The organism is Pseudoxanthomonas sp. LjRoot206, assembly GCF_056175725.1.
The window spans coordinates 279,555-736,588 of record NZ_JBGFFI010000003.1; the positions used below are offsets into that span (position 1 = coordinate 279,555).

A 457,034-nucleotide genomic window follows, 5' to 3' on the forward strand; every position below is an offset into this window, starting at 1 on the left:
CGTACGAACGTTCCCTCGCGCTCGATGCGCGCCAGCGCCGCGGCGCCCATGCGGGTCATCAGGCGCATGTTCGCCACCACGTACGGCGAATCGGTGATCTCCACGCCGCAGCGCGACAGCGGCGAATCGATCGGGCCCATGCAGTAGGGAATCACGTACAGCGTGCGTTCGCGCATGCAGCCGGCGAACAGCGCGTCCATCTTCGCGTGCGCCTCGGCGGGGGCCATCCAGTGGTTGTTGGGGCCGGCGTCTTCCTGCTGCGGCGTGCAGACGAAGGTCAGGTGCTCCACGCGCGCCACGTCGCTCGGGCTGGAGCGATGCAGCCAGCTGTGCGGGTGGGTTTCGGGGTTCAGCGGCAGCAGCGTGCCGTCGGCCAGCATCTGCTTCGTCAGCAGCGCGTTCTCGGCATCGCTGCCATCGCACCAGTGGATGTGATCGGGCTGGGTGAGCGCGGCGACCTCCGCAACCCAGGCATTCAACGCGTCCAGCGAACTGCCCGGAAAATCGTTGCGTTTGAAAACATCGACCGCTGCGTTCATGCGCCACCCTCGAAAAGTGAGACCAAAATGATACCAATGTCTTGTCCTTCAGACGAGGAGAACGCGCCCGGGGTCGGCTGGCGGTCAGGCTAAGGCGGGAGGAGGCCGGTGGTCGCCCCCCCCCCTCTCCCCCGCGTGCGGGGGAGAGGGCTGGGGTGAGGGGGCCAAGAAAGGCGGCGAGGCTCCGGACGCACTGGCGCTACGGGCTCCGCTCCCCCCTCACCTGCCTTCGGCATCCTCTCCCTCGCCAGCGGGGGAGAGGAGGAAAGGCATATCGCTCCCTCTCCCCTGCCTGCGGGGGAGAGGGCTGGGGTGACGGACCGAGGGAGTGGCGAGGCCGTGGACGCATGGGCGCTACGGCCTCCGCTCACCCCCTCACCTGCCTTCGGCATCCTCTCCCTCGCCAGCGGGGGAGAGGAGGAAAGGCGTATCGCTCCCTCTCCCCTGCCTGCGGGGGAGAGGGTTGGGGTGAGGGGGCAAGAAGCCTTCGATGGCCTTCGCAGCCCGATTCGCAAGGCGCAGAGCCCCATCGATGGAGCAAAAAGGGCCATCGATCGAGCCCGGAAAGCCATCGATCGGGCTCGGAAAGCGATCGATGGAGCTCGGGGCGCCATGCATGGAGCACTGGACGCCATCGATGGAGCAGAAAGTCCCACCGATGGGGCTCGGAAAGCCATTCCGATGGAGCACAGAAGGCGATCGATGGGGCTCTTTGCTCGATCGATGGCCCGTCGAGCTCGATCGATGACGCGTTTTGCCCGATCGATGGCCCTTTTTGCCCCATCGATGGCCTTCCGGGCTCGATTCTCGGCATGCCGAGCCCGATCTACCCGCGGCAATCAGGCGCCCCGCGAGCGCCGATAGGGATTGAACAGCTGCAACAACCAAGGTTTCTGCGCCAGCACCAGGCTGACGCCCACCCGATCCTCCGCCGGCAGCGTCGCGTCACGCGCGAGCAGCGCATCGAACTCGCGCGCCACTTCCTCCAGCCGCTGCCGCAGCTGCTTGATGCCGTCGACGCTCAGGCTGCCGCTGAGCAGCAGCAGCGCGTCCTGTTCGCCATCGAAGGGATCGGCGAAGTAGTCGGTCAGCAGCGTGTGGCGGAAGTAGCGCTCCATCGGCCCGTCGGCGCGCCAGCGGAAGTTGCGCGCGGTCAGCGCGCGGCCGCGGTTGCCGGGCATCAGTTCGATGATGCCCAGCCGGTCCAGCTTCACCAGCAGCCCGGTCCACTGCGCCGGGGTGAAGCCGAAGTGCCCCATCACATCGTCCTGCCGCCAGCGGTTGAGGGTCAGGAACAGCGCCAGCAGCAGGGTGGGTTCGTCGACCAGCGCCTGCTCCTGCGCCTCGCTGAGCAGCGCCATCGCCTTGCGCCCGCGCGAGGCCTCGGCGCTCAGCTCGGCCAGGCCGACATCGAGCACCTCGCAGATCTGCTCCAGCCGCTGCAGGCTCATGGCGCGCCGCGAGAACATGCGCTTCACCGCCGCCTCGCTCATGCGGATGCGCGTGGCGAGTTCGCGGTAGGTCAGGTTCTGCGCGCGCAGGCAGCGCTTCAGGGCATCGATCAGGTCGACGGAGACGGCCATCGGTAGCGGATTCCTATACCCGTTGTTGCGCCGGAGCTTACCTCGTCGATGCCGGTTGAACACCGCCGCCGGCCGCGCCCATGGTGCGGCCGACCCCGGAGACCGTGCCATGACCCGCCTGATCGCCCGCTCGCTGACCCTCGCCCTGGCCACCGCGCTGTCCGGCGGCCTGACCCTGCCGGCGCAGGCCGCAGCGCAATCCGACGGCGCCAGCCGCATGTCGCAGGCCAGCCTGGAAGCGTCCATCGAAGTCCCCGTCGCCGTGATCCACGCGCTGGGCCACGGTGCCTCGGCGGTGGTCACCGGGGTGGCGGTGGTCGCCGGCAGCGTCGCGGTGACAGTGTCCGTCGCGGCGGCGGGCGTGGTGGGCGCGGCCTCGTTCGTGGTCTACCTGAGTGCGGAAGCGATCAAGCGGCTCGGCATCGCGATCGGCACGGCGATCAGCGTCGCGGCGGTGTCGACCGGCTGGATCCTCAGCGCGGCCGGCGAGGCGTTGTGCTTCATCGCCAACGACGCCGCACGTCCGCATATCCACAGCCACCGCTACGGCGGCTGAGCGCGATGCGCGCGCTCGCGGTGCTGTGCCTCGTCATCGCCCTCGTGTTGCCAGGGACGGCACGCGGGGGCGATGCCTGCAAGCAACTGGAGATGCCGCCGTACAAGGTGGCCGAGGCCGCGCGCACCGCCTTGCTGGCCGCGCAGCAGCTGGACGAGGTGAACGCGCCGGTCGCGCTGATCGCGCGCGTCGGCACCGACCTGTCGAAACAGGGGCTGGTCTACAGCCATGCCGGCTTCGCGGTGCGCGACCACGCACACGGGCGCTGGACCGTCGTGCACCTGCTCAACGAATGCGGCAGCGACCGCTCCGGCCTGTATGCGCAGGGGCTGGTGAACTTCTTCGCCGACGATCTGGTGAACCAGGACCTGCGCATCGTCTGGTTCGCACCCGACGTCGCCGACCGTCTCGCGCAGCGCCTGCGGCAGATGCCGCGCCACAGCCTGCACCACCCGCGCTACAACCTGATCGCCCGACCCGGCAGCGAGGACTACCAGAACTCCACCGCGTGGATCGTGGAAGTGATGGCCGCCGCCCTCGCCGACCGCGGCATCTACGACCGCCGCAGCGCCTACGCGTTCGCGCGCGGCGACGGCTTCGTGCCGGACACGGTGCATATCGCGTACTCCAAGCGCGTGCTGGGCGGGCTGTTCTCCGCCAACACCGATTTCACCGATCACTCCGTCGGCACGCGCCTGTCCGGCGACTACCCGGTCGTTACGGTGCGCTCGATCTTCCGCTGGCTGGAGCGCAGCGGGTATGTGCGCGAGCAGCGGGAGTGGCGGAGCGGCCTGCGGCAGCGGGCGATGGGGCCGGCGTGACCTCCGATGACTGAGCTGTTCGCCCTCTATGCGTTGTTCGCGATCCCGGCACTGGTCGTTGGCGCGCTGCCTTGGGCGTTCGTCTTCCGGCGCGTGCGTCTGCAGGTCGCCGATGCGCTGCAGGTGCTGGCGCCCTACCTCGTCTGGGTGGGCCTGACCTCTGTCGACGGACGCGACAAGTCGCTTTCGAACCTGCTCGAGCTGCCGCTGCTGGGCGCATCTACCGCCCTCGTGTTCGCGGGCCGGATCGCACTCGGCATCACCCGTCCGCAATGGGCGTCACGTGCGCCGTTGCAGGCTCTGGCATGGAGCTGCCTTGTGGCGATCGCGTTCTGGGGACTTTTCCCGGGCCTACCCGAATGACGACGCATGCGGCGCGTACGCCACGGATCGGCACCAAGATCCATGCCTCACCCTTCCGATACAACCGAACGTCGCCGGAGGCGTCATGATCATCGAAGCATTGTTCGCGCTGTCCCTCGCCGCCGCACCGGATGACACGTTCGATCTGGCCGGCGCCCGTATCGGGCTTGGCTATACCGAGCTTCGGCAGCAGTATCCGGAGATGCTGTGCGATGTGTCGTGTTCTGATCGCACGGCGAGGGTGCTCGGACTTCCCGGAAACCTCTGGGTCGGCATCGGTGACCGCGCAGTCAACCAGTTGGCGTTCCGGTTTGTTCCGACGCTGACGGAACAGGAAGCGACGCGTGTTTCCAGCGCATGCAAAGCACGCTTCGGCGAACCCACGCGGCGCAACGCGCTGGACGGCTGCGAAGAATGGGATCGGCCAGGCGGCGCTATCGTGCTCTGCGTTGCCGACGGCATGTCGCTTACCTACTGGAAAGACGAGAACTGGGGCGTTACCCAGAGCGACATCCCGGATGACACCTGAGGCGTCGTGCAAGTGGATGGTGCCTCGACGCACAGCCCAGTGTGCTGGCTTCTCGCCCGTCCCGACGGAGATCACGCGCGGTCGGCCCAGGCCCGCCCCACGATACGGGATGGAGGCTCACGCCCTCCAGCGGCGCCACAGATCCGCGCTCGCGGATACCACCAGCATCACCGCAAGCAATAGCACCAGCAGCCAGCACCAGAGCAGGTGCAGCAGCACATAGCCTGGCGCGTGCATGACGTACATGCTGGACATGAGCGCCCACGGCAGCATGGGCAGCAACGCGAGCATGGCGCGCAGCCACAGTGCAGCAGGACGCCTGGGTGCGATGACGGCGGCCATCAGGCCGGCTTCCAGCGCGATGATGGCAAGCATCGACAGCACGCCCGCCGGATTCCACTCCCAGGCAGCACGCCGTGCGTCGTCGTAGAAGAAGTAGTAACGGGAATCCAGGCTGACGTACACCGTCGCCGCGAGCATCAGTACCGTCGCCAGACACAAGCCATACAACGACAGCGCGCGCGGGCGGCGATCCATGCGTGGCGTCGCGCGATCCGTCAGTCGGGAATCAGCGTCGAGATGACGTGCTCGAGGTAGGTCTCGAACTCGTCCGACGTCATGCGCGGCTGCTGCAGCTGCAACGACAGCTGCAGGAAGCCCACGTAGGCCGCATAGGCCAGGCGCGCACGATGGGTGGCGTCTGTGCGCTGCAGTCCCGCCTGGCGGAACATCGCCACCAGATAGTCGAGCCGGCGTTGGGAAATGCGGTCGATCACCGGCTGCACGGCCGGATGGTCCAGCGCCTTCAGCAGTTCGCTGTAGATGATGTGAGGCTTGACTTCATGGCCGACCAGCTGGAACAGCGCGCGCAGGCGCTCGCGCGGATCGGCGACCTTCTCCAGACTGCCGAAGATGTTCTCCTGCTCGCCTACTTCCCAGCGCTCCAGCGCCGCCTGCAGCAGCGCGTCGCGGGACGGGAAATGCCAGTAGAAACTGCCCTTGGTGACCCCCAGCCGGCGCGCCAGCGGTTCCACCGCGACCGCCGAGACGCCCTGCTCCGCGATCAGGTCAAGCGCGGCCTGCGCCCAGTCATCCGCGCTGAGACGCGCGTTGCGGGTAGGGGGGTTGGCGGGCGTTTCAGGACTGGGTGTGCTCATGGTCCGCATTTAACCATACGCCGAGGTGTGTAGCGGTATGTATGCTGCGCCGCACAACAAGCAAAGACAAATCAATCGGTTGCATGTGAAACACGAATGGCAAACCGATTGACTGCTCTAAATGCGACAACCCATACTAGCCCGTATGGTGATACGTACCTCTTCTGCCTTCGCGAGCTCTTCCAGCGTCATCGACGCCGGATCGGATCGCGTGCGGCATGGACAGGGTGATGTCGCACTGGCGATCCGCCGCTTCCCGTCGCCGCGCGCGCTGCAGGGGCATCCCGCCCTGATCTATGCGCATGGCTTCGGCCAGACCGGCGGTGCCTGGAACCGCACCGGCGAGCTGATGGCCGCGCAGGGCTACGGCGGGCTGGCGTACGACGCGCGCGGCCATGGCGAGTCGGACCGCAATGCCGCCGACCTGCCCTACACCGGCGACCAGTTCGCCGACGACCTGATCGTGGTGGCCGGCGAACAGCCGGAGCCACCGATCCTGGTCGGCGCCTCGATGGGCGGGCTGTTCGGGCTGATCGCCGAATCGCGCTGGCCCGGCCTGTTCCGCGCGATGGTGCTGGTCGACATCACCCCGCGCTGGGAGCCCGCGGGCCTGCAGCGCATCCTCGCCTTCATGACCGCCTTCCCCGACGGCTTCGATTCGCTCGACCACGCCGCCGACACCATCGCCGCGTACCAGCCGCAGCGCCGCACGCGCAAATCCGCCGACGACCTGCGCGAGCTGCTACGCGAAGGCGCCGACGGGCGCTGGCGCTGGCACTGGGATCCGCGCCTGGTGGACGAACTGGCGCGCGACAGCGCGCAGCACCAGGATGCGATCGCCGAAGCGGCGCGCCGGGTGCAGTGCCCGGTGCTGCTGATCAGCGGCGGCCGCAGCGACCTGGTCTCAGAGAAGACCGTCGAGGAATTCAAGACGCTGGTGCCGCATGCGCGCCACGTGCACCTGCCGCAGGCCACGCACATGGTGGCCGGCGACGACAACGACGCATTTACCGCCACCGTGCTGGAATACCTGGCAGGCCTCTCGGCCGCGCCCGGCAATGCCGAATCCGATGTAACCGAATCCGTGTCCGGAGCCACAACGCCATGAGCATCGTCATCCCCTTCCTCGCCTTCCTGCTGGCGGGCGCGTTCGCCGCCTACCACCGGATCCGGCTCGCCTACTGGGCGGCGATCACCGCCTGCCTGCTGGTCGCGTGCTGGCTGCTGGGCGCCAATCCCACCGCCACCGTCGTCGCGGCGCTGGTCGTGGTGGCGGTCGCGGTGCCGCTGCTGATCCCGGCGATCCGCAAGCCGCTGATCACCGCGCCGGCGCTGGGCTTCCTGCGCCGCGCGCTGCCGCCGCTGTCGCAGACCGAGCGCATCGCGCTGGAAACCGGCTCGGTCGGCTTCGAAGGCGACCTGTTCACCGGCGACCCGGACTGGAACAAGCTGCTGGCGTATCCGAAGCCGCAACTCTCCGCCGAAGAACAGGCTTTCCTCGACGGCCCGGTGGAAGAGCTGTGCCGGATGACCAACGACTGGGAAATTACCCACATCCACGCCGACCTGCCGCCGGAGCTGTGGGACTACATCAAGAAGAACAAGTTCTTCGGCATGATCATCCCGAAGCAGTACGGCGGCCTGGGCTTCTCCGCGCTCGCGCACCACAAGGTGATCCAGAAGATCGCCTCGGTCAGCAGCGTGGTCAGCTCCACCGTCGGCGTGCCCAACTCGCTGGGTCCGGGTGAACTGCTCAACCACTACGGCACGCAGGAACAGAAGGACTACTACCTGCCGCGCCTGGCGATCGGCCAGGAAGTGCCCTGCTTCGGCCTGACCGGTCCGTTCGCCGGTTCCGATGCGACGTCGATCCCGGACTACGGCATCGTCTGCAAGGGCGAGTGGAACGGCGCCAACGTGCTCGGCATCCGCCTGACCTTCGACAAGCGCTACATCACGCTGGCGCCGGTCGCCACGATCATCGGCCTGGCGTTCCGCATGTACGACCCGGACGGCCTGATCGGCGACACCCGCGACATCGGCATCACGCTGGCGCTGCTGCCGCGCGAGACGCCCGGCGTGGACGTCGGCCGCCGCCACTTCCCGCTCAACTCGCCGTTCCAGAACGGCCCCATCCACGGCAAGGACGTGTTCATCCCGCTCAGCCAGCTGATCGGCGGCGTGGAGATGGCCGGCAAGGGCTGGAACATGCTCAACGAATGCCTCGCCGTGGGCCGCTCGATCACCCTGCCTTCGACCGCCAGCGGCGGCGCCAAGGCCGGCGCGCGCGTCACCGGTGCGTATGCGCGCATCCGCAAGCAGTTCGGCCTGTCGGTCGGTCGCTTCGAGGGTGTGGAAGAGGCGCTGGCCCGCATCGGCGGCAAGGCCTATGCGATCAGCGCGCTGTCGCAGGCCACCGCGGCGGCCGTGGACCGCGGCGATGTGCCGTCGGTGCCGTCGGCCATCGCCAAGTACCACTGCACCAACATGGGCCGCGACGTCGCCAAGGACGTGATGGACATCGTCGGCGGCAAGGGCATCATCCTGGGCCCGCGCAACTTCGCCGGCCGCGCGTGGCAGGCCTCGCCGATCGCCATCACGGTGGAAGGCGCGAACATCATGACGCGCAGCCTGCTGATCTTCGGCCAGGGATCGATCCTGTGCCATCCGTACATCATCAAGGAAATGCGCGCGGCGCAGGATCCGGACACCAAGGCCGGCATCCACCAGCTGGACGCGGTGCTGTACCCGCACATCGGCGGCGCGATCTCCAACGCCGTGCGCTCGTTCTGGTTCGGCATCACCGGTTCGAAGATCGGCGCGGCGCCGGGCGACGCTTACACGAAGAAGTTCTTCCGCAAGCTCGACCGCTACGCCGCCAACCTGGCGCTGCTGACCGATATCTCGCTGGGTGCGCTGGGCGGCAAGCTGAAGTTCAAGGAATCGCTGTCGGGCCGCCTGGGCGACGTGCTGAGCCACCTCTACATGATGAGCGCGGTGCTCAAGCGCCACCACGACGACGGCACGCCGGAAGCCGACAAGCCGCTGCTGGCCTGGGCCTTCCATAACAGCGCGTACGAGATCGAGCTGGCGCTGTCGCAGGCGCTGCGCAACTTCCCGATCAAGCCGCTGGGCTGGCTGCTGTGGCCGGTGGTGTTCCCGTTCGGCCGTCGCGCCGTGGCCCCGGGCGACCGCCTGAGCCATCGCGTCGCGATGCTGCTGATGGCGCCGAACGAAGCGCGCGACCGCCTGGGCCAGGGCGTGTTCCTGACCCCGTGCGAGAACAACCCGGGCGGCCGCATCGACAGCTACCTGGCCACCGCCGTCGCCGCCGAGCCGGTCGAGCGCAAGTTCCTCAAGGCACTGAAGACCAAGGACATCGAAGCGCTGGACTACAACGCGCAACTCGACGAGGGCGTGCGCGAAGGCTGGATCACCGCCGACGAGCGCAAGCTGCTGGAAGAGCTGCGCGCGCTCACGCTGGACACGATCACCGTGGACGACTTCGACACCCACGAACTGCGCGCGGCCAGCTTCTACGACCTGCCGCAGCACAAGCGCCAGCCGCGCGAAGCGGCCTGACGCGATTCCGCCCCCTCCCCCGCCTGCGGGGGAGGGCTGGGGTGGGGGCGACCGAAGCCAGCCCTCCTGCGGATTGCAATGACCTGCCTTCACCGTCTCCGCTCGCCCCCATCCCGACCTTCCCCCGCAAGCAGGGGAAGGGGCACATACGGAAGCCTCGAATGAGCGCCGATGTCCTGAAGATCTACCGCAACCTGAGCCGCAAACCGCTCGGTCACTGGCTGTTCTCGCGCCTGATCTGCTTCAAGGCGCCCTACTTCGCCAGCATCGGTCCGCGCATGACGCGGCTGGAGCCCGGCCGCGGCGAGGCGACGATCAAGCATCGCCGTTCGGTCACCAACCACCTGGGCACGGTGCACGCGATCGCGCTGTGCAACCTGGCCGAGTTCGTCGGCGGCCTGACCACCGACGTCAGCATCCCGCGCGCGATGCGCTGGATTCCGAAGGGCATGACGGTCGAGTACCTGAAGAAGGCGGTCGGCACCATGCACGCGGTCGCCACGCCGGCGTTCGAGCCGCGCGAGTCGGCCGAGGGCTACGACCTGCCGATGGACGTGGTCGTCAGCAACGCGCAGGGCGAACCGGTATTCCGCGCCCGCATCGACATGTGGGTGTCGCCGCGTCCGCGGAAAGACGGCTGACATGCTGGTCGCCGCGGCCACGCTGATGATCCTGCTCGGCCTGGCGCATTCGGTGCTGGGCGAGCGCTACCTGCTCATCCGCCTGTTTCGCCGGCCCGACCTGCCGAAACTGTTCGGCGGCACCGCGTTCACCACGCGCACCCTGCGCTTCGCCTGGCACCTGACCACGGTGATCGCGTGGGGACTGGCGGCGGTCGTGCTGCAGCTGGAAAGCCTGCCGGATGCCGGCGGACGCCGCATCGCGCTCATTCTCGCGATCACGCTCGGCATCTCCGGCCTGCTGCCGCTGGTCATCACGCGCGGCCGCCACCTGTCCTGGCTGGTGCTGTTCGCCTCGGGCGGACTGCTGCTGGCGTGGGCGACGCGCTGAGCCTCGCCCGGTCGCGCACTCAGCGCGAGACGGCGCCCATCATCGATACGAACAGCACTGCCGCCAGCGCGGCGATCGCCGGCACGCCCTGCACGAAGAAGATGCGCTTGTTGACGCTCCACGCGCCGTAGAGCGCCGCCACGATCACGCAGAGCAGGAAGAAGACCACGACGTTCCACTGCGCCGTGACCAGGCCCCAGATCAGGCCGGCGGCAAGGAAGCCGTTGTAGAGGCCCTGATTGGCGGCCAGCACGCGGGTGGTCTCGGCCTTCTCCGGCGTGTTTCGGAAGGTCTTCAGGCCCAGCGGTTTGGTCCAGAGGAACATCTCCAGGACCAGGAAGTAGCCGTGCAGCAGTGCCACCAGCACCACCAGTCCCGTCGCGATCAGATCCATTCCCCTCTCCCCCTCGTGTGGCGGGCAGCATAGCGTTAACCCGCGTGGCTTACCTGTGCGTCCTGTCGGCATCCGATGCAGATGTGTCGCTCGGTAGTGCCCGCTGGGCCCTGATAACGCGCCATGCGCCCACGCTCATGCCGAGCGCAACCGCGATACCGGTCAGGAACACCACGCTGGAACCGAAGCCGGACAGCAACTTGTGCAGCCATACGAAGCTCAGGTCACCGCCGCGGTAGACAACCGTGTCGATCACCGCCTTCGCCTTGTATCGTGCCTCGCGCCCCACCCGGGTGTAGAGGGTCTCGCGTGCAGGCTTGGCCAATGAGAACTCGCTGGCGCGCGTCGCCACCTGCACCACCCAGATCAGTGCCGGCAGCGGCGATGCCGCCAGCACTGCAAAGCCCAACAGGATCGCGGCCGCCGGAATCAACAACAGCGGCGCTACGCCGAAGCGGCGCAACAGCCAGCGGGTCAGGAACACTTGCACGAAGATGGTCAGCAGGTTCACGCCCCAATCCAATCGCGCGTAGTACGCCGTGCGGGACGTGTCCTGCGCCAGTTGGCGCGCGATGGCCGCCTGCTCGTTGTAGAGCAGCGTTCCCACGCCGACGCCGAAGAACATCAGCATCGCCAGCGCGCGCAGCAACGGGTCCTGCCACACCAGCTGCAGGCCGGCCAGCACCGAGCCGCCCATCGCCTGCTCGCCACTCGCTTCGCGCGTGGACTGTTCCCGCTTGATGGCCCATGGCCGCAGTCGCAGGATGCAGTAAAGGCAGAGGACGAGGAACCCGGCCGAGACCAGCAGCAGGTGCGCCACGCCGATGCGTTCCACCAGCAGGCTGGTGATCATCGGCCCGGTCAGGGCGCCGATCGTCCCGCCGGCGCCGATGTACCCGTAGACCTTCTTTGCGCCCTCGTTGTCGAAGACGTCGGCCATGTAGCTCCAGAACACGGTCACCGCGAACAGGTTGAACACCGCGACCCAGATGAAGAATGCCGCACCGCGCCCAGGCAGCTCGTGATTGAACGCCCAGTAGAAGAAGCCCAGGCAAGCGATGAAGAACAGGTAGACCACCGGCAGGAACACTCGCCGCGGGAATCGGGAGACCAATGCCCCGTACACCGGTTGCAGCAGCACCATGCAAATGAACGTGCCGGTGAAGAGTACTTGCAGGGTGAAGTCGCCGATGGCGAAACCCATCCGTTCAGTCCAGGCGATCACGGACGGCGGGAAAACCACCTGTGCATCCGCCGACGCGCCCATCGCGTCACGTACGGGCCGCAACACGTAGTAGCCGGTCAGCAGGCAGAAGAAATAGAGGAGCGACCACCACAGCGCCGGCGAATCCACGCCGAGGCCGGAGATCGTCTGGCGCCATCCGAGCCGGCGCGACGCAGGGTTGTCCTCGATGCTCACCGACCGCCGCTCTCCGCCTGGGATCTGGCCCTGGCGACCTGACGCCGCCCCGCGCGCAAGGTATCCGATGCACTGCAACATCGCCAGCCTTTTCCCCGATCGGCGCGGCGACGGAACCGCACGCATGCGATGGATGCGGCACCCCACCGCATCCGCAGAGCATTTGCTCTATCCCCCGCCGCTAGGTTCGGCCGGACTTCGCACCAGGGCAGCATGTGTACGACTACATCATCGTGGGCGCCGGTTCCGCCGGCTGCGTGCTGGCCCACCGCCTGAGCGAAGACCCGGCCTGCCGCGTGCTGCTGCTCGAAGCCGGCCCGCGCGACTGGCACCCCTTCATCCACATGCCCGCCGGACTGGCCAAGCTGGTCGGCCAGAAGGGCGTGAACTGGAACTACGACACCGCGCCGGAGGCGCAGCTCGACCAGCGCCGCCTCTGGTGGCCGCGCGGCAAGGTGCTGGGCGGTTCCAGCTCGATCAACGCGATGTGCTACATCCGCGGCGTCCCGCAGGACTACGACGACTGGGCGAACGCCGGCGCCGACGGCTGGGACTGGGCCAGCACCCTGCCCTACTTCCGCCGCTCGGAACGCAACGCGCGCGGCGCGGATGCGCTGCACGGCGGCGACGGCCCGCTGTACGTCTCCGACCTGCGCTACACGAACCCGCTGTCGGCCGCCTTCATCGAGGCCGGCGTGCAGGCCGGCTTCGCGCGCAATGGCGACTTCAACGGCCCGACGCAGGCCGGCTTCGGCCTGTACCAGGTCACCCAGAAGGACGGCGCCCGCTGCTCGTCGGCGGTGGCCTACCTGCAGCCCGCGCGCGACCGCCAGAACCTCGACATCGTCACCGGCGCGCTGGTCCGTCGTGTCCTGCTGGAGCAGGGACGCGCGGTCGGCGTCGCCTACGCGCGCGGCGGCCACGAAGTGATCGCGCGCTGCGGCGGCGAAGTGCTGCTCAGCGGCGGCGCGATCAACTCGCCGCAGCTGCTGATGCTGTCCGGCATCGGTCCTGCCGAGCACCTGGAACAGACGGGCGTCAGCGTGCGCCATGCGCTGCCCGGCGTCGGCCGCAACCTGCAGGACCATCTCGACATCTGCACCCTGCAGCACAGCACCCAGCGCGTCACCTACGACCGCACCAGCGAGCTGAAGACCGCGTTCGACTACTTCCTGCGCGGGCACAGCGGCCCGGGCAGCAGCAACATCGCCGAGGCCGGGGCGTTCGTGCGCTCGTCGCTGGCGCCGGACGACCGGCCCGACATCCAGATGCATTTCGTGCCGGCGATGCTCGACGACCATGGCCGCAACCGCCTGCCCGGCGACGGCTACACCGCGCATGCCTGCTTCCTGCGCCCCCGCAGCCGCGGTCGCATCCTGCTCGCCAGCGCGGATCCGCGCGCCGATGCGCGCATCGAGGCCAACTACCTGAGCGATCCGGAAGGCTTCGACCTGAAGATGATGGTCGAATGCGCCAAGCTGTCGCGCGAGCTGTTCGCACAGCCGGCCTTCGACGCCTATCGCGGCGCGCCGATCCATCCCGCACGCAACGATCTCTCGGACGCGGAACTCGTCGCCTTCATCCGCGCCAAGGCCGAAACCGTCTACCACCCGGTCGGCACCTGCCGTCTCGGCGACGACGAACACGCCGTGGTCGACCCGCAGCTGCGCGTGCGCGGCGTGGACGGCTTGCGGGTGATCGATGCGTCGGTGATGCCGTCGCTGATCGGCGGCAATACCAACGCGCCCACCATCATGATCGCCGAGCGCGCCTCGGACCTGATCCGCGGCATACCGCCGCTGTCCAGCGGCCAGCCGCACATCACGGCGACGACGCCCGCCTTCGCCACTGCGGATTGATTCCGCACGGCGCCTGGCCTGCATGAATCCGCCCTCCATGACGAGGGCGGCGCCATCACACATGCGCGTTCAGGCAATCCAGCTGAATACGCCTCAGCGATGATCGCCGTACCAGACGATCGCATCCAGTGCCCGTTGACCGCGCTTCGGCGCGGAATTTGCATGTTCCTGTGCGAATGCATTCCTGAACACATTCCACGCGATCACGGACCGATGAACACGCCGTACGTCCCACGAAATGGGACGTGCGCCACACCCGTAATCAGCAACAGGATGAACGACATGGGCATGGAACTTCTCCCTGTTTGTGTAATCGAAAAAAGCGGCGTTATGATCCCCCGACGGCACGAACCCACGCAGGCGTCACGCACGATGAAACAGAAGACAAGCCGGCGGTCGCTGCAGGTTGTCCGGATCGGCCTGGTCGGCCTGCTGCTTCCCCTGACGCTGTCGTCGACGGCACAGACGCCGCTGCGCTGGACCACCGCCAGTCAACGTGCGGACGCGGTCGCGACCGCCAACGTGGCGTCCTATGTGTCGCCGACGCAGCCCCGCCCCTACCGTACTTCGCTGGCGGAACAGAACATCCAGCCGCTCGCGGCCGGGTTCGACGTGCGCTCGTTCGAGACCATGGCCGAGCACCTGACCGTCGGCCAGCGCGTGCCGGGTCTGGCGATGGCCATCGTCCACAACGGCCGCGTGCTCAGCGCGCGCGGCTATGGCGTGACCGACGTGGTGAATCCGCAGCAGGTCGACTCGCATACGGTGTTCCGGCTGGCCTCGCTGTCGAAGGCCTTCGCCAGCACCCTGACAGGCCTGATGGTGCAGGACGGCTCGCTGCGGTGGGACAGCAAGGTCAACCAGTTCGTCCCCGGCTTCCAGCTGAGCGACGCCAACGCCACCTCGCACGTGACCGTCGCGGACGTACTGAGCCACAGCGTCGGCCTGCAGGCGCACAACGCCTTCGACCGCGACATCGAGGCGAACGCCGAGTACTACGATGTCGCGCGCAAGCTCGCCTATGCGCCGCTGAAGTGCGCGCCGGGCGAGTGCTACGCCTACCAGAACGTCGCCTTCAGCCTGATCGGCGACGTGGTGTTTGCCGCGTCCGGCACCTTCTACGACCAGGCGGTGGATCGCCGCATCTTCAAGCCGCTCGGCATGAACGACGCGAGCATGGGCCTGGCCGGCATCGAGGGCAGCACGCGCTGGGCGCGGCCGCACGTGCGCAGCCGCAACGGCTGGGTGTCGCTGACGCCGAAGCCTACGTATTACCGACTGCCACCCGCCGCCGGCGTCAACGCCAGCGCCAGCGATCTGGCGCAATGGCTGATCGCGCAGACCGGCCATCGTCCGGACGTGCTGCCCGCACCGCTGCTGGCCACGCTGCATTCGCCGGTGGTGACGACGCCGGGCGAAATGCGCGGCGGCTGGCGTCGCGAGCGCATCCATTCCGCCAGCTACGCGCTGGGTTGGCGCGTGTTCGACTACGCGGGCCAGCAGGTCGTCTTCCACGCCGGCGCCGTGCAGGGCTATCGCGGCCTGGTCGCGCTGGTGCCGGGACAGGATCTGGGCGTGGCCTTGGTCTGGAACAGCGACAGCTCGCTGCCTTCGGGCCTGCTGCCGACGATCCTCGATCGTGCGATGGGCCTGCCGGGCCAGCCCTGGGTCGAGACACCCGCCGACTACGATCTGTTGCTGGCAGAGTCGCCGGACGCGACGCCGATCGACAACAGGAAGGACAGCGGCACGTCCTCGCAGCGCGGCACCGCGTCGCCGCGCTGAGTGCGCCCTGATGCGTGCGGCGGACGGTCGTCCCCGCACGCCACGCCATCAGCTCAGCCTTGCGCGTCCTGTTCGAGCATGGCCTTGAGCTTGGCCAATCCCTTCTCGTAGTCCGCGCCGATCATCCGGTCGAACAGCAGGCCGAGCCAGCGCTTGAACGGGTTGAGTCCGTGCGCGCTGTCGAACGCCCACGTCACGCGTGTTCCCTGGCCTTCCGGCACCAGCACGTAGCTCGCCTGCGCCTGGCTGCCGTCGAAGTCCAGCGCCACCGCGATGCGGCGGTGCGGTTCGCTGGCGGTGATCTCCTGGCTGCCGCTGCCGACCGAGCGGTTGCCGACCCAGCGCATGCGCGCACCCACGCCGCTGGCGGGGCCCTCGAAGGTGTACGTCGCCTGCGGGTCGTACTCGGCCCAAGGCGACCAGGCATTGAACCGTTCGAACGAATCGAGCGTGGCGAACACCTGCGCCGGATTGCGCTCGATGACGACGCTGCGCTCCACGTGGGTCGTCGACGGCAGCAGTAACCCGCCCGCCACGAAGACCACGCCCAGCACGGCGATCGCCGCCAACACCCACCTGATGAACTTCATGCGCAGCCTCCTCGGCATCCGGACCACGGCAGACTAGCCGTTCGCCCATAAAAAAACTCTCCCCCCGCTGGGCACAGGGAGAGAGTCCATGGTCTTACGTGTAATCGGGGTTGGCTTAGATCAGCGGAGCCGGGGTGGCCGGCAGCGCGACGGGGGCCGCTTTCTTCTTCTTGGCAGGCTTCTTGGCGGCCTTCTTCGCGGCCTTCTTGGCCGGCTTCTTGGCTACTTTCTTGGCAGCCTTCTTCGCGGTCTTCTTGGCGGCCTTCTTGGCAACCTTCTTGGCCGGCTTCTTGGCTACTTTCTTGGCGGCCTTCTTGGTGGCCTTCTTCGCGGTCTTCTTGGCAGCCTTCTTCGCCGGCTTCTTGGCTACTTTCTTGGCGGCCTTCTTGGCGACCTTCTTCACCGCCTTCTTGGCCTTGGCGACCTTCTTGGCGACCTTCTTGGCAGCCTTCTTCACTGCCTTCTTCACGGTCTTCTTCGCAGCCGCCTTCTTGGTGGCCTTCTTGGCGGCCTTCTTGGCGGCCGGTTTTTTCTTCGCAGCTTTCTTCGTTGCCATGTGATGGCTCCTCGTCAGTGAACTATGGATTTTTACGTCTGGTTACAGCACATCTGCCCGGAGGCAGGCCCAGCTGCAAGAAACGCCGCGGGAGTCGGACCCGTCGGCAGCCGTCGTCGCGACACGCGCGGCGATGCGGATTCCTCAGAGGTCCGGGCGTGCGAAACCCGGGCCCCTACAAATACGAAAACACCCGCGTCGCCAGGCGACGCGGGTGCGATGAAGAGGGGGCGTTGCGTTTTTCCGGGGGAAGCGAGTCCTGCGTCCACCGCGATCTGGGTGCGGACGATGGGCTGGGTTGTCTCTCGCGCTGTCGTGTTGATTCGACTCACTCGCTTCCGCAGCAAGTGCTGCTTGGGGCGAAACCTAATCACGGTTTTTCTAGGTGTCAACACCTTCGCGCAACTTTTTTTCCATGGCCGTCCTGGCGGCATGGCGTCGTCGCGCATAGCGGAGGGCGGCGTCGTGGCGGCGGCGGAAGTCGGCGACGCGGCCGGCGGACATGCGCCTGAAAAAAAACATCGGTAAAACGCGCTTTTTTTTTCGTGGGTGTCGCGCGCACCGTCTTCCAGGCAGACGACACGATGGGTGCCGGACGCGCATCGTCGTCGGCGCGCATGGCTTGAACCGTGCCTAAAAAAACTTTCCGGAGAGGCGTCCGATTTCGCGTCGCACAAGCCCGATTGCGCCGATTTGCGCAAACTTTTTTCCCTCGCGAGGCGACGCATCGCCATGTTCGATGTCGCCTCGTCGACATGGAAACGGCATCGCGCCTTCCTCGTCGACGACGTTGCCGAACGGAGCGACGATCACCCGACGCGCGTCCGGCATTGCCTCCACCTTGCCGCTCGTCGGTCGCGTCGCGGCCGGCCAACGATGTGCGCCGCCGGAAACGAAGCGGGGAACCGGCAGCGGCGGAATCTTCTTCCGCCGTCGCCGGTTCCCCGCCTGGGGACCGCCTGTGGGAATGCCTCAGTGGTCTTCGTCTTCGATCAGCTCGGCGTAGTCGTCGGGCGACAGCAGTTCGTTGAGCTGGTCCGGTTCCTCAAGTTCGATCACGAAGATCCAGCCGTCGCCGTAGGCGTCCTCGTTGATGGTCTCGGGCTTGTCGGTCAGCGCCGCGTTGACCTCCAGCACCTTGCCGGTGACCGGGCTGTACACGTCGGATGCCGCCTTGACGGACTCGACCACCGCGCTGGCGTTGCCGGCTTCGATGCGGTCGCCGACGTTGGGCAACTCGACGTAGACCAGGTCGCCCAGCAGACCCTGCGCGTGATCGGAAATGCCGACGGTGACACGACCGCCGGCTTCCAGGCGGGCCCACTCGTGGGACTTGAGGAACTTCAGATCGCCAGGAATCTCACTCATGGGGTGCTCCGGATAGCTGCCAGGGTCGGGAAGGGAAAGATAGTTTAGCGGAGGAACGCGAAGATGAAGGTACGCCGTCCCGGTTCACTCCAGCACGCCGGGCTGCGCCTGGCCGTCACGCACGAACGGGAACTTCACCACGCGCACCGGCACCTCCTTGCCGCGGATGTCGACGCGCACGCCACCGGGGGCGCCCAGCGGGATGTCGCCTGCGGGCACGCGCGCGAACGCGATGGCCTTGCCCAGCGTCGGCGAGAAGGTGCCGGACAGGATCTCGCCGTCGCCATGGGCGGTGAGCACCTTCTGGCCGTGGCGCAGCACGCCCTTCTCGTCCATCACCAGCCCGATCATCTGCCGCGGCGCGCCGGACGCCTTCTGCGCCTCCAGCGTGGCGCGGCCGGTGAACGCACGCCCTTCGTCCAGCGACACCGTCCAAGCGAGCGCCGCCTCGTACGGCGACACCGTGTCGTCCATGTCCTGGCCGTACAGGTTCATGCCGGCCTCCAGGCGCAGCGTGTCGCGCGCGCCGAGGCCGGCGGGCTTCACGCCGGCATCCAGCAGCGCGTTCCAGAACGCCACGGCCTGCGCCTGCGGCAGCACGATCTCGTAACCGTCCTCGCCGGTGTAGCCGGTGCGGGCGACGAACAGCGGCACGCCGTCCGCGCTGGTGGCGTCGGCCGCCGCGAAACGGGTCAGCTTGCCGACGTTCGCGCGGTCCTCGTCACGCAGCAGGCCGTGCACGCGCTCGCGCGCGCTCGGACCCTGCACCGCGACCATGGCGTAGTCGGGACGCTCGGCGACCTGCACGTCGAATGCCGCCGCCTGGGCGGTGATCCACGCGAGATCCTTCTCGCGGGTGGCCGCGTTCACCACCAGGCGGAAGAAGTCCTCGGCCAGGAAATAGATGATCAGGTCGTCGATGACGCCGCCCTGCTCGTTGAGCATCGCCGTATACAGCGCCTTGCCCGGCTTCTGCAGCTTGTCCACCGAGTTGGCGACCAGCCGGCGCAGGAACTCGCGCGTACGCGCGCCGCGCAGGTCGACCACGGTCATGTGGCTGACGTCGAACATGCCGGCGTCGCGGCGCACCTGGTGGTGCTCCTCGATCTGCGAACCGTAGTGGATCGGCATGTCCCAGCCGCCGAAGTCGACCATCTTGGCGCCGAGCGCGCGATGGGTGTCGTTGAGGATGGTCTTCTGGGTCATGGCGGCTTCCGGGACGGACAAAGAAGCGCATTATCCCAGAACGCACCAGCGCGGTGCGCCACCGTCACAGGCCGTAGTAGGCCTCGTTGATGCAGTCCACGGTGCGCGCCTCGAGCACGTCGAAGCGGCCATCGGGGAGCCGCAGCCGCCCGGCCCAGGCGACGTCCTTCAGCCATTCGGTCGAGGTGTCGTGCTGGCGCACGATTGCGGCCACGCGCGCGTCGTCGCGCCCGTCCACGCGGCAGGTGCCGAACTGCAGGTAGTAGCCGCTGCGTCCGGCCGGATACGGCAGGGCATCGGTGATGCGCCACTGCGCGCGGGCGCCGTCGCGGCCGGCGAACTGGCCGGCGACGACGAAGCGCGGCACCGGCTCACCATCGGCCTCCGCCGCCGGCATCGCCAGCACGCCGATCGAGTAATCGCAGACGTGCGCCGGATCGGCGGAATCGGACACGCAGCTGCCGCCCAGCTCATCGAGGCCGGCGGGATACGGCGGCATCACCTTGCCGACGAGGTCGGTCGTGGCCACCGATAACGGCGCCAGCAACGACATCGACCACGCCAGCACCGTCGCGCCCACCTATGCCTCCTGCACCTTCAGGGTCATGCCGTTCACCGCGATCACGCGCACCCGCGTGCCCAGCGGCAGGTCGGCGCCTTCCACCGTCCAGAACGCGTCGTCGATCTTGACCCGGCCGCGGCCGCCTTCGATGGCCTGGTCGAGGGTGGCGACCGTGCCGACCAGTTGCTCCGCGCGCCGGTTCAACAGCGGCTTGTCGCTCTGGCGGCCCTTGCCGCGGAACCACTTTCGGTAGACGGCCACCGAGATCAGCGCGAGCACCGAGAACAGCACGACCTGCGCCAGCCAGCCCAGTCCGGGTGCGACCAGCACGACAACGGCCATCGCCACTGCGGCGAACCCGAACCACAGCATGAAGGCCCCCGGCGCCATCGCTTCGGCGGCGAACAGCACCAGTGCCCCGATCGCCCAGAACGCGAACTTGAAGCTCATGTCAGCCTCCCGGCACGCGCGGCGGACGCGGCGGCGCGACCGCCTGCTGCTTGTCCAGCGCGCCCTTGGCCAGTTCGGCGATGCCGGCGATCGAGCCGATGATGCCCGTGGCCTCCATCGGCATCAGCACGAACTTCTGGTTCGGCGCGGTGGCGAGTTCCTTGAACGCCTCCACGTACTTCTGCGCGATGAAGTAGTTGATGGCCTGCACGTCGCCCTGCGCGATGGCGTTGGATACCAGCTCGGTCGCCTTGGCCTCGGCTTCGGCGAGGCGCTCGCGCGCCTCGGCTTCGCGGTAGGCGGCCTCGCGCTTGCCTTCGGCTTCCAGGATGGCGCTCTGCTTGTCGCCTTCGGCGCGCAGGATCTCGGACTGGCGCGCGCCCTCGGCCTCCAGGATCGACGCGCGCTTGTCGCGCTCGGCCTTCATCTGCCGGGCCATCGCGTCCACCAGGTCGCGCGGCGGCTGGATGTCCTTGATCTCGATGCGGTTGACCTTTACGCCCCACGGGCTGGTGGCGTGGTCGACCACGCCCAGCAGCTTGGCGTTGATGGTCTCGCGCTGGCTCAGCGATTCGTCCAGGTCCATCGAACCGATCACGGTACGGATGTTGGTCTGCACCAGCGCGATCATCGCCTGGTCCAGGCTGGACACCTCATAGGCGGCCTTCGCCGCGTCCAGTACCTGGAAGAACACCACGCCGTCCACCTTCACCACGGCGTTGTCCTTGGTGATCACGTCCTGCGAGGGCACTTCGAACACCTGCTCCATCATGTTGACCTTGCGGCCGATGCTCTGCATGTAAGGGATCAGGAAGTGCAGGCCCGGCGACATGGTGTGGGTGTACTTGCCGAAGTGCTCCACGGTGAACTCGTAGCCCTGCGGCACGACGCGGACGCCCTTGAAGAAGGTCACCACGATGAACAGCGCCACCGCCGCGACCACGAGTGTCGAAAGACCGAAATCCATGCTGTGCCCCTCCCCTTGATGTCGATCCGATTATAGGGCCGCCCGCGGGAACTTCCCCGGCGCTGCGACGGTATTGCCTTCGGCTGCATCCCTTACCTTCGAACCCCGAAGAACCCGCCCGCTTGAGCCGATCGCAGTTCGCCATCGACATCCCCGACAGCCTGGTCGCCCGCGCGCGCTCCGGCTGCCGGGAGGCGTTCGAACAGATCTACCGGCGCTTCGAGCGCCCGGTATTCACGCTGGCGCTGCGCATCTGCGGCGACCGCGAGGAGGCTGGCGACGTGCTGCAGGACACCATGCTGAAGCTGTTCAACCATCTGCCGGACTACCGCGCCGATTGCCCGTTCTGGGGCTGGCTGCGCCAGATCGCCGTCAACGAGGCGCTGCTGCGCCTGCGGCGTCAGAAGCGGCTGGTCGCCGAGATCGCGGTGGACGAGGACGACCTGCCGGAAGACCGCGGCCTGCCCCCCGCGGCGGCGGCCGATGCCGCCCTGCTGCAGCGCGCGCTCGATGCATTGCCCGCCGCCACCCGCAGCGTGCTGTGGCTGTACCACGCCGAGGGCTATACCCACGACGAGATCGCCGCGCTGATGCAACGCACGCCCAGCTTCTCCAAGTCGCAACTCTCGCGCGGTACCCGCCGGTTGCGGGCCCTGCTGCAGATCGAGGAACCCGTCCATGCCTGATTCCCGTGCCCACGACCCGATGCCGCGCGACTGGGGCGACGCCTTCGCTGCCCTGCCACTGGCGACGCCACCCGAAGCAGGTTGGCAGCGTCTTGCCGCTGCGCTTCCGCCCGCACAGGCGCCCGCCCGTCCTGCACGCTGGCGTCGCCCGGCGCTGGCGCTGGTGGCCACGACGTTCGTCGCTGCCGTGATCCCGCTGATGCACTGGCGCGCCGTGCATACCGCGCCACCCCTGCAGCGCCCCGCCAAGGGCACGATGGAGGTCACCGCAGTCGTGCCCAAGGCGGTCGTCGCGCCGGTGGTGACGCCACCCTTGCCTCCCCCAACGGAGACATCGACGCCTGCCCCGGCGGCCGTCGCATCGGCGACCGTTCGCCGGCCGACCGTACGCAGCACGCCCACCCGGCTGGATGCGCTCTATACCGAATCCGCGCGACTCGAAGCGGTGCTGGCGCATCTGCCCGACGGCGGTACCGGCAACGTCGCCGCCCTCGCCGTCAGCGCCGAACTGCAGGACCAGGTGAGCCATATCGACCTGGCGCTGTCGCAACCCGCCTTGCCGGACGTCACCCGCACTGCGCTGTGGGAGCAGCGCGTCGATACGCTGCGCCAGCTCACCGGCGTGGAGGCCACCCAACGCTGGCAGGTCGCACTGAACGACACCGGCGATACCGGCATCTACTGATCCGCACCACGCACGAGGAGACCCATGATGTTCAAGCCCTTTTACCGCTCGCTGCTGGCCCTCGCGCTGGTCGCACCCTTTTCGGTGCTGGCGCAGCAGGCCGATGCCGGCAAACAAAAGGAACTCGACGACGCCCGCGCCGAGCTGCAGCGCGCGGCCAAACGCGTGGCCGAGCTTTCGCGCGACGCCGGCCACCTCCGCACGCCGATCAACATCGACCAGATCATCGTCAGCCGGCCACGCCTGGGCGTCCTGCTGTCCGGCGACAATGCCACTGGGGTCCGCATCACCGGCGTGACGCCGGAGAGCGGTGCGGCCAAGGCGGGACTCAAGGCGGGCGACCGCCTGTTGCGCGTGGCCGGCGCACCCGTCGACGGCGACACCGCCGAAGCGCGCGTCGCGCACGCCCGCAATCTTCTGTCCGACCTCAAGACCGATGCCTCCGTGCGGGTGACCTATCAGCGCGATGGCAAGGCGCACGAGGCCGATGTCGTCGCCACGCGGGTATCGCCGCGCGTCGCATTGGCCGGCCAGGCGCCCGGAAGCTTCTTCTTCCAGACGGGCGACGGCGGCATGCCGCTGATCGACGGCGTTCCCGTGCCGCTGGGCCAGATCACCAGCGTCATCTCACCCGAAGTGCAGCGCGAACTCCGCCAGCTCGGCAGGCTGGGCGATTGCCAGGGCGAGGGCTGCCGTCTGCCTGCGTTGGCCGAAGCCTTCCGCTGGAGCAATCTCAACCTGGCGACTGTCGACGCCTCGCTGGGGCGCTACTTCGGCACCGACGCGGGCGTGCTGGTCCTGTCCGTCGGCGAAGAACTCGCGGGCCTGCAGGCCGGCGATGTGATCCGCAAGGTGGATGGCGCGCCGGTGGCGACGCCACGCGACGTCACGCAGGCCCTGCGCGACAAGCCGGAAGACGCCAAGGTCGCCGTCGAATACCTGCGCGACCGACAGACGCGGACGAGCACCGTGACCGTACCGAAGGCAGCGGCGTTCCGTTTCCCCGCGACGTCGCGAGTGACGGTGAAGCCGCGTACGGCGGCCTCTCCTGCAAGCACGGCACACGTCACCGAACGGCGTCGCGTGATGGTCATCGACCAGGACGGCAAGGTGCAGACGTTCGAAGAGGGCGGTACCGGTGCGCCGTTGCCGGCCTCGCCGCCCGCACCACCCGCGCCACCTGCCGGCAAGGGCGGCACCCTGCTCTGACACGTATTACTAGAAGAGAAACCGTGTGAATCCCCTGCCCCCGCATCCGCGGGGGTCTTTTTTAGCAAAGGCGGCACATCCCTGTGCCGGAGAGAACGATCAGCGCGCGGGGGCCACGGACTCGGCCGGCGCCGCTTCGACCCAGTCCGCGAACACCTTCGCGATGTCGGCATCCGCCACCGGCTTGCCTTCCTGCACGTCACCCGCCTGCGTGAACAGCGGGATGATCATCGCCATGCCGTCGACCTTGGTCTTCAGGTGCACGCCCGGCGCCTTCGACAGGAAGCGGTCCCAGTGCGCGCGGACCTTGGCCCAGTAGCCGGCCGTGGCCTGCCAGTAGTCGCGCGCAGGCGTGAAGTCGACCTCGGTGGTCTTGAGGTAGTCGTTGAAGCCGAACTCGCGCACCAGTTCCACCTGCGTGCCGTCGGGCTTGCGCAGCACCTTGGTGTTGAACTGCTCATGGGTCCAGCCATTCGGCGTCAGCGTGTGGCGGTTGACCACCGACAGCGCGTTGTAGTCGCTGCGCCTGGTGTACTCGCGGCGCGGCAACGGCCGCCAGCTCAGGTCGCTGGTCCAGGTGGCCACGCCGTTGGTGTAGTCCCAGCGTCCGGTCCCGCAGTAGCGCGGCGCATCGCTCACTTCGTAGACGCACTGCGTCCACGCGCCGCGGGTGGCGTCGGCGGCGATCGCGCGCACGTGCCAGGTCTGGTCGGCGGTGAATTCGAAGCGTGTCGGCGCCTCGTAGAACCAGTCCTGGCGCCAGTGCTTGGTCACGTGACCGCTCTTCGCGTCCACCAGGATGTGCTGCAGCACGATGCGCGTGGGGGTGTCCTCGACGACGATGACCGTCTCGTCGCCGCCACTGCGCATCGCCGCCTGGCGTTCGTAGCCCGGTTGCAGCAGGACGGTTTCGTCGAAGGCGAAGTCGACGGTGTAGTCGCCCTGCATCGCCAGGATGGACTGGCGGTCGCGGGCGGGATCCGCGGCCAGCACGGACGTGGACAAAGGGAGGATCAGGACGGACAGCGCGATGGCGGTCGGCTTCTTCATGGTGGCGCTCTCTTTACTTGAGTCGGATCAGCGGCACGACGTTGTCGCCCGCCTCGTCGTGGTGTTCCAGGTGCGCGCCGGCGGCGAAACAGGACGATTGCTCGCAGCAGCAGTCATGCAGCCCACTTTCCAGTTCGGCACCTTCGGCCTGGGCGATGCGTTGTGCGGTGGCGATGCCGAGCGGCGACATCAGCGACAGACTGGCAGCGAGCACCGGCAACGATGCCGGCCGTGGTACTGCGTGCAGCTGCAGCGCGCAGGCGCGCCACTGGCCGCCAAGCAGGCGCCCGGCGAGCCGCTGCCACAGGCGATCGGCGAGGCCGGCGACTTCCCCGTCGCTGCCCGCGGGCAGCGAGGCGACCAGGCGATCCCACGCGACGAAGTCGCTGTCCGGCAACAGGCACAGCCGCCAGCAGCAGCGTCCCTGCGCGTCGAAGAACAGCAGGCGCTCGTCCAGCCCGTCGCTGTCGACGCCGGTATGCGCTTCCACCCGCACCGCCTGCTGCCAACCTGCGAGTTCACTTCCCTGCTGCGTGCGGTACAGGCACAGCACCGGTCCCAACGCCGCCAGTTGCGTGGCGGCGGGGAACGCATCCGGCGATGCGCCGGCGACCGTACCAGGTAGCGCGCGCAGCGTCGCCATGGCGTTACCAGCTCACCGACAGGCTGGCCGACAACGTGCGGCCGGGCGAGGTATAGCGTTCGAGCGTCGTACTCGCGGCGGAGACCAAGGCGATGTCGCCGGCGTCGATGTACGTCTTGTCGGCCAGGTTCAGCACGCCGACGATCACCTTGGCGCCGGGCGCGAAGTTCCAGTGCGCGTACAGGTCGAGTACGCCGTAGCCGGGCTGACGGTAATAGGTGTCGGCGGAAACGCGATCCTTGCGGTCGACGAACCGGCCCGCCAGTTCCGCACCCCAGGCCTCGGCATCGTAGGCAATGCCCAGCGTGGCGGTGAGGGGGTCGACACTGTCCAAGTCGCGTGTGATCACGCGCTCCTCGGTATCTCCGTTGCCGAGGTCGATCACCTCAGGCCCCCTTCCCTTGCCGCGCGACCACGCCAAGGCGCCGCGCAGCGACCACCCTTGCCAACGGTCGGACAGATGGCCGAAATCCACACCCGCCTTCAGCTCGACACCATGGATGCGAGCCTCGGCGATGTTCTGTGACTGATACACCGACAACCCTTCCGGGTTCATGCCGATGAAACGCATCGACTCGATGAAGTCGTCGTACTCGTTGTAGTAGCCGGACAGGCTGGCATAGACCGCCTCGCCCGCGTAACGCAGACCGATTTCCAGTCCATCGCTCGTCTCGGGCTTGAGGTCCGGATTGGCGATGGCGGTGTAGCGGAACGTGACGTTGGTGAAGCCGATGTTGACGTCGTTGTACGGCGGCGAACGGAAGCCGCGCGCATAGCCGCCGAACAGCGACCAGTCCGGGGCGAACTTCCACACCATGCCCAGCTTCGGCGACACACTGGTCTCGCGGATGTCGGCCAGCACCACGCCCGGATTGTCACCGGCGAAGATGGCGTCCTGCTCGGGATCGAGGCGGTAGTGATCGACGCGCAGGCCGGGCACCAGGCGGACGCTGCCGTCGGCGAAGCTGATCTCGTCCTGCACGTACAACGCCACGGTGGTCGTCTCGCTTACGGGGAAGTCGCGCACCGGGAAGACGTCCGGCAACATCACCGGCGTGCTGACGCCGGTCAGCGGAAACGTCCGCAGGCCATCGCGCTTCTGCCGCGTTTCGGCGCGCGACAGATCGATGCCGTATGCGAGCTCGTGGCGTACGCCATCACCGAAGGCCTTGCGGAAATTGGCCTGCAGTCCGTACATCCGCTGGTCGAAATTGAACTCGCGCTCACGGATGTCGCGCAGCGTCGGCGCCGGCAACGTCCGCTCTTCGCGCGTGTATTGCGTGGTTTCGCTGTCCTGCCGGTAGACCTGCCAGTCCAGGCTGTCGGCGAAGGTGGATTCGAGACCGTTCCATGCGTGCGAGAACGCCACGCGGGCACGCGTCTGGTGATCGCGCGCCGTGACCGAGGTGTTCGTGGCCCCTGTCAACGGCTGCAGGCCGCGCTGGGTCAACAGGTCGGTGTCGGTCGTGTCCTCGTTACCCTCGACGGTCAGGGTGAACTGCTGGTGCTGGTCCGGTGCGAACACCAGCTTGCTCAGCAGGCTGCGGCCATCGCGCTCCTGCGGATTCGACTGTGTGCGCGCACTTCCGACGCCGCCGACACGCCCCTGGTTCTCGGTTTCCTTGCCCTGGCGGTGACTGACATTGACCAGCCCGCTCCAGCGCTCGCCGCCGAAGGCAGCCGTCGCGCCGCCCAGCAGGCCGTCCCAGCTGCCGTCGTAACCGAGACGGAAGCCGAAGTACGCGTTCTTGCCGTCCTCGAGGTAGTCGGCAGGATCCTTGGTGATGAACGACACCACGCCGCCCAGCGCATCCGAGCCGTACAGCGAGCTGGACGGGCCACGCACGATCTCGACGCGCTTCAGCGTGTCCAGGTCGATGAAGTTGCGGTTCGCGTTGGAAAAGCTGCCGATCGAGAACGCGTCCGACACGGCGATGCCGTCGGTCTGGATGCGCACGCGGTTGGCTTCCAGCCCGCGGATGCGGAAGCCGCCAAGACCGTAACGGCCGAAGCTCGAGGTGACGGTGACGCCGGGTTCGTAGCGGACGAGATCCTTGATGTCTCGGATCAGCTGGTCGTCCAGTTGTTCGCGATCAATGACGCTGACCGTGTTGGGGACGTCCACCACGGCCCGCTCGGTACGGGTGGCGGTGACCTGGACGCGGTCGAATTCGCGCGCGTCGGCGGAGGAGGAGGCGGAGGTGTCGGCGGGTGTTTCGGCGTGGGCATGGCCGGCAAGGGCCATCCACACGGCCGCGCTCAGCAGCGTGGGGCGGATCATGGGTACAGCATTCCTGTGGCTGGGAGTTAGCCCGGAAGGCTGGCGGCCGGAGAGTCCTTGGCTGGCGCCCGGTGGAGAGATCGATGCTGTCGGCCACGCGTGCCGACGGGATGGCGTATTACTTGGTGAGGATGAGCTTGTCGTTGCTGGTGTGGCGCAGGCGATAGACACGGTCGCCGTGGCGGATCAGGACTTCGCGCCGGCCCTTGAGCAGGGTTTCGCTGTCGAGCGCGTCTTCGTCGCGGGCGGCGACGGCCGGCAGGGAAAGGCGCTCGCGCAGCGTCTGCGTGTCGACCATGGGCAATGCAGTGACGTTCGAGATCATGGTGGGGCTCCGCCAGAAGGAACGTCGCTGATGATAATGATTCTTATTTGCGAGTCAACACCTGCGGTACGCGTCCGGACGACCGGTCAAATGAGAATGGCTCCACCCTCCCCCTGTTCACTTCCGTACAATGCGCGCACTTTCCTCCTCCGGGGAGTAGCCCACCCGTCCTGACGGGTTCCGCGCGTCAACAAACTTGGTCGCCGACCATGGTGCGCGGGACGAAGCGATCCGCTTCGCCGGGCAAGACCGAAGGCAGGCGTCGCGCTTACCCGGGCCGGGCAGTGCGTCGTTTGCCTTCGCGCTCGACGCGAATGCCTGGCCCCGGAGTTGTTGATGCAATCGCTGCACGCCCTGCTGGTGTCCACCGGCACCGTCACCCTGGCCGAAATCGGCGACAAGACCCAGTTGCTGGCGCTGCTGCTGGCCGCGCGCTACCGCAAACCGTGGCCGATCGCCTGGGGCATCCTGGCCGCCACCCTGGCGAACCACGCCATCTCCGCCTGGCTGGGTGCGGAACTGACCGAATGGCTGTCCCCGGAAGTACTGCGCTGGCTGGTCGCGGGCAGTTTCCTGGCCGTGGCGCTGTGGACGCTGAAGCCGGACACGTTGGACGAGAACGAGAAGCTGCCCGCCCACGGCGCCTTCATCGCCACCGCCATCGCCTTCTTCCTGGCCGAGATCGGTGACAAGACCCAGGTCGCCACCGTCCTGCTGGCCACCAAGTACGAGCCGCTGTGGCAGGTGATCGCCGGCACCACGATCGGCATGCTGCTGGCCAACGTGCCGGTGGTCTGGCTGGGGCACAGGTTCGCCGACAGGCTGCCGCTGAAGCTGGCCCGCAGCCTGGCCGCCGTGGTGTTCCTCGCCCTCGCCCTCTGGGTGGCCTGGCGCGGGGTAGGCTGAACGGCCGGGACCGGGCCGTGCGCTGCTAGACTGCCCGGTCAGAACAACATGCAAGGTCTGGGGGAATACATGCTGGAAGTCTTGGGGCGGATCGGCTTCGGCCTGTTCGGTCTGGCGGTGCTGATCGGCATCGTCTGGCTGTTTTCCAACAACCGGAAGGCCATCGACTGGAAGCTGGTCGCCACCGGCGTCACCCTGCAGATCGCCTTCGCCGCGCTGGTGCTCCTTGTGCCGGGCGGGCGTGAGGTGTTCGACTGGCTCGGCCACGGCTTCGTGAAGATCCTGGAGTTCGTCAAGGCGGGCTCCGGCTTCATCTTCGGCAGCCTGATGGACACCGAGAAGTTCGGCTTCATCTTCGCCTTCCAGGTGCTGCCCACCATCATCTTCTTCGCCGCCCTGATGGGCGTGATGTACCACCTGGGCGTGATGCAGTTCATCGTGCGCATGATGGCGCTGGCGATCACCAAGGTGATGCGGGTGTCCGGCGCCGAGACCACGAGCGTCTGCGCGTCGGTCTTCATCGGCCAGACCGAAGCGCCGCTGACGGTGCGTCCGTACATCCCGAAGATGACCGAGTCCGAGCTGATCACCATGATGATCGGCGGCATGGCCCATATCGCCGGCGGCGTGCTGGCCGCTTATGTCGGCATGCTTGGCGGTGGCGATCCGGAACAGCAGGCGTTCTATGCCAAGCACCTGCTGGCCGCGTCGATCATGGCCGCGCCGGCCACGCTGGTCGTCGCCAAGCTGCTGATCCCGGAAACCGGCACGCCGCTGACGCGTGGCACGGTGAAGATGGAAGTCGAAAAGACCTCCAGCAACATCATCGACGCCGCCGCCGCCGGCGCCGGCGACGGCCTGAAGCTGGCGCTCAACATCGGCGCGATGCTACTGGCGTTCATCGCCCTGATCGCGTTGATCAATGCGCCGCTGACCTGGCTGGGCGAGATCACTGGCCTGGCTTCCGCCATCGGCAAGCCGACCGACCTGGCCACGATCTTCGGTTATCTGCTGGCCCCGATCGCGTGGGTGATCGGCGTGCCGTGGCAGGACGCCACCACCGTGGGTTCGCTGATCGGCCAGAAGGTCGTCATCAACGAATTCGTCGCCTACCTGCAGCTGGCCGGCATCGTGAACGGGCAGACGCCTGGCGTCACGCTGACCGACGAAGGCCGTCTCATCGCCACCTATGCGCTGTGCGGCTTCGCCAACTTCAGCTCGATCGCGATCCAGATCGGCGGCATCGGCGGCCTGGCGCCCGAGCGGCGCTCGGACCTGGCCCGCTTCGGTCTGCGCGCGGTGCTCGGCGGTACCATCGCCACGCTGATGACGGCCACCATCGCCGGCGTGCTGTCGCACTTCGGCTGATCCGGGCGAGGCGGCCGGCGGCCGCTCTGCTCCCCTTGTTGACGTTTCCCTCCCGTGACCGCGGCGCTGCCGCGGTCCGGACCTCAGGTATCCCCGCATGAACACGCCATCCCCCGCCCTCTCCCGCGTCGTCGTCGTGGGCTCCTTCAACGTCGATCACGTGTGGCGCTGCGATGCCCTGCCCGTCGCGGGCGCGACGATCGCCGGCCGCTACGCCAGCGGGCCTGGCGGCAAGGGATTCAACCAGGCGATGGCGGCGGTGCGCGCAGGCGCGGACACGACCTTCGTCTGCGCGCTGGGCGATGATGCCGGCGGCCGCCTCGCACGCGATCTCGCGGACGCCGATGGCCTGGCCCTGCGCGTGCAGGCGAGCGAGGAACCGACCGGCACCGCCGGTATCTACGTGGATGCGCACGGGCGCAACACCATCGTCATCGGCGCCGGCGCCAACGCGATCCTGTCGGCGGACTTCGCGACCGGCCAGGCCGATGTGCTGGCGGCGGCGGGCGTCGTGCTCGCGCAGCTGGAATCCCCGACCGACACCGTGCTGGCGGTGCTGCAGGCCGGACGCCAGTGCGGTGCCACGACCGTCCTGAACCCGGCGCCGGCGAATGCGGCGACGACGACCGAACTGCTGGCGCACGCCGACGTCATCACGCCGAACGAAACCGAATTCGCCGCGCTGCTCGCCCGCCATCTGGGCGAGCGGATCACCGCCGACGACGTCGCCACGCTCGATGGCGTCACCCTGCACCAGCATTGCCGACAGTTGTTCCCGCACGGCACGGTCGTGGTGACGCTGGGCGCCACCGGCGTGTACGTGTCGCATCCGGAGGACGCACTGCGCGGCGACCCGCGTCCGCACTACCGCGTCGCGGCGGAAACGGCGACGGCAGTGGACACCACCGGCGCTGGCGATGCCTTCAATGGCGCGCTGGCCGCCTCGCTGGCGGAGGCCGCATTTCCGGCGTTCGCGGATCACGTGCGCTTCGCCAACCGCTATGCGGCCCTGTCGACGGAACGGCCGGGCGCCGCACTGGCGATGCCCTCGCGCACGGATCTGATCGCCCGCTACGGCGAATAAGTCCAAGGTTTCGCCGTCGACGCCGGCGGCGGATAATGCCGCCATGCAGATCGGCCCCTACCGCATCGACCCGCCGGTGATGCTGGCCCCCATGGCCGGCGTCACCGACAAGCCGTTCCGCCTGCTGTGCAAGCGTCTGGGCGCGGGCCTGGCGGTGTCGGAGATGACGATCAGCGACCCGCGCTTCTGGAACACCGCCAAGTCGCTGCACCGGATGGACCACGAGGGCGAACCCAGCCCGATCAGCGTACAGATCGCCGGCACCGAGCCGGAGCAACTGGCGAACGCGGCGCGCTACAACGCCGACCATGGCGCGCAGATCATCGACATCAACATGGGCTGCCCGGCGAAGAAGGTCTGCAACGCCTGGGCGGGCTCGGCGCTGATGCGCGACGAAGCGCTGGTCGGCCGCATCCTCGAATCCGTCGTCAAGGCGGTCGACGTGCCGGTGACGCTGAAGATCCGGACCGGCTGGGATTGCGACCACCGCAACGGCCCGGAGATCGCACGCATCGCGCAGGAAAGCGGCATCGCCTCGCTCGCCGTGCATGGCCGCACGCGCGACCAGCATTACACCGGCACCGCCGAATACGAGACCATCGCCGCGATCAAGGCCGCACTGCGCATTCCGGTGGTCGCCAACGGCGACATCGATTCGCCGGACAAGGCGGCGCACGTGTTGGCGAAGACCGGCGCGGACGCGGTGATGATCGGCCGCGCCGCGCAGGGCCGGCCGTGGATCTTCCGCGAGATCGCGCACTTCCTCGCCACCGGCGACTACCTGCCGCCGCCCTCGGTGGCCGAGGTGCGCGACATCCTGCTGGCCCACCTGCATGCGCTGCACGCGTTCTATGGCGAACTGCAGGGTGTGCGCATCGCGCGCAAGCACCTGGGCTGGTACGCCAAGGACCGGCCGGAGAACCTCGCCTTCCGCGCCGTGGTCAACCGCGCCGAGAGTGCGGACGAGCAGGTGCGACTGACCCGCGACTATTTCGACGCCCTGATTGCCGGCGTGACGCCGGTCCTGCCCGCCGCTGCCTGAGGGACGCGCCATGTCCGAAGCCAACGAAAGCCCGGCCTACCTCCACGGTTTCTCCTCGGTGGAACAGGCGCGCCTGATGAAGCAGGCCCGCCTGCTGGAAAGCACGATCTTCAGCCACATCGACTACACCGGCGCGCGCCGGCTGCTGGAAGTCGGCAGCGGCGTCGGCGCGCAGACCGAGATCCTGCTGCGGCGCTTCCCGGACGTGCACGTCAACTGTGTCGACCTCAGCGAGGTACAGCTGCAGGCGGCGAAGCAGAACCTCGCGACGATGCCGTGGTGCCGCGACCGCTACAGCCTGCAGCAGGCCGACGCCAGCCGGCTGCCGTTCGGCGCGCGCGACTTCGACGCCGCCTTCCTGTGCTGGATCCTGGAACACGTCCCCAGCCCCGCGCGCGTGCTCAGCGAAGTCCGCCGCGTGCTGGCGCCGGGCTCGCCGATTTACATCACCGAAGTGATGAACTCGTCGTTCCTGCTGCATCCGTATTCGCCGAACACCTGGCGCTACTGGATGGCATTCAACGACTTCCAGTACGACAGCGGCGGCGACCCGTTCATCGGCGCCAAGCTCGGCAACCTGCTGCTGACCGGCGGTTATCGCGACGTGGTGACGGAGATCAAGACCGTGCACTTCGACAACCGCGAACCGGCACGGCGCAAGGACATGATCGCGTTCTGGGAAGAACTGCTGCTGTCCGCCGCGGACTCGCTGGTGGACGCCGGGCGCGTCACCCAGGACATCGTGGATGGCATGCGCCGCGAAATGCACGACGTGCAGAACGATCCCGACGCCGTGTTCTTCTACGCCTTCGTGCAGGCACGCGCCACGGTCTACTGAGCCTTGCCGGCCGGCGCGGGCGATGCTTCCAGCGTGGGTGCGGACGGCATGACGCTTGCGCCCAGCTTCGTGCGTATCGGTTCCGGCGACGGATGCCGGATGCGATGCCACATCACCGACAGCAACTGCCGGACGCCGTCCCAACCGGCGATCGGCATCGACCATGGCGCCTGCACCGGCGCGATGGCCTGCCAGCGCCCGTCGCGCTGCTCGGCGACCTGGAAGCGGAAGTTGTAGTCGGGTTCCATGCCCATGCGCAGGTCGGACAGCACCAGCCGGCCCTGCTGCACCTGCGCGCGCATGAAGCCGCGGTTGAACCAGGCCAGGCGCTGGACCGCCGGCACGCCGGCCGCTTCGCGGAACGCCTGCACGTTGGACGGGTAACCGCGGAACTGCAGCGGCCCCTCGTCGACCAGCACCGAGCGCTCGGCTTCCACATAGCCCGACGGCGTCATCGCCACCACGCGCCACAGCAGCGTATTAAACGGCATCGGCACCGAGAAGTACGGCGCGTCACCCAGACCCATCGACGCCAGCGTGCGCTCGGCTTCGCGGTCGACCATCGACTTGGCCAGCAGCGACCAGCCCAGATACGCACTGCTCAAGACCAGGCCGATCGCCAGCGCACGCTGCGCGGTTGCCCGCTCGCGCAGGCACCACGCAACAACGCAGGCCACCAGCAGCCACACCGTGTACAGCGGATCGATGATGAACATGCTGGACCACATCGCCGGCGGCGGCATCAACGGCCACCACAGCTGCGTGCCGTAGACGGTGAAGGCATCCAGCAGCGGATGCGTGACCAGCGCCAGCTGGATGGCCCAGAACCAGCGCACCGGCGAGGCCGCAACGCGTCCGTTACCGAGGCGCTTGAACAGCCACCAGATCAGCCAACCCACCAGCGGCAGCACGAACAGCGAGTGGCTGAAGCTGCGGTGCACCGTCATCAGCGTGACCGGATTGTCCGAGAACAGCGCGATGGGCAGGCTGTCCAGGTCCGGCAACGTGCCCAGGGCCGCGCCGGCGAGCAGCGCGGCACGGCGATGCGCGGCGGGGGCGATGAGGGCGGCGACGGCGCCGCCGAGAACGATCTGGCTGAGGGAATCCATGCGCCGATCCTAGCAGCAGGCGACAGCTTCCCTCACGCCGCGCGTTGCGCCTCCTGCGGCACCAGCCGCAGGCGCGGCGCCACTTCGGCCAGCACCTTGCCGGTGTGCGAGAGCAGGCACAGGGTGCCGTCGGCCTCCTCGCTGAGCGCGGTGAGGCTTTCCACCCAGTCGCCGTCGTTGGCGTACAGCAGGCCATCGCGTTGCAGCAGCGAAGCGCGGTGGATATGGCCGCAGACGATGCCTTCCAGGCCGCGACGGCGGGCGTCGTCCAGCCCGGCCTGCACGAAGCGCGCGATGTAGCGCTCGGCGGCATCGCTCTGGCGTTTCAGATACTCGGCCAGCGACCAGTAGCGCAGGCCGAAGCGGCGGCGCAGCTGGTTGGTCAGGCGGTTGCCGGTGAGGATGCGGTAGTACAGCCAGTCGCCGAATTTCTCCTGCAGCCCACCGAAATGGGTGATGCCGTCGTAATCGTCGCCATGTGTCACCAACAGGCGACGGCCGTCCAGCGTGGTGTGGATGGCGCGGCGACGCACCTGCATGGCGGGCAGCATCAGGCCGCAGAAGCGGCGAATGGGACGATCGTGGTTGCCCGGCACGTAGATCAGCTCCGTACCGTTGCGGACCAGCGCATGCAACGCCTCCACCACCCGGTTGTGGGCCGCATCCCAGGATGCCCGGCGCTGGGCCATCCACCACAGGTCGACGATGTCGCCGACCAGGTACAGCCGCCGGCACTGCAGCCCGGCGAGGAAGTCCGCGAACTCCGCCGCGTGGCAGTGCTTGGAACCCAGATGGACGTCGGAGACGAAGACCGCGCGCCGCATCGGGGGCGGCGCGGTCCGCGGGCTCATGCCACGGCCTCCGCCGGACGCCAGGCATCGCCGAGGTAGCGTTCCCGCTTCTTCGGCCGGATGCGATGCAGGTCCACCTCGATCAGGCCGTCGATGGAGTCGCTGAAATCCGGATCGACGCCGAACGCGAGGAAGCGCGCGCCGCCGGGTTCGCACAAGTCCGTGTACTGCTTGTAGAGCATCGGCACGGTCGCCCCCAGCGTGTCGAGGTTGGTCTTCAGCACGCGGAACGCCGTGTCGGCGTCCAGCGCGTCGAAACAGGTCGGCGTGGCGGTGTAGCGGAACGGGTGGCGCGAGCGCGCCTCGCCGGTCGGGTCGCCGTAGTAGTGGGCGTAGTACGCGACGATCTGCTCGCGCGCATCCAGCGGCAGCGCCGCGCTCATCGATACCGCACCGAACAGGTAGCGCACGCGCGGATGCCGGCGCAGGTAGGCGCCGATGCCCTGCCACAGGTAGTCGATGCTGCGGCTGCCCCAGTACTCCGGCACCACAAAGCTGCGACCCAGCTCCATGCCGGTGGCCAAGCGCGGCAGCGCATCGTCGGCATAGTCGAACAGCGCGGCGGTGTAGAGCCCTTTCAATCCCTGCGCCGCCAGCACCGGCGCACCGCGGGCGATGCGGTAGGCACCGGCGATCTTCCGCTGCGCCGCATCCCACAGCACGATGTGCTCGTACCAGGTGTCGAAGGCATCGACGTCCATGCGCTTGCCGGTGCCCTCGCCCACCGCGCGGAAGGTCAGTTCGCGCAGCCGCCCGATCTCGCGCAGCAGCGGCGAGCCACCGGCCAGCCGGCCCACGCAGATGCGCTTGCCATCGGTGGTCTGGCCCAGCACGTCGAGCCTGGCGATGCAGGCTTCCAGCGTCTCCTGCGCCAGTGCCGCCACCAGCGGCTCCGCGGCCTCGGCCGCCTCCGGCGACGCGGACCTGGCAGGCCGGCCGAGCGCATACAGCGCCGTCCGCACCCGATCGATCACGATCGCAGCCTCGTCCTGCGCATCCACGCGCAACAGGTGCCCGACGTGCAGCTGCAGGCGGCGCTGGCTGCGACGGAACATCTCGCGCGCCAGCAGGGCCGTGCCGGCGGGCTTGAACAGGGCCGACGCGCCGTAGAAGAACGGAGAGTTACGCGCCTGCACGCGGATCGGCAGCACCGGCGCACCGGTGGCCCGCGCAAAACGCAGAAAGCCGCGGCGCCACCGCGTGTCGCGCACGCCGCGCGGGCCCAGCCGCGACACTTCGCCGGCCGGGAACACGATCACGCACTGCTCGGCCTCCAGCGCCTGCTCCACCGCGCGCACGCTGTCCGGACTCGGCTTGCCGCCGAGGATGCGCACCGGCAGCAGCAGCCCGGCCAGCGGCGCGATGCCCATCAGGACGTCGTTGGCCACGATCCGCACGTCGCGGCGCACGCGGCCCACCAGTTGCAGCAGCGCCAGCGCATCCAGCGCTCCGGACGGATGGTTGGCCACGATCAGCAGCCGGCCTTGCGCCGGAATGCGCTGCTCGCTGCCGGCCTCGACGGTCGGCCGCAGGTTGAGGTGGTCGATCGCGGCATCGACGAAGGCCAGCCCCTGCAGGTGGCCATGGTCGGCGAGGAAGGCGTAGGCCTGGTCCAGCTTCGACCAGCGCCCGAGCGTGCGCAGCAACGGCTGGGTGAGCCGGGCGCGACGGCCGCGGAACCAGTGGGGGTAGCGTTCGGTGATCTGCTGTTCCAGCGGGCGCATGGGCAAGGGCTGGCGGCGGGGTGTCGCCGCGCAGCCTGCGCCTGGCCGGCGACAGCGCGGTTTCCGTTTTCTGGCAGTCCGGTGACAAAGGCGGTTGACCCGCACTTAACCCGGCTGCAACCCTGAACGGGGCAGAATGCACGCACCGCCCCCGGCGTGTATCATGCGCGCCCATCTTTTCATCCGAATCAAAGGATATAAGCCTGATGTCCAGCTACCTGTTCACCTCCGAATCGGTCTCCGAAGGCCATCCGGACAAGATCGCCGACCAGATTTCCGACGCCGTGCTGGACGCGATCTTGGCCCAGGACAAGCGCGCACGCGTGGCCTGCGAGACGCTGGTGAAGACGGGCGCCGCCATCGTGGCCGGCGAAGTCACCACCACCGCCTGGGTGGACATCGAGTCGCTGGCCCGCAAGGTCATCAACGACATCGGCTACGACAATTCGGACGTCGGCTTCGACGGCCACACCTGCGCCATCATCAACATGCTGGGCAAGCAGTCCCCCGACATCAACCAGGGCGTCGACCGCAAGAAGCCGGAAGAACAGGGCGCCGGCGACCAGGGCCTGATGTTCGGCTACGCCTGCAACGAGGCGCCGGAATTCATGCCCGCCCCGCTGTACTACAGCCACCGCCTGGTGGAACAGCAGGCCAAGGTACGCAAGAAGGGCAAGCTGAAGTGGCTGCGCCCCGACGCCAAGTCGCAGGTCACCCTGCGCTACGACGGCAACACCGTGCTCGGCCTAGACGCCGTGGTGCTGTCGACCCAGCATGATCCGGACATCAAGCAGAAGGACCTGATCGAGGCCGTGCGCGCCGAGATCCTGGTGCCGGTGCTGCCGAAGAAGTGGCTGGACGCGCTGCCGAAGAACAAGGTGCACATCAACCCGACCGGCAAGTTCGTCATCGGCGGCCCGGTGGGCGACTGCGGCCTGACCGGCCGCAAGATCATCGTCGACAGCTACGGCGGCATGGCCCGCCACGGCGGCGGCGCGTTCTCGGGCAAGGATCCGTCGAAGGTCGATCGTTCGGCCGCCTACGCCGCGCGCTACGTGGCCAAGAACATCGTGGCCGCCGGCCTGGCCGACAAGTGCGAAGTGCAGGTCTCCTACGCCATCGGCGTGGCCGAGCCGACCTCGATCTCGGTCACCACGTTCGGCACCGGCAAGGTCGGCGACGACGTGATCGAGAAGCTGATCCGCAAGCACTTCGACCTGCGTCCGTACGGCATCACCCGCATGCTGGATCTGGAGCACCCGATCTACCAGCCGACCGCCAGCTACGGCCACTTCGGCCGCAAGCCGAAGGAAATCAGCTACGTCGACGCCGCCGGCAAGAAGCACACCGCGACCGCCTTCTCCTGGGAGAAGACCGATCGTGCCGAAGCGCTCCGCAAGGACGCCAAGCTGAAGTAAGGCTTTTCTCCGCCCTGTCCCGCCTGCGGGACAGGGCTGGGCGAAGACGACGGGCCGCAGCGATGCGGCCCGTGTTTTTTTTGCGGATGGCACGCATGCTGCCATCCGCCGCACGGACACCGACGAACGCCATGACCACCGACATCCCGCCTCCGCCTCCTGCCGACGAGCCCGCCCGCGTGCGCATGGCCCTCGAATGGCTGGAGTCGATCGCCGCCGACCGCACCCTGCTCGACGGCTGTCCGGACGAGGAGCGCGCGCGCCTGCACCGGGCGATCGCCGCGATCTACCTGCCCGACCCCAAGCTGCGCCGACAGAAGGCCAAGCAGCGGGAGCGCGAGCGCAACGTCGAGGCCATCCGGCGCGCCGAGGCGGTCCTCGACCAGACCGGCATCCGCGAACTGCGCCGGAAGCCCGTGTTCACCACGCCGAACTACTTCGCGCCCGCCTTGCCCTCGCCCGATATCGCGCCCCGCGAGTCGGAGGAACTGCTGCACTGCTACGTGTGCAAGCAGAAGTACACGCTGATCCACCACTTCTACGACCAGATGTGCCCGGCGTGCGCGGACTTCAATTTCGCCAAGCGCACCGAGCTGGCCGACCTCAGTGGGCGGGTCGCCCTGCTGACCGGCGGCCGGGTCAAGATCGGCTACCAGGCCGGCCTGAAGCTGCTGCGCGCGGGCGCGCACCTGATCGTCACCACCCGGTTCCCGCGCGATTCCGCCGCGCGCTACGCGCAGGAACCGGATTTCGACGAATGGGGCCATCGGCTGGAAGTGTTCGGTCTGGACCTGCGCCACACCCCCAGCGTCGAAGCGTTCTGCCATGAACTGGCCGGCAAGCTGCCGCGGCTGGACTTCATCATCAACAACGCCTGCCAGACCGTACGTCGTCCGCCGGAGTTCTACGCGCACATGATGGGCGCCGAAACCGCGGCACTGCACGACACCCCGCACCACGTGCGCAAGCTGCTGGGCAGCTACGAGGGCCTGCGCAGTTACAACATGCTGCCCGAGTCCAACCCGGCGGCAGTGCAGGTCGCGATGGGCGGCGTCCGCGACACCGCGGGGCTCAGCCGTTCCGCCGAACTGTCGCAAGTGCCGTTGCTGCCCGAGGAACTGCTGGGGCAGAAGCACCTGTTCCCCGAGGGCCGCCTGGACCAGGACCTGCAGCAGGTCGACCTGCGCGGGCGCAACTCCTGGCGCCTGCTGATGCACGAAGTGCCGTCGGTGGAACTGCTGGAGACGCAGCTGGTCAACGCCATCGCGCCTTTCATCATCAACGCGCGCCTGAAGCCGCTGATGCTGCGCACCCCCGACCGCGACAAGCACATCGTCAACGTGTCCGCGGTCGAAGGCCAGTTCTACCGCAACTTCAAGACCACCAAGCATCCGCACACCAACATGGCCAAGGCCGCGCTCAACATGATGACGCGCACCGCGGCCGCCGATTACCACGGCGACGGCATCCATATGAACAGTGTCGACACCGGCTGGGTCACCGACGAGGATCCCGTCGAGATCGCCGCACGCAAGGTCATCGAGGAACGCTTCCACCCGCCGCTGGACATCGTCGACGGCGCCGCACGCATCGTCGATCCGATCATCCACGGCATCAACACCGGCGAGCATGTCTGGGGGCAGTTCCTGAAGGACTACAAGCCGACGGACTGGTGATCCTCACGCACGCGGACCCGGCGCGCCCGTTGCGTTCCGGGGTGGCTGACCAGGCGGTCCGGGATCGGGTAGCCTGCGCGCCTCACCCTGCGGAACCGCGCCATGGAATCGCTGAAAAGCCACCAGTTGTCGATGACCGTGCTGATGACGCCGGACATGGCCAACTTCTCCGGCAAGGTCCACGGCGGTGCCATCCTGAAGCTGCTCGACCAGGTGGCCTACGCCTGCGGCAGCCGCTACGCCGGCAAGTACGTGGTCACCCTGTCGGTGGACCAGGTGATGTTCCGCCAGGCCATCAACGTGGGCGAGCTGGTGACCTTCCTGGCCTCGGTCAACCACACCGGCACCTCCTCGATGGAGATCGGCATCAAGGTCGTGGCCGAAGACATCCGCAAGCAGAGCGTGCGCCACGCCAACAGCTGTTTCTTCACGATGGTGGCCGTGGACGATGAAGGACGCCCCACGCCGGTACCCGCGCTGGAGCCCGGCACGCCGGACGAGGCCCGCCGCTTCGCCGCCGCGCGCCTGCGACGCGAGCTGCGCGAGGAAATGGAGCAGCGGCACGCGGCCCTGCTCGGCACCCGCGAGCCCGCGATCGGCTGAACACCGCCGGTGAGCGGCCCGCGCCCGGTACAATGTGCGCATGTCTCTGATGCAATTCCAGCGGGTCGACTTCAGCGTCGGCGGGCCGCTTCTCCTCGAACACGTCGACCTGTCCATCGAACCCGGCGAGCGCGTCTGCATCGTCGGCCGCAACGGCATGGGCAAATCCACGCTGATGCGGCTGATGGCCGGCGAACTGAAACCCGATGACGGCGAGATCCGCGTGCAGAACGGCGTGGTGGTCGCGCGCATGGCGCAGGAAGTACCTCAGGACACGCAGGGCACGGTGTTCGACGTGGTCGCCGAAGGCTTGGGCGACCTCGGTCATCTGCTCGCGCTTTACCACCACGCGCTGCACGACGGCGACATGGACGCGATGGGCGAGGCCCAGGCGCAGATCGAAGCGCGCAACGGCTGGGACCTGGACCGTCGCGTGCAGCAGGTGCTGGAACGGCTGGAGCTGCCCGAGGAAACCGACTTCGCCGCGCTGTCCGGCGGCATGAAGCGCCGCGTGCTCCTCGCGCAGGCGCTGGTGCGTAACCCCGACATCCTGTTGCTGGACGAACCGACCAACCACCTCGACATCGAGGCGATCGCCTGGCTGGAAGGCTTCCTGAAGTCCTTCGGTGGCAGCATCGTCTTCGTCACCCACGACCGCAGTTTCCTGCGCTCGCTGGCGACGCGCATCCTCGAGATCGACCGCGGCCAGCTGACGAGTTGGCCGGGCGACTACGACAACTACCTGCGCCGCCGCGAGGAACGCCTGCATGCCGAGGCGCAGGAGAACGCGCGCTTCGACAAGCTGCTGGCGCAGGAAGAGGTCTGGATCCGCCAGGGCATCAAGGCGCGCCGCACCCGCAACGAAGGCCGCGTCACCGCGCTGAAGGCGCTGCGCCGCGAACGCGCGCAGCGCCGCGAACTGTCCGGCAACGTGAAGATGGAAGCCGCCGCCGCGCAGGCGTCCGGCAAGAAGGTCATCGAAGCCACCGGGGTGACCCAGGCCTACGATGGCCGCACGCTGCTGGACGACGTGTCGGCGACCATCATGCGCGGCGACCGTGTCGGCATCATCGGCCCGAACGGTGCCGGCAAGTCGACGCTGCTGAAGATCCTGCTGGGCGAGCTTGCGCCGCAACAGGGCGAGGTGAAGCTGGGCACCGGCCTGCAGATCGCCTATTTCGACCAGCATCGCAGCCAGCTGGACGAATCGCGCACGGCGCTGGAGAACGTCGCAGAGGGCAGCGACTTTGTCGAGATCAACGGCAGCCGCAAGCATGTGATCGGCTACCTGCAGGACTTCCTGTTCTCGCCGGAACGCGCGCGTGCGCCGATCACCCGCCTGTCCGGCGGCGAGCGCAACCGCCTGTTGCTGGCCAAGCTGTTCGCGCAGGCGTCCAACCTGCTGGTGATGGACGAACCGACCAACGACCTCGACGTCGAGACGCTGGAACTGCTGGAAGAACTACTGCTGGACTACAAGGGCACGCTGCTGCTCGTCAGCCACGACCGCGACTTCCTCGACAATGTGGTTACCAGCACGCTGGTACTGGAAGGCGAAGGCCGGCTGGGCGATTACGTCGGTGGTTACTCGGACTGGCTGCGTCAGCGGCGCGTGCCTGCGGCGACTGCCGGCGCGTCCACGCCCGCCAAGCCCGCCCTGTCGAAGCAACCCGAGCCTGTCGCCGCCAAGCGCAAGCTGGGCTTCAAGGAAGCGCGCGAACTGGAACAGCTGCCGGCCCTGATCGAAACACTGGAAGCCGAGGTGGCCAGGCGCACGCTGGCCATGAACGACCCGGCGTACTACCAGCAGTCGCCCGCCGACCTGCAGCGCGCGAACGACGAACTGGCCGCGAAACAGGCGGAACTGGACCACGCCTACCAGCGCTGGTCGGAGCTGGATGGCTGAGGCGCGTCGCTCGTTGTAGGAGCGACGTCAGTCGCGACCGCGGAAGTTGATCGCCATTCGCCACTCATCGATCTTTGGAGTGGGCGCCTGCATACGCTCGCCTCCGGATGTCCGCCACTGAGCTGACAACGTGCGGTCGCGACTGACGTCGCTCCTACAACAGCGAACGCATCACCCGGTGTTCTGCACGCCCTGCGACACGCCGTTGATGCTGGCGACCAGCGCATGCAGCAGCGCATCGTCCTCGCGGTCGCTGTCGCGCCAGCGCTTCAGCAGGTCGGCCTGCATCACGCTGATCGGGTCGATATAGGGATTGCGCAGGCGGATGGACAATGCCAGACGCTGGTCGTGCTGCAGCAGCCATTCGTTGCCGTTGAGGGCCAGCATCCAGCGCAGCACCGAGGCGTGCTCGTTCCGCACGCGCGGGAAGAATTCGCCGTGCAGCTCGCCGGACATCTTCGAATACATCTCGGCGATGCTCAGGTCGCCCTTGGCCAGCACCATCGAGATATCGTCGAGGAACGTCTTGAAGAACGGCCAGTCGCGCGCCATCTCGCGCAGCGCGTCCTCGCCGTACGCATCCACCGCCGCCTGCAGGCCCGTTCCCACGCCGTACCAGCCCGGGATCACCGCGCGTGCCTGGCTCCAGGCGAACACCCACGGGATCGCGCGCAGATTGCCGAGCGCGGCGTCCTGCCCCAGCCGGCGCGAGGGACGCGAACCCAGTGTCATCCGCTCGATGACGTCGATCGGCGTGGCGCTGCGGAAATAGTCCATGAAACGCGGCGACTGCACGAAGGCTCGGTAGGCTTGCGAGCTTTCACGCGCCACCAGCGCCATGATCTCGCGCCAGCGCGCTTCGCGCGGCTCCGGCGGACGCGGGCGCAGGCTGGACAGCAGCACGGCACCGACCGACTGCTCCAGCGAACGCAAAGCCAGCGCGCGGATGCCGTACTTCCGGTGGATCACTTCGCCCTGCTCGGTCACGCGCAGGCGGCCATCCACGCTGCCGCGTGGCGCCGCTTCCAGCGCGCGCGTGGTCTTGCCGCCACCGCGGACGATCGAACCACCACGGCCATGGAAGAAGGTCAGCTTGATGCCGAGTTCCTGCGCGGCATCGACCAGGTCCACCTGCGCACGCTGCAATCCCCAGCGCGAGGCGGCGATGCCGCCGTCCTTGCCACTGTCGGAATAGCCGAGCATCACCATCTGCACGTTGTCGCGCGCGGCCAGGTGCGCGCGGTAGACCGGATCGGCCAGCAGGTCACGCAGCACCTCGGTGCCATGGCCCAGGTCGTCGATGGTCTCGAACAGCGGCGCGATGTCGAGCGGCACCTGGCCTGCATCGTCGACCAGTCCGCCGCGGCGCGCGAGCGCGAGCACGGTCAGCACGTCGGCGCGGCTGTGCGCCATGCTGATGATGTAGGTGCCCAGCGCCTCGGTGCCGTGCCGCGTGCGCGCATCGGCGAGTGCGCGGAAGACGGCATCGAGCCGGTCGTTGCCCTCTTCGCTGCTGGCCGGCAACGTCGCCGCGCCGCTGGCATGCGGGCCCAGCAGGGCGGCGCGCTCGACGGCGTCGCGGTCTTCCCACTGCGCATCGCCCAGTGCAGCGGCGACCGCACGTGCATGTACGCTGGACTCCTGGCGCACGTCCAGCCGCGCCAGGTGGAAGCCGAACGTGCGCACGCGCCACGCCAACCGGCGCACCGCGAACCAGCCTGCGTGGATGCCGCGATTGGCTTCCAGGCTGTGCAGGATCAGGTCGATGTCGTGCGCCAGGTCATCGGGCGAGGGATAGCCCTCGGGCCGGTCTTCCAGCGTCGCCTGCAACCGCGCCCGCATCAGGTCGTTGAGCAGGCGGTACGGCATGTCGCCATGGCGCGGACGCGACTTCTTCGCCGCCTCCGGCATCAGCGCGCGGTACTCCTCGACGCGCGCCGTCACCTCCGGCGACACGCCGATGATCGAGCTCGACTGGCTCAGCAGCGTGGTGAGCTGGCGCAGTTCCTTCAGGTAGCGCGCGAGGATGGATCGGCGCTGGGCATCCAGCGTGGCCGTGACGGTGCCGGCGTCCACGTTCGGGTTGCCGTCCATGTCGCCGCCCACCCAGGTGCCGAAGCGCAGCACCCGCGGCAGGTCCGCGGTGATGTGCGGTGCGGGACCGTAAACCTCGGTGATCGCATTCTCCAGCGTCTCGTACAGCACGGGGATGACGCGATAGAGCACTTCGATGAGGTAGAAGCCGACGTGCTCGCGCTCGTCTTCCACGCCCGGGCGCACCGGCGACGAATCGGCGGTCTGCCAGGCCGAGGTCAGTGCCATGCGGAAACGCGCGGTGTCGGTGGCCTGCTCGCCTGGTGTGCGGGTGCCGTCCAGCCCGTTGATCAGGCTGGCCACCATCAGCTGCTCCTTCTCCAGCAGCGCACGGCGTACCGCCTCGGTCGGGTGGGCGGTGAACACGGGCTCCACGTCGATGCGCGGCAGCCACTGCGCCAGCTCCTCCAGCGTCACGCCCTGCGCCTTCAGCTTGGCCAGCGTGTCATGCAGGCCATCCGGCTGCGGCCGGGCGCTGCCGGCACGCTGGTAGTCGCGGCGACGGCGGATGCGGTGCACGCGCTCGGCGATGTTGACGACCTGGAAGTACGTACTGAACGCACGGATCAGCGCCTCCGCCTGCTCGGGTGTCTGTCCATCCAGCAATCCGGCCAGCGACTGCGGCGGCTCGCCCGCCTGCCGGCGCGCGATGGCGGTGGTGCGCACGCGTTCCACGTCGGCCAGGAACGCGGGGGACACCTGCTCGGCCAGCATGTCGCCGACCAGCGCGCCCAGCCGGCGCACGTCTTCACGCAGGGGGACATCGGGGGGAGCGAATTCGAGACTGCGGGGGCTGTTCATGCGTGGCGCGTGGATCCCGTCGTTCGTTTGGTCTGGATTGGTATTGTCTCGGGAGACAAGTGGTCTGCTGCAGGGCAGCATTCCCAAGCCTACCCGATCGGGCCCGGGCGTGCGCCATCGTTTCATCCGGAACAAGCGATATAATGCTGGCCGCCGAGGGGCGCTGCGACCGTGATGTCTTCCAAAAGACGAAGCACGGCCAGGCTCGGCAGGATGTTTGCAACGGCGCCCGGTCAAGCTGCGAGCTTCGCTCGCCACCTTTCCCGGAGCCATTACTGATGAACGCCGTACGCAAATTCTCCACCGAGGGCGACTACAAGGTCGCCGACATTTCCCTGGCCGATTGGGGCCGCAAGGAACTGGACATCGCCGAGCACGAGATGCCGGGCCTGATGTCGATCCGCCGCAAGCACGCCGCCACCACGCCGCTGAAGGGCGTGCGCGTGACCGGCTCGCTGCACATGACCATCCAGACCGCCGTGCTGATCGAGACGCTGAAGGACATCGGCGCCGACGTGCGCTGGGCCTCGTGCAACATCTTCTCGACCCAGGACCACGCCGCCGCCGCGATCGCCGCGACCGGCACGCCGGTGTTCGCCTGGAAGGGCGAGACCCTGGAGGAATACTGGGACTGCACGCTCGACGCGCTGTCCTTCCCCGACGGCAAGGGCGGCTTCCTGGGCCCTCAGCTCGTCGTCGATGACGGCGGCGACGTGACCCTGCTGATCCACAAGGGTTACGAGCTGGAACAGGGCGACGAGAGCTGGGTAAACTCGGCGTCGGGCAGCCACGAGGAACAGGTCATCAAGGACCTGCTCAAGCGCGTCGCCAAGGAACGTCCGGGCTACTGGACCAAGGTCGTCGCGGACTGGAAGGGCGTCTCGGAAGAGACCACCACCGGCGTGCACCGCCTCTACCAGCTGGCCGAGCAGGGCAAGCTGCTGATCCCGGCGATCAACGTCAACGACTCGGTCACCAAGTCCAAGTTCGACAACCTCTACGGCTGCCGCGAGTCGCTGGCCGACGGCCTCAAGCGCGCGCTCGACGTGATGCTGGCCGGCAAGGTCGCGGTGGTCTGCGGCTACGGCGACGTCGGCAAGGGCTCGGCGGCGTCGCTGCGCGCCTACGGCGCCCGCGTCATCGTCACCGAGATCGACCCGATCTGCGCGCTGCAGGCGGCGATGGAAGGCTATGAAGTCACGACCGTCGAGGACACCCTCGGCCGCGCCGACATCTACGTCACCACGACGGGCAACAAGGACATCATCACCCTCGACCACATGAAGGCGATGAAGGACCAGGCGATCGTCTGCAACATCGGCCACTTCGACAACGAGATCCAGGTCGATGCGCTGTACGCCTCCGGCGCCACGCGCACCAATATCAAACCGCAGGTCGACAAGTTCACCTTCGGCAACGGCAACGCGATCTTCCTGCTCGCCGAAGGCCGCCTGGTGAACCTCGGCTGCGCCACCGGCCACCCGAGCTTCGTGATGTCGAACTCGTTCTCGAACCAGACGCTCGCGCAGATCGACCTGTGGGCGAACAAGGACACGTACGCGTCGAAGGTCTACATCCTGCCCAAGCAGCTCGACGAGGAAGTCGCGCGCCTGCACCTGGAGAAGATCGGCGTGAAGCTGACCTCGCTCACCAAGGACCAGGCCGACTACCTGGGCGTGGCGGTCGAAGGTCCGTACAAGCCGGACCACTACCGCTACTGATCGATGCAGTGCACGGGGGCGGCGCGATGCCGCCCTCTCGATCCACGGCAGGCGCGGGGATGCGCCTGCCTCTCGGGGCCTCTCCATGCCGATCCCGGTTTCGTTCGAGTTCTACCCGCCCAAGACCGATGAGCAGCGCGCGCAGCTCGACCGCACCGCGGACAAGCTGAAGGCGCATGCGCCCGAGTACGTGTCCTGCACGTTCGGCGCCGGCGGCTCCACGCTCAGCTACACCTCCGAGACGGTCCGCCATCTCAACCAGCACCACGGCTTCGACGCCGCGCCGCACCTTTCCTGCGTCGGTGGCAGCCGCGAGGAGATCCGCGAACTGCTGCGCCTGTACCGGGCGCTGGGCTGCAAGCGCATCGTCGCGCTGCGCGGCGACCTGCCCTCGGGCATGGGCCACCCCGGCGACCTGCGCTATGCCTCGGAACTGATCGAGTTCATCCGCGCCGAGCATGGCGATACGTTCCATATCGAGGTGGGCGCCTATCCCGAAACGCATCCCCAGGCCGAGGACGCACTGACCGACCTGCGCCACTTCAAGGCCAAGGTCGATGCCGGCGCGGACGGGGCGATCACCCAGTACTTCTACAACGCGGATGCGTATTTCCACTTCGTCGATGCGGTACGCAAGCTCGGCGTGGAGATTCCGATCATCCCCGGCATCATGCCGATCTCGAACTTCGCGCAGTTGCGCCGGTTCTCCGAGGCCTGCGGCGCGGAGATCCCGCGCTGGATCGGCAAGCGCATGCAGTCGCTCGGCGACGACGCCGACGCGATCCGCGATTTCGGCGCCGACGTGGTGGCGAACCTGTGCGAGCGTCTCGTCGCCGGTGGTGCGCCGTCGCTGCATTTCTACACGCTCAACCTGGCCAAGCCGACCCAGACCGTGCTGACGCGCCTGGGCTGGTCGGGCTGAGGCCTCGCTGACGGCAGCGCGCCGTCCCACCGGCAGGTGAACGACAACACCGTTTCGTGCGCGCATACCCTGACCGGAGCCTGTGCGCCGGATTAGGCTGGCGGCATGCGTTCCATCCCTGTCTTCGTCTTCGCCATCGCCTGCCTGCTCGCGTATCCCTGCCTGCGGCCCGTCGCCGCATTCGCACAGCAGCAAGGCGTGCACCGCTGCACGACGATGTCGGGAGACACCGTCTATACCGACAAGCGCTGCGAGGATGTGGGCGCCATGGACCGCCTGCCGTCGACCACCACCACGACCGCTACGGGCGCGCTGTACCGCGGCGGCTGTTCGCGCACGCTCAGCGATCTGGTGATGCAGGTGTCGTCCGCCATCCAGGCGCAGGACGTGAACCGCCTCGCCGGGGTTTACCACTGGGCCGGCACGTCGGACGCCGGCGCGCTGCGCGTCCTCGACCGGCTCGACGTGGTGGTGCAACGCCCCCTGGTCGACATCGTGCCCATCCGGCCTGCCCCCGCTCCGGTGCTGGATACCGACGGTACCGTGGTCGATGCGAACCAGGATGGCTATTACCCGCAGACCGCGAGCCAGCGGCAGCGCCCGGTCGGCTTGCGCGTGGTGCAGACGCTGAAGAACAGCGCCACGCCCGCGGACACGACCTTCGGGCTGCGCCGTGCCTACAACTGTTTCTGGATCACCCTGTGACGCTGTGTAGCGCGCTCACGCGCCCTGCGGCGATCCGTTGACCAGCGCTTCGGGCGCGGCATCGCGCTCGGGAGAAAACCGCAGCGTCGCCACCACGCCCTTGGGCTCGCCGGGACGTACCCCGACCTGCCAGCCGTACAGCGCGCACAGGCGACTGACGATGGACAAGCCGATGCCACCGCCCTGCGAATGGCCGGCGTGGGTGCCACGGTAGCCGCGTTCGAACAGGCGCGCCGCATCCTCCTTGCTCAGGCCGGGACCGGAATCGATCACTTCCACGGCATCCGGCAGCAGGCGCACGACCACCTCGCCTTCCTTGGTGTATTTCACCGCGTTGCCGATCAGGTTGCCCAGCGCGACGGACAACGCCGCCTCGGGCGAATCGACGGTCACGCCGCCCTCCCCTTCGACACGCAGCACCAGCGGCTTCCCACCCAGCGTGGCGCGGTGCGCGTCGAGCAACTGGTCGACCACGCGCGCGACGTCGGTATTTCCATGGCCGCGCTCGTTGCGGGACAGCAGCAACAGCGCGCTGATCAGGTCCGTGCACTGCTGCTCGGCGCGCTGGATACGCTGGATGCGGGTGCGGGTCTTCTCGTCCATGTCGGGCCGCGACAGCATCAGCTCGACGGAGCCGCGGATGATGGCCAGAGGCGTACGCAGCTCATGGCTGACGTCGGCGTTGAACTCGCGATCGCGCTGGACGACCTCCGTCAGACGGCCGGAATAGTCGTCGAGCGCCTTGGCGAGCTCACCGACTTCGTCCTGCGGGAAATGCGGCGCGAGCGGCCGCGGGTTGCTGCTGCCGCGATAGGCACGCAGGCGTGCAGCCAGTTCGGAGACCGGGCTCATCACGCGGGAGGCGGACCACCAGCCTATCAATAGCGAGATGCCCGTGAACACTATAACGACGCCGATCAGAGCGTTGTTGAACTTGCTTTTCGCCTTGACGGACTCCGTTTTGTCGTAAGCGAGGAAGAACCACGCTTCAGGCGTCTTCTGCACGGCGAGCCAATAGGAGAAAGGGGACCCGTCTTCGTCGGTGCCGCTGACGGTATGAATTCCATTGGGAAGCTCGTACCACTCCGGTTGATCAATCCTCAACTGCGCGAACTTGTCGGGGGCGAATGCGTAAGCCCTCATCGTCTGGACGCGCAGATCGCGTTCGCGTCCGCCACTCTCGACGTATCGACGCTGATACTCCGCGATGTTCTGGCTGATCGCGTCCACGACCAGATCTTCCTCAACCCGGTTTCGTACCCAATTCGCAGAAAAGGCCAGCAACAGCGTCAGGCCGAAGCCCAACAGCACGAACGACAGGATGATGCGGGTGCGCAGCCGCCGCCGGAAGCGGCGGTGGCGGCGGGGTTTCGACGACTCAGTTGCTGGCATCGGGCGCGGCGATGCGGTATCCGATGCCGTGGCGCGTCTGGATGTAGGGCGAGTCGAACGGCTTGTCGACCACGGCGCGCAGTCCGTGGATATGCACGCGCAGCGAATCCGAATCCGGCAGCTCTTCGCCCCAGACGCGGGTTTCCAGCTCCTGGCGCGTCACCACGGCGGGCGACGCCTCCATCAGCGCCTGCAGGATCTTCAATGCCGTGGGATTCAGCTGCAGCAGCTTGCCCTGGCGGCGCACTTCCAGCGTATCCAGGTTGTATTCCAGCTCGCCGACTTCCAGCACGCGCGTCTGCACGCCCTTGCCGCGACGCGACAGCGCGTTCAGGCGTACCTCGACTTCCTGCAGTGCGAACGGCTTGATCAGGTAGTCGTCGGCACCGGAATCGAAGCCGGCCAGCTTGTTGTCCAGCGAATCGCGCGCCGTCAGCATCAGTACCGGCGTCTGCTTGCGCGCTTCGTTGCGGAGCTTGCGGCAGACTTCCAGCCCGTCCATGCCGGGCAGGTTGAGGTCGAGCACGATGGCATCGAACTCGTGCACCACCGCCAGGTGCAGGCCGGTCACGCCGTCGGCGGCGAAGTCGACGGTATGGCCGCGCTCCTCCAGATAGTCGCCGAGGTTGGCGGCGATGTCGCTGTTGTCTTCGATGACGAGGATGCGCACCTGGCTCAGCTCCCCTTGTTGAAGGTGCCGGAGGGATTCCGGCGCATGGTTTCCTGCGCTTCCTGCGCATCGCGGCGGCGCTCGGCGACGGTCTTGCACTGGGTCGTCGTGCGCAGCGAACCGATCTGCGCCTCGCGGCGGCACACCATGCGGCTGTCGGCGGCCGCCTGCGACAGGATCTGGTTGATCGTATTCTGCTCGTTGAGCAGCTGCGTCTTCTGCTGCGGATTCAGCGACCCGCCGTTCTCGTTGACGATCGCGGCCAGCCTGGCCAGCGACGCCTTCACATTGGAACGGTCGGCGGCGGCGATCTCGGCATAGGTTTCGCCGTCGTCCAGCTGCTTCTGGATCAGCTCCACCTGCTCGGGCAACGGCTTGTCCAGATCGAGCGCCTGCGCCTTCTGGGATTTGTCGCGGGGGGCAGCGTCGGCGGCGGCGACAAAAGCCAGTGCCACCAGGGCGGCAAGAATGGAGCGGCGCATCATGCGTCCTTACGTAGTGAGAGTTACCGAATTTAGCCAGCGCAGGACGGGGCGGCAAGTGGCGTGCGCTTGGTGGCGCTGGAAAAAACAAGGCCCAGGCGGGTGGTCGCCCGCCTGGGCCAAACTGATGCCCCGATTACCGTAATCCTGTGCTTCCAGATGTATCCACCGGGAGGAACGCAGAGCTGCGGTCCGGCCAAGGCTACGCGGTTTTCGATTAAACCACCGTTAAAGAGCGCGTTAATTCCACGTGAAATACGTGGTCGCGGGCACGCTTGGCGACGGGCGGCCCTATTCAGCCCGCGCCGTCGCGTGCTCGATGATCCTTCCGGCCACGTCCACCCCGCAGACGCCTTCGATGCCTTCCAGGCCGGGGGTCGAGTTCACCTCCAGCACCAGCGGGCCACGCTCGGCCCGGATCAGATCGACCCCCGCAATGCCGAGCCCCAGGACCCTGGCCGCGCGGATCGCCACGGCGCGCTCCTCGTCCGTCGCCACCGCATGCAGGGCGGTGCCGCCGCGGTGCAGGTTGGAACGGAAGTCGCCCTCGGGCGCCTGCCGGCGCATCGATGCCACCACCTCGTCACCGACCACGAAGCAACGCAGGTCGGCGCCCTCGGCCTCGCCGATGAATTCCTGCACCACGAAACTCGCGTACAGGCCACGTAGCGCCTCGACCACGCTGCGCGAAGCGGACGGCTTCTCGGTGAGCATCACGCCCGCGCCCTGCGCGCCCTCGTTCAACTTGATGACGTGCGGAGGCGGCCCCAGCATCGACAACAGGTCGCTGGTGTCGTCCGGGTTGTCGCCGAACACGGTCACCGGCAGGTCGATGCCCTGCGCCGCAAGCAACTGGTGCGCACGCAGCTTGTCGCGCGCGCGCAGGATGGCATCCGACGGATTCGGACTGTACGTGCCCATCAGTTCGAACTGTCGCAGTACCGCGGTGCCATAGCGCGTGATCGACGCGCCGATGCGCGGGACGACCGCGTCGTAACCGGCAAGCGAGCGGCCCTTGTAATGCAACTGGAACCCTTTGGACGAGATGCGCATGTAGCAGCGCAACGGATCCAGCACGCGCACGGTATGGCCGCGCTGTCGCGCGGCCTCGACCAAGCGGCGCGTCGAGTACAACTTGCCGTTGCGCGACAGGATGGCGAGCTTCATGGGGAGTCGGTCACGGGAGGCAGGCACAGCATGCCACGCCCGGTGCACGGGGCGATGACAGGATCAGGAAGGAATGACGCGGAATGGAGCGGGTGATGGGAACAGAATCCAAACCCCGCTAAGCCCCTGAACTAACAGGATTTTCCTGCCGGCCCAGGGCCCAAAAACGATACCTCAAACGATACCTGCACGGTAGCAGGTTCGTGGGTCGCCACTCAAGAACTTCTTGGGTGGAGACATGGGAAAACGCTTTTGGGCCGCGCTCATTCTGGGCGCCTTCGCTGCAACGGCTCCGGCAGTTGCCGCCCCTTCCCTGACGCACGTCGTCGAACTGGTGAGCGAGCAGGGCGAGCCGCTGGAAGACTTCGTGCTGCGGATCGCTCCGGCGCTGGACCGCTACACGCACGACACCGGTTTTGAAGCGTGCGGCATGCTGGCGCAGTCCGCCGATGGCGAGCGCTTCGGCGTGCGCCTGAGCTCGACCAAGGGCGCGATGACTTGCGAAATGCGCCGGTCGAACGTCCCGGAGGGCATGACCGCGCTGCGCTTGTCGATCCACTCCCACCCGCACAAGCCGGTGGTGATGCCCACGGCGGCGGACGTGTCGTTTTACGCCGGCACCCAGGCCAGCAACGGCCGCATGATCATGCGGGGCCGTCCGGAGCGCGTCGGCGGTGCCTTCTTCTCGGTCGGTGATTACGCCTCTGGCCCCGGCTACCTCGTCAGCGAAGGCCGCGTGCTGTATCAGCAGGGCAAGGGCACCGAACGCGACCTGGGCGCCTATGCCAGCGATGAAACGCTGATGGCCAAGGCCGACTAAGCAACGCCAATGCAGCAAGAGAAAACCCCGCGAAAAGCGGGGCTTTTTCGTATCACGGACAGGTGGCGTATTGCGGTCCAGGCCCCAGGATATTGAGCGCGCCGCCCAAGCTCCACCCTTGCGAAGTCGCAAAAAAGTTCATCGACTCGCAGCTGATGCCGGGCGGCAGAGCTGGCATGGCGCTGCCGTAAACCTGGCCGGAACTGCTGGTGCCCAGGTAGCCGTAATAGGAGCAGGTGTAGATGTTGCCTTGCCACTCCAGACGAATGGAGATGTTGTTTTCCCCGCTGAAATTCGCGCCATGCGGCCCGCCGGGCTGGGTGGCGAAATCGACCCAGCCCGTGCAGTAATCGCCGGTGGCAGGATTGGGGTGCGCCAAGCCTCCGCCGATGGTCGTGCCGCTGCTGTTGGAACATGCGTTGTAAGAGACAAGGCGGAACGGCGCCGTTGTCGCGTTCGCACACGTGGGCGTGCTGGGTGCGCACGTGTTCACCACGTTGCGCGTGGTGCCCGTGTTGGCCCACGCGCTCCAGGTGCTCCACGTCACCGGGGGCAACGTGGACGTGCCCGCCGGGCAACTGTAAGAGCCGGTGCGACTGCGCGACTGGAGCACTTCCCAGGTGTGCGTGCCAACCTGTCCCGTCGGGCAGGTGGCGCTGGCGTCAACCCACTGCGTTTCCGTTTGCGGGAAGGGCGCCGGACAGGTCGCGCACGTGTTGACTTGGGCACGCGTGGCGCCCGTGTCGGTCCAGGCCGACCAAGTGCCCACCGTTGCCGGAGGCAGCGTGGTGGTGCCAGCGGGGCAGTTGTAGGAAATGCCACGGCTGCGCGATTGCTGACGCTCCCAGCTGCGCGTGCCGTATTGGCCGGCGGCGCAACTGCTGGGCGTGGCCACCCACTGCGCTTCCGACTGCGTCGATGGCGCCGGGCAGTTTACGCACGTGCTCCCTGTCACCGTCCAAGCGGTCCAAGGGCTCACGGTTTCGCGCGGAGCGTCCCACGCTTCAGGGCAATCGAACGTATGGGAAGCGGTGCGACCTTCGGTTACCGAGCCGTGCTGACCAGCCGCGCATGCGGCGCTGCGCGCTTCCGATTGCGTCCACGATGGCGGCACCACGCACGCGGCCACTGTGGTGGGCGGCGTGACGCTCGGCGGCGTCACCGTGGGCGGTGTCGTCGTGGTGACCGGTGGCGGCGTGGACGGCGGCGGCAGGAACGACGGCGGCGGAGCAACCGGTGGAGCGGTTAGAGCAGGAGCAATTGGGCCAGCAGGACCTACAGGACCCGCAGGGCCCACCGGGCCACCCATCGGCGGCGAGGTTGGAGGCGTCACCGAAGGGGGCGCCGGTGGGAGTTGAAGGGGGGAAGCAGCCACGGCCGTGCCGGCCACCAAGCCGGAGTGATAGACGAACTCCATGGTGGCCGTGTCGGCCTGGCCGCAGGCGGCCGCAGTGGCGCCGGGGTTGAGCCGACCAGCATCGTAGACGCTCACCCCTTCGACGCGAATGTCGTAGGCATCGCGCGAGACCGCGGCCGCCAGGCGGGGACACACGTCAGCAGGGGCAAACGGATACACCACCACGAACCCATCCGCCGCGGCTTTGACCGAGTGGGGCGCGATGGTCACCGACGTGCCCCAGGAGGTGCGGAGCGTGTCGCCTTCGACCATGCGGGTGGGCGCTAGGCCATCTTCCAGAACACGCGAAGCGCTCACACCCTGGAAACTGCCGAGCAAGCCAAACGACCTGTCCACGGCCGTGGACAGGTCACGCAGATTGTCCTGCTCGCGCTTGGCCTGGGCGGCGGCCGAGGCCGGAGAGAGAACCAGATAGATGCCCAGGGAGAGCGCGGACAGCGCGCCCAGGGTCAGCAGGGTTTCAACGAGGCCGAAGCCGTTGGCGCGGCGCTTGTGCTTGTTCTTCATGGGAGCCTCGGGGGAATGCGCTCGGACCAGTCCATCCAGTCCGCGACTTCTTGAGCCGCGGCCTGGTAGGTCGCATGGGTGCGGGTCACCGACAGATGACCGTTGGGGAAGTAGAGGCGCACGACGTAGACCAATGCGCCGTCCACAGCCAGGGCTTCGTCCACCACGGCGCGGCGGAAGCCGTCGGCATGTGGTGGAACGCGCCTCATTGTTTCGCCGCCTTTCGAGAGGCCGCACGGGCTTCTAGGTGGTCAAGGCCCTTGCGTCGCAGCCGGTCGCGGCCTTGCGGTTGTTGTGCGAGTTGTTCGGAAACGGCCAGCAGCGCGCCGACGATTTCCGCCTCGTTCCACTCGTCCACACCTGCAGCGATGACGAGGCCACCCAGCTCAATCTTGCGGTGCGCGTCGGCGCGCCTATCGGCTTCGCGTTGCTTGAGTTCGGCGCGGCGGCGTTTCCGCTGCTCTTCGCGTTCGGCCAGGAGCAGTTTGGCTTGCTCCTTCGCCACCGCTTCAATCATGCGATCCAGTTTTAGCTTTCGCTTCTCAACATCTGACACGACCCACGCTCACAAAAGCCTTGATAAACCATGCAAGCAGAAATCGCGCGGAGCGCAAGGGGGGCAACGCCCCAATCGATGGCGCGAGCGGATAGCGAGCGCCGCTCTTGCTTTGGCTAAAAAGTTGACAGCTTTTGCGTGCATGGGAACCTGAAACGGGGGGCCAGCGAGCGCAGCGAGCAGCCCCGGTTCTCTGCGGTTCGAAGGGGCGATTTTCGCCCCGAAGAAAACAGCAAGAGCGCACTTATGGTTTCGCTTCGCGAAACCGTGCGGTCAGGGGCTACGCCCCCGACACCCCGGCGCGCTTCGCACGCCTGCCCCCCAATGCTCGCCCCCAGAGGGGGCTGCGCTTCCGTCGTTGTTGGGGTTTTCAGGTAGTGGCGATTTACTCGGTCCAGGTGAAAAGTCTTAGCCGTGGGAAGGGCGACAGCGCGACCGCTGCCGCTGCTTACCGCGCTGGCCTGTGCTTGGACGACCCCAGCGGCGCGCGCCACGACTACAGCAAGAAAGGCGGTGTTCTGTCGGTGGACATGCTGGCACCCGATGGCGCGCCCGCGTGGGCCACGGATCCGCGGCAGCTTTGGGCCAAGGTCGAAGGCCACGAGACGCGGAAGAACGCGCGCGTTGCGCGTGAGGTGCTGGTGGCCTTGCCGCACGAACTGGACCCCGAGCAGCGGCGCGGCCTGGCTAAAGACCTGGGGCAATTGCTGGTCGAACGCTACGGCGTTGCCGCCCAGGTCGCGCTCCACGCACCCGACAAAGGCGGAGACAACCGCAACTTTCACGCGCACATACTCATCACCCCGCGCCAGGTGGGCCCGGATGGCTTCGGCAACAGTGCGGCGAAAGTCCTGGACGAATTCAAGGCAGGGGCGCAGGAACTGAAAGACCTACGGGCCGCCATCGGCGCGCGTATCAATGCCGCCCTAACCGCCGCTGGCGTTGCCTCGCGCGTGGACCACCGGCGCCTTGTGGACCAGAAAGCCGAGGCAGCCCAACGCGGCGATTTCGGCGCGGTCGCCCAATTGGACCGCGTGCCGACTAAACACGAGGGCAAGGCCGTCACCCAGGCCCGCCGCCGGGGCGAACGCCTGCCCAGGGCAAAGCGCAACGACCGAGCAAGAACGGCCAGTGAGCGCCGCTTCAACCAGCACACCCGCAGATTTGAAGACCTCAAGGCCAAGGCGGCCGCCGACGGCCGCTTGCAGCTGGTGGACGAGCAAGCCCTACACGCGCGCGCCTTGTTGGAGCGACGCAAGGAGGGCGCCCAGCGGCTGCGAACTGCCGCCATGGCCCAGGCCACCCCTAACAGCCCCACGCCAAAGGCCGCCGTCCAGGCCCGTGCAAAGCGTCCCGCTTCGCACAAGGCCGGGGCATCCATGCCCCGGCGGGCGGCTGGCGCCGCTGGTCAGCAGGGGAAGGGGTCGGCAGCCGTCGAGCGCGCAGCCCGAGGGAAAGATCGTGTCCAGGTGGAGAACGTCGTGGTGCAAGAAGCCGCCAAGCAGCTTGAAGAATTGATTGCCGAAATGCTGGCCCGCGCACGGCGTGCCCTTCAGCAGCCGGAAGCAACCCCCTGGCAGCGGGCCACCGCGCGCGCCCTGTTGGAAACCCACAACGCCGCAGGCGAGGCACGGGAGGCATGGCGCAGAAAGGTCGAAGAGCGAAAGCAAGCGCGGGAAGCGCTTCGCCGTGCCCGTGCCGACCGTGGGCACTACGGGCCGCCGGCAGATGACCCGTTCAGCCGAATGCGCAGAGCCCTGGGCCGTCCCACGGCGCACGACAGGCAGGCCCTTGAGGCGGCGGAAGCCGTGAAGCGGGCGAAGGTCGCCGAAGCGGAGGCGAAGGACGGGCGCGACGCAGCAAGCCGGCAGCGGCAGCAAGCAGAAGCCAGCGCCGAGCGCGCGCGCGCGCAGTTCGCGGAAGCGTTCGGCCTGGTAGTGCCCCGCTTCGACACCAAGGAAGAGTTGGCCCATCCGGCACCGGACGCCTCGTTGGTCGAGGTGCCCGCGCAGAAAGCCATAAGGCAGTTCCGCGGACCCCGCCCGCGCTAACACCAACTGGCGGGGGCTGTGCAGGGTGCGATGACCTTGTTAGGGTTGGGGTTTGCAGTCCTGTGCCCTGTCATGGCCCCTAAATCCCTCGCCCACCTATTGCCGCTCCTAGAAAAGCTCAACGATAGCCAAGTGGGTTTGGTGTCGGACGTTGCCAAGCAATTCATGACCCCACACAAGTTCACGTGGGCGCCCTTCAAGCTCCGGGGCGGCATGGACTTGATGACCCAGGGCATCGTGGACGACCTGGGCGACATCATTCGCATTCATCACGCTTTTTCGCGCGAGGCATTCTCAAAAGACAAGTTCGAATATGCGTTGGAGCGAGTGCAAAAGCTTCACAAGCGAGACGCCGACCTCGCCCCTCGCGGCAATAAGGGTTACGACATTTTGGTGGAGGGGGAACGTTTTTCCCTGAAAACGGAAGCCTCCCAGAACATTCGCCTGGACACCATCCACATCTCCAAGTTCATGGAACTGGGCGGCGGGGAGTGGACCACCAATCCCGCTGACCTGGAGGGTTTGCGCCAACAGTTCATAGACCACTTGAACGGCTACGACCACGTTCTAACGCTGCGGCGACTAAAAGATACGCGCAACGGCTGGCACAGCTACGAATTGGTTGCCATACCCAAAGCGCTTTTGCTGCTGGCTGCGCACGGAACGCTGGAAATGAAGACTGCCAGCAAACAGAACCCACGGCCAGGCTATTGCTACATTGGCAACGCAGGGTGGGCCTATACCGTTGGCGCCAAGGTGAACCCGAAAGACCTACAGTTTGCGCTCTACTTCGATGGCGGCGGCGAGCGCAAACTGCAGATCAAGCACTTGAAGAAGAGCTTGGGCAACGTCATTGCCACTTGGGAATTTGAGAGCCTATCGGTTTGAGCGTCGAGGAGCCTTGGGGCTGGCAAGGCGCTGTCTGGCCAGTTCGGCGTATTCCTCGGAGAGCTCGATACCGACAAACCGACGGCCGTGATCTCGGGCCACCTGACCGACCGTCCCAGACCCAAAGAATGGGTCAAGCACCAGGCCATCCTTAGGCGTGCTTGCCGCCATGCAGACACGGACGAGTTCAGTCGGAAATACAGCGAAGTGATTGCCGCCGTAAGGTTCCGTATTGATAGACCATACAGATCGGCGGTTCTTGGCTCCCTTGCCATCGGCCGTGCGCTCTCTCACCGCTTCCACGTCGTAGTGGTAGCGCTCGGATTTCGAAAAAAGAAAAACGTATTCGTGTGATCGCGTGGGCCGGTCTCGAACGGATTCAGGTTGGCAGTTTGGCTTGTGCCAGATGATGTCCGATCGCAGATACCAGCCATCCGCCTGGAGTGCCAAAGCCAGTCGCCAAGGCACCCCGAGAAGATCCTTGGGCTTGAGCCCCTCTGGGGTGGGCGCACGATACTCCATGGCTCGCCCCTTGTTCTTTTTGTCAGGTGCGCGCCATGTGCGTCCCCCACTGGTGAACCCGTCACCGATGTTTAGCCAAAGCGTGCCATCGTCGCGCAAGGTCCGCCGCACCTCTCGGAACAATAGGACCAAATCCGAGATGTAAGCGTCCAAGGTCGGCTCTGCGCCAATCTGCCCGTCCACTCCATAATCCCGCAGACCCCAATACGGCGGGGACGTGATACACGCATTGAATGCTTGCGCAGGGAAGCCAGCTAAGACGCGCCGAGCGTCCCCAACGATTAGGCGCCCTCGCGCTTCTGGTTCATCCGCAACAGGCACAGCGGTGGTTTCCAAGTTGGCTTCACTAACAATCTGGAGCATACGGGTTCACAGTTCGGCTGCGGTGTAGGGTCCCGTGCAGAGGGAGCGCTGGTCAAGTTCTCTCGGAGGCCTCTCACGGCCTGCGACCGTCAAGGCTGCCCCTTAAAAGACTTCGCCCCGATCACCTTGACGAATGACCGGGGCGAGCTACTTTGAAGGGAAGGCCCCCGGGTGAGTGAAGCCCGGAGGCGAGCAAGGTAGGTGCGAACTACCGAGCCCAGGCGCTGGCCTCAAGACCAGCCTACCAAGCCCGGGCACGACCGCAACCCCTCTCCCTCGTCTCCGGATCCAACGAACCGGACGGCCTGCGCGATGACGCTAGGCGGGGTGGGTTCATAGCCCTCAAACGGTTCTCGTCATCACCCTTAGGTGGGGAGCGCGCGGCAACTGGGGACTGGGGGCTCAACTGTGTAGGACACCCCCGCAACTCGGACGCACGTGGAGACGTGCGTGAACGCTGGCCTGGCCGCAGCCCGATAGAGACGCCCACAACAGACCGTGGGCGGCGTGGACAGGGGGCAGCAGCGGCGACGCTGTGAACCACGCTAGGCCGTTGGGGTCGCACTCCCAACCGCACACCCGCAGCTTCAACGCACCACAATCGCGGGCCGAACATCTCATTCCGATACCCAGCCGAGGGTGGGGCCCGTGTGCCCGCGTCCCGCAAAACCGGTCCGGTTTTTCATGTAAGGAAAAAACGTAACGGTGAGCAGAAAGGCCGAGGGCGGGCTCGCCGCAGGCGAGACGCACTCGGCGGCGGGGGGTTCGGGGGGCGCGCCGCTGCGCCCCCCGCAAAGGTTCAGGGCCGCCCAGTAGTAAAGCGGCCGGGCGACAAGTCGGGACATGTGCGCGGACCTCGCCACCGGGCAGGCTGCGCTTGGGTTTCTCCCAGGCGCTAAGCCTTCCCGTGTGCCCGCGTCCCGCAAAACCGGTCCAAGAGCAACAGCCAAAGCGCGGCCGGCTTTGCCGTCCGCCTAGCTCGCTTCCGCTCGCTTCCCTCCGGGGGTCAAGGCCCGTTGCGGTGCCTCCCGGCACCGCGAGGGCTTGACGCTCGCTCATGTCGTCGTAATGTCGGGGCGTCGGTTTCCCCGCGCCAGCGGGGGTGTTCCCCAGTTCACCGCCATGCTAGCGGCTTAGAAGACCCGCAAGACCCTCCGACACCAAAACCCCCGCTCACGCGGGGGTTTTGCTTTTCTTCGCGCGTGTTTCCCGCTTCACCAGCACGAGGGCACGTTTCAGGTTGTCGGCGAACTGGCCCGGCACGTGTGCTGGCACCGTCACTGGCGCGGTGAAAAGTGCCAATGCCTCCACGCGCTTGGGCAGCGTTTCCGGCTGGACCGCCGCCGGCACGGCCAAGCCTTCGCGGTCCACGTAGACCTTGCGCAGGACCGATTGCGGCGGCTTGTCGTGGCCGGTGATGCGGCCTATGGCCACGTCCCTGTCCCCCATCTCCATGCCGGTGGCTGCCAAGGCCCGGTCCAGGTGCGTGATGAAGTAGTGCCGGAACGCGTGAAAGCCCATGCCCTCCTCTTCCACGCCCTGCCGCTTAATGTAGGTGGAGAATTGCCTGGAGAGCTGCCGGCCGAGCCCCAAGCCGGTGCTGTTGGGCAGGTCTGGAAACAACCGCTCCACCCCGGCCGCCCGGACCTCGTCCACATACGCCAGAAAGCCCGCATCCAGCAGCGGCTGGGCCAACGGCACAAAGCGCAACGAGTTGGGGTTCTTGACCTTGTTGCCCTTGGCCTTGGTCGTGACCAAGAAGCCCGGCACCCCGTCAACGTTCATGACATCGACCGCGCGCAACTGCGCCACTTCGGTCACCCGCGCCCCGCTGTAGAGGCCCAGCAATGGCCCCCAAAAGCGGTGAGGATACTTGCTTGCCCACGGGAGGAACGCTGGGCCAAACACCGCCTGCAATTCTGCGTGTGTGAACGGGCGCCCGGTGTCGGGTTCCATTTCGCTGTGGCGTTCGTCCGGCGGCGTGAGACCAGCCATCGGGTCGTGGCGCAAGACGTTCGACGACTGGAGATGGCCGACGAACACCGCCAGCCGGTCCCAATGCTTGGTCAGTGTCGCGCCCTTCGGCGGCGGCTCGCCGTTGGCCTTGGCCAACTCGATGACCTCGAGCACGCTCAAATCCCGGTAGGCCCGTTTCTTGGTGGCGTGTCGGGGCCAGTGCTCGACCGCCTCCATGAAGGCCTGCACGCGGTCGGCGTCCAGGGTCTGGGCTGGGATGTCACCGACGAAGCCAAGCAAAAGTCGCAGGGTGTGGCGGCTGTCCATGATGGTCCGCGGGTCCAACCTGGCCGCTTCCAACCGCTCCAGGTGCTTGGCAATGCACTCGGAGAGCAACGGCCCGATTGGCGCTGGCTCAGGGGCCGCCGGCACATAGCCCGCCACTGCGGCGGCCAGTGGGTCCTTCTCCGCCAACCTTTCCAGCAGTCGCTGATACATCTCCGCGTCCTGGGGCGTGTCGATCTGGGCGCGCCCCACGCGCACCCCATTGGGCAAGACGACCTCCTCCACCACGAGGTCTTTCCGCCCCGCCGCGCGGGCCGCTTCCAATGCTTTTTCCAAGTCCATGGCCTGCCCCCTGCGCAGTGCGTCGAATGCACGCGAGAGTGCCATGGCCATGTGCGCGGCCACCAGCCGCGCCGCGTCGCCTGGAGGCTGATAGAGAGGGCGAACCAGGAACCGAGAGCCCACCACTGGGCGCAAATCGGCAGGCACAAAAAAGCGGGCGTAAAGCCCGCTTCGTCGAGATAGCAAAAGAGCTTTTGGCATTGCGGTGATACCTCAAACGATACCCTAGGTAGGTCGTTTGAGGGGCCGCATTCTCGCTAAAACCCTTGCACTTTCAACAACTTAGTGCTAAGATTTTCGGCGAGTGGAGCGGGTGATGGGAATCGAACCCACGCTAGCAGCTTGGGAAGCTGCAGTTCTACCATTGAACTACACCCGCATGGTGGCGTGAGTCTATGCCGCGACGCGCGGCGAGGCAATGCGGCGCCCGGGGTGGGCACCGCATTGCCCGGCATGCATCAGAAGCCGCCGCTGAGCGTCATGAAAGCGGTGGTGTTGGTGCCGCCCCCCTGGTTGACCGTGGTGGTCACACCGAGGTTGGCGTCGAACCCGAACAGCTGGGTGCGTGCGCCCAGCAGCACGGTGCCGTAGCTGTCGTCGGTATCCAGGCCCGGCACCGCGTACGGCGCCGTGCCGGGCATCGACAGCGACTGCGCGAACACTTCCGCCGCCGGATCCTCGAACTCGCGGTCCACCGTCAGGCGGGCGTACGGTGCCAGGTGATCGTTGATGGCGTAGCTGACCTGCCAGCCGGCGCTGCCGATCAGCGAGTCGAAGTCCTGGTCGCCGTAGGCCAGCGCGGTCGAGTTGACGTTGCTCTCGCTGTAACCATCCATCTCGATGGTCTGCGACACCACGCTCACCACCGGGCCATGGCGGAACGCGCCGTCACCGAACTCGTAGCCCGCGCTCGCCCCGACCGTCAGGTTGGTGCCGTCCGGCGAGCCGCTGTGGCGGCGCGTCACCCCGCCGAGCTGCACTTCGCGATCGATGTCGTAGGAGATCCAGCTGTAGCTGACCTGCGCGTTCGCCCACAGGTTGTCGCCATACCAGCCGGCGAAACCGCCGAGCGTGGCGTCGGATTCGTCGAAGCTGCCGCGGCGCAGGCCGAAGTCGTACTTCGCCCGGCCGTAGCCCGCGAAGGCGCCGTACACCCACGACCCACTCGACCAGTCCACGCCGAACGTGCCCATCGGACCCGCGCCGTCGTACAGGTTGCCGTCGTCGTAACGCAGGAAGTCGCCGCGTACGTCGCCCCACCAGCGCATGCCGTCGGCCTCGGGCTTGCCTGCCACATGCGAAGCGACGCGGTCGGCGCGTGCGCGACCGTGCACGGACGCGGTGTACGGCAGCAGCGCGATCTGGCGCGGGCCTTCCAGCATCGACAGCGCGTACTGCGACAGGATCTCGTGGGCCTTCGACGAGGGATGGACGCCGTCGGCGAACGCGTACACGTCGGCCGCGTTCGGGGTGGCGTAGTTGAGCGGACTGCAGGTGACCGACGAAGCGGTGATCTGCGGGTTGCAGGCGGTACCGGTGACGTTGCCGAAGCCGTAGTCCGCCGGGCTGGCCACGATCTCGCGCAGCAGGGTGAAGGTATCCAAGGGAATGATGCGCAGGCCGGCGGTGTTGAGGGCACCGAACAGCGCGGTGTTGTAGGTGGTGGCCAGCTGCGTGCCGGTGGCCTGCGCCGTCGCACCGCCGGCGCGGAACTGCGGCGTCACGCCCAGGTCGGGCACCGTCGGCACCAGGATGTAGCGGGCGCCGGCGTTCTGCAGCGTACCGACGATGCCGACCTGCGCGGTGACGGCACTGCCGATCGTTGCCTGCGCGGGCGCGCCGCCGACGACGGCGAACAGGTCGTTCGCACCACCCCAGACGGTGTACAGCGCATTCGGATCGGCGCGGCCGCCATTGGCGGACAGGTAGCTGGTCAGCTGGGTGGTCATGGACGGGATCGGGCCCAGCGCGCCCGAGGTGTTGGTGCCCACGCGCGCACCGCCGACGGCGTAGTTGGTGCCGCCCTGGTTGGCGCTGCCGGCGCCGGTGCCGTAGTACTCGGCCAGGTATTCGGACCAGACCTGCCCTGGGTTGGTGGTGAAACGGCCGAGGATGGCGCCGTTCGGGCCGACCGCCTGGATCAGCGCCGGGCGGAAATGGCCCGAGTCGGTGAGGCTGTCGCCGAAGAAGATGGTCTGGGAATACGGACTGTCGCCTGCCAGGGCGGGGGCGGCCGCCACCGCCAGCGCGACGGCCAGCAGGGAGCGGACGGGCGAGAAGGAAGGCTTCATGGAATCTCCGGGGCAAGGAATGGATGGGCTGCGCGCCGGCTCTGCCGTACGGCTGCGCATGGCGCGCATCGTTCCACCAAGCCCGCCGGGGCACACGCTGCAATGCGGCAAGCCGCCGCCCCATCGGCGACAATGCCGGCATGGACATCCAGTTGAACGGGCAGCCCCAGGCGCTGCCGGACCAGAGCACCATCGCCACCCTCCTCGCACAGCAGGGCCTGGCCGAGCGCCGCGTGGCCATCGAGGTCAACGGCGAGATCATCCCGCGCAGCCAGCACGGGCAGCATGCGCTGCAGGCCGGCGACCGCGTCGAGATCGTGCACGCGCTCGGCGGCGGTTGATCGCCAGCACTGCTGTCGGTGGGACGCACCGGCGTCACATGGGCGATAATCGCCGCATGTCGAACACCGCCCCCCATGACCCGCTGGTGATCGCGGGCAAGACCTACCGTTCCCGCCTGCTCACCGGCACCGGCAAGTTCAAGGACTTCGAGGAAACCCGCCTGGCCACCGAGGCCGCGGGCGCCGAGATCGTCACCGTCGCCATCCGCCGCACCAACCTGGGCCAGTCGCCCAACGAGCCCAACCTGCTCGACGTGCTGCCGCCGGACAAGTACACCATCCTGCCCAACACCGCCGGCTGCTACACCGCCGCCGACGCCGTGCGTACCTGCCGGCTGGCGCGCGAGCTGCTCGACGGCCACACCCTGGTGAAGCTCGAGGTCCTGGGCGACCAGAAGACCCTCTACCCCGATGTCGTGCAGACACTGGCCGCTGCCGAAACGCTGGTCGCCGACGGCTTCCAAGTGATGGTCTACACCAGCGACGATCCCATCCTCGCCCGTCGCCTGGAAGAGATCGGCTGCGTGGCGGTGATGCCGCTGGCCGCCCCGATCGGGTCCGGCCTGGGCGTGCAGAACAAGTACAACCTGCTGGAAATCATCGAGAACGCCAAGGTGCCCGTGCTGGTCGATGCCGGCGTCGGCACCGCGTCCGATGCGGCCATCGCGATGGAGCTGGGCTGCGACGGCGTGCTGATGAACACCGCAATCGCCGGCGCCAAGCATCCCGTGCTGATGGCCAGCGCCATGAAGAAGGCCGTCGAAGCCGGTCGCGAGGCGTTCCTGGCCGGCCGCATCCCGCGCAAGCGCAACGCCTCGGCGTCCAGCCCGATCGACGGCCTGATCGGCTGATGACCGACCCGTTCTCCAGCCCGGGCGCGAAGACCCCGCCCAAGCCGTTCACGGTCAGCGAAGGTCGCCGCGAGGTCCGCAGTTTCGTGCTGCGCCAGGGCCGCTTCACCGACGCGCAGCAGCGCGCCTTCGATACGCAGTGGCCGCGCTTCGGGCTCGACTACACCGGTGAGCCGCGCGACTACGACGACGCGTTCGGACGTACTGCCCCACGCGTGCTGGAAATCGGCTTCGGCAATGGCGAAGCGTTGCGCTTCGCCGCCGCCCACGACACGGCCCGCGACTACCTCGGCCTGGAAGTGCATGCGCCCGGCGTCGGCCGGCTGTTGAACGCCCTGGCCGAGGACGGCAGCGACCACGTCCGCATCTACCACCACGACGCGGTGGAAGTGCTGCAGCACGAGGTCGCCGACGGATCGCTGGACGAAGTCCGCATCTACTTCCCCGATCCGTGGCACAAGAAGCGCCACAACAAGCGCCGGCTGGTGCAGCCCGGGTTCGCCGCGCTGATCACGCGCAAGCTGCGCCCCGGCGGCCGCCTGCACTGCGCCACGGACTGGGAGGCGTACGCCGAGCACATGTGGGACGTGCTGGACGCGACGCCCGGCCTGACCAACCGTGCCGGTCCGCGCGGCAGCGTGCCGCGCCCCGAGTGGCGGCCGCAGACGCATTTCGAGACCCGCGGCCAGAAGCTCGGCCACGGCGTGTGGGATCTTCTGTACGACCGCGAGTAGTCGAGCAGTACCGCAGTACGCACCCGGAAACCGACCGCGACATGGAAAACGCGCTGACGCTGACCAACGACATGAAGCTCGTCCTCGGGCTGGTCGGCTTCACGATGGCGATGTTCCTGTTCGAACGCATCCGTGCCGACCTGGTGGCGCTGGTGGTGCTGGTGGTGCTGGGCATCACCGGGCTGATCGCGCCGGAAGAGATCTTCGGCGGCTTTTCCGGCAACGCGGTGATGAGCATCATCGCCACCATGATCCTCGGCGCCGGCCTGGACCGCACCGGCGCGCTGAACCGGCTGGCCTCCTGGCTGCTGCGGCGCGGCCACGGCATCGAGCAGCGCCTGCTGCTGATGACCACCGCCATCGCGAGCCTCAACTCATCGTTCATGCAGAACCCGTCGGTGATGGCGCTGTTCATGCCGGTCGCCTCGCGCCTGTCCTCGCGCACCGGGCTGTCGATGCAGCGGCTGCTGCTGCCGATCGCCGCTGCCATCGTCATGGGCGGCGCGTTCACCATGGTCGGCAACTCGCCGCTGATCCTGCTCAACGACCTGCTGGTGTCGGCCAACAACAACCTGCCCTCCGGCATGGCCACGCTGGAACCGCTGCGCATGTTCGCGCCGTGGCCGATCGGCCTGACGCTGGTGCTCGCCTCGCTGCTGTACTTCCGCTACTACGGCGACCGCAAGCTAAAGGACGAGACGCAGGACAGCGACGGCGCGGTGACGCCGGCGCGCACCGAGAGCTATTTCGCCAACACCTACGGCATCGAAGGCGACGTGTTCGAACTGGTGGTCAGCGCCGAGAGCCCGCTGGTGGGGATGTCGCTGGGCGAAGCCGAAGCGCTGCACGATGCACCGCTGATGCTGGCGCTGCAGACCGGCAACGACACGCGGCTGGCGCCGCCGGCGGACATGCGCATCTGGGTCGGCAGCGTGCTGGGCGTGATGGGCGCGCGGCAGGAGATCAGCGACTTCGCGCAGAACCAGTTCCTGCGCATGTCCTCGCGCCTGCGCCACTTCGGCGACCTGTTCAATCCCAGCCGCGCCGGCATCTCCGAGGCGGTGGTGCCGCCGACGTCGAAGTTCATCGGAAAGACCGCGCGCGAGCTGCGCCTGCGCAAGCAGAACGGCATCAGCCTGCTGGCGATCAACCGCGACAAGAAGGTCATCCGCGAGAACGTGCGCGACGAGAAGCTGCGCGCCGGCGACATGCTGGTATTCCACAGCATCTGGCAGGACCTGGGGCTGGCGGCGGAAAGCCGCGACTTCGTGGTGGTGACCGACTACCCGAAGGGCGAACAGCGGCCGCACAAGTTCAAGATCGCGATGACCATCTTCGCCATCACCATCATCATCGCGCTGACCTCCAAGCTGCCGGTCGCGCTGACGCTGATGACCGGCGTCGCCGGCATGCTGCTGACCGGCGTGCTGCGGATGGACGAGGCCTACGGCGCGATCAACTGGAAGACGGTGTTCCTGATGGCCGGGCTGATCCCGCTCGGCTGGGCGATGGACAGCAGCGGCGCGGCGGCGTGGGTGGCCGGGCATACGGTCGAGCGCTTGCCGGAAGGCATTCCCGTGTGGGTGCTGGAAATCGCCATCGCGCTGCTGACGACCGCGTTCTCGCTGGTGATCAGCCATGTCGGCGCGACCATCGTGATGGTGCCGATGGCGATCAACCTGGCGCTGGCGGCAGGCGGCAATCCCACCGCGTTCGCGCTGATCGTGGCGCTGTCGGCGTCCAACAACCTGATGACCGCGTCGAATCCGGTGATCTCGATGATCGTCGGCCCCGCCAACTACACCTCGCGCCAGCTGTGGCGCGTGGGCGGGCCGCTGTCGCTGGTCTACACGATGGTCGTCGTGCTCGCGGTGAATGCACTGTTCTGGTGGAACGGACGCGGCGGATGACCACGCCATCGCTGAACCTGTTGCTTCTGCCAGGTTGCTATGCCGTCGCGCAATTGCCGGCCGACGCCGCCCTGCCCGCCTGGTGGCCCACCACCGGCATGCGTCATGCCGGCTGGACCGACGACGAACTGTCGCTGGTCTGCGAGGAAGCGCATGTCCCCGACGACGTCCGCTGCCAGCGCGGCTGGCGCATGTTCAAGCTGCAGGGACCGTTCGACTTCGCGTTGACCGGCATCCTGAAGGCCGTACTGGACCCGCTGGCGACGGCCGGCGTGGGCATCTTCGCGATCTCGACCTTCGATACGGACTATGTGCTTGTCCAAGCGCATCAGCTGGACACGGCATGCGCTGCTCTGTCGGCCTCAGGACACGGGGTCCTTCGATGATCTCCGGCCGGGCGTTTGCTGGTGCCATCGCCCTTGTCGCCATCCTGGACCTTGCAGCCTGTCGTGCTCGGGAACCGCAGGCGCCGGTTGCCAGTGCCGACGACGCCATGACGTGCCCCGTGTTGAAAGCGCGGATTGCCTGGGACCTGACAGTACGCCACGGACCCGACTTTCTGGTGTGCGGATACCGTTTCGCCGGGACAAACGACCCTATCGCATCGATTTACGTCGGCAACCACCCCGACACGCCGACTTTGAAATTCGTCGGCTTTCATCCGGACGGTAGCGGCAGCGCATGGTTCGCCGACGCTAACGCGGGACGGGAGTGGCCACGTTCGTACTGGAGTTTCCGAGAAAACCCCTCACGCTCCATGGCGAAGACCGTGATCCGCATCGAAGTCGACTCCTACGAAGAACTCAAGACGAAAGCCCGGATTGCTCAAGCATTCGAGCGATGACGGCCCCGCGGACTCAGCGCCTGCGCAACACGATCCGCGCCAGCACCGCACCGAAGCGCAGCCAGATCGCAGCGAACACGCCGATCCGGGTGAACATGCCGCATTGCGCTGCCTCGAACGTGCGGAAGTAGCGCCACAGGCCGCGATGCTTGTGCCATTCCACGAATACCGGACGCGCGCGGCTGGAGACGCCGCGGATATGCAGCACACGGATATCGTTGGCGACGGCGACCAGGGCGCCCGTAACGCGCACGCGCCGGCACAGGTCCATGTCTTCGGCGTGCAGGCGGTAGCCTTCGTCGAAACCGCCGATCCTGTCGAACAGCACGCGCGGCATCAGCATCAGTGCGCCGGAGACGATGTCCACCGGCTGCAGCGCCTGCGCCTGGTCGACGGGCACGCCCAGTTTCGACGCCGCACCCGGTGAGCGCAGCATCGCCGCGAACTGCGGATCGCGCCGGCGCGCGGCGACATCGCGCACGCCGGCTTCGTCGACCAGATCGACGCCCAGTACCACCCCGCCCGCCACCTCGCAGGCATGCGCGCGCAGCCGCGACAGCGTGTCCGCTTCCACCATCAGGTCCGGATTGACGAACACCAGCCACGGCGCGTCGGTGTCGCGCGCGCCCTGGTTGCAGCCGACCGCGAAGCCGGGGTTGTCAGGGTTGGCGATGAAGCGCAGGCGCGCGTCCTGCAGCGCGTGCCGCTGCACGATCTCCATGGTGTCGTCGGTGGAGGCATTGTCGACCACGCGGATCTCGTGCACGCCGTGCGCCACCCGCAGGCGCATCAGGCAGTCGTCGATGCTGGACGCGCTCTCGTGCGTCACCACCACCGCGGCGATGCCGGACATCTCAACCGAAGAGGTCACGCTGGCGCTCCGGTGATCCGGCTTCCACATACAGCGCATGCAACCGCTCGCGCGGCACGCGCAGCGGATCTTCCATCAGGAACGTCGCCAGCCTCGGCGTAAAGGTCGGCCAGCGCGCATTCAAGGCGTCCATGTCGCCATCCGCGGGGCCGCCCTCGCCGCCGCGCGCGACGAAGGCGGTCTCGCACAGCACGTTGCGCCAGCCCAGCCCTGCCAGCCGCAGCGACAGATCCACCAGCGCGGCGTACCAGGAGCCGTAGCTCGCGGCGTCCAGGCCGCCCACGCGCTTGCGCGCGCTGCCGCGCAATGCGACCGCATGCGCGACGGCCGCCGGCAGTTCCGGGTGCAGCGGCGACATCGCGGCGCAGGCGTGCGCCGTGCGCTCGGCATCCGTCGGCGGCGGACTCACTTCGCCCAGTCGCGGCCAGGCCGCCGCCTCGCCCGCGTTGCACCACGGCGTAGCGGTGGCGATGGCGGCATCGCGCGCGAAGCAGGCGGTCAGCTGCTGCAGCCAGCCGGGCAGCGGCTGTGCGTCCGGCGCCAGCACCACCACGTCGGCATCGCCACACGCCGCGAGCATCTGGTCCATGTGCGCCACTTCGCCCAGCATGCGCGGGCGCCGCGTGTAGTCGGCCTGCAACGGCGTGCGCGCCAGCCATCGCTCGATGATGGCCAGGCCGCGCGGGCCGGCGCGCGCGTCGTCGGCCAGCCACAGGCGCGTGCCGGCGGGTGTGCCGGCATCGAGCGCGCCCAGGCAGGCGTCGAGCGCGTCGTCGTCGCTGCCGATCGGCAACAGGACGATGGGCAGCGACGATGCGGCGGCCGGCGGCGTCACTGGGTACGCGGGGCGTTCAGGGGTTCCAGCGCGCGGAAACGCTTGCCGTATTCGTCGGTCAGGTCGTTCGCTTCCTGCGGGTTGGCGACGATGGTCGGCGTCAGCAGCACGATGACTTCGCTGCGCTCGGAGCTGGTGGTCTTCTTGCCGAACAGGCCGCCGATGATCGGGATGCGGCTCAGGCCCGGAATGCCCGTCGAACCGTTGGTCGCGCTGTCGCTGATCAGGCCCGCCAGCATGACCGTGTTGCCCGCCTGCACGGCGGCTTCGGTCTTGAAGCGGCGGTTGTTGATGCGCACGTTGCCGTTCTCGTCCGGCACGTCGCCCGGCGTGCTGACTTCCTGCACGATTTCCATGAAGACGACGCCGTCCTTGGTCACGCGCGGACGCACCTTCAGGATGATGCCGGTATCCAGGTACTGCACCTGGCTGTAGGTGCTGTCGCCACCCAGGCCAGGATTGACGGTCACAGACGAGATCGGGATGCGGCTGCCGACGTTGAGCGTGGCTTCGGCGTTGTTGCGCACGAAAATCGACGGCGTCTGCAGCAGGCGCACGTCGCTGACTTCGTCGAGTGCGGTGATGACGGCAGCGGCGTCGTTCTTGACCAGGGTCCACACCGCGCCCGCGCCGCTCACGCCGCCGATGCTGCCGGCCAGCGTGCTCCAGGCGCTGGGCCCGCCTGCACCGGGCGCGGCGAAGGGCCCCAGGCCGTTGTCGGTCATCGCACGCTCGAGAAACCAGCTGACGCCGTAGCTCAGGTCGCCGGTCAGCGACACTTCGGCGATCTGCGCCTCGATGTGCACCTGCATCGGCATCACGTCGAGCTTCTCGACCACCTCGCGGATCGACTGCCATGCGCTCGGACTGGCACGCACCAGCAGGGTGTTGGTCTCTTCGACCGCCGCCACGCCGACCCGGGCGCCGTCGACCTCGAGCGTCACCGCGCCGTTGCCACCGTCGCGCTGGTTGAGCGAGAGCGTGCCGCCACCGAGCCCACCGCTGCCGGAACCGCTGCTGTTGCCGCTGCCGCCGAACTCGACGCTGCCGCCGCTGCTGTTCATGCCGCCGTCGTTGATCTGCACGGGATCGGTGCCCGGCATCAGCGACACATTGCCGGCGCCGCCAGTGGAGCGGCCATCGCTGCCGCTGCCACCGCCCGAGGAACCGAAGACTTCCGCCAGCCGCTGCGCGAGTTCGCGCGCCTTGACGTACTTCAGCTCGTACGAGAACAGGCGACTGCCCTCGCCCGCACCGTCGATGCGCTCCAACCATTGCTGGATCTGGTCCAGGTAGGCGGCCTGCGGCGTGATCACCAGTACCGCGTTCGCGCCTTCCAGCGGCATGAAGCGGAACATGCCGGCGCTCGGCGTCTTGCTGTCGTTGCCGAACACCTTTTCCAAGTCGGCCACCACGCGCGTGGCGCGGCCGGTCTGCAGCGGGAACACGCCCACCGACATGCCGGACAGCCAGTCGACGTCGAAGATCTCGACGGTACGCAGATAGTTCTCCAATTCGGTGCGCGTGCCCGCGAGCGTGATGACGTTGCGGGTGCCGTCGACATTGACGATGGCATTGGGTCGCGCGTACGGCTCCAGCACCTTCTTCATCTCGCTGGCGGAGATGAAGCGCAGCGGCACCACGCGGACTTCGTAACCGCGTGCACTGGACGCCGGACCGGTGCGCGGCGCCACGCTGCCGGCCAACGCCTGGTCGGCCGGGATGATGTTGTAGCGCCCGCCGCTGTAGACCAGACGCGCGTTGTTCCAGCCCAGCACCATCTCCAGCAGGTTCAGCGCTTCGGCCGGCGACACCGGCTTCGGCGTGCCCAGCGTGACCGTGCCCTGGACGCCGGGCGCGATGACGTAGTTCTGCCCCAGCATGTCGCCGAGGATCGCCTTGACCACCGCATGCACGGACTCGCCTTCGAAATTGAAGGTGGCCGATCCGCTGCTGGCGCCGCCGAGCGAAGGCACCGGTGCGGCGGCCGCACTGCGATTGATCATCTGCCCGTTGCCGCGGCGGATCTGCGCCTGCGGTCCGGTCACCGGGGCCTCGCCTTCCTTCAGCGGTTCGGTCTGCGCATTGCCGGGCACGACCTCGCCGGGCTGCGCGCCCGCGGTACGGCGCACGTCGGGCGACGGCGCACTGGCGCAACCGGCCAGCAAGCCCAGGCAGAGGGAAAACAGGATCACACGTAACGTCATGCCGGCACTCTACTGTGTCTTGCCGGGCGTTGCCGGCGGCGTGGTGGGTTGCGCCTGCTGCTGCCGCAGCTGCGCGCGGCGCTGCTCGATGCGCTGGCGGATGGCTTCCATCTGCTGGTCCGTGGTCGCGGCCGGCACCGTCGGCGCGGTCGCCGCAGGCGTCGGCATCGCGACCGGTGCGGGCACTTGCCCCGGTGCGGGCGGCGAGGCCACGGTGGGCATGGCGACGGGCGCATTGTTGCCGCCGGTGCTGCGCCCGCCGGGCGTGGCGGGCGGTGGGACCGCCGCTGCCGGTGGAACGGCGGGTGGATTGCCGATGACCTGGGTCGGCGGCTGGCCGCCTGCGCCGTCGAAGACCCGCAGCTCCAGCTCACGGCGACCTTCCGGCCCGTCGAACACCGCCCGGCGCGGATCCAGTTCCGCCAATCGCCAGCCCGCGAAGCCGGTCGGCGACTCGCCCACCTTCACCCGCAGGCCTTCGCCCCCCTGCGCGGGCTGCACGATCGCCAGCTGCAGCGACGGAGTGATCAGCACACTGGTCAGCACCAGGTCGAAGGTCGGCGCGGCGGTGGCTTCACCCGACAGGAAGAACGGCTTGGGACGCCGGTCTTCGGAGAACAGCGGACGGTTGCCCACGTCGGCGTACTGGTTCGGCTCGCCCAGGCGTTCCGGCGGCGAGGCGGGAAGCTTGGGCAACGGCTGCACCAGCGCGGGATCGGCGGGCAGCGGCGTGATGCGGCTACCCAGCCCGAACACCGCCAGCAGCGCCGCCAGCACGGCCCATGCGGCCACCACGGCGAGCAGCCAGGTGCGTACGTTCCAGGCGTCAGCGCGCACCGGCGGGCTCCTGCGGCGTGGCCGGCGACGGTTTCAGGTATCCGTAGAGGTCGAAGTTGACGTCCACCCCGCCTCCGCCGCTTTCGCCGGCCTGGAAGGCATAGCGCTGGGGAAGGATGTTGAGGTTCTCGACGAACAGGCGCGGGCTGCCGGATTCGATCTGGTGCAGCACCGACGCGAGTTCGGGGACGCCGCACTGCAGCCGCACCTGCACCACCACGCGCGGGTAGACCTCGCGGCCGGCGACCGCCAGCGGCGACTGGTTGGCGATGGCGCAGCTGCGGTTGCCGGGGCTGGCCTGCTTGACGATGGTCTCCAGCCGCTGCACCAGGCCGGCGGTGGCGAGTTCCACCGTCGCCTCCGGCAGGAAGCCGGGACGCTGCGCCTGCTGCGCGAGTGCCGCCGCCAGTTCGCGCTGCACCTCCGGAGCCTGCTGGAGTTGCGTGCGGATACGCAGCTCGCGCTCGCGCAGTTCGCCGACGCGCGCGCCCACCTCCTGCATCGGCACGGTCCACCAGGGATGCACCAGGATGAAATAGCCCAGCAGCGCCGCCGCCAGCAGCAGCGCCAGCGCCAGCCAGCGGTCGCGGTCAGTCACGGCCAGCGGCATCGGCGCCTCCCTGGGCATTGGCCGACGGATCCTGCTTGCCCAGCAGTTCGGCCGTCAGCGTGAAGCGGTCCATGCGGGTGCGCGGATCCGGCTGCAACGCGCCGCTCAATGCCGGATTGCGCCACAGCGGCGAGCCCTGCAGGCGCGCCACCAGTCCCGACGCTTCCGGACTGAAGCCGATGAGCGTCAGCCGATCGCCTTCGATGGCGAGCTTCTCCAGATAGGTGTTGTCGGGCAGGCGCCGGGTGACGTCGTCCATCACCTCCAGCGCGGTGGGGCGACGGGCGCTGGTCTGGTTGAGGATCGTGGTGCCGTTGACCAGGTCGACGAGCTGCTGCCGCTGCGTCGCCACCTGGCGCGCCGCGTCGGCACGATCGTCGACCTGCGCCGCGAACGCATCGGCCGCGGCACGCCGGTTGTCCAGCACGGCCCAGGCGGCGAACACGAGGGCGACCACGGCCACGGCCGCCAGCACCAGGTGCAGGCCACGCTGCGGCACCTGCCGCGCCACGCGCGCGGCGTCGGGCAGCAGGTTGAGGCCGAGGATGCCGCCATCTGCCTCCTCCACGTCCGCACCCGCCATGCCGCCCGCCAGTCCGCCCAGCCGGGACAGCCCGGCGGTGAAGGCAGCGTTCGGCACCACGGCCAGTTCGACATCGAGCTGGCCGTCCTCTCGCACACCCAGCACGCGCGCATCGAAACAGGCTTCGTTCGCGGCGAACGGCGTCTGCCGGTCGAGTTCGAACGTCAGTACGTCGCGCAGGCGCTCCGCCGCCGCCGCGGGCAGCAGCAATCGGCGGCGCAGGGCCATGCCCGCGGGCACCAGCCACCAGCGCGGCAAGCCGGCGAGCCGGCTGCCGAGCAGGGCCTGCAACTCATCCGGCGTCACCGTGGCCGGCAACCGCGCGAGCATGTGCCGCTGCGTGCCATCCAGCCAGGTCATCTCGATCTCGTCGTCCAGCCGCTGGAACAGCAGGCGGTCGCCGGTCAGCCCGAGCAGCACGCGCCAGCGTGCCGGTAACCACGTCGCCAGCGCACGTCCCCACCACGCCAGGAAACTGCGTGGGCCGGGGCCGAGGCGCGCCCGGAACTGCTGCAAGGTGTCGCGTACGCCGCTCATTGTGGTGACGCTCCCTCCTCCCAGCGCAACAAGGTGTAAGCCGAACCCGGCACCGGGCTGGCCCCCGCGCGCACCACCGTCCTCAGCGACGCCTCGCGGCCATCGGCCAGCCGCGCACGGCTCTCGATACTATACGTGCCGCTCCCGGCGCCGACGAGTTGCGGGCTTCCGGTGGCACCGGTGGCGTTGCGCTGGGCCAGCCATGCGGTCGCGTCCATGCCCATCGCCTCGAGCACCGGCCCCTGCGCGTAGGTCGCATCCGGTTGCCCGCGCCCCGAGTAGAGCGTCAGGAACGGCGCCATCCGTGCGTACAGCTCGGGGGTCATGCCCAGCACCTGTTCGACTTCCGCAACGGTCTCGAAGGGTGCGTCCTTGGCGCCGTAGTCGCGGCCCGCTGCCGCGTAGTCGCCGTCTTCCGCGCCGCCCGCCGGCTGGCTGAGATTGTCGGTATCCCGCCAGTCGACGATGGCGCCGGCGAGCCTGTCGCTGACATCGGCGGGTTGCCCCAGCACCTGCATCAGCCGCGACAGCAGCGACGCATCGGCCTGGTTGAGATCGACCTTGCCGGTCTCGTCGACGATGCTCACCTGCACCGCCTGCCCGTCGAATCCCCACGCATAGGGACGACCGTTCGGCTGCCAGTGCGTTTCCGGATTGCGGTCGGCCACGCGCACCAGGGCGTACTCCATGCCGGCGCGGGCGACTTCCTGCGCGATGGCGCCGCGGCTGCCGACGCGCCCCTGCAATGCCTCCATCCGCGCCGTCAGCGCGTAGGCGCCCACCAGCGCGGTCAACAGCGCCACCAGCCACAGCACCAGCAACAAGGCGGCACCCCGTGCATGCTTCATGGCAGCACCGGATTCGCGCCGCCCGGCAGCAGGCCGCCGCCTGCGCCGCCTTCGCTGCGCGCCAGCGTCACCACCAGGTCGGGCCAGCGGCCGCCGCGCACGGCCTCCATCTCGATCTTCACCTGCAGCGGCAGCATTTCCGACGTTTCCCAACGGTCCTGCCACGGACCCAACCGGTTGTCGGCATCCAGCCCGCGATAGCGGAAGCGCACCGCGCGCAGGCCATCGGCGAGCCGCTCGGCGCGCTGTCCGCGCGCCGCAAGGTCGACGTCCTCCAGCGAGGCCTCGGGCCGCGCCACCGCGAACGCGACCTGCAGGCGCCCTTGGTCGTCCGCCACCACGTCGTGCAGGTAGGGACCGCCGTAACCGAGATAGTCCGGCAGGTCGGCGACGAAACGCATGCGCTGCGGCGTGCCGATGAAGCGCGCCTGCCGGAGATTGCCGCGGTCGGTGGCGAACACGATCGGCTGCGCCGACGCCAGCCGCGCGCGCAGGTAGCCGTGGACCGCACGCATGCGCTCGCTGGCCTGCGCCATGTCTTCGCCGCGGGTGACCACGGCGGTCGAGGACCGCAACGTCGCGAACGCGAGCGCCAGCCCGGCCGCCATCAGCACCAGCGCCACCAGCACTTCGATCAGCGTGAAGCCCTGCGCACGTGCGCGCATCACGGCACCACCGCCTGGTTGACGTCGCGTGGCGCCAGCCGCAGCGTGCGCCATTGCATCGCCTGTCCGCGTTCATCGCCCCAGCGCACGACCAATCGCACGTCGAGCAGCTGCGGCGCCCCCGGATCGACCTGCGCCCGTGCCGCGAGCGGATCGGCGAACGGCGCCACGTCGAGCTGCCACCGGTAGCGTTCGCCTTCGAAACTGCCTTCCTGCCGCCCCGGCTGCAGCGCTTCGCCGGCGCCCAGCTGTGCGAGCAGCGATTGCGCATGCAGGGTGGCGCGACTGCCGTCGGCCGACTCCCGGACCTGCCGGCTCGCGCCGGACATCGCGCCGAGCAGCAGGCTCAGCGCGAGCGCCAGCAAGGCGAAAGCGACGATGACTTCGAGCAACGTGAAGCCGTGCTGGTGGCGGCGGTCCGGTGGCGTCATGGCGCACGCACCTCGTCGCGCAGCAGCCGGGTTTCGCCGGTCAGCCAGGCCACGTCGATGCTCCACGCCGCAGTACCTGCTGACAAGGTGACGCGACCGCCGGTGGAACCGCCATCCGGGAAGAACAGCACCGCGCCCTCGCCCGCGCGCAGCTGCGCCTCGCGCACGCCGGTGAAGCGGACGGACAGGGCGCCATCGATCTCGCCGCGGCGATCGCCGGCGGCTTCCCACGCATGCGCACGCGGATCGATGCGGAAGGCCTGCGGCTGCCCGGTCGCGATGGCGCGCGCCCGCGTGTAGCGCAGCTGCGCGGCGATCTCCTTGGATTCGGAGCGCAACCGCATGCCCTCCATGCCGCCGGTGAACGCCATCGCCGCCAGGATCGCGGCGGCCGCCATCAGCGTCATGACCAGCAGCGTCTCCAGCAGCGTGAAGCCCACCATCCGTGCACGCGCGTCGGCGGGTCCGCTCGCGGACAGGGACGCAGGGACGGCGCGGCGGGCCACGACGGCGGACGTCGCGCTTATTCGTTCTTGATGTCCGCGTTGACGCTGTCGCCACCGGCCTTGCCGTCGGCGCCCAGGCTGACCAGGTCGAAGCGCTGCGCTTCGCCGGGGATGCGGTACTCGATCGGATTCTTCCATGGATCCTGCAACTCGCTTTCCTTCGCGTAGGGCCCCAGCCATCCGGCGGCGTTGCCGGCGTTGCTCACCAGGTCGGACAGCTGCGCCGGGTAGCGGCCGGTGTCCAACTGGTAGGTTTCCACCTTGCCGGCCAGCGTCTGCAGCTGCGATTGCGCCAGCTTGACCTTGCCACTGTCGGCGCCGCCCATCACGCGGCTGCCCACCAGCACCAGGATGCCGCCGATCAGCACCAGCACGATGATGATCTCGAGCAGGCTGAAACCCTGCTGGGAACGCGGGGAGCGGAACGCGGTCATCGGGCGCATGCGGGACATGGGGGTGGACTCTCCGTGGTTCTCAGTTGATGGCGCCGGTCAGATCGTACAGCGGGACCAGCACGGCGACGATGACGACCCCGACCACCGCCGCCAGGACCAGCGTGATGGCGGGAACGAGGGCGGCCAGCATACGGTCCAGCACCTGAGCAGTTTCCTGCTCGAAGGTTTCCGCCGTCTTCAGCAGCATGCCGTCGAGGGCGCCCGACTCCTCGCCGACCTGGATCATCTGCAGGGCCAGCCGCGGGAAGCGCTTGCCCTTGCCGAGCGACGCGGACAGGCCATGGCCGTTCTTCACGTCCTCGGCGGCGACATCCACGTCGGCGGCGAGCGCGCGGTTGCCCAGCACGTTGCGGGCGATGCCGAGCGCGGTCAGCAGCGGCACGCCGTTCTTCAGCAGCGTGCCCAGCGTGCGCGCCAGGCGGGCGGTCTCCAGTCGCGCCAGCAGCGGCCCGGCCAGTGGCCGGCCGAGCAGCCAGGCATCCAGCCGGCCGCGGAACTCGGGATCGCGGCGACGGCGGTCGAACCACAGCAGGGCGACGGCGGGCACCGCGATCAGCACGAACCAGAAGTCGCGCACGAACGCGCCCACCCACAGCACGCCGCGCGTGAACCAGGGCAGCGCCACGTCCAGGCTTTCGTACATCACCGCGAACTGCGGCACCACGTAGCCAAGCAGGAACAGCAGCGCGAAGCCGACCACGACCAGCAGGATCGCCGGATACACCAGCGCGTTGACCACGCGGCCCTTCAGCGCGCGGCTGCGCTCCAGGTAATCGCCGAGCCGCTGCAGGGTGTCGTGCAGGCTGCCGCCGGCCTCGCCGGCACGCACCATGTTGATGTACAGCCGCGAGAACAACCCATGCTGCCGGTCCAGCGCCGTCGACAGTGGTGCGCCGCCGCGCACGGCGTCACGGATGTCGGTGATGACGCGCCGCGCCTTCTCGTCCTCCGGCAGGTCCAGCAGGATGCCCAGCGCGCGGTCCAGCGGCTGGCCCGCGCTCAACAGGGTGGCGAGCTGCTGGGTGAACTGCACCAGCCGGTCGCCGGCGAACGCATTCGGCCGCCACAACTGCCCCAGGCTGCGGCCACCGCCGGCCACCGCCAGCGCGGCTTCGACCGGCAGGTGTCCCTGCTCCTGCAGGCGCGCGACGACGTCGGCATCGCTGGCGGCTTCCATCTGGCCGTCCAGCATTTCACCGTGCGCGTTGAGAGCCTTGTAGCGGTAGAGCGGCATGCCGTCAGGGGAAGCGGGAATGCGCCAACTTACCGTATTCCCCCATCCAGCGTCATGCGCGGGCATCACGCTCCGGAACGGAACGGCCCCGGTTTCCCGGGGCCGCGATACTAACCGTCGTCGCAGGATCAGGGCGCGGTGAAGCTGCCCCGCACGCTGACGCCGGAGAACTTCGTCTTGCCGACCAGCGACACGTAATACGTGCCCGCCTGCGGCGCGGCGATGTTCACCACCTCGTTGTTGCCGGGCCGCACCGAGCGCAGGTCGTAGTTGGTCGCCGTGGCCGCGCTGCCGAACTTCACGTAGACGTCGGCATTGCCGCTGCCGCCGAAGCTGATGAACGACAGGTTGGTGGCGCCGGCCGGCACCACCAGCGCGTACTGCACCACGGCATCCTTGGCGCCGGTATTGCCGCCGACGGCGACGTTGTTGGTCAGCACCGTCGCGGTCGGCGGTTCGCCGCCGCCCATCACCGCCTGCACGGCCGCCGCGGCATTCACGATGCCGGCCCCGATCGGCCGGTTGGCCGGCGGCGCGACCGGGAACGGACGCGCGGTGGACTTCAGGATCGCCAGGACCTGCGCGGGCGTCAGCGGCGTTTCCGCCACGCTCTGCATCAGCGCGACGACCGCCGCCACGTGCGGCGCGGCCATCGACGTGCCGCCCATGCCGAAATACGTTTCGGTGGTCGGCACCGTCGTGCCCGCATTGCCGGCCGACCAGACATAGCCGCCGGGATTGCCGTCGACGCTGCCGCCACCGCCCGGCGCCGAGATGTCGATGCGCGTGCCGTAGTTGGAGTACGAGGCGATGCCGCCGGTGATGCGGGTGGCGCCGACGGTGATCACGCCGGCGCAGTTGCCGGGCGAATAGCCGTTGACGTTGCCGGCGTCGTTGCCGGCGGCGACGACCACGGTGCTGCCGTTGGCGATGGCGATGTTGAACGCGTTCTGCTCGACAGCGCTGCACGCACCCGAGCCACCGAGGCTGAGGTTGATGACCTCGGCCGGATTCGCGTTCGCGGGGACGCCGGCGACCGTGCCGCCGGAGGCCCAGATCACCGCATCGGAAATGTCGGAGGTATAGCCGCCGCAACGACCGAGCACGCGCGCCGGCACGACCTTGGCATCGAATGCGCCGCCGGCCATGCCCTTGGCGTTGTTGCTCACCTCGGCGACGGTGCCGGAGACGTGCGTGCCGTGCCAGCTGCTGTCCTGCACCGGCGACCCGGTGTAGCACTCGCCCGCCACCGGATTCCAGTCGCCTTCGTCGCGCGGGTTCGCATCGCGTCCGTCGCCGTCGCGCGAGACGAACGTGTCGCTGATGAAGTCGTAGCCGGGCAGGATGTTGGCATCCATGTCGCTGTGGGCGGTGATGCCGGTATCGAGCACCGCGACCACGACGCCCGCGCCGGTCGCATCGTCCCAGGCCGCCGGCAGGTTGATGCCGCCGACCGGATCCTTGAAGTGCCACTGATACTGATTGTAGTAGGTGTCGTTGGGCACGAGGCGCGCATAGCGCTTCGCATCCACCTCGACGAACTCCACCTCCGGGTCGGTCGCCAGCTGGCGCAGCAGGCTCTCCGCCTCCACGCGGTCCAGCTTGCGCGAGGTCTGCACCAGTTCGGCGCCGATGCCCAGGCGACGCAGCTTCGCCGCGCTGACCGCCTTGCCGTTCGACGGCCCGAGTGCGGCGCGCGATACCGCGCCCACCAGGGACCGCTGCAACGTGGCGCTGCTGGCGCGTGCGGTGCTGCCATCGCGGTACTTCACGATGAACCGGTCGTAGGTCTCGCCATCGCGCAGACCGGCGGTACTGACATCGCCGGCGGAGGCGGTCGCCGCGAAGGCTCCGAATGTGACGACTGCGGCGAGCGCAGCAACGAGGGGACGACGACGCGAAACGCGGAATGAGGAATTTCGATTCACTTGACCTGCTCCATGTCTACAAGGATGAACGAACTGGGTAACCCGTTTACAACGTGCTTACTCAACGACTTGCGACTTCCCTTTCAAGCGTGTCGTGCATGTACCCCTGTTTACCTGCCACGGCACTCTTCACGCAGCGAATACATCCTCTACACATCGCTTACACACGGCATTAACGCCTTGTTTTCAGCGGTTTCGTCGCGTTGAGCCGAACGTAGCAAATCTCTCGCAAATTGAACAACGCGGATGTAGTGTTCGATCACACGGAGTTGTTTTGCATCATCTCGGGATGAGGGGATGGGGAATGAGGGAATTGTTTTTCGACGCGACATTTCGTTTCGAAGCGCCACTTGCACGCCTTTCTTGTTGCGACGCCCCCGCGTCGTGTTCCTCGCGCCGACCGCAGCACGCCCACGCTCGCCCGCATGGACGACGCGCATCACCCTTCCTTGCTTCCGTTGCTTCGTGCGACCCGGCCATGCGTCTCCCCTGTCGCATGCCGCGCTGTCTGTTTGCCTGACGCAGTCCGCCTCGAATTCCCGTGCCGCAGCCTGGCCCGGGCGCTGTCGTATTCCCCCGAAAACACAGATGAAGGACGTGATCCATGAACAGGATTTACAGCAAGGTGTGGAACCCTTCCCTTGGCATGCTGGTGGTGGCCTCGGAGTTCGCGCGTCGCGCGCACGGCGTGATGTCGTCCGGTGCGCGCGTGCGTGCGCGGCTCGGCGTGACGCTGCTGGTCTCGGCCCTGCTCGCAGGCGCGCCGTTCGGCGCGGCACTGGCCCATGACAAACAGAAAGGCCAGCCGCAGAACGACAAGCCGCAGATCGGAAAGGGTCCCGCCTTCTGCGTGGATTCGCGCGGAAACCCCATCATCGACGGGCGTCCCGGTGAGAACGCCGTCTCCTGCGGCGACGATGTCGACGCGTCCGGTCGCCATGCAGTCGCGGTCGGCTACAAGAGCATCGCCAACAAGGCCGGCGCCACCGCCGTGGGCGGCTATGCCGAAGCGAAGGGCGTGAACGCCACCGCCGTCGGCTACGACAGCAACGCCACCGCGCAGGGCGCGACGGCGCTGGGCAGCCAGAGCAATGCGACCGGCGCGAATGCGACCGCGGTCGGCACGCTGGCGAACGCGACGGGCGCCGGCGCGAGTGCCGTGGGCACGGGCAGCCGTGCCACGGGCGCGTACGCCGGCGCGTTCGGCAGTTCGTCCACCGCCTCGGGCACCCAGGCACTGGCCGCCGGCCACACCAGCACGGCGACCGGCGTCGCCACGGTCGCGCTCGGCGGATTCGCCAACGCGTCGGGCGGTTTCGATACGGCAGTCGGTTATGGCGCCGATGCCAGCGGCGGCGACAGCACGGCGCTGGGCTCGGGCTCCATCGCGACCGGCTACAACAGCGTCGCCGTGGGTGGATCACTGCTCGGTCTGCTGCCGACCGAAGCCTCCGGTGATTTCTCGACGGCCGTCGGCGGAGGCGCGTGGGCGTCGGGCACGAATGCGACGGCGATCGGCAATCTGTCCTCGGCGAGCGCCGACAACAGCGTGGCGCTGGGCGGCGATTCCGTCGCCGATCGGGAAGATTCCGTTTCCGTCGGCCGCGCCGGCGGCGAGCGTCAGATCACCAACGTCGCGGCGGGCACGGAAGGCACCGATGCGGTGAATCTCGATCAATTGAATGCCGTGGCCGACGCGTCCGAAAACGCGACGCGCTACTTCAAGGCCAATGGCGCCAATGATGGCACGGATGACGCGGTCGCCAATGGCGACTACGCCACGGCCTCTGGCTCCGCCGCGCTGGCAGATGGCGTCGGTGCCACCGCTACCGGTTCCGGTGCGTTCGCACTGGCCAACGGTGCGACCGCCTCCGGCTTCAACGCGACGGCGACCGGTGCGAACAGCGTCGCCAATGGTGCCGGCGCGCAGGCCTCGGGTGCCGGTGCGGTGGCGGTCGGCGGACAGCGTCAGTTGCTCGACGAGAACGGCGATCCGATCCTCGATGCCGATGGCAATCCGGTCTATGCCAGCACGGAAGCGACGGCAGACGACGCCACTTCGGTCGGTGCTGGCGCGGTCGCCAGCGACACCGGTGCGACGGCGGCGGGCGCAGGTGCCAATGCCTCCGGCGCTTATTCGTCCGCGATGGGTACCGAAGCCGCGGCGTCTGGCGTCCAGGCCACGGCGGTCGGCTTCCGCAGCGATGCCTCGGATGATGCGGCCACAGCGGTCGGTGGCTACAGCAGCGCGTCGAACTTCGGCGCCTCGGCCTTCGGCTACGGCGCCGAGGCCAGCGGCAGCAGCGCCACGGCGTTGGGCTTCGGAGCGGTCGCCAGCAACTCCGACAGCACCGCACTGGGCTCGAACTCCATCGCCAGCGGCGACAACAGCGTGGCGGTCGGTGGTGCGTTCTTCGGGTTCATTCCCACCGAAGCCTCGGGCGACTACTCGGTCGCCGTCGGTGGCGGTGCGTACACGCCGGGCTTCAATTCGGTGGCATTGGGCAACCTGGCCACTGCAGAAGCCGACAACAGCGTGGCCATCGGTGGCGATTCCGTCGCCGACCGCGAGGACACGGTGTCGGTCGGCAGCGCAGGCAGCGAGCGGCAGATCACCAACGTGGCCGCCGGTACCGAGGGTACCGATGCGGTGAACCTCGACCAGTTGAACGAAGTCGCCGAAGCATCCGAGAACGCCACGCGCTACTTCAAGGCCAATGGCGAAGAAGACGGCACCGACGACGCGACCGCCAACGGCGACTACGCCACGGCCTCCGGGGCTGCAGCAGTCGCCGACGGCGTCGGCGCGACCGCGACCGGCTCCGGTGCGTTCGCCCTGGCCGATGGCGCCACGGCGACCGGCTTCAATGCCACCGCGACCGGCAGCAACAGCGTCGCCAACGGCAGCAGCGCGGAAGCCAGCGGCGAGTCCAGCATCGCGATCGGTGGACAGGTCGATGCGTTCGACGCCGATGGCAACCCGATTACCGTGAACACGGTGGCCTCCGGTCTCGGCGCGACGGCCGTCGGTTCCGGCAGCCTCGCCTCGGGCCTCGGCAGTTCCTCGTTCGGCGTGCTCAGCGAGGCGAGCGGCGAAGCAAGCTCGGCATTCGGTTACGGCAGCACCGCGACCGGCTCGTATGCCTCCAGCTTCGGCCATGCCAGCGGCGCGACCGGCGACTACAGCGTGGCGGTCGGCGGACCGGCGGACCTGATTCCCGGCTTCGGCCTGCTCGTCTATACGCAGGCCAGCGGCTTCAGCGCCGCGGCCTTCGGTTCCGGTGCGATCGCCGCGGGCGACTATAGCCTCGCGGCCGGCAGCCTGTCCGAAGCCTCCGGCGTGGAAAGCACGGCGGCCGGCTTCTTCTCCTACGCGCCCGGCGACTACGCCACCGCTCTGGGCGCGGAATCCTGGGCCAGCGGCGACAACAGCACCGCGGTCGGCTTCTACAGCACGGCGCTGGGCGACAACAGCGTCGCGCTGGGCGCCAACTCGACCGCCGACCGCGACAACACGGTCTCGGTGGGCGATGCCGGCAGCGAGCGGCAGATCACCAACGTCGCCGCCGGTACCGAAGGCACCGATGCGGTGAACCTGGACCAGTTGAACGCGGTGGCCGAGGCGTCGGAAAACGCCACGCGCTACTTCAAGGCGAACGGTGCGGGCGATGGCAGCGACGACGCGACCGCCACCGGCGACTATGCGACCGCGTCCGGCTCTTCGGCCGTGGCCGACGGCGTCGGCGCGACCGCGACCGGCTCCGGTGCATTCGCACTGGCGAACGGTGCGACCGCGAGCGGCTTCAACGCAACCGCCACCGGCGAGAACAGCGTCGCCAATGGTGCGGGCGCGCAGGCGACGGGTGCGGGATCGGTCGCCGTCGGTGGACAGCGCCAGGTGCTCGACGAGAACGGCGATCCGGTGCTCGATGAGGATGGCAATCCGGTCTACGCCAGCACCGAAGCGACGGCGGACGACGCCACCGCGATCGGTGCAGGTGCCGTCGCCAGCGAGACCGGTGCAACGGCTGCGGGTGCAGGCGCGACTGCATCCGGTGCGTACGCCTCCGCACTGGGTACCGAAGCCAGCGCATCGGGCATCCAGGCAACCGCCGTCGGCTTCCGCAGCGATGCGTCGGACGATGCCGCCACCGCCATCGGTGGCTACAGCAGTGCGTCGAACTTCGGTGCGTCGGCCTTCGGCTATGGCGCCGAGGCCAGCGGCAACAGCGCCACGGCGCTGGGCTTTGGTGCAGTCGCCAGCAACTTCGACAGCACTGCGCTGGGCTCGAACGCCGTCGCCAGTGGCGACAACAGCGTCGCCGTAGGCGGTGCGTTCTTCGGCTTCATCCCGACCGAAGCGTCCGGCGACTACTCCGTCGCCGTCGGTGGTGGCGCCTACACGCCGGGCTTCAACTCGGTGGCATTGGGCAACCTGGCCACCGCCGAAGCCGACAACAGCGTGGCCATCGGTGGCGATTCGGTCGCCGACCGCGAGGACACCGTGTCGGTCGGTAGCGCAGGCAGCGAGCGGCAGATCACCAACGTGGCCGCCGGTACCGAGGGTACCGATGCGGTGAATCTCGACCAGTTGAGCGCGGTCGCCGAGGCGTCGGAAAACGCCACGCGCTACTTCAAGGCGAACGGCGAAGGCGACGGCAGCGACGACGCCACCGCCAATGGCGACTATGCGACCGCGTCCGGCTCTTCGGCCGTGGCTGACGGCGTCGGTGCGACCGCGACCGGCTCCGGTGCGTTCGCACTGGCGAACGGTGCGACCGCGAGCGGCTTCAACGCAACCGCCACCGGCGAGAACAGCGTCGCCAACGGTGCGGGCGCGCAAGCGGCGGGCTCAGGCTCGGTTGCGGTCGGCGGACAGCGCCAGCTGTTCGACGAGAACGGCGATCCGCTGCTCGACGAAGACGGCAATCCCGTCTACGCCAGCACCGAAGCGACGGCAGACGATGCCACCGCGATCGGTGCGGGCGCCGTCGCCGGTGAGGTCGGCGCGAGTGCCCTCGGCGCGGGCGCGAATGCCTCCGGTGCCTACGCCACCGCACTGGGCACGGAAGCCTCGGCCTCCGGGCAGCAATCCACCGCCCTCGGTTTCCGCAGCGCCGCCGATGGCCTGGCGTCCACCACCGTCGGCGGCTACAGCAGCGCGGGCGGCGATTTCGCCTCGGCGTTCGGCTATGGCGCCAGCGCAGGTGGCGCAGGCGCCACGGCGGTCGGCGAAGGCGCGAGCGCGGGCGGAGAGGAAAGCACGGCCGTCGGCGGCACCACGTTCTTCGGCCTGATCAACACGCGCGCCAGCGGCATCGGCAGTTCGGCGTTCGGCAACGGCGCCTGGGCCACCGGCGACTACAGCACCGCGCTCGGCCACAACAGCTATGCCGATGGCGAGGACAGCGTGGCCCTGGGCGTGAACTCGGTCGCGGGCGCGACGAACAGCGTCGCGATCGGCGCGAACTCGTGGAACGACCGCGACGACACCGTGTCGGTCGGCGACGTCGGCGCCGAACGCCAGATCACCAACGTGGCGGCGGGTACCGAGGGAACGGACGCGGTGAACCTGGACCAGCTCAACGCCGTCGCCGAAGCCTCCGGCAATGCCACGCGCTACTTCAAGGCGAATGGCGCGGGCGACGGCAGCGACGACGCTACCGCCAACGGTGACTACGCCACGGCATCCGGTTCGGCAGCACTCGCCGATGGAGAAGGCGCGACCGCGACCGGTTCCGGCGCATTCGCGCTGGCGGACGGCGCAACGGCGACCGGCTTCAACGCCACCGCAACCGGCGCGAACAGCGTGGCCAACGGTACGGGCGCGCAGGCGGCCGGCGCAGGGTCGGTTGCCGTCGGCGGCCAGCGCCAGTTGTTCGACGAGAACGGTGACCCGATCCTGGATGCCGACGGCAATCCGGTCTACGCCAGCACCGAAGCGACGGCGGACGATGCCACCGCGGTGGGCGCCGGTGCGGTCGCCAGCGACAGCGGCGCCACCGCGACCGGCGCGGGCGCCACGGCGTCCGGCGCCTATGCCACCGCCACCGGCACCGAGAGTTCGGCGTCCGGCCTGCAGGCCACAGCAAACGGCTTCCGCAGCGATGCCTCGGGCGACGGCTCGGCTGCCGTCGGCGGCTACAGCAGCGCATCCGCGCTCGGTGCGTCGGCGATCGGCTACGGCGCGGAAGCGTCGCAGGAGAACGCGACCGCGCTCGGCTTCGGTGCCGTCGCCAGCAACTACGACAGCACCGCGCTGGGCTCGAACGCCGTCGCCAGCGGCGACAACAGCGTCGCGGTCGGCGGGGCGTTCTTCGGCTTCCTGCCCACCGAAGCCTCCGGCGACTACTCGGTCGCGGTCGGTGGCGGTGCCTACACACCGGGCGTCAACTCGGTGGCCGTCGGCAATCTCGCCACCGCCGAAGCCGACAACAGCGTGGCCATCGGTGGCGACTCGGTCGCCGATCGCGAAGACACGGTGTCGGTCGGCAGCGCGGGCAGCGAACGCCAGGTCACCAACGTCGCGGCCGGCACCCAGGCCACCGACGCAGTGAACCTGTTCCAGCTGGGCTCCGTCGCCAGTGCGCTCGGCGGCGGCGCGGGCTTCTCCGGTGGCGTGTTCATCGCGCCGAGCTACACGATCCAGGGCACGTCGTACAACAACGTGGGCGCGGCCTTCACCGCCGTCGACGCCAAGCTCAACGAGCTGTACGGCATGTACAACGGAACGGCCGGCACTACCGCGTCCGCCGGCACCACCGCATCCGCACAGGCCAGCCAGGCGCGGACGGCGGGCGAGACGCCGGCCACGAGCGCCGGTGGCACGGGCAGCACGGCGTCGGCACCGAGCCGGGGAGCGGCGACGACGGCCGGCGAGACGACGGGAGGTGCGGTGGCCAGTGGCCAACCGGCCGTCGCCGCACCGACGGATGCCACCGCGGCGGCCGACGTCCCGGCAGCGGCGGCGTCCTATGCCGATGCGGGCGATGCCAACACGCTCAGCAGCGCACAGAGCTACACCGATCAGTCCTCGGCCAGCACGCTGGCCAGCGCGAAGGCCTACGCCGATTTCCAGGTCAAGGCGCTGGAAGACGACTTCAACGCCTTCCGCGGCGACGTGGACCGTCGCTTCTCCGAGCAGGACCGCCGTCTCGACCGGATGGGCGCGATGAGCTCGGCGATGTTGAACATGGCGATCAACGCCGCCGGCAGCCGCAGTCCGCGTGGACGCGTCGCCGTGGGCGCAGGTTGGCAGAACGGCGAGAACGCCTTGTCGGTGGGCTACTCCAAGCCGATCGGTGAGCGCGCGTCCTTCAGCATCGGCGGTGCGTTCAGTGGCGACGAGAAGTCGGCCGGCGTGGGCTTCGGTATCGACCTGTAACCGGCAACAAGGAAGGGCCCGGCACCGCCGGGCCCTTTCCTTTCCGCGATCAGGGCAGCGCGACCGTGGCGCTCAACGGCGACACGCCGTTCTCGTCGAAGGCCTCCACCGCCACGTGGTAGCCGACATCGCGACTGAGCGCGCGCAGCTCAAGTGTCGTCGGCCGGTCGGCGAACACCTGGTAGCTCAGGTTCAAGCGGTCCGGCGCGATGCCCCAGCGCACGTTGTAGCCCACCGCACCGCGCACGGGCTGCCAGGCGATGAAGGCCTGACGCGGATCGGCATCGCGACGCGCCGTCACCTTGTGCGGAGCGGACGGCGCACGGCCACCGGCACTGCCGAACACGCGCAGATCGCTGATCGCCAGGTGCGCGGCGCCGACATGCCCGTGCACGTAACGCACGTAGCGTGCGCTGACCGGTGCGGGCAGCTGGAAATAGGCGTTCGGGCGGTCGCGGCGCGGCGTGCCGGTTGCCGCCAGCGGCTGCCAGCGGCGCGCGTCCGTCGAATACTCCAGCGCGAATTCCGTGTAGATGTCGTCGGCGTCGCCGTAGCGTCCGGACTGGTAGTCGGCGAAGTTCACCTGCACCGCGCGCAGCGTCTTCGATGCGCCGAGGTCCAACGTCAGCGTCTGTCCGGCTTCATTCCTGCCCGCCACCCAGAAGGTGCGCGGATTCTCGTCCGTGACGTTGCCCGCGGCATGGCCGGGCAGCGTGGTCGACGCCGTGGCCGCCTTGCGCCACGACAACAGCATCCAGCCGGTGAACAGCGCCTCCGGATCGGCATTCGGTCCATCCGGCACGTAATGCGGGAAATCGCCGAAGCGCGCGCTCACCGACATCTGCCCGTCCGCACTGAAGGCCGCCGGGAACATCGCGATGCGCCGTTCGAAGGTCCAGTTGTAGCCGAGCCACGGCGTGCCGGTATTCCACCAGTTGCCATACGCGTCCTGGAACGTGGAACCGTGTCCTGCGCCCTGCACGAAACCGCCGGGCTTGTAGCCCACCGGGTTGTAGGGCGCGTACGCGAACGGTCCGAGCGGGCTGTCGCCGACGTAGGTGCCGGTCGCATAGGCGTTGTGCTCGGTACCCGGCGCGCCGTACTGGAGGTAGTACCTGCCCCCCACCTTCGTCATCCACGCGCCTTCCATGTAGTTCCCCACCGGCGTGCCGTCGGGAAAGAACGCGCCGCGATGGTCCTGGCCGAAGCGCTCCCAGCCGTGGCGCGCGGGATCCAGCGCGAGCAACGCGCGCGGCGTGCCGACGTAGCGCATGCCCTTCGACATATCGAGCGCGATGCCGTACAGCGGAAACGTATCCGACGAGCCCCAGTACAGGTACCAGCGGCCGTCGTCGTCCTTGAAGAACGCCGGATCCCACGGCCCCGGCGGGATCTTCTCCGGCTGCGGGTCGCCGTTGCGCCAGCCCGGCAGGCCGACATCGCGGCCCGGCGACACCGCGTTCGGCAGTTCCGGCAGCATGCGCGTGAGGAAATCGAAGCGACCGCTGGCGGGATCGCGCGACTGCAGCACGGCGCCGGGCGAGAACAGCGAACGCATCACCAGCAGGCGGTCGCCGTCGGAGATCACCGCCGGCGCGACCATGCTGTCGAACGGCCAGCGGCTGGGCGCGATGAACGTCCAGTCCACCAGGTCCGTCGAGCGCCAGTAGCCGTCGGCCAGAGTCTGGAACAGGTAATAGGCATCGCCGTGGCGCACGATCACCGGATCGGCGCCGGTGCGGTACGAAATGCCCCGGCTTTCCTGCTCGAAGTTGTAGCGGTAGTCGATGTCGAGGGGATTGGCGTAAGTCTTCCTCGCGGCCTCCGCCGCGTCCGCCGCACCCGTCCATGCCAGCACCGCCAGCAGCGCCACGCGCATCGCCCCGTTCCTGTCCACGCCACCCTCGCTGAAAACGATTACACGCGAGTATTCCCGAGGATAGGGGCAACGGAAAGCCGCAGCGCAGCGAACACGCCCGGATCGGTAAAGGTATGTCGCGACGAGGGGATGGAACGCGGCGCCTCAGTCGCAGTCCATGCGTCCCTTCGGCAGCACGCGCGGATTGCCCAGCGCGAACAGCTTCACCGGCTGCTCCCACATCTCGAACGAGGAGATGCCGGGGGTGACGCCGCAACTGCTGGCGTAGGTGAACTTTTCGCCGTCCAGCGAGACGTACAGGTCGAACTTGACCGCCTCCGCCAGCGCACTGCTGACCATCAGCGTGGTCTGCGTGGCGTCGCCGCTGCGCGCGGCGCGCAGGTTGCCCGGCGCATCGCCGGCGGGTGCGGACGCGGCCACCTTGCCGTCGACGACCTCGACCTGGAGCGCCAGCGACGGCAATGCATCGCCTATCGCGAAGCCGGCCGGCAGTTCGCCGCGCGACAGCGTCTTCGGTGCGGGCTTGGCCGCCGACGCGATCACCGGCATCGCGCACAGCACGATCACGACGTATCCGAGCAGCGTCCGCTTCATCGTTTCACCCCTCTTCGGTGACGCGCAGCACTTCCTCGATGGTGGTCTCGCCGGACATCGCCTTGACGATGCCGTCCTCGTACATGGTCCGCATGCCGTTCTCGCGCGCGAGTTGTTCGATTTCGCCCATGCCGGCGTGGCGCATGATGGCGCGGCGGATGCCGTCGTTCATCACCAGGAACTCGACGATGGTGGTGCGACCGAGATAGCCGGTCGGCGCGATGGTCGACCCGCGCGGGCGGTACAGGAAGATCTCGCCCTGCGGCTGGAAGCGGCGCAGGCCGAACTTCTCGATCTCTTCGGGCGACGCCGCGTACTTCTCCGCATGCGTCGGCTCCAGCCGGCGCACCAGGCGCTGGGCGAGGATGCCGTTGATGGTGGAGGTCATCAGGTAGTCCTCCACCCCCATGTCGAGCATGCGGGTGATGCCGCCGGCCGCGTTGTTGGTGTGCAGCGTGGACAGCACCAGGTGGCCGGTGAGCGCGGACTGGATGGCGATGCGCGCGGTCTCGAGGTCGCGCATTTCGCCGATCATGATGATGTCCGGATCCTGCCGCACGATGCTGCGCAGCGCGTGGGCGAAGTCCAGCCCGATCTGCGGCTTGGCCTGGATCTGGTTGATGCCTTCGATCTGGTATTCGACCGGATCCTCGACGGTGATGATCTTGACGTCCGGCGTATTGAGCTTGCTCAGCGCGGTGTACAGCGTGGTGGTCTTGCCCGAGCCGGTGGGGCCGGTGACCAGCAGGATACCGTGCGGTTGCTCCAGCACCTTCTGGAACTGCGGCAGGAAGGCATCGGTGAATCCGAGTTTCTTGAAGTCGAACACCACCGTCTCGCGGTCGAGCAGGCGCATCACCACGCTCTCGCCGTGCGCGGTGGGCACGGTGCTGACGCGCAGGTCCAGTTCCTTGCCCTGCACGCGCAGCATGATGCGGCCGTCCTGCGGCAGGCGACGCTCGGCGATGTTGAGCTTGGCCATGATCTTGACGCGGCTGATCACCGCTGCGGTGAGGTTGGCGGGCGGGCTTTCGCCCTCCTCCAGCACGCCGTCGATGCGGTAGCGCACCTTAAGCCGGTTCTCGAACGGCTCGATGTGGATGTCGGAGGCGCGCAGTTCCACCGCACGCTGGATGACCAGGTTGACCAGGCGGATGACCGGCGCCTCGGAGGCGAGGTCACGCAGGTGCTCGACATCGTCCAGGTCGACGGTGGACTCGCCATCCGCGTTCTCGACGATGGCGCCCATCGCGCTGCGGCCCTGGCCGTAATAGCGCTCGATCAGGTCGCCGATCTCGGAACGCAGGGCGACCCGTGGCCGCACGCTGCGGCCGGTGGCCAGACGCACCGCATCCAGCGCGTAGCGGTCCTGCGGATCGGCCATCAGCAGGTCGATGTGGGTTTCGTCTTCGCCCACCGGGCAGACATGGAACTGCTTGAGGAAGCGCTGCGACAGCGTCACCGATTCCGGCGGCGCGTCGGGCGCATCCTTGGCGGTGACCAGCGGCAGGTCCAGGACCTCGGCGACGGTTTCCGCATGGTCCCGCTCGGACACCAGCCCCAGCCGCGACAGCAGCGCAAGCAAGCCGCCGCCGGTCTCTTCCTGCAACCGGCGCGCACGCGCCAGGTCGGTTTCCTTCAACCGCCCGCGGGCGAGCAGCGCCGCAACGATGCGTTCGTCGTCGGAAAGCGGGGTATCGATCGCGGCTGCGTCCACGCAAGGCGTCCTAAGACCTGTTGACGCCCCGGACTTTATCAGGTGGCGCGTTGCCCAGGCGTGGCCCGCCGTCGCCGGCGGGCCCGCAGATTCATCCCACCCACACCCGCGCGTTGCGGAACATGCGCAGCCACGGCGAGTCGTCCGGCCAGCCGGCCGGGTGCCAGCTGTGGTTGGCGCTGCGCGGCGTGCGCTCAGGATGCGGCATCAGGATGGTGACGCGGCCGTCGTCGCTGGTCAGGCCGCTGATGCCGTCTGGCGAACCGTTCGGGTTCAGCGGGTACGTCGTCGCGACCGCACCGTCGCCGTCCACGTAACGGAGCGCCACGCGCGCGGCCGCCTGGTCGACCGCACCGGCGAACGATGCGCGGCCTTCGCCGTGCGCCACCGCCACCGGGATGCGCGAGCCGGCCATGCCGCGGAAGAACACCGACGGCGATTCCTGGACTTCCAGCAGGGCCACGCGCGCTTCGAACTGCTCGCTCTGGTTGCGCAGGAACACCGGCCAGTGCTGCGCGCCGGGGATGATGTCCTTCAGCTGGCTCATCATCTGGCAGCCGTTGCAGACGCCCAGCGAGAACGTGTCCGTCCGCGCGAAGAACGCCGCGAAAGCGTCGCGCAGCGTGCTGCGCTCCAGGATCGACGTCGCCCAACCGCGGCCCGCGCCCAGCACGTCGCCGTAGCTGAAGCCGCCGCACGCGGCCAGGCCGCTGAAACCATCCAGGGCCACGCGGCCACTGATCAGGTCGCTCATGTGCACATCGAACGCGTCGAAGCCGGCGCGGGCGAACGCCGATGCCATTTCGATCTGTCCATTGACGCCCTGCTCGCGCAGGATCGCCACCTTCGGGCGCTTGCCGGTGGCGATGAACGGCGCGGCGATATCCTCGGCCGCGTCGAACGAGAGCTTCGGCTTCAGCCCGGTACGACCGAACTGGCGCGCGGTGTCGCGCTCCTGGTCGGCGGCGTCCGGGTTGTCGCGCAGCTTCTGCATCGCATGCGTGACCGACCACCAGGCATCGAACAGTTCGTCCCAGCGCCACTCGGCCAGCGATGCGCCGTCCTGTTGCACGCGGATGGTGGCGGCCGTGGTCGGACGCGCGATGCGCTGCGCGCATTCGGTCAGCGCGTGGCGCTCGACCAGGTCGGCGAACGCGGCACGATCCTCGTCGGCGACCTGCACGACCGCACCGAGTTCCTCGGCGAACAGCGTGCGGAACGCGTCGTCGCCCCAACCGTCGAGGTTGATGTCCAGGCCGCGGTGCGAGGCGAATGCCATCTCGCACAGCGCGGCGAACGCGCCGCCGTCGCTGCGGTCGTGGTAGGCCAGCAACAAGCCGGCTTCGCGCGCGTCGGCGATCAGGTGGAAGAAGTCGCGCAGGCGCTGCGGATCGTCGAGGTCCGGCACGCTTTCGTCGCGACCGTCGCCAGCGAACGCCGGCCATGCGGCATCGCCGCCGGACTGGGGGTAGACCTGCGCCAGCACCGAACCGCCGAGGCGCTTCTTGCCGGCGCCCAGCCCGATCAGCCACAGCTCGCTGTCGTCTTCGCGCGACAGCAGCGGCGTCAGTTGCTGGCGCACGTCGGTGACCGGCGCGAACGCGCTGATGATCAGCGACACCGGCGACACCGATTTCTGCGCCTGGCCATCGCTGTGCCACTGCGCCTGCATCGACAGCGAGTCCTTGCCGACCGGGATGCTGATGTCCAGCTCCGGGCACAGTTCCATGCCCACGGCCTTCACCGCGTCGAACAGCAGCGCGTCCTCACCTGGATGGCCGGCAGCGGCCATCCAGTTGGCGGACAGCTTCACGCGGTGCAGTGATTCGACCGGTGCGGCGCACAGGTTGGTGATCGCTTCGCCGACCGCCATGCGGGCGGCGGCGGCGGCATCCAGCAGCGCCAGCGGCGTGCGTTCGCCGATGGCCATCGCCTCGCCGACGAAGCCTTCGTAGCCGCTCAGGGTGATCGCGCAGTCGGCCACCGGCATCTGCCACGGGCCCACCAGCTGGTCGCGCGCGGTCAGGCCACCGACGCTGCGGTCGCCGATGGTGATCAGGAACTGCTTGGAGGCCACGGTCGGATGCGCCAGCACGCGCAGGCCTGCTTCGCGCAGGTCCAGCGTGGCGGTCTGCAGCGGCGGCCACTGCGGCGCAGCCGGATGCACGGTGTCGCGGTGCATCTTCGGCGCCTTGCCAAACAGGACATCCATCGGCAGGTCGATGGGATAGCTGCCTGCCCCCTCCTCCGCTTGCGGGGGAGGGTTGGGGTGGGGGCCTGCATCCGGAGCCTCGCCCCCATCCGCCCTTCGGGCCCCTTCCCCCGCAAGCGGGGGAAGGGTGTCGACGGTGGCACCGTAACCGACCACCAAGCGTTCCTCGGCCGTCGCCACGCCCACCGCCGCGAACGGACACCGCTCGCGCTCGCAGATCGCCGCGAATTCGGCCAACCGCGCCTGCGGCACGCCGAGCACGTAACGCTCCTGCGATTCGTTGCACCACAGCTGCATCGGCGACAGCGAGGGATCGTCGCTGGGCACCTTGCCCAGGTCGATCACGCCACCCACGCCGGAGTCGTGCAGCAGTTCGGGAATCGCGTTGGACAGTCCACCCGCGCCGACGTCATGGAACCACAGGATCGGGTTGTCCTCGCCCATCGCCACGCAGCGGTCGATGACTTCCTGGCAGCGGCGCTCCATTTCCGGGTTGTCGCGCTGCACGCTGGCGAAATCGAGTTCCTCGGCGCTTTCGCCGGACGCGACCGAACTGGCGGCGCCGCCGCCCAGGCCGATCAGCATCGCCGGGCCACCGAGCACGATCACCGCGTCGCCCGCCGACAGCGTCCTCTTTTCCACTTGGATGCGGTCGATCGCACCGAGGCCGCCGGCCAGCATGATCGGCTTGTCGTAGGCACGGGTCAGGCCGGCGCCTTCCGGCAGTTCGAAGCTGCGGAAGTAGCCGAGCAGGTTGGGACGGCCGAACTCGTTGTTGAACGCGGCGCCGCCGAGCGGGCCGTCGAGCATGATGTCCAGCGCCGGCGCCATGCGCGGATTCAGCGCGCGCGGCGCTTCCCACGGCTGCGGCAGCGTGGGAATGCGCAGGTGCGAGACCGAGAAGCCGGTCAGGCCGGCCTTCGGCTTGCCGCCACGGCCGGTCGCGCCCTCGTCGCGGATCTCGCCGCCGGCGCCGGTGCTGGCACCGGGGAACGGCGCGATCGCGGTCGGATGGTTGTGCGTTTCCACCTTGATGCAGAACGCGGAATCGACCGTCGCTTCGAGGCGGTACTGCCCGCCGGCATCGGGACGGAAGCGTGCGGCCGGATAGCCTTCCACCACCGCCGCGTTGTCGCTGTACGCGCTGAGCGTGTGCTCCGGCGTCTGCGCGTGCGTGTGCTTGATCATCCGGAACAGGGAGCGGTCCTGGTCCTTGCCGTCGATGGTCCAGCTGGCGTTGAAGATCTTGTGGCGGCAGTGCTCGGAATTCGCCTGCGCGAACATCATCAGTTCGACGTCCGACGGATCGCGGCCGAGTTCGCTGTAGCGCGTGCGCAGGTAGTCGATCTCGTCGTCGGCCAGCGCCAGGCCCAGCCGCGCATTCGCGGCCTCGAGCTGCGCCAGCGGGATGCGTTCGAGTTCGCCACGGGCCGGCGCGGTGAACAGCGCCGAGGCCTGCTCGCGCGAGGCCAGCAGCGATTGCGTCATCGGGTCGTGCAGCGCCTTCGCCAGCGCCGGCAGGTGGTCGTCCCAGCCTGCCAGGTCGATGCGCAGGCCACGCTCGACGCGCCTCACCGGCTGGCCGGCACCACGCAGCAGTTCGGTGGCCTTGCTCGCCCACGGCGACAGCGTGCCCAGGCGCGGGGTGACAAAGCGCGAGACCGCGCCGTCGACCAGCGCCGCGTCTTCATCGCCTGCCTGCAGGACGCGGCGCAGCGTGGCGGCATCCGGCGTGGCGCCGGCCTCGGCTTCGACGAAATAGACGTGCCAGGCGCCGAGGACGCGGACGTGGGGAGCGAGGGACTGGAGCTTGGATTCGAGCCGCGCGCGGCGGAAGTGCGACAAGGCCGGTTGGCCTTCGAGGACGATCATGTCCGGAACCGTGGGGGCGTGCCGTCAGGACGGGGCCCGCCATTGTAGCGAAGCCGGCGCGGGGCCGGCTTCGTTTCGGATCACGGGGCGGCGCCTGCGGCTGCCGCCGGGGCCTTTTTCGCCGCCAGTTCGTCCAGTTTGGCCCGCAGGGCGGCCGGCGGCAGGTAGCCGCCCAGCTGGATGCCCTCGGCCGAGAAGATCGCCGGGGTACCGCTCACGCCGATCCGCTGGCCGACGTCGAACTCCATCGTCACCGGGTTCTTGCAGTCGCGCGAGGGGATCGATTTGCCGGCCTTGGCGTCGGTCAGCGCACGCTTGCGGTCGGAGGCGCACCAGACCGAGATCATGTCCTTGTGGTCCTGGCTGCCCAGGCCCATGCGCGGGAACGCGAGGTATTCCACCGCGATGCCCTGCCGGTTGATCTCGGCGATCTCCTCGTGCAGCTTGCGGCAGTAGCCGCATTCGATGTCGGTGAACACGGTGACCGTGTACTTGGCGTTCGGCGGCGCGAACACGATCTTCTCGCTGTGCGGGATGGTGGCGATCAGCTGGGTGCGGTGCTGCGCCAGCGCGGCGCTGTTCTGCATGATGTCTTCCTGCTGCTGCAGGTCGATCACCGACCCCTGCATGAGGTAGCGCCCGTCGTCGCTGATGTAGAGCAGTTGCCCACCCGCGATGACTTCACGGAAGCCCGGCAGCGGTGCGGCGCCGACGTAGTCGACCTTGACCCGCGCATTGAGCTGCGCCACGGCGGAACGCGCGCGCTCGTCGGGCGTGGCGCCCTGCCCCGGCTTGATCTGGGACGGCTGGGCGGGCGCGGCGGCGGCCTCTTGCTTGGCGGGCGGCTGCGGGGCCTGGGCGCAAGCGGTCAGGCTGAGGGCGCCCAGCAGGGCGGCGGTGATCAGGCGGGGCATCAAGGGCATCCGGGACGGGCCGCAGGGCGGCTGGCTGGCAGGAACAGACCGGGATTCTGGCACAGGGCGGCGGGCAGGCGGCTTAACCGGCCGCCAGCGTGACACGGCTCACGCGCGCGGATGGTGGCGTCCGTGCAGCTGCTTCAGGTGTTCGCGCGCGACCAGAGTGTAGATCTGCGTGGTCGACAGCGAGCTGTGTCCCAGCAGCAGCTGCAGTGCGCGCAGGTCGGCCCCGCGGTTCAGCAGGTGGGTGGCGAAGCTGTGGCGCAGCCCGTGCGGGCTGATGCGGACCGGATCGATCCCGGCCGCTGCGGCGTAGCGCTTCACCAGGGCCCAGAACTGCTGGCGCGTCGGCGATTCCGCCGTTGCGCCGACGAACAGGAACAGCACGCTGCGCTTGCCGGCCAGCGCAGGCCGCGACCGCGCCAGATAGGTTTCCAGCCAGTGTTGCGACTCCTCGCCCAGCGGTACCAGCCGGTCCTTGCTGCCCTTGCCGGTGACGCGCAGCACGCCCTGCCGCAGGTTGACCGCCGTCGCCGGCAGCGTGACCAGCTCGCTGACGCGCAGGCCCGCGGCGTACATCAGCTCCAGCATGGCGCGGTCGCGCAGCCCCAGCGGGGTGGCGATGTCGGGCGCAGCCAGCAGCGCATCGATCTCGGTTTCCGCCAGCGCCTTCGGCAGCGAGCGCGGCAGGCGCGGAGGATCGAGCAGCGCCGTCGGGTCGTCGCGGCGCAGGCCGCGGCGCAGGCGATGGGCGAAGAAGGCGCGCAAGGCGGACAGCAGGCGCGCATTGCTGCGCGGCGAATAGCCCTCGCGCGTACGCCAGGCCAGGTAGTCGAACAGGCCGGCGCGATCCGCTGCCGCCAACCCGCCCTCGCGGCCGTTCCGCCAGCGCGAGAAGCCCTCCAGATCGCGCCGGTAACTGTCGAGCGATGGCCGCGCGAGCCCGCTTTCGGCCCAGATCGCATCGAGGAAGGCCGCGATGTCGGCGGCATCGGCGTCCGGGACGGGCGGCAGGGCGTTCGCCTGCTGGCGGCGATCGGCGGGCGTGCGGGAAGACATGCCGCCAGCTTAGGCGATGCACCCGCCGCTTGGGTGCACCGGCTTCTTGTGGGAGCGACGTCAGTCGCGAAAGAGGCCGCGTCGGGTCGGCCATCGCGACTGACGTCGCTCCCACAACACCAAGGGAGCTTGCCTAGGGTTAGCCGGTATCCTGTCGCGATGACGGATCCCGCTCCCACTCCCGACAAACCCCGCGCCCTGATCGGCTGGCGGCTGCTCGCCCTGCTCTACGACATCTGGCCGGTGCTGGCGATGTGGCTGGCCGTGGCGATTCCGTTCGTCCTCGTCGACGTGGTGATCAGCGACAACGTCCGCCACAACATCGAACCCTTCAGCCCGATGTGGTGGCTGTTGTGGACCTGCTGCTGGGGCGCGGCCGGCGTGTACGCGACCTTCAGCTGGCTGCGCGGGGGACAGACGCTGGGCATGCGGCCCTGGCGGTTGAAGGTGACCGCGCCCGACGGCAGTGCGCCGACCCTGGCCGCGCTGTGGCGCCGCTATGCGCTGGCGACGGTGTCGACGCTGGCCGCGGGACTGGGCTTCTGGTGGGCGTGGCTGGACCGCGACCGGCTGACCTTCCACGACCGCTTCAGCGGTACGCGCACGATCCGGATGCCGAAGCGCGCCTGAGGCGCGTCAGCGGCTCCTGCGCCGGAACATCAGCCAGGAAATGCCCAGCAGGGCGAAGGGCGGGATCGCATAGGCGATGCGGTAGTCCAGCCGGAACGCGCCGGCCAGCCGCACGAACATGGTCTGCAGCACCCAGAAGCCGACGGCGAACACGATGCCGAGGAACAGGCGCTTGCCCATGCCGCCGCTGCGCAGGCTGCCGAACGCGAACGGGATGGCGGCCAGGCACAGCGCCAGCACGTTGAGCGGGTAGAACCAGCGCGCCCAGTACTGGTCTTCGTAGTCGCGCGCGTCCAGTCCGTTGCGCTTGCGGTAGTCGATGTTCTGGCTCAGCTCGTGGCTGGGCATGTTGCGCGCGCGCACCAGGCTCGACGACAGCACCGCCGCGTCCAGCTCCGATTCCCAGCGCTCGCCCAGCACCGTGGTCTGCACGGCCGAGCGCTCCTTGAAGGTGGTGCGGCGCACGTTCTTCAGCAGCCAGTAGCCGTCCTGGTGTTCGGCCGTGGCGGCATGCGCGATCGACGCCAGCCGACCGTCTTCGGCCAGTTCGTACATGCGCACGTCGCGCAGCTGCAGCGCGACTTTGCCGCCCGCCTGCTCCTTTTCCTCGCCGCTCTGCGCGTACAGGAAGGTGTTGCCTTCGCGCGCCCACAGGCCCGAATACCGGTCCATCGCCACGTTGCCGGTGCGTGCGCTCATCTTCAGCACGTCGGCCTGGCGCTGGCCCCAGGGACCCAGCGTCTCGCCGCTGAACACCATCAGCGCGGTCAGGATCGCCAGCGCGGCCGCGACCGACACGCTTAGGCGCAGGCGCGACAGGCCCAGCGCGCGCAACGCGGTCAGTTCGGAACTGGCCGCCAACTGGCCCAGGCCCATCAGCGAGCCGATTACGGCGGCGGTGGGGAACATCGTGTAGGCGCGGCGCGGCACGGTATACAGCACCCAGGCGACCGCATGGCCGAAGGTGTAGTTGCCCGTGCCCAGGTCGCCGATCTCGCCCGACAGCGCCATCACCACGTCCAGGCCGACCAGCACTGCCCAGGTCAGCAGCACCGTGACCAGGACGACCTGGCCCACGTACGTGTCGTGCAGGCGCGGCAACAGCCTCATGCGCGCCTCCGCGGCCGCGACAGCTGCCCATCGCGCAGGTAGAACCAGAGGCCCGCGGCGAGCAGCGGCAGGGTCAGCCACCACAGGCCGGCCAGGCCCGGCAGCTTGCCGTCGGCCAGCAGCTGGGTGCCGTTGAACATCAGGCTGATGCCGACCAGATAGGCCAGGAAGCCGAGCATCACCCGCCCGTAGCGCGTCTGCCGCGGCGAACTGCGCGACAGCGGCAGGGTCAGCAGGGCGAACGCCAGCGCCAGCAGCGGCGGCGTCAGGCGCGCGTGGACCTGCGCGTTCGCGTCCGGACGCGGGTCGGACAGCAGCTGCGGCGTCGGCAGCAGTTCGGGATCGTCCTTGTCCAGCGTGTCGGCGCGATCCGGCAGCGCGACTTCGTTCGACTTGTAGCGGATCAGGCGGTAATCCAGGCCGGCGCCATCGGGACCTTCGACGCGGAACCCGTCGTCCAGGCGCAGGTAGCGGTTGCGCTCGCCCTCGAAGAACATCTGCCCGGACTTCGCCGTCACCACGTCGATGCGGCCCTCGTTGGCGCGGTGCATGAAGACCTTGCTGAGGCCGGTGCCGTCCTGCGACAGCGCGCTCACGTAGACCACGGCGCCGCTGGACAGCACGGTGAACTTGCCCGCATCCAGCCCCGACACGACCAGGCTGCGGTTCGCGTGCTCCAGCATGTTCTGCGCGGTACGCAGCGCCCACGGACCCAGCCACAGCGAGCACAGGGCGACGATGGCGACCACCGGCACCACCAGCATCATCAGCGGCCGCAGCAGGCGGCGCGGACCGATGCCGGCGGCGGTGAGGACGGCCATTTCGGAGTCCCGGTACAGCCGCGAGAACGCCAGCAGCAGGCCCAGCATCAGGGCCAGCGGGATGATGTAGGGCATGTAGTTGATGAATTGCAGCCCCAGCTGGGACAGCAGCAGCCGCGCCGGCACCTTGCCGTCGGCCACGTCGCCCAGCAGGTCCGCCATCACGCCGCCCACGCTGACCATCAGCAGGATGATCAGGGTGGCCAGGAAGCTCTGGGTGAATTCCCGGAAGAGATAGCGGTCCAGCTTCGGCATCAGGAGGGCTTGATTTACAATCTCGGGCTTGTGCGCCGCGCCTGCGGCGGCGGTCTCTGCGGTCCGGGATGGCGTCAGCCACCTTCATCCGGCCTGCGATTGTACGTAACTGAACCAGGAATCTGATCAATGACGCTGGAATTCACCCTGAACCACGAAGCCCCCGCCCAGGCCGGCGTCGACTGCGTCGTGGTAGGCGCCTACGCCGACAAGAGCCTGACCGCGGCTGGCCAAGCGGTGGACGCGGCCAGCGGCGGCAAGCTCTCGGCGCTGCTGCAGCGGGGCGACATCGGCGGCAAGACCGGCAAGACCACCCTGCTCCACGACTTGCCGGGTGTGACCGCGCCGCGCGTGCTGGTGGTGGGCTTGGGCGAGACCGCCAAGTTCGGCGTCGCGCAGTACCTGAAGGCCGTCGGCGACGCCGCCCGTGCGCTCAAGCTCGGTCCGGTCCGCAGCGCGCTGTTCACCCTGTCCGACGTGGCGGTCAAGGACCGCGGCGCGGCATGGAAGATCCGCCAGGCGGTGATCGCCGCCGACCATGCCTGCTACCGCTACACGGCCACGCTGGGCAAGAAGAAGAACGACGACCCCGGCCTGACCGCCTTTGCCGTCAGCGGCGACGACGGGCAGGCGCTGGCGCAGGGCATCGCGATCGCCGCCGGCGTGCAGGTCACCCGCGAACTCGGCAACCTGCCGCCGAACATCTGCAACCCGGCCTACCTGGCCGAACAGGCGCAGCAGTTCGCCACGGAGAACGGCGCGGAAGCCGAGATCCTGGACGAGACGCAGATGGAAGCGCTCGGCATGGGCTCGCTGCTGGCCGTCGCGCGCGGCTCGGTCAACCGCCCGCGCCTGATCGTCCTCAAGTGGAACGGCGCCGCCGAAACCGACGCCAAGCCCTACGTGCTGGTCGGCAAGGGCATCACCTTCGACACCGGCGGCGTGAACCTGAAGACTCAGGGCGGCATTGAGGAAATGAAGTACGACATGCTGGGCGCCGGCAGCGTCATCGGTACCTTCGTGGCCGCCGTGAAGATGAAGCTGCCGCTGAACCTGGTGGTGATCGTGCCGGCGGTGGAGAACGCGATCGACGGCAACGCCTATCGCCCATCCGACGTCATCACCAGCATGTCCGGCAAGACCATCGAGGTCGGCAATACCGACGCCGAAGGCCGCCTGATCCTGTGCGACGCGCTGACCTATGCCGAGCGCTTCAAGCCGGCCGCACTGGTCGACGTGGCCACGCTGACAGGCGCCTGCATCGTGGCGCTGGGCCGCTACGCCAGCGGCCTGATGAGCAAGCACGACGACCTCAGCAACGAGCTGCTGGGCGCCGGCGAGACCGTATTCGACCGCGCCTGGCGCCTGCCGCTGTGGGACGAGTACCAGACGCAGCTGGAATCCAGCTTCGCCGACGTCTACAACATCGGCGGCCGCTGGGCCGGCGCGATCACGGCCGGCTGTTTCCTGGCGCGCTTCACCGAAGGCCAGCGCTGGGCGCACCTGGACATCGCCGGCGTCGCCAACGACGAAGGCAAGCGCGGCATGGCCACCGGTCGCCCGGTCGGCCTGCTGAGCCAGTGGCTGCTGGACCGCGTCGCCTGACCGGCGACGCGTGCCCGACGCCATGCCCCGTGCCGATTTCTACCTGATCGCCAAGCCGCGCTTCCTGGAAGAGCCGCTCAAGCTGGTCTGCGAACTGGCCCGCAAGGCCTACGACAGCAACCAGTGGACGCTGGTGCTGGCGCGCGACGCCGCGCAGGCGGAGGAACTGGACGAGCTGCTGTGGGAGTTCGATCCGGACGCCTACATCCCGCACCAGATCGCCGGCGACGAAGAGGACGAGCTGACGCCCGTGCTGATCGCCACGCCCGACGTCGACGTGCCGGCGCGGGCACTGGTGATCAACCTGCGCGACGACGCCTTCACCGGCGCCTGCGAGCGCGTGCTGGAAGTAGTGCCCGCCGACCCGTCCGCGCGCGAACCGCTGCGCGAGCGCTGGAAGCAGTACAAGGCGCGCGGCTACGACGTGAACAAGCACGATATGTAACACCCGTCATTCCAGCGCAAGCTGGAATCCATTCTGACTTGACGTCGTTCGGACTGTTCCAACACGAACTCAAGCACAGGATCAAGATGGATCCCGGCGTCCGCCGGGATGACGACCTCAGGAATTCTTGGATCCCCATGACCGACCTCGCCTCCAGCTACGACCCGAAATCCTTCGAATCCCGCCTCTACGCGCAGTGGGAAGCCGCCGGCTACTTCAAGCCCAGCGGCACGGGCGAGCCGTACACCGTGCTGCTGCCGCCGCCGAACGTCACCGGCACGCTGCACATGGGCCACGCGTTCCAGCACACGCTGATGGACGCGCTGGTGCGCTACCACCGCATGCGCGGCTACGACACGCTGTGGCAGATGGGCACCGACCACGCCGGCATCGCGACGGAAATGGTGGTCAGCCGCAACTTGGCGCTGGAAGGCAAGGGCGAGACCCGCGACTCGCTGGGCCGCGACGGCTTCATCGCGAAGGTCTGGGAGTGGAAGGCGCAGTCCGGCGACACCATTGAGCGGCAGATGCGCCGCATGGGGGCGTCCGGCGACTGGTCGCGCAGCACCTTCACCATGGACGAGGACGCATCGAAGGCCGTTATCGAGGCCTTCGTGCGTTGGCACGAGCAGGGCCTGATCTACCGCGGCCAGCGCCTGGTCAACTGGGACCCAGTGCTGAAGACCGCGATCTCCGACCTGGAAGTGGAGAACGTCGAGGAAGACGGCTTCCTGTGGTCGATCGAGTATCCGCTCGCCGACGGCAGCGGTTCGCTGGTCGTGGCGACCACGCGCCCGGAAACCATGCTCGGCGACACCGCCGTGATGGTGCATCCGGAAGACGAGCGCTACGCGCACCTGATCGGCAAGACGGTGAAGCTGCCGCTGACCGAGCGCGAGATCCCGGTCATCGCCGACGACTACGTCGACCGCGAATTCGGCACCGGCGTGGTGAAGGTCACGCCCGCGCACGATTTCAACGACTACCAGGTCGGCCTGCGCCATGACCTGCCGCTGATCAACCTGCTGACGCCGACCGCGGCGATCAACGAGAACGCGCCGGAGAAATACCGCGGCCTGGACCGCTACGAGGCGCGCAAGGTCGTGCTCGCGGACCTGGAAGACCTCGGCCTGCTGGTCGAGACCAAGCCGCACAAGCTGCAGGTGCCGCGCGGCGACCGCACCAACCAGGTCATTGAGCCCTACCTGACCGACCAGTGGTTCGTGAAGATGGACGGCCTGGCCAAGCGCGGCCTGGAACTGGTCGAGTCCGGTGAGGTGAAGTTCGTTCCGCCGAACTGGATCAACACCTACCGCCACTGGATGGAGAACATCCAGGACTGGTGCATCAGCCGCCAGCTCTGGTGGGGCCACCGCATCCCGGCGTGGTTCGACGAGGCGGGCACCTGCTACGTCGGTCGCGACGAAGCCGAAGCGCGCGCCAAGGCCGGCCTGTCCGCCGACGTCGCGCTGACGCAGGACAGCGACGTGCTGGAGACCTGGTTCTCCTCGCAGCTGTGGCCGTTCAGCACGATGGGCTGGCCGGATACGCAGGCGATGGCCGCGCGCGGCTTTGATCGCTACGTGCCGTCGTCGGTGCTGGTCACCGGCTTCGACATCATCTTCTTCTGGGTGGCGCGCATGGTCATGGCCACCGACAGCTTCGTCGGCCAGGTGCCGTTCCGCGACGTCTACATGACCGGCCTGATCCGCGACAAGGACGGCCAGAAGATGTCCAAGTCGAAGGGCAACGTGCTCGATCCGCTCGACATCATCGACGGCATCTCGCTGGAAGACCTCGTCGCCAAGCGCACCGGCGGCCTGATGCAGCCGAAGATGGCCGAGAAGATCGAGAAGGCCACGCGCAAGGAATTCCCCGACGGCATCGTGCCGCACGGCGCCGACGCGCTGCGCTTCACCATCGCCGCGCTGGCGACGCACGGCCGCGACATCAAGTTCGACATGGGCCGCGCCGAGGGCTACAAGAACTTCTGCAACAAGCTGTGGAACGCCACGCGCTTCGTGCTGATGAACACGGACGGCTTCACCGCCAGCGGCGTGCCGCAGCCGAAGACCGATGCCGAGCGCTGGATCCTGTCGCGCCTGGCCAAGGTCACCGCCGAGGCGGGCACGCAGTTCGCCGCCTACCGCTTCGACCTGTTGTCGCAGGCGCTGTACGAGTTCGCCTGGAACGAGTTCTGCGACTGGTTCGTCGAACTGGCCAAGCCCGCACTCAATGGCGACGACAAGGACGCGGCCAACAGCACCCGCCACACGCTGCTGTACGTGCTCGAGTCACTGCTGCGCCTGCTGCACCCGCTGACCCCGTTCGTCACCGAGGAACTGTGGCAGCAGGTCGCGCCGAAGCTCGGCATCGACGGCGGCACCGTGTCGCTGCGCGCCTACCCGGTCGCCAGCGACTTCGCCGGCCAGGATTACGCGCAGGCCGATGCCGACGTCGAGTGGCTGAAGACCATGGTCTCCACGCTGCGCCGCGTACGCAGCGAACTCAACGTGTCGCCGGGCAAGACCGTCCGCCTGCTGCTGCAGGACGGCCACGACAAGGACCGCGCCCGCATCGCGCGCTTCGCATCGTCGCTGTCGTTCCTGCTGAAGCTGGACGACATCGCGTGGCTGGATGCCGGCGCCGATGCGCCCGCCTCTGCGGCCGCGGTGGTCGGCGAACTGAAGCTGCTGGTGCCGCTGGAAGGCCTGGTCGACCTGGACGCCGAGCGCGCGCGCCTGGACAAGGAGATCGCCCGCGTCGCCGGCGAGAAGGACAAGAGCGAGGCCAAGCTGGCCAAGTTCACCGATAAGGTGCCACCGGCCGTGGTCGAACAGGAGCGCCAGCGCCTGGTCGACTGGAGCAACCAGCTCGCTGCGCTGCACGGCCAGCGCGCGAAACTGGGCTGATCGGGTCCGTCCGTCATCTGGTTTAGTGCGGGGATACATTCCCGCTCGTCATCCCAGCGAACGCTGGGATCCACGTTGACGTCGTGGTTCGCTCTTCGGCTATGCCGAAAGCAACATGGATTCCCGCTGTCGCGGGAATGACGGCGGGACGTGATGAAGCGCAGCGCCCTACAGCGGCGGCATCGTGGTGATGTCGTCGGCGACCAGTTCGATCGCCATCACCAGCGCGTCCTCGCGGCCGTCGCGCGCCGGGTAGTAGCGCGGGCGGCGGCCGATCTCGTTGAAGCCTTCGCTGTGGTACAGCAGGATCGCGCCCGGGTTGGACGGACGCACTTCCAGGAACACGCGCTGCACCCGGTGGTCGCGCGCGATCTTCACCAGCGCGCGCAGCAGATGGCGGCCCAGGCCGCGGCCCTGACGCTCTGGCGCGATGCAGATGTTCAGCACGTGCGCCTCGTCGGCGGCGATGCTCAGCAATCCGTAGCCGATCACCAGACCGTGCTCGGTCAGCACCCACGACGGGTAGCCGGCCTTCAGGCAGTCCTTGAAGATGCCGCGCGTCCACGGGAATGGATACGCACGCTGTTCGATGGCCATCACCGCATCGAGGTCGCCCTCGCGCATCGGCCGCAGGCTGGACGTGGGAAGCGGTGACGCCTCGACGCCCAGCGCACTCATGCCGACGTACCGCGACGCAGCCTGCGCAGGGTCGGCCACAGCGCGCGCTTGGCGGCCGGGTTGCCGCGCAGTTCGGCCGAACTGGGCCATTGCGAGAACAGCTCCGATGCACCGGGTGCATTGGGGTTGCAGCCGGACGCCCGGATCAGCGCGAAATGCAGGCGATCCGGCACCTTCGCGCCGCCGGCTCGCGGGGTGGGCGCCTGGCGCACCGGTGGCGGTGCATCGATGGCCTCGCGTGCGGGTGGACGGGCACGTGGCGCGGTAGAAACAGGGGCGGCATCCACCGGTTCGGCACGCGCAGCAGGCGCATCCGCGACGACGGGCGCCCCGGCTTCGGTCGGCCAGTCGGCCGGCAGGTAGACGGCGTGGCCCAGCGCGCGCAGCCAGCCCTGCTGCTCGGCCGACCACAGGCGGTCTGCCGCCAGGGTCATGCGGCCGCGTCCTTCTGTCGCCGCGCGCGCTGCCAGAGCCACATCGCCGGGCCCGACAACGCATAGGTGACGCCGACGACGAACAGCGTGCGGGCGGGATCGATGAACACCACCGCCAGTACCACCGCCGCCACGGCGAGCGCCATGAACGGGATGCGGTCCGCCTTGGCGCCGCCCTCTCCCGTTCCCTTGAAGCTCCAGAAGCGGATGCGGCTGACCATCAGCAGTGCGGCGGCCAGCGTCACCGCCAGCGCGACATAGCGCAGTTCCTCGCCGGTCCACCCCAGTTCGCCATCGGCGAAGGCCCAGACGAAGGACATCATCAGCCCCGCTGCGGCCGGGCTGGCCAGGCCGACGAACCAGCGCTTGTCGACCGTCCCCACCTGGGTGTTGAAGCGCGCCAGCCGCAACGCGGCGCAGGCGGCGTAGAGGAACGCCACCGCCCAGCCGACCCGGCCCATCACGGTGCCGTCGAACTTCAGCGCCGACAGCGACCAGTGGTACATCACCAGCGACGGCGCCAGGCCGAAGCTGACCAGGTCGGCCAGCGAGTCGTACTGCACGCCGAACTCGCTGCTGGTGCCCGTCAGGCGGGCCACCCGGCCGTCGATGCCGTCCATCAGGCCCGCCACGAACACCGCAATGGCGGCATTGACGAACTGGCCGTTGGCGGCGGCGATGATCGCGAAGAACCCCGCGAACAGGCCGGCGGTGGTGAACAGGTTGGGCAACAGGTAGATCCCGCGCGAGCGCGGGGGCGGCTTGATTTCGTTCATGGGTCGCAGTTTAGCCCAGCGCTCCCCCGCCCGGCTTGCCTGCGCGGCCCGGGGGTGCTGCAATCGGGCTCCCCGCCATCCGGAGCTTCCCATGCGCCTCCTGTCCTGCCTGTCCGTGCTGGCGCTCTGCCTGGCGACCGCCTCCACCGCGCAGGCCCAGCAGGTCTACCAGTGGAAGGACAAGAACGGCGTCACCCACTACTCGGACAGCCCGCCCCCGAACCAGACCGTGCAGAACCGGCGCATCAACCAGTACGGCGCGGCCGCCGCCGACACGGTCCAGCCCGCAGGCAAGCCGGTCGAGAACGCGCAGTGCACCGGCGCGCGCGCCAACCTGCAGGTCCTCAGGGCCACCAAGGGCCCCATCCAGCAGGACACCGATGGCGACGGCAAGCCGGATACGGTGCTGGACGACACGGGCCGCGAAAACCAGCGCAACCTGGCCGAAGCGGCAGTGAAGGCCTACTGCACGTCCTCCGGCACCTGATCGCAGCGCATGCGCGCGTGGCCGGCGATCGCCGCGGGCATCGCACTGGGTGTCGGCGTCGCATGGTGGCTGGCACGCGAATCGCCTGATACCCACGCACTGAAGGAAGCCCGCGCCGGACAGGCCAGCACGGCGCAGGCCCGCGATGCGCGTCCCTCGCTTTATCGCTGGCGCGACGATGCCGGTGTGCTGCAGATCACCGAGCAGCCGCCGACAGGCCGCCGCTACGAGCGCATCGACCGCGATACCCGCGCCGGCATCCGCGTGAGCGGCGACGCCTCGGCTGCCGACACCGATTGACCCGCCGCCGCCCCGCGCGCGGCCAAGGCTGGCAAAATAGGCGATTCGTCCCTCCCGGATCCCCATGCCGATGCGTCTGTCGCAGTTCCACCTCCGCACCACCAAGGAAACCCCGGCCGACGCCGAACTGGTCAGCCACCAGCTGATGCTGCGCGCCGGCATGATCCGCAAGCTGGCCGCCGGCCTGTACACCTGGTCGCCGCTCGGCCTGCGCGTGCTGCGCAAGGTGGAAACCGTGGTGCGCGAAGAAATGGACCGCGCCGGCGCGATCGAGATGATCATGCCGACCATCCAGCCGCGCGAGCTGTGGGACGAGACCGGCCGGTGGGAGAAGTTCGGCGGACAGCTGCTGAAGATCACCGACCGCAAGGAGCAGCAGTTCTGCTACAGCCCTACCGCCGAAGAGGCCGTCACCGACTTCGCGCGCCAGGAACTGGCCAGCTACAAGCAGCTGCCGGTCAATTTCTACCAGATCCAGACCAAATTCCGCGACGAGATCCGTCCGCGCTTCGGCGTGATGCGCGCGCGCGAATTCGTGATGAAGGATGCCTACTCCTTCCACATCACCGACGAGGACCTGGGTCGCGAATACCGCAACATGCATGCGGCGTACACGCGCATCTTCACCCGCCTGGGCCTGGACTTCCGTGCCGTGCAGGCCGACAGCGGCGCCATCGGCGGCGACGCGTCGCAGGAATTCCACGTGCTGGCCGACTCCGGCGAGGACTCCATCGCGTTCTCCACCGGCTCGGACTACGCCGCCAACGTCGAGAAGGCGCAGGCCGCCGAACCCGCGCCGCGCGCCGCCGCCGGCGAGGCGTTGAACAAGGTGTCCACGCCCACGCAGAAAACCTGCGAGGATGTCGCCGCCCTGCTCGGCATCCCGCTGGAGCGCACGGTCAAGTCCATCGCGGTGATGGCCGACGAGGGCTTCGTGCTCGCGCTGGTACGCGGCGACCACGCCGTCAACGAGATCAAGCTGCGCAAGATCGCCGGCATGGCCGATTATCGTCTGGCGACGGAGGCGGAAATCCACGCCCACCTCGGCAGCGAGCCCGGCTTCCTCGGTCCGATCGATGCGAAACAGGCGATCCGCGTGATCGCCGACCGCGACGTCGCGGCGATGGCGGACTTCGTCGTCGGCGCCAACGAGTCCGGCTTCCATATCGCCGGCGTCAACTGGGGCCGCGACCTGCCCGAACCCGACACGATCGCCGACATCCGCAACGTGGTGGAAGGCGACAAGGCGGCCGATGGCGGCGAGATCCGCCTGGTCCGCGGCATCGAGGTGGGCCACGTGTTCCAGCTCGGCCGCAAGTACAGCGAGGCGATGAAGTTCACCGTGCTGGACGACAGCGGCAAGGCCACCACGCCGGCGATGGGCTGCTACGGCATCGGCGTGTCGCGCATCGTCGCGGCCGCCATCGAACAGAACCACGACGGCAACGGCATCATCTGGCCCGTGCCGATGGCGCCCTGGGCGGTGGCGGTGTGCATGATCAACCCCAAGAACGACGGCGCCGTAACCGCGGCCGCCGAGCAGCTGATCGCCGATCTGCAGTCCGCCGGCATCGAAGCCGTGCTCGACGACCGAGGCCTGCGTCCGGGCGCGATGTTCGCCGACATCGAACTGATCGGCATTCCGCACCGCGTGGTGGTGTCGGAACGCGGCCTGGCGGCGGGTACGTTCGAGTACCGTGCACGCCGCGCCGCGGAGGCCGAGAACATCGGCCGCGACGAACTGCTGGCGCGCCTGCAGGGCTGATTCCGCCTGTCCATGCGTGGACGTTGTCGCGCGTCCACGCATCACGGCGGTTTGTGCCGCGATTAAGTCGTCATTATCATCGGGTTTCTGCCACGGATGGATTTCCCTTCCCGACTGGAGATACTGATGTCGATCGACCTGCGTAACCTGTCCGCCAAGGAACTTGGCACCCTGATCGCCAAGGCCAAGGAACAGCAGACCAAGCTGGCCAAGCGCACCCCCATTGCCACGATCCGTAGCAAGATCACCAAGTTCGCCAAGGCCGAAGGCTATACGCTGGAAGAGCTGTTCGGCGCTGGCGGCAGCGCGCGTACCGCCAAGGCGGCGGCAGCGAAGCCCGGCCCGCGCGCGGGCAAGAAGCTGGGCAAGGTCGCCCCGAAGTACCGCAACCCTGCCAACCCCAAGGAAACCTGGACCGGCCGCGGCAAGCATCCGCGCTGGATGGCCGCGCTGGTGGCCAAGGGCAAGAAGGCGGAAGATTTCCTGATCAAGAAGAAGTAATCGCCGTCACGGGATCGAAGAAACGGGAGGCCCAAGCCTCCCGTTTCGTTTTCGTACCGCTCAGAGATTCTTGCGCGACGAGATCAGCAGGTTGCCGAACAGCAGGCCGGCGATCAGCGCCATCACCACGTTGGTGACCGCCAGCAGGGCGGACTGGCCCACGTCCACGTCCTGCTGCTGCACCAGCGTCAGCAGGCCACGCAGGCTGGTGCTGCCGGGCACCAGCATCAGGATGCCCGGCACGCGGATCAGCGCACCCGGACGGTTCGCCCAGCGCGCGAACGCGTTGCCGGCCGCGGTCAGCGTCAGCGCCGACAGGAAGATGCCCACCGGCACGCCCCAGGCCAGGCCCGCGTAACGCGAAATGCTGTAGCCGGCGATGGCGGCCGCCATCACCCAGAAGTAGTCGCGACGGTGCGCCTTGAACAGCACGGCGAACGCATACGCCGCCACGATCATCGCGCCCCACTCCACCCATTCCGGTTGCGGCCGTGATGCGCGTATCTCCGGATACAACCCCAGCAGCTGCGCCAGCGTCACCGCGATCATGCTGCCCACGGTCAGCTTCAGCACCGTCGCCAGCGCGCCGGCGAACCGCGCGACACCGGACACCAGGTGCTGGCTGGTCAGTTCGTTCACCGCGTTGGTCAGCGCCATGCCGGGCAGCAGCACGATCAGCGAGGCGATGATCACCGTGTTGAGGTTCAGCGGGGCAATGAAGTTCGCCACCAGGATCGCCACGAAACCGGCGACCAGCGCCGAGATCGCATCGCTGGCCTCCTTCATCTGCGGACGCCGCGCGATCCATTCGCCCAGCAGGCCGATGACCACGCCGATCAGGCCCGCCGTCGCCATGTCCAGCCACGGCAGCCGCCACAGGCCGGCGACGGCGGCGGCCGCCAGACCCGAGGCGAAGATCTGCATCGCGCGCCAGCGCACGCTCGGCGTGCGGTCGAGCGCGCGCAACGCAGTGTGTCCCTGGGCGATGCTCATCTGCCCGTTCGACACGGCATCGGCGATGCGGTCGGCCTCGCTGAGCTTGTGCAGGTCGGTCTCGCCCGGCGCCAGCCGGATCACGCGGGTGCTGTCGCTGGCCCCGAGCGGCCGCGCCGGGTCGCTGAAGCTCAGGATCAGGCCGGTCGGGTTGGACCACGGCTCGCAATCCAGGCCCAGGCGCTGGGACAGGCCCACCACCGTGCCTTCCAGCCGCTGCGCGGTGGTGCCGTAGCTGTGCAGGCGACCGGCGATCTCGCAGACGAAGGCGATGCGCTGGGCATAGGTGGCGGTGGTCAGCATGTCGTCGGCCATCGCCACAGTATCGCCGAAGCGGGAGCACGGTGGCTTCATGCGGGCCCGATTACACTGTGTTTGGACGACGTTGGCAGGGGGCGTGGTGGGGATCGGCGAAGCCATGGCACTGGGCAGCGCGGCTGCATGGGCGGTCGGCGTGATCCTGGCGCGCCAGCTCGGCGCGCACCTGCCGCCACTGACGCTCAACCTGCTGAAGAACGGGCTGGTGCTGGCTGTGCTCGCGCCGGTCGCGCTGCTGGTGTACGCCAGCGACTGGCCCGTGCTGCCGATGCGCGACGTCGCCACCGTGCTCGCCAGCGGCGTCATCGGCATCGCGCTGGCGGACACGCTGTATTTCCGCGCGCTCAACGAGCTCGGCGCGGGGCGCATGGGCATCATCGGCAATCTCTACAGCCCGCTGGTGCTCTTGCTGGGGTTCGTCTTCCTCGACGAACGCCTCGGCGGCGCGCAATGGCTGGGCTTCGCGCTGGTGGCGATCGGCGTGCTGCTGGTCAGCCGGCCACCCGGCGAATGGCGGACGCATCCGCAGCACACCGCCCGCGGCGTGCTGCTCGGCCTGCTCGCCATCGCGCTGATGGCGGTCGCCATCGTCATGGTGAAGCGCACGCTGGAAACGCAGCCGCTGCTGTGGGTGACGCTGCTGCGCCTGCTGGGCGCCATCGCGGGCCTGTTGCTGGTGTCCGCCCTGCCGGCCATGCGCCGGCGCATGCAGTTCATCGCCTCGGACGTGCCCTGGCATCGCCTGGTGCTGGCTGCGCTGATCGGTCAGGGCCTGTCGATGGTGCTGTGGCTGGGCGGCTACAAGTACACGAGCGCATCGGTCGCCGCGATCCTCAACGAGTGCGCCTCGGTGTTCCTGGTGGTGCTGGCCGCGCTGTGGCTGCGCGAGCCGCTGGGCCGCCGCGCCTTCGTCGGCGTGCTGCTCACGTTCAGTGGGATAGCCTGTATGCTCCTTGGCCGAGCGATGCCATGACCCCCACCCTTGCCCGCCCGCAGTATGAAGCCGATCCGTCCGACCCGCAGCGGGTGCGGCTCGCCGGCGACTGGACGCTCGCCAGCGCGCTGGTCGTGGCGGACCAGCTGAAGTCGCTGCCCGACGCCGTCAACCGGCTCGACGCGACCGCGATCAACCGCATCGATTCGGCCGGCGTGCTGCAGCTGCTGCGCTTCGCCAAGCGCCGCGGCATGGAGCCGTCGGACATCGAATTCCGCCAGGACCACCAGGCCTTGGTCAGCACCATCGAAGACGTCGCCGACGACCGCCCGCCGCGCAAGCGGGACTACGGCTTCCTGGCGGCGCTGTCCCGCCTCGGCTACCGGGTGCACGAGAACAAGCAGGAAGTCATCGCCCTGCTCAGCTTCACCGGCGAGAATCTGGTCAAGCTGGTGCGCATGGTGAAGGAACCACGGCGCTTCCGCCCCACCGCCACCGTGGCGCACATGGAAGCGGTCGGCCTGGATGCCGTACCGCTGGTGATCCTGCTGTCGTACATGGTGGGCGCGGTGATCGCCTTCCTCGGCTCCACCGTGCTGCGCGACTTCGGCGCGGAAATCTACGTGGTGGAACTGGTCAGCATCGCCTTCCTGCGCGAATTCGCGGTGTTGATGACCGCCATCGTGCTGGCCGGCCGCACCGCGTCGGCGTTCACCGCGCAGATCGGCGCGATGAAGAGCCGCGAGGAGATCGACGCGATCCGCACGCTGGGCCTGGATCCGATCGACCTGCTGGTCATCCCGCGCCTGATCGCGCTGCTGGTGATGTTGCCGCTGCTGACCTTCATCTCGATGATGGCCGGCCTGGCGGGCGGCGTCACCGTGGGCGCGTTCGACCTGGGCATCCCGCCGCAGATGTACATCGCGCGCATGCACGACACCATCGAGGTGACCCACTTCCTGGTCGGCATGTCGAAGGCGCCGGTATTCGCGCTGGTGATCGGCCTGATCGGTTGCCTGGAAGGCCTGCAGGTCGAAGGCACGGCGCAGTCGGTCGGCGAGCGCACCACCTCCAGCGTGGTGCAGACGATCTCGCTGGTCATCATCCTCGACGCGCTGGCCGCGTTGTGGTTCATGCACATGGATTGGTGACGGCGCATGTCCGAAGAATCGCCCATCATCCAGGTGCGCGGGCTGGTCAACCGCTTCGGCGAACAGACCGTGCATGAAAATCTCGACCTGGACGTGCGCCGCGGCGAGATCATCGGCGTGGTCGGCGGCTCCGGTACCGGCAAGTCGGTGCTGATGCGCTCGATCCTCGGCCTGCGCCAGCCCAACGAAGGGCAGATCACCGTGCTCGGCGAGGACGCGCGGTCGGAGGATCCCGCCGCGCGCCAGCACATCGAACGCAACACCGGCGTGCTGTTCCAGGACGGCGCGCTGTTCTCGTCGCTGACCGTGGGCGAGAACGTGCAGGTGCCGCTGAAGGAACATCACCCCGAGCTGCCCGACAGCTGGCGCTACGAGTTGGCGCTGCTGAAGGTCAAGCTGGCGGGCCTGCCCGCCGACGCGATCAACAAGCTGCCCTCGCAGCTGTCCGGCGGCATGCGCAAGCGTGCGGGCCTGGCGCGTGCGCTGGCGCTGGATCCGCCGCTGCTGTTCCTCGACGAACCCACGGCCGGCCTCGATCCGATCGGCGCGGCCGCGTTCGACCGGCTGATCAAGACGCTGCAGGAAGCGCTGGGCCTCACCGTATTCCTGATCACCCACGACCTCGACACGTTGTATGCGATCTGCGACCGCATCGCGGTGCTGGCCGACCAGCGGGTGATCACGGTGGCCCCGCTGTCCGAGGTCGAACAGTTCGACCATCCCTGGGTGCAGGAATACTTCCACGGTCCCCGCGCGCGCGCCGCGCGCGACGGAAAGCAGGCCCCCGGGCCCTTACACACGCAAACGGCGGTCTGATCCATGGAAACACGCGCCAACTACGTCCTCATCGGGGCCTTCACCCTCATCATCGCCGCGGCGCTGCTGCTGTTCGGCCTGTGGGCAGCGAAGTATTCGTCCGAGCGCACCTGGCAGGAGTACCAGGTGGTCTTCCGCGAAGCGGTCACCGGCCTGACCGTCGGCAGCCCGGTGCAGTACAACGGCATCGCGGTCGGTTCGATCACCAAGCTGTCGCTGGCGCCCAATGACCCGCGCCAGGTGATCGCGCGCATCCGCGTGGAGTCGTACACGCCGGTGAAGACGGACACCCGCGCCAAGCTGGCGATCACCAGCCTGACCGGCCCGACCATCATCCAGCTCAGCGGCGGCACGCCGCAGGCGCCGTCGCTGACCAGCGTGGACTCGCGCGAGGCACCGGTCATCCAGACCGCGCCGTCGGCGCTGCAGAACATCACCGATACCGCCAACCGCATCGTCGAGCGCCTGGACCAGATGCTCAGCGACAAGAATGTCGCCAGCATCACGGCCACGCTGGAGAATCTGGAGTCGATGAGCACCTCGCTGGCCAGCCGCGAGGACGGCGTCGAAGCCCTGATCGTCAGCGCGCGCGATGCCGCCCAGAACCTGGACAAGACCCTCACCACCACCAACGGCGCCATCGAGCGGCTGGACAAGAACCTGGTGCAGGAACTGCCGGGCATCCTGGACAAGCTTGAAACCACACTGGGCAAGCTGGACTCGGCCGCAGGCAACGCGGACGCGATCCTCGGTGAGAACCGCGCCGCCATCAACAGTTTCGCCAGCGACGGCCTGGGCCAGTTGGGACCCACGCTCACCGAACTGCGTGGCCTGGTGCGCGACCTGCGCCGGGTCAGCGACCGCCTCGAAGGCAATCCCGCGCGCTACCTGCTCGGCCGCGACGCACCCAAGGAGTTCGACCCGAAATGAAGCCGCTGCGCCTCACCTTCGCCCTCCCCTGCTTGCTTGCGCTGGCCGGCTGCTCGATCCTGGGCAGCGAGCAGCGCGACCCGGTCACCATCTACGCGCCGGATGTCCGGGTGGCGCCGCAGGCCGGCTGGCCGCAGGTGGACTGGACCCTGATCGTCGCCAAGCCGACGGCCGCGCGCGTGATCGACAGTCCCCGCATCAGCGTGCGGCCGATGCCCGGCGAACTGCAGGTCTACCGCGGCGTCTCGTGGGCATTGCCGGCGACCGACATGCTGCAGGATGCGGTACAGCGCACGCTGGAGGATTCCGGGCGCATCCCCGCCGTGGCCAGTGCCGATGCCGGCATCCTCGGCGAGTACAAGCTGGTCATGGACCTGCGCCGCTTCGAAGCCGACTACGCCGGCGGCGCGCTGCCGTCCGCCGTGGTCGAAGTGAACGCCAAACTGGTCAACAACCGCGGGCAGCGCGTCGTCGCGTCGCGCACGTTCCTGCAGCAGAAGCCGGCGAACAGCGTCGACGTGGCACAGGTGGCGATCGCTTTCGAGGAGGCGCTGGAAGCCGCCACCGCCGACATCGCCGGCTGGGTGCTGGTCTCCGGCAACAGCGATCCCAACGCCAACCGCTGAGCCGGGTGACGCGTCAGCGACGGCGCGCCGGATCGATCCAGCGGAACGTCAGGTTGATACGCGGCGCCACCGGCTTCGCCGTGCGTGGCAATGCGTGCCGATACAGGCGCTGGGTGTCGCCCGCCATCACCAGCAGGCTGCCATGCGGCAGCGTGACCGCCTGTTTGAGCGCCCCGTCCTGACGGTGTTTCAGCAGGAAGCGGCGTGCTCCGCCCACGCTGACCGAGGCGATGACCGGCTGCGGCCCCAGCGCCGGCTCGTCGTCGCTGTGCCACCCCATCGCGTCCTGCCCGCTGCGGTACAGATTGGCCAGTACGCTGTTGAAGGGCGTATCGAGCTCATCACTCAATCGCGCACGCAACGCAGATAGCACCTGCGTCCACGGATGCGGCGTGAAGTCCGCGCCTGAATAGCGGTACACCGCGTCTGCATCGCCGATCCATGCACTCAATCTCGGCGAATCGACGTGACGGCCGAATATCCGGATCCTGTGCACGCTCCAAGGCAGCGTCTGCCGCATCTCCTCGAACAGCGCGTCGGCCTCCACCGCCGTTAACCACGCAGGCCGATAGACCAGCCGTGCGCCGGGCAACGCAGCGTCCAGTCCATCCTCAGGCAGCGGCAACGGTATGGTCATCCCGTGATGCTCGCGGATTTGCCCCATCCCGCGCAAACCCCGAAAATACCGGGAGCCTAACGCCATGCTGGAGCCGAGCCCGATGTCCGATGTCGAACGCGATGTGATGGAGTACGACGTCGTCACCGTCGGCGCAGGGCCGTCCGGCCTCGCCTTCGCCATCCGGCTCAAGCAGCTGAATCCCGAGATCTCGGTCTGCGTGATCGAAAAGGCCAGCACCATCGGCGCGCATATCCTGTCCGGCGCGGTGATCGAACCGCAGCCGCTCGACGCGCTGCTGCCCGGCTGGCGCGACAACCCGCCGCCGGTCTGCGTGCCCGCCGCGGACGACGAATTCTGGTTCTTCAGCAAGGACGGCGGCCGCAAGTTTCCGATCGTGCCACCGGGCATGCGCAACCATGGCAACTTCATCGTGTCGCTGGGCGCGATGTGCGCCTGGCTGGCGCCGCAGGCCGAAGCGCTGGGCGTGGAGATCTATCCGGGCTTCGCTGCGTCCGAGACGCTGCACGACGACAATGGCACCGTCATCGGCGTGCGCATCGGCGACATGGGCATCGCGAAGGACGGCAGCCACAAGCCGGGCTACACGCAGGGCATCGACATCCGCGCCAAGGTCACCGTGCTCGCCGAGGGCGCGCGCGGCCACCTGACCAAGCGGCTGGTGAAGCGCTTCGCGCTGGACCAGGACAGCGATCCCCAAGCCTATTCGATCGGCATCAAGGAGCTGTGGCAGGTGCCGGAAGGCCGCGTCACGCCCGGCAAGATCGTGCACACGCTCGGTTGGCCGGCCAGCAACGACATCTACGGCGGCAGCTTCCTGTACCACCTGGAGAACAACCAGATCGCGCTGGGTTATGTCAGCGGCCTGGACTACAAGGATCCGGAGTACAAGCCGTGGGAGGCCTTCCAGCAGTGGAAGAACCACCCGCTGATCAAGCCGGTGCTGGACGGCGGCAGCATCCTGTCCGCCGGCGCGCGCGCCATCGTCACCGGTGGTTGGCAGTCATTGCCGAAGGTCGAGATGTCGGGCGCCCTGCTGATCGGCGACACTGCCGGTCTGCTCAACGTGCCGAAGATCAAGGGCACGCACCAGGCGATCCGCAGCGGCATGCTGGCCGCCGAGCATCTCGTGGCATCGCAGCTCGCACCCGAAGGGTTCGATGCGAAGTTGCGCGCCTCCGATGCAATGGCCGAGCTGAAGTCCGTCCGCAACATCAAGCCCGGCTTCAAGAAGGGCCTGTGGTTCGGCATGGCCAACGCCGCATGGGAAACCGCCGTCGGCGGCCTCTCGCCGTGGACGCTGAAGGTCAAACCCGACTGGTCGTCGCTCGACAAGGTCGGCGAGTACGAAGCACCCAAGCGCGACTACGTGGACCGTACGTTGGCGCCGCGCGACCGCCTGCAGGGCGTCTACTTCGCGGCCACCGAACACGACGAGGACCAGCCCGTGCACCTGCGCGTGCACGACACCTCCGTCTGCGTCAGCCGCTGCGCGGACGAATACGACAACCCCTGCACGCGCTTCTGCCCGGCCGGCGTCTACGAGATCGTCGACGACGGCGAAGGCAAGCGCCTGCAGATCAACGCAGCCAACTGCGTGCACTGCAAGACCTGCGACATCAAGGACCCCTACCAGATCATCGACTGGGTGACGCCGGAAGGCGGCTCGGGGCCGAACTACCAGAACCTGTAGGAACTCTGTGCAGAACCCCCTGTCCCGCCGCCTGCGTACCACGCTGTTCTATGCGCTGCGGACCGCCTTCCGCCTGACGCCGATGCCGCAGGGCACGCGCGATCGGCTACGCGAACGTTTCCTGGATACGAAGGGGCACTGGGTTCCCGAAGGGCCGAAGGGCCTGGCGCCAAAGGGCGACCTGCCGCGCCGACCCTATGTCCGCTCCGACGAGCGCGCGATCGGCTACGTGCCTTATCAGAAGGGCGAACTGCCCGATCCGCTACCCGCCACGCTCGTTGCGTTCTACCTGCCACAGTTCCACACCATTCCCGAGAACGACGAGTGGTGGGGCAAAGGCTTCACCGAATGGCGCAACGTAACCCGTGCCCTGCCCCAGTTCGAAGGTCATTACCAGCCCAAACTGCCGGGCGACCTCGGCTTCTACGACCTGCGCAATGTCGAGGTCATGCACGAGCAGGCACGCCTCGCCCGCGAGTATGGCATCAGCGCGTTCTGTTTCTACTTCTACTGGTTCGGCGGCAAGACCCTACTGGAAACCCCGCTTCGCAACTGGCTCAACGACAAGACCATCGACCTCAAGTTCTGCCTGTGCTGGGCGAACGAGAAGTGGACGCGCACCTGGGATGGGCGCGGTGACGAGATCCTGATCGATCAGAAGCATTCTCCCGAGGACGACATCGCATTCATTGAGCATGTCGCCGAGTACATGCGGGATCCGCGCTATCTGCGGGCGGATGGCAAACCGATACTGGTGATATACAGACCAGGTGTTTTCGAACTAATGGAAGTCACAGCGCTACGGTGGCGCGATTACTGCAGACGACAGGGCATCGGTGAGATTCACTTGGCCTACGTCCAGAGTTTCGAGCGTCCAAGGCCCAATGACATTGGATTCGATGCTGCGATTGAGTTCCCACCGAACTCCAGCACCTCTTCCGTCACCACCAGCAAGGTTTCTTTGCTCAATGATTTATATGCAGGAACCACTCTCGACTGGCGCGAGATGGCGGAAAGCTTCATACGGAAGCCGCAGCCTGATTACCTGCTTCATCGTGGGATCAATGTAGGGTGGGATAACGAGGCAAGGAGGCCGGGGGGCGGGAGGACGTATACCGGATTCTCGAACTATGAGTACTACCGATGGCTGAAAGAGATGATCTCTTCCTCTTCGGACAGCAGGTCGGCGCCCATTGCTTTCATAAACGCCTGGAACGAGTGGGCTGAAGGCGCTCTGCTCGAACCGGATGCCCGATGGGGCTACGCGAGTCTGGATGCTACGCGGGCAGCCCTATCTTCAACTGCGGTAGCGCATTCCAAGTCCCGACCGATATCTCGCGTTCATGTTGTGATCCATGCTTGGCATCTAGGCGTACTTTCTGGACTCTTGGAGCGCGTGGGGAACGCTTTACCTCACTCTCAGATTACGATTACAACCACGCGTGAGAAAGAGGCTTCCGTTCTGGAGATCCTTGCTGCGTTGCAGGTCCATGCGGAAGTGCAGGTACACGAGAATCGTGGTCGAGACATCCTTCCCTTCCTGCGTGTAGCCAGCAAACTCTTAGTCACTGACGTCGATTGGATACTCAAACTGCACACGAAAGTGTCTCCACACCTCACGACCGGCCATGCGTGGCGCGAAGAACTCGTCGACTCACTTCTGCCGTTTGGTATAGAGGGCGGCATCGAGGACCGCTTGGCTATCATCCCCAATGTCGGACTGGTGAGCGCCGACAATCATTTGCTCAGAGTCGCGGACTATATTGGAGCAAATCTCGAGTGGCTATCCAAGACGGCGTCTCGCACCGGTATAGAGCTACGGTCGGCCCTAGACAGCCACTTCCCCGCCGGGTCCATGTTCTGGATTCGCCCTTGCTGCATAAACTCACTTGTAACAGGCGCCATCGAAGAATCAGATTTCGCGAAGGAGAGCGGGCAGAAGGACGGCACTATGGCGCACGCCGTGGAGCGTTTCTTTGGTAGCGCGACTGAGCTTGCTGGCCTTGGCGCAGCTGAAATGCACACGATAGTAGGGCGGGACAAGGTAGCCGTGCGAGGACGGTTTCGGTATGCCAAATAAACAAGGGCCCCGAACAGGGGCCCTTTTGACCATAAACGACGTAGATCAGTTCGTCGCACCGGTCGGCATCAAATCAAACTCCCAGTCAGCGCCGGATCCGACTGCATACAGCACGGTCGCCTGGTTCGCCAAGAATGACTGAAAGTTATTGGCGCCATTCATAACATGAACTTCAACGCGCCCCGATCCTCCTTGGCGATTGATTGCATACAGATCAGGGGTGCCATCTCGATTGTAGTCGCCCACCCTAAAGTTCCACCGGTTGTCGGTGCCGGTCTGATGAAGCGTCGAAGCCACATTGGCGAGATAAGACGCGTAGTTGTTAGCACCATTCATCACATGAACTTCCGTCCTATCGGAAGCGCCGGTCTTCTTCACCACATACACATCGGGCTTGCCGTCGCCGTTGTAATCGGCGACATCAAACTCCCAGCCATAATCGGTACCGGTCACAGGCAGTATAGAAGCTGCATTTGCCAAGAACGTCTGGAAGCTATTCGCACCATTCATCACGTGCACTTCCGTCCTCCCAGAACCGCCGGTCCGATTGATCGCATACAGATCAGGACGATTGTCGCCGTTATAGTCGCCAAGACGGAAAATCCAGCGATTGTCGGCGCCCGTCTGATGAAGAACGGTCGTGGTATTGACCAAGAATGACGAATAGCCGTTGGCTCCATTCAGCACGTGCACTTCAGTCTTGCCGGACGCACCCGTTTTCGCGACCAGGTACATGTCAGTGACGCCGTCGCCATTGTAGTCGCCGAACAAAAATGCCCAGGACTTGTCAGAGCCTGTCGGATACATGCCGGTCGCGACGTTCCGCGTATAAGATTGGAATCCGTTCGTACCGTTGATCGAATGCAGTTCGGTCTTCCCGGATGCACCGCCTGCCTTTCTGATGACGGCAACGTCTGCGGCCGACGAGAAAGGGACGACCGTGGCACGGAACTGCGCCACGATCGGGATCGTCTGATTCAAGCTGCGCGCATTGTCTTCGCTGTTCGCAACGCCGCATGCCAGATTACCGGCGCCGCCGCAAGTGCTCTTGAGCGGCGTGGAGAAGATACGGTGGGCGATCTGGCCAGTATCGCCATACGCCATCACAGTGTAGAAATTGCCGGCGGCAGCGGCGGTCTTGTAGCCGAAGGAATACGGGAAGCGGCCGTACTGCAACGCGCCACCCGTCGTCGTGGAATTGGCGCGGTCATGCGCCGAGCCCATCAAGTGAGCCGCTTCGTGTACCAGCGTCTCGTCAGCGCAGTAATACGTCTTGCCATCCGTACCCGTGTCATAACCATCGCTGATGACGGCGTACCCCCAAGCAGCGTCCGCCGAGGTGATAGCCGTCTGGTTCGCCCCGTTCAACCACGCGATGCCGCAGCCTTCGTTTTCCGGCGTATTGAACTTGCGCACCAGCACCGCGATGTCCGCACCGTACTGGTCGCGCGCGGTCCGCAGGGGCGCCAGGCTCGCGGGAATCGTCACAGGCGAATTGCCCGTGCTGCCGGTCAGCTCCTGGAGTGCCGTTTGGTTAGTGTTGGTGTTGGTGTAGCTCACCTGCAGCGTGTTCACGATGCGCAGGTAGCCGTTGATGTCGCTGTTCGCGAAGGCCTGGTTGCCCACCTGGACCAGATAGACCAGACGCGTGGCGGCACCGGAGGCGCCTCCGTTCGCAGCGGCGAACTCGGGGGTGTAGCCAACCGCGACGTCGACCGTATTGGCGGCGCTCGGCGGCGCGGCCTGTGCGACGGCCGTCGCACCCTGGCTCACCTGGGCGGACTGGCTGACAGCGGCCGCCATGGACGAGCGCAGCGTGGCGGCCTCGGGAATCATCACGTCCTCATGGCCCTTCGTCGCCGACACCAGCTTGGAGGGATCGGTCTGGACGGCGAACACAGTGCCGTTGCGGGTCTGCAGGCTCAAGGCCGGCTTGCCGTTGGCCTGCGGAATCGAGCCGAACACGGCTTTCTCGCCGAACGTGATGATGGCTTCCTGCATCTGGTCGCCACCGACCACGCGGCCGATCCAGGTCCAGTTGCCGTCGATCTCTTCGACATGACGCTCGTAGCGCAGCTTGACCTGGCTGCCATCGGGCGACGGCACCGTCATCTCACCGGCCGCGATGCCCTTGAAGGCATGCGCCTCGCTGATGGACGTCGGGAACCAGGTGTACGCACCTTCCTGCTTGGTGGGCGTGGCCTTGTTGGGGTAGGACAACAGCGCACCGCGGTCGGGTGCATTCGCGATGGACGCACCGATGGCACGGGCCAGCGGGAGGGACGTCGGCAGGCTGCCGGTCGCCTTGCTCGCAGCAACACCACGCATCCCTGCCATGCCCGATTCGGGGCTTTCTCCACTGCACCCGGCCAAAACCAACATCAAGGCGCAAGCGCCGACCCGGAGTTTCATACGTACGCCTCTGAGAAAAAACGGATAGAGCCCCTGAACTGACACTATAGCCCAGCCACCCGGCCACAAAACAGCCAACAGGTTCCCTTCTCCGCGTTATCGGCCGGAAAACGTACAGCTGAAAGTCAGGCGTGCAATCCGCCGCATGGCAACCGGACTTGCGTCACGCCTTTGGATGCTCAGGCGACCTTGAAAGGCACGCCGGTCTTCGCGGCCAGTTCCGCTTCGGTCACGCCATCGGCCATCTCGACGAGCGCTAGCCCCTCATCGGTCACATCGAACACCGCCAGGTCCGTGATGATCCTGTCAACGACGCCCACGCCGGTCAGCGGCAGATCGCACTGGGGAAGGATCTTGTGGCTGCCGTCCTTCGCCACGTGCTCCATCAGCACCACGATGCGCTTGACGCCGGCCACCAGGTCCATGGCACCGCCCATGCCCTTGACCATCTTGCCGGGAACCATCCAGTTGGCCAGGTCGCCCTGGTCGGTCACCTGCATGGCGCCCAGGACGGCGAGGTCGATGTGACCGCCCCGGATCATCGCGAACGAGTCGTGGCTGCCGAAGTAGCTGGCGCCGGCGCGGGCGGTGACCGTCTGCTTGCCGGCGTTGATCAGGTCGGCGTCGACCTCGTCTTCGGCCGGGAACGGGCCGATGCCGAGCAGGCCGTTCTCGGACTGCAGCCAGACGTCCACGCCGACCGGGATGTGGTTGGCGACCAGGGTCGGGAGGCCGATGCCCAGGTTGACGTAGGCGCCATCGGTCAATTCGCGGGCGGCGCGCTGCGCCATCTCATCGCGGGTCCAGGGCATCACTTGCCTCCTTGGTGGACGGTGCGCTGCTCGATGCGCTTCTCGGGGGTCGGGTTGTGGACGATGCGGTCCACGTAGATGCCGGGCAGGTGGACATGGTCTGGATCGATCGCACCGACCTCGACGACCTCCTCCACCTCCGCGATGCAGACCTTGCCCGCCATGGCGCAGGCCGGATTGAAGTTGCGAGCCGTCTTGCGGAACACCAGGTTGCCGGCCTTGTCGGCCTTCCATGCCTTGACCAGCGACACGTCGGCGCTGAGGGCGGTTTCCAAGACGTACCAGTGTTCGCCGAACTGGCGGGTCTCCTTGCCTTCTGCCACCACGGTGCCGTAGCCGGTGCGGGTGAAGAACGCGGGGATGCCCGCGCCGCCGGCACGCAGGCGTTCGGCCAGCGTGCCCTGCGGGTTGAACTCCAGCTCCAGCTCGCCCGAGAGGAACTGGCGCTCGAACTCCTTGTTCTCGCCCACGTAGGACGAAATCATCTTCCTGATCTGGCGCGTCTCCAGCAGCAGCCCCAGGCCGAAACCATCCACGCCGGCGTTGTTGGAAATGGCGGTCAGGCCGGTCGCGCCACTGTCGCGCAGGGCGCCGATCAAGGCCTCAGGGATGCCGCACAGGCCGAAGCCTCCGACCGCCAGCGTCTGGCCATCGGCCACCACGCCCTGCAGCGCTGCCGCCGCACTGGAATAGAGCTTCTGCTTGCCTCCGGAGCCGGGGTTACCCGCCATGGCGCGATCCATTCGATGAGGAAAGCGCCATTCTACCCAGCGCCTCGCGGCCGACACAGGTACTTTCGTGCAATGGGAATCGCGCGCATGGCGTGCGCGTACACTGGCAGGCATGAAGACCCTCGCCCTCGTCACGGCCGTGGCCGCCTCCAGCCACGACGACGATCTCGTGCCGCTGCTCGATGCCTGCGCGGACGCCGGACTGCACGCCCGTGCCGTGGCATGGGACGATCCGACCGTCAGCTGGGCCCGGTTCGACGCCGCGCTGCTGCGCTCGCCCTGGGACTACACGGAACGCCTGCCCGAGTTCCTCGCCTGGTGCGTGCAGGTCGATCGGGTCACCGAGCTCCTCAACCCGCTCAATGTGGTGCGCTGGAACACCGACAAGCACTACCTGGCGGATCTGGCGACCGTCGGCATTCCGGTGGTGCCCACGCACTTCGTGGAGCCGGACGCCGAGCCGATGGAGGCCTTGGCGGCGTTCCTCGCCACCTTCGATACGGCCGAGTTCGTGGTCAAGCCGACCGTCAGCGCCGGCGCCCGCGACACCCAGCGCTACGCCCGAGACCAGCAATTCGCCGCCGGCAACCATGTTGCGCGCCTGCTCGACCAGGAACGCAGCGTGATGCTGCAGCCCTATCTGGCCTCGGTCGACCGCAGTGGCGAGACAGCGCTGCTCTACTTCGACGGGCAGTTCAGCCACGCCATCCGCAAGGCGGCCCAGCTCGCGCCCGGCGAAGGCGCGCGGCAAGCCCCGATGGCGCTGGGCGACATCGCGACCGGCAGCGCCACGGCCGCCGAACAGGCCCTGGCCGAACGCGTGCTCGCCGCGACGGCACGGCTGAGGCAACTCGAATCCCCACTTGCGTACGCCCGGGTCGACCTGCTGGCCGACGCCGCCGGCGAGCCTTGCCTGCTGGAACTCGAACTGACCGAGCCCTCCCTGTTCTTCGCCCAGGCGCCCGGCAGCGCCGTAAGGTTGGCTGGTCTGCTTGCGGCACGTCTGGCAGACGGTACCGTACGGGCTCGCATGGACCCGGCCTGACGGCTAAAATCGGCGTTCTGTCCTCGGTCTGCCGCCGCGACCGGGTCTCACCGCTCCTACAGGAATCCCCGCAGGATGAAGATTCTCGTCGCCTACAAGCGCGTGGTGGACTACAACGTCCGCATCCAGGTCAAGCCGGACGGGTCCGGCGTGGTCACCGACGGCGTCAAGCTGTCGCCCAACCCCTTCGACGAAATCGCGCTGGAAGAAGCCCTGCGCCTGCGCGACAAGGGCGTCGCCACCGAGGTCATCGTTGCCACCATCGCGCCCGCCGATGCCCAGGCCCATCTGCGCAACGGCCTGGCCATGGGTGCCAACCGTGCGATCCACGTGGTCACCGACCAGGCCATCCAGCCGCTGACCGCCGCCCGCACCCTGCTCAAGCTGGTGGAGAAGGAAGCGCCCGACCTGGTGATCCTGGGCAAGCAGGCCATCGACGACGATGCCAACCAGACCGGCCAGATGCTGGCCACGCTGTGGGGCCGCCCGCAGGCGACCTTCGCCGGCAAGCTGGACATCGCCGACGGCAAGGCCACGGTGGTGCGCGAAGTCGACGCCGGCCTGGAAACGCTGGACATCGACCTGCCCGCCGTCGTCACCACCGACCTGCGCCTCAACGAGCCGCGCTTCATCAAGCTGCCGGACATCATGAAGGCCAAGAGCAAGCCGCTGGAAACGCTGCAGCTGGCCGAGCTGGGCGTCGACGCCGCCGACACGCACAAGACCACGCACTACGCCCCGCCTGCCAAGCGCAGCAAGGGCATCATGGTGAAGGACGCGGCCGAACTGGTCGCCGCACTCAAGCAGAAGGGGTTGCTGTAATGGCCAAGGTTCTCGTCATCGCCGAACACCTGGACGGCAAGCTCAACGCCTCCACCGCCAAGACCGTCAGCGCCGCTGCGGCCGTGAACGCCGACGCCATCGACGTGGTGGTGCTGGCGGCCGACCCGACCGCTGTCGCCGCCGAGGCCGCGCAGATCGCGGGCGTTACGAAGGTGCTGGCCGTGGCCAACGCCGCCAACGCGAACGCCATCGCCCAGGTACTCGCTCCGCAGATCGCCAAGCTCGCCGCGGGCTATACGCATGTGTTCGCCCCGTCGACCACCTTCGGCAAGGACCTGCTGCCCTGCGTGGCTGCGCTGCTCGGCGTCAACCAGGTCTCGGACCTGATGGCCGTTGAAGGTGCGCACACCTTCAAACGCCCGATCTACGCCGGCAACGCGATCATCACCGTCGACGTTCCCGCCGACCAGACCGTGGTCGCCACCGTGCGTACGGCCTCCTGGCCGGAAGCCGCCAAGGGCGGCAGCGCGGCGGTCGAAGCCGTCAGCGTGGATGCCGCACTACTGACGCACACCCGCTACGTCGGCCTCGCCGCGGGCAAGTCGGATCGTCCCGACCTGCAGAGCGCGAAGCGTGTCGTTTCCGGCGGCCGCGGCGTCGGCTCGGCCGACAACTTCAAGGTCATCTATGCGCTGGCCGACAAGCTGGGCGCCGCCGTCGGCGCCTCGCGTGCCGCCGTCGACGCCGGCTACGTGCCGAACGAACTGCAGGTCGGCCAGACCGGCAAGATCATCGCCCCCGAACTGTATGTCGCCGTCGGCATCTCCGGCGCCATCCAGCACCTGACCGGCATCAAGGACGCCGGCACGATCGTGGCGATCAACAAGGACGGCGAAGCGCCGATCTTCGAGATCGCGGATATCGGGCTGGTGGGGGACTTGTTTGCTCTGTTGCCGGAATTGGAAGCGGCGCTGGGCTGAGCTCGCCGCCACGATGCCAGTAAAGGCGCCCCAGAGCGCAGGCAGGAAGAAATCACGCGATCCCGGCTGGCACTCGGCCGGGATCGTTCTTCTGATCGTCGTTGCGTATTGCGCCACTCTATGGTGGTTGGACCGAAGTAACGGTACTTTCCAGCGACTTTCTAGCGCCTGGCATTGGCTGCTCTTCGCGGTGGCGCCCGTCTTCGCTACGTACCTGTTGCGCTTCTGGCGCTGGCACTGGCTGCTGCGTCGGAATGGTCATCAGGTGCCCGGTGCCCGCGGCCTCTGCGCCTATCTGGCCGGCTTCGCACTGACGGCAACGCCGGGCAAGGCGGGGGAACTCATGCGCATGCGCTACTTCAGTCGCATGGGCGTACCTGCGGCAGGGACGCTGGCGACATTCGTCTTCGAGCGCGCGTGCGACCTGCTCGTCATTCTTGTGCTGTCGCTGGCGGCAGCGCGTCTCTTCCCCGGACTGGCAACGCTGGCCTGCATCGTGCTGGCCTTCGTACTCCTGCTGTTCGCTACCGCACGATGGCGCACGATGCAGGACGTGATCGAACGCGCCATCGCGCGCATCCCTGTCTTCTGGCTGAGATGCGCTTGCGTATTCGCGCTTTCGGCGGCGCGCGGGCTGGACAGCTATCTCGATGCGCGCACGCTCGGAATGGGGTTGGGGATCGGCGTACTGGCCTGGGGGCTTACGTCAGCGGTCTTCATGGGCGTCTGTAGCGGATTCGGTGTGAACATCGACCCGCTGCTCGCGTTCGGTATCTACCCTCTCGCCATGCTGGTGGGTGCGATGTCCTTCATCCCGGGCGGCGTCGGCACCACCGAGCTGGCGATCGTGCTGATGCTCAACCGCCTCGGCGTCAACACGGGAGAAGCGCTTGCGGTCGCGGTCGGTACCCGCCTGGTAACCTTGTGGTTCGCGACCGGCGTCGGTGGAATCGCAGTGCTCCTGCTGGAAAGAACCGGCATCCGTGGCGACAGCGATCCACACTGAGTGCGCGGGTATAATCGCCCGACCGCAACGGATCGCAGGCAGAAATGTCCTTCCCCCAGTCCTCCACCCAGCCCCCACCCGCAGGGGCCTTGACCCGCGCGCTTTGCGTGGATCTTGACGGGACGCTGCTCAATTCAGACATTCTCTACGAGTCGTTGCTGGCGCTTCTTGCGCGCAACCCACTTTACGTTTTCATGCTTCCGCTATGGCTGCTTCGCGGCAAAGCCGCCCTGAAGCGCGAGCTTGCGTCGCGCGTCCAACTCGATGTCGAGACGCTGCCCTACAACGCAAAGGTGCTGGAACTTCTTTCCACGACCGAACAACGTCCACGCGTGCTGTGCACGGCATCCGACGCGCTGCTTGTGGAGCCCATCGCCCGGCATCTCGGCTTGTTCGAACAGGTCATCGCCAGCGATGGAAAGCGCAACCTGTCCGGCCGCGCGAAGGCAGCCGCACTGGTTGAGGAGTTCGGCGACTCCAACTTCGATTACGCGGGCAATGGCAACGTGGACCTGCACGTCTGGGAGAAGGCTTCGGGCGGCTGGGTCGTGAACAATGGCGACTCGCTTGCGAAAGCAGCCGCACGTCGCACGCAGGTGCATGCGCACTGGCCCTCGACGCCCAGGCTCCAGGAATGGTTGCGTGCACTGCGATTGCACCAGTGGTTGAAGAACCTCCTCGTCTTCGTACCTCTGCTCACTGCCCACCGTTTCATGGAGGCGGAATCAGTGATGCAGTCAGTCATCGCGCTGGTGTCCTTCGGACTCGTGGCTTCGGGCGTGTACGTCCTGAATGACCTGCTCGACCTGTCCCCCGACCGTCAACATCCGCGCAAACGCCGTAGGCCCTTTGCCGCCGGGACACTTCCACTACTGCACGGCTTGATGGCCGCGCCCATGCTCACGCTGGCGGGTCTCCTGCTGTCGCTGGCGTGCAATGTCCAGTTCACCTTGGTCTTGTTGGCGTACTACGTCATGACGCTGGCCTATTCACTCAGACTGAAGCGGGTCGTCATGGTCGACGTCGTCCTGCTGGCCGCGCTGTATACCGTGCGAATCATCGGTGGCACAGTAGCCATCGCCGCGAGTCTGTCTTTCTGGCTGTTGGCCTTCTCAATGTTCATCTTTCTGTCGCTCGCGCTGCTGAAGCGATACACCGAACTGCATTCGATGCTTTCCAGCGGCAAGACCAAGGCCAGCGGTCGCGGCTATTCGGTCGAGGACCTGCCGCTCCTGCAATCGCTGGGTTCGGCGGCCGGCTACATCGCGGTGATGGTCATGGCGCTCTACATCGACAGCCCGCAAAGCGTTGCGCTCTACAGCAATCCCAAGCTGCTGTGGCTGGTCTGTCCAATCTTGCTGTATTGGGTGAGCCGCATATGGGTCATTGCCCATCGCGGCGACATGCACGATGACCCCATCGTCTTCGCCGCCACCGACAGGGTGAGCCAAGTGGTCGTAGTGTTGTGCAGCCTTTTTGCGCTGAGCGCGATCTGATGGCGGAGCCAGGGCAATCCTGGGGTAGGTATCCGCGGGCACGGCAGTCCGTGTACCGGCTGCACGACCGTGCCGCATCGCTTCCCGCTTTCGATGGCACGGCGCTTCCCCGTGGGAACGGGCGAAGCTACGGCGATAGTTGCCTGAATCCCGACGGCAGCCTGCTGGACGCGACCGGATTGGATCGCTTCATCTCGTTCGATCCGGGCACCGGCGTGCTTCGCTGCGAAGCGGGCGTCAGCCTGGATGCCATCATCCAACTTGTGCTTCCACAGGGTTGGTTCCTCCCTGTCACACCGGGGACTCGCTACGTCACTGTCGGTGGCGCCGTCGCCAACGATGTGCATGGCAAGAACCACCATCGGGCTGGCAGCTTCGGCCACCATCTCCGGTGCTTCGAACTGTTGCGCAGCGATGGCTCCCGGCGCGTGTGCGGGCCCGGCGACGATGGTTGGTTCGCCGCGACGGTGGGGGGGCTTGGCCTTACCGGCATGATCACGTGGGCGGAGATCCAGCTGCGTCGCGTCCCAGGCAGCGCGATGGAGACGGAGAATATCCGGTTCGGCGGCCTGGACGAGTTCTTCGCGTTATCGGCGGACTCTGCGACAGCCCACGAATACAGTGTTGCGTGGATCGACTGTCTGGCCCAGGGGAAGTCGCGGGGGCGCGGACATTTCACCCGCGCCGACCATGCCCCTGGCTTGCCTGCAGAGCGTCCCTCAGCCCCCAAGAGTCGGTGGACGATGCCGTTCACTCCCCCGGTTTCGCTCGTCAACCGGCTGTCGCTACGACCCTTCAATGCCGCGTACTACTGGCGCCAGCCATCGGTGCGGCGCCGCAGCGTCAGCCATTTGCTGCCGTTCTTCTACCCATTGGACGGGATCCGGGAATGGAACAGGATGTACGGCCCCGCCGGCTTCCTGCAGTACCAGTGCGTGCTACCGCCCGCACAGTCCCGGGCAGGGATCGCCGCGCTGCTGACGGAGATCGCACGTAGCGGTTCCGGTTCATTCCTTGCCGTACTGAAGGAATTCGGCAACACGATTTCACCAGGCATCCTGTCATTTCCCCGCCCCGGCACGACGCTGGCGCTCGACTTCCCCAACACTGGCGAATCCCTGTTCCGGTTGCTGGAACGCCTCGACCGCGTCGTCGACGAGGCAGGGGGTGCCGTCTATCCCGCCAAAGATGCCCGTCTTCAGCCATCCTCGTTCCGACGGGCATTCCCTCGCTGGGGCGAGATGGACGAATTCCTCGATCCACGATTCTCATCCGGCTTCTGGCGCCGGGTCACGGAGCAGACATGCAACGCATCTTGATCATCGGCGCGACGTCGGCTATCGCAGAAGCCACCGCCCGCGTGTACGCCGCACGAGGAGCGGCGATCCATCTCCTTGGCCGCGACGGCCCGCGCCTCGATGCGATCGCCGCCGATCTATCCACTCGCGGCGGCCGTGCCACCGCCGCGATCCTCGACGTCAACGCCCTGGATGCGCATGCATCAGTCCTTGATGCGGCATGGAATATCCTCGGTGATGTCGACGTAGCACTGATCGCCCATGGCACCCTTCCCGATCAGGAGGCGTGTGACGGATCCGTCGCCCTGTCGTTGCAGGAGTTCGCCACCAACGGAACGTCGACCATCGCGTTGTCCGCGTCGCTGGCGCAGCGACTCCGGTCCGGCGCCACGTTGGCGGTGATTTCCTCCGTCGCCGGCGACCGCGGTCGCGCCAGCAATTACCTCTACGGCAGCGCCAAGGCAGCCGTCAGTGCCTACCTCAGCGGGCTCGGCCAGCGCCTGCGTCCGACGGGCGTCAACGTGCTGACGATCAAGCCTGGTTTTGTCGATACTCCGATGACGGCGAGCTTCAAGAAAGGCGCCCTGTGGGCCACGCCCGAGGCGGTCGCGAACGGCATCGTGCGCGCGATCGGGCGACGAAAGGCGGTGGCCTACCTCCCGGCCTTCTGGTGGGCGATCATGCTCGTCATCAAGTCCATACCCGAATTCGTATTCCGCAGGATCAAACTCTGACATGCCCCACAAGCACGCCAAGATTGTCATCACCGGGGCCGCCGGTCTTGTGGGCCAGAACCTCATCGTCGTGCTCAAGGAGCACGGCTATACCAAGCTTGTCGCGATCGACAAGCACGAGCACAACCTGCGCATCCTCGCTCAGCTGCATCCTGATGTCCGCACGGTACTCGCCGATCTCGCCGAACCCGGCACCTGGACCCATGAGTTCGAAGGCGCGGAGTGCCTTGCGCAACTGCACGCGCAGATCACGGGCAAGACTACCGACCTGTTCACGCGCAACAACATCGAGGCAACCCGGCAGGTGCTCGACGCGGCGCGCCAGCACGAGGTCCCCTATGTGGTGCACATCTCTTCTTCCGTGGTGAACTCCGTCGCGACGGACGACTACACCGAGACCAAGAAGGCGCAGGAAAAACTGATGGTGGATTCCGGCATCCGCCACTGTGTGCTGCGTCCGACACTGATGTTCGGGTGGTTTGACCCCAAGCACCTGGGATGGCTTTCGCGCTTCATGGCCAGGACGCCCGTCTTCCCTATCCCCGGCGATGGCAGGTTCATGCGCCAGCCGTTGTACGAGCGCGACTTCTGCCGCTGTATCGAACGATGCATCGAGCGGGAGCCTGACGGGGATGTCTACGACATCGTGGGCGATGCGCGCATCGACTATGTCGACATCATCCGCACCATCAAGAGGGTGAAAGGCCTTCGCACGTGGATCGTCCATATCCCGATCGGCTTCTTCGCGTTCCTGCTCCGCGTCTATGCGATTTTCAGCCGGAAACCGCCGTTCACCGCCGACCAGTTGAAAGCGCTCAGTGCCGGCGACGATTTCAAGGGCGTGGACACCCAGGCGGTGTTCGGGGTGAGGCAGACGCCGTTCGAGGACGCCATCCGCGAGAGTTACACCGATCCTCGCTACGCACACATCGTGCTCAAGCGCTAACAAGACCACGGAATTAAGATGAGCAGATTCGCCATCGTCGGCAGCGGCCCCATGGGGCTCATGGCTGCCATGGAACTACTGAAGCATGGCCATGAAGTGGATGTATACGAACGGGACGACCGCATCGGCGGCATGTCCGCCGACTTCGACTTCGGCGGCACGCGGATCGAACGCTACTACCACTTCATCTGCAAGACCGACTATCCGCTGTTCGATCTCCTGGCGGATCTCGGCCTCAGCGACACGCTGCGCTGGACGGACACGAAGATGGGCTATTACTACGATGGCAAGCTCTACAAATGGGGCACGCCGTTCGCACTGTTGGGCTTCCCCCATTTGGGAATCATCGAGAAAGTGCGCTATGCGCTGCACGTGATGCATACCAAGAGGATCAAGGACTGGGGGCCCCTCGACGGCATCGTGGCACGCGACTGGATCACCAAGTGGATCGGGCCGCGGGCATACGAGGTCATGTGGGAGAAGGCATTCCACCTCAAGTTCTTCGAGTATGCGGACAACCTCTCCGCCTCCTGGATCGGTACGCGCATCAAGCGCGTGGCGCTTTCGCGCCGCAACCTCTTCAACGAGAGCATGGGCTACCTGCGCGGCGGATCGGCCGTGTTGTTGGACGAAATGGCAAGGCGGGTACGCGAGGCGGGTGGGCGGATCCGGCTGGGCCAGGGCATCGACGAGGTGATTTCATCCGGCGGCCGCGTCACGGGGATACGCGTTGGCCACGCCACGACGGCGTATGACAAGGTGATTTCGACGGCTCCCATCCAGTATGTGCCCCGCATGGTGCCCGGCCTGCCGGCCTCGTTCGCCGACAAGGTGAGCGCGATCGAGAACATCCCGGTTGCCTGCGTCATCCTCAAGCTCAAGCATGCGGTCAGCGAGAACTTCTGGATGAACATCAGCGATGACCGGATCGCGATCCCCGGCGTCATCGAATACAGCAACCTCAATCCCGGGGACGGGAGCGGCGACAAGATCCTCTATGCACCGTTCTACATGCCGAAAACCCATCCCAAGTGGGCGCAGAGCAATGATCAGCTGATCGAGGAAGTCATTGGCTATCTCAAGCTCCTCAACCCAACGTTCGACCGCGACTGGGTGATCAACACGCACTGCCATCGTTACGAGTTCGCTCAGACCATCTGCCCGCCAGGATTCCAGCATATGCTGCCGTCCATGGAGACGCCGCTCATGGGTTTCTACATGGCGGACACCGCTTACTACTATCCGGAAGACCGCTCCATCAATGAGAGCATTTTGGTGGGTCGCCGACTGGCTCTCACTGCCGCAGCGGAAACTCCGGAATGACGCCTCAGTTTGTTCGCTTCTTGTTTATCGGGGGAGTTGCAGCGGCGGCCAACATCGGATCCCGTATTGTTTTCAGCCTATGGCTACCGTATGTTCCAGCGATAGTTTTAGCCTTCTGCGTAGGCTTGACGACAGGATTCCTGCTCAATCGCGGATGGGTCTTCGAAAGGACAGGCAGGGCGTGGTTGCTGGAGGGAACACTTTTTCTACTTGTGAACCTTGTCGGCCTCGGCCAGACCCTACTGATCTCATGGTTCCTGGCAGATATTGTGCTTCCGCGGCTGGGTCTGAGAGTCATGGTGCTGGAGACAGCCCATGCGATCGGAGTAATCGTGCCGGTCATGACAAGTTTTCTTGGGCATAAGTATCTAACGTTTAGGATCCAATCCAATGTCAAATGAGAATCTGCAGTCGCTATACCGGCATCGCTTCACATCGGATGAGCTTCCGGCCAAAGCGGCGATTTGGCGCGTGCTGTGCGAACACTACTTCCAGAAATACATCGATGCCACCAAGGACTGTGTGCTCGACTTGGCCTGCGGCTATGGCGAGTTCAGCAACCATATCAATGCCAGACGAAAGATCGCTGTCGACTTGAATCCTGACAGTCCCGACGCTTTGGCAGAGGGCATCGAATTTCATGCGACGCGCGCAGACGATCTTTCGGCTGTTGCCGACGGAGAGGTGGACGTGGTGTTCACGTCCAATTTCTTCGAGCATCTTCCGGACAAGAGTGCGCTCGCCAGCGTATTGAGTGAAGTCGCGCGGGTACTCAAGCCCGGAGGTACTGTGATCGCAATGGGTCCCAACATTAAGCACGTGCCTGGTGCTTACTGGGATTTCATTGACCATCACATCCCTCTGACGGAGCTGTCGCTCACCGAAGCCTTTCATATCGCCGGCATCGAGGCACTTGAAATCCACTCCAAGTTCCTGCCGTATACGACTCAATCGCGCCTGCCCCAGTCGCCGTTCTTGGTTAGGCTCTATCTCGCGTTTCCTCTCGCGTGGAGACTGCTGGGCAAGCAGTTTCTGTTGGTTGGCCGCAAGAAGTGATCCTGCCTCGCCGATGGGAGGGCTCTTTAGGTTGCGGCTCTCATCTCGCCTTCTGCCCATCGCCGCCGATGCTGAAGGACAGTCTTTGAAGAAAGTCGCGATGCCATCGATACCGATGAACTTTGGCCTGCAAACCTCCGCCTTCGTGCACAGCTGGCTGGCAACGGGCACGTCACGAGCCCCTTGGATCGCAGCGAATCCGACGGCCATGGCGCTGCGGGCATAGAGCCCGCGTGCAGGGCGCGTAACCCGGGGCCATCATCAGGGTGAGCAGAGGTTCTGCTTATCTGCTCAGCGTGCACCGATAATATGGCGAGCGCATGCCGCAGATACCCAAGTCCGTGTAGAAGCCTAGTTTGGCCGGCCAAAAAAATCCCTGCGTCGCACATATGCAACGCAGGGACGATTGCCTTGTTACAGGGGCGTGGCGACCAGGTCCCTCGAAGTACCGGATCGCGCGCGCTTCATGTTCCCGCAGAAGATCTCAGGGGACGTAATGCAGGCCGACTTTCAGTGTCCTGGGCAATTTTTCGCCATTCGGCACCGTGAGCGTGGAAGTGGAGACCGTCGCCGGATAGGACCATACGGCTGCCAGTTCAGAGCCAGCTTCGCGGGAAAACTTCAACACCATCGGGCCTTCGGACGTCTTGACCTCGAACGGAGCGCTGAGGGGAACAAGAAAGTCGTCATTATTGGTTGACGAGGCGAAGTCGGCGGAACCTTGGCCGCACCGCGAGCCCTGGCAGAGCTGAAGCGTGAAATCTCCCTTGCTGGCGTTCCCATAGTTGCCGACCTGTACTTCGACACCGGAGACGACGCCATCGCGCGGAACCGCGGCTTCCGCGGAAACCGACTCGCCTACCGCAATGTTGACCGCGTAGTTGCTGGTCGAATCGAACGGCAGCTCGACGAAATTTGGATCCTGTATCACCGCCGGCGCGGGGACAGCAGCGACCTGCGCCGCAGCATCTGCAGCCTCCGGCGTCGCTGCGGGCGCGGCTGTGTCGCTGGTCGCCGGTTGCTGCGAGCATGAGGTGAGGCCGACTACGCAGGCGACGACGATCGCCCGCTTGAGGTACTTCTTCATTTTATTCTCCATTGAGGATGTCGAGAACTTAGAGGACAACAGATCGCGCGCGAACGTAGAGCATCGCAATATTGAGCAGTACCTGCGCCAACACCAGCAACCACAACGTGCCCGGCCTCCAATTGTCCTGCATCCATTTCAGGCCGAACAGCAGAACCAAAGGTCCCACCGCCTGGAGTCCGTGGAGCGCAGGCACTGTCGGAATACCGAACACACCGATCAGCAAGAGAACGGGTATGAAAACAGCGAAGAGCAGTAGGTCTCGATGCACGCGATAGTAAGTCGCGCACCCGGCATATCCCTGGACAAAGAACAGCAGGCCAGTGATGCCCGTCAGGCTGACCAGGCTTCCCTGGACAAACTTTTCCCCGTCGAAAGGATAGCTCCCCAGGTAGGTAGGTGCCAATGTGTTGTAGAAGTTGGCGACGCGCACCCAGACCCGGTCGACCCAAGCCAACTCGTTACCCATGTTCTGTTGGACCAGATCGGATGGAACGCCAAGATAAACGTGCGACCAGAGGAACCAAGGCAATACGACAGCGGCGAACGCCGTCGCATATACCAGCGCGGGCCTGATGCGGGGTCTAGAAAGGCCCTCGCCGATTGCCGCATACAGGCCGAAGCTGAAAGCGATCACGAGTGCATAGGGATGGGACCAGTACGCAAGGGCCGCAAGCAGTCCCGCCAGCGCATAGTTGCGCCTGCAGAACAATGCGTGAGCCCCAAGCAGCACATACGTGGCTGCCAACATTTTTGGCCAAGTGAACAGTGCCTGGTTCAGCATGTATGGGCTGCTGCACAGGAGTAGGACTCCTGCCAGAACATATCGTCGGGACAGTCCTAACTCGAGCAACAAAAGAACCACGGCAGCCATGATGCTGGCGTTGAACACCGTCGCTACGGTCAGGAATGGACGGAAATAACGATCCTGTCCGACGGCCCCGGCGTCGGGCCAGCTGGTGCCGACGTAGTCGAATCTGGGCAGTCTGGCTGACATCTGCGGCGGCGGATCCAGACCAGCACGGAACGGCACCACCGCAAGACTCATGAGGATCGGGCGATTCGAAACTTCCTGGCCCGGCAACAACGGCCGCTCCTCAGAAAGTTGGATGCCACGCAGGAGATACTCGCCCACCGCATACGGCAGGTAATTATCCGCCGGCAACCCGCCCGTCAACGTCTGGACGCGAACATGCAGGTGGTCGCGCTTCAGCACATACATCGGGTCTGGTAACGGCTCCGGCAACCGCACTGGGACGAATGTCGCCGACACAGCGAGGCATGACAATCCTGCCCAGGCGACAAGCATCATCACGATCTGCCAACGTCCCTCCACGAATAGGCGTGTGGCAACTCCACGCCTGATCCAGTAGCCGACGGCGAAAAGATTGCAACCGATGAGCAGGGAAACAGCGGCAGCCTGATACGCAGAAGGTGGAACGCAAAGGATGGCGACGCCTATCAGGGCATGCATGGCAATGCCGGCGGCTATCCCATACGCGAGAAGCTGTCGCCCCTGGGAAGTCCCGCGCGTGGCCAGTTGGACGGCCGTGCAGCCTAGGCTCACGACCGACGCCATCGTCAGCAACGCAAGCAAAAGATTCTGGGGAAGCGAATCAACCGTGATCGACACCATAATGATCCTCTAGAAACCGCCTTGGTTTGCGGAGCGCTCGCTCCTGACTTCGGCTACCCGCGCAAGCCCTTGCCGGGAAAGCTACCCACGGCCCAAGCTCGACGTGATTACCACTCCATCATGCGCTCGCAAGCACGCTCAGGATGGATCGCGCTCGATTCCGATAGGTGTGATCCGCCTCCGTTCGAGCCTGACTAGCACGCGCGATGGACAAGCACGCAGCGTGATCCTGCGTCAACCACTCTAGCTTGTCCTTGAACTGGGTGACCGAATCGTAAAGGACGATTTCCTTCCCGGGTACGTAGTAGTCGAGTATCTCCAAGCTCTCGACGAAGAACATCTGGGTCGTTCCCGCCATGGCGGCTTCGAACGTCCTGGGACCCGGCGTAGAAGGATCGAGCTTGTAGCGCTCGTTGGCGTAGTGGAAGTCGCGACCCATGTTCAGAGTGACCAGCGAACGGGCATAGTTTCTGGACAGCTCGTCGTTGGGTAATCGCTCGTTCTTCGCGAATGGCAGTTCACTCTCCGGCCACTGGTCGCCACGAATACGTGTATCGAAACGGGCGAGAACGGTCTTGAGGTCGCGTACCAGTCGAATACGATTGCCGAACGCCACGCCGCAGAAGAAGACTTCGATGTCCTTGGGTGTCCCTAGCGGTCGCCAATGCGCCTTCCGGCTCGCGGCCAACGCCAGGTGTCGAGCATTGGGATTGGGGTAGTGCAAGGACGACCATCGGTCATTGCTGAAGACCAGATCAGCGATGCCGTTGATCCGGTAGTTGTAGTCGAACTCGTAGGGATCGTCATGCAGCCAGAAGGCCAGCACACCGCCGTATTGATCACAGAGCCGCCTAAGCTCCAGATAGTCGGCATCGTCGGGCATGCATGAGCCAAAGCAAAGCACGAGCTCCGGATGCCCCTCCCGTACTGCTGCGGCCGCTGCCTCCAAGGGTACGTGGCTAACGGCGCTCTCGCCCAGTTCTTCACGGAAACCCTCGGCCACATAGCCACGCAAGACCGAATTGCGATTGCCGTAGTCCGGCGACGCCCCAGTGACCAAGACTGACCGGCTCATGGCTGGCTCCCCCGGCCGCTCAGCCCTGGCACTTCACGCAACATGCGTTTGAAAGTTGCCGCGACACCATAGGTTCTGGCGTACGCGAAAATCCTTCGCGACATCGATGGTGGCTGTACGACGGTGGGGGGTGCCGCCGCGCTCGTCGTCACCGTTGGCTCCCTATGGTTCGGATCCTTCCATGTGGGATGGTTCAGCAAGATACCCAACTCCGACAAGGCCAAGCCTCGTCCGCTGTGAGACCTCGACTTAGTCGACACAGGACTCGGCTTGCGCTCCATCAATTCCTCATAAACGCCGCCCAACCACGTCGCATGGGACCCGACCTCGACATAAAGATCGTCCGTGATGCCGGCTCTGACCGCTTCAACTGCCGGCGGGTTGTGCAGAAGACGCCTGAACAGATCTACCAGCGCGCCTGCCTGAGTTGGTGGCACCTTGTATCCATTCACCCCGTCGATGACGCGCTCGCCCAATGCCCCCGTGTCTGCCACCACGGGTACAAGCCCCGCCTGCCAAGCTTCCGAGAGCGTGATGCAGTAAGTTTCAGGCCAGATCGAATAGTGCAACGACAGCGAGAATCCAGTCAGTGCCTCCGCAAGGGAACCTGCGGTGTAGGCGCCGTGTACATGCACGTTCGACAGGCCGAGAGCATTCAGTATCTCGTTGTAGGGACTGGCGACCTGGCCAAAGATCGTGAATTTGATATCGTCGTGCCGAAGCTGGTTAAAGGCATGGATGATCTCGTCCGCGCCCTTGTTGCGGGTGAAGTTGCCCAGGATCGCCACTTTCATTGGCCCTTTCTGCGGCCTGGCGCGTCGCACGATCGACGTCGAGCGAGGCATCGGCACGCCGAAAACCCGCACGCGCTCGTCCGTGACGCCATGCGGATAGATGCTCTTGAAGGTCTCGACAACACCCTCCGTGTTGGCATGCAGAACATCAACCTGCTCAAGCGCGCGCGCAAAGAAGGCCCGGCGACGGGCTTGACTGCCGACCGCCAGACCATCACCTGCATTGAGGCAAACATCGCAAACTGATTTCGGCAGCTTCGGGATGTCGCAATACCGTCCCTTGTAGTCGATCAAATTGAAGCGGCTGCACATCCCGTAGTAATCATGCAGGCTCAGCATGGAGGGGATGCCGAGTACCGACGGTATGTAAAGCAGTGAGGGAACGTGTCCGATCAGGTGCTGGAAATGCACCATATCGACGCCATGACGCATCAGGATCGAGGCAAGCAAGCTTTCACGTTCGTTGCAGACCAGATGAGCATCGCTGACGACCGAGGCACACTCATGGTCCTCGAGGTATTGGACGTTCTCGTCGAACAATACATAGCGCCGCTGGCTGGCGTGACCTCGGTCCAGCGTGTAGAACAAGAACTCGAAGCGATCGCCCATCTCCTTGCGCAAGGCTTCCTGATATACCTCCACGCCGCCATAAGGCTCCACGCCCATGATGTTGTGCGTGACGAACAAGATCTTCGGTCGCCGGGGACGTTCCGGCGGCGCCATGGCGACCTGATCTAATTTTTGCGCAAGTTGCGAGACCTCAACGAGCAAGGATTCCACCCGATGCAGATACAAGTGCTCCGAGCGGGCACGCTGCTGTGCCGCGCGGGCGATGCGCAGCCTTTCTTCCTCGTTCTGCAAGTAATAGCGCAGCTTCTCGATGCACTCGTCGGCTGTCCGGAAACCGACGAACTCAGTCCCCTCGCGAAAGTAGCGTTCGACTTCGACCTGCTCAATCGACATGTCGATGAACTGGACGCCACCCGCCAGCGCCACCTCGAACAGGCGCGGCCCGGGCGTGAGCGCGATCGCCTTGTCCTCGGACGAAGAGAACACCCGATGCAGCGTCAGCACCGACCTGCTGCGGTTGGCGAAACGCGCGAATTCGGAATTTGGCGTGCGCCACTGGTAAGCGCTCGGGGGCAGGTCGAGGTCGAACTCAGGGAGATAGGGGTTGTGCGGAAGCGCCAGCTTTAGGTTGATGCCGTCGATTTCCGACTGCAGTTCTTTCAGAAACTGGACGCGGTTGGGCCAGGCGGTTCCGGCAAAGAAAAGGTCGTACAGATAATGATTTTCGCCGGATGCGTCGGGAATCGCGTGGAAATGCATGCCCTGATCGGCGGCGAACGGAAGATGCCGCCCCTTCTTACCATACTCGTCGACGCTGCCTCGGTCATTGGTGAAGACCAGGTCGAACAGGTCCAGATTCTGCTTGTTGGTCCCCTGCTCATAGGGATCCTCGGTCACCCACGCGACGCTTGTGCCGCAGACACTCTGCAAACGGGCGACGATGCTCCTGTTGAGCTCTTCACCATCGAAGGCCAGCAGTAGATTGCAGCCATTGCTCCTGGCCGATTCAATCGCCGACAAATACTCAGCCTTCACCACCAGGTCCACGGCGGGATGTTCGCGCAGGGCGCGCTCGATCGCCAAGCAGATATAGTGGTTCGGGTTGCTCCTCTTGGTATCGAGCAACAGAATGCGCCACTGCTTCAATGCAATACTCCCCTATCTACTTTTCTGTCCATTCGGCAGCAACCTGCCCAAGGCCGACGAAACCTTCCACCCCATCGAACCCTCCACCTGGCTCAGCCGAGCCTCGGCGGCGGCAAGCGCTTGCTCCAACTCATTGATCCTGACATCCCGCTCCACGGTCTCCCGCTGCCAACGGCTTGCCATTTCGCGCTCTACCTGCAACAGCGCACTCATGCCTTCGGCCCGAGCAGTCTCGTTGCCCAGTTGCGTAAGGAGTTCATTACGTTGCCCATCCACTTCTTCAAGCTTCCGCGCAACTCCTTCCTCCGCAACCTTGGCAGCTTCAAGCTCGGTTTCGACTCTCCGCAGCGTGTCTCCCAGACGCGCTTCGATCTCGCTCTTCTCAGCCTCGAGCACTTCGCGCGCCTGAGCCATCTCAAGCTCTTTCGTCGCCAGTTCCGACTCGCGGATTCCAAGCAGATTGCGCAGGTGTCCGTTATCCCCGTCGACATGAACCTGGTGCCGCAGCAGATCCCCTACCTGCTGTCCACGCACGATCAGCGTGCCGAGAAACTCGAACAACGCGTTGACGTTCGCCGCCGCCGCAGTGTCCGTCGCCACGGACCAAAGGGACTGAAGGGACGACGGAACCTCTGCGCCAACCGCAAGGATACCCAACCCATGTGTGTGTGAGAACTCGAAACTAGGATAACGCTCGCGAAGTTCCGACCAGAGCTTCCACACCCCAAACTCCCGTTCGCGCACACCCGTATCATGGAAAAGAACAACTCCACGCTCGGACATCTTTGGCAACCATGTCTCGAAGTCGTGGCGCACAGCCTCGTAGGTATGCAGCCCATCGATATGCAACAGATCGACAGACCCATCGGCGAAGTAGGAAATCGCTTCATCGAAGCTCATTCGCATCATGGATGCGAAGCCCGAGTAATGCTCGGCCAGGTGGTCGCGAACACCGGTATAGACGCTCTCGTCGTAAAGTCCCGCATGCTCGTCACCCTGCCAGGTGTCGACGGCGTAACAGCGACCCTCGTGACCCGACGCGCGCGTCGCTTGGCAGAACGCGAAAAAGGACGCGCCTGCATGCGTACCCAATTCGACGAGAAGACGGGGACGCAACGCAGATACCAGCCAGCCAGCCAGCGGAATATGGCCGGTCCACGCACTAACGGGCGTGGACCGAGGCACGATGAACATGCCGGGATTCAGATCGAAGGCGCTCATGCCTCAGTACTCTGCGCCGTCAGCGCCCAACTGGCGACTGAGGTCAGGAAGCGCTGCCGCACACCCACCTTGCGCTTGCGGAACACGCCAACGGTATCGCCCCACTGAGCGCTGTCCGCATCTGCATGAGGACCCCAATCCGTGGTGACTTCGACAAGATCACATGCACCAAACTTGGCAAGCGCCCGATAGCCATCGGGATAGAACCTCCAGCAGTCCTGCGGATAGCGATGCTCCGGGCCACGCGAAGGTGCGATCAGAAAGATCATGCCTCCGGGCCTCAGTACGCGCAGCATCTCCATGAAGGACAGCCAGAAGAACTCGACGTGCTCGAATGCTTGCCCCGACACGATCACATCGACGCTGTTCGACCTCATTGGGAGACGGTAGGGCGAGGTGAGCACAACATCCACGCCGGGACCCTGTTCGAGATCCACGCCCGTGTAACTCCATCCGGGACGCGAGAACAGCGGTCGGTAGGTACCGTTCACATCGTAAGAACCGATATCCACGACAGAGATGGCGCGCACTGGATCCAGATGGCGCCCGACCAGATCAGTCATATGCTCGAAGGAACTCAGATGCATCAGGGGGCCTCAACGGAGAAGGACAGCGGAGGTCGCAACGACATCGCCGGCGACCAATCGGATTGATTCAAAGGGGATACCGACCAGTCCATAGCGTGTGCGCGTTGACCGGACCGATATCAGTGCAGCGTCATGGAGCCAATGGTGCTGGACATGGTCCAGCAGGTCGCCATCGGCGAAAGCAACGGTAATGGAGTAGTCGCCGTTCGGAAGGAGAGGGAGCTTGAAGACGAACTCGGCCTTGGCATCGGCACCAGCCAACAGCGGTGCTGGTGATGCATTCTCCTCAAAAGTGTTGTGACCAAAGAGCGCCTGTCCAAGCCTGTCCTTGAGCAGAAAGCCAATGATCGGTCGATCGACTTGCCCATGCGTGACCACATCCACCGCGAGCGTGATTCGCTCTCCGCCCTCGAAGGCGACTCCTTCGCGCCCATCGGCACGCGTCAATGCGACACGCCTGATCTCCGCCGTTCCGGTTGACCATCCATCGGAATTGACGATGTTCTCAAAGAAATCGATCCGGGTTTCGCCGGCCTGACGATAGGACTCATTTGCCTCGCCAGCAGCGCCGGGGATGGCGACCAGGGTATTGGCTTCACCAATCGCTTCTTGGGCGCAGTACTGCGTGTATGCGTCTGCCACCGATTTCGCAGGACCCGCCATACGGACGACGCCTTGGTCCAGCCACACAGCGTGAGAACACAGGGACATGATCGAGCCGACATCGTGGCTCACGAACAGAATAGTCCCATGCTCTTTGAAACGTCGCAGAAAGCGCATGCACTTCTGGGTGAACACGGCGTCACCGACGGCCAGCGCTTCGTCGATTATCAGGATCTCTGCATCCACGTGGGCGATGACGGCGAAGGCCAAGCGCACGGCCATGCCGCTCGAGTACGTCTTGATCGGTTGCTCGATGAAATCGCCGATATCCGCAAAACGCACTATGTCGTCGAAACGCTGCTCGACTTGTTCGCGGGTCAGCCCTAGGACCATCGCATTGAGGAAAATGTTCTCGCGCCCCGTGAACTCGGGATTGAAGCCCGACCCGAGCTCCAGCAGTGCCGCGATCCTCCCGGTTACGTTGACACTGCCTCCTGTAGGATTCAGTGTGCCGCAAACGATCTGCAGAAGGGTGGACTTCCCGGAGCCGTTGCGTCCGATGACTCCGACCGTCTCACCGCGTTTGACGCTTAAACCAACGCCGCGAAGCGCCCAGAATTCGCGGAAGTAGCGTTCTCGCTCCAACCCGAAAACTGCCTGCACCCGCGGGAAGATCGACTGCTTCAGACGATCTTGCGGTTGCGCGTAGATCTGATAGCACTTGGAAACGTCCATTACTTCAATAGCCGCTTCGACATTGGCGGAATCGGTACCCGCTGACAGAGTATTCATGGCACTGCCCATTGTGTGACTTAAAGGACGTCGGCGAATCCACGTCGCATCCGCTGGAACACCCAGTAGCCAATCACGGCAACCAGCATGCCCAGCAAGGTGTACTTCCCGAGCCGCAGCCAGTCTGGCGTTCCACTCAGGATCAACACCACGCGCGACTGCTCAATGAAGAAAGTCAATGGATTCGCTTCGATCCATGGACGGTAGCGCTCCGGCATCGCGGTGATCGGATAAAACACCGGCGACAGGAACAGCAGCACCGTGGTCAACACAACCGTAATCTGTCCGATATCGCGAACAAACACGCCGATCGCCGCCAGCATCCATGCCACACCCATGCTTATGAGTATCAGCGGAAACAACACAACCGGAAAGAACAGCACCGAAAATGTCACGCTGTGCTTAAGGACAACCTGGGCAATCAGCAGTACCAGGAGGCTGACCGCCGTATGGAAGATGGCCGAGCCCATCGCCACCCATGGCAGGATGTCGAGCGGGAAAACAACACGCTTGACGTAGTTGACGTTCGCGAGAATCAGTGTTGGCGCGCGATTGATGCATTCGGCGAATAGTCCATGCACAAGAATGCCGCAAAACAGAAAGATCGCAAACTCACTCTTTCCTGCGTCATCACCGCCCCATCGCGCCTGGAATACGACGGAAAAGAAGAAAGTGTAGACGGCCAACATCAGCAGCGGATTGAAGAACGACCACGCCAGGCCTATTACCGACCCGCGATAACGGCTGATCACTTCGCGCCGCGTAAGCTGAAGAATCAAGTTTCGGTTCGACCACAGGCTCTTCAACAGCGCCCACGGCGAGCCCGAGCGATACATCGAGATCGCCGCCATTACAGAAAACTCTGCGAGAGATCGGCTCGCAGGTCTTCCTGAGCCTCCACGCCAACGCTAAGGCGCACCAACCCATCAACAATTCCGAGCTTCTCACGCCGCTCCACCGGCACGGACGCATGCGTCATGACGGCCGGGTGATTCACCAGGCTCTCCACTCCACCGAGCGATTCCGCAAGCGTGAACAACCTCGTGTTTTCGCAGAAATTCTTCGCAGCTTCGAAGCCACCCTTCAAGACGATCGAAATGATCCCGCCGTAGCCGTGCATCTGGCGCGTGGCGAGCGCATGCTGCGGGTGTGAAACGAGACCGGGATAAATGACCTTCTCGATAGCAGGATGCGTTTCCAGCCACTGTGCCAACGCCAGCGCGTTCTCGCAGTGCGCCTTCATCCGCAGGTGCAGTGTCTTCAGCCCACGCAGGGCGAGGAAGCTGTCGAAAGGACCCTGTACTGCACCGATGGAGTTCTGCAGGAAGGCCATCTGCTCCGCGAGCTCGGCATCGCCGCCAACCACCACCATGCCGCCGACCATGTCGGAGTGACCGTTGAGGTACTTGGTGGCGGAATGCATCACGATGTCGGCGCCCAGTTGCAGCGGACGCTGCAGGATCGGTGACGCGAACGTGTTGTCGACCACCACGCGCAAGCCATGCCTGTGGGCGATCTCGCAGATGGCGGCGATGTCGACGATCTTGAGCATGGGGTTGGTCGGCGTTTCCACCCAGACCATTCGCGTTTCCGGCCGGATCGCGGACTCGAAAGCGGCAAGGTCGGTCATGTCGACGAAGCTGAAGTCCAGTGCGGCAGTACGCCTGCGTACCCGCTCGAAAAGCCGGTAGCTGCCGCCGTAGAGGTCGTCCATGGCGATGACATGGCTACCGCTGTCCAGCAGTTCCAGCACCGTCGATGTCGCGGCCATGCCGGATGCAAAAGCGAAGCCGCGGCTGCCGCCTTCCAATGCCGCCACGCAACGCTCGTAGGCGAATCGCGTGGGATTGTGGGTACGCGAGTACTCGAAGCCCTGATGGACGCCCGGACTGCTCTGCGCGTAGGTGGACGTCGCGTAGATCGGCGGCATGACGGCGCCGGTGCTGGGATCGGGCGACTGTCCGCCGTGGATGGCCAGCGTGCCCAGCGCGAGATCGCCGGGCTCCTCGCTGGCGAGGGAAGGATGTTTCGCCATGTTTCTGGGTCCTTGAAGCAGCCGGTGATTCTACCAGCCGGGTCTTAACGTATCGTCCTTGCCCCGCCGCCCTCCCCTGTGAACGGCGGGATTGCCGCCTACTGTGCGCGGCGTCGCAGGTAGTTGAGGAGGTCGATGCGGGTGATCAGGCCAAGGAAGGCATCGCCGTCCGTGATGATGGCGACCTGGCCGCGGTCGAATACCGGCAGCAAGGCTTCGATCGGCGACCTGACATCCAGACGGTCCAGCTTGCTGACCATGGCCGTGGAGACCGGGTCGCGGAAGCGGGCCTCATCGCCATACACATGCAGCAGCACGTCGCTCTCGTCCACGATGCCGGCCAGACGATCGCCTTCCATGACGGGCAACTGCGAGACGTCGTACAGCTTCATTCGCTGGTAGGCCGTCGTGAGCAGGTCGGTCGGGCTGACGACCACCGTGTCGCGCTGGCTGTAGGGTCGCAGGATCAGGTCGCGCAGATCACCGTACTGAGGGCGATCAATGAAACCGTTGTCCAGCATCCAGTAGTCGTTGTACATCTTGGACAGGTACTTGTTGCCGGTGTCGCAGACGAACACCAGCACCTTCTTGGGCGTGGTCTGCTCACGGCAGTACTTCAGCGCCGCGGCCAGCAGGGTGCCGGTCGACGAGCCCCCCAGGATGCCCTCCTTCGCCAGCAACTCGCGGGCGGTGTGGAAGCTTTCGCCGTCGCTGATCGCATAGGCCTTCTTCACCCGGCTGAAGTCCGAGATCTGCGGCAGGAAATCTTCGCCGATGCCTTCCACCAGCCAGCTGCCCGACTTGGTGCTCAGGACACCCTCGTTGATGTACTGGGTCAGGATCGAGCCGACCGGATCGGCCAGCACCATCTCGGTCTGGGGCGAATGCTCGGCGAAGCAGCGCGACAGTCCGGTCATGGTGCCGGAGCTGCCGCACCCGAAGACGATCGCATCCAGTTCGCCATCCATCTGCCGCAGGATCTCCGGCCCTGTACCGAATTCGTGCGCCGCCGGATTGTCCGGATTGCCGAACTGGTTGATGAAATACGCGCCCGGCGTTTCGCGCGCGATGCGCTCGGCCAAGTCCTGGTAATACTCCGGATGTCCCTTGGCCACGTCGGACCGGGTGAGGATGACTTCGGCGCCCATGGCCTTCAGGTTGAAGATCTTCTCCCGGCTCATCTTGTCCGGGACGACCAGCATCAGCTTGTAGCCCTTCTGCTGGGCCACCAGGGCCAGACCGATGCCGGTATTGCCGGCCGTGCCTTCCACCAGGGTCGCGCCGGGCTTGAGGTCGCCGCGCTTCTCGGCCGCCTCGATCATCGACATCCCGATGCGGTCCTTGATGGACCCGCCGGGGTTGGCGCTCTCGAGCTTGAGGTAAAGGGTGCAGAGCCCGGTGTCGAGGCGCTTGGCCTGGACGATCGGCGTGTCGCCGATCAGCTCGAGTACGGAAGAGTGGATCGCCATGCGGCCGTGCATCCGGTGCGGTACAGGCCCGGATTATCGCACTTGGGTGACGCGGACGGCGACGGCCGACGAGGAGGCCGCCGCCGCCCGCGACGAGAAAGCTCAGGGGAGGGTCAGTGGGGCTTGGCGTCGTAGATCCGGAGCAATCGCTCCTTGGCGTACAGCTTCTCGCGCTTCATCTGGCCGAGCAGGGTGTCGTCGATGGGCAGCACGCCGAGTTCGGCGTCTGTGACCTTCTTGTCGAGCTCGCGGTGGCGCTGGTACAGCTGCTTGAACTCCGGATCGGCCTTGATGAGTGCATCGATGTCGGACTGCGGTTGACCTTCGAACATGATCATTACCTCCTTCAGCGGAAATACGAACGCCCCGGCCTTCACAGGCACGGGGCGTTGGCTTGGGAGCGGAGCATCGGGCCTGTGACGCGAGAACTTCCCACCGGAATGCCCGCTGCTGCCTGCTTGCCGGCGGCGGTCTCTTGCGGGATGGGGACGGGCGTCATCGGGTCGATTCTCCGGTGAGCCAAGCGACGGGAGCCGCTTGGGTATACGACCCTACTCCTCGATTTCCGGCCCGGCAAGGGTCGACCCAAGTCATTGATTTCTTGGACAAACCCCGCAAAGGCGGGCATTCAGGCTACCCACTGCAAAGCCACCGGAGTTCGTTCAACCGGCTGATTTACAAGACGAAATCAGTGCGTGACGATGATATCCAGCGCACGCGCCTTGCTGCCGGTCCCTTTTGCGGCGCTCTGCAGGCGCGATTTTGGGATGCCTGCGGCCACCAGGGCGTCGCGGAGCGCATCCGCACGGCGCTGGCCAGGCGTCTGGCTGTCGCCATACCCCTCGACCCGGGCACGGGCCTTGGGATTGGCCTGCAGGTAGGCCGCCAGAGCCTTCGCGCTGGTGCTGCCGCCGGCGGACAACGTGGCCGACCCGGCACCGAAGGCGTCGGCCCCCAGCGTGAAGACCTCGCCACGCGCCTCGAACTTGGAGGCAGGCAGTTTGGCGCCGGAGACGAGTTCGGCCTCTTCGCGGGCCAGCTTAAGCTCGCGCTGGCGCGCCGCACTGAGGCGGTTCGCCTGCTGGCCGGCGACCGTGTCCAGCGTGGTCTCCGCTTCCTGGCGCGCCAGGGCTTCGGCCTCCGCCGCCAGGCGAAGGCGCTCGGTTTCCTCGGCCTGGATCTGCGCCTGCACGCGCAGGCGCTCAGCCTCGCGACGGGCCCGCTCGGCTTCCCGGCGACTGGCTTCCACCAGCAGTTCGCTGCGTGTCCGGTCCAGCCGGTCCGCATCGCGGCGGGCGGCCTGCGCGCGGGCGGCGGTTTCGGCGATCTCGACGCGACGCTCCGCGATGTACTGCGCCGTTTCGCGCTGGCTGCGACGCGCCTTGTCGAAGGCAGTGATGGCGTTCTGCGCCTGCAGCTTCTCGTAGGCCGCCAGCTCGGCGAGTGCCGGATCGGCCTGCAGGGCAGACAGGCGCTGGTTCAACTGCACCACCACCGGGTTGTCGGCCGCTGTGGCCGTCGACGATGCGGTCAGGGCGAGGACCAGGGCGGCAGACAGCATCCTCATGCGAGAAGCGCTCATCGCTTGCCCTCCGTGCCGATCTGCCGTTGCAGGTCGGCGATCTCCGCCTTGCGCTGCGCCACTTCGGCCGAGGCCACGGCTTCCTGGCTGCGCGCACGGGCCAGATCGGCATCGACTGCGGCACGCTGTGCGAGGTCCAGCGTCTTCTTCTTGTCGCGGGCGGCGTGCGCCGCCTGGGCCTGCGCCAAGGCCTGCCGCGCGGCAGCGAGCGGTTCCGGTGCGTACTGGTCCGCATCGGCCTGGTCGGCACGCTGCACCGCCTGCACGGCGGCCTCAAGCTCCGGCGTCAGCGCGGTCTGCGCGAAAGCAGGGCTGCCCGACAGGGCGAGTGCCGCTACTGCGGCGGCCATCACATGCAGGGGCCTGCGGAAGTGTGCGAAGCTAACGATCATTGGGGTGCCGTGACGTTGAGGGGTGCGCGCGGCCATTGTCGGAAGCCTTTGGCGCCGTTGCAACGTCGCCGCGCATCGTGGGGAGCTTTGCATATGGACATCGGCTATTTCCTGAAGCTGATGACCGAGAAGAACGCCTCGGACATGTTCCTTACGACCGGGGCGCCGGTCTACATCAAGATCGAGGGCAAGCTCTACCCGCTGGGCAACACCGGGTTGCCGCCCGGCATGGTCAAGAAGATCGCCTACTCGCTGATGGACGAAGGCCAGGTGCCGGTGTTCGAGCGCGAACTCGAGCTCAATATGGCCATCGCCCTGCAGGATGCCGGCCGCTTCCGCGTCAATGTGTTCAAACAGCGCGGCGAAGTCGGCATGGTCATCCGCGCCATCCGCAGCGTGATCCCGACCATCGAGGAGCTGAACCTGCCGCCGGTGCTGAAGGACATCATCATGACCCCGCGCGGGCTGGTGCTGATCGTCGGCTCCACCGGCTCGGGCAAGTCGACCTCGCTGGCCTCGATGATCGACTACCGCAACACCACCAGTACCGGCCACATCCTCACCATTGAGGATCCGATCGAATACCTGCACAAGCACAAGCAGTCGATCGTCAACCAGCGCGAAGTCGGCCTGGACACCCACGCCTTCCACAACGCGCTGAAGAATGCGATGCGCGAGGCGCCGGACGTCATCCTGATCGGCGAAATCCTGGACGCCACCACGATGGAGGCCGCGATCGCCTTCGCCGAGACCGGCCACCTGTGCCTGGCGACGCTGCACTCGAACAACGCCGACCAGACCATCGAGCGCATCCTCAACTTCTTCCCCGAGAGCGCGCACAAGAACGTGCTGATGAATCTGGCGCTGAACCTGCGCGCCGTGGTGTCGCAGCGCCTGGTGAAAGGCGCCGACGGGCGCCGGATGCCGGCGGCGGAAGTGCTGATCAACACCCCGATGATCCGCGACCTGCTGCGTCGCGGGCAGGTGCACGAGATCAAGGCCGCGATGGAGGAGTCGCTGGAGGAAGGCATGGAGACCTTCGACCAGTGCCTGTTCCGCATGGTCAAGGAAGGCCAGATCGAGCAGGAAGAAGCGCTGCGCGCCGCCGACTCGCGCGATGGCCTTGCGCTGAAGTTCCGCCTGTCGGAAGGCAGCAAGGGCGAGCACGACCCCTACGCGGACTACGACACCGGCGGCAGCAGTTCCCCGCGCATCACCCACGGCTTCGGCTGAGAGCGACCGACACATTGCTGCGGCCTGGACGGGCGGGGAAATCCGCCCGTTTCCATTTGTCTCCGCCGGTCAGGCGTTGGCGTCAGGCTGGCGCTCGGGGCGTGCCAGGTCGAATGCCGGCAGCGCCAGGCAGGCCTGCTCGATGCGGACGATGGTCGGGAAGGCACTCATGTCCACGCCGAACCGGCGCGCGTTGAACACCTGCGGCACCAGGCAACAGTCCGCCAGGCCCGGCGCCTGACCGTGGCAGAAGGCACCGGTCGCGGCATCGCCGGCCAGCAACGCTTCCATTGGCGTGAAGCCCTCCACGATCCAGTGCTTCACCCAGTCGTCGCGCTCGGGCTGGGGCACGTTCCAGGTGTGCTCGAAGTGCTGCAGCACACGCAGGTTGTTGAGCGGGTGGATGTCGCAGGCGACCATCAGGGCCAAGGCGCGCACGCGGGCGCGGTCGCGGGCCGTCATCGGCAACAGGCGCGGTGACGGCCAGGCTTCGTCGAGGTACTCGAGGATGGCCAGCGACTGCCGGATCACCCGCACGCCATGCTGCAGCGTGGGCACCATGTGCTGGGGATTCTTGGCGACGTAGTCCGGCGCGTGCTGCTGCCCGCCGTCCCGGACCAGGTGCACGGGAACGGTCTCGTAGGCCAGACCCTTGAGGTTCAGGCCGATGCGGACGCGATACGCGGCGCTGGAGCGCCAGTAGGAATACAGCTTCAGTTGCTCAGCCATGCAAGCCGCTCCCCGCGGTTTGCGTCTTCGAATGCCCGGAATCCACGTCCATGCCTGCCCTGCTCCGTCCAGGGTTCACACTGGGCCCGGGCGCGCCTTCAAGGCAAGGGTTGCGGCTCGATCCGCTGCTCGATCGCGCCAAAAATGGAACGGCCGTCACGGTCCGTCATTTCGATGCGGACCACGTCGCCGAAGCTCATGAAGGGCGTGGACGGCTTGCCGTCGCGCAGCGTCTCGACGGTGCGCTTTTCGGCAAAGCAGGACGCGCCCTTGGAGGTGTCCTCGTTGGCGATGGTCCCGGAGCCGACGATCGTGCCGGCCGACAGCGGCCGCGTCTTGGCCGCGTGTGCGACGAGCTGGGCGAAGTCGAACTGCATGTCCACGCCCGCCTCAGGCGCGCCGAACCACTCGCCATTGATGTGCGTGACCAGCGGCAGGTGCACCTTGTTGTCGCGCCAGGCGTCGTCCAGCTCGTCCGGCGTCACGAACACCGGCGACAGCGCCGAGCGCGGCTTGGACTGCAGGAAACCGAAGCCCTTGGCCAGTTCGCCCGGGATCAGGTTGCGCAGCGACACGTCGTTGACCAGGCCGATCAGCTGGATGTGGCCGGCGGCCTGGGCAGGCGTCACCGCCATCGGCACGTCGTCGGTGATCACCACGATCTCGGCTTCCAGGTCGATGCCGTAGTCCTCGCTGACCACTTTCACCGGATCGCGCGGGCCGTAGAAGGCGGCACTGGTGGCCTGGTACATCAGCGGATCGGTGTAGAAACTCGCCGGCACCTCTGCCCCGCGTGCGCGGCGCACGCGCTCCACGTGCGGCAGGTACGCGCTGCCGTCGACGAATTCGTAGGCCCGCGGCAGCGGTGCTGCGAGCGCCTGCAAGTCGATGTCGAACGCGCCATCCGCATCGCCGGCATTCAGCGCCTCGTACAGCGCGTTGAGGCGCGGCGCGGTGTTGCTCCAGTCCTCCAGCGCGCGCTGCATCGTCGGCGCGATGCCAGTGGCACGTACGCCACGGGCCAGATCGCGCGATACGACGATCAGCGTACCGTCGCGACCACCTTCCTTCAGGGAACCCAGCTTCATCGGAACTCCAGATGCCGGCGCCCACGCGCCATGGTTTCAATTGTAACGAAAGATGTGCCGCAATCAGCCCGTCGCCAGATCGCCCTGGAAACCATCCTTGCGGAAGGTCAGCACCAGCGTATCGCGGTGGCCCTGCCCGTCCAGCGGCTGGATCGGCGTGGACTCGTGGATGACCCGCTCGTCGTCGAGGAACAGTAGCGACCATGGCGCCTCCAGCGTGAAACGCTGGCCGTCCGGCCCGGCGGCGGCGAACACCCGGGTTTCGCCCCCCTTGATCCCCTGGCGCCCCAGCAACAGCACCGCGACGAAATCGACGCCGTCGCGATGCGCACCCTCCGGCGTCGGCCGGCCGATGCCGTCCGTGGTGTCGATGCGGAACTGGTGCGCCTCGACGTACCAGGGGCGCTCGCCCTTCAGCACCGAACACCAGCGCCCCAGGCCCATCAGCAGGCGCCGCCAGGCCGGATCGTCCACGACGGCCGGCTCGATCGGCTCGAACCAGCGCTGCATGCCACCGTGCAGGGCGTTGTAGTCCAGCGATTGCCAGTGCGCGCGATGCGGCACCTGCTGCAGATCGTCGGCATCCGCGACGAAGCAGGAATGCCGCCGCCGCCGGTAGCGACCACCATCCTTGAGGTAAGCGTCCACTTCCAGCCGATCCCAACTGGACAGCAGCGCGTCCAAGGCATTGAGCTTCGCGTCCACGGCGTCGGCCATGGCACGCGGCTCGAGCACGGCATAGCCGCGTTCCTGCACGCGGCGCACGGCCTCGTCGGCGGGACAGAACGGAGGTTGGAACATCGCGACCATCGGCATGACCCCTCAACGCAAAAACCCGCCAGAGGCGGGCTTTTGCGGATGTCCAGTGGACGTCAAATTGGCAGCCCCGGATGGATTCGAACCACCGAATGCCTGAGTCAGAGTCAGGTGCCTTACCGCTTGGCGACGGGGCTGTGTAACCAGTGACGCGTAGTGTAGCGCGTCTGTTAGCGCTTGGAGAACTGCGTGGCGCGACGCGCCTTGTGCAGACCGACCTTCTTGCGCTCGACTTCGCGCGCATCGCGGGTCACGAAGCCTGCCTTGCGCAGTTCCGACTTCAGCGTTTCATCGTATTCCACCAGCGCGCGGGCGATGCCCAGGCGGATGGCACCGGCCTGGCCGGTGATGCCGCCGCCGGTGGTCGTCACGGTGATGTCGAAGGTTTCGGTGTTCTTGGTCAGCTCCAGCGGCTGGCGCACGATCATGCGGCCGGTTTCGCGGCCGAAGAACTCGTCCAGCGGACGACCGTTGACCGTGATGTTGCCGGAACCCTTGCGCAGGAACACGCGGGCGGTGGAGGACTTGCGACGGCCGGTGCCGTAGTTCTGAGTGATAGCCATGATTAGATGTCCAGGACCTGCGGCTGCTGAGCGGCGTGCGGATGATTCGGGCCGGCGTAGACCTTGAGCTTGCGATACATGTCGCGGCCCAGCGGACCCTTCGGCAGCATGCCCTTCACGGCGGTTTCGATGACGCGTTCCGGGTGGCGCTCCAGCGCCTGCGCCAGGGTCTCGGTCTTCAGGTTGCCGATGTAGCCGGTGAAGCGGTGGTACTTCTTGTCGGCCAGCTTGTTGCCGGTGACGTGGATCTTCTCGGCATTGATCACGACGAGGTAGTCGCCGGTGTCAACGTGAGGGGTGTAGACGGGCTTGTGCTTGCCGCGGAGGCGGCGTGCCAGCTCGGTGGACAGGCGACCGAGGGTCTTGCCTGCTGCGTCGACGACGTACCAGTCGCGCTGGACGGTCTCTGACTTGGCGGTAAAGGTGCTCATGTGGATCTCGTGTGTCTGGTCGGGCGGATTCCGCGGTTTCCCGGGCGGAACTTTGCCACGCGTTGTGAAGGGTGAAACGGAAGAGGCGGGATTGTACGGGGCCTTGCCGCAGTGCGCAACCCCGAGGAAACCCCGGCCCGCCGGGGCTTCCAGGGCAGACGCAGGGTCCGCCGACGCGGCACAATGACCCCATGACTACGCGGACCTTCTCGCCCCTCGATCACTGGCTGGTGGAAGCGCAGCGCGGCCTGGATACCGTTTTCGGCAATCCGCCCGCCCGCCGGGCCAATCCAGCCGGAGACACCCCCGAGGTGACCCTGGAGCCGGACGAACATCGCCATGCCGCCGGCCTGATGCGCATCAACCATGTCGGCGAGGTCTGCGCCCAGGGCCTGTACTTCGGCCAGGCGGCCGTCGCCCGCGACGACGCCACCCGCGCCCACCTGCTGGACGCCGCCCAGGAGGAGACCGACCACCTCGCCTGGTGTGCGGACCGCCTGCGTGAGCTGGACAGCCGCCCCAGCCTGTTCAACCCGCTGTGGTACGCCGGCAGCTATGCCCTCGGCGCCCTCGCCGGCCTGCGCGGCGACGGCTGGAGCCTGGGCTTCGTGGTCGAGACCGAGCGCCAGGTGGAGGCCCACCTGGACGAGCACCTGGGATCGCTGCCCCCCGCCGACCTGCGCAGTCGCGAAATCCTCAAGGTCATGAAGGCCGACGAGGCGCGCCACGCCGACCATGCGGAACAGGCGGGCGCGCGCATCCTGCCCCAACCGATCCCGACACTGATGGCCGGCGCTTCGAACCTGATGAAGGCCGTCGCGTACAGGCTCTAAGGCGTGCAACAGCGGGCCCGGGTCCGCCCTACGACGCGGACACCAGCTTCAGGCCGACGATGCCGGCCACGATCAGGCCGATGCACGCCAATCGCGCCGCGGTGGCGGGTTCCTGGAACAGCCACATGCCGACGAACGCGGTACCGACCGCGCCGATGCCCACCCAGATGACGTATCCCGTACCCAGCGGGATGTGCTTCAGCGCGACCGCCAGCAGCCAGAAGCTGGCCCCCGCCGCGACGGCGGTGACCACGCTGGGCACCAGCCGACTGAAGCCCTCCGAATACTTCAGGCCCACGGCCCACACCACTTCCAGCAGTCCCGCCACCACCAGATAGACCCACGCCATACGTCACCTCCTCAGGTTATGCCCGGGCCATAACGCGAAACGGCCCGGAACTCGCGTTCCGGACCGCCGTCGGTCCTGATGCGCGGCTTGCGCCGCGGGCGGGTCGTCCCGCCGCTTGTGTGGGCAGACTAGCGCGGGCCACCCGAACCGGATGTAACCCGCGCCCGTCGCCAACCCCTCATTCCGGCAGGTTGCGCCCGTGGTACAGCTCTTCGATCTCCCGCTTCAGGCGCGCCTCGATCTTCATGCGCTCCTTGAACGACAGGTTCTTGGCCTTCTCCTCGAACAGGTAGTTGTCGAGGTCGAACTCCTTCAGGTGCATCTTCGTGTGGAAGATGTTTTCCTGGTAGACGTTCACGTCGAGCATCTCGTAGCGCGACTTGATGTTCTTGGCCAGGAAGTCCTGGATCGAATTGATCTTGTGGTCGATGTAGTGCTTCTTGCCCTTCACGTCGCGGGTGAAGCCGCGCACCCGGTAATCCATGATGACGATGTCGGATTCCAGGCTTTCGATCAGGTAGTTCAGCGCCTTCAGCGGCGAGATCACGCCGCAGGTCGCCACGTCGATGTCGGCGCGGAAGGTCGCGATGCCGTTGTCCGGATGGGTCTCCGGATACGTGTGCACCGTGATGTGCGACTTGTCCATGTGCGCCACCACCGCATCGGAGATGATCTCCTTGCCCGCATCCTTCTTGTCGATCACCGGCTCCTCGGAAATGAGGATCGTCACCGACGCACCCTGCGGGTCGTAGTCCTGGCGGGCCACGTTCAGGATGTTGGCGCCGATGATCTCCGCCACATCCGTCAGGATCTGGGTGAGGCGATCGGCGTTGTATTCCTCGTCGATGTACTCGATGTAGCGGCGGCGCTCGTCCTCGGACGAGGCGTAGCACACGTCGTAGATGTTGAAGCTCAGCGCCTTGGTGAGGTTGTTGAAGCCTTGCAGCCGCAGGCGAGGCAGGGGTTTTACCACGGCGGTGGTCCCTCTCAGGGGGTGTCGGATAAGGGGGCGGATTATGCGCCATAGCGGGTGACAGTGAAATGTCCGTGGCCCGCCCGTCGGTACACCGTCACATACTGGCCCAGCCCTTGCATGGCCTGCGTTTGCCGTCGGCTACGTATTCGGACTAAGCTTCCTGAATTACAAGCCGTGACCACCATGAGCCCAGGCATCCCCCTTTCAGCCCCCGCTCGCCCCGCCGCCAGCCCCCTGACGCCGGACAACGCCACGCTTGAGCGCTTCCTGGCCCACAGCCACAGGCGTCGCTACCCGGCCCGCGCCGACGTGTTCCGCCCGGGCGACCCGGCTGGCACGCTCTATTACGTGGTCAGCGGCTCGGTCAGCATCATCACCGAGGAAGACGACGATCGCGAGCTGGTCCTCGGCTACTTCGGCTCCGGCGAATTCGTCGGCGAAATGGGCCTGTTCATCGAGTCCGACCGCCGCGAGGTCATCCTCCGCACCCGCACCCAGTGCGAACTGGCGGAAGTGAGCTACGAACGCCTGCACCAGCTGTTCCTGGGCACGCTGTCGGCCGACGCGCCGAAGCTGCTGTACGCCATCGGTGCGCAGCTCTCGCGGCGTTTACTGGACACCAGCAGGAAGGCCAGCCGCCTGGCATTCCTGGACGTCACCGACCGCATCATCCGCACCCTGCACGACCTGGCCCGCGAACCGGAAGCCATGAGTCATCCGCAGGGCACGCAGCTGCGCGTATCGCGCCAGGAACTGGCGCGCCTGGTCGGCTGCTCGCGCGAAATGGCCGGCCGCGTGCTGAAGAAGCTGCAGGCCGATGGCGCCCTGCACGCACGCGGCAAGACCGTCGTGCTGTACGGCACCCGCTGATCGCGGATCCCGGAGCGCGTGCGGCCGGTCTTCCGGCTTGCCGCACCCGCCAGTCGGCCCCGGGCGGCGCACCGCTCGGCCAGTAAATAAGGCCGTCCTGCGGTCTTGTCCCGGCCACCCCTGCCTCTCATCGCGCTCACGGTTTCGCTGGCATGGCCGCTCGGAACGGCCCCAAGCTCGGCGAAGCATGAAGAAGTCCACCCTGTATCCTGCTTCCTGATAGCCACGGCGCCCCACGCCGGCTGGAAACCTCGGGATGGAATTCGGCAGCGAGTTCGTCTGGTTTGTCCTTATCGGTCTTGGCGCGCAATTGGTGGACGGCGCGCTCGGCATGGCGTTCGGGCTGATCTGCTCGTCGATCCTGCTCAGCATGGGCCTGCCACCTGCTGCGGTGAGCGCCAGCGTGCATGCGGCCGAAGTGGTCACCACCGGTGTCTCCGGCGCCTCGCATGCTTACTTCCGCAACATCGACAAGCGCCTGTTCTGGCGCCTGACGATCGCCGGCTCCGTCGGTGGCGCGATCGGCGCCTACGTGCTGACGAAGTTGCCCGGCGATGCCATCCGGCCGTTCGTCTACCTCTATCTGCTGGCGCTGGCGGTGCTGATCCTGGTGCGCTCCTTCGGCCGCTGGGTGCCGCGCGAACAGGTCAAGCGTGTGCCCGTGCTCGGATTCTTCGCCGGCCTGCTCGATGCCACCGGCGGCGGTGGCTGGGGTCCCCTGGCCACGTCCACCCTGCTCGCCCGCGGCGGGCAGGCGCGCACGACCATCGGCACCGTCAGCGCCTCAGAATTCGTGGTGACGCTGGTGGTGTCGATCACCTTCATCCTGACCATCGGCCTGGACCATCTGGAGATCGTGCTCGGCCTGCTAGTCGGCGGCGCCATCGCCGCGCCGTTCGCGGCGTGGTTCGTGCGGCACCTTCCGGAGCGGATCGTGCTGAAGGTGGTCGGCCTGCTGGTGCTGTGCATCAGCCTGTACCAGATCGGACGTGCCTGGCTCACCTGAAGCCGCCGCGCGCGCGCGTGAAACGCGGGCCGGCACCGGGGCCGACCCGCGGCATTCCACGACGCTTCGTCAGCGAGACTGGCTCGCCGGGTCGCGTTGCTGCGCGACCTGCTGGTCCACCACGGCCTGTTCCTTCTGCTGTTGCCAGCCCTGGCCGCCGGGCGTCTTGAGGTAATCGTCCAGCGCCTGCCGCATGGCGCGATCGTCGCCGCCGTGCATGGCGGCGAACATGCGATCCACGAACGAGCGCTGTGCGTCCTCGGTCCGCGTGTTGCTCTGCGGCGTGGTCTCCGCAGGGGTCGTTTCGCGTGTGGCGGTTGCCATCGCCTCGCGTGAGCGGTTGCCGTACTCGCCATCCACCTTCAGGCCACGATCCTCCTGGAACGCACGCAGCGCGTGTTCTGTCTGCGGACCGAACTTGCCCGACGTGGTCTCCAGCGGCTGGCCATCGGCGCCGCGGTAGCCCAGCTGGTTGAGTTGCTGCTGCAGCTCGCGCACGGAGGCACCCGATGAGCCATCGCGCAGCACCTCGGGCGTGGCCGCACGTGCGGGTACCGCGGCATCGCGCTCTGCGCCACGCAGGTGGGGCAGCGGATCGACCTGGCGGCCATCGCGCCACATCTCGAAATGCAGGTGGGTGTCGCCCTGCGCCGGGGTGTTGCCGGTCCTGCCCATCGTGCCGATCTGCTGCCCGGCTTCCACCCGCTGGCCGTTGCGCACGCTGAACTCGTCCAGGTGGAAGTACTTGGTCAACGTGCCGTCGTCGTGCCGGACGTGCACGGTATTGCCTGCCGCGCCGTTGTTCGGGCGCACCACGACCGTTCCGCCGGCGACGGCCACCACGGGATCGCCGACATCGCCCTGGATGTCGATGCCGCCATGGCGGCGGCCACCACTGCGCGGCGTACCGAATTCGCCCCGCCCCTCACGCGGCTTGTCGGCTTCGTTGATGTCGCGGTTGCCTGGCGTCGGCCAAGCCAGTCCGCCTTCGCGTTGCGCTTCCACGGCTTGCGCACGGTTGCGCTCCTGCTCGGGCAACGCGAGCTGTTGCGCGATGGCGTCGCGCGTACGCGCATCGGCCGTTCCGGTCGCCTCGAGCTGGTTGGCCGCCTGAAAAGCACGCAGCGCTTCCTGCGTCTTGCCGCCATAGATACCCGAACGCGTTTCCAGTTCCGCACCCTGGCCATCACGGAACCCTAGCTGGTTCAGCGACGTCTGCAGGGCGCGCACCTCTTCGCCCCGTTCGCCACTCTGCAGCACGCCATCTGCCAGCGGTGATGCGCGCTCGCGGGCGGGCGCGTCGGACTGGCTGGCCTGGATGCCCCGATCGGGGATGCTGATGGCGGCGTACTTCGTGTTCCAGTACTTCGAGAACGTATTCGCCAGCTCGCGATCATCGAGACCGCGCAGGTCTGCGTAAGCACGGCCTGTGAGGCGTTCGACATCAAGCTCGCTGATGTTGTTGAGGATGTTCCTGCGCGTGTTGGTGCGCGTGAACTCGCCCGCCTCAATCGCATTCTGGATGGACGCATAACCGGCGGCGCCCTGCTGGTGGGCCAAGTACAAGTCCAGCCCGCTCGGCGTCTCGTTCCCGGAGAGGAAATCGTGTCCACTCCGGGCTTGACGGCGTGTGATATCGCCCAGATTGTCCGAATACAACGCCGCCGCTGCGCGGGTGTTCACGACCGGATCGAATTCCCGCCCCGATATTCCGTAGTCTTCAGCGGTGCCCGGCACAAACTGGAAGAGTCCCTTCGCGCCACTGGGATTGCTTGCATTCGGGTTGAAGCGCCCGCCTGTCTCGATGTAGGCGAACCGCAGGAAATCGTCGCGCGGAATACCGCTTTCCTGCGCTTGTCTTTCGATGATGTCGAGAATCTGTTCACGCGTGTACTGACTGGCCATCGTTGGCTCCTTTGCTGAAGTACGCGACTCGGGGTCGCTGGACGTCAACCGGGCCCCTCCATGGGCCTGATACAAGTCGGTCAACTGTGATTCGGTTTACTTCTCGTAGCTTTGCCTCGCCTGATCGAAGGTATGGACCACCGTGTCTGCTTCCGTCATGTCGCGAACCTTGCCGGGAGAGGCAATCGTGGTTCCCTTCGAGAGGATCTTGAGCTCGGGTAGACCCTCCCCCGTCTGCTCGAAGGACAGCGTCCCACTGCTCGCGGCACAAGGCATCACCTCTCCACCATCGCACGCTTCGCTGTTGTCATAGCTGACGGGGATGCTGCCGAGATATCCCCATTGCCTGAAGCCCAGCGCATCCACGTTGTCAGGGTCGAAGAGAAGCAACGCAAACATGCGTACGTCCGTGCCGTTCACGAAATCCAGCGTCGGTACGGCCAAGAGATAACGGCCATCACCGGTCGTGAACGACTGCGCCTTTCGCGAATCATCAATCTGTATCGGCCGCCCCATTCTGCCGAACTCTCCGACATAGCCGTCGGTGTCGGGCTTCGACCATTCCGGCTTGCCATCTTTCTCGACGCGCGTGAACGTCGCCTGCGAAATGGCGACATGCTCCGGGTCCATCATCCCGTCGTCACCCTCCGGACCCTCGCCCTGGCTCTTGCTGCCGAAACCAGCGAAGTAGTGCTTGCCGCCGAGATCGAACTCATGGCCGTACCAGTAGCTGACTGTGGCACCGCCATCGATCTTGTAAGTGACCGCGCCATCGCCGTCGCGCTGGTAGATGAAGTACAACACGCTGTCCGCGGAGGGCGGCTTCAGCTCTGACATGTCCTGATCCTTCTTCTGGGGGGCTGCATCCTGGGCCGTTGCGTCCGCGACCCGCGGCGCCTGCGCATCGCAGCCGCCGGCGAGCATCGCCATCGAAACCAGGAGCAGGGAGGAAAGCTGTTTCATGTGCTGCAACCTCGTGTCGGCAATTCCATGGGATGGCGTGGTGCACGCGCCGGACATCTTCGCGCGGCCGTCAGTGGCTGATGGGGCTGTATTCCGGACGCCCCGCGCCTTCCCAGCGTCCTGACGTGATGGCCTGCGGACAGACGCTCAGGTACTGGCGGAGCGAATTCGTGTCGTCCTGCGTCCAGTCCTTGCCGTAAGGATTGGGCGGCCGACAGTAAGGCATCATCATGTAGGCACCGGTGAAGGGCGGCATCGGCTTCCAGCACGGCATGGGATTCCGCTTGATGTCCTGCCCCTGCGTGCAGAAGACGAACGGATCGTCCATGCGGTAATGCAGGCGCTGGTAGTAGCCACTGGTGGACTGCGCGCTGAGATCGAACAGCACCAGCAGGCTCAACGGAATGACGAACTTGATGCTTCGTTTCATGGCTACGTTCCTCGTAGTACATGGACACTCGTGCGTTGCAAGGTTGCCCTGCGATCAACGGGCGACATCCATCTGGGTGGGCGTCCGCTGCTCGACCTGCGCGATGTTCGGCGTGCGCTCCTGCCCGGACAGTTCCCGCTGATGGGCCTCGATCCGCTCACGCCACGCCTGGCCCGTGGGCGACGCCTGCAGATCGTGCTGCGCGACCTGCAATGCGGCGGGGTCGCGATCGCGCGCCGCCGCCAGCATGCGCTCGACTTCCGGATTCGCCCGCAGTGCGCCGCGTGACGCTTCACCCCCGCCCTCGATGCGCGACGGTGTATCGACCTGCGACGTGCGGTCTCGCTGGCGTTCGTCGCGCGCCGCCGGCTCGCCTGCCGGCAGCGGCCCGCGGATGCGGTCGATGCCGTCCAGCACCAGGCCGAAGGGCCCGCGTGCGGTCACGGTGACACCACGGCGCAGGTCACCGACATCGTCACGGTAGTCGGCGATGATCCGGCGGTGTTCCTCCGCAAGCCGCCGTGCGTTCGGGTCGTCAAGCGCGGACCGATCCGGCCGGCCGTCGCCATCCACCGGAAGAAAGTTGTGCATGCTGTGCGAGCCACCGGACATCACGGACGCGGTCAACGGCATGTCCCGCTGCAGCAGGTCGCGCACGATGTTGTCGTGGTACCCCGTCCGGCGCAGCGTCTCGATCTCCCTCGGCGTGGCATAGGTGCGCACCTGCCCGTAATGCGGGCTGGCGGAGCTGACGGCGTCGACCGCCATCACATGGTTGGTGACGCGATCCCCGCCCTCCGGAATGCGCCGGTCCAGGCTGGCGGCACCGTAAGCGTTGAACGTCTCTCCGCGCAGATCGAAATGGTGCGCCGACACCTGCGCGAGCGTTCCACCCAGCGAATGCCCGGTGACCGTGACCTCGGGCGCGGTCATGCCCGGCTCGCGCCCCTGCCGTTCCGCGTACTCGACCGCGCGACGGGTCAGCTCCACCGCATCGGCCGCCTGGCTGTTGGTGCGCGTGAACACCATGCCGGCGTCGGCGATCACACCGTCCCGGAACGCCTCGCGACCGAACTCGGTGCCGCGGTGGGCCACGACCACGGCGCCGCTGCCCTCGTGCTGGTAGATGGTGCCCTGGTAGCCGGTCCGTGGATTGTCGACGTAATCGATCACGCGATAGCGATCGTCACCGATCACCACGTCCTTGTTGACCAAGTCGAGCATCTGGCCGCCCCGGTCATAGCTGTGATCCGCCAGATGAGCGTACTGCTGCGGAGTGAGTCCCACCGTCAGGCCTCCCTGGCGGTCAGCACGATGCCGAAGAAGTCGTCACGCTGCTCTGCCGGCACCTTCTGCAAGTCCGGCTGGCCGAAGTCCCGATAGCCCTCCGCTCCCGCTTCCTTCGGGTAGCGCGCCTTCCAGTAATGGAACGCCTTCGGCGTCCCCTGCGGCAGTTCGTCGCCATTGAGCTTGGCAATGAAGTGGGTGTCGCCCTGGTCTCCCGGCGCGCGCAGCTGCACCTGCGCCTGGATCAGCTCCCACCGGCACACGCCGCGCCCGTGGTATTCGGCATCGATCATGCCGTCGGTGTAGAAGACGCCGGCGTACTCGCTGTCGGATACACGCTCGAGGCGGAATGGAATGTCGTGCGTCGGCACCGGCGACGTATGTCCGCCGGGATTCTCCTTGGGCGGCGGCAAGCATTCCTGGTTGACGACATCGTACTGCGCTGCGCTCGACACGATCTCCAACGGCCCGGGCGCGCCTTCGATGCGAAGCGTCAGCCGGTACGCCTGGCGCGGCGAGGGGTTTTCGGTGAATTGCGGACTGGTCTGGCTGTTCATGGCACCACTGCAGGCTGTCTGGGAAAGGAGAAGGAGTGTCGCGGCCGTCTTCGTCGGCCAACTTCGTCCCGTCGATCGCTCATCCATCACTACCTCCTCGTCTATGCAGGGCGGCCGGGAATCTCATATCCCGTGCCCGTCACACCCGCCCGCCATCGCGGGACCCACTCCCGCCACGGGTCTCGGGCGGGCATCCACCACCTTGCCACCCTCGCTCACCAGCGTCAGATCGCAGGCAAACTTCACTCGCCTCATCCCTTGCGTTGCGTACAGAGTTGGACGCCCGCCAGCATCCCTGCCGAGGACATTCCCCGTCGGGACGACCTCGTCCACGTAACGCTCGAAGCGCCAGACGCTTGCCTGTCTTCCGCTCTCCTGCCTTACCTCGCGAGGTTCTCCAAAGGATGAGACCGCTTCGCTCATCGACCTTCCAATCCACTTGTTGGCTGCCATGTTCGCGGGAATCGACGCACATCCCGCCAATGACAGCACGCAAACAAACAGGATCCTTCCGTTATTCATTCAATGTCCTTTTGACGATATCGCCAATCCATTACCGACAGTGCACTAACCATTTTTCTGCGTTTTTACTACTTGACGAGGACGGGTGCGGTGCAGTTCGAGTACATCAGCTCGCACCGGCGACCTCCGTTCTGCGCAGCGCACTGGGGAAACGCGATCTGACCAGCACGCTCGATCGTGGGGCCGCTCTGGTAAACCACTTGCATGGGACCCTCGTCGCCTGCGGGTACGGCGATGACCGCGCACTGATTCTCGTACGCCAGCATGACCTCACAGGATCGACCGCCCTTCGCCTTGCATTTGTCGACAGCCTCCTTTGCAGCCGCACGACGACTGAAATGCCCCGTCGAAGAGCCGATCCACGTCGAATCGGGATCCGCAGCCAGTGCACCCCACGTCTTGCGCCAGGAGGCACGCACAGGCTGACTCGATTGATTCGCGTTCGAAGGGAGATTCGGGTGGTTGGGCGGTACGCAGCCGGGCGCACCCTGCGGGATGCCCTGTGGGCAGGGCTGCGCGATCGCGGAGCCAGTGGCAGCCGCGACTATCAGTGTCAGCAGAACTCGGGGCACGATCATACTGTTCATCTCGTTTGGCTTACCCAGCGTCACGTCACCATCGGTCGTGTCGCTCGGCTAGCCTGGACTGTCTGTGTGGCAACGTTTGCTTCGGGTGCCTGCGGCACCACCACCGGTCGACCGCTGCCATCCGTGGCGGCACGGTTGCCGCCACTATTGGCGCCGGCCACGCCGAACTGCGTATAGGCACTGAAGTGACCCAACGTGCCCTGGAAGAACGCGGCCGCCATCGGCGGGACGGTCACCAGGAAGAGCGTCATGAGCACACCCAGGCCACCCTGCTGCAACGCCATGCTGCTCACGCCCTGCGGCGTCCCGCCCGCGGCGGTTGCGGCGATGTACTGGGCGACGAACGAAACCGCCACCGCACCGAGCAGCTTGGAGATCATCGAGACCGTGAAGCTGAGCACGGCCAGGGAGAACATGGTGCCGATGCCGTACCAGACCCATTTCTGGAACATGCTCTTGGTCTGCTCGAACCCGAGGCACAGGATGAAGAACGGCCCCAGGCCAACGAACAAGGCCAGTGCCATCTTGTACATCAGCAGGATGGCGCCACCGATCAGCGACGGCCCGGCAACGCCTACGCCGGTGAACCACATGGAACGCGTCTTCGCGTCCTGGACCGTCTCGTCGAAGCTGGTATAGAGCGCGTCGATGGCGACCATCGCCAGTTCCATCTGCTGCAGGTTGTCGTCGATCGAGTCTTCCGGACCTTCGTCGTCGCCCGTCACCAGCTGGTTGATGGTGCGCGGCATGTCATCGGTCAGCAACTGGTGGATGTTGCTGCTGCCCATCGCGAACGTGGTGGCCACGGTGATGATCAGCACCCACTTCAGCGACTTCACCACCAGTTCCATCATGAACTGGCGCGACTGTCCGGTGACGATGCGGTAGCCCTGCAGCAGCACCCACAGCGTCAGCAGCACGAAGGCGATGCCCCCTACCCACTCTGCCATCTCGCCGAGCAGGTTGTCGCGGAAGATGTTGATCTCCTCGTCGACCCAGTCGAACACCAGCCGGAAGAACGCCCAGCGCTCGACGGCCTCGAGTTGCGCGCCAATGCCACGCAAGAAGACGCCAAGACCATTATCCAGTGACACCGAACCCATCATGTCCGTTCCTTCGCGTCCCGATGACGCCCCCCTTGCATCACGCCGATTCCGTCAACGCTCAGTTGCGTCGCCGCGATTGGGCCGCATCGAGCGCCAGCTTCAGCGCGCCCGCACCCGCCAGACCGCCAACGATGCTGCCCAAGCCGCCACCCAAGCCACCCGTCGAACTCCTCGTGCCTTCCAGTGCCTGCTGGGCCATCGTCTTGCTGGCTTCCTGAAGGTAGGCAATACGGGCCACGTAGGCGTCGATGTAGGTCTGCTGCTGCTGGCGATCGATTTCCATCTGTGACATCAGCAGCAGGATGCGATTGGTGTTGTCCTGGAGCTTGCCGACCTCGTGGCTGCGGATGTTGGCACGCTGCCGCTTGAGCTCGTCGAGGTAGCGCTGTCGCTGGGTCGTCACTTCGTACATCTTCAGCGAGTAGTTGTACTTCGCCAGTTCGGTATTGACGATCTCCCTGCACAGCTGCCACTGCTGCTGCGCAGCGCCTGCGCCACTGGGCTGCGGACACCGGCTGTCGGCATTCACGTTGGCGCCGCTCTGGGTGGGCTGCGCGTGCTGCAGCTTCTCCTCCGGCTCGGGCGCGGCCTTGCTGTTCTCGTTGTCGCTGTTGTAGGACTCGAATACCTGCTGCTGGTAGAGCTCCCGCAGGTTGCCGTTCACCGTGCCATTGCCGTTGCCGCTGGCGCTGGTCGTGCCGATGCGGCCATTCATGTCCTGCAGCTTGGTATTGGCCGCGTTGTCCACCACTCGCCATTGCGCGTGGGCGCTGGCGGTGGTACCCAACCCCATGACGAACAGGGCGATGGCGATATGGCGGGTCGTGAGATGCGATGTCAGTACGTTCATGGCGAGGATCCTCTGCTATCCGTTCAGCGCTGGATGCTGGAGTAGGTGGGCCGCGTGGAACGCGGGCCGGTGGAGCGGTCTTCCCGCGGAGACGATGACGCGGGAGGTTCCCGACGGCTGCGCGAACCCTTCCGTTCCTGCTGGAAGCGCGGCAGCCACTGCTCGGGCAGCAGGTCGGCCTTGTCGATGCCGAGGTACTGCGCCTCGTCGTCGACGATCCTGTGCATGATCTCGATGTTGTCCGTACTGGCGGAGATCACCGCCAGCGCGTCGTCCATGCCACGCAGGTTGAGCTGGCACACGGTCGATGCGTGCCCCTGCTTGACCAGGAAACAGCGCGAGCGTTCATCGAGGCTCTTGATCACCTCGAACTCCGCATCGGTCAGCTTGAGTCCGTCGATGTAGTCCTCGCGCGCGGCATTCGGGTTCGGCAGCAGGATCAGCGTGGCTGTCTGCTCGATCAGCGCCGCCGAGATGTCGCTGGCCAGCGCGTCCTCCGGGCTCTGCGTGGCGAAGATGCCCAAGCCATTCTGCTTTCGGATCGTCTTCTGCTTGTTCTTGGCGAAATCCTTCAGCGCGCCGCCGCCGTCGAGGATCTTCCAGAACTCGTCCATCACGTAGATCAGCGGCCGGCCGTCGATCAGCTCCTCCAGCCGGTGCAGCAGGTAGTTGATCACCGGCACGCGGATCTCGGCGTTTTCGATGACGTCGGTGTAGTCGAAGCCGATAATGCTCGCCCGGCTGAGGTCGATAGTATCCACCGGGTTGTCGAACACCCAGCCCAGCGCATTGCCCGCCGTCCACTTGCGCAACCGCGCATACAGACCGTCGTCGCCCATGTTGGGCAGGCTCTTCTGGAAGTTGGTCATCGACCGCAGGTGCAGCGGCATGTCGAGCATGGCTTCGACGGCCCGGAATATGTCTTCGTCCTCGCGTGCCGTGTAGTGCGTCTTGGCCGCCAGCACCTTGATCAGGCCGGCGAGGAACTGCACGTTGGCGTCCGTGCGCTCGCACTGGAACGGGTTGAAACCGGTGGGCTGCCCGTTCTTCAGCGCCAGGTAGTTGCCGCCGCAGGCGCGCACGAAGATCTCCGCGCCACGGTCCTTGTCGAAGAAGAAGATGGTCGGGACCGGGTCGAACTTCTGCACCTGGCTGAGCAGGAAGTTGATCAGCGCCGTCTTGCCGGTACCGGACTTGCCGATGACCATGGTGTTGGCGATGGCCTTCTCGCCCAGCGAGTTCTCGGCCGGGTGGGTCGCGTGGAAATTGAAGTAGTACGGCTGCCCGTTGGTCGTCTGCAGCACGGTGACGCAGTCGCCCCAGGGGTTATTGTCGCGCTTTCCGGTCGCGAAATTGTGCAGCGGCGACAGGCCGAGGAAATTCAGTGAACTGACGTTGGCCAGGCGCGTGCGGTAGCGCCAGTTGCCCGGCAGCTGGGAGTAGAAGGAGGAGCAGACCGCCAGGTCTTCCTTGGCGGAGACGAAGCCGGCATTGGACAGTTCCGCCCGCGCGACCGCGAGGTTCTGCGAAAGGCGACTCTGGTCCTCGGCGTACAGGGTCATGATGAAGTGGTACTCGCCCAGCACGAAGTTGCCGGACGCGACCTGGTCCATGGCGCTGTCCATCTCGACGATCTGGCTGACCGCCTTGTCGCCGGACGAGATCATCATGCCCTTGGTGCGGTCCAGCACCTTCAGCGCATCCTGGCGTCCCATCGGACTGAACGAGTGGGTGATGACGTACTCGAAGTCCAGATACTTCAGTCCGTTGAGGATGCCCGGCCAGGTGCCGTCCGTGTATTCCTTGATGTTGAGGATGGCGCCGAAATGATTCTGCCCGTCCGGCGTGCTGACGACGAAGTCGCCGGTTTTCGACGAGAACATGTGCCGGCTCACGGCCAGATAATCGTAGAGCGGCGCTCGCAACACCGGCACCGGCTCGGAGATGCGGTTGAGGAGGAAGCCGAAGAATTCCAGCGTTTCGGAGAACACGCCGCCCGATTCGGACTCGTACATGCCGAGCCGCGCAGGGGCGTAGTCCTTCAGCACCGCCTCGACGTTGCCCGCCAGTTCCATCAGCTTGGCCACGGCCTGGTCCTGCTCCGCCTGCAGGCGCGGCACGTTGGCGGACTTCTCGACGAACTTCTTTCCCATCACGATGGGCCGGTAGATCATCGTGAGGTACAGCTCGTTCTGCATGATCTTCTGCGCCGACAACGCATCGAAATAACCGTCCGACAGCTCCTGGTTGAAGGGCTGGTCGAAGCGCGCGCCCGAACGGATGCGGCCACGACGCCGCAGATCGTGGACCCAGAACGCGACATTGACGAAGTCGGGCGCGCGCAGGGTCTGCAGCATGCGGTTGAACGTGTTGTGGCGGTGCTCCAGCTCCCACTCCTCGCGCCCCACGAACGGGAGCCCGTCCAGCCGCCAGGTCAGCAGGAAATCGCCGCCCGTCGTCTTGACCACGTACGGCGACACGTGGGCGGACAGGGGAATGAACTCGGCGATGGACAGGTCGGGCGCGAGCATGGGATCAGTCCGGAATCGATTCGTCGAAACGCTTGCGGTAGTTGTTGGGCGTGAACACCCACATGCCTTCGTGGTGGCGCAGGTTCCGGACCTTGGTCCGGAACTGCCAACGCAGGCCGAGCAGTCGGAAGATCATCTCGTCGCGGCGCGCCATCTGCCGCATGATGAAGATGACCACCGGCAACAAGGCCAGGAAGAACATATTGAAGTAGAACGTGAGCAGGAGGCACGCGCCCGCACCGACCGCGAACGGCACATAGGGAACCCCCATGAACATGGGCGGGCGCGTACAGCCCCTGAACAGCACGTTCTTATGCATACTGCTTCAGCAGTTCGCCAACGACCATCGAGGTCGACGTGACGTCGTCGGGCAACAGCATGTTCGCGATCTGCGCCGCGGCACCGATCAGGAAGCCGCCGATCAGCACGGGCGCGACATCGCCGATACGCTTATGGTTGAAGGCGATCTGGTAGCCGGCGAAGATCACCGCGATCGTCACGATGGCGATGGATGCGATGTTCAGCAGGGAATTGATATTGCTGAAGAAGCTGTTGACGCGCGTGGTCGCGCCGGTGACGTCCTGCGCCATCGCGATGTCGGGAAACACCAGCGCCATGCTGCCGACGAGCGCGACGACGGCCGCATTGAAGGCCAGTTTTGCATGCATTTCGTTCGAGTTTTTCATGGTAGACCCCAAATGGTGGTTGCAACGGTGGGTGGCACTTTCGCGTGCCGATGAGCCATCCCTGGCGGGTTCTGCTAGAAGACGAAAGCGTCATCCCTCCCGGATGCCTGCACGACCTGCGGCGCCTGCGGCGTCGCGGTGGTGTTCTGGTGGTAGGCCTGCACGAGGACGGGCGCGTCGGCCGATGCCTGTGCGATGGCCGACGGAACCGGTGCCGCCGCGGCAGGCGTCAGCGGCGCCGATGCTGCGACAGGCGGGCCAGCTGCCGGCCTGGCCATACTGGCGACGGCTGCGGTGGGACGCTGCGTGGACGCCCGGTCGCTGCTCGCCTCCTGGATGCGGCGCGCCACGCGCGACGACGTCGTGCCCGTGGCAGCGGTCGCCCGCGGCACGGTGCGCTGCGGGCTTGCCGCCTTCCGGCGGTCGATGACCGGGATGGCGGCAGCGGTGTCCTTGCCCACCTGCCGTTGCCACGATGCGAACACCTTCTGCACGTAGCCGTGCCGGTAGCCGGTGGTGAAGTTCCCCGAGTAGTAGCAGCTGAAGGCCTTGCCCCAGTTGCTGCCCGACCGCGAGTAGCACTCGGCGAGGATGCGCGACCCCGCCTGCAGGTTGGGACAGACATCGAAGGCTTTCTCGTAGCTATCCAGCCCCTGCTTCGCCAGGTTGTAGCGGTTGACCTGTGCCAGCCCCAGCGAGAAGTTGTAGCCCCGATCCTCCAGCATGCGCGCGGTCGACAGCGCTTCCGGAAGATTGCGTGGCTGCCGTGCCAGCCGTCCTCCCACCACGCCGATCGCGTAGGGGTTGAACGAGGACTCGACCTTGACGACGTGCTCCATCACCGTCGGCGGGACCGCCAGTCCGGTGCAGCCCATCAGCTCCATGCCGGGCAACATCAGCAAGCCCTCCCGGTGACGGGCGACGGCTGGCTGTCCTGCGCTGCATTCATGAGCTTCATGTGCTTGCCTCTCCTCAGGACGCCAACGCGCGGGCGGGATCGAAATCGATACCGGTGATGTAGCGGCGCCCGGCGTGCGCCTTGATGTGTACGACGATGTCGATGGTCATCTTCAGCAGGCGCTTGATGACCTCGAATTCCAGGCCGGCACCCTCGGCCGAGGCCTTCACCATCAGCGCGAGCTGGTCCCAGGTCTGCGCGGTGCTGCCTGCATGGCAGCTGGTGATCGAGCCCGGATGGCCGGATGCGCAGTTGCGGATGAAGTAGAACGATTCGTCGCCGCGCAGCTCGGCCAGGATGATGCGGTCCGGCTTCATGCGCAGGCAGGCTTCCATGCAGTTCTTGGCGGTGATGTTGCTGGCGCTCTGCCCACCCTTCGAATACAGGAGGTGCACGACGTTGGGCTGGCGGATGAACAGCTCGCGCGCATCCTCGATCGTCACCAGACGTTCCTGGTCGGGGATGTGGTTGACCAGCGACTTCATGAAGGTGGTCTTTCCGCTGCCGGTCGCGCCTGCCACCACGATGTTCTTGTGGTAGTGCACGGCCTTGCGGAAGAACTCGGCGTAGTTGCGGCTGCGGCGCAGCGCCAGCAGTTCCTGGTCGTGGTCGCCGAGCACCTGCTGCTGCTCGAGGATCTCGTCGAAGAAGCCGTCCTGCTCGTACTGCTCCAGCGACTTGCTGAACTTCGCTGGCAGGCGGATGGTGATCGACACCTTGCCGGCATCGCAGGCGGGCGGGATCACGAACTGGGCACGCTGGCCGGTGGGGAACGTCAGCGACACCATCGGATCGATGTCGGTGATGCGCTGGCCGGTGTTGCTTTCGTTGACGACGGAGGTGCAGAACTGGCGCGCGCGCTCGAAGGTCAACGTCGGCACGTCGGCCTTCAGCCAGCCCTCGCGGGCGGTTTCCAGGTAGAGCTCGCCCGGGCGATTGATGCAGATCTCGGTCACATCCGAGGAATGCATGTGCTCGCCGATCCCGAGCACCTGGTACTGGTAGTCCAGGAACTCGTTGGAGACGCGGGCAAGGGGCTCGTTCTGCGTGTCCATGACGGCGGGCCGGTCAGCGCATCACCGCGGAGAAATCGACGTCGCGCGCCACGTAGACGTTGACGATGGTGCCCTGGTTGATCGTCACCGTGGGCGGGCGCGCCATGTTGCGGTCCAGCGCCATGTTGGCAAGGCGCTCCATGGTCCTGGCGGTGTTGCTCTCGTACGGGTTCTGGACGATGGCGCCGTTGACGATTGAGGTCTCCTGCGGCCCGTGCTTGGCGCCTGCGTACTTGAACGCATCGCTCAGCATGCTGATCAGCAGCGCGGACGAGATGCGCTGCGCCCAGTGCGCGGAGTAGTGGCCCGGATTGCCAGCCGCGCCCAGCATGTCGGTGCCCGGGCTGCGCATGTTGACGTCCATGCCGGTGGGCGTGGTAATGCGGTCCCACACGATGGCGGCGCGCTCGCCGATGATGGCCTCGGAATTGTAGCTGCCCATCACCTTCGAGCCACGCGGCAGCAGCAGGCGCTTGCCGTTGACGGAATACACCGGCTCGGTCACCACGCAGGACGTGTAGCCCGGCACGTCGGTGATCACGCGCGATTCGAGCACGCAGCGGATGTAGGTGCCGCGCAGCAGCAGGGTGTTGGGGTTGTAGAGCGGCTTGGCGCTGGTCATGCCGTCCGGTGCTTCGCGCGGCGTCGCCGGGCCCTGCCCTTGCTGTCCGGCCAACATGGCGGCGTAGTCGGCCATCCCCTGATCCTGCGGCGCTGCACCCTCCACGCCGCCTTCGCCGAACGTGCTGGCCATGTCGAGCATGCGGCGCTCGCGCAACGTCGGTTCTTGTCGGCCAGGGAGGCCGGACGGCATGGCCATCATGGACGCGGTCGATGGACCGCCCTGATCGACCACCGGCAACGGCGGCAGGTCCGGCTCGAGCGGCACCGGCGCCGCCTCGGGCGGAAGCTCCGGCAGATCGCGCGGCGCCGCGGGAATCACCACCTGCTCACCCTTGGCGGGCATCTTTTCACGGTCGTCCTTCGACGACAGGCCACCACTGAAGATCCAGAACACCACCAGCAGCATCAGCACGATGATGCCCGCCAGGAACAGCAGCGCCTTGCGGTTGAGCCGCTGCACGTCCGCGGAGCGCAGGTAGGGCGCGTTCGCGTCCAGGTCGGGCTCCGCCACCGGGCGCGCGGTCTGGTACGGACTCTGCGGCGCCACGCGCTCGGGGCCCATGTCCGGATGATCGTTCGGCGTCTGGTTCATTGCTCCGGGCTCCTGCGCAGGCCTACCACGTTGTCGCCGTGGCGGATGACCAAGTAGGGATACGTGCCATGCACGACGATGGTGTCGTCCTCCACGGTCGAGTTGACGACGAACTCGTCGCCCTCCTCGCTGTCGCGTGCGAACACCACCGGGAAATTGCCGCTGGGGAAGCGCGTGCGGTCCCCCATCCGGATGTAGGTGAAGCGGCGGTCGTCGTAGACCGTCGTCGGCACCAGCCAGGTCGGGCCGCGCTTGCGCTGGGCGTACTCGTAGTTGAAGTGGTAGGCGCGCCCGGGCTCGACGTCGGTGCTGAGTTCAGACGCCACGTCCTGCGGCCGGGTGTTGGTGCCGGCGAAGCTGGTGTCGCCGGGATAGGCGAACTTGATGCGGTACTGCACGCCGGCGGCTCGGGCCTGGTCGAGCACACGCCAGTCAGTCGCCACGACCTTGAGCTCGAAAATGTAGGAATGCGCCGCGGTACGCACCAGCAGGTTGGTATCGACGTCGACGTTCTTCGGCTTCAGGTAGAACACGTTGCCGCGACGGCTGATGTCCCAGCCACCGCTGAAGCCGGTACTGAAGTCGAGGATCTCCTCGTGCGGCGACAGTTCGATCTGCGTGGTGATGCCAAGACCAGTGCGCACGGAATACACCTTATCGGGCGCATACGCGTACTCCTCGATCACCTGGGCCATCGCGGGCAGCGTGATGAGCAGCAGGCCGATCGCGGCCACACGCAGCAGGGCGTCCTTCAACCTCATCGTTGGGGCACTCCAGGTCGGGTCTCGGGCTCCGACTGTTCCGCGGGTTGCGGTACGGTCGGTACATCGTTTTCGTTGGGGGCGGCGGCATCGGCCGGCGCTGGCTGCGTGGCAGCGGGAGCTGCGGCGGGCGGCACGGGGAACTCGCGCTCGGGCACGGTCGCGGCAGCGAAGTCGTCGTCGACCCGGTAGTTGGTGACGCGGAAGCCCAATGGATTCAGCAGGCGGTCCTCTTCGCTCAGGCGAAGATCGGGGTTGTAGGTGAACTCCAGTGTCGCGATGCGGCTGTCCAGCGGCTGCAATCGGCCACGCGCCTTGTCGTAAAGGCTGCGCTGGAAGCGCACGGTGGCACCCGTCGGGCGCGTCCCCGGGCCTCCGCCGATCAGCACGATGCTGAGGATGCGGGTACGCACCGAGCTGGCGCCGCCGTACAGGCGGAACGGCCGCTCCGGGTTGCTTTCCGAGTGCAGCGCGATATAGGCCGGCGACACGGCCGGCCCCGCCATCGACAAGGTCGTGCGCCAGTTCCGCTGGCCGATCAGGCCCGAGTCGTAGGATTCGCGCGCCAGCACGAATTGCGCGACGTTGCTCTTGTTGATCGCTTCCTCGGTGGTGATGTCGCGATCCTGGAAGTTGCCCGACAGCCGCGCCACGCTGGCGGTGCCGGTGTAGGGATCGGCCATGACGAGGTAGGGCACTTTCTCCTTCAGTGGCAGGAACAGGAAATACCCGCCCGCCAGGATCAGCGACATCACGATGGCCGACCATGCGACGAGCCAAGCGCGCCGCTCGCTCTTGCGCGCGCGCTCCGCCAGGGTCAGCTCGAAGCTGACGCCCTGCGCCACGGCGCGATCGATGTCGGGGGAAGACGTCTTTTTCTTGAACATGCGCGGACCGTCGCCTCAGTCGCCCAGCGCCGCGGCAGGCGCGACATCCGCCGAGGGCGGCGCGGCCTGGCTGACGATGATCCGCGGCCGCTCGATGACGACCTGCACACCCTGGTCCGCATACGCGGCCGACAGCGACGTGGCGGCATCCTCGAGGCTGCTGGTGCGGATCTGCGCGACCGGCGCGTGCAGCGTGTAGTCGTTCGGATGCAGGTACATGAGCGTGAGCTTGGCGTCCTTGGCCCAGCGCACCAGCATCGTCCTGAGCGTGCCGTCCGCGGGCGACGCCTGGTAGATGTAGGCCTGCTGCAGCGGAATGGCCTGCGGCGCGTCCGCGAAGCGGTTGATCGGCTTCCAGCGCCCGTTGATATCAGCCGCCTTCGGTGTGGCGCATCCCGCGACCACCATCGGCACCATCACGACACCCAACACCATCATCTTGCGAAGAACGACGTTCCGGATCACGAATCCACCTTTCTGCAATCGTCGGCAACAGACATCCGATGCGCGTCCCCAACGGGACGCGCCACGGCACTGATGAATGTCTCCGGGTGGCAATGCGCGCCCGCGCGCGCCGGGATCCACGGTCGTCCCGAGCTTGTCGCCTTGCACAGGACACCTGCCTGCGCACTGCCCCCTGTATTCGCATCCATGCGCTCACGCTCCTTTGACGCCCATGCGACCTTTAACGCGTGTCGCACGTTGAATCCGCGTACTGCATCACGGCAGTCGAGCCGAACATAGCCACGCGTTTTTGTGTCGTCAACCAAATTCAAAACGTAAACATATGTACAACTATCTTCATCGACATTAACGATGCTCGCGAAAGCCCATAAAACAAAGCTTGCATTGCAATCAGATGAAATTTCACCTGCACGTTCGATCATGAATGTGAAGAACCATGTGAAATAGGGAACGGCGTCACATCGAATGTGAAATCCTCCTTCACTGCGATGAATGAAAATGCAGCCGAAGCGAATGGATACACAAGCAACTCCACAGCGCCTCATAAAGTTCCTACTGCTTTTTCTCTTTTCCTCTTTCGCTTGAAAGAAAAACATCTCTGGCATCATGCTGACGACGAGGGTGCGCAATGCCTCGCGTGACAGGGAGCAATATGGAACCGTCAAAAATGGAAGAGTTCGTCGCCAACGCAGCATTGCTGGCGGCGCACCTGACCGAACAGTGCAACAAGGCGGCGGCGGCACAACAGACCGCCGCACAGGAACTCCAGGCATCCGCCATCGTGGTCAGGAAGACCATCGAGGAAGGCAAGTGCGAAATGACCGAACAGGCGCGCAGTGCCGTGCATGACGCTCTGGCGCAGGAGATCCCTGCCGCCACGCACAGCATCGGCGAGACGGCGGCGCGACTTCGCCACGTGGCCGATCACCTGCAACGCGAACAGGCTCAGCTGTCGCAGCACGCGCGCTTCCTCGGCTGGAAATCGCTGGGCGTACTGTCGGTGGCCTGCCTGGCACTGGTGGCGGGCAGCGGCTATGCGGCGTGGCACAACGTGCAGCGCTCCGAGCGCGCCAACGTGGACGCGGAAGTGCTGGAGGCGCTGCAGCACGTCACCATCACCTCCTGCAGCGGGCAGCCCTGCATCAAACTGCAGGACGGGCTGCCGCGTTGGCAGAAGAACGACCAGTACGTGCTGATCGATGCATCAGGGAAGCAGGAAGCAGCCGCAGGCGGCCGACGCTGACGCCATCACGGCATTCATCATGGAACGACGACAGGGGGTCGCTTGGGCAGTACACGTGTTCTGATCATCCTGGTGCTCGCCGCCCTCGCGGCGGTAGGCGCCCTTTACCTCTCCGGCTATCTGGCGCTGCTGTTCCTCGGCCTCGATGGCGGCCAGGTCGGCTTCGGCACCTACATCGACTACCTCAAGCATCTCGACCATCGCCGCGTGCAGCCGTACGCGTGGCGAATAAAAGCGGCCGGCGCCGTCGGTGGCGGACTGATGCTGCTCGTCTGGGCCGCGCTGTCGGTGATGGTCTACAAGCTGCGCAGCTACCGGAACCTGCATGGCCGCGCGCGCTTCGCCGGCATGATCGACCTGGCGAACAAGGGTTTCCTGTCGAGCAAGGACAACGGCATCGTGGTCGGCCAGATGAACGGGAAACTGCTGCGCCTGTCGGGGCAGCAGTTCGTGATCCTCGCGGCCCCTACCCGTTCGGGCAAGGGCGTGGGCGTGGTGATCCCCAATCTGCTCGACTACCGCGAGTCGGCGGTGGTGCTGGACATCAAGCAGGAGAACTTCGACCTGACCTCCGGCTGGCGGCAATCGATCGGCCATGAGGTCTACCTGTTCAATCCGTTCGCCGAAGACCGCCGCAGTCATCGCTGGAATCCGATGACCTACGTATCGCCGGATCCCGCTTTCCGCGTGTCCGACCTGCAGAGCATCGCGGCCATGCTGTATCCGGACGGAGACGACAAGGACAAGTTCTGGGTCAGCCAGGCACGCAACGCCTTCCTCGCGTTCACGCTGTACCTGTTCGAACGGCGCGACCACGACCGCACGGCGGAGGCGCCCACGCTGGGGGCGGTGCTGCGCCTGGCGTCGGGCGATGGCGGCGAACTCAAGCCCTACCTGCAGAAGCTGGTGGAGGCGCCGTTCCTCAGCGGACAGGCGCGCACGGCATTCGCGGGCCTGCTGTCGCAGGCGGACGTGACCTTCGCCTCGATCATCGGCTCGTTCCGAGAACCGCTGAATCCGTGGCTGAACCCGGTACTGGACGCCGCCACCAGCGCCGACGACTTCCGACTCGACGACGTGCGTCGTCGCCGCATGACCATCTATGTCGGTATCCAGCCGAACAAGCTGGCGGAGAGCCGGCTGATCGTGAACCTGTTCTTCAGCCAGCTGATCAACGTCAACACCAAAGTGTTGCCGCAGAACGACCCCACGCTCAAGCACCAGTGCCTGCTGCTGATGGACGAGTTCACCGCGATCGGCCGCGTCGACATCATCGCCAAAGCCGTCGCCTACATGGCCGGCTACAACCTTCGCCTGCTGCCGATCATCCAGTCGATGGCGCAGCTGGATGCGGTCTACGGCAAGGAACTGTCGCGCACCATCATCACCAACCATGCGCTGCAGATCATCTACGCCCCGCGCGAGCAGCAGGACGCCAACGACTATTCGGAGATGCTCGGCTACACGACCATCAAGCGTCGCGCACGCACGCGCTCGCACGGGCGCGGGAGCAATGTGTCCGACAACGAGCTGCTCGAGAAGCGCGCGCTGATGCTGCCGCAGGAACTGAAGGCGATGGGGCCGGAGAAGGAGATCGTGCTGTACGAGGGCCTGGCCCACCCCATCCTCTGCCGCAAGGTCCGCTACTACAAGGACGGCTACTTCACCAAGCGCCTGCTGCCGAAGGTCGAGATCGAACCCTTGCGGGTCTGACCCCGTGCGCGCTGTCGCGGACCGGGGTCCGGGGTAGAATCCCGCGACCCGATCATCCGAGCCGACGCCCCATGCAGTGTCCCAAGTGCCACAGCGCGATGGAACTGATCGCCATCCCCCAGGCCCACGTCCATCGCTGCACCCAGTGCAAGGGGCTTTGGTTCGAGATGGTGGACCACGAGACGCTCAAGGACCGCGCGGACGAGATCGACACGGGCGACCCGGCCGTCGGCGAGCAGTACAACAAGATCGACCGGATCACCTGCCCCGCCTGCATCGGCGACCGTCCGTTGATCCGCATGGTCGACCCGCTGCAGCCGCATATCTGGTTCGAAAGCTGCAAGGGCTGCTACGGCCGCTTCTTCGACGCCGGCGAGTACCAGGATTTCGCCGAGATCGAGTTCGGCGACCTGATCAAGGACTGGAACGCGCCGGAGCGGATCTGAGCCGGCGCCCGGCGGTCAGGCGATATCCGCGCCGCCACGGTCCTTGCAACCCCAGTTGAGGATGGGCGTGCCCGGCGGCAGCACGCGACGGAACATCGCCACCCGCGCGGCCTTCGGATTCACCACCACGGGCGCGCGTGCCGCCTTCAACAGCGGGAGGTCGGCGCTACTGTCCGAATACGCCACGGCGACCTCGCCGTAGCCGCGCTCGCGCAGCATGCGCATCTTTTCTTCGTTGTGGCAGTGGCGCGTCGCCACCACCGCACCCAGTCGCGGCCCGACGGCGGTACCGATGACCGGCACGTCCTCGTGGGCGACGAATCTGAGGATTGCCCGCGCCAGTTCCGGCGGCGCACCGGTGGCCACCACCACGTTGTCGCCGCTGGCACGATGCTCGCGGAATACCTCGAGCGCGTGCGGCAGCAACCGCTGCTGCACTTCGTCGCGGTGCGTCGCGACATACTGGTCGATCAGCGCATCGAAGCTGCGTCGGCCATGCAGGCCGAACGTGCCGATCCAGATATAGCCGGAGATCCCGCGACGGCGCGTCGGCAGGAACGCCACCATCGGCCCCAGCACGACCGACGCGGCCAGCGCGACCGCCATGCGCAGCGGATTGCGCCAGATCAGCCACTTGACCAGATGGCCGCCGGAGTCGCCGTCGTACAGCGTGTGGTCGAAATCGAAGACGACGACCGGGGCATCGGCACGCGGCGTCGGATAGGAAACGTCCGTCATGCCGGGAAGAATAGCTGACGCAGCGCCTCGCCGGGCTCTTCGGCGCGCATGAAGGTCTCGCCGACCAGGAACGCATCGACGCCGGCCGCACGCATCGTGGCGACGTCTTCCGGCACCAGGATGCCGCTCTCGGTCACCAGCAGACGATCCTTCGGTACCGCATCCTTCATGTCCAGCGTCGCCTGCAGCGACACCTCGAACGTGCGCAGGTTGCGGTTGTTGATGCCGACCAGCGGCACTGGCACCTGCAGTGCGCGCTCGAGTTCGTCGATGTCGTGCACCTCGACCAGCACGTCCATGCCCAGTTCCATCGCCAGGCCGGACAGGTCGACCAGCTGTCCATCGTCCAGCGCCGCCACGATCAGCAGGATGCAGTCCGCGCCGAGCACGCGTGCTTCGTAGACCTGGTAGGGGTCGACGGTGAAATCCTTGCGCAGCACCGGCAGCGTGCACGCCTCGCGTGCCTGCGTCAGGTAGTCGTCCGCGCCCTGGAAGAAATCGACGTCGGTCAGCACCGACAGGCAGGCCGCGCCGCCGAACTCGTAGCTCACCGCGATGTCGGCCGGACGGAAGTCCGGACAGATCACGCCCTTCGACGGACTCGCCTTCTTGACCTCGGCGATCACCGCCGGATCGCCTTGGGCGATCATCGCGTTGAGCGCATCGGCGAAGCCGCGCACCGGCGACGCCTCGGCGATGCGTGCACGCAGGTCGTCCAGGGAAACGCGTGCGCTGCGCTCGGCGATCTCGTCCGCCTTGCGGGCGAGGATGGTGGTCAGGATGTCGCTCATGCAGTCCTCAGGCGGGCACCCGCCTGTGCGGGACCCTTATTTTCGCACTATCCGCGGTGCCCGGCGGCCTCGCGGTCCCAGCCATAGGCACGCTCGGCCCTGGCGACCCGCAGTTCGAAATGGTCGTACCAGTCCCGCCGCCCCTGCTCGCGCGCCGCCGTATGCTCGGCATGCTGTCGCCAGGCGAGGATCGCAGCCTCGCTCTCCCAGTACGCCACCGTGATGCCGAAGCCATCCGCGCCGCGCGTGGACTCCATGCCCAGGAAGCCCGGCTGCTGCTGGGCCAGTTCGACCATGCGCTCGGCCATGGCGCCGTAGCCGGCATCGTCCCGGCCGTTGCGTTGCGAGGAGAAAACCACCGCGTAATACGGTGGCTTGGGCAGGCTGGCGAATCCGCTGGCGGCCATCTCAATGCGTTTCCTGTTTTCCCAGTGCCTGGGTGGTGGCGACGAACTGCTGCAGGCGCTCCAGCGCCCGGCCACTGGCGATGGCGTCCCGCGAGCGCGCAATGCCATCCTCGATGCTGTCCGCCACGCCGGCCACATACAACGCCGCGCCAGCGTTCAGCACCACGATCTCGCGCGCCGGGCCAGGCCGGTTGTCCAGCACGCCCAGCAGCATCGCCTTCGACTCGGCGGCATCGGCGACCCGCAGGTTGCGGCTCGCCGCCATGGCGATACCGAAATCTTCCGGGTGCAGCTCGTACTCGCGCACTTCGCCGTCGCGCAGCTCGCCGACCAGCGTGCCGGCGCCCAGCGACAGTTCGTCCATCCCGTCGCGCCCCCACACCACCATCGCGCGCGCCGCGCCCAGTTCCTGCAGCACGCGCGCCTGTATGCCGACAAGATCGGGATGGAACACGCCCATCAGGATGCTCGGCGCACCGGCCGGGTTGGTCAGCGGCCCAAGGATGTTGAAGATCGTGCGGACACCCATCTCGCGCCGCACCGGCGCCACCACCTTCATCGCCGGATGGTGCACGGGCGCGAACATGAAGCCGATGCCGGTCTGGCCGATGGATGCGGCCACCTGTTCCGGCTGCAGCTCGATGTTGACGCCCAGCGCTTCCAGCACGTCGGCACTGCCCGACTTCGACGACACGCTGCGGTTGCCATGCTTGGCGATCCGCGCGCCTGCCGCGGCCGCGACGAACATCGAACAGGTGGAAATGTTGAAGGTGTGCGAGCCATCGCCGCCGGTACCGACGATGTCGACGAGGCGCGTGCGGTCGGCAACGTCCACCGTCCGCGAGAACTCGCGCATGACGGTGGCGGCGCCGGCGATCTCGCCGACGGTTTCCTTCTTCACCCGCAGGCCGGTGAGGATGGCGGCGGTCATCGTCGGCGACACGTCGCCACGCATGATCTGGCGCATCAGGTCGACCATCTCGTCGTGGAAGATCTCGCGATGCTCGATGGTGCGCTGCAGGGCTTCTTGGGGGGTCAGTGGCATCTAGGATTGCCTGTAGGAGCGGGCCATGCCCGCGATACGCTGTGCACCCGGCAGGAAAAAAGTCGCGGGCATGGCCCGCTCCTACACAGGAAGGTGTGGGAGATCATCACTCCAGGAAGTTCTTAAGCAACGCGTGTCCATGCTCGGTCAGGATCGACTCGGGGTGGAACTGCACGCCTTCGACCGGGAACTCGCGGTGACGCAGGCCCATGATCTCCTCGAAGCTGCCGTCGTCGTTCTCGGTCCAGGCGGTAACCTCCAGCGCCTCCGGCAGGCTGGAGCGTTCGACCACCAGCGAGTGGTAGCGCGTGGCTTCGTAGGCATCCGGCAGTCCGGCGAACACGCCCTTGCCTTCGTGGCGGATGCGCGAGGTCTTGCCGTGCATGATGCGGCCGGCGCGGATGACGTTGCCGCCGTAGGCCTGGCCGATGCTCTGGTGGCCCAGGCAGACGCCGAGGATGGGCGTGTTCGCGCCCAGCCGCTCGATGATCCCGAGCGACACGCCGGCTTCGTTCGGCGTGCACGGGCCGGGCGAGATGACGATACGCTCGGGCGCCAGCCTGGCGATCTCGTCCACCGTCATCGCATCGTTGCGCACTACCTTCACCTCGGCACCCAGTGATTGCAGGTACTGCACGAGGTTGTAGGTGAAGCTGTCGTAATTGTCGATCATTAGCAGCATCGCTCAGGCTCCTTGTGCCTGCGAGGCGGCCGCGGCGGCTCGACCCTCGGTATAAATCGCGGAGAACGTCACTGCGAACGCCTCGATGGTGGATTCCGGCGTCGCCCACGACGTCATCAGCCGGATCACCGTGGTGCCATCGCCGCGGCGCTCCCAGGTCTCGAACTCGACCTGTTCCTGGAGGCGCTCCACGACCGCATCCGGCAGCACCGGGAACACCTGGTTGCTCGGTGAATCCACGGCCAGCAGCACGCCGACCTGCTGCAGGATCCCGCGCAGGCGTTCGGCCATGACATTGGCATGCGTCGCCAGCACGAAGTACAGCCCGTCCTCGAACAATGCCTCGAACTGCGCACCGACCACCATGCCCTTGGCGAGCATCGCGCCGCGCTGCTTGATGAGGTGGCGGAAGTCCGTGCGCAGTGCCGGGTTCACGATGACCAGCGCCTCGCCGAGCAGCGCACCGTTCTTGGTGCCGCCGATGTAGAAGGCATCCGCTTCCGTCGACAGCAGTGCCAGGTCGACATCGTTGCCGGGCGTGGTCAGCGCCGAGGCGAGGCGTGCGCCGTCGACGTACAGCAACAGGCCACGGCTGCGGCAGAACTCGCCCAGCGCCTGCAGTTCCATCGCGCTGTAGCGCGTGCCCCATTCGGTGGTGTTGGAGATATAGACCAGCCGGGGCTTCACCATGTGCTCGCCGCTGTGGCCGTCGACACACGGCTGGATCAGTTCGGGGCTCAACTTGCCGTCAGGCGTGGCGACGGTCAGCACCTTGTGGCCGCTGGCCTCGATGGCGCCGGTCTCGTGCGTGGCGATATGGCCACTGGCCGGCGCCACCACCGCTTCGTGCGGACGCAGGAACGCAGCCAGCGCGACGAGGTTGGTCTGCGTGCCGCCGGCGAGGAAGTGCACGTCGGCATCGCGGGCGAGACGGTCGCGGATCAGGGCGGCGGCACGGGCACTGTGTGCGTCCAGCCCGTAGCCGCGGTTGATCTCCGCGCTCGCCACGGCCAGCGCCTGCAGCAGGCGCGGATGCGCGCCTTCGCTGTAATCGTTGCGCAGGCTGATGCGCGCGTTGTCGGTGGCGACGTCCATCACAGACCCTTCGCCGCTTCGGCCACGGCGCGGAACAGCGCGCGACCCTTGTTCATCGTCTCGTCCCATTCCTTCTCGGGATCGGAGTCGTAGACGATGCCGGCGCCGGCCTGTACGTGCAGGCGGCCGCCCTTGATCACGGCGGTGCGGATCGCGATGGCGGTATCGGCATCGCCGTGCCAGCCGATGTAGCCGATGCTGCCGGCATAGACGTTGCGCTTGATCGGCTCCAGTTCACGGATCACTTCCAGCGCGCGGATCTTCGGCGCGCCGCTGACGGTGCCGGCCGGGAACGTCGCACGCAGCACGTCGGTGTAGCTCAGGCCCGGCAGCAGCTTGCCGGTGACTTCGCTGACGATGTGCATGACATGGCTGTAGCGCTCGATGACGAACTGTTCGCCCACCTGCACCGTACCGGCCTCCGACACGCGTCCGGTGTCGTTGCGGCCCAGGTCGATCAGCATCAGATGCTCCGCGCGCTCCTTCGGATCGGCCAGCAGTTCGGCTTCCAGTGCCAGGTCTTCATCGTGCGTCTTCCCGCGCGGACGCGTACCCGCGATCGGGCGTACGGTGACCTCGCCCTGTTCGAGCCGCACCAGGATCTCCGGCGACGATCCGACCACCTGCACGTCGCCGACGTCGAGGAAGTACATGTACGGCGACGGGTTCAGCGCCCGCAGCGCGCGGTAGACGTCCACCGGGCGCGCATTGAACGGCACGCTCAGGCGCTGGCTCAGCACGACCTGGAAGATGTCGCCGGCGCGGATGTATTCCTTCGACTGCTCCACTGCGGCGATGAAGCCATCGTGGGTGAAGCCGGAGACGAAGTGGCTTTCGTCCAGCACGTCACGGGTGATCGGCGTCGGATACGAGCCCGGCTGGCGCAGCTTGGTCGTCAGCACGTCCAGCCGCGCCTGCGCCTGCGCCCAGGCATCCGCTTCGCGCGGATCGGCATGGACGATCAGGTACAGCCGTCCCTTGAGGTTGTCGAAGACCGCGACTTCTTCCGACAGCATCAGCAGGATGTCGGGCGTGCCGAGTTCGTCGGGCTTGTCGCCCGTCGCCAGCCGCGGCTCGATGTAGCCGATGCATTCGAAGCCGAACCAGCCGACCAGGCCGCCGGTGAATCCGGGCAGGCCGTCCAGCTTGGGCACCGCGTAGGCGGCGCGCAGCGCTTCGACTTCGGCGAACGGATCGGCGACGTCGCGCGTCTCGACCAGCTGGCCGTGGTCGTGGATCTGCAGCGCGTGGCCGCGGAACGTGGCCACGCGGCGCACCGGCAGGCCAATGATGGAATAGCGGCCAAAGCGCTCGCCGCCCTCCACCGATTCGAACAGGTAGGTGTGCGGGGCGTCGGCGAGTTTCAGGTAGACCGAGAGCGGCGTGTCCAGGTCGGACAGCACTTCACGGACGACGGGGATGCGATTGAAGCCTTCAGCAGCGTACTGCTGGAACTGGGCGTGCGAGATCAAGCGGGCTTTCCTTCCGGGACACGGTGGCGGTACGGGCGACGGCTACGGGCCACCATCGCCAGCCAAGGCGTGCGGAATCTTTGGAAAGCGGGAGCGCGGGATGGGACACGGGCCTACTTTACCCGACGCGTCGGCCCGCCGGCCACTAGGCGTCTGGTTGCAGGCGCAACGGACAGGCCGCCGGCAGATGCAGGCGGACGCGGCCAGGGACGCACTCGATGCGGAAGCGCCGGGACTGCACGGGCTCGCCGTCCAGGTTAAGGATCAGCGACTGGTCGGCTTCCAGTTCGACCCACGGCAGGCGCGCGCGGGTGGCCACGCGATCCAGCGCGGCATGCTTGCCGTCCTTCACCAGCGTGCCCACCGTGGCGGCGACCTCGCCGGACAGCTCCGGCACGATGGTCAGGTCGAGCAGGCCGTCGTCGATCAGCGCATCCGGGCACAGTGCCTGCCCACCGCCCGCCTGCCGCCCGTTGCCGATGCCCAGCGCGATGAAATCGCCCTGCCACTCGAACTCCGGACCGCGCACGCGCGCCGCGACCGGCTCGATGCGTCCCAGCTTGGCGATGCCGGTGATGAGATACGCCAAGCCACCGAGCATCTTCTTCAGGCCTTCGTCGGTCTCCACGGTGACCTCGGTGCCGAAACCGCCGCTGGCAAGGTTGGCGCACCAGTGCGGACCGTCTTCGGCATCGATCCGCAGGAGATCCACAGGAGCGGGTGCCGCCTCGCGGACCAGCTGCAAGGCGGGCAGCGGCTCGTCCGGAATACCGGCCGCGGTGGCGAAGTCGTTCGCCGTGCCCATCGGCACCAGCCCCAGCGACGGCAGCGCGTCGGCCGCCCCGTCGCGATGGGCGAGCGTCGCCGCCACTTCGCTGAGCGTGCCGTCGCCACCGGCGGCGATGACCGTGTCCACACCGTCGCGGATCGCCTCGGCGACATAGCGTTCGGCATCGCCGTCTTCCCAGGTCACCCGCACGTCGAGCGTGATGCCGTCCTCGCGCAGCACGCCGACCGCCTCTCGCAGGTCGTCATCGCCAGCGGATTTTCCGTTGAGGATCAGGCGCCAGCGGGGTGCGGTCATGGGGAGTCCTTGGTGGAAGCGCCGAGCATAGCGTTTCCCTCTGTAGGAGCGACGTGAGTCGCGACCGCACGCCATGGCTGACAGGAAAGCCGCGGACCCAGTAATCCCGGAACTCGAAGTCAACGGTCGCGACTCACGTCGCTCCTACAACGGCAAAGCCGCTGTCACGGGCCCGTCACAGACGATGCGTAGTGTGGAAGGCCATAGCAGGGACGACGGGCGGAGGCAGGATCAGCCTCCAATTCTTCCGGGGCGATGGCGCAGGCCATCGCCCTTCTGCTTTTTCAGCCGCGCGCGTCGGCGACGGCCGCGCGCATGCGGTCGATCACGTCCTTGTAGTCCGGCGCATTGAAGATCGCCGAGCCGGCGACGAAGGCATCCGCGCCCGCCGCCGCGATCTCGCCGATGTTGTCGGCCTTCACGCCGCCGTCGATCTCCAGGCGGATGTCCTTGCCGGTCTTGTCGATCATCGCGCGCACCGCGCGCAGCTTGTCCAGCGCCGACGGGATGAAGGCCTGCCCGCCGAAGCCCGGGTTCACCGACATCAGCAGCACCAGGTCGAGCTCCGGCAGCACCCAGTCCAGCACCTCGACCGGCGTGCCGGGGTTGAGCACCAGGCCGGCCTTGCAACCCAGCGACTTGATCAGCTGGATCGTGCGGTGCACGTGCTTCGAGGCTTCCGGATGGAAGCTGATGATGCTGGCACCGGCCTCGGCGAAGTCGGGAATGATGCGGTCCACCGGCTCCACCATCAGGTGCACGTCGATCGGCGCGGTGACGCCGTGCTTGCGCAGCGCACTGCAGACCAGTGGACCGATGGTCAGGTTGGGCACGTAATGGTTGTCCATCACGTCGAAGTGCACCCAGTCGGCGCCGGCTTTCAGCACGTTGTCGACTTCCTCGCCCAGGCGGGCGAAGTTCGCGGACAGGATGGACGGGGCGATGATGCAGTTCGACATGGAATGGCTCACTTGCGCTTGCGCAGGGTCTTGATGCGGTCGTAGGCGGCGTTGATCTCGCCGGCCTTCTGTTCGGCCTGGCGGCGGAGGTCTTCCGCCGCGCCGGCCATCTTGTCGGGGTGGTACTGGGAGATCAGCCGGCGATAGGCCTGATCGATCTCCGCATCGCTGGCGTCGCTGGTCAGGCCGAACACGCGGTAAGGGTTCTCGCGACTGAGCTTGAACCAGTCCTCGTCGAAGGCATGGCCGATGATCAGGCCCACCAAGCCGCCCAACGGATGGCGCATCAGCAGCCAACCGGCCACGAATCCCAGCAGTTTTCCGTACCAGCGCTTCATTCGGCCCGCCTTCTCCGGCAATCGCGCCATTTTACGGCACACGGCGGCCCCAAGCGCCGTACACTACGCGGCCCGGTCCGGTACCCGGCCCCGCAGCAGCGGGTAGACGGCCGCCCCGGGGCACGGGCGCACGGCCTGCCGCACGCCCCCACGACGCTGTACCGCCTCGATGGTTTCCAGACTCCCCAAGGAGTGTTTGTGCCCACGACGTTGCTTCAATCCGATCTGCCCGGCCTCACCCTGCGCCATCGCGGCAAGGTCCGCGACGTGTTCGACCTGCCCCGCGACCGCCTGCCCGCCGATGCATCCGATGGCGATTGCCTGCTGATGGTGGCCACCGATCGCCTGAGCGCGTTCGACGTGGTGCTGCCCGACCCCATTCCCGGCAAGGGCGAGATGCTCTGCCAGATCTCCAACTTCTGGTTCGCCAAGACCGCGCACCTGATGCCGAACCACCTGACCGGCATCGACGTGGCCAGCGTGCTGCCGGCCGGCGTGGACGCCTCGCTGTACGCCAGGCGCGCGGTGGTGACGAAGAAGCTCAAGCCGGTGCCGGTGGAAGCGATCGCCCGCGGCTACCTGATCGGCAGCGGCTGGAAGGACTACCAGCGCACCGGCAAGGTCAGCGGCATCGAATTGCCCGACGGCCTGCGCCAGGCGGAGAAGCTGGCCGAGCCGATCTTCACCCCCTCGACCAAGGCCGCTGTCGGCGACCACGACGAGAACATCGATTTCGACGCGATGGTGAAGACCGTCGGCGCGGAGCTGGCCGAGCGCGTGCGCGACGCCACCCTGCGCATCTACCGCTATGCCGCCGATGTTGCCGCCGAGCGCGGGATCCTGCTGGCCGACACCAAGTTCGAGTTCGGCACGGACGAAGACGGCCGCCTCTACATCATGGACGAGATGCTGACGCCGGATTCCTCGCGCTACTGGCCCGCGGACCAGTACGAAGTCGGCACCAGCCCGCCGAGCTACGACAAGCAGTTCGTGCGCGACTACCTGGAAACGCTGGACTGGAACAAGACCGCGCCCGGCCCGACGCTTCCGGCCGAGGTCATCGAGCGCACGCGCGCCAAGTACGCCGAAGCCCTGCAGAAGCTGGCCGGCATCGTCGTCGACTGATCGCGCGGCATCTGTAGGATGCGGGCCATGCCCGCGATGCTTCTGCGCGCTGTGGTCGAAGCGCATCGCGGGCATGGTCCGCTCCTACAAGGGTGGCTTCGTCCGCCCTCCTGCGGTGTTGCGATGGCCGGCCCGGCAGCGCGCCAGCGGCTGGGGTATGCTCCATACCCTGCCGCATTGCCATCCTCGGGAGGGATGAATGAACGCGACCGCGCAACGCCCGGTAGACCGCTGGTTCGCCAGCTATTCCGGCGACCACGTCAACGAGACCAACCAGCGGATCCACGTGTTCGCCGTGCCGGCGATCCTGTGGACGGTGGTGGCGCTGCTGTGGTGCATCCCGGTGTTCGGCACCTGGGTGAAGTCCGGCATGTGGGCGGCGCTGGCGATGTTCGGCGCGTGGATGTACTACTACAAACTCTCGCGACCGCTCGGTTTCGGCATGCTGGCGATCTTCATCGCGATGGCGTGGCTGACGCGCTGGCTGGAAGGCCTGCTGGGCCTGCAGAACCTGTTCTTCCTCGCTGTCGCGGTGTTCGTGATCGCATGGATCGCGCAGTTCATCGGCCACAAGATCGAAGGCAAGAAGCCCAGCTTCCTCACCGACCTCACCTACCTGCTGATCGGCCCGGTGTGGGTACTCAGCAAGTTCTACCGGAAGATGGGCTGGAAGTACTGAGGCGCCTGCGATTCAGCCCTGCCCTACCGCCCGCGCGTCCGCGATGAAGGCGCGCGGCGCATAACCGAAATCGCGCCGCGCCGGCGTCGCATCGAACACCAGATCGTCGCGCATGCGCGAGACCGCATCGTCGCTGAGTCCGCGCATCACGCCTGCCAGTCTCGCGAGCGACAGCGCAGCCCTGAATATCGGCAGCGGCAGCTGCCAGAGCCTCGCCGGCGGATCGAGCGCAGCCAGCGTGCGCGTCACCATGTCGCGATAGGCCAGGGTTTCTCCGCCGGGCAGCGCGTACGCCTGACCGTGCGTTGCAGGCGCATCCACCACGGCGAGCGCGGCGTCGGCCAGATCATCCACGTGCACCGGCTGGCGTTGTCCGTCCGCACCGCGCGGCAGTACGAAGAAGCCCATGCGCCGCGCCATCGCCGCGATCCGCGCCAGCGTCTGGTCGCGGCCCGCACCGTAGACCAGCGTCGGGCGCAGCAGGGTCGCCAGCGCATCGTTCGAGATCGCGGTATCGAAGACCTGCCGCTCGGCGGCCTGCAAGCGTGCAACGATGTCGCGCTCGTACGCATCGCCGGACGCCTGTTTCGTATCCAGGCTGGTGGACCCGAACGCGACCACGCGCGAGGTTGCGACATGCCCGCGCGCATACCACTGCGCGAAACCGTCGAGCGGTCCGGTGCTGAAGATCACGTCGACGGCGTCGGGCAGCCCGTCGATGCTGGCGAACGCGCCCTTGAGCCAACGCACGGACGACGAGGACGGACGCGCCGTGCGCGATACGGCGAAGACCTGCCACTCGGCGGGATCGAGGCGGGCCAGCAGCGCCTCGCCGATCTGGCCGCTGGCACCGAAGACGAGGGCCGTGCGCATGGGGCTCAGTCGTCCTTGCCGACGCCTTCGTCCACCGCATCGATCGGCCTGGGTGGCTCGCCTCCCGGCATCGGCGGCCGTTCGGCCATGTGCAGCGACAGCGCCGCCTTGGCCATCAGGTGCGCGCTGATCGGCGCCGTGATGAACAGGAACGCGGTGATCAGCAGTTCCCTCGGTTGCGGATCGGTGCCGCTCAGCGCGTGGTAGCCGACCGACGCGATCAGCATGCAGCCCACGCCCAGCGTGCTGGCCTTGGTCGGTCCATGCAGGCGCTTGAAGAACTCCGACAGCTTCAACAGGCTGAAGGAGCCGACCAGGATGAAGAAACTCCCCACGGCCAGCAGCAGCACCAGCAGGATGGCGAAGACCCAGCTCATTCGACGATGTCCCGTCGCAGCACGTACTTGCTCAGCACCACCGTGCCGACGAAGCCCAGCATGGCGATGATCAGCGCCGCCTCGAAGTAGACCGCCGTGCCCAGGTACATGCCGAACAGCACCAGCTGCGCGATCGCGGCGACGAAGAGCGTATCGAGCGCGAGGATGCGGTCGGGCACGCTGGGGCCGCGCACCAGCCGCACCAGCGCCAGCAGCATCGCCAGGCCGACCACGTGCATCGATGCAACGATGGCGTACATCACCAGGGCCTGAGGGGTCATGGGAAGATCTCCATCAGCGGTGCCTCGTAGCGCGTCTTGATCTGCCGGATCACCGCATCGGCATCGTCCAGGTTCAGAACGTGTACCAGCAAGTGGCTGCGGTCGTCCGACAGCACCGAAGACACTGTGCCCGGTGTCAGGGTGATGATGCTGGTCAGTGCGGCGATGCCATGGATATTGCCGATGTCGAGCGGCACCCAGATGAAGCCCGGCCGGATCTTCCGTTCCGGCCCCAGCACCTGCAGCGCCACGGTGACATTGGCGGTCACGATATCCATCGCCAGTACGCCCAGCATGCGCGGCACGCTGCGCAGGCGTCCGATGCGGGCGAACTCGCGGTCAAGCCGCGCGGCGAATGGTGGAATCAGCAGCGCCAGCAGTAGCGCCATCACGACGTGCCCGGCACTGATCTCGTCGTTCAACAGCAGCCAGAAGCAGAACACCGCCACGCTCAGCGGCAACGACGGCAACCAGCGCTTGCGCCAGGATCCAGCCATCTCAGGGCTCCCTCAGCACGGGCGTCGCGGCACGCACGTGTTCCACATAGTCGGCAGGCGACTGCAACTGCCTCGCCGTCGCCCGCGTGTAGTCGAGCACCGGCGCGGCGGCCAGCACCAGCGCCACGCCATACGCAAGCAGCAGCACGATGGCCGCGGTTTCCAGCGGACGCGACGGCGCCGGCACCACATCCTTCTCCGGCGTATAGGCCTCCAGCTTGTCCACGCCGGCATCGGGCCAGGGTTCGACGCGCCAGAATAACCGGGTTCCCGCGCGCGCCAGGCCCACCAGCATCAGGAAGCTGGTGCCAAGCACCAGCGTCCAGATCCACGCTGTGCGTGGGCCGGCCGGCACGGCTTCCAGCAACAGCAGCTTGCCGATGAAACCCGACAGCGGCGGCAGACCCGCCAGCGACACCGCCGCGACGAGGAACAGCAGCCCGGGCACCGTCTTGTCCGGCAGCGCCGCCACCAGGTCCTTGCGATCGCTCGCGCGGCCGCGACGCCGACGGATCAGGTCTGCCAGCAGGAACAACGCAGCGCCGGCGAAACTGCTGTGCACCAGGTAATACAACCCCGCACCGACCGTGCCGACGGTATGCAGCGAGAACGCGACGAACAGCGTCGCCGCCGAGCCCAGCACCAGGTAGGCCGCCAGCGCGCGCAGCCGGTTCGCCGCCAGCACGCCCAGCGACGCCAGCACCAGCGTCACCGCCCCCAGCGCCAGCAGTGCCGGCCAGGCGAACCCATCCAGCGGTCCCAGCGCCCCGAAGGTCAGCGTGCCCAGGCGAAGCACCGCGTACAGGCCGACCTTGGTCATGATGGCGAACAGCCCGGCCACCGCCGCCGGCGCATGCGTGTACGTCTCAGGCAGCCAGAAGTACATCGGCAGCAGCGCGGCCTTGGCGCAGAACACCACGAACAGCAGGCCCGCCGCAGCCTTCACCATCGCCACGTCGCCGGGCGGCAGCTGGGCCACGCGCGCGGACAACTCGGCCATGTTGAGTGAGCCGAGCAACCCGTACAGCAGGCCCAGCGCGATCAGGAACAGCGTCGAGGCGGCGATGTTGAAGGTGACGTAATGCAGGCCGGCGCGCATGCGTTCGCCGCGCCCTCCGCTGAGCATCAGCCCGTACGAGGAGATCAGCAGCACCTCGAAGAACACGAACAGGTTGAAGACGTCCCCGGTGAGGAAGGCGCCGTTCAATCCCATCAGCTGGAACTGGAAGAACGCGTGGAAGTGCGGCGCGCGCCGGTCCCAGCCCGCGCACGCATGCAGCAGGCAGGCCGCACCCAGCAGCAGGCCGACCAGCAGCATGAGCGCCGACAACCGGTCGACCATCAGCACGATGCCCAGCCGCGCCGGCCAGTCGCCCAGCAGGTAGACCGACACGGCACCCGAGCCCGCCGAAGCGACCAGGACAACGGCAACTACCAGCATCGCGGCGATCGAGACCCACGCGACGATCCGCTGCGGCACCATGCCGAAACGGCGATGTTCGAAGAACAGCGCGATGGACGCCGCGAACAGCGGAATCAGGATCGGCAGCGCCAGCAAGTGCTGCATCATGCGCGCGCCTCCGGCTCGTCGCCCTTCGCCGCCTCGCGCGCGTCGTCATGGCGGCGCTGCTCGCTGGCCAGGAACTCGCGCTCGGCCTTGCGGCCATCGACGTGGTCGCTGTCGTTGTCGCCGCGACTGCGGATCGACAGCACCACCGTCACCGCCGTCATCGCGAAGGCGATCACGATGGCCGTCAGCACCAGCGCCTGCGGCAGCGGATCGGTGTAGTGGGCGAGTGTCGGCGCGACGCCTTCGCGCAGCACGGCCGGCTTGCCGGGCGCCAGCCGCCCGCCCGCGAAGATCAGCAGGTTGGTGGCGTACGAGAGCAGCGTCAGCCCCAGGATGACGTCGAACGTGCGCGCCCGCAGCAGCAGGTACACGCCCGCCGCGGTCAGGATCGCGATCGCGCTCGCCATGGCCAGCTCCATTACGGCGTCTCCTCCATCAGCGCAGTTCTCCCGTGCGGGTCGAACGTTCGCCCGGCTCCATCACCCCCAGGTGCGACACGCGCGTACGCGAAGGCCGGATGGTGCCCATCATCGACAGGATCAGCATCGCGCCGCCGAACACCACCAGGTACACGCCGGTATCGAAGCCGATCGCACTGGCCAGCGGCACCGTACCGATCACCGGCAGCTCGAGATCGAGATGCCCGCTGGTCAGGAACGGCACGCCGAAGCCCATCGACGCCACGCCGCTCACGCCGGCGATGATCAGGCCCACGCCGATGCAGCGCACGTAGTCGAAACCGAAGCGCGACTCCACCGACGCCGTGCCCTGGATGACGTACTGGACCAGCAGCGGCACGGCCAGCACCAGGCCGGCGATGAAACCGCCGCCCGGCGCGTTGTGCCCGCGCAGGAACAGGAATACCGACACGGTCAGCGTCAGCGGGAACATGATCTGCGCCAGGTCCGCCGGCACCGGCAGCTTGATCGGCGGTCCCGACATGACCTTCTCCGGTGCCATCCGCGCGCGCCGCAGCAGCGCATGCACGATCAGCGCGGCGATGCCGAACACGGTGATCTCGCCGAAGGTATCGAAGCCACGGAAGTCGACCAGGATCACGTTCACCACGTTGCTGCCATAGGCTTCCGGCAACGAACGCGCCAACAGCTCCCCGCTGATGGTATCCGCCGGGCGCGTCATCATCTGGTAGGCGAGCAGGCCGGCACCGCCGCCCGCGACCGCGGCCACGACGATGTCGCGCAAGCGGCGGCGCGGCGTGCGCTCCGGCGGCGAGCGCGGCGGCAGGTAGTGCAGGCCGAGCAGCAGCAGGACCAGGCTGACCATCTCGACCATCAGCTGGGTCAGCGCCAGGTCGGGGGCGGACAGGAACACGAAGGCCAGGCTGACCATCAGGCCCGCACCACCCAGTACGATCACGGCGAGCAGCCGCTGCCGGTACAGCCGGATCGTCCATACCGCACACACCACCAGCACCAGCCACAGCAGCCAGCCGAGCAGCGGCATCGGCTGCGGCGCGCGCCACTGCAACGGCGAGGCATCGCCGGCGACGAACGGTGCCGCACCGGCCGCGACCGCGGCCAGCACCAGGAACAGCAGGCTCCGCTGCAGGCTGCCATTGGCGATCCGCGCGGTGAAACGACCGGCCAGCGCATAGAGCGCTTCCATGTTCCAGCGGAACACGAGGCGGCCGAACGAATGCCGCACGATGGCGTGCAGGTCGAACAGCCGGCGCAGGCCGAAATACAGCGCGACGCCGCCGACGATGCCCGCCAGGCTCATCAGCAGCGGCGTGTTGATGCCGTGCCAGACCGACAGGCTGTACTCGGGCATGGCATCGCCGAGGATGGCACCGGCACCGGCGTGCAGCACCGGCGCGACCGTCCACGCGGGGAACATACCCACCGCCACGCACAGCACCACCAGCACTTCCACCGGGATCTTCATCCAGCGCGGCGGTTCGTGCGGGACCACGTCGAGGTTGCGGGGACCCTTACCGAAGAACGTCTCGTGGACGAAGCGCAGGCTGTAGGCCACGCCGAACATGCCGTACAGCAGCGCCGCCACCGCGATGCCGTCGCGCATCGCGCGGTGGCCCGGGATATCCAGCGCCTCGGCGAAGAACATCTCCTTCGACAGGAAGCCATTGAGCAGCGGAATGCCGGCCATCGCCAGCGAGGCGATGATCGCCAGCGCGCTGGTCCAGGGCATCAACCGTCGCAGGTTGCCGAGCCGCCGCATGTCGCGCGTCCCGGTCTCGTGGTCGATGATGCCGGCCGCCATGAACAGCGAGGCCTTGAACGTGGCGTGGTTGAGGATGTGGAACACGCCGGCCACCACCGCCATCGGCGTGGAGATGCCGAACAGCAGCGTGATCAGGCCGAGGTGCGAAATCGTCGAATACGCCAGCAGGCCCTTCAGGTCGTGCTGGAAGATCGCGAACCAGGCGCCGACCAGCAGCGTCATCGCGCCGACGCTGGTGACCACATAGAAGAACAGGTCGGTGCCCGCCAGCGCCGGATGCAGCCGGGCGAGCAGGAACACGCCGGCCTTCACCATGGTCGCCGAGTGCAGGTAGGCCGACACCGGCGTCGGTGCCGCCATCGCGTGCGGCAACCAGAAATGCAACGGGAACTGCGCGCTCTTGGTGAACACGCCGGCCAGCACCAGCGCCAGCGCCCACGGATACAGCGTGCTGCCGCGGATCAGGTCGCCCGAGGCCAGCACGATGTCGAGGTCGTAGCTGCCGACGATGCGGCCGATCAGCAGCACGCCGCCCAGCAATGCCAGGCCGCCGGCGCCGGTGATCGCCAGCGCCATGCGCGCGCCCTCGCGCGCGTCCTGGCGGTGCGACCAGAAGCCGATCAACAGGAACGAACTGATGCTGGTCAGTTCCCAGAACACCACCAGCAACAACAGGTTGCCGGCCAGCACCACGCCCAGCATCGAACCCATGAACAGCAGCAGGCAGGCGAAGAAACGCGGCGCACTGTCCTTCTCGCTGAGGTAGTAGCGCGCGTACATCACCACCAGCGCGCCGATCGCCAGCACCATGCCGGCGAACATCCACGCCAGTCCGTCCAGGCGCAGGGTGAAGGCCAGGCCGATCTGCGGGATCCAGGCGCGGTCCGCGCGCAGGTTCCAGCCCTGCAGCACGCTGGGCGTCATCCATGCCAGCAGCACCAGGCCCAGCAACGGTGCCAGGCCGGCCAGCCATGCAGTGGCGCCACGCGGAAGGCCGCGCGCCAGCGCCACCACCAGCGCGAGCACGAACGGCAGCGCCAGCAGGATTTCAAGGAAAGGAATCATCAACCGCCTTGCGTTGCAGGGAATGCGTCATTCGCGAGCAATCGCCCCGAGTTTAACAAACCCGTTCACATAAGCCTGACCCACTGTTCAGGTCAGGCGAGCAGCGCGATCTCCAGGATGACCCAGCCGACGAACGCGGCGAGCAGGATGCCGCCTTCCACGCGGCTGATGCGCAGGTCTCCGCGCAGCATCGGATACAGCACCAGCACGAAGGCGATCGCCGCCGGCAGTTCGAGCCGCACGAACGATTCCGGCAACGCGAGCGGACGGAAGGCGGCCATGCCACCCACCACCACCAGCAGGTTGAACAGGCTGGAGCCGATGACATGGCCGGCGACCATGTCGCCCTGCCCCCGTCGCGCGGCCATCGCGGCGGCGGCGATCTCGGGCAGCGCCGTGCCGATCGCTACCGGCAGCAGGCCGGTCAGCAGCGGCGACAGGCCCCAGTGCGCGCCGATGACGGGACCGCCCTGCACCACGAAGCGGGCGCCGTAGTACAGCAGCGCGGCGGCCACCACGAAGCGCAGCAGGTTCATCCACAGCACGGTGTTGGTGTTGGCGTAGGTCTCGATCTCCGAGCGCACGGCGGGCTCCTCGCGCGGCGCGCGCGCCAGCAGGAACGCCAGCGACGCCACGAAGCCGAGCAGCAGCACGCCGCCCTCGACGCGGCTGACCACGCCGTCCAGCCCGAACACGATCAGCGCCAGCGTGGCGAGCGCCAGCAGCACCAGCAAGGGCGACAGCACGCGCATGCGCACCAGCAATGGGGCGACCAGCGCCGCGACGCCCAGCGTCAGGCCGAGGTTGACGATATTGCTGCCCACCGCGTTGCCCAGCGCAAGCTCCTGCGAACCCACCCATGCCGCACGCGCGTTGACCGCCAGTTCCGGCAGCGAGGTGCCGAAGGCGATCAGCAGCAGGCCGGCCACGAACGGCGACGCGCCGACGCGCTGCGCCAGGCCGGACGCCCCCTTGACGATCGAATCACCGCCGAGAGCCAGCAGCACCAGCCCCAGCACGAAGTATCCCCACGCTTCCGTCATCGCCGTGCTCCCCGTCGAGTCTGCGGCGATTCTATGCCCGGCCCGCCGGTGCGGCCAGCCGGGCGCTTCCGATCAGGAGCAGCCTTCCACGTACTCGACCTGCGGCGACAGGCCCACGCGCCACGAGGTGATCTTGCCGCCGGCGTCGGCTTCGAAGATGAGCTTGGTCGGCGCGACATCGCCGGCGTCGATGGACAGGTACTGGCCGCCCTCGGTGTACTTGTGCGGCGATGCCTTCAGGGCGCCGCCGTAGAGCTTCTGCACCTCGTCGACGCTCATGCCGACCTTGCCGCCGCCGGGCGCGGTTTCCTTGTCGATGCCGACGTCGTAACGGACGAACTTGCCTTCTTCCATCATGAAGGCGAAGTCGGCCGGACGGGTGATCCACTTGGGCCACAGGTAGTGGCAGGTGGTCCCTTCCATCGGCGCGCCGTTGAGCTCGCCGCCCCACGCGGCGCGCGCCTCGTCGACCGTGCTGCCCAGTTTCATGTCGCCGTAGCCGAGGAAGCTGGCCTGGCTCACCGGGCCGGCGGGCGAGGCGGTGTCGTCGACGGCAGGCGTGGGTGCCGGCGCTTCGGCCATCGGTGTGCTGGTCGCGGTGGTCTGCGGTTCCGCATCCGCCGCGGGCGCCTCCTGACGCTGGCACGCGGACAACAGGGTGACGACCATCACGATCGGCAACATCGACTTCATCGGCTCTCTCCAGTGCACAAACGTGAATCGTAGCGTCGACGCGTTAAGTCACCGCGATGAAGCGCTGTCATCGGCACTTCATCGCGCGCGGCTAGCCTTCCCGCGGCTCGACCTGCTACATCGCGATGCGCCCGTCCAAGACCGATCTTGCCCGCCAGACCCTGCAGGCCCATACGGGCACGCTCGGCATGCGCGAGCGACGCACACTTATCCTTTGCGATGGACAGCGCGACCTGCCCGAACTGGTGCGCTTGCTGGGCCAGGATGCACCCATCCTGGTGCAACGACTCGTGCAGGCGGGCTATCTGGCGATGGCGGACAGCACGAGCATGCCGCCGGTGACGTCGCCGATTGCGCGAACGATCACTCCGCCCCGGGTATCGGCAGGTCCCCGGCGATCCCTGGTGGCGGCCAAGGTCTATCTATCCGGCATGCTGGAGCTCCAGCGCGACGACGGCGCGCGCCGCCACCGCGAGCGCCTGCAATCGCGGCTCGACGACGAGGCAATGATCGAGGCGCTGGCCGATGCGTTGCGGTTTCTGGAAGCCCGCATGGCGACGACGCTCGCCGCCCGTATCAGGGAGCGGCTGCTGGAAGCGCTGCCGGACGACGTCGTTCGCCGTTTCCAGGATCTTTCCGACGCGTCGCTGGATATCGCGGCGCGCTGACCGCGACTCAGTCCGGACGCGTGAAGTGCTTGCGCAGGCCCGCCCAGCACGCCTGGTAGTCGCGCTGCCGGTGCGGGGCTTCGATGGCCTGGCGTGTCGGCCGGATCACCGCGCGGGTCTCGAACATGAAGGCCATCGTGCCGGTGATGACGTCGGGCTTCGACAGGTCCGCGTTCGACGCCTTCTCGAACGTCGCCGCATCCGGACCATGGCCGGTCATGCAGTTGTGCAGCGACGCGCCGCCTGGCGCGAAGCCTTCGGCCTTGGCGTCGTACACGCCATGGATCAGGCCCATGAACTCGCTGGCGATGTTGCGATGGAACCACGGTGGGCGGAACGTGTCCTGGGCCACCAGCCAGCGCGGCGGGAAGATCACGAAATCCATGTTGCCGACACCGGGCGTGTCGCTGGGCGAAGTCAGCACCAGGAAGATCGACGGATCGGGATGATCGAAGCTGATCGACCCGATCGTGTTGAAGCGGCGCAGATCGTAGCGGTACGGCGCGTAGTTGCCGTGCCAGCCCACCACGTCCAGCGGCGAATGGCCTATGTCGGCACGCCACAGATGGCCCTGGAACTTGCCGACCAGCTCGAATTCGCCCTCGACATCCTCGTAGGCCGCGACCGGCGTTTCGAAATCGCGCGGATTGGCTAACCCGTTCGATCCGATCGGTCCCAGGTCCGGCAGGCGCAGGGCCGCGCCGAAGTTCTCGCACACGTAGCCGCGCGCTTCGCCATCGGGCAATTCAACGAGGAAACGCACGCCGCGCGGGATCACCGCGATCTGCTGCGGTTCGACCTCGATCACGCCGAACTCGGTGGCGATGCGCAGGCTGCCTTGCTGCGGCACGATCAGCAGTTCGCCGTCGGCATCATAGAAATAACGGCCCTGCATCGAGCGATTGGCAGCATACAGGTGGATGCCGACGCCATGCATCGCGTCGGGTGAACCATTGCCTGCCATCGTGTAGAGACCATCGACGAAGTCGGTCGGCGCCTCCGGCATCGGCAGCGGCGACCAGCGCATCTGGTCGGGCGACACCGGAGCCGCGCTGAAATCGCTGTGCAAGCGGTGCTGCGCGTACGGCGCGAACGGACCGTGCATCGCCGCCGGGCGGATCCGGTACAGCCAGCTGCGCCGGTTCTCGGCGCGCGGCGCGGTAAAGGCCGTGCCGCTCAACTGCTCGGCATACAGCCCGTGCGCCACGCGCTGCGGCGAGTTGCGGCCTTCCGGCAGCGTGCCCGGCACCGCCTCGCTGGCGAAGTGGTTGCCGAAGCCGGTCTGATAGGTGTTGCCGCTGTTTGCATTCATGCTCATCGTGTCCCGATCAAAGCCCCTCTCCCGGCGGGAGAGGGGTTGGGGAGAGGGCCGGTCGCGAGGCGAAATCCCAGATCGCCGTGACCACCGCCTCCACCTCACTCAGCACATCGTTGTCCCAGAACCGGACGACCCGCCATCCCTGAGACTGCAAGTATCGCGTTCTTGCGGCATCCGCGGCCGGCGAATGCTGCGAACCATCCAGTTCCACCACCAAGCGCGCTTCGACGCAGCAGAGATCGACGATGTAGGGCGGAACAGGATGCTGACGCCGGAATTTCAACCCCTCCAGGCGTCCTGCCCGCAGGTACTGCCACAGCCGGCGTTCGGCATCGGTCATGCGCCTGCGCAACCGCTTGGCATGATCGAGCGTGTGGGTCGGCAAGCGTGGCTTGCTCATGCAGGACCTCCTGTCCTTGCTGATCCGCTTTCCTGACACGGCAAACCACAAGGCTTCGCCATCCCTCTCCCCAACCCCTCTCCCGAGGGGAGAGGGGCTCGAAGAGACCTTACAGCACGCCGCGCTTCATCTGGTCGCGCTCGATGCTCTCGAACAACGCCTGGAAGTTCCCTTCTCCGAAGCCTTCGTTGCCCTTGCGCTGGATGATCTCGAAGAAGATCGGGCCCAAGGCGTTCTGGGTGAAGATCTGCAGCAGCTTGCGCTCCTTGGTCTCCACGTCGGCATCGATCAGGATCTTGTTGCGCGCCAGGCGGGCGACATCCTCGCCATGGTTCGGGATGCGCTGGTCGATGACGTCGAAATAGGTGTCCGGCGTGTCGAGGAACTCCACGCCCGCCTCGCGCATGCGCTCGACCGTCGTGTAGATGTCGTCGGTGAAGCAGGCGATGTGCTGGATGCCCTCGCCCTTGTAGGCGTCGAGGTACTCGTTGATCTGGCTCTTCGGATCGCTCGACTCGTTGAGCGGGATGCGCACCATGCCGTCGGGCGCGGTCATCGCCTTCGACAGCAGGCCGGTCTTGGCGCCCTTGATGTCGAAGTAGCGGATCTCGCGGAAGTTGAACAGCCGCTCGTAGTAGTCCGCCCACTTGGCCATGTTGCCGTGGTAGAGGTTGTGGGTCAGGTGGTCGATGAAGGTCAGGCCGAAACCGGTCGGCATCAGGTCCACGCCGGGCAGGTATTCGTAGTCCGGATCGTGGATGGTGCCCTGCGCGTCGTAGCGGTCGACGATGTACAGCATGCAGTCGCCGATGCCCTTGATGACGGGCGCGGCGACGGCCTTGGTCAGTTCGTCGGCGGCGTCGAACGACTCGGCGCCGTTCTTCAGCGCCTGCACGCGCGCCCACTCGGCCAGCTTCTTCACCCGGATCGCGAAGCCGCAGGCGCTGGGGCCGTGCTCGGCCGCGAAGCGCGCGGCGAAGGAGTCCGGATCCTCGTTGATCAGGAAGGTGCAGTCGCCTTGCCGGTACGTACTGATGGCGCGCGTCTTGTGGCGCGCGACCTGCACGAAGCCCAGCTTGCGGAAGTAGTCGTGCAGGTGGTGCGCCTGTCCCTGCGGGGCGGCAAACTCGACGAATTCGAAGCCGTCGATACCCATGGGATTGTCGAACGTCGTGGGCTGGATGCCCAGGTTGGGTTGTGCGGTCATGGGGCGCCTCGCTAGGCTTGCCGGGATTTGGTGCATTTTATAGTTTCAGCTGAAACCAACCACAAGTAGCAGCGCAGCATGAGCCAGCCAGCCAATACCGCCCCGCACGCCGATTTCGACCTCGACCGCCTGTTTTCCTACCGGTTGAGCGTGCTGTCCAACCGTATCAGCAGTGCGATTTCCCGCGAATACCACCGCCGTTTCGGGCTGGCCATCACCGAATGGCGGGTCATGGCCGTGCTGGGACGCTTCCCGGGACTGTCCGCCGGCGAGGTGGCCAACCGGACGGCCATGGACAAGGTGGCGGTCAGCCGGGCGGTCGCACGCCTGCTGGAACGGGCGCTGATCCAGCGCGAGATCCACGGCGACGACCGCCGCCGCTCAGTGCTGGCGCTGACCGACGAGGGCTTCCGGGTCTACGACGAGGTCGCGCCCATGGTCATCGAGTACCACCAGCGCATGCTGGAGCCGCTGACCGACGAGGAGCGCGCGATGCTGGACCAGCTGATCGACAAGCTGGCCGGGGAAGGCGTCAAGCGCATCGAAGGCTGAGATTTTTCCTTCCTGGAAACGAAGAACGGCGGCCGATGGCCGCCGTTCTTTTTTGGATCCCCGCCTTCGCGGGGACGACGCCTCGGCAAAGGCGCGCCCGTCGGGCGCGCGAAGCGTCACTTCACGCCGTGCATCAACCGCTGGATCAGCGGCGCGATCAGGAACAGCAGCACGCCTGCGCCGACCAGCGCCCAGAAGCCGAACGTGTAACCCGCATGCGCGGACTGCACGGTCATGCCGCCTTCGCCACTGACCTTGCCCGCGAAGATGCCGGCCATGTTGTTGCCGATCGCGATCGACAGGAACCAGCAACCCATCGCCATGCCGGCCAGGCGCGACGGCGCCAGCTTGGTCGTCATCGACAGACCGATCGGCGACAGGCACAGCTCGCCCACGGACTGGATGACGTACACCATGAACAGCGTCCAGAACGGGATCTTGCCGTTGCCGTCGACCAGGCTGGACAGCGCGTACATCAGCAGCAGGAAGGCGAGGCCGTTGAAGATCAGGCCCAGGCCGAACTTGCGGGGGATGATGGGGTTGTTCTTGCCCATCTTGACCCACAGCCAGGCGAGCACCGGCGCCAGCGCGATGATGGCCACCGAGTTGACCGACTGGAACCACGACACCGGGAAATCGTTGGTGCCCGCGAACATCTGGAAGAAGCCTTCCATGCCGATGTCACGGTTGACGATGCGATCGGCCAGGAAGTTGAACGAGCTGCCTGCCTGCTCGAAGAACATCCAGAACAGCACGTTGAACACGAAGATCACCAGCATCGCGATGACCTTGTCGCGTGCGACCTTGCCCTCGCGCAGGCCTTCGACCACCAGCATGACCGCCGGGATCACGAACAGGGCCATCAGGATGGCTTGCAGCAGGTTGGCGTCGATGGTCAGCAGGGCGTAGAACATCGGAATGCCGATCACGGCGCCGAACAGCACCACCAGGCTGACGTTGCGCGGACCGGTTTGGTGCGCGGCCGGCAGGCCGATGCCTTCCAGCTGCTTGCGACCGAACCAGAACCACACCAGGCTCAGCAGCATGCCGACGCCGGCAGCGATGAACACCACCTTGTAAGCCGGCATGTCTTCAATGCCGAACACTTTCTTCGCCAGGTACTGGGTGACGATCGGCGCCAGCAGTGCGCCAATGTTGATGCCCATGTAGAAGATGGTGAAGCCCGAATCGCGGCGGGCGTCGCCCTGCGCGTACAGCTTGCCCACCATGGTGGAGATGATCGGCTTGAACAGCCCGTTGCCGACGATGATCGTGGCCAGGCCCAGCTTGAACATCGCCTCGCTCGGCGATGCCAGCAGGAACAGACCGACCGACATGAAGATGGCACCCAGCAGGATGGACCGCTGGAAGCCGATCAGCTTGTCGGCCACGTAGCCGCCGAAGATCGCGCCTGCATACACCAGTGCCAGGTAGGCGCCGTACAGCTCGCTTGCCGGCTTCTCACCGGAGGCATCGCCGCCATGGAACTGCGCCACGATGTACAGCACCATCGCCCAGCGGATGCCGTAGAACGCGAAGCGCTCCCAGAATTCGGACATGAACAGCATCCACAGCGGACGCGGATGCCCCAGGACTTGCTTGAAATCCGGTATCCGTTCCGGCGTTGGTGACTCGACGGCTCCGCTCATGCGGGCTCCCCCTAGAAAAAGTAGTTCAGGATTTCGGTTTCCCCTGCAACCGCCGGGGACGGGCGAGGATCACCGACCGGCCCGGGGGCCGTCAAATCGCTGAAACATCGACGGGGTAACGGCTGTTTGCCCTGTTCAGCGAGTCAATTCGCTGATTTCAAAAGGGATTTTGGCCGATTTTCCCTCCCCCGAGGGTCAGCGGCCGGGACCGATCGAGGTGCGCACGTCGAACAGTTCGGGGAAGAAGGTCAGCTCCAGTGCCTGCCGCAGGAAGCCCACGCCGCTGGAGCCGCCGGTGCCGCGCTTGAAGCCGATGATCCGCATCACGGTGCGCATGTGGCGGAAACGCCACAGCTGGAACTGGCTCTCCAGGTCCACCAGGTCTTCGCACAGCGAGTACTCGCGCCAGTAGCGGTCGGTGTCCTCGTAGATCGCTTCGAACACCGGCAGCAGGGCATTGTCGGCGGCGTGCGACTGGCGCCRGTCGCGCTGCAGGTGCTGCGCCGGGATCGCATGGTCCCAGCGCGCGAGGTACATCAGGAATTCGTCGTACAGGCTGGGCGCATCGAGCACCGCCTCGAGCCCGGCATGGCCCTCGGGGTCGTGCGAGAACACCTTCAGCATCGCCGCGTTCTTGTTGCCCAGCAGGAACTCGATGGTGCGGTATTGCAAGGACTGGAAGCCCGATGACGGGCCGAGCAGATCGCGGAAACCCATGTATTCGGACGGCGTCAGCGTCTCCAGCACCGACCACTGTTCGGTCAGCTGGCGCAGCACCTGCTTGGCGCGCGCCAGCACCTTGCGGCACTGCCAGACCTGGTCGCGCTGGAGGAATCCGGTCGCCGCGCGCAGCTCGTGGATCATCAGCTTCATCCACAGCTCCGACACCTGGTGCTGGACGATGAAGAGCATCTCGTCGTGGTGCGGCGGGTCCGACACCGGGTGCTGCGCCGACAGCAGCCGATCCAGCTGCAGGTAGCCGCCGTAGCTCAGGCGGCCGGACAGGTCGGTGTGGATGCCTGCTTCCAGCGGGCGCTCGTTCTTCTCTACGGCCATCCGTCGATCAACCGGGGGCCGCCCGGGCGGGCGGCGGGGGCGCCAGCGTAACCGATGACGGCGGGCGACCCGGGCAAGGCGATGGAAAACCGGCACTTATGTCATGGCCATGCAATGCGCGTACCACAGGCTTCCGCTACATTGCGTCGGCCGGGGGCGGCATCGCCTCCGACAGGGGGTCGGCGTCCAATCCACTGAGGGAGAACCCGTTACATGGAAATGCCACGGGGCCGTCTTGCGGCCGTGTTCGCGTCATTCGCCCTGTGTCTCGCCGCCACGTCGGCGCAGGCGCAGGTGGTCATCAGCCAGGTCTACGGCGGCGGCGGCAACAGCGGCGCCACGTTCCGGAACGACTTCATCGAGCTGCGCAACAACGGCCCCACCGCGGTCGACCTGACCGGCTGGAGCGTGCAGTACGCCTCCTCCGCCGGCACCACCTGGGGCGGACGCACCAACCTCAGCGGCAGCATCCCGGCCGGCGGCTTCTACCTGGTCCAGCAGGCGCAGGGCGCCGGCGGCACGGTGGACCTGCCCACGCCTGACGCCATCGGCACCATCGCCATGGCCGGCACCGCCGGCAAGGTCGCACTGAGCCGCAGCACCACGGCGCTGACCGGCGCCTGCCCGCTCACCGACGCCAACGTGGCCGACTTCGTCGGCTTCGGCAGCGCCGCCAACTGCTTCGAAGGCAGCGCGCCGACCGGCACGCTCAGCAACACCACCGCCGCGCTGCGTGGCGGCGACGGCAGCATCGACACCAACAACAACGGCGCCGACTTCGCGGTCGGTGCGCCGAATCCGCGCAACAGCGGCGCCGAGCCGCCGGAACCGCCCGATCCGCCGCTGGCGCTGACCATCGCCCAGATCCAGGGCACCGGCCTGCTGTCGCCGCACAACGGCAAGCGCGTGGTGACCGAAGGCATCGTCACCGCGATCAAGTTCAACAACGGCTTCTTCCTGCAGGCCGCCAACGATGACGGCGACCCGGCCACGTCCGACGCCGTGTTCGTGTTCACCAGCAGCGCGCCGCCCGCGACCGCCGCGGTCGGTACCCGCGTGCGCGTGACCGGCACGGTCGAGGAATACACGCCGTCGTCCAACCCGCACCAGCTGGCGATCACCGAGATCGTCACCCCGACGATCGACGTGCTGGAGACCGGCGTCGCCCTGCCCGCCGCGATCGAGCTGACCGCCGCCGAGCTGGGTCCCGACGCCCTGCCCGGCACGCTGGAACGCTTCGAAGGCATGCGCGTCAGCGTGGCGCAGTCCGTGGTCATCGCGCCGTCCGGCGGCAGCCTCAGCGAAGCCAACGCCACCTCCAGCAGTGACGGCGTGTTCCACGTCGTCCTGCCCGGCGTGGCGCGTCCGTTCCGCGAGCCCGGCATCGCCGTGATGGATGCCATCACCCTGCCTGCCGGCAAGAACCCGCCGCGCTTCGACACCAACCAGGAGCGCCTGATGGTGCGCAGCCGTGGCCAGGTCGGCGCGGTGCCGCTGTCGGTCGACACCGGTGCGGAGGTCGCGGGCCTGATCGGCGTGCTCGACTACTTCGCCGGCACCTGGGCGCTGCTGCCCGACGTGGCGACCCCGCCGGCCGTCACCGGCGGCCGCCTGCCGGAGGCCGTCAACGACGCCAGCTACGACGAAGTCACCATCGGCAGCTTCAACCTGCTGCGCCTGTTCGACGAGGTCAACGACAGCAACGGCGCGGTGACGCTGACGCCGGAAGCGCTGGACAAGCGCCTGTCGAAGGCGGCGCTGGCGATCTGCGACTACCTGAAGGCGCCGGACATCCTGGGCGTGGTGGAAGTGGAGAACGTCCGCGTCCTGCAGCTGCTGTCCGAACGCATCGACGCCACCTGCGCCACGCGTCCGGGCTATGTCCCGTACCTGCAGCCGGGCAACGACGTCGGCGGCATCAACGTCGGCTTCTTGGTCAGCTCGCGTGCCACGGACGGTGGTGCGGCCCGCGTCGAAGTGCTGGACGTGGCGCAGTTCGGCAAGGAAACCACCCTCGCCAACCCGAACGGCACCACCAGCCTGCTCAACGACCGTCCGCCGCTGCGCCTGCGCGCCCGCGTGCACCAGGATGCGACGTCGAGCTATCCGCTGACGGTCATCGTCAACCACCTGCGTTCGCTCAACGACATCAACGACACCCTGCCCGGCAGCAGCGGCTGGGCGACCGGTGGCGAGCGCGTGCGGGTCAAGCGCGGCGCGCAGGCCGTCTACCTAGCCCAGCTGGTGCAGGAGATGCAGCAGGCGAACCCGGACGAGAAGATCGTGCTGGTCGGCGACTTCAACGCGTTCGAGTTCAACGACGGCTACGTCGACGTGATGGGCATCGTGAAGGGCGAAGCCGCGGCCGAGGACCAGGTGCTGACCTACATGGCCAGCCCGCTGACCACGCCGCTGGTGGACGGGTCGCAGCTGATCGCCGATCCGGCGCAGCGTTACTCGTACTCGTTCGAGGGCAACGCGCAGACGCTAGACCACGTGCTGGTCAACGAAGCCCTGGTAATGGGCGCCGCGCTGCGCGTGGACCACGCACGCATCAACGCGGACTTCGGCGTCGACAACTTCGGCGACGCCACGCTGGCCGTGCGGTCGTCCGACCACGATCCGGTGCGCCTGACCATCCGCGTGCCGTCGTTCGCCCGCGCCGACCTGTCGGCCACGGTGTCGGCCGACCGCGCCACCGCCAACGTCGGCGAGACCGTGCGCTACACCGCCACGGTGCGCAACGCCGGTCCGGGTGCCGCGTCGCCGGCCGCGTTCGCCTTCGTGTTCTCGGCCGAACTGTCGCCGTCGCTGGCCACGCTGCCCGCCGGCTGGAGCTGCGCCGCTGCCGAATTCACCGGCGGTACCACCCGCGTCGCCTGCACCGTGCCGTCGCTGGCCGTGGGCAGCGACGCGACGTTCGCCATCGACGCCGTCGTTCCGGCCAGTGCCTCCGGCACCACGCTGGGCCTGGGCGTGTCGGCCAACTCCACCGTGCTCGACCCGGCCAACGGCGACAACGCGGCCTCGGTCTCCGTGGCCGTCGCCGCGCTGCCGACCCGCAAGGCCGACCTGTCGGTGAAGCTGGCCGGCGGTGCGCTGCCGCTGCTGCGCAACACCATCGCCACGGTGCTGGTGCCGGTCCGCAACGCCGGTCCGGACACCGCCGAGCAGGTCAAGGTGGTGCTGTCCACGAACGTCGATGCGCGCTACGCCGCGGTCGCCGCGCCGAGCGGCTGGTCCTGCACGCGCGTGCAGGACACGTCCGACGGCTCGAAGGCCGAGTGCTCCCGCCGCGGCGCCATGGCCAAGGGCGTGCAGACGCTGGCCTTCGCGATGGTGGTGCCCGGCAAGCCGAAGCGCGGTACCTCGTTCGAGTTCGAAGCCACGGTGAGCAGCGACACGCCGGACCCGAACGCGGACAACAACCACGACAGGCTGGTCCAGCGCATCCGCTGAACTTTCCCGCCATCGTGGGGTCGACAGGGGCGCGGGCAACCGCGCCCCTTGTCGTTTGCGCAGCACGCGACGCGCATCACGTCCCGCCCACCTCGCCGGCACGCGGACTGACACCGAACGACAGCGGGCCAAGCTGCTGTTTCCGAACCGGTTTCCCCAGCAACGTCCACGCCATCCGCCATCGTCTTGCTGCATTGCACGAAGGCTGCTGGGCCTGCCGCTCCTAAAATTACATTTGAAACCAATTCCGCCGGCCGACGAGAACACCGTCCAGATGACCACCGCCGCAAGCTTCACCATCGAATACCTGCAGTACCTCGGGCCCGACGGCACCCTGGTACGCGACGACCTCCCGGAAGCCGGGCGCGATGTCCAGCGCCTGCGCGAGCTGTTCAAGCAGATGCTGCTGGTGCGCACCTTCGACACCAAGGCGATCGCCCTGCAGCGCACCGGCAAGCTCGGCACCTACGCCAGCTGCCTGGGCCACGAGGCCACCCACGTCGGCATCGGCGCATCCATGCGCACCGGCGATGTCTACGCGCCCAGCTACCGCGAGTACGGCGCCATGTTCATGCGCGGGGTGAAGCCGCGCGACGTGCTGATGTACTGGGGCGGCGACGAACGCGGCAGCGACTACGACCGCGACAGCGACGCCCGCAACGACTTCCCGTTCTGCGTGCCGATCTCCACCCAGTGCCTGCATGCCGCTGGCGCGGCGCTGTCGTTCAAGCTGCGCGGGCAGCCGCACATCGCGGTAGCGACCTGCGGCGATGGCGGTTCGTCGAAGACCGACTTCTACGCCGCGCTGAATTCCGCCGGCGCCTACGAACTGCCGCTGGTGCTCGGCGTGATCAACAACGGCTGGGCCATCTCGGTGCCGCGCAGTGCGCAGACCGGCGCGCAGACGCTGGCGCAGAAGGGCCTGGCCGGCGGCCTGCACTGCCTGCAGGTGGACGGCAACGACCTGATCGCCGTGCTGGAAGGCATGCGCCGCGCCAGCGAGCGCGCCCGCAAGGGCCAGGGCGGCACGGTGATCGAATTCGTCACCTATCGCCTGTCCGACCACACCACCGCCGACGACGCCCGCCGCTACCGCGACGACGCCGAAGTGAAGGCCGGTTGGGAACGCGAGCCGATGACACGCCTGCGCACCTGGCTGACCGCACAGGGCGTATGGAACGAGGCCGACGAGGCTGCGTGGAAGGAGGAATGCGGCGCGCGTGTCGACGTGGAGGTTAACGCCTACCTCAACACCCCGGTGCAGCCGGTGGAAGCGATGTTCGACTACCTGTACGCCGATCCGCCGCCGGAACTGCTGCAGCAGCGCGCTGCAGCGATCGCCGCGGAGAATCGGGCATGAGCGCCGTGATGGAGACCAAGACCGTGGCGAAGACACAGAACGCCGGGACCGTCGCGACCCCGACCGCGATCACCCTGATCGAAGCCATCACCCAGGCGCTGGCCTGGGAGATCGCCCACGACGAGTCCGTGCTGGTGCTGGGCGAGGACGTCGGCGTGAACGGCGGCGTGTTCCGCGCCACCGCCGGCCTGCAGCAGAAGTTCGGTCCCGAGCGCGTGCTGGACACGCCGCTGGACGAGACCACCATCGCCGGCCTGACCATCGGCCTGGCCGCACAGGGCATGAAGCCGGTCGCCGAAGCGCAGTTCGACGGCTTCGTCTATCCGATGGTCGACCACATCATCTGCCACGCCGCCCGCCTGCGCACCCGCACGCGCGGCCGCCTGCACTGCCCGATGGTGCTGCGCGTGCCGTGGGGCGGCGGCATCCGCGCGCCGGAACACCATAGCGAAGCCAACGAGGCCATCTTCACCAACGTGCCCGGCCTTCGCGTGGTGATGCCGTCCTCGCCGCAGCGCGCCTACGGCCTGCTGCTGGCGGCGATCCGCGACCCGGATCCGGTCATCTACATGGAGCCGAAGCGCATCTACCGCCAGTACAAGGAAGTGGTCGCCGACGACGGCGAAGCGCTGCCGCTGGACGTGTGCTTCGTGCTGCGCGACGGTACCGACGTGACCCTGGTGACCTGGGGCGCGCAGGTGAAGGAGGCGCTGGAAGCCGCCGATGCGCTGGCCGGCCAGGGCATCAGCGCGGAAGTCATCGACGTCGCCACGCTGCGCCCGCTCGACTTCGACACCATCGCCGAATCCGTCGCCAAGACCGGTCGCTGCGTGATCGTGCACGAAGCGCCGCGCACCGCCGGCTTCGGCGCGGAGATCGCCGCACGACTGGCCGAGCATTCGATGTACGACCTGCTGGCGCCGGTCGAGCGCGTCACCGGCTACGACACCCACATCCCGCTGTTCCGCCTGGAAATGAAGTACCTGCCCAGCGTCGACAAGATCGTCGCCGCGGCGAAGCGGGCGATGGCGAACGGCTGATGCGGGCAAGCGCCGTCCGCGACTACCGCACGCAGTACGCGAACCCGATCAGGTTCGCGCGCGGCGACGTGGTCGCGCTCGGCGCACGCGATACCGAATGGCCGGCGTTCGCCTGGACCACCACCGCCGACGGCAATGCCGGCTGGGCGCCGGTGGACTGGCTGCAACCGCAGGCTGACGGCCACGCCATCGCCCTGCGCGACTACTCCGCGCAGGAACTCGAGGTACAGGCCGGCGACACCGTCACGCTCCAGCACGAACTGGGCGACTGGTGGTGGTGCACGCATGCCGACGGCCGCAGCGGCTGGGTGCCGGCGCGCGACCTGCAACCGATCAACGACACGACTTCCGAAGAGACATCCGAATGAGCGAGAGCAAGACCTTCCACCTTCCCGACCTGGGCGAAGGCCTCCCGGACGCGACCATCGTCGAGTGGTTCGTCAGGGAAGGCGACGTGATCCGGCTGGACGAACCGCTGGTGTCGATGGAAACGGCGAAGGCCATCGTCGAGGTGCCGTCGCCCGTCTCCGGCAAGGTGACCAAACTCGCCGGCGCAGCGGGCGATGTCGTCGTCACCGGCAGCATGCTGGCGGTGTTCGAGCCCGACGCGAGCCTGCCGCAGCGCGCGGAAGGCCAGGACACCGGCCACCACCACGGTCCGCCGAAGCCCGCTGCTGCGGAAGCAACTTCGGTCGCGAACCCGACACCCGATGCAGCCTCTATCGCGACTGACGTCGCTCCCACGCATGCCGAGGCTGACGCCGGCACCGTCGTCGGCGCGATGCAGTCGTCCAACGCCGTACATACCGAACAGGCCGTCGCTGTCGGCGGCGTCAAGGCGATGCCGGCCGTGCGCGCGATGGCGAAGAAGCTGGGCGTGGACCTGTCGCGCGTGCGCACCACCGGCGCCGACGGCGCGGTGACGATGCAGGACGTGAAGCAGGCCGCCGCGGACGGCAGCGCTCCTGTAGGAGGGGCTTCAGCCCCGACCGCTTCGCCACACATCCAGATCGGGGCTAACGCCCCTCCTACAACAACGTCCTCACCCCAGCGCACCACGCTGTCCGCCAGCGGCAAGCCGATGCGCACGCAGCCACCGGGCGTGTCGGTCAGCGGACAGCCGGAACAACTCAAGGGCGTGCGCAGGAATATGGCGCGCGTGATGGCCGATGCGCATGCCAAGGTCGTGCCGACCACGCTCAGCGACGACGCCGACGTGCATGCCTGGACGCCCGGCAACGACATGACCGGCCGCCTCGTCCGCGCCATCGTCCGCGCCTGCAAGACGGTGCCGGCGATGAACGCCTGGTTCGATGGCGAGAAGCTCACCCGCACGCTGCACCCGCATGTCGACATCGGCATCGCGGTGGATACCGACGACGGCCTGTTCGTGCCGGCGCTGCGCAATGCCGACCTGCTGGACGCCGGTAGCGTGCGCGAGAGCATCAACCGCCTGCGCGCGCAGGTGGAAGACCGCAGCATCCCGCCGTCCGAGCTGACCGGCTACACGATCTCGCTGAGCAACTTCGGCATGTTCGCTGGCCGCTACGCGACCCCAGTGGTGGTGCCGCCGTGCGTGGCCATCGTCGCCGCCGGACGCGCGCGCCACCAGGTCACGCCGGTGATGGGCGGCTTCGAATCGCACAAGGTCATCCCGCTGTCGGTGACGTTCGACCACCGTGCCTGCACCGGTGGCGAGGCCGCGCGCTTCCTCAAGGCCCTGATCGACGACCTGGCCGTGCCGGCGTGACCTTCCGCCGGCTCACGCCGATACTGCGTACGCTGGACCTGCCCGGCACGCTCGCGTTCTACCGCGACGTGCTGGGCTTCGAACTCGCCTCCGGCGCGCCGGAACATGGCTGGCTCGCACTGCGTCGCGATGGCGCGGAGCTGATGGTGTCCGCCCCGAACGACCATGAAGGCGACACTGCGCCGGCGTTCACCGGCTCGCTGTACATGGAAGTCGCCGACGTCGATGCGCTGTGGGATACCGTGCGCGATCGCGCGCGGGTCTGCTACACACCGGAGACCTTCGCCTATGGCATGCGCGAGTTCGCGATCTACGACAACAACGGCTACCTGCTGCAGTTCGGCACCCCGGTCTGCGACCACGCCTGATCGCGAACGGTGGCAGGATGACGCCATCGCCCTTCAACCGGAGTTCGCCATGACCCACCGCAGCCGTCTCGCCGGTTTCATCATCGACAGCCAGGTCGACGACCTGCCTGCCGCCTCCGCGTTCTGGAGCGCTGCCCTGGGGTTGAAGGTCACCGATCCCGACGACGGCGGCCTGGGCATTTACGACAAGTTCGAACCCGGCCCGGGCGGCCTGCACATCGAGGTGCAGAAGGTGAAGCACGAGGCTCGCGTGCACCTGGACATCGAGACCGACGACATCGAGGCGGAAGTCGCGCGCCTGGAAGCCCTGGGCGCCAAGCGCGTGCAACACGTGCGCAACCGCTGGTGGGTGATGGAAGCGCCGACCGGCCACCGCTTCTGCGTGGTGCCGATGAACGAAGACAGCGGACGGGCGAAGCCGAACCGCTGGCCCTGAGCGCTCAACGCGCAAAGAGGGCTTCGCCTTTCCAGAAGGCGAGCAGGCGTTCCAGGCCGGGCGAGGTCACGGCGTCGTCTTCCAGCCAGGGCACCTCGCGTTGCCACTGCGCTTGGCTCAGCTGCTGTACCACGCTCTGCGGTGCGTCCGCGAACCCCATGTGCCAGCGCTGGAAACGCCGCGCGTCCACCCTGCCCTGCGCCAGCACCTCCAGCCGGTCGTGCTGGCTGGCGCGGGTGATGCGCGCGTAGATCTGCTCGACGTCGGCGCGCGTCCCTTCGAGATACTGCACGAACTGCTGGTTGCCGTAGAGCAACGCCCCGGTGACGTTGGCAAGTTCGTTGTTGATGCGTGCGTCCAGCAACAGGATATCCAGGTCCGACGCCTCCAGCGGTCGCGTCGCGCGGCTCTGGTAGACCAGGGCATGGAGAGGAGTCACGGACATTCCGGCAGCGCGAGAGGACGCGCAGCATAGCGCAGCGAGTCACATGAACGGCGTGCGCCAGCGCCGCTATTTCCGTTCAGTTTCACTGCGTTCGCGTACGGCCTTGAACTCGGATCCGCCCAGCCAGTGCGGCCATGCCGCACCGTCGGCGATCTCCCGGCCCAGCGCATACAGCAGTCCAACGTCCTGTGCCTGCCCGCTCGCATCCCAGCTCGCCGTCCATGCGTCGCAGGGCTGGTGGTAGCAGGAGGCGAAATACGCATCGCGCAAGGCCTTGCCGCTGGCGACGCCGCCATCGAGGCGATCCAGCCCCGCGCCCACGGTGATCGCCGGCACGCCCGCCCGCGCGAACGCGAAATGATCGGCACGGTAGAAGAAGCCGGCTTCGAGATTGGGATCGGGCGAATAGGTGCGTCCCTGCGCTTCCGCGACGCGTTTCAGGTCGCCCTCGAGCGAGACACGACCATTGCCCCACGACGCGATGTCGCGGTTGGGGCCATCGGGACTGAGCATTTCGATGTTGAGCACCGCGGCCGTCTTCTCCAGCGGCGCCAGCGGGTGCGCGGCGTAGTATGTCGCCCCCTGCAGCCCCTTCTCTTCCGCCGTCAGTGCCATGAACAACAGGGTGCGCTGCAGACGCGAACCGGCCGCGAACACGCGCGCCAGTTCGATCACCGCCGCCACGCCGGTCGCGTTGTCGACCGCACCGTGGCGGATGCCATCGCCCTGCGCGTCCGGCGCGCCGATGCCGTACGCATCCCAGTGGGCGGAGTAGATGACGGTTTCGTCAGGCCGCTTCGCACCCTCGAGCCGGCCGATGACATTGCGCGTCACCACCTGGTCGCGCTTCACCGCGAACGAAGCCGAGAGCGTGGCGTCGCCCAGTGCCACCGGTGCGAACGCCGCCGTCTGCGCGCGCCGCTTCTCCGCCTCGAAGTCCAGCCCGGCGCGCTCGAACAGCGATACGGCCAGCTCGCGCTGCATCCAGCCGCGCAGCAGCGTGTGGTACTTCGTCGCATCGTCGCGCGGGATGTCGAATACCGGCGACAGTCCGGACGAACGTACCGTGGCCCAACCGTAGGCCGCCGGTGCGGTCTCGTGGACGATCAGCACGCCCGCCGCACCCTGGCGCGCGAGTTCCTCGTACTTGTAGGTCCAGCGGCCGTAGTAGGTCACCGCGCGGCCATCGAAGGCACCAGGCGATGCGGTCTCGAAATCCGGATCGTTGATGAGCACCACCGCGACCTTGCCCTTCAGGTCAGCGCCCTTGTAGTCGTCCCAGCCGCGCTCGGGTGCGGCGATGCCGTAGCCGACGAACACCAGCGGCGCATCGACGAGGTCGACGCGCTCCACCGGGCTCAGGCTCTGCAGAACCAGGTCGTCGCCGTTGGCCAGCGTCTGGACCTTCCCGCCCGTCGCAAGGGACGCGGCCACGACACCGTCCACCTGGGCGCGCACGAGCGGAACATCCTGCGTCCACGCACCGCTCCCGCCGCCGGGCTGCACGCCGGCCTTCTGCAGTGCGTCGACGATGTACGCAATCGTTTTCTCTTCGCCCGGCGTCGCCGGGGCGCGGCCCTCGAACTCGTCCGACGCGAGTACGCGTACATGCCGGGACAGGTTGTCGGCATTGATGCCCCCGCCGGGGATGTCGGCGGCGAGTACCGGCATCGCGCACAGGGACAACAGGAGCAGCGGGAGCGGAGATTTCATCGAGATGACCTTGCGTGGAAACACCGGGAGTCTATGCGATGCGGCTGTTGTAGGAGCGACGTCAGTCGCGACCGCACGAATCGGGAAATCCTGTTCTTCCTGAAAGACACGACTGCACCGCGCACGAAGAAGCACTTCATCACTGATCGCATCCGGTCGCGACTGACGTCGCTCCTACAGAAAGCAACACACCCTCACGGCCGCCCACGATCCAGCCACACGCCCAGCCCCTGCGCGTTGAGCTCGATATCCATGGCAAGCAGGCGCAACACGTCTTCGTCCGCCAGCGGCACCTGCAGCGCATGCGCCCGCTCCAGGTACAGCGCCGACAGCCCGGCCGCGATGCAGCGATGGCGGTCCGCGCGTCCCTCGCAGGCGTCGGCGATCGCCACCATCGCATCGATCTGCTCGTACAGGGCCTGCGCCAGCCGCGGCACGTCGTCGACGCGACCGTAGTGGGTCAGGTACATGCCGTCGGGCGCATACGCGAGCATGCGCGCGATGCTCGCCTTCAGCGCAGAAGGCTCGAACTGCACCGGCGTCGTCGTCGGCAGGATGAAGGCGCCCTGCGGTCCGTCCAGTTCGCGGTAGGACAGACCGAACGTGTCGCCGGTGAACCAGCAGCGGCTGCGCGCATCCCAGAGGCAATGGTGGTGGCGTGCGTGGCCGGGCGTATCGATGGACAGCAGCGGACGCCCCGCGAGCATTATCGTCTCGCCGTCCTCGACCACGCGCACGCGCGCTTCCGGCACCGGCTGGATCGCGCCGTAGCTGCGCTGGATCTCTTCTTCGCCATAGACCGCCGTCGCGCCGGCGATCAGCTTGGCCGGATCGATCAGGTGCGGCGCCGCGCGCGGATGCGCGACCAGCGTGGCATTGGGCAGGTGCTGCATCAGCAGGCCCGCGCCACCGGCATGGTCCAGATGCACGTGGGTGACGATGAGGAAATCGATGTCCCCGGGTGCCAGGTCCGCCTGCTGCAACGCGGCCAGCAAGCGCGGGACGGAATGGTTGGTGCCGCAGTCGATGAAGGCGCCGCGACCGCCCTCGACGACGAGGTACGCCGCGTCGAAATGATCGCGCTGGAACGCAGTATCGATGGTGTGGATGCCGTGCAGGCTCATCCGCAGGCCTATGTGGGGACGGATAACCCGATTCTAGTCCCCGCACCCCGTACGCACGACCCGCCTTTGGTGGAACGGTCCATCCGTGGCAGGCATCAGCCGCGCGCGAGCCACCAGCCGCGCAGCGGCACCGCCAGCGTCAGCACGAACAGGAAGGCGCCGTAGGCCACCAGCGTGGCCAGCACCTGCTTCCAGATCGCGCCAGTGCCGACATCGGCGGCACCCAGCGCGTAGCCCCACTGCATGCCGACAAAGCTCAACACGAAGGCGACCGCCAGCACCGCGAGATCGAAGCCCTTGCGGCGTGCATTGCGCGGCTGGCGCGGGAACAGCCAGAACAGCGAGCCGAGCAGCAGGAACCACGGCAGGAACAGGATCACCGCCAGGTACGGCATGGCCTCAGGCCTCCGCCGCGCGCAGCGCCGCCAGCGCCACGAGCACCTCGTCCACCGGCACCTGCAGCACGATCTCCGGCGTCTGCATCGCATCGGCCTGCTCGGCCTGCTTCAACACGCCGATCAGCTTGCCGGCATCCTTCGGCGAATCGAAGCCGTTGCTCTGGATCAGCACGTTGCCGTCGGCATCGGCCAGCTTGAAATAGAACCGGCCATCGGTATCGCGGTACTGCTTGAATGCCGGCAGTGCGACTTTCGATGGCGCGACCTTCGCCTCCACCACCGGCACCTGAGACAGGTCGCGCAGGCCAACCGCATGGCGCAGTTCCGTCAACAGCGGCGTGGCGTAGCGTTCGCGCAGGCGGCGCGCACCATCGCGCAGGACCGCTTCGATATCGGCGGGCTTCGCCATCAGCGCTTCGTACTTTTCGCGCAACGGCGCGATCTCGGCATCGATGCGTTCGAACAACTGTTGCTTGGCCTCGCCCCAGCCGATGCCGTCGGCGAACTGCTGCGCGAAGGCGCGCGTCTCGTCCACGCTGGCGAAGGCCTGGTACAGCTGGAACAGCGCCGAGCCCTCGGTGTCCTTCGGTTCGCCGGGACCGCGCGAGTCGGTCAGGATGGAGAACACCAGCTTCTTCAGCTCCTCGCGCGGGGCGAACAGCGGAATGGTGTTGTGGTAGCTCTTGCTCATCTTGCGGCCGTCGAGGCCGGGCAGCGTCGCCACGTTGTCGTCGATCAGCGCTTCCGGCAGGGTGAAGTACTCCTTGCCGTACACGTGGTTGAAGCGCTGGCCGAAGTCGCGCGCCATCTCGATGTGCTGGATCTGGTCGCGTCCCACCGGCACCTGGTGCGCGTTGAAGATCAGGATGTCCGCGGCCATCAGCACCGGGTACATGAAGAGGCCGGCGCTGACGCCGGCATCCGGGTCTTCGCCGTCGGCGTTGTTCTTGTCCACCGCCGCCTTGTAGGCGTGCGCGCGGTTGAGGATGCCCTTGCCCGCCACGCAGGTCAGGAACCAGGTCAGCTCGGTGATCTCCGGCACGTCGCTCTGGCGGTAGAACCACACCTTGTCCGGCTCCAGGCCGCAGGCCAGCCAGGTCGCCGCGATCTCCAGCGTGGAGCGCTGCGTGCGCGCCGGATCCTGCGCCTTGATCAGGCTGTGCAGGTCGGCCAGGAAGTAGAAGCTTTCCGTGTCCGCGGCACGGCTGGCGGCCACGGCGGGGCGCACGGCGCCGACGTAGTTGCCCAGGTGCGGCGTGCCCGAGGTGGTGATGCCGGTGAGGACGCGGGTGGTCATGTGCAGTGCGGGGGAATGCGGGAAAGCGGCCAGTTTACCGGCTGGGGCCAGCGCCTGCCGGCAGGCGGCCTGCGACACGACGTCGCAGCCGATCCCCACCCGCGGCTTAACCGGAGCCCGGCTCGCCGTTCCAGGCAACCCCGTTGCCTCCGGCCGCCCGTTCGCAGCATCGTCCCCACCAGGAGAACGGACATGCTGCATCGAATCCTCGCCTCCCTTGCCGCGCTGGCCCTGCTGGCCTGCGCACCCGCCCATGCCGGCCCGCTGGTCGATGTCAGCGTCGTCGACCGCGACACCGGCGAATGGCTGTCGCAGCATCCACACCGCGGCGATCTGTGGGTCGCCGGCACGCCCGGCAACCGCTACAGCGTCCGCCTGACCAACACCACCGGCGAGCGCGTGCTGGTGGTCCTGTCCGTGGATGGCGTCAATGCGATCACCGGCCAGACCGCGCATCCTTCGCAGGCCGGCTATGTACTCGAACCCTGGCAGACGACCGAGGTCACCGGCTGGCGCAAATCGATGACCGATGTGGCGCAGTTCGTGTTCACCGACCTGCGCGACAGCTACGCCGCGAGGACCGGGCGTCCCCGCAACGTCGGCGTGATCGGCGTGGCCGCCTTCCGCGAAGCACGTGCCTACCACTATCCGCAGTACTCGCCACCGCCGATCGCGCGCGGATCGATGGAGAAGCGGGCAGAAGCCGAAGCCGCCGCGCCGGCAGGATCGTCGCGTAGCATCGCCGCCAACGACGCCGCGAAGCAGCAGAGCATCGGCACCGGCCATGGCGGCCGCGAATGGGCACCGACGTCCCGCACCGGTTTCGACCGCGCGACCCGGCAGCCGGAGCAGGTCAGCGAAGTGCGCTACGACGACTACCGTCGACTGGTCGCGCTGGGCGTGGTCCCGCGCCGCCATGGACCGACGTGGCGCGATGAAGCCCCGCGCGCATTCCCCGGCGGCTTCGTCGCAGACCCGCCGCGCTACCGCTGATCGCCGGGCATGAAAAAGACGGGCCGCACAGGGCGGTCCGTCTTGCGTTGTATGCGGCGATGGCTCGCGTCAGTGCTTGAACGTACTGTCCGAGCGAAGCGTCCGCTGGAACTCCTCGACCTCCGTGTTGGCACGGTCGCGGTCGTATCCGTAACGCTCCTGCAACTTGCCGGTGAGGTATTCGGCATTGCCTTCGGCGACCTTGAAGTCGTCGTCGGTCAGGTCGCCCCATTTCGCCTGGATCTTGCCTTTCAGCTGCTTCCAGTTGCCGGCGATGATGTCCTGATTCATGGTGTTTCCTCGCTTGAGTGAGCGGCAGGGGGCGCCGCGGAGACAGCATCGCAGGCATCGCGTTGCGCACGGATCAATCCGGCGTCAACACACCATTAGGAATCGCTGAATCGTTCACGCGCATGAGCATGCATTCTCGACGGTGAATACGCAGCCCGCTTCCGCAGGCTGGAAGCTGGAAAAGAAGAAGGCCGCCCGGAGGCGGCCTTCTGTTCTTACCTTGAGGGATCGCGTCACTTGCCGGACGCATCCTCGACCTTCTCGCCGACCTTCTGCACATCCTTGCCGACGCCTTTCACGGTGTTGCAACCGGACAGCACGGCGATGGACAGCAGGGCCAGCGCGACCAATGCGGAAAAACGCTTCATGGCAGAACTCCTCGATAGGGTGAAGGGGCGCGATGCCGGGCGGGGCGCCCTCGCATCGCGTGCAGCGAGTCTGATTCAACCACACTGGCTGGCGACTGACCACGTGGCGTAGCGGAATGCAGAAGGGCCGGTCGCCCGGCCCCTCCGTTCGTCCGCCTCCGGCAGGGAGGCCGACGTCAGGCCGCGTGCATCAGCACTTGCCGTCCTTGCAGTCCTGGGCCTTGTCCTCGACCTTCTCACCGACCTTCTGCACGTCCTTGCCGGCGCCGGCCATGGTGTTGCAGCCCGACAGGACCGCCATCGAGAACATCGCCGTCAGCAGCAGCATCATCGCACGCTTCATTTTTCATCTCCTGGTGGATAAGGGGTGCCGCTGCAGGTGCGTCCCGCGCTGCAGCGGCGTGTGCGTGCACCTTCGACGCGGCGGCGTATAGGCCACGTGAAGCCTGCTGCGACCTGTTCAGTCGCAGTTTTCCCAATCCGGTCCGCGGTCAGTCGCGCATCAGGGTCGACTTGCCGAACAGGCTTTCCACCAGGTCCACCGTCAGCTTGGCGGTGCGGTTGCGACGGTCCAGCACGGGGTTCAGTTCGACGATGTCCAGCGACCCCATCAAACGCGTGTCGGCGATCATTTCCATCACCAGCTGTGCCTCGCGGTAGTTGGGTCCGCCGGGTACGGTGGTGCCCACGCCCGGGGCGATGCTGGGGTCCAGGAAGTCCACGTCGAAGCTGACGTGCAGGTGGGTGTCGGTGTCGATGCCGTCCAGCGCCGCCTCGATCGTGCGCTTCATGCCGACCTCGTCGATGTAGCGCATGTCGTACACGTCGACCTGGTGGACCTTGATCAGCTTCTTCTCTTCCGGATCGACCGAGCGGATGCCGATCTGTCGCACCATCGCCGGGGTGATCGCCGGCGAATCGCCGCCCAGCTTCGTCAGCGCATCGGGGCCGATGCCGCACAGGCAGGCCACCGGCATGCCGTGGATGTTGCCCGACGGCGTGACCTCGCTGGTATTGAAGTCGGAGTGCGCATCCAGCCACAGCACGCGCAGCTTCTTGCCGATCTGGAGGCAATGCCGTGCGACGGCGGTGATCGAGCCCATCGCCAGGCAATGGTCGCCGCCCAGCATGATCGGCAACCGTCCACGCGCGAGTTCGGCCGCCGTGGCGTCCATCACGGCGCGGTTCCAGGCGACGACTTCGTCGAGATGGCGATAGCCCTGGACGGGACCGGTCCAGGGATTGGCGGGCCCCTGCACGTTGCCGGTGTCGACCACGTCGATGCCCCGCGCCACCAGCGCTTCGCCCAGACCCGCGATGCGCAGCGCATCCGGTCCCATGCGCGCGCCGCGATGGCCCGCGCCGATGTCGGTGGGCACGCCGATCAGGGAGACCGGAGGAAAAGCTCGACTCATGGGTACGTCCTGCGGAAAACAGGCGCACAGTCTATGCGGTCGGCGATGACGGCCCTGTGGCATCGCAGCACGGACGCGATGCGGGCCGTGGGAGATGGTGCCGCTTATCCGAATCGAACGGATGACCTACCGCTTACAAGGCGGTTGCTCTACCAGCTGAGCTAAAGCGGCGTGGGGCGCAATTCTAGCGCAGCGCGGTGCATTCGAGCGGCTGCGGTGCACCGCTGGAGGCAGCGCGCGCGATCACGGTCGCGTCGACGCCTTCCACGACACCGGCATCCAGCCACCACAGGCCCGGGCCGGCGCGGCCCACCGGCTGCAGTTGCGCGGCGAACCCGGCCTCCTGCATCTGCGCCAGACGGCGCTCCGCCGCGTCGCGACTGCGATAGCGGCCCAGCGCGATGCCGTTCGCCTGGTCACCCTGGCGCACGACAAGGAAATCATCGAATCCCGCCGCGCCGATACGCGCGGCCGTGGCCTGCGCATCCTCGAGCGAGGCCGCCGGCGCGATCACCACCTGGTAGCCGCTGGCACTGGTGCCGGGCACTTCGCGCAGGCGCACCTGCAGCAGTTGGCCTGCCGTGGCCGCCTGTGCCTGCTCGGCGGCGGCCTGGCTGGTGTACGGCCCCAGGCTGAAACAGGACGCGATGGCGGGCGCGGCGACGGCGGACGTCGCGGACGTCGCCGCTGCCGGCGCGGACTCGTCCACCAGCTGCAGGCGCGCGACGCCGGCAGGCAATGCGGGTTCGGGTTCGGGCACCGGCGCGGGACGGGTCAGCCACCAGGCAGCGGCGCCGAGATTCAACACGACCAGCAGGACGATCAGGGCACGGATCAGCATGCCGTGATTCTAGCCGTGCTCAGGCATCCGCACCGAGCCTGGCCCACACGGCCAGCCCTTCGAGCACCAGGGCCGGCGCCAGTTCGCCTTCGCCCAGGTGCGATGCCAGCGCGTCCGCCCCGCCACCGTGCAGCAGCAGGGCCGGACGCTGGCCCAGCACGTCGCGCGCCTGTCGCAGGCTGCGTTCGATCAGCCCCAGCGCCGCGCCATCGCAGCCGGATGCCAGCGCGTCGACGGTGTCGGTGGCGAATTCGACATAGCCACCGCCCTGCGCCGGCAACTGCGTGGCCGCCGCGTGCAGGGCATCGCGCATCAGACGCGGCGAAGGCGCGATGCGTCCGCCATGGTGGCGTCCCTGCGCGTCCAGCAGGTCGATGGTCACCGCCGTGCCCACGCCCACCACCAGCCAGGGCTGCGCACCGCGACGGCGGGCCGCTAGCAGCGCCAGGAACCTATCCACGCCCATCCGTGCGGGCTCGCCGTAGGCGATACGGACACCTGCCAGTGCCGGCTGCGTACGGGCGATCGAAATGCTGCCGAAGCGCGTGGTCAGCCAGTCCACGACCGTCGCCGTGCGCGACGGCGACGCGACGCTGGCGAGCACCGCCGTCGACGCGTCGCGTAAGGCTGCCGCAGGCATCGCAGCATCGAGCGCAGCGAGCAGTCCCTCGTCGTACACGAAGGCCCGCATCTCGCCCAGCGTGCCATCGGCCTGCAGCGGCGCGCCCTTGACCCGCGAGTTGCCCAAGTCGAATACCCACTGCGTCATGTCGCCCTCACGCTGACCTCGCCCGCGTGCACCTGCCGCACGGCCTGTCCCACCCTCACCCGTAATGCACCGTCATCGCCGATGCCGTCGGCCACACCCTGTTCGTCGCCCTGCGGACCGTGCACGGTAACGGCGCGCCCGGCCAGCACATCCAGCGCGGCGTACCGCGCGAGGAACGGCGGAAGACCGTCGCGATCGAACTGGTCCAGCGCCGGCAGCAGCGTATCCAGCAGCTGCGTTGCCAGCGTGTTGCGCGACGGTGCACCCTCGCCCAGGCCGGCGAGATCGGTCCATGCCTGGTCGATGGTCGTGGCGACGGGCGCCGGCATGCGCACGTTCACGCCGATGCCGATCACCGCACGCACCGGCCCGCCATGCTCGCCGCCGCCTTCCACCAGAATGCCGCCGAGCTTGCGGCCCTGCGCGAGCAGGTCGTTGGGCCACTTCACCCCGACGGCCTCGTAGCCGGCCTGCCGCAGCGCTTCCGCGACCGCGACGCCGACCACCAGGCTCAGGCCGCCCAGGCGCGCGAGACCGCCGGAGAACTGACGCGACAGCGACAGGTAGAGATTCGACGCGATCGGCGACGCCCACTGGCGTCCGCGTCGACCGCGGCCGCCGGTCTGCTGCTCGGCGAGCAAGGCGTCGACGCCATGGTCGGGCGCCTTGCGCCGGAGCAACTCGCTGTTGGTCGAGTCCAGCGACCACGCCACCTCGAGCGACGACAGGGCGTCGACGGTCGCGGCCTGCAGCTGCGCACGGATGCGGTCGGCATCCAGCAGTTCGACCGGTTCGGCGAGTGCATAGCCGCGCCCGGCCTGCGCATCGATGCGCACGCCGCCGTCGCGCAGTGCCTCGATGCGCTTCCACATCGCGGCGCGCGTCAGTCCCGCATCGCGTGCCAGCACATCGCCCGACACCGGGCCTTCGATCAGCCGTTGCAGCAGTTCGCGCTCGCCGGTCATGCGCGACGGCGCCAGATGCGGACGCGCTCGAACCGCGATTCCGTCCCGTCGCGCAGGCGCCGGACGTTCACCCGATGGGTGAACAGCACCAGCAGCGCGGCGGCGATGGCGAACACCTGCGCGGCGCGATCGACCGGCATCCACCACGCCAGCGGCACCAGGCAGGCGGTGGCGATGATCGACGCCAGGCCGACATAGCCGGTCGCCACCAGCACGCCCACCCACACCGCGAACAACGGCAGCAACACCATCGGCCACAGCACGGCCATGCCGCCCAGCAGCGCGCCGACGCCCTTGCCACCGCGGAACCCGTGCCACACCGGCCAGACATGGCCCGTCGCGGCGACGAAGGCGGCCGCGAATCCCAGCGCGCGCGGCGACAGCGGTCCGTCCAGCGGCGCGAAGCGCGACGCCAGCCACGCCGCCAGCGCGCCCTTGCCGATGTCGACCAGCACCACGCCGAGCGCGAACTTCGCGCCCTGCGTGCGGAAGGCGTTGGTACCGCCGGCATTGCCACTCCCCTGCGTGCGGATGTCGACGCCACGCAGGCGGCCCAGCATCAGGCTGCCCGACACGGAGCCGATCAGGTAGGCGAACAGCAACAGCAGGCAGGTGGTCAGCATGGCGCCATTATGGGCCACGCCCTCACAGGCTCATGCATCCGGTGCCGGCTGCACCGCCACGATCAGTGCGCCCTGCCCCGCATGCGCGCCGATGGCCGCGCCCGTTTCCACCAGCCGGTGCTCGCTGATGTCCAGGCGCGCACGCAGCGCGGCCAGCACGCGCTCCGCCCCCGCGCGCGCATCGCAGTGCCCGACGATCAGGCGCCAGCGCTTTCCCGCCGGCAGCTGGCGCACGACCCGCTGCGCGAACGCTTCCGGCGCGCCGGCACGGGTCAGCAGGATGCCGGCGACCACCATGCGGCCGTCGACGCTCATCTTCGCCATCGGCGTCAACCCGCTGAGGCGCGCGATCGGTGCCGCCCAGCGCGGGATACGGCCGCCGCGCACGGCATGGGAAATGTCGGGCGCGATGGCCCACATCCGCGTCAGCGGACGCAGACGTTCCAGCTCGGCGACCACCTCGCCCTCGTCGCGGCCTTCGGCCGCCAGTTCGGCGGCCCGCCACACCAGCAGCGCCTGGCCGCAGGCGGCGTTGATCGTGTCGAACACGCGTACACGGCGGCCCGGATCGCGTGCCGCGGCATGCTCACCGGATTGCAGCGTGCCCGACAGCGCGCGCGACAGACCTACGTACAGGACGCGCGCATGGTGCGCGAGCGACAGCTCGAACTGGCGACGGAAATCGCCCGGCGGCGGCTGGCTGGTGCGCGGCAGCTGGCGCGACGACGCCATGCGCCGGTAGAACTCGGCGGTCGACAGGCCGATCTTGTCGAGGTAGTCGCGACCATCCAGGTCCACGCGCGCCGGCACCACGCCGATCGCATAGCGCTCGGCGATATCGTCCGGCAGGTCGGCGGCGCTGTCGGTGACCACCACCAGCGGCTGCAGCGCGGCGGCCACCCCCTGCTGGCGGATCATGTCGTCGGCCTTCATGCCTTCCACCCGTCCCTGCTGCGCGCAGGCATCGAACAGGGCCTGCGGCGAACCGGTGTGGGCATGCACGCGCAGCCGTGACGTGCCGCCGGCGATGACGATGGAATCCGCCCCGATCGCCTCCAGCGCCATGCGCAGGCGATCACGATCCAGCGCATCGCCGAGCAGCAGGCATTCGGTACACCAGCGACGGTCGGGATCGATCTCGTGGTCGTGGGCGACGGGTGCGCCAGTGTCGTTGGCCGCCACCGGCGCACTGGCCCGCATGCGCACCGCGCGCGGGCCGCCTTCGACGAACTCGGCGATGCCTTCCAGCAGGTCGACGAACCCCTGCGCGCCGGCATCCACCACGCCCGCTTTCTGCAGCAGCGCCATCTGCCGCGGCGTGTCGGCCAGCGCGCGGCGCGCCCGGACCAACGCGCGGATGAAGCCGCTGCGCGCATCCGGGTGCGCGCTGTCCGCCGCCGCATCCAGTTCGTCGGCGAACGCGGAGATGACGCTGAGGATGGTGCCCTCTACCGGCTGGGCCAGCGCCTGCCGCGCGCTCTGTGCGCCCTGACGAACGGCGGCGGCCAGCGAGCGCACGTCCAGCTCCGGCAGGGTGTGCACGCGCTCGGCTACCCCGTGGAGGAACTGCGCCAGGATCGCGCCCGAATTGCCGCGCGCACCATCGATCGCATCGTTGCCGACCCGGCTCAGCAGGTCGCCGGCATGCTGGCTGGGCTGGCTGAGCGCGCCATTGAGCACGCTGCCGAGCGTCGACGCCAGGTTGTTGCCGGTGTCGCCATCGGCGACCGGAAAGACATTGATGCGGTTCAATCCGTCGCGCGCGGCGATGACCCGCCGGGCTCCGGCGATCAGCGCCAGGCGCAGGGCGGGGGCGGTCAGCGGTCGGTCGGAGGCGGTCGGCATGGCGGGAGTCTGCCGCAAGCCGGGGACCCTGCCTGCTGCGACGCAGCAGCCCGTCCCCGGTTTTCCTCGATCCGTCGCCACCGGCCGGCGTTTCGTCGCACGGGACGGGCCGATCCGTGCCGGCCGGCGCCAATCCGGCTATAGTCGGCGACGTCATCTGGCCGCTGTAACCGACCGACAGGAGTCCCTCCGATGCTTCGCGCCAGCCTTGCCCTGCTCCTCCTCGTTGCCTCGGCGGCCGTGTTCGCCCAGAACGGGCGTGGCATCGCCAACGGCACCACCGGCACCTGCCAGGACGTCGCCGACCGCGCGGTCGCCGAACGCCCGGTCGATGCCGTGCCGACCGCATCGGATGCGCGTCGCGCGCGCGCCACCGCCGTGCGCAGCAAGTACGGTGCGCCGACCTCGCTGACGCCGGCTACCACGCGCGGCGGCGGCGATGACGACGACACCCCGCTGCCCCGCAGCCGCGGCTCGAAGTGGCACAGCTTCCTGCCGGGCATGTTCCGCTGACGCGGACGGCGGCACCCGGTGATCGGACTGTTGCGCCGCCTGCGGCGCCCTTCCCCGTCGATTGACGACAGCCTCTGGCAACGCGTGCGCGCCGCGACCCCCTGGGTCGCGGCGCTGGACGGCGAGCGCGCGGAGCGCCTGCGTGCGCTGACCGCGCGTTTCCTGCACCAGAAGACCATCACGCCACTGGCAGGACTGAGCCTGGACGACGCGCAGCGTGCCCAACTGGCGGCACTCTGCTGCATGCCCCTGCTCGAGTACGGCGAAACCGGCCTGCGCGGCTGGTCGCAGCTGATCGTCTATCCGGACGCGTTCCGCGTGCAGCGCACGCATACCGACGCGGCCGGTGTGCTGCACGAATGGGAAGACGACCTTGCCGGCGAAGCCTGGGACCAGGGACCGCTGATCCTGTCCTGGGCCGACGTGCAGGCCGACATCGCCGAACCCGACGCCGGCTTCTGCGTGGCCGTGCACGAGATGGCGCACAAGCTGGACGTGCTGGACGGCGAACTCGACGGCACTCCGCCGCTGCCGGACGCGTGGCACGGCCGCTGGGCGCGCGACTTCCAGCGCGCCTACGACGACTTCTGCATGCAGGTCGACCTGGGTCGCGAGACCAAGATAGATCCGTATGCGGCGGAAGCGCCCGAGGAATTCTTCGCGGTCGTCACCGAGTACCACTTCTCGGCACCCGACGTGCTGGCCGATGCCATGCCGGACGTGGCGGCGCACCTGCAGCGTTTCTACGGCCCTTCGCCGATGGCGGGCGCGACGGCCTGAATCAGAGACCCGGCGGCAGGCGCACTTCGAAGCGCGCGCCGCCCAGTTCTTCCGAGCGCCCGACCTGCAGTTCGCCACGGTAGTCGCGGATCAGGTCCTGCACGATCGACAGGCCGATGCCGTGCCCCTGCACGCGCTCGTCGCCGCGTACGCCACGCTGGAGGACCTTCGCCACATCGTCCTCGGCGATGCCGGGACCGTCGTCGTCCACCGCCATGAACAATCCCGCACGACGCTGCGGCGCCGTCGCGCCGACGGTGACGGTCAGCAGCACGCGCGAGCGCGCCCACTTGAACGCGTTCTCCAGCAGGTTGCCCATCAGCTCCTGCAGATCGCCGGTCTCGCCGTGGAAGCGCGCACGCGGATCGATCTCGAATTCGCAGATCACGCCCTTCGTGGCGTAGACCTTCTCCAGGCCGCGCACGATTTCTTCCGCGTGCGGTTCGATCGGCACGGCCGCGGAGAACAGCTTGTGACCGCTCGATGCCGCGCGCGCCAGCTGGTACGAGACCAGGTTGTTCATGCGCTTGAGCTGCACGTCCAGTTCTTCGCGCAGGGCCTGCGGATCGCCGCCACCGCTGTCCAGCTGCGTGCGCAGCACCGCGATCGGCGTCTTCAGGCTGTGCGCCAGATCAGCCAGCGTGTTGCGCTGTCGCTCCAGGTTCTCGCGCTCGCTCTCGATGAAGGCGTTGATGCTGTCGGTCAGCGGCTCGAGTTCGCGCGGATGGCTCTCGGTCATGCCCGACAGCTCGCCGCGCTGGACGCGGCTGAGTTCGAAGATCACCCGGCGCAGCGGGCGCAGGCTCCAGCGCAGCACCAGCATCTGCAGCAGCAGCAGGATCACGCCGGCGCCGCCGAGGTAGACCCACAGCGAACCACGGAACACGCGGATCTGCGCACTCAGCGCCTGGGCGTCCTCGAAGATGTAGATGCTGTACGGGATCTCGGCGTGCTGATGCGTGGCCGGCCAGGCGTACCCCACGCCGTACCGGTAGGCCTGGCTGTCGCTCCCGTCGGCACGGCGGATCGGCAGCGGCCCCTCGAACGATTCCTCCAGCGCACCCAGCATCTGCGGCGTGGGCAGTTCGGGCCCGAGCGTAGAGTTGGACCCCCATGGCGGCACACCACGCAGCACGACCTGCGCGTACATGCCGCTGTCCGGCATGTCGAAGCGCGGGTCGGGCGTGTTGTACGGCGGAATCAGCGTGCCGTTGCGGCCGAACTCCACCTTGTCGGTGTAGTACAGCGCATAGCTCTTCAGGCGCTGCCGCAGGTTGTCTTCGGCGGTATCGACGAAGGCGCGGTCGAGTGCCCAGCCGGCCAGCGCGAGGAAGGCGAGCAGCGCCAGACTCGCGGCGAGCAACTGGCGGGCGCGCAGGGAGCGCGGCCGCCAGCCGTCGAACCGGTCACGGCCCGCGGGCGGGGGTGGCGCGGCGCCGGAAGGTGGCGCGGGCATCAAGTGCAGGCGATGCCGGCGCGGAGCATCAGCCTTCGCCGGTGCGCGGGATCGCGAAGCGGTAGCCGCGGCCGCGCACGGTCTCGATCGGCTTCAATTCGCCGTCCGGGTCCAGCTTCTTGCGCAGGCGGCCGATGAAGACTTCCAGCACGTTCGAGTCGCGGTCGAAATCCTGCTGGTAGATGTGCTCGGTGAGGTCGGCCTTCGAGACCAGTTCGCCGGCATGCATCATCAGGTACTCGAGCACCTTGTACTCGTAGCTGGTCAGGTCGACATTGCTGCCGTTGACGCTGACGGTCTGCGCGGCGAGGTCGAGCGCGACCGGACCGCACTCCAGGGTGGGCTTGCTCCAGCCCGCAGCACGGCGCAGCAGCGCGTTGACGCGCGCCAACAGCTCTTCCACATGGAACGGCTTGACCAGGTAGTCGTCGGCGCCCTGCTTCAGGCCCTCGACCTTGTCCTGCCAGCTCGAACGCGCGGTCAGGATCAGTACCGGGAATTTCTTGCCCTCGTCGCGCAACGCCTTGATCAACTCCATGCCCGACATCTTCGGCAGGCCGAGGTCGATGATGCCCACGTCGAACGGCACTTCGCGGCCCATGTAGAGACCTTCCTCGCCGTCCTGGGCGGCGTCGACCGCAAAGCCTTCGCGCTTCAGGCGCGCTGCCAGGGTTTCACGCAGGGGGGCTTCGTCTTCGACCAGCAGGATACGCATGGACTCTCCTTGGGAATGCGGCGCGGTGTGCGACCGCGCGGGACGTGCTCTGTGTTGAGCCTCGATTCTACGTAAGACTACGGGCGCGGGGGGTTATCGCCGCGTGCAGGCTGCGGCTGCGGCCCGATGTCGCGACGCGGACGCACCGGCGAATCGACATCGCGGCGCGACGGCTCCATCTCCTGCGTGCGCACGCGCCCGCGCTCATCGATGTACTTGACGCGCGTGACGTCACGGCCGTCGTACTGCATGCGTTCGACGCTCAGCACCTGGTTGCCGGATTCGCTGCGCACGCGGCGCACGGAATCGGACATGGAGTTGCGATGGCCACGGTCGTCGCTGCGCGGAAATCCGCGCTCGCGAGACGGCGGTGCATCCCCACGACCACGGTCGTCCTGCGCGTACACCGCAGCGGTACCGGTAACGGCAGTGAGGACCGCCAAGGCAAGGGCGGCTAGGGTCGGGGCACGAAAACGCATAACGGAATCGTAACGGAACTGGGGTCGCGAAACTGAACGGAACCCGAAACCGCCTCTATGGAATGGAAGCGAAGTTTTGGACCGGCGCAGTGAATCGGTTCTGAATTTATCCACAGGGCAAGGCCCCGCATTCAGCCAGCTGAACGATCAGAAAACCTCGGCCACACAACACCTTAGCGAACCGCCCCCGGCCTCGATCGCGTCCAGCGCCACGCTGTGCACCGCAAATCCCGCCGTGTCGAGCCCCTCCAGCGTGGCCGGCCGCAGGGCATCGTGGGCACGCCGGCTCATCCACACCCTCCCGGACGACAGCGCGATGGCGTTGCCGGCGAAGGCCGCCTGTTCATCGGCCGTCAGTTCCACCACCCCGACGGGGTACAGCGCGTCCAGGGCGGGCACCAGACCGGGGGCGTCCAGACCACCCGGGTAGACCAGCGCCGCCCGACCGGCCAGCACCGCCAGCAGCACGTTGGTGTGGTACTCGCCCGGGGCGAGGTCGAACATCAGCGTGGCTCGCAGGCCGAAGGCCTCGTGCATGCGCGCCGCACCGGCTTCGTCGCAGCGTTCGGACAGGCCGCAGAAGCCGATGCCGCGCGCACGGTCGATGACCAGCGCGCCGGTCAGTTCGCAGGGATGCGGCTGGTCGGAGAGATCGACCTCGGTATAGCCGAGGCTGTCGCGGAAGAATCCGCGGATATCCGGCCGCCCCGCTTCGCGCTGGCGCACCTCGTGGCGCATGCGGCCGACGATCAGGCGCGCTTCGCCGTCCACGCGCGCGGTGGCGAAGGCATTGTTCGGGAATACCGCATCCGGCGTCGCCTCGTCGCCCGGAAAGCACACCACCGGCACGTCCTGCGCCAGTGCGCGCTGCAGGGCATGGTGCTCGCGCAGCGCGGCGCCGGTATCGAACACGCCGGCGTCCGCCATGTAGCGGTTGTCCTGCGCCGACTGCTCCGCGCGCACGAAGCCGTCCGGCGACACCAGGAACGCCGCGCGTGCGGTCGCCGGCCCGACATCCGCTGGCAACGAACCTGCGAACGCGGTGAAGGCGGCGATGTCGCGCGTGATCATGCTCAGGCCGCCGGGCGCAGTTCGCGCGTGGTGGCCGCCAGTGCCTGTTCCACCAGCGACCAGTCCGCGCCGGGCTTGTGCGCGCCCTCGCTGAGGATCTGGCGGAAGGCACGGCCGCCCGTCTGCGCATGGAACAGGCCCAGCACGTGGCGGGTCAGGTGCTTCAGCGCCACGCCCTTGGCCAGCTGCGCCTCAACGTAGGGTCGCCACGCACGCAGCAGGTCCGCGCGCGAACGCAGCTCGCCGCCGAACAGCGCCACCTGCATCTCATGCAGTTCGTAGGGCTCGTGGTACGCCGCACGGCCGATCATCACGCCATCGCTGTGCTGCAGGTGTTCGTGGACCTGCGCGGTCGTGGTGATGCCGCCGTTGATCGCCACCGTCAGTGCCGGTCGCTCGCGCTTGAGCCGGTAGGCCCAGTCATAGCGCAGCGGCGGGATCTCGCGGTTTTCCTTGGGCGACAGGCCCTGCAGCCACGCCTTGCGCGCATGCACGAAGAACGTGGTGCAGCCGGTCGCGGCCACCGTGTCGATGAAGGCGAGGAACAGGTCGTAGTCCTCCTGCTCGTCCACGCCGAGGCGGCATTTCACGGTGACCGGGATGCTGACGGCCTCGATCATCGCCGCCACGCACTCGGACACCAGCGCCGGCTCCTTCATCAGGCAGGCACCGAAGCGGCCGGCCTGCACGCGGTCGGACGGGCAACCGACGTTGAGGTTCACCTCGTCGTAGCCCCAGTCCTGCGCGATGCGTGCGGCCTGCGCCAGGTGCGCCGGGTCGCTGCCACCGAGCTGGACGGCGACGGGATGCTCCACGGTATCGAAGCCCAGCAGGCGGTCGCGGTCGCCATGGATCACGGCCTGTGCGTGCACCATCTCGGTGTACAGGCGCGCGTTCGGCGCCAGCAGGCGGTGGAACACGCGGCAATGCGTGTCCGTCCAGTCCATCATCGGGGCGACCGAGAGGCGCAGGGCTTCGTGGGGAATGCGGGGGGACGTCATGGCGTCATTGTACCGTGCGGCCCCATTCGGCCCCGCCCCGCAAGGCCATGCCCGCGCCCTCATAAGTCGGGGTGAACGGAGTGAAGCCCAACCACGTACGCTTCGGGAATCCCGATGTTGGGCATCGCAGGCTCAGCCAAACCTATCTCTCAGGGGTGAACGAAGTGCGCTAGTTGACGCACTTGTCCAGGATGTCCTGCTGCACATACTGCGACCTCCCGAACCTCTCGGCATACAGCCGGGAGGCTTGCCGATCCAAATCGACGACCTGTGCAGAACTCAGGCTCCCTGCCTGAGCCGCGGCGAAGGATCCGTATTGCGCAGCACTAGCGCTGTCGGCGGCGCCTAACTGCGACAGTCGGGCAACCAGATATTTGTTCGAAGGTGTTAGGCCACTTCTTGTGCCTAGCCCATGCTGCTCCCCCAGATTTCCGGCGGCCGCGTTTACGATCCCCCAAGAACCAGCGGCCAGCGCACGATCTACCAATCGAGGTACGTCCTTGGCATAGCCATCGGCAATCACGTCGTATTCGGGTTGGCTTTCATCAGGCGATTGCCAAGCCGCCGCCACATAACAGGTGGCCGCGTCATCGTTCCCGCGTGACGCCGCCGCGCGGGCCGCTGCGTACATCCGGATGTTGGCTTCTGTCTGTGACACGGCAGACGCCCAAGGTGCGCAAACCACAGCCTGCTGCTCGAGAAATGTCATGACCTGACGGGCATAGGCTTGCTGCTCTGGAGGGAGCTTCGCAAACTCTGCCGGATTCGCCAGCGGCGAGTTCGGGTCCTTGGACTTGGCGGCGTAAAACGTCTCAAGGCGTTTATAGCGGTAGCAGGTCTTGGTGAACTCGTAAGAGTTTCCGATCTCAGCCGAATGAGTTCCCTGCTCTGCGGATGCTCCTGTCGAATGATCTGGGGTGTGGACTGAGCGTCGTGGCACGTGGCCAGTGACATCTGCGTCGGACGTTGATGCTACCGCACGGACATTTTGAGAAAGCGAATCACGAGGATACGTCTGCAGAAACGCGATTCCCGCGATCAAGGCCACCATGATCGCAAGCGCTATCATCCATCCAGCGCGACGCCTCATCCTGCTCTCCGTGCTTGTCATGCAGCTGCGATCACCCTCAGTCGCCGTTGTTCCCGCCTCACCTCACCCCACCCCCACAAACCGCAACCCCACCCCCGGCTCCGTCACGATATAACGCGGCGCAGTCGCGTCATCGCCGAGCTTCTGTCGCAGCTTGCCGACGAGGATGCGCAGGTAGTGCGTGTCTTCCTGGTGGTTCGGGCCCCACAGTTCGCGCAGCAGCTGCGGTTGCGTGACCACCCGTCCCGGGTGTTGCAGCAGCAGCGCGAGCAGAGCGAATTCCTTGCGGCTCAGCGCGACGGGTTCGCCGTCCAGCGTCACCTCGCGGCGGCCCAGGTCCACGTGCAGGCGGCCGTCGTCGAACAGCGGCATCGCGTCGTCGCTGGCGGCGATTCGCGTGCGCAGCAGGCCACGGATGCGCGCCATCAGTTCCTGCACACCGAACGGCTTGGTGACGTAGTCGTTGGCGCCGCCGTCCAGCGCGGCGACCTTCTCGGTTTCGCCGTCGCGCACGGTCAGCATGATCACCGGCACCTGCGACCACTGCCGCAGCTCGCGCAGCACGCCGTGGCCGTCCAGATCCGGCAGGCCGATGTCCAGCACCACCACGTCGGCGCCGTGCGCGGCCAGTTCGGCTAGGCCGGCGCGGCCGCTGTCGGCCAGCGCCACCACATAGCCCTGCGCGCGCAGGCTGATGTCGAGGAAGCGCCGGATCTGCGGCTCGTCGTCGATCACCAGGATGCGCGCCGGCGGGGCGGACGCGGTGGGCGGTGGCGCGGTGTAGGTCAAACCGGATCCTGCGGGGTGGGCGTGAGCAGCGGCAGGGTAATCCGGATCACCGTGCCGCGCCCGTCCGGCCCGGGCAGCGCCTGCACGCTGCCGCCGTGCGCGCCCACCATGCCCTGGCAGATCGCCAGTCCCAGGCCGGTGCCGTGGCGGCCACGGTCGCCGCGCTCCACGCTGTAGAACATGTCGAAGATGCGGCTGCGCTCGTCTTCCGGAATGCCCGGCCCGCGGTCGCGCACGTCGATGCGCAGCGCACCGTCGACGAGCTTCGCTTCGACCTGTACGGGTTCGCCGGGCGGCGAGAACTTGCCTGCGTTCTCCAGCACGTTGAACACCGCCTGCTCGATCAGCGCCGGGTGCACCCACACCGGCGGCACGTCGGCCGCCACCGTCGTCTGCACGCGCACCTCGGGCTGGTAGCGCTGCAGGCGGGAGACCGCCGAACCGAGCAACTCGTCAACGCCGATCCAGTCGCGGTTGAGCCTCAACCCGCTGTGGCCCAGCCGCGTCATGTCGAGCAGGTTCTGGATGTAGCGGTCCAGCCGCTCGCCCTCCTGCTGGATGGTATCCAGCAGGCTGCGGCGGTCGTCCTCGTCCATCGCATTCCAGTAACTGGCCAGGCTGCTGGCCGAGCCGATCATCGACGCCAATGGCGAGCGCAGGTCGTGCGACACCGACGACAGCAGTGCCGAACGCAGCCGCTCGGTCTCGCCGCTGACGCGCGCGTCTTCCAGTTCGGCGACCAGGCGCGTGCGCACCACCGCCTGCGCGATGTCCTCGGCCATCGCTTCGGCCAACCGCCGCTGCTCCGGTAGCAGCCGCGCGGACGTGTCGTCGAAGCGCAGCCCAAGCACCCCCAGCGTGCCGCCGTCGCCACGCAGCGGCAGGAACCAGCGTCCCGCGCCGGCCAGCGTATCGGTATGCCGCCCGGTGGCCTGTCCATGCTGCTGCGCCCAGTCGGCGGCGGCACGATCGAGGTCGGGCAGCACGGCATCGGCGGGTTCCTCGCGGCCCTGCACGCGCAGCCACGCCTCGGCCGACAGCGCACGCGCCAGCGCCTTGCGGCCTGCGGCCAGCACCTGCCCCAGGTCGGCGGCGACGGCCAGTTCGCGCCCCAGCGCCTGCAACGCGGTCGCCTGCGTGTTGGCCGCACGCAGCGCCACCACCTGCATGCGCAGGCGCGAAGCCAGCCGTCCCGCCACCAGCGCCGCGATCAGGAACAGGAACACCGTGGTCACGCCCTGGCGGGCGCTGATGTTGAAGGTGAAGCGCGGTTCGATGAAGAAGAAGTTGTAGGCCAGGAAGCTCAGCAGCGCGGCCACCACGGCGGCGGTCATGCGCGTGCGCGCCGCCACCAGCACCACCGCCACGATGAACACCATCGACACGTCTTCCAGCCCCAGCCAGCGCTCGGCCAGCCACGCCATGCCGACTGCCAGCAGCGAAGCGACGGCGGCGAAGCCGAGTTCGTGGCGCGACAGCCAGCCACCAAGACCAACGCTGCCGCGGCGCGCCCGTGCCCGCGCATCCGGCGTGCTGATGATCACCAGCTCGTAGTGCGCGCCGCGCTGCAGGATCTGCTGCGTCAGCGTGCGGTTGAACATGCGCGCCACCGGCCGTTCGCGCGTGCGCCCGAGCACCAGCGTGGACGCGCCATTCTGTGCGGCATGGTCGAGCAATGCGTCGGCGATGCGCGCACCGCGCAGCACCTCGGTGTCAGCGCCCAGCCGCCGCGCCAGCGCGAACGCCTGGTCGATCTCGCGCTGGCGCGCCTCGTCCACCGTATCGGCCTGCACCGTCACCACGCTCCACGGCGCATCGCGGCGTTCGGCGATGCGGCGCGCCGCGCGCACCAGGTACTCGGAGGTGCCCATGCCGTCGATCGCCACCAGCACGCGCCGCCGCAGCGGCATGCCCGGCAACCCGCGTGCGGCCTGGTCTTCGCGCAGGTCGCTGTCGACGCGGTCGGCGGCGGTCTGCATCGCCAGTTCGCGCAGCGCGATCAGGTTCGACGGCGAGAAGAACGCCTGCAGCGCCTGCGCCGCCTGCTCCGGCAGGTACACCTTGCCCTGGTGCAGGCGCTCGATCAGTTCGCGCGGCGGCAGGTCGACCAGCACGATGTCGCGCAGGCGGTCGAACACGGCATCCGGCACCGTCTCGCTGACGCGCACGCCGGTGATGCGGTGGACGACGTCGTTGAGGCTTTCCAGGTGCTGGATGTTGATGGTGGTGTGGACGTCGATGCCGGCGTCCAGCAGTTCGATCACGTCCTGCCAGCGCCGTTCGTGGCGGCTGCCGGGGGCGTTGCGGTGGGCCAGTTCGTCGACCAGTGCGATCTGCGGGCGCCGCGCCAGCAGGGCGTCCAGGTCCATCTCGTCCAGCCAGCGGCCCTGGTAGGCCACCCGGTGGCGCGGCAGGATCTCCAGCCCGTCGGTCAATGCGGCGGTCTCGCCACGTCCGTGCGTCTCGACGATGCCGACGACGACATCCCTGCCCTGCCGTCGCAGCTCGCGGGCACGCGACAGCATGGTGTAGGTCTTGCCCACGCCCGGCGCGGCGCCCAGGAAGATGGTCAGCCGCCCGCCCTGCTCACGTTGCAAGTGGTCGATCAGGGCATCGGCCTGACGGTCGCGGAGGTCGGTCATGGGGATATTCTGCCTGTTGTCATGTCACGTAGATCGGCTGGGCGGTCCGCCATGACGGCGCTCCCGCTGCGCCATATGTCGGGCGTGAGGATGGGAAGGGCGTCATCAAGGAAAATTGCTTCGAAGGCGAAGCAAAAAGCCTCGTGCGCGAGGCTATTTGTTTCGGCCGCAATCCTTTCTGGTTCGGCCGCAAGGCTTTTTGCCTTGTCGTCTCACCTGAACGCTTCGCGCGCGCACCTTTCTGGTTCGACGTCGAAGCAAAAAGCCTTGTCATCTCACCTCTGGCGTCACATTCACGAGGCTTTTTGCCTCGTCGTCTCAGCTGAAAGGTCTGCGCGCGAAGCTTTTTGCCTTGTCGTCTCACCTTTGAGCCTTGGCGGCGAGAAAATTTGCCTTGATCGCGCACCTTTCTGGTTCGGCAGCGAGGTGGGTTCGTTGGTCATCCGGACTGACAGTTCCTGATGGCGACATCGGGAGGCTCCTCTCCAACACGCTGGAAACAGAGAAAGCGCATACACCCGCTTTCCGCTCCCTCTCCCCCGCATGCGGGGGAGAAGAGAAAGCCAGGCATCGCTCCGCTTCCGCCCCCTCTCCCCCGCGCGCGGGGGAGAGGGCTGGGGTGAGGGGGCCAGACGCGGCAGCAGCGCAAGACCACGACGCGACCCGACTCCGTTCACCCCCTCACCTGCCTTCGGCATCCTCTCCCCCGCAAGCGGGGGAGAAGAGAAAGCCAGGCATCGCTCCGCCTGCGGCCCCACGCCGCCCTACTCGGATTTTCCGGACGCATCCAGCGCAAGATTGAGCTCCAGCACGTTGACGCGCGGTTCGCCGAACAGGCCGAACTGCCTGCCTTCCGTATGCGCGGCAACGACACGTTCGATCACGGCCGGATCGACGCCGCGCGCACCGGCAACCCGGACGATCTGGATCCGTACGGCCGCGGGCGACAGGTGCGGGTCGATACCGCCGCCGGACTGCGTGACCAGGTCGCTGGGCACCTCCGCCGGCGCGACACCTTCGCGCGTGGCGACCGCAGCGCGGGCTTCTTCGATGCGCGCACGCAGATCAGGATTCGTGCGCGCCTGGTTGCTGCCAGCCAGTGCCATGGTGTCGTAGCCGGCGGCGGACGGACGCGGCTGCACGTAGCGGTCATCGGCGAACGGCTGCGCGACCAGCGACGAGCCGATGACCTGGCCATCGCGTTCGATCAGGCTGCCGTTCGCCTGCGCGGGGAACAGCAGGCCGCCGATGCCGGTGGCGGTCAGCGAGTACAGCAGGCCGAAGCCGAGCAGCGTGACCAGGGCAAGCACCAGCGAGGCGCGCCAGACATTCGGGGATGAGACGGGAACAGCGTTCATGGGAATTCCTCAGGCGCCGGTGACAGCGGCCAGCAACAGGTCGATGAGCTTGATGGCGGCGAACGGCAGCAGCACGCCGCCGACGCCGTAGACCAGCATGTTCCGGCGCAGCAGTGCGGTGGCGCCGGCCGGGCGGAAGCGCACGCCGCGCAGCGCCAGCGGGATCAGCAGCGGGATGATGACGGCGTTGAAGATCAGCGCCGCGATCACCGCGTTGGTCGGGCTGGACAGCTGCATGACGTTGAGCGCGGCCATCGACGGGATGGCGGATGCGAACAGCGCCGGCAGGATGGCGAAGTACTTCGACACGTCGTTGGCCAGCGAGAACGTGGTCAGCGCGCCGCGCGTGATCAGCTGCTGCTTGCCGATCTCGACCACGTCCAGCAGCTTGGCCGGATCGGAATCGAGGTCGACCATGTTGCCGGCCTCCTTCGCCGCCTGCGTGCCGGAGTTCATCGCCAGGCCCACGTCGGCCTGCGCCAGCGCGGGTGCGTCGTTGGTGCCGTCGCCGACCATCGCGACCAGGCGGCCGCCGGCCTGTTCCTGGCGGATGCGCGCCAGCTTGTCCTCGGGGCGCGCCTCGGCGATGTAGTCGTCGACGCCGGCCTCGGCGGCGATGGCGGCGGCGGTCAGCGGGTTGTCGCCGGTGATCATGACCGTGCGGATGCCCATCGCCCGCATGTGCGCGAACTTCTCCTTGATGCCGTGCTTGACCACGTCGGACAGTTCGACCACGCCGAGCACATGGCTGCCGTCGCTGGCCACGAGCGGGGTGGCGCCGTTGCGCGCGACCTGCTCGACGCGGGCGGTAAGTTCGGCCGGCGCGCTGCCGCCCAGCGTCTTGACGTGCTGCACGATGGCATCGGCCGCGCCCTTGCGGATGCCGCGTGCGCTGCCGCGGCCGTCGTCCGGCAGGTCGACGCCGGACATGCGCGTCTGCGCGGTGAAGGCGATGAACGTCGCATGCTGCGGCTCCACCAGCACGGCGCCCTGCTCGCGCGCCAGCGTCACGATCGACTTGCCTTCCGGGGTGGGGTCGGCCAGCGAGGCGAGCATGGCCGCATCACGCAGCTGCTCGCGGTCGATGCCGGCCAGCGGATGGAACAGCGTGGCCTGGCGGTCGCCGTGGGTGATGGTGCCGGTCTTGTCGAGCAGCAGCACATCGACGTCGCCGGCCACTTCCACCGCCTTGCCCGACTTGGCCAGCACGTTGGCGGCCAGCGCGCGGTTCATGCCGGCGATGCCGATGGCCGGCAACAGACCGCCGATGGTGGTGGGGATCAGGCAGACCAGCAGCGCGATCAGCAGCAGCGGATCGAGCTTCGCCCCGACGAAGCCGGCGATGAAGGGCAGCGTGACGACGACGATGAGGAAGGTCAGCGTCATCGTCAGCAGCAGCAGGCCCAGCGCGATCTCGTTCGGCGTCTTCTGCCGGTTGGCGCCTTCGACCAGCGCGATCATCCGGTCGAGGAAACTGTGGCCGGGCTCGGCGGTGATCTTCACCACGATCTCGTCCGACAGCACTTGGGTGCCGCCGATCACGCCGCTGCGATCGGTACCGGCTTCGCGCAGTACCGGCGCGGATTCGCCGGTGACCGCGGATTCGTTGATCGTCGCCAGGCCCTTGACGATCTCGCCGTCGGCGGGCACCTGTTCGCCCGCACTGACGATGACGTAGTCGCCCGGCCGCAGGTCCGCGGCGGGGATGCGCCGCTCCGTGCCGCCGAGCGGCGTGTCGACGCGACGCGCGACCAGGTCCTTGCGGGCGCGCCGCAGCGACGCCGCCTGGCCACGGCCACGCGCTTCGGCGACGGCCTCGGCGAAGTTGGCGAACAGCACGGTGACGAACAGCAGCGCGGTCACCGCCCAGCCGAGGCCCGGCGTGGTGTTGCCTGCCACGGTCAGGCCGGCGGTCAGCAGCGTGCCCAGCCAGACCACAGCCATCACGGGATTCCGGAAGGCGTGTTGTGGGGCGAGCTTGGTGAAGGACGCGAGCACGGCGGCGCGGAAGCCCGCGCTGTCGAGCAGTGCGGCCGGGCGGCGGTGGGAAACAAGCGTGGAATCGGTCATGGCGACAGTCCTCAGGACGCGATCAGCGCGAGGTGGTCGGCGACGGGGCCGAGCACCAGCACGGGCATGAACTGCAGCAGGGTCAGGATGACGACCACCGCGATCAGCGTCAGTGCGAAGGTGGGGGTTTCGATCTGCAGCGTGCCGACGCCGTCGGGTGCGACGCGCTTGCGGGCCAGCGACGCGGCGATGGCGAGCGGGAGGATCAGGGCGGGATAGCGACCGAGCAGCAACATCAGCGTGGCGCTGAGGTTCCACCAGATGGTCGCGTCGCCGAGGCCTTCGAAACCCGAGCCGTTGTTGGCGAATGCGGACGTGTACTCGTAGAACACCTGGCTGATGCCGTGGAAGTCCGGATTCGAATTGCCGGTGATCGACGGCACGGCCAGCGTGATCGCGGTAAAGGCGAGCAATGCCAGCGGTTGCAGCAGCACCAGCACGGCAAGCAGCTTCACCTCGTGCGCTTCGATCTTGCGGCCGAACAGTTCCGGTGTGCGGCCGGTCATCAGGCCGGCGAGGAACACGCTCAGCAGCAGGTAGACCAGGAACTGCTGGAGGCCGCAGCCGATGCCGCCCCAGATCGCGTTCACCAGCATGTTGCCGATCGTCACCAGCCCGGTCAGCGGCGCCAGCGAGTCGTGCATCGCGTTGACCGAGCCGTTCGAGGTCTGCGTGGTCAGTGCGCCCCACAACGCCGACGGCGCGGCGCCGAAGCGGACTTCCTTGCCCTCCATCAGCGCGATGTCGTTCGATGTGGCGGAATAGCGCTCCGACCACACGGCCGCGCCAGTCGAGATCGCCGACATGGTCAGCATGGTGCCGAACACCAGGGCGGTGAACTTCCTGCGGCCGGTGAATCCACTGACCATGAAGGCGATGCTGACGGGAATCAGGATGATGGCCAGCGTTTCCAGCACGTTGGAGAATGGCGTGGGGTTTTCCAGCGGCACGCTGCTGTTGGGGCCGTACCAGCCGCCGCCGTTGGTGCCGAGCTGCTTCACCGCCACCATCGCGGCGACCGGGCCGACAGGAATCTTCTGCTCAGCCATCTCCGCCGTCGTGTCGATCGGCGTCGCCACTGGCCCGCCCTGCAGCGTGGACGGCACGCCCTGCCAGGTCAGCAGCAGCGACCACGCCAAGCACAGCGGCAGCAGCACGCGCACAGCGGGACGCAGCACATCGGCCCAGTAGTTGCCGACGTCGGCCTCGCTGTGACCCTGCTTCGACGTATCGCGCGATGGCCGTCCCTGGCGAGACATGGCGTGCTCCGGAACGTCCTGCCCGGCCATCCCTGGCCGGCCGCTCACGGTCGCGTCCGACGCCGATAGGGCATCGGACGAACGTGCGCCCGCTCGCCCACCGAACAGTCCGCGCAGGGTCGCCACGACCAGCGCCAGGCCCATCATCGGCGTGATCATCTGCAGGCCGACGATGCCGGTCATCTGCGCCAGGTGCGACAGCTGCGCCTGGCCCGAGTAGTGCTGCTGGTTGGTGTTGGTGAGGAAGGACACCATGGTGTGCAGCGCCAGGTCCCAGCGCATGTTCGGCGCGCCGTTGGGATTGAGCGGCAGCCAGGCCTGGACCATGAAGACGACCCACACCAGCGCACCGACCAGCAGGTTGCTGGCGAGGAACGCGGTGGCATACGCCTTCCAGCCCATGCCCTGCGCCGGATCGACGCCGAGCATGCGGTAGACGGGGCGTTCGACCAGGCCGAACAGGCGGTCGCCACGCATCGGGGCACCGCGCATCACCGCCGCCAGGTAGCGGCCCAGCGGCCAGCCCAGCGCGATCGCCAGGGCGAAGACGATGAGGAATTCAGTCATGGGAGTCATCCATCGGCGTGCGCGTGCGCCGCGTGAGCAGCAGGAACATCAGGCCGGCGCCGGCGAGCAGCCCGGCCAGCGACAAGGACAGGTGGAGGAAGTCGGTGAACATGGCGGCCTCAGAACGACGCCTGCAGCGCGGCTTCGACGCGCGAGCCGGCCAGGCCGGGGAACAGCGTCTTCGCACTGCGGTCGGTGGCATGCGCGGTGACGCGCAGTTCGAACGGGGCCTTGAACGCCCACACCGCACTGAGCTGCGCATGCGCGTAGCGGTCGTCGTAGGCATCGTCCAGCCAGTAATAACCGGCGGCGGCTTCCAGGCGCACCTGTTCGCTCAGAGGGAACTTGGCGCCCAGCTGCGCGTAGGCGCCGGCTTCATCCGTCGCGAGCGCTTCGGTGGAGTAGCCCAGCTGCACCCAGTAATTCTGCTTCCAGGTCAGTGTACCGATGGCCTCGGTCCAGTTGAGGTCGACGGTGGTGGACGGGTAGCGGTAGTGGGTCAGGTTGACATCGAGCGCCAAGTCGTCGGACAGGGTGCCGCCCCAGCCGACGGTGACGTCGATTTCACTGCTGGCCTTCGTTTCCGGTGCGAACTCAACGTTCGAGCCCCATACCGCGCCATACAGGCCGTTGTCGGCCGTGGCCTTGAAGCCGGCCTGCACGGCGGGGTCGCCCTGCGTCTGCGTGGTGCCACGCCAGACGTAGTCGGTGGTGAGCGCGCCGGAACCGCTGACGCTCGCGGCCTGCGCGGTGGATGCGGCCGCCAGCAGCAGGCCGGCAGCGAGGGAGGACACGACGAACGCAGGCGACGGCCTGCGCGAAGAAGAACGAGGGAAGGACATGAAGGCGATCCAGGCGGAAGACGTTCCGCCGACCGCGAAAGTCTGATCCTGGCCCGCGTAAAGCCGCCATGCGCAGTGCGCGCGGCGGCGTAAATTCGGCGTAAAGCGCGGCCGGGATCAGCCCGACGCGCGCGTCCTGCCGTGGCGGCCGAGCACGTGGTCCGCATCCTGGTCGAACGTCGGCGCGGCGAACGGCGCCGGCCCCGGCGTGCGGCCGAAGGCGATCGGGCGCGTCACCCCGCGGTAGCTGCCGACGACGGGATGCGCGATCTCCGCCACCATGTCCTCGGCCAGCACCTGCGGATGTTCGAACATGTCTTCGACGCGGCGCGCGGCGGCGCACGGCACCTCGTCGCCGAAGTGCGCTTCCCATTCCGCCGCGGTGCGCGCCAGCAACGCGTCGTGCAGCTGCGGGACGATCTCGGCCGCATGCGCGGCGCGCTTGCGCACGGTGTCGTAGCGCGGGTCGTCGGCCAGCGCGTCCAGCCCGGTCAGCCGGCACAGCGCCTTCCAGAAGCGCGCGGTATTGGCGGACAGGTAGAGATAGCCGTCGCGCGCCGGATGGATGCCGGTGACGCCGCCGGAACGCATGTCGCGGCCGATGTCGAGCGCCTCGCCTTCGGCCCAGATCATGCGCGCCGACTGCATGGTCAGCGCACTGCGCAGCAGCGAGACGCCGACGAACTGGCCCAGCCCGCTGCGCTCGCGTTCGTACAGCGCCGACGACACGCCGCCGGCGAGCAGCGCGGCGGCGTAGTAGTCCACCACCGAGCCGTAGATGATCTCCGGCGCGCCGCCGCGCTTGCCCTGCAGCGTGCACATGCCGGTCATGGTCTGCAGCACCTGGTCGTAGCCGGCCTTGTCCTTCATCGGGCCGGTCTCGCCGTAGCCGGTCACCGCGCAGTAGATCAGGCGCGGGTTGATCACCGACAGGCTGTCGAAATCGATGCCCAGCCGCTTCGGCACGCTGGGGCGGAAGTTGTGCACCAGCACGTCGGCCTCGCGCACCAGGCGCAGCAACGCGGCATGGTCGGCCGCCTGCTTCAGGTCCAGCACGATGCCCTGCTTGCTGCGGTTCACGCCGAGGAAGGCGCGGCTTTCCCGCTCCAGCGTGGACGGGTACTGGCGCAGGTTGTCGCCGTCGGGCGGCTCGACCTTGACCACGTCGGCGCCCTGGTCGGCCAGCAGCGTGCAACCGTAGGGACCGGCGATATAGGCGCTCAGGTCGAGCACCTTGACGCCGCTGAGCGGCCCGGCCGGGCCGTGGCGCCGGGGGGCGCGGAAGGGAGAGGCAGTGTCCATGGGAAGAGGCTCCTTCAACCGCCACCTGCTGGTCGGGAACCAGTCTGGTGCAGGTGGTGCAGCGGATACAGTCGGCCGCCGTAGTTTCTGCGGCCACAAATTCTTGCGAGCGCGCCGGCGGTCATGATGCCGGCGGCAGCGACAGCCAGGTCAACCGCCACGCGCCGTCCACGCGGCCGCCAGTGCGGTAGTACGGCCAGAACAGCAGCGGCGGCCGGTAGCCGAGCTGCAGGGTGATGCCCGGCCCTTCGTCGTCGTCGGCCACCGGCAGCACCTGCAGCCAGTCGTCCTGCGGCCCGTCCGGCAGGCGGATGGTCTCCTCGGTCTTGAAGCCGTCGACCAGGTCCGTGGCGTACACCAGCGGCCCGCGCGTGACGCCCACGTAGTGCAGGTCCAGCACCTGCTGGTGCACGGCGGAACCGTCGGGTGCGCGCGACTCCTGCACGTTGCGCAGCACCTGCCGGTGCAGCGCGGGGCGCAGCGGGAACAGCAGCTGCACCTGGTCGCCGGCGCGCCAGTGGCGACGGATCGTCGCGAACGTGCCCGGCACCACCGGCACGCGCACCGCCTCGCCATTGACCGCGACGCTGGCGCCCTCGGCCCAGGACGGAATGCGCAGGCGCAGCTCGAACGTGGCCTCGCGCTCGGGCTGCACCTCCAGCGAGATGTCGCCTTCGAACGGATAGCCGGTGTGCTGGCGCAGCACCAGCGTGCCGGCTGTCGGATGCGCCAGGCGCGCTTCGCACGGCCCGTACAGCTGCACGTGGGCGGTGTCGCCGTCGACGGCGTAGGCCAGCGCCGGCAGTTCCTCCAGCGCCATCGCACCGCTGGACTTGCAGCAGCGCCAGTAGGTGGTGTGCACGCGGCGGCCGTTCGGGAACGAGTAGTAGCACCAGTCCTCGCCGTCGGGTGCGAATGCGCCGAGCAGGTCGTTGTAGGCGGTGCGCTCGATCTCTTCGGCGTAACGCGCCTCGCCGGTCAGGCGCAGCAGTTCGCGATTGAACTGGATCCAGGCCAGCAGCGAACAGGTTTCGACATAGGCCAGCGGACTGAAGGTGCCGCGCGCGTTGAACACCTCGCGCGAACGGTGCGCCACGCCGCCCCAGGGACCGCCACCGAGGGTGAGGTGGTACTGGTGGATGTTGTCCCACATCGCCTCGACGGCGCTGCGCAGCGCTGCGTCGCCGGTGGCGCGGCACAGCTTGACCACGCCGACCAGGTTCCACAGCAGCTGGTAGGCCTTGCCGGTGGCGATCTCCGACGCATCGGCGCCGGCTTCGATGGCGGGCAGCAGGCGCAGCGCGGGATGCGCGTTGGCCTGCGCGAATACCTGCTGCGCCAGCGCGAGAAAGCGTGGCTCGCCACATTCTTCGTACAGCTCCAGCGCGGCATCCATCAGCACGGTGGCCGACATGCCGTGGTGGTTGCCGAGCGTGGTGATGTCGATGCCGTCGGCCAGCGCACGCGCGCACAGGTCGGCGATGCGGCCGGCGGCCTGCGTGTAGCGCGTATCGTCGAGCGCGCGTGCGGTCTCGACCAGGCCGAGGATCAGGTAGGCGTGCACCCAGATGTCCCAGGTGCGCAGTGCCGGCGCGCCGTCCCAGCTGGGCGGCTTGGGCGGCTGCGGCTGCATGAAGCGGCGCTCGGGCGCGTAGGTGCCGAGATAGCCGTCGTCTTCCTGCACGGACAGCAGGTAATCGGCGACCTCGCGCAGGTGGGTGCCCAGCGTTGCGTCGCCGCTGCGTACATACGCGCGCGCGGCGGCGCACAGCCACTTGCCGGCGTGTTCGCCGTACCAGTCGCCTTCGAGGTTCTGCGCGCGGTGCGCGGGCGAAAACAGCGCGATGGCGGGGCTGTCAGGCGCGGTGATGAAGTGCGACAGGCGACCGCGCAGGTTGGCCTCCAGGGCGGCGCCGAGGAGGCCGCCCAGCACGACGGACGAAGACGCAGCGGCGGCATCCGTCTTCGTCATGCGGCGTCCACCACGCACCGGAAGCCGATGCGGCCGGAACGGTCCTTGCCCGGCGCCATCAGCAGCAGCTTGCCGTGCTGGTCCAGGCGCTTGGCCTGCGGGAAATACCAGTGCGAGGTGCGCGGCTCGTAATCGCTGCCGCCGCGCACGATGGCGGCGCGTGTGTGCTCGTCGTGGAACTCGTCCGTCCACTGCCAGACGTGGCCGACCAGGTCCATCACGCCGAACGGGCTGGCGCCGGCGGGGAACGCGCCGACCTCGGCGGGCGGCGGCAGCACGCGGCCCCGGAACACCGGCGGCGCCGCATCGTCGCGCCAGGCATCGCCCCACGGATACAGGCGTCCGTCGGTGCCCTGCGCGGCGTACTGCCATTCCCAGCCGTGCGGCAGGCGCTTGCCCGCCCACGCGGCGTAGGCGCGCGCGTCCTCGATCGACACCCAGGTCACCGGCCGGTTTTCCCAACCCGGTTGCGGCGCACCCTCGCGCCAGTCGCGCAGGAAGTGCTGCGCATCCTGCGGGGCGTAGCCGGTCGCGTCGATGAAGGCCTTGAACTGCGCGTTCGTCACCAGGTGGCGGTCGATGTGGAACGACCCGACCTGCATGCGGCGACGGTGATGGCGGCGCGCCGTCGGCTCCCACGGGAACTGCACGTCCACGCCCTCCCACACCTGCCCTTCGATCTCGATGCCCTGCACCGCGAACAGGAATTCGCCGGCGTGGATCGTGACCATGCCATCCGGTGCCGTGGTCTGCGGCGTGGTCGGCGCGATCGGCTGCAGGATCTGCGGCAGCGCCGCCCATGTCGCCGACAGCGAGGCCAGCGGTGTCGCCGCCTCCTTCGCCATCAACGCCAGGAAGTCCTCGAGCCCCGCGTCCTGCGCATCGTCGCGCAGCGCCAGCAACGCACCGAAACCGCGCCCTTCCAGCGTGGTCTCCAGGATCGCCTGGCCATCGATGATGCGCGGCTGCAGCGGCATGCCGTTCCACAGGTCGACGTAGCGCGTGCCCTCGACGTGCGGCACGGCGAGCTGCTCGCCCTCGATCGGGTATTCGTGGCGGTTGACCAGCGTCCACAGCGTGCGGTCGTCGGCGGGGAACCGGCTGGCGAAGATGCCGGCCTGCAAGGTGCGCTCGTACGGACGCCAGTCCAGGCTGACCGGCAGCGTCGGGAAGCGGCGGTAGATCGCGGCGATGCGGCGCAGCGAGGCGGCGTCGCGCGGGGTCAGCTGGTTCCACAGGCCCCACACGTTCTCCCACGCGTTGTAGCCCACGCCGTTGAAGAAGATGTACTGCAGGTCGTGGTTGCGGTCGCGGCCCCAGCGGTTCTCGTAATTGATCATGTGGCGCGGTTCCAGCCATTTGAACTTGGCCACCGGCGGCACGACTTCGTTCGGCGCCTTCTTGCCCCAGCTCTGCACGTTCCAGATCAGGTGTTCTTCGGCGCTGATCGTGGACTCCGGCTGCACCACCACCGGATGGCCGAGCGCATCGCAGGCGTCGAAGAACGCGCGCGGCACGCCGTTGTAGGTATCGCCGTTGATGCCGTCGGCGCCGACCGCGACGACCAGCTTCGCGATGGCCTGCCAGTCGGGCTCGCCTTCGTCGCGGGTGCCGTTGTCCCAGGGCATGGTGGTGAGGAACACGCGCACGCCGCGGCGATGGAAATCGTCGACCGCGCCGCGCAGCGCCTCCAACCCGCCCGGCAGGCTGCGCGCGAAATCGAACTGGTTGCGGTCGTCGACGCCGATGTTCGGGTACACGCACCACAGCAGCACGCTGTCGAGGCCGCCGTAGCGCGTCTCCAGGTCGTCGAGGTAGCGGTCGACCGTGTAGCGGCCGGCGACGGGATCGTAGAGGTAGCGGTCCTCCACCATCACCTGCGCGTGCACGAAGTTGCGTTGCGCCCACTGCAGTTCCGGGCGGCGGTAGTTGGCGTCGTCGTAGCCGATGCGGGTGAGGTGCTCGCGGCGCCAGTCCTTCAGCTCGGTCACCCAGTCGTCGGCCGAGGCGTTGGCGTCGATCTTCCACTGGCCGATGTCGGCGAACGGCCAGCCCGGCGCCTTGCCCGGCGTGGGCAGGTAGCGCTGGGTGGTGACGTGGGAGAACTTGTATTCGGTCTTCACCGGCGGTGCGCGATCGTCGTCGTATGCGGGGCCGGGAGCGTTGTCGGAAGGCGTGGGAAGGCTCATGGGGGGATATCGGATCAGGAAGCGGAGAGGCCGCTGTACGCGGCGAGCGCCGCGCGGCGCGGCAGTTCGTTGGCCTGTGCGGCGAGCCAGGCATCGACCTCGGACCGCGCCGGCACGCTGGTCTGCGCGCCCAGGCGCGTGCAGGCCAGCGCAGACGCCGCACTGGCGAAGCGTAGCGCGTCCGCCAGCGAGGCATGCTGCGCCAGCCGGGCGGCCAGCGCTCCGCAGAAGGTATCGCCGGCCGCGGTGGTGTCGACGGCATCGACGGGAAATGCTGGCTGCAACAAGAGTTCGCCGCCCCGTCGCGCCACGCAGCCGCGCGCACCCAGGGTGACCACGACGCACGGCACCGGCAGCCGCGCGAGCTGTGCGGCCAGCGTGCCGGGGCCGGCGAGCGTGGCCAGTTCACCCTCGTTGACGACGAGCAGGTCGACATCGTCCAGCAACCCCGCCGGCAGCGCGGTGGCGGGCGCGGCGTTGAGCACGACCTTGACGCCGGCGGCATGCGCGATGTGGGCGAAGCTGGCGACCGTCTCGAGCGGCGTTTCCAGTTGCAGCAGCAGGTGGCTGACGCCGCGCAGCGATGGCAGGTGGTGCGGCCGCAACTGCATGTTGGCGCCTGGGGCAACGGTGATGGCGTTCTCGGCGTCGTCGGACAGGCAGATGAAGGCCGTGCCGCTGGCGACCTCGGGCGCGCGGATGACATGCCGCTCCACGCCGGCCTCGGCCAGCGCCTTGTCCAGCACCGCGCCGTAGGCGTCGTCGCCCAGCGCGAGCAGCATGCGCGTATACGCACCGCCGGCCCGCGCGCAGGCCACCGCCTGGTTGGCGCCCTTGCCGCCGGGGAAGGTGGCGAACTCGCGCCCGAGCACGGTCTCGCCCGGCGCCGGCACGTGCGCGGCGCGCACGACGAAATCAAGGTTGGCCGAACCGGCCACCAGCACCGTGCCGACCGTCTTCATGGAGACGCCTCCGCATACACCTGGCGGTAGAACGGCCCGGCGAGCTTGGGCAGTGCGGGCGCACCGTCCACGGGCAGGTGCTGCGACATCAACACGATGACCAGGTGGCGCGCGGGGTCGATGGTGAAGTAGGTCGACGCCGCGCCGGACCAGCCGAACTGGCCGACGGACCCGGGTCGCGTGCTCGTCGCCGGATCGATGACGACATAGCCACCCAGGCCGAAGCCTTCGCCGGGTTCCGGCGCGGGCACCGCAGGATCGAACGCCGCCAACTGGTTGCTCATCATCATCGCCACGGTCTCCTGCTTCAGCAGGCGCGTCCCATCCAGCGCACCACCGTCGGCCAGCATGCGCGCAAAGCGCAGGTAGTCGGCGGCGGTGGAATACAGGCCGCCCGCACCGCTGGTATAGGCGCGCAGCGGCACGCCGGGCGTCCGCGCCGACGGCGTGTTGGCGAGGACACGACGACCCGTCGCATCGCGCGAGGTCAGCGCGATCACGCGCGCGCGCTGCGCGGAAGGCACCTCGAAGCTGGTATCGCGCATGCCGAGCGGCGACAGGATGCGGGCCTGCAGGAAGCGATCGAACGGCTGGCCGCTGGCCACTTCGATGACGCGCGCCAGCACTTCGGTATTGACGCCGTCGTAGCGGAAACGCGTGCCTGGCTCGGTCGCCAGCGGTGCGCGTGCGACGCGGTCGGCGTATCCGGCGAGATCGGATGCGTCCTCCGGTGCCTGCCGTTGCAGCAGCGCCGAGGCCACGCGGATATCGTCGCCGCCGGTGGCGAAGCCGGCGGTGTGCGTGAGCAGGTGCCGGATCGTCAGCGTGCGCGTCACCGGCGCGAGCTGCGGGGCATCGACGTCGCCGCCGGTGACCCGCTGTAACGACACGAAGGCCCGCAGGTAGTCGGCGACCGGATCGTCCAGGCGCAGCCTGCCCTCCTCCACCAGCATCAAGGCCGCCACCGAGGTGATCGGCTTGGTCATGGAATAGATGCGGAAGATGGCGTCCTCGCGCAGCGGCTGGCGGCCTTGCAGGTCGGCATGACCGGACACGCCGCGATAGACCACGTCGTCGTGGTCGGCGACCACTGCGACAGCACCGAGATAGCCGTCGGCACCCGTGGCCTGCGCCAGCCAGGCATCGAGCGGTGCGGGCGGCAGCGAAGGACCGGCCGTCGCGCACGCGGCCAGCGAGAGCATCAGGACCATCCAGAGCCCGCGCCGCCCGGGAGAGGGGGCGGCGCGGGTGGATGCAACGTGGGAGGGAGCCGGCATCCGTGGATCGTGGATCAGAACGTGTATTCGTAGGTGATCGAGTACATGCGGCCGCGGCCGGCGAAGTAGTTCTTGAAGAAGTCCACTTGCGACCAGCTGAGGACATACTGCTTGTTGGTCAGGTTCTCGATGCCCAGCGTGACGCGGCCGTAGTCCTCGAAGCGGTAGTTGGCACTCAGGTCGAACAGCGTGTAACCCTGGGTATGTTCTTCGAACCCGAATACCTGTCCATCAAACGCGCGCGTTTCGGAGGCGGACAGGTCACGATCCAGCAGCTTGGTCGCGTTGAGGGTGACGTCGCCCTGCTCGTTGAAGCGCCAGTTGAGCGACGCGCCGATCTTGTCGGGGTTGATGTCCGACACACCGATCGGCTTGTTCAGTCCGCCGGCTGGATAGCGACCACGCAGGTCGGCATTCCAGAACGCCGTCTTCCCGCGGATGCGCGAGTACAGGCCGGTCATCTTCCACTGGTCGTTGAAGCGCCATTCGCCGCTCAGCTCGACACCCTTGATCTGCGTCGGTGCACGGTTCAGGACAAAATCGTTGGTCGCCGGGTCGACCGCCAGCGAGGTGCCGAACGGCGAACGCGAGTCATAATACGAGCCACCGAACGAGCCACGGTCGCCGCGCCAGTTGAAGCCGTACTCGCGGTTGTCGACGACGATAGCCTGCAGGTCACTGATGCGGTCGACCGACTGGCCCGGCACGTTGATGTTACGCAACGGAATGCCGATGTTAGGCAGGCTGAAGCCTTCGCCATAGGACGCGAAGACGGACCAGCCGCCGGCGATGCGCCAGACCGCGCCGATGTTCATCAGGTTCTCGGTGTACTCCACGCCACCGCCCTGGACCAAGTGGGCACCGCGGAACGCGGTCGTGGTGTAGCTGTCGACGTGCAGCTCGCCGTCTTCGCGACGGAAGCCGCCGCTGATGGTGACCGGACCCAGGTCGTAGCTGAGCTGGACGTATGGAGCGACGCTGGTGTACTCCATCGGCGGCACCCACAGCCGGTTGGTCAGCGCCAGCCGCTGCTCAGTCTCGTCGTAGACATAGTCGACGCCGGTGCGCAGTTCGAGACCTTCGACACCGAACAGCGAGGTGCGCGCCCACGACGGGCGGAAGCCCCACTTCTTGCTGTAGATCTCGGACTGGTCGAAGATGCGCTCGGCTCCGACGGGCAGCGGCCACACCAGCTGGCGATCATCGCCGTTCTCCGGCAGGTAGCGCATGGCCTGCTCCGCCCAGTAGGCGTTTAGCACGAGGTTGCCGCCGAAGAAGTCACCGTGGGTGTAGAGCCCGTTCAACTGTTCGAAGTCGTTGAACTCGGCCTTGCTGCCGAAGATATGGCCACGCTCCGAAGTGTTGGTGACCGGATTGGCGCAGGTCCCGGGACGGCAGCCCTCGACCTGGATGTAGTCGCCGTTGCCTTCGATCTTGAAGCGGCTGTAGCTGAGCTGGACGCGCTGCACGCCGTCCTCGCCGAAGTTGATGCCGCCCTTCAGGAACAGGTTGTGGGTCATCGAGTCGGACACCGAACCGCTGGTGTTCATGCCGACGCGACGGCCGTCCGCATCATAGGAAATACCTCGATCGATCGCGGACACGCCGACCACGAGGTCGTAGTCATCCTGCTTGTGCATGTAGTTCAGGCCGACCTTCCAGCCCGCACTGTCGTTGCCGAACTGGGTGGAGTAGCGGGTCAGCAGGCGGAATTCGTTGCCTTCCTTCTGTGGCGTCGCGGAGAAGTAGTTGATGATGCCGCCCGCCGCACCGATGCCTTCCGAGGCGGACGGGCCGTTGATGACCTCGACCCGGTCGACGATGCCCATGTCGGTGAAGGTGGCGTTGCGACCACCTTCGCGCAGCGGCGAGCCCTGCGGCACGCCGTCGAACAGGCGCAGCGCGATGCGGCCACGCAGCGTCTCGCCGGTGTTGCTCATCGCCTGCGAGGATTCGGCATAACCGGGCACGGTGCGCGCCAGCACTGCGGTCGCGTCATCGGTCAGCGCCAGCGTGTGGCGGATATCTTCCTTCGACACCAGGGTGATGGCGCCGGGAATCTTGTCGATCGACTTGGGCGCGCGGACGCCGGTGACGATCACCTGGTCCAGGTCGACCGCGTCCTGCGCGCGTTCGGCGGCTGCATCCTGCGGCGGCGGGGTGTTCTGCTGGGCCTTGACGCTGGCGCTGACGGCGGCGGCCAGCAGGAAAACGCCGAACGCGGCGGGTACCTGTTTCATGGTCTGTTCTCGGAAAGCTTCGGTGGACGGCGAGCGCGGATGCGCGTCGGCGCGGGGCTAGGTAGGTGTGCGAGAAAGGCCGCGTTGGCGGCCGGCGTGCCCAGCGTTCCTCCCAGACGCTCGAACCCGACGATGGTCAAAGCCTAGGTCGACGCCCGTCACGGAAGAATCGCCCGCGGATATGTTCACAGGCTAGTTTTTGTAGCGTGCACTGCAACATCGCGCCGCTCAGGCATGGCCGGTGGCGATGCGGCTCTCCTGCAGCAGCACAGTGACCAGGCGGATGCGCACCGAGGAACGCGACCACACCATGCCGATCCGCCGTGGTTCGCTGGGCAGCGGCAGCGGGATGCGCACCAGGTCCAGGCCTTCCGGCCACGGACGCGCCCAGTCGGGCACCAGCGACACGCCCAGCCCGCGGTCCACCATCACCGCGATGGCGTTGAGCCCGTTCAGCTCGAAGCGCTCGCGCGGGACGATGCCGGCGCTGCGCAGGTAGTCGTCGGCGACGCGCCCGCCCCACTGGTTGCGGTCGTAGCGGATCAGCGGCTCCGTGCGCAGCAGTTCGTGCGGATCGCGGCCAGCCATGCGCGCCGGCGCGATCATCACCAGTGGCTCTTCGCGCAGCAACTGCCAGTCGCAGGTCTTGGGCAGGTTGTACGGCGCTTGCAGCACCAGCGCGGCGTCCAGCTCGCCCGCCTCCACCGCGCGATAGAGCTCGGCCGAGTAACCGGGCCGGATGTAGACGTTGATCTGCGGAAACTTGTCGACCATGCGCGCCAGGATGTCCGGCAGCATGCCGGCCAGCGCTGTCGGGCAGGCGCCCAGCCGCAGTTCGCCGGATACCTCGCTGTCGTTGGCGACGCTGCGCATGTCGGCGACGTCGCGCAGCAGGTCGCGCGCGCGTTGCAGGATGCGCGATCCCTCCTCGGTCAGGCTGACGGTGCGGCCGGCGCGTGCGATCAGCGGCGCGCCGAGTTCGCGCTCCAGCGTGCGGATCTGCTGCGCCACCGCCGCCGGGGTGATGTTGAGCACGCGCGCCGCGGCCGCCATCGAGCCACGGTCCGCCACCACCACGAAGGTATTCAGGAACTGGGTGTCCACGCGCCTCCCCTTGTCCGCCTCAGGCTACACGAGCCGGGCGACGGCAGCGACGGGACCTATGGCGCATGCGCGGTCATTCGGTGCCCGCCACCGCATCCTGGCGGTGGATCGTCAGGCCCTGCAGCGAACGCGTGGGCGCCGGGAACAACCAGCTCGCCGCATAGCCGATGACGATGCAGAGCAGGATCGAGATGGCCAGGTAGAAGTACGGATGCACCAGGTCCATCGACCAGATCAGCAGGGTCAGCACGATGCTGGCGCCGATGCCGATGGCCACGCCCTGCGAATTCGCCCGGCGGGTGAACATGCCCAGCGTGTAGGCGCCGGCAAAGCCGCCGCCCAGCAGGCCGGCCAGTTCGATGGAGACATCGAACAGCGAATGGATGTCGTAGCGCGACAGCACCAGCGCGATGCCGATGCCGGCCAGGCCGACCAGCACGCCCATGATCTCGGCGAACAGCACGCTCTTCTTCGGCGTCGGGTTCTTCGCCAGCTTCTCGTAGAAATCGACCGAGGCCAGGGTCGACACGCTGTTGATGATGCTGGACAGGGTGGACATCGCCGCCGCGAAGATGCCGGCGATGATCAGGCCGGTGACGCCCATCGGCAGTTCGGCTGCGATGAACAGCGGGAACGTGGCATCGATCGGCAGCAGCGGATTCATGCGCTCGGGATGCGACTGGTAGTACACGTACAGCGCGGTGCCGATGGCATAGAAGAAGAAGCCGCCGGGGATCATGATCGCCGCGAACGTCCAGATGGAACGGCCCGCTTCCTTGTCGGACTTGGTCGACAGCACCCGCTGCATCAGCACCTGGTCCTTGGGGAACGTCAGCACCACGTCGAACACGACCAGGAAGATGAAGCCCCAGACGGTGGCCTTCGTCAGGTCGAAGCTGAAGTCGAACAGCTGCGTCTTGTTCTCCGCCATGGCGACGTCGAGGAATTCCGGTACGCCGCCGTTGAGGTGGTAGATGATGAAGCCGATGGCGAAGATCGCACCGCCGAACATCACGAACACCTGCACGAAGTCGGTCCAGATGACCGCCTTCATGCCACCCAGCGTGGTGTAGATGATGGTGAACACGCCCATGATCAGGATGCTCCACACCACGTCCAGGCCTGTGATGGTGGCGATGGCGAGCGCGGGCAGGAACAGGATCACGCTCATGCGGCTGCCGATCTGCATGGCGATGCACAGCGCGCTGGCCAGCATGCGGATGGCCGGATGGAAGCGCTTCTCCAGGTACGAGAACACCGACATCAGGTCCAGCCGGCGCAGCAGCGGCACGATCCAGATGGCGACGAACACCAGGCCCAGCACCGCGATCAGGTTGTTGGTCAGGTACTGCCAGTTGGTTTCGAACGCCTTGGCCGGAATGGCGATGAAGCTGATCGAACTGGTGTTCGTCGCATACAGGCTGACGCCTGCGGCCCAGAACGGAATGCTGCGGCCGCCGACGAAGAAGTCGGACGTGGAGGTGCGCTTCTCCTGCAGGTAGAAGTACAGGCCGATGCCGACCATCGCGGCCAGGTAGACGACGATCACCAGCCAGTCGAGCCACTTCAGCAGGTAGGTGCGTGCGGTCAGCTCCACCGTGCCGAGCGTCGCGGACTGCGCGTCCCAGCCGGCGAATCCGGTGCCCCAGGCGGTCAACGTCGACGGTACGCCCTGTTCGAGCCCGGGCAGGTCGGCCCAGGCGCGCGTGATGGTATGGAAGGTCGCCAGGCGTGATGCGCCTTCGGCGGACTGCAGCACGTACAGCACATGGGCCTGGCCCGTGGCACGTGCCGCTTCGGCCGCAAGGACGCGACCCGGCACGGCATCCAGCGCCTGCCAGCCGGCATCCGCGGACCATCGCCAGAGCGCATCGCGCGTCGGCGACGGTGTGGTCACGACGAGTTCGCCGCGTTGCGCCACCAGCGTGCCGGCCGCAGCGCCGCCCGGCCAGGGCGTCATCGGTTCCCAGGCGGAAGCGGCCTGGGCCACGCTACGCCGCAGCAGATGCGGCTGCTTCGCCGCATCGATGCCCGCCACATAGAGCGTGCCTGCGTGCTCCGCGACACGGAGTTGGTGCAAGGCGACCGGCAGCGCCTGGAGTGCGCGCAGTGTCAGGCGTTCGCCGGCAAGGTCGGCCACTTCCAGCACCTGCGTGCCGCCGTCCGCCACGACCGGGAGGCGGTACAGGCGATCGATGGAGGCGTTCTGCCAACGATCGCGCGCCGTTGTACCATCGGGCAGCGTTACCGGCTGCCAGCGCTTCGCGGTCGGCGACCATGCCAGGACCGCCGTGTCCGAGAACGCCAGCAGTTGCCCGTTCGCTGTGCGCAGTGCGGTGACGGATGCAAGCGGCGCAGGCAAGGTCGCCTGCTGCAGGCCCGCCAGGCTCTCCGCCCGTACCGTTGCAGGCAGGATGAGCAGCAACGCCAGCAGCGCCATGTATTGGAGCAGCGACGGCAAACCCGCGAACGCCGGAACCCTGGATCGCGTGAGGTACGTCATGCCTGCTCCTGGCCTGCCATGGCGATCAGCGCACGGGCGCGCGCGAGGAACGGGGCATCCACCATGCGGCCACCAACCGCGTAGACGCCGTCGCGGGCGGCGTCCACCACTTGGCGCGCCGCATCGATTTCTTCCTGCGTCGGCGCGAATGCCGCGTTCGCCCAAGCCACCTGGCGCGGATGCACGCAACTCTTGCCGACGAAGCCCAACGCGCGCGCGGTCTCGGCTTCGGCGCGAAAGCCTGCCTCGTCGTCCAGGCCAGGGAAGGCCGCGTCGTAGGCGAATACACCGGCTTCGGCGGCCGCCATGCGTAGCGCGTACTGCGCAGCGTGCACGTTGCGAAGATCACCGCGCCGGATACCGTGCGGCTCGAACAGATCGCCCAGCCCGAGTTGCAGCCCGCGGACACGCGGATGCGCCACCGCGATCTCGGCCGCGTGACGGAGCGCGCGCGGACTTTCGATGTTGACCAGCAGGCCGGCCCTGCCGCACACCTGCAGGCGCGCCTCGACGGCTTCGATTTCGGCCACGGCCTGCTTCAGCTGCTCGGCCGACTCCACCTTCGGCAGGTTGATCAGGTCCACGCCCAGCGGCAGCACCGCGTGCAGATCGTCTTCCCACGCTGGCGAATGCAAGGCGTTGATGCGGACGATCACCTGCTTGTTCGCCGCGCGGTACGGCGCATCGCGCAGGAACGCCGCGACCTGCGTGCGGGCTTCATCCTTCGACGACGCGGGAACGGCATCTTCCAGATCGAACGACAGCATGTCGGCATCGCCCGCCATCGCCTTCGCGAACAGCAGCGGACGGTCTCCGGGCACGAACAACTTGCTACGCATGGACGGCGCTCATCATGGCGCGCAGTCTGCGGGAAACCGGCAGGCGGCAAAGCCCGCGCCGGCATTTTCAAACGATAGATTTTGCTGCGTCCGGAGATGTCGCAACGCAACATCTCCTCACGTTCCGAAAACTCAGCGCTTCACGTCCAGGCTGTTCTCGCCGAGGAACGCATGGACGTCCGCGGCCGCCACCAGATTGAAATCGCCGGGCAGCGAATGCTTGAGGCAGGCCGCCGCGACACCGAAGTGCAAGGCATCCGGCGACGCCATGCCGGCCAGGCCGCCGTGCAGCACGCCGGCCGCGAACGCATCGCCGGTGCCGATGCGGTCGACGATGGGCGAGACCTCATAGGCCGGCGTGGTATGGAGTGAGCCGTCGCGCAATGCGGTGATGCCGGACAGCGCATGGTGATCGACGCTGCGCTGCACCCGCACCGTCGCGGCCATCTGCTGGAGATGCGGAAACGCCTTGAAGGCGGCGGCCGCACCCGCCGCGAAGCGCTCCTGCGGCGTCGCCTGCGGGAAGTCGAGGCCGAGTACGACCTGGAGATCGCGATGGCTGGCGAACAGGATGTCGGCTTCGGCCATCAGCCCGCGCAGGATCGTCGGCGCGTCGCCGCCCCACGCGTCCCACAGCTTGGGACGGAAGTTGCCGTCGAACGACACCTTCACGCCTGCCGCGCGTGCCGCCCGCACCGCAGCCAGGACGCCGTCGGCCGCCTGCTGACCGAGCGCCGGCGTCACGCCGGACACGTGCAGCCAGTCCCCATCCGCCAGCAACGCCGGCCAGTCGTGCGTGCCGCCACCGGCACGCGCGAAGACAGAGTCCGCGCGGTCGTAGAGCACTTCGCTCGGCCGCTGGATGGCGCCCGGCGTCAGGAAGTACAGGCCCATGCGCCCTGCGGCCTGCTGCATGGCGCGCGTATCCACGCGATGCCTGCGCAACTCGCCCAGCGCGGCTTCGCCCAGCGCGTTGTCCGCCACCAGCCCGACCATGCGCGCATCGTGGCCGAAGCGCGCCAGCGACACGGCGACGTTCGCTTCCGCGCCACCGACATGCACGTCGAGCACGGGCGACTGCAGCAACACCTGTCGCCCGGGTGCACCGAGGCGCAACAGCAGCTCACCAAAACAGACGATCGTTCCCATTTCCCCTCTCCCGTGGCGTGGATACCGCGCGCCGCACAGGCCGGCCTGGCTTGTCCATGGGGACAAGATTAACCGGCCCGACTGACAGTTGTTGTTGCAGCGCACACTCTGTTAGCGTTGTTTTTGACCAGCGGTGTCATTTTAACAGTCGGCACGGTCTGGAAGGGAAAAAACAGCAGTTTTTGCCATCAAAACAGTCGCAACACGCGGCCATGGTCCCTTGAGGAGGGGAGAACATGCCAGTTAGTCATCAGAACCGGAAGACACCGGTTACCTTGCTCGCCGTCTCGATCGGCCTGGCGCTGCAGATGAGTGCGGCGGCGCAGGCCCAGGAGGCGGCTCAGCCGGCCGGCTCCGGTCAGTCCGCGCCGGCGGAAAGCGTCGACACCCTCGACACCGTCAGCGTCACCGGCTATCGCGCCAGCGTGGAGAAAGCCCTCGACATCAAGCGCGGCGAAGCCGGCGTGGTCGATGCGATCGTGGCCGAGGACATCGGCAAGTTTCCGGACCTCAACCTGGCCGAATCCCTGCAGCGCATCCCCGGCGTGGTCATCACCCGCGACGCCGGCGAAGGCCGCAACATCTCGGTGCGAGGGCTGGGCCCCGACTTCACCCGCGTGCGCATCAATGGCATGGAGGCGCTGACCACCGTCGGCGCCACCGACCAGTCCGGCGGCTCCAACCGCGGCCGCGGTTTCGACTTCAACGTGTTCGCCTCCGACCTGTTCTCGCAGCTGATCGTGCGCAAGACCGCACAGGCGGACGTCGAGGAAGGCTCGCTCGGCGCCACGGTCGACCTGCGCACCGCGCGTCCGTTCGACTATGACGGCTTTACTTTCGTCGCCAGCGGCCAGCTGAGCCACAACGACATGGCCAGCGAGACCGATCCGCGCGCCGCGGCGCTGATCGCCAATTCCTGGGCAGATGGCAAGTTCGGCGCCCTGCTCTCGGTCGCCTACTCCGAGCGCCAGCTGCTGGAGGAAGGCAGCGGCACGGGCCGGTGGGCGAACGGTCCCAGCAACGGCGGCTTCAGCGCGGCCTCGCCGTTCGCGGCCGCGCGTGCCGCCGACGTCTACCATCCCCGATTCCCGCGCTACACGCTGATGGAACACGACCAGAAGCGCACCGGCGTGACGGCCTCGTTCCAGTTCAAGCCCAGCGATCGCACCCAGTTCGCCCTGGACGCCCTGTACTCGAAGATCGACGCGGTGCGCGACGAGAAGTACATCGAGGCGATCTCGTTCAGCCGCGGCAACGCCACGCCGAACCCGGCGACCAATCCGCTTACCGGCAAGCCACACACCATCGTGCGCGACGGCGTGATCCAGAACGGCGCGCTGGTATACGGCCTGTTCGACGACGTGGACATCCGCTCGGAGAGCCGCCACGACGAATGGAACACCGTCTACACCCAGCTCAATTTCGAGGGTGAGCACGAGTTCACCGACAACTTCAAGATCAGCGGCAAGATCGGTACGTCCAAGTCGGAGCACGAGAATCCGATCCAGACGACGATCATCATGGACAAGTACAACGTCGACAACTACAGCTACGACTACCGTGGCGACTGGTACAAGCCGGTGCTGAACTACGGCATCGACCCGACCGATCCCAACGGCTGGACGTTGGCGGAGATCCGCATCCGTCCGCAGTACGTGACCAACGAGTTCGACAATGCGCAGCTGGAGTTCAACTGGAACATCAGCCCCGGCTTCCGCCTGAAGGGCGGCGTGCAGGCGAAGGACTATTCCTTCGACACACGTGAGTTGCGCCGTGCCTCCGAACTGGCGGTCCCCACGTTCACCGGCGGCACCCGGATCGTGCCGGCAGACCTGACCGAACTGGCCCGCCTGAGCGGCGTGAGCGGCTCGCCGGGCACGTGGGTCGTGCCGGACTACCAGGCGGTGGCGGACCTGTTCGACATCTACAGCAACAGCGGCACGTTCGCGGTGACCGAACGCGCGGTCAACACGCGCAGCGTCGAAGAGGAAGACCGTGGCGTCTACCTGATGGGCGAATTCTCCACCGATCTCGGCCCGATCCCGCTGTCCGGCAACCTGGGCGTGCGCTACGTGCGCACCAAGCAGACGTCGACCGGTATCGCGACGACCAGCGGCACGCCGGTCGCGGCCACCGTCTCGCGCGAGTACAGCGACACCCTGCCCTCGATGAACCTGGTGGCCGAACTGAGCCCCGACCTGCTGCTGCGCCTCGGCGCCGCCAAGGTGATGTCGCGTCCGGGCCTCGGCTCGCTCACCCCGGGCGTCACCGTCGCCGTCGCGGGCGGCGCGCGCACCGTGTCGGGCGGCAATCCGAACCTCGATCCGATCCGCGCCAAGACCGTCGACCTGGGCCTGGAGTGGTACTTCAACGAAGGCGCGATGCTCGGCCTGGGCCTGTTCTACAAGGACATCGACACCTTCGTCCAGACCACCCGCGAGATCCGCAGCTACGAGTCCAGCGGACTGCCGGCCAGCCTGCTGGAGGGCACGGGGGCGTCGGTGACCGACGACTTCACCTTCACGATTCCGCTCAACACACCGGGCGGCGAGCTGACCGGCTTCGAAGCGAACTACGTGCAGCCCTTCACCTTCCTGCCGGGCAAGTGGGCCAACTTCGGCGTGCAGCTGAACTACACCTACGTCGACTCGAAGATCCAGTACATCAACAGTGCCGGCACCAACGTACTGAAGACCGATCTGCTGGGCCTGTCGAAGACGGCGTGGAACGCCACGCTGTTCTACGAAGGCGAGCGTTTCTCGGGCCGCGTCTCGGCGACCAACCGCGACGATTACCTGATCCAGGCCCCGGGCGCGGAAGCCGGGTTCAACCTGGATGGCGTGCATGGCCAGACCGGCACGACCACGGTCGATGCGTCGGTGCGCTGGAAGATCAACGACAACCTGGAGCTGAGCCTGGAAGGCATCAACCTGACCGACGAGCCGCAGGAGTCGTGGGTGCAGAATCCGAGCGTCACCCTGCCGCTGGACTACAGCGAGACCGGCCGCCAGTACCTGCTGGGCCTGCGCTACAAGTTCTGATGGCGTGATCGTCCCACACCTCCCTTGCCGGAGGTGCACCCGAAGCCCGGCCGCCTCTCCCGGCCGGGCTTTTTTATGCCCCACGTACGCGCGCGCAGCGACACGGAAACGGTTCCATACCGGCGTGCTGTCCCGGGACATTTTTCTATTCGAATCAATCAGTTGTTGTTGCGCCGCACTCTCTGTTAGCTTTTTTGACCATCGGTGTCATAAGACGCGATGCCGCTCAGGAATCGTCGGGGAATTCCACGCCGCCAACGCATGGCGGCACATCAAAAACTGCTGGCCGCCCTTAGGAGGGGGATGTCATGAATCGTTATCCGAATCGCCGGACGACACCGGTTACCGCACTCGCGTTCTCGATCGCCATCGCCTTGCACGCGCCTGCGTTCGCGCAGTCGCAGGACGCGCCTGCCGCCACGCCCGCCACCACCGAGCTCGATCGCATCGAAGTGGTCGGTACGTTCCGCGCCAGCCTGGAAAAAGCGCTGGAAGAGAAGCGCTACAGCGCCGAACAGATCGATGCCGTGGTCGCCGAGGACATCGGCAAGTTTCCCGACCTCAACCTCGCCGAGGCGCTGCAGCGCATTCCCGGCGTGGCGATCGACCGCGACGCCGGCGAAGGCCGCTCGATCACCGTGCGTGGCCTCGGCCAGGACTTCACCCGCGTCCGCATCAACGGGCTGGAAGCACTGGCCACCACCGGCGGCACGGACAGTTCCGGCGGCGCCAACCGCGGCCGCGGTTTCGACTTCAACGTGTTCGCCTCGGAACTCTTCAGCAAGCTGACCGTGCGCAAGACCCAATCGGCCCAGGTGGACGAAGGCTCGCTGGGCGCGACCGTCGACCTGCGCGGGGCGCGTCCGTTCGACTACGACGGCTTCACCAGCACGGTGACCAGCCAGATGGGCTACAACGACCTGTCGAAGCAATGGGATCCACGCTTCTCGGCGTTGATCAGCAACACGTGGGCGGACGGTCGCTTCGGTGCACTGCTGTCGGCGGCCTACAGCGAGCGCAACCTGCTGGAGGAAGGCTACAGCGCGGTACGCTGGGACAACGGGCCGTCATCCAACGGGTTCTGCAGTCCCGTCGGCTACACGCCGCAGAACAACGCCAACAACAGCGGACGCGGTACTACCGCGCTGAACTGCTCCACCGGAAATCCTCGCCCGGCCAATACCCAGGCCAACAACGATGCCTACCGCTTGGCCTCCGCGGCCACGACCTTCCATCCGCGCCTGCCGCGCTACGGTCGCCTGACCCACGAGCAGGAACGCCTGGGTATTACCGCCGCCCTGCAATTCAAGCCCAGCGACCGCACGCTGCTCAGCTTCGACGCGATGTACTCGAAGCTGGACGCGACGCGCCAGGAGGATTTCCTGGAGACGATCTCGTTCAGTCGCTCCAACGCGCAAGGCGGCAAGTACGAAACCCATGTGCGGCAGGCGGAGGTCGACGACCGCGGCAACCTGGTCTACGGCGTGTTCGACAATGTCGACGTGCGCTCGGAGTCGCGCTTCGATGAGCTGTCCACGGAGTTCAGCCAGTACAGCCTGAGCCTGGAGCAGGGCATCACCGATCGCCTGTCGTTGAACGCGATGATCGGTACGTCGACGTCCGAATTCAGGAATCCCGTGCAGACCACGGTGACCTTCGATATCCAGAACCTCGACGGCTACAGCTGGGACTACCGCGGCAACAGCCGCCTGCCGGTGATCACCTACGGCAACCTCGACGTCACCAGCCCGGCCGCGTGGCGATGGATCAGCAGTCCGGCCGCCAACACCACCGGGTCGGAGATCCGCATCCGGCCGCAGGGCGTCGACAACACCTTCGACACCGGCAAGCTGGACCTCGACTTCATCCTCAACGAGACCTTCACGCTGCGCGGCGGCCTGTCGTACAAGAAGTTCCAGATGGACACCTGGGAATTCCGCCGCGCCAGCGAAACCTCGGTGCCCGCCCTCCCCGCCGGCACCACGCTGGCCGACCTGTCCACGCTGGTCACCGGCTTCGGTCGTGGCCTCGACGGCCGCGCCCCGAACACATGGCTGATCCCTGACCTGGGTGCGATCGCGAACCTGTTCGACATCTACTGCAACTGTAACACCGGCGTGCCGGGCGGCGACTTCACCCTCAGCAGCATCACCAACGGCAATGCGCGCGGCAACAACCGCAGCATCGGCGAAGAGGACTGGGGCGGCTACCTGCAACTGGATTTCAACGCCGACCTGGCGGGCCGCGCGCTGCGCGGCAACGTGGGCGTGCGCTACGCCACCACCGACATCGACGCCAGCGGCTATACCTCGGTGGGCGGCGGCAGCCCTGTCACGGTGACCAACGACTACAAGGATTGGCTGCCTTCGCTCAATCTTGCCTGGGACCTGACCGATGAGCTGGTGCTGCGCTTCGGTGCCGCAAAGGTCATGGCGCGCCCGCAGCTGGGCAACCTGTCGCCCGGCGCCGGCGTGACCACCACCGGCACACCGAACATCCGCGTCGGCAACCCTTATCTGGATCCGTTCCGCGCCAAGACCTACGACTTCAGCGCCGAGTGGTACTTCGCCGAGGATTCGGTGCTTTCGTTGGCCCTGTTCTACAAAGACATCGAGACCTACATCCAGGAACTGCGCGAGAACATCGCCTACCGCGACACGGGCCTGCCACTGGACTGGGTACCGTCGACGTTCTGGGACGTGGAGTTCGACGTACGCACGCCGATCAACACGCCCGGCGGACCGCTGAAGGGCTTCGAGCTGAACTACCAGCAGCCGTTCTCGTTCCTGCCCGGCGGGTTCCGCCACTTCGGCGTGCTGCTGAACTACACGCATGTCACCTCGGACATCGACTACGCGGTGCCGGGCACCTTCCCGGTGACCTACATCGCCAACGACCTGGTCAACCTGTCGCCGGATTCGTACAACGCGACGCTCTACTACGACAACAACAAGTTCAGCGCGCGCGTGTCGACCTCGTTCCGCGACGACTACCTGCAACGCGTCCCCGGGCAGAACAACAACGATGTGGAGGGCAAGCGCAGCGCGCGCAGTGTCGACGTCTCGATGTCGTACAAGTGGGACGAGCACCTGACGCTGACCTTCGAGGGGCTCAACCTGACCGACGAGTTCAACGACCAGTACGTGGACTCGGCCGGCGACCGGGCTTCGGTGTATCACCACACCGGCCGGCAGTACTACGTCGGCGCACGGTTCAACTTCTGATCCCCACCGGGCATCCGCCGCCCGGCGATCGCCCTGACGGCACCATGATGACCAAACGAAAGGCCCGCCTGACGGCGGGCCCTTTACGTCGCGAACCGACGGCTTTGCTGCCGCCGGTCACCGCATCAGCGCAATGGCTCACCGCGCGGATAGCGGCCGGACGCGGGCTCCATCGTGTCGAGGTTCCACTCGCTGTCGACGAAGGGCTTGCGGGCTTCCTTGTACTGCGGATAGCCGCCGACCTGCTCTTGGCTGTCGATGATCTCGCCGCGACCTTCGATGACATCGGCGACGATGCGACGGTCGATCAGGTCGCGGTTCCACGGTGTGGCGCCTACCGTTTCGATGACCGCGTCCTGCACCTTGCCGGACGGCAGCAGGGTGACACCGAACGGCAACGCCGGCGCATTCTTCACACGGTTGAGCTTCACCGGCGCGGTGGTATAGCTGCCCGTCTCTTGGATGCTGGCATTGCCGACGCGATCGACCACCAGGTTGTCCTGCGCATAGAGGTCGAGATCGCCGGAGCCACCGATCATCATGAAGGCCAGCGGCTCGGTCGACTTGCCGGCACGCATGACGTTGCCGCGCACCACCATCTCGCCCTTCGAGTACGCATGACCCAGCCATTCTTCGGCGATCAGGTTGTAGTGGATGGCGCGTTGCCCCGGGTTGTAGATCAGGTTGTTGATCACCTGCCCGCGCGCGCCGCCCTTGAACAGCGGGCTGCGTTCGTAATTGTGCGCGTAGAGATTGCCGACGATCAGCACCTCGTTGACATGGTCGTGGATCAGCGAGCCCTTGGAGTGCTCGCCCTTGGGATGGGTGGCGTGCGCCAACCCTTCGCTGACGATGTTGTTGCTGTAGGTGATCCGGCGCGAGGCATTGGCCATCCATTCGGCCTCGTTCTCGCCGTGGAAGCGCGTACTGGACGCGCTGAGGTTCTCATCGGTCGCCCAGGTCAGCGAGCAATGGTCGACGATCACATCGTGCGCGCCGCGCACGGTAGTGATGGCGTCGATGTCGCCGGAGCGCTTCGGCATGCCGCCGTCGCCAGGCCGGATACGGAGATGGCGCACCACCACGTCGTGCGTGGCGATGGTCAGGCCGCCCTTGATGATGGTCACACCGGGGTGCGGCGCGGTCTGGCCGGCGATCGTCAGGAAGGGGTCGGTGATGCGCAGTTCCTTCATGCCGAGGTCGATGATGCCGCCGACCTCGAACACGACGATGCGCGGCCCCTTGCCGGTCACCGCCTCCTTGAACGAGCCAGGCCCATCCGCCGCCAGCGTGGTGACGCGGACGATCTTGCCGCCGCGGCCCCCGGGCGTGTGCGCGGCCGCACCCTGGGCGCCCGGGAACGCGACGGCCTGCGGATCGGCGGCCAGCGCCGGAATCGTGGCCGTCGCGATCGCCAGCAGCACGGCGGCCAGGCCACAGCCCAGCCTGCGGGCCCGCGCCAGCGCGGGGTAACGGATATGGAACATTGGCTCCCTCCCAGGAGTGGATCGATGCATCGTGGCATCGGGATGGGTTTTGCGGCACTGCACATTGTCAATGACACCGGTTTACCATATACAGGTCACCCATCTGCACTGTCACTCGGCAGTGCAACAAAACGCAGCGGGGGAGAACCCACTTGAGTAACGACCGCAACGCCCTCGCCGACGCCCGCGCCGCCGCGCCCGTGCTGGCCGCCATCGCGGACAGCTTCGTCGGCGCGCGCCGCCAGGGCCGCGCTTTGCCGGGGTTTCCCGGCGACATTCCCGACGACCTCGTGACCGCGTACCGCGTGCAGGATCTTGCGATCGCGCAGTGGCCGGACCGCGTGGTGGGCTGGAAGGTCGGCTTCATCGCCCCCGAGCGGCGCGACGCCTCCGGCGACGAGCGCCTGCTGGGCCCGATCTTCGCGCGCCAGCTTCAGATGACCACCGGTGGTCAATCCACCTTCCAAGTGTTCGAAGGCGGCTTCGGCGCGGTGGAAGCCGAGTACGTCCTGCGCCTGGAGGCGGATGCCCCGGCAGACAAGACCGACTGGACGCCCGAGGAAGCAGCCGCCGTGCCGTCGACGCTGTTCATCGGCATGGAAGTGGCCAGCAGCCCGCTGGCGACCATCAATCAGTTGGGGCCACGCGTCGTCGTGTCTGACTTCGGCAACAACAACGGACTGGTGGTCGGGGCGGAAGTCCCCGGCTGGAACGACCGCAGCGATGCATCGCTGACGTGCACGACCTGGATCGACGACCGGCAGGTCGGCCAGGGAGGCGCGACGACGCTGCCGGGCGGACTGCGCGCGGCGTTCGCTTTCGCGCTGGCGCGTTCGGCGCGGCGTGGCCGTCCGCTGAAGGCCGGCGACCTGATCGCCACCGGCAACGCGACGGGCATCCACGACATCCTGCCCGGCCAGCGCGCACGCATCGACTTCGATGGCCACGGCAGCATCGCGTGCCTCGCCGCTGCGGCGGCACCGCGGGATGAGGGAGACTGGCGCGCATGATGGACCGTCGCCGTTTCCTGGGGGCCAGCCTTGGCGCTGCCGTCGCCCTGCCACTGGCGGGCAGTCGCGCGCTGGCGGACGAAGGCCGTCATGTCCTGACGGCCACCGACGTGCATGTGAAGGACTATCCGACGGTCGAGGCGGTGCGCTGGATCGCCGACACGATGGCGCGCGAGACCGGCAGCCGGGTGACGCTGCGCCAGTGCCACTCCGGCCAGCTCGGCCGCGAATCGGAAGCGATCGACATGGCGCGGTTCGGCGCCATCGACATGACACGCGTCTACGCGGGCGCGCTGAACAATGCGTTTCCGCTGACACAGGCCTTGTGCCTGCCTTATGTGTTCGACTCGGTCGCGCACATGCGGCGTGCGATGGACCAGGGCGTCGGCCAGGCGGTGCTGGACGGCTTCGCCAGGCGCGGCCTGGTCGGCCTGGCGATCTACGATTCCGGCGCGCGCTGCTTCTACAACACCAAGCACGCCATCCGCGTGCCGTCGGACCTGCACGGACTGAAGATCCGTGTGCCCGTCTCAGACATCTTCATCCGCATGCTGCGCCTGTTCGGCGCCAATCCCACACCGTTGTCGCTGGGCGAGGTGTTCTCCGGACTGGAGACGCACATGATCGACGGCGCCGAGAACAATGTCCGCAGCTTCCATTCCAGCCGGCATTTCGAGGCGGCCCGGTACTGGTCGCAGACCAATCATTCCTATGCCCCCGACGTGCTGCTGGTATCGCAGCGCACGCTGGACGATCTCTCGCCACGGGACCGCGAACTGCTGATCGAGACCGCGCGCCAGTCGGTCGGCGTGATGCGGTCGCTGTGGGATGCGTCGGAGGCCAAGGCGCGCGACGCTGTCTTCGCCGCGGGCGTGGTGCACAACGATGCGGACCTGGCTGCGTTCGCGCAGGCATCCGCGCCGCTGCTGACAGAGTATCGCCGCGATCCCGCCATCGATGCGCTGTACCGCCGCATCCGCGACCTGGCCTGAGAACCCACGATGTCCGAAGAGTCCACACCGCCCATCACCACGCCGCTGCAACGCGGCATGGACCTGCTTTCCAACGCGGCCATCACCATTGCCGTTGCCTCCCTGCTGGGCCTGGTCGTCGTGCAGGGATGGCAAGTAATCGCACGCTATGTCATCAACGACTCGCCGAGCTGGACGGAGCCACTCACGGCTCTATTGCTCACGACGGCCATGAGCCTGGGTGCGGCCGCCGGCGTGCACACCAATCGCCACTTCGGCTTCTTCCTGCTGGCCGACGCCGTCGGTCCGCGCGCGCGCAAGCTGCTGCATGCCGTCTCGCCGCTGGTCATCGCGGCGATCGGTGCGGTGATGGCGTACTGGGGGGCGGTGCTGCTGCTGGACGGACTGGGCATCAAGATCGCCGGCGCCTCGATGCCACAGAGCATCGCGTACCTGCCGCTGTCGCTGGGTGGTGCGCTGATGGTGGTGTTCGCGCTGTACCGCCTGCTCCTGGTGCTGCGTGCGCCGACGACCGACGAGGCCCGCTGACCCATGGCGATCACCCTGCTGTTCTCGCTCTTCGCGATCCTGCTGCTGATCGGCGTGCCCGTCGCGTACGCGCTTGCGGCCGCCTCGTTGGCGACCCTGCTCTACCTCGACCTGCCCAGCATCGTGCTGGTCCAGCAGATCTCCTCCGGTACCGGCTCGGCATCGCTGATCGCGATTCCGCTCTTCATCTTCGCCGGCGAGATCATGCTGCGCGGCGGCATCTCCGAGCGCCTGATCAGCCTGGCCGCGTCACTGGTCGGTCGGCTGCGTGGCGGCCTGGGCCAGGTGAGCATCCTGTCGTCGCTGTTCTTCGGCGGCGTGTCGGGCTCGGCGATCGCCGATGTTTCCGCGGTCGGCGGCACGATGATCCCGCAGATGGTCAAACGCGGCTACGACCGCGACTTCGCCGTCAACGTCAGCATCACCGCCGCCCTGGTGGCGCTGCTGGTGCCGCCCTCGCACAACCTGATCCTGTTTTCCGCCGCCGCGGGCGGTGGCCTGTCAATCGCGGACCTGTTCGCCGCCGGCATCGTACCCGCGCTGTTGATGACCGTCGTCCTGATGTTCACTGGCTGGGCAGTGGCGAGGAAACGCGGCTACGGCACCGAGCCGTTCCCGGGCATGCGCGCGGTCCTGCTGCGGTTGGTCGCGGCGTTGCCGGGCTTGGGCCTGGTCGGCCTGATCTTCTTCGGCATCCGCGCCGGCATCTTCACTGCCGTCGAAAGTGCCGCCATCGCGGTGGTGTACGCACTGCTGGTGACCAGCGTGCTGTACCGCCAGCTGTCGCTGAAGGAGTTCTTGGCCACGGTGACGCATGCCGCCCGCACGACCGGCGTCATACTGTTCGTCATCGCCACCGCGGCGGTGTTCGGCTGGTTGCTGGCCTACCTACAAGTGCCTGCCGCCGCCGTCGACGCGCTGCAGTCGATCGCCCACAGCAAGTACACCGTACTGCTGCTGATCGTGCTGGTCCTGCTGCTGCTGGGCACCTTCATGGATCTGGCGCCGATGATCCTGATCTGCACGCCGATCTTCCTGCCGGTCGCGCGTGCCTACGGCATCGACCCGATCCATTTCGGCCTGGTGCTGGTCCTGACCGGCGGCATCGGGCTGGTGACGCCACCGGTGGGCTCGGTGCTGTTCATCGGTACGGCCATCGGCAAGATCACCATCGCGCAGAGCATGCGCACCATCTGGCCGTTCTGGCTCGCCGGCCTGGCGGTCCTGATGATCGTCACGCTGTTCCCCGAATTGTCGCTGTGGCTGCCGCGGGCGCTGAAGTGATGAAGCGCACGCGCCTCCTCGCGGCGATGTTGTGGCTGCCGGCCTCGGTGGCCTGCGCGCAGGCCACCACGCCGCCTTCGCTGGGCGGCTTCGAGGACGCCATCCATCATTGGCGCAACGTCCACGGCGATGCGTATCCGCGTTACTCACCGGAACAGGTGGCGCGGATCGCCGACAACATCCTGGGCTACCAGCGCCTGGATGGCGGCTGGATCGAGAACCAGGACCCCGCGCGGATCCTGGACGACGCGGAGAAGGCGCGCTTCGATGCCGAAGCACGCAAGTCCGGCGGCAGCTTCGACAACCGCAACATCTATACGCAACTGGACTACCTGGCCACCGCGTATGCGATCACCGGCGACGTGCGCTATCGCGACGGCAGCCTGAAGGGCATCGGCTTCACCCTGGCGCAGCAGGTTCCCGGCTGTGGCGGCTGGCCGCATACGGTGCCGGCCACGCAGTCCTACCATCCGCACATCACCATCGCCGACGACGTGACGGCCGGCGTGCTCGGCACCTTGCGCAAGGTCGTGTCCGACACGCGACGCTATGCCTTCGTCGATGCCACGTTGCGCGCACGCGTGCAGGCCGCCATCGAGCGGGGCGATGCCTGCCTGCTGCGGCTGCAGGTACGCCAGGACGGTCGCCTGGCCGGCTGGGCGGGACAGTACGACGCGAAGACGCTCCTCCCTGCGCAGGGACGGAAGTTCGAACTGCCCTCGATCACCGGCCAGGAGACCGTCGGCGTACTGCGCTATCTGATGTCCATTCCGGATCCGTCGCCCGAGGTCGTGGCCGCCGTACACGGTGCCGTGGCCTGGCTGCGTCGCGTCGAGATCACCGGCTGGCGCATCGAGACCTTCGACGCGCCGGCCGAACAGTTCCAGTACCACAGCAGCAAGAAAGATCGCCGCCTCGTCGCCGACCCCACCGCCACCGGGCTGTGGGCGCGCTTCTACGATGCGAACGACAACAGCGTCGTGCTCGCCACACGCGAAGGCCAGCGTGTCGCGCGCTACGACGACATCCCGCGCGAACGCCGTACCGGCTACGAATGGTACGGCAGCTGGCCCAAGCGGTTGCTGTCGAAGGAGTACCCGCAGTGGAAGGCGCAACACGCGCCACCGAAATAGAGGATCGAGCATGCGCATGAGCTCGCGGATGATGATGTGGTGCCTGCTGGCGTCTCCTGTGCTGCAGGCTGCGGATGCAGGCGAACCGGCCTGGAGGCGCGGCATCGAACACCAGCGCCAGGCGGACCTGGGCAACGGCACCTTCCTCAATCCGGTGCTCGCCGGCGATCGCCCCGATCCTTCCGTGCTGAAGGACGGTGACGACTACTACCTGACGCTGTCGTCCTTCACCGCCTATCCCGGCCTGCCCGTGTGGCACTCGCGCGACCTGATCAACTGGCAGCCGGTCGGCCACGCCATCACGAAGAACGTGGGTTCGATCTGGGCGCCCGACCTGGTCAAGCACCACGGTCGCTACTACATCTACTTCCCGGCCCGCGTGGGCGGAACGGAATCGCCACGCCGCAGCAATTTCGTGGTCTGGGCCGACGACATCCGCGGCCCGTGGAGCGAGCCCATCGACATCGGCCTGCCCGGGCACATCGACCCCGGCCATGCGGTCGGCGAAGACGGCAAGCGCTACCTGTTCCTCAGTGCCGGCGACTACGTGCAACTGGCCGATGACGGTCTGAGTACGGTCGGCGAGGTGAAACACGTCTACGACGGCTGGCGCTATCCCGAATCCTGGGACGTGGAAGGCTATGCGCAGGAAGGTCCGAAGATCACCTTCCGCAACGGCTGGTACTACATGATCACCGCCGTGGGCGGCACCGCCGGGCCGCCGACCGGGCACATGGTGATCGCCGCGCGCTCGCGTTCGATCCACGGGCCATGGCAGAACGCACCCAACAATCCGGTGGTGCGCACGACCTCGCGCGAGCAGTACTGGTGGTCGCGCGGCCACGCCACGCTGGTCGAGGACGCGGCAGGCCAGTGGTGGATGATTTACCACGGCTACGAGCGCGACTTCTGGACCCTGGGCCGTCAGGCGCTGCTCGACCCGATCGAATGGACCGAGGACGGATGGTTCGTCGCCAAGGGCGGCGACCTGAACCAACCGCTGCGCAAGCCGGCCGGCGAGGCGCTGTCGCCGCACGGCATGGCGCTGTCGGACGACTTCCGCAGCGGCAAGCTCGGACCGCAATGGGCGTTCTACGATCCGTCACCGGGCGAAGCCGCGCGACTGGGCTTCGGCGACGGCGTGATGACGCTGCAAGGCAAGGGCACCTCGCCCCGCGACAGTTCGCCGCTGGGCGTCATCGCCGGCGACCTGGCCTACCAGTTCGAGGTGGAGATGGAGGTCGAACCCGGCGCGCAGGGCGGCGCGGTGCTGTTCTACAACGACCGCCTGTACGCGGGCGTGGGCAGCAACGGTGAGCAGTTCGTCATGCACCGCTACGGGCTTGAACGCCCGGGCAAGCTGGCACCCAGCGCCAGGGGCGGCACCCTGTGGCTGCGGGTCAAGCACGACCGCCACATCGTGACGATCCACACCAGCACCGACGGCAAGGCCTGGACCAAGTACCCGGTCCAGATGGAAGTCTCCGGCTACCACCACAACGTGGCCGGCGGCTTCCTGGCCCTGAAGCCGTCGCTGTACGCCGCCGGCCAGGGCAAGGTGCATTTCCGTAATTTCCGGTATCGCGCGCTGGACTGACCCCCAGCCGCTAGAATCCTTCCGACAGACGAACGGACCCGCCCTGCCCCATGCCCGCGCGCAAGAAGCCCGAAGCCCCCGCTGCCCTGCCCACCGGCGGCAAGGCCGCGACCATCAACGACATCGCGCGGCTGTCCGGTGTCTCGAAGAAGACGGTCTCGCGCATCATCAACCACTCGCCGCTGGTCCGTAAGGACACCCGCGAGAAGGTCGAGGCGTTGATGCGGGACGTGGGCTACGTGCCCGACCCGATGGCCCGCGGTCTGGCGTTCCGCCGCTCGTTCCTGATCGGCATGGTCTACGACAACCCGACCGCGCAGTACATCGTCAACATGCAGTACGGCGCGCTGGATGCGCTGCGCGATTCGGGCTTCGAACTGGTCGTGCACCCCTGCGACAGCCGCAGCCCCGGCTACATCGATGGCGTGCGCCGCTTCGTGCAGCAGCAGAAGCTGCACGGGGTGATGCTGGTGCCGCGCGCGTCGGAAGACCAGGCGCTGGCCGACATGCTGGCCGAGATCGGCTGCCGCTACACGCGCATCGCGTCGGTCTCGATGGACGAGCCCGCGCGCATGGTGGTCACGCACGACCGCGACGGTGCGGCGGAAGCCGCCGAATACCTGCTGTCGCTCGGCCACACCGATATCGCCCTGATCACCGGCCCTGCCGCGTACCGGTCGTCGATCGAACGCACCGACGGCTTCGTGCAGGCGCTCGCCAGGCGCGGGCTGGAGCTGCCGAAGTCGCGCATCATCGAAGCCGGCTATACGTTCGAGTCCGGCGTGGTCGCCGCCGAGAAGCTGCTGTCCGGCAAGAATCGCCCCACCGCCATCTTCACCGGCAACGACGAGATGGCGGCCGGCGTCTACAAGGTCGCCATGCGCGCCGGCATCAGCATCCCCCGCCAGCTGTCGGTGGTCGGGTTCGACGACAGCCCGCTCGCCTCGCGGCTGTGGCCCTCGCTGACCTCGGTCCGCCGCAACACCCGCGACACCGGCCGTACCGCCGCCGCGATGCTGATCCAGCCGGAAGGCACGCCGATGCTGGCCGCCGCCAGCATCCGCCCGCACCTGGTCATCCGCGACTCCTCGCAGCCCCCCGAGTAAACCTCGCTCCCGTCGCGTCCTGTGGCTGTCCCGCTGCCGCACCGCAAAATGACACCGGTTACCAAAGCCTTTAGAATCGCCGCCACGCCCTTCCCCGACGCCCCGTACCCCCGGCGTCCGCCCAAGACGGAGTTCCGCCCATGTTCTGCAAGACCTACCACGCCACCCATCCGGACATGATGGACGGCGCCAGCAACGACCAGCTGCGCGACCGCTACCTGATCGGCAACCTGTTCGTCGCCGAGACGGTCCAGCTGAACTACTCGCACAACGAGCGCTTCGTGATCGGCGGCGCGGCGCCCGTGTCGAAGAAGGTCGACCTGCCGCGCCAGACCGAACCGGCCTCGGCCGCCGGCAAGCCGTTCCTGGAACGCCGCGAGCTGGGCGTGATCAACGTCGGCGGCGGCGCCGGCAAGGTCACTGTCGACGACACGACCTACGCGCTGGGCCCGAAGGATGGCCTGTACGTGGCGATGGGCAGTGCCGACGTGGCGTTCGAATCCGACGATGCCGCGAACCCCGCCAAGTTCTACCTGACGTCGACGCCGGCGCATGCGCGCTTCGAGACCAAGCAGCTGTCGATCAAGGATGCGGTGGCGCTGGAGCGCGGCGCGCTGGAGACCAGCAACGAGCGCACGATCTACCAGTTCATCGTGCCGGCCACCTGCCAGTCCTCGCAGCTGCTGCTGGGCCTGACCGTGCTCAAGACCGGCAGCGTGTGGAACACGATGCCGCCGCACCTGCACGACCGCCGCAGCGAGGTCTATTTCTACTTCGACCTGGCCGACAACGACCGCATCTACCACTTCATGGGCGAGCCGGAAGCGCAGCGCCACATCGTCGTGCAAAACGACGAAGCCGTGGTGTCGCCGCCGTGGTCGATCCACATGGGATCCGGCACCAGCAACTACGCCTTTATCTGGGCGATGGGTGGCGAGAACCTGGACTACACCGACATGCACGTGCTGGACATCTGCCAGCTCAAGTAAGCAATCGCCGCGCCACCCAACATCCGAGGTAATCCACGATGGCAAGCAATCCTTTCAGTCTCGAAGGCAAGATCGCGCTGGTCACCGGCGCCAACACCGGCCTGGGCCAGGGCATCGCCGTGGCGTTGGCCGAAGCCGGCGCCGACATCGCTGCTGCCGGCATCGTCGAAGCGGCGGAGACAGGCGACAAGGTGCGTGCCCTGGGTCGTCGTTTCCTCAATCTGGAAGCTAACCTGATCAGCATCGATCCGGTGGAACGCCTGGTGAAGGAAACCGTCGAGGGCCTCGGCGGCCTGGATATCCTGGTCAACAACGCCGGCCTGATCCGCCGCGCCGATGCCGTGGACTTCAGCGAGAAGGACTGGGACGACGTGATGAACGTCAACATCAAGTCCGCGTTCTTCATGTCGCAGGCCGCAGGGCGCCACTTCATCGCGCAGGGCCGCGGCAAGATCATCAACATCGCCTCGATGCTGTCCTTCCAGGGCGGCATCCGCGTACCGTCGTACACCGCCAGCAAGTCGGGCATCGCCGGCATCACCCGCCTGCTCGCCAACGAATGGGGCGCGAAGGGCGTGAACATCAACGCCATCGCGCCCGGCTACATGGCCACCGACAACACGGCGCAGCTGCGTGCGGATGAAGACCGCAACAAGGCGATCCTGGACCGTATCCCCGCCGGGCGCTGGGGCGAGCCGTCGGACCTGGGTGGCACGGCCGTGTTCCTGTCCTCGCGTGCGTCCGACTACGTCAACGGCGCCGTCATCCCAGTCGACGGTGGCTGGCTGGCACGCTGAGGTCCGTTCCTTGCTCCAGTGACACGGGCCGCGCTCCTCACCGACGCGGCCCGTCTCGTTTCCGCCTTCCCACACGGTGTCGCCATGATCCGTCCGCTTTTTGCGTCGCTCCTCCTGCTCGCCCTGCTGCCCGCTCCCGCTCACGCCGCGCCGCCACGGCAGGTCTTCATCGCCGGCGACTCCACCGCCAGCCACTACGGGCCGGAACGCGCACCGCGTGAAGGCTGGGGCCAGCAGCTGCAGGGTTTCCTCGACGAGAAGATCTACGTCGTTCGCAATCATGCGCAGAGCGGGCGGAGCTCGCGCAGCTTCGTCACCGAAGGCTGGTTCGACAGCATGGCGAAGGCGATGCGCGCCGGCGACGTGCTGTTGATCCAGTTCGGCCACAACGACGAGAAGATCGAGGACCCGACCCGTTACAACGAACCGCAGCGCGCGTTTCCGGAGTGGCTGATGCGCTACGTCGCGTTGGCGCGCGACAAGGGCGCCACGCCGATCCTGGTGACGCCGGTGGCGCGCCGCAAGTTCGACCGCGGCCAGTTGCTCGACACCCATGGCCTGTATGCGCAGGCGGTGCGCGAGCTGGCGCAGCGCGAACAGCTGGGTCTGATCGACCTGACCGCCCTGAGCATGGACTGGCTGCGCGCCGCCGGCGACGAGGCGAGCAAGGCCTACTTCATGCATGTGCCGGCCCAGGACCAGCAGGACGACACCCACTTCCAGCAGCGCGGCGCGGTGATGGTGGCCTGCCTGGTGGTGGCGGGCTGGAAACAGGTCGATCCGTCGCTTGCCGCGCATGTGACGCGCGACACCGATTGCGGCGCGCCCGCGTCAGCGCTGGCCGATCGCAAGGTACAGGCGCATCCGTCGCTCGTCGTGCACGGACGCGACATCGCCATCGACCAGCCCGGCCCGCATGGTGGCGCGGGAACCACCACCGCCCATCCGTTCTTCAAGGACGCGCCCGCGCTGGGCTTCGAGTTCCGCAAGCGCATACTGCAGCGGGGCGCCGGCATCGGACTGCATCAGCACCACAAGGACGAGATCTACTACGTGCTCAGCGGGCGCGGCGTCTACGAACTGGACGGCAAGGTGCAGGACGTGCGTGCCGGCGACGCGATGCTGACCCGGCCCGGCAGCACGCATGCGATCCGCCAGGACGGCGAGGACGATCTGGTGCTGTTGATCATGTACGGGAAGAAGCAGGAGTGAGCGGGGAGAAGTGAGGAGTGAGCGAAAGCCTGCTGTTACTCACTCCTCACTTCTCTTCACTCACTTCTCGCTCCTAGGAGCGGGACGGTCCCAGCGCCGGTACGTTGCATCGAGCGCGCTACGCAGGCGCCGGTACTGCGCGCTGCCCGGTTCCGCCTGCAGGCGACCGGCGACCGCCTTCCATCCGCCCTCATGGTCGCGCGACCATTCGCGCACGACCGCGCGGCACGGCTGCCCGACGATCTGCGCCAGCGCGCAGGCCATGAAGATGTCGCCGGCGGTCCAGTCGGGCTGCAGCTGCATCGCTTCCACGTAGGCACGCGGCACGGCGTAGTAGCGCGCCATCTCGTCGGCGAATGCGGCGGGATAACGACTGGCGTATTCGTTGATGTCCGCCAGATGGCGATCCACCGAAGCATCGCCGCTCGCCGGTACGTACGCCGGCGCGCTCTCCTGGGCGGATACGGGCACGGCACTCGCCAAGACGAGGCCGGACAGCAGGACAGCGATGGGCAATAGCCGTTTCATGCGCTGATTGTGCCCCAGCATCGCCGGCCTGCGATGGCCATCAAGCGCCGGAAGTGGCTTCGATCCTGGCCAACGCCGCCGCGAGCTCACCGGCGTTGTCCACCACATGCAGGCGCGGCGCATCGGCGGCGACGCCATGCTCCGCCTCCAGCGCCCAGGTCACGTGGTAGGGCATGTGGATGCCCCAGCCACCGAGCGCGAGCACCGGCTCGATGTCCGAGCGCAGCGAATTGCCCACCATCGCGAATGCCGACGGTGCGACATCCAGCTCGCGCAGCACGCGCGAATAGGTCGCCTCGTCCTTCTCCGACACCACCTCGATGCGGTGGAACAGCTCGGTCAGACCGGATTGCGCGATCTTGGCTTCCTGATGGAACAGGTCGCCCTTGGTGATCAGGACGATCTCGTGGTCGGCTGCGATCCGCTCGACCGCCTCGCGAATGCCCGGCAGCAGTTCCACCGGATGCTGCAGCGTGGCGCGGCCGATCTCGATCACGCGATGCAGGTCGCGTGCGCTGATGCGCTCGCCGGTCACCTGGATGGCGGTCTCCAGCATCGACAGGGTCATGCCCTTCACCCCGTAGCCGAAGATCTTCAGGTTGCGCCGCTCGACGTCCAGCAGGTGCTGGTGCGTGCGCGCATCGGCGAGATCGACGTACGCGCCGAGGATCGCTTCGAAATCCGCTTCCGCCTGCCGGTAGTAGTCCTCGCTCTTCCACAGCGTGTCGTCGCCGTCGAAACCGACCCATTGGATGCGCGCCATCGGAAGCCTGCCCTGCCACTGTACGAAGGCCGCGAAGGATAACAGTCGGACGATCCCACACAGAAAACGGCCGCCCCGAAGGGCGGCCGCGTGCGGATGACCACGATGGAGCGGGGTCGTCGATCAGCCGCCGGAGCTGGGCGGCGGCGCGCTGCCATCGGTCGGCGGCGGCGTGGTTTCCGGCGCGTTCGGATTGGCTGGCGGCGGCACGGCCGAATCGGTCGGCGGCGCGGCCGGATCGGTCGGAGCCGGCGGCGTCATCCCGTCGGTCGGCGGCGGCGTGGTTTCCACCGGCTCCGGCGCGCTCGGCGGCGGGGTGTCTTCGGGCTTCGGACCGCAGGCCGTCATCAGGCCTGCGCTCAGCAGCGCCAAGCCCAGGCCCATCGTCAGTCGGTGAGTGGAATGCTTCATGGTGTGTTTCCTCCATGCGTTCGTTCGTGGGAGAGCGCGATACCGTCAGGGCGTGCCCTGCGTATGCACCGCATATTCTTCGGGTGTCAGCCGTCCATCCGCATCCTTGTCGAGCGTGCCGAACACCTGCGCCAGCGGCGGATCGACTGCGGCCTCGTCCTTGCTGATCGCACCATCCGCGTTCTGGTCGAGTTCCTCGAACGGACGCGGCGCGGTCGTCGGTTTCGCCGTCGACGCGGGCGCCTCCGCACGCTCGGCGGCGTCCTGCGCTTGGGTCTGCGCGTAGGCCAACGGCATGCAGGCGATCAACGCGACGGTAGCGATTGCCAGACCCGGTCGACGGCGTGTTGCCGTCTTCTCACTCGTACTCATGCGTCCCTCCAGTGGCGGTGGTGCTCCGGAAAAAGAAAGGGCGGCGCAGAAGGCCGCCCTGGGTCAGGGCGACGCCGGCACCTCGTCGTGCACGGCGTCGCCCTCATGGCGGCGCTGCTTACTTCTGCTGGTCGCCGTAGTTCTTGCTCACGAACGCCTTGTATTCGTCGGCGGTCAGCGAACCGTCGGCATTGGCGTCGGCCTGGTCGAACACCTGGCTCAAACCGGGATTGGCAGCGGCCTCTTCCTTGCTGATGTTGCCGTCGGCATTGGTGTCGACGTCAGCCCAGCCCTGCTTGGCCTGGGTACCGGCCGCCGCGTCGCTGCTCTGCGTCGGCGTGGTCGCCGAACCCGTGGCCTGCTCGGCGCTTTGCTCGGTCGGCTGCGCCTGGGCGGCGTCCTCGGTCTTCTCCTGCGCGAATGCCAGCGGCATGGCCAGCGCGGCGCTCAGGGCGACCAGGGCGATCAGCGGCTTGCGGTTGTTATTCGTCATGTCAGTGCTCCGTTCTGTAGGGAGTGCGTCCGATTGCGCACGGCCCCACCTTGCCGCCCTGCATCTGAATGAAATTTGCGGCGCGACATGAACGTGCACGCCTGCTTAACCACGCCGTCTGCGCTATCGACTAAACCGGTGTTAGGCACTCGTGAGAGCGGCGTCAGGGGCGCGTCGAATACGTGACGTTGCGCCGGGTTTCCCGTTACGCATCCGTTTTTTCGGTGCCGTTCGCCGCAGGATCGTCGGTGGTTTTTTTGCTGAACCATTGCCAACCCAGCACGACACCGGTCAACGCACCCGCGATCTCCAGCACGACGCGCGAGCCGAGACCGTCGGGATCGTGGATGCCTTGCAGGGCGATGCGTGCGTAGAGCGGCGATTCAAGCCTGGCGATGCCGAGGTAAAACATGTTCCAGGCATCCACGCCGGCACCGATGATCACCGCCGACACGCAGGCCCAGCCGATCGCATGGCCCGTCGACCAGCGCGACCGCAGACTCAGCCAGTTCCAGAACAGGAAGCACAGCAGGCCCACGAGCAAGGCGATCAGGCCTGCTTCCAATGCACCCAGCACACCGTAATGGAGCGGCAGGTTCATCGACGGTCACCGCGCGCAACAGCACGGATGACGCGGAAGTTCTCGTAATGGCGCATGCAGGTTCCCCGGTCGTCGGGCTTCGCCCGCCGCGGAAGGGTAACCGATGAGGTCCGCAGGCCAGCGCAGGGACTGGCAAGATGGCGAGGTCTCCTCATCGCCCTCGCATCCCCATGAAGCGTCTGTTGCTGGCCGGCGCGACCGGCCTCGTCGGCGAAGCCGCGCTGCGTCGCGCGCTCGACGCGCCACAGGTAGCACAGGTCGTGGCGCCGACCCGGCGGCCGTTGCCCGCGCATCCGAAGCTGCTGAACCCCGTCGTCGACTTCGACGCGCTGCCCGGCGATGCCGACTGGTGGCGGGTGGACGCCGTGGCCTGCGCACTGGGCACGACGATCCGTGATGCCGGCTCCCGGGAGGCGTTCCGCCGCGTCGACCACGACTATCCGCTGGCGATCGCCCGCCACTCGCATGCCCACGGCGCTGCGGCGTTCGCCCTGGTTTCGGCGATGGGCGCCGACGCCGGTTCGCGCGTCTTCTATTCGCGTACCAAGGGCGAGGTCGAAGACGCCTTGGCCGGGATCGGCTTCGCGTCGTTGACGTTGCTGCGTCCGGGACTGCTGGGCGGAGAGCGCAAGCAGCATCGCGGCGGAGAGCGCTTGGCGTTACGCGTGTTTGGAGTGCTGGACGGCGTGCTGCCGCAGCGTTATCGCATCGTGCCGGCGGAGCGCGTCGCCGATGCCTTGCTGCAGGCGGCCTTGGACGCACCGCCGGGGCGGCACGTCATTCCTTCTGAGCGCCTGCTCGGCTGACGGCGCCGGTCAGGCGCCGGGGTCGTCGGCCTGCACCTGCACACCGTCGGCGACAATGCGGTATTCCACGGGCGGTACCGCGGCGCCGGAGGTTTCCTGCGCGGTATGCCGCTGCGCCGCCGGCGACAGTTCGACGCGCGACAGCACGCCGTGCACCTGCGCGGGACCGCGCACGTCCTTGGGCACATAGAAGTCGTGGTCGCCCAGCAGCACGCGCGCGCCGTGCCCTTCGTCCTCGAGCATCACCCAGCAGCCCTTCTTCTGGCAGACGTCGACGACGCGGCCGCTGAACACCTTCGCCTGTCCAACATGCGCGGCAGGATCGGCCAGCGCGGTGGCCAGCGGCACCGGCGTGCCGTCCTTCGGCAGGTCGGCGCCGAACTTCTCCCACTGGGCCGTTCCCGAGGCCAAGGCAGCGCCTGCGAAGAACATCATTCCGGTGATCGCCCAACGTCGCATGCGCGTGTCCTCGAATGGAGTCATCGCGATGATACGTCGGCGGGCGCCGCTACTGCAGCAGCCCGTGCGGCAGCACCTGCAGGCGATGGATGCCTGCGGTCGTCACGACCGCCGCGGTCGCACGCTCCAGCCGTGCGTCGTCCGGATCATCGATCACCACCAGCACCTCGCCCGCTTCGATCTCACGCTGGTAGTCGCGGCGCACTTCGCTGGGCACGGCCGAGCCGGCGAGCGAGGCCGCCCACATGCCGACGCAGCCCCCGATCACCACGCAGACCGCCACGCCTGCCCAATGGATGCCGACGGCCGGCACCAGCATGGCGAGAAGTCCCAATACCAGGCCCAGTCCGGCACCGCCCACCAGGCCGCGCAAGGCGGCGGGCTTGAAATCGGTCGGCGCGGCTTCCTTCTCGTCGTCGGGGACCTGCTCCACTTCGATCTCCGATCGGCCGACCAGCGCGGCGTGGGCGGGATCGATGCCGGCCGCGATGGCCTGGTGCAGCGCCGCTTCGGCGACGGCGACGGAGGGAGCGCTGAATACACGACGGTTCTTCATGGCGGTCTCCTGCCCGGCGCGGAACGACCGGGCCATGAGGACACGCTAGGCGCGTACCCGCACACATCGGGTGAAGACGGAAGAATGCCCCGGCAACCGGTCCGCTACAGCGCCGGCCGCTCCGGCGCCTGCTTGCGTCCCAGCGCGCGCAGGTAAAGCTCGTACAGGGCGGTGACCTTGGAGACGTATTCCTGCGTTTCCGCGTAGGGCGGCACGCCGCCGTAGCGCGTCACCGTGCCGATGCCGGCGTTGTAGGCGGCGGCGACCAGGGTCAGGTCGCCCTTGTAGCGCTTCATCAGCAGGCGCAGGTGGCGTGCGCCGGCATTGATCGATTCGGTGGAGGAGAACGGGTCCGCCACGCCGTACTCCTTGGCCACGTCCGGCATCAGCTGCATCACGCCCATCGCGCCCTTGGGCGACACGGCCTTGGCATCGAAGTCGCTTTCGGCATGCGCCACCGCGCGCAACCAGGCGTCGTCGACACCGGTCTGGCGCGCGGCCGCCTTGAACTCGGCGGGATAGCGGTCCAGGCGCGGCTTGCCGACGCGGCCCAAGCCGGGATGCGCGGGTTCGCCCGGCGGGGTCTGCACGGTGAACTTCAGGTAGGGCGTGGAGCCCGGCAGGTTGCGGGTGGAATACACCGTCTGGCCGTCCTGCTCGCGCTCGTACAGCGTGCCGCTGAAGACGCCCATCGAGCCCCACAGGTTGGGCGTGCTGACGGCGTTGTCGTCGATCTCCTTGGCCACGCACTTCGAGCCCGGCTCGGGCGCCGTAGCCAGGCTGACCGTCCCGCCCTGCACGCAGCGGTACACAGTGCGCGCAGCCGCGTCGGTGCTGGCAAGGGCCAGCACCGTCAGCAGCAGGCCAGCGGCAGAGCGAGGGAGGAGCATGGGCGGCGGATTCTAGGCCCGGACCCTGCAGTTCAACCTGAACCATGCAGCCCCGGCCGACGGTCGGCCAGTGCGCCGAAGGTCCTGCTGCGCCGCAGCAGCCAACCGCGTAAAATGCCGGCCCTCAATCACCGTACCCCCTCGGAGCATTCAATGGGCCTGGATCTGGTCAGCGCCGGCAAGAACCCGCCGGACGAAATCAACGTCATCATCGAGATCCCCAAGGACGCCGAGCCGGTGAAGTACGAGGTGGACAAGGCCAGCGGCGCGATCTTCGTCGACCGCATCCTCTCCACCCCCATGCGCTACCCCTGCAACTACGGCTATGTCCCGCACACCCTGTGCGGCGACGGCGACCCGGCCGACGTGCTGGTCGTGCTGCCGCTGCCGCTGATTCCCGGTTCGGTGATCCGCTGCCGCCCGGTCGGTGTGCTGCGCATGAGCGACGAAGCCGGCAGCGACGAGAAGCTGCTGGCCGTGCCGGTGGACAAGGTGTTCGCCGGTTACAGCCACATCAGCGACATCGACCAGGTCAGCCCGCACTGGCTGGAGCGCATCGGCCACTTCTTCGAGCACTACAAGGACCTGGAGAAGGGCAAGTGGGTCAAGCTCGACGGCTGGGGCAACGCCGCCGAAGCCAAGGCCGTGCTGGTCGACGCGATCGCCCGCCAGGCCGCCCAGCCGGATGACGAGAAGCACAAGTTCTGAGCCCCGGCGCGGCAACGCGCTCGTGGACGGGAAGGCCGCCCTGGGCGGCCTTCTTTTTTGCACCATCAGACTCCGGCGGCGCGCGCCGCGCGCTCGATCGTGGCGCTCCACTGCAGCAGGCGCGGCTCGATCGCCGCCGCATGCCGCCGCCACTTGTCCGGGTCGGGCCTGGACAACGTGTAGCGCGACAGCGGCAGCTGCGCGCCGAGCTCGCGGTCCCAGGACCAGCCGGCGAAGTCGCTCAGACGCAGTGCTTCCCGCTGCGGATCCTGCAGGAAGCGCCCGTAGTCGACCGCGATCCAGTCCTCCGCCGGCAAGGCATCCAGGTCGTCCAGCATCAGGCGCGTCGCGGTCTCCCACTGCCGCGCCACGATCTCGCCCAGCTCCTGTCCGTTCAATGCCTGCCAGCCGGGTGTCAGCAGGAAGGACCACATCGGGCCTTCCCAACCCGGCAGGTTGTACATGCGGAAGCGGCCGGACTGCCAGCCATCGATCATGCTGCCCCAGACCTGCCGCGGATCGCGGTGCAGGTAGATGAACTTCGCATCCGGGAACACCGCCTTCAGGAACGGAATGCGCAGCGCGTTCTTCGGTGTCTTCTCCAGCATGCGCACGGCCGCTCCCACCCCCGGCGCATTGCCGTCGCGGTCGCGCAGCGCATCGAGGAAACGGGCGTGCAGCGCCTCCACCACCTGCGGCGTCGCGTCGTCACGCCCCAGCTGGTTGGAATGGAATTGCCGGCGCGACGGCGCCAGGCCGTCCACGCCTTCGATCAGTTGGTGGCTTTCGTCACCGATCGTGTAGACGCCGGGCGCTCCCGTCAGCGTCTCGAACAGCAGCGTGGAGCCTGACCGCGGCGGACTGACGATGAAGATCGGCTGCGCGAAGGCGGGCGACTGCGTTGCGACGCGCGCTTCCTGCCTGCCCTGCTCGCCGGCCGGGCGGGCGCCATGCGGATCGCGCTTCGCCGAGGCATCGGCGTCGACCATCAGCGCCATGCTGAAGATGTGCGCCTTCAACACCGGCAACAGGCCCAGGCCGTTCTGCAGGCGGACCTGCGCCACGCCCGCCTGTGCGAGCGCGGCCTGCACGTCCTTCAGCAAGGCACGGAACGACGGCAGGCCTGACGGCCGGTCGCCGTGGCAAGCCCAGACACCATGCCAGTGGCGCGCGAAACGCGTCAGCACCGCGTGGATGGCGGGCAGTTGCGGGCTCCGCTCGGCTTCGCCCATCAGGAAGCCGATGCACTCCCGCAGTTCCCATGGCGTCATCACCTCGGAGGCATTGAACGACTCGTAATCGAGCGTCGCCCGATGCGCGACGGCCGGATCGATCCGCCGCGGCGCCCATCCCGGCTCGCGACGTTCCGGCGTCCTGCCCTGCTCCAGCAGGCTCCAGAAGCCGATGCCGCCGACCGTGTCGGCCACCAGGTGGATGCGCGTCTCGTCGCCCTGGTTGAGCACCCGGTGGTGGCGCCAGGTATCGAAGATCCAGCATTCGCCGGCGGCCATGTTCGTTTCGTGGCCACCGCACTGGAAGCGCACCGACGGCGTGGTGACGATGGGCACGTGCACGCGCATGTGCTCGCGCCAGTAGTAGTTGATGTCCACGTGCCCGACGACCTCGGACTGGCCGGACAGCCGCATCAGGCGCGAGCGTCCCCACGTGGCGCCCAGCGCCTCCAGCACCTGCATGAGGTAGGGCAACCGCTCCAGCCACGGCGTCGGCCGCATCGCGCCGGTCACCTGGTCGCTGTCGGGATCGCCATCGGTGGTGATCAGCGGCAGCGCGCTGTTGCCGGGAATGCCGCCGGGATGCGAGCGCCAGCTGGCCTCGTCGATGGCCGAGATCTCGCGCGCGAGCGCGTCGGCATCGAAGCTCAGCGGCAACTGAATGAAGGGCGCGGGGAGTTTCATCGGCGACGAGGGTCCGCCCGGATCGGGCCGCGCCGATGATATCAACCGCCTTACGGAGTGCCGAGCGTGCCGGCGAGGGAACCGCGGAACGCACGACGGCCCCTTGCGGGGCCGTCGTGGTCAAGCATCAGGCGACTGATCGGACGATCAGAAGCGCTGGGTGTACTTCACGTACAGGAAGCGGTCGAAGTCGAAACCACCGTAGTAGGCGAAGTCGCTGTGGCGGTACGCGGAGTTCGAGAACATCAGCGGACCCTTGTGGTCGAACACGTTGTTGGCGCCCACCGCGATCGTGGCATTCCACGGCGCGCTGTAGCTGACCTGCATGTCGTGGAACGTGTTGGAGCCCACCTTGCGGATCGCGTCCGGCTCGCCGTTGGCGATGTGGTCGGGTTCCGTGCAGGGACGCGCCGTGACGCAGCTTTCCTTCATGCCCGAGTAGTAACGGGCCGTCCAGTTGACCGCGAACGCACCCAGCGACCAGTCCACGCCCAGGTTCGAGCGCAGGCGGAAGATGCCGGAGTTGCCCACGTTGCCGACGATGATCTTCTCACCGGCCGAGTTCTCGGCTTCTTCGTCGTACACGCTGGTGTAGGACGAGGTCCAGTCGAACGCGATCTTGCCGAACGACTGCTCCGGCAGCGCGTACTTCACGCCCAGGTCGAAGCCTTCGGTTTCCATCGCGCCCAGGTTGGCCAGGCCGTAGAACAGGTTGGTGATGTGGCCATCGTCCGCACGCACGATGCCTTCGCAACGGGCGTTGTTGCCCAGCACGTAGCAGTCGCGCAGGATGCGGTCGACGCTGTCCGAGATGATCATGTTGGTCAGCTCGTAGCGGTACCAGTCCAGCGAGATGTCCAGACCCTGCACCCAGCGCGGCGACCACACCAGGCCCATGGTCTTGCTCTTGGACGTTTCCGGGACCAGCGCCGGGTTGGAGCCCGTGATGAACTGGTCCGGCGTGGCGCACGGATAGGTCGTGCAGGGCACCAGGCCCTGGCCCAGCTGCACGTAGCCCAGCGGGACGCCGGCCGCCGTACAGGCCGCATTGCCGTTGACGCTGTTCACCGCACCGGTGCCGCAGGGATCGGTGTAGTTCTCGAAGCTCGTGCCGATGCCGCCGTACAGGTTGTCGATCGTCGGGGCGCGGAAGCCCTCGGCGTAGGTGCCGCGGACCAGCAGTTCGTCGATCGGACGCCAGGTGAAGCCGAACTTGCTGTTGATCGTGTCGCCGAAGTTGCTGTAGTCGGAGTAGCGGCTGGCCATGTTGATGGTCAGCTCCTTCGCGAACGCCACGTCGGCCAGCAGCGGGATGTTCAGCTCGACGTAGAACTCGTCGACCGAGTAATCACCCTCGGTGGTCGTCGCGCCGAGGCCGGTGCTCTGGCCCGACTGCGCGAACGCGTCCGGCACGAAGCGGCCCTGCTCCTTGCGGTGCTCGACGCCCACCGCGATGCCCAGGTCGCCGGCCGGCAGTTCGAACAGCGAACCGGCCAGGTTGGCGGTGTAGCTGGTGGTGCGGGTCAGGCCGGTGTCGGTGAACCACGGGAACAGGAACTTCTGCAGGTCCGGGTCAGCCAGCGAACCCTGGCCGGCCACGCCGTAGGGCAGCAGCGGGTTCCACGGGCGGCAGTCGCTCAGCGCGACCGGATCGGCCGCGCTGCCGCACTGGGCGACGCCGTCGGCGTTGATGAACGACGGGCCCAGGGCCTGCTCGGAGGCGATCAGGCTCATATCGCCATGCGCACGCTTGGTCGACTGGTTGCGGTTGATCAGCGCACCGACGTCCCAGTCCCAGGTCTTGCCCGCGACTTCGAAGAAGCCCGAGAAGCCACCGGCGAAGCGGTAGGTTTCCAGCTCGCTTTCGGTGGTGCGCGGCACTTCCCACAGGCGACGGCGGAAGGTGGTGTCGCCCGGCATCGGGTTGAACGCGCTGTCGGCCGACAGCGGCGTGCCGAACGCGGCCGACTGGTACGGATAGCCGGCGATCTGCTGCTGGGTGGAGCGGTGGTTGTACAGCACGTCCGCGTTGAACGTGACGTTGTCGGTCACGTCGTAGTTCGCGTTGACGAACACCGAACGTCGCTCGATGCCCGTGGACAGGAACATCTGCTGGTTGGCGTTGGCGTTGTAGTCCGCGGTATGCACCACGTAGTCGGCGCGATTGGCCGGGTTGCCGCCGGCGCGCAGCGTGTACCACACGGCCGATGCGGCCGGGGAGCACGGGTCGCAGAAGGAACCGTTCTGGCTGATCGGGCTCCAGCCCGAACCCGGGTAGTCCGGACCGGCGTTGCCGTCCTTGGAGAACCAGCGGTCGGCGGCGGAGATCGGATCTTCCTTCGAGTATTCGACCGACAGCGTCACGCCGCCACGGTCGCTGGCCGAGCCGACGGTGAACGAATACTGCTTGGTGTCGCCGTCGCCTTCACCGGTCTGGCCGAGGTAGGCCGAGGCTTCGGCGCCTTCGAAGCGCTTGCGGGTGATCACGTTGACCACGCCGGCGATCGCGTCGGAGCCATAGATGGCGGAGGCGCCGTCCTTCAGGACTTCGATGCGGTCGATGGCCGACATCGGGATCTGGCTGAGATCCTGGTAGCCACCGGTGGTGGCGCCCAGGCGGCGGCCGTTGACCAGCACCAGCGTGCGGGTGGCGCCGAGGTTGCGGATGTCGACGTAGTAGCCGCCCACGTTCTCGCCCGAGGCCAGCGCTTCCGAACGCGCGATCGCCGGGGAGCCGGCGGACGTCAGGTTCTGCAGCACGTCGGCGACCGAGGTAAAGCCCTGCTTCTCGATGTCTTCACGCCCGATCGTGATGATCGGCTGCTGCGTTTCCATGTCGGCGCCGCGGATGCGCGAGCCGGTCACTTCAAGGCGATCCAGGGTCGTCGTGCTGGACGCTTCGGTCGTGGCTTCCTGCGCACTGGCGAACGCCGGGATCAATGCGATGGCGATACCGGCCGGCAGCATGCCGACCCGCATCGCGCGACGCGAATTGCGGTGGTTCATTCAATCTCTCCTCAGAGGAACGTGTAGCGTTATGGGCGTGTTAAAACGCCTTGCAAACTTACGTTCCAGTCTTCAACACCGCTTTGCGGCCGCCGCCCGATGACTTTGCCGAGTCTGTCCTCGACGTCATGGTCGCGGAGCGGTAACGGCTGGCCGAGGTGCCGAAGCGGGCGCGGAATGCCCGCGCGAAACTGCAGCAGTTGTCGAAGCCCGATGCGGCCGCGACCTCGCCCACCATCATGGAGGTGCTGCGCAGCAGGTCGGCCGCGTGCTCCAGGCGCAGGCGCGCCGCCGCCGCCTGCGGACTTTCGTCGTACAGGCTGTAGAACGTGCGCGAGAAGTACCAGCTGGAGAAGCTGGTCAGTTCCGCCAGTTCACTGATGCGGACCACGCGGTCGCAATTGCCTTCCAGATAGAGCCGCGCGCGCTGCAGGCGGCCGAACACCTGGCGCTTGCGGGTGCGCGAACGGCCGGGGCAGCGCTGGATGTAGCCGTCGAGTTCCTGCTGGACCGCGGCGAAGTGCAGCAGCAGCGGGCGCAGGGCGTAGGCATCGGTGCCTTCGGCCCCGCGCTCGGAGGCCGCGCGCCACAGCCGCAACATCGTCAGCGCGTCGCGACGGCCCAAGCGCCCGCGTCCTGCATACAACGGACCATCGGCGAAGCGCGCCATCGCCTTCATGCCCTCGCTGTTCAGCACGATGCCGATGCACAGGCCATAGCGATCGCTCTGGACGAGCGGCTTGGAGTCCCGCTCCAGCGCGATCCACTGGCCGCGCCGCAGCCGGAAGCGACCTTCCTTGGCCTCGACCCAGGACGCGCCCCTCAGCTGCACCCAGATCGTGAACAGGTCGCCGCCCGCCTGGGCGCCGCCCAACCGCGACACCGCGATACAGCCGCTCGGGGACGCCCCTTCAGCCGCATCCAGCCGGACCAGCTGGCCCCGGTCGCCCCACCATGTTTGCTCCATCGGTCGTTCCACTTTGCATGACGTGTGGAAGCGATGTGCCGTGTCGGCACGGGAACGGGCAGGAAGTTTGTCGGAAATGTCGACGAAATCTTGCCGAACCCCGATCCGACAAAGTTACGAAAGAAACTTCTTCTTTCGCGTCAGTCGGTTACCAGTAGCCGCCGCCGGGGGACGGCGGCGCGGGATCCAGCGACAGGAAGCCGATGTCGGAGCCGTCGACGACCGCCATTGAGACGTAGGTCACGCGATCGCGCGCATGTGCGCTGAATCCGTTGATGGTGGCGAGGTGGGTCGGCTCCAGGCATCTCGCCGGTGCGTGGGAACGGCCGACGCCGATATGGCGCAGGCTCACGTAGCAGCCGGGAAGCTGCTCCAGGTACTCGATCTGGCCGTCTTCGGTCACCGTCCAGGTCCGGTAGCGCTGGCTGGCGGGCCGGCTGCCGTCGACCTGGCGGATGCTCGACGCCGCCAGCATCAGATCGGATTGCCACAGACCGTCCCGGGCCAGCCGGGTGAACAACACGCGCCCCTGGGCCAGGTCCGGGCGCGCGAACGAGACACCTTCGATGCTGGCCAGGCGGCGCCATGGCGTACTCCGGCGATCGAACAGCACCAGTTGCTGGCCATCGTCCTTGCCGGCGACCACCAGCAGATGGTGCTGGTCGGGCAAGTAAGCGGCGAACAGCAGATCCTCGCGCGGGACCGGCACCGGCAACGCGCGCAGCTGGCCACTGGCCGGCTCCAGCTCGTGCAGCCCGTAGTGGCCACGCACGTCGGTCCCGATCACGAGCAGGCGACGGCTGTCGGCGGACCAGGCCGGCAAATGCCGGGATTCAGGACGGATGCCTTCGATCAGGCGCAGCGACGCCGGCCGCTCCATGTCGGCCCACCACAACCCGAATTCGCCCGAGCGGTCGGAGGTGAACGCGATCTGCCTGCCATCCGGCGCCACCGACGGCAGCGAATCGCGTCCCGTGGACGGGAACAGGCGCTGCAGGGGGCGCGCTTCGCCGTCGCCTGCGGGGGCTTCGCCGATGCGGTAAAGCCCGAACTGCGGCTTGCGCTGCACGAACGCCAGCACGTTCGACTGCGCGGCGATCGCCGGCGCCTGCGCATCCTCGATACCCAGGTCGGTGATATCGCCATCCGACAGCGTCAGGCGGTACAGCCGAGTGTGGCTGTCCACGCGCCGCCCGAATACGATCGCCTTCCCGTCCGGCGTCCAGTCCCAGCCGCGCAACTCGGCACGCTGGTGGGTCAGGCGCTCCGCCTCGCCACCACTGGACGGAATCCTCCACAGGTCGCCCAGCGGCGTGTTGCGGACGAAGGCGATCCACTTGCCGTCCGGCGAGAATCGCGGCGCCGTGTCGACGTCTTCGGCGCTGGCGCCGTAGTCGATCGCGCGCCAACGGCCGGTCGCCAGATCCAGCAGACGCAGGCCGGGCTCGCCATCGCCGCTCATCGGGCTGCTGAACACCAGGCCGTTGCCGTCGGGTGTCCAGTCGAACGTGGGCCGGTTGTCCGGATCGCAAGTACCCAGTACGCGGGGCTCGCCGCCACTCGCCTGCACCGCCATGATCCGGCAATCCTCACCGGGCGACCGGCGCAGGAACGCGACCTCGCGCCCGCTGGGCGACCACTCGGGATTGGTGTCCCACGTGCCCGCAGGGGGGGACGTCAGCGTTCGCGGCTGCGCGGGCTCCGTGGTCTGCACCAGGATGGCCGTGCCCGCCAGCTCCTCGGTCATGCTGGACAGGTACGCAACCTGGGAGCCGTCCGGCGACAGCGTCGGCGACAGCTCGAATCCGGGCGCGGAGGTGATCAGGCGGTAAGGGCGGGGCGCGGGCAGCAACCCCGTCACCTCGTCCTGCACCGCCGACCGCGGCCGTTGCGCGCCCGACCACCACAGCGCCGCCACCGCGCACGCGATCGCCACCACGCCCAGTCCCAGGCCCCAGGCCCAGCGACGGAACAGCAGCGCCTGTCGCGCCGGCGGCACGGCGCTGGCGGACACACTGTCGGCACCGTCGCCGGGCCCAACGTCATCGCGGGTTTCCGGCTCCGTGGATACCGCGGCGGCCGGCGTGCGCGCGTCTTCAGGGTGCGGCAGCCACTCGACCTCGGCCAGCAGGCGATAACCGCTCTTGGCGATGGTCTCGATGTAGCGTGGCCCGTCGCTGCGCTCCCCAAACGCCTTGCGCAGCTGGGTGATGGCCTGGGTGACCACGTCGTTGGTCGGCATCGTGTCCGGCCAGACGGCCGTCAGCAGCGCTTCGCGGGTCACCACCCGCCCCGCGCTGTCCACCAGCACCCGCAGCACGCCCATCGACTTGGGCGTGATGCGCGCGGGCCTGCGCGCACCCGACGCGTGGATTTCACGCAATGGCACGTCAACGAGGCATTCCCCCACCCTCAGGCGATCGCCCGGTGGGTGGGTGGCGGAGTCGGGGGAGTTCATCGGGAGCGAATGCTGCGGGGTCTTCCGGGGTCCGTCATGTGCCTTAATGCCCGGCACTGGTCAGGCCAAGTAATCCGGCAGATTCGGCAAAGTCCAAAGGCAGCACGGGGAAAGCGCACCGTCGCGTCACATTTTACAGTGACCGGCATGCTCCCCCTGAACGGGAGCAGCACAGGCAAACTCTCTCTCCCGCCGACGTCCTACTACACGAGCTCCAGCATTCGCGCCGAAAGGCGCGATTTTTTTGTGCTGGCGACGCTCAGTCCGTCTTGCGTGCGGGCGATTTCAGAACGGTCAGCCCTATCAGCCGCGACACGACCACGGCGATGTACATCACGCCCGCGAACTGCTCCAGCATCACCAGCGCGCGCGCCTGCGGCAGGATCGGCACCACATCGCTCAGGCCCACGCCCGAGAGCAGGCTGAAGCTCAGGAACAGCAGTTCCATCCAGCTTCGCGGCGACTGCGGATCGACCGCGGCGGTGAAACTGCCCGGGTACCACTGCTGGCAGACCGAGAATGCGAAAGCGAAGGCCCACGCCAGCAGGGTGAAGGTGGCGCCGGCAGCGAACAGTTCGTCGCTGCTGACCGAATGGTCCTGCAGCATGTAGGCGATCAGGCTGCCGGCCGTATAGAAATACAGTCCGCTTTCCAGCAGGTGGGCATAGATCCCGAGCGCAGGAAGATCGAACACGGCCGCCGATACCGACAGCGACACCGAGGGGATCGCGAGCGACCAGGCGATCCAGTTGACCGCCGCGCTGCGGTTGACGACCCACAGGGCCAGGGCAAGCACCAGGATGCCGAAGGCGCCGAACAGCGCACGCCCGGCCGGGGTGTCTTCCATCACCGGATACAGCAGGATGCCGGCCAGCTGGACGACGAGCAGGAAGGCGCAGGGGTGCCGCCGCGCCGTCACCATCCAGCGCAACCGGGTCCAAGTGGTCATGCAGGCCTCACTTGAAGTGGTAGACCAGCGCGTAATACACCACGTAGATCCACGACAGCAGGCCATGGATCACCGCCCACAGCAGCGACTTGTTGGCGCTCCACGAAATGGTGATGGCCAGCGCGGTGCCGAAGCCGATACCGGCCCTGGCGATGACGGGACCGCTGCCCTTCACGGCGTCGCCGCCGGCGTGCCGCTGCCCGCGCGGTAGGGATACCGCAGGAAGATCTCAGCGACGGCGGCATCGATCTTGGCATCGCGCGTTTCGGGCTTGTCGCGACCGGCGCGCCCGACCGCCACGCCCGTCCAGACCAGCCGGTTCTGCTTAGCGTCCACCAGGTCCACGTTCAAGGTGCCTTCCGTGTACCTGTAGACATCGGTACGGTCGCGCCACGTGGGTACGGCCACGTAGCGGCGCGCGCGATAGCTGTAGTAGTAGTCGTAGTCGACTTCCGGCGTGTTCACGACGTCGGTCTTTTCCTGCATGTAAGCGTTGAGGTTCACCCACAGGTCCGGTGACTTCTCGTCGTAGACGTAACCGCGCGACTCCATCTGCGTGCGCGCCGCGTTCTTGATGCGGCCACTGGTCAGCGTGGCGTAGCCCTGCCCTTCGATCGCCAGCGGCGAATAGAAGGCGAAGCTGCGGTACTGGCCGAAACTGGCGGATGGATCCACGTCGCTGGTGATGCGCGGGCCGGTGGCGCAGGAGGCCAGCAGGACGACGGCCGCAGCCATCATCCAGCGGCCGGCATTGCAGGCGAAACGGGCCATGATCGTGCTCCTGTCGGGGACGCCGCCATCATGGCGGACGTCCTGTGAACTCTACGGCAGCAGGCCCGGAACGGATGCGACCGCCCCTGCCCGGTCAGCCCTGACGATACACCTGCGCGCCCTGGGCCAGGAACTCCGCCGACTTCTCGGCCATGCCGGCCTCCAGCGCCGCCTGCTCCTCCACGCCATGCTCGGCGGCGTAGTCGCGCACGTCCTGGGTGATCTTCATCGAGCAGAAATGCGGGCCGCACATCGAGCAGAAGTGCGCCAGCTTGTGCGCATCCTTGGGCAGCGTCTCGTCGTGGAACTCCTTCGCCTTCTCAGGATCCAGGCCCAGGTGGAACTGATCCTCCCAGCGGAACTCGAAGCGCGCCTTGCTCAGCGCGTTGTCGCGCACCTGCGCACCCGGATGGCCCTTGGCCAGGTCGGCGGCATGCGCGGCGATCTTGTACGCCATGATGCCGTCGCGCACGTCCTGGCGGTTGGGCAGGCCCAGGTGTTCCTTCGGCGTCACGTAGCAGAGCATCGCGGTGCCATACCAGCCGATCATCGCCGCGCCGATCGCGCTGGTGATGTGGTCGTATCCGGGCGCGATGTCGGTGGTCAGCGGGCCGAGCGTGTAGAACGGCGCTTCGCCGCACTCGCGCAGCTGCTTGTCCATGTTCTCCTTGATCAGCTGCATCGGCACGTGGCCGGGACCTTCGATCATGCACTGCACGTCGTGCTTCCACGCGATCTTGGTCAGCTCGCCCAGCGCCTCCAGTTCGCCGAACTGCGCGGCGTCGTTGGCGTCGGCGATGCAGCCGGGACGCAGGCCGTCGCCCAGCGAGAAGGCCACGTCGTAGGCCTTCATGATTTCGCAGATATCCTCGAAGTGCGTGTAGAGGAAGTTTTCCTTGTGGTGCGCCAGGCACCACTTGGCCATGATCGAGCCACCGCGCGAGACGATACCGGTCACGCGCTTCGCCGTCAGCGGCACGTGGCGCAGCAGCACGCCGGCGTGGATGGTGAAGTAGTCCACGCCCTGTTCGGCCTGTTCGATCAGCGTGTCGCGGAAGATCTCCCAGGTCAGCGCTTCGGCGCGGCCGTCGACCTTTTCCAGCGCCTGGTAGATCGGCACCGTGCCGATCGGCACCGGCGAGTTGCGGATGATCCACTCGCGCGTCTCGTGTATGTGCTTGCCGGTGGACAGGTCCATCACGGTGTCGCCGCCCCAGCGGATCGACCACACCAGCTTTTCGACTTCCTCGGCGATGCCCGACGACACCGCGCTGTTGCCGATGTTGGCGTTGATCTTGGTCAGGAAGTTGCGACCGATGATCATCGGCTCGCTTTCCGGATGGTTGATGTTGTTGGGCAGGATGGCGCGGCCGCGCGCGATCTCGTCGCGCACGAATTCCGGCGTGATGAACGTCTGGATACTGGCGCCGAAGCTCTCGCCCGGATGCTGCGCCAGCAGATGCGCCTCGCGCACCGCGTCCAGCCGCTGGTTCTCGCGGATGGCGACGTATTCCATCTCCGGTGTGACGATGCCGCGGCGCGCGTAATGCATCTGGCTGACGTTGGCGCCGGCCCTGGCGCGGCGCGGCAGGATGCGGCCAGGAAAGCGTACGGCGTCCAGCTTGGGATCATGCTCGCGTGCGCGGCCGAACGTGGAACTCAAGCCGTCGAGCTGTTCGGTATCGCCGCGCTCCTCGATCCACTTCGCCCGCAGCGCCGGCAGGCCGGCGGCCAGATCGATGGTCGCAGCCGGATCGGTATACGGACCGGAGGTGTCATAGACGGTGACCGGCGGATTGTCTTCGCCGCCGAAGATGGTGGGCGTCTGGGTCAGCGCGATCTCGCGCATCGGCACCTGCAGGTCGGGACGCGATCCCTCGACGAAGACCTTGCGCGAGCCCGGGATCGGGCGCGTGACGGATTCGGAGAGCTGGCCGGTCTGCTGCAGCAGGTCGGTGGCGGGCTTGGGAATGGCATTCATCGGCTTCGTCCTTTTTGAATCCTCGCAGGGCTAGTGCGGGGAGTTCGCGCAGTGGGACGCGAGGGGATCGCATCACGGACGAAGCGGCGGCGCGGCGGCGGACGGAGTGCGGGCCCTCGGTGGGCGGCTCGGCAATACGGCGCATCCTGCGAAGCTTCCCTACGCCGGTCTCAACCGGATCAGGTTCGAAGGGTCTGTCTCAATCGCCGGCCGGGCCGGCGATACCCCCGCTTCGGCGAGAATTAGACCACAACACCGGGCCTGCAAGGTCATTCCAGCGTATAGCCCACGCGGAAGCCGCCCCAGTGCCGTTCGCCGACGAACACCGGCACCGACAGGTCGAACATGATCTGGCCGGTGTCGCGCCGGTAGACCTGCAGGCGGTACGGATCGGTATGGGCGCCCACGCTGCGACCGACGCGGTCGGCGAAGAGGCGCTTGGTACGGTTGCCGACCAGGTCCTGCGCGCGGTCGCCGGTCAGCGGCTGGCTGAAACGCAGGTTGTGCGTGGGCACGTAGCCGTCCGGATTGGCGCAGATGGCGAACACGATCCACGGGTGCCGGGCGGCCACGGGTTCCTGCAACGGCGGCAGCAGTTCGTCGCAGAGCGTGTCGAAGGCCGTGGTGAACTTGGCCGGCTCGACGCCGGGGATGGGCGCGTAGTCGCGCGAGAAGAGCGCGTCCTCGTCGATGCGGCCGTGATCCAGCGCCAGCGCCAATGCGTCACCGATCCGTGCGGCGGCATCCTGCGCGAGGTCGCGCACGCGCGCATGACGTCGATGACTCAAGGGATCGTGGGGCAGGCGGAACAGGCCGACGCAATCGCGCAGCGTGTCGGTACCCTGCGCCAGCGCCGTGCCGCGCGCGGCCACCTGGTCCGCATGCTCGAGGTTGCTGCGGCTGAGGGCGGCCACCCGGTCGACGGCCGCATCGATCGCGATGACTTCCTGGTCCTGCGCGGAGACACGCTCGACCACCGACTCCATTGCCTGGCTGGCGCGCGCCAGCAGGTCGCCGATGCCGCCGAGCACCTGTCCGGTGGCTTCGGCCGAGACCGCGCTTTCGTTCAGCGCGCGACCGCTTTCATCCAGGATCACGCGCACGTCGCGCGCGGCCGTCGCGGCCTGTTCGGCCAGGCGGCGGATTTCGGTGGCGACCACGGCGAAGCCGCGCCCGGCAGGACCGGCGCGTGCGGCCTCGATGCTGGCATTGATCGACAGGATATTGGTCTGGAATGCGACCGCGTCGATGACTTCGATGACGTCACCGGCCCGCGCGGAACGACGCTCGACTTCGCGCATCGCCTCGCCGAGTTGCTGCGCGGCCGCCACGCCTTGCCGTGCGCTGGCATCGGCACTGGCGGCGACGGCGATCACTGCCTGCAATTCCTCGCCCGCGCCCTTCAATCCCTGCAGCAGGCGGCGGGTGGCATCGAGCACGGTGTCGAGCGCCGCCACCTGCGCCTGCGACTGCGTCAGCAGTTCGTCGTTATCGCCGACCAGGTGCGGTACTTCCGCCGCCACCTGCACCGACAGCGCCACCGCCTGGCGGATCGCCTCGGCCAGGTTGCCGAAGCCGGCGGCGATCTGCCGCGACAACGGATGCGCGGCCTGTGCATCGGGCAAGGCCAGATCGAGATCGCAGCCACCCAGCAGGCCACCGATGCGTTCCAGCAGCGCACGCTCGGTCGCGGCATCGGCCAGGCGTTGCGCGACATCGCGCAGGGCCGGGGCCATGGCGACGGAGATTTCGCCCTGCGCCAGACGCGCGGTGTCGCGCAGCAGGGCGGCGGTTTCCGGATGCGGCAGCGACAGCAGCCAGCCCTCGCCATCGCGGTCGGCCTGGTAACGGATGCGGCGGGCGGGATCGTTGCCGGGCGCGCACCAGCTACCCTCTTCGTCGTTCAGCACCTGGGCCGGCAGGCCCCACAGCTGCTCGCAGGGTTGGCCCAACAACGCATCCGGCGACAAGGCGAGCAGATCCCAGGCGGCGCGATTGGCGGCCATCACGCGGGCGGCTGCGTCCAGGCGCACCAGCCCCACCGGTGCGTCCGGCAGGGTGCCTTCAACGGCCGCGCTGCCGGCCTGCCTGTCTTCGATCGCTGCCATATCCCCTCCTCCGTCTATCGGTAACGGCCGGAGAAGAAGTGAGTTGAGCGGCCTGTTCAGGCGGGACCGGCGCTCAGTCCTGGGCCAATGCCACGTCGGACAGGCGGGCAACGTCGGCGGGAACGAAGACGGTGGCATTGCCGAATTCGGGCCAGCCCACGCGCAGGGCCGCGATCACGGCCGGATCTTCCCGGTGCGCCTCCAATAGCCAGGCGGCCATGGCTTGGCACGGGACGTCGGTCGTCGCGTGGCACACCAACGGCCCGGGCGGGATCGGATCGGAGCGCCACAGTTCGTGGATGCCATCGGGACGCGACGCGTCGTAGACATCGCCCGCCAACGCCGCCACATCGGCACGCCCCGTGACGATGGCCTGCAAGGCGGCCGCGTGCGAGCCCGAATAGACCACCGACGCGAATGCCTTCGCCGGATCCAGCGCCTGGCTGCGCAGATATTGCACCGGCACGAAACCGCCGGATGCGGAGTCGCGACCGACCATCGCCAGCCGCAAGCTGCCGGCCTTCGCTTTGACCTCGGCGAGCGATGCGACATCGCGCGCCACCAGCACCGCACGGTAGCGATCCGCCTGCAACGCCGGCACCTGCGGTACCGGCAAGGTGGTGACCTTCGCGACGTCGCGCCGTGCCTGCAGGTAACCATGCAGGTTGGGCACCGCGACATCGACCTGACCGTCGCGCATCGCCTGCACCAGTGCCGTCGGTGAGGGGAACAGCTTCACCTGCACCGGATGGCGGCCGCGCTTCGCCAGGTAGTCGGCGAGCGGCTGGATCGCGGCGAGGCGATCGCGCTCGGGATAGGCGTAGGTGGCGACCACCCACGGCGTGCGCTGCGCTTCCTCCGCGCAGACCGGAAGGACGAGCAATGCGAACAGCAGAGCCAGAGCGGCGCGAAGGCGTATCCGCCTGTCAGACGCCATCGAGCATCGCCTTGTCGCGCACCGCGCCCTTGTCGGCACTGGTGGCGAGCAGGGCATACGCCTTCAGGGCGGTACTGACCTTGCGCGGACGCGGCAGCACCGGCTTCCAGCCCTTCGCGTCCTGGGCGACACGGCGCTCGGCGAGTTCCTCGTCGGAGACCAGCAAGGCGATCGAGCGTTGTGGGATATCGATGCGGATGCGGTCGCCGTCGCGCACCAGGCCGATCGCGCCACCGGCCGCCGCTTCCGGCGACGCATGGCCGATCGACAGGCCGGAGGTACCGCCTGAGAAGCGGCCATCGGTCAGCAGCGCGCACTGTTTGCCGAGGCCTTTCGACTTCAGGTAACTGGTCGGGTACAGCATTTCCTGCATGCCCGGACCGCCTTTCGGACCTTCGTAGCGGATCACGACGACATCGCCCGCCTTCACCGCGTCGCCGAGGATGCCGGCCACGGCCGCATCCTGGCTTTCGTACACGCGGGCGCTGCCCTCGAAGACATGGATCGATTCGTCCACGCCAGCCGTCTTCACCACGCAGCCATCGATCGCGATATTGCCGTACAGCACGGCCAGGCCGCCCTCCTGCGAGAACGCATGCCCGACACTGCGGATGCAGCCCTCGGCACGGTCGGTGTCCAGCGACGGCCAGCGCGTGGCCTGGCTGAAGGCGACCTGGGTCGGAATGCCGGCCGGGCCCGCTTTGTAGAACGTGTGCACGGCCTCGTCCTCGACCGTGGCGACATCCCACTTCGCGATCGCCTCGCCCAGCGTTTTCGCATGCACGGTCGCGACCCCGGTATGCAGCAGGCCGCCGCGCGCCAGTTCACCGAGGATCGCCATGATGCCGCCGGCGCGATGCACGTCCTCGATGTGGTACTTCTGCGTGTTCGGCGCCACCTTGCACAGTTGCGGCACGCGCCGCGACAGGCGGTCGATGTCGCGCATGTCGAACGGCACTTCGCCTTCCTGCGCCGCGGCGAGCAGGTGCAGGATGGTATTGGTGGACCCGCCCATCGCGATGTCCAGCGTCATCGCGTTCTCGAACGCTTCGAACGTGGCGATGCCGCGCGGCAGCGCCGACGCGTCCTCGCCGCCGTACCAGCGATGGCAGAGCTCCACCGCTACCACGCCGGCGCGCTTGAACATCTGCTCGCGGTCGGCATGCGTCGCCACGACGGTGCCGTTGCCCGGCAGCGACAGGCCCAGCGCCTCGGTCAGGCAGTTCATCGAGTTGGCGGTGAACATGCCGCTGCACGAGCCGCACGTGGGGCATGCGCTGCGCTCGACGGCGGCGACGTCCTCATCGGACACGTTCGGGTCGGCCGCCATCACCATCGCATCGACCAGATCGAGCTTCTGCTCGGGCTTGTGGTCGGCGAGGCGCGTCTTGCCGGCTTCCATCGGGCCACCGGACACGAACACAGTCGGGATGTTCAGCCGCAGCGCGGCCATCAGCATGCCGGGGGTGATCTTGTCGCAGTTGGAGATGCACACCAGCGCGTCGGCGCAATGCGCGTTGACCATGTACTCCACGGAGTCGGCGATGATCTCGCGCGACGGCAGCGAGTACAGCATGCCGTCGTGGCCCATCGCGATGCCGTCGTCGACGGCGATGGTGTCGAACTCCTTCGCCACGCCGCCGACACGCTCGATCTCGCGCGCCACCAACTGGCCGAGGTCCTTGAGGTGCACATGGCCCGGCACGAATTGGGTGAACGAGTTGGCGATGGCGACGATCGGCTTGTGGAAGTCCTCGTCCTTCATGCCGGTGGCGCGCCACAGCGCGCGGGCACCGGCCATGTTGCGGCCGTGGGTGGAGGTCTTGGAGCGGTACTCGGGCATGAAAACGGATGTGCTGCGACTGCGTGGAAAGGCAGGATTCTGCGGCGTTTTCTCGGTTTCAGTTGCAACCATCTCGACTGAAATCATCCGATCGTCGAAAAGATTCCGAAACCGCTTGACACAATTTGAAGCGGCATGTTTCTCTTGCCGCATGTTGCAGCGCCACACACCCACGACGACCGACCCGACCGCATTCGCTGCGGCGCCCGTCCTCGTACTCGTCCTTATTACCTCGCCCACAACTGCGGGACGGACCGGCGTGTAAGCAGCAAGCAACGCCAGATTCGCAAAACCCCGCACTGAGAAGTGCGGGGTTTTTTGTTTAAGAGCCTTCGATTCCACCTCAACCCTCAGGAAATCCGCGCCATGACCACCGCCAACGCCCTCCCGCATCCCACGATCGCCGTCATCGGTTACGGCAGCCAGGGCCGCGCGCACGCGCTGAACCTGCGCGACTCCGGTTTCGACGTCGTCGTCGGCCTGCGCCCGGGCGGTCCGACCGAAGTGAAGGCCAAGGCCGACGGTTTCGTGGTCAAGGCGCCGGCCGACGCGGTGAAGGACGCCGACCTGGTCGCCGTGCTGACGCCGGACATGGTGCAGAAGAAACTCTACGCCGACGTACTGGCGCCGAACATGAAGCAGGGCGCGGTACTGCTGTTCGCGCACGGCCTCAACGTCCACTTCGGCATGATCGAGCCGCGCGCCGACCTGGACGTGGTGCTGGTCGCGCCGAAGGGCCCGGGCGCGCTGGTCCGCCGCGAGTACGAGATCGGCCGCGGCGTGCCCTGCATCTACGCCGTGCACCAGGACAAGAGCGGCAAGGCCGAAAAGTTCGCGCTGGCGTACGCCGGCGGCCTGGGCGGTGCGCGCGCCAACATCATCTCGACCACCTTCAAGGAAGAGACCGAGACCGATCTGTTCGGCGAGCAGGCCGTGCTGTGCGGCGGCGCGTCCTCGCTGGTGCAGGCCGGCTTCGAAACGCTGGTGGAAGCCGGCTACCAGCCGGAGATCGCCTACTACGAAGTGCTGCACGAGCTGAAGCTGATCGTCGACCTGTTCTACGAAGGCGGCATCACCCGCATGCTGGAATTCATCTCCGAGACCGCGCAGTACGGCGATTTCGTCAGCGGCCCGCGCGTCATCGACGCCAGCGTCAAGGCGCGCATGAAGGATGTGCTGACCGACATCCAGAACGGCACCTTCACCCGCAACTGGCAGGCCGAGTACGACGCCGGCCTGCCGAACTACAAGAAGTTCCAGCAGGCCGACAAGGACCACCCGATCGAGAAGGTCGGCAAGGAACTGCGCGCGAAGATGGTGTGGCTGCAGGCCAATGCCGCGCAACCCGATACAGACGAGCAGGCCGCCGCATGAACGCCGCCGCGGCCACTGCCCCACGCAATGGCGCCCGCTGGCTGGCCCACGCCCTGGAAATGGAGGGCGTGGACACGCTGTTCGGCTATCCGGGCGGCACCATCATGCCGTTCTACGACGCGCTGGTGGATTCCAACCTGAAGCACATCCTGGTGCGCCATGAGCAGGGCGCGGCACTGGCCGCGAACGGCTACGCCCGCGCCAGCGGCAAGGTCGGCGTGTGCGTGGCCACCTCCGGCCCCGGCGCGTCGAATCTGGTGACCGGCATCGCCGACGCGATGCTGGACTCGGTGCCGATGGTCTGCCTGACCGGCCAGGTCGCCACCACGCTGATGGGCACCGACGCGTTCCAGGAACTGGACGTGTTCGGCCTGACCCTGCCGATCGTGAAGCACAGCTTCGTCGCCCGGCGCGTGGACGATCTGCCCGAGGTGGTGCGCGAGGCTTTCCGCATCGCACGCGAGGGCCGTCCCGGTCCGGTGCTGATCGACCTGCCGAAGGACGTGCAGATGTCCGACGCCTCGCACCTGCCCGACCACGTGCCCGCCAGCGTCGATCCGGTGCCCGCGCCGGAAGACGCGAGGCTGGCCGACGCGCTGGCGGCGATCGCCGGCGCCGAGAAGCCGGTGATCTACGGTGGCGGCGGCATCGGCATCGCCGATGCAGTGGATGCGTTCCGCCAGTTCGTCGATGCCACGAAGATTCCCACCGTGCTGACGCTGCGCGGCCTGGGCGCCCTGCCCGCCAACCACCCGCATTATTTGGGCATGCTGGGCATGCACGGCACGCGCGCGGCCAACATGGCGGTGCAGGAATCCGACCTGCTGATCGTGGTCGGCGCCCGCTTCGACGACCGCGCCACCGGCAAGCTGGCCGAGTTCGCGCCATTCGCGCGCGTGCTGCACATCGATGCCGATGCCTACGAGATCGGCAAGCTGCGCACCGCCGACATCGCGGTGCCCGGCGATGTCGGCGCCAGCCTGCGTGCGCTGGGTGCGGCCCGCAGCACCTGCGACGAGTGGCGCAAGCGCTGCATGGGCAACCGCGAGCGTTTCGGCTTCCGCTACGACGCGCCCGGCACCGACATCTATGCGCCCGGCCTGCTGAAGCGGCTGAGCGAAGTGGCGCCGGCCGACGCGATCATCGCGTGCGACGTGGGCCAGCACCAGATGTGGGTGGCGCAGCACTGCAAGTTCACCCATCCGCGCAACCACCTGACCAGCGGCGCGCTGGGCACGATGGGCTTCGGCCTGCCGGCGGCGATGGGCGCGCAGTTCGCCTGCCCCGACCGCACCGTCGTCCTGGTCAACGGCGATGGCGGCTTCATGATGAACGTGCAGGAGCTGGCCACCATCGCCCGCTGCAAGCTGCCGGTGAAGATCGTGCTGATCGACAACAGCGCGCTGGGCATGGTGCGGCAATGGCAGGAACTGTTCTTCGCCGAGCGCTACAGCGAGATCGACCTGTCCGACAACCCGGACTTCGCCGCGCTGGCGCGCGTGTTCGGCATCCCGGCCCGCCATATCGATGCGCGCGACGAAATCGAGGATGCGCTGGCCGACCTGCTGGCCCAGCCCGGCCCCGCCCTGCTGCACGTCACCATCGACATCAAGGCGAACGTCTGGCCGCTGGTGCCACCGAACCATGCCAACAGCTCGATGCTGGATGCCAATCCCGCGAAACCATCCGCCGAGCCGGCCGTCGCGGCCGACGGCCCGGAGAAGAAGAATGCGTTACCGGCTTGAACTCAAGCTCAAACCTGCCGAGGGCGCGCTGCTGCGCGTGCTGGGCATGATCGAGCGCCGTGGCTTTCCGCCCCACGCGGTGCACGCGACGCACGACAGCGAAGGCTACTGGGCGCTGGCGCTGGTGATCGACAGCACCCGTGCGCCGGAAACCCTGCGCCAGCAACTGCTGAAGATCTACGACGTCGAGGAGCTGTCCTTCAGCGCCGTGCAGGAACTGAGCCGGGACCGTCGCCCGCAGGACCGCGCCGCATGAAGACCGCACCCGCCGACGCGGACGTTGCGGTACGGAGGCGTCTTCTTCGACATCAGCCGTTCGCGTGCCGCGATGCCTGATGCCGGTCGCGCCCCCGCCAGCAACGAACCGGACGTAGGCGACGTCGTCGTCACCGTGGCCGACGTGCTGGCGGCGCAGGCGCGGCTGCGCCGTTACCTGCCGCCCACGCCGCTGCACCATGCCGAACGCTTCGGCGTGATGCTGAAGCTGGAGAACCTGCAGCGCACCGGCTCGTACAAGGTGCGTGGCGCCCTGAACGCCCTGCTGGCCGCGCGCGAGCGCGGCGACCATCGCCCGGTGATCGCCGCCTCCGCCGGCAACCACGCGCAGGGCCTGGCGTGGGCCGCCTACCGGCTGGGCGTGCAGGCCATCACGGTGATGCCGCACGGCGCGCCGGCCACCAAGATCGCCGGCGTCGCCCACTGGGGCGCCACCGTGCGCCAGCATGGCAACAGCTACGACGAAGCCTTCGCGTTCGCCAAGGAACTGGCGGAACAGAACGGCTACCGCTTCCTGTCCGCCTTCGACGATCCGGACGTGATCGCCGGCCAGGGCACGGTCGGCATCGAGATCGCACCGCATGCGCCGGACGTGGTCATCGTCCCGATCGGCGGCGGCGGCCTGGCCTCCGGCGTCGCGCTGGCCTTGAAGTCGCAGGGTGTGCGCGTCGTCGGTGCGCAGGTCGAAGGCGTGGATTCGATGATCCGGGCGATGAAGGGCGACGTCTCCGCCATCGACCCGGTCGCCTCGCTCGCCGATGGCGTGCGGGTCAAGGTGCCCGGCTTCATCACCCGCCGCCTGTGCACGCAGTTGCTGGACGATGTCGTCACGGTGCGCGAAGCCGAGCTGCGCGAGACGCTGGTGCGGCTTGCGCTGGAAGAGAACCTGATCGCCGAGGGCGCGGGCGCGCTGGCACTGGCCGCTGGCCGTCGCGTCGCCGGCAAGCGCAAGTGCGCCGTCGTCTCGGGCGGCAACATCGATGCGATGGTGCTCGCCCAGCTGCTGTCCGACGTGCGCCCGCGCGCGCCGCGCAAGCCTCGCCGCCGCAGCGTCGACGGCGACCCTTCGCTTGCCACCGGCCGTGCGCCCAGCCGCGCGGCCGCCAAATCCCCCATCAAGACCGGCGTGCGCCGTATCGCGGTTGCCGCCACGGAAACAGAAGTACACGAGGAATCCATCTGGTGAACACGACCATTACCCCCCCCGCGCAGATCCGAATTTTCGACACCACCCTGCGCGACGGCGAGCAATCCCCCGGCTGCAGCATGACGCCGCAGCAGAAGCTGGTGATGGCGCGCGGCCTGGCCGACCTGGGCGTGGACATCATCGAGACCGGCTTCCCCGCCAGCTCGCAGTCCGATCGCGAGGCGCATGCACTGATCGCGCGCGAGCTGCGCGAGACCACGCTGGCGGTGCTGTCGCGCTGCCTGCCCGGCGACATCGAGACCTCGCTGCACACGCTGTCGTCCTCCGCGAAGCCGCGCCTGCACCTGTTCCTGTCCACCAGCCCGCTGCACCGCGAGCACAAGCTGCGCATGAGCCGCGAGCAGGTGTTGCAGTCGATCGACACGCACGTGCGGCTGGCGCGCGGCCATGTTGACGAGATCGAGTTCTCGGCCGAGGATGCGACCCGCACCGAAGAGGATTTCCTGCACCAGGCCATCGCCACCGCCATCGCCGCCGGCGCCACCACCATCAACCTGCCGGACACGGTGGGTTTCACCACGCCGGAGGAAATCCGCAGCATGTTTGAGCGCGCGATCACCAAGGTCGCCGGCGCCGACAAGGTGGTCTTCAGCGCGCACTGCCATAACGACCTGGGCCTGGCCGTGGCCAACTCGCTGGCCGCGATCGAAGGCGGCGCGCGGCAGGTGGAAGGCTCGATCAACGGCATCGGCGAACGCGCCGGCAATTGCGCCATCGAAGAACTGGTGATGGCGCTGAAAGTGCGCAAGGCGTTCTACAACCTGGACACGCGCATCGACACGCAGCGCATCGTGCCGACCTCCCAACTGCTGTCGCGCCTGGTCGGCATGCCGGTCCAGCGCAACAAGGCCATCGTCGGCGCCAACGCCTTCGCGCACGAATCCGGCATCCACCAGCACGGCATGCTGCGCCATCGCGGTACCTACGAGATCATGCAGCCGCAGGACGTCGGCTGGCCGTCGTCGCAGATGGTGCTGGGCCGCCACAGCGGCCGCGCCGCGGTCGAGCAGCGCCTGCGCGCGCTGGGCTATCTGCTGGAGGAGGACGAACTGGTCCTGGTGTTCGAACAGTTCAAGGCCCTGTGCGAGAAGCAGCGGGTGGTCGACGACGACGACCTGCAGACCCTGATGCAGGACGCCCCCGTCAGCGAGGGCTACCGACTGTCGTCGATGACGATCAGCGACGTGGGCAGCCGCGCCAACGCGTTGGTCGAACTGTCGGACCCGGACGGCAACCGCATTTCCGAGACTGCGCAGGGCAACGGCCCGGTCGACGCGCTGTTCGGCGCCCTGTCGGCCGCCACCGGCGTGCAGCTGCAGCTGGAGAGCTACCAGGTGCACAGCGTCGGCATCGGCGCCGACGCGCGCGGCGAAGCCAGCCTGTCGGTACGCTGCGACGGCGATGAGTACGAAGGTACCGGCACCAGCAAGGACATCATCGAGGCCAGCGCCCTGGCCTGGCTGGACGTGGCCAACCGGCTGCTGCGCCAGCGCCGTGTCGAGCAGCAGGAAGCAGCGGCCGCTTGAGTAGCAGGAGTGAGTGGAGAGGAGTGAGGAGCGAATAAGCACGCTGCCTTCGCTCACTCCTCACTCCTTCCCCCTCAGTTCTCTCCTTTTCCAACGCATCACCGGAAACCCCGCATGACTCCACCCCGCACCCTGTTCGACAAACTGTGGGATGCCCACGTCGTCGTCCCCGAGACCGACGCGGCACCTGCCGTGCTGTATATCGACCTGCACCTGATCCACGAGGTCACGTCGCCGCAGGCATTCACCGAGCTGACGTCGCGCGGACTGTCGCCGCGCCGGCCGGACCGCACCAAGGCCACGATGGACCACTCCACGCCGACACTGCCCGCCGGGCCGGACGGCAAGCTGCCGTACTACACGCAGGCCGCAGAGACCCAGGTGGAGACGCTGGCGCGCAACTGCGCCGAGTACGGCATCGAACTGTTCGACATGGCCTCGCCGAACCGCGGCATCGTCCACGTCATCGCGCCGGAGCAGGGCTTCACCCTGCCCGGCATGACCATCGTCTGCGGCGACAGCCACACCAGCACGCACGGCGCCTTCGGTTCACTGGCGTTCGGCATCGGCACCAGCGAGGTCGGCCATGTGCTGGCGACGCAATGCCTGCTGCAGCGCAAGCCGAAGACGATGGCGATCACCGTCGACGGTGCGCTGGCGCCTGGCGTGGGCGCGAAGGACATCGTGCTGCACGTGATCGGCGTGATCGGCGTGAACGGCGGCACCGGCCATGTCATCGAATTCCGTGGCAGCGCCATCGAAGCGCTGGACATGGAACAGCGCATGACCCTGTGCAACATGTCGATCGAAGCCGGCGCGCGTGCCGGCATGGTCGCGCCCGACCGGACCACGTTCGACTGGGTGGCCAAGACGCCGCGCGGACCGAAGGGCGACGCCTTCGACAGCGCCGTGGCGTACTGGACGACGCTGCGCAGCGACGACGGCGCCACGTTCGATGCCGAGGTGCGCATCGATGCCGCCGACATCCGCCCGACCCTGACCTGGGGCACGCATCCCGGCACGGCGATCGCGGTGGACGCTCCGATTCCCGCGCCTGCGGATGCCGCCGACCAGAAGGGCCTGGACTATATGCACCTGAGCGCCGGCCACGCGCTGGAAGGCACGCCGGTCGACGTGGTGTTCGTCGGCTCCTGCACCAACGGCCGCCTGCGCGACATGCGCGAGGTCGCGCAGGTGCTGCGCGGACGCAAGGTCGCCGCCGGCGTGCGCATGCTGGTGGTACCGGGCTCCGAGATCGTCAAGCGCGAGGCCGAAGCCGAGGGCATCGATGCGGTCGTGCGCGACGCGGGCGCGGAGTGGCGCGAACCCGGCTGCTCGATGTGCATCGCGATGAACGGCGACCTGGTCGCACCGGGCCAGCTGGCCGTCAGCACCAGCAACCGCAATTTCGAAGGCCGCCAAGGCCCCGGCGCACGCACGCTGCTGGCGTCACCACTGACGGCGGCGTGGGCGGCGGTGAACGGCCGCGTCAGCGACCCGCGTGACCTGTTCGACGCCCGCAAGGCGGTGGCGTGATGGCCGGCTTCACCGAGGTGCGCTCACAGAGCGTGGTGCTGGCGCAGACCAACATCGACACCGACCAGATCATCCCCGCGCGTTTCCTGTCGACGACCGAGCGCGCCGGCCTGGGCAAGCACGCCTTCAACGACTGGCGCTGGCAGGCCGACGGCTCGCCGAACCCGGCGTTCCCGTTCAACCAGCCGGAAAACGCGGGCCGCAGGATCCTGCTGGCAGGACGCAACTTCGGCTGCGGCTCCTCGCGTGAGCACGCGCCGTGGGCGCTGACCGACCTGGGCCTGCGCGCCATCGTCAGCAGCGAGATCGCCGACATCTTCCGCAACAACAGCCTGAAGAACGGGCTGGTGCCCGTCGTGCTGCCGGAGGCCACGGTGCAGGCGCTGATGCAGCGACCGGACGATGAACTGGTCGTCGACGTCGCCGCCAAGGTGCTGCGCACGCCCGATGGCGCCACGCATTCCTTCCCGCTGGACGCTTTCGCGCAGACCTGCCTGCTGCAGGGCGTCGACGAACTGGGCTACCTGCTGGCCCGCCACACCGACATCGAACGCTACGAGGCCACCCGCCATGCACTCTGATATCGCCGTACTGCCCGGGGACGGCATCGGCCCCGAAGTCACCGCCGCCGCCGTCACCGTGCTGCGCGCCTTGGCGCGCCGCCACGGTCACAGCTTCGACTTCCACGAGTACGACATCGGCGGCATCGCCATCGACCGGCACGGCGAACCGCTGCCGCAGGCGACGCTGCAGGGCTGCCAGCAGGCGAACGCCGTCCTGCTCGGCGCCGTGGGCGGCCCGAAGTGGTCGGACCCGAACGCGAAGGTGCGGCCCGAGCAGGGCCTGCTGGCGCTGCGCAAGGGCCTGGGCCTGTTCGCCAACCTGCGCCCGGTGCGCCCGCATCCGGCCGCCTTGAACGCATCGCCGATCAAGCCGCACCTGCTGACCGGCGTGGACATCGTGGTGGTGCGCGAGCTGACCGGCGGCATCTACTTCGGCGAGAAGACGCGCGATGCGCGCGGCGCCAGCGACCTGTGCAGCTACAGCGTCACCGAGATCGAGCGCGTCGTACGCAGCGCGTTCAGGCTGGCGCGCCAGCGGCGCAGCCAGCTGGTGTCGGTGGACAAGGCCAACGTGCTGGAAACCTCGCGCCTGTGGCGCGACGTGGCCACGCGCATCGGCCGAGAGGAATTCCCCGACGTCGTGCTGGAGCACCAGCTGGTCGATTCGATGGCGATGCACCTGCTGGCTAAGCCGCGCGAGTACGACGTCATCGTCACCGAGAACATGTTCGGCGACATCCTCACCGACGAGGCCTCGATGCTGGCCGGCTCGCTCGGCCTGCTGCCGTCGGCGTCGCTGGGCGACGGCAAGGTCGGCCTGTACGAACCGATCCACGGTTCGGCGCCGGACATCGCCGGCAAGGGCGTCGCCAATCCATACGCCACCATCCTCAGCTGTGCGCTGCTGCTGCGCCATTCGCTGGGCCTGCACGAAGAGGCCGACTGCATCGAACGCGCGGTCGACGGCGCGCTGAACGCGCAGGTGTTCACCAACGACCTGGCGACCGCTGGCCGTGGTGTGTCCACGCAGGTCGCGACGCAGGCCGTGCTCGAACAGATGCAGGCGCACTGCTACGTGGCGGAACTGCGCGACTGACATGCGCCTGACCTGATCGCGGCATCCCCTGCGTTGTCCCTATGGCAGGGGATGCACGTACAGGACCGGCACGATGCCCACGACGCAGATCGAGAAGTACCACGTCATCTATTCCGCCAACACCTTCCGTCGCCGCATCGGCCTGATGGCCGGCGGCGCCTACATCGGCCAGTTGGTGTTCCATGCCAACGGCGCGGCCCTGCCCGCCGATGGCCTTAACGGCACGCAGCCGCAGTTGAACTACCACCTGGACGATTTCCGGAACTGCGTCGACCTGCTGCGCAACGAGAAGCCGGTCTACCTGCTCTACAGCGGCAGCGGCGGCGGCTTCGAGAACGCGCTGACGACCGATCCGGAAACCGTGGGCGAAGGCGAAACCGGCGGCCTGCGCTTCGCGGCTCGCTGATCGCGACGTCCCGGCGTGGCCGGCTCAGCCGGCTACGAGGCGATTGCGTCCCTGCTGCTTGGCCCTGTACAGGCGCTCGTCCGCGACACGCAGCAGGTCGCGCAGGTCCTGGCCGGCTTCCAGTTCCGCCACGCCGATGCTGACCGTGCAGTGCAGCGTGCCGCCGTCCGGCGTGTCGATGCTCGCCTGCGCGATGCCGTCGCGCAGCAGTTCCAGGCGCGCGCGCGCGGTGGACCAGGGCAGTTGCTGGCAGACCAGGAATTCTTCGCCGCCCCAGCGCGCGATCAGCACGTCGTCATGGCCGCCGGCCAGCTGTTCCGCCAACGCAGCGACCTGCGACAGCACGTCGTCGCCGAAGGCATGGCCGTAGCGGTCGTTCACCGCCTTGAAATGATCGATGTCCAGCAATGCCACGCTGAGCGGACGGCCCTCGCGACGGCTGACGTCGAGCGCCTCGGCGAGGAAGGCATCGCCGGCGCGCCGGTTGGCCAGCCGTGTCAGCGGATCGTGCCGCGCCTGGTAGGCGAGCTGCTCCAGCAGGCGCGCATTCGCCTCGCCCGCCTGCTCGAGCTGGGCATTCTTGTCGCTGAGTTCCGACGTCCGCACATCGACCAGCGCCTGCAGGCGGCGCTGGCGCTGGCGATGGCGGCGCATCGCCAGCAGCAGCACGCCCCAGCCCAGCAATGCAAGCAGCACCACATAACCCACCATCGCCCAGGCACGCATCCACCACGGCGCGGCCTTGTCCAGGTCCACGCTGCGGGTGACGAGGCCGTCCGTCTTGCTCCAGTCCGCCGGTGCGTTCATCACCTGCACTTCGAAGCGGAGTTTGCCGGCGGGGAGATTGGTGTAGACCGCGTCGTGGGCGATGCCGTTGTCGGTCTCGATCCAGCCGCGGTCGAACCCGACCATGCGGTAGCGGTAGCGCAGTCGTTCCGGTGCGCGCTGGTTCAGGCCGGTGAAGCGGATGACGACGCGGCGCGTATCGGCGGCCAGCGGGTAGGTCGCCTGCAGCGGCAAGCTGCGCCCGTCGGCTTCGACCGCCTCGATCACCAGCGTCACGCCCTGCGTGCGCTGGCGGCGCGCATCGTCGGGATCGATCACGCCGATCCCGCTCGCGGTGGCGAACCACAGCTTGCCGTCGCGCATCAGCCAGCCCGCCGGTGCGGACGCGCCGTTGGCCTGGCTGCTGGGCAGGCCGTCTGCATGGGTGAAGGCCTCCACCGGCAGGCGCGCCAGATGGTGGTTTTCCACCGCCGTCAATGCAGGCCGCGAGATGCGGAACACGCCGCGGTTGCTGGAGACCCAGAAGTCGCCGTTGTCGTCTTCGAGCAAGCGGAACAAGCGGTTGTTGGGCAGGCCCTGGCGATGGTCGAACTGGGTGAAGACGCCTTCGCGCCAGTGCAGCAGGCCACGGTCTGACGCGATCCACAGGCTGCCGTCGGGATCGGCGAGGAAGTCGAAGGCGGCGACCGCCGGAAACCCGGACATCGGTTTCCATGCCCGCAGCGTGCCATCTCGGCGCACCGCCGCCATGCCGTTGCTGGTGCCGATCCACAGCACGCCCTGCGCCGTCTCGTACAGCATGTACACGTTGCCCGCCGGCAGGCCGTCGTCCGCACCGTAGTGACGCACGATGCGGCCGTCGCGGTAGACGCTCACGCCTTCGTTGCTGCCGATCCACAGCGAGCCGTCGGCGCGCTCGAGCAGCGCGCGCACATGGTTGGAAGGCAGGCCGCCCGCCTCGTCGATGCGCCATGGTTTGGCCTGAGCGCCCTCGACCGCAGCCGGCAGGTGGATCACGCCCTGGTCGTAGGTGCCGATCCACAGGCCGCCATCACGTCCATTGGCCATCGACAGCACCGATGGATCGGGCTTGCCGTCGAACGCCAGCGGAACCGCACGGCTCTGCCCGCCCTGCCACATGTCCACGCCCATGGGGTGGCCGACCCACACGCCTTGTCCGGGCCGTTCGATGATCGCGCGCACATAGATGTCGCGCAGGCCGCTGCTGCGGTCCAGTCCGAACACCGGGCCGTCGGCGATGCGGAACAGGCCGTTGGTGGTGCCCACCCACAGCAAGCCGTCGCGGTCCTCGAACAGCGTGGGCGCCAGTCGCCCCATCAGGCCGTTGCGTTCGCCCAGCGTCTCGTGGCGTCCCTGCGCATAGCGGCGCAGGCCGTCGAGCGTGGAAATCCATAGGTTGCCGTCGCGGTCCTCCAGCATCGCCTCGGCGCGCTCGCCGGTGATCTGCTGCGCACGCGCATCCTCCAGCCGCCACACGCCCGCGCCACCGCCGACCAGGACGCCACCCCAGCGCGAGGGCTGGATGGCCAGGACCGAGGTCTCCGGCAGGCCCATCGCGTGGCCCCAGTCGGTGGCCCGGTCCTTGTCGATCCGGAACAGCCCGTGCCGGTTGCCGACCAGCGCCCGCCCGTCCGGCAGCGGCAGGATCGCCAGCACGCGCTCGTTGGCCAGGCGTTTGTGGGTGCCGCCGATATCCTGCAGCCGGCCGTCGGGCGTCATGCGGAACAGTGAGTGGTCGGTGCCGATCCACAGCGCACCATCGGGCGCGAAGCGCAGCACCGACACGTCCGGCAAGGTGCCGGCCTGCCCCGGCAGACGCTGCCAGCGACCCTCGTGGAAGCGCAGCACGCCCGGTCCGACGCGGCCCAGGCTCAGCACCATCCCGCCCTGCGGATGCGGGGTGATGGCGCGCACGCCTTCGATCTCGATGTCAGGGACGGTGCCGGCGTCGTAGGCGGTGAAGCGGCGGCCGTCGAAGCGCGCCGCCCCTTCCCACGTACCGGCCCAGAGATAACCGTCGGCGTCCTGGCTGAGCGCGTGCACCAGGTTGTGCGGCAACCCGTCTTCCATCGTCCAGCGCGCGATCGTGTACTCGTCGACCTTGCGCGCAGGGTCCAGCGCCCAGGCGGGCGCGCCGACCAGCAGGACCAGCAGACACAGGCCGTTGAAGAGCAGGCGGCGCACGGCGGGCACGGGGTCCGGAGGGCTTCGACCTCCCCAGTATCGGCTGCGACGGGGGGGTTCTTGAACCCCCCGTGGGCCGATTACGGTGTGGCGGGCTCTTCTGGCCGGACCTTGAACCACGCCGCATACAGCGCGGGCAGGAAGAACAGGGTCAGCACGGTAGCGACCGTCAGGCCGCCCATGATGGCCACGGCCATCGGACCGAAGAACGCGCTGCGCGACAGCGGGATCATCGCCAGCACCGCCGCCAGCGCGGTCAGCACGATGGGCCGGAACCGGCGCACCGTCGCGTCGATGATCGCGTGCCACCGGTCGTGTCCGGCCTGGATATCCTGGTCGATCTGGTCCACCAGGATCACCGAGTTGCGCATGATCATGCCCGCCAGCGCGATGGTGCCGAGCATGGCGACGAAGCCGAACGGCACGCGGAAGACCAGCAGCGCCAGCGTCACGCCGATCAGGCCCAGCGGCGCGGTCAGCAGCACCAGCGCCATCCGCGAGAAGCTGCGCAGCTGCAGCATCAGCAGCGTGGTCACCGCCAGCAGGAACAGCGGCATGCCGGCAGCGATCGACTTCTGCCCGCGCGCCGAGTCCTCGACCGTGCCGCCGGTTTCCAGCAGGTAGCCCTGCGGCAGGGTGTCGCGAATGCCGTCCAGCGTCGGCGAGATCTGCGCGACCACGGTCGGCGCGGTCACCGCATCGGTGTTCAGGTCGGCGCGGACGGTCACCGTCGGCAAGCGGTCGCGGTGCCAGATGATGCCGTCCTCGAAGGCGTACTCGAGGTTGGCGATCTGCGACAGCGGTACGCTGCCGCCGTTGCTGGTCGGCACCGCCAGGCTGCCCAGCAGGTCCAGCCGCGTGCGCTCCTCTTCCGGCCCGCGCAGCAGGATCTCCACCAGTTCGTTGCCTTCGCGGTACGTACTGACGCTCAGGCCCGACAGCGAACCCGACAGGAAGTGCGACACCTGCGAGGTGCTGACGCCGAGCGCCCGCGCGCGATCCTGATCGATCTGCAGGCGCACGATCTTGCTCGGCTCGCTCCAGTCCAGGTTGACGTTGGTGACGTGCGGATTCGCGCGCACCTTCTCCGCCATCTGCCGCGCGATCGCCTGCACGCGCTCGACGTGTTCGCCCGAGACCCGGAACTGGATCGGATAGCCGACCGGCGGGCCGTTCTCCAGCCGCGTCACGCGAAACTGCAGTTCTGGGAACTGCGGCGCCACTTCATCGACCAGCCAGCGGCGGGTCGATTCGCGCACCTCGATGTCGTCGGTCAACACCACGAACTGCGAGAAGTTCGACTGCGGCAGTTGCTGGTCGAGCGGCAGATAGAAGCGCGGCGAACCGGTGCCGATGTAGGCCACGTAGTTGAGGATGCCGTCGCGCTCGGCCAGCAGCTTCTCCAGCTTGCGCGCCTGCGCGTCGGTGGACTTCAGCGAACTGCCTTCGGCCAGCTCAAGGTCCACCATCAGCTCGGGGCGTACGGAGTCCGGGAAGAACTGCTGCGGCACGAAGCGGAACAGCGCGATCGACGCGACGAACGCGGCGGCGGTCACGCCGATCACCAGCCAGCGGTGACGCAGGCAGAACGCCAGCCAGGCACGGAAGCGCGCATAGAACGGCGTGTGGTACGGATTGTGGTCGTGCGCATCGTGCGGCTTGGGAGCGAGCACGCCGGCGAACTGGGGCCAGCGATCCGCCAGTCCCGCGCGGAACGTATGCCATCGCGCGGCCGGCGATCCCGGCTTCGGCGGCTGAGGGTTGCCGAGGTCGGGCAGCATCTTGTCGCCCAGGTACGGAATGAACAGCACCGCCGCGATCCACGACACCACCAGCGCGATCGTCACCACCTGGAAGAGCGAGCGGGTGTACTCGCCGGTGCTGGAGGCGGCGGTCGCGATCGGCAGGAAGCCGGCCGCCGTCACCAGCGTGCCGGTCAGCATCGGGAACGCCGTCGACTCGTAGGCGAAGCTGGCCGCCTTCAGCCGGTCGAAGCCCTGCTCCATCTTGATGGCCATCATCTCCACCGCGATGATCGCGTCGTCGACCAGCAGGCCCAGCGCCAGCACCAGCGCGCCCAGCGAGATCTTGTGCAGGCCGATGCCGAAGTAGTGCATCACCGCGAACGTCATCGCCAGCACCAGCGGGATCGACACCGCCACCACCAGGCCGGTGCGCAGGCCCAGCGAGAAGAAGCTGACCAGCAGTACGATGATGACGGCCTCGGCCAGCACGCGGACGAATTCGCCCACCGACGCATCGACCGCCGCAGGCTGGTCGGACACCTTGCGCAACTCCATGCCCAGCGGCAGCGTCTTCTGCAGCCGATGGAACTCCGCTTCCAGCGTCTCGCCCAGCTTCAGGATGTCGCCACCGTCCTTCATCGCCACCGCGATGCCGATGCCGGGCTGGCCCATGAAGCGCATCCGCGGCGCCGCCGGATCGGCGAAGCCGCGCTTGATCTCGGCGATGTCGCCCAGCTTCACCGTGCGGCCGCCGGCGCGGATCGGGAATGCGCGGATCTCGTCGACCGACCCGAACTCGCCGCTGACGCGCAGCTGCACGCGGTCGCTGCCGGTTTCGAAGAACCCGGCCGGCGTCATCGCGTTCTGTTCCTCCAGCGCCTGCTGCACGGCGTTCAGCGGAATGCCCAGCGTGGCCAGCTTGGTGTTGGACAGCTCGACCCAGATCTTCTCGTCCTGCAGGCCGACCAGCTCGACCTTGCCGACGTCGTCCACCCGCTGCAGTTCCAGCTGGATGCGGTCGGCGTAGTCCTTCATCACCGCATAGTCGAAGCCTTCTCCGGTCAGCGCATAGATGTTGCCGAAGGTGTCGCCGAACTCGTCGTTGAAGAACGGGCCGATGACGCCGCTGGGCAGGGTGGCGCGGATGTCGCCGACCTTCTTGCGCACCTGGTACCAGAGTTCCGGTATCTCCTTCGACTTCATCGAGTCACGCGCCATGAAGATCACCTGCGACTCGCCCGGGCGCGAGTACGAACGGATGAACTCGTAATTGCCGGTGGTCATCAGCGCCTTCTCGACGCGCTCGGTGACCTGCTGCGAGACTTCTTCGGCGGTCGCGCCCGGCCACACCGTGCGCACCACCATCGCCTTGAAGGTGAACGGCGGATCCTCGGACTGCCCCAGGTGCTTGTACGACCACGCACCGATGATGCCGAGCAGGATCATCGCGAACAGCACCAGGCTGCGGTTGGTCAGCGCCCACTCGGAAAGATTGAAGCGGCGCATGCCGTTACTCCGAGCGCGTGGCGATGGCGGCGGTGCCGCCCGCGGCCGCCGGCTTCAGCGGCCGGTTGGCGCGGTCCACCGGCGTGACGACCTGGCCTTCGCGCAGCAGGTGGCCACCGGCGCCGACCACCCAATCGCCCGCCTTCACCCCGCCCAGCACCGGCACCGTGGCATCGCCGTAGGGACCGAGCTGCACCGCCTGCGCGTGCACCTTGCCGCTGGCGGGATCGACGACCCACACCGTGGTCTTGCCGTCCTCGCCCCGCTGGATGGACGACAGCGGCAGCTTGAGCGCCGCCTTCGTGCCGTTCTCCTGCACGTAGACGCGCGCGCTCTGGCCCAGTTCGACCTGTCGCTGCGCATCGCCCACCAGGCTGACGCGCGCGGCGTACGTGCGCATCTGCGCATCAGCGGCCGGCGCGATCTCGCGGATGGTGCCGGGCAGGCGCTGGCCAGGCGCGTTCCACAACTCGATCACGACCGGCTGACCGACGCTGAACTCGCGGATGCGGTTTTCCGGCAGACCGATGGCGACTTCGCGGCCACCATCGGCGGCCAGCGTGAAAACCGTCTGCCCGGCGGCGACCACCTGGCCCGCTTCGGCCTGGCGGCTGGCGATGACGCCGTCGCGCGGCGCACGCAATTGCGAATAGCCTTCCTGGTTGCGCATCACGTCCATCTGCGCGCGCGCCGCGCGCGCCTGGCCGTCGGCCGCCTTGTAGGCGGCGACCTGCGCGTCGTAGGCCGACTGGCTGATCAGCTTGTCGCCGACCAGCTTGGCGTAGCGGTCGCGGTCGCCGCGCGCGCGGACCAGGTCGGCTTCGGCCGCGGCCAGTTGCGCCTGCGCGGCCTGCGCCTGCAGGGCGAAGTCGCCGGAATCGAGCAGCGCCAGCACTTCGCCTTTCTGTACGCGGGCGCCTGCGTCGACATTGCGGCGGACAAGATTGCCGCCGACACGGAACGACAGCGGGCTTTCCTCGCGCGCGCGGACTTCGCCGGCATACGCCGACAGCGCGGCCTCGGCGCCACCGCCGGGATGCACCACCAGGGCCGGCCGCGGCGTTTCCGCAGGCTGCTCCGCGCTGCACGCGGCCAGGCCGACCAGCACGATTCCGAACACTCCGTTCCAGCGCGTCTGGCGCATGACCGCTCTCCGTTGCGACTTAATTAGTGGACTTGGCGGTATAGTATAAATATCGAACCGAGTAGTCTAGTATTGCGTCATGGTCAGCCCACGCCCCTCTGCCCGCCGCCCCAAGTCCCCCGACAAGCCCGCCGCCAGCGGCCCCGGCCGCCCCAAGGACCTGGGCAAGCGCGCCGCCATCCTCGAAGCCGCCAAGCAGTTGTTCGCGCGCGAGGGTTTCAACGGCGTCAGCATGGACCAGATCGCTGCCGAGGCGGGCGTCTCCAAGCTGACGGTGTACAGCCATTTCGGCGACAAGGACGCGCTGTTCGCCGCGGCCGTGCAGGCCAAGTGCGAGGAGATGCTGCCCGACGCACTGTTCGAGCTCGAACTGACCGGCAGCCTGCGCGACCAGCTCAAGGCCATCGCGCAGGCCTTCTTCGCGCTGGTCACCAGCGAGGAGGCCATCAGCACGCACCGCATGATGATGGTCCCGGGCAACATCGACGACAAACTCAAGCGGACCTTCTGGGAAGCCGGCCCGCAACGCACGCACGACGCGTTCGCGACGATGCTGCAGGCGCTGGTGGCCAAGGGCGAGCTGGACATCCCCGACGTGGCGACGGCCTCCATGCAGTTCTTCACCCTGATCAAGGGCGAGGTGCATGCGCGCATGACCTGCGGCCTGTGCAGCCAGCCCGGCCCGATCGACGCCCGCCGGCATGTCGATGCCACGGTGGACATGTTCCTGAGGGCCTATGGCCGGCGGTGAAGCTGAAGCCCGCCCCCCGGCGACACAGGTTGCGGTGACTTCCGGCACTGCGTCCGTCGCCGCAGGTACCCCGATCCTTGCCCAGCGCGGACGGTGCCGGCCCGCTAAAATGCTCGGCCCAGCCCTCCGCGTCGGATGACCACCCCCATGACGATCAACTACACCCAGGCCCGCGAAAACATGGTCGAGCAGCAGGTACGTCCCTGGGACGTGCTCGATGCGCGCGTGCTGGAGACGCTGGCCACGCTGCCGCGCGAAGCCTTCGTGGCCGAGTCGCACCGCGCGCTGGCCTACGCGGACCTGGAACTGCCGCTGGGGCAGGGCCAGTCGATGGCCAAGCCGGTCATCGAAGGGCGCACCCTGCAGGCGTTGAAGCCGCAGGCGGACGAGGACGTGCTGGAGATCGGCACCGGCAGCGGCTACCTGACCGCCTGCCTGGCGCACCTGGCGCGCGACGTGGTCAGCCTGGAGATCCACCCCGAACTCGCCGACGCCGCACGTGCGCGCCTCGACACCGCCGGCCTGGGCAGCAACGTGCGCATTGAAGCCGTCGACGCGCTGGCATGGACCACCGACCGCCGCTTCGATGTGATCTGCGTGACCGGCGCCGTGGCCACCGTGCCCGCCCGCTTCCTGCAGTGGCTGCGTCCGGGCGGCCGCCTGTTCGTCGTGCAGGGCACATCGCCGGTGATGGAAGCCGTGCTGCACGTCAACGACGTCAACGGCAGCCGCATCGAATCGTTGTTCGAAACCGACCTCCCCTATCTGGTCGGCGCCGCACCGGCGCCCCAGTTCGTCTTCTGAAGATATAAAAAAGGAACCCGCATGAGCCGTCGCCCCCTCGTACTCGCGCTCACCCTGGCCCTGCCGTTCGCGGCCAACGCCACCGACCTGATGCAGACCTATGAGCTGGCGCGCACCGGCGACCCTCAGCTGTCCATCGCCGAAGCCACCCGCCTGTTCGACAAGGAAGGCGCGGTGCAGGCGCGTGCGGCGCTGCTGCCGCAGATCACCGGCAGCGCGGGCTACGAACTGACCCACAGCAGCCGTCCTGGCGATCCGACCGGCGACGGCAAGAGCCGCACCTACGGCGCCCAGGTCAACCAGACGATCTTCGACTGGAGCCGCATCGCCAACCTGCGCGGCCAGCGCGCCATCAGTCAGGCGGCCGATTACGACCTGGCGTCGGCGAACAACCTGCTGGTCACGCGGACCTCCGCCGCGTACTTCAACGTCCTGATCGGCATCGAGTCGCTGGCCGCCGCCGAAACCAACGAGGCCGCGTCGAAGAAGCAGTTCGACTACGCGCAGAAGCGCCTCGATGTCGGCCTGGCGCCGATCACCGACGTGCACGAAGCCCGTGCGCAGTACGACAGCGCACGCGCCAACACCATCCTGGCCCGCAACGCGCTGGACGACAGCTACCGCGCGCTGGCCGAGATCACCGGCCAACCGATCAGCGGCCTGAAGGGCCTGCCGGACGATTTCCGTCCGGAGCTGCCGCCGGAACAGAACGCGCAGGCGTGGGTCGACCGTGCCCTGGAGCAGAATCCCGACCTGAAGGCGTCCGAGTACGTACTGGAGTCGGCGCAGCATGGCGTGTCGAGCGCGCGTGCGGGCCACTACCCCACGTTGAACTTCCGCGGCGGCTATTCGAACGGCACCGATTGGGACAGCGTGCCCGGCACCCTGTCGCGCGATGGCGAAGGCTACAGCTGGGGCGTCACGCTGACCGTGCCGATCTTCTCCGGTGGCGCCACCCAGTCGGGCGTGCGCCAGGCGCTGGCCCAGCGCGACCGCGCAGCCGATGGCCTGGAGCAGACCCGCCGCGCGCTGGTGCGCAATACCAGCAATGCTTATCAGGCACTGGTGGCCGGCGTGACCGAAGTGGAGGCACGCCGCCTGGCGGTCGTCTCCGCACAGAGCGCGCTGGACGCGTCGCAGGTCGGCCTGGAAGTCGGCACCCGCACCGTGCTGGATGTGCTGCAGAACCAGCGCACGCTGTTCCAGGCGCAGGTCGAGTACGCGCAGGCGCGCTACAACTTCCTGCAGAACCGGCTGCTGCTGGAGCAGGCCGCCGGCACGCTGGACGGCGCCGACGTGCAGGACGTCAACCGCCTGCTGACCGCCGACGCCGAAGCGCGTCTGTCGTCGCAGCCGGTCTCGCAGTAACCCTCGCGTCCTTCGCGATCACGACGGCGGGCTTCGGCCCGCCGTTGTCGTTTCAGGGCACGGGATTTCCTTTAGGAGCGACGTCAGTCGCGACCGCACGCTTCGATGGCCCGGATACGTCGAAGCAGGCGGAAGACTCGCGGTCGCGACTGACGTCGCTCCTACACTTGCAGTTCAGATCGCGCCACGCGTACGCAGCGCGGCGATCTCCTCGTCGTCGTAGCCGGCCTCGCGCAACACCTCGTCGGTATGCTGGCCGAGCAGCGGCGGCGCGTGCCGCAGATCGACCGGTGTCGCCGACAGCTTCAGGGGACTCGCCACCAGCGGCACCATGCCGGCGTGCGGATGCTCGACGTGCCCGACCATGCCGCGCGCCCGCACCTGCGGATCGGCGAACACGTCGGCGATGTCGTTGACCGGTCCGCAGGGAATGCCGGCCGCTTCCAGCGATGCCAGCCAGGCGCGTCGTTCTTTTGTGCGGAATGCATCCTGCAACAGCGGGACCAACGTCTCGCGATGACGCACGCGCGCGGGATTGGTCGCGTAGCGGGAATCGTCGGCCAGTACCGCGAGATCCAGCAGCCCGCACAGCCGTGCGAACTGCCGGTCGTTGCCGACCGCCACGACGAGGTGGCCGTCGGCGACGGGGAAGACCTGGTACGGCACGATGTTGGCGTGCGCGTTGCCCTGTCGCGGCGGCACCTCGCCGCCGACCAGGTAGTGACTGCCCAGGTTCGCGAGCATCGCGACCTGCGTATCGAGCAGGGCAAGGTCGATCACCTGCCCGTCGCCGGTCGCATCGCGGTGACGCAACGCCGCGAGGATCGCCACCGTCGCGTACATGCCGGTGAACAGGTCCGCGACGGCCACGCCCACCTTCTGCGGCTCGCCGTCGGCATTGCCGGTGACGCTCATCAGGCCACCGAGGCCCTGCACGGCGAAGTCGTAGCCGGCACGCTGCGCGTAAGGGCCGTCCTGGCCGAAACCGGAGATCGAGCAGTACACGAGCCGCGGATTGGCAGCGCGCAGCGTCGCAGCATCCAGGCCATGGCGCGCCATGTCGCCGACCTTGAAGTTCTCCACCAGCACGTCGCTGTGCAGCGCGAGCCGGCGGATGATGGCCTGTCCCTCTTCGGTGGCGATGTCGACCGTCAGCGATCGCTTGTTGCGGTTAGCACACAGGTAATAAGCCGATTCCGCCGTGTCGTTGCCGTCGGCATCGCGCAGGAACGGCGGCCCCCAGCCGCGGGTGTCGTCGCCGCTGCCGGGACGCTCGACCTTGACGACATCGGCGCCCAGGTCCGCCAGCATCTGCGTGCACCAGGGTCCGGCGAGCACGCGGGTCAGATCGAGCACGCGCACGCCGGCCAGCGCCTGCGGGCCCGCGGCGCTCATGCCACCGGTGCCGGCAGGTGCGGCGCGATCATCGCCAGCGTGCGCGCCAGTGCGCCGCGCCCGTGTTCGACCAGCGCGCGGCCGCGGTCGGCCATCTCGCGGCGGCGCGCATCGTCGGCGAGCAGGGCCTCGATGGCATCGCCAACACCCTGCGCATCCGGCGCGATCACCAGCGCCTCGGCTTCCTTGAGTCGGCGGGAGATCTCGCTGAAGTTGTGCAGGTGCGGACCGGTGACCGCCGGCGTGCCGACGGCCGCCGGCTCCAGCATGTTGTGCCCGCCGATGGCCTGCAGACTGCCGCCGACGAAGGCGACATCCGCGCAGGCATAGAACGCCATCAGCTCGCCCAGCGTGTCGAGAACGAAGACATCGTTGGCCGTGGAGGGCCAGTGATCGCCGCGACGCGTGCCGACGTTCCATCCTGCCTCGCGCGCGGCCTCGGCCACGCGCGGAAAACGCTCCGGGTGCCGCGGCGCCCACAGCAGCAGCAGGTCCGGCCAGCGCTCACGCAGGCGCGCGTGCGTCGCGAGCACGGGCGCCTCCTCGTCCTCGTGCGTGCTGGCGGCGATCCAGACGCGGCGTCCGGTGGCGAGGTGCTGGCGGAAACCGGCGACGACGTCGGCGACGTTGCCCGGCACCGGGATGTCGAACTTCAGGTTGCCGACATCACGTACCTGCTCCGGCGCTGCGCCGAGCTGGACGAAGCGTTCCGCATCGCTTCCGGACTGCGCCGCCACCTTGCGCACCGTGCGCAGCGTGCGTGCGATCAGTGGCCGCAGCACGCTGTAGCCGCGCAGCGAGCGCGCGGACAGGCGCGCATTGAGGATGTACACGGGCACGCGGCGGTCGTGGCAACCGAACAGCAGGCTGGGCCAGAGTTCGGTTTCCATGATCAACGCCAGGCGCGGCGGGAAATGCTTCAGGAAGCGCGATACGGCGCCGGGCAGGTCGTACGGCGAGTACACGTGCAGCACGCGTTCGCCCCACAGCGCCTGCACGCGCTGCGAACCCGTAGGGGTAATGGTGGTGATGAGCAGGCGCAGGCCGCGGTGCCGCTTCAGCAGCGCGTCGACCACCGGCGCGGCCGCGTTCACTTCGCCGACCGACACCGCGTGCAGCCACACATCGACGGGGCCGCCCGGCATGCCATAGCTGCCGTAGCGCTCGTTCCAGCGCTGGAAGTAGTCCGGATAGCGGAAGCCGCGCCAGATCAGGTGGTAGACGGTGATCGGCGTCAGCACGTACAGCACCACCGAATAGAGGGCGCGCAACAGGCGTTCGGCGGTACGGTTCGACATTGACGACAAGGATACCCGGGGCCGCCGCTACAATGGGCCATGGCCGAATCCGAGAAGCGACCCTCCGACGCCGGCGAGCGTCCCCCGATGGGACCCCGGCAGTGGCCGTCCTGGCTGGGCATCGGACTGGCCTGGCTGGCTGCCCGCATACCGTGGGCCCTGCAGCGCCCGCTTGGCCGCGCCGTCGGCGCGCTGCTCTACCGCGTGCTGCGCGATCGCCGGCACATCGCCCGGCGCAACATCGCCCTGTGCTTCCCGGAACTGGATGCGCAACGCCAGGAGGCGCTGGCACGCGCCAGCTTCGGCGAGCTCGGCATCGGCCTGTTCGAATTCGCACGCGCCTGGTGGGGCAGCGTCGAACCGATGCGGAAGGGCCTGCAGGTGGAAGGCCTGGAACACCTCGCCGCGGCGCGCGCCGGTGGCCGCGGGGTGATCGTGGTATCGGGCCACTTCACCACGCTGGAGATTTCGGCACGCCTGATGTGCGACTACGCCCCGCTGGCCGGCATGTACCGCCCGCACAACCAGGGGGCGATGGAGTGGGCGGTGAAGCGCGGCCGGCTGCGTTACGCCACGGCGATGTTCACGCGCGAGGAGCTGCGCCCGGCGCTCAAGCACCTCAAGCAGGGCGGCCTGCTGTGGTTCGCACCCGACCAGGACACGCGCCGCGGCGACAGCGTGTTCGTGCCGTTCTTCGGCCATCCCGCCTACAGCCTGACCTCGACGCACCAGTTGGCGCGACTCTCGGGCGTGGCGGTGATCGCGTTCTCGCACGTGCGTCGCGACGATGGCGGCTATACGCTGACGCTGTCGCCTGCGTTCGAGGACTTCCCCTCGTCCGATGCCACCGCCGACACCGCGCGCGTGATCGCCGCGATCGAGACGATGGTGCGGAACGCACCCACGCAGTACCTGTGGATCCACCGGCGCTTCAAGCGCCAGCCCGAGGGGCGCGGCGAACTCTACCGGTAGAGATCCGGTTCGCCTGGCGGCCGCGTCTTGAACCGGCGATGCACCCACAGGTATTGCTCGGGATGCTGGCGGACGACGGCCTCCAGCTCGGCCATGTAGCGCGCCGCGTCCTGCACCGCATCGCCACTCGGCCATCCGCTCCAGGTGGGCTCCACGCGCAACCGGTAACGCCCATCAGCGTCGCGGTGGAACCAGAACGGCAGCACCACCGCGTTGCCGCGGCGCGCGAGGTCGGGCGTGGCGGTGAGCGTGGCCGCCGGTACGCCGAAGAACGGCACGAAGGCGTTCTGGTAGTTGAAATCCTGGTCGGCCGAATAGGCGACGATGCCGCCGCGCGACAGCGTGCGCAGCAGGCCGCGCACGTCCTTCTTGCCGATGACGTCGGCGAATACCCGGCGCCGTGCGCCATCCATCAGATGCTCGATGCAGGGATCGTTGTTGCGCCGCGCGACGATGGCCACGCGTTCGCCCAGGGCGTCGCCCAGCAGGCGCGCGCACAGCTCGGAATGTGGGATATGCCCGCCGAACAGCAGGATGCCGCGCCCCTGGGCCTGCGCGGCACGCACGTGCTCGAGCCCGTGCACATCGGCCATCCCGCGCAGGACATGCGCGGGCGCATACCAGCCGCGGATCAGCTCGAACGCGCCGGTCACCGTTGCGCGCACCGTGTCGCGCAGCAGGCGCGCGCGGGCGTGATCGTCCAGTTCGGGAAAACACAGCGCCAGATTGGTCGCCGCGTGGCGCCTGCGCTTGGCGAGCAGCGGCCACAGCAGCGCGGTCGCCAGCGTCCCTGTCGCCAGCAGCCAGGATTGCGGCAGGCGCGCGATGCCGGAGGCCAGCAGGTTGGCGGGCGCTACGAACCAGCAGCGCACGCCGAACGCGCGCTCACTCGTCATCGCGCGCCAGCAGGCTGCCTGCGTACAGGGCCGCCAGCATCAGCGTGAGTCCGCCCCAGAAGGTGGAATAGAACGCCAGATGCGTGTTGAACGGGAAGACCGTCACCGCCAGCGCCAGCATCGCCGGGCGGGCGCGCTCCTTCGCCTGCGGCGTGGCGTAGCGCCATGCACGTATCGCCAGCGCCGCGCCGGCCAGCCACAGCAGCAGGCCGATGATGCCGGTTTCGCTCAGGATCTCGAGCACGATCTGGTGAGCATGGAAGGCCGGCCCCTGGCCCCAGGCAGGCCGTCCCTCCGTGGCCGCTGGATCGCACGAGGAGAAGGCTTCACGAAAACCGCGCGCGCCGACGCCATTGACCGGATGGTCGGCGATCATGCAGCCCGCTGCCGACCAGATCTGCCCACGGCCGGACAATGCGGTGTCCACGCCCGAGTCATCGGCGGTGAGCGCATGCGTGGTGAGCCTGATCCTCTCCTGCACCTGCGGCGATACGACCGTCAGCGCCGCCAGCAACACGGCGCCGAACGCGAACACGCCCAGCAGCCGCTTCCAGCCGAGCAGCTTCCAGCCGGAGCACACCAGCACCAGCGCATAGGTGATCCACGCGGCGCGTGCACCCGCCAGCAGCACGACGACGCCGATGGCGGTCGACGCCAGCAACCAGCCGGTGATCCGCAGGCGTCGCGCGGCGGCGAACAACAGGAATGGCGACACGCTGGCCATCACCACGCCCAGCTTGCGGTTGCACGGCCCGAGGAAGCCGCTGAGCCGGTCGATCCCGGCCATCTGCTCCACCGTGCACATCGGTCGTCCGCTGATCAGCTGCTTCAGCTGGTCCAAGCCCCAGAACAGCGGACTGGTGCCGAAGATGGCCTGCGCCAGCGCATCGAGCGTCCAGACCGCCACGATGATCGCCAGGCCGGTGAACGTGGTGCGGCGCGCTTCCGTGTTGGCGACGGACGCCGCCACCAGCCACAGGAACGGCAGGTAGCGGAGGTCCACCGCGGCTTCACGCAGCGCGCGCGGAGCATCGACGGCATCCACGGCTGAAACGGCCTGCGGCAACCAGTAGGCGGCGAACAACGCGCTGGTCAGCGCCCATGCGCCACCACTCAGCAGACGCGCACCACCACGGAAACGATCGAGCAGCAGGCGGACGATGGCCGCGAGCGCTCCCAGCACCATCACACCTTCCGCATATCCTGGGGCCGGCCACAACGCGACGAACGTCAGCACCCATGCGGGCGCCCAGCGCCAGCCGTGCGGAGCACGCGGCGCGGACAGGTCAGGGATCGATGGCGGGTCGGCGGTCATCGGCGAGGTCGTGGTAGAGGGCGAGCGTGGCGTCCTGCATCGCGCGCAGGGTATAGGCGTCCATCGTAGCCAATGGCGGTGGCGGATGGGCGAGCATCGCCATCGCGGTGTCGAACAGGCGGTCCTCGTCGAAGGCCGGCACCGCGCCTTGCGGCTGCAGTTGCACCAGCAGGTCGCCGACGCCGCCATGCGCCCAGCCAATCACGGGCCGCCCTACCGACAGCGCTTCGATCACCGTGCGGCCGAATGCTTCCGGCTTGCGCGACAGCTGCAGCACGAGATCGCTGGCGGCGTACGCGCGTGCGATCTCCGTCGTCGGGGGCGTCATCGCCAGCGCATCGGCAACGCCGGCGGAGTGTGCTTCCGCGTCCAGTTCGGCCACGTACTGCTCGCGGCCCGCCTCGCGGGTGCCGGGCATCCATAGCCTGGCATCGAGACCCGCTGCCCGCAGGCGACCCAGCAACACGATCGCCTCACGGTGTCCTTTCAAGCGCGTACCGCGTCCCGGCAACAGCAGCAGTGGTCCATCGCCCGACAGCGCCGGATGCTGCGTTGTCGCCCAGGCGCGCGCGTCGGGATCGGGATGCGCGGCGCGGGGGAACTGCGCCCGGTCGATGCCGCGCGGAATCACGACCAGCTTGCCGGAATCCGTCCGCGGGTAGTGCTGCAGCAGGTAGCGGCGCACGCTGTCAGACACGCAGATCACGCGTTCGCCGTAGGTCATCACCGCGCTGTAGCGGCCCGGCGAATTGAGCCCGTGCATGGTGGTGACGAAACGTGGCCGCACGGCGGCGGGCATGCCGCGTACGGCCCGCAGGCCCAGCCAGGCCGGCAGGCGCGAGCGCGCATGCACGATGTCGGCATGGATCTCGGCGAACAGGCGCCGCAGCGCAGCGACATGGCGCAGCGTCAGCAGCGACTTGCGGCCGATGTCGAGGGTGACGTGTTCCGCGCCGGCGTCGCGCAGCGCGGGTTCCAGCCGGCCACCGGCGGAGACGACCACGGCGCGATGGCCGGCGCGCACCAGCGCGTCGGCGATCTCGAGGGTGGAGCGTTCGACACCGCCGGATTCCAGCGCCGGCAGCAGCTGGACGACGGTCAGCCGGCGCATGGTCGAGGGGCGATGCGGCGCGACCGCATCAGGCGGTCAGTCGGCCAGGACGAAGTGCGAGCCGCAGTACGGGCACTGCACTTCACCGCCTGCCGCGTCCTCGATGGCCAGGTACACGCGCGGGTGCGAATTCCACAGCGCCATCGACGGCAGCGGGCAGCTCAGCGGCAGGTCGGCGCGCGACACGGTGTAGCGCTTCTCGGCGTTGGCGGGCGCGGTGGCGGTCTGGCTCATGGCGTGCAGGCGGTCGTGGAACGAGGCGGCCAGTCTACCAGCCGGCGCCGCAGGCTCCCAAGGAACGGGCCCGCACAACGAAAAACGCCGCCCGGCGCAAGCGGGGCGGCGTGTTTTCCAGGCGAGGTCCGGCGGGGGAGGAGCGCCGGATCGCGAGTGGCTTACTTCTTGGCGTCGGCGGTGGCTTCGGTGGTGATCTTCAGGGTCACCTCGTCGCTCACCATCGGCGCGTAGGCGCCCACGCCGAAGTCGCTGCGCTTGACGGTGGCGGTGGCGTCGAAGCCGATCGCCGGCACCTTCTTCATCGGATGCTCGCCGGCCTTGTTGAGGGTCACGTCCAGCACCACCGGCTTGGTGATGCCCTTGATGGTCAGGTCGCCGGTGACCTTCAGCTTGCCTTCGCCCGCGGCCTCGACCTTGGTGCTCTTGAAGGTGGCCGTCGGGTACTTGGCGGCATCGAACCACTTGTCGCTGGTCAGGTGGTCGTAGAACTGGTCGGCCAGCGCGCTCAGGCCGGTCAGCGGCAGCGTGACCTGCACGCTGGAGGCGGAGACCTTGTCGGCGTCGTACACCAGGGTACCGTCGGCCTGGCCGAAGTTGGCGCTCGGGTTGGAGAAGCCGAAATGGTTCCAGCTGGCCAGCACATTGGTGTGGCCGGGGTCGAGCTTGTAGGTCACCGGCGCGGCGAAGGCGGAACCGGCGAACGCGAACAGGGCGGCAACGAGCAGGGTCTTGCGCATGGGGATGTCTCCGGGTGGCGGGGTGTCAGAGGATGCGTGCGGCTTCGTCGAAGCCCAGGCGCGGGGAACGCGGGAAGATGCTGGCCGGGTCGCCCTGGCCCAGGTTGACCAGGATGTCGGACTTGATCGCGGTGCCGGCGAAGAAGGCCTCGTCGACCTTGTCCGCATCGAAGCCGGTCATCGGGCCGGCGTCCAGGCCCAGCGCGCGCGCGGCGACGATCAGGTAGGCGGCCTGCAGGCTGGCATTGCGCAGCGCGGGCTTGACGCGGTTCTCGCGCGGGCCGTCGAACCAGGCCTTGGCGTCGGTATGCGGGAACAGGAACGGCAGCTTCTCGTGGAAGTCCTCGTCGCGGCCGATGATCACGGTGACCGGCGCCGCCATGGTCTTGGCGTAGTTGCCCTCGTCCAGCGCCGGACCCAGCTTGGCCTTGGCCTCGGCGGACGTCACGAACACGAAGCGCGCCGGCGTGGTGTTGGCCTGGGTCGGGCCGAACTTCAGCAGGTCGTACAGCTGGCGCAGCGTGTCGTCGCTGACCTCGCCGCCGAAGGCGTTGTAGCTGCGGGCGGTGCGGAACAACTGGTCGAGCGAGGCGGCATCGAGAGCGTGGGACATGGGTTACCTGTCGCAAGGAAGGGAGTCGCGGCAGCGGCAGGGCCGGCGGCGCGCAGAGGCAGTGTAGAGTGTCCTGACCATGGCAATATCCAATCGACCCGGAACGGATTGTTTTAACCCGTGGAACAAACACGCCCCGTCCAGGCCGATTCCCGCGGTCTCTGCACCCTGACCGATGGCAACGCCGGCAACGTACGCCAGGCGCAGTCGCTGGCGCGTGCACTCGGTGGGCGCGCCTGGGACGTGAAGCTGGAACCGCGCGCGCCCTGGCGCTGGATCGCGCCCCGCGCGCTACCCGCGGGGGAGAACGCTTTCGGTACGGCCTTCCACGCCTTGTGGATGCATGCGCCCGCGGTTGTGATCGGCTGCGGTCGCCAGGCCGCGCTGGCGACGCGGCTGCTGCGCAGACGCGGCAGCCGCGTGGTGCAGATCCTCGATCCGCGCATCGATCCTTCGTACTGGGATCTGGTCGTCGCACCGGAGCACGACGGACTGACCGGCGCGAACGTGCTGACGCTGCTGGGCAGCCTGAATCCGGTCGACGATCCCTGGCTGGCCGACGCGCGCGACGCTTTCCCCTCCTTCGCCACCCTGCCCTCGCCGCGCACGGCGGTACTGCTGGGCGGCGACAGCGCGCACTACCGGTTCGACGCCGAGGCGTTCGCGCGACTCGCGTTCCTGCTCGACGAGATGGCCGGCGATGGCAGCCTGCTGGTCACCACGTCGAGACGCACGCCGCCCGCGGTGATCGATGCCGTGCGCCGGCGCTGGGCGCAACGCCCGCATGCAATGGTGTGGTGCGGACCCTCCGACGGCCCGAACCCCTATGCCGGCCTGTTGGCCTGGGCCGACCGCTTCGTCTGCACGCCGGAGTCGGTCAACATGCTGTCGGAAGCCTGCGGCACGCGCGTGCCGGTGCAGGTGTTCGAACCCGGTCGCGTCGCCGGGCGTCCGCGGCAGTTCCTCGATGCGCTGCGCGCGCGTGGACGCGTCCAGGATCTTGCCGCTGGCGCAACGCCGTTCGATGGCGAGCCACTGCGCGAGACCGAGCGCATCGCCGCCGAGGTGCGCACCCGACTGGGCCTCTCGCTCCCGTAGCTACATTCGGATGCTGCTGCCCCTGATCCTGTGTAGGAGCGGGCCATGCCCGCGGTGCGTCTGATTCGACATCAAGGCAAGCGCATCGTAGGCATGGCCCGCTCCTACCGCGGATCGAAGGCAAGTCCATGCGCCGTCGTCGTCCGCATCACCACGGCGCGCGCAGTCGCCAGCCCTGCGTTCTCGATGACCAGCCGCGGACGGCGGTCCAGCGTGCAGGCCAGGCCCTCGGCGACGAAGGTCGCATGCACCGCATCCAGCGCCGCGGCTTCCTCCGCCGACAGAGCGCCTTCGGTCGCCAGCGCAGCGACCAGGCCTGGCGTGTCGCGCGGCGACAGCAAGGCGGGTTGCACGGACGCATCGCGCAGGACGAGGTACTGGATCAGGAATTCCAGATCGACCAGGCCACCCGCGCCCTGCTTCAGGTCGAAGCGCGCGACGTCGCTGCGGTCGAGTTCCGCGCGCATGCGCGCACGCATCTTCACCACCTCGCCGCGCAGGCCGTCGACGTCGCGCGGCCGCGCCAGCGTCGCCGTGCGGATGTCCTCGAACGCCTGCAGCAGCGTGGCGTCGCCGGCCACGCCACGGGCGCGCACCAGCGCCTGGTGCTCCCACGTCCACGCGCGCTCGCGCTGGTACTCGCTGAAGCTGGCCAGCGACGACACCAGCAGGCCTTTCGCGCCGTCGGGACGCAGTCGCACGTCGACGTCGTAAAGCCGACCGGCCGCCGTCACCGCGCCGAGCAGCGCGACGATCTTCTGCGCCAGCCGCGCGTACCAGCGACCGGCCTCCATCGGACGCGCACCGTCGGACTCCGCGTCGGCAGGCGCGTCGAACACGAACACCAGGTCGAGGTCCGAGCCGAACCCGAGCTCTTCGCCCCCGAGGCTGCCGTATCCGATCACCGCGAACCGGCCTGCCGCCACGACGCCGTGCGACGCGGCGACATCGCGCGACGCGACCTGCACGACGACACGGACGACCTCGTCGGCCAGCCATGCCAGCTGGCGTACGCTGTCGCGCGCCGACTGGCGTCCATCGAGCGCGGCCAGCGCCACGCGGAAGCTCAACGCCAGGCGACGCTCGTTCAATACGCGCAGGCAGGTTTCCGGATCGTCTTCCTGCAGCGCGGCCTCGCATTCGGTGCGCAGTTCGTCGCGATCCGGCATGGGACCGGACACGCGGGTATCGAGCAACTCGTCGAGCAGCAACGGATACTGCGCCAGGCGTTCGGACAGCAGCGCACTGCGTGCCAGCACGTCGACCAGCCGCCCAAGCGCACTGGGCTGTTCATCCAGCAGCGCGAGATAGCTGGCGCGGCGCAGGATGGCCTGCAGCAGCGACAGCACGCGACGCAGCGCCGCGTCCGGTTGCGACGAGCGCGCGCACGCATCCAGCAACGCGGGCACGACGCGATCAAGGCGCGCACGTGCGCCGTCGGACAAGGCGCGCACGCCACTGAACTGGGCGAATTCGCGCAAGGCACCGTCGGCGCTGCCTGCATCCGCGAATCCCGACGCCGCCAGCGTTTCCGCGTCGCCGCCGTCGGGCAGCGCGCGCCAGTACAGCGCCAGCGCGCCCGGGGCCGCATCGCGCTGGCGCGGTGCCAGCAGTTCGGCGAATTCGGCGGAGACGCGCGCGCGCTGCACGTCCAGCGTAGCGCGTAGGCCGTCCCAGTCCGGATAGTCGAGGCCGCGCGCGATGCGATGCCGGTCCAGCGCATCCTCCGGCAACGCATGCGTCTGTGCATCGCGCAGCATCTGCAGGCGGTTCTCCAGCCGGCGCAGGAAGCGGTAGGCCTGCATCAGCGCCTCGCCCTCCTCCGCCGACACCTGCCGCGCCGCGACCAGCGCCGGCAGCGCCACGCGCAGGCGGCGTTCGCGCAGCGAGGCTTCGCGGCCGCCGCGGATCAACTGCAAGGCCTGGACCAGGAATTCGATTTCGCGGATGCCGCCCGGCCCGCGCTTGATGTCGTCGGCCAGTTCGCGGCGCGCGACTTCGGCGGCGATCGCCGCCTTCATCTCGCGCAGGCCATCGAGCGCGGTGTAGTCCAGGTAACGGCGGTAGACGAACGGGCGCAGCGATTCCAGCCAGCGTTCGCCCGCGTCGATGTCGCCGGCGACGGCACGCGCCTTCAGCCACGCGTAGCGCTCCCAGTCGCGACCTTCGCGCTGGAAATACTGGTCCATGCCGGCGAACGACAACGCCACCCGGCCCGCATTGCCGAACGGGCGCAGGCGCAGGTCGACACGATGACAGAAGCCGTCGACGGTCGGCTCGTCCAGCAGCTTCGCCAGCCGCTGGCCCAGCCGCATGAAGTAATCTTCGGCGGCAAGCGATCGCGCACCGTCGGACTCGCCCCCCTGCGGATAGGCGTAGACCAGGTCGATATCGGACGAGAAGTTCAGCTCGCCGCCACCCAGCTTGCCCAGGCCGAACACCACCAGCCGCTGTGCGCTGCCATCGGGCGCACGCACCACGCCGTGGCGCTGCGCGAATTCCGCTTCCAGCGCTTCCAGTGCGGTCTGCAGGCAGACCTCGGCCAGGCGCGTGGTGCCGGCCAGCGTGTCGTCGACCGTGTCCAGGCCATGCACATCGCGCCACACCAGCCGCGTCGATTCCGCGGTGCGGTAGCGGCGCAGCAGTTCCGGCCATTGCGCGGTGTTGTCGGCCGTCAGGCCAGGCAGCGGCCACGGCGCTGCGCCGTCATCGCCCAGCAAGGCCGCCAGCAGTTCGGGTTGGCGGCGCAGGGTTTCGAGAGCCAGGTCGCTGGTCGCGATCACCCGCGACACGCGATCGGCATGTTGCGTGTCGGTCAGCAACGAATCGCTGTCGGGCGACGATGCGCGCAGGCGCGCCAGGCCACGCTCGATCAGCGCAGCGCGTTCGGTATCCAGGGACAGGGTCGCATCATTCATGGCGACCGATTGTGGCATGCGCCCATGGTGGTTGTAGAAGCGACGTGAGTCGCGACCGCGGACCATCAGGACCGCAGTCAACCCATCACCGGATGCATCGGGCCGGCATGCGTCGCTCTGGATACTCTGCAACGTACTGGCTACTCGATCGTGCGGTCGCGACTCACGTCGCTCCTACAACAGGCAGCATCACGCCGCCTGCGACAGGTCCGGCAATGTGGTCTCGTGCTGCAGCGCCAGCCCGAACTGCTCGGCGATGTGCTTCAGCAGCACCGGCTTCACCTGCTCCATGCCGGTCGGGCCACCGAGGTCGGCCAGCGACACGACCTGCAGGCCCTGGTAGCCGCAGGGATTGATGCGATGGAACGGCTCCAGGTCCATCGCGATATTGAATGCGAGACCATGGAAGGTGTAGCCGCGGCGCACGCGGATGCCGAGCGCGCCGATCTTGGCGCCGGCCACGTAGACACCGGGCGCGCCGTCCTTGCGTTCGGCGTGGATGTTCCAGTCGGCCAGCGTGTCGATCATCGCCTGCTCGATCTTGCAGACGTACTCGCGCACGCCGACCTTCAGGCGTTTCAGGTAGAACAGCGGGTACGCGACGATCTGGCCGGGACCGTGGTAGGTGACCTGCCCGCCACGGTCGACGTTGATCACCGGAATGTCGCCCGCCGCCAGCACATGCTCGGGCTTGCCGGCCTGGCCGAGGGTGAACACCGGATCGTGCTCGACCAGCCACAGTTCGTCGGTGGTCGCCTCGGTGCGCGCATCGGTGAAGCGCTGCATGGCGCGCCACACCGGTTCGTAAGGCTGTCGTCCGAGTTCGCGGACGACGCAGGGTGCCGTCAGAGCGTCCACTTCACTTCCGGGTGGTCGCGCAGCGCGGCGTGGGCAGCGTCGTACTGCGCACGATCATCCGCACTGAAGCGGATACGCACGGAGACGTACTTGCCGTTGGTCGAGTGCTTCCACGTGATGTCCTCGTGGACCACGGACACGCCGGCGGACTCGAGCAGGCGGGGAAGTTCGGTTTCCAGGCCGGTGCCGGCCGTGCCCATCGCGCTGAGCTCGAAGGTGCCGGGGAACTGGAAGCCGTGTTCGGGGTTGTCGGATTTGATTTCCATGCCCGGATTATTGGGATGCCGGCGGCGAAAGCCAAGCCGCGCGGCCCCGGAACGACGAAGGGCCGCTCGCGCGGCCCTTCGTTCATGCAGCGCGGCGGTTCAGCGCGCCAGCTGCACCAGGCTGGACGACACCCAGCCCTTGTTGCCGAGTTCGTCCTCGACTTCCCACATCACGCCATCCTTGTTGCCGGTGGGGTACAGCATCATGCCCGGATCCAGGTCGCGCACGGCCTTGCCGGTGCCCTTGGGATTGGCGAACAGGCGGCCCGGCTTGGTCATTTCGACCGCCTGCTGCGCGTTGGACGCCGAGGCATTGCCGGACAGGCCACCCAGTTCGCTGACGAGGTTGGTATAGGCCTGCAGGTAGGCCAGCGTGATCACCTGGCCGATCTCGGTGTTGGCGTAGCCGCTGGCGCCGCCGCCGCCCCAGTGGCTGCCGGTGAACAGGCTGCCACCCGCACCCCAGCCGATGTCGGTCTTCTTGGCGCTGCCTTCGGCCATGGCGACCTGCTCGGACGAGCGCACGTCGGTGACCGTCAGCACCACGTCGGCGGTCTTCTTCTTGAAGTCCAGCCCGCCGACCATGCGACCCACGTTACCGCCCACCAGGCCGCCGAGCAGGCCGCTGATGGCGTTGCCGCCGGCATTGCTGTTCTGCGAGATCAGGTCGGGCACCAGCACGTAGTCGGCGGCGCGGATCTGGCCCTTGCCGATGTTGGAACGGTTGCGCAGTTCGCCGCTCGCCGCGAGGTCGCGCTCGGCCATCGCCGCGCCCATGCCCACGCCACGGTCGACCAGCGTGAAGCAGCGCGACTTGTTGACGAACACCTTGATCAGCTTCGACGGGGCCGGCAGCTGCTGGCCGCTCCACCAGTTGACGCCGTCCTCCGGCTCGATCACCGAGATGGTGCCGAGCGGCTTGCTGCAGGTCGGGATTTCCGCGGTCTGCTGCTTGCGCTGGTCCTGCGCGCTCTGGCGCTGCGCCCACGCGGGCGCCGTCGCGGCAGCGGCCATCAGCAGGCATGCCGTCGCGATGACGGTCTTTCGTGTTCCCCTGTTCACTCGTGCATCTCCTTGAGAATGATGGTGCCCGCACCCCGCGGACCCTAGCGTGGCGGGGCGCGACCTGCGTACGTGCCGTATCGCCCCGCTGCCGATCATAGGCGAAGAAGGGGGCATCGCTGGCTACATACGCAAAGAGTGACAGTCGAAGGCCATGCCGGAACGGCCTGGCTCGCGGATGCGGCGATAATGCCGACCCCGTCCGCGAGGTCCGCCGTGCCCTACCTGCTCTCCAGCGTCGTCTGCAGCGTGCTCGTGTCGGTGCTGCTGAAGCTCATGCAGCGGCGCGGCATCGACACCGCCCAAGGCATCGCCTGGAACTACCTCGCCGCCTCGCTGCTGTGCTTCGCCCTGCTGGACCCGCCGCTGGCATCGCTCGCCGCGGCGCACGCGCCCTGGGCTGCGCTCGCCACGCTGGCGCTATTGCTGCCCGGCATCTTCCTGGCGCTGTCGGCGTCGGTACGGGCGGCCGGCATCGTGCGCACCGACATCGCCCAGCGCATGTCGCTGGTGCTGTCGCTGCTGGCGGCCTTCCTGTGGTTCGGCGAACGGGCCGATGCGCAGCGCCTGGCCGGCCTTGCGCTCGGCCTGCTGGCGATCGTGCTGCTGGTGTTGCGCCCGCGCGCCGAGGCGGCGCAGGCCGAAGACCGCTGGACCGGCTGGGCCCTGCCACTGGTGGTGCTGGTGGGCTACGCCAGCGTGGACGTGCTGCTGAAGCACATCGCGGCCGCCGGCACGCCGTTCGCGGCGTCGCTGCAGGTCGCGTTCGTCGCGGCCTTCATCGTGATGATGGCGGTGCAACGGGTGCGGCGCGGGCGTGGCGGCCCGGCGCTCACGCTGCCTGCGCTCGGCACCGGCCTGCTGCTCGGCCTGCTCAACTTCGGCAACATCCTCTTCTACGTGAAAGCGCACCGCGCGCTGCCGGACAACCCGGCCGTGGTGTTCTCCACGATGAACATCGGCGTGGTGGTGCTGGGCACGCTGGCCGGCACGCTGCTGTTCCGCGAACGGCTCAGCCGGATGAACCTGCTGGCGATTCCGCTGGCGATCGTCGCTATCACGCTGATCGCCGCGGGACTCTAGGCGCCGGAAAAACGAAAAGGCCGGCATGCGCCGGCCTTTTCTTCAATGGATGACGCGCCGGATCACTCCGACTCCCACCACATCCAGAACGCGTCCCACAGGCGCTTGAAGAAGCCAGCCTCTTCGATCGGGTTGATCGCCACCAGCGGCGACTGGGCGACGACCTTGCCGTCCAGCGTGACCTTCACCGTGCCGATGGCCTGGCCGGCGGTGATCGGCGCCACCAGCGTCTTCGGCACGTCCATCGTCGGCTTCAGCGCGTCGTAGCGTCCGCGCGGCACGCTGACCAGCATCGGCTGCGCGACGCCCAGCTGCACCTCCTTGGCCTGGCCCTTCCATACGCGCTGCGTGGCGATGGCCTTGCCCGGCTCGTACAGCCGGTGGGTTTCGTAGAAGCGGAAGCCCCAGTTGAGCAGCGCCAGGCTGTCCTCTGCGCGTTGCTTCTCGGAGGTCGACCCCATCACCACCGCGACCAGGCGCTGGTCGCCGCGCTTGGCCGAGCTCATCAGGCAGTAGCCCGCACCGGAATGGTGGCCGGTCTTGATGCCGTCGACGCTGGCGTCGCGCCACAGCAGCAGGTTGCGGTTCGGCTGGGTGATCGAGCCGACCGTGAATTCCTTGATCTTGTTGTAGGCGTACTGCTCGGGATAGTCGCGGATGAAGGCGCGGCCCAGCAGCGCCAGGTCGTACGCCGTCGAGTAGTGCTCCGGCGCGGACAGGCCGTGCGCGTTGACGAAGTGCGAGCCCTTCATGCCGATCTGCGCGGCATAGTTGTTCATCAGCGACGCGAAGGCTTCCTGGCTGCCGGCGGCGTGCTCGGCCAGTGCGATGGCGGCGTCGTTGCCCGACTGCACGGCCATGCCCTTTTCCATGTCCAGCAACGGCGCCGTCTTGTTCACGGCGAAGCCGCTGTAGCTGCCGTCGGTGGCGGCACCGCCCTCGCGCCAGGCGCGCTCGCTCATCATCACCTGGTCGTCGGGCTTGATCTTGCCGTTCTTCTGCTCGGCCGCCAGCACGTACGAGGTCATGACCTTGGTGATGCTGGCCGGCTCGACGCGCTCGTTGTAGTTCTCGCCCGCCAATACCTGGCCGGTGATGTAATCGACCAGCACCCACGCCGTGGCGGTGGGTTTGGGCGGCGGCGGGATCTCGACGGCCGGTGCAGCCGGTGCGGCAGGCGCCGGGGTCGGCGCGGGGGTCTGGGCAATCGCCAGGCCCATGGCGGTGGTCGCGAGCGCGGCGAGGGCGAAACGGAACTTCATCGGCGGAAAACTCCTGGCAAGGCCGTGGGCCTGACGATTCAAGGCGAATATTGTAGGGAGACCGGCCGCGGGATGGGTTGGAAAGACGTAAAAAACCGGCGGATGGACGTCGACGTCACTCGCGGACGATCTGCGGGCGCCCGAAGCCCAGGCTCGCGATCCTGCCCGCCAGCGCCTCGGCCGACGCCACGTCAGCGGCGCCTACGCGCAGGCGCCACAGCGGCCGGTCAGCGCCAGGCACGTCGCTGAGCCGCGCGTCGGCGATGCCGGCAGCGGTCAGCCGCGCGAGTGCGCGGTCGGCATTGTCGCGACTGGAGAAGCTGGCGACCTGCAGCTGCACGGCGGGCGGCAGCGAGGCGGTCGCGGGAACGGGGGTCGCGGGCGCCGGTGCCGCCGCGCTGGCGGCGACGGTCGACGCCACCGGCGTTCCCGGCTTGCCCGAGGCCACGCGTACGCCATTGGCCTTCATCCACGCATCGAAGCCGGCCGCGCTGGGCGCGTCACCTGGCTTCGCCGGCACGTGGTAGCGCGCGGCATCCCGGGGCAACTGCCCGACCAGCTGGTCCATCGCGGAGGACGAAGGTACGACGGCGGGCGCGGCGACGAGCGTGCCGCCATCCGGCGTCAGCGCTCGCACTTCCACGCGCCCGGTGCCGCGCTGGGTGATGCCCAGGCGGACGGCGGCCGCATAGCTCAGATCGATCACGCGGCCTTCGTGGAACGGCCCGCGGTCGTTCACCCGCACCACCACCGACTGCCCGTTGTCCAGGTTGGTCACGCGGGCGAAGCTGGGCAGCGGCAGCGACTTGTGCGCGGCGCTGTAGGCGTACATGTCGTACACCTCCTGGTTGGAGGTGCGGCGGCCATGGAACTTGTTGCCGTAGTACGACGCCGTGCCCTGCTCCACGTAACCGTCGACGCGGTCGAGCACGCGGTACTGCTTGCCCAGCACCGAGTACGGCGACTTGTTGCCCACGCGCGAACGCGCTTCTGCGGTGACGACGGGCTCCAGGATGCAGTCCAGGTCGGGCACGTGGTCCGGCGTGGTGTCGGAAACGCCCGGCTTGTAGAGACCGCCGGCGGTGTAGTCGCCGCGCGTGGACAGGTCTTCCTGCGCCGGTGCGTAACGCGAGCAGTCCTTGCCGGCGATGCCGGGCGAAGGCTTCGCCGGCGATGGGCGGGTGATGCCGCCGGTCGACGGTGACGGCGACTTCTTCGGTGCCGTGCTGCATGCGGCCAGGGCCACCGCCAGCAGCGGCAGGACCAGCCACTTCATGCCGACGGGATCTCGCGGCCGGCGATGGCCTGCGACAGCTGGTAAACGGCCATCGCGTACATCTTGGAGTTGTTGTAGCGGGTGATCGCGTAGTAGTTCTGGAAGCCCAGCCAGTACTGCTTGCCGTCGGCGCCGTCGAGCTGCACCAGCGTCGCGGTCGCGTCGGGCGCGACCGGATCGAGCGGGCGGTATCCCTTCTCGGCCAGCTGAGCGAGCGTGTAATCCGGCGTCCACGTCTCCGGATTGAACTCGGCGAAACCGTCCTGCAGCTGCGCACGCGCGACCACCGCGCCGCCCGGCACCCAGCCGCCGCGCTCGCCGCCCTTCTTGCGGAAGTAGTTGGCGATCGACGCGAAGATGTCGGGATAGCTGGTGAACAGGTCGCGGCGGCCGTCGCCATTGCCGTCCACCGCGAACTCGCGATAGCTCGACGGCATGAACTGGCCCAGCCCCATCGCACCGGCGTAGCTCCCAGTCAGCGAAGCGATGTCCAGCTTCTCCTCGCGGCCCAGCGCGAACAGCTGCGCCAGCTCGTCGCGGAAGAACTGCTCGCGGCGGTGTTCGTAGGCGGCGCGCTCCGGATTGCCGGTGCGCGGATAGCGGAACGCGAGCGTGTACAGCGCGTCCAGCACCTTGTGGCGGCCGGTGAAACCGCCGTAGTTGGTCTCCACGCCGATGATCGAGACGATCATCTCGGCGGGCACGCCGTACTGCTGCTCGACGCGGGTCAGTTCGTCACGGTGCGCAGCGATGAATTTGCGACCACCGTCGATGCGTGTCTGCGTGAGGAAGCCGACGCGGTACTCGCTCCATGGCTTCACCCGCTCCGCCGGACGCGACATCGCGGCGACCACGCTATCCAGGAACTGCGCCTTGGCCAGCGTCGCCTCGATCTCGGCCGGGGCGATACCGTACTTCGCCGCCGTGTCCTGCACGAACTGCGCGCGTGCGGTGGGGAAATCGACCGGCTTCAGCGCCTCGGGCGGCACGTCGGCAACGCGTTCGACCGAAGTCTCGGCGGGCGTCGCAGCAGCGGAAGGAGTGTCGGACGCCGTGGAAGCCGGCGCCGGCGGTTGCGGTGTGGCGCAGGCCGCGAGGCCGAGCACCAGCAGACAGGGAAGAGCGCGTCGCATCATCGGCGCGAGGGTAGCACGCAGGTTTCGGTGCAGGGTGAACAGCACGCGGTGCGCGGACGTGAGCCGACGAGATCAGTACCCGTGCACCGGCCGATGCGCGCGCACCGCCATCACCAGCCCCAGTCCCGCGAGCAGCGAGACCGCGGACGTGCCGCCGTAACTCAGCAGCGGCATCGGCACGCCCACGACCGGCAGCAGGCCCGACACCATGCCGCCGTTGACGATGACGTAGACGAACAGCGCCATGCCCAGGGTGCCGGCGATCAGTCGCGAATAGGTGTCGCGCGCATCCATTGCGATCCACAGGCAGCGGCCGACGACGAACAGGTACAGCATCAGCACCACCATCACGCCCATCCAGCCGAACTCTTCCGACAGCACCGAGAAGATGAAGTCGGTGGTGTGTTCCGGCAGGTAGTCCAGGTGCGACTGCGAGCCTTCGCCCCAGCCCTTGCCGGTCCAGCCGCCGCCGCCAATGGCGATCTTCGACTGCAGGATGTTCCAGCCGGCGCCGAGCGGATCGTTCTCGGGATCGCGGAAAGTCAGGATGCGGTTCTGCTGGTATTCGCGCAGGAACGAGAACCACGAGATCGGCGCGAACATCACCAGGCCCACCGCCGTACCGCCCACCACGCCGGCGCTGATGAACCACCACCACGACAGCCCGGCCAGGTACAGGCCGAACACGCCGCTGGCCGCCACCAGCATCGCCGTGCCGAAATCGGGCTGCAGCAGGATCAGCCCGGTCGGCAGGCCGATCAGCAGCGCCGCGACCATCGTCGTGCGCCAGCCCGGCGGCAACGGTTCGCGGTGCAGGTACCAGGCCAGCATCATCGGCAACGCGATCTTCAGCAGTTCCGAGGGTTGCAGGTAGAAGAACTTCAGGTCGATCCAGTGCGCGCCGTGCTTGCCGGTGCCGATGAACAGCACCAGCACCAGCGGCACCAGCGCCACCGCGAACACGCCAGGCGTCCACGCCCGCAAGCGCACCGGCGTCACCCGCGACAGCGCCAACATCGCCACCAGGCCGACGCCGAAGCGCACGCCCTGCGCCAGCACCAGGCGATCGCCCAGCGCTTCGCCACCGGCGCTGTACAGCACGGCCAGGCCGATCGCCATCAGCGCCAGCAACGCGCCCAGCAGCAGCCAGTCCAGCGTGCGCAACAGGTGGCGCAGCAGGTCGAAGCCCCAGCGCAGCAGCTCGGTCATGCCGAAGCCCTCGGCCTAAGCCCCTCTCCCGSMGGGAGAGGGGTTGGGGTGAGGGTCGGGACAGGCGCGATGGCGGGCATGTTCGAGCGCAAAGGTACGAGCGCGGTCACGCCATGCGCAGCTCCGCCCATCCCCTCTTCGCCGACCCTCACCCCAACCCCTCTCCCGGAGGGAGAGGGGCTCGTGCCCTGGCTCGGACTCGCGCCCGGCGTCGGATTCGCAGGCGCCTCCGGCGTCGGCGCGGCCGATGGCGTCGTGGGCGTCGCTCCGGCGGGCGCAGCCTCCTCGCCCTCCTTCTCCGGCATCTTGCCGAGCAGATAGGCATCGAAGATCTTGCGCGCCATCGGGCCGGCGGTGCTGCCGCCGTAGCCGCCACCCTCCACCGCGATGGCGATGGCGATGGTCGGGTTGTCGGCCGGCGCGAAGCCGACGAACAGCGAACGGTGGCGCAGGTGCATCGGCAGGCTGCGGGGGTCGACGGCGGCGGTACCGCGGCGGCTGATCACCTGCGCGGTGCCGGTCTTGCCGGCCATCAGGTACGGCGCGTTCAGGGCGACGCGCCAGCCGGTGCCGCCGGGCTGCATGGTGTCCTGCATGCCGAGGCGTACCACCTCCACGTTCGCCGGATTCGGACTGATCGCGATCGGCGCCGGCTGCGGCATCGGTTCCCACGGCCGGTCGAAGCCGACCCGCGCCTCGCTGACCAGGTGCGGACGCCGCATCTGCCCGTTGGCGATGCCGGCGGTGGCGCGCACCAGCTGCAGTGGCGTGACCTTCCAGTCGCCTTGGCCGATGGCGACGTTGACGGTGTCGCCGGGATACCAGCGTTCCTTGCGCGATTTCAGCTTGGCGGCCGGCGACGGCAGGATGCCGCCAATCTCGCCCCGCAGGTCGACGCCGGTCGGCTGGCCGAAGCCGTAGTGCTCCATGTAGTCGTCGAACTGCGCGATGCCCAGGTCCAGCGCGAGCCGGTAGTAGTACGTATTGACCGATTGCGAGATCGACTTGCGCAGGTTGGTCACACCATGGCCGCGCCGGCTGGCGTCGCCCCAGCCACGGCTGGTGCCGGGCAGGTAGAACATGCCGGTGGAGACCACCGTGTCCTCCGGCTTGCGCTTGCCGCTGTCCAGGCCGGCCAGCGCGATCAACGGCTTCAGCGTCGAACCCGGCGCCACGCCGCCCAGCACCAGACGGTTGAACTGCGGGCGCGAGGGATTGTCGTTGAGCAGCTTGAAGTCCTTGCTGGAGATGCCGTTGACGAACAGGTTGGGGTCGTAGCTGGGCAGGCTGACCATCGCCAGGATTTCGCCGGTGCGCGGATCGACCGCGATGGCCGAGCCCTCCAGTTCGCCGAACGAGTCGACGATGGCCTGCTGCAGCTTCGCGTCCACGCTCAGCCGCAGGTCGGTGCCGGCCTGCGCCGGCACGCGCCCGACCACGCGCAGCGCGCGGCCTTCCACGTTGGTCTCGACCTTCTCGTAGCCGATCTTTCCGCGCAGCTGCTCGTCGTAATAGCGCTCCAGGCCGGTCTTGCCGATGTGGGTCAGCGCCGAGTTGATCTCGCCCAGCGTCTCCAGGTCCTTCTCGTCCACGCGCCCGACGTAGCCGACGATGTGCGCGAACAGCTCGCCATAGGGATAGCGCCGAGTCAGGTACGGCACCAGCTCCACACCGGGATAGCGCCAGCGGTCCACTGCGAAGCGCGCCATCTCCTCCTCGCTCACGCGCAGCTTCAGCGTGATCGGGCGGAAGCCGCGCGTCGCCTTGCGCGTGGCCTCGAAGCGCTCGATGTCCTCCGGCGACAGCTCGATGAGCTTCGCCAGGTCGGCGACCAGCTTCGCCGGCTCCTTGACCTTGTCGGGCGTGACGTCGAGGCGGAACGCGGGCACGTTCTCCGCCAGCAGCAGGCCGTTGCGGTCGTAGATGGTGCCGCGCCCGGGCACGACGGGGCGCGGACGGATGCGGTTGGCTTCCGAGCGCGTCGCGTAGTCGGCGTGGTCGATGACCTGCAGCTTGAAGTACCAGGCGCCCAGGCCCAGCAGGCACAGCGCCACCACCACGAACCCGGTCACCGCACGGCGACGGAACTGGTCGGCTTCGGCATGCGGATTCTTGCCGCGCCGGCGGGGTCCGACCATCGCTCAGCCCCGCCTGCGGCGACCCAGCCGCAGCGCGTCCATCAGCACGAACAGCGGCGGCCAGAACAGCATGCCCAGCAGCGGCGCCCACCAGTACGACCAGGGCAGCGTCGATTCTCCCAGGGTCAGGTGCACCACGGTGGTGACGATGCGGTCGTTGAGCAGCAGGCCACCGATCGCGAGCGCCTGCTGCGACATCGGGAAGAAACGCAGCCGCGCGCGGAAGCGCTGCAGGATGAACGCCATGATCAGCAGGCGCAGCGCCTGCTCGCCCAGCAGCGTGCCGAACATCAGGTCGGCGACCAGGCCGACGACGACGGCGAACCCCAGGCCGGCGTTGTCCGGCGCCTCGATCACCCAGTACGCCACCACCAGCGCCAGCCAGTACGGGCGCAGCGGCTGCAGCACGTCGGGCAACGGCAACAGGCCCAGCAGCAGGGCGACGATGACGCTCAACGGCATCAGCCAACCGGTACGCGCGCGACTCATCGCTGCGGCTCCGTTGAAGGCGGTTTCGAGGCCGGGCGGTTCGAAGCCGGCGCTTTCTGCCCCTCTCCCCCCGGGAGAGGGGTTGGGGTGAGGGTCGGGACGTTCGGTGTGCGCGGGGCTTGCGGGGAAGCCGGCGCGGGCGCGGAAACATTCTGGTTGCCTGCGGCATTCCCGGCTTCGTTGCCCCTCTCCCCAACCCCTCTCCCGGTGGGAGAGGGGCTTTGGGTCGTCGGCGCGGCAGGTGTCTGTGCGACGCCCGCCTGCGTGGGAGCAGCCGCCTCAGGCAAAAACCGCGACGGATCCGGTGGCGGCAGGGGCAGCGGCGGCGCGGATTTCAGCAGCAGCACGTCACGGCCACGGTCCAGTCGCGCGGCCGGGGTGACGTCGCCGACCAGGAACGCATGGCTGTCGTCCGGGCGCAGCGCGGAGATCGTGCCGACCGGGAATCCGGCCGGGAAGCGCCCACCCAGCCCCGACGTCACCAGCACGTCACCGACCTCCGCGCCGCTGTTGAGCGGCACGTCGGCCAGTTCCAGCACGTCGCTGCGGCCGCGGCCATAGACGATCAGCCGCACGCCGTTGCGCGCGATGATCACCGGCACGGCATGGTCGGCGTCGGTCAGCAGCAGCACGGTGGCATGCACCGGCGTGGTCTCGATGATCTGGCCCATCAGGCCACCGGCATCGATCACCGACTGCCCCACGGTGGCCCCGGCGCGACTGCCCGCATCCAGCACCAGCCGCTGGCGGCCGGGCGCGAGGTCGATGTCGAGGATCGGCGCGAGTTGCACGTCCAGGCCACGCGAGGTCTTCACGCCCAGCAGCGCGCGCAGCTGCGCGTTGTCGGCCGCTGCGGTCTGCAGGCGGGCCAGCCGGGCGTTGGCGACCAGCATGTCGTTGCGCAGGCGCTGGTTCTCTTCGATCAGGCCGGTGCGGGTGGCCGCGTCGTCCTGTACCCGGGTGGTCACGCGGCCGGGCAGGCCCGCGACCCACCACAGCGGCTGGGTCACCACGTTGGTCTTCGCGCGCAGCTGCGACAGCCAGCCGCCACGGTGGTCGAGGATCACCAGGGCGATGGTCAGCGCCAGATAGCCGAGCAGGCGCAGCGTGCTGGCGACTTCACCGCGGGTGGCGACGGGAGGACCGGCGTAGGAAGGCACGGGCTAGGGACGAGTGGAGAGAAACGAGGAGTGAGAAGTGAGGAGTGCAACGCAGGCCAGGGCGGGTGAGCAGCTTCCACTCACTTCTCACTCCTCGCCACTCGTTCCTGCCTTCCTCATTCCGGCGCGAAGAACTCGTTGCCGTGCATGTCGACCAGTTCCAGCGCGCGGCCGCCGCCGCGGGCCACGCAGGTCAGCGGATCGTCCGCCACCTGCACGTGCAGGCCGGTCTCCTCGCTGATCAGGCGGTCCAGGTCGCGCAGCAGGGCGCCGCCACCGGTCAGCACGATGCCGCGCTCGGCGACGTCGGCGCACAGTTCGGGCGGGGTCTGCTCCAGCGCCAGCTTGACCGCGCTGACGATGCCGGACAGCGGCTCGTGCAGCGCTTCCAGCACCTCGTTGGAGTTGATCTTGATCATCTTCGGCACGCCCTCGGCGAGGTTGCGGCCGGAGATCTCCATCTCCTGCACGTCCGCCTGCGGGTAGGCGCAGCCGATCTCCAGCTTGATGCGCTCGGCGGTGGCTTCGCCGATCAGCATGCCGTGGTTGCGGCGCACGTAGTTGGTGATGAACTCGTCGAAGCGGTCGCCGCCGATGCGGACCGACTGCGAGTAGACGATGCCGTTCAGCGAGATCACCGCCACCTCGGTGGTGCCGCCGCCGATGTCGATCACCATCGAACCGCGCGCCTCGGTCACCGGCATGCCGGCGCCGATCGCGGCCGCCATGGGCTCCTCGATCAGGTAGACGTCACGGGCGCCGGCCTCCTCGGCCGATTCCTTGATGGCGCGGCGCTCCACCTGGGTGCTGCCGGCCGGCACGCACACCAGCACGCGCGGGCTGGGGCGCAGGAAGCGCGACTTGTGCACTTTCTTGATGAAGTACTTCAGCATCGCCTCGGTATAGGTGAAGTCGGCGATCACGCCGTCCTTCATCGGGCGGATGGTGGTGATGTGGCCCGGGGTGCGGCCCAGCATCTGCTTGGCCTCGGCACCGACCGCCGCGACCGAGCGCGAGCCGCCGATGGCACGGTCCTGGCGCACCGCCACGACCGAGGGTTCGTTCAGCACGATACCCTGCCCGCGCACGTAGATCAGGGTGTTGGCCGTGCCCAGGTCGATGGACAGGTCGTTGGAGAACATGCCGCGGAGCTTCTTGAACATCGGGGGACGGGTTCCTGCTGGGGGCTGGAAAATCGCGCGGGGCTGGCGATTTTTTGGGCAAAAACGAAGTCGGCTAGCCTAACAATCCGGCATGGAGCGGGCAAGGAAAAATCTCGTGAATCCACGGGGAAAACCCGTGTTCGTGGCGCGTGCGCACGACCCCCGGCGACATCGCCGCATCCGTGGGTGCCCGCGATCAAGACTGGCCGCAGGCCGGCCCAGCCGGTAACCTTCGCACCGGCGCGCCGGGAATGGGGCGCACGTCCCGCTTTTCCAGCGGCCCGGGACGGCCGCACCCGCCTCCAGCCGAGTCTGCCGATGTCCGCACTGATCTGTGGTTCCCTTGCCTACGACACCATCATGGTGTTCCCGGACCAGTTCAAGAACCACATCCTGCCGGACAAGGTGCACATCCTGAACGTGTCGTTCCTGGTGCCGCGCATGCGGCGCGAGTTCGGCGGCTGCGCCGGCAACATCGCCTACAACCTGAAGCTGCTGGGCGGCGACCCGATCCCGATGGCGACGGTGGGCCAGGATTTCGGCCCCTACCGCGAGCATTTCGTCGAACAGGGCATCAACCTGACCCAGGTGAAGGTGATCGACGAGCTGTTCACCCCGCAGGCCTTCATCACCACCGACCACGACAACAACCAGATCACCGCGTTCCATCCGGGCGCGATGATGCGCAGCTACGAGAACCACGTGAAGGACGTGGCCGGCGTGACCTTCGGCATCGTCAGTCCGGACGGCCGTGAGGGCATGATCCAGAACGCCGCCGAGTTCGCCGAGGCCGGCATTCCCTTCATCTTCGATCCCGGCCAGGCGATGCCGCTGTTCAACGGCGAGGAACTGCGCCACTTCATCGAGCTGGCGGACTACGTGACCGTCAACGACTACGAGTCGAACCTGCTGCAGGAGCGCACCGGCTGGAGCGAGGCCGACATCGTCAAGCGGGTGAAGGCCTACATCACCACCCGCGGCCCGCACGGTTCGCAGATCCACACGCCGGACAAGACCTACGACATCCCGCCGGCGCACGAGCGCCGCGTGACCGACCCGACCGGCTGCGGCGACGCGTTCCGCGCCGGCCTGATCTACGGCATCGAGAAGGGCTACGACTGGCTGACCATCGGCCGCATGGGCAACCTGATGGGCGCCTTGAAGGTCGAGCATCCGGGCACGCAGAACCAGCGCTTCGACTTCGCCGAATTCAGCGAGCAGTTCAAGCAGCAGTTCGGCTACGCGCTGTAAGCGAGGGCCGGCGGCGGCACGACCGCGTGCCGTGGCGACGGCGCCCACATGACGGGCGCCTCCGCTTCCACGCCGCGCAGCTAGGCGCCGTATTCGACCTGCACCGTCGCGGCGTCGAGTCCTGCCAGGACCGCCGCGCAATCGGGCGACCGCCAGGTCGCCAGCGATGGCCAGCCATCGCCCACGCAGTTGACCAGCAAGGTATGCGTGCCGGCTGCGCGGCCGCATTCGAGGTCGAACAGGTAGTCGCCGACCATCACCATCTCCGCAGGCGACACCGCCCAGCGGCTGGCGAAGTCATGCAGGCCATCCGGCGCCGGCTTGGGCGCCGCCTCGTCGCGCCCGAGGATGTCGGCTTCGTCGAAGACGTCCGCCAGGCCGATGGCCGCCAGCGTCACCGACGCCAGTTCGCGCGCGTTGCGGGTCAGGATCCCGAGCCGGCAACCGCGCATGTGCAACGCACGCACCAGCGCGACGGCACCTGCGGCCGCCGTGGCCGCTTCGGCCAGGCCGCGCTCGTGCTGCATCAGCCATGCATGCTTGGCGCCCGCCTCGTCGGGTGGCAGCGCCGCGAGGTGCACCAGGATGTCCGCCTCCGGCGGGATGCCCAGTTCGCGCCGGATCAGCGCAAAGTCGTGCACCGCCTCCGTCAGCGTGCCATCCAGATCGAACACCCAGTGACGCAGGCTCGCCAGCGCCGGCACCCCGCCCTGCACCGGGATCAGTCCCATCCCGGCATCTGGCTGCCGTCCAGACCGCCGGTCTCGAACACCGCCTTGCGCGGGCTGCCGTCCTTCACCAGGAACTCGACCTCCAGCACCTTCGTCTTGCGCACGAGGCGCCACAGCGCCTTGTTGTCGTCGATGAACATCGCGGTGGCTTCATCGGTATCCGGCCGGTGCGCCGCCATGCGCTTGGGCGCGGCGCCGTCCGCCACCAGCGTCACCTGGCAGCGGCTGTAGCAGGCCTTGGCGAAGTCGCTGGCCTGCAGCACCAGGTAGCTGCTGCGCTTCCACTCGGGATGGTCGCGGAACACCAGCTGCACCGGCTTGGCGCCGCTGCCGTCCACGTCCACCGGCTCCTTGCTGTAGATCATCGCCGAACGCTGGACGCCCTTGCCCGCCGGCACCTGCGCGTAGGCCCACAGCGCTTCCATCCGGCGCTGGTCGCGCACGCCTTCGGCCTTCTTCTTCACCTCGTCGAGCGAGGGGCCGATGCGCGTGGCCGCGGTGCTCTGGGGATACTGGTCGAGCAGCGCGATGCCGTGGATACGCGCCATGTCCCAGTCGCCGGACGCCACGGCGCTGTCGTACTTCTTCGCCAGTTCGTCGGCCTGCTGCTCGGTGGCGGCGGCCTGCGCCGCGGCGGCGGCGGCGCGTTCGGCTTCGCGATCCCCGCAGGCCGACACGGCCAACGTGCAGGCGATCGCGAACAACAGGGGCTTCAGTGCGTGCTTCTTCATCGGGGAGTGCCTTGTCGGATCAACCGGGCGACCGCGGCCGCCACCTGGTCGGGTTTTTCCATGATGGACATGTGCCCGCAACCGTCCAGTGAAACCTGGATCGCCTGCGGGATTCTTTCGGCGTACAGCGCCATCGCACTGGGATCGATCACGCGGTCCTGCCGGCACCACAGCAGCAGCGTCGGCTGGCGGATCGAGGCCGCCATCTCGCCGGGCAGGAAGCGCTCGTCGCTGCGGCCGATGCGGTCCAGCACCTGCTGCTCGAACGGCGCCTGCGCGATACGCCAGTCGATCACCGCCTTCGACGCCGGCCACGGGATGGCGGGCTGCGCCGCCCGGTCGTGGAAGACGGTGTCGAGGTAGCGCTGCAGCGAGGCGGCGTCGTGGACGGCGAACGGATTCCTGCCCGCCAGTACCTCGATGCCGAAGACGTTGTCGTTGAAGCGCACGCCGGCCGCATCGATCAGGGCGACGCGCGCAACCAGGTCCGGATGCTCCGCGGCGGTGATCGCGACGATGCCGCCGCCCATCGAATGCCCGAGCAGCACGATGGGGCTGCCTTCGCGGCGGATCGCGCGCAGGAACTGCGCCAGCCTGGCCGCCTGCGCCCTGAAACCGTAGTCGGCCCCGGCGATGCGCTGGCTCTCGCCCCAGCCGGGCAGGTCGGGGATCACCAGCCGGTACCGCCCACCGAGCCGTTCGGCCAGCGGATACCAGTTCTCCTTGCCGCCGGTGAAGCCGTGCACCATCACCACGGTCGGCGCAGAGGGATCCTTCGCATCGCGTTCGTCGTAGGCCCAGCGGTCGTCGTCCACGACCACGCGGCGCTCGACCAGCCCGGCGCGCCATCCCTGCAGCGCCATGCCGTTGCGCAGGGGCGCCATCGGGTCACGCCAGGCCCAGACTGCCGCCGCGCAGACAAGAACGGCCGCCACCAGGGCGACCGTCCGTGTGCGGGTCAGGCGCGACGCCATGCCTTACTGGCCTGCCGACGCCTTCGCCAGCAGCGCCTCGACCGACCCGGTCGTGATCGGGTGGTAGCCAGGCCTGGCGCGCGCGAAGCTCTCCTTCGCCAGCGCCAGCCCTTCCGGCGTTTTCACCAGCTCTTCGTAGATCGGCATGATCAGCTTGCGGCGGCCGACGCGCTCGATGAACTTGGCGATTTCCGGCTGCGCGTCCACGTAGCCGCTGCGGATGGCCAGCGGATACCAGCGCATCGCGATCTCGCCATTGGCGGTGCCGGTGAAGTGGTAGGCGTCATCCAGTTGCTTCAGCTGCTCGACGGTCAGTTTGTCGCCCATGCCCTCGAGGAAGTGCACCCATTGCTGGGTCACCCAGGCGTCGGTCAGCTGCTTGTTCGGCAGCTGGCCGCTGCCCTGCCAGGCGATGCGCGCGGTGTCGGTGTTGGAGAACCCGCGCGACTGCACCTGCGGCGCGTTGGCCGGGATGCCCGGGCCGTATACCCACGCCTGGATCTCGGCATCGGTGACCAGGTTCGGGTGCTTGTCGAACAGGTGCTTCTTCGCGTAGTCGAGGAACTGCTCGGTGGTGATGCTCTGGAAGGCGAAGTGGTCGAAGTAGCCACGCAGGAAGGCGTCGAACTCCTGTCGGCCGAAACGCTCCTCCAGGAACTGCAGGAACCACGCGCCCTTGTCGTACGACACCGCGCTGAGCGCGTCGTCGGCATCCAGCGGCGTGCCCGGCTTGACCGCCAGCGACTGGGTCGCCTCCGGCATCGTGCCGATGTCCTTCTTCAGGCCGTTGCGGGCGATGGAGTACTCCATGCTCGCGGTTTCCTTGCCATACAGCGCCTCGACGATGCGGTTCTCGACGTAGCTGGTGAAGCCCTCGTTCAACCAGCCGTGCTTGGCGCTGGAGAAGGTCACCAGGTTGCCCGACCAGCTGTGCGCCAGCTCGTGCGCGATCAGCGAGACCAGCGTCTTGTCGCCGACGATGACGGTGGGCGTGATGAAGCTCAGGCGCGGGTTTTCCATGCCGCCGTACGGGAACGACGGCGGCAGCACCAGCATGTCGTAGCGGTCCCAGCGGTAGGGGCCGTACAGCTGCTCGGTGGTGGCGATCATCTTCTCGGTGTCTTCGAACTCCTTGGTCGCGCGGTCGACCATCGCCGGCTCGGCCCACACGCCGCTGCGCGCGGAGATCGGCTTGAACACCAGGTCGCCGGCGGCGATCGCCATCAGGTACGACGGGATCTTCTGCGGCATCTTGAAGCTGTAGTCGCCGTCGCGCGCGGCGGCCGGGTCGTTGTCGGCGCTCATCAGCACCATCACGTCCGGGCGCGAGGTCACGTGCGCGCTGTAGGTGTAGCGCACCTGCGGCGTGTCCTGCAGCGGCACCCAGCTGCGCGCGTGGATCTGCTGCGACTGGCTGAACATGAAGGGCAGCTGCTTGCCTTCGGTCATCTCCGGCGTCAGCCACTGCAGGCCGGAGGCCTCGGGCGAGCTGCTGTAGGTGACGCGGACCTTGGCGTTGCGGGCCGGCGTTTCGATGGTCAGCTTGCTGCCCAGCACCGGGTCCTTGGGGGCCAGCGCGTACTGCAGCGGCGCCCAGGCGCCGTTGGCCTCGCCTTCCACTTTGGCGATGGTCAGGTCGCGCGTGTCCAGCACCAGCTGGGTGGCGGCCTTGTCCTTCCAGTCCAGCGTGTAGGTGGCGGTGCCGCCGATGGTCTTGGCGTCGAAATCGACGGCGATGTCCAGCGCCAGGTCGTCGATGGCGACCTTGCGCGGTTCGGCATAGGAGTGCTCGTCCTGGTCGACGGGCGTCTCGACGGCGGGCTTGGGCGTGGCGGCCACGGGAGCGGGTTCGGGTTCCTTGGAACAACCGGCCGCCAGCACGGCGGCGCAGGACAACAGCAAAGCCAGAGAACGCATCAGGGGACTTCCAGCGCTACGGGGGAAGTACCCAGTTTACCGCGCCGGACGGGACCTGCCTCGCCTCGCACCCCCGGCGCCCGGTCCGGGAGCTCTCTGTAGGAGCGCCCCATGGGCGCGATGCTTTTCCATCACCGCGCGCACGAGCATCGCGGGCATGGCCCGCTCCTACCGAGCTCCTGGCGCCCCGTTCAGACCTTGTAGCCGGTGTGGATGGCGACGATGCCGGCGGACAGGTTCTTGTAGCTGGTCCGGGCGAATCCGGCCTCGTCCATCATGCCCTGCAGCTCGGCCTGCGGCGGATGCTGGCGGATGCTCTCGGCCAGGTATTGGTAGCTGCCGGCGTCCTGCGCGAACAGCTGGCCCAGCTTCGGCAGCACCTTGAACGAGTGGAAGTCGTAGACCGGCTTGAACCAGTCCACCGTCACCTCGGAGAACTCCAGCACCCGCGCCTGACCGCCGACCTTCAGCACGCGGTGCATGTCACGCAGCGCGGCTGCCTTGTCGGTGACGTTGCGCAAGCCGAAGGCGATCGTGACCAGGTCGAAGCTGGCGTCCGGGAACGGCAGCGCCTCGGCGTTGCACTGCACGTACTCCAGGCCCTGCACCACGCCGCGGTCGGTCATGCGGTCGCGGCCGACCGACAGCATGCCGGCGTTGATGTCGCCCAGCACGATCTGGCCGGTATCGCCCACGCGATCCTTCAACAGCGCGGCGATGTCGCCGGTGCCGCCGGCCAGGTCGAGCACGCGGTCGCCGCGCTTCACCTGGCAGGTGCCGACGAAGTAGCGCTTCCAGACCCGATGGATGCCGAGGCTCATCAGGTCGTTCATCAGGTCGTATTTGCCGGCCACCGAGGTGAATACCTCGCCCACCAGCTTCTGCTTGTCCTTGGCGGCGACGTCGCGGAAGCCGAAGTGGGTGGTGCCGCGTTCGTAGGGGGATTCGCTCATGGCCGGATTATCGCACTACCCGGCCGGCCGGTCCCGCCTGCGCGCTCAGCGATCCTGGCGCAGGCAGGCCGCAAGCCGCCACGGTGCGCCGCCCACGACCCTGCACGGTGAAGGCAGGACCGGAAGAGCGGGCGTCTGCCTGCGCGGCCATGGCGACGGCGACGCCGTCGAAGACGCGGTGGCGGCAAGCCTTTCGAGCGCGGGGACCGGCGTACTCATCACCCGCGGCCGCGGCCCGATCCGCACCACGAATCCCGTGTCGGTCGCGGACACCACCTGGAGGTAGTGCAGGCCGGCCGGCGTACCCCATTGCTCGCCGGGCTTGAACATCGAACCTTCGTTGGCGGCGAGATCGGCCGCCGGCATGTCCGCGTCGACACTGCGCGCGATGCCATAGTCCTGCAGCACGTGGATGATCACCGCGTCGCCTGCCAGGCCGGCCTCGTACGTGCCGCCACGCCGTCGCGCCTCGATCACGTGCAGGACGGTCCGGTAGGGATCGGGCTGCGCGTCGCCTTCGAGCAGGATCATCTGCACGCCGTCCGTAGTGCGCAGGTCGACGGCATCGAGGTGGAACTCCAGTACCTGCCGATTGTCCGCCGGCACCACGCGCTTGCGTGCCGGCGCGACCCAGCCGAGACGTTCGCGTTGCACCATGCCCGGATACTTGGGCAACAGGCCGTACGTCGGATCCGTGGCGGCGTGCCGCCAGGCATCGCTCATCACGTCCCACGGATTGTCGTGGGTGTCGGCATCGCCGTCGGAGTTGTCCGAATGCGGCAATCCGTAGCCATGCCCCATCTCGTGCGCCAGCCCTGCCAGGTTGGCGAACGCCCACGGCGGATTCCACGTGGCGCGCGTGCAGCGGTAGGTGCCATCCAGCATGGCGCAGGCTCCACCGCCCCACGCACGGCCATCGAGTTCGGCGTTGAACATCAGGTTGATGCCGTGCGCCCCCGCGTAGTCCACCTCGGCATCCGCCAGTGCGGTGCACTCCGCGAACAACGCGTTCAAGTCCACCTTCGGCGCGCCATTGACGACGGACACGTACGCCGACCGCGGTCGCGGCAGCGTGTACCAACCGTGTGCGCTGCTGCCGGCCAGGTCGACCTGACCGTACGACACTTCGGACCAGTAGTGGCCGAGTTGTCCGGGCGCGTTGCCGTACTGCCCCTGGAAAAAGGCGCGCGGCTTCGGTTCCGACGCGACGTCGGCGAACTTGCACATCACCGTCAGCCAGCGCGTACTGCCCAGCACGGGGGCCATCGCCAGCGTGCGTCCGTTCGCAAGTCCTGCCTTCGCGCGCACAGGCAGCTCGACCGGCACGATGGCATCGATGCCGGCTGCCGGTGAACGTGCAGCGTAGGACACCGCTACGCGCCGGTTGGCGAGTGCAGACAGGTCGCCTGCCGCCCTGCGGGACTGCAACGCGTCCAGCGCGATGCGATGACCGGATCCGACGTCCAGCCACGCCTCGAAGCGCGATGCGGCGGCGGGTCCCCGCGCCTCGGGTGGCGGATCGCCCCATCGCAACTGCAGCACGCCGTGCACGACCGTCTGCGCCCGAGTGGACGCGATCACGCCGCATGCCAGCAGCAATGCGAGCGCCATGCGCATGCAGACACGGGGACTTATCTCCCGCACCGGATGTCGCGCGCGCATGGCCGCTCGCTCCCTTCACCTTGCCAGCCACGCACATACCGCCTGGATGCGGAACACGCGCGGCAGTACGTCGCAACGACGGGGCGGTACACGACGCGAGGCGCGCGGCGCCGTCTTCGGCGTGGTGGCACGCGCTGGTACCGACGACGCAGCGACCGGGCCGGACTGCACCAGCACCGGCGACGGCGTGCTCATCGCGCGCGGACGCGGGCCGACCCGCACCAGGAAGCCCGTCGCCGTCAAGGACAGCACCTGCACCCAGTGCCGTTCGTCCGGCGTCTTCCAGGTTTCGCCGACGCGGAACATGGAACCCTCGTTGCCCGACAGGTCCGCCGCCGGCCGGTCGGCATCGATACTGCGGGCGATCCCGTAATCTTCCAGCGCATGGATGATCACCGCATCGCCCGCCAGGCGAGCGTCGTAGGTGCCTACGCGTCGACGCGCTTCCAGCGTGTAGGTCACGGTTCGATAGGGATCGGACGGGTTCGGCATCACGAGCACCAGCATCCGCACCGCGCCCGTCGTGGCGACATCCGCCCAGGCCACCATCACGTCGTGGGTCTCGCCGTTGTCGGCGGAAATGATCCGCTTGTCCGCCGGCACCACCCAGCCCAGGCGCTCGCGCTGGACCATGGCCAGGGACTTGGGCAACAGACCGTAGGCGACATCGCTGACGGCATTCCGCCAGGCATCGCTCATGAGGTCCCAGGGATTGTCGTAGGTATCGCCATCGCCATCGGAGTTGTCCGAATGCGGCAGCCCGTAGCCATGTCCCATCTCGTGCGCCAGCGGCGCGAGGTTAGTGAATGACCACGGCGGATTCCACGTCGCGCGCGTGCACTGGTAACTGCCGTCAAGATCGGCACAGGCGCCGCCACCCCAGGCATGCCCATCCAGTTCCGCGTTGAACATCAGGTTGACGCCCTGCGCACCGCGGAAATCGACGTCGGCATCCGCCAGCGCCGCGCAATCGGAAAACAGTTGCGACAGATCGGCCCGTGTCCGGCCGTTCACCAGCGTCAGATACGCGGCTCGCGCCTTGGGCAGCGTGTACCAGCCGTGCGCCGTACTGCCGGACAGGCTGACGCGGCCATACGACACCTCGGACCAGTAGTGTCCCAGCTGGCCGGGCGCCTCACCGTACTGGGCCTGGAAGAACGCGCGCGGCTTCGGTTCCGCCGCGACATCGGCGAACCTGCACATGACGCTGATCCAGCGCGTGCTGCCGGCCACCTGCCATGGCGTTCCGCTTCCACCGAAATCGCTCTTTGCCATCGGCCTTCCGGGAGGGCCGTCCACCGGCACGATGGCGGTGATCTCAGACAGCGTCGGCGCGGACGAAGCACTCTTGGGGCTCGCCATCGCAGGCACTGAGCGGTGACCGTAGGACACGGCGATGCGGCGGTTGGCCAACGCATACAGGTCTCCTGCGGCACGCCGCGCCTGCGCGGTATCGAGGCGATGCCGACGACCCGGCCCGGCATCCAGCCAGGCTTCGAACGGTTCGATCGATGTGCCATGCGCGTGTGTGCGCGACGCATGCGGAGCGTCGCCCCAGCGCAGTTGCAGGACGCCCTGGAGGATCTCGTCCGCCCTCGCCTCCGCCGCCGCCGCGACACCTGCCGCCAGGCACAGCAGCAGCATGCGCCCGCGCGCAACCACACGATGGCTCGCCCATCGTTCCGGCACCATGTCGCTCTCCGAATGCGCGCAGGACTGCGCGGCTATCCGGGACATCGGCATGCGATGCGCAATGCGGCAACCGGTCCGCCGTCATCGACGACGAAATTTTCGTTCTGGAATGCAGGTCGTTGTTTGCCTGCGTCGTGCGGCGCACTCCGCGATGTCGTAGCGCATGCGCCACGCAGATCACGTTGTCACACGCGAATGGGATGGCATCGACACTTACGTCGATACCTTTGCGCGCATCGCACGCCGGTCAGCGCTCCAGCAATGCGCACACCGGTGCCAACCGCAACAGCGACGGCAAGGCATCGCAAGTGCGCCGGCGTGCGGTAGCCGACCTGGCGGCAGGGATCGCCGGGGTCGGCGACGACGGCGAGGGCTTCGGTGCCGACGGCGACGAGGCGGCGACGCTGACTGGGCGCTCCAGCACCGGTGCGGGCGAACTCATGGAGCGTGGCCGCGGACCGACGCGCACGACGAATCCCTGCGGAGTCTCCGACACGACCTCGACCCAGTGCAGTTCGTCCGGCGTATTCCAGCGTCCGCCCGGCTTCAGCATGGAGCCTTCGTTGCTGGAGACCGTGGCCGCCGGCGTATCGCGGTCGATGCTGTAGGCGATCCCGTAATCCTCCAGCTTGTGGATGATCACCGCGTCCCCCGCCAGCTTCGATTCGTACGTGCCGGTGCGGCGCCGCGCCTCCAGCGTGTAGATCACGGTCTTGTAGGGATCGGGCTGCGCCGGCAGGGCGAGCACTACCAGCTGCGTGTTCGCGGTCTTCAGCACGCTGCCGGCATCCAGCACGAATTCGTGCGTATCGCGGTTGTCGGCGGCGATGATGCGCTTGCGCGATGCGGGCAGCCAGCCCAGTCGTTCGCGCTGGTACATGTTCGGATGCTTAGGCAGTAGTCCATACGTGGCGTCGCTGGTGGCATTCCGCCACGCATCGCTCATGACGTCCCAGGGGTTGTCGTACGTATCGCTGTCGCCATCGGAATTGTTGGAATGCGGCAAGCCGTAGCCATGCCCCATCTCGTGCGCCAGCGGCGCGAGATTGGCGAACGACCACGGCGGGCTCCAGGTGACGCGCGTGCACGCGTAAACGCCATCGAGCGTGGTGCATGCGCCACCGCCCCAGGCATTGCCGTCAAGTTCGCCGTTGAACATCAGGTTGACGCCCTGGATGCCCGTGAAGTCCACCTCCGCATCCGCCGCAGCCGCGCAATCGGCGAAGAGTTCCGACAGCTGTGCCTTCTGCTTGCCGTTGACATCGGCCAGGTAGGCCGATCGCGGCTTCGGCAACGCGTACCAGCCGTGTGCGGAACTGCCGGCGAGATTGATCTGGCCGTAGGACACCTCGGACCAGTAGTGGCCCAACTGGCCGGGCGCATTGCCGTACTGGTCCTGGAAGTAGCTGCGCGGCTTCTGCTCGGTCGCGACATCGGCGAACTTGCACATCAGCGTGATCCAGCGGGTCGCACCGAGTACGGGCGCGGATGCCATGACGCGTCCGTCGGCGGCCACCGCCAGCGCGCGTTGCGGCAGGCGATCGGTGGGCACGATGGCGCTGATCGACGGCGTCGCCGCCGCGGATGACATGACCCTGGACGATGTCGCGATGTCGGCGCGCGTCGCGTACGACACCGCCACGCGGCGGTTCGCCAGCGCGTAGAGATCGCCTGCGGCCTTCCTGGCCTGCGCCACATCCAGCGCGACGCGCCGTCCAGGACCCATGTCCAGCCACGCATCCAGCTGCGGCGGCGCTGGCGCGCGTCCGGGCAGTGCGCGCGGAGGATCCGCCCACTGCAGTTGAAGAGTGCCCTGCACCACGGTCTCCGCACGCAGCGGAGAACCCGTGAAGATGCAGGCCAGAACCGACATTCCGACAGCGAAGGACACCCGAATGCCCTTGCGCCGCGTGTCGGCTGATCGGTGTTTGATCACGCGCGACCCCATTCACGACGACGGGTCGAGATGACGCCGCCATGGTCGGGGTGTCGGCAGGAGGCACGAGGTCTTGAGGGGTGTTTCCGGCGATTTCCGCCGGATGTTCCGAACTGCGATGCAGGTCAGGAATCGAGCGCGAACCTCATTCTTTTATGCCCCTACACCGCGCACTTACACGGTGTAGGGAGACGCCGGAAGCCGTCGGGGCATCCCCGACAGTCAGCGTTCGCGGATCGCACACGTCGCCGCCATCGATCGCATGCCGTTGGCGGCGCAAAGCGCGCGCGCCGGCGCGCGCGCGTCGCCGCCGCTGCTGCCTGACGCCGCAGCGTCTGCGGCAGGGAGCGCAGGCAAGGCCGACGATGCGGGTGCAACGGCGTCGGGCTTCAGGCGCGCGGGCAGCGGACTGCTCATCACCCGCCTCGGGCCGACGGTCACCACGAAGCCGGTGGCGGTCTGCGACGTGATCGTCACCAGATGCGACGCTTCCGGCGTGATCCAGCGCTCGCCCACCTTGAACATCGAGCCTTCGTTGTTGGACCGGTTGGCCGGCGGGACATCGGCATCGATGCTGTAGGCCGTGCCGGAGCGCTCCAGCTTGTGGATGATCACCGCATTGCCGGCCAGGTTGCCCTCGTAGGTGCCTTCGCGCTTGCGCGCCTCCAGTGTGTACACCACGGTCGCATAGGGATCCGCCTGCGGCGACAGCGACAGCACCAGCATCTGCACGTTCGTCGAGTTCGCCAGGCTCGCGTAGTCCAGCGCAATGTCGTAGGTGCCGAGATCCCCCAGCGCGATGATCCTCTGGCGTGGCGCGTCCACCCAGCTCAAGCGGTGGCGCTGGAAAATGTTGATGTGCTTCGGGCGCGTGCCGTAGGTGGCGTCGCCCACCGCGTTGGACCAGCCATCGCTCATCACGTCCCATGGGTTGTCGTAGGTATCGTCGTCGCCATCGGAATTGTCCGAATGCGGCAGGCCGTAACCGTGGCCCATTTCGTGGGCCAGCGGCGCGAGGTTGCGGAACGACCAGGGCGGATTCCACGTCACCCGCTTGCACAGCCGCACCCCGCGCACGGTGGCGCAGCTCTGTCCACCCCAGGCGAAGCCGTCGAGATCGCCATTGAACATCATGTTGATGCCGACCGGCCCATTCAGATCGACCGTTTCCGGCGCCGCCGACGCGCAATCGGCGAACAGCTTGTTGAGGTCGGCCTTGTCCTTTCCGTCCACCTTGGTCACGTACGTCGAACGCGGGTTCGGCAAGGCGTACCACCCGTGCGCTGTGCTGCCGGCCAGGTTGATCTTGTTGTAAGACACCTCGCGCCAGTAGTGGCCCAGCTGGCCGACGCCTTCGCCGTACTGCGACTGGAAGAACGCCAGGTCCTTCTGCTCGTCGACGATGTCGTTGAACTTGCACATCAGCGTCACCCAGCGGGTGACGCCGCTGATCGGCGCCGCGGCCATGACGCGCGCATTGGCGGCATGCACCTGTGCCGACTGCGTGGTGCGGTCGGCCGGCACGATCGCCTGGATCTCGGGCGCGGAGGACATCACGCGCCCCTGTGGCGCGAACGCCACGGCGACGCGCCGGTTCGCCAGCACGTACAGGTCGCCGGCCGCCAGCTTCGCCTGCGCGGGGTCCAGTGGGATACGGCTGCCGTCGTCCTTCAGCAGCGACGCGTTGAAGCGCGGCGCCAGGCGCGGCTGCCCTGCCGCAGTACGCGGTGGATCGCCCCACTCCAGCTGAAGCAGCCCCTGTTCGATGGTCTGCGCGCGCAACCCCGTCGCGAACGACAGGCTGCAGGCGGCCACCAGCAGCGCCATGGCCCACGCGCTGCGTGGCACGGCGTCGACGTCCTTCCCCATGATCCCCTGCTCCCTCGATCCCCGATGCGCATCCCGCATCGCACGTCGTGTTCTAACGGCTGCACGCCGCCAGTGCCGTGCGTGGCATCACATTCTCTGCGTGTATGATCCCGCGCACTCGCCCGACATCGATGTCTCGCCATGATCACCACCCCCGACTACCGCGCCCTGTTGCAGACCGCCATCGATGAGGCACGCCAGGGGCTGGCCGAGGGCGGCATCCCGATCGGGGCGGCGCTGTACCACCAGGATGGGCGCCTGCTCGGCTGCGGCCACAACCGCCGCGTGCAGGAAGGCGATCCCTCCGTGCACGGCGAGACCGACGCCTTCCGCAAGGCCGGCCGCCAGCGCCGCTACCGCGACACGATCATGGTCACCACGCTGGCGCCGTGCTGGTACTGCAGCGGCCTGGTGCGCCAGTTCAACATCGGCACCGTGGTGGTCGGGGAGTCTGTGACGTTCCAGGGCGGCATCGACTGGTTGCGCGAATCCGGCGTCGAGGTCATCGACCTGCAGAGCCAGGACTGCATCGACCTGCTCGGCGGCTACATCCGCGCCAATCCCGACGTGTGGAACGAGGACATCGGCGAGGACTGAACACCCGTCCGCGAGGTCAGGCCTTGCGGACGAACTCCGACTTGAGCTTCATCGCGCCGATGCCGTCGATCTTGCAGTCGATGTCGTGGTCGCCGTCGACCAGGCGGATGTTCTTGACCTTGGTGCCGACCTTCACCACCAGCGACGACCCCTTGACCTTCAGGTCCTTGATGACGGTGACGGTGTCGCCATCCTGCAGCACGTTGCCGTTGGCGTCCTTGATGACGCGTTCGTCATCGCCGGCGGTCGCCGCGTCCGCCGACCACTCGTGGCCGCATTCCGGGCAGACCAGCTGCGCACCGTCCTCGTACGTATAGGCGGACGCGCATTGCGGGCAGGGAGGCAACGTACTCATCGGCGGATCGGTGCATGCGGCGTGGGAGTCGATTGTAGCCGACGCCCGCGTTGCCATCGGCCGCAACGAAGAACCCGCCTTGCGGCGGGTTCGTGGGATTACAGGATGTAGCGGCTCAGGTCGGGGTCCTGCACCAGCTCGCCAAGATGCGCATCGACGTAGTCGCGGTCGATGGTGACGTTCTGGCCGTCGCGATCGGGTGCTTCATAGCTCAGCGTATCCAGCAACCGCTCCAGCACGGTATGCAGGCGACGGGCACCGATGTTCTCCTGGCGCTCGTTGACCAGCGCGGCGATCTCGGCGAGGCGACCCACCGCATCGTCGGTGAAGCGCAGCGCCACGCCTTCCGTCTTCATCAGTTCGACATACTGCTTCGTCAGCGCAGCCTTGGGTTCGGTGAGGATGCGGATGAAATCCTGCTTGCTCAACGCCGTCAGTTCGACGCGGATGGGGAAGCGGCCCTGCAGTTCCGGGATCAGGTCGCTGGGCTTGGCCAGGTGGAACGCGCCCGAGGCGATGAACAGGATGTGGTCGGTCTTCACCGTGCCGTACTTGGTCGACACGTTGCTGCCTTCCACCAGCGGCAGTAGGTCGCGCTGCACGCCCTCGCGGCTGACGTCGGCGCCGCTCATGGTGCCGCTGCGCTTGGCGACCTTGTCGATCTCGTCGATGAAGACGATGCCGTGCTGTTCGCAGGCCTCGATGGCGGCGGCCCGGATGTCGTCCTCGTTGACCAGCTTGGCGGCCTCTTCCTCGACCAGCTGCGGGCGCGCGGCCTTGATGGTGACGGTGCGCTTGTGCGTCTTCTGCCCGCCGAGGTTGGAGAACATCTGCCGCAGCTGCTGGCCCATCTCCTCCATCCCGGGCGGCGTCATGATGTCGACGCCGACATTGGCCGCCAGCTCCAGTTCGATCTCGCGATCGTCCAGGTCGCCGCTGCGCAGCTGCCGACGCAGCTTCTGGCGGGTCTCCGACTCCTTCGACGAGGGTTCGGCACCGATGTCGACGGTCGTGGTGGCAGCGCCGAAACCGAAGCCATTGCCGCCTGCGGCATCGCGGCGCGGCAGCAGCGCATCGAGGATGCGGTCTTCGGCGCGCTCCTCGGCCTGCGTGCGCATGCGCGCCTTGGCCTGTTCGCGGTACATCTTCACCGCGGTGTCGGCCAGGTCGCGGACGATCTGCTCGACGTCCTTGCCCACGTAGCCGACCTCGGTGAAGCGGGTGGCTTCCACCTTCACGAACGGCGCGTTGGCCAGCGTGGCCAGCCGGCGCGCGATCTCGGTCTTGCCGACGCCGGTGGGGCCGATCAGCAGGATGTTCTTCGGCATCACTTCGTTGCGCAGCCCGGCATCGAGCTGCATGCGGCGCCAGCGGTTGCGCAGTGCGATGGCGACGGCGCGCTTGGCGGCCTGCTGGCCGACGATGTGGCGGTCCAGTTCCTGCACGATCTCGCGCGGCGTCATGGTGGACGAGGTGTTTTCGGTCATGGCGTGATGTTCTGTAGGAGGGGCTTCAGCCCCGACCTTGATGGTCGGAGCAGGATGGCGGTCGGAGCCTCAGAGCTCTTCGACCACCACGTTGCGGTTGGTGTAGATGCAGATGTCGCCGGCGATGTTCAGCGACTCGACGGCGATGGACTTCGCGTCCAGCTCGGTGTGCGCCAGCAGCGCGCGCGCTGCGGACAGGGCGTAGGAACCACCGGAGCCGATGGCGATGATGCCGTCCTCGGGTTCGATCACGTCACCGGTGCCGCTGATGATCAGCGAGGTTTCCTTGTCGGCGACCGCGAGCAGGGCTTCGAGCTTGCCGAGGCGGCGTTCGGTGCGCCAGTCCTTCGCCAGTTCGACCGCCGCACGCGTCAGCTGGCCGTGCTTTTCCAGCTTGGCTTCGAACAGTTCGAACAGCGTGAACGCATCGGCCGCCGCACCGGCGAAACCCGCCAGCACCTGGCCGTCGCGGCCGAGCCGGCGCACCTTGCGCGCGTTGCCCTTCATCACCGTATGGCCCAGCGTCACCTGGCCGTCGCCGGCGACGGCGACATGGCCGTTGCGGCGCACGGACAGGATGGTGGTGGCGTGGAAAACGTTGGGATTCTGGCTGGGGTCCATGCAGGCCTCCGGGGTGTTCCCCCAGAGGTGGGGACGCCGGTCACCGGTTCAAGCATGACCTTCGACGCGCCGGTTCAGCCCTTCTTCCGCTTCGCCCGCGGATGCGCGGCGTCGTACACCTTGGCCAGGTGCTGGAAGTCCAGGTGCGTATAGATCTGCGTGGTGGCGATGTCGGCGTGGCCGAGCAGTTCCTGCACGCCGCGCAGGTCGCCGGACGATTCCAGGATGTGGCTGGCGAAACTGTGCCGCAGCATGTGCGGGTGCACGTGCTTGAACAGCCCCTGGCGCTGCGCGAGCTGCTTGATGCGGATCTGCACGGCGCGCTGCGAGATCGGCCCCTCGCCGCGGCCCGGGAACACGAATGCCTCGTTGCCGGCTGGCCGTTCCTGTCGCCACTCGGTCAGCGCATGGCGCGCATGCGAGCCAACCGGCACCTTGCGCTCCTTGCTGCCCTTGCCGAGCACGGTGACCATGCCGCCGGCCATGTCGAGGTCGCCCCAGCGCAGCGCGCACAGCTCGCTCAGGCGCAGGCCGGAGGAATAGAAGAGTTCGAGCAATGCGCGGTCGCGCCTGCCCAGCGGCGCATCGGTGGGGACCTCGACGAGCCGGACGGCCTCGTCCGCATCGAGTACCTGCGGCAACTTGCGCGGCGCCTTCGGCGCGCGCAGCGCGGCAGCAGGGCTGGCGGCGATGCGACCGTGCTTCAGCAACCACTGGTAGTAACTGCGGCAGGCCGAAAGGCGACGCTGCAGACTCTTCGGCGAGAGGCCACGGCGGTGTTCGCTGGCGACGAACCCGCGCAGCTGTTCAGCCTGTATGTCGGCCAGCTCGGCGAGACCCTGGGCCTGCGCCCACTCCGTCAGTGCGGCGAGGTCACGGCGGTACGCGTCCAGCGTATGCGCGGAGACGCGACGCTCGACTTCGAGGTGGGCAAGAAAGTCGGCGACTGCGTAGATCACGACAATCCGTCATTCCGGCGAAAGCCGGAATCCATTTTGCTGTTGCCGTAGCCTCGACATCGAACGAGAAAAAGCAACATGGATTCCGGCTTTCGCAGGAATGACGGCAGGACGCGCCGGTCCGCGCTCAGCCATCGAACCGCTTCAGCGCCGTCACCAGCGTATCGCCCATCATGCGCAGGAACAGCGTGCCCATGCCGGGGTAGAAGCGGTTGCCGTCGCGGCTGCCGACGGCGACCAGGCCGATGCCCGGCAGCGGCAGCAAGGCCGACGAGGCTACTTCCTCGGCGCGCGCGCCGTACAGCAGCACGTGCTTTTCCGGCTGCAGGCGGCCGCAGATCGGCTCGCCGTCGCGCAGGCAGTCGCGGAACGGCGCCATGTGCGGGTTGTCCGCCGGGATGACCTGCAGCCACTCGCTTTCTTCCAGCCCGGCCACCGGCTGCAGCAGCACGATGCTGACGCGGTCGCCATTGAAGTCCTCGGCCAGCGAGGCCGCCATCGCACGCACGGTATCGGCGGCGGTGGCCTGCTTCATCAGGGTCAGCGCCAACTGGTGCGTACGCACCGCCAGGCGTTCGTTCTCCTGCGCATTGGCGAACAGGTCGTTGAGGCGCCGCGACAATTCGCGGTTCTTGTCGCGCAGCACTTCCAGCTGATAGCTGGCCAGCGAGGCCGTGGGACCGTCGTCGCGCGGCACCACCATGCTCAGCGCCAGGTCCGGGAACTGCTTCAGGAAGGTCGGGTGCCGCCGCAGCCAGGCCGCGACGTCGTGGGCGCCCAGTTTGTGCAGTGTCTCGCTCATGCTTTCCATTCCCCTTCGAATACGAATGCCGCCGGCCCGGACATGATGACCGGCGCGTCGTCGGACGGCCAGCGGATGCGCAACTCGCCGCCCGGCAGCGCGATGGCCACGTCGCGGTCGACCCGCTCGCGGCGGATCAGGACCGCCGCCGCCGCGCAGGCGCCGCTGCCGCAGGCCAGCGTCTCGCCCACGCCGCGCTCGTACACGCGCAGGCGCACGCGGTCGCGCGCCACGACTTCGGCGAAACCGACGTTGACCGATTCGGGGAAATGCCACGAGCGCTGCAGCAATGGTCCGTAGTGCAGGACGGGCGCGGCATCGACGGACGGGACCTCGATCACGGCATGCGGATTGCCCATCGACACCGCGCCGAAGTGCAGGCGCACACCCTCGTCCACGTCGGCGTCGTACTCCCCGCGCACCTGCTCGAAGCCCTGCAGCGGGATGCGCGCCGGCACGAACTCGGGCACGCCCATCGCGATGGCGTAGCGGTCGTCGCCGATGCGCTGCACGGCATGCGTGGCCAGCGGACTGTCGACATCGAAGGCATCGCCGCGGGCCGCGCCATCGCGGACCAGCCAGGCCGCGACGCAGCGCGCGCCGTTGCCGCATTGCTGAGACGGCGAGCCGTCGGAATTCCAGATGCGGTAGGCCGCCACCGACCCGGCGCTGCGCGGAGTCTCGATGGTCAGGATCTGGTCGCAGCCCACGCCCCGGTGGCGGTCGGCCAGCGCGGCGGCCAGCACGGCATCCGGCGGCGGCAGTCCGCCGCGCAGGTCCAGCACGACGAAATCGTTGCCGGCCCCGTGCATCTTGGTGAACCGCATCGCCGTGGCCCCGGTGTGCGGGGGCTCAGCCATTCCCGTCGGTGGCGGGCACCGTGGCGGGATCGATCGGCGGCTCCGCCGGCAGCGTATCGCTGCTGGCCGGGGCGGTCTCGGCGGGCGCCACCGGCGCCTCTTCGACCGGCTTCTCCGGCATGAACAGCGGGCCCTTGGCACCGCAGGCGGACAGGACCGCCATCACGGCGGCAGCGAGGACAAGGCGGGCGTTCCGATTCATGCCGCGAGTATAGCCACAGCGCGATGAATGCCGATGGCCGTTCACCCGCCGCGAGGCGGCTCGGGACGCCGCCACAGCCACGTCGCGACGACGGCCATGCAGGCGATCGGCAGCGCCACCATCCACCCGCGATGCGAACCCAACCACAGCATCAGGGTCAGAAGGATCACCGCGCTGGCCAGCATCGTCCACGTGGCCGCCCACTTGGCGCGCCGGGACACCGCGCGATGCCGGTGCCAGTCATGGATCATCGGGCCGAAGCGCGGGTGCGTGACCAGATAACGGTGCAGCCGCTCGGACCCGCGCGAGGCCGCATAAGCGGCGATAAGGATGAAGACCGTGGTCGGCAGTCCCGGGACGAAGACACCCAGGATGCCCATGCCCAGGCTGGCGTAGGCCAGCAGCCACCACGCCCAGCGGAAGCGCACGGGCCGGGGGTCGGGCAGGTCACGCGGCGGCGGCGGAGAGGCATCGTGCACCGCGACCTTGTACCCCAAATCGGCGACGGACGGCGCGAATACCATCCGCGCCGATCTTGCGACCGTACTCCACCCTGCCATGACCATCACCCGACCGCGCCCGCTCTCCGGGTTATCGGCGGTGACACGCTCCGCTGAAGGACCGCGTTCGCGGGTCCAAAACGGAAAGAGCCGGGTTTCCCCGGCTCTCCGCATTACCGCACGAAGCGCTTACTTCGACGGCACACCCAGCTGATCGAGCATGAAGGCGTACATCTCCGCGCGTTCGCGGTACTGGCGGAAACGACCCGACTTGCCGCCGTGGCCGGCTTCCATGTTGGTGCGGAACACGACGGTGTTCTTGCTCGTGTTCACGTCGCGCAGGCGAGCGACGTACTTGGCCGGCTCCCAGTACTGCACCTGCGAGTCCCACAGGCCGGTGCCGACGAACATCGCCGGATAGGCCTTGGCCTGCAGGTTGTCGTAGGGCGAGTACTTCAGGATGTAGTCGTAATAGCCCTTCTCTTCCGGGTTGCCCCACTCGTCGTACTCGTTGGTGGTCAGCGGGATGCTGGGGTCCAGCATCGTGGTGGCCACGTCGACGAACGGCACCAGCGTCAGGATGACCCGGTACTTCTCCGGCGCCATGTTCGACACCGCGCCCATCAGCAGGCCGCCGGCGCTGCCGCCCATCGCGGCGACGCGGTCCTTGGCCGCGTAGCCTTCCTTCACCAGGTAGTCGGTGACGTCGATGAAGTCGGTGAAGGTGTTGATCTTGTTGTACAGCTTGCCGTCGTCGTACCAGGTGCGGCCCATTTCCTGGCCACCGCGGATATGCGCCAGCGCGTACACCACGCCGCGGTCCAGCAGGCTGATGTTGGTGATGCTGAAGTTCGGATCCATCGACGAGCCATAGCTGCCGTAGGCGTACTGCAGCATCGGTGCCTTGCCGTCGCGGGCGACGTCCTTGCGGTAGACCAGCGTCACCGGGATCTTCGTCTTGCCGTCGCGCGCCGGCGCCCACACACGCTCGGTCACGTACTTCGACGCGTCGTAGCCCGGCACCGGCTGCTGCTTGAGCTGGCGGCGCTCGCCGGTCCTGGTGTTGATCTCGTAGGTCGTGGCCGGCGTGGTCATCGACGTGTAGCTGTAGCGGACCCAGTCGGTGCCGGTCTCCGGGTTCGCGGCCAGGCCCATGGAGTAGGCGGATTCATCGGCCTTGATGTAGTCGCTGCTGCCGTCGGCCTTGATCACGCGCAGGCTTTCCAGCGCATTGGCGCGCTCGGAGACCACGCTGAAGCCGTCGAACAGTTCGATGCCCTCGACGAAGACGTCGTCGCGGTGCGCGATCCAGTCCTTCCAGTCCTTGCGCGAGGTGGATGCGGTCGGCGCGGTGACGACCTTGAAGTTGGTGGCGCCGTCGGCATTGGTGCGGATCACCCAGCGGTCGCCCAGGTGGTCGGCCTGGTACTCGACGTCGCGCTCGCGCGGCGCCAGCACGGTGAACACGCCCGGCTCGGCGGCCGGCGTGCAGCGCATCTCCGAGGATACGGTGCTTTCCACGCCGATGCAGATGAACTTGTCGTCGCGGGTGCGGCCGATGCCCATGTAGAAGCTGTCGTCTTCCTCTTCGTAGACCAGCTTGTCCTGGCTGGACGGCGTGCCCAGCACGTGCGACTTCACCCGCTTGCTGAGCAGGGTTTCGGGGTCCTTGTCCACGTAGAACAGCGTGCGGCCATCGTTGGACCAGACCAGGTTCGGTTCGGCGTTGGTCACGGTATCCGGCAGCACCTCATCCGTGTCCAGGTTCTTGAAGCGGATGGTGTACTGGCGGCGGCCGTTGGTGTCGTCGGCGTAGGCGAGCAGCCGGTTGTCCTGGCTGACCTCGTAGTCGCCGACGCTGTAGAACAGCTTGTCACCCGCAAGCGCATTGACGTCGAGCAGCACCTGCTCGCCTACGAAGTCACCGGCTTCATTGGCCTTCTGGATCGACACCGCATCCACGCCCGGGCCGTCCTTGCGGCGCGCGTGCACGGGGTAATCCTTGCCGGTCACGAAGCGCGCGTAGTACCACCAGCCGCGCTCGCGGTACGGCACGCTGGCGTCGTCCTGCTTGATGCGCGCGACGACCTCGTTGTACAGCTTGTCCTCCAGCGGCTTCAGCGGCGCCATCACCGTGTCGGTGTAGGCATTCTCGGCCTCGAGGTAGGCGAGCATCTCCTTGTTCTCGCGCTTGTCGTCGCGCAGCCAGTAATACTCGTCGTTGCGCTCGGCGCCGTGCGGCGCCTTGACCACGTGCGGCTTCTTGGCCACGTCGGGTGGAGTGGCGCTGGCGGCCACGGCGGAGGTGATCGGGGTGCTCATCAGGACGGTCGCGGCAAGCAGGAAGGAAGTCGTCTTCATGGATGGGGTCCGGGAATGCGGGATGCAATGGAGAAGCGGTCGGCCCCCTCCTCCGCTTGCGGGGGAGGGATGGGGTGGGGGACAGCGACTCCGTTCGACGTCGGCGCTGCCCCCATCCGCCCTTCGGGCACCTTCCCCCGCACGCGGGGGAAGGGAGCGAAGACTTACTTGGCCAGCTGTTGCCAGAGGAAGGTGTAGGCCAGCGCGCTCATGTGCGCGGCTTGGGCGTTGTTCGCCGCACCGCCGTGGCCACCTTCGATGTTCTCGTAGTAGCGCACGTCCTTGCCGGCATCCAGCATCATCGCCGCCATCTTGCGGGCATGGCCGGGGTGCACGCGGTCGTCGCGCGTCGAGGTCATGAACAGCGTCGGCGGATAATCCTTCTTCGCATCGAACAGGTGGTACGGCGAGAAGGTCTTGATGAATTCCCAGTCGGACGTGTCGGGATTGCCGTACTCGGCCATCCACGACGCACCGGCCAGCAGGTGGCTGTAGCGCTTCATGTCCAGCAGCGGCACCTGCACGACGACCGCGCCGAACAGCTCCGGATATTGCGTCAGCATGTTGCCCGTCAGCAGGCCGCCGTTGCTGCCGCCCTGGATGCCCAAGTGCTTGGGCGAGGTGATCTTGCGCGCGATCAGATCCTGCGCGACCGCGGCGAAATCCTCATAGGCCTTGTGGCGATTGGCCTTCAGCGCCGCCTGGTGCCAGCGCGGACCGTACTCGCCGCCGCCGCGGATGTTGGCGACCGCGTAGACGCCGCCCTTCTCCAGCCAGCCCTTGCCGACGCCACCGGAGTACCCGGGGGTCATCGAGATCTCGAAACCGCCATAGCCGTACAGCAGGGTCGGTGTACTGCCGTCGTACTTGAGGCCTTCCGGACGCACCAGGAAGTACGGCACCTTGGTGCCGTCCTTGGACGTGGCGAAGTGCTGCTCGATCTTCTTGCCGGCCGCATCGAAGAACGCCGGCATCGACTTCAGCTGCTCCGGCTTCTTGCCCAGTTCGGCCAGCGACAGCGTGGTCGGGGTCAGGTAGTCGGTGACGGTCATCCACACGGCATCGCTGTCGTCGCTGTCAACCGCGCTGACACTGACGGTACCGAAGCTGGGCGCGCCGACGAACTCGCTGCGCTTCCAGCCGCTGGCGGACGGCGTCAGCACGCTGAGCTTGTTCTTGACGTCGTCCAGCACGTTCAGCACGACGTGATTCTTGGTCACCGACATGCCAGCGAGCGAGGTGGTCTGGGTGGGCTCGAACAGCACGTCGAACGTGCGCTTGCCGGTCATGAAGTCGTCAAACTTGGCCGCCAGCAGCGAGCCGGCGGCGTAGGTCTTGCCGCCGACGGTCCATGGCTCGCGCAGCTCCAGCGTCAGCCACTCGCGGAACACGCCCTTGTTGGCCGAGTTCGGCGCGTCGATCTTGGCCAGCGTGCCATCGGCGCGGCGCAGGTACAGCTCGTCGTTGTAGAAGGCCAGCGTGCGGCTGACGAAATCGCGCTGGAAGCCCGGCGTGTCGTCGTGGTACGCCGCGATGTACATGTCGTCCGGCTTGCCTTCGTAGACCACCTTGGCGCTGTCCAGCGGGGTGCCGCGCTTCCATTCCTTGACGATGCGCGGGTAACCGGAGCTGGTCATGCTGCCGGCGCCGAAGTCGGTGTAGACATAGACGGTGTCGGCATCCTTCCAGCCCAGGGCGCCCTTGGCTTCGGGACGGTAGAAGCCGTCGGCCAGGAACTTCTTGTTGGCCAGGTCGAATTCGCGGGTCTCGTCGGCATCGGCGCCGCCGCGCGAGAGCGCGATCAGGCAGCGGCTGTAGTCGGGCTTCCGGCAGTCGGCGCCGTGCCAGACCCAATTCTTGCCCTCGGCCTTGTTCAGCGCGTCCAGGTCCAGCACGGTCTCCCACTGCGGCTGGGCCTTGCGGTACTCGGCCAGCGTGGTGCGCCGCCACAGGCCGCGCTCGTGCTGCTTGTCCTTCCAGAAGTTGTAGTAGAAGTCCCCGATCTTCTGCACGCCCGGGATCTTGGCGTCGGAATCGAGGATGGCGCGGATGTCGGCTTCCAGCTGCTTGAAGGCGGGGGTGCTGGCGATCTCGGCCTCGGCCTTGGCATTGACGCCCTTCACCCAGTCCAGCGGCTTCTGGCCCTCGACGTCTTCCAGCCAGGCATACGGGTCGTTGGCCACGTCAGCCTCCTTGGCATGGACGGGGACGGACAGCGCGCCGGCAACGGCGAAGCCTGCCGCCAGGCAGGCATGGGCGAGTTTTGACATCGGAAGGGGCTCCGGAGGTGCAGTTCATGAACATGTCACGCTAGCACAAGGCCCGGAGGCCACCCCCTGCCGAAGGTCAGGCCGCCCGGACCCGCCGCGCCTGCGGGCCGCGCCGGCGTCGAAACGTGCCAATCAGGCGGGCGCCGGCCGGCAGCCGGAAGTGGTGCAGCGCCCACCACGCCGCGGCCGGCATGCCAACCAGCCAGAGCGGCAACCAGCCCAGCCAGTCGCTGCTGGCGCGCGCCAGCGGTACCAGTACCACCACCGCGACGCCGATCAGCACCAAACGGCGCAGCACGAGATCGAGGTGGGCATCGGGACGGTCCTGGCGGGCGGCATGCGGACGCGGGAGCGACAACGTGGACATGGCGGACTCCTCTGTGATGTCAGTACGACGTCACATTCGCGCACGCGCATCTCATGGACTGCGACATCACCGGTTAACATCTCCCTCGCACCCTGATGGCGACCATGTCCGTATGACAGGGAAGTAAGGAGTTCCGCATGCCCGTGTCGCTGTCCTGCCGCCTGCCCCGCCTCGCCCTGTTGGCGCTGTTCCTGTGCCTGCTGGCCGGCTGTGCCAGCCGCGGCGCGTCGCAGGATCCGCCGGATGCCATCGACCTGCCACGCGTGATGGGCACCTGGCATGTCATCGCGCATATCCCCTACTTCGCCGAGCGTGGGCATGTCGCCGCGCGCTACGAATACGCGCTGCGCGATACCGACAAGGTCGGTGTCAGCTACCACTACCGCGAGGGCTTCGCCGCGCCGGAAGCGCAGCGCGAGGCGCGCGCCTCGGTCAAGAGCGGTTCCGGCAATCGCGAGTGGACGCTGTGGTTCGTCGGCGTGGTGCCGGCGAAGTGGCGCATCGTCGAAGTCTCCCCGGACTATTCGTGGGCGCTGGTCGACTACCCCGGTCGCGACATGGGCTGGATCCTCGCCCGTGACACCGTGATGGAAGATGCCCAGTACCAGGACCTGGTGAGGCGCGCCCGCGACCACGGCATCAACGCCCGCCAGCTGGTCCGCGTACCACAGGTGCGGGAGCAGGTGGGCAAGCCCGGGTTCGGTGAACCGAAAGGGTTGTGAGGCGCGAATTCACTGGAAGGAAGCCTGTGGGAGCGACGTCAGTCGCGATTCCCTGCAAGCCTCGCGACTGACGTCGCTCCCACGGTATCTACGGACGCCTGGACGTCACTTCTTCTCGTAGTTCGACAGCGCCAGTTCCAGCAGCGCCTTCGCCTGCTCACGCAGCACGGCAGGCTCGACGATCTCGGCATCGGCGCCGTAGTGCAGGATGTCCATCAGCAGTTCGCGCGAGACGCTGTAGGGGATCTTCAGCTCGTAGCGGCCGTCCGACAGATGGCGCCCCTGCTGCTTGGAGTGCCATTGCTCGTCGGCGACCCAGCGCGCGGCCTTGGCGCTGAAGAGGATCGTCGCCCAGCCCTTCGGTTCGCCCGAGAAGATGCCGTAGCTCGACGCCAGGTGCTGGTTCAGTTCTTCGTTGGGCAGATCGCGCGCCGGCTCTTCACCCAACCGCGCATTGCCCACGCGATCGACGGCAAAACTGCGCAGCGCATTGCGCTCGTGGTCCCAGGCATCCAGGTACCAGTTGTCGCGGTAATGGGTGATGCGCTGCGGCGACACCGTGCGCCGGGTGCGCTCGTCGGTGGAGCGCGCACGGTATTCGAATTGCAGTTGCTTGCGCTCCAGCACGGCCGAGGCGACGGTGCGGAAGCTGGCTTCGTCCAGCTTGCGGCCGCGGTGCGGGATCACCCGCACGCGGTCGACCGGCCACTGGTCCACGCCTGCATGATCGGCCAGCAGGCCCTCGATGCGCTTCTGCAACGGCGCCAGTGCGCCCGACAGCACGCCGCCGCCGGTGCGCACCAGCAGTTGCTGCGCGGCGAGCAGCGCATACAGTTCTTCCGAACTCAGCCACAGGCCCGGCAGTTCGAAACGGTCGCTTTCGGCGGCGTGGTAGCGGAAGCCCGCCTCGCCATCGCCCTCGATCGGGGCCATCAGCGCATCGCGCAGATAGGCCAGGTCGCGATAGACCGTGGCGCGCGAGCAGCCCAATTCTTCCTGCAGGCGCTTCACCGTGACCGGGTAGCGCGCCGCTTTCAGGATGCGGTGCAGGGCGGTGATGCGTTCGATCTTGTCCATGGGCGGCACGGCAGGGGGCGTGCATCGGATTATCACCGACGGGTGGCCGTTTTCGCCGTCCGCTCCGCGTTGGAAGGAATACGGGGAGAAGATGCGCCGACGGCGTCTTGGGCCCGTGCGGTGCCTGGTGCCACGGCGTGTCCTCGCCGCCGCGGCACCCTCAACGCACGGACCCAAGGCGTTGTCGCTTCCGCCCCTCCATGCGCTTCGCGCTTCGCCTCACACTCGCAAGCCCCTAGCCAGGATCCCGACAGCGGAATGCCCTGCGGACGGTCTGCGGCAACGGCCGTGGTGGCCCCGGGACCGCATCGCCGGGCACGGGCTTAAGTCGTGCCTCGATGACGCCCCGGATGTGACGGCGATCCTTGTCCAGCCATCCCCCGTGGCGACAATGCATGTCGCAAACCTGAATCGGAACAATCACTTGGGTTGTGACGTCTACCGTCGCCGCCTACCATGTAACCGATTACACCCCTCTCCCCGAGACACGCCATGCTCCGCCGGACGCCCCTTTCCCTGCTCGCCCTCGCCCTGTCGGCAGGCGGCGCGATCCAGGCACAGGCCACCGATATCCTGCTGCCGCGCAACGACAAGACCGATGCGCCCACGACGAGCAAGGGCTTGGGCAAGCAGGACAGTCTGGTGGTTCCGGTGGTGGCGATGGCCGTGCGTCCGGTGCCGGAAACGCCCCCCGCTCCCCCGCCGCCCACCCCTCCGGCACCGAAACTGACCGGCGGTGGCGAGCTGGGTTTCGCCGCGGCAAGCGGCAACACCAATAACGAAAGCTTCAACGGGCGGCTCGATCTCACCTATACCGACGGCGGTGCCTGGCGTCACAGCGCCAGCCTGTTCGGACTGCATTCCCGCTCCGAATACAACCGCAAGCTGGACGACGGCAGCATCGTGCGCGACCGCCGCACCACAGCCAACCGCTACACGGTGACCGCCAACAGCGCCTACCTGATGGACGACCGCGGCACGCTCAACACGTCGGTGCGCCACGAGGAAGACGACTTCGGCACCTACAGCCGGCAGCAGTCGGTCAGCCTGAGCTACGGCAACCGGGTGATCGAGAACGAGCGCGCGCATCTCGACCTGCAGGTGGGGCCCGGCTTCCGCCGCGCCTACGACACCCTCGATGGCCGGGACGAGGCCAGCTTCATCGGCCGTGGGCTGATCGACATGCGCTATGCGCTGAGCGAGAACACCGAGATCGTCAACAAGCTGCTGGTGGAATCGGGCGAGTACAACACCTTCGCGCAGAACGACCTGGGCGTGTCGGTCACGATGAACTCGCACCTGGCGTTGAAGGCCGGCTGGCAGGCGCGCCACAACAGCGACGTTGCCCCCGACATCAAGAAGACCGACACGCTGACCACGATGAACGTGGTCTACCGCTTCAAGTAAGCGCGATCGGCGCGCTCAGGCGAGGAACGCGCCCGCGCCCTGCTCCAGCAATTGCGCGGCGACGCGGCGGCCGAGGCCATCGGGATCCGCAACCGGCCCGCGTGCCCCGGCACGCAGCACCTGCCCGTCCGCCGCCGACCCCACCAGTCCCGACAGCACCAGATCGTCGCCGTCGTGCTGCGCGAAGGCCGCCACCGGCACGTGGCAGCTGCCGTGCAGCGAGCGGTTCATCGCCCGCTCCGCCTCCACGCAGGCGCGGGTGGCGGCATCGTCCAGCGCGGCGAACAGCGCATGCATGTCCGGATCCTCGGCGCGGCACTCGACCGCGACCGCGCCCTGCGCCGGGGCCGGCAACCAGTCCGGCGCATCCAGCCGTGCGCGGATGCGCGCAGCGAAGCCGAGCCGCTGCAGGCCGGCACAGGCGAGGACGATGGCGTCGTAGTCGCCCGCATCGAGCTTGGCCAGGCGGGTGTTGACGTTGCCGCGCAGGTCGAGCAACTGCAGGTCGGGCCGCAGCGCCCGCAACTGCGCCTGCCGGCGCAGCGAGGACGTGCCCACGCGCGCGCCCTGCGGCAGCGCGGCGACATCGTCGTAGCGGTTGGACACGAACGCATCGGCGGGATCGGCGCGCTCCAGGATGGCGGGCAGCGCGAACGGGCCCTCCAGTTCCATCGGCACGTCCTTCAGCGAATGCACGGCGCAATCGGCCTCGCCTCGCAGCATCGCCAGCTCCAGTTCCTTCAGGAACAGGCCCTTGCCGCCGATCGCCGCCAGCGAACGGTCCAGCACTTCGTCGCCACGGGTACTCATCGGCACCAGTGCGACGGCCAGCCCGGGATGGACGGCACGCAGGCGGTCGGCGACATGTTCGCTCTGCCAGAGGGCGAGCGGGCTCTTGCGGGTGGCGATGCGCAGCGTGGTCATGCGGGCATTATCCCGCATGGCACCGCGTGAGCGGTGATCAGAGCGCCTTGACCGTCTCGCGCAGCCCGGCCACGCAGCGACGGCTGACTTCCAGCGGCACCTTGCCGTGGCGCAGGATGGCCTGCACTTGGCCATCGCCGACCCGCTTGATTTCGACCAGCTCGTGCCGCGCCACCAGGCAGTTGCGGTGGATGCGCACGAAGCGGTTGCCGAACTCCTCCTCCAGCGACCTGAGCGACTCCTCGATCAGGTCTTCGCCGCGCGCGTGGTGGACCACCACGTACTTCTCCTCGGCCTGCAGATAGTGGACTTCGTCCACCGGGATCAGGCGCAGGCTGCCGCGCAGGCGCGCGCACAGATGCGTGCGCGGCTGGCTGCTCGACGTCGCCGGCGGATGCGTCTCGCGCCCGGCGATGAAGGTGCGCGCGCGCTCCAGCGCGGCCGCCAGCCGCTCCGGGCGGATCGGCTTCATCAGGTAGTCGATGGCGGCCGCCTCGAAGGCGGACAGTGCATGTTCGTCGTAGGCCGTGCAGAACACCACCGCCGGACGCGGATCGAACGCGGCCAGATGGCGCGCAGCCTCCAGCCCATCCACGCCGGGCATGGCGATGTCGAGCAGCACCATGTCGGGACGGTGCTGCGAACAGGCCTGCAGCGCATCGAGGCCGTTCTCGGCCTCGGCGACCACGTCGATGCCGGGATGCTCCGCGAGCAGCGCGCGCAGGCGCTCACGGGCGAGGGACTCGTCGTCGGCAATGACCACTTTCACGGCAATGGCGTCCTCGCTGAACGTTGGCGTGATCCCCCGCAACCTAGGTTACCCATGGCGACGCCGGTCGTCATCCACCTGGGGGTCCGTGGGGATTACAACGCAAATCGCTGCGCCATCCAGTCACCCAGGTCACGGATTTCCTCCGCACACACCTGGTGGGCCATCGGATAGCGGTGCCATTCCACGCCGAAACCCAGCTCGCCCAGCACGCGTGCACTCTGCTCGGCATGGACGATCGGGATCACCGGGTCGCCGCTGCCGTGCGCCATGAAGACCGGCTGCGCGGTCGCCGCCTGGACCACATGGCGGGCCGCCTGCGAGGCGCCGGGCAGGTAGGTCGACAGTGCGATGAGCCCCGCCAGCGGCACCTGCCGGCGCAGGCCCGCGGCCAGGGTGATCGCGCCGCCCTGCGAGAACCCGGCCAGCAGCAGGCGCTCCGGGGCGATGCCGCGCGCCTGCTCGCGCGCGATCAGTGCCTCCACCTGGACGATGGATTCCTCGATGCCGGCGCTGTCGGCACGGGTGGGGAAATCCATGCCCACGATGTCGTACCACGCGCGCATGCGCACGCCGTTGTTGATGGTCACCGCACGCACGGGCGCGTGCGGGAACACGAAGCGCAGCGCAGGCCAGCCCGGCCGAACCAGTTCGGGCACGAGCGGCGCGAAGTCATGGCCATCGGCACCCAGCCCGTGCAGCCACAGCACGGACCACTGCGGTGCCGGGCCGGTTTCCTGTTCGACGGTATCGAGGACGGAGGAAGCGGAAGAAGTCGTCATGCCGCCATTCTCGCCGCAGACGCGTACGGACACCACTCAACCGCCGCGCGACTCCTCGGCCGGCAGGCGGAACCGCACCGTGCGGCTCGACGCATGCGCCTGCCCGGTGGCCTCGAAGCGCCAGCGCTGCGCCACCGCGAGGGCCGACGCATCGAACATGCCCGCCGGGGTCGACGACAGCAGGCGCACATCGCGCACGCTGCCGTCGGGCTGGATGATGAAAGCCACTTCCGCCTGTCCTTCGATGCGCGCGCGCAGCGCCGGCAGCGGATAGCGCGGCTGCGCGTCCTGCAGCAGCCGGGGGGCGCGCGCGGCCTGCACGGTACGGGGAACCGCCGCCGGCACCGCGGACGGTGCCGGTTGCTCCTGCGCCAGGACGGTGGGCGCCGGCGGCGACACGGCCGCGGGCGCCGGCTCGGAGGGGACCGTCGCGGCCGTCGTGGCGGCGGGCGTGATCGTCGGGGACGCCGTCGTGCGTGTCGGTGCGGTGGCCGCCACCGGAGCCGGCGGCGCGTCGACCGCAGCGGCGGCCTGGATCACCTGCTCGCGCAGCAGAGTCGCCACCGCCGTGCGCAAGCGCGGCAGTGCGGGCGCCTGCGCGTCGATGCGTTCGATCAGGCCCTGCAGTCGAGCCGCTTCTGCCGCATCGCCGCGCGCGATGGCCTGCTCCGCGGCGATCAGCACGTAGGGCTGCAGTTCGGCCAGCGCCGCCTGCGCGCGCACCTGTTCCGACGCTTCCGTGCGTGCGGCGATATAGTGTTCCACCGCGTTGTCGCCGGCCGGCGACAGCATCCGGTTGTCGGCCAATGCGGCCGTGGCGCGCACGAAGGGCGTCGCCGGCGCGGTGACGGCGCCTGCTTCCATCCCGTCCACGGACGGCGCTCCGGCGTGCCCATCGACCGCCGCCGGCGGCGACTCGCCGCATGCGCTCATGCACAGCGCGATCCCGGCCCCCATCCACATCCACATCGTTTTCATGAGCACCCCTGTCTTGCGGGCGGCAAGCCTAGGCGGTGTTCATGACGGCGATGCGTCAGCCATCGTCCTGCACCGTGTAGGTGCAGCCCCGTCGGGTGCCTCCTGATTCGCCGCCCTTCCGGACGACGCGGGTGAACGCCCTGTCGCCACGCACGACGCCGAGCGGGAACCTGGAATCGGTTGCAAGCGGGTCGCCCACGCGCCTGGCGGAAAACTTCAGGTAAAGTGCGTCGATTGCAGGGACTCGCCATCGTCGCGCGGGCCCGCATCGGGGGCGGCTTAGCAGGGAATGCCGTGGCGAACCCGGTCCATCTGGCGGCAACCGTTCTTTGGGGAAGAACCGACCGTGAGGCCCACTGCCATCGCCCTGACGTCGTCCATCGCCGATGGCGAACCCGACGTGTCGTGGGTCATCGACCACAGCGACAACGCGGTCGTCGTCTGCGACGACACTGCTCGCATCACCTGGATCAACCAGGGCTTCACCCGCATGTTCGGTTACACGCTGGAGGACGCGCTCGGAAACCGTCCGAGCGATTTCCTCGCCGGCCCGCACACCGACCCGGAAACCGTCGAATGGGTGCGCGGGCAGCTGCACACCCAGCAGGGCTACCGCACCGAACTGCTGGTGTACGCCAAGAACGGTGTGCCGCTGTGGATTTCGGCGGTGGTGAACCCGGTCTTCGATCCCGACCGCAACGTCCGTTACCTGCTCGGCGTCTACACCGACATCACCCATAGCAAGCTGCATGAAGAGATGCACCGCAAGGTGCTGAGCGCGATCGTCCGCGAGCAGCCGCTGCAGGAGGTGCTGACGCTGATCTGCCGCGAAGTCGAGAAGGTCATGCCGGAAGCGGTGGCGTCGGTGATCGGCGTGGACGACTACGGCCGCCTGCGTCCGCTGGCGGCTCCCAGCCTGTCCGACCACATCGCCTCCCTGATCGATGGCGAACTGGCCGGGCCGATGGTCGGTGCCTGCGGTTCGGCTGCGTGGAGCGGCCAGCCGGTCGAGTGCCGCGACATCGAACGCGACCCGCGCTGGCAGTCGCACAACGCCCCGTTCCTCGCGCTCGGCATCCGCGCCTGCTGGTCGAGCCCGGTCAAGGGCAACGACGGTCGCGTGCTCGGCACGTTCGCGCTCTACTACTGGGAAAACCGTGCGCCCGACGAATTCCACCTGCGCGTGGTCGACGTCTGCCTGCACCTGTGTGCGCTGGCGATGGAGCGTGAGCGCGCCCGCGCCCGCATGCACCAGCTGTCGTTCTTCGACACGCTCACCGGCCTGCCCAACCGTGCGCTGTTCAACAGCAAGGTCGAGCAGATGCTGCTGGGCGCCGCGCGCCGCGACAGCCACGCGGCGCTGCTGTTCGTCGACATCGACCGCTTCAAAATCGTCAACGACACCCAGGGCCACACGGCCGGCGACACGCTGCTGCGCGAACTCGCCAAGCGGCTCGGCAGCGAGCTGCGCGACGGCGACGTGGTGGCACGGCTGGCGGGCGACGAGTTCGTGCTGGCGATCCCCGACCGCACGGCGGAGGAAGCCGCCAATCTCGCCGACCGCCTGATGGCGCGGCTGTCGGAGCCGGTCAACGCCGGTCGCATGATGATGACGCCGCAGGCCAGCGTGGGCGTGGCGATGTTCCCTGCCGACGGCTGGGACGTCGACTCGCTGGTGCGCCATGCCGACATCGCCATGTACCGCGCCAAGTCGGAAGGCGGCGGGCGCATCGTGTTCTACAGCCTGGAGATGAACCAGGCCATGCAGGAGCGCCTGGCGCTGGAGAACGCGCTCCGCGAGGCCGTGCGCAGCGGCCAGTTGCGGCTGCACTACCAGCCCCAGGTCGCGCTGGAAGACGACGCACGCCTGCATGGCGTCGAGGCGCTGCTGCGCTGGCGCCACCCCGAGATCGGCGAGATCTCGCCGGCCACCTTCGTGCCGATGGCCGAGGAATGCGGCCTGATCGACGAACTGGGCCGCTGGACGCTGGAGGAAGCCTGCACGCAGATGGCCGACTGGCGCCGCCGTGGCGTGCCGGTGCCGCGCGTGTCGGTCAACCTGTCGGCGATCAACTTCGAACAGCAGGACCTGCCCACCTTCATCGGCAACGTGCTGGGCAAGTGCGGCCTGTCGCCCGACGAACTGATGGTCGAAGTGACCGAAAGCGTCATGCTGGCGGAGAAGCCGGAAGTGCTGGCGAATATCGATGCGATCCACCGGATGGGCGTGAGCCTGTCGATCGACGATTTCGGCACCGGCTACTCGAGCCTGAGCCATCTGCACCGGCTGCCGATCAGCGAGCTCAAGCTGGACATGAGTTTCGTCCGTGACCTGGAACACAGCGAGTCCGCGCGGGCGCTGACGACCTCCATCCTGCGCATCGGCGAAAGCCTGTCGCTGAAGGTGGTGGCCGAAGGCGTGGAGAACGCCGCGCAGCGGGCGGTGCTGGCCTCGCTCAACTGCGACCTGCTGCAGGGCTATTACGTATCGCGCCCGCTGTCGCCGCACTCGCTGGAACGCTGGGTCAACCTGCAGCCGCCGGTCGGGTAGACGCGGGGCGCCCGGCGTCCTCCCGCAAGAAGCCGAGCGCGTCTGCGCACGGTGCTGCTACCCGGAACGCCAGCACGTCGTCGGCACGCGTGCGGCCCAGGCTGACCGCGGCCACCGGCCGTCCCTGGCGCACGGCGGCATGCACGAAGCGCAGCCCCGAATAGACCATCAGCGACGAACCGACCACCAGCATGGCATCGGCGCGTGCCAGATGCGCCATCGCCGTCTCGACGCGGGCGCGCGGCACGTTCTCGCCGAAGAACACCACGTCGGGCTTGAGCATGCCGCCGCAGGCCTCGCATGCCGGCACCTGGAACGTACCGAAGTCACTGCCTTCCAGATCGGCGTCGCCATCGGGCGCGGCACCCGCCTGCAGATCGACCCACCCGGGATTGGCCTGCGCCAGGCGCACCTGCAACCGGGCACGCGCGGACGACGCACCGCATGCCAGGCAGACCACGGCATCGAGGCGGCCATGCAGATCGATCACCGACCGGCTGCCCGCCGCCTGGTGCAATCCATCGACGTTCTGGGTCAGCAGCAGTTCGCAGCGGCCCTGCGATTCGAGCGCCGCCAGTGCGCGGTGCGCCGCGTTCGGCCTGGCGTCCGCGATGCGCGGCCAGCCCAGCAGGCTGCGCGCCCAGTAGCGCTGCCGCACCACGGTATCGCCGACGAAGGCCTGGTATGTCACCGGCGGCGTGCGTTTCCACGCCCCCTGCTCGTCGCGGTAGTCGGGAATGCCGGACGCCGTGCTGCATCCCGCGCCGGTCAGCACGAACAGGCGCGGGTGCGCCGCCACGAAATCCTCGAGCCTCGCGTCATCCATGCCGCCAGCATAGGCCATGCCGGCGACGATGCGGATCAGGGCTTCGGCGCGGGGCAGTAGCTGCGCAGGTAGTCCATGTGCGCCGGCATCTGCCGCGCCGTGTCCAGGACGTTGCGGCGGATGTCGTCGAGGAAGCGCTGCAGGTCGGCCGGCGACATCACGTCCGCCGTCGGGTGGTAGCGCTTCGGCACGATGCCCTGCCCCATCAGTACCTGGATCCAGGAGTTCTCGCCGAACAGCTCGCCGGGCACGTGGAAGACCGTGCCGGTCTCGCGGAACAGCTCGATGCGGTGGCGCAGCGTGGAGGGGATCTCCATCTCCGCGATCTCGCGCCAGTACGGCGAATCACGACGGTCGCTGACGCAGTAGTGCATCACCACGAAGTCGCGGACATGCTGGAGTTCCTCGTCCAGCCGCGCGTTGTACTCGTCGATCGCCGGCTGGGTGATCGTATGCGGGAACGTCTGCAGCAGGCGCACGATGCCGCGCTGGATCAGGTGGATGGTGGTCGACTCCAGCGGCTCGATGAAGCTGCCGGCCAGGCCCAGCGCCACGCAGTTCTTCGCCCAGCACTGCTGGCGCTGGCCGGGCTTGAAGCGGATCGGCCACGGCTGCTTGATGACCTTGCCCTCGACGCTGGTGAGGAACTGCTCGCGCGCCTCGTCGTCGCTCATGTGGCGGCTGGAGTACACGATGCCGTTGCCGACCCGGTGCTGCAGCGGGATGCGCCATTGCCAGCCGGCGGTCCCGGCGATGGCGCGCGTATACGGCACGGCATCGCGCACGGCGGTGGTCTGCGTCGCCAGTGCGCTGTCGTTGAACAACCACTGCGACCAGTCGGTATAGCCGACCCCCAGCGCCTTGCCGATCAGCAGCGCGCGGAAGCCGGTGCAGTCGATGAACAGGTCGCCTTCGATCACCTCGCCGCGTTCCAGCTTGATCGAGGAAATGCAGCCCTCGGCATCGGTGGCCACGTCGACGATCTTGCCTTCCACGCGCTTGCAGCCATGGCGCTCGCTGAAGTCGCGCAGGAAACGCGCGTACAACGCCGCATCCATGTGGTAGGCGTAGTTCACGTGGTAGCGCGGCAGGTGCGAAAAGCGGTCCTGCAATGCCGCCTGCAGTTCGATGCAGTAGTCGCTGTACTCGCTGGCCAGGCCTTCGGCGCGGCCGCGCAGCCAGAAATGCTGGAAGCCGGCCGACCAGTGGTCCTTGCCGCTGATGCCGAACGAATGGATGTAGCGGTGGTCGACGTCCTTCCAGTTCTCGAACGAGATGCCCAGCTTCACAGTGCCCTGCACCGCCGCCATGAAGTCCTGCTCCTTGATGTCGAGCAGCCGGTGGAAGACGACCAGCGTCGGGATCGTCGCTTCGCCGACGCCGACCGTTCCGATCTCCTCCGATTCAACCAGGGTGATGTCGAGCACCTTGCCCAGCGTCTTCGACAGCGCGGCGGCGGCCATCCAGCCTGCGGTGCCGCCACCGGCGATGACGACGCGCTTGACGGGACGGGGCGTGGCGACGGGATCGGGCGTATGCATGCGATGGGCTCTATCGGTTCAGGCGCTGCACCAGCAGCGCTCGCAGGTGGCGGACACGGTCTTCGTCGAGGGACGCCAGCAGGCGCCGCGCGGATTCCGGGATATGGGCGGCGTCGACGGCTTCGTCGTAGCCGAATACGTAATGATCGAACACGTCCTTCCAGATGGCGCGTTCGTGCGGCGGCAGCTCGCGCAGGCTGATGATCGCCAGCATCAGCGCGTTCATCGGCGTATCCATCCATGCCGGCGAACGGCGCCACCAGTAGTTCACCAGCACGTTGAACGTCTCCAGCCCTTCCATGTGGTGCCACCACATGCTGGGAATGAACACGGCATCGCCCGGCTCCAACACCGCGCTGCGCGCATGCCGCAGCGCTTCGGCAAAGCGCGGGTAGCGCTCGAGATCCGGTGCGGAGAAATCGACCAGGCTCACCGCCTGCCCGGCGGGCGTGTGGTCGAGCGGGCCGACATAGAGGTTGTCCAGCTGGTCCGGCGGGAACAGCGTCACGCGGCGGCGCCCGGCGACCACGCAGGCGAGGTTGTCCGGCACGTCCTGGTGCGCCGCGATCCGGCTGCGGTTGCCGATCCAGATGCTGGCGAGCGGATCGCGCCCGCCCAGGTCCATGGGGTTTTCGTCGCGGAAGCCCGGCAGGAACGTATCCAGCGTCGTCGATGCCACGTAGATCGACGGCGGTGCGGCGGCGTCGAGGTATTTCCGCAGCGTATCCAGCGCGACCGCCAGCGGCACGTCCTCGCGGCGGAAATTGAAGCCGCTCAGGTCTTCGTTGTAGAAGACGCGACCGCCCGCCTCGGGCGGTGCGACCGTGGCGACGACACGCATGCTGCCGTGGTCGAAGCGCTTGAGGTAGGCCATCGCTTCCTGAGCCGACGCACGCGCGGCCTGTACCGCCGGCCAGGTTCCCGCCAGCCCGCGCAGCACGACCGGCGCGGATCCCGACGACACCGATTCCGGCAGTACGGCGGGATCGACTGCCCGCAGCTCGACGATGGGCTCAGGCGCGGGCAGCACGGCGTCGGTTGGTCCGTTCGATCAGGTCGCGGAAGCGCGACATCGACGCCAGCACCATGTAGACGGGCAGCAGATGGCCTTCGCGTGCCAGCTGCGCCAGCGCATCGCCGGGCAACGCCTGCAGCCGCGCTTCGTCGATCGTATGGAAGCCGGCCAGCCGGTTGTGCGACCCGTCGTCCAGCTTCACGTCCAGCACGAACGATTCCAGCAGCTCATGCTGCAGCAACGCATCGATGAACGCCGGCGTGGCGACGACGCCGTCGTGCAGCGCCAGCAGCACGGACTTCACGCGCTCCAGGTATTCGGTGGCGACGCCATGCTCGTGGAACAGGGCTTCACCGCCACCGAGGCGGACGCGCGGATGCTCCAGATCGACGTGGAGCAGGCGATCCTCGCCCGACACGCCCACGAGGAACGGTTGCCGCCTGACCGACAGCGGCACGTAGGTCGCATCCCAGCGCGTGTCGTCGAGGAACAGGTTCTCCCCCTCCTGCAGGCCCAGCAGGGCCAGCGGCACGAAGCGGCCGTCGCCGTCGCGGGCGAACACGATCGGGTAGTGCGCCTGCACATCGCGGAACTCTGCGGGAAAGGTCAGCGCGCGCATGACCGCATCGCCGAGCGCGGCACCGTGGCCGGCGCGCACGCGCAGCGTCCGGTGCTCGACGTTGTTCAACAGGACGTGCTGGCTCATCGGCTCTCGCAGGCTACCAGGCGGGAACGGCGCACCCGGGGCATCGTGCCCGATCGGATCGCGCAAAGAAAGACGGAGCCGCCGGACACGCCGGCGACTCCGCCCTGGATCACGCCGCTGCGGTCAGAACTTGTACCGCAGGCCGAACATGTAGCGCGGACCGGTCTGGGTGGCGAACCGCACCATGTTCTCGTGACGGGCGTGGGTACGCTGCGTCTCGTCGGTGAGGTTGATGCCCTCCAGGCTGAGCGTCAGCTGTGGCGTCACCTGGTAGCTGACGTTCATGTCGAGCTGGCCGTAGGCTTCCGTGTAGTTCGGATTGTTGCCCTGCCCGCCGACACCGCTGAAGAACTCGTCGCGCCAGTTGTAGGCCGCACGCACCTGCCAGGGCCCCTTGTCGTAGAACGCCACCAGGTTGGCCGAATCGCTGAGGCCCGCCAGCGGATACTGGTCGCCCAGGTCCGTATTGTCGAACGTCAGGCCAGAATCCACCTTGGTGTAGTTCGCCGCCAGGCCGAAGCCGCTTTCGCCGAACACGTGCTGCACGTTGACCTCGAAGCCATCAAGCGTGTCCGAACGCTGGTTGGCCGGCACCGTGATGTTGAACCCGGCGATTGGATCGCCCGGCTGGCCGGTGATCGTACCTGCCGCAACATTTACGCCCGGATCGTTGGCGTGGTTGGTGAAGATGTAAGTACGGATGCAATCGCCGTCGGTCGGCAGGCACCCCGCCGCCAGCGCATTGTTCCAGTACGTGCCACCCACCGGGGTGTGCAACGCGAAAGGCTCCTCGCGCACCACGGTGTCGCTGATGAAGTTCTCGATGTCCTTGCGGAAATAGCCGACCGAGAAGTAGCTGCCCGACCCGTAGTACCACTCGAACGACAGGTCGAAGTTGTCCGACAGCAGCGGCTCCAGCGACGGATCGCCGCGGCTGCCGTCACCGCCGCTGATGCGCACCACGTTGGCCAGCTGCTGGCCACCGCGGATGGCGCCCCAGCCCGGACGGCCGATGGTCTGGCTGTAGCTGCCGCGCAGCACCATGTTGTCGCTCAGATCCAGCTTCAGGTCCAGGTTCGGCAGCAGGTAGTCGTACTTGCCCTCGCGCCGGCCGAACGATTGTCCGGCCGCATAGTTCACGTACAGCTCGTTGGCGGCCACCCAGCTGATGGTCTCGCCGACGCGCTCCAGCGCGGTGGAGACCACTTCGGTCTCCTCGTACCGGACGCCCAGCGCCAGGTGCAGCGGCATCGACCAGTCGAACATCGTGGTCCACTGCACGTATGCGCTCTTGGACTTTTCCGTCGTGCGGATGTCGTCGGTGAACTGGGTGGGCATCTGGTAGCAGGTCGCGCACCCGGACTCGTTGATCGCCGCCTGGCGCAGGCGCTCGAAGTCGAACACCAGGAAGGCGTCGGTCCAGTTGGGATTGTTGTGGTTGCCGAACGCATCGAAGTACCGCGACATGTGGTCGGTGTACCAGATGCTGTCGTCGTAGTCCGCCGGCGTGCCCACGCCGCCCCAGGTATCGCGCTGCATCACCGCCGAGGCCGAACGGTTCCGCACGTCCATCGCCGACACGCCGAAGTCCAGGCCCGAGTACTCGCCGAACTCGAAGCGGCCCTTGGCCTGCATCTGCTCGACCTCGGACTTGTTGTAGCTGTTCTGGAACACCGAACCCGTGACCAGCGCCTGCGACGCCAGCACTTCGGTCTGGCCCGGCGGCAACACGACGTTGACGATCGGGATCTCGCCCGAGTAGTCGACCGTGGTGGTACCACGCACGTAGGCGGCGACGCCGAGCACGCCGGCCGAACCCAGCGGACTGTCCGGCTTCGATTCGGACTGCGAGTTGTGGTAGTCGAACTCGAGGTTCAGGTTGTCGCTGACCTCCCACTCCACGTTGAAGCCCAGCGAATCGCCCTGCGTCTTCGTGGCCAGCTGCATGCCGCCCATCGACAGGTCGGCGCCGGTCATGTCCTCGGAGTAGATGATCGGCGCGGCGACCGGGCCATCGGTCCACGAGCTGTCGCCCGGGCCGTAGTTGAACCACACCGACAACTCGCTGCGCTGCTGCTGCACCTTGTTCTCAATGTAGTTGTAGTCAAGCGTCGTGGTCACGCGGTCGGTCGGCGCCCACTGCAGGGTCACCTGGCCGTTGGTGCGCTGGCGCTGGACGCCGTTGACGCTGTAGCCCGTGTTCTGCGGACGCGCGTACACGTCGTCCAGGCCTGGACGGTTCTGGATGCGGTTGTAATAGGTCTCGCCCGGCAGCGGCAGGCGCTGCCAGCTGTTCGTGTTGTCGCCGTAGAACGTCAGCCAGCCGTCGGCCACCGAGGCCTGGTTGAAGCCGGAATCGCGCTCCTGGTAGCTGCCGCTCAGGGTGATGCCGAAGCGCCCATCGGCATAGGTCTGGCTGAAGATGCCGGACATCTCGCCGGTGAAATCGTCGCCCTGCAGTGTCGTGGGCAGATTGCGATTGGAACTGTCGTTGACGGCCTTCAGGCCGAAGCTGGCCACCGGATCGGCTTCGAGCGGGCGCGCCGTGCGCACGTCGATGGTCGCACCGATGCCGCCGGTCGGATTGTCCGCGCGGCCGGTCTTGAACACGCGCACTTCGGAGATCGATTCGCTGGCCAGGTTGGCGAAGTCGAACGAACGCGAGGTCGAATTGCCCGCACCGCCGCTGCCCAGGTTCGACGCCGGCATCTGGCGGCCGTTGAGCAGCACCAGGTTGTAGTCCGGACCCATGCCGCGCACGGTGACCTTCGAACCTTCACCGCTCGACGTACGGTCGATCGACACACCGCTGATGCGCTGCAGTGACTCGGCGAGGTTGGTATCGGGGAATTTGCCGATGTCCTCGGCCACGATGCCGTCGACGACGCCCTGCGCGTCGCGCTTGAGGTTCATCGACGACTCGAGACTGGCGCGTATGCCCTTGACGACGACGGTGTCGAGCTCGGTGGGATCCACCTGGTCGGCTGCGGCCGTCGCGGGGGCGCTGCCTTGCGGCTCTGCCTGCTGCGCCCAGGCGGGTCCGGCCAGTGCGAGCAACAGGGCGGATGTCAGCACCCGCTTCTTTGGAACGGATCGAACTTGCTTCATGGACTTTCCCCTCTCCGGAAATTCACGAATGGCGTTGGCGTACGTGCTCAAGGTCCCCATGGCCTCTCGCATTGGGCCGCATTGGACGCGTGATTGACAGCGTTGTCAACTTTTCCTGATTTTCACTACATGAATTGAAAAACGGCTTTTTTTAAGCGCTTTCTCGCATGTTGCGACGCAGCTGAAACCGTTTTCTTCATTCTTGCCGAGACACCACACCGCAAGAAATTTTCTGCGCGACCAGACCTAAGGTTTTCTATTGGTATGGAAGCTGCCGGGGGCGCGAGGCATGCGCGAACAGGCGCATCGCGCGCCGTTGGACCTCATCGTCGGCCGGCAATCAGCGCCGGGGCGGCGGCTGGGTGGACTCGCGGAACAGCACTTCGTGCTCGACCTGCACCATGCCGCCTGCCTCCGCTGCGCGGATGCGCGACAGCAGCTGCAACGTCGCGAGCTTGCCCATCTCCGACGTCGGCTGGCGCACGGTGGTGAGCGCGGGATAGATGTGGCGCGCGATCGGCGTGTCGTCGAACCCGCAGACCGAGATGTCGCGCGGCACCGCGAGCCCGCGCTCGCACGCGGCCCGGATCACGCCCGCCGCCATGTCGTCGTTGGCCGCGAAGATCGCGGTCGGCGGCTGCTTGAGATCGAGCAGCGCGTTGCCGGCCTCGATGCCGGATTCGAACGAGAACGCGCCCTGCACCACCAGGCCGGCGTCGTACTCCAGCCCCGCTTTCTTCAGCGCGTCCCGGTAACCCTTGTAGCGCCACTGGCAGGCGCCGTGCGCGGGCGGACCCTTGATGTGCGCGATACGGCGATGGCCCTGCGCCACCAGCCCGGCCATCAGCTCCAGCACAGCCGCGGTCTCGTCCATCATCACGCCGATGCGGCCTTCCGGATGCTTGGGCGCGATCGAGGCGTACGGCACCTCGTGCTGCTCGAGGAATTCGAGGACCGCCGGATCGTCGGTCAGCGGCGGGATCAGCACCACGCCATCCGGCGCGAAGTGCTCGAACACGACCTTGAGGTCTTCGGCCTTGCGCTGCTTGGCCGAACCGACCGGCGCCAGCACCAGGTTGTAGTGGTGGTCGCGGCAGGCATCCAGCATGCCGCTCTGGATTTCCATCAGGTAGTTGCGCGACGGGTTGTTGTAGACCAGCGCGATCACGTACGAACGCTGCCCCGCCAGGCTGCGCGCCGACAGGTTGGGCCGGTACTGCAGCTTCTCGACGGCCGCCATCACGCGCTGGCGCATCTCGTCGCGCACGTTGGGCTCGTTGTTGAGCACGCGCGACACGGTCTTCATCGAAACGCCGGCAGCGGCGGCCACATCCTCGATCCGACTACGCATAAGACGGTTCCCGCTCCACTTCGTCCATCCCTTCCGGCAACGAGGCCGGATTCTGACAGCGCCGCGCGCAACTGGGTATCGTGTCCGTCCTGACGAGGGATCGGCGACGCACCTGTCATGCTGCACGGCAACACATCCTGCTTCGCACCACACGCAAATCCCGGTCGTGCAACACATCGACGCGGACGCCCCGCGCATCCGGTTGACAGCATGGTGTAGCAACTGTATGACAGCGCTGTCAACTACCGCGTCTGGACGCCGCCCGCGCGCATCGCGGGATGCCATGCCGCGCCCACGAGGATCCTGCCGATGCGCCATACCCCCCTGTTCGCCGCCGCCGTGCTGGCCATGTCGATGAGTGCCGCGCCTTCCGCAGCGGCCGCCGACAACACCCCCGTCACGGTCACCATCTACACCACGGCGCAGGACAGCGCGCAGCGGCTGGCGCGCACCGGCACCGCCACGCTGAAGCCGGGCCACACGCTGACCGAAGTGGAGAACTCGATCTTCGTCGACCCGTCGAAGCAGCACCAGGCGCTGCTCGGCATCGGCGGGGCGATCACCGATTCCACCGCCGAGGTCTACGCCACGCTGTCGCCGGAGAAGCGCGCCGAGTTCATGCGCGCCTACTACGACAGGCAGGACGGCATCGGCTATTCGATCGCGCGCACCACCATCCACAGCTCCGACTTCAGCTCCGCCAGCTATACCTACATCGAGGAAGGCGACAAGGAACTCGCCACGTTCTCCATCGAGCACGACCGCACGGCGCGCATCCCGATGATCAAGCAGGCCATCGCCGCCGCCGGCGGCGCGCTGCCGCTGTACGCCAGCCCGTGGAGCGCGCCGGCCTTCATGAAGACCAACCAGCACATGCTGAAGGGCGGCGCGCTGCTGCCCGAGTACCGCGACGCGTGGGCGAACTACTACGTGAAGTTCATCCAGGCCTACGAGAAGGAAGGCATCCCGATCTGGGGCATCACCGTGCAGAACGAGCCGATGGCCACGCAGACCTGGGAATCGATGCTGTACACGGCCGAAGAGGAGCGCGACTTCCTCAAGCTGCATCTCGGCCCGACCATGCATGCGGCCGGCTACGCCGACAAGAAGATCATCGTGTGGGACCACAACCGCGACATGATGCTGTATCGCGCGCAGGTGATCCTGGGCGATCCGGAAGCGGCGAAGTACGCGTGGGGCCTGGGCTTCCACTGGTACGAGACCTGGGCTGGCTTCGACCCGATGTTCCGCAACGTGGCCGCCGTGACCGAAGCCTTCCCCGACAAGCCGGTGCTGCTGACCGAGGCGGCGGTGGAGAAGTTCGACCCGGCGCGCTACCAGCACTGGCCGAACGCCGAGCGCTACGGCACCTCGATGATCAACGACTTCAACAACGGCGCCGTGGGCTGGACCGACTGGAACATGCTGCTCGACCAGACCGGCGGCCCCAACCACGTGGGCAACTTCTGCTTCGCGCCGCTGCACGCCGACACGCGCACGGGTGAGCTGATCTACACGCCCAGCTACTACTACATCGGCCACTTCTCCAAGTTCATCCGCCCCGAGGCGCGCCGCGTCAGCACCGCGAGCAGCCGCAGCACGCTGCTGGCCACCGCCTTCGTCAATCCCGACGGCCGCCTGGCGACGGTGGTGATGAACCCGACCGACAAGGAGATCGCCTACAACTTCTATGTCGGCCAGGCCTCGGCGGTGGTGACGATCCCCGCACGCGCCATCCAGACGCTGGTGCAGTAAGGCATGCGCGGCGCCCGGCGCTTCGCCCTGCTGGTGCTGGCGACCGTCGCCGGCACGGTGCAGGCGACCGAACCGTTCCCGTGGCCCGGCGGCCGCAAAGCCGCCGTCAGCCTCGCCTACGACGACGCCGCGCCGTCGCAGCTCGACAATGCGATTCCCGCGCTCGACCGCCACGGCCTGAAGGGCAGCTTCTACCTGACGCTGGCCGCCGACACGCTGCGCACGCGCCAGCGGGAGTGGGTCGCCGCCGCACGCAACGGCCACGAACTCGGCAACCACAGCCTGTTCCACCAGTGCTCGGCCTCGCTGCCGGATCGCGCCTGGGTGGAACCGCAGCGCAACCTCGACACCACCACGGTCGGGCAGATGACCGACCAGGTGCGGCTGGCGAACGTAATGCTGATGGCGCTGGACGGCCGCACCGCGCGCACGATGACCGTGCCCTGCGGCGATACGCAGGCGAGCGACGGCAACTATGTCGACGTTGTCGCCTCGGAGTTCGTCGCCATCAAGCGCGGTGGCGGTGGCGTGGTCGCCGACATGGCCACGCTCGATCCCGCCGCCGTCCCGGTCGACGTGCCGGTGGACGTCACCGGCGAACAGCTGATCGCGCGCGTGGAAGAGGCCGCCCGCCGCGGCACGATGGCCAGCTTCACCTTCCACGGCATCGGCTGCGACCACCTGGCGGTATCCAGCGAGGCGCACGAGCAGTTGCTGCGCCATCTCGCCGCGCACCCGGACGTCTACTGGGTGGCGCCCTTCATCGACATCATGCAGTACGTCGCCAAGCGACGCGCGTCAGGGCCGTCTCCGTCGCCCTGAAGCGCGCGCCTCAGCCGTCAGCCCACAGCCAGCGCAGGCCGAGGGTGAACGTGCGGTCCGCGCCGGGTTCGTAGAAGCGCCCGTTGCCTTCGTTGACGATGACCGAGCCGATGTGGAATCGGTCCAGCGCGTTGTCGATGCGCGCGAAGCCCTGCAGACGTCCGCTGCCCGCCGACCAGTCGCGCACGACTTCGAGGTTGAGCAGAACGTAGCCGGGCGCGCGTTCGCTGCCGGTGTCGTTCACCGTGACATCGCCGACGCCGAGCAGCTGCGCCGCCGCGTTCCAGTGCGCACCCTGCCAGCGCAGCCGCAGCGACGCCTGCTGCCGTGCGACGCCGGGAATGCGCGTGCCGGCCGCCACCTGCACGACCGGCGAGGTGCAACCCGTCGCCGTGCAGATCGGGAAGCTGTCGCGGAACGTCGCATCCAGCCAGGTGTAGGCGGCCTGCAGGTGCCAGGCCTCCGAGAGCGGCAGGTCGGCCTGCATCTCCACGCCCTGCCGGCGGGCGGCGCCGACATTGCGGAAGCTGCTGCGGCCGCCGACATTGCGCGCGACCGCCAGTTCGTCGTCGGTATCGGCGCGGAACAGCGCGGCTTCGACGCGCGCGCCGTGCTCGCCGCGCCATTTCATGCCCAGCTCGGCATTGCGCGTGGTCGCCGGTCGCAGGTCGAAGGCCAGTCCGGCGCCACCGTCGGCGCGGTAGCCGACTTCGTTGAAGGTCGGCGTCTCGAAGCCGCGTCCGACCGAGGCATACACACGCCACGCCTCCGCCGGCGCGAACACCACGCCGGCCACCGGCGTCGTGCGCTCGTAGACCACGCAGCCGCTGTCGTCGGGATTGCCGGTCGCGATGTAGTCGTCGTCCGAACGGAAACCGACCCGGCTGTGGCGCGCACCCACCAGCAGCGACCAGCGCGGCGCCACGCGCCACCACGCCTGCGCGTACTGGTCCACGTTCCACACCTGGTTGCGCTCGTCGCGGCGCAGCGCGCCGCGCACGCCCAGCGTCGTGCCGACGAAGTTCTCGTAGCCGCGGCGATGCTGGCGCTGGCGGTCCGCATTGGTGCCCGCACTCAGCTCGAACGGCCGCCCGGCGAGATCGCCGGTCCACGACCAGCGCAGGTCGGCGCCGCCGTAGTCGTTGTCGAGATCGATCACGCCACCGGAGTTGAGCCGGTTGGCTTGCGCCGCGATCGGCAGCGCCAGGTACTGCTCCACCTCACGGCGCCCGCCGTAGGCCATCGCGCGCAGGCGATGCCCGTCGGCGAACGGCCACTCGTAGACCGCGCCCAGTTGGTCCTGGCGGACCGACTTGCGCGTGTCGTACTGGGTCGCGACCGGCGATGCCTGGCTCGGATCGTCCCAGGCCTGCGCGCGCGTCAGGCCCAGCGGATCCTTCGCATCGGGGGCATTGAAATGGTTGAGCAGCAGGTCCAGCGTGCCGGTACCCGGGCGGAACCGCAGCTTGGCGTTCAGCGATTCCCGCCGCGCCGCGCTGTGGTCGCGGTAGCCCTGCGTATCCAGCACGGACGCCGCCACGCTGTAGCCCACCACATCACCGGCACCACGCAGGCGCGCGCCGATCACGCTGCTGTCGTGGCTGGCCACGCTGGCCTGCACGCGCGCTTCGTGTCCCTCGTCGGGGATGTCGCTCCACACCTGGATCACGCCGCCGGAGGAGTTGCCATGCAGCGCCGAGAACGGACCGCGCAGCACTTCGACCCGGTCCGCCGCGAGCATGGTGACGTGCGAGACCTGGCCCTGCCCGTCCGGCATCGTCGCCGGCACGCCATCGGCGTACAGCCGCAGCCCGCGCACACCGAAGGTGGAACGCGCGCCGAAGCCGCGGATCGACAGCTGCGTGTCCTGCGCGAGGTTCTGCCGTTCGCGCGCCAGCACGCCGGGAATTCCGTCCAGCACTTCCGACAAGGCCGCCTGCGGACGCGCGCCGCCCTCGCCGAGTGCGACCACGCTGGTCGATGCCGGCGCATCGAAGCCGTCCACCGTCTCCAGTCGCGTCGCGGTGACGACCACGCGATCCAGCGTTTCCATCGGCGCCGCCGGTTCGCCCGCGGGCGCGGCCAACGCGGCCGGCGCCAACAGCGCCGCGCCCAGCAACGGCGAGACCCGCGACCTCATGCGCATGCCTGGATCATCCGAACACCAGCTTGCCTTTCATCATCATCCAGTGGCCCGGCACCGAGCAGAAGAACGTGTAGTCGCCGCCCTTGCGCAGCGGCGACGTGGAGAAGGTGAAGGTGGTCGACTGTCCGCCGCCCACCACCTTGCTGGCGGCCAGCACGCGCGCATCGCCCTTCGGCACGTGGTCGCTGCTGGCGGGAAGCTTGCCGGCCGCAGTGGCGAGCGCTTCGAGATTGGCGGTGGTCGTCAGCACCCAGTTGTGGCCCATCACCTCGGCGGGAAGGGCGCCAGTATGCCGCAGCGTCAGTTTCACTTGCGTGCAGTCGGCGGCGATGCGGATCTCCTGCTTGTCGAACTGCATCGCATCGTTGCTGCCGATGGCGACGTTGCAGGTCCTGGCCGCCGCGTGCAGCGGCAGCAGGGCGAGCACGGCGACGACGAGACAGGGAAATAGGGATTTCGGTGACATTCGGGAATTCCTGGATCGTGGTGAGCGCGCTGCGCGACCCCGTCGTCGGGGCCGCGCAGGCGATGGAGAGCGGATGCACGGATCAGTCGCCCAGGGCGAACACCCACACCGAGCCGCCTTCCGGCACCGCTTTCTCCCATCCCGCCAGGCCGTGCATCTTGCCCTGGATCCATTGCGCGTCCACACCCCAGCCGGACACCACGGCGATGTACTGCTTGCCGTCGACGGTGAAGGTGCTGGGCGGCGCGATGATGCCGGACGGCGTGGGGAACTCCCACAGCAGCTTGCCCGTCTTGGCGTCGTACGCGCGGAACATGCGATCGTTGGTGCCCCCGGCGAACAGCACGCCGCCGGCGGTGGTCATGATCGAACCCCAGTTCCACGAGTGCGGGTACTTCTCGCGCCACACCTCCTTGCCGCCGTCCACGCTCCACGCCTGGATGCCGCCGATGTGGTCGAAGTCCTTCTTCACCGACAGGTCGAGGCGGTTGATGTCCACGCCCGCCGACCACTGTCCCGGGATGCGCGGCTGGATCATGCCGGTCAGGGTGAGGCAGTGGTTGTCGTTGTACGGGATGTACAGCATGCCGGTCTTCGGGTTGTACGCCTCGTACGGCCAGTCCTTGCCGCCCCACAGGCTGGGGCAGTAGGTGCGCGTCTTGCCGGTGGCCGGCTTGGCCTCTTCGTTGTAGGTCGGACGGCCGGTCTTCGGATCGATGCTGGTGAACACCGTGTTGTGCACGTACGGCTCGGACTTGTTGTAGGTGATCTGGCCCTTGTCGTCGCGGTCCAGCCAGTACAGGCGGCCGTTGCGCTGCGCGCTGATCAGGCCCGACACCTTCTTGCCGTTGCGGTTGAACTCCACCAGCGTCGGCGCGTTCATGCCGGCCCAGTCCCACGAATCATTCCAGTGGTACTGGAAGTGGCTGACGATGTCGCCGCTCTCCGGATCCAGCGCGAGCACCGAGGCCAGGTACAGGTTGTCGCCCGGGCGCTGGTCGCCCAGCCACGGCGCGCCGTTGCCGACGCCCCAGTAGATGACGTTGTTGGTCGCGTCGTAGTTGCCCGGCATCCACATGGTGCCGCCACCGTTCTTCCACGCGTCCTTCCACTCGCCGTCCTGCGGCCACGTCTCGAAGCCCTTCTCGCCCGGCCCCGGCACGCTGTAGCGCGTCCAGGCCAGCTTGCCGGTTTCGGCATCGAAGGCCTTGAGGAAGCCGCGCACGCCGAACTCGCCGCCGGACGGCCCGATCAGTACCTTGCCCTTGACCACCAGCGGCGCGGACGTGATGTAGGCGCTGTCCTGTTCCCAGTCGCAGACCTGCGCTTCCCACACCAGCGTGCCGGTCTTGGCGTCCAGCGCGCTGAGCATGCAGTCGATGCTGCCGACGTACACCTTGTCGCCGTACAGCGACACGCCGCGGTTGGTGCGGTGGAGCGCGCCCAAGCCTTCCGGCACTTCGCGCACGAACTTCCAGCGGACCTTGCCGGTGCGGGTGTCGTAGGCGATCACCTGGTTGTGCGGCGTGGCCACGAACATGTACTCGCCGTTGACGATGGCGGGCGCTTCATGGCCCGAATTCACGCCGGTGGCCGCGGACCACACCGGCCGCAGCTTGGCGACGTTGGCGGTGGTGACCTGGTCCAGTTCGCTGTAGCTCCAGCCGGCGTAGTTGCCTTTGGTCAGCAGCCAGTTCGCCGGCTCCTGCTTGGCCAGGCGCGCGTCGGTGACGGGTTGGTAATCGGCCGCGGCGAGCGGGGCCGAAGCGAGGGACGCGACGAGCGCGGCCGTGATCAGTTTCAGGTGCATGGGTCTCCTCCCGGGTGAAGCGTTGGTGTGTGGTGCAAGGAAAGTGGACGTGGACGTGCGTGCGGGTCAGGTGGTCGGCGGACCGAGCGGTCCGTCGAACTTGCCGCTGACCACCAGCGCGCCGTCCTTGATCGTCACCGGCAGCATCGCCAGCCGGCGCGTGGCCGGCCCGGTGGTGACGGCGCCGCGGTTGGCCGCGTCGAACACCGAGCCATGGCAGTTGCAGACGATCTGCGTCTGGCTCGGGTGCAGCGTGGTGATGGGACAGCCGTAGTGCGTGCACAGCGACGAGAACGCGACGATGCCGTCGGCGGCGTTGCGGGCGCTGGTCGGCTTCAGGTCGGCCGGCTTCAGCCGCACCACCGTCAGCAGGTTGGCTTTCGAGATCAGCACCTTGCCGGTCGCCGGATCCATCGGGTACGCGAGCACCGGCGGCTTGCCGACTTCGATGTCGGCGGGCTTCACTTCCTTGCCCGCCTTCGGCCCGATCATGAAGGCCAGCTTGTCGCCCGGCTCGGGCTTGGGGCTGCGCGTGGTGGCCGGGGCGGCCGCCTGCGCCTGCGCGCCGCCGCTGACCGCGGCCAACGGCGCCAGTGCGGCCAGCGCGAGTGCGCCGGTCAGCATGCTGCGTCGCCCGCTGTCGTCGGGATGTCCGGCGCATGCGCATGCGCAACCGCCCTGTTCTTTCGCTTCGCTCATCGTGGCTGGTCTCTTCTTCAGGGCGTCTGCAGGTAGACCACGTGGGTCTCGGTGAACTCGAGCAGGCCGTGCTTGCCGTCGGCGCCGCCGATGCCGGACTTGCGCCGGCCCGCGTGGAAGCCCTGCATGGCTTCGAAGTGCTCGCGGTTGATGTAGGTCTCGCCGAAGCGCAACTCGCGCGCGGCCTTCATCGCGCCATTGATGTCGCGGGTGAAGATCGATGACGTCAGCCCGTACTCGGAGTCGTTGGCCAGCGCGATGGCCTCGTCGAGGCTGTCGACCACCTGGATCGGCAGCACCGGGCCGAACGTCTCCTCGCGCATGATCGCCATGTCGGCGCGCGCATCGACGATCAGCGTCGGTTCGTAATGGAAGCCCTTGCCCAGGTCGGCCGGCTTGCCGCCGGTGACGATGGTGGCGCCATCGCGCTTGGCCTGCTCCACCGCCGCCGACACCTTGTCCAGGCCGGCCTGGTTCACCAGCGGACCCATCTGCAGGTCGTCGCGTTCTGACGGATCGCCGTACTTCGTATCGCGGAACAGCTTCACCAGCCGCTCGACCAGCGCCTCGTGCGCGCCGCGCTCGACATAGACGCGCTCGGCGCAGTTGCAGACCTGCCCGGTGTTGATGACGCGCGAGTCGTAGATCGCCTTCGCCGCCAGGTCGAGGTCGGCATCGGCCAGCACGATCGCCGGGGCCTTGCCGCCGAGTTCCAGGTTCACCCGGGTCAGGTTGCGGCCGGCCGTCTGCATGATGCGGCTGCCGGTGGCGACGCTGCCGGTGAAGGTGATCAGGTCGACCTGCGGATGCTCGACCAGCGCCTGCCCGGTGCTGCGGCCGAGGCCGCCGACCAGGTTGAACACACCCTTCGGCAGGTCGGTCTCGGCGACGAGTTTCGCGAACTCGTATGCATTGATCGGCGTTTCCTCGCTGGGCTTGATCACGATGGTGTTGCCGGTGATCAGCGCGGGCGCCAGCTTGCGGGCGATCAGGAAGAACGGGAAGTTCCACGGCAGGATGCCGGCGACCACACCGATCGGCTTGCGGAACAGGAAGATGTTCTCGTTGGCGCGGTCGCTGGTGAGGATCTCGCCCTCCAGGCGACGCGCCCACTCGGCCATGTAGTCGATGTAGTCGGCGGTGAAGTCGACCTCGACCTGCGCCAGCTGCTGGATCTTGCCCTGCTCGCGGACGATCACGCCGGCGAGGTCCTTGCGGTGCTCGCGCAGCTTGGCGGAGATCTTGCGCAGGTAGCCAGCGCGTTCGATCGGCGCCAGCTTCTCCCACGCCGGCTGCGCGCGCCGTGCGGCGGACACGGCGGCGTCGACGGTCGCGGCATCGCTGTCCGGAATGCGCGCGAGCAGCGCACCGTCGGCGGGATTGGTGACGTCGACGGTGGCGCCGCCGCCGGCGACGAACGCGCCATCGATGTAGTTCTGGTAAGTCTGTGTCATGGGGTTTCCTTTGCTTGCGTTGTCCTTGCGGGCGCGCCGTCCATGGGGAACGGCGCGCCACCGGCGGCGATCACCACACGTAGGCGTACTTCAGGTTGAAGCTGTCGTTGACGCTGTGGTTCTTGCCGTCGAGCGAGGTCGAGTAGCGCAACGTGATCGACTGGTTGTCGAACGTGTGCACCATCAGGCCGGCGCCGCCATCGATCGCCCAGCCGGTCGGCAGGCCGTCGTTGGCTTCGGTGTGTTCGGCGTCGAGCGCCAGGAACGGCTCCAGCCGCTGCGACGCGCGGTAGGCGAAGCGGTTGTTGGTGTGCAGCGACAGGCCGGGCTGGATGCCGTTGTCGCGACGGCTCTGCCAGACGAAGCCGGCGTCGCCGGTCCAGCCGAACTTGTCGCCCATGCGCCAGTCCCAGAAGAAGCTCGACAGGTTCTTCCAGTTGGTGTCGCTGACGCGCTCGGTGCCGGTGGGGATCTGCACGAACGACTGGAAGCCGAGCGTGGCTTCTCGCTGGGCTTGTACCAGATGGCGAAGCCGGTCAGCGGATCGCCGATGCCGCTGATGTGGCGGTCGCCTTCCGGGGCGCGCCGGTTGCGGATGGCGACCTCGGGCACGATCACTTCCCAGGCCACGCCGATCTTCTTGTTCGATTCCGGCGTCCAGAAGCGCACGTACTTGGACAGGCCGGTCAGCGCCTTGCTGCCCGAGCCGTCGACGCGGTTGCCGTCGGCGTCGAACGCGCGCGCGTTGTCCTGGTACGTGGCGTACTGCACGAACACGTTGAACGGCTCGAAGCCGACCGGCAGTTCGTACTCGCGCGGACCGATCACGTCGAACGTGGTCTGCGCGCTGGCCGTGCCCGCGATCGCCAGCAGCGGCAGCAGCGCGAGCGGCAACCGGCGCGGCAGCGACGGCATCGTCTCTCTCTTCATGGTGGTGCTTCCCTCCCGAGTGAATGGACCGGCCGGTCCGCGGCTCTGCGCCTGCGGTGCGGCGGTGGTTCCGGGACGCCGGTGCGCACGCGCGCCAGGTCCACGCAGGAGGTAGCGCAAGCCGCGTGCCACGTTGCAGTGCAACGGAGCGATGCGCGCGCATGCGTGTGGAATCAATGACTTGATGCCGATGGCATCGGCTTGCGCTACGGATTTCGTGCGGCAGTGCAATGCAGCTGCGACACGTGCATGCGACCAGCTGTCGCAGCCGCCTGCGACAGGTGTCGCACCCACTGACGCGGCGATGCGATGGCGACGCAAACGAAGACGGCCCGTCGCAAGGACGGGCCGTCGGGTCGCACGGTCACGCCGTGCGCACTGCAGGAGAACGGTGCTACTCGGTCTGCGTCGGCGACACGATGTCCAGCCGCTTCATCCGCCGGTAGACCGTGGCGCGGCACGTACCCAGGTCGCGCGCGGCCTCGCTGATGTTCCAGCGGTTGCGGCGCAGCACCTCCAGCAACATGCCGCGCTCGTCGTCGCCGGCCGCTGCCTCGCGCGGGAACGGGATCACCGTCGCCGTCGCCTGCGAGGACGACGTGTCGTCCTCGAAGACCTCTTGCGGCAGGTGGTCGAGGCCGATGGTGGCGCCGTCGGCGATCGACAGCGCGTAGCACAGCGCATTGCGCAGCTCGCGGATGTTGCCCGGCCAGTCGTGGCGCAACAGCGCGGTCACTGCCTGTGGCTCGATCTCGGCGCGCACGCCCATCGCCTGCGCTTCCATCTCCAGGATGCGCTGGATCAGGAAAGCCTTGTCGCCGCGTTCGCGCAGCGCCGGCAACGCCAGCGTGGCGCCGCACAGCCGGTAGTACAGGTCCTCGCGGAACGTACCGGCGACGATCTGCCGGCGCAGGTCGCGGTGCGAGGCCGCGACCACGTTGAGGTCGACCCGCACCGGTTCGTCCGCGCCCAGCGGCAGCACTTCGCGTTCGGCGAGTACGCGCAACAGCCGCGTCTGCAGCGGCAGCGGCATGTCGCCGATCTCGTCGAGGAACAGCGTGCCGCCGTCGGAGCGCTGGATCAGCCCCTTCATGCCCTTGCTGCGCGCGCCGGTGAACGTGCCCGGCGCATAGCCGAACAGCTCGCTCTCGATCAGCGATTCCGGGATGGCCGCGCAATTGACCGCCACGAACGGACGCTCCGCGCGGCGGCTGGCGTCGTGCAGCGCGCGCGCCAGCACTTCCTTGCCGGTGCCGGTCTCGCCCTGCAGGAAGATGCTGACCGGCTTGTCGACCAGGCGCGCCGCGCGTTCCAGCAACTGGTCCATGCGCGGATCGCCGCCGGACAGCCGCGACAGCACGCTGTCCTGCACGGCATTGCGCGGCGCATCGCCGGTCTCCTGCACGTGCAGGCGCGGCGCGGTCTTGGGCGCGATCATCGAGGCGTGGTAGCCCTGCCCGTCCCAGGTGGTCACCACGCCGCGCGAATCGTGCGAGGTGCCCTTGGTCAGCCGCCAGATGTCGTCGATGCGCGTGCCGAACACGCCGGTCAGGTGGTTGCCCACCAGCTGCGCGCGCGCGGCGTCGCGCGTGTGCAGCGATTCCAGCAGGCGCAGCTGCTGGCGTGCGCCGCTGTTGGCGCCGACGATGCGGCCGTCGCGGTCCACCGCCAGCATCAGCTCGCCGCAGACATCGACCAGCGGACCGACCGTGCCCAGGCGCAGGATCCAGTGCGCACGGAACTGGCGGATGAAGTTGGCATCCTCGATCATCCGCGCGTGCAGCACGGTCAGGTGACGCGCCAGGTGCAGGCTCTCGCGCCGGTCCGGCGACGACAGCGCGGACACGTCCAGCGCGCCCATGAAGGCACCGTCCGGATCGTACAGCGGCGTGCTGGTGCAGCTGAGGCCGATGTGGCCGATGTAGAAATGGTCCTCGCGGTCGCAGATCACCGTCGACTGCTCGGCGATGCAGGTGCCGATGCCGTTGGTACCGGCATGGACCTCGTTCCAGTTGGCGCCCAGCGCCAGGCCGGCGCGGCGCAGCGGCGCATCCCAGGTGTCGTTGCCGATGAAGTCCAGGGTGACCCCTTCCGCATCGGTCAGCAGCAGCACGTAACCGAGGTCGGAGACGTGCTTGTACAGCTGCTCCATGCCGGCGCGCGCGACGTGCAGGTGTTCTTCCACCTGCTGCCGGCATTCGCGCAGGCGCGAGTTGGTTTCGATGCGCACGTCCGGGCGCATCGCCGGATCGAGGGCGTGCTCGGTGGCGCAGCGGCGCCACGAGCGGTGGATCAGATCGGTATTGGCGTTGCTTCCGATGCTCGGCGATCCCGAATGGATCACCCGCAACACCGTCTCGACGTGTTGTTGGACAGTTGCCATGCCACCCCTCCCAAGGCCGGCCGAAGACGTTCCCGCTTGCGTGCCGTTCGTGTGTATGGACTGCGGATGCTCCCGGTCCGCGGTCGTGCGTGTCGTGTTCCCCTACTGCTCCTGCGTGTCGTGCGTCTCGGTGGTGATGCGGCTGCGCGACGTTCGCCATCGTTCGCGCAGCGAGCGCGGCGCGGGCGTCAGCGGCGTACGTGATCGGGTCCAGCCGCCCTGGTGCGCGGGCGTGAGGCCGCGCAGCCGGGAGGCGATCCAGGTGAACAGGCGATAGCGCATCCCGTTGGAATACAGCAACCGCCACGCCTTCCAGGCGATGACCTCAGGGATGCTACGCACTGCACCCTGCCCCTTCAATGCGTCGCGCTGCTGCAGTGCGGGACGATGGTGGCGTCCGGCTTCGCGCAGGTGCATCAGCAGTTCGGGGATGGGGATGCCCACCGGGCAGACATCGCCGCAGGCGCCGCACAGGCTGGACGCGGTCGGCAGGTCGCGGGTCGATTCCAGCCCCAGCAGGTGCGGCGAGATGATCGCGCCGATCGGGCCCGGATAGGTCGTCCCGTACGACAGCCCGCCGATGCGTGCGTAGACCGGGCAGTGGTTCATGCACGCGCCGCAGCGGATGCATTGCAGCGTGGCGCGGAAGCGCTCCTCGGCGAAGGCCTGGCTGCGGCCGTTGTCCAGCAGCACCAGGTGCACTTCGCGCGGCCCGTCCTTCTCGCCCTCGCGGCGCGGCCCGCTGATGACGTTGAGGTAGGTGGTCACGGCCTGGCCGGTGGCCGAGCGCGTCAGCAGGGTGAACAGTGGCGGCACGTGTTCCAGCTTCTCGATGACCTTCTCGATGCCGGTGATCGCGATGTGGACGTCCGGCACCGTGGTCGACAGCCGGCCGTTGCCCTCGTTCTCCACCAGCACCAGCGAGCCGGTCTCGGCGACCATGAAGTTGACGCCGGATACGCCGATCTTCGCCTGGCGGAACTTGTCGCGCAGCGCCACGCGGCCGATCGCGATCAGTTCGTCCACGTCCTCGGTGTAGCCGGCGCCGGGGATGTGCTCGGCGAAGATCTTCGCCACGTCTTCCTTGGTCTTGTGGATCGCCGGCATGATGATGTGGCTGGGCCGGTCGTTGTCGAGCTGCAGGATGTACTCGCCCATGTCGGTCTCGACGCAGGCGATGCCGTGTTCCTGCATGCGATGGTTCAGCTCGATCTCCTCGCTGACCATCGACTTGCCCTTGACCATCATCGTGGCGTCGTGGCGCTTGGCGATCTCGTGGAAAATGCGGTTCGCATCGGCCGCATCCTCGGCCCAGTGCACCTGCACCCCGCGCGCGTGCAGCGCCTGCTCCAGCTGTTCCAGCAAATCCGGCAGCCGCGACAGCGCGCGCTTGCGCAGGTGCTCGCCCAGCGAGCGCAGGCGTTCGAACGCATCGTGCTCGGGGAACTGCGCGGCGCGCTTGTCGGCCAGGTAGTCCATCGCGCCGCGGAAGCCGCGACGGAGCACCGGATCGGCCAGCACCAGGCGCGCGTTGTCCTTGAACGCGACCGGATCGGCGGCGGGCCGCACCGCGCTCATGCCGCGGCCTCCGTGCGCAGCAGCAGGATGACCAGTTCGCGCGGACCGTGCGCGCCGTACACCAGCAGGCGCTGGATGTCGGCGGTCTTCGACGGCCCGGTGACCAGCAGCGCATTGGTGGGCAGGCCCGCCGCCCACTGCCGGTGCCGCATGGCCGCGTACAGCGTGGGCTGCAGGTCTTCTTCGCGCAGCACGGCGATGTGCAGCGGCGGCAGCAGCGACAGCGTGCGCGGCTCGCGCGCGTCCGGCCACAGGATCAGGCTGCCGGTGTCGGCGATGCCGCCCAGCGTGGTGGTGATGCCGGCATCGACGGTGTCGAACAGCACCGGCTTCAGCGTTTCGATGGGCGCGTCGTACCAGTCCAGCGTCACCGCCTGCGTGGCGGCATGCAGGCCATCGATCAGCGCCGTGTCGCGGCCTGCCATCAGCCGGCGCACGCCCTTGTCCGCCAGCACCGCGGAGAGCGCGCTGGGCCACGCGGCAACGTCGGTCTCGATCACCTCGGCACGCCAGCCGCGCGCCTGCGCGATGAAGCGCTCGCGCATCGCGGCCGACGAGGGCATGCCGGCATCGGCGTAGTACGCGGCGACGTCGGGCACCGGCAGTTCGACCGGCGCGGCGGCGCGCAGCCGCGACAGGATCGCGGAGCGCGCGCGCGTGGATGCGGCAGGCAGGCTCATGCGCCGGCGTCCGGTGCGGGCAGGCCCCAGCGCTCGCGCAGGAAGCTGGCGATATGCCGGCCCTGCAGCGGCGCCTCGCGACGCGCCAGCGTGCCGTTGAGGTTGAGCAGGCAACCGCAGTCGCCGCTGACGAAGGCATCGCAGCCGCTCTCGGCCAGCGCATCGGCCTTGTCGCCGGCCATCGCGGCGGAGATGTCGGGCTGCTTGACCGCGAACGTGCCGCCGAAGCCGCAGCATTCGGATTCGTAGGCCTGGATCTTCAGCTCGACGCCGGGCAGCGCTTCCAGCACGCGGCGGCCGCTGGCCAGTGCGCCGGTCTCGCGGCGCGCACTGCACGAGGTGTGCAGGCAGACGGACACCGGATCGTTCGTGGTGGCGACGGGCAGCGGCAGGTCGGTCGCGGCGAGGAAGTCGGAGAACTCCACCACCCGCGCGCCGATATCGCGCACGCGTGCCAGCAGCACAGGGTCGTCGGCGAACAGCCGCGGCCAGTGGTGCCGCATCATCCCCGCGCACGAGCCCGACGGCACCACGATGGGCCAGCGCTGCGGGAACAGGTCCAGCTGCGCGCGCGCGACCTTGCGCGACTCTTCGGGAAAGCCGCTGGTGTAGGCGGGCTGTCCGCAGCAGGTCTGCGCCTCGGGCAGGTGCACGCGGCAGCCGATCCGTTCCAGCACGGCGATCGCGTCCAGGCCGGCGTCGGGCATGAACAGGTCCACCACGCAGGTGGCGAACACGTACACGTCCCGGAGGGGGGAGGGGCCGGCAGGATCTGGCGAGCGCATGGCGGGCGGGTCCGTCTTGTCCGGAACCGAGTCTGTGCCGGCCTCCGGCAGGCGGTATATTGGTCCGACCAATCCGAGCGCAGGCCGCCATGTCCACCCAGGTCGCCCAGGTCACCCGCCACCTCGAACAGGCCATCGCCGACGGGCGCTACGTCGCCGGCCGACGGCTGCCCGCCGAGCGCACCCTCGCCGACCAGTTGCAGGTGTCGCGTGCGACGGCGCGCGAGGCGATCGGCCTGCTGGTCGCGCGCGGCGTGCTGGAGCGCCGGCAGGGCGACGGCACGTATGTGGTCGCCGCGACGGAGCGGCGGATGGCGGAGATCTGGCAGGACATGGCGCGCAACCATCCGATGCTGCAGGCGGATTTGGTGGAGTTCCGCGCGATGCTGGAAGGCCGCACCGCGGAACTGGCGGCGCTGCGGCACGACGACGGGGATCGCGAGCGGCTGCGGTCGGCGCACGCCGCGGTCGATGCGGCCTACAACGGCAGCGACCGCCAGGCGCAGATCCGCAGCGACGTGGCCTTCCACCGCGCGATCGCCGATGCGACCCACAACCCGGTGTTCTCCTATCTCATCGCCTCGCTGCTGGCGCTGCTGCACGACCACGTGCAGGTCAGCCTCGCCGGCCTGTCGCCGCAGTCGCCGGTCTCGCAGCAGCTGCGCCGGCAGCACGACGCCCTGCTCGCCGCCATCCTGCAACGCGACCCCGACCGCGCCCGCCTCGCCGCCGGCGGCCACATGGACTACGTCGCCGTCCAGCTCAACGCCCTGCCCCGCGTGTCGCGGACGGCGGAGGCGTCGGCGTGATCTCACACAGGACGGCGTGAGCGCGGGAAAGAGGGTGGAGAGAGCGGGTCAAAGCCTCTTCAGAGCGGCTTTCCGCGAAACCGGAGCGGGAAAAAGCCGCTCTTGAGCGGCTCGAAGTGAACTCCGAGCGGGTTGGAACGAAACCGGAGCGGGTTGGAGTGAACCGGGAGCGGCTTGAAGCGAACCGGGAGAGGGACGGAAGCCTCAATAGAGCGGCTTTGCACGAACCCAAAGACGGAAAAAGCCGCTTTAAAGAGGTATCCCCGCGAACCTAAAGCGGCAAAAAGTCTCGAGAGAGAGGCTTTGCGCGAACCGGGAGAGGGGATCAAGCCTCTCTGGAGAGGCTTTGAGCGAATCCGGAGAGGGAAAAAGCCGCTCTCCGCTCGGCCGACCTTCGTGCCGACTCGGTCTCTGGCACTGTCGGCTAGAGGCGGCCACCGGGAGAACGTCCGTGTTACGTCAAGTCGCGAAGCCGCTTCCGCATGAATGGGTGTCAGGTGTCGCCACCCGCCACAGGATTCTCGTCGTACCAGGACTCGGAATGAACATCCCGCTTAGCATCAGCGATCAGAGACTCGAGCTGTGAAACGGGAACGCGTACACGTTGACCATCCACAGCAAGTTGAAGAAACAATGTTTCATCCAACTCGTCGGCAACAAATCTGGCAAAGCAGTGCTCATGCCCACCAACCTCGCAGGACAGCTCAAGCTGCATGCCCTCACCATGCAGCGAGGCCCACGTTGTCTTGATCTCTTTCAAAACCTGACGATCTCCCATGACGCCTAATGTCTGACTTAAGCCGACCCGCGCAGCGGATTCTGCGTAAATGAATTACGAGCTTTCAGCCGACTCGCGCCGCTTGCATACCCACCATTCATGGACTTTTTCATTCTCGATATCCTCGCGACGCGCAAAGGCAGGCTTGTGCCTGTAGAAGAATACCTCCGCCAGGATCCTTTCACCGTCCTTGTCGGCCCGAGGCGCCTCACTCAAGGTCAGTTGGTTGCCCAGCAGCAGCCATGTGCCGGTGAACGTGGCCGAGGGAGCACCCAGATGCTCGTGGAGCGTCCGGCTGAATGTACCGTCTGCACGCAGTTCCCATGTCTCGGCCGAGCCACGATGACCCCAGTCGCACACCCCAATCAATTCGTCCGCAGTAAGTGCCCTATCCGGCCCATGAAAGACAGATGTGCATCCGGTCAACGCGGCAACGTATATCCAAAGCAAAAGCCAGAAAATCCGATTCATGAGGCGCAAGCCCAGAATTTGGCCAACACGCGAAGCGGGTTCGGTTCGAGAGAATTTTTGTACACCACCTAGTTACCTCGAACGACGTCGACTGGCTTTGGCGCCAACACATAGCGTTGCATGACCGCCTTGGCCTCGTCGAGACTGAGAACCTTGAGCTGCGATCTCTCCAACGTATCTTCTTCGTTGAACATGGAGCGGAGCAAAAGCGTGCGGTAGACGTCCATGCGCTCCTCCGGCGTTCCGCATCTGGATCGACAGAACGACGTGTAGGCGTTTACCATCCCCTCCCACAGGACCAGATTCCCCTCGGGATCCAGGTCGCGCCTGTACAGATCTACGGCCATTTCATAAGTAATGCCGTCAATGCTCTCGAAGGTGTCCGTCGTGGCGCGAATGCGAGCGAGCAATGCCGGTGGAACCTCATCGTGCCGATAGGATCCGACCTGGATGTCCTTCGGATCCATTTCAACCGCCTGTTGCGAAGGCTGCGAACAGGCCACGAAAGACAGCGCCAGAAGAAAGAGAAGTAGCGTCTTGAGAGCCATGATGTGGTGTCTACACCTGAATTAGGACGATCCGCGCGGCGGTCTGCACGAACATCCACATGGCACCGGTCGTGATGGCGACCGCCACCGCTAACCCCAACAACATGCAAAGAAGCGCTTCCCAAGGTCCAATGCCCGCCGCCCTCAATGCCCTCTCATCCATTGGCACATGCGGCGACATCTGGCGGAAGAAGAGCGCGAACGCTTGTCGGAATGGCAACGGTCGTTGCATCGAAGTCTGGCGCCTGGTTTCAGCCGATCCGCGATGCGGGCTTCGGCTTGGATGAGTTCTCATGCGGCAGTATCCACCTTCGTGCCCTGGTGATAACGCATCTGCCAGGCGCCGTCGCGGCTTACCCACACCGAACTGCGCAACGAGCGGACGGTGTGGCCGTCATGCGTCCTCTCGACGGTATAGGTCACGAGCACGACGTCCGGGGCGAGCACATGAGCCTCCATGGCGGTCGCCAGAAAGCCGACCCCGGTCTCGTGGGGCAGACGCGCCAGCACCTCGTCCTTGCCGAAGGAGCGACCCGTTGCAGCCACCTCCCGGAAGTCGTCCGCAACGAGCCGGGAAAGACGGTCCGCATCGGCGCGTATCGCCGGATCCAGCAGCGCGCGCTCGAGCTCGATCACCTGTTGCCCAAGACTGTCCATGCGTGCGCGGCTCCACGACCTGACGGCCGAACCATTGATACACCGCGATCTTAGGGGGGCCGGGGCCGGCCGAACAAGCCGACGACCATGTCCTATCGATTCAACGCGACCGACCAGCCCACGAACACTATCCGGACGGAGCGACGAGCAGCGTCCATACACGCATTCGGCGCGCTGGGCTGCGTCAACAGGTGGCAGCCGGCAGCGCAAGCATCGGCACCGAATCGCACCTCCGCTATCCCTCCACCGAGACGCGCCACGTCGTTGCGTCCTGTTGCTCCCACGCGATCTCCACCGGCAGGAACTTCTCGATCAGCGCCGCGTTGCTGCGCAAGTGATCGCTCGGCGCGGTCGTGGTGAAGCTGCCCTTCCCGGCGAGCGCCATCGGCAGCAGCAGCTGGTCGCCGAGGTGCTCGTCGATGCAGGCACCGGAATCGAGGTACGCCCGGGCCTCGTCGGCCACGCGCGTGGCGACTGTCTCGGCACTGGTGCCGCGCTCGCCGAAACCGGTGAAGGTCGTCGTGTGGGCCGCGTGCCGCACGCGCAACATCAACGCGTTGCCCGGACCGCGGGGCGGTCGCACCTGGCGCAGATGGCGCGCGTCTTCGTCCAGGCCGAAGCGCGCCTGCAACACAGCGAGCTCCCGCGAGCCGATGTCCGACGAGAGCCCGGACACCAGTGCGGTAGCGTCCATGCGCTCCAACTCGCCGCGATCCTCGAACGCGCATGCGCGCAGCTCGCCGGCTGGTTGCACGATGGCGTTCAGCACCCCGCCGCCGGCCGGATAGAAACCCGGGCTCTCGAGCGAGAGGCCGACCTCGATGCCGAAGTCGCGCAGGCGCGGCACGAAGCTGTCGGCGAGGAAGTCCGCGCTCGGAGCGAGCGGATTGTGGGTGCCGCCCTCCAGGCGAATGCGCGACGGGACGTCCGCGCGCCACAGCGCCGGCAGCACGGTCTGCAGCACGAGCGTGCAGGAGCCGGCGCTGCCCGTCGCGAACGAGTAATCGCCACCGCGGATGGCACCCGGCTCGAAGCGTAGTGACGTAGCGCCCAGCTCGGCGCCGTGCACGCGCGCGCCGCCGACCTGCACGGCCGCGTTGACGGCCGTGAGGTGCTGGCGCATCAGGCCCGGTTTGGAGCGCTTGGCCCGGATGTCCTGCAGCGTGAAGCCGATGCCGGTGCACAGCGAAAGCGATAGCGCGCTGCGCAACAGCTGCCCGCCGCCTTGGGCGCCATCGAGTTCGAGCATCTCCATTTTGTTGAATCTCCAGAAAATCGCGACGCAGCTCGTGCCGCGTCGATGTCAGCCCTTGACGCAGACGACCTGCCTCAGAGTATGCACCACCTCCACCAGATCGCTCTGCGCCGCCATCACCGCCTCGATCGGCTTGTACGCCGCCGGCGACTCGTCGACGACGTCCGCATCCTTGCGGCACTCCACGTGCGCCGTCGCCTTGGCATGGTCCTCGACGCTGATGCGACGCTTGGCTTCGGTGCGGCTCATGACACGGCCCGCGCCGTGGCTGCAGGAGTTGAAACTGTCCGGATTGCCGAGGCCTCGCACGATGAAGCTCTTCGCACCCATGCTGCCCGGGATGATGCCCAGCTCGCCCTTGCGCGCACTCACTGCGCCCTTGCGGGTCACGAACACGTCCTTGCCGAAGTGATGCTCGCGCTGCACGTAGTTGTGGTGGCAGTTCACCGCCTCGGCCTGCGCCTCGAACGGCTTCGCGATCACCTTTCGGGCCGCTTCGACCACGTTCTTCATCATGATCTCCCGATTCACGCGCGCGAAGCGCTGCGCCCAGTCCACCGCGAACACGTAGTCGGCATAGTGCTCGCTGCCCTCCGGCAGGTACGCGAGGTCCTGGTCCGGCAGGTTGATCATCCAGCGGCGCATGTCCTGCTTGGCGAGCTCGATGAAATGCGTGCCGATCGCGTTGCCGACGCCTCGCGAGCCGGAGTGCAGCATGAACCACACGCGCTGCTCCTCGTCCAGGCAGACCTCGACGAAATGGTTGCCCGTGCCGAGCGTTCCCAGGTGGTTGAGGTTGTTCGTCCTCGCGAGCTTCGGATGGCGCGCCTTGATGCGCTCGAAGTCGCGCTCGAGCTGCGCCCAGCCCTCGATCGCGAGCGCCGGGGGGTGCTCCCAGGCGCCCTTGTCGCGCGGGCCGACCGTGCGGCCATGCGGTACGGCCTGCTCGATGGCACTGCGCAGCGGCGCGAGATCGTCGGGCAGGTCGGACGCGGTCAGCGTGGTCCGCGCCGCGATCATGCCGCAACCGATGTCGACGCCGACCGCCGCAGGCACGATCGCGCCGATGGTCGGAACCACCGAACCCACCGTCGCGCCCTTGCCGAGGTGCACATCGGGCATCACCGACACCCACTTGTGGATGAAGGGCAGCTTCGCGATGTTGACAAGCTGCTTGCGCGCCTCGTCCTCCAGCGGCACGCCGCGGGTCCACAGCTTGATCGGCGCGGCGCCGGGCTCGTTGATGATGTCGTAGCTCTGGTGGGTCATTGGAAGTTCTCGTTCTTGAGCGATGCTGGGCGCAGGAGCCGGCGACCAGGTCGAGGCCAGACGGTTGACTGTAGTCCGGCCGGCATCCGCCGGCTCCTGCGCGCACCACCGCCGAAGCGGTCGGGGAAGATGGGACGGTGACGAGGGTGCCGGAACGCTCTGCCTTGCGGCAGTGGGAATTGAACCCAACCCCTTTCGGGGGAACCAGTGTAGTTCCGGCGGCATTCACCGTTTGAAACCAAAACCGTGCCGGGCACGACGAAAGTGAAGGAACGTATTTTCGCGCTCTGCCTGCTGAGCTACCGCCCCACATGACTGGGCGGGCGGGATTCGAACCCGCGACCTCGACCGTGAAAGGGTGTAGTTCCTGTCGGCATTCGTGTCCGACTCGGCGAAACGTCATGTCTCCTGTTGCTATTTGAAGTCCGGCGCCGCTGCCGACGAAGGTGATGGAACGTGGTCGTCTGCTCTAACCGCTGAGCTACGGTCTCGCGACCGGCGGGAATCGAACCCGCGACCTGGCGATGCTGTAGTTCCACCGGCATTCGGCGGCGATGCCGGGTACCGTATGTGCCGTTGCCGCTACGCGACGAGAGTTGTCGGAACGTCCTGCTCTCCCACTGAGCTACCGCTCCGTCGAATGGAGCGGGCGGGATTCGAACCCGCGACCTGGTCATTATGAGTGATGTAGTTCCGACGGCATTCGCGTACCGCCAACGTCATTCGAATTCTCCTGAAACCTTACTGCCGAAGCCCGACCGCCCCATTGCGGCCGGGCAACTCCATCCCATCACAGTTCCATGCACGCGATCTTCTCGACCCAGCGCGGGCTGTTGGCGCGCTGCGCCGCGAACACCGCGAGCAGGTCGAATACCGCGTCGCTGAAGCCGCCGACGTGGATCACGTCCTCCCGCTCGACCAGTTGGCTCGTCGCCGCCGGCTGCAGGTCGATGCAGACCAGCTTCGCCTGCGGGCAGCGCGCCTTGATCTTCGCCCACTGGCGCATCGTCTCGGTCGCACCGCTCGTGCGGGTATCGCGCCAGCTCTCGTTGTCGGACACGATCACGAGCAGGTCGACCCGGGCGCCCTCCCGGTTCAGCCGTGCCAGCGGCGAGCTGATCGAGGTGCCGCCGCCACACAACGTCGCGAGCTGCTTCGCCTGCGTCATCACGCTGTCGCGCGGGTTCAACCGCAACTCGCGCACCTCGGTGTCGAACGGCATCACCCGGGCGCCCGGGTTGGTGCGCTGCACGCACGCGGCCACCAGCGCCGCGACGTCCACGCAACGCACGGCCGTGGTCGCACCCTTGCGGTAACCGGTCACCGGCGAGCCCATCGAGCCCGACACGTCGACCGCCACCACGACGTTGCCGTCGAGCTTCGGCACCTGCCGGGTCGCGACTTCCATCGCGTCCTGCAGGGCCTCACGAATCGCAGCCGGTACCTCGCCACCTCCTGAAGCCGCGTATGCCATCAGCAACTGGTACGGGAACACGCGCGCCTTGGCGATCTTCGCCGGGTCGCGCAGCGTCGCCGCCAGCGCCTTCACCGTCGCACCGTCCTCGAACACGTCGTTGCGGGCGAACGTGTTGAGATTCTGGCGCAACGTCTGCCATGAGGCATTGCGGGCCAGCACGCGCCACTGGTCCGCCGACAGGCGCAGCGACGTGTAGTACTGGAACGGCAGGTCCGGCAGCTCGCCGACCGGCGCGCGCTTGAACGCCTCGTAGGCCTGCAGCTTGGCGGGCAACGCGGCCACGTCGTACGGCTTGCCGACGACCCAGGCGTAGAGCGCGCGGCGCGCGGCGTCCGCCGGCTTCGGGTGGACCATGCGGATCACGTCGGCCAGCGACGGCTGGTTGCCGATCGCGGCCTGCACGATCGCGTCGACCGACGCGCCCTCCAGCCACTGGCGCACGAGGCGCTTCGGCAACGAGCCCAGCGACTTGCGGCCCACGACGCCGCTGCGGACGATCTGCACGAAGTTGCGCAGCATGCGGCCGTTGTCCACCACGAGCGGGAAGGCCTTGGCCAGCAACTCGCCGTCGCGGGTGCTCAGCGTCGCCAGCAACAGCGCCGGCATGTCCTTCATGTGCGCGACCTTGCGGGCGTACACGGCGGTACGGGCCACGAAGGCCGGATCGCACTGCGACGCCAGGGTGAGCGCCTGGTCGAGCTGCTCGCCGGCGGACGCATAGAAGGTGCCGTTGAGGCAACCGGTCGCCGCGTAGAGGGCGAGCGCCGACTCCGGGGTGCGGGTGTAGGCGAGGCCACCCGCCTCGTTGCGGGCGGTGGCGCTCGGCAAGAAGGCGCCGCGGAGAGACGTGAAGAGGCTCGTGTTGGCCATGGGGCATTCCTCGGTGGATTGGGGGACGACTCCCATAGAGCAATGGCCGTGCCAATCCCCATCACCTCCACCTATCTCATTGATGTTAATGACAAAGGATCCTCGTCGCAGCGACATCTGCTATTAATATATGTATATTTGAAGCGCGTTTATTATCGGAATGGATATATGGCTCGCCGCCAAGTGATCCTCGGCATGTTCGGCACCCAGCTCGACTCGGGGAGCGGCCCGGGCCGCTGGGAGAAGTGGCGCCCTACCGTCGCGCTCGGCATGCACGAGCACTGGCAGGTCGACCGGATCGAGCTCCTGGTCGACGAGGCGAAGTTCGGCAAGCAGGCCGACGTCGCCGTCGCCGACCTCGCGCAGGTGTCTCCGGAGACGCAGGTGCGCCGCCACGACCTCGCGCTCGCGGACCCCTGGGATTTCGAGGCGGTGTACGGCGCGCTGCACGACTTCCTGCGCGACTACGCCTTCGACCCGGAGGAAGAGGACTACTTTGTCCACATCACCACCGGCACGCACGTCACCCAGATCTGCTGGTTCGCGCTGACGGAGAGCCGGCACTTCCCTGGCAAGCTGCTGCAGACCTCGCCGCCGCGCACCCAGTCCGGCGGCAACCCCGGCAGCTTCGCCTTCATCGACCTCGACCTTTCGCGCTACGACCGCATCGCGCAGCGTTTCGCCCAGCGCAAGCTCGCCGACCGCGAGCTGCTCAAGAGCGGCATCGCCACGCGCAACGCCGAGTTCAACCGGATGATCGAGCAGATCGAGACCGTGGCCACGCGCTCGAAGGCGCCGATGCTGCTGATGGGTCCAACCGGCGCGGGCAAGAGCCAGCTGGCCCGGCGCCTGTTCGAGCTGAAGTCGACGCGGCACCAACTGTCGGGCCGCTTCGTCGAGGTCAACTGCGCCACGCTGCGCGGCGATGGCGCGATGAGCACGTTGTTCGGCCACACGAAGGGCGCCTACACCGGCGCCGTCGGCGATCGCGCCGGCCTGCTGCGCTCGGCGCACCAGGGCATGCTGTTCCTCGACGAGATCGGTGAGCTGGGCCTGGACGAGCAGGCGATGCTGTTGCGAGCGCTCGAGGAAAAGCGCTTCCTGCCCGTGGGCAGCGACAAGGAAGTCGAGAGCGATTTCCAGCTTATCGCCGGCACCAACCGCGATCTCGACCTCGCGGTCGCCGCTGGAAGGTTCCGCGACGACCTGCTCGCGCGCCTGAATCTGTGGACCTACCGCTTGCCTGGCCTTGCCGAGCGGCGCGAGGACATCGAGCCCAATCTCGACTTCGAGTTGGAACGCTGGTCGCGCGAGCAGCACCAGCGCGTGTCGTTCAACCGCGAGGCGCGGGTGAAGTACCTAGCGTTCGCCGCCGGGCCCGAGGCGCGCTGGGCCGGCAATTTCCGCGACCTCGGCGCCTCGGTGCAGCGCCTGGCCACGCTCGCCGAGGCCGGGCGCATCCAGGTGACGCAGGTCGACGAGGAGATCGCGCGCCTGCGGCGGCAATGGCAGGGAGGCGCCACCCCGAGCCGACTTGAAGCACTGCTGGGTGATCGCTACACCGCGCTCGACCGCTTCGATCGCGTGCAGCTCGAAGACGTGGTGGCGCTGTGCGCGCGCTGCAAGTCGATGTCGCAGGCCGGACGCGAGCTGTTCGCGGTGTCGCGCAGCCAGCGCGCGAGCACCAACGACGCCGACCGCCTGCGCAAGTACCTGGCGCGCTTCGGGCTGGACTGGGAAACAGTGCGCGCGGCCTGACGTCGTCGAGTCGTTCTTTCGCTTGACTGTCGGAGACGAAGCTTCCAGCGCTGGCTGACTGCGCTGGGTCGAAAGCGCGCATCCGTTGCACGCGACCACCACAATCTACCGACTCAACGCGACCGACCACCCTGCGAACACCAGCCAGACCGGAGCGACGAACAGTGCCCACGTAAGCACGCGGCGTGCGGGACAGCCTCGACAGAAGGCAATCAGCAGCGCGGACACCGGCAGCAGCACGCCCAGCTCGATCAGCAGGTTCCTCCACAGGTAGACGTTGCCGAACGCCAGCGCGCCGGCGCTGGGCAGTACGCCGATGGGGGTGGTGACGCCCGCATCCAACGGCCAGAACAACGGCACGGGATGCGCGCCCACCAGGAAGTCGAGCAATGCGTGCGACACGCCGGCAGCGAGCAGAAGGCCGAACGGCAGACGTGCCCGTCCCTTGTCTTCCGTCATGCGATGGACGATCGCCACCGCCGCCAGCGCAACGACCAGGCTGTGGCTGATGCGCGGATTCGCGGCGTAACCGAACCACCAGACCGCCAGGTAGTCCAGGTCCGGCGCCATGGCGACGCCGACGAAGGGGATCGCCGCCCAGCGCGGTAGCGGGTGTTTCCCGCCACGGCAACAGCGATACGCCGTGAAGCCTGCGAGGGCGTGACCGAGAAAGGAACTCATGGACGAGGGCGATGGTGGCCAGTCGCCAGCATCCGCGCCGCGCGTGGGAGCACCATGGCACGACGGTGTCGCGGGCGTGAAGTGCCATCTTCAAGACGGCGCTCCATACGGAGCGCAGACAACGACCGCGAACGTCGTCTGCTTCCCTACTCCGACGGCGACGGCCCGGCACTGCGCGCGACCGGCAGGAACTCCAGGTCCGCGTAGTCGTAGCTGAAATCGGCCAGCGGCGAGGCTGGCTTCATGGTGAACCGGGCGATGCGGCCGTCTGCGTCCAGCACGAAGGTCGCGTAGGCGGGCTCGATGGACGCGTCGTCCCAGTCGACCCGGAACGTGTCGTACTGCCAGTGGCTCAGCGCGCCGGCCATGTTGGGCGTCTGCCTGAAGTCGAGGCGCAGCTTGCCGCCACGCTCGGTGATCGACACCGGGCCGTACCACGCATCCCGGTAATCGCCAGCATAGCCGGCCGCCTTCAGCGACGGCCGCGATGCGGTGTTGCGCGCGGGACCCGTCGCGCCCTTCAGCGCTTCCAGTCCGCCGGCCAGGCGCTCGCGGTTCCAGGTGGAGAACGCACCGACCCAGTCGCGTGCTTCGAAACCCAGGTAATGATCGAGCAGTTCGTAGCCCAGGCCGCGCATCACCTCGACGTCCTCCGCATTGATCTGCAGCGCGATGCCGAGGTTGCGCTCCGGCACCAGCACCACGAAGGCGAGCACGCCGAACACCGCGCCGCCGTGTTGCACGACCTTGACGCCGCGGTAGTCCTGCACGTTCCAGCCCAGCCCGTAGCCGGAGAACTGCGGCGTCATGTCGGCGATCGGCGCGGGGAATTGGCGGATCGGGATGGTCACCTGCGGCGTCCACATGGCGCGCGCGGAGGCTTCGCTGTAGATCCGTCCCTTGCCGTCCGGCAGCGCGCCGAGCGCGAGCTGCGCCTGCATCCAGCGCGCGAAATCCTTCGCGCTCCACGACAGGCCACCGGCCGGCGCACCGACCTGCCCCAGGCCTTCGCGTTCGGGCAGCACCTGCTGCGGACCGAGCCCGCGCAGGCGCGCGTCGAGTCGCGCATGCGGCTGCACGCGGTTCGGATTGGCGAAACGGTCGTTCTCGTCGCTGACGGCGGTGGTCATGCCGAGCGGCTGGAAGATGCGCGTGCGCACGAAGTCTTCCCACGGCTGCCCGCTGACCTGGGTCACCAGTTCGCCGGCGACGATGTAGAGGATATTGTCGTAGGCATAGCCGCTGCGGAAGCTGGTGGCGGGCTTGATGTGCCGAAGCGCGCGCACGATGTCGGCGCGGCTGCGCGACGTGCGCGGAATGAACAGCAGGTCGCCTGCCCCGAGGCCGAGGCCACTGCGATGCAGCAGCAGGTCGGCGACGGTCATCTCGCGCGTGACCCAGGCGTCGTACATGCGGAAATCCGGCAGGTGGTCGGCCACCTTGTCGTCCCACGACAGCTTGCCGTCGTCGATCAGGATGGCGAGCGCCGCGGCGGTGACCGCCTTGCCGGTCGACCCGGTGGGGAAGATCGTGTCCGCATCCACCGGCTCGCTGCCGCCCAGCCGGCGCACGCCGTAGCCCTTCGCGTGCACGATCTGACCGTCCTTGACGATGGAGATCGCCATGCCCGGCACGTCACGCGAGCGCATGACCTGCTCGACCCGTGCGTCGAAGCCGTCCGGCACCTGGGCACGGACCGGTGTCGCGACACACAACAACGCGACCGCGATGGCGGCAAGGACAGTCTTCAGGGACAGGTTCATCCACGATCTCCGGACAAGGTGGGCGCCGATATGGCCAGCGCAGCGGGACCGCGCCACAGCCGCCAGACCCCGACGGTCAGCAACGGCAGGACATAGACCGCCAGGAACAGATAGGCCAGGCCGCGATAGCCCTGGGCGATCAGCGCCACCAGGCCGACGCGGTCGGCGATGAAGATCGAACCGACCAGCAGGACACTGGCGATCACCAGGCGCACGCGCTTGCCGACGGTGGCGCGACCGCGGCTGCGCCACGCATGGGCGATGCGTTCGTTGCACGCATGCACGACGGCGGTGCCGCTCTCCAGCAGCGCGCTGAAGATCATCAGCTGGAACAGCACATGGAAGACCGGCATCTGCAACTGGCGCAGGATGAAGTCCGACGGCAAGGCCTCGTCGCCGATCTGCGGATACCACGCCAGCATGCACAGGAAGAACAACAGGCCCGGCAGCATCGCCAGCGGTCCGGACAGCACACCGGCGACGACGGCATCACGGCGGCTGAGGAAGTGGCGCACCAGCGGCAACACGATCACCGCGCCGACGATGTTGTAGCCGGCGTAGGTCAGCCCTCCCTGCAGCCAGCCCGTCGTCGGCTGCGGTGTCGACAGGGTGGCGAGCGCCTGCTCGCCGAAGCCGGCCAGTACGATCAGCACGAACACGGCGTAGATGCCGTACAGGAACACCGACACCCACTTGAACAGTGCCTCGACGAGGTCGTTGCCATAGGCGGCGAACACGCCGATCCCCGCCATCAGCAGCAGCGTGCCGACCAGCTTCGGCCAGCCCAGCATCGCGGCGAAGATCTCGCCGGCCGCCGCGCCGAACACGGCGAGGATCAGCACCATGAAGACCAGATAGGCCAGTTCGAACACGAAGGCGAAGCGGCCGAGCAGCACGGCGAAGAAACTGCGGTAGTCGACGCTGCGCACGGCGAAGGCCAGCGCGAACGTCAGCGCGCAGACCAGGCTCCAGCACGCCATCGCCACCAGGATCGCCAGCATGCCGCCCTGCGGCCCGCTGGGGATGAAGTACTCCGCCAGTTCGCGGCCGGTCGCGTAGCCGCCGCCGATCACTGCCGCCTTGAACGCGAGGCCGGGCAGTATCCAGCGCTGGAACGGCGTGGGCGTGGCGCTCATCGGCTCAGCGCCCGCCGCGCGCGAGGCAGGCGTCGACGAGCGCGGTGAACGCGTCGCCGCCGCGGATCGGATCGGCGACCGGCACGCCGAGGCGATCCGCCATGGATGCCAGCTGCCGGGTCGCCTCGTCCGCGTCCAGCCGGGCGGTATTGACGCTGACGCCGGCGCAGCGGATGGCGGGATTGGTGCGCGCGCCCAGCGTCAGCGCGAGCGCGATCGTGTCCTCGACCGACGGCAGCGGATAATGCGGATAGCCGAGCACGCGCTCGCGGCCGTATTCGTGGCAGACCACGACCACGTCCGGCTGGCTGCCGTGCAGCAGCGCCAGCGACACGCCGGCATAGGCCGGATGCGACAGCGAGCCCTGCCCTTCGATGACGTCCCAGTGTGCGGCGTCCGCATCGGGCGACAGCGTTTCCGCGGCACCGGCCGCGAAATCCGCGACCACCGCATCCATCGGTACACCGGCGCCGGCGATCAGGATGCCGGTCTGGCCGGTGGCGCGGAAATCGGCATCGACGCCGCGCGCACGGAACGCGCGCGTGAGCGCCAGCGCGGTGTACTTCTTGCCGAGCGCGCAGTCGGTGCCGACCGTCAGCAGGCGGTTGCCGGTGCGCTTGGCGCCGGTGGCGACGGGGAGATGGGCCGGCGGTTCGCGCACGTCGATCAACTGCCGTCCGAGCGCTCGCGCCGCGTTGCGCAGCGGTTCGATGCCCGACAGGCGCATGTGCATGCCGCCGATCAGGTCCAGGCCCGCTTCCAGCGCCTGGATCAGCAGCGGGATCCACGCGGGCGGAATGCGTCCGCCCGGGTTGGCGACGCCGATGACCATCGCGCGTGCGCCCGCCTGCCGTGCCTGCGCCGGTGACAGGAACGGCAACCCGGTGGTGACCTGCGCGGTATCGCAGGCGAATTCCCCCACGCAGCGGTCGCGCGCCCAGTCGCGCAGGCCGAACGCGGTCTTCGCATAGCTGGGCTCCACCGTATCGCCGAGGAACAGCAGGTACGGTTGCGGGAGCCTGTCGACGTCGAGCGGCGACGGAACGGCGGTCTGCATGCGCGGTGCCCGGATCCGGAGGGAGACGACGCCACCCGCTCGCGCGAGCGGCGCGCGGTCAGAAGCGGAAATCGATCTCGAGGCCGAAGGCGCGCGGCTGGATCGGCACGCCCGCCAGGTGCGAGCGCGCACCGGACAGCGCGCCATCCATCGGCGCCAGCGTCGACCATGCCTGCTCGCCGGTGACGTTGTTGGCGTAGGCGCGCAGTTCCCAATTGCCCTTGCCGATGCCGGCGTACAGGTCGAGGGCCCGGTAGCTGTCGAGTTCCAGCGGCATGGTGATCTCGTCCGGCAGCAGCAGCGTGTCGGGATCGCCCGCCGCGGTGACGCGCTGGCGTTCGGTGGTGTCGTTGAGGCGCTTGCCCACCCAGCGCAGTGCGGCGCCGACCTGCCCGTTGAGGCCGCCCGCGGTGGAGAACGCGTATTCGGCGGTCGCCGTCCACGACAGCTTCGGCGAGTACGGCATGCGGTCGCCGGCGAGGCCGGTCCACAGGATGACGTCGAACGCGCCCTGCGGGATCACCGTCGGTTCGAAATCGTTCTTGATGCTGGCGTCGGTGTACGCCGCGTTCAAACCCAGCATCAGGGCATCGGTGACGCGGAACTGCGACGACAGTTCGAGGCCTTCGCTGGTCGCCTCGCCACCGTTGACCAGGCCGCCGATGCCATTGAACGACGACGCCACCTGGATGTCTTCCCAGTCGATGCGGAACGCGGACACGTCCAGCGTGACGCGGCGGTCGGCGAACTGCGACTTCAGGCCGATCTCGTAGCTGTCGAGCATCGACGAGTCGACCTGCGGCGGGATGCCGACCAGTGCGACGTTCGGCCCGCCCGGCTGGTAGCCGGTGGCCACGCGCGCGTAGACCATGACGTCGTCCGAGAACTTGTACTGCGGGCTGATGCTCCAGGTGAAGACGTCCTCGCTGGATTCGCCGGGCGTGTCGGCGATCGGCGCGAGGATGCCGGTGGGTACGTTCTGGCTGAACCACTGGTCGTTGCGCGCCTGGCGCAGGCCAGCGTCGATCTTGAAGCGCTCGCCGAACCGCCACGAACCGTTGGCGAACAGCGCGTACTCCTTGTAGGTGCTGGGCAGGTTGATGATCGCCAGCGTGCCGAACATGTCGTCGTACGGCGCAGGCAACGCCGTGCCGTCGCGCTGGCCCAGCCAGGCGAACTGGCTCTGCAGCGCATCCTCCTTGGTGTAGAACGCGCCGACCATCCACTCGAACGTCCCGCCGCCCTTCGACTGCAGGCGGAACTCCTGCGTGACCTTGTCCAGGTCGAAGCTGTAGCGCACGAACGAGCTGCCGGGCTCCGGCAGGCCGAGCAGCAGGTCGGCCACCTCGCCGAACTGCACCGTGGCGTCGATCTGGTCGACGGTGTCGGTCTGCGACCAGCCGGTCGCGGAGATCACGTTGCCCCAGCCCAGGTCCCAGTCGAAGCTGAGCGACGCCAGGGTCAGTTCCTTCGAGAACGGCCGCGGCTGCCAGGCGAGATCGTCGTCATCGCCGAACAGAGGCTGCTGCGTATCGGGATCCAGCGCCACGCCGGCACGGTCGTCGCTGCGGATGCGCTGGTGCAGCACACCGAGGTCCATGTCGACCGCATCGCCGTCCCAGGACAGCGCTGCGCGCGCGCCGAGCTGGCTGCCGCCGTTGATGTCTTCGCGACCATCGACCGCGTTGTCCGTGAAGCCGGCGATCTCGTTGCGCGCGAAGCTCATGCGCAGGCCGAGCCGCTCGTCCTTCAGCGGCAGGCTGGCACCGAAGCGCAGGTTCAGCGCCTGGTCGCCGCCCTGCACGCTGCGCATGCCGACGCCGACGCGCGCCTCGGTCGTGGACAGGTCGGGTTCGCGGGTCACGTACTTGAGCAGGCCGCCGATCGCGCCGGCGCCGTACAGCGTGCCCTGCGGCCCGCGCAGCACCTCGACGCGGCTGATGTCGTAGGGCAGCAGGTCGAGCATCAGCGTGCTCGCGCCCTGGTAGATGCCGCTGGAGCCGACCGGCACTTCGTCGATGTAGGTTGACACGGTGGCGCCGGAGGACAGCGCGGCGATACCGCGCAGCGAGACGCGCGTGAGGCCCGGACTGCCGTCGTTCTGCACCTGCAGGCCGGGAATGAAGGCGGCGTAGTCGGACAGCGACACCGCGCCGATGTTCTCGAGTTGCCGCTCGCCGATCACGCTGATCGAGGCGCCGACGTCGCGGACGTTCTCCACGCGCTTGTTGGCGGTAACGACGACCGTGTCCAGGTTCGTCGCGGAGGCGTCGTCCGGTTGCACGACCTCCTGCGCCAGCGCGGGCGTGGTGCAGCAGGCGAGTGCGCCGGCGATCGCCAGGGAGAGTTGCTTGCGGTACCACGGCCGTGCGGACTGGAACTGGGTCATGCCTGTTCTCCCGGGGCGACAAGAAGGTCTGCGGTGGTCTGGACGCTGTCCCGGCCCCCGGCCGGATCGTGCAGCGATATCCTGATCAGGGATAATGATCCTAATCAGAGAATTGTCAACACAAACGGAGAACCGTCGACGAACGGCTAGTCGGCCTTGCCGGACCAGCCCGGTCCGCGCACGACACGGCCCGGCGTCGCACCGGTGTGCTCGCCTTGGCGCAGCACCTGCACGCCGTTGACGAAGGCCTCGCTGACACCGGTCGCGTACTGCTGCGGTTTGTCGTAGGTCGCACGGTCGGCGATGGTGGCCGGATCGAACACCACGATGTCGGCGTAGCAGCCTGCCTGCAGGCAGCCGCGATCCTTGAGCTTCCAGTTCGCGGCCGGCAGGCCGGTCAGGCGATGGATGCCCTCTTCCAGCGGCATCAGCCCGCGGTCGCGCACGTAATGGCCGAGGAAGCGCGCGACGTTGCCGTAGGCGCGCGGATGCGTGCTCGACTTCAGGAAGACGCCTTCCGGCGCCGACGACTCGGCATCCGAGCCCAGGCTGACCCACGGCTGCTTCAGGCCGAGCTCGATGTTCTCCTCGCTCATCAGGAAGTAGGCGGTGCCGATGCGGTGGTTGTCCTCGATGATCAGGTCGATCGCCGTGTCTTCCACCGGCGTGCCGCGTTCGCGCGCGATCGCCGCCAGCGTCTTGCCGCCGAGCGGCTTCAGCGCATCGCTCTTGAACTCGATCAGCAGCAGCCGCTCGTCCGACCCGGCGAGCAGGCGCAGGTTCTCCCACGGTACGTCGGGGTCGCGCATCTCCTTGATCACGCGCGCACGCGTGGCCGGATCCTTGAGGCGCTGGATCATGGCGTCGTGCCCGCCGGCCTGCACCCACGGCGGCAGGCTGGCGGTCAGTCCGGTGGCTCCGGCGGTATACACGTACATGTCGGCGCTGACCTGCAGGCCTGCGTCGCGAGCGGCATTGATGCGGTCGATCGCCTGCTGCATCTTCGGCCAGTTCTTCTCGCCGGCGGCCTTCAGGTGATAGGCCTCGGCGCGCTGGCCGGTGGCGCGGGCGATCGAGACGGTCTCGTCGATCGCTTCGAGGAAGCGGTCCGCTTCGCTGCGCATGTGCGAGATGTAGCCGCCGCCGGATTCGCCGGCCGCTTTCGCCAGCGCCACCAGTTCGCCGGTCTCGGCGAAGGCCGCAGGCGGATAGATCAGCGAACTGCCGACGCCGAGCGCGCCTTCTCGCATCGCCTGCCGCACGACGTCCTGCATGCGCGCCAGCTGTTCCGGGGTGGGATCGACATCCTCCTCGCCCAGTTCGTGGATGCGCACCGTGGTGGCGCCGACGAACGAGGCGACGTTGGGCGTGACGCCGCGCTGTTGCAGGTGTTCCAGGTAGCCGCCCAGCGTGGTCCACGGAATGTCGTAGCGGATGTCGAACTGCTGCTTCAGTGCGTCCGCCTTCATGCGCGGGTTGACCGGTCCCATCGACCAGCCTTCGCCGAAGATCTCCAGCGTCACGCCCTGCTTGGTGTCGCTGATGCCGCGGCCGTCGGCGATGAGTGACTCCGTCGCCCAGCTCAGCACGTTGATGAAGCCGGGCGCCACCGCCATGCCCTTCGCGTCGAGCACCTGCGCGGCGTCGGCCTGTTGGCCGGCCGGCAGCAGCGCGACGATGCGGTCGCCACGCACGCCGACGTCGACGCGCTGCGGTGCGGCGCCGCTGCCGTCGTAGACCACGCCGTTGCGGATCAGCAGGTCGTAGTGTTCTGCAGGCGCTGACAGCGCCGGACCGGACGCGGACAGCGCGAGGAACAGCAAGGTGGGCGTGAGTCGCGGCATGTCGGATCTCCGTCGGGATCAGGGCAAGGAGCGGATCGGGCGGTCCAGCCGCCACAGCAGGATCGCGGCGACGACAGCGAGCCCCGCGAGCAGCAGGAAGAAGCCGGCATGGCTGGTCTTCGACCACAGCGTGCCAACCAGGCCGGCCAGCAGGCTGCCACTGAAGACCGCCAGGAACCAGGACGCCACGGTGGTCGCGCCCAGCCGCGGCGGCGCCAGCTTCGCAAACAGGCCGAGGCCCGTCGGCAGGATGTACAGCTCGCCGAGCGTGAGCACGACGAAGAACAGCACCAGCCATCCCCAGCCGATGCGGGCATCGCCCGACCAGGCGCTCAACGTCGCCAGCAATACGTAGGCCGCCGCGACGATCAGCGCGCCGATCGCCATGCGCGACGCGGGCGAGGTGTCGCGGCCGGCGTCCGCGCGTCGTCGCCAGTGCAGCAGCAGCAGCGGCGTCATGCTGATGACCAGCAGCGGATTGAGCGACTGGAACCACGTCATCGGGATGGTGAAGCCGGCCACCACGCGGTCCACGCCGGTGTCGATCAGCAGCGGCAGCGTGTTGCCGACCTGTTCGTAGGCGCCGCGGAAGATCGTGGCCGCGATGCCGACGCCGAGCAGCAGCCACCACACGGTGTACGACGACGTCGTTCGCATGGGAGATGCCGCGGGTGCAACCGACAGCCGCGACGGCTCCGGCGGCAGGTACTGGCGGCCGAAAACGTAGATCATCAGACCCAGGAACATGCCGATGCCCGCCGCACCGAAACCGTAATGCCAGCCGTGCAGCTCGCCCAGCGTGCCGCAGACCAGCGGCGCGAGGAAACCGCCGATATTGAGCCCGACGTAGTAGACGTTGTAGGCGCGGCCGCGGCGCGGATCGTCGGCGGCGTAGAGGTCGTTGATCTGGCTGGGCAGGCTGGGCAGGAACAGGCCGTTGCCGAGCGCGATGGTCGCCAGCGCGACATAGAACATCGGTTCGAATGCCATCACGAAATGCCCGAAGGCCATGATGGTGCCGCCGAGGATCACCGCATTGCGCTTGCCGAGCCAGCGGTCGGCGATGGCCCCGCCGATGATGGGCGTGAAGTACGCCATCGCCGTGTAGGTGCCATAGATGAAGGACGCCTTCTCCTGCGCGAACAGCAGCTGCTTGGTCATGTAGTAGACCAGCAGCGTGCGCATGCCGTAGTAGGAGAACAGCTCCCACATGTTGGTCAGGAACAGGATGGTCAGCCCGCGGGGCTGGCCGAACCAGGTCTTCTCCTGCGCGCCTACCGATGCATTCATGCGCTCGTCTTCGGCCCCCATACCTCGTCGCCACAGTGGATCAGGCCGTCCTCGTAGCGCACCGACGGTGTGCGGTCGCGGACCAGGAACACCGGACCGTCGAGATCGACGACGTCGCAGTACTGCCCCAGCACGAATGCCGGCGCCGCGGCGAGGCTGGTGCCGGCCATGTTGCCGACCATGACGCGCTTGCCGAGCTCGCGCGCGCGCCGCGCCATCATCAGGCCCTCGGTCAGACCGCCGCACTTGTCCAGCTTGATGTTGATCACGTCGAAGCGGTGGTGCCGCGCTTCCAGTTCCGAGAGGTCGAGGATGCTTTCGTCCGCCGCGAACGGCAGCGCACGCTCGATGCCGTCGAGTTCGTGTTCGCTGCCACGCACGCAAGGCTGTTCCAGCAGAGATACCCGCGCGTCGACCAGCACGGGCAGCAGCGCCGGCAGCGTCGCACCCGTGTAGCCCTGGTTGGCGTCGACGCCGATCCATGGGTCCGGACACCGCGCGCGTACCGCGCGCACGCGCGCCGCGTCGAGCGCCGCGTCGCCGGTCAGCTTCAACTTCAGCGCGCGGGCGCCTGCGTACGCGGCCGCGCGATCCGCCATCACATCGGGCGCATCGGCGCCCACGGTGAACGTGGTCAGCAGCGGCGACACGCTTGGCAGTCCCGCGAGTTCCCACACCGGCAGCCCGGCGCGCTGCGATTCCAGCTCCCACAGCGCGCAATCCAGTGCATTGCGCGCACCACCCGGCGGCAGCAGCGAACGCAGCGTGTCGCGGTCCAGCCCAGCTTCGATGCGCGGACGCAGGGCTTCCAGCGTCGCCAGCATCGTCTCGGGATGATCGTTGTTGTAGTAGACGCCGGCGGCTTCTCCGCGACCGATGTGCGGACCGTCGCGCAGCGTCACCACCGTCGCCGGCATCGCCTCGAACACGTGCCCCGAGATGCGGAACGGCGCGGACAGCGGCAGGGGTTCGTTGTGCAGCTGGAGTTCGACGGGCACGGCAGCCTCGCGCGCGTGGACGGAGCGGGAAGGACGGCCGACGGCGGAGGCCGCCGGCCGCAGGAGGATCAGTAGTTCGCGCCGAAGCCGATGACGTGGTGGGCGAAGCCGATCCACAGCAGGAACAGGCAGGCCAGCGCCAGCAGCAGCGCCCACAGCTTGGCCAGCCACTTGCGGCGGCCACGCAGCACGTGCCACGCGTTCCAGACCGCGATGCCGGCGCCGAGCGGCAGCGCCACGGTGGCGAACAGGCGCATCGCGATGATCAGGCCGTCCGTGCTCGGGCTGGTCATTTCCAGCTTGCTCAACATGCCGACCACCAGGCCCAGCGCTGCGGCCGTCGCCAGCAGCGACAGCAACGCACCGATGCGGACCAGCCGGTGCGCGCGTGCATCGATGCCGTCCAGCGCGTAGCGAACGCCGTAGTAGCGGCGCACCAGCGCCGACACCGGCCACGCGATCACCGTCAGCAGCAGCACCGCCAGGCTGGTGACCAGCAGCGGCATCGACAGCGCGCGCCAGGTCGACAGCCGCTCGAACACCATGATCGGTGCGTACGGCTCCATGCTGAAACGCGTGACCTTGCCGTCGACCACATCGGCAGCCAGGCGATCGGTGCTGGCGGTGTCCTGCCACACGTACGGCGCGATCTCGCGCCACTTCTTCGGCGCGCCGCCGACACCCATCGCGGCGGTCACGCTGATGGTGCCGTCCTCGTTGGCGACGACCTTGATCGGGCCCAGCAGGTTGGCCAACGACACGAAGTTGCTGTCGGGACGACGGCTGCTGGTGTAGGTGCCGGCGAGCTGCGCTGCGTGCTGCTGGGCGACCTCCTTCGACACGCCTGCCGGCGTGGCCGGCGTACCCGGCAGGTAGCGGTCGGCAAAGCCACGCGACAAGGCGTAGCGGATATGACCAGTGGCGCCATCGCGGCCGGAACTGTTCATCGACACGAACAGGCCGATGCCGTCGTCCAGGAACAGCTGCAGGTCGCTGTGGAACCATTGGGTGTCGCCGCCGTGCGAGATCGCGCGGTGGCCGTTCACCGAGGTCTCGTAGAAGCCGAGCATCATCCGGTTCAGCGGACCGACCGAGGCCTGCCCGGTCGAATGCATCTTCTCCGCGGTGGCCGCATCGAGGATGCGCGCCTCGCCGAAAGCGCCGTCCTGCAGGTGCGCGATCATGAAACGCGCCATGTCCGGACCGGTCGCGGCGAGGCTGCCGGCAGGCGCCAGGCTGATGAACTCGTAGTCCTTGGGCTCGCCTTCCGAGGCTTTGGCGTAGCCCTTCGACATGTTCGCCAGCAGCGCCGGCGCCAGCGGCTGGCGAAAGCTGGAATGCTTCATGCCGAGCGGCCCGAAGATATGGCCGTCGATGTAGTCGTCGAAGGATTCGCCGGACACGCGTTCGACGATGTAGCCGGCCAGCGCGGTGGCGTAGTTGGAATACGCCGGCGTGGCGCCCGGCACGTGGATGCGTTCCGGCGTCCAGTGCTTCAGCGCATCGCCGAGCGGGGTGATCTCGTCCTGCTTCGCCGTGATCAGGCCGCGGATCTGTTCTTCCATGCCGGTGGTGTGCGTCATCACCTGGCGCAGCGTCACCGGCTTACCGTCGCGGGCGGGAATTTCGAAGTCGATGTACTGGTTGACGTCGGCATCGAGGTCGAGCTTGCCGGCCTGCACCAGTTGCATCACCGCGGTCCAGGTGAACAGCTTGGAGACCGAGCCGGGCCGGAACAGCGTGGTGTCCGGATCGACCGGCGCGCGCGTGGCGAGGTCGGCGTAGCCGTAGCCTTTCTGAAGCAGCACCTGCCCGTCCTTGACCACGACGACCACCGCACCGGCGATGTCGCCGTTGGCCAGGGCATAAGGCAGGAAGCCGTCGAGCCATGCGCCGACGTCCTCGCGGGTCAGTACCGGTGCACCTGCGGGCGCTTCGACCGCGGCGGGCGCGGCGGCGACCGGTGTGGTGGCGACGGGGGCAGGCGGTACGGCGGTGGGCGGCACGGCGGCGTCTTGCGCCAGCAGCGGCAGGGCCACCAGCGCGGTCAGCATGCCGCCGCACAGGATCTGATGAATCGCACGCATCGAACGATCTCCCGACTGCAACGATGGAACGGAGGGCCGGTCCGCGCCGGACGGCGCGATGGCGGATATATCCTGATTCGGCGATAATGATCCTAATCAGAGAATTGTCAACCCGTGCCGGACGTCACGCACAGGCGGCACTCGAACCGCCCGCCCCTTCCCGCGACCGTGCCGGAAGGCGATCATGCCGACGTGCTGGATACGCCAGCAGTAGCGCACGGGGCCCCAGGAGATCCCGCACGGATGACGTCACAACACCCCACCATCGGCGGCCTGCTGCGCTCCCTGCGCGCACGCAAGGGATGGACGCTCAAGCAGATGAGCGAGCACGCCGGCATCCCGCTCTCGACGCTGTCCAAGGTCGAGCACGACCGCCTGACGCTGACCTACGACAAGCTGCTGCAACTGGCGCAGCGCCTGCAGCTGCGCATGTCGGAGCTGTTCGCCGAGGACGTGGAGACGGTGGAGCCGCCGGTCACCGCGCGCCGCAGCATCGGCCGCATCGAGGACGCGATCCGCGTCACCACGCCCAACTACGACTACTTCTACCTGTGCCCGGAACTGCGCCGCAAGCGCATGATCCCGGTGCTGACGCGCGTACGTGCGAAGACCATCGAAGAGTTCGGCGAGCTGGTCCACCACTCCGGCGAGGAATACATCCACGTGCTGGAAGGCCGGATGGAAGTCCACACCGAGTTCTATGACCCGATCGTGCTGGAACCCGGCCAGTCGGTCTACATCGACTCCAACATGGGCCACGCCTACATCGCCGCCGAAGGCTGCGACGAGGTGCTGCTGCTCGGCGTCTGCTCCAGTTCGGACGAACAGCTGCTGGAGTCGCTGATGACGCTGCATGGCGAGGAAAGCGCCGCCCAGCAGCGCAAGGCGCAACGACTGGCACCGCCACCTGCCGCGCCGGTGAAGGTATCCAAGACGACGAAGGCCGCGGGCAAGAAGACCGCGGCGAAGAAGAAGTCCTGAAAGAACAAGGGCTCCCGATGGGAGCCCTCGTCCGTTCCGGCGTCCGCCCGATCAGAAGCGGTAGCTCAGCCCCAGGTTCACGCCACGACCGTAACGGTAGTAGCCCTGCGACAGCAGCGGGTTGCCGTTGATACTGTAGGTCTGCGCTTCGTCCAGCAGGTTGCGGCCTTCCAGCGAGACGCTGAAGCGGTCGTTGAACTGGTAGGACACGTGCGCGGTGAGCCCGGTGATCGCATAGGCCTGCTCGTTGTAGCCTTCGCCCAGCACGTTGATGGCGGTGACAAAGCCATCGGTGCGGTCGGCGGTGGCGCCGATCGACCAGGTGCCCTTCTCGTACATCAACCCAGCGGGTAGACCGCCGCAGTTCCACGAACGCACGCCGCGCTGCACGAGCCGCACTATGGCGCAGCGCCATACGCACGGGACTCGAGGCACGCTGATGTGCGACGCCCCGGTTCCGGCACCGTTCATGGATAAGGCCACGGCCTGCCCGAATTTACGGATTCGTTCCACGAATCTAATACTCGGATAACTTCGCGCTAATCGAGCCTTAATTGTGCGCCTCCAGCATGCCCTCCCATGCACTGGATACGCCCCCACATCGAACTTGCCCCGTTTCCCGGCCGCTTCGCCCGCGTCGCCCTTTATGGTCCCGAAGACGATGGCAGAGCGGCCGTGGAGGCCTTCATCTCCACGGTCTACTTCACGCGTTACCACGCGCGACTGCGCGGTTTCCTGCCCCACCTGCTGGCGTACTACGACGACCAGAACCGCCTGATGGCAGCCGTGGGCCTTCGGTCGGCGGACGAGGGGCGACTGTTCTGTGAGCAGTACCTGGCCTCACCCGTCGAAACGGTCATGGCGCAGCGAGGAATCGCACGGGCTGCGCGTACTGACATCGTCGAGTTCGGCAACTTCGCTGCGGTAACGCCGGGAACCGCGCGCGAACTGATCCTGCAGGTCACCTGCATGCTGTCCGCCGCGCGACGTCCCTGGGTTGTGTTCGTCGCCACGCAGCAGTTGCGCAACGCCTTCCGGCGCCTGCACCTGTCGCCGATCGAACTGGCCGCCGCCAGCGCGGAACACCTGGTCGATCAGGACAGCGACTGGGGGGACTACTACGCTTCCCAGCCGCGCCTGATGTGCGGCAACGTCGCGCACGGCAAGGCGTACTTGCATGGAGCACGTGCGATGGACGCGCATGCCGATCGGCATTCCCCCTGCCTGGCGGCGATGTCATGAACCGCCTCCTCGACACGCGCCTCGGTGCGCTGCTGACCGATCATCCGGCGCGCCTGATCACCTCGCACGGCACAGTGGACGATCGCTCGCTGGCCGCACGCATCGAGCGTGCGGCCGAATGGCTGCTGCGCTCGGGTCTGAACCGGGTAGCCAGCCGGCTGGACAACGGAGACGGCTGGTGCGTGCTGGATCTCGCGGTGCGGCGCATCGGCGGCGTCCATATCCCGTTGCCCACCTTCTTTTCCGACGTCCAGGTGCGGCATGCGTTGTCCAGCAGCGGCGCGCAGTGCGTGATCACCGCGATGCAGGCGGACATTCCCGCAGGTGCCGAGGCGCTGGTGGGATTCCTCGATGAGGACCGTCTTGCGTGCTGGCGTGTCGCGCGCACGTCGCAGGCCCCGGCGTTGCCGCCCGGTACGGCCTGCATCACCTACACCTCCGGCACGACCGGCCAGCCGAAGGGCGTATGCCTTGACGCGGCCACACTGATGGAGGTCGCGAACTCCCTGGTCGGGGCATCGTCCGCGATATCGCCGCGCCGCCATCTGTGCCTCATGCCCCTGTCGACGCTGCTCGAGAATGTCGCCGGACTTTACGCCACACTGCTGGCGGGCGCGGAAATCGCGTTGCCTTCGCTGGCGGAGATCGGTTACACGGGCGCGACCGGCCTGCACGTACCCACGCTCCTGCAGTGCCTCCATCGCTACCGGCCCGAGAGCGTGATCCTGGTGCCCCAGTTGTTGCTGGCCCTGGTGATGGCAGCGGAACAGGGTGCGACGCTGCCGGCGAGCCTGCGGTACATCGCGGTAGGCGGCGGACGCGTGGGCCCGTCGTTGATGGCACGCGCGCAAGCGCTCGGACTCCCTGTTTTCGAAGGTTACGGCCTGACCGAATGCGGCTCCGTCGTTGCGTTGAATCGGCCGGGTGCAGTCCGTGCAGGGAGCGTGGGACAGGTATTGCCCCATGCCCGCGTCCTGATCGTGGATGGCGAGATCTGCGTGCATGGCGTCAAGGCACTCGGTTACCTCGGCGATACGGCGTTGCCGGACGGCCCGGTCCGCACCGGCGATCTCGGCCATCTGGATGCCGATGGCTTCCTGTACGTCACCGGTCGGCGCAAGAACGTCTTCATCACCGCGTTCGGGAGGAACGTCTCGCCCGAGTGGGTGGAGAGCGAACTGCTGGCGCATCCGGCCATCGCGCAGGCGATCGTGTGGGGCGAAGGTCGGGCCGACAATGTGGCGGTGCTGGTCCCGCGGCGTCCCGATGCGGACGACGAAGCACTCGCGCACGCGATCGCCAAGGTCAATTCTGGCTTGCCCGACTACGCACAGATCTCACGGATGGTGCGCGCGGCCGCGGCTTTCACCACCGCCGATGGACTGCTGACCGCGAACGGACGTCCTCGCCGCGATGCAGTCCTCGCCCGGTATGCCGCCGAGATCGACGCCAGCTACGAGCACCCTCCCCTGTTCTCCTTGCCCGGAGTTACCGCATGAGCTTCCATGACGAGCTACTGGCTCAAACCGCGCGCGAGCGCGAAGCCCTTGTTTCGATCCCGATCATCCAGTCGGCGCTGTCGGGCCGCATCCTGCGCGACGACTATGTCGCCTTCCTGGGACAGGCGTTCCACCATGTGCGCCACACCGTCCCGCTGCTGATGGCATGCGGCGCCCGCCTGCCCGCCCGCCTGGAATGGCTGCGCACCGCCGTGGGCGAGTACATCGAGGAGGAAATGGGGCATCACGAATGGGTGCTGGACGATATCGCGGCCTGCGGCGAGGACCGCGACGTGGCCGAGCATTCCGCTCCCTCGCTCGCGACGGAGCTGATGGTGAGCTACGCCTACGACACCATCCACCGCGGAAATCCGGTGGGCTTCTTCGGCATGGTGCTGGTCCTGGAAGGCACCAGCGTGGCGCTGGCCACCCGTGCGGCCAACACATTGCAGACATCGCTGGACCTGCCACGCAACGCGTTCAGCTATCTCCTGTCGCACGGCGATCTCGACATCGAGCACGTGGGTTTTTTCAAGCGCCTGATGGACCGGCTGGACGATGAAGACGATCGTGCGGCGGTCGTCCATGCGGCGCGACGCTTCTACGTGCTGTATGGCGACATCTTCCGGACGTTGCGCCCCGATGGCGTCCGCCTTGCGGAGGCAGCGTAATGAAACTGATCGGCCGGACCGTCGTCGTGACGGGCGCCAGCGGCGGCATCGGCGCGCCCCTGTGTGCGGCCCTGATCGAGGCAGGGGCATGCGTGCTGGCGGTCGGGCGCGACGAGTCGAAGCTTCGTCCGCTCGCCCGGCACGTGCCCGACGGTGCGCTGCAGTGGGTGGCGGCCGATGTGGTAACGCCCGATGGCCAGGCGCGAATCCTGGAGGCAGCGAAGGCCATGCGTCCCGCGCCCTCTGCACTGGTCATTGCGCACGCTCAAGGTGCCTTCGGCCTGTTCGAGGAACAGGATCCGGAGTCCATGGGTCGCCTGGTGCAGACCAACCTGATCGCGCCCATGCAGCTGATCAGGCTTCTGCTGCCCACGCTGAAGATGCAGGAGCAGGCTGCGGTGGCGGTCGTGGGCTCGACGTTCGGCAGCCTGGCGTTCCCGGGATTCGCGAGCTACAGCGCCAGCAAGTTCGGACTGCGCGGCCTGACCGAAGCGCTGGCGCGGGAATACGCGGATTCTCCGGTGCGATTCCAGTACCTGTCACCGCGCGCCACCCGCACGCCCTTCAATAGCGCAGCGGTCGATGCGCTGAACGAAGAACTCAAGGTCGCCAGCGATGCGCCCGCCGACGTTGCACGTCAATTGGTGCAGGCATTGGAGAAAGGCGTACCGCGCCTGCAACTCGGTTGGCCGGAAAAACTGTTCGCCCGCCTCAACGGTCTGGTGCCCGGCCTGGTCGACCGAAGCCTGCGCGCGAACCTGCCCGTCATCCAGCGCCATGCCCGACGACCACGCCCCCCTTTCCAGGAGAACCCACGTCATGAAACGCTCGCACGGTAAGACCATGTTCTATCTCATCCTGCTGTCCACGCTGGTCCTGGTTGGAGTCGCCTTCGCGGCCGAGCCGGCGGCACCCTCCGTCGTCCAATTGCGCGATCGCTGGGCACAGATCAACTACCAGCTGCCCAAGCCACAGCGCGAATCGGCCTTCGAGGACTTGGCGCGACAAGCCGAGAAGACCCGCCTGGCGCACGCGCGCGACGCCGATGCATTGATCTGGGAAGGCATCGTGCTGTCGTCACTGGCCGGTGAGAAGGGTGGCGTAGGCGCGCTGGGCCTGGTGAAGCGCGCACGCGCCGACTTCGAAGCCGCCCTCAAGATCGATCCGAATGCACTCGATGGCGCCGCCTATACGAGCCTGGGCGCGCTCTACTACCAGGTGCCGGGCTGGCCCATCGGCTTCGGCGACGACGACAAGGCGCTCAGCCTGCTGCGCAAGGGACTGGCGGTCGACCCGAATGGCATCGATGCGAACTATTTCTACGCCGATTTCCTGCGCGACCAGAAAGACTGGGCAGGCGCGAAGACCGCCTACCAGAGAGCCCTCGCCGCGCCCGCGCGTCCGGGACGCGAAGTGGCCGATGCCGGCCGGCGCCATGAAGCGGAGGCTCGCCTGAAGGAAGTCGCTGCCCATCTTGCGCACTGAGAATGCGCCCACCAGACTGGCAGCATGCGCATCCTTCTGGTGGAAGACGATCTGTCCCTGGGCGAAGGCATCTGCGCCGCGCTGCGGCGCGGTGCCTTCGCGGTCGACTGGGTGCAGGATGGCGCCAGCGGTCTGGCCGCCGTCCGTGACGGCGAGTTCGACCTGGCGATTCTCGACCTTGGCCTGCCTCGCATGGATGGCATCGACGTGATCCGGCAAATCAGAGGTCTGGGGCACAGCGTTCCCATCCTCGTACTCAGTGCGCGTGAGCGGCCGTCGGACCGGACCCTCGGACTGGACGTCGGCGCGGACGACTACCTCGGCAAGCCTTTCGATACGGCCGAGCTGCTCGCGCGCGTGCGGGCGCTGATGCGGCGCAGCGCCGGCCGCGCCCGGCCCAATCTCGAAGCGGGCGCCTTGCGCCTCGACCCGGCGACCCTGACCGCCACCTGGCGCGGCCGCGCGCTCGACCTGACCCGGCGCGAATTCGCGCTGCTGCGCCTGCTGATGGAGCAGCGTGGCCGTCCCATGGCACGCGATGCGATCCAGCAGCATCTGTACGGCTGGAACGAGGACGTGGCCAGCAACGCCGTGGATGTGCACGTGCATGCGCTCCGCCGCAAGCTCGAGCCTGGCGTGATCCGGACCGTGCGCGGGATAGGGTATGCGCTTGGGGAGCCCGGGGATCCCATGCCATGAGATCCATCCGCGCCACGCTGCTGTTCACTCTGCTGAGCACGCTCATCGTACTGATGGCCGCCGCCGGCTGGCTCAGTTACCGCGCGGGTCTCCAGGAAGCGGGCGAGATGTTCGATGCAAGGCTCGTCCAGTCCACGCGCGTACTCGTGAGCCTGGTGGATGAGCCGCTGAGTGATCTGAACGACTTTCCCGGCGAGCCCATCGTGCTGAAAGGGTGGCATGGGCGGGCGGAAGGCGTGGGCGAAGCGCTCGCCTTCCGGGATGGCCACGCTTACGAAAACAAGCTGGCCTTCCAAGTGTGGGATGCGCAGGGGCATCTGCTGCTGCGATCGGACAGCGCCCCCTCCACACCCTTGGCTGAGCGTGTCTCCGGCTATGCCGATGTGGTAATCGAGGAAGCGGCCTGGCGCGCCTTCACGCTGCGGTCGCCGGAGGGGCGCTGGTTCCAGTCCGCCGAACGCTCGGATATCCGCGATGAGCTGGCGGCCGATATCGCCGAGGGCACGCTGCTGCCGCTGCTGCTCTCGCTTCCGTTGATGGCGCTGCTGATCTGGGCGAGCGTCGCACTGGCGACCCGATCGCTGCGCCGGCTCTCGGCCGAGATCGGCGAGCGCGATCCCGAGCGCCTGTCTCCGCTCGATCCTGCGCGCGTGCCGCGCGAGACGCGCGGACTGGTGGATGCCATCAACGGGCTGCTGCGCCGGCTCAATGCGGCGCTCGTGCGCGAACGGCATTTCGTCGCCGATGCCGCGCATGAACTCCGCACGCCGATCAGTGCCCTCAAGGTCCATGCGGACAACGCACGGCTTTCCGCGGGAGCACTGGAGCGGGAATCGGCGCAGGCGCTGCTAGCCGGCAGTATCGAGAGGATCGAGCGCCTGGTTGGTCAGTTGCTCTCATTGAGTCGGGCGGAGAATATCGGCAGCCTGCGGGAACGCAAGCCTCTGCGGTTGGACGCGCTGGTGCTCAGCGAGTCGGAAGAGCTCCGGGCGCTGGCGGAACGCAAGCAGCAGTCGATGACGCTGGACCTGCATGATGCGCTCGTCGATGGCGACGAACTGGCAATGAGCCTGCTCGTGCGCAATGTGCTCGAGAACGCTGTGCGCTACACGCCGGTCGGCGGGTCCATCCGTGTCTCCGTCTGGACGACGGATACCGTCGTCGTGTGCGACGTCGAGGATTCCGGTCCGGGCATTCCAGAGGCGGACTACCCGCGTGTCTTTGATCGTTTCTATCGACAGCTCGGCAGTGGCCAGGAAGGAAGCGGGTTGGGGCTGGCCATCGCCCAGGAGGTCGTGCTCGCGCATGACGGCCTCATTCGCCTCGACCGGTCCCAGGATCTGAAAGGCCTGAAAGTGACGTTCGAACTTCCGCGAAAAGACCGCTCGCCCTGATGACGGAGACGGCGGCGGGGCGCGCAAAGCCGGCGCATCGCGGCTTGGCCGCTGCACTTGGCTGACGACTCCTGCCGCAGGAATGAGGAAAAAAGCGTGGCGCGTGCGGGTCGAACCCGCTCCAGAGAGGCTATGAGCGAATTGCGAGCGGGTAAAACCCGCTTTGGAGCGGCTTCGCGCGAACTGCGAGCGGGAAAAAGTGGCTTTGGAGAGGCTCGGCGTGAATCGGGAGAGGGAGACCGGCCTCTCTAGAGCGGCTTCGCGCGAAACCGGAGCGGGAAAAAGTCTCTCGAGAGAGGCGATCCGGTGAAACGAGAGCGGGAAAAAGCCTCTCGAGAGAGGCTTCAAGCGAATCGGGAGCGGCAACGCAGCCTCTCGAAAGAGACTTCGCGCGAACCGCGCCAAGGGAAAAGCCGCTCGGAAGAGGGAAAAACCCGCTCTCCGCTCCGGCTGCGATCTTCCATCGACCCGCGTTCGAGCGGGATGGAGCTCGGCCATGTCCCCGCCAAGTCGCCGGGCACGGGGCATCCGTCGGCTTGTTGGCCGGACGCGGCAGCCCTAAGATCGGGCGGCATCAAGGGGACAGCCACCATGCGGCGTGCTGTGGACAAACCGTACACCCGGACCTCGGGATCCGGCTATCACGTCGTTGGGGGCTGATTGAATCGCACGGAATGGTTCGAGTCCAAGTGGCGCTGGTTGAAGCGTTTCGCGCTCCTGGCGTTGGTTGGCATCGTTGCTGCGGCAGTGGGCGCCGCCACGGACATGATCGGTCTTGCTGCACTGGGCGGGCTGTTGCTGATCCCACTGATGTTCTGGCTGGCCTTCATTCCGGTTCTTCACTGGAAAGAACGCTACATCGGCGGCAGCAGCAACGTGTGGGGTGCTTTCCTGGTCTTTGAAGCATCCAGCTGGTCAAAGCTCCTCTACTGGTTTGTTCACGTACTCCCGGACTGGAGGCGCTCCGGGCAGTACATGGACGCCCCCTGATAATTCTTTCAAGCCGAACGCCACACGTGACGTCGGCCCTCTTCAGGCGTTGGAGGGAATATGGCGGTTCAGCGACTAGGCCGGGATACAACCAGCGTCGACGAACTCGCCTGGGATGGCCGCAGCCTGGGAGATGCGACGGCCGACGCACTGTGGGAGCGACTTCCCCCGTCGCTCAAGCAGATCGCACGCGCCGAATTCCAGGCCGGAAACGCGGCAGTCCACATTCTCTTCAATGAGACGCGCCAGATCGTCCTGCTCTCGTTCGCAATGCCACCGATGACGGCTCGACCTCCTGCCGAAGCGGTCAGGATCCACACCCGCTTTGCCGACGGAAACTATTGCTACGACGGCACGTCGTGTACCTACGAGGACATTCGCACGGGTTGCTTCCTGGCGTTCGACGACCCGGAGTACCTGGATGCCCTCTGACAATTCATTGAAGACAGTTCCGCTTCGCGGATCTGATTGATTCAGTCGATGGACGCTGCATGAAGAAAATCGCGAACCCACTGAACCCAGGTGACGTGATACAGACCCACCCGCAACGCGGGTTCTGGGGATGCGCGGTCGTGCTTACCGCTCGCGACGGAACCGATCAGTCCCATGCCGCGTCCCACATCGGCATATCGACGTTTATCGCCACACGCAGGTACAGCTGGCGCTCTGTCGATCCGCAGCAACTCAGGATCGTGGAATCCCTGCCTTCCGTTCGCGTAGCACCCGGCGAGTTCCTTCAGTCAAGAGATCCCCGGACATGTATCGGCATCTACTCCGTCAGGACGCTGGCTGGCATCAAGGTCATCGGCCGTATCGACTCGCACCTGGTGTACGACAAGCCGCTTACGTTCGACGTGGGCGACGGGACGAAGGGCGCTTTCCCTCTATGCGGGCCAATCAAGGAACGCTTCGGATACGAGGCGGTTGTCGCATGGCGGAAAGTTCACGACAAGGAACGCTTCGAGAAAGGAACTGTCGCGTCCAGGGAGAGGTTCGAGCGCAATGAGCAGCAACGCCTATCCGAGCAGCGTGCCACGCGTCATGCGAAGGGCACCTGACAGTTCACTCAAGCCGAATCCGCTCCACGGGTCGGCTTAACTCAAGCGCTTGGTGAAAAATGCCTTTCCTCAATGTCACCGTCGATGGCGCTGCCGTAGCAACGGTCTGCACGGATGGTCGCGATATCCTCAATGTCAGGGTCGGCGGTTCGCGTGACGACGAAGACTTCGCGGACCTGTCGGTTACCGGTGGTGTATACGATCGCAACGGCACCACTGAACACCGGACATGGGTAGATCAGATGCGCTTGGCGGCCGGCCAGGTCATCGGAGTCGAGCTCCTCACTGACGCGACTTCACGCGGTGAGGGTAAGACCATCGAAGAGCTGTACCCTGATTCGCCGGAATTTCATTGGCCTTCGCCATCGGACCGTGCGGAGCTCGCCGCGGAGATCCGCGAGCTCCCGTTGGTCAGGGATGGATTCACCTTGCGTCTTGTGGGCTCCGACGGAATCTCGATAACACACAGAACCGCTCCCGACGAGCACGGCTTCGGCTTCAGCGTCCTGTGGAACAGGCAACACCCCGATCGAATCTCCATGTTATTGAGTTGCTACACGATCGACTCGGTCGCCGCAGAGACGCCTGGGCGTATCTTGTCGAGTCAGAAAGTTGCGCTGCCCGGGTGGGTCCACCTTGAACTTGTCGCGTAGCCAATCGCTAGGGCGGACGAGCAGAAAATAGAGTGCGAAGCCCAAGCAACGGCGTGCGCACCGCTCAGTTCAACCGTTTCCCGATGTCCGCTTCTGGCCTTGGATTCAACCGATCGACGCAACAGTTTGTCGATATCGCTCTGCTGGTGTTTCATAGTCCAGCGTCTTGCGTGGCCGCTCGTTGAGTTGGCGTGCAACGGCGTCCAGCTTGGCCTGCGAGACATCGGCCAGATTGATCCCCTTCGGGAAGTACTGCCGAAGTAGGCCGTTGGTGTTCTCGTTGGTACCACGTTGCCAGGGATGATGCGGATCGCAGAAGTAAACCTGGATGTCCGTGGCCAAGGTGAAGCGGCGGTGCGCCGCCATCTCCTTGCCCCGATCCCAGGTCAGCGACCGGTACAGCTGCTTCGGCAGACGGCGTGCGTTCTTGATCAGTGCATTGACCACGGTCTCGGTGTCCTTGCCTGCCACCTTCACCAGCATCAGATAGCGGGTCTGCCGCTCCACCAGCGTGGCGATCTGACTGTTCCGGTCGCCGAACAGCAGGTCGCCTTCCCAGTGTCCCGGCACGGCCCGATCTTCGGCGCTGGCCGGCCGCTCGCTGATCGAGACGGTGTCGGTGATCCGGCCGTGGTTCTCTGTCTTCTGGGTGTGATGTCGTGATCGACGCATCGCCCGCGTGCGCCTCAGGTGCGCGAGCAGTTCCTGTTTCAAGGCTCCGCGCGACTGGATGTAGAGCGTGCGATAGATCGTCTCGTGGGACACCTGACGGCTCGCATCATCGGGATAGGTGCGTTTGAGCCAGCCGGCCACCTGCTCAGGCGACCACTGTCGCTGGATCTTCTCTGCCACGCGAGCGGCCAAGGCTCGATGCAAAGCCAGCTTACAGGGCTTGGGGCGCCGCGCCCGGTCCCAGGCGGCATGGTCGGCCTGGCTGGCGCGGTAGCCTTCAGGGCCTTCGTTGCGACCGATCTCGCGACTGATCGTGGATGGCGCCCGATCGAGTAACACGGCGATCGTGCGGATCGATCGTCCCGCCGCCAGGCCGCGGGAGATCTCCTCGCGCTCAGCCAGGCTCAGCACCCTCGGAGATCGACGTCTCGCTGGTGGACGAATGCCGCCATGCTCGGCCAGGATGTTCCGCACCGAACTATGGTGCCGATCGAACAAGGATGCGATCTGGTGCAGCGACTCGCCCTGCTGCCAGCGATCCCACATCAGTGCCTTCTGGGTGTCGGTGTAGTAGATCCTCTTCCTGCGCTTCATCTGCAACACTCCCGCTGCCTATGCAGCTATCCGTGTGTTGCATCGATCATATGAATCCGCGACCCAAAGCGGACGTCGTCAGGCGTCTATCGACACTCCCCTCCGGAGCACGTCATCTTCCCGTCGCGCATCGACCATGGCGGGCTCGATAGGCTCGCGCATCCGCGGCGTTTTCTCCTATCCACCGAGTTGATCAAGTTTTTAGTAGAACGGTGCCTCGATTGCTTTCAGAACCGATAGCGCAGCTTGGCTACCAGTTGATCGGTATCGGTCAGCGACAGCGCCTCCTCCAACAGCTGGGCAGTACCCGGGCGACGGCGCTCGTGTTCACCCAGGCCGCCGCGCGACCACGCTAGGTAGACGTCCGACTGCGGTCCGAGCAGATAGCGGTAGCGCAGCTGGATGCCAAAGCGGTTGATGTCGAACGCGGGGAGAGCCTCGCCGGTGTCATGCATCCGGCCATCGGCGCCGCGCCGGTAACGTTGGCCTGCCTCGGCACGTAGCCCGAGCCATTCCGATTTCAAGCGCAGCTCGTGCTGGCGGGCCGGAAACCAGGCGGCGTCGAGCCTCAACGCATCGCCTCGGCGCGTGTAGCGGCCCGCGTAATCGCCAGCCTCCCAGATCAACCAGTCCCGGCTGATATCCGGCGCAAGTTCCAGCGTCGCGTTGAAGCGGTCGCCGGCGAACCAGTTCACCGCCAACCGTGCGGCCGGCGAGGGACGCGCACTCAGGCCGAGCGCCGCCAACGATAGTTCGGCCTCGTACGACCACGCACCGAAACGGCGGCTGACCACGCGGGCGCTTGCCTCGTTCCGATGGCCGAACCACACCGCGCCGTACCCGCGCAGGAAACGGTCGTCCCAGCCGCCGCTGCTGGTGACGCTGTCGACGACCAACCGGGTGCCGCTGCGCATATCGAAGATGCCGCGCGCGATCCACATGTCCGGCAGACGTTCGCCGCGATGATTGCGCCGTGCCTGCGCTTCCAGCGACCAGCGCGCCGTCGACAGGCGAGAGGACGCGCCTTGGCTGCGATGCAGGTAGGTGCCGGTGACTTCGATCTCATCGAGATCGCCGCGGCGCTGGTAGCCCAGGTCGTTGAAATCGAGGTCCGGATCGAAATGGGTAGCTTCCATTTCGTAGGTCCAGCGCGACGACGGCATCCAGAACAGCCGCAGCCACGCACCGGTACCGCTGCGTGTCGTTCCGTGCTCGTTTGCCTCGCTGGCGAGCACCTGGGCATCGACCACCAGTTGCTCGCCACGGCGCCAGCTCGAATCGACCGCATGCACGCGGGCCTCGCGCTGCAGGAACGGACGGCGGACATAGGTGCCGAGCCAGCCGATGTTGACGCCGGTTGATATGGGGTACTGCAGGCGCGCTGCAAGGAAGTCGCGGCCGACGCGGCCGCGCTCGCTCGCCGACAGCAGGCCGTAGCCGAGCGCACCGAGCGAGCCGTTGAGCTTGATCGCGGCCGCGATGTCGGCCATTCCGTTGCCGTCATCGGCCTCGGCGCCGATGCGGCGCGTGTGCACCAGACGGCCGGCATCGGGTGTGGTCTGCTTGAAGATGCTCTGGTTCTCGGTGAAGAACGGACGTCGGTCGCTCTGGAACGTCTCCACGGCGTCGAAGCTGATGACGAGGTCGTCGGACTCGACCTGGCCGAAATCGGGATTGACCGTGGCGCCCAGCTGAAAGGTGGGCGACGGCTTCCACAGCAGATCGACGCCGGCCTTATGGCGTTGGTCGCCCTCGAGACGGTCGTGGGTGACGGTCGCGTACGGCCATACGTGCAGCAGCGCCTTGCGGTACTGCGCCAGGTTCACGCGCGCGAAGGCGGAGACGAAGCGCGCTCGCTCGGGCGAGACGGCGGGGTAAGCGACCTGTTCGCCCGTGGCACCCAGCGTGCGACTGAAGTGGACGGCAATGTCGCGGGTGGGTGCATTCGCGCCGCGCATCGGCGCTACCGTCCACGGCAGGAGCAGCTCGACCTGCCAGCCGCTGTCTTGCTCGCTGACCGCCCAGGTCCAGTCGGTGTCCCAGTCGGTGGCAAGCTGGTTTTCGTTGGTTACCACGCCGTCCTGGACCGAGCCGGAGAGATCCACGCCGAAGCTGTAAGCGGTACGGCCGTCGGCGTCGAAGTCGATCATCACCGTGACCCGATCGGCGCGCGTGTCCTGATCGCGTTCGAGGCGGGGTCTGATGCGCGGATAGTCGTCGGACTGTGTCAGAGTGAACCCCACCACCAATCCATCCGGCGTGGACAGCAGGTGCGCCACCGTCGCCGCGCTATCGGGGGCCGGCGACAGCAGGTATGGGGCCACCACGCGGAAGTCGCGGTACTGCACCGCGTCGCGCCACTCCGGTTCGTCCAAGCGACCGTCGACCACGATGGCCGCCTGCGTGGCCGGTGCTACCAATCCGCTGCAGAAGAGAGAGAACAGGCGCGCGCACGCGCGCCGGGATGGGCCGTGTGTGCGCATCGACGGGTCCTGTGGGAGAGAAGAAGGCCGCGACCGGGCGCGGTCGCGGCGAGGGTGTTTCAGCGCGGCTGGCAGACCGGGGGATTGGTCATGCCGAACGACAGCAGGTTGCCGCCGTTGACGGTGCACGCATAGGTCTTGCCATTGCGCGCCTTTAGGGTGACGTAGGTATTGGTGCCTTCGGTGCGGCGCTCGATCAGGGTGAGTTCCGACGGCGACAGGCCGAGCACGCCGCCGGTTTCGGACAGGAGGCGTTCGTCGGAGAGGGAGTTGGTGCGGCTTGCGATCGAACTGCAGCCGACAGTGGCGAGACAGAAGGCGGCGAGACTGGTGCAGGCGAGAGTGCGGAAACGCATCGGGTGGTTCCTTTCCATGATGGGGGCCGTGAGGGATCGCGCGTGCAGGCCCCGGGGACGCGCGCGCATGCGGCTCAGCGCGTCAGGGTCAGGGTGGACGTGGCGTTGAGGGGCACCGTCCATTCGCCATCACGGACAGCGCGCAGGTCGTACAGGCCGTAAGGCGTGGCGAGCGCCGCACGCGACAACGTGCCGTCATCGGCCAGTGCGACGATGCGCAGGCGGTGTCCGGGCCATGCATATGCGCTGGCGAAGAAGTCGCGCAGAGGTTCGGGTGCGACGAACTCGCCAACGCAGCGACCGTGTTCGAGGCGGAACGTCGCATCGAGTTCGAAGCGCTCGTCCTTCAGTGTGCCGGTCAGGGGTGCGCCGGTGGGACATGCCGCGGCCGCCAGCCTGGCCGGCGGCGTGCGGAATGGCGCGGCCAGCAATTCCGCAGTGGGTTCGATCGCCGATATCCACATCGCATTCGACAGTACGCCGACGGCGGTGTCCTGTCCGGGCCACAGGAGCAATACGCTGCGTGCGCCGGTGGTAGTGCCGGCGTGATGCGCGATCCGGTCGCCATCGGCATCGCGGCCCACGCGCCAGCCGAAGCCCACATCGTAGTCGCGCTCGTGCACCGGGGTGCCGTCGGCCAGCAGAGTGGGTTGCAGCATCGCCTCCCACCGCGCGGCGCCAACGATTCGGTGGTCGAGCAGGCGGCCACCGAAGGTGACCAGCGCCTCGGGCGTGGCCGCCAGTCCACCGCCGGGCCAGGTGTAACTCATGTCCGTGTTCGGGACGCGTCGGGCGGGTCCGTCCTCGATGTCGTAGAGGACGGATGCCTGTGCGGACGGCGCGTCGCCATCAGCCAGGATGGCCAGGCCGTCAGTGACGTGCTGGCGCACATAGTCGAGGAAGTGCTGGCCCGAGCGCGCTTCGATCATCGCGCCGATCAACGTGTAACCCCAGGAGGAATAGGAATACTTCGTCCCTGGAGTGGAAAGCAGGGCGCGGTCGGAGAAGTAGCCGACGGCGTCGCGCGCGGTGGGATAGCGGACCTTGCCGAGCGTCTGCAGATCGTTGCCGGCGTAGTGCGGCGCACCGGAGATGTGGGCGGCAAGCTGGCGTACGGTCACTTGCGACCACGCAGGCGTCAGCCAGGGCAAGGTGGCGCCGACGGCGGCGTCGATGTCGAGTCGGCCGTCTTCGACCAGTTTCGCCGCCGCCGTGGTGGCGATGACCTTGGATACGCTGGCCAACCGGAACACCGTGTCGCGCTGCACGGGCGCGCGCGCTTCGACATCGCGCAGGCCGGCGCAGCCGGTCCAGGCCACGCGGCCATCGCGCCATACCGCCGCGCCCATGCCCGGCACTCCGTTCGTTTCGACCAGGGCCTGCAGCAGTCGTTGAGAGGTGATGCTGGCGGGATCGGCGGGCGTGGGGCTGCAGGTATCGCCGGCCATCGCGGGTGCGGCGGTCGCTAGCAGCACAAGGATGCACGCTGCGCTCAGGCGTGTGCGTGCATGCGGGAGGGGAGAAGGGGCTGGCATCGGTCGGCTCCGGTCGGTGAGCCGTCACCCTAGTGACGCCGTCCGGTGATGTCGCGCAGCGTGCGGTTGCGCGTGCCTGCGGTGCGCCGATCCGGTGGCGCACCGCGTACGCGACCGTCAGGCGCGCGCGTGCAGCGCCATGAGCAGTGCGTCGATGTAGGTGCGGCTGACCCGCACGGGTGTGCCGTCGTGCAGGCGCACCACGGCATCGCGGTTGGTCAGCGGCTGCAGTTCCGCCACCTGGTCCAGGCGCACGATCGAGGAGCGGTGCACGCGCGCGAAGCGCGCAGGGTCCAGCTGGGTCGCGAGCTGGTGCAGGGATTCCCGCACCATGTACGTACGCGTCCCGACGTGCAGCACTGCGTAGTCGCCATCGGCGCTGATCCATTCCACGGCATCGGCGCGGATGAAGAGCGTACGGCTGCCGATCCGGACCAGAAACTTCTGCAACGGACGCAGCGGTGTGGCCGCGCGGGCGTCCACGGCCGACGCATCGAGGCCGCGCAGACGAAGCAGGCTGCGCGCGCGCGCCACCGCCTCGCCGAAGCGCGGGTCGTCGAGCGGCTTTAGCAGGTAGTCCACGGCGTTCAGTGCGAACGCACGCACCGCGAACCCCTCATGCGCGGTCAGCAGGATAGCAAGCGGACGACGCTCGGGCGGCATCGCGGCCAGCACGTCCAGGCCGTTCATGCCCGGCATCTGCACATCCAGGAACACCAGGTCCGGTAGCGTCTCGCGCAGTCCCGCCAGCGCGGTGGGACCGTCTTCGTATTCGCCAGTCAGCACCAGGTCGTCGAACGCGGCCAGTTGCGAGATCACGCCACGTCGTGCGAGGGGTTCGTCGTCGACCACCGCGACGCGGATCATGCGCTCGCTCCGGCATGCAGGCGTAGCGGCAGCGTCAGGTGCACGTGGTAGCGGTCGCCCTCGATGCCGGTCTCCAGCGCAGCGTCGCCTGGGTACAGGCGCGCCAGCCGGCCACGCACGTTGTCCAGGCCGACGGCGTCGCGGGCGCCGTCGGGCGGCGAAGGTGCGTCGTCGGTGTCTGGCAGATCGTTGAGCAGGTGGAGCTCGAGCCGCGTGTCGTCGCGGACGATGCGCAGGTCGAGCCGTCCCGGCGCGCGACGGGGTGCGATGCCGTGGCGGATCGCGTTCTCCACCAGCGGCTGCAGCAGCAGATAGGGCACGTAGGCGGCGAGCACGCCGTCGCCCAGGTGCCAGGCCAACTGCAGGCGCCGTCCCAGCCGGGCCTTTTCCACTTCCAGATAGGCCTCGGTCATGGCGATTTCCTCGGCCAGCGTCACCTCGTGGCGGGGCTGCGCCTCGAGCACCGTGCGCAGGAAGTCGCTGAGCCGTGCCAGCATCTGCCGTGCGTCCGCGCCGTGGCCTTCCGCGACCAGGGTGGACACCGCATTGAGTGTGTTGAACAGGAAGTGCGGTTGCAGCTGGTAGCGCAGCGCGCGCAGTTCGGCGTCGCGCGCAAGCGAACGCGCTTCCAGATGGTCTGCCTGCTCCTGTCGCAGCGCGGCGTAATAGGTCACCACCGCGTGGATCGCACAGTAGGCAACCAGCACCAGCCATGCGCCTTCCAGTCCGCGGAACAGCAGCGGCACGTCTACCACGCCCGGTGTCATCAGTCGCGCCAAGCTGCCCGACGCCATCGCCTGCACGGCCACGCTCAGCAGGCGCGTGGCCAGTGCCATCGCGTAGGTGGCCGCCAGCAGCGCCAGGGCGATGCGCCAGCCGGGCGTGCCGCGCCGCCACAGCCAGCGCTGCAGTGCGGTCAGCGGCAGTAGCCACAGCACGAAAGCGGACAGATACAAGGTACGCGACAGCGTCGCATTGCCATGGCCGAGAAGCGGCAGTGCCATCACCAACAGGCAGGCACCCAGCGGTAGGCCGGCCAGTACCGGTAGCCAGAAAGGTGGGAGTACCCGCCGGTCCAAGGATGCCGATGTCATACGAGTGGATAGCCCAAGCGACGAACTCCATGGTCAGTTCACCACGAAGGACCGCTGCCAAGCCAGTCCCGCGCGCCCGAAGGGTTAACCCATGCGCCAGGACGAACGACAACGCCTTCTCTTGGCTGGGAATTGCTCGTCGCAAGCGAATAGGATGACGAGCACGCGTAGTCCAGGGCTAGGCTTCTCGACCTCTTCTCTTAGAAGATGTCCGCCTCTTTAGGTCAGGGTACTTGCAGCCGGTCGAGCGGACTGAGCGTCTGGCGGACGGCATGCTCCACATGTGTATAGATCATGGTCGTCTTGAGATTTCGGTGACCAAGCAGCAGTTAGATAGTCCGAATGTCCGTGCCGGCGACCAGCAAGTGAGTAGCAAACGAATGACGTAGGGTGTGAACCGAGGCGTGCTTGACGATGCCGGCCCGCCGCACCGCATTCTTGAACGCCATCTGTACTCCGGACTCAGACGCATGCGAGCGGAGTCGGCGACCGGTCTGAGGGCAAGCCCGCACAATGCGAGAGGGGAACGGGAACTGCCAGGCCAAGCTCTGGCTGACGCTCGGATACTTTCGTTCCAGCGCATTGGGCAGAGGAGCAAAGCCGGCGCCGCGTGCCAAGTCCTGCTTATGCAGCCTGGCCACCGCCACCAGCTGGCACCCAAGCCGAGACCGGAGGCGATTGGGTGGGTCAGTGCCGCCGGCTACTACGCCTGGGCCCGGCGGCCGGCGAGTGATCGCCGGATCGAAGACGCCTCGCTGATAGAGAAGATCCGCCAAGTGCACGAGGCCAGCCGGCAGACCTACGGCAGTCCACGGGTGCATGCCGCCCTCCGGCGACAGGGAGAGCCGATCGGACGCCGCCGGGTCGAAAGGCTGATGCGGCAGTAAGGCGTGCGTGCCTGTTCGGCCCGCCTGTACCGCCGTCGCCCCGGCCTGGCGCGGTTCCTGGATAGCGTCCTGAGCCGTGCGCACGAGCAGTCCTGCCAACGACAGGATCAGGTGTGGGTCGGCGATGTCACCTACCTCTAGGTCGCCGGCCAATGGCGGCATCTGGCCACGGTGATGGATCGCTACTTCCGCCGCCTACTGGGCTGGTCGCTGGGATCCGAACGCACGGCCTCGCTGACCCGTCGCGCCCTGGCCGCCGCCATACGGACACGTGCGCCGGCCTGCGATACGCTGTTCCACAGTGATCGGGGCATCGAGTTCATGGCCAACGGCTTCAGGCGGGGGTTGGAGCGGGCAGGACTGGCCCGGTCGGTCAACCGGCCGCGTCGCATGAACGAAAACGCGCACATGGAGTCATGGAACAAGTCGATGAAGTCGGACATGTATCACCGCCACCGGTTCGATAGTGATCGCTCGCTGCGCTCGGCGATCAACGACTACATCAAGTTTCTACAACCACCGGCGTCTGCATTGGGCGTTGGGTTACCGATCACCGGTGGAGTTCGAGCAGTGCCGCTAGAGAATCGGTGTCCACTTTTTCGTAGGAACTGCCACCCGCTTAGCGGGTCGGCTTAGTTCCGGTGTTGGGCCATCTAATGGACGTCCGAGAGAATCCAACAAGTCATCGCCACGCGTGGGTTGGTAGATTGCTGTTCTGTAGCCTCCTTCTAGCCCCAGTTCTCCTTGATGAAATTTTCTCGAGGCAGGCTTCGGCCGTGAATTCATGGGAGTTCATTTATCTCATCTTCGTCGGATCAATCATGGTTCTTGGTCTGTTCTCAGTTGACTTTCATCTTTCACCCTCCAAAGTACTTCGGGTGACTCGGCTGTTCGGAATCCGCGTAGCGTCTAAGGTGGTAGTCCACAGACCAGAACTTAAAGCGCTACAAAGAAGGTCAACACCGGTTTGGGAGAGCAAAGGAATCTTCTCTTCCACCACGCTCGATGGCTTCGTACATGAAGTTGATCTTGTTACTCTCGACAATCGTTGCATCCCATTCATCCAATTCCAACACGTGCATAGGAACCCACCAGAGCTGATCCGGACGCTAGCTGAATCTTCAGAAGTACTGCAACTTCCAGTCAATGAGCAGTTCGCCGAATAGCATTGCGATCAGACAGGTAGGCCACAGGGGTCGAACCTTTTACTCAAGTGGATGCACTCCGGTATGGCAGCTAGGCCGCGCAATGCCTCGCTCTATGCTACGTCGCGAGTCCGGTGTCATACCTGCGCGAACCACTCAGCTGAAAATTTAGTGGATGTCCGCTTCTGGCCGGAAGCAGACCCGCCACCGAGACCATCCACCACACCTGGCAGACACGCCCCCCGCCTACCCCTGCCGCTTGCGCGCACTGCCCGGCCCGATGCCTTCCACCCGCTTGAAGAAGCGACGGAAGGCCGCTTCGCTGCTGTAGCCGAGCATTTCGGCGATCGCGGCCACCGAGAAGCGCCGGTTCTTGAGCAGGCGCTTCGCTTCCGTCGCCCGCCAGTGCGCCAGGTACTGGATCGGCGGGGTGCCGACCGTGGCGGTGAACAGTTCGGCGAACGCGGTGCGCGACATGCCGGCTTCCTGCGCCATCGACTGGATCGTCCAGTCCTCGCCGGGACGCGCGTGGATCGCCGACAGCGCGCGCGACAGCCGTGCATCGGTGAGCGCGGCGAGCAGGCCGCGCGGCTGTTCGGCCTGGCGCACGTATTCGCACACCGCCATGGTGAACAGCGAGTCGGCCAGCTTGTTCTGCACCAGCTGGCGTCCCCAGCGCCGCTCGCGGCTGGTTTCGGCCAGCATCTGCGCGAGCTGGCGGAAACCGGCGCTGCTGTCCTGCCCGCGGATCACGAACCAGCGCGGCAGGGCCGCGAAGATCGGGTTGTGCGAGCCGGTGATGAACTCCAGCTCCCCGCACAGCATGCTGGTGTCGCCGCCATCGGCCGTGTCCGGCAGGTGCGGATCGGCCGACGACGACAGCACGTGGCGCACGCCGGACGGAAACACGATCAGGTCGCCGGGCTGCAGCAGCACCGGCGTCTCCAGCGCTTCGCCGCTGATCCAGCACTGCCCCTGGGTGAGCAGGTGGAACTGCCCGTGGTGGGTGGCGGGCTCGCTGTCGTACCAGGTGCCGCAGTAGCGCACGTCGGCGGTGATCTCCACGCGCATGCGGTACGCGCCCAGCACCGTCTCCAGCACCGCGTCGCGATCGTCGTCTTCGGCCAGGGCGGACGCAGCATCCATGCCGCCATCGTAGGCCAGCGTGCCGGTGCCCACCATGCCCGTGCGTCCGGGCGTTCATGCGCAGGCGTCCGCGACGGCCGAGCGCCGGACGATGGGGCATATCGCGGGAACGCACGGGAATGGTGGTGGGCGCAATGGATCGGTGGAATGGCAGGGCGTCGTACGGCTGCACCGCGGCGCCCTTCCCAACCCCAACGAGGATCCACCATGAACACCACCAAGCTCTCCGGCCTGTCCGTCGCGGTCGCGGCCGCTGCCCTGTTCCTCGGCGCACCGATGGCGCAGGCCGCCGAAGCCGGTTCCGCCAAGGTCGGCCACTGCGTCGGCGCCAACGCCTGCAAGGGCCAGGGCGCCTGCAAGAGCGCGTCCAATGCCTGCAAGGGCCAGAACGCGTGCAAGGGCCATGGCTTCACCGAGTCCACCGCCGATGGCTGCAAGACCGCGGGCGGCAAGTTCGAAGCGCCCAAGCCGCAGAAGAAGGCACCCGAGGCGAAGAAGGCCAACAGCTGACGCCGCGGAGCGCCACGCCATGAGCACGCCGTTGCACGGCTTCGGCCTGGGCCTGCGCCCGCAGCATTACGACGCCTTGCTGGCGGGCACGGCGCACGTCGACTGGCTGGAGGTCCTCAGCGAGAACTACCTGGTGGCCGGCGGACGGCCGCGGTGGATGCTCGACCGGATGATCGAACGCTGGCCGGTGGCGCTGCATGGCGTGTCGCTTGACATCGGCGGGAGCGATCCGCTGGACCGCGACTACCTGCGTGCGCTGCGCGGACTGGTCCGCCACGCGCGTCCACGCATCGTGTCCGACCACCTGTGCTGGACCCGCCACGGCGGCGTCCAGTTCCACGACCTGCTGCCGCTGCCGCAGAACGACGACACCGTGCGGCATGTCGCCGCGCGCGTGCGCCAGGTGCAGGACGCGCTCGGCGTGCCGCTGGTGCTGGAGAACGTCTCCAGCTACCTGCGCTTCGCCGGCGACACGCTGGACGAAGCGCAGTTCCTGTCCGCCGTGGTGGCCGAAAGCGGCTGTGGTCTGCTGCTCGACGTCAACAACGTCTTCGTCAACGCGCACAACCATGGCTTCGACGCGGTCGCCTTCCTCGACCGCCTGCCGCGCCACGCGATCCGCCAGATCCACCTCGCCGGCCACACGCTCGACGCACGCGGCAGCGGCCTGCTGATCGATACCCACGACACGCCGGTGCCGGACGGCGTGTGGCAGCTCTACCGCGAGGCCGTGCGCCGGTTCGGCGCGGTGCCGGCGATGATCGAACGCGACGACCACGTTCCGCCGCTGGACGTGTTGCTGGCGGAACTGGATACCGCACGCCGCGTCGCGGCCGGGACGGTGGCCGCGATGGAGCGCGCGGCATGAACGCGACGATGCCGCTCGCGGGCACCCAGCAGGCGTTCGCGGCATGGCTGCTGCATCGCGACGCCGGCAGCGCGCCCGCGATCGCCGCGCGCGGCGACGGCGAGCGCACGATCCGGCTGGACCTCTACGCCAACGGCTACCGGTGGCGACTGATCGAGGTGCTGGGCCACGACTATCCCGTCCTGCGCGCTGCGCTGGGACACGACCGTTTCGATGCCCTGGCGGAGGCGTACCTGCATGCGCATCCGTCGCGGCATCCGTCGGTGCGCCACCTCGGTGCACGCTTCCCGCGGTGGCTGGCGGACCACGCGCCAGACACGCCCGCGCAGGCCGATCTGGCGCGACTCGAATGGACGCAGGGCGAGGTGTTCGACGCCGCGGACGCGCCGCTCGCCACCGTCGACGCACTGGCCACGCTGTCGCCCGACGCCTGGCCCGCACTGCGCTGGTCCCTGCATCCGGCCGTTCGCCGTCTGCGCCTGCGCAGCAATGCGGTCGCCCTGCTCGATGCGCATGCCGGCGATGCCGTGCTGCCGGCACTGCACCACGGGCACGCCACCGCCTGGCTGCTGTGGCGGCACGACTTCGACGTGCACTGGCGTCGCCTGCCGCGCGACGAGGCGATGGCGCTCGCGGCGGTCGCGCGCGGCGTGCGGTTCGCCGACTGGTGTGCGCGCCTGCCCGGCGACATGCCGGCGCTGCGCGCTGCCGGCCTGCTCAGGCGCTGGTTGACCGATGGCCTGCTGACCGGCCTGCGCACCACACCCTGACCTTACGGAGACCTCCCATGCACACCCCTGCCCTGCACGCCCGTGCGCTCGCCTTCCTCGACGACCACGCCTGGATCGGCCCGCTGCTGCTGCGGCTGGTGTTCGGCTACTTCTGGCTGGAGACCGGCTGGGCCAAGCTGCACAACCTGGCGTTCTTCACCGAGCGTTTCGTCGAGTGGGGCATTCCGTGGCCGGCGTTGAGCGCGACCGTCTGCGCCGCCACCGAACTCGTCGGCGGTGCACTGATCCTGCTCGGCCTGGCCACCCGCGTGGCGATGCTGCCGATGATCTTCAACATGCTGGTGGCGCTGGCCGTGGTGGTGCTGCCCGGCATCTCGACGCTGGACGAGTTCGCGGAACTGGACGAAGTGCTGTACGTCGCTGTCTTCATCTGGCTGCTGTTCGCCGGCCCCGGTGCCGCCAGCCTGGACCACCTGATCGCACATCGGTGCGACCTCAAGGCGGGACGGACCGCCGGCATCGCGTAACGCAGGAAGCCCCGCCATGCGGGGCTTCTGTCCTGAAGCACGGAGAACGCGCTCAGTGTCCGGTCGTACGGCACCGACTGGAGCGCGATGTGCTCGTCACTTGCGGCCAGGGCGTCCGCGCTTTCCGCCGCTGCCTTCCGCCGTTGCGCGACTCTGCGCGAAGTCAGGCAAGGCCTCCGCGATCGAATCCTTCTCCGGCAGGATGTAGAACACCCCGCCCTTCTCGAACGTGGGTTTCAGGATCTGCTCGTAGAACTCGGGCGCGACATTGATGCAGCCATGCGTGATGCGGTTGTCGTCGGGCGTGGGCGATGCCAGGCGCTCGACACGCTTTTCCGCCGGAACGCCGGTCGCGGTCGGATGGATGGAGACCGCGGAATCGTAGTCCACCCACAGCACGCGGCCCGCGTCGATCGAGGGACCGTAACCGCCGACGAAGCGACCTGCAGGCGTCGTGCGATCGCGGCCGGGAATCTCGCGCAGCGCAAGGCCGGCAACGCCGGGCGCCGTGTGGTCGCCGACTGCTGAGCCGAACAGCCCGGGGGCCGCGCCGCGGAGCCGACCATCGCCGCCGAACACCAGGATCTGCGCAGCGGCCTTGTCCATGATGACGAACGGATAGCCCTGGTTGTCCTTGCTGCCGACGACCCAGCCCGCAAGCTCGATCACCGTGTCGGACACGTCCTGGCCTGGCGGAAGCTGGTCGGGACTGCTGCTTGGCGCTTCCTTGGTGGCAGGTTCGGCAGCAGCCGCAGCGAAACTCGCGAACGCCAGCGTCAATGCCAGCGCGCCACACGTGGCCCGGACCGCGGGATGTAGGCAGGTACGAATGATGCAACTCCTCGGAACAGGAATCGGGTCAACCGGGAGACCCGGTGGCCAGTAACGGCCACCGGGTCCCGGATTCACGTGTCACGGATCGCGCAAGCGCGATCAGCCGCGCGGCACGCGACGCGGTGCCGTCTCGAGCCGCTGCACGCGACCTTCGATCTGGTCCAGGCGCTGGTTGGCCTGCTGTGCGGACTGGTTCGCCGATTCGGCGCTCTGGGCGGCGCCCTGCACCTTGGTGTCGAGCTGATCGAGGCGCGAGTTGATGCCTGCGAATTCGTCGTCGTAGGTAGCGCAACCGCTCAGGCCCGCGGTGGCGACGATCGCCACGACCAGCATGCGCGCCATCGCCGGGTGTTGTTTGATCAAAAACATTTCAATCCTCCTTCGTCTGGGGGAACCGGAATATAGCGGGCTTTTTGACAAAGTCATGACACGCCTTTAGCGGCCGTTGGCCCATGTCGAGGTGGCGTGAAGAGACTGTTTTTGCTGCGTGTTTTCCGCGTGAAGCGCGTCCCAGATGACGACGACGCAAGGCCTCGTTGCGCCCGCCGGCCACCATCGCGAATGTCATCGGGCGATGCGACGCGATGCACGTCGCGCGTGGCACTGCGGATCGGCACTCGGACGACTCACGCAGAACGTGGACCTTTCGGCGCGGTGGCACAGCCTTGTCGAGACCACTCCATCTCGGGCCCTCAGCCTCCCAGTACCGCGCCGTTGGCCTGCCAGACGGCATAGTTCAATGCAGCGGCGAAGGTAATCCAGAGCAGATAGGGCACCATCAGCGCTCCTGCCACGGTCCTGATCTTCCAGAACAGGCCGATCGTCGACGCAACGAGGAACCACAGCACCACGATGTCCGCGAAGGCGAACGCGCCCTGCTTCCAGCCGAAGAACAGCCAGCTCCACAACGCGTTGACGAGGAGTTGGACCACGAAGCAGGTCAGCGCAGCCCGGTGGTGTGCCCAACCTCCGGTTCGCCAGACCAGCCAGGCCGCGAGCGCCATCATGCCGTACAGGGCGGTCCACACCGGACCAAAGAGCCATGCCGGTGGCGCCCACGCAGGCCGCGCCAGCGAAGCGTAGAACGTGCTCGCCTCCACGGACGCGAGCGCCCCCACGGCTGCGGTGGCGTAACACGCCAGCACCCATCCCACCAGCCCCCACACCTGTCGACTACGCGTCATGTCTGTCTCCATTGCGTTCCCAGATTCGGTGGCCCCGGGTGACGGTCGCGTCAGGACGCCAGCTGCCACTCTCGAGGATAAAGGCGATGCCTCACGCCGACGGCATGCTGTCAGAAGCACCGTATGCGTGGCGCCGTGCTGCGTCGGCTGCGCTCCATGTGTTGGCGGCCCACAGCAGACCCGGCAGCGCCATCGCCCACGCGAGGGCGAGCCACGCGATGCCCTTCCACGCGGGATCCGCGAAGTGCACCGCACCCCACCCTCGCTCCGCAGCCAGGTAGGCCAGCGGTGCGCCGATCCCTCCGACGAGCGCGCCGAGCCACAGTCGCCGCTGCACACTGCGCATCGCGATGTTGAGTGTGACCGCGAGCGATGCCCACAACGCCAGTATCCACGCGGGCGACAGCGCCCTCCCGACGGAAAGCGGCGCTGCGTAGCGGAGCCAACCTTGGGACGCCGCGATGCCGTCCACCACCAGTCCACACGCCAGCGCCGCGGCCACCAGTTTCAGCTCCACACGCGGACGGGTTGCGGCGAGCACGTGACCGCCAACAAACACCGCCGCCGCGAGCACGCCCGGCCACGCACGGCCGTATGACGCAGCGACCACCGCGATGAACCAGACGGCCTGATTGCCTGCCACGTTGATGAGCAACCGTGGCCATCGCGCGCCGTCTGCGGAGCGCGATAGCGCTGCCGCCATGCCTGTGTCCTCCATAGGCGTCCAGGAGCGTCGCACGCTCCCGGGCGTTGCCGAGCGTTGACGACTCAAGGTGCCGGCTCGTAGAAGTAGGTCTGGAGCCGTGCCGTTCCGACCCGCAGGCCTGCCTTGAACGCATCGACGTTGAAGACCGCATTCAGCGCCTCGGCCGCGTCGGCATTGAGCGTGAGCTGTACGTCGTCGAGCTGCACCGATCCGGCACGGGCGTGGCGACCGCGCACCACCGGCGCGCCCACCAGGGCGATGTCGAACAGCGGGAGGCGTGCGAATACGCTGTCGTTGACCTTCACCAGCCCGGTGAGCACGGGTGCGGCACCGGTGGTATCGATGGTGTAGCTGCTCAGGTTGACCTCGGTGCCGCCGGCGCGCAGCGTCAATCCGCCGGCATGATCCACTTCACCCTTCAGGGTGCCGAGATCGAGTTCGCCCCCGGGGA

General features: G+C 67.5%; 414 protein-coding genes, 3 tRNA genes, 2 pseudogenes and 2 riboswitches (2 of these 421 cut by a window edge). Of the genes and pseudogenes, 140 read left to right on the top strand and 279 right to left on the bottom strand.

All coding sequences use genetic code 11. The features are described from left to right. Window positions 1-539, bottom strand: the 5' end (the start) of a protein-coding gene (locus AC04MD_RS10555; protein ID WP_475497234.1) for a phosphoenolpyruvate carboxykinase (GTP). The gene continues 1,252 nt to the left of window position 1, outside the view; 539 of the gene's 1,791 nt are visible here — the first part of the coding sequence; it begins with the start codon at window positions 537-539; its stop codon lies off the left edge, out of view. An 839-nt stretch (window positions 540-1,378) separates the two neighbouring features. Continuing rightward, window positions 1,379-2,122, bottom strand: coding sequence for a helix-turn-helix domain-containing protein (locus AC04MD_RS10560; protein ID WP_475497235.1), 744 nt, complete (start codon window positions 2,120-2,122; stop codon window positions 1,379-1,381). A gap of 109 nt (window positions 2,123-2,231) precedes the next feature. On the opposite strand from AC04MD_RS10560, the gene AC04MD_RS10565 reads away from it, so the two are divergent. From AC04MD_RS10565 to AC04MD_RS10580, 4 genes are all read left to right on the top strand, one after another. After that, on the top strand, window positions 2,232-2,678 hold the full coding sequence (locus AC04MD_RS10565; RefSeq protein ID WP_475497236.1) for a hypothetical protein: 447 nt from the start codon (window positions 2,232-2,234) through the stop codon (window positions 2,676-2,678). Window positions 2,679-2,683: 5 nt separating this feature from the next. Then, entirely contained in the window at window positions 2,684-3,499 is an 816-nt protein-coding gene (locus AC04MD_RS10570; RefSeq protein ID WP_475497237.1) for a DUF2145 domain-containing protein, read from the top strand. A 6-nt stretch (window positions 3,500-3,505) separates the two neighbouring features. Then, window positions 3,506-3,862, top strand: a complete 357-nt coding sequence (locus AC04MD_RS10575) for a hypothetical protein (RefSeq protein WP_475497238.1) — start codon at window positions 3,506-3,508, stop codon at window positions 3,860-3,862. An 85-nt stretch (window positions 3,863-3,947) separates the two neighbouring features. Then, window positions 3,948-4,391, top strand: coding sequence for a hypothetical protein (locus AC04MD_RS10580; RefSeq protein WP_475497239.1), 444 nt, complete (start codon window positions 3,948-3,950; stop codon window positions 4,389-4,391). 117 nt (window positions 4,392-4,508) lie between these two features. Here AC04MD_RS10580 and AC04MD_RS10585 read toward each other — a convergent pair whose 3' ends face one another. After that, complete coding sequence (locus AC04MD_RS10585; protein WP_475497240.1) at window positions 4,509-4,928, bottom strand: hypothetical protein; 420 nt, start codon at window positions 4,926-4,928, stop codon at window positions 4,509-4,511. 20 nt (window positions 4,929-4,948) lie between these two features. Next, complete coding sequence (locus tag AC04MD_RS10590; RefSeq protein WP_475497241.1) at window positions 4,949-5,548, bottom strand: TetR/AcrR family transcriptional regulator; 600 nt, start codon at window positions 5,546-5,548, stop codon at window positions 4,949-4,951. 145 nt (window positions 5,549-5,693) lie between these two features. Here AC04MD_RS10590 and AC04MD_RS10595 point away from each other — a divergent pair, with 145 nt between their 5' ends. From AC04MD_RS10595 to AC04MD_RS10610, 4 genes are all read left to right on the top strand, one after another. Further along, a complete protein-coding gene (locus tag AC04MD_RS10595) occupies window positions 5,694-6,656 on the top strand; it encodes an alpha/beta fold hydrolase (protein ID WP_475497242.1) in 963 nt (320 codons plus the stop codon). Beyond that, window positions 6,653-9,130 carry an acyl-CoA dehydrogenase gene (locus AC04MD_RS10600; RefSeq protein WP_475497243.1) on the top strand — a complete coding sequence of 826 codons (2,478 nt, stop codon included), beginning with the start codon at window positions 6,653-6,655 and terminating at the stop codon, window positions 9,128-9,130. Before AC04MD_RS10595 ends, AC04MD_RS10600 begins: the two co-directional genes overlap by 4 nt. A 161-nt stretch (window positions 9,131-9,291) precedes the next feature. Continuing rightward, a complete protein-coding gene (locus AC04MD_RS10605) occupies window positions 9,292-9,771 on the top strand; it encodes a hotdog fold domain-containing protein (protein ID WP_475497244.1) in 480 nt (159 codons plus the stop codon). A 1-nt stretch (window position 9,772) separates the two neighbouring features. Next, the gene (locus AC04MD_RS10610) at window positions 9,773-10,141 is read left to right on the top strand and encodes a hypothetical protein (protein ID WP_475497245.1); all 369 of its coding nucleotides are present in this window, start codon (window positions 9,773-9,775) and stop codon (window positions 10,139-10,141) included. Window positions 10,142-10,160: 19 nt separating this feature from the next. Here AC04MD_RS10610 and AC04MD_RS10615 read toward each other — a convergent pair whose 3' ends face one another. Further along, complete coding sequence (locus AC04MD_RS10615; RefSeq protein WP_475497246.1) at window positions 10,161-10,535, bottom strand: DUF1304 domain-containing protein; 375 nt, start codon at window positions 10,533-10,535, stop codon at window positions 10,161-10,163. 49 nt (window positions 10,536-10,584) lie between these two features. Then, window positions 10,585-11,904 (bottom strand): NTP/NDP exchange transporter, encoded by a 1,320-nt coding sequence (locus AC04MD_RS10620; RefSeq protein ID WP_475497682.1) that lies wholly within the window; start codon window positions 11,902-11,904, stop codon window positions 10,585-10,587. A gap of 266 nt (window positions 11,905-12,170) precedes the next feature. Here AC04MD_RS10620 and AC04MD_RS10625 point away from each other — a divergent pair, with 266 nt between their 5' ends. Continuing rightward, the gene (locus AC04MD_RS10625) at window positions 12,171-13,814 is read left to right on the top strand and encodes a GMC family oxidoreductase (protein WP_475497247.1); all 1,644 of its coding nucleotides are present in this window, start codon (window positions 12,171-12,173) and stop codon (window positions 13,812-13,814) included. A gap of 372 nt (window positions 13,815-14,186) precedes the next feature. Beyond that, entirely contained in the window at window positions 14,187-15,599 is a 1,413-nt protein-coding gene (locus tag AC04MD_RS10630; protein WP_475497248.1) for a serine hydrolase domain-containing protein, read from the top strand. Between the two features lie 53 nt (window positions 15,600-15,652). Here AC04MD_RS10630 and AC04MD_RS10635 read toward each other — a convergent pair whose 3' ends face one another. The 8 genes from AC04MD_RS10635 to AC04MD_RS10670 all read right to left on the bottom strand — a co-directional run bounded on the left by AC04MD_RS10635 (window position 15,653) and on the right by AC04MD_RS10670 (window position 21,298). After that, window positions 15,653-16,189, bottom strand: coding sequence for an SRPBCC family protein (locus tag AC04MD_RS10635; protein ID WP_475497249.1), 537 nt, complete (start codon window positions 16,187-16,189; stop codon window positions 15,653-15,655). Window positions 16,190-16,304: 115 nt separating this feature from the next. Then, window positions 16,305-16,745 carry a hypothetical protein gene (locus tag AC04MD_RS10640; protein ID WP_475497250.1) on the bottom strand — a complete coding sequence of 147 codons (441 nt, stop codon included), beginning with the start codon at window positions 16,743-16,745 and terminating at the stop codon, window positions 16,305-16,307. Between the two features lie 633 nt (window positions 16,746-17,378). Beyond that, the gene (locus AC04MD_RS10645) at window positions 17,379-17,576 is read right to left on the bottom strand and encodes a hypothetical protein (RefSeq protein ID WP_475497251.1); all 198 of its coding nucleotides are present in this window, start codon (window positions 17,574-17,576) and stop codon (window positions 17,379-17,381) included. A gap of 141 nt (window positions 17,577-17,717) precedes the next feature. Beyond that, entirely contained in the window at window positions 17,718-18,113 is a 396-nt protein-coding gene (gcvH, locus tag AC04MD_RS10650) for a glycine cleavage system protein GcvH (RefSeq protein WP_475497252.1), read from the bottom strand. 84 nt (window positions 18,114-18,197) lie between these two features. Continuing rightward, complete coding sequence (gene gcvT / locus AC04MD_RS10655) at window positions 18,198-19,319, bottom strand: glycine cleavage system aminomethyltransferase GcvT (protein ID WP_475497253.1); 1,122 nt, start codon at window positions 19,317-19,319, stop codon at window positions 18,198-18,200. A 64-nt stretch (window positions 19,320-19,383) separates the two neighbouring features. Then, entirely contained in the window at window positions 19,384-19,899 is a 516-nt protein-coding gene (locus tag AC04MD_RS10660) for a hypothetical protein (protein WP_475497254.1), read from the bottom strand. Further along, complete coding sequence (locus AC04MD_RS10665; protein ID WP_475497255.1) at window positions 19,900-20,331, bottom strand: NfeD family protein; 432 nt, start codon at window positions 20,329-20,331, stop codon at window positions 19,900-19,902. A 1-nt stretch (window position 20,332) separates the two neighbouring features. Continuing rightward, window positions 20,333-21,298, bottom strand: a complete 966-nt coding sequence (locus AC04MD_RS10670; RefSeq protein WP_475497256.1) for an SPFH domain-containing protein — start codon at window positions 21,296-21,298, stop codon at window positions 20,333-20,335. Window positions 21,299-21,420: 122 nt separating this feature from the next. On the opposite strand from AC04MD_RS10670, the gene AC04MD_RS10675 reads away from it, so the two are divergent. From AC04MD_RS10675 to AC04MD_RS10685, 3 genes are read left to right on the top strand one after another with little or no spacing between them, the layout of a single operon-like run. After that, window positions 21,421-21,984: an RNA polymerase sigma factor gene (locus AC04MD_RS10675; RefSeq protein WP_475497257.1), complete on the top strand. Its 564-nt coding sequence runs from the start codon at window positions 21,421-21,423 to the stop codon at window positions 21,982-21,984. Next, window positions 21,977-22,669 carry a hypothetical protein gene (locus AC04MD_RS10680; protein ID WP_475497258.1) on the top strand — a complete coding sequence of 231 codons (693 nt, stop codon included), beginning with the start codon at window positions 21,977-21,979 and terminating at the stop codon, window positions 22,667-22,669. The genes AC04MD_RS10675 and AC04MD_RS10680 overlap by 8 nt, the downstream gene beginning before the upstream one ends. Window positions 22,670-22,696: 27 nt before the next feature. Next, window positions 22,697-23,878 (top strand): PDZ domain-containing protein, encoded by a 1,182-nt coding sequence (locus AC04MD_RS10685; protein ID WP_475497259.1) that lies wholly within the window; start codon window positions 22,697-22,699, stop codon window positions 23,876-23,878. Window positions 23,879-23,977: 99 nt separating this feature from the next. Here AC04MD_RS10685 and AC04MD_RS10690 read toward each other — a convergent pair whose 3' ends face one another. From AC04MD_RS10690 to hemP, 4 genes are all read right to left on the bottom strand, one after another. Further along, window positions 23,978-24,928, bottom strand: coding sequence for a DUF6607 family protein (locus AC04MD_RS10690; protein ID WP_475497260.1), 951 nt, complete (start codon window positions 24,926-24,928; stop codon window positions 23,978-23,980). A 13-nt stretch (window positions 24,929-24,941) separates the two neighbouring features. Continuing rightward, window positions 24,942-25,571, bottom strand: a complete 630-nt coding sequence (locus AC04MD_RS10695) for a Hemin transport protein (protein ID WP_475497261.1) — start codon at window positions 25,569-25,571, stop codon at window positions 24,942-24,944. A 4-nt stretch (window positions 25,572-25,575) separates the two neighbouring features. Further along, window positions 25,576-27,852 carry a TonB-dependent hemoglobin/transferrin/lactoferrin family receptor gene (locus tag AC04MD_RS10700; protein WP_475497262.1) on the bottom strand — a complete coding sequence of 759 codons (2,277 nt, stop codon included), beginning with the start codon at window positions 27,850-27,852 and terminating at the stop codon, window positions 25,576-25,578. Window positions 27,853-27,970: 118 nt separating this feature from the next. Next, complete coding sequence (gene hemP, locus AC04MD_RS10705; protein WP_475497263.1) at window positions 27,971-28,177, bottom strand: hemin uptake protein HemP; 207 nt, start codon at window positions 28,175-28,177, stop codon at window positions 27,971-27,973. 336 nt (window positions 28,178-28,513) lie between these two features. On the opposite strand from hemP, the gene AC04MD_RS10710 reads away from it, so the two are divergent. The 5 genes from AC04MD_RS10710 to AC04MD_RS10730 all read left to right on the top strand — a co-directional run bounded on the left by AC04MD_RS10710 (window position 28,514) and on the right by AC04MD_RS10730 (window position 33,415). After that, window positions 28,514-29,083, top strand: coding sequence for a TMEM165/GDT1 family protein (locus tag AC04MD_RS10710; RefSeq protein WP_475497264.1), 570 nt, complete (start codon window positions 28,514-28,516; stop codon window positions 29,081-29,083). Between the two features lie 69 nt (window positions 29,084-29,152). Continuing rightward, window positions 29,153-30,451 carry a NupC/NupG family nucleoside CNT transporter gene (locus AC04MD_RS10715; RefSeq protein WP_475497265.1) on the top strand — a complete coding sequence of 433 codons (1,299 nt, stop codon included), beginning with the start codon at window positions 29,153-29,155 and terminating at the stop codon, window positions 30,449-30,451. Between the two features lie 97 nt (window positions 30,452-30,548). Next, complete coding sequence (locus AC04MD_RS10720; protein WP_475497266.1) at window positions 30,549-31,535, top strand: ribokinase; 987 nt, start codon at window positions 30,549-30,551, stop codon at window positions 31,533-31,535. 43 nt (window positions 31,536-31,578) lie between these two features. Further along, window positions 31,579-32,577: a tRNA dihydrouridine synthase DusB gene (gene dusB, locus AC04MD_RS10725; RefSeq protein ID WP_475497267.1), complete on the top strand. Its 999-nt coding sequence runs from the start codon at window positions 31,579-31,581 to the stop codon at window positions 32,575-32,577. 10 nt (window positions 32,578-32,587) lie between these two features. Next, a complete protein-coding gene (locus tag AC04MD_RS10730; protein ID WP_475497268.1) occupies window positions 32,588-33,415 on the top strand; it encodes a class I SAM-dependent methyltransferase in 828 nt (275 codons plus the stop codon). Here AC04MD_RS10730 and AC04MD_RS10735 read toward each other — a convergent pair. Genes AC04MD_RS10735 through olsF form a run of 3 tightly spaced genes read right to left on the bottom strand, consistent with a single transcriptional unit; the run spans window position 33,409 to window position 37,099 of the window. Next, complete coding sequence (locus AC04MD_RS10735; RefSeq protein ID WP_475497269.1) at window positions 33,409-34,524, bottom strand: metal-dependent hydrolase; 1,116 nt, start codon at window positions 34,522-34,524, stop codon at window positions 33,409-33,411. The genes AC04MD_RS10730 and AC04MD_RS10735 overlap by 7 nt on opposite strands. Before the next feature lie 32 nt (window positions 34,525-34,556). Next, entirely contained in the window at window positions 34,557-35,375 is an 819-nt protein-coding gene (locus AC04MD_RS10740) for a UDP-2,3-diacylglucosamine diphosphatase (RefSeq protein WP_475497270.1), read from the bottom strand. Further along, the gene (gene olsF, locus AC04MD_RS10745) at window positions 35,372-37,099 is read right to left on the bottom strand and encodes a bifunctional ornithine lipid synthase OlsF (RefSeq protein WP_475497271.1); all 1,728 of its coding nucleotides are present in this window, start codon (window positions 37,097-37,099) and stop codon (window positions 35,372-35,374) included. Before olsF ends, AC04MD_RS10740 begins: the two co-directional genes overlap by 4 nt. Before the next feature lie 206 nt (window positions 37,100-37,305). On the opposite strand from olsF, the gene metK reads away from it, so the two are divergent. From metK to AC04MD_RS10765, 4 genes are all read left to right on the top strand, one after another. Next, entirely contained in the window at window positions 37,306-38,517 is a 1,212-nt protein-coding gene (gene metK, locus AC04MD_RS10750; protein ID WP_192270356.1) for a methionine adenosyltransferase, read from the top strand. A 131-nt stretch (window positions 38,518-38,648) separates the two neighbouring features. Further along, complete coding sequence (locus tag AC04MD_RS10755; protein ID WP_475497272.1) at window positions 38,649-40,193, top strand: SDR family NAD(P)-dependent oxidoreductase; 1,545 nt, start codon at window positions 38,649-38,651, stop codon at window positions 40,191-40,193. A 102-nt stretch (window positions 40,194-40,295) separates the two neighbouring features. Beyond that, complete coding sequence (locus AC04MD_RS10760) at window positions 40,296-40,796, top strand: acyl-CoA thioesterase (protein WP_475497273.1); 501 nt, start codon at window positions 40,296-40,298, stop codon at window positions 40,794-40,796. A gap of 40 nt (window positions 40,797-40,836) precedes the next feature. Further along, entirely contained in the window at window positions 40,837-42,702 is a 1,866-nt protein-coding gene (locus AC04MD_RS10765) for an ATP-binding cassette domain-containing protein (RefSeq protein ID WP_475497274.1), read from the top strand. 171 nt (window positions 42,703-42,873) lie between these two features. Here the strand turns inward: AC04MD_RS10765 and ppc are convergent, their stop codons facing one another. Beyond that, the gene (ppc, locus tag AC04MD_RS10770; protein ID WP_475497275.1) at window positions 42,874-45,597 is read right to left on the bottom strand and encodes a phosphoenolpyruvate carboxylase; all 2,724 of its coding nucleotides are present in this window, start codon (window positions 45,595-45,597) and stop codon (window positions 42,874-42,876) included. 149 nt (window positions 45,598-45,746) lie between these two features. After that, a riboswitch (S-adenosyl-L-homocysteine riboswitch) is annotated at window positions 45,747-45,835 on the top strand. 40 nt (window positions 45,836-45,875) lie between these two features. Here ppc and ahcY point away from each other — a divergent pair. From ahcY to AC04MD_RS10785, 3 genes are all read left to right on the top strand, one after another. After that, window positions 45,876-47,318 carry an adenosylhomocysteinase gene (ahcY, locus tag AC04MD_RS10775; RefSeq protein WP_475497276.1) on the top strand — a complete coding sequence of 481 codons (1,443 nt, stop codon included), beginning with the start codon at window positions 45,876-45,878 and terminating at the stop codon, window positions 47,316-47,318. Between the two features lie 85 nt (window positions 47,319-47,403). Continuing rightward, window positions 47,404-48,240 (top strand): methylenetetrahydrofolate reductase [NAD(P)H], encoded by an 837-nt coding sequence (gene metF, locus AC04MD_RS10780; RefSeq protein WP_475497277.1) that lies wholly within the window; start codon window positions 47,404-47,406, stop codon window positions 48,238-48,240. Between the two features lie 105 nt (window positions 48,241-48,345). Beyond that, window positions 48,346-48,945: a hypothetical protein gene (locus AC04MD_RS10785; protein ID WP_475497278.1), complete on the top strand. Its 600-nt coding sequence runs from the start codon at window positions 48,346-48,348 to the stop codon at window positions 48,943-48,945. Window positions 48,946-48,960: 15 nt separating this feature from the next. Here the strand turns inward: AC04MD_RS10785 and AC04MD_RS10790 are convergent, their stop codons facing one another. From AC04MD_RS10790 to rimK, 4 genes are all read right to left on the bottom strand, one after another. Beyond that, a complete protein-coding gene (locus tag AC04MD_RS10790; protein ID WP_475497279.1) occupies window positions 48,961-50,337 on the bottom strand; it encodes a sensor histidine kinase in 1,377 nt (458 codons plus the stop codon). Further along, the gene (locus tag AC04MD_RS10795; RefSeq protein ID WP_093487792.1) at window positions 50,324-51,007 is read right to left on the bottom strand and encodes a response regulator transcription factor; all 684 of its coding nucleotides are present in this window, start codon (window positions 51,005-51,007) and stop codon (window positions 50,324-50,326) included. The genes AC04MD_RS10790 and AC04MD_RS10795 overlap by 14 nt, the downstream gene beginning before the upstream one ends. A gap of 5 nt (window positions 51,008-51,012) precedes the next feature. Continuing rightward, window positions 51,013-51,489, bottom strand: coding sequence for a hypothetical protein (locus AC04MD_RS10800; protein WP_475497280.1), 477 nt, complete (start codon window positions 51,487-51,489; stop codon window positions 51,013-51,015). Between the two features lie 291 nt (window positions 51,490-51,780). Next, the gene (gene rimK / locus AC04MD_RS10805; RefSeq protein WP_475497281.1) at window positions 51,781-52,656 is read right to left on the bottom strand and encodes a 30S ribosomal protein S6--L-glutamate ligase; all 876 of its coding nucleotides are present in this window, start codon (window positions 52,654-52,656) and stop codon (window positions 51,781-51,783) included. 226 nt (window positions 52,657-52,882) lie between these two features. On the opposite strand from rimK, the gene AC04MD_RS10810 reads away from it, so the two are divergent. After that, on the top strand, window positions 52,883-53,476 hold the full coding sequence (locus AC04MD_RS10810) for a hypothetical protein (protein WP_475497282.1): 594 nt from the start codon (window positions 52,883-52,885) through the stop codon (window positions 53,474-53,476). A gap of 52 nt (window positions 53,477-53,528) precedes the next feature. Here the strand turns inward: AC04MD_RS10810 and AC04MD_RS10815 are convergent, their stop codons facing one another. Genes AC04MD_RS10815 through AC04MD_RS10825 form a run of 3 tightly spaced genes read right to left on the bottom strand, consistent with a single transcriptional unit; the run spans window position 53,529 to window position 55,917 of the window. Further along, a complete protein-coding gene (locus AC04MD_RS10815; RefSeq protein WP_475497283.1) occupies window positions 53,529-55,400 on the bottom strand; it encodes a type 4 pilus major pilin in 1,872 nt (623 codons plus the stop codon). Then, a complete protein-coding gene (locus AC04MD_RS10820; protein WP_303636567.1) occupies window positions 55,397-55,609 on the bottom strand; it encodes a hypothetical protein in 213 nt (70 codons plus the stop codon). Before AC04MD_RS10820 ends, AC04MD_RS10815 begins: the two co-directional genes overlap by 4 nt. Next, entirely contained in the window at window positions 55,606-55,917 is a 312-nt protein-coding gene (locus AC04MD_RS10825; protein WP_277434757.1) for a conjugal transfer protein TraD, read from the bottom strand. The genes AC04MD_RS10820 and AC04MD_RS10825 overlap by 4 nt, the downstream gene beginning before the upstream one ends. A gap of 437 nt (window positions 55,918-56,354) precedes the next feature. On the opposite strand from AC04MD_RS10825, the gene AC04MD_RS10830 reads away from it, so the two are divergent. After that, window positions 56,355-58,007, top strand: a complete 1,653-nt coding sequence (locus AC04MD_RS10830) for a MobA/MobL family protein (protein ID WP_475497683.1) — start codon at window positions 56,355-56,357, stop codon at window positions 58,005-58,007. A 72-nt stretch (window positions 58,008-58,079) separates the two neighbouring features. Beyond that, a complete protein-coding gene (locus AC04MD_RS10835) occupies window positions 58,080-58,895 on the top strand; it encodes a hypothetical protein (protein WP_475497284.1) in 816 nt (271 codons plus the stop codon). On the opposite strand, the gene AC04MD_RS10840 is transcribed toward AC04MD_RS10835, so the two are convergent. From AC04MD_RS10840 to AC04MD_RS10855, 4 genes are all read right to left on the bottom strand, one after another. After that, window positions 58,884-59,780 carry a DNA-methyltransferase gene (locus AC04MD_RS10840; RefSeq protein WP_475497285.1) on the bottom strand — a complete coding sequence of 299 codons (897 nt, stop codon included), beginning with the start codon at window positions 59,778-59,780 and terminating at the stop codon, window positions 58,884-58,886. The two genes, AC04MD_RS10835 and AC04MD_RS10840, sit on opposite strands and share 12 nt — an antisense overlap. Before the next feature lie 1,173 nt (window positions 59,781-60,953). Further along, window positions 60,954-62,564 (bottom strand): integrase, encoded by a 1,611-nt coding sequence (locus tag AC04MD_RS10845; protein ID WP_475497286.1) that lies wholly within the window; start codon window positions 62,562-62,564, stop codon window positions 60,954-60,956. A 104-nt stretch (window positions 62,565-62,668) separates the two neighbouring features. Then, window positions 62,669-62,742: transfer RNA gene (locus tag AC04MD_RS10850), tRNA-Gly, on the bottom strand. Between the two features lie 79 nt (window positions 62,743-62,821). Next, window positions 62,822-64,621 carry an autotransporter domain-containing protein gene (locus tag AC04MD_RS10855; protein ID WP_475497684.1) on the bottom strand — a complete coding sequence of 600 codons (1,800 nt, stop codon included), beginning with the start codon at window positions 64,619-64,621 and terminating at the stop codon, window positions 62,822-62,824. A 173-nt stretch (window positions 64,622-64,794) separates the two neighbouring features. On the opposite strand from AC04MD_RS10855, the gene thiS reads away from it, so the two are divergent. Genes thiS through AC04MD_RS10885 form a run of 6 tightly spaced genes read left to right on the top strand, consistent with a single transcriptional unit; the run spans window position 64,795 to window position 69,334 of the window. Beyond that, entirely contained in the window at window positions 64,795-64,995 is a 201-nt protein-coding gene (gene thiS / locus AC04MD_RS10860; RefSeq protein ID WP_475497287.1) for a sulfur carrier protein ThiS, read from the top strand. Between the two features lie 56 nt (window positions 64,996-65,051). Continuing rightward, a complete protein-coding gene (locus AC04MD_RS10865) occupies window positions 65,052-65,846 on the top strand; it encodes a thiazole synthase (RefSeq protein ID WP_475497288.1) in 795 nt (264 codons plus the stop codon). Beyond that, window positions 65,846-66,580 (top strand): tRNA (guanosine(46)-N7)-methyltransferase TrmB, encoded by a 735-nt coding sequence (gene trmB / locus AC04MD_RS10870; protein WP_475497289.1) that lies wholly within the window; start codon window positions 65,846-65,848, stop codon window positions 66,578-66,580. The genes AC04MD_RS10865 and trmB overlap by 1 nt, the downstream gene beginning before the upstream one ends. A 41-nt stretch (window positions 66,581-66,621) precedes the next feature. Further along, window positions 66,622-68,490: an SLC13 family permease gene (locus AC04MD_RS10875; RefSeq protein WP_475497290.1), complete on the top strand. Its 1,869-nt coding sequence runs from the start codon at window positions 66,622-66,624 to the stop codon at window positions 68,488-68,490. After that, window positions 68,487-68,876 carry an ACT domain-containing protein gene (locus tag AC04MD_RS10880; protein ID WP_475497291.1) on the top strand — a complete coding sequence of 130 codons (390 nt, stop codon included), beginning with the start codon at window positions 68,487-68,489 and terminating at the stop codon, window positions 68,874-68,876. The genes AC04MD_RS10875 and AC04MD_RS10880 overlap by 4 nt, the downstream gene beginning before the upstream one ends. After that, window positions 68,873-69,334, top strand: coding sequence for a hypothetical protein (locus AC04MD_RS10885; protein WP_475497292.1), 462 nt, complete (start codon window positions 68,873-68,875; stop codon window positions 69,332-69,334). The genes AC04MD_RS10880 and AC04MD_RS10885 overlap by 4 nt, the downstream gene beginning before the upstream one ends. A 13-nt stretch (window positions 69,335-69,347) precedes the next feature. Here the strand turns inward: AC04MD_RS10885 and AC04MD_RS10890 are convergent, their stop codons facing one another. The 14 genes from AC04MD_RS10890 to AC04MD_RS10955 all read right to left on the bottom strand — a co-directional run bounded on the left by AC04MD_RS10890 (window position 69,348) and on the right by AC04MD_RS10955 (window position 82,321). Beyond that, complete coding sequence (locus tag AC04MD_RS10890) at window positions 69,348-70,187, bottom strand: glycosyltransferase family 2 protein (RefSeq protein ID WP_475497685.1); 840 nt, start codon at window positions 70,185-70,187, stop codon at window positions 69,348-69,350. A gap of 1 nt (window position 70,188) precedes the next feature. Further along, entirely contained in the window at window positions 70,189-71,040 is an 852-nt protein-coding gene (locus tag AC04MD_RS10895) for a glycosyltransferase family 2 protein (RefSeq protein WP_475497293.1), read from the bottom strand. Beyond that, window positions 71,037-73,247: a type II secretion system secretin GspD gene (gspD, locus tag AC04MD_RS10900; RefSeq protein WP_475497294.1), complete on the bottom strand. Its 2,211-nt coding sequence runs from the start codon at window positions 73,245-73,247 to the stop codon at window positions 71,037-71,039. The genes AC04MD_RS10895 and gspD overlap by 4 nt, the downstream gene beginning before the upstream one ends. Window positions 73,248-73,256: 9 nt before the next feature. Continuing rightward, window positions 73,257-74,084 carry a type II secretion system protein XpsN gene (locus AC04MD_RS10905; RefSeq protein WP_475497295.1) on the bottom strand — a complete coding sequence of 276 codons (828 nt, stop codon included), beginning with the start codon at window positions 74,082-74,084 and terminating at the stop codon, window positions 73,257-73,259. Continuing rightward, window positions 74,074-74,694: a type II secretion system protein GspM gene (gspM, locus tag AC04MD_RS10910; RefSeq protein WP_475497296.1), complete on the bottom strand. Its 621-nt coding sequence runs from the start codon at window positions 74,692-74,694 to the stop codon at window positions 74,074-74,076. Before gspM ends, AC04MD_RS10905 begins: the two co-directional genes overlap by 11 nt. Beyond that, a complete protein-coding gene (locus AC04MD_RS10915) occupies window positions 74,675-75,814 on the bottom strand; it encodes a PilN domain-containing protein (protein ID WP_475497297.1) in 1,140 nt (379 codons plus the stop codon). The genes gspM and AC04MD_RS10915 overlap by 20 nt, the downstream gene beginning before the upstream one ends. Next, entirely contained in the window at window positions 75,811-76,662 is an 852-nt protein-coding gene (locus AC04MD_RS10920; RefSeq protein ID WP_475497298.1) for a type II secretion system minor pseudopilin, read from the bottom strand. Before AC04MD_RS10920 ends, AC04MD_RS10915 begins: the two co-directional genes overlap by 4 nt. Then, a complete protein-coding gene (locus AC04MD_RS10925; RefSeq protein ID WP_475497299.1) occupies window positions 76,659-77,330 on the bottom strand; it encodes a prepilin-type N-terminal cleavage/methylation domain-containing protein in 672 nt (223 codons plus the stop codon). Before AC04MD_RS10925 ends, AC04MD_RS10920 begins: the two co-directional genes overlap by 4 nt. After that, a complete protein-coding gene (xpsI, locus tag AC04MD_RS10930; protein WP_475497300.1) occupies window positions 77,327-77,758 on the bottom strand; it encodes a type II secretion system protein XpsI in 432 nt (143 codons plus the stop codon). The genes AC04MD_RS10925 and xpsI overlap by 4 nt, the downstream gene beginning before the upstream one ends. After that, window positions 77,755-78,201 (bottom strand): type II secretion system protein XpsH, encoded by a 447-nt coding sequence (xpsH, locus tag AC04MD_RS10935; RefSeq protein WP_475497301.1) that lies wholly within the window; start codon window positions 78,199-78,201, stop codon window positions 77,755-77,757. Before xpsH ends, xpsI begins: the two co-directional genes overlap by 4 nt. An 80-nt stretch (window positions 78,202-78,281) precedes the next feature. After that, window positions 78,282-78,707 carry a type II secretion system major pseudopilin GspG gene (gene gspG, locus AC04MD_RS10940; RefSeq protein ID WP_475497686.1) on the bottom strand — a complete coding sequence of 142 codons (426 nt, stop codon included), beginning with the start codon at window positions 78,705-78,707 and terminating at the stop codon, window positions 78,282-78,284. A gap of 31 nt (window positions 78,708-78,738) precedes the next feature. Next, entirely contained in the window at window positions 78,739-79,953 is a 1,215-nt protein-coding gene (xpsF, locus tag AC04MD_RS10945; RefSeq protein ID WP_475497302.1) for a type II secretion system protein XpsF, read from the bottom strand. Window positions 79,954-80,081: 128 nt separating this feature from the next. Further along, window positions 80,082-81,881, bottom strand: coding sequence for a S8 family peptidase (locus AC04MD_RS10950; RefSeq protein ID WP_475497303.1), 1,800 nt, complete (start codon window positions 81,879-81,881; stop codon window positions 80,082-80,084). Between the two features lie 149 nt (window positions 81,882-82,030). Continuing rightward, the gene (locus AC04MD_RS10955; RefSeq protein WP_475497304.1) at window positions 82,031-82,321 is read right to left on the bottom strand and encodes a hypothetical protein; all 291 of its coding nucleotides are present in this window, start codon (window positions 82,319-82,321) and stop codon (window positions 82,031-82,033) included. A gap of 164 nt (window positions 82,322-82,485) precedes the next feature. Here AC04MD_RS10955 and AC04MD_RS10960 point away from each other — a divergent pair, with 164 nt between their 5' ends. Then, the gene (locus AC04MD_RS10960) at window positions 82,486-89,265 is read left to right on the top strand and encodes an ESPR-type extended signal peptide-containing protein (protein ID WP_475497305.1); all 6,780 of its coding nucleotides are present in this window, start codon (window positions 82,486-82,488) and stop codon (window positions 89,263-89,265) included. Window positions 89,266-89,314: 49 nt separating this feature from the next. Here AC04MD_RS10960 and AC04MD_RS10965 read toward each other — a convergent pair whose 3' ends face one another. From AC04MD_RS10965 to xerD, 6 genes are all read right to left on the bottom strand, one after another. Further along, complete coding sequence (locus AC04MD_RS10965; RefSeq protein WP_475497306.1) at window positions 89,315-91,144, bottom strand: family 43 glycosylhydrolase; 1,830 nt, start codon at window positions 91,142-91,144, stop codon at window positions 89,315-89,317. Window positions 91,145-91,288: 144 nt separating this feature from the next. Then, entirely contained in the window at window positions 91,289-91,738 is a 450-nt protein-coding gene (locus AC04MD_RS10970; RefSeq protein WP_475497307.1) for a hypothetical protein, read from the bottom strand. Window positions 91,739-91,742: 4 nt separating this feature from the next. Continuing rightward, window positions 91,743-93,455: a type II secretion system ATPase GspE gene (gspE, locus tag AC04MD_RS10975; protein ID WP_475497308.1), complete on the bottom strand. Its 1,713-nt coding sequence runs from the start codon at window positions 93,453-93,455 to the stop codon at window positions 91,743-91,745. 91 nt (window positions 93,456-93,546) lie between these two features. Continuing rightward, window positions 93,547-97,539 (bottom strand): phosphoribosylformylglycinamidine synthase, encoded by a 3,993-nt coding sequence (gene purL, locus AC04MD_RS10980; protein WP_475497309.1) that lies wholly within the window; start codon window positions 97,537-97,539, stop codon window positions 93,547-93,549. A gap of 80 nt (window positions 97,540-97,619) precedes the next feature. Beyond that, on the bottom strand, window positions 97,620-98,453 hold the full coding sequence (locus tag AC04MD_RS10985; RefSeq protein ID WP_475497310.1) for a DsbC family protein: 834 nt from the start codon (window positions 98,451-98,453) through the stop codon (window positions 97,620-97,622). Window positions 98,454-98,561: 108 nt separating this feature from the next. Continuing rightward, complete coding sequence (xerD, locus tag AC04MD_RS10990) at window positions 98,562-99,515, bottom strand: site-specific tyrosine recombinase XerD (RefSeq protein ID WP_475497311.1); 954 nt, start codon at window positions 99,513-99,515, stop codon at window positions 98,562-98,564. A 159-nt stretch (window positions 99,516-99,674) separates the two neighbouring features. Between xerD and AC04MD_RS10995 the strand changes: the two genes are divergently transcribed. Next, on the top strand, window positions 99,675-100,145 hold the full coding sequence (locus tag AC04MD_RS10995; RefSeq protein WP_475497312.1) for an RDD family protein: 471 nt from the start codon (window positions 99,675-99,677) through the stop codon (window positions 100,143-100,145). Between the two features lie 6 nt (window positions 100,146-100,151). Here AC04MD_RS10995 and lptG read toward each other — a convergent pair whose 3' ends face one another. Next, complete coding sequence (lptG, locus tag AC04MD_RS11000) at window positions 100,152-101,255, bottom strand: LPS export ABC transporter permease LptG (protein ID WP_475497313.1); 1,104 nt, start codon at window positions 101,253-101,255, stop codon at window positions 100,152-100,154. Further along, a complete protein-coding gene (gene lptF / locus AC04MD_RS11005) occupies window positions 101,252-102,331 on the bottom strand; it encodes an LPS export ABC transporter permease LptF (protein ID WP_475497314.1) in 1,080 nt (359 codons plus the stop codon). Before lptF ends, lptG begins: the two co-directional genes overlap by 4 nt. Window positions 102,332-102,460: 129 nt before the next feature. On the opposite strand from lptF, the gene AC04MD_RS11010 reads away from it, so the two are divergent. From AC04MD_RS11010 to AC04MD_RS11020, 3 genes are all read left to right on the top strand, one after another. Continuing rightward, on the top strand, window positions 102,461-103,936 hold the full coding sequence (locus tag AC04MD_RS11010; RefSeq protein WP_475497315.1) for a leucyl aminopeptidase: 1,476 nt from the start codon (window positions 102,461-102,463) through the stop codon (window positions 103,934-103,936). 22 nt (window positions 103,937-103,958) lie between these two features. Beyond that, a complete protein-coding gene (locus AC04MD_RS11015) occupies window positions 103,959-104,381 on the top strand; it encodes a DNA polymerase III subunit chi (RefSeq protein ID WP_475497316.1) in 423 nt (140 codons plus the stop codon). Window positions 104,382-104,518: 137 nt separating this feature from the next. Next, complete coding sequence (locus tag AC04MD_RS11020; protein WP_475497317.1) at window positions 104,519-107,293, top strand: valine--tRNA ligase; 2,775 nt, start codon at window positions 104,519-104,521, stop codon at window positions 107,291-107,293. Between the two features lie 168 nt (window positions 107,294-107,461). Here the strand turns inward: AC04MD_RS11020 and rimI are convergent, their stop codons facing one another. From rimI to pssA, 3 genes are read right to left on the bottom strand one after another with little or no spacing between them, the layout of a single operon-like run. Then, on the bottom strand, window positions 107,462-107,971 hold the full coding sequence (gene rimI / locus AC04MD_RS11025) for a ribosomal protein S18-alanine N-acetyltransferase (RefSeq protein ID WP_475497318.1): 510 nt from the start codon (window positions 107,969-107,971) through the stop codon (window positions 107,462-107,464). Then, complete coding sequence (locus AC04MD_RS11030) at window positions 107,968-108,405, bottom strand: alanine acetyltransferase (protein WP_475497319.1); 438 nt, start codon at window positions 108,403-108,405, stop codon at window positions 107,968-107,970. The genes rimI and AC04MD_RS11030 overlap by 4 nt, the downstream gene beginning before the upstream one ends. Continuing rightward, window positions 108,402-109,181, bottom strand: coding sequence for a CDP-diacylglycerol--serine O-phosphatidyltransferase (gene pssA / locus AC04MD_RS11035; RefSeq protein ID WP_475497320.1), 780 nt, complete (start codon window positions 109,179-109,181; stop codon window positions 108,402-108,404). The genes AC04MD_RS11030 and pssA overlap by 4 nt, the downstream gene beginning before the upstream one ends. Before the next feature lie 91 nt (window positions 109,182-109,272). On the opposite strand from pssA, the gene AC04MD_RS11040 reads away from it, so the two are divergent. The 4 genes and pseudogenes from AC04MD_RS11040 to AC04MD_RS11055 form a co-directional block, all read left to right on the top strand. After that, window positions 109,273-109,668: a DUF4124 domain-containing protein gene (locus AC04MD_RS11040; protein WP_475497321.1), complete on the top strand. Its 396-nt coding sequence runs from the start codon at window positions 109,273-109,275 to the stop codon at window positions 109,666-109,668. A 9-nt stretch (window positions 109,669-109,677) separates the two neighbouring features. Then, window positions 109,678-109,968 (top strand): DUF4124 domain-containing protein, encoded by a 291-nt coding sequence (locus tag AC04MD_RS11045; protein WP_475497322.1) that lies wholly within the window; start codon window positions 109,678-109,680, stop codon window positions 109,966-109,968. Window positions 109,969-110,038: 70 nt separating this feature from the next. Next, the gene (locus AC04MD_RS11050; protein ID WP_475497687.1) at window positions 110,039-111,733 is read left to right on the top strand and encodes a proline--tRNA ligase; all 1,695 of its coding nucleotides are present in this window, start codon (window positions 110,039-110,041) and stop codon (window positions 111,731-111,733) included. Between the two features lie 126 nt (window positions 111,734-111,859). Further along, window positions 111,860-112,228, top strand: a pseudogene (locus AC04MD_RS11055) (H-NS histone family protein); the annotation flags it as partial. A 66-nt stretch (window positions 112,229-112,294) separates the two neighbouring features. Here AC04MD_RS11055 and AC04MD_RS11060 read toward each other — a convergent pair. After that, the gene (locus AC04MD_RS11060; protein ID WP_475497688.1) at window positions 112,295-113,542 is read right to left on the bottom strand and encodes a threonine/serine exporter family protein; all 1,248 of its coding nucleotides are present in this window, start codon (window positions 113,540-113,542) and stop codon (window positions 112,295-112,297) included. 103 nt (window positions 113,543-113,645) lie between these two features. On the opposite strand from AC04MD_RS11060, the gene AC04MD_RS11065 reads away from it, so the two are divergent. Genes AC04MD_RS11065 through AC04MD_RS11085 form a run of 5 tightly spaced genes read left to right on the top strand, consistent with a single transcriptional unit; the run spans window position 113,646 to window position 118,002 of the window. Then, the gene (locus AC04MD_RS11065; RefSeq protein WP_475497323.1) at window positions 113,646-114,518 is read left to right on the top strand and encodes a DMT family transporter; all 873 of its coding nucleotides are present in this window, start codon (window positions 113,646-113,648) and stop codon (window positions 114,516-114,518) included. Continuing rightward, window positions 114,515-115,630, top strand: coding sequence for an MlaE family lipid ABC transporter permease subunit (locus tag AC04MD_RS11070; protein ID WP_475497324.1), 1,116 nt, complete (start codon window positions 114,515-114,517; stop codon window positions 115,628-115,630). The genes AC04MD_RS11065 and AC04MD_RS11070 overlap by 4 nt, the downstream gene beginning before the upstream one ends. Window positions 115,631-115,636: 6 nt before the next feature. After that, window positions 115,637-116,446: an ABC transporter ATP-binding protein gene (locus AC04MD_RS11075; protein ID WP_475497325.1), complete on the top strand. Its 810-nt coding sequence runs from the start codon at window positions 115,637-115,639 to the stop codon at window positions 116,444-116,446. 3 nt (window positions 116,447-116,449) lie between these two features. Continuing rightward, entirely contained in the window at window positions 116,450-117,376 is a 927-nt protein-coding gene (locus tag AC04MD_RS11080; protein WP_475497326.1) for an MlaD family protein, read from the top strand. Continuing rightward, entirely contained in the window at window positions 117,373-118,002 is a 630-nt protein-coding gene (locus AC04MD_RS11085; RefSeq protein WP_475497327.1) for an ABC-type transport auxiliary lipoprotein family protein, read from the top strand. Before AC04MD_RS11080 ends, AC04MD_RS11085 begins: the two co-directional genes overlap by 4 nt. A gap of 13 nt (window positions 118,003-118,015) precedes the next feature. On the opposite strand, the gene AC04MD_RS11090 is transcribed toward AC04MD_RS11085, so the two are convergent. Next, window positions 118,016-118,639, bottom strand: coding sequence for an alpha-ketoglutarate-dependent dioxygenase AlkB family protein (locus AC04MD_RS11090; RefSeq protein ID WP_475497328.1), 624 nt, complete (start codon window positions 118,637-118,639; stop codon window positions 118,016-118,018). A 64-nt stretch (window positions 118,640-118,703) separates the two neighbouring features. On the opposite strand from AC04MD_RS11090, the gene AC04MD_RS11095 reads away from it, so the two are divergent. Then, window positions 118,704-120,332 (top strand): electron transfer flavoprotein-ubiquinone oxidoreductase, encoded by a 1,629-nt coding sequence (locus AC04MD_RS11095; protein ID WP_475497329.1) that lies wholly within the window; start codon window positions 118,704-118,706, stop codon window positions 120,330-120,332. Window positions 120,333-120,339: 7 nt separating this feature from the next. Continuing rightward, a complete protein-coding gene (locus AC04MD_RS11100) occupies window positions 120,340-122,412 on the top strand; it encodes a glycoside hydrolase family 99-like domain-containing protein (RefSeq protein WP_475497330.1) in 2,073 nt (690 codons plus the stop codon). A gap of 45 nt (window positions 122,413-122,457) precedes the next feature. On the opposite strand, the gene AC04MD_RS11105 is transcribed toward AC04MD_RS11100, so the two are convergent. The 3 genes from AC04MD_RS11105 to AC04MD_RS11115 all read right to left on the bottom strand — a co-directional run bounded on the left by AC04MD_RS11105 (window position 122,458) and on the right by AC04MD_RS11115 (window position 126,367). Beyond that, complete coding sequence (locus AC04MD_RS11105) at window positions 122,458-124,824, bottom strand: reprolysin-like metallopeptidase (protein ID WP_475497331.1); 2,367 nt, start codon at window positions 124,822-124,824, stop codon at window positions 122,458-122,460. Between the two features lie 179 nt (window positions 124,825-125,003). Further along, window positions 125,004-125,636 carry a CoA transferase subunit B gene (locus AC04MD_RS11110; protein ID WP_475497332.1) on the bottom strand — a complete coding sequence of 211 codons (633 nt, stop codon included), beginning with the start codon at window positions 125,634-125,636 and terminating at the stop codon, window positions 125,004-125,006. Beyond that, complete coding sequence (locus tag AC04MD_RS11115) at window positions 125,636-126,367, bottom strand: CoA transferase subunit A (protein WP_475497333.1); 732 nt, start codon at window positions 126,365-126,367, stop codon at window positions 125,636-125,638. The genes AC04MD_RS11110 and AC04MD_RS11115 overlap by 1 nt, the downstream gene beginning before the upstream one ends. Before the next feature lie 112 nt (window positions 126,368-126,479). Between AC04MD_RS11115 and AC04MD_RS11120 the strand changes: the two genes are divergently transcribed. The 11 genes from AC04MD_RS11120 to AC04MD_RS11170 all read left to right on the top strand — a co-directional run bounded on the left by AC04MD_RS11120 (window position 126,480) and on the right by AC04MD_RS11170 (window position 137,034). Then, window positions 126,480-127,412 carry an ATP-grasp domain-containing protein gene (locus AC04MD_RS11120; RefSeq protein ID WP_475497334.1) on the top strand — a complete coding sequence of 311 codons (933 nt, stop codon included), beginning with the start codon at window positions 126,480-126,482 and terminating at the stop codon, window positions 127,410-127,412. Between the two features lie 75 nt (window positions 127,413-127,487). Continuing rightward, the gene (locus AC04MD_RS11125; protein ID WP_475497335.1) at window positions 127,488-128,234 is read left to right on the top strand and encodes an electron transfer flavoprotein subunit beta/FixA family protein; all 747 of its coding nucleotides are present in this window, start codon (window positions 127,488-127,490) and stop codon (window positions 128,232-128,234) included. Next, window positions 128,234-129,175, top strand: a complete 942-nt coding sequence (locus tag AC04MD_RS11130; RefSeq protein ID WP_475497336.1) for an electron transfer flavoprotein subunit alpha/FixB family protein — start codon at window positions 128,234-128,236, stop codon at window positions 129,173-129,175. The genes AC04MD_RS11125 and AC04MD_RS11130 overlap by 1 nt, the downstream gene beginning before the upstream one ends. Window positions 129,176-129,188: 13 nt before the next feature. Continuing rightward, window positions 129,189-130,181, top strand: coding sequence for a lysylphosphatidylglycerol synthase transmembrane domain-containing protein (locus AC04MD_RS11135; protein WP_475497337.1), 993 nt, complete (start codon window positions 129,189-129,191; stop codon window positions 130,179-130,181). Window positions 130,182-130,288: 107 nt separating this feature from the next. Continuing rightward, window positions 130,289-131,677 (top strand): UbiA family prenyltransferase, encoded by a 1,389-nt coding sequence (locus AC04MD_RS11140; RefSeq protein ID WP_475497689.1) that lies wholly within the window; start codon window positions 130,289-130,291, stop codon window positions 131,675-131,677. After that, window positions 131,677-132,996 carry an FAD-binding oxidoreductase gene (locus tag AC04MD_RS11145; RefSeq protein WP_475497338.1) on the top strand — a complete coding sequence of 440 codons (1,320 nt, stop codon included), beginning with the start codon at window positions 131,677-131,679 and terminating at the stop codon, window positions 132,994-132,996. Before AC04MD_RS11140 ends, AC04MD_RS11145 begins: the two co-directional genes overlap by 1 nt. Beyond that, window positions 132,981-133,709 (top strand): SDR family oxidoreductase, encoded by a 729-nt coding sequence (locus AC04MD_RS11150; protein ID WP_475497339.1) that lies wholly within the window; start codon window positions 132,981-132,983, stop codon window positions 133,707-133,709. The genes AC04MD_RS11145 and AC04MD_RS11150 overlap by 16 nt, the downstream gene beginning before the upstream one ends. A gap of 1 nt (window position 133,710) precedes the next feature. Continuing rightward, a complete protein-coding gene (locus AC04MD_RS11155) occupies window positions 133,711-134,655 on the top strand; it encodes an NAD-dependent epimerase/dehydratase family protein (protein WP_475497340.1) in 945 nt (314 codons plus the stop codon). Between the two features lie 18 nt (window positions 134,656-134,673). Continuing rightward, a complete protein-coding gene (locus AC04MD_RS11160; protein ID WP_475497341.1) occupies window positions 134,674-135,978 on the top strand; it encodes an NAD(P)/FAD-dependent oxidoreductase in 1,305 nt (434 codons plus the stop codon). Further along, complete coding sequence (locus tag AC04MD_RS11165) at window positions 135,975-136,379, top strand: GtrA family protein (protein WP_475497342.1); 405 nt, start codon at window positions 135,975-135,977, stop codon at window positions 136,377-136,379. The genes AC04MD_RS11160 and AC04MD_RS11165 overlap by 4 nt, the downstream gene beginning before the upstream one ends. Then, the gene (locus AC04MD_RS11170; protein WP_475497343.1) at window positions 136,369-137,034 is read left to right on the top strand and encodes a class I SAM-dependent methyltransferase; all 666 of its coding nucleotides are present in this window, start codon (window positions 136,369-136,371) and stop codon (window positions 137,032-137,034) included. Before AC04MD_RS11165 ends, AC04MD_RS11170 begins: the two co-directional genes overlap by 11 nt. Before the next feature lie 484 nt (window positions 137,035-137,518). Here the strand turns inward: AC04MD_RS11170 and AC04MD_RS11175 are convergent, their stop codons facing one another. From AC04MD_RS11175 to AC04MD_RS11235, 13 genes are all read right to left on the bottom strand, one after another. Next, a complete protein-coding gene (locus AC04MD_RS11175) occupies window positions 137,519-138,121 on the bottom strand; it encodes a hypothetical protein (RefSeq protein ID WP_475497344.1) in 603 nt (200 codons plus the stop codon). Window positions 138,122-138,149: 28 nt separating this feature from the next. Continuing rightward, a complete protein-coding gene (locus tag AC04MD_RS11180) occupies window positions 138,150-139,754 on the bottom strand; it encodes a hypothetical protein (RefSeq protein WP_475497345.1) in 1,605 nt (534 codons plus the stop codon). Window positions 139,755-139,875: 121 nt separating this feature from the next. Further along, window positions 139,876-140,832 (bottom strand): CgeB family protein, encoded by a 957-nt coding sequence (locus tag AC04MD_RS11185; protein ID WP_475497346.1) that lies wholly within the window; start codon window positions 140,830-140,832, stop codon window positions 139,876-139,878. Then, entirely contained in the window at window positions 140,829-143,342 is a 2,514-nt protein-coding gene (locus tag AC04MD_RS11190) for a glycosyltransferase family protein (RefSeq protein WP_475497347.1), read from the bottom strand. Before AC04MD_RS11190 ends, AC04MD_RS11185 begins: the two co-directional genes overlap by 4 nt. Window positions 143,343-143,354: 12 nt before the next feature. Then, a complete protein-coding gene (locus AC04MD_RS11195; protein WP_475497348.1) occupies window positions 143,355-144,563 on the bottom strand; it encodes a class I SAM-dependent methyltransferase in 1,209 nt (402 codons plus the stop codon). Beyond that, window positions 144,560-145,150 carry a methyltransferase domain-containing protein gene (locus AC04MD_RS11200; RefSeq protein ID WP_475497349.1) on the bottom strand — a complete coding sequence of 197 codons (591 nt, stop codon included), beginning with the start codon at window positions 145,148-145,150 and terminating at the stop codon, window positions 144,560-144,562. Before AC04MD_RS11200 ends, AC04MD_RS11195 begins: the two co-directional genes overlap by 4 nt. 9 nt (window positions 145,151-145,159) lie before the next feature. Beyond that, the gene (locus AC04MD_RS11205; RefSeq protein ID WP_475497350.1) at window positions 145,160-146,545 is read right to left on the bottom strand and encodes an ABC transporter ATP-binding protein; all 1,386 of its coding nucleotides are present in this window, start codon (window positions 146,543-146,545) and stop codon (window positions 145,160-145,162) included. A 20-nt stretch (window positions 146,546-146,565) separates the two neighbouring features. Beyond that, on the bottom strand, window positions 146,566-147,396 hold the full coding sequence (locus AC04MD_RS11210; protein ID WP_475497351.1) for an ABC transporter permease: 831 nt from the start codon (window positions 147,394-147,396) through the stop codon (window positions 146,566-146,568). Continuing rightward, window positions 147,396-148,580 carry a cystathionine gamma-synthase gene (locus AC04MD_RS11215; RefSeq protein WP_475497352.1) on the bottom strand — a complete coding sequence of 395 codons (1,185 nt, stop codon included), beginning with the start codon at window positions 148,578-148,580 and terminating at the stop codon, window positions 147,396-147,398. The genes AC04MD_RS11210 and AC04MD_RS11215 overlap by 1 nt, the downstream gene beginning before the upstream one ends. Window positions 148,581-148,678: 98 nt before the next feature. Further along, window positions 148,679-150,049, bottom strand: coding sequence for a pyridoxal-phosphate dependent enzyme (locus AC04MD_RS11220; RefSeq protein WP_475497353.1), 1,371 nt, complete (start codon window positions 150,047-150,049; stop codon window positions 148,679-148,681). 113 nt (window positions 150,050-150,162) lie between these two features. After that, entirely contained in the window at window positions 150,163-150,381 is a 219-nt protein-coding gene (locus tag AC04MD_RS11225; RefSeq protein WP_062358358.1) for an HP1242/YdcH family protein, read from the bottom strand. A gap of 356 nt (window positions 150,382-150,737) precedes the next feature. After that, the gene (locus tag AC04MD_RS11230) at window positions 150,738-151,610 is read right to left on the bottom strand and encodes an OmpA family protein (protein WP_475497690.1); all 873 of its coding nucleotides are present in this window, start codon (window positions 151,608-151,610) and stop codon (window positions 150,738-150,740) included. 17 nt (window positions 151,611-151,627) lie between these two features. Continuing rightward, the gene (locus tag AC04MD_RS11235; RefSeq protein ID WP_475497354.1) at window positions 151,628-152,023 is read right to left on the bottom strand and encodes a DUF4398 domain-containing protein; all 396 of its coding nucleotides are present in this window, start codon (window positions 152,021-152,023) and stop codon (window positions 151,628-151,630) included. A 93-nt stretch (window positions 152,024-152,116) separates the two neighbouring features. Here AC04MD_RS11235 and AC04MD_RS11240 point away from each other — a divergent pair, with 93 nt between their 5' ends. Then, window positions 152,117-153,256: a PilT/PilU family type 4a pilus ATPase gene (locus AC04MD_RS11240; protein WP_475497355.1), complete on the top strand. Its 1,140-nt coding sequence runs from the start codon at window positions 152,117-152,119 to the stop codon at window positions 153,254-153,256. Between the two features lie 69 nt (window positions 153,257-153,325). On the opposite strand, the gene maiA is transcribed toward AC04MD_RS11240, so the two are convergent. The 6 genes from maiA to rplM form a co-directional block, all read right to left on the bottom strand. After that, on the bottom strand, window positions 153,326-153,985 hold the full coding sequence (maiA, locus tag AC04MD_RS11245; RefSeq protein WP_475497356.1) for a maleylacetoacetate isomerase: 660 nt from the start codon (window positions 153,983-153,985) through the stop codon (window positions 153,326-153,328). 98 nt (window positions 153,986-154,083) lie between these two features. Further along, window positions 154,084-155,073: a fumarylacetoacetate hydrolase family protein gene (locus AC04MD_RS11250; protein ID WP_475497357.1), complete on the bottom strand. Its 990-nt coding sequence runs from the start codon at window positions 155,071-155,073 to the stop codon at window positions 154,084-154,086. Window positions 155,074-155,136: 63 nt separating this feature from the next. Beyond that, a complete protein-coding gene (locus AC04MD_RS11255) occupies window positions 155,137-155,874 on the bottom strand; it encodes a 2OG-Fe dioxygenase family protein (protein ID WP_475497358.1) in 738 nt (245 codons plus the stop codon). A 77-nt stretch (window positions 155,875-155,951) separates the two neighbouring features. Further along, window positions 155,952-156,026 (bottom strand) — tRNA-Gln (locus tag AC04MD_RS11260). A 33-nt stretch (window positions 156,027-156,059) separates the two neighbouring features. Then, complete coding sequence (gene rpsI / locus AC04MD_RS11265) at window positions 156,060-156,452, bottom strand: 30S ribosomal protein S9 (protein ID WP_056879499.1); 393 nt, start codon at window positions 156,450-156,452, stop codon at window positions 156,060-156,062. A 2-nt stretch (window positions 156,453-156,454) separates the two neighbouring features. Beyond that, window positions 156,455-156,883 carry a 50S ribosomal protein L13 gene (rplM, locus tag AC04MD_RS11270; RefSeq protein WP_055936916.1) on the bottom strand — a complete coding sequence of 143 codons (429 nt, stop codon included), beginning with the start codon at window positions 156,881-156,883 and terminating at the stop codon, window positions 156,455-156,457. 191 nt (window positions 156,884-157,074) lie between these two features. Here rplM and coq7 point away from each other — a divergent pair, with 191 nt between their 5' ends. Next, window positions 157,075-157,716, top strand: coding sequence for a 2-polyprenyl-3-methyl-6-methoxy-1,4-benzoquinone monooxygenase (gene coq7, locus AC04MD_RS11275; RefSeq protein ID WP_475497359.1), 642 nt, complete (start codon window positions 157,075-157,077; stop codon window positions 157,714-157,716). 28 nt (window positions 157,717-157,744) lie between these two features. On the opposite strand, the gene sugE is transcribed toward coq7, so the two are convergent. Together sugE and speD are read right to left on the bottom strand one after the other, a co-directional pair. Then, window positions 157,745-158,065 carry a quaternary ammonium compound efflux SMR transporter SugE gene (gene sugE / locus AC04MD_RS11280; RefSeq protein ID WP_475497360.1) on the bottom strand — a complete coding sequence of 107 codons (321 nt, stop codon included), beginning with the start codon at window positions 158,063-158,065 and terminating at the stop codon, window positions 157,745-157,747. Between the two features lie 178 nt (window positions 158,066-158,243). Then, window positions 158,244-159,038 (bottom strand): adenosylmethionine decarboxylase, encoded by a 795-nt coding sequence (gene speD, locus AC04MD_RS11285; RefSeq protein WP_055936923.1) that lies wholly within the window; start codon window positions 159,036-159,038, stop codon window positions 158,244-158,246. A gap of 186 nt (window positions 159,039-159,224) precedes the next feature. Here speD and crp point away from each other — a divergent pair, with 186 nt between their 5' ends. Both crp and AC04MD_RS11295 read left to right on the top strand, forming a co-directional pair. After that, window positions 159,225-159,911, top strand: a complete 687-nt coding sequence (gene crp / locus AC04MD_RS11290; RefSeq protein WP_225583680.1) for a cAMP-activated global transcriptional regulator CRP — start codon at window positions 159,225-159,227, stop codon at window positions 159,909-159,911. 256 nt (window positions 159,912-160,167) lie between these two features. Then, complete coding sequence (locus AC04MD_RS11295; protein ID WP_475497361.1) at window positions 160,168-160,917, top strand: sulfite exporter TauE/SafE family protein; 750 nt, start codon at window positions 160,168-160,170, stop codon at window positions 160,915-160,917. 69 nt (window positions 160,918-160,986) lie between these two features. Here the strand turns inward: AC04MD_RS11295 and AC04MD_RS11300 are convergent, their stop codons facing one another. From AC04MD_RS11300 to AC04MD_RS11385, 18 genes are all read right to left on the bottom strand, one after another. Next, window positions 160,987-162,822, bottom strand: a complete 1,836-nt coding sequence (locus AC04MD_RS11300; RefSeq protein WP_475497362.1) for a peptidoglycan-binding protein — start codon at window positions 162,820-162,822, stop codon at window positions 160,987-160,989. 96 nt (window positions 162,823-162,918) lie between these two features. Further along, window positions 162,919-163,785, bottom strand: a complete 867-nt coding sequence (locus tag AC04MD_RS11305; RefSeq protein ID WP_475497363.1) for a hypothetical protein — start codon at window positions 163,783-163,785, stop codon at window positions 162,919-162,921. Between the two features lie 70 nt (window positions 163,786-163,855). Then, complete coding sequence (locus AC04MD_RS11310; protein ID WP_475497364.1) at window positions 163,856-164,215, bottom strand: hypothetical protein; 360 nt, start codon at window positions 164,213-164,215, stop codon at window positions 163,856-163,858. A 54-nt stretch (window positions 164,216-164,269) separates the two neighbouring features. After that, on the bottom strand, window positions 164,270-165,502 hold the full coding sequence (locus AC04MD_RS11315; RefSeq protein WP_475497365.1) for a Tle-like phospholipase domain-containing protein: 1,233 nt from the start codon (window positions 165,500-165,502) through the stop codon (window positions 164,270-164,272). Window positions 165,503-165,504: 2 nt separating this feature from the next. After that, window positions 165,505-166,059, bottom strand: a complete 555-nt coding sequence (locus AC04MD_RS11320; RefSeq protein ID WP_475497366.1) for a hypothetical protein — start codon at window positions 166,057-166,059, stop codon at window positions 165,505-165,507. Between the two features lie 590 nt (window positions 166,060-166,649). Continuing rightward, the gene (locus tag AC04MD_RS11325; RefSeq protein WP_475497691.1) at window positions 166,650-167,168 is read right to left on the bottom strand and encodes a DUF4189 domain-containing protein; all 519 of its coding nucleotides are present in this window, start codon (window positions 167,166-167,168) and stop codon (window positions 166,650-166,652) included. Window positions 167,169-167,188: 20 nt separating this feature from the next. Then, window positions 167,189-168,274: a TrbL/VirB6 family protein gene (locus AC04MD_RS11330; RefSeq protein WP_475497367.1), complete on the bottom strand. Its 1,086-nt coding sequence runs from the start codon at window positions 168,272-168,274 to the stop codon at window positions 167,189-167,191. Between the two features lie 58 nt (window positions 168,275-168,332). Continuing rightward, window positions 168,333-169,124, bottom strand: a complete 792-nt coding sequence (locus AC04MD_RS11335) for a hypothetical protein (protein WP_475497368.1) — start codon at window positions 169,122-169,124, stop codon at window positions 168,333-168,335. A 23-nt stretch (window positions 169,125-169,147) separates the two neighbouring features. Then, on the bottom strand, window positions 169,148-171,655 hold the full coding sequence (locus AC04MD_RS11340; RefSeq protein ID WP_475497369.1) for a VirB4 family type IV secretion/conjugal transfer ATPase: 2,508 nt from the start codon (window positions 171,653-171,655) through the stop codon (window positions 169,148-169,150). A 4-nt stretch (window positions 171,656-171,659) separates the two neighbouring features. Further along, on the bottom strand, window positions 171,660-171,974 hold the full coding sequence (locus AC04MD_RS11345; protein WP_475497370.1) for a VirB3 family type IV secretion system protein: 315 nt from the start codon (window positions 171,972-171,974) through the stop codon (window positions 171,660-171,662). Next, window positions 171,967-172,341: a TrbC/VirB2 family protein gene (locus AC04MD_RS11350; protein ID WP_475497371.1), complete on the bottom strand. Its 375-nt coding sequence runs from the start codon at window positions 172,339-172,341 to the stop codon at window positions 171,967-171,969. The genes AC04MD_RS11345 and AC04MD_RS11350 overlap by 8 nt, the downstream gene beginning before the upstream one ends. A 74-nt stretch (window positions 172,342-172,415) precedes the next feature. Next, window positions 172,416-173,225 (bottom strand): lytic transglycosylase domain-containing protein, encoded by an 810-nt coding sequence (locus AC04MD_RS11355; RefSeq protein WP_475497692.1) that lies wholly within the window; start codon window positions 173,223-173,225, stop codon window positions 172,416-172,418. An 88-nt stretch (window positions 173,226-173,313) separates the two neighbouring features. Beyond that, the gene (gene virB11, locus AC04MD_RS11360; RefSeq protein ID WP_475497372.1) at window positions 173,314-174,354 is read right to left on the bottom strand and encodes a P-type DNA transfer ATPase VirB11; all 1,041 of its coding nucleotides are present in this window, start codon (window positions 174,352-174,354) and stop codon (window positions 173,314-173,316) included. Window positions 174,355-174,367: 13 nt separating this feature from the next. After that, window positions 174,368-175,570, bottom strand: coding sequence for a TrbI/VirB10 family protein (locus tag AC04MD_RS11365; protein WP_475497373.1), 1,203 nt, complete (start codon window positions 175,568-175,570; stop codon window positions 174,368-174,370). Continuing rightward, complete coding sequence (locus AC04MD_RS11370) at window positions 175,567-176,331, bottom strand: TrbG/VirB9 family P-type conjugative transfer protein (protein ID WP_475497374.1); 765 nt, start codon at window positions 176,329-176,331, stop codon at window positions 175,567-175,569. The genes AC04MD_RS11365 and AC04MD_RS11370 overlap by 4 nt, the downstream gene beginning before the upstream one ends. After that, window positions 176,328-177,218 carry a VirB8 family type IV secretion system protein gene (locus tag AC04MD_RS11375; RefSeq protein WP_475497375.1) on the bottom strand — a complete coding sequence of 297 codons (891 nt, stop codon included), beginning with the start codon at window positions 177,216-177,218 and terminating at the stop codon, window positions 176,328-176,330. Before AC04MD_RS11375 ends, AC04MD_RS11370 begins: the two co-directional genes overlap by 4 nt. Before the next feature lie 15 nt (window positions 177,219-177,233). Further along, a complete protein-coding gene (locus AC04MD_RS11380; protein WP_475497376.1) occupies window positions 177,234-177,683 on the bottom strand; it encodes a hypothetical protein in 450 nt (149 codons plus the stop codon). Continuing rightward, on the bottom strand, window positions 177,680-178,312 hold the full coding sequence (locus AC04MD_RS11385; protein ID WP_475497377.1) for a hypothetical protein: 633 nt from the start codon (window positions 178,310-178,312) through the stop codon (window positions 177,680-177,682). The genes AC04MD_RS11380 and AC04MD_RS11385 overlap by 4 nt, the downstream gene beginning before the upstream one ends. Before the next feature lie 38 nt (window positions 178,313-178,350). Between AC04MD_RS11385 and AC04MD_RS11390 the strand changes: the two genes are divergently transcribed. The 3 genes from AC04MD_RS11390 to AC04MD_RS11400 all read left to right on the top strand — a co-directional run bounded on the left by AC04MD_RS11390 (window position 178,351) and on the right by AC04MD_RS11400 (window position 181,085). Further along, a complete protein-coding gene (locus tag AC04MD_RS11390; protein WP_475497378.1) occupies window positions 178,351-178,926 on the top strand; it encodes a hypothetical protein in 576 nt (191 codons plus the stop codon). Between the two features lie 42 nt (window positions 178,927-178,968). After that, window positions 178,969-180,639, top strand: coding sequence for a type IV secretory system conjugative DNA transfer family protein (locus AC04MD_RS11395; RefSeq protein WP_475497379.1), 1,671 nt, complete (start codon window positions 178,969-178,971; stop codon window positions 180,637-180,639). Window positions 180,640-180,710: 71 nt separating this feature from the next. Continuing rightward, on the top strand, window positions 180,711-181,085 hold the full coding sequence (locus AC04MD_RS11400; protein ID WP_475497380.1) for a zf-TFIIB domain-containing protein: 375 nt from the start codon (window positions 180,711-180,713) through the stop codon (window positions 181,083-181,085). 15 nt (window positions 181,086-181,100) lie between these two features. On the opposite strand, the gene AC04MD_RS11405 is transcribed toward AC04MD_RS11400, so the two are convergent. The 10 genes from AC04MD_RS11405 to AC04MD_RS11450 form a co-directional block, all read right to left on the bottom strand. After that, window positions 181,101-181,823 carry an HAD-IB family phosphatase gene (locus AC04MD_RS11405; protein WP_475497381.1) on the bottom strand — a complete coding sequence of 241 codons (723 nt, stop codon included), beginning with the start codon at window positions 181,821-181,823 and terminating at the stop codon, window positions 181,101-181,103. Beyond that, window positions 181,820-182,614 carry an indole-3-glycerol phosphate synthase TrpC gene (gene trpC / locus AC04MD_RS11410; protein ID WP_475497382.1) on the bottom strand — a complete coding sequence of 265 codons (795 nt, stop codon included), beginning with the start codon at window positions 182,612-182,614 and terminating at the stop codon, window positions 181,820-181,822. The genes AC04MD_RS11405 and trpC overlap by 4 nt, the downstream gene beginning before the upstream one ends. Window positions 182,615-182,661: 47 nt before the next feature. Next, on the bottom strand, window positions 182,662-183,021 hold the full coding sequence (locus tag AC04MD_RS11415) for an antibiotic biosynthesis monooxygenase family protein (RefSeq protein ID WP_475497383.1): 360 nt from the start codon (window positions 183,019-183,021) through the stop codon (window positions 182,662-182,664). A 1-nt stretch (window position 183,022) separates the two neighbouring features. Continuing rightward, window positions 183,023-184,066: an anthranilate phosphoribosyltransferase gene (trpD, locus tag AC04MD_RS11420; protein ID WP_475497384.1), complete on the bottom strand. Its 1,044-nt coding sequence runs from the start codon at window positions 184,064-184,066 to the stop codon at window positions 183,023-183,025. Window positions 184,067-184,172: 106 nt separating this feature from the next. Then, complete coding sequence (locus tag AC04MD_RS11425; protein ID WP_475497385.1) at window positions 184,173-184,748, bottom strand: anthranilate synthase component II; 576 nt, start codon at window positions 184,746-184,748, stop codon at window positions 184,173-184,175. 3 nt (window positions 184,749-184,751) lie between these two features. Then, window positions 184,752-185,843: a threonine aldolase family protein gene (locus tag AC04MD_RS11430; RefSeq protein ID WP_475497386.1), complete on the bottom strand. Its 1,092-nt coding sequence runs from the start codon at window positions 185,841-185,843 to the stop codon at window positions 184,752-184,754. Then, complete coding sequence (gene trpE / locus AC04MD_RS11435; RefSeq protein ID WP_475497387.1) at window positions 185,843-187,315, bottom strand: anthranilate synthase component I; 1,473 nt, start codon at window positions 187,313-187,315, stop codon at window positions 185,843-185,845. Before trpE ends, AC04MD_RS11430 begins: the two co-directional genes overlap by 1 nt. Before the next feature lie 145 nt (window positions 187,316-187,460). Next, window positions 187,461-188,399 carry a lipid kinase YegS gene (gene yegS / locus AC04MD_RS11440; RefSeq protein ID WP_475497388.1) on the bottom strand — a complete coding sequence of 313 codons (939 nt, stop codon included), beginning with the start codon at window positions 188,397-188,399 and terminating at the stop codon, window positions 187,461-187,463. A 284-nt stretch (window positions 188,400-188,683) separates the two neighbouring features. After that, window positions 188,684-189,358 carry a ribulose-phosphate 3-epimerase gene (gene rpe / locus AC04MD_RS11445; RefSeq protein ID WP_475497389.1) on the bottom strand — a complete coding sequence of 225 codons (675 nt, stop codon included), beginning with the start codon at window positions 189,356-189,358 and terminating at the stop codon, window positions 188,684-188,686. Between the two features lie 8 nt (window positions 189,359-189,366). After that, a complete protein-coding gene (locus tag AC04MD_RS11450) occupies window positions 189,367-189,696 on the bottom strand; it encodes a J domain-containing protein (RefSeq protein WP_475497390.1) in 330 nt (109 codons plus the stop codon). Between the two features lie 198 nt (window positions 189,697-189,894). On the opposite strand from AC04MD_RS11450, the gene AC04MD_RS11455 reads away from it, so the two are divergent. Continuing rightward, a complete protein-coding gene (locus AC04MD_RS11455) occupies window positions 189,895-190,821 on the top strand; it encodes a phosphoribosylaminoimidazolesuccinocarboxamide synthase (RefSeq protein ID WP_475497391.1) in 927 nt (308 codons plus the stop codon). A gap of 199 nt (window positions 190,822-191,020) precedes the next feature. After that, window positions 191,021-191,500 carry an Mpo1 family 2-hydroxy fatty acid dioxygenase gene (locus AC04MD_RS11460; RefSeq protein ID WP_475497392.1) on the top strand — a complete coding sequence of 160 codons (480 nt, stop codon included), beginning with the start codon at window positions 191,021-191,023 and terminating at the stop codon, window positions 191,498-191,500. A 12-nt stretch (window positions 191,501-191,512) separates the two neighbouring features. On the opposite strand, the gene AC04MD_RS11465 is transcribed toward AC04MD_RS11460, so the two are convergent. The 9 genes from AC04MD_RS11465 to AC04MD_RS11505 form a co-directional block, all read right to left on the bottom strand. Beyond that, on the bottom strand, window positions 191,513-192,373 hold the full coding sequence (locus AC04MD_RS11465) for an SDR family oxidoreductase (protein WP_475497394.1): 861 nt from the start codon (window positions 192,371-192,373) through the stop codon (window positions 191,513-191,515). Between the two features lie 5 nt (window positions 192,374-192,378). Continuing rightward, window positions 192,379-192,750 carry a Na+/H+ antiporter subunit G gene (locus AC04MD_RS11470; protein ID WP_475497395.1) on the bottom strand — a complete coding sequence of 124 codons (372 nt, stop codon included), beginning with the start codon at window positions 192,748-192,750 and terminating at the stop codon, window positions 192,379-192,381. After that, window positions 192,747-193,031, bottom strand: a complete 285-nt coding sequence (locus AC04MD_RS11475) for a K+/H+ antiporter subunit F (protein WP_162337025.1) — start codon at window positions 193,029-193,031, stop codon at window positions 192,747-192,749. The genes AC04MD_RS11470 and AC04MD_RS11475 overlap by 4 nt, the downstream gene beginning before the upstream one ends. Beyond that, on the bottom strand, window positions 193,028-193,528 hold the full coding sequence (locus AC04MD_RS11480; RefSeq protein WP_213604721.1) for a Na+/H+ antiporter subunit E: 501 nt from the start codon (window positions 193,526-193,528) through the stop codon (window positions 193,028-193,030). Before AC04MD_RS11480 ends, AC04MD_RS11475 begins: the two co-directional genes overlap by 4 nt. A 1-nt stretch (window position 193,529) precedes the next feature. Then, on the bottom strand, window positions 193,530-195,095 hold the full coding sequence (locus AC04MD_RS11485; protein WP_475497693.1) for a monovalent cation/H+ antiporter subunit D: 1,566 nt from the start codon (window positions 195,093-195,095) through the stop codon (window positions 193,530-193,532). Then, window positions 195,095-195,517 (bottom strand): Na+/H+ antiporter subunit C, encoded by a 423-nt coding sequence (locus AC04MD_RS11490; RefSeq protein WP_475497396.1) that lies wholly within the window; start codon window positions 195,515-195,517, stop codon window positions 195,095-195,097. Before AC04MD_RS11490 ends, AC04MD_RS11485 begins: the two co-directional genes overlap by 1 nt. Before the next feature lie 16 nt (window positions 195,518-195,533). After that, window positions 195,534-198,365 carry a monovalent cation/H+ antiporter subunit A gene (locus tag AC04MD_RS11495; RefSeq protein ID WP_475497397.1) on the bottom strand — a complete coding sequence of 944 codons (2,832 nt, stop codon included), beginning with the start codon at window positions 198,363-198,365 and terminating at the stop codon, window positions 195,534-195,536. 92 nt (window positions 198,366-198,457) lie between these two features. Next, window positions 198,458-199,408, bottom strand: a complete 951-nt coding sequence (locus tag AC04MD_RS11500; RefSeq protein ID WP_475497398.1) for a calcium/sodium antiporter — start codon at window positions 199,406-199,408, stop codon at window positions 198,458-198,460. 72 nt (window positions 199,409-199,480) lie between these two features. Continuing rightward, window positions 199,481-200,101, bottom strand: coding sequence for a lectin (locus tag AC04MD_RS11505; protein ID WP_475497399.1), 621 nt, complete (start codon window positions 200,099-200,101; stop codon window positions 199,481-199,483). A 125-nt stretch (window positions 200,102-200,226) separates the two neighbouring features. Between AC04MD_RS11505 and AC04MD_RS11510 the strand changes: the two genes are divergently transcribed. Beyond that, window positions 200,227-200,769 (top strand): hypothetical protein, encoded by a 543-nt coding sequence (locus tag AC04MD_RS11510; protein ID WP_475497400.1) that lies wholly within the window; start codon window positions 200,227-200,229, stop codon window positions 200,767-200,769. A 7-nt stretch (window positions 200,770-200,776) separates the two neighbouring features. Here the strand turns inward: AC04MD_RS11510 and hmgA are convergent, their stop codons facing one another. From hmgA to hppD, 3 genes are all read right to left on the bottom strand, one after another. Beyond that, window positions 200,777-202,081: a homogentisate 1,2-dioxygenase gene (hmgA, locus tag AC04MD_RS11515; protein ID WP_475497694.1), complete on the bottom strand. Its 1,305-nt coding sequence runs from the start codon at window positions 202,079-202,081 to the stop codon at window positions 200,777-200,779. A gap of 16 nt (window positions 202,082-202,097) precedes the next feature. Next, entirely contained in the window at window positions 202,098-202,487 is a 390-nt protein-coding gene (locus AC04MD_RS11520; RefSeq protein WP_475497401.1) for an endonuclease domain-containing protein, read from the bottom strand. Window positions 202,488-202,596: 109 nt separating this feature from the next. Next, window positions 202,597-203,694: a 4-hydroxyphenylpyruvate dioxygenase gene (gene hppD / locus AC04MD_RS11525; RefSeq protein ID WP_475497402.1), complete on the bottom strand. Its 1,098-nt coding sequence runs from the start codon at window positions 203,692-203,694 to the stop codon at window positions 202,597-202,599. A 78-nt stretch (window positions 203,695-203,772) separates the two neighbouring features. Between hppD and AC04MD_RS11530 the strand changes: the two genes are divergently transcribed. After that, entirely contained in the window at window positions 203,773-204,246 is a 474-nt protein-coding gene (locus AC04MD_RS11530) for a MarR family winged helix-turn-helix transcriptional regulator (RefSeq protein ID WP_475497403.1), read from the top strand. A gap of 116 nt (window positions 204,247-204,362) precedes the next feature. Here AC04MD_RS11530 and AC04MD_RS11535 read toward each other — a convergent pair whose 3' ends face one another. After that, window positions 204,363-205,895, bottom strand: coding sequence for a peptide MFS transporter (locus AC04MD_RS11535; RefSeq protein ID WP_475497404.1), 1,533 nt, complete (start codon window positions 205,893-205,895; stop codon window positions 204,363-204,365). A 195-nt stretch (window positions 205,896-206,090) separates the two neighbouring features. Beyond that, complete coding sequence (locus AC04MD_RS11540; protein WP_475497405.1) at window positions 206,091-206,951, bottom strand: tryptophan 2,3-dioxygenase; 861 nt, start codon at window positions 206,949-206,951, stop codon at window positions 206,091-206,093. A gap of 213 nt (window positions 206,952-207,164) precedes the next feature. On the opposite strand from AC04MD_RS11540, the gene AC04MD_RS11545 reads away from it, so the two are divergent. The 7 genes from AC04MD_RS11545 to AC04MD_RS11575 all read left to right on the top strand — a co-directional run bounded on the left by AC04MD_RS11545 (window position 207,165) and on the right by AC04MD_RS11575 (window position 215,364). Continuing rightward, window positions 207,165-210,410, top strand: coding sequence for a lamin tail domain-containing protein (locus AC04MD_RS11545; RefSeq protein WP_475497406.1), 3,246 nt, complete (start codon window positions 207,165-207,167; stop codon window positions 210,408-210,410). 274 nt (window positions 210,411-210,684) lie between these two features. After that, complete coding sequence (gene pdhA, locus AC04MD_RS11550) at window positions 210,685-211,770, top strand: pyruvate dehydrogenase (acetyl-transferring) E1 component subunit alpha (RefSeq protein WP_475497407.1); 1,086 nt, start codon at window positions 210,685-210,687, stop codon at window positions 211,768-211,770. Between the two features lie 8 nt (window positions 211,771-211,778). After that, window positions 211,779-212,810 (top strand): alpha-ketoacid dehydrogenase subunit beta, encoded by a 1,032-nt coding sequence (locus AC04MD_RS11555; RefSeq protein WP_475497695.1) that lies wholly within the window; start codon window positions 211,779-211,781, stop codon window positions 212,808-212,810. Then, the gene (locus AC04MD_RS11560; RefSeq protein ID WP_475497408.1) at window positions 212,810-213,178 is read left to right on the top strand and encodes an SH3 domain-containing protein; all 369 of its coding nucleotides are present in this window, start codon (window positions 212,810-212,812) and stop codon (window positions 213,176-213,178) included. Before AC04MD_RS11555 ends, AC04MD_RS11560 begins: the two co-directional genes overlap by 1 nt. After that, window positions 213,175-214,560 carry a dihydrolipoamide acetyltransferase family protein gene (locus tag AC04MD_RS11565; RefSeq protein ID WP_475497409.1) on the top strand — a complete coding sequence of 462 codons (1,386 nt, stop codon included), beginning with the start codon at window positions 213,175-213,177 and terminating at the stop codon, window positions 214,558-214,560. Before AC04MD_RS11560 ends, AC04MD_RS11565 begins: the two co-directional genes overlap by 4 nt. Beyond that, window positions 214,557-214,928 carry a VOC family protein gene (locus AC04MD_RS11570; protein ID WP_475497410.1) on the top strand — a complete coding sequence of 124 codons (372 nt, stop codon included), beginning with the start codon at window positions 214,557-214,559 and terminating at the stop codon, window positions 214,926-214,928. Before AC04MD_RS11565 ends, AC04MD_RS11570 begins: the two co-directional genes overlap by 4 nt. 49 nt (window positions 214,929-214,977) lie before the next feature. Further along, on the top strand, window positions 214,978-215,364 hold the full coding sequence (locus AC04MD_RS11575) for a VOC family protein (RefSeq protein WP_475497411.1): 387 nt from the start codon (window positions 214,978-214,980) through the stop codon (window positions 215,362-215,364). A gap of 4 nt (window positions 215,365-215,368) precedes the next feature. Here the strand turns inward: AC04MD_RS11575 and AC04MD_RS11580 are convergent, their stop codons facing one another. The 5 genes from AC04MD_RS11580 to AC04MD_RS11600 all read right to left on the bottom strand — a co-directional run bounded on the left by AC04MD_RS11580 (window position 215,369) and on the right by AC04MD_RS11600 (window position 220,341). After that, window positions 215,369-215,803, bottom strand: coding sequence for a BLUF domain-containing protein (locus tag AC04MD_RS11580; RefSeq protein WP_475497412.1), 435 nt, complete (start codon window positions 215,801-215,803; stop codon window positions 215,369-215,371). Between the two features lie 72 nt (window positions 215,804-215,875). Further along, on the bottom strand, window positions 215,876-217,522 hold the full coding sequence (locus AC04MD_RS11585) for a M28 family metallopeptidase (RefSeq protein ID WP_475497413.1): 1,647 nt from the start codon (window positions 217,520-217,522) through the stop codon (window positions 215,876-215,878). Window positions 217,523-217,716: 194 nt separating this feature from the next. Next, the gene (locus tag AC04MD_RS11590; RefSeq protein WP_475497414.1) at window positions 217,717-218,646 is read right to left on the bottom strand and encodes an MBL fold metallo-hydrolase; all 930 of its coding nucleotides are present in this window, start codon (window positions 218,644-218,646) and stop codon (window positions 217,717-217,719) included. A 95-nt stretch (window positions 218,647-218,741) separates the two neighbouring features. Beyond that, complete coding sequence (locus AC04MD_RS11595; protein WP_475497416.1) at window positions 218,742-219,041, bottom strand: hypothetical protein; 300 nt, start codon at window positions 219,039-219,041, stop codon at window positions 218,742-218,744. A gap of 4 nt (window positions 219,042-219,045) precedes the next feature. Beyond that, the gene (locus tag AC04MD_RS11600) at window positions 219,046-220,341 is read right to left on the bottom strand and encodes a tryptophan--tRNA ligase (protein WP_475497417.1); all 1,296 of its coding nucleotides are present in this window, start codon (window positions 220,339-220,341) and stop codon (window positions 219,046-219,048) included. Between the two features lie 195 nt (window positions 220,342-220,536). Here AC04MD_RS11600 and AC04MD_RS11605 point away from each other — a divergent pair, with 195 nt between their 5' ends. Beyond that, window positions 220,537-221,334 (top strand): hypothetical protein, encoded by a 798-nt coding sequence (locus AC04MD_RS11605; protein WP_475497696.1) that lies wholly within the window; start codon window positions 220,537-220,539, stop codon window positions 221,332-221,334. A 69-nt stretch (window positions 221,335-221,403) separates the two neighbouring features. Here AC04MD_RS11605 and AC04MD_RS11610 read toward each other — a convergent pair whose 3' ends face one another. The 10 genes from AC04MD_RS11610 to AC04MD_RS11655 form a co-directional block, all read right to left on the bottom strand. Next, window positions 221,404-221,625: a CsbD family protein gene (locus AC04MD_RS11610; RefSeq protein ID WP_475497418.1), complete on the bottom strand. Its 222-nt coding sequence runs from the start codon at window positions 221,623-221,625 to the stop codon at window positions 221,404-221,406. 233 nt (window positions 221,626-221,858) lie between these two features. Beyond that, window positions 221,859-221,993 (bottom strand): entericidin A/B family lipoprotein, encoded by a 135-nt coding sequence (locus AC04MD_RS11615; RefSeq protein WP_475497419.1) that lies wholly within the window; start codon window positions 221,991-221,993, stop codon window positions 221,859-221,861. Between the two features lie 190 nt (window positions 221,994-222,183). Then, window positions 222,184-222,336, bottom strand: coding sequence for an entericidin A/B family lipoprotein (locus AC04MD_RS11620; protein ID WP_055937078.1), 153 nt, complete (start codon window positions 222,334-222,336; stop codon window positions 222,184-222,186). A gap of 148 nt (window positions 222,337-222,484) precedes the next feature. Beyond that, on the bottom strand, window positions 222,485-223,408 hold the full coding sequence (gene rocF, locus AC04MD_RS11625) for an arginase (RefSeq protein WP_475497420.1): 924 nt from the start codon (window positions 223,406-223,408) through the stop codon (window positions 222,485-222,487). 95 nt (window positions 223,409-223,503) lie between these two features. After that, window positions 223,504-223,579: transfer RNA gene (locus AC04MD_RS11630), tRNA-Thr, on the bottom strand. A 13-nt stretch (window positions 223,580-223,592) separates the two neighbouring features. Next, window positions 223,593-224,249: an SPOR domain-containing protein gene (locus AC04MD_RS11635; RefSeq protein ID WP_475497421.1), complete on the bottom strand. Its 657-nt coding sequence runs from the start codon at window positions 224,247-224,249 to the stop codon at window positions 223,593-223,595. Window positions 224,250-224,268: 19 nt separating this feature from the next. Further along, on the bottom strand, window positions 224,269-225,018 hold the full coding sequence (locus AC04MD_RS11640; protein ID WP_475497423.1) for a type III pantothenate kinase: 750 nt from the start codon (window positions 225,016-225,018) through the stop codon (window positions 224,269-224,271). Further along, complete coding sequence (birA, locus tag AC04MD_RS11645; RefSeq protein ID WP_475497424.1) at window positions 225,015-225,983, bottom strand: bifunctional biotin--[acetyl-CoA-carboxylase] ligase/biotin operon repressor BirA; 969 nt, start codon at window positions 225,981-225,983, stop codon at window positions 225,015-225,017. Before birA ends, AC04MD_RS11640 begins: the two co-directional genes overlap by 4 nt. Further along, entirely contained in the window at window positions 225,980-226,606 is a 627-nt protein-coding gene (gene plsY, locus AC04MD_RS11650; RefSeq protein WP_475497425.1) for a glycerol-3-phosphate 1-O-acyltransferase PlsY, read from the bottom strand. Before plsY ends, birA begins: the two co-directional genes overlap by 4 nt. Window positions 226,607-226,636: 30 nt before the next feature. Next, the gene (locus AC04MD_RS11655; RefSeq protein ID WP_475497426.1) at window positions 226,637-228,451 is read right to left on the bottom strand and encodes a DegV family protein; all 1,815 of its coding nucleotides are present in this window, start codon (window positions 228,449-228,451) and stop codon (window positions 226,637-226,639) included. Window positions 228,452-228,643: 192 nt separating this feature from the next. Here AC04MD_RS11655 and AC04MD_RS11660 point away from each other — a divergent pair, with 192 nt between their 5' ends. Next, a complete protein-coding gene (locus tag AC04MD_RS11660) occupies window positions 228,644-228,964 on the top strand; it encodes a hypothetical protein (protein WP_475497427.1) in 321 nt (106 codons plus the stop codon). Window positions 228,965-228,991: 27 nt separating this feature from the next. Then, entirely contained in the window at window positions 228,992-229,744 is a 753-nt protein-coding gene (locus AC04MD_RS11665; protein WP_475497697.1) for a M90 family metallopeptidase, read from the top strand. Between the two features lies 1 nt (window position 229,745). On the opposite strand, the gene AC04MD_RS11670 is transcribed toward AC04MD_RS11665, so the two are convergent. The 8 genes from AC04MD_RS11670 to AC04MD_RS11705 all read right to left on the bottom strand — a co-directional run bounded on the left by AC04MD_RS11670 (window position 229,746) and on the right by AC04MD_RS11705 (window position 238,987). Then, on the bottom strand, window positions 229,746-231,200 hold the full coding sequence (locus tag AC04MD_RS11670) for an ATP-binding protein (protein ID WP_475497428.1): 1,455 nt from the start codon (window positions 231,198-231,200) through the stop codon (window positions 229,746-229,748). A 28-nt stretch (window positions 231,201-231,228) separates the two neighbouring features. Continuing rightward, window positions 231,229-231,915, bottom strand: a complete 687-nt coding sequence (locus tag AC04MD_RS11675; protein ID WP_475497429.1) for a response regulator transcription factor — start codon at window positions 231,913-231,915, stop codon at window positions 231,229-231,231. A gap of 77 nt (window positions 231,916-231,992) precedes the next feature. After that, window positions 231,993-232,229: a hypothetical protein gene (locus tag AC04MD_RS11680; protein ID WP_475497430.1), complete on the bottom strand. Its 237-nt coding sequence runs from the start codon at window positions 232,227-232,229 to the stop codon at window positions 231,993-231,995. 312 nt (window positions 232,230-232,541) lie between these two features. Continuing rightward, window positions 232,542-233,465 (bottom strand): arginine deiminase-related protein, encoded by a 924-nt coding sequence (locus AC04MD_RS11685; RefSeq protein ID WP_475497431.1) that lies wholly within the window; start codon window positions 233,463-233,465, stop codon window positions 232,542-232,544. Window positions 233,466-233,467: 2 nt separating this feature from the next. Further along, the gene (gene dusA / locus AC04MD_RS11690; protein ID WP_475497432.1) at window positions 233,468-234,466 is read right to left on the bottom strand and encodes a tRNA dihydrouridine(20/20a) synthase DusA; all 999 of its coding nucleotides are present in this window, start codon (window positions 234,464-234,466) and stop codon (window positions 233,468-233,470) included. 169 nt (window positions 234,467-234,635) lie between these two features. Beyond that, window positions 234,636-235,556: a hypothetical protein gene (locus AC04MD_RS11695; RefSeq protein WP_475497433.1), complete on the bottom strand. Its 921-nt coding sequence runs from the start codon at window positions 235,554-235,556 to the stop codon at window positions 234,636-234,638. Between the two features lie 63 nt (window positions 235,557-235,619). Next, window positions 235,620-236,345 (bottom strand): response regulator, encoded by a 726-nt coding sequence (locus AC04MD_RS11700; protein ID WP_475497434.1) that lies wholly within the window; start codon window positions 236,343-236,345, stop codon window positions 235,620-235,622. Then, window positions 236,342-238,987, bottom strand: a complete 2,646-nt coding sequence (locus AC04MD_RS11705; RefSeq protein WP_475497435.1) for an ATP-binding protein — start codon at window positions 238,985-238,987, stop codon at window positions 236,342-236,344. Before AC04MD_RS11705 ends, AC04MD_RS11700 begins: the two co-directional genes overlap by 4 nt. A gap of 51 nt (window positions 238,988-239,038) precedes the next feature. On the opposite strand from AC04MD_RS11705, the gene AC04MD_RS11710 reads away from it, so the two are divergent. After that, window positions 239,039-239,449 carry a hypothetical protein gene (locus AC04MD_RS11710; RefSeq protein ID WP_475497436.1) on the top strand — a complete coding sequence of 137 codons (411 nt, stop codon included), beginning with the start codon at window positions 239,039-239,041 and terminating at the stop codon, window positions 239,447-239,449. Between the two features lie 302 nt (window positions 239,450-239,751). Here AC04MD_RS11710 and kdpC read toward each other — a convergent pair whose 3' ends face one another. The 14 genes from kdpC to AC04MD_RS11780 all read right to left on the bottom strand — a co-directional run bounded on the left by kdpC (window position 239,752) and on the right by AC04MD_RS11780 (window position 260,620). Continuing rightward, a complete protein-coding gene (gene kdpC, locus AC04MD_RS11715; protein WP_475497437.1) occupies window positions 239,752-240,345 on the bottom strand; it encodes a potassium-transporting ATPase subunit KdpC in 594 nt (197 codons plus the stop codon). 9 nt (window positions 240,346-240,354) lie between these two features. Further along, window positions 240,355-242,415: a potassium-transporting ATPase subunit KdpB gene (kdpB, locus tag AC04MD_RS11720; RefSeq protein ID WP_475497438.1), complete on the bottom strand. Its 2,061-nt coding sequence runs from the start codon at window positions 242,413-242,415 to the stop codon at window positions 240,355-240,357. Window positions 242,416-242,426: 11 nt separating this feature from the next. Continuing rightward, the gene (gene kdpA / locus AC04MD_RS11725; RefSeq protein WP_475497439.1) at window positions 242,427-244,241 is read right to left on the bottom strand and encodes a potassium-transporting ATPase subunit KdpA; all 1,815 of its coding nucleotides are present in this window, start codon (window positions 244,239-244,241) and stop codon (window positions 242,427-242,429) included. A 119-nt stretch (window positions 244,242-244,360) separates the two neighbouring features. After that, entirely contained in the window at window positions 244,361-245,083 is a 723-nt protein-coding gene (locus tag AC04MD_RS11730) for a TorF family putative porin (protein ID WP_475497440.1), read from the bottom strand. A 117-nt stretch (window positions 245,084-245,200) separates the two neighbouring features. Continuing rightward, window positions 245,201-246,385 (bottom strand): CaiB/BaiF CoA transferase family protein, encoded by a 1,185-nt coding sequence (locus AC04MD_RS11735; protein WP_475497441.1) that lies wholly within the window; start codon window positions 246,383-246,385, stop codon window positions 245,201-245,203. Window positions 246,386-246,506: 121 nt separating this feature from the next. After that, window positions 246,507-248,357, bottom strand: coding sequence for a glycoside hydrolase family 127 protein (locus AC04MD_RS11740; RefSeq protein ID WP_475497442.1), 1,851 nt, complete (start codon window positions 248,355-248,357; stop codon window positions 246,507-246,509). Then, window positions 248,354-250,546 (bottom strand): formylglycine-generating enzyme family protein, encoded by a 2,193-nt coding sequence (locus AC04MD_RS11745; protein WP_475497443.1) that lies wholly within the window; start codon window positions 250,544-250,546, stop codon window positions 248,354-248,356. The genes AC04MD_RS11740 and AC04MD_RS11745 overlap by 4 nt, the downstream gene beginning before the upstream one ends. Before the next feature lie 14 nt (window positions 250,547-250,560). Further along, window positions 250,561-251,508, bottom strand: coding sequence for a ribokinase (locus tag AC04MD_RS11750; protein WP_475497444.1), 948 nt, complete (start codon window positions 251,506-251,508; stop codon window positions 250,561-250,563). Continuing rightward, a complete protein-coding gene (locus AC04MD_RS11755) occupies window positions 251,505-252,710 on the bottom strand; it encodes a serine hydrolase domain-containing protein (RefSeq protein ID WP_475497445.1) in 1,206 nt (401 codons plus the stop codon). Before AC04MD_RS11755 ends, AC04MD_RS11750 begins: the two co-directional genes overlap by 4 nt. 89 nt (window positions 252,711-252,799) lie before the next feature. Continuing rightward, window positions 252,800-255,025: a TonB-dependent receptor gene (locus tag AC04MD_RS11760; protein WP_475497446.1), complete on the bottom strand. Its 2,226-nt coding sequence runs from the start codon at window positions 255,023-255,025 to the stop codon at window positions 252,800-252,802. Between the two features lie 228 nt (window positions 255,026-255,253). Further along, entirely contained in the window at window positions 255,254-256,129 is an 876-nt protein-coding gene (locus AC04MD_RS11765) for a LysR family transcriptional regulator (RefSeq protein ID WP_475497447.1), read from the bottom strand. Window positions 256,130-256,202: 73 nt separating this feature from the next. Further along, the gene (locus tag AC04MD_RS11770; RefSeq protein ID WP_475497448.1) at window positions 256,203-258,632 is read right to left on the bottom strand and encodes a sodium:solute symporter family transporter; all 2,430 of its coding nucleotides are present in this window, start codon (window positions 258,630-258,632) and stop codon (window positions 256,203-256,205) included. Beyond that, window positions 258,629-259,471: an HpcH/HpaI aldolase/citrate lyase family protein gene (locus tag AC04MD_RS11775; protein ID WP_475497449.1), complete on the bottom strand. Its 843-nt coding sequence runs from the start codon at window positions 259,469-259,471 to the stop codon at window positions 258,629-258,631. The genes AC04MD_RS11770 and AC04MD_RS11775 overlap by 4 nt, the downstream gene beginning before the upstream one ends. Before the next feature lie 132 nt (window positions 259,472-259,603). Next, window positions 259,604-260,620 carry a sugar kinase gene (locus tag AC04MD_RS11780; protein ID WP_475497450.1) on the bottom strand — a complete coding sequence of 339 codons (1,017 nt, stop codon included), beginning with the start codon at window positions 260,618-260,620 and terminating at the stop codon, window positions 259,604-259,606. A 236-nt stretch (window positions 260,621-260,856) separates the two neighbouring features. Between AC04MD_RS11780 and AC04MD_RS11785 the strand changes: the two genes are divergently transcribed. Further along, entirely contained in the window at window positions 260,857-263,661 is a 2,805-nt protein-coding gene (locus AC04MD_RS11785; protein ID WP_475497451.1) for a TonB-dependent receptor, read from the top strand. Between the two features lie 308 nt (window positions 263,662-263,969). Beyond that, window positions 263,970-266,885 (top strand): TonB-dependent receptor, encoded by a 2,916-nt coding sequence (locus tag AC04MD_RS11790; RefSeq protein ID WP_475497452.1) that lies wholly within the window; start codon window positions 263,970-263,972, stop codon window positions 266,883-266,885. 125 nt (window positions 266,886-267,010) lie between these two features. Here the strand turns inward: AC04MD_RS11790 and AC04MD_RS11795 are convergent, their stop codons facing one another. Next, on the bottom strand, window positions 267,011-268,372 hold the full coding sequence (locus AC04MD_RS11795; RefSeq protein WP_475497453.1) for a pectate lyase family protein: 1,362 nt from the start codon (window positions 268,370-268,372) through the stop codon (window positions 267,011-267,013). A 152-nt stretch (window positions 268,373-268,524) separates the two neighbouring features. Here AC04MD_RS11795 and AC04MD_RS11800 point away from each other — a divergent pair, with 152 nt between their 5' ends. From AC04MD_RS11800 to AC04MD_RS11845, 10 genes are all read left to right on the top strand, one after another. Further along, window positions 268,525-269,382 carry a 2-keto-4-pentenoate hydratase gene (locus tag AC04MD_RS11800; RefSeq protein WP_475497454.1) on the top strand — a complete coding sequence of 286 codons (858 nt, stop codon included), beginning with the start codon at window positions 268,525-268,527 and terminating at the stop codon, window positions 269,380-269,382. Further along, window positions 269,379-270,374 carry a TRAP transporter substrate-binding protein gene (locus tag AC04MD_RS11805; RefSeq protein ID WP_475497455.1) on the top strand — a complete coding sequence of 332 codons (996 nt, stop codon included), beginning with the start codon at window positions 269,379-269,381 and terminating at the stop codon, window positions 270,372-270,374. The genes AC04MD_RS11800 and AC04MD_RS11805 overlap by 4 nt, the downstream gene beginning before the upstream one ends. 9 nt (window positions 270,375-270,383) lie before the next feature. Beyond that, window positions 270,384-270,902 (top strand): TRAP transporter small permease, encoded by a 519-nt coding sequence (locus tag AC04MD_RS11810; protein ID WP_475497456.1) that lies wholly within the window; start codon window positions 270,384-270,386, stop codon window positions 270,900-270,902. A gap of 3 nt (window positions 270,903-270,905) precedes the next feature. After that, window positions 270,906-272,186 (top strand): TRAP transporter large permease, encoded by a 1,281-nt coding sequence (locus tag AC04MD_RS11815; RefSeq protein WP_475497457.1) that lies wholly within the window; start codon window positions 270,906-270,908, stop codon window positions 272,184-272,186. Then, window positions 272,186-273,319, top strand: a complete 1,134-nt coding sequence (gene pelA, locus AC04MD_RS11820) for a pectate lyase (RefSeq protein ID WP_475497458.1) — start codon at window positions 272,186-272,188, stop codon at window positions 273,317-273,319. The genes AC04MD_RS11815 and pelA overlap by 1 nt, the downstream gene beginning before the upstream one ends. A 31-nt stretch (window positions 273,320-273,350) precedes the next feature. Continuing rightward, complete coding sequence (locus AC04MD_RS11825; RefSeq protein WP_475497698.1) at window positions 273,351-274,916, top strand: family 43 glycosylhydrolase; 1,566 nt, start codon at window positions 273,351-273,353, stop codon at window positions 274,914-274,916. A 50-nt stretch (window positions 274,917-274,966) separates the two neighbouring features. After that, window positions 274,967-276,022, top strand: a complete 1,056-nt coding sequence (locus AC04MD_RS11830; protein ID WP_475497459.1) for a LacI family DNA-binding transcriptional regulator — start codon at window positions 274,967-274,969, stop codon at window positions 276,020-276,022. A gap of 140 nt (window positions 276,023-276,162) precedes the next feature. After that, complete coding sequence (gene kduI / locus AC04MD_RS11835) at window positions 276,163-277,011, top strand: 5-dehydro-4-deoxy-D-glucuronate isomerase (protein ID WP_475497460.1); 849 nt, start codon at window positions 276,163-276,165, stop codon at window positions 277,009-277,011. A 38-nt stretch (window positions 277,012-277,049) separates the two neighbouring features. Further along, window positions 277,050-277,808, top strand: a complete 759-nt coding sequence (kduD, locus tag AC04MD_RS11840) for a 2-dehydro-3-deoxy-D-gluconate 5-dehydrogenase KduD (RefSeq protein ID WP_475497461.1) — start codon at window positions 277,050-277,052, stop codon at window positions 277,806-277,808. Window positions 277,809-277,892: 84 nt separating this feature from the next. After that, window positions 277,893-279,020, top strand: a complete 1,128-nt coding sequence (locus tag AC04MD_RS11845) for a cupin domain-containing protein (protein ID WP_475497462.1) — start codon at window positions 277,893-277,895, stop codon at window positions 279,018-279,020. Window positions 279,021-279,080: 60 nt separating this feature from the next. On the opposite strand, the gene AC04MD_RS11850 is transcribed toward AC04MD_RS11845, so the two are convergent. The 6 genes from AC04MD_RS11850 to AC04MD_RS11875 all read right to left on the bottom strand — a co-directional run bounded on the left by AC04MD_RS11850 (window position 279,081) and on the right by AC04MD_RS11875 (window position 282,188). Next, a complete protein-coding gene (locus AC04MD_RS11850) occupies window positions 279,081-279,548 on the bottom strand; it encodes a hypothetical protein (protein ID WP_475497463.1) in 468 nt (155 codons plus the stop codon). A gap of 40 nt (window positions 279,549-279,588) precedes the next feature. Next, window positions 279,589-280,311, bottom strand: a complete 723-nt coding sequence (locus tag AC04MD_RS11855; protein ID WP_475497464.1) for an HAD family hydrolase — start codon at window positions 280,309-280,311, stop codon at window positions 279,589-279,591. A gap of 123 nt (window positions 280,312-280,434) precedes the next feature. Beyond that, window positions 280,435-280,722: a hypothetical protein gene (locus tag AC04MD_RS11860; RefSeq protein WP_475497465.1), complete on the bottom strand. Its 288-nt coding sequence runs from the start codon at window positions 280,720-280,722 to the stop codon at window positions 280,435-280,437. Window positions 280,723-280,767: 45 nt separating this feature from the next. Beyond that, window positions 280,768-281,019 carry a hypothetical protein gene (locus tag AC04MD_RS11865; protein ID WP_475497466.1) on the bottom strand — a complete coding sequence of 84 codons (252 nt, stop codon included), beginning with the start codon at window positions 281,017-281,019 and terminating at the stop codon, window positions 280,768-280,770. A 193-nt stretch (window positions 281,020-281,212) separates the two neighbouring features. Further along, window positions 281,213-281,587 (bottom strand): EF-hand domain-containing protein, encoded by a 375-nt coding sequence (locus tag AC04MD_RS11870; RefSeq protein WP_475497467.1) that lies wholly within the window; start codon window positions 281,585-281,587, stop codon window positions 281,213-281,215. 205 nt (window positions 281,588-281,792) lie between these two features. After that, window positions 281,793-282,188: a hypothetical protein gene (locus AC04MD_RS11875; RefSeq protein ID WP_475497468.1), complete on the bottom strand. Its 396-nt coding sequence runs from the start codon at window positions 282,186-282,188 to the stop codon at window positions 281,793-281,795. Window positions 282,189-282,358: 170 nt separating this feature from the next. Here AC04MD_RS11875 and AC04MD_RS11880 point away from each other — a divergent pair, with 170 nt between their 5' ends. Next, window positions 282,359-282,994 (top strand): Rossmann-fold NAD(P)-binding domain-containing protein, encoded by a 636-nt coding sequence (locus AC04MD_RS11880; protein ID WP_475497469.1) that lies wholly within the window; start codon window positions 282,359-282,361, stop codon window positions 282,992-282,994. A 9-nt stretch (window positions 282,995-283,003) separates the two neighbouring features. Here AC04MD_RS11880 and AC04MD_RS11885 read toward each other — a convergent pair whose 3' ends face one another. From AC04MD_RS11885 to AC04MD_RS11895, 3 genes are all read right to left on the bottom strand, one after another. After that, on the bottom strand, window positions 283,004-283,453 hold the full coding sequence (locus AC04MD_RS11885) for a DUF4920 domain-containing protein (RefSeq protein WP_475497470.1): 450 nt from the start codon (window positions 283,451-283,453) through the stop codon (window positions 283,004-283,006). A 49-nt stretch (window positions 283,454-283,502) separates the two neighbouring features. Then, window positions 283,503-284,009: a hypothetical protein gene (locus tag AC04MD_RS11890; protein WP_475497471.1), complete on the bottom strand. Its 507-nt coding sequence runs from the start codon at window positions 284,007-284,009 to the stop codon at window positions 283,503-283,505. Between the two features lie 104 nt (window positions 284,010-284,113). Then, a complete protein-coding gene (locus tag AC04MD_RS11895; RefSeq protein ID WP_475497472.1) occupies window positions 284,114-284,899 on the bottom strand; it encodes a lytic transglycosylase domain-containing protein in 786 nt (261 codons plus the stop codon). Window positions 284,900-285,052: 153 nt separating this feature from the next. Between AC04MD_RS11895 and ppa the strand changes: the two genes are divergently transcribed. Continuing rightward, window positions 285,053-285,607 carry an inorganic diphosphatase gene (ppa, locus tag AC04MD_RS11900; RefSeq protein ID WP_162337113.1) on the top strand — a complete coding sequence of 185 codons (555 nt, stop codon included), beginning with the start codon at window positions 285,053-285,055 and terminating at the stop codon, window positions 285,605-285,607. Between the two features lie 65 nt (window positions 285,608-285,672). Here ppa and AC04MD_RS11905 read toward each other — a convergent pair whose 3' ends face one another. The 11 genes from AC04MD_RS11905 to ilvD all read right to left on the bottom strand — a co-directional run bounded on the left by AC04MD_RS11905 (window position 285,673) and on the right by ilvD (window position 302,543). Continuing rightward, a complete protein-coding gene (locus tag AC04MD_RS11905) occupies window positions 285,673-287,523 on the bottom strand; it encodes a sulfotransferase (protein WP_475497473.1) in 1,851 nt (616 codons plus the stop codon). A 147-nt stretch (window positions 287,524-287,670) separates the two neighbouring features. Continuing rightward, window positions 287,671-290,529, bottom strand: a complete 2,859-nt coding sequence (locus tag AC04MD_RS11910; protein ID WP_475497474.1) for a TonB-dependent receptor plug domain-containing protein — start codon at window positions 290,527-290,529, stop codon at window positions 287,671-287,673. 58 nt (window positions 290,530-290,587) lie between these two features. Continuing rightward, entirely contained in the window at window positions 290,588-291,496 is a 909-nt protein-coding gene (locus AC04MD_RS11915; protein ID WP_475497475.1) for a helix-turn-helix domain-containing protein, read from the bottom strand. Between the two features lie 148 nt (window positions 291,497-291,644). Further along, complete coding sequence (locus AC04MD_RS11920) at window positions 291,645-293,954, bottom strand: winged helix-turn-helix domain-containing protein (RefSeq protein WP_475497476.1); 2,310 nt, start codon at window positions 293,952-293,954, stop codon at window positions 291,645-291,647. A 259-nt stretch (window positions 293,955-294,213) separates the two neighbouring features. Then, on the bottom strand, window positions 294,214-294,903 hold the full coding sequence (locus AC04MD_RS11925) for an ion channel (protein WP_475497477.1): 690 nt from the start codon (window positions 294,901-294,903) through the stop codon (window positions 294,214-294,216). A gap of 7 nt (window positions 294,904-294,910) precedes the next feature. Then, complete coding sequence (locus AC04MD_RS11930; RefSeq protein ID WP_475497478.1) at window positions 294,911-295,078, bottom strand: hypothetical protein; 168 nt, start codon at window positions 295,076-295,078, stop codon at window positions 294,911-294,913. Further along, entirely contained in the window at window positions 295,075-295,674 is a 600-nt protein-coding gene (locus AC04MD_RS11935; RefSeq protein ID WP_475497479.1) for a DUF4136 domain-containing protein, read from the bottom strand. The genes AC04MD_RS11930 and AC04MD_RS11935 overlap by 4 nt, the downstream gene beginning before the upstream one ends. A 94-nt stretch (window positions 295,675-295,768) precedes the next feature. Beyond that, entirely contained in the window at window positions 295,769-297,655 is a 1,887-nt protein-coding gene (thiC, locus tag AC04MD_RS11940; protein ID WP_475497480.1) for a phosphomethylpyrimidine synthase ThiC, read from the bottom strand. Between the two features lie 138 nt (window positions 297,656-297,793). Beyond that, window positions 297,794-297,894: riboswitch (TPP riboswitch) on the bottom strand. A 30-nt stretch (window positions 297,895-297,924) separates the two neighbouring features. Then, window positions 297,925-299,763 (bottom strand): methyl-accepting chemotaxis protein, encoded by a 1,839-nt coding sequence (locus AC04MD_RS11945; RefSeq protein ID WP_475497481.1) that lies wholly within the window; start codon window positions 299,761-299,763, stop codon window positions 297,925-297,927. Window positions 299,764-299,836: 73 nt separating this feature from the next. Then, window positions 299,837-300,700 carry a phosphate/phosphite/phosphonate ABC transporter substrate-binding protein gene (locus AC04MD_RS11950; protein ID WP_475497482.1) on the bottom strand — a complete coding sequence of 288 codons (864 nt, stop codon included), beginning with the start codon at window positions 300,698-300,700 and terminating at the stop codon, window positions 299,837-299,839. Continuing rightward, on the bottom strand, window positions 300,690-302,543 hold the full coding sequence (ilvD, locus tag AC04MD_RS11955) for a dihydroxy-acid dehydratase (RefSeq protein ID WP_475497483.1): 1,854 nt from the start codon (window positions 302,541-302,543) through the stop codon (window positions 300,690-300,692). The genes AC04MD_RS11950 and ilvD overlap by 11 nt, the downstream gene beginning before the upstream one ends. Before the next feature lie 366 nt (window positions 302,544-302,909). Here ilvD and ilvC point away from each other — a divergent pair, with 366 nt between their 5' ends. The 9 genes from ilvC to AC04MD_RS12000 all read left to right on the top strand — a co-directional run bounded on the left by ilvC (window position 302,910) and on the right by AC04MD_RS12000 (window position 312,272). Beyond that, the gene (gene ilvC, locus AC04MD_RS11960) at window positions 302,910-303,917 is read left to right on the top strand and encodes a ketol-acid reductoisomerase (RefSeq protein WP_475497484.1); all 1,008 of its coding nucleotides are present in this window, start codon (window positions 302,910-302,912) and stop codon (window positions 303,915-303,917) included. Next, window positions 303,914-305,662 carry an acetolactate synthase 2 catalytic subunit gene (gene ilvG / locus AC04MD_RS11965; protein ID WP_475497485.1) on the top strand — a complete coding sequence of 583 codons (1,749 nt, stop codon included), beginning with the start codon at window positions 303,914-303,916 and terminating at the stop codon, window positions 305,660-305,662. The genes ilvC and ilvG overlap by 4 nt, the downstream gene beginning before the upstream one ends. Next, window positions 305,646-305,918 carry an ACT domain-containing protein gene (locus AC04MD_RS11970; RefSeq protein WP_213603225.1) on the top strand — a complete coding sequence of 91 codons (273 nt, stop codon included), beginning with the start codon at window positions 305,646-305,648 and terminating at the stop codon, window positions 305,916-305,918. Before ilvG ends, AC04MD_RS11970 begins: the two co-directional genes overlap by 17 nt. Before the next feature lie 72 nt (window positions 305,919-305,990). Then, window positions 305,991-307,124, top strand: a complete 1,134-nt coding sequence (locus AC04MD_RS11975) for a threonine dehydratase (RefSeq protein WP_475497699.1) — start codon at window positions 305,991-305,993, stop codon at window positions 307,122-307,124. After that, on the top strand, window positions 307,121-308,671 hold the full coding sequence (locus tag AC04MD_RS11980) for a 2-isopropylmalate synthase (RefSeq protein ID WP_475497486.1): 1,551 nt from the start codon (window positions 307,121-307,123) through the stop codon (window positions 308,669-308,671). Before AC04MD_RS11975 ends, AC04MD_RS11980 begins: the two co-directional genes overlap by 4 nt. A 114-nt stretch (window positions 308,672-308,785) precedes the next feature. After that, on the top strand, window positions 308,786-310,207 hold the full coding sequence (leuC, locus tag AC04MD_RS11985) for a 3-isopropylmalate dehydratase large subunit (protein ID WP_475497487.1): 1,422 nt from the start codon (window positions 308,786-308,788) through the stop codon (window positions 310,205-310,207). Next, window positions 310,207-310,788, top strand: a complete 582-nt coding sequence (gene leuD, locus AC04MD_RS11990; protein ID WP_475497488.1) for a 3-isopropylmalate dehydratase small subunit — start codon at window positions 310,207-310,209, stop codon at window positions 310,786-310,788. The genes leuC and leuD overlap by 1 nt, the downstream gene beginning before the upstream one ends. After that, entirely contained in the window at window positions 310,778-311,866 is a 1,089-nt protein-coding gene (gene leuB / locus AC04MD_RS11995; RefSeq protein WP_475497489.1) for a 3-isopropylmalate dehydrogenase, read from the top strand. The genes leuD and leuB overlap by 11 nt, the downstream gene beginning before the upstream one ends. A 73-nt stretch (window positions 311,867-311,939) precedes the next feature. After that, window positions 311,940-312,272, top strand: a complete 333-nt coding sequence (locus AC04MD_RS12000) for a hypothetical protein (protein ID WP_475497490.1) — start codon at window positions 311,940-311,942, stop codon at window positions 312,270-312,272. A gap of 24 nt (window positions 312,273-312,296) precedes the next feature. On the opposite strand, the gene AC04MD_RS12005 is transcribed toward AC04MD_RS12000, so the two are convergent. The 3 genes from AC04MD_RS12005 to AC04MD_RS12015 all read right to left on the bottom strand — a co-directional run bounded on the left by AC04MD_RS12005 (window position 312,297) and on the right by AC04MD_RS12015 (window position 319,658). After that, window positions 312,297-315,263, bottom strand: coding sequence for a two-component regulator propeller domain-containing protein (locus AC04MD_RS12005; RefSeq protein ID WP_475497491.1), 2,967 nt, complete (start codon window positions 315,261-315,263; stop codon window positions 312,297-312,299). An 80-nt stretch (window positions 315,264-315,343) separates the two neighbouring features. Beyond that, window positions 315,344-318,514, bottom strand: coding sequence for an efflux RND transporter permease subunit (locus tag AC04MD_RS12010; protein WP_475497492.1), 3,171 nt, complete (start codon window positions 318,512-318,514; stop codon window positions 315,344-315,346). 4 nt (window positions 318,515-318,518) lie between these two features. Continuing rightward, the gene (locus AC04MD_RS12015; RefSeq protein WP_475497493.1) at window positions 318,519-319,658 is read right to left on the bottom strand and encodes an efflux RND transporter periplasmic adaptor subunit; all 1,140 of its coding nucleotides are present in this window, start codon (window positions 319,656-319,658) and stop codon (window positions 318,519-318,521) included. Window positions 319,659-319,737: 79 nt separating this feature from the next. On the opposite strand from AC04MD_RS12015, the gene AC04MD_RS12020 reads away from it, so the two are divergent. The 3 genes from AC04MD_RS12020 (at window position 319,738) to AC04MD_RS12030 (ending at window position 322,581) form a co-directional block, all read left to right on the top strand. Continuing rightward, a complete protein-coding gene (locus AC04MD_RS12020) occupies window positions 319,738-320,409 on the top strand; it encodes a TetR/AcrR family transcriptional regulator (RefSeq protein ID WP_475497494.1) in 672 nt (223 codons plus the stop codon). Window positions 320,410-320,556: 147 nt separating this feature from the next. Continuing rightward, window positions 320,557-321,213 (top strand): protein-L-isoaspartate O-methyltransferase family protein, encoded by a 657-nt coding sequence (locus AC04MD_RS12025; protein ID WP_475497495.1) that lies wholly within the window; start codon window positions 320,557-320,559, stop codon window positions 321,211-321,213. A gap of 21 nt (window positions 321,214-321,234) precedes the next feature. Continuing rightward, window positions 321,235-322,581 carry a TolC family outer membrane protein gene (locus AC04MD_RS12030; RefSeq protein WP_475497496.1) on the top strand — a complete coding sequence of 449 codons (1,347 nt, stop codon included), beginning with the start codon at window positions 321,235-321,237 and terminating at the stop codon, window positions 322,579-322,581. A 174-nt stretch (window positions 322,582-322,755) separates the two neighbouring features. Here the strand turns inward: AC04MD_RS12030 and AC04MD_RS12035 are convergent, their stop codons facing one another. Together AC04MD_RS12035 and waaA are read right to left on the bottom strand one after the other, a co-directional pair. Beyond that, on the bottom strand, window positions 322,756-323,976 hold the full coding sequence (locus AC04MD_RS12035) for a CaiB/BaiF CoA transferase family protein (protein ID WP_475497497.1): 1,221 nt from the start codon (window positions 323,974-323,976) through the stop codon (window positions 322,756-322,758). Then, window positions 323,973-325,274 (bottom strand): lipid IV(A) 3-deoxy-D-manno-octulosonic acid transferase, encoded by a 1,302-nt coding sequence (gene waaA, locus AC04MD_RS12040; RefSeq protein WP_475497498.1) that lies wholly within the window; start codon window positions 325,272-325,274, stop codon window positions 323,973-323,975. The genes AC04MD_RS12035 and waaA overlap by 4 nt, the downstream gene beginning before the upstream one ends. A gap of 39 nt (window positions 325,275-325,313) precedes the next feature. Here waaA and lpxL point away from each other — a divergent pair, with 39 nt between their 5' ends. After that, window positions 325,314-326,246, top strand: a complete 933-nt coding sequence (gene lpxL / locus AC04MD_RS12045) for an LpxL/LpxP family Kdo(2)-lipid IV(A) lauroyl/palmitoleoyl acyltransferase (RefSeq protein ID WP_475497499.1) — start codon at window positions 325,314-325,316, stop codon at window positions 326,244-326,246. Here lpxL and AC04MD_RS12050 read toward each other — a convergent pair. The 6 genes from AC04MD_RS12050 to AC04MD_RS12075 all read right to left on the bottom strand — a co-directional run bounded on the left by AC04MD_RS12050 (window position 326,237) and on the right by AC04MD_RS12075 (window position 331,155). After that, window positions 326,237-327,142, bottom strand: coding sequence for a lysophospholipid acyltransferase family protein (locus tag AC04MD_RS12050; protein ID WP_475497500.1), 906 nt, complete (start codon window positions 327,140-327,142; stop codon window positions 326,237-326,239). The two genes, lpxL and AC04MD_RS12050, sit on opposite strands and share 10 nt — an antisense overlap. Further along, window positions 327,132-328,457, bottom strand: a complete 1,326-nt coding sequence (locus tag AC04MD_RS12055; RefSeq protein WP_475497501.1) for an O-antigen ligase family protein — start codon at window positions 328,455-328,457, stop codon at window positions 327,132-327,134. Before AC04MD_RS12055 ends, AC04MD_RS12050 begins: the two co-directional genes overlap by 11 nt. Next, complete coding sequence (locus AC04MD_RS12060) at window positions 328,429-329,568, bottom strand: glycosyltransferase (RefSeq protein ID WP_475497502.1); 1,140 nt, start codon at window positions 329,566-329,568, stop codon at window positions 328,429-328,431. Before AC04MD_RS12060 ends, AC04MD_RS12055 begins: the two co-directional genes overlap by 29 nt. 36 nt (window positions 329,569-329,604) lie before the next feature. Continuing rightward, window positions 329,605-329,802 carry a zinc-finger domain-containing protein gene (locus tag AC04MD_RS12065; RefSeq protein WP_062357310.1) on the bottom strand — a complete coding sequence of 66 codons (198 nt, stop codon included), beginning with the start codon at window positions 329,800-329,802 and terminating at the stop codon, window positions 329,605-329,607. A 161-nt stretch (window positions 329,803-329,963) separates the two neighbouring features. Beyond that, entirely contained in the window at window positions 329,964-330,542 is a 579-nt protein-coding gene (locus tag AC04MD_RS12070) for a YceI family protein (protein WP_475497503.1), read from the bottom strand. A 25-nt stretch (window positions 330,543-330,567) separates the two neighbouring features. Then, entirely contained in the window at window positions 330,568-331,155 is a 588-nt protein-coding gene (locus AC04MD_RS12075) for a malonic semialdehyde reductase (RefSeq protein WP_475497504.1), read from the bottom strand. A 120-nt stretch (window positions 331,156-331,275) separates the two neighbouring features. Here AC04MD_RS12075 and AC04MD_RS12080 point away from each other — a divergent pair, with 120 nt between their 5' ends. Next, window positions 331,276-332,253, top strand: a complete 978-nt coding sequence (locus AC04MD_RS12080; RefSeq protein WP_475497505.1) for a mitochondrial fission ELM1 family protein — start codon at window positions 331,276-331,278, stop codon at window positions 332,251-332,253. A gap of 104 nt (window positions 332,254-332,357) precedes the next feature. Here the strand turns inward: AC04MD_RS12080 and glnE are convergent, their stop codons facing one another. The 4 genes from glnE to AC04MD_RS12100 form a co-directional block, all read right to left on the bottom strand. Next, on the bottom strand, window positions 332,358-335,171 hold the full coding sequence (gene glnE, locus AC04MD_RS12085; RefSeq protein ID WP_475497506.1) for a bifunctional [glutamate--ammonia ligase]-adenylyl-L-tyrosine phosphorylase/[glutamate--ammonia-ligase] adenylyltransferase: 2,814 nt from the start codon (window positions 335,169-335,171) through the stop codon (window positions 332,358-332,360). 189 nt (window positions 335,172-335,360) lie between these two features. After that, complete coding sequence (lipB, locus tag AC04MD_RS12090) at window positions 335,361-336,029, bottom strand: lipoyl(octanoyl) transferase LipB (protein ID WP_475497507.1); 669 nt, start codon at window positions 336,027-336,029, stop codon at window positions 335,361-335,363. Continuing rightward, the gene (locus AC04MD_RS12095) at window positions 336,017-336,295 is read right to left on the bottom strand and encodes a DUF493 family protein (protein WP_475497508.1); all 279 of its coding nucleotides are present in this window, start codon (window positions 336,293-336,295) and stop codon (window positions 336,017-336,019) included. Before AC04MD_RS12095 ends, lipB begins: the two co-directional genes overlap by 13 nt. A gap of 99 nt (window positions 336,296-336,394) precedes the next feature. Continuing rightward, a complete protein-coding gene (locus AC04MD_RS12100; protein ID WP_475497700.1) occupies window positions 336,395-337,309 on the bottom strand; it encodes a CsgG/HfaB family protein in 915 nt (304 codons plus the stop codon). A gap of 237 nt (window positions 337,310-337,546) precedes the next feature. On the opposite strand from AC04MD_RS12100, the gene AC04MD_RS12105 reads away from it, so the two are divergent. After that, window positions 337,547-338,440: an EamA family transporter gene (locus AC04MD_RS12105; protein ID WP_475497509.1), complete on the top strand. Its 894-nt coding sequence runs from the start codon at window positions 337,547-337,549 to the stop codon at window positions 338,438-338,440. 62 nt (window positions 338,441-338,502) lie between these two features. Here AC04MD_RS12105 and AC04MD_RS12110 read toward each other — a convergent pair whose 3' ends face one another. The 8 genes from AC04MD_RS12110 to AC04MD_RS12145 all read right to left on the bottom strand — a co-directional run bounded on the left by AC04MD_RS12110 (window position 338,503) and on the right by AC04MD_RS12145 (window position 348,273). Further along, window positions 338,503-339,702 (bottom strand): D-alanyl-D-alanine carboxypeptidase family protein, encoded by a 1,200-nt coding sequence (locus tag AC04MD_RS12110; protein WP_475497510.1) that lies wholly within the window; start codon window positions 339,700-339,702, stop codon window positions 338,503-338,505. A 115-nt stretch (window positions 339,703-339,817) separates the two neighbouring features. After that, window positions 339,818-340,978, bottom strand: a complete 1,161-nt coding sequence (locus AC04MD_RS12115) for a septal ring lytic transglycosylase RlpA family protein (protein WP_475497511.1) — start codon at window positions 340,976-340,978, stop codon at window positions 339,818-339,820. After that, window positions 340,975-342,114: a lytic murein transglycosylase B gene (gene mltB, locus AC04MD_RS12120; RefSeq protein ID WP_475497701.1), complete on the bottom strand. Its 1,140-nt coding sequence runs from the start codon at window positions 342,112-342,114 to the stop codon at window positions 340,975-340,977. Before mltB ends, AC04MD_RS12115 begins: the two co-directional genes overlap by 4 nt. Window positions 342,115-342,186: 72 nt before the next feature. Further along, window positions 342,187-343,323 (bottom strand): rod shape-determining protein RodA, encoded by a 1,137-nt coding sequence (gene rodA, locus AC04MD_RS12125; protein ID WP_475497512.1) that lies wholly within the window; start codon window positions 343,321-343,323, stop codon window positions 342,187-342,189. Further along, a complete protein-coding gene (gene mrdA / locus AC04MD_RS12130; RefSeq protein WP_475497513.1) occupies window positions 343,320-345,461 on the bottom strand; it encodes a penicillin-binding protein 2 in 2,142 nt (713 codons plus the stop codon). The genes rodA and mrdA overlap by 4 nt, the downstream gene beginning before the upstream one ends. A gap of 3 nt (window positions 345,462-345,464) precedes the next feature. Further along, window positions 345,465-345,950: a rod shape-determining protein MreD gene (mreD, locus tag AC04MD_RS12135; RefSeq protein WP_475497514.1), complete on the bottom strand. Its 486-nt coding sequence runs from the start codon at window positions 345,948-345,950 to the stop codon at window positions 345,465-345,467. Next, window positions 345,947-347,110 carry a rod shape-determining protein MreC gene (mreC, locus tag AC04MD_RS12140; RefSeq protein WP_475497515.1) on the bottom strand — a complete coding sequence of 388 codons (1,164 nt, stop codon included), beginning with the start codon at window positions 347,108-347,110 and terminating at the stop codon, window positions 345,947-345,949. Before mreC ends, mreD begins: the two co-directional genes overlap by 4 nt. Window positions 347,111-347,226: 116 nt before the next feature. Further along, window positions 347,227-348,273 carry a rod shape-determining protein gene (locus AC04MD_RS12145; protein ID WP_192270868.1) on the bottom strand — a complete coding sequence of 349 codons (1,047 nt, stop codon included), beginning with the start codon at window positions 348,271-348,273 and terminating at the stop codon, window positions 347,227-347,229. Between the two features lie 318 nt (window positions 348,274-348,591). Here AC04MD_RS12145 and AC04MD_RS12150 point away from each other — a divergent pair, with 318 nt between their 5' ends. Continuing rightward, window positions 348,592-349,524, top strand: coding sequence for a carbohydrate kinase family protein (locus AC04MD_RS12150; protein WP_475497516.1), 933 nt, complete (start codon window positions 348,592-348,594; stop codon window positions 349,522-349,524). 80 nt (window positions 349,525-349,604) lie between these two features. Here AC04MD_RS12150 and AC04MD_RS12155 read toward each other — a convergent pair whose 3' ends face one another. The 9 genes from AC04MD_RS12155 to AC04MD_RS12195 form a co-directional block, all read right to left on the bottom strand. Beyond that, the gene (locus AC04MD_RS12155; RefSeq protein WP_475497517.1) at window positions 349,605-350,255 is read right to left on the bottom strand and encodes an HAD family hydrolase; all 651 of its coding nucleotides are present in this window, start codon (window positions 350,253-350,255) and stop codon (window positions 349,605-349,607) included. Continuing rightward, the gene (locus tag AC04MD_RS12160) at window positions 350,246-350,971 is read right to left on the bottom strand and encodes a hypothetical protein (RefSeq protein WP_475497702.1); all 726 of its coding nucleotides are present in this window, start codon (window positions 350,969-350,971) and stop codon (window positions 350,246-350,248) included. The genes AC04MD_RS12155 and AC04MD_RS12160 overlap by 10 nt, the downstream gene beginning before the upstream one ends. Window positions 350,972-350,982: 11 nt before the next feature. Beyond that, window positions 350,983-351,960, bottom strand: coding sequence for an alpha/beta fold hydrolase (locus AC04MD_RS12165; RefSeq protein ID WP_475497518.1), 978 nt, complete (start codon window positions 351,958-351,960; stop codon window positions 350,983-350,985). A 3-nt stretch (window positions 351,961-351,963) separates the two neighbouring features. Further along, entirely contained in the window at window positions 351,964-353,877 is a 1,914-nt protein-coding gene (locus AC04MD_RS12170) for a M1 family metallopeptidase (RefSeq protein WP_475497519.1), read from the bottom strand. A 191-nt stretch (window positions 353,878-354,068) separates the two neighbouring features. Next, window positions 354,069-354,830: a bifunctional demethylmenaquinone methyltransferase/2-methoxy-6-polyprenyl-1,4-benzoquinol methylase UbiE gene (gene ubiE / locus AC04MD_RS12175; protein WP_192270884.1), complete on the bottom strand. Its 762-nt coding sequence runs from the start codon at window positions 354,828-354,830 to the stop codon at window positions 354,069-354,071. A gap of 45 nt (window positions 354,831-354,875) precedes the next feature. Further along, a complete protein-coding gene (locus AC04MD_RS12180; RefSeq protein WP_475497520.1) occupies window positions 354,876-356,447 on the bottom strand; it encodes a metallopeptidase domain-containing protein in 1,572 nt (523 codons plus the stop codon). Between the two features lie 60 nt (window positions 356,448-356,507). Then, window positions 356,508-358,184, bottom strand: a complete 1,677-nt coding sequence (locus tag AC04MD_RS12185; RefSeq protein WP_475497521.1) for a metallopeptidase domain-containing protein — start codon at window positions 358,182-358,184, stop codon at window positions 356,508-356,510. A 247-nt stretch (window positions 358,185-358,431) separates the two neighbouring features. Continuing rightward, window positions 358,432-360,003, bottom strand: a complete 1,572-nt coding sequence (locus tag AC04MD_RS12190; protein WP_475497522.1) for a metallopeptidase domain-containing protein — start codon at window positions 360,001-360,003, stop codon at window positions 358,432-358,434. 339 nt (window positions 360,004-360,342) lie between these two features. Then, window positions 360,343-361,989, bottom strand: coding sequence for a metallopeptidase domain-containing protein (locus AC04MD_RS12195; RefSeq protein WP_475497523.1), 1,647 nt, complete (start codon window positions 361,987-361,989; stop codon window positions 360,343-360,345). 141 nt (window positions 361,990-362,130) lie between these two features. Here AC04MD_RS12195 and AC04MD_RS12200 point away from each other — a divergent pair, with 141 nt between their 5' ends. Continuing rightward, a complete protein-coding gene (locus tag AC04MD_RS12200; RefSeq protein WP_475497524.1) occupies window positions 362,131-362,586 on the top strand; it encodes a nucleoside deaminase in 456 nt (151 codons plus the stop codon). A gap of 16 nt (window positions 362,587-362,602) precedes the next feature. Here the strand turns inward: AC04MD_RS12200 and AC04MD_RS12205 are convergent, their stop codons facing one another. The 11 genes from AC04MD_RS12205 to AC04MD_RS12255 form a co-directional block, all read right to left on the bottom strand. Beyond that, a complete protein-coding gene (locus AC04MD_RS12205; protein WP_475497525.1) occupies window positions 362,603-362,941 on the bottom strand; it encodes a zinc ribbon domain-containing protein YjdM in 339 nt (112 codons plus the stop codon). Between the two features lie 98 nt (window positions 362,942-363,039). After that, window positions 363,040-364,428, bottom strand: coding sequence for an ATP-dependent protease ATPase subunit HslU (hslU, locus tag AC04MD_RS12210; protein ID WP_475497526.1), 1,389 nt, complete (start codon window positions 364,426-364,428; stop codon window positions 363,040-363,042). A 69-nt stretch (window positions 364,429-364,497) separates the two neighbouring features. Further along, on the bottom strand, window positions 364,498-365,049 hold the full coding sequence (gene hslV / locus AC04MD_RS12215) for an ATP-dependent protease subunit HslV (RefSeq protein WP_056879246.1): 552 nt from the start codon (window positions 365,047-365,049) through the stop codon (window positions 364,498-364,500). Window positions 365,050-365,123: 74 nt separating this feature from the next. Beyond that, window positions 365,124-366,005: a tyrosine recombinase XerC gene (xerC, locus tag AC04MD_RS12220; protein WP_475497703.1), complete on the bottom strand. Its 882-nt coding sequence runs from the start codon at window positions 366,003-366,005 to the stop codon at window positions 365,124-365,126. A gap of 130 nt (window positions 366,006-366,135) precedes the next feature. Beyond that, a complete protein-coding gene (locus tag AC04MD_RS12225; protein WP_475497527.1) occupies window positions 366,136-366,810 on the bottom strand; it encodes a DUF484 family protein in 675 nt (224 codons plus the stop codon). Next, window positions 366,807-367,670: a diaminopimelate epimerase gene (gene dapF, locus AC04MD_RS12230; protein WP_475497528.1), complete on the bottom strand. Its 864-nt coding sequence runs from the start codon at window positions 367,668-367,670 to the stop codon at window positions 366,807-366,809. Before dapF ends, AC04MD_RS12225 begins: the two co-directional genes overlap by 4 nt. After that, window positions 367,663-367,872 (bottom strand): LPS translocon maturation chaperone LptM, encoded by a 210-nt coding sequence (gene lptM / locus AC04MD_RS12235; RefSeq protein WP_475497529.1) that lies wholly within the window; start codon window positions 367,870-367,872, stop codon window positions 367,663-367,665. The genes dapF and lptM overlap by 8 nt, the downstream gene beginning before the upstream one ends. A 41-nt stretch (window positions 367,873-367,913) precedes the next feature. Further along, complete coding sequence (locus AC04MD_RS12240) at window positions 367,914-368,252, bottom strand: YbaN family protein (RefSeq protein WP_475497704.1); 339 nt, start codon at window positions 368,250-368,252, stop codon at window positions 367,914-367,916. 309 nt (window positions 368,253-368,561) lie between these two features. Then, window positions 368,562-370,733, bottom strand: a complete 2,172-nt coding sequence (locus tag AC04MD_RS12245) for a S9 family peptidase (RefSeq protein ID WP_475497530.1) — start codon at window positions 370,731-370,733, stop codon at window positions 368,562-368,564. 164 nt (window positions 370,734-370,897) lie between these two features. After that, entirely contained in the window at window positions 370,898-373,003 is a 2,106-nt protein-coding gene (locus AC04MD_RS12250) for a prolyl oligopeptidase family serine peptidase (RefSeq protein WP_475497531.1), read from the bottom strand. A gap of 76 nt (window positions 373,004-373,079) precedes the next feature. After that, entirely contained in the window at window positions 373,080-373,370 is a 291-nt protein-coding gene (locus AC04MD_RS12255; RefSeq protein WP_475497532.1) for a hypothetical protein, read from the bottom strand. Between the two features lie 137 nt (window positions 373,371-373,507). Between AC04MD_RS12255 and AC04MD_RS12260 the strand changes: the two genes are divergently transcribed. Then, window positions 373,508-374,092 carry a lipocalin family protein gene (locus AC04MD_RS12260; RefSeq protein WP_475497533.1) on the top strand — a complete coding sequence of 195 codons (585 nt, stop codon included), beginning with the start codon at window positions 373,508-373,510 and terminating at the stop codon, window positions 374,090-374,092. A 105-nt stretch (window positions 374,093-374,197) separates the two neighbouring features. On the opposite strand, the gene AC04MD_RS12265 is transcribed toward AC04MD_RS12260, so the two are convergent. Further along, on the bottom strand, window positions 374,198-375,169 hold the full coding sequence (locus AC04MD_RS12265) for a helix-turn-helix transcriptional regulator (protein WP_475497534.1): 972 nt from the start codon (window positions 375,167-375,169) through the stop codon (window positions 374,198-374,200). Between the two features lie 660 nt (window positions 375,170-375,829). On the opposite strand from AC04MD_RS12265, the gene AC04MD_RS12270 reads away from it, so the two are divergent. Then, the gene (locus tag AC04MD_RS12270; RefSeq protein ID WP_475497705.1) at window positions 375,830-376,576 is read left to right on the top strand and encodes a DUF481 domain-containing protein; all 747 of its coding nucleotides are present in this window, start codon (window positions 375,830-375,832) and stop codon (window positions 376,574-376,576) included. A 15-nt stretch (window positions 376,577-376,591) separates the two neighbouring features. Here the strand turns inward: AC04MD_RS12270 and hemC are convergent, their stop codons facing one another. From hemC to AC04MD_RS12290, 4 genes are all read right to left on the bottom strand, one after another. Then, the gene (gene hemC / locus AC04MD_RS12275) at window positions 376,592-377,500 is read right to left on the bottom strand and encodes a hydroxymethylbilane synthase (protein WP_475497535.1); all 909 of its coding nucleotides are present in this window, start codon (window positions 377,498-377,500) and stop codon (window positions 376,592-376,594) included. Window positions 377,501-377,537: 37 nt separating this feature from the next. Then, entirely contained in the window at window positions 377,538-378,269 is a 732-nt protein-coding gene (locus tag AC04MD_RS12280; protein WP_475497536.1) for a LytR/AlgR family response regulator transcription factor, read from the bottom strand. Between the two features lie 95 nt (window positions 378,270-378,364). Next, on the bottom strand, window positions 378,365-379,051 hold the full coding sequence (locus AC04MD_RS12285) for an alpha/beta hydrolase (protein WP_475497537.1): 687 nt from the start codon (window positions 379,049-379,051) through the stop codon (window positions 378,365-378,367). A 36-nt stretch (window positions 379,052-379,087) separates the two neighbouring features. Continuing rightward, window positions 379,088-380,029: a TonB family protein gene (locus tag AC04MD_RS12290; RefSeq protein WP_475497538.1), complete on the bottom strand. Its 942-nt coding sequence runs from the start codon at window positions 380,027-380,029 to the stop codon at window positions 379,088-379,090. Window positions 380,030-380,375: 346 nt separating this feature from the next. On the opposite strand from AC04MD_RS12290, the gene AC04MD_RS12295 reads away from it, so the two are divergent. Further along, a complete protein-coding gene (locus tag AC04MD_RS12295; protein WP_475497539.1) occupies window positions 380,376-382,580 on the top strand; it encodes a sensor domain-containing protein in 2,205 nt (734 codons plus the stop codon). Here AC04MD_RS12295 and AC04MD_RS12300 read toward each other — a convergent pair. The 6 genes from AC04MD_RS12300 to AC04MD_RS12325 all read right to left on the bottom strand — a co-directional run bounded on the left by AC04MD_RS12300 (window position 382,555) and on the right by AC04MD_RS12325 (window position 391,127). Next, a complete protein-coding gene (locus tag AC04MD_RS12300) occupies window positions 382,555-383,406 on the bottom strand; it encodes an NAD-dependent protein deacetylase (protein WP_475497540.1) in 852 nt (283 codons plus the stop codon). The two genes, AC04MD_RS12295 and AC04MD_RS12300, sit on opposite strands and share 26 nt — an antisense overlap. A gap of 35 nt (window positions 383,407-383,441) precedes the next feature. Next, a complete protein-coding gene (locus AC04MD_RS12305) occupies window positions 383,442-384,947 on the bottom strand; it encodes a tryptophan halogenase family protein (protein WP_475497541.1) in 1,506 nt (501 codons plus the stop codon). Between the two features lie 10 nt (window positions 384,948-384,957). After that, complete coding sequence (locus AC04MD_RS12310) at window positions 384,958-385,974, bottom strand: cupin-like domain-containing protein (protein WP_475497706.1); 1,017 nt, start codon at window positions 385,972-385,974, stop codon at window positions 384,958-384,960. Continuing rightward, the gene (locus tag AC04MD_RS12315; protein ID WP_475497542.1) at window positions 385,961-386,668 is read right to left on the bottom strand and encodes a SapC family protein; all 708 of its coding nucleotides are present in this window, start codon (window positions 386,666-386,668) and stop codon (window positions 385,961-385,963) included. The genes AC04MD_RS12310 and AC04MD_RS12315 overlap by 14 nt, the downstream gene beginning before the upstream one ends. A 123-nt stretch (window positions 386,669-386,791) precedes the next feature. Further along, complete coding sequence (locus AC04MD_RS12320) at window positions 386,792-389,776, bottom strand: TonB-dependent receptor (protein ID WP_475497543.1); 2,985 nt, start codon at window positions 389,774-389,776, stop codon at window positions 386,792-386,794. Between the two features lie 340 nt (window positions 389,777-390,116). Beyond that, window positions 390,117-391,127, bottom strand: a complete 1,011-nt coding sequence (locus AC04MD_RS12325; RefSeq protein WP_475497544.1) for a LacI family DNA-binding transcriptional regulator — start codon at window positions 391,125-391,127, stop codon at window positions 390,117-390,119. 309 nt (window positions 391,128-391,436) lie between these two features. Between AC04MD_RS12325 and AC04MD_RS12330 the strand changes: the two genes are divergently transcribed. After that, the gene (locus AC04MD_RS12330) at window positions 391,437-392,882 is read left to right on the top strand and encodes a glycoside hydrolase family 30 protein (protein ID WP_475497545.1); all 1,446 of its coding nucleotides are present in this window, start codon (window positions 391,437-391,439) and stop codon (window positions 392,880-392,882) included. A gap of 3 nt (window positions 392,883-392,885) precedes the next feature. After that, complete coding sequence (locus tag AC04MD_RS12335) at window positions 392,886-393,704, top strand: polysaccharide deacetylase family protein (RefSeq protein ID WP_475497546.1); 819 nt, start codon at window positions 392,886-392,888, stop codon at window positions 393,702-393,704. A gap of 10 nt (window positions 393,705-393,714) precedes the next feature. Here the strand turns inward: AC04MD_RS12335 and AC04MD_RS12340 are convergent, their stop codons facing one another. From AC04MD_RS12340 to AC04MD_RS12365, 6 genes are all read right to left on the bottom strand, one after another. Next, window positions 393,715-395,850 (bottom strand): TonB-dependent receptor family protein, encoded by a 2,136-nt coding sequence (locus tag AC04MD_RS12340; RefSeq protein ID WP_475497547.1) that lies wholly within the window; start codon window positions 395,848-395,850, stop codon window positions 393,715-393,717. Window positions 395,851-395,857: 7 nt separating this feature from the next. Next, window positions 395,858-396,316 carry an azurin gene (gene azu, locus AC04MD_RS12345; protein ID WP_475497548.1) on the bottom strand — a complete coding sequence of 153 codons (459 nt, stop codon included), beginning with the start codon at window positions 396,314-396,316 and terminating at the stop codon, window positions 395,858-395,860. A gap of 82 nt (window positions 396,317-396,398) precedes the next feature. Then, entirely contained in the window at window positions 396,399-398,126 is a 1,728-nt protein-coding gene (locus tag AC04MD_RS12350) for a PQQ-dependent dehydrogenase, methanol/ethanol family (protein WP_313927710.1), read from the bottom strand. Between the two features lie 66 nt (window positions 398,127-398,192). After that, a complete protein-coding gene (locus tag AC04MD_RS12355) occupies window positions 398,193-398,825 on the bottom strand; it encodes a QcrA and Rieske domain-containing protein (protein ID WP_475497549.1) in 633 nt (210 codons plus the stop codon). Between the two features lie 17 nt (window positions 398,826-398,842). Beyond that, window positions 398,843-400,279, bottom strand: a complete 1,437-nt coding sequence (aldA, locus tag AC04MD_RS12360; RefSeq protein ID WP_475497550.1) for an aldehyde dehydrogenase — start codon at window positions 400,277-400,279, stop codon at window positions 398,843-398,845. A 70-nt stretch (window positions 400,280-400,349) separates the two neighbouring features. Then, the gene (locus tag AC04MD_RS12365; RefSeq protein ID WP_475497551.1) at window positions 400,350-400,757 is read right to left on the bottom strand and encodes a hypothetical protein; all 408 of its coding nucleotides are present in this window, start codon (window positions 400,755-400,757) and stop codon (window positions 400,350-400,352) included. Window positions 400,758-400,802: 45 nt separating this feature from the next. Between AC04MD_RS12365 and AC04MD_RS12370 the strand changes: the two genes are divergently transcribed. Then, entirely contained in the window at window positions 400,803-401,324 is a 522-nt protein-coding gene (locus tag AC04MD_RS12370; RefSeq protein ID WP_475497552.1) for a hypothetical protein, read from the top strand. 279 nt (window positions 401,325-401,603) lie between these two features. On the opposite strand, the gene AC04MD_RS12375 is transcribed toward AC04MD_RS12370, so the two are convergent. The 4 genes from AC04MD_RS12375 to AC04MD_RS12390 form a co-directional block, all read right to left on the bottom strand. Beyond that, the gene (locus AC04MD_RS12375) at window positions 401,604-403,592 is read right to left on the bottom strand and encodes a sigma-54-dependent Fis family transcriptional regulator (RefSeq protein WP_475497553.1); all 1,989 of its coding nucleotides are present in this window, start codon (window positions 403,590-403,592) and stop codon (window positions 401,604-401,606) included. 102 nt (window positions 403,593-403,694) lie between these two features. Continuing rightward, window positions 403,695-405,170: a LutB/LldF family L-lactate oxidation iron-sulfur protein gene (locus AC04MD_RS12380; protein WP_475497554.1), complete on the bottom strand. Its 1,476-nt coding sequence runs from the start codon at window positions 405,168-405,170 to the stop codon at window positions 403,695-403,697. Next, a complete protein-coding gene (locus AC04MD_RS12385; protein ID WP_475497555.1) occupies window positions 405,167-405,850 on the bottom strand; it encodes a LutC/YkgG family protein in 684 nt (227 codons plus the stop codon). Before AC04MD_RS12385 ends, AC04MD_RS12380 begins: the two co-directional genes overlap by 4 nt. Beyond that, window positions 405,847-406,635 carry a (Fe-S)-binding protein gene (locus AC04MD_RS12390; protein ID WP_475497556.1) on the bottom strand — a complete coding sequence of 263 codons (789 nt, stop codon included), beginning with the start codon at window positions 406,633-406,635 and terminating at the stop codon, window positions 405,847-405,849. Before AC04MD_RS12390 ends, AC04MD_RS12385 begins: the two co-directional genes overlap by 4 nt. Before the next feature lie 89 nt (window positions 406,636-406,724). Between AC04MD_RS12390 and AC04MD_RS12395 the strand changes: the two genes are divergently transcribed. Then, a complete protein-coding gene (locus tag AC04MD_RS12395; RefSeq protein ID WP_475497557.1) occupies window positions 406,725-407,444 on the top strand; it encodes a FadR/GntR family transcriptional regulator in 720 nt (239 codons plus the stop codon). Between the two features lie 493 nt (window positions 407,445-407,937). On the opposite strand, the gene AC04MD_RS12400 is transcribed toward AC04MD_RS12395, so the two are convergent. From AC04MD_RS12400 to AC04MD_RS12435, 8 genes are all read right to left on the bottom strand, one after another. Beyond that, window positions 407,938-408,204: a hypothetical protein gene (locus AC04MD_RS12400; protein WP_475497558.1), complete on the bottom strand. Its 267-nt coding sequence runs from the start codon at window positions 408,202-408,204 to the stop codon at window positions 407,938-407,940. 72 nt (window positions 408,205-408,276) lie between these two features. Further along, the gene (locus AC04MD_RS12405) at window positions 408,277-408,693 is read right to left on the bottom strand and encodes a hypothetical protein (protein ID WP_475497559.1); all 417 of its coding nucleotides are present in this window, start codon (window positions 408,691-408,693) and stop codon (window positions 408,277-408,279) included. 68 nt (window positions 408,694-408,761) lie between these two features. Then, complete coding sequence (locus AC04MD_RS12410) at window positions 408,762-409,241, bottom strand: hypothetical protein (RefSeq protein ID WP_475497560.1); 480 nt, start codon at window positions 409,239-409,241, stop codon at window positions 408,762-408,764. A gap of 10 nt (window positions 409,242-409,251) precedes the next feature. Further along, window positions 409,252-409,473: a hypothetical protein gene (locus tag AC04MD_RS12415; protein WP_475497561.1), complete on the bottom strand. Its 222-nt coding sequence runs from the start codon at window positions 409,471-409,473 to the stop codon at window positions 409,252-409,254. 59 nt (window positions 409,474-409,532) lie between these two features. After that, on the bottom strand, window positions 409,533-409,898 hold the full coding sequence (locus AC04MD_RS12420; RefSeq protein ID WP_475497562.1) for a nuclear transport factor 2 family protein: 366 nt from the start codon (window positions 409,896-409,898) through the stop codon (window positions 409,533-409,535). A 235-nt stretch (window positions 409,899-410,133) separates the two neighbouring features. After that, window positions 410,134-411,153: an RNA 3'-terminal phosphate cyclase gene (gene rtcA / locus AC04MD_RS12425; protein WP_475497563.1), complete on the bottom strand. Its 1,020-nt coding sequence runs from the start codon at window positions 411,151-411,153 to the stop codon at window positions 410,134-410,136. 48 nt (window positions 411,154-411,201) lie between these two features. After that, complete coding sequence (locus AC04MD_RS12430; protein WP_475497564.1) at window positions 411,202-412,422, bottom strand: RtcB family protein; 1,221 nt, start codon at window positions 412,420-412,422, stop codon at window positions 411,202-411,204. A 790-nt stretch (window positions 412,423-413,212) separates the two neighbouring features. Then, window positions 413,213-414,769, bottom strand: coding sequence for a vWA domain-containing protein (locus tag AC04MD_RS12435; RefSeq protein WP_475497565.1), 1,557 nt, complete (start codon window positions 414,767-414,769; stop codon window positions 413,213-413,215). Window positions 414,770-414,937: 168 nt separating this feature from the next. On the opposite strand from AC04MD_RS12435, the gene rtcR reads away from it, so the two are divergent. After that, complete coding sequence (gene rtcR / locus AC04MD_RS12440) at window positions 414,938-416,527, top strand: RNA repair transcriptional activator RtcR (RefSeq protein WP_475497566.1); 1,590 nt, start codon at window positions 414,938-414,940, stop codon at window positions 416,525-416,527. Between the two features lie 105 nt (window positions 416,528-416,632). On the opposite strand, the gene AC04MD_RS12445 is transcribed toward rtcR, so the two are convergent. From AC04MD_RS12445 to AC04MD_RS12485, 9 genes are all read right to left on the bottom strand, one after another. After that, on the bottom strand, window positions 416,633-417,208 hold the full coding sequence (locus AC04MD_RS12445; protein ID WP_475497567.1) for a metal-dependent hydrolase: 576 nt from the start codon (window positions 417,206-417,208) through the stop codon (window positions 416,633-416,635). Window positions 417,209-417,354: 146 nt separating this feature from the next. Next, window positions 417,355-418,971 (bottom strand): serine hydrolase, encoded by a 1,617-nt coding sequence (locus AC04MD_RS12450; protein ID WP_475497568.1) that lies wholly within the window; start codon window positions 418,969-418,971, stop codon window positions 417,355-417,357. Beyond that, entirely contained in the window at window positions 418,968-420,107 is a 1,140-nt protein-coding gene (locus AC04MD_RS12455) for a YkvI family membrane protein (protein ID WP_475497569.1), read from the bottom strand. Before AC04MD_RS12455 ends, AC04MD_RS12450 begins: the two co-directional genes overlap by 4 nt. A 4-nt stretch (window positions 420,108-420,111) precedes the next feature. Next, window positions 420,112-421,164 carry an N-acetyltransferase DgcN family protein gene (locus AC04MD_RS12460; protein WP_475497570.1) on the bottom strand — a complete coding sequence of 351 codons (1,053 nt, stop codon included), beginning with the start codon at window positions 421,162-421,164 and terminating at the stop codon, window positions 420,112-420,114. A gap of 58 nt (window positions 421,165-421,222) precedes the next feature. After that, window positions 421,223-423,553, bottom strand: a complete 2,331-nt coding sequence (locus AC04MD_RS12465) for a TonB-dependent receptor (protein WP_475497571.1) — start codon at window positions 423,551-423,553, stop codon at window positions 421,223-421,225. 146 nt (window positions 423,554-423,699) lie between these two features. Further along, a complete protein-coding gene (locus AC04MD_RS12470) occupies window positions 423,700-425,397 on the bottom strand; it encodes an N-acyl-D-amino-acid deacylase family protein (RefSeq protein WP_475497572.1) in 1,698 nt (565 codons plus the stop codon). Between the two features lie 18 nt (window positions 425,398-425,415). After that, window positions 425,416-426,687, bottom strand: coding sequence for a peptide MFS transporter (locus tag AC04MD_RS12475; protein WP_475497573.1), 1,272 nt, complete (start codon window positions 426,685-426,687; stop codon window positions 425,416-425,418). After that, complete coding sequence (locus AC04MD_RS12480; protein WP_475497574.1) at window positions 426,684-427,685, bottom strand: dipeptide epimerase; 1,002 nt, start codon at window positions 427,683-427,685, stop codon at window positions 426,684-426,686. The genes AC04MD_RS12475 and AC04MD_RS12480 overlap by 4 nt, the downstream gene beginning before the upstream one ends. 68 nt (window positions 427,686-427,753) lie before the next feature. Next, window positions 427,754-429,772 carry a serine hydrolase domain-containing protein gene (locus AC04MD_RS12485; RefSeq protein ID WP_475497575.1) on the bottom strand — a complete coding sequence of 673 codons (2,019 nt, stop codon included), beginning with the start codon at window positions 429,770-429,772 and terminating at the stop codon, window positions 427,754-427,756. 243 nt (window positions 429,773-430,015) lie between these two features. Between AC04MD_RS12485 and AC04MD_RS12490 the strand changes: the two genes are divergently transcribed. Beyond that, window positions 430,016-430,753: a helix-turn-helix domain-containing protein gene (locus tag AC04MD_RS12490; protein ID WP_475497576.1), complete on the top strand. Its 738-nt coding sequence runs from the start codon at window positions 430,016-430,018 to the stop codon at window positions 430,751-430,753. Between the two features lie 51 nt (window positions 430,754-430,804). Here the strand turns inward: AC04MD_RS12490 and AC04MD_RS12495 are convergent, their stop codons facing one another. Beyond that, window positions 430,805-431,092, bottom strand: a complete 288-nt coding sequence (locus AC04MD_RS12495; RefSeq protein WP_475497577.1) for a hypothetical protein — start codon at window positions 431,090-431,092, stop codon at window positions 430,805-430,807. A gap of 240 nt (window positions 431,093-431,332) precedes the next feature. Between AC04MD_RS12495 and AC04MD_RS12500 the strand changes: the two genes are divergently transcribed. The 11 genes from AC04MD_RS12500 to AC04MD_RS12550 all read left to right on the top strand — a co-directional run bounded on the left by AC04MD_RS12500 (window position 431,333) and on the right by AC04MD_RS12550 (window position 440,444). Continuing rightward, window positions 431,333-431,995 (top strand): thermostable hemolysin, encoded by a 663-nt coding sequence (locus AC04MD_RS12500; RefSeq protein ID WP_475497578.1) that lies wholly within the window; start codon window positions 431,333-431,335, stop codon window positions 431,993-431,995. Further along, window positions 431,992-433,494 carry an AMP-binding protein gene (locus tag AC04MD_RS12505; protein WP_475497579.1) on the top strand — a complete coding sequence of 501 codons (1,503 nt, stop codon included), beginning with the start codon at window positions 431,992-431,994 and terminating at the stop codon, window positions 433,492-433,494. The genes AC04MD_RS12500 and AC04MD_RS12505 overlap by 4 nt, the downstream gene beginning before the upstream one ends. Continuing rightward, window positions 433,491-434,165 carry a TenA family transcriptional regulator gene (locus AC04MD_RS12510; protein WP_475497580.1) on the top strand — a complete coding sequence of 225 codons (675 nt, stop codon included), beginning with the start codon at window positions 433,491-433,493 and terminating at the stop codon, window positions 434,163-434,165. Before AC04MD_RS12505 ends, AC04MD_RS12510 begins: the two co-directional genes overlap by 4 nt. Further along, complete coding sequence (locus AC04MD_RS12515; protein WP_475497581.1) at window positions 434,165-435,004, top strand: SDR family oxidoreductase; 840 nt, start codon at window positions 434,165-434,167, stop codon at window positions 435,002-435,004. The genes AC04MD_RS12510 and AC04MD_RS12515 overlap by 1 nt, the downstream gene beginning before the upstream one ends. Beyond that, window positions 434,985-435,650, top strand: coding sequence for a tetratricopeptide repeat protein (locus AC04MD_RS12520; RefSeq protein ID WP_475497582.1), 666 nt, complete (start codon window positions 434,985-434,987; stop codon window positions 435,648-435,650). Before AC04MD_RS12515 ends, AC04MD_RS12520 begins: the two co-directional genes overlap by 20 nt. Window positions 435,651-435,674: 24 nt before the next feature. Further along, window positions 435,675-436,349: a response regulator gene (locus AC04MD_RS12525; protein WP_475497583.1), complete on the top strand. Its 675-nt coding sequence runs from the start codon at window positions 435,675-435,677 to the stop codon at window positions 436,347-436,349. Window positions 436,350-436,366: 17 nt separating this feature from the next. Beyond that, window positions 436,367-437,743 carry an ATP-binding protein gene (locus AC04MD_RS12530; protein WP_475497707.1) on the top strand — a complete coding sequence of 459 codons (1,377 nt, stop codon included), beginning with the start codon at window positions 436,367-436,369 and terminating at the stop codon, window positions 437,741-437,743. 660 nt (window positions 437,744-438,403) lie between these two features. Further along, a complete protein-coding gene (locus tag AC04MD_RS12535; RefSeq protein WP_475497584.1) occupies window positions 438,404-438,733 on the top strand; it encodes a hypothetical protein in 330 nt (109 codons plus the stop codon). A 60-nt stretch (window positions 438,734-438,793) separates the two neighbouring features. After that, window positions 438,794-439,165, top strand: a complete 372-nt coding sequence (locus AC04MD_RS12540; protein WP_475497585.1) for a hypothetical protein — start codon at window positions 438,794-438,796, stop codon at window positions 439,163-439,165. A gap of 59 nt (window positions 439,166-439,224) precedes the next feature. After that, entirely contained in the window at window positions 439,225-439,791 is a 567-nt protein-coding gene (locus AC04MD_RS12545; protein ID WP_475497586.1) for a hypothetical protein, read from the top strand. A 59-nt stretch (window positions 439,792-439,850) separates the two neighbouring features. Next, on the top strand, window positions 439,851-440,444 hold the full coding sequence (locus AC04MD_RS12550; RefSeq protein ID WP_475497587.1) for a hypothetical protein: 594 nt from the start codon (window positions 439,851-439,853) through the stop codon (window positions 440,442-440,444). Between the two features lie 105 nt (window positions 440,445-440,549). On the opposite strand, the gene AC04MD_RS12555 is transcribed toward AC04MD_RS12550, so the two are convergent. The 7 genes from AC04MD_RS12555 to AC04MD_RS12585 form a co-directional block, all read right to left on the bottom strand. Then, the gene (locus AC04MD_RS12555) at window positions 440,550-441,710 is read right to left on the bottom strand and encodes an IS30 family transposase (RefSeq protein WP_475497588.1); all 1,161 of its coding nucleotides are present in this window, start codon (window positions 441,708-441,710) and stop codon (window positions 440,550-440,552) included. Window positions 441,711-441,937: 227 nt separating this feature from the next. Next, entirely contained in the window at window positions 441,938-444,193 is a 2,256-nt protein-coding gene (locus AC04MD_RS12560; protein WP_475497589.1) for a DUF5916 domain-containing protein, read from the bottom strand. Window positions 444,194-444,252: 59 nt separating this feature from the next. Next, window positions 444,253-444,549 carry a hypothetical protein gene (locus tag AC04MD_RS12565; RefSeq protein WP_475497590.1) on the bottom strand — a complete coding sequence of 99 codons (297 nt, stop codon included), beginning with the start codon at window positions 444,547-444,549 and terminating at the stop codon, window positions 444,253-444,255. A gap of 74 nt (window positions 444,550-444,623) precedes the next feature. After that, the gene (locus AC04MD_RS12570) at window positions 444,624-446,024 is read right to left on the bottom strand and encodes a serine hydrolase domain-containing protein (RefSeq protein ID WP_475497591.1); all 1,401 of its coding nucleotides are present in this window, start codon (window positions 446,022-446,024) and stop codon (window positions 444,624-444,626) included. Window positions 446,025-446,201: 177 nt separating this feature from the next. Next, window positions 446,202-446,951: a LytR/AlgR family response regulator transcription factor gene (locus tag AC04MD_RS12575; protein ID WP_475497592.1), complete on the bottom strand. Its 750-nt coding sequence runs from the start codon at window positions 446,949-446,951 to the stop codon at window positions 446,202-446,204. Then, window positions 446,948-447,955: a sensor histidine kinase gene (locus tag AC04MD_RS12580; protein ID WP_475497593.1), complete on the bottom strand. Its 1,008-nt coding sequence runs from the start codon at window positions 447,953-447,955 to the stop codon at window positions 446,948-446,950. Before AC04MD_RS12580 ends, AC04MD_RS12575 begins: the two co-directional genes overlap by 4 nt. Window positions 447,956-448,374: 419 nt before the next feature. Further along, on the bottom strand, window positions 448,375-448,692 hold the full coding sequence (locus tag AC04MD_RS12585) for a tyrosine-type recombinase/integrase (RefSeq protein WP_475497594.1): 318 nt from the start codon (window positions 448,690-448,692) through the stop codon (window positions 448,375-448,377). Here AC04MD_RS12585 and AC04MD_RS12590 point away from each other — a divergent pair. Continuing rightward, complete coding sequence (locus AC04MD_RS12590) at window positions 448,672-448,932, top strand: IS3 family transposase (RefSeq protein WP_475497595.1); 261 nt, start codon at window positions 448,672-448,674, stop codon at window positions 448,930-448,932. The genes AC04MD_RS12585 and AC04MD_RS12590 overlap by 21 nt on opposite strands. Window positions 448,933-449,091: 159 nt before the next feature. Then, a pseudogene (locus tag AC04MD_RS12595) lies at window positions 449,092-449,568 on the top strand (transposase); the annotation flags it as partial. Between the two features lie 755 nt (window positions 449,569-450,323). Here the strand turns inward: AC04MD_RS12595 and AC04MD_RS12600 are convergent. Next, entirely contained in the window at window positions 450,324-451,259 is a 936-nt protein-coding gene (locus AC04MD_RS12600; protein ID WP_475497596.1) for an AraC family transcriptional regulator, read from the bottom strand. A 171-nt stretch (window positions 451,260-451,430) separates the two neighbouring features. Between AC04MD_RS12600 and bufA2 the strand changes: the two genes are divergently transcribed. From bufA2 to AC04MD_RS12620, 4 genes are read left to right on the top strand one after another with little or no spacing between them, the layout of a single operon-like run. Continuing rightward, window positions 451,431-451,733: a BufA2 family periplasmic bufferin-type metallophore gene (gene bufA2 / locus AC04MD_RS12605; RefSeq protein ID WP_475497597.1), complete on the top strand. Its 303-nt coding sequence runs from the start codon at window positions 451,431-451,433 to the stop codon at window positions 451,731-451,733. 19 nt (window positions 451,734-451,752) lie between these two features. Next, window positions 451,753-452,601 (top strand): MNIO family bufferin maturase, encoded by an 849-nt coding sequence (bufB, locus tag AC04MD_RS12610; protein WP_475497598.1) that lies wholly within the window; start codon window positions 451,753-451,755, stop codon window positions 452,599-452,601. After that, the gene (locus AC04MD_RS12615) at window positions 452,598-453,371 is read left to right on the top strand and encodes an HvfC/BufC N-terminal domain-containing protein (RefSeq protein WP_475497599.1); all 774 of its coding nucleotides are present in this window, start codon (window positions 452,598-452,600) and stop codon (window positions 453,369-453,371) included. The genes bufB and AC04MD_RS12615 overlap by 4 nt, the downstream gene beginning before the upstream one ends. A gap of 17 nt (window positions 453,372-453,388) precedes the next feature. Beyond that, entirely contained in the window at window positions 453,389-453,859 is a 471-nt protein-coding gene (locus AC04MD_RS12620) for a DoxX family protein (RefSeq protein WP_475497600.1), read from the top strand. A gap of 96 nt (window positions 453,860-453,955) precedes the next feature. Here AC04MD_RS12620 and AC04MD_RS12625 read toward each other — a convergent pair whose 3' ends face one another. The 5 genes from AC04MD_RS12625 to AC04MD_RS12645 all read right to left on the bottom strand — a co-directional run. Then, window positions 453,956-454,639 carry a hypothetical protein gene (locus AC04MD_RS12625; RefSeq protein ID WP_475497601.1) on the bottom strand — a complete coding sequence of 228 codons (684 nt, stop codon included), beginning with the start codon at window positions 454,637-454,639 and terminating at the stop codon, window positions 453,956-453,958. A 153-nt stretch (window positions 454,640-454,792) separates the two neighbouring features. Then, window positions 454,793-455,062, bottom strand: coding sequence for a hypothetical protein (locus AC04MD_RS12630; protein WP_475497602.1), 270 nt, complete (start codon window positions 455,060-455,062; stop codon window positions 454,793-454,795). 323 nt (window positions 455,063-455,385) lie between these two features. Beyond that, on the bottom strand, window positions 455,386-455,877 hold the full coding sequence (locus tag AC04MD_RS12635) for a TspO/MBR family protein (protein WP_475497603.1): 492 nt from the start codon (window positions 455,875-455,877) through the stop codon (window positions 455,386-455,388). A 91-nt stretch (window positions 455,878-455,968) separates the two neighbouring features. Further along, on the bottom strand, window positions 455,969-456,580 hold the full coding sequence (locus AC04MD_RS12640) for a DUF2878 domain-containing protein (RefSeq protein ID WP_475497604.1): 612 nt from the start codon (window positions 456,578-456,580) through the stop codon (window positions 455,969-455,971). A gap of 65 nt (window positions 456,581-456,645) precedes the next feature. After that, window positions 456,646-457,034, bottom strand: partial view of a hypothetical protein gene (locus AC04MD_RS12645; RefSeq protein ID WP_475497605.1) — the 3' portion only. It continues 208 nt past the right edge of the window; the window shows 389 of its 597 coding nt (coding positions 209-597); its start codon lies beyond the right edge, outside the window — the gene reads right to left on this strand; its stop codon occupies window positions 456,646-456,648.

Coding starts and splice junctions, on each gene's coding strand:
- AC04MD_RS10685 (WP_475497259.1), top strand. CDS start 22,697: ATGTTCAAGCCCTTTTACCGCTCGCTGCTGGCCCTCGCGCTGGTCGCA.
- AC04MD_RS12320 (WP_475497543.1), bottom strand. CDS start 389,776: ATGAAGCAAGTTCGATCCGTTCCAAAGAAGCGGGTGCTGACATCCGCC.
- AC04MD_RS12600 (WP_475497596.1), bottom strand. CDS start 451,259: ATGGTGGGCACCGGCACGCTGGCCTACGATGGCGGCATGGATGCTGCG.
- AC04MD_RS11815 (WP_475497457.1), top strand. CDS start 270,906: ATGGCGATCACCCTGCTGTTCTCGCTCTTCGCGATCCTGCTGCTGATC.
- AC04MD_RS11405 (WP_475497381.1), bottom strand. CDS start 181,823: ATGACGGACGTTTCCTATCCGACGCCGCGTGCCGATGCCCCGGTCGTC.
- rodA (WP_475497512.1), bottom strand. CDS start 343,323: ATGACCGAGCTGCTGCGCTGGGGCTTCGACCTGCTGCGCCACCTGTTG.
- AC04MD_RS12545 (WP_475497586.1), top strand. CDS start 439,225: ATGAAGAAAATCGCGAACCCACTGAACCCAGGTGACGTGATACAGACC.
- AC04MD_RS11080 (WP_475497326.1), top strand. CDS start 116,450: ATGGAAACACGCGCCAACTACGTCCTCATCGGGGCCTTCACCCTCATC.
- AC04MD_RS11430 (WP_475497386.1), bottom strand. CDS start 185,843: ATGGACGTCGCCACCGACAACGCGCGCATCAGCCTGCGCAACGATTAC.
- leuB (WP_475497489.1), top strand. CDS start 310,778: ATGCACTCTGATATCGCCGTACTGCCCGGGGACGGCATCGGCCCCGAA.
- AC04MD_RS12105 (WP_475497509.1), top strand. CDS start 337,547: ATGCCGACCCCGTCCGCGAGGTCCGCCGTGCCCTACCTGCTCTCCAGC.
- AC04MD_RS12325 (WP_475497544.1), bottom strand. CDS start 391,127: ATGCGTAGTCGGATCGAGGATGTGGCCGCCGCTGCCGGCGTTTCGATG.
- AC04MD_RS10730 (WP_475497268.1), top strand. CDS start 32,588: ATGTCCGAAGCCAACGAAAGCCCGGCCTACCTCCACGGTTTCTCCTCG.
- AC04MD_RS11075 (WP_475497325.1), top strand. CDS start 115,637: ATGTCCGAAGAATCGCCCATCATCCAGGTGCGCGGGCTGGTCAACCGC.
- AC04MD_RS10590 (WP_475497241.1), bottom strand. CDS start 5,548: ATGAGCACACCCAGTCCTGAAACGCCCGCCAACCCCCCTACCCGCAAC.
- AC04MD_RS12150 (WP_475497516.1), top strand. CDS start 348,592: ATGTCCGCACTGATCTGTGGTTCCCTTGCCTACGACACCATCATGGTG.
- metF (WP_475497277.1), top strand. CDS start 47,404: ATGCCGATCCCGGTTTCGTTCGAGTTCTACCCGCCCAAGACCGATGAG.
- AC04MD_RS12590 (WP_475497595.1), top strand. CDS start 448,672: ATGCAGCCTGGCCACCGCCACCAGCTGGCACCCAAGCCGAGACCGGAG.
- AC04MD_RS12635 (WP_475497603.1), bottom strand. CDS start 455,877: ATGACGCGTAGTCGACAGGTGTGGGGGCTGGTGGGATGGGTGCTGGCG.
- metK (WP_192270356.1), top strand. CDS start 37,306: ATGTCCAGCTACCTGTTCACCTCCGAATCGGTCTCCGAAGGCCATCCG.
- AC04MD_RS11845 (WP_475497462.1), top strand. CDS start 277,893: ATGATCCGTCCGCTTTTTGCGTCGCTCCTCCTGCTCGCCCTGCTGCCC.
- AC04MD_RS12560 (WP_475497589.1), bottom strand. CDS start 444,193: ATGCGCACACACGGCCCATCCCGGCGCGCGTGCGCGCGCCTGTTCTCT.
- AC04MD_RS12030 (WP_475497496.1), top strand. CDS start 321,235: ATGAGCCGTCGCCCCCTCGTACTCGCGCTCACCCTGGCCCTGCCGTTC.
- AC04MD_RS11105 (WP_475497331.1), bottom strand. CDS start 124,824: ATGAAACTCCGGGTCGGCGCTTGCGCCTTGATGTTGGTTTTGGCCGGG.
- AC04MD_RS12355 (WP_475497549.1), bottom strand. CDS start 398,825: ATGAGCGAAGCGAAAGAACAGGGCGGTTGCGCATGCGCATGCGCCGGA.
- AC04MD_RS12340 (WP_475497547.1), bottom strand. CDS start 395,850: ATGCGCATGAGGTCGCGGGTCTCGCCGTTGCTGGGCGCGGCGCTGTTG.
- AC04MD_RS11255 (WP_475497358.1), bottom strand. CDS start 155,874: ATGTTCCAACCTCCGTTCTGTCCCGCCGACGAGGCCGTGCGCCGCGTG.
- AC04MD_RS11485 (WP_475497693.1), bottom strand. CDS start 195,095: ATGCAGCACTTGCTGGCGCTGCCGATCCTGATTCCGCTGTTCGCGGCG.
- AC04MD_RS12415 (WP_475497561.1), bottom strand. CDS start 409,473: ATGCAACGACCGTTGCCATTCCGACAAGCGTTCGCGCTCTTCTTCCGC.
- rtcA (WP_475497563.1), bottom strand. CDS start 411,153: ATGGAGATGCTCGAACTCGATGGCGCCCAAGGCGGCGGGCAGCTGTTG.
- AC04MD_RS12565 (WP_475497590.1), bottom strand. CDS start 444,549: ATGCGTTTCCGCACTCTCGCCTGCACCAGTCTCGCCGCCTTCTGTCTC.
- AC04MD_RS10575 (WP_475497238.1), top strand. CDS start 3,506: ATGACTGAGCTGTTCGCCCTCTATGCGTTGTTCGCGATCCCGGCACTG.
- AC04MD_RS11225 (WP_062358358.1), bottom strand. CDS start 150,381: ATGTTCGAAGGTCAACCGCAGTCCGACATCGATGCACTCATCAAGGCC.
- AC04MD_RS12195 (WP_475497523.1), bottom strand. CDS start 361,989: ATGGGGAAGGACGTCGACGCCGTGCCACGCAGCGCGTGGGCCATGGCG.
- AC04MD_RS11185 (WP_475497346.1), bottom strand. CDS start 140,832: ATGAGCCGGTCAGTCTTGGTCACTGGGGCGTCGCCGGACTACGGCAAT.
- AC04MD_RS10600 (WP_475497243.1), top strand. CDS start 6,653: ATGAGCATCGTCATCCCCTTCCTCGCCTTCCTGCTGGCGGGCGCGTTC.
- AC04MD_RS11150 (WP_475497339.1), top strand. CDS start 132,981: ATGCAACGCATCTTGATCATCGGCGCGACGTCGGCTATCGCAGAAGCC.
- kduI (WP_475497460.1), top strand. CDS start 276,163: ATGTTCTGCAAGACCTACCACGCCACCCATCCGGACATGATGGACGGC.
- AC04MD_RS11670 (WP_475497428.1), bottom strand. CDS start 231,200: ATGCCCGCGCCACCTTCCGGCGCCGCGCCACCCCCGCCCGCGGGCCGT.
- AC04MD_RS10710 (WP_475497264.1), top strand. CDS start 28,514: ATGCAATCGCTGCACGCCCTGCTGGTGTCCACCGGCACCGTCACCCTG.
- AC04MD_RS11860 (WP_475497465.1), bottom strand. CDS start 280,722: ATGAAGCATTCCACTCACCGACTGACGATGGGCCTGGGCTTGGCGCTG.
- AC04MD_RS12460 (WP_475497570.1), bottom strand. CDS start 421,164: ATGCAGACCGCCGTTCCGTCGCCGCTCGACGTCGACAGGCTCCCGCAA.
- trmB (WP_475497289.1), top strand. CDS start 65,846: ATGACCGACCCGTTCTCCAGCCCGGGCGCGAAGACCCCGCCCAAGCCG.
- AC04MD_RS10985 (WP_475497310.1), bottom strand. CDS start 98,453: ATGCCCCGCCTGATCACCGCCGCCCTGCTGGGCGCCCTCAGCCTGACC.
- AC04MD_RS10595 (WP_475497242.1), top strand. CDS start 5,694: ATGGTGATACGTACCTCTTCTGCCTTCGCGAGCTCTTCCAGCGTCATC.
- AC04MD_RS11870 (WP_475497467.1), bottom strand. CDS start 281,587: ATGACGAATAACAACCGCAAGCCGCTGATCGCCCTGGTCGCCCTGAGC.
- AC04MD_RS11770 (WP_475497448.1), bottom strand. CDS start 258,632: ATGACGTACCTCACGCGATCCAGGGTTCCGGCGTTCGCGGGTTTGCCG.
- AC04MD_RS11460 (WP_475497392.1), top strand. CDS start 191,021: ATGAACGCGACCGCGCAACGCCCGGTAGACCGCTGGTTCGCCAGCTAT.
- AC04MD_RS10670 (WP_475497256.1), bottom strand. CDS start 21,298: ATGGATTTCGGTCTTTCGACACTCGTGGTCGCGGCGGTGGCGCTGTTC.
- AC04MD_RS11400 (WP_475497380.1), top strand. CDS start 180,711: ATGCAGTGTCCCAAGTGCCACAGCGCGATGGAACTGATCGCCATCCCC.
- AC04MD_RS12300 (WP_475497540.1), bottom strand. CDS start 383,406: ATGGATGACGCGAGGCTCGAGGATTTCGTGGCGGCGCACCCGCGCCTG.
- AC04MD_RS12170 (WP_475497519.1), bottom strand. CDS start 353,877: ATGCGTTCTCTGGCTTTGCTGTTGTCCTGCGCCGCCGTGCTGGCGGCC.
- AC04MD_RS10820 (WP_303636567.1), bottom strand. CDS start 55,609: ATGAGGCGCGTTCCACCACATGCCGACGGCTTCCGCCGCGCCGTGGTG.
- ubiE (WP_192270884.1), bottom strand. CDS start 354,830: ATGAGCGAATCCCCCTACGAACGCGGCACCACCCACTTCGGCTTCCGC.
- AC04MD_RS10885 (WP_475497292.1), top strand. CDS start 68,873: ATGATCTCCGGCCGGGCGTTTGCTGGTGCCATCGCCCTTGTCGCCATC.
- AC04MD_RS12180 (WP_475497520.1), bottom strand. CDS start 356,447: ATGCGCATGGCGCTCGCATTGCTGCTGGCATGCGGCGTGATCGCGTCC.
- AC04MD_RS12495 (WP_475497577.1), bottom strand. CDS start 431,092: ATGTACGAGAAGGGCACCTGGTCGATCGGCGCCACCGCCGACCGCACC.
- rpsI (WP_056879499.1), bottom strand. CDS start 156,452: ATGGCTATCACTCAGAACTACGGCACCGGCCGTCGCAAGTCCTCCACC.
- AC04MD_RS11465 (WP_475497394.1), bottom strand. CDS start 192,373: ATGCGCACGGCCCTCGTCTTCGGTGCCAGCGGCCAGATCGGCGAGGCG.
- gcvH (WP_475497252.1), bottom strand. CDS start 18,113: ATGAGTGAGATTCCTGGCGATCTGAAGTTCCTCAAGTCCCACGAGTGG.
- AC04MD_RS12290 (WP_475497538.1), bottom strand. CDS start 380,029: ATGAAAACGATGTGGATGTGGATGGGGGCCGGGATCGCGCTGTGCATG.
- AC04MD_RS11010 (WP_475497315.1), top strand. CDS start 102,461: ATGACGCTGGAATTCACCCTGAACCACGAAGCCCCCGCCCAGGCCGGC.
- AC04MD_RS12000 (WP_475497490.1), top strand. CDS start 311,940: ATGCCCACGACGCAGATCGAGAAGTACCACGTCATCTATTCCGCCAAC.
- AC04MD_RS11335 (WP_475497368.1), bottom strand. CDS start 169,124: ATGAACGTACTGACATCGCATCTCACGACCCGCCATATCGCCATCGCC.
- AC04MD_RS11355 (WP_475497692.1), bottom strand. CDS start 173,225: ATGGAGCTGATGGGCTGCACCGGACTGGCGGTCCCGCCGACGGTGATG.
- AC04MD_RS10865 (WP_475497288.1), top strand. CDS start 65,052: ATGTCGAACACCGCCCCCCATGACCCGCTGGTGATCGCGGGCAAGACC.
- AC04MD_RS12255 (WP_475497532.1), bottom strand. CDS start 373,370: ATGTCCACGTTGTCGCTCCCGCGTCCGCATGCCGCCCGCCAGGACCGT.
- AC04MD_RS10615 (WP_475497246.1), bottom strand. CDS start 10,535: ATGGATCTGATCGCGACGGGACTGGTGGTGCTGGTGGCACTGCTGCAC.
- AC04MD_RS10915 (WP_475497297.1), bottom strand. CDS start 75,814: ATGAGCGGCGTACGCGACACCTTGCAGCAGTTCCGGGCGCGCCTCGGC.
- AC04MD_RS12265 (WP_475497534.1), bottom strand. CDS start 375,169: ATGGACAAGATCGAACGCATCACCGCCCTGCACCGCATCCTGAAAGCG.
- AC04MD_RS11170 (WP_475497343.1), top strand. CDS start 136,369: ATGTCAAATGAGAATCTGCAGTCGCTATACCGGCATCGCTTCACATCG.
- AC04MD_RS11805 (WP_475497455.1), top strand. CDS start 269,379: ATGATGGACCGTCGCCGTTTCCTGGGGGCCAGCCTTGGCGCTGCCGTC.
- AC04MD_RS11030 (WP_475497319.1), bottom strand. CDS start 108,405: ATGACCCTGGCGGCAGACCGCCTGTGGTCGGCCGAGCAGCAGGGCTGG.
- AC04MD_RS10845 (WP_475497286.1), bottom strand. CDS start 62,564: ATGCCAAAAGCTCTTTTGCTATCTCGACGAAGCGGGCTTTACGCCCGC.
- AC04MD_RS10970 (WP_475497307.1), bottom strand. CDS start 91,738: ATGAAGCGGACGCTGCTCGGATACGTCGTGATCGTGCTGTGCGCGATG.
- AC04MD_RS12420 (WP_475497562.1), bottom strand. CDS start 409,898: ATGGACAGTCTTGGGCAACAGGTGATCGAGCTCGAGCGCGCGCTGCTG.
- AC04MD_RS12065 (WP_062357310.1), bottom strand. CDS start 329,802: ATGAGCCAGACCGCCACCGCGCCCGCCAACGCCGAGAAGCGCTACACC.
- dusB (WP_475497267.1), top strand. CDS start 31,579: ATGCAGATCGGCCCCTACCGCATCGACCCGCCGGTGATGCTGGCCCCC.
- AC04MD_RS10605 (WP_475497244.1), top strand. CDS start 9,292: ATGAGCGCCGATGTCCTGAAGATCTACCGCAACCTGAGCCGCAAACCG.
- AC04MD_RS11545 (WP_475497406.1), top strand. CDS start 207,165: ATGGAAATGCCACGGGGCCGTCTTGCGGCCGTGTTCGCGTCATTCGCC.
- AC04MD_RS11865 (WP_475497466.1), bottom strand. CDS start 281,019: ATGCCGTTGGCCTACGCGCAGACCCAAGCGCAGGACGCCGCCGAGCGT.
- AC04MD_RS12385 (WP_475497555.1), bottom strand. CDS start 405,850: ATGAGCCTGCCTGCCGCATCCACGCGCGCGCGCTCCGCGATCCTGTCG.
- AC04MD_RS11660 (WP_475497427.1), top strand. CDS start 228,644: ATGCTTCGCGCCAGCCTTGCCCTGCTCCTCCTCGTTGCCTCGGCGGCC.
- AC04MD_RS11675 (WP_475497429.1), bottom strand. CDS start 231,915: ATGCGTATCCTGCTGGTCGAAGACGAAGCCCCCCTGCGTGAAACCCTG.
- AC04MD_RS11610 (WP_475497418.1), bottom strand. CDS start 221,625: ATGAATCAGGACATCATCGCCGGCAACTGGAAGCAGCTGAAAGGCAAG.
- AC04MD_RS10720 (WP_475497266.1), top strand. CDS start 30,549: ATGAACACGCCATCCCCCGCCCTCTCCCGCGTCGTCGTCGTGGGCTCC.
- AC04MD_RS11510 (WP_475497400.1), top strand. CDS start 200,227: ATGCGCCCGTCCAAGACCGATCTTGCCCGCCAGACCCTGCAGGCCCAT.
- AC04MD_RS11145 (WP_475497338.1), top strand. CDS start 131,677: ATGGCGGAGCCAGGGCAATCCTGGGGTAGGTATCCGCGGGCACGGCAG.
- AC04MD_RS11880 (WP_475497469.1), top strand. CDS start 282,359: ATGAAGCGTCTGTTGCTGGCCGGCGCGACCGGCCTCGTCGGCGAAGCC.
- AC04MD_RS11165 (WP_475497342.1), top strand. CDS start 135,975: ATGACGCCTCAGTTTGTTCGCTTCTTGTTTATCGGGGGAGTTGCAGCG.
- AC04MD_RS11475 (WP_162337025.1), bottom strand. CDS start 193,031: ATGACCCCTCAGGCCCTGGTGATGTACGCCATCGTTGCATCGATGCAC.
- dapF (WP_475497528.1), bottom strand. CDS start 367,670: ATGGCTGAGCCCCCGCACACCGGGGCCACGGCGATGCGGTTCACCAAG.
- mltB (WP_475497701.1), bottom strand. CDS start 342,114: ATGATGCGACGCGCTCTTCCCTGTCTGCTGGTGCTCGGCCTCGCGGCC.
- hppD (WP_475497402.1), bottom strand. CDS start 203,694: ATGACCGCACAACCCAACCTGGGCATCCAGCCCACGACGTTCGACAAT.
- AC04MD_RS11040 (WP_475497321.1), top strand. CDS start 109,273: ATGCGCCTCCTGTCCTGCCTGTCCGTGCTGGCGCTCTGCCTGGCGACC.
- xpsH (WP_475497301.1), bottom strand. CDS start 78,201: ATGGTGGGCTTCACGCTGCTGGAGACGCTGCTGGTCATGACGCTGATG.
- AC04MD_RS11885 (WP_475497470.1), bottom strand. CDS start 283,453: ATGCGACGTTGGGCGATCACCGGAATGATGTTCTTCGCAGGCGCTGCC.
- gcvT (WP_475497253.1), bottom strand. CDS start 19,319: ATGACCCAGAAGACCATCCTCAACGACACCCATCGCGCGCTCGGCGCC.
- rimI (WP_475497318.1), bottom strand. CDS start 107,971: ATGAGTGCGCTGGGCGTCGAGGCGTCACCGCTTCCCACGTCCAGCCTG.
- AC04MD_RS12145 (WP_192270868.1), bottom strand. CDS start 348,273: ATGTTCAAGAAGCTCCGCGGCATGTTCTCCAACGACCTGTCCATCGAC.
- AC04MD_RS10790 (WP_475497279.1), bottom strand. CDS start 50,337: ATGCCAGCAACTGAGTCGTCGAAACCCCGCCGCCACCGCCGCTTCCGG.
- AC04MD_RS11340 (WP_475497369.1), bottom strand. CDS start 171,655: ATGCTCGCGCCCGACCTGTCCATCGCCGAGTTCATTCCCCTGTCCGCC.
- lptF (WP_475497314.1), bottom strand. CDS start 102,331: ATGCCGAAGCTGGACCGCTATCTCTTCCGGGAATTCACCCAGAGCTTC.
- AC04MD_RS10580 (WP_475497239.1), top strand. CDS start 3,948: ATGATCATCGAAGCATTGTTCGCGCTGTCCCTCGCCGCCGCACCGGAT.
- AC04MD_RS12100 (WP_475497700.1), bottom strand. CDS start 337,309: ATGGCCGCTGCCGCGACGGCGCCCGCGTGGGCGCAGCGCCAGAGCGCG.
- purL (WP_475497309.1), bottom strand. CDS start 97,539: ATGATCGTCCTCGAAGGCCAACCGGCCTTGTCGCACTTCCGCCGCGCG.
- AC04MD_RS11085 (WP_475497327.1), top strand. CDS start 117,373: ATGAAGCCGCTGCGCCTCACCTTCGCCCTCCCCTGCTTGCTTGCGCTG.
- AC04MD_RS10680 (WP_475497258.1), top strand. CDS start 21,977: ATGCCTGATTCCCGTGCCCACGACCCGATGCCGCGCGACTGGGGCGAC.
- AC04MD_RS12070 (WP_475497503.1), bottom strand. CDS start 330,542: ATGCGCAAGACCCTGCTCGTTGCCGCCCTGTTCGCGTTCGCCGGTTCC.
- AC04MD_RS12350 (WP_313927710.1), bottom strand. CDS start 398,126: ATGCACCTGAAACTGATCACGGCCGCGCTCGTCGCGTCCCTCGCTTCG.
- AC04MD_RS11095 (WP_475497329.1), top strand. CDS start 118,704: ATGCTGGAGCCGAGCCCGATGTCCGATGTCGAACGCGATGTGATGGAG.
- AC04MD_RS11065 (WP_475497323.1), top strand. CDS start 113,646: ATGGCACTGGGCAGCGCGGCTGCATGGGCGGTCGGCGTGATCCTGGCG.
- virB11 (WP_475497372.1), bottom strand. CDS start 174,354: ATGGACACGCAGAACGAGCCCCTTGCCCGCGTCTCCAACGAGTTCCTG.
- AC04MD_RS11365 (WP_475497373.1), bottom strand. CDS start 175,570: ATGAACCAGACGCCGAACGATCATCCGGACATGGGCCCCGAGCGCGTG.
- AC04MD_RS10840 (WP_475497285.1), bottom strand. CDS start 59,780: ATGCTCCAGATTGTTAGTGAAGCCAACTTGGAAACCACCGCTGTGCCT.
- AC04MD_RS11695 (WP_475497433.1), bottom strand. CDS start 235,556: ATGAGGCGTCGCGCTGGATGGATGATAGCGCTTGCGATCATGGTGGCC.
- AC04MD_RS12260 (WP_475497533.1), top strand. CDS start 373,508: ATGCCCGTGTCGCTGTCCTGCCGCCTGCCCCGCCTCGCCCTGTTGGCG.
- AC04MD_RS10740 (WP_475497270.1), bottom strand. CDS start 35,375: ATGAGCCCGCGGACCGCGCCGCCCCCGATGCGGCGCGCGGTCTTCGTC.
- gspD (WP_475497294.1), bottom strand. CDS start 73,247: ATGACGTTACGTGTGATCCTGTTTTCCCTCTGCCTGGGCTTGCTGGCC.
- AC04MD_RS11160 (WP_475497341.1), top strand. CDS start 134,674: ATGAGCAGATTCGCCATCGTCGGCAGCGGCCCCATGGGGCTCATGGCT.
- olsF (WP_475497271.1), bottom strand. CDS start 37,099: ATGCGCCCGCTGGAACAGCAGATCACCGAACGCTACCCCCACTGGTTC.
- lptG (WP_475497313.1), bottom strand. CDS start 101,255: ATGAGGCTGTTGCCGCGCCTGCACGACACGTACGTGGGCCAGGTCGTC.
- AC04MD_RS12435 (WP_475497565.1), bottom strand. CDS start 414,769: ATGGCCAACACGAGCCTCTTCACGTCTCTCCGCGGCGCCTTCTTGCCG.
- AC04MD_RS11350 (WP_475497371.1), bottom strand. CDS start 172,341: ATGAAAAACTCGAACGAAATGCATGCAAAACTGGCCTTCAATGCGGCC.
- AC04MD_RS11825 (WP_475497698.1), top strand. CDS start 273,351: ATGATGTGGTGCCTGCTGGCGTCTCCTGTGCTGCAGGCTGCGGATGCA.
- AC04MD_RS11520 (WP_475497401.1), bottom strand. CDS start 202,487: ATGAGCAAGCCACGCTTGCCGACCCACACGCTCGATCATGCCAAGCGG.
- AC04MD_RS11295 (WP_475497361.1), top strand. CDS start 160,168: ATGGAATTCGGCAGCGAGTTCGTCTGGTTTGTCCTTATCGGTCTTGGC.
- AC04MD_RS12410 (WP_475497560.1), bottom strand. CDS start 409,241: ATGGCTCTCAAGACGCTACTTCTCTTTCTTCTGGCGCTGTCTTTCGTG.
- AC04MD_RS11740 (WP_475497442.1), bottom strand. CDS start 248,357: ATGACGAAGACGGATGCCGCCGCTGCGTCTTCGTCCGTCGTGCTGGGC.
- AC04MD_RS12475 (WP_475497573.1), bottom strand. CDS start 426,687: ATGAATGCATCGGTAGGCGCGCAGGAGAAGACCTGGTTCGGCCAGCCC.
- AC04MD_RS12335 (WP_475497546.1), top strand. CDS start 392,886: ATGCGCGGCGCCCGGCGCTTCGCCCTGCTGGTGCTGGCGACCGTCGCC.
- AC04MD_RS11415 (WP_475497383.1), bottom strand. CDS start 183,021: ATGGCCGCCAGCGGATTCGCCAGCCTGCCCAAGCCACCGTATTACGCG.
- AC04MD_RS12615 (WP_475497599.1), top strand. CDS start 452,598: ATGAACGCGACGATGCCGCTCGCGGGCACCCAGCAGGCGTTCGCGGCA.
- AC04MD_RS11450 (WP_475497390.1), bottom strand. CDS start 189,696: ATGAAGCGCTGGTACGGAAAACTGCTGGGATTCGTGGCCGGTTGGCTG.
- AC04MD_RS10570 (WP_475497237.1), top strand. CDS start 2,684: ATGCGCGCGCTCGCGGTGCTGTGCCTCGTCATCGCCCTCGTGTTGCCA.
- AC04MD_RS12390 (WP_475497556.1), bottom strand. CDS start 406,635: ATGCGCTCGCCAGATCCTGCCGGCCCCTCCCCCCTCCGGGACGTGTAC.
- AC04MD_RS12155 (WP_475497517.1), bottom strand. CDS start 350,255: ATGGGACTGATCCCGGTGCAGGGCGGGGTGCCGGCGCTGGCGAGCCTG.
- glnE (WP_475497506.1), bottom strand. CDS start 335,171: ATGAATGATGCGACCCTGTCCCTGGATACCGAACGCGCTGCGCTGATC.
- AC04MD_RS12575 (WP_475497592.1), bottom strand. CDS start 446,951: ATGATCCGCGTCGCGGTGGTCGACGACGAACCCCTCGCACGACGTGGC.
- AC04MD_RS12205 (WP_475497525.1), bottom strand. CDS start 362,941: ATGAGTACGTTGCCTCCCTGCCCGCAATGCGCGTCCGCCTATACGTAC.
- pssA (WP_475497320.1), bottom strand. CDS start 109,181: ATGAACGAAATCAAGCCGCCCCCGCGCTCGCGCGGGATCTACCTGTTG.
- AC04MD_RS12095 (WP_475497508.1), bottom strand. CDS start 336,295: ATGGAAATCAAATCCGACAACCCCGAACACGGCTTCCAGTTCCCCGGC.
- AC04MD_RS12465 (WP_475497571.1), bottom strand. CDS start 423,553: ATGACCCAGTTCCAGTCCGCACGGCCGTGGTACCGCAAGCAACTCTCC.
- AC04MD_RS10630 (WP_475497248.1), top strand. CDS start 14,187: ATGAAACAGAAGACAAGCCGGCGGTCGCTGCAGGTTGTCCGGATCGGC.
- AC04MD_RS12075 (WP_475497504.1), bottom strand. CDS start 331,155: ATGTCCCACGCTCTCGATGCCGCCTCGCTCGACCAGTTGTTCCGCACC.
- AC04MD_RS12010 (WP_475497492.1), bottom strand. CDS start 318,514: ATGCGCCGCTTCAATCTTTCCGAGTGGGCGCTGACCAACCGCAGCCTG.
- AC04MD_RS11425 (WP_475497385.1), bottom strand. CDS start 184,748: ATGCTGCTAATGATCGACAATTACGACAGCTTCACCTACAACCTCGTG.
- gspM (WP_475497296.1), bottom strand. CDS start 74,694: ATGCCGCTGGCCGTGACTGACCGCGACCGCTGGCTGGCGCTGGCGCTG.
- AC04MD_RS10800 (WP_475497280.1), bottom strand. CDS start 51,489: ATGCGCCGCTCCATTCTTGCCGCCCTGGTGGCACTGGCTTTTGTCGCC.
- AC04MD_RS10755 (WP_475497272.1), top strand. CDS start 38,649: ATGACCACCGACATCCCGCCTCCGCCTCCTGCCGACGAGCCCGCCCGC.
- AC04MD_RS12250 (WP_475497531.1), bottom strand. CDS start 373,003: ATGTCAAAACTCGCCCATGCCTGCCTGGCGGCAGGCTTCGCCGTTGCC.
- AC04MD_RS12525 (WP_475497583.1), top strand. CDS start 435,675: ATGCGCATCCTTCTGGTGGAAGACGATCTGTCCCTGGGCGAAGGCATC.
- AC04MD_RS11680 (WP_475497430.1), bottom strand. CDS start 232,229: ATGTCCGATTCCGTGCGCCGCGTGCGCAGCGAATCCGGCAACCAGGTG.
- AC04MD_RS10835 (WP_475497284.1), top strand. CDS start 58,080: ATGGCCCCTAAATCCCTCGCCCACCTATTGCCGCTCCTAGAAAAGCTC.
- AC04MD_RS11205 (WP_475497350.1), bottom strand. CDS start 146,545: ATGAATACTCTGTCAGCGGGTACCGATTCCGCCAATGTCGAAGCGGCT.
- AC04MD_RS11230 (WP_475497690.1), bottom strand. CDS start 151,610: ATGCTGTCTGCCGCCCTGGTCCTCGCCCTGACCGCATCGTCGACGGCC.
- AC04MD_RS12035 (WP_475497497.1), bottom strand. CDS start 323,976: ATGAGCGCCGCGGGCCCGCAGGCGCTGGCCGGCGTGCGCGTGCTCGAT.
- hemC (WP_475497535.1), bottom strand. CDS start 377,500: ATGACCACGCTGCGCATCGCCACCCGCAAGAGCCCGCTCGCCCTCTGG.
- AC04MD_RS10695 (WP_475497261.1), bottom strand. CDS start 25,571: ATGGCGACGCTGCGCGCGCTACCTGGTACGGTCGCCGGCGCATCGCCG.
- rtcR (WP_475497566.1), top strand. CDS start 414,938: ATGGCTCGCCGCCAAGTGATCCTCGGCATGTTCGGCACCCAGCTCGAC.
- AC04MD_RS12505 (WP_475497579.1), top strand. CDS start 431,992: ATGAACCGCCTCCTCGACACGCGCCTCGGTGCGCTGCTGACCGATCAT.
- AC04MD_RS11875 (WP_475497468.1), bottom strand. CDS start 282,188: ATGAACCTGCCGCTCCATTACGGTGTGCTGGGTGCATTGGAAGCAGGC.
- AC04MD_RS11390 (WP_475497378.1), top strand. CDS start 178,351: ATGGAAGAGTTCGTCGCCAACGCAGCATTGCTGGCGGCGCACCTGACC.
- AC04MD_RS11895 (WP_475497472.1), bottom strand. CDS start 284,899: ATGCTCCTCCCTCGCTCTGCCGCTGGCCTGCTGCTGACGGTGCTGGCC.
- AC04MD_RS11620 (WP_055937078.1), bottom strand. CDS start 222,336: ATGAAGCGTGCGATGATGCTGCTGCTGACGGCGATGTTCTCGATGGCG.
- AC04MD_RS10560 (WP_475497235.1), bottom strand. CDS start 2,122: ATGGCCGTCTCCGTCGACCTGATCGATGCCCTGAAGCGCTGCCTGCGC.
- AC04MD_RS11310 (WP_475497364.1), bottom strand. CDS start 164,215: ATGAAACGAAGCATCAAGTTCGTCATTCCGTTGAGCCTGCTGGTGCTG.
- azu (WP_475497548.1), bottom strand. CDS start 396,316: ATGTCACCGAAATCCCTATTTCCCTGTCTCGTCGTCGCCGTGCTCGCC.
- xpsI (WP_475497300.1), bottom strand. CDS start 77,758: ATGACGCCACCGGACCGCCGCCACCAGCACGGCTTCACGTTGCTCGAA.
- AC04MD_RS11615 (WP_475497419.1), bottom strand. CDS start 221,993: ATGAAGCGTTTTTCCGCATTGGTCGCGCTGGCCCTGCTGTCCATCGCC.
- AC04MD_RS11655 (WP_475497426.1), bottom strand. CDS start 228,451: ATGCCGACCGCCTCCGACCGACCGCTGACCGCCCCCGCCCTGCGCCTG.
- AC04MD_RS11795 (WP_475497453.1), bottom strand. CDS start 268,372: ATGTTCCATATCCGTTACCCCGCGCTGGCGCGGGCCCGCAGGCTGGGC.
- AC04MD_RS11810 (WP_475497456.1), top strand. CDS start 270,384: ATGTCCGAAGAGTCCACACCGCCCATCACCACGCCGCTGCAACGCGGC.
- rocF (WP_475497420.1), bottom strand. CDS start 223,408: ATGAGTCGAGCTTTTCCTCCGGTCTCCCTGATCGGCGTGCCCACCGAC.
- AC04MD_RS11220 (WP_475497353.1), bottom strand. CDS start 150,049: ATGGCGATCCACTCTTCCGTACTCGAGCTGATCGGCGACACGCCGATC.
- AC04MD_RS12450 (WP_475497568.1), bottom strand. CDS start 418,971: ATGAACCTGTCCCTGAAGACTGTCCTTGCCGCCATCGCGGTCGCGTTG.
- AC04MD_RS10690 (WP_475497260.1), bottom strand. CDS start 24,928: ATGAAGAAGCCGACCGCCATCGCGCTGTCCGTCCTGATCCTCCCTTTG.
- AC04MD_RS11685 (WP_475497431.1), bottom strand. CDS start 233,465: ATGATCACGCGCGACATCGCCGCCTTCACCGCGTTCGCAGGTTCGTTG.
- AC04MD_RS11015 (WP_475497316.1), top strand. CDS start 103,959: ATGCCCCGTGCCGATTTCTACCTGATCGCCAAGCCGCGCTTCCTGGAA.
- AC04MD_RS10955 (WP_475497304.1), bottom strand. CDS start 82,321: ATGCGCGTCGTCCATGCGGGCGAGCGTGGGCGTGCTGCGGTCGGCGCG.
- AC04MD_RS11975 (WP_475497699.1), top strand. CDS start 305,991: ATGCCTGATGCCGGTCGCGCCCCCGCCAGCAACGAACCGGACGTAGGC.
- AC04MD_RS11780 (WP_475497450.1), bottom strand. CDS start 260,620: ATGGGAACGATCGTCTGTTTTGGTGAGCTGCTGTTGCGCCTCGGTGCA.
- AC04MD_RS11925 (WP_475497477.1), bottom strand. CDS start 294,903: ATGACCACTTGGACCCGGTTGCGCTGGATGGTGACGGCGCGGCGGCAC.
- AC04MD_RS12200 (WP_475497524.1), top strand. CDS start 362,131: ATGATCACCACCCCCGACTACCGCGCCCTGTTGCAGACCGCCATCGAT.
- pdhA (WP_475497407.1), top strand. CDS start 210,685: ATGACCACCGCCGCAAGCTTCACCATCGAATACCTGCAGTACCTCGGG.
- AC04MD_RS12165 (WP_475497518.1), bottom strand. CDS start 351,960: ATGGCGTCGCGCCTGACCCGCACACGGACGGTCGCCCTGGTGGCGGCC.
- AC04MD_RS11120 (WP_475497334.1), top strand. CDS start 126,480: ATGAAGACCCTCGCCCTCGTCACGGCCGTGGCCGCCTCCAGCCACGAC.
- AC04MD_RS12620 (WP_475497600.1), top strand. CDS start 453,389: ATGCACACCCCTGCCCTGCACGCCCGTGCGCTCGCCTTCCTCGACGAC.
- AC04MD_RS12270 (WP_475497705.1), top strand. CDS start 375,830: ATGGCCGTGCGTCCGGTGCCGGAAACGCCCCCCGCTCCCCCGCCGCCC.
- sugE (WP_475497360.1), bottom strand. CDS start 158,065: ATGGCGTGGGTCTATCTGGTGGTGGCGGGACTGCTGGAAGTGGTGTGG.
- AC04MD_RS11890 (WP_475497471.1), bottom strand. CDS start 284,009: ATGAAGAACCGTCGTGTATTCAGCGCTCCCTCCGTCGCCGTCGCCGAA.
- yegS (WP_475497388.1), bottom strand. CDS start 188,399: ATGACCGCACCCCGCTGGCGCCTGATCCTCAACGGAAAATCCGCTGGC.
- AC04MD_RS11090 (WP_475497328.1), bottom strand. CDS start 118,639: ATGACCATACCGTTGCCGCTGCCTGAGGATGGACTGGACGCTGCGTTG.
- AC04MD_RS10825 (WP_277434757.1), bottom strand. CDS start 55,917: ATGATTGAAGCGGTGGCGAAGGAGCAAGCCAAACTGCTCCTGGCCGAA.
- AC04MD_RS12455 (WP_475497569.1), bottom strand. CDS start 420,107: ATGAGCGCCACGCCCACGCCGTTCCAGCGCTGGATACTGCCCGGCCTC.
- hslV (WP_056879246.1), bottom strand. CDS start 365,049: ATGGACCCCAGCCAGAATCCCAACGTTTTCCACGCCACCACCATCCTG.
- kdpB (WP_475497438.1), bottom strand. CDS start 242,415: ATGACCGATTCCACGCTTGTTTCCCACCGCCGCCCGGCCGCACTGCTC.
- AC04MD_RS12395 (WP_475497557.1), top strand. CDS start 406,725: ATGTCCACCCAGGTCGCCCAGGTCACCCGCCACCTCGAACAGGCCATC.
- AC04MD_RS12050 (WP_475497500.1), bottom strand. CDS start 327,142: ATGACGAGTGAGCGCGCGTTCGGCGTGCGCTGCTGGTTCGTAGCGCCC.
- AC04MD_RS11115 (WP_475497333.1), bottom strand. CDS start 126,367: ATGGCGGGTAACCCCGGCTCCGGAGGCAAGCAGAAGCTCTATTCCAGT.
- AC04MD_RS12025 (WP_475497495.1), top strand. CDS start 320,557: ATGACGATCAACTACACCCAGGCCCGCGAAAACATGGTCGAGCAGCAG.
- AC04MD_RS11215 (WP_475497352.1), bottom strand. CDS start 148,580: ATGGCGAAACATCCTTCCCTCGCCAGCGAGGAGCCCGGCGATCTCGCG.
- AC04MD_RS10665 (WP_475497255.1), bottom strand. CDS start 20,331: ATGAGCTTCAAGTTCGCGTTCTGGGCGATCGGGGCACTGGTGCTGTTC.
- AC04MD_RS11330 (WP_475497367.1), bottom strand. CDS start 168,274: ATGATGGGTTCGGTGTCACTGGATAATGGTCTTGGCGTCTTCTTGCGT.
- AC04MD_RS11730 (WP_475497440.1), bottom strand. CDS start 245,083: ATGTCCTTCCCTCGTTCTTCTTCGCGCAGGCCGTCGCCTGCGTTCGTC.
- AC04MD_RS12515 (WP_475497581.1), top strand. CDS start 434,165: ATGAAACTGATCGGCCGGACCGTCGTCGTGACGGGCGCCAGCGGCGGC.
- AC04MD_RS12380 (WP_475497554.1), bottom strand. CDS start 405,170: ATGAGCGCGGTGCGGCCCGCCGCCGATCCGGTCGCGTTCAAGGACAAC.
- AC04MD_RS12430 (WP_475497564.1), bottom strand. CDS start 412,422: ATGACCCACCAGAGCTACGACATCATCAACGAGCCCGGCGCCGCGCCG.
- AC04MD_RS12555 (WP_475497588.1), bottom strand. CDS start 441,710: ATGAAGCGCAGGAAGAGGATCTACTACACCGACACCCAGAAGGCACTG.
- AC04MD_RS12405 (WP_475497559.1), bottom strand. CDS start 408,693: ATGAATCGGATTTTCTGGCTTTTGCTTTGGATATACGTTGCCGCGTTG.
- ilvG (WP_475497485.1), top strand. CDS start 303,914: ATGAACGCCGCCGCGGCCACTGCCCCACGCAATGGCGCCCGCTGGCTG.
- AC04MD_RS11235 (WP_475497354.1), bottom strand. CDS start 152,023: ATGATCGTTAGCTTCGCACACTTCCGCAGGCCCCTGCATGTGATGGCC.
- AC04MD_RS11110 (WP_475497332.1), bottom strand. CDS start 125,636: ATGCCCTGGACCCGCGATGAGATGGCGCAGCGCGCCGCCCGCGAATTG.
- AC04MD_RS12185 (WP_475497521.1), bottom strand. CDS start 358,184: ATGGTGCCGGAACGATGGGCGAGCCATCGTGTGGTTGCGCGCGGGCGC.
- AC04MD_RS12330 (WP_475497545.1), top strand. CDS start 391,437: ATGCGCCATACCCCCCTGTTCGCCGCCGCCGTGCTGGCCATGTCGATG.
- AC04MD_RS12055 (WP_475497501.1), bottom strand. CDS start 328,457: ATGACCGCCGACCCGCCATCGATCCCTGACCTGTCCGCGCCGCGTGCT.
- AC04MD_RS11135 (WP_475497337.1), top strand. CDS start 129,189: ATGCCAGTAAAGGCGCCCCAGAGCGCAGGCAGGAAGAAATCACGCGAT.
- AC04MD_RS11830 (WP_475497459.1), top strand. CDS start 274,967: ATGCCCGCGCGCAAGAAGCCCGAAGCCCCCGCTGCCCTGCCCACCGGC.
- AC04MD_RS10995 (WP_475497312.1), top strand. CDS start 99,675: ATGACGGATCCCGCTCCCACTCCCGACAAACCCCGCGCCCTGATCGGC.
- crp (WP_225583680.1), top strand. CDS start 159,225: ATGAGCCCAGGCATCCCCCTTTCAGCCCCCGCTCGCCCCGCCGCCAGC.
- AC04MD_RS11070 (WP_475497324.1), top strand. CDS start 114,515: ATGACCCCCACCCTTGCCCGCCCGCAGTATGAAGCCGATCCGTCCGAC.
- AC04MD_RS11785 (WP_475497451.1), top strand. CDS start 260,857: ATGCCAGTTAGTCATCAGAACCGGAAGACACCGGTTACCTTGCTCGCC.
- AC04MD_RS10565 (WP_475497236.1), top strand. CDS start 2,232: ATGACCCGCCTGATCGCCCGCTCGCTGACCCTCGCCCTGGCCACCGCG.
- AC04MD_RS10765 (WP_475497274.1), top strand. CDS start 40,837: ATGTCTCTGATGCAATTCCAGCGGGTCGACTTCAGCGTCGGCGGGCCG.
- aldA (WP_475497550.1), bottom strand. CDS start 400,279: ATGACACAGACTTACCAGAACTACATCGATGGCGCGTTCGTCGCCGGC.
- AC04MD_RS11200 (WP_475497349.1), bottom strand. CDS start 145,150: ATGCATCTGAGTTCCTTCGAGCATATGACTGATCTGGTCGGGCGCCAT.
- AC04MD_RS12060 (WP_475497502.1), bottom strand. CDS start 329,568: ATGCGCCGGCTGACCGTCGTCCAGCTGCTGCCGGCGCTGGAATCCGGC.
- AC04MD_RS10960 (WP_475497305.1), top strand. CDS start 82,486: ATGAACAGGATTTACAGCAAGGTGTGGAACCCTTCCCTTGGCATGCTG.
- AC04MD_RS11210 (WP_475497351.1), bottom strand. CDS start 147,396: ATGGCGGCGATCTCGATGTATCGCTCGGGCTCGCCGTGGGCGCTGTTG.
- AC04MD_RS11750 (WP_475497444.1), bottom strand. CDS start 251,508: ATGAAGACGGTCGGCACGGTGCTGGTGGCCGGTTCGGCCAACCTTGAT.
- AC04MD_RS11705 (WP_475497435.1), bottom strand. CDS start 238,987: ATGACCGACCTCCGCGACCGTCAGGCCGATGCCCTGATCGACCACTTG.
- kdpA (WP_475497439.1), bottom strand. CDS start 244,241: ATGACTGAATTCCTCATCGTCTTCGCCCTGGCGATCGCGCTGGGCTGG.
- lpxL (WP_475497499.1), top strand. CDS start 325,314: ATGGCCGAATCCGAGAAGCGACCCTCCGACGCCGGCGAGCGTCCCCCG.
- AC04MD_RS11130 (WP_475497336.1), top strand. CDS start 128,234: ATGGCCAAGGTTCTCGTCATCGCCGAACACCTGGACGGCAAGCTCAAC.
- thiC (WP_475497480.1), bottom strand. CDS start 297,655: ATGAATGCCATTCCCAAGCCCGCCACCGACCTGCTGCAGCAGACCGGC.
- AC04MD_RS10640 (WP_475497250.1), bottom strand. CDS start 16,745: ATGGCAACGAAGAAAGCTGCGAAGAAAAAACCGGCCGCCAAGAAGGCC.
- AC04MD_RS12285 (WP_475497537.1), bottom strand. CDS start 379,051: ATGACGACTTCTTCCGCTTCCTCCGTCCTCGATACCGTCGAACAGGAA.
- gspG (WP_475497686.1), bottom strand. CDS start 78,707: ATGCGCCCGATGACCGCGTTCCGCTCCCCGCGTTCCCAGCAGGGTTTC.
- AC04MD_RS12630 (WP_475497602.1), bottom strand. CDS start 455,062: ATGTTTTTGATCAAACAACACCCGGCGATGGCGCGCATGCTGGTCGTG.
- waaA (WP_475497498.1), bottom strand. CDS start 325,274: ATGTCGAACCGTACCGCCGAACGCCTGTTGCGCGCCCTCTATTCGGTG.
- AC04MD_RS11320 (WP_475497366.1), bottom strand. CDS start 166,059: ATGAACAGCCAGACCAGTCCGCAATTCACCGAAAACCCCTCGCCGCGC.
- AC04MD_RS11640 (WP_475497423.1), bottom strand. CDS start 225,018: ATGACGCAGTGGGTATTCGACTTGGGCAACTCGCGGGTCAAGGGCGCG.
- ppc (WP_475497275.1), bottom strand. CDS start 45,597: ATGAACAGCCCCCGCAGTCTCGAATTCGCTCCCCCCGATGTCCCCCTG.
- AC04MD_RS11855 (WP_475497464.1), bottom strand. CDS start 280,311: ATGGCGCGCATCCAATGGGTCGGTTTCGACGGCGACGACACGCTGTGG.
- AC04MD_RS11020 (WP_475497317.1), top strand. CDS start 104,519: ATGACCGACCTCGCCTCCAGCTACGACCCGAAATCCTTCGAATCCCGC.
- AC04MD_RS11910 (WP_475497474.1), bottom strand. CDS start 290,529: ATGAACCACCGCAATTCGCGTCGCGCGATGCGGGTCGGCATGCTGCCG.
- AC04MD_RS11535 (WP_475497404.1), bottom strand. CDS start 205,895: ATGAGCGGAGCCGTCGAGTCACCAACGCCGGAACGGATACCGGATTTC.
- AC04MD_RS11155 (WP_475497340.1), top strand. CDS start 133,711: ATGCCCCACAAGCACGCCAAGATTGTCATCACCGGGGCCGCCGGTCTT.
- xerD (WP_475497311.1), bottom strand. CDS start 99,515: ATGTCTTCCCGCACGCCCGCCGATCGCCGCCAGCAGGCGAACGCCCTG.
- AC04MD_RS11760 (WP_475497446.1), bottom strand. CDS start 255,025: ATGAAACAGGTACCCGCCGCGTTCGGCGTTTTCCTGCTGGCCGCCGCC.
- AC04MD_RS11970 (WP_213603225.1), top strand. CDS start 305,646: ATGCGTTACCGGCTTGAACTCAAGCTCAAACCTGCCGAGGGCGCGCTG.
- AC04MD_RS12115 (WP_475497511.1), bottom strand. CDS start 340,978: ATGAAGTGGCTGGTCCTGCCGCTGCTGGCGGTGGCCCTGGCCGCATGC.
- AC04MD_RS12510 (WP_475497580.1), top strand. CDS start 433,491: ATGAGCTTCCATGACGAGCTACTGGCTCAAACCGCGCGCGAGCGCGAA.
- AC04MD_RS11575 (WP_475497411.1), top strand. CDS start 214,978: ATGACCCACCGCAGCCGTCTCGCCGGTTTCATCATCGACAGCCAGGTC.
- AC04MD_RS11745 (WP_475497443.1), bottom strand. CDS start 250,546: ATGAGCCTTCCCACGCCTTCCGACAACGCTCCCGGCCCCGCATACGAC.
- xpsF (WP_475497302.1), bottom strand. CDS start 79,953: ATGCCGCTCTACCGCTACAAGGCTCTCAACGCGCACGGTGAAATGCTG.
- AC04MD_RS11500 (WP_475497398.1), bottom strand. CDS start 199,408: ATGACGGAAGCGTGGGGATACTTCGTGCTGGGGCTGGTGCTGCTGGCT.
- lptM (WP_475497529.1), bottom strand. CDS start 367,872: ATGAATCGGAACGCCCGCCTTGTCCTCGCTGCCGCCGTGATGGCGGTC.
- AC04MD_RS11505 (WP_475497399.1), bottom strand. CDS start 200,101: ATGAAGTCGATGTTGCCGATCGTGATGGTCGTCACCCTGTTGTCCGCG.
- ahcY (WP_475497276.1), top strand. CDS start 45,876: ATGAACGCCGTACGCAAATTCTCCACCGAGGGCGACTACAAGGTCGCC.
- AC04MD_RS12315 (WP_475497542.1), bottom strand. CDS start 386,668: ATGAGCCAGCACGTCCTGTTGAACAACGTCGAGCACCGGACGCTGCGC.
- AC04MD_RS12580 (WP_475497593.1), bottom strand. CDS start 447,955: ATGGCACTGCCGCTTCTCGGCCATGGCAATGCGACGCTGTCGCGTACC.
- AC04MD_RS11775 (WP_475497449.1), bottom strand. CDS start 259,471: ATGCGTAGCAAGTTGTTCGTGCCCGGAGACCGTCCGCTGCTGTTCGCG.
- AC04MD_RS11585 (WP_475497413.1), bottom strand. CDS start 217,522: ATGAAATCTCCGCTCCCGCTGCTCCTGTTGTCCCTGTGCGCGATGCCG.
- AC04MD_RS11530 (WP_475497403.1), top strand. CDS start 203,773: ATGAGCCAGCCAGCCAATACCGCCCCGCACGCCGATTTCGACCTCGAC.
- AC04MD_RS11325 (WP_475497691.1), bottom strand. CDS start 167,168: ATGAACAGTATGATCGTGCCCCGAGTTCTGCTGACACTGATAGTCGCG.
- AC04MD_RS11490 (WP_475497396.1), bottom strand. CDS start 195,517: ATGGAGCTGGCCATGGCGAGCGCGATCGCGATCCTGACCGCGGCGGGC.
- AC04MD_RS11370 (WP_475497374.1), bottom strand. CDS start 176,331: ATGAGGTTGAAGGACGCCCTGCTGCGTGTGGCCGCGATCGGCCTGCTG.
- plsY (WP_475497425.1), bottom strand. CDS start 226,606: ATGCTGACCACCTGCCTGCTGTTGCTGTTCGCCTACCTGATCGGCTCC.
- AC04MD_RS12485 (WP_475497575.1), bottom strand. CDS start 429,772: ATGCGTGCGATTCATCAGATCCTGTGCGGCGGCATGCTGACCGCGCTG.
- hmgA (WP_475497694.1), bottom strand. CDS start 202,081: ATGAATGCAAACAGCGGCAACACCTATCAGACCGGCTTCGGCAACCAC.
- AC04MD_RS10890 (WP_475497685.1), bottom strand. CDS start 70,187: ATGTCCGGCATCGCCGCGGTGGTGGTGACGCACGAGAGCGCGTCCAGC.
- AC04MD_RS11560 (WP_475497408.1), top strand. CDS start 212,810: ATGCGGGCAAGCGCCGTCCGCGACTACCGCACGCAGTACGCGAACCCG.
- ilvD (WP_475497483.1), bottom strand. CDS start 302,543: ATGCCCGAGTACCGCTCCAAGACCTCCACCCACGGCCGCAACATGGCC.
- AC04MD_RS12550 (WP_475497587.1), top strand. CDS start 439,851: ATGCCTTTCCTCAATGTCACCGTCGATGGCGCTGCCGTAGCAACGGTC.
- ppa (WP_162337113.1), top strand. CDS start 285,053: ATGGGCCTGGATCTGGTCAGCGCCGGCAAGAACCCGCCGGACGAAATC.
- coq7 (WP_475497359.1), top strand. CDS start 157,075: ATGACTACGCGGACCTTCTCGCCCCTCGATCACTGGCTGGTGGAAGCG.
- AC04MD_RS12640 (WP_475497604.1), bottom strand. CDS start 456,580: ATGGCGGCAGCGCTATCGCGCTCCGCAGACGGCGCGCGATGGCCACGG.
- AC04MD_RS11935 (WP_475497479.1), bottom strand. CDS start 295,674: ATGGCCCGTTTCGCCTGCAATGCCGGCCGCTGGATGATGGCTGCGGCC.
- AC04MD_RS11250 (WP_475497357.1), bottom strand. CDS start 155,073: ATGAAGCTGGGTTCCCTGAAGGAAGGTGGTCGCGACGGTACGCTGATC.
- AC04MD_RS12240 (WP_475497704.1), bottom strand. CDS start 368,252: ATGGGCATCCTGGGTGTCTTCGTCCCGGGACTGCCGACCACGGTCTTC.
- bufB (WP_475497598.1), top strand. CDS start 451,753: ATGAGCACGCCGTTGCACGGCTTCGGCCTGGGCCTGCGCCCGCAGCAT.
- AC04MD_RS10635 (WP_475497249.1), bottom strand. CDS start 16,189: ATGAAGTTCATCAGGTGGGTGTTGGCGGCGATCGCCGTGCTGGGCGTG.
- trpC (WP_475497382.1), bottom strand. CDS start 182,614: ATGAGCGACATCCTGACCACCATCCTCGCCCGCAAGGCGGACGAGATC.
- AC04MD_RS10715 (WP_475497265.1), top strand. CDS start 29,153: ATGCTGGAAGTCTTGGGGCGGATCGGCTTCGGCCTGTTCGGTCTGGCG.
- AC04MD_RS12445 (WP_475497567.1), bottom strand. CDS start 417,208: ATGAGTTCCTTTCTCGGTCACGCCCTCGCAGGCTTCACGGCGTATCGC.
- AC04MD_RS10920 (WP_475497298.1), bottom strand. CDS start 76,662: ATGAAGCATGCACGGGGTGCCGCCTTGTTGCTGGTGCTGTGGCTGGTG.
- AC04MD_RS11600 (WP_475497417.1), bottom strand. CDS start 220,341: ATGACCACCCGCGTCCTCACCGGCATCACCACCTCGGGCACGCCGCAC.
- AC04MD_RS10785 (WP_475497278.1), top strand. CDS start 48,346: ATGCGTTCCATCCCTGTCTTCGTCTTCGCCATCGCCTGCCTGCTCGCG.
- AC04MD_RS12225 (WP_475497527.1), bottom strand. CDS start 366,810: ATGAGCGAGACACTGCACAAACTGGGCGCCCACGACGTCGCGGCCTGG.
- ilvC (WP_475497484.1), top strand. CDS start 302,910: ATGACCACCGCCAACGCCCTCCCGCATCCCACGATCGCCGTCATCGGT.
- rimK (WP_475497281.1), bottom strand. CDS start 52,656: ATGAAGCTCGCCATCCTGTCGCGCAACGGCAAGTTGTACTCGACGCGC.
- AC04MD_RS11590 (WP_475497414.1), bottom strand. CDS start 218,646: ATGAGCCTGCACGGCATCCACACCATCGATACTGCGTTCCAGCGCGAT.
- AC04MD_RS11790 (WP_475497452.1), top strand. CDS start 263,970: ATGAATCGTTATCCGAATCGCCGGACGACACCGGTTACCGCACTCGCG.
- bufA2 (WP_475497597.1), top strand. CDS start 451,431: ATGAACACCACCAAGCTCTCCGGCCTGTCCGTCGCGGTCGCGGCCGCT.
- AC04MD_RS12305 (WP_475497541.1), bottom strand. CDS start 384,947: ATGCATACGCCCGATCCCGTCGCCACGCCCCGTCCCGTCAAGCGCGTC.
- AC04MD_RS11920 (WP_475497476.1), bottom strand. CDS start 293,954: ATGAACTCCCCCGACTCCGCCACCCACCCACCGGGCGATCGCCTGAGG.
- AC04MD_RS12245 (WP_475497530.1), bottom strand. CDS start 370,733: ATGAAGACGACTTCCTTCCTGCTTGCCGCGACCGTCCTGATGAGCACC.
- AC04MD_RS10880 (WP_475497291.1), top strand. CDS start 68,487: ATGACCACGCCATCGCTGAACCTGTTGCTTCTGCCAGGTTGCTATGCC.
- rpe (WP_475497389.1), bottom strand. CDS start 189,358: ATGTCGAACTGCATCATCGCCCCGTCCATCCTGTCCGCGAACTTCGCC.
- AC04MD_RS11915 (WP_475497475.1), bottom strand. CDS start 291,496: ATGGAGCAAACATGGTGGGGCGACCGGGGCCAGCTGGTCCGGCTGGAT.
- dusA (WP_475497432.1), bottom strand. CDS start 234,466: ATGACGTCCCCCCGCATTCCCCACGAAGCCCTGCGCCTCTCGGTCGCC.
- AC04MD_RS11735 (WP_475497441.1), bottom strand. CDS start 246,385: ATGGACACTGCCTCTCCCTTCCGCGCCCCCCGGCGCCACGGCCCGGCC.
- AC04MD_RS11050 (WP_475497687.1), top strand. CDS start 110,039: ATGCGTCTGTCGCAGTTCCACCTCCGCACCACCAAGGAAACCCCGGCC.
- AC04MD_RS10645 (WP_475497251.1), bottom strand. CDS start 17,576: ATGCCGGACGCGCGTCGGGTGATCGTCGCTCCGTTCGGCAACGTCGTC.
- kduD (WP_475497461.1), top strand. CDS start 277,050: ATGGCAAGCAATCCTTTCAGTCTCGAAGGCAAGATCGCGCTGGTCACC.
- AC04MD_RS11945 (WP_475497481.1), bottom strand. CDS start 299,763: ATGGCAGCGATCGAAGACAGGCAGGCCGGCAGCGCGGCCGTTGAAGGC.
- AC04MD_RS11375 (WP_475497375.1), bottom strand. CDS start 177,218: ATGTTCAAGAAAAAGACGTCTTCCCCCGACATCGATCGCGCCGTGGCG.
- AC04MD_RS10585 (WP_475497240.1), bottom strand. CDS start 4,928: ATGGATCGCCGCCCGCGCGCGCTGTCGTTGTATGGCTTGTGTCTGGCG.
- AC04MD_RS12020 (WP_475497494.1), top strand. CDS start 319,738: ATGGTCAGCCCACGCCCCTCTGCCCGCCGCCCCAAGTCCCCCGACAAG.
- AC04MD_RS11470 (WP_475497395.1), bottom strand. CDS start 192,750: ATGAGCTGGGTCTTCGCCATCCTGCTGGTGCTGCTGCTGGCCGTGGGG.
- thiS (WP_475497287.1), top strand. CDS start 64,795: ATGGACATCCAGTTGAACGGGCAGCCCCAGGCGCTGCCGGACCAGAGC.
- AC04MD_RS12370 (WP_475497552.1), top strand. CDS start 400,803: ATGGCGAAGCCGGTCAGCGGATCGCCGATGCCGCTGATGTGGCGGTCG.
- pelA (WP_475497458.1), top strand. CDS start 272,186: ATGAAGCGCACGCGCCTCCTCGCGGCGATGTTGTGGCTGCCGGCCTCG.
- AC04MD_RS10760 (WP_475497273.1), top strand. CDS start 40,296: ATGGAATCGCTGAAAAGCCACCAGTTGTCGATGACCGTGCTGATGACG.
- AC04MD_RS11060 (WP_475497688.1), bottom strand. CDS start 113,542: ATGGCCGACGACATGCTGACCACCGCCACCTATGCCCAGCGCATCGCC.
- AC04MD_RS11495 (WP_475497397.1), bottom strand. CDS start 198,365: ATGATTCCTTTCCTTGAAATCCTGCTGGCGCTGCCGTTCGTGCTCGCG.
- AC04MD_RS11595 (WP_475497416.1), bottom strand. CDS start 219,041: ATGCCGTACCTGGCGGTGATCCTGTTCCTGCCGTGGTTCCTGCTGCTC.
- AC04MD_RS11905 (WP_475497473.1), bottom strand. CDS start 287,523: ATGAAACTCCCCGCGCCCTTCATTCAGTTGCCGCTGAGCTTCGATGCC.
- AC04MD_RS11195 (WP_475497348.1), bottom strand. CDS start 144,563: ATGAGCGCCTTCGATCTGAATCCCGGCATGTTCATCGTGCCTCGGTCC.
- hslU (WP_475497526.1), bottom strand. CDS start 364,428: ATGACCGAAAACACCTCGTCCACCATGACGCCGCGCGAGATCGTGCAG.
- AC04MD_RS12500 (WP_475497578.1), top strand. CDS start 431,333: ATGCACTGGATACGCCCCCACATCGAACTTGCCCCGTTTCCCGGCCGC.
- AC04MD_RS11710 (WP_475497436.1), top strand. CDS start 239,039: ATGACGGCGCTCCCGCTGCGCCATATGTCGGGCGTGAGGATGGGAAGG.
- AC04MD_RS11125 (WP_475497335.1), top strand. CDS start 127,488: ATGAAGATTCTCGTCGCCTACAAGCGCGTGGTGGACTACAACGTCCGC.
- AC04MD_RS10610 (WP_475497245.1), top strand. CDS start 9,773: ATGCTGGTCGCCGCGGCCACGCTGATGATCCTGCTCGGCCTGGCGCAT.
- AC04MD_RS12490 (WP_475497576.1), top strand. CDS start 430,016: ATGACGTCACAACACCCCACCATCGGCGGCCTGCTGCGCTCCCTGCGC.
- AC04MD_RS11635 (WP_475497421.1), bottom strand. CDS start 224,249: ATGCTGATCCGTGCCCTGATCGTCCTGCTGGTCGTGTTGAATCTCGGC.
- hemP (WP_475497263.1), bottom strand. CDS start 28,177: ATGATCTCGAACGTCACTGCATTGCCCATGGTCGACACGCAGACGCTG.
- birA (WP_475497424.1), bottom strand. CDS start 225,983: ATGACCGGCGAGCGCGAACTGCTGCAACGGCTGATCGAAGGCCCGGTG.
- AC04MD_RS10965 (WP_475497306.1), bottom strand. CDS start 91,144: ATGCGCGTGGCGCTGCTGGCGGTGCTGGCATGGACGGGTGCGGCGGAC.
- leuC (WP_475497487.1), top strand. CDS start 308,786: ATGACTCCACCCCGCACCCTGTTCGACAAACTGTGGGATGCCCACGTC.
- AC04MD_RS10875 (WP_475497290.1), top strand. CDS start 66,622: ATGGAAAACGCGCTGACGCTGACCAACGACATGAAGCTCGTCCTCGGG.
- AC04MD_RS11480 (WP_213604721.1), bottom strand. CDS start 193,528: ATGGCTGGATCCTGGCGCAAGCGCTGGTTGCCGTCGTTGCCGCTGAGC.
- AC04MD_RS12110 (WP_475497510.1), bottom strand. CDS start 339,702: ATGAAGTTCCGTTTCGCCCTCGCCGCGCTCGCGACCACCGCCATGGGC.
- AC04MD_RS10700 (WP_475497262.1), bottom strand. CDS start 27,852: ATGATCCGCCCCACGCTGCTGAGCGCGGCCGTGTGGATGGCCCTTGCC.
- AC04MD_RS11755 (WP_475497445.1), bottom strand. CDS start 252,710: ATGCTCTCGCTGGCCGCGTGCGCGACGGCCGGTCCTTCGCTGCCGCCC.
- AC04MD_RS11850 (WP_475497463.1), bottom strand. CDS start 279,548: ATGAAACGGCTATTGCCCATCGCTGTCCTGCTGTCCGGCCTCGTCTTG.
- AC04MD_RS12470 (WP_475497572.1), bottom strand. CDS start 425,397: ATGCCGCGACTCACGCCCACCTTGCTGTTCCTCGCGCTGTCCGCGTCC.
- AC04MD_RS11565 (WP_475497409.1), top strand. CDS start 213,175: ATGAGCGAGAGCAAGACCTTCCACCTTCCCGACCTGGGCGAAGGCCTC.
- AC04MD_RS12375 (WP_475497553.1), bottom strand. CDS start 403,592: ATGGCAACTGTCCAACAACACGTCGAGACGGTGTTGCGGGTGATCCAT.
- AC04MD_RS11555 (WP_475497695.1), top strand. CDS start 211,779: ATGGAGACCAAGACCGTGGCGAAGACACAGAACGCCGGGACCGTCGCG.
- AC04MD_RS11300 (WP_475497362.1), bottom strand. CDS start 162,822: ATGGCCAGTCAGTACACGCGTGAACAGATTCTCGACATCATCGAAAGA.
- maiA (WP_475497356.1), bottom strand. CDS start 153,985: ATGGCTGAGCAACTGAAGCTGTATTCCTACTGGCGCTCCAGCGCCGCG.
- AC04MD_RS12015 (WP_475497493.1), bottom strand. CDS start 319,658: ATGCGCCAGACGCGCTGGAACGGAGTGTTCGGAATCGTGCTGGTCGGC.
- AC04MD_RS12540 (WP_475497585.1), top strand. CDS start 438,794: ATGGCGGTTCAGCGACTAGGCCGGGATACAACCAGCGTCGACGAACTC.
- AC04MD_RS11305 (WP_475497363.1), bottom strand. CDS start 163,785: ATGAAACAGCTTTCCTCCCTGCTCCTGGTTTCGATGGCGATGCTCGCC.
- rplM (WP_055936916.1), bottom strand. CDS start 156,883: ATGAGCACCTTTACCGCCAAGTCAGAGACCGTCCAGCGCGACTGGTAC.
- trpD (WP_475497384.1), bottom strand. CDS start 184,066: ATGCCACTGACCCCCCAAGAAGCCCTGCAGCGCACCATCGAGCATCGC.
- AC04MD_RS11045 (WP_475497322.1), top strand. CDS start 109,678: ATGCGCGCGTGGCCGGCGATCGCCGCGGGCATCGCACTGGGTGTCGGC.
- AC04MD_RS11240 (WP_475497355.1), top strand. CDS start 152,117: ATGGACATCGGCTATTTCCTGAAGCTGATGACCGAGAAGAACGCCTCG.
- AC04MD_RS11950 (WP_475497482.1), bottom strand. CDS start 300,700: ATGGCGTCTGACAGGCGGATACGCCTTCGCGCCGCTCTGGCTCTGCTG.
- kdpC (WP_475497437.1), bottom strand. CDS start 240,345: ATGAACGCTGTTCCCGTCTCATCCCCGAATGTCTGGCGCGCCTCGCTG.
- AC04MD_RS10735 (WP_475497269.1), bottom strand. CDS start 34,524: ATGGATTCCCTCAGCCAGATCGTTCTCGGCGGCGCCGTCGCCGCCCTC.
- AC04MD_RS11345 (WP_475497370.1), bottom strand. CDS start 171,974: ATGCATAAGAACGTGCTGTTCAGGGGCTGTACGCGCCCGCCCATGTTC.
- AC04MD_RS11175 (WP_475497344.1), bottom strand. CDS start 138,121: ATGAAGAAGTACCTCAAGCGGGCGATCGTCGTCGCCTGCGTAGTCGGC.
- mreD (WP_475497514.1), bottom strand. CDS start 345,950: ATGAGTCGCGCGCGTACCGGTTGGCTGATGCCGTTGAGCGTCATCGTC.
- leuD (WP_475497488.1), top strand. CDS start 310,207: ATGGCCGGCTTCACCGAGGTGCGCTCACAGAGCGTGGTGCTGGCGCAG.
- AC04MD_RS10815 (WP_475497283.1), bottom strand. CDS start 55,400: ATGAAGAACAAGCACAAGCGCCGCGCCAACGGCTTCGGCCTCGTTGAA.
- AC04MD_RS12520 (WP_475497582.1), top strand. CDS start 434,985: ATGAAACGCTCGCACGGTAAGACCATGTTCTATCTCATCCTGCTGTCC.